This window comes from Marinomonas flavescens (assembly GCF_004352835.1).
GTDB classification, from domain to species: Bacteria; Pseudomonadota; Gammaproteobacteria; order Pseudomonadales; family Marinomonadaceae; genus Marinomonas; species Marinomonas flavescens.
In genome coordinates this window covers 1-461373 of sequence record NZ_SJSB01000001.1, presented here as the reverse complement: position 1 = coordinate 461373, position 461373 = coordinate 1, and the positions used below count along the sequence as shown (strand labels likewise).

At 42.6% G+C, this 461373-nt stretch carries 412 protein-coding genes, 2 tRNA genes, 1 pseudogene and 3 riboswitches (1 of these 418 only partly in view); of the genes and pseudogenes, 162 read left to right on the top strand and 253 right to left on the bottom strand.

The genetic code is table 11. The annotated features are described in order from the left end of the window. From E0D70_RS02070 to E0D70_RS02055, 4 genes are all read right to left on the bottom strand, one after another. Positions 1-621, bottom strand: partial view of a V-type ATP synthase subunit E family protein gene (locus E0D70_RS02070; RefSeq protein ID WP_133010593.1) — the 5' portion only. 24 nt of this gene lie to the left of the window's left edge; only the first 621 of its 645 coding nucleotides appear in the window; the start codon lies at positions 619-621; the stop codon falls past the left edge of the window. Positions 622-1289: 668 nt separating this feature from the next. After that, a complete protein-coding gene (locus tag E0D70_RS17750; RefSeq protein WP_420813320.1) occupies positions 1290-1628 on the bottom strand; it encodes a LysE family translocator in 339 nt (112 codons plus the stop codon). Further along, on the bottom strand, positions 1543-1929 hold the full coding sequence (locus E0D70_RS17610) for a LysE family translocator (RefSeq protein WP_240536929.1): 387 nt from the start codon (positions 1927-1929) through the stop codon (positions 1543-1545). The genes E0D70_RS17750 and E0D70_RS17610 overlap by 86 nt, the downstream gene beginning before the upstream one ends. A 533-nt stretch (positions 1930-2462) precedes the next feature. Further along, a complete protein-coding gene (locus tag E0D70_RS02055; RefSeq protein ID WP_133010592.1) occupies positions 2463-3134 on the bottom strand; it encodes a hypothetical protein in 672 nt (223 codons plus the stop codon). Between the two features lie 804 nt (positions 3135-3938). Between E0D70_RS02055 and ltrA the strand changes: the two genes are divergently transcribed. Next, positions 3939-5288, top strand: a complete 1350-nt coding sequence (ltrA, locus tag E0D70_RS02050; protein WP_133010591.1) for a group II intron reverse transcriptase/maturase — start codon at positions 3939-3941, stop codon at positions 5286-5288. A gap of 68 nt (positions 5289-5356) precedes the next feature. Here the strand turns inward: ltrA and E0D70_RS02045 are convergent, their stop codons facing one another. Both E0D70_RS02045 and E0D70_RS02040 read right to left on the bottom strand, forming a co-directional pair. Further along, positions 5357-6493: a hypothetical protein gene (locus E0D70_RS02045; RefSeq protein WP_133010590.1), complete on the bottom strand. Its 1137-nt coding sequence runs from the start codon at positions 6491-6493 to the stop codon at positions 5357-5359. A gap of 1325 nt (positions 6494-7818) precedes the next feature. Next, a complete protein-coding gene (locus tag E0D70_RS02040; protein ID WP_133010589.1) occupies positions 7819-8727 on the bottom strand; it encodes a LysR family transcriptional regulator in 909 nt (302 codons plus the stop codon). Positions 8728-8869: 142 nt separating this feature from the next. Between E0D70_RS02040 and E0D70_RS02035 the strand changes: the two genes are divergently transcribed. Further along, positions 8870-9295, top strand: a complete 426-nt coding sequence (locus E0D70_RS02035) for a PACE efflux transporter (protein ID WP_133010588.1) — start codon at positions 8870-8872, stop codon at positions 9293-9295. Between the two features lie 363 nt (positions 9296-9658). On the opposite strand, the gene E0D70_RS02030 is transcribed toward E0D70_RS02035, so the two are convergent. After that, a complete protein-coding gene (locus tag E0D70_RS02030; RefSeq protein WP_133010587.1) occupies positions 9659-10252 on the bottom strand; it encodes a hypothetical protein in 594 nt (197 codons plus the stop codon). 282 nt (positions 10253-10534) lie between these two features. Here E0D70_RS02030 and E0D70_RS02025 point away from each other — a divergent pair, with 282 nt between their 5' ends. Further along, positions 10535-11374, top strand: a complete 840-nt coding sequence (locus E0D70_RS02025) for a YcgJ family protein (protein WP_133010586.1) — start codon at positions 10535-10537, stop codon at positions 11372-11374. 75 nt (positions 11375-11449) lie between these two features. Here E0D70_RS02025 and E0D70_RS02020 read toward each other — a convergent pair whose 3' ends face one another. Continuing rightward, positions 11450-11794 carry a carboxymuconolactone decarboxylase family protein gene (locus E0D70_RS02020; RefSeq protein ID WP_133010585.1) on the bottom strand — a complete coding sequence of 115 codons (345 nt, stop codon included), beginning with the start codon at positions 11792-11794 and terminating at the stop codon, positions 11450-11452. Between the two features lie 96 nt (positions 11795-11890). Then, positions 11891-12676, bottom strand: a complete 786-nt coding sequence (locus E0D70_RS02015; RefSeq protein WP_240536928.1) for a YoaK family protein — start codon at positions 12674-12676, stop codon at positions 11891-11893. Positions 12677-12854: 178 nt separating this feature from the next. On the opposite strand from E0D70_RS02015, the gene E0D70_RS02010 reads away from it, so the two are divergent. Together E0D70_RS02010 and E0D70_RS17680 are read left to right on the top strand one after the other, a co-directional pair. Next, positions 12855-13385, top strand: coding sequence for an Mpo1 family 2-hydroxy fatty acid dioxygenase (locus tag E0D70_RS02010; RefSeq protein WP_133010584.1), 531 nt, complete (start codon positions 12855-12857; stop codon positions 13383-13385). A gap of 86 nt (positions 13386-13471) precedes the next feature. Further along, on the top strand, positions 13472-13606 hold the full coding sequence (locus E0D70_RS17680) for a hypothetical protein (protein ID WP_276312837.1): 135 nt from the start codon (positions 13472-13474) through the stop codon (positions 13604-13606). Positions 13607-13686: 80 nt separating this feature from the next. Here E0D70_RS17680 and E0D70_RS02005 read toward each other — a convergent pair whose 3' ends face one another. From E0D70_RS02005 to E0D70_RS01960, 10 genes are all read right to left on the bottom strand, one after another. Beyond that, positions 13687-14118 (bottom strand): group I truncated hemoglobin, encoded by a 432-nt coding sequence (locus tag E0D70_RS02005; RefSeq protein ID WP_133010583.1) that lies wholly within the window; start codon positions 14116-14118, stop codon positions 13687-13689. Next, positions 14112-14978, bottom strand: a complete 867-nt coding sequence (locus E0D70_RS02000) for a DUF3034 family protein (RefSeq protein ID WP_133010582.1) — start codon at positions 14976-14978, stop codon at positions 14112-14114. Before E0D70_RS02000 ends, E0D70_RS02005 begins: the two co-directional genes overlap by 7 nt. A 112-nt stretch (positions 14979-15090) precedes the next feature. Beyond that, positions 15091-15711: a methylamine utilization protein gene (locus E0D70_RS01995; protein ID WP_133010581.1), complete on the bottom strand. Its 621-nt coding sequence runs from the start codon at positions 15709-15711 to the stop codon at positions 15091-15093. Positions 15712-15818: 107 nt separating this feature from the next. Continuing rightward, on the bottom strand, positions 15819-16877 hold the full coding sequence (locus tag E0D70_RS01990) for an ABC transporter substrate-binding protein (RefSeq protein WP_133010580.1): 1059 nt from the start codon (positions 16875-16877) through the stop codon (positions 15819-15821). After that, positions 16874-18343 carry a sensor histidine kinase gene (locus E0D70_RS01985; RefSeq protein WP_133010579.1) on the bottom strand — a complete coding sequence of 490 codons (1470 nt, stop codon included), beginning with the start codon at positions 18341-18343 and terminating at the stop codon, positions 16874-16876. The genes E0D70_RS01990 and E0D70_RS01985 overlap by 4 nt, the downstream gene beginning before the upstream one ends. Further along, entirely contained in the window at positions 18306-18989 is a 684-nt protein-coding gene (locus tag E0D70_RS01980) for a response regulator transcription factor (protein ID WP_133010578.1), read from the bottom strand. The genes E0D70_RS01985 and E0D70_RS01980 overlap by 38 nt, the downstream gene beginning before the upstream one ends. A 121-nt stretch (positions 18990-19110) precedes the next feature. Next, positions 19111-20631 (bottom strand): tripartite tricarboxylate transporter permease, encoded by a 1521-nt coding sequence (locus E0D70_RS01975; protein ID WP_133010577.1) that lies wholly within the window; start codon positions 20629-20631, stop codon positions 19111-19113. 2 nt (positions 20632-20633) lie between these two features. Further along, entirely contained in the window at positions 20634-21074 is a 441-nt protein-coding gene (locus tag E0D70_RS01970; RefSeq protein ID WP_133010576.1) for a tripartite tricarboxylate transporter TctB family protein, read from the bottom strand. Positions 21075-21158: 84 nt separating this feature from the next. Then, the gene (locus tag E0D70_RS01965; RefSeq protein ID WP_133010575.1) at positions 21159-22151 is read right to left on the bottom strand and encodes a Bug family tripartite tricarboxylate transporter substrate binding protein; all 993 of its coding nucleotides are present in this window, start codon (positions 22149-22151) and stop codon (positions 21159-21161) included. 387 nt (positions 22152-22538) lie between these two features. Continuing rightward, positions 22539-23771, bottom strand: a complete 1233-nt coding sequence (locus E0D70_RS01960) for a pyridoxal-phosphate-dependent aminotransferase family protein (protein ID WP_133010574.1) — start codon at positions 23769-23771, stop codon at positions 22539-22541. 322 nt (positions 23772-24093) lie between these two features. Here E0D70_RS01960 and E0D70_RS01955 point away from each other — a divergent pair, with 322 nt between their 5' ends. Beyond that, positions 24094-24522, top strand: coding sequence for a DUF3010 family protein (locus E0D70_RS01955; RefSeq protein WP_133010573.1), 429 nt, complete (start codon positions 24094-24096; stop codon positions 24520-24522). Positions 24523-24736: 214 nt separating this feature from the next. Here the strand turns inward: E0D70_RS01955 and E0D70_RS01950 are convergent, their stop codons facing one another. Further along, positions 24737-25621, bottom strand: coding sequence for a DMT family transporter (locus tag E0D70_RS01950; RefSeq protein ID WP_338068559.1), 885 nt, complete (start codon positions 25619-25621; stop codon positions 24737-24739). A gap of 248 nt (positions 25622-25869) precedes the next feature. On the opposite strand from E0D70_RS01950, the gene E0D70_RS01945 reads away from it, so the two are divergent. The 3 genes from E0D70_RS01945 to E0D70_RS01935 all read left to right on the top strand — a co-directional run bounded on the left by E0D70_RS01945 (position 25870) and on the right by E0D70_RS01935 (position 29907). Next, positions 25870-26691, top strand: coding sequence for an HAD-IIB family hydrolase (locus E0D70_RS01945; RefSeq protein ID WP_133010571.1), 822 nt, complete (start codon positions 25870-25872; stop codon positions 26689-26691). Between the two features lie 124 nt (positions 26692-26815). Beyond that, the gene (locus E0D70_RS01940; protein WP_133010570.1) at positions 26816-28042 is read left to right on the top strand and encodes a glycosyltransferase family protein; all 1227 of its coding nucleotides are present in this window, start codon (positions 26816-26818) and stop codon (positions 28040-28042) included. 83 nt (positions 28043-28125) lie between these two features. Next, entirely contained in the window at positions 28126-29907 is a 1782-nt protein-coding gene (locus E0D70_RS01935) for an alpha-amylase family glycosyl hydrolase (RefSeq protein WP_133010569.1), read from the top strand. A 106-nt stretch (positions 29908-30013) separates the two neighbouring features. Here the strand turns inward: E0D70_RS01935 and E0D70_RS01930 are convergent, their stop codons facing one another. Both E0D70_RS01930 and E0D70_RS01925 read right to left on the bottom strand, forming a co-directional pair. Next, the gene (locus tag E0D70_RS01930; protein WP_133010568.1) at positions 30014-30343 is read right to left on the bottom strand and encodes a DMT family transporter; all 330 of its coding nucleotides are present in this window, start codon (positions 30341-30343) and stop codon (positions 30014-30016) included. A gap of 12 nt (positions 30344-30355) precedes the next feature. Further along, a complete protein-coding gene (locus E0D70_RS01925; RefSeq protein ID WP_133010567.1) occupies positions 30356-32197 on the bottom strand; it encodes an ABC transporter ATP-binding protein in 1842 nt (613 codons plus the stop codon). 298 nt (positions 32198-32495) lie between these two features. Between E0D70_RS01925 and E0D70_RS01920 the strand changes: the two genes are divergently transcribed. The 4 genes from E0D70_RS01920 to E0D70_RS17465 all read left to right on the top strand — a co-directional run bounded on the left by E0D70_RS01920 (position 32496) and on the right by E0D70_RS17465 (position 35308). Continuing rightward, positions 32496-33692 (top strand): Bcr/CflA family multidrug efflux MFS transporter, encoded by a 1197-nt coding sequence (locus E0D70_RS01920; RefSeq protein ID WP_133010566.1) that lies wholly within the window; start codon positions 32496-32498, stop codon positions 33690-33692. 54 nt (positions 33693-33746) lie between these two features. Next, entirely contained in the window at positions 33747-34097 is a 351-nt protein-coding gene (locus tag E0D70_RS01915) for a HopJ type III effector protein (protein WP_133010565.1), read from the top strand. 110 nt (positions 34098-34207) lie between these two features. Then, positions 34208-35029, top strand: a complete 822-nt coding sequence (locus E0D70_RS01910) for an HAD family hydrolase (RefSeq protein WP_133010564.1) — start codon at positions 34208-34210, stop codon at positions 35027-35029. Positions 35030-35149: 120 nt separating this feature from the next. Beyond that, entirely contained in the window at positions 35150-35308 is a 159-nt protein-coding gene (locus E0D70_RS17465) for a hypothetical protein (RefSeq protein WP_165942846.1), read from the top strand. A 64-nt stretch (positions 35309-35372) separates the two neighbouring features. Here the strand turns inward: E0D70_RS17465 and E0D70_RS01905 are convergent, their stop codons facing one another. Together E0D70_RS01905 and E0D70_RS01900 are read right to left on the bottom strand one after the other, a co-directional pair. Further along, entirely contained in the window at positions 35373-36866 is a 1494-nt protein-coding gene (locus E0D70_RS01905; protein WP_133010563.1) for a TyrR/PhhR family helix-turn-helix DNA-binding protein, read from the bottom strand. Between the two features lie 35 nt (positions 36867-36901). Further along, complete coding sequence (locus tag E0D70_RS01900) at positions 36902-38128, bottom strand: ROK family transcriptional regulator (protein WP_133010562.1); 1227 nt, start codon at positions 38126-38128, stop codon at positions 36902-36904. Positions 38129-38300: 172 nt separating this feature from the next. On the opposite strand from E0D70_RS01900, the gene E0D70_RS01895 reads away from it, so the two are divergent. Together E0D70_RS01895 and E0D70_RS01890 are read left to right on the top strand one after the other, a co-directional pair. Then, positions 38301-39497, top strand: a complete 1197-nt coding sequence (locus E0D70_RS01895; RefSeq protein WP_133010561.1) for an AGE family epimerase/isomerase — start codon at positions 38301-38303, stop codon at positions 39495-39497. 81 nt (positions 39498-39578) lie between these two features. Continuing rightward, positions 39579-40532 (top strand): LysR family transcriptional regulator, encoded by a 954-nt coding sequence (locus tag E0D70_RS01890; RefSeq protein ID WP_133010560.1) that lies wholly within the window; start codon positions 39579-39581, stop codon positions 40530-40532. Between the two features lie 158 nt (positions 40533-40690). On the opposite strand, the gene can is transcribed toward E0D70_RS01890, so the two are convergent. The 5 genes from can to E0D70_RS01865 all read right to left on the bottom strand — a co-directional run bounded on the left by can (position 40691) and on the right by E0D70_RS01865 (position 45579). Continuing rightward, on the bottom strand, positions 40691-41323 hold the full coding sequence (gene can / locus E0D70_RS01885) for a carbonate dehydratase (RefSeq protein WP_133010559.1): 633 nt from the start codon (positions 41321-41323) through the stop codon (positions 40691-40693). Further along, positions 41313-42176 (bottom strand): putative RNA methyltransferase, encoded by an 864-nt coding sequence (locus E0D70_RS01880; RefSeq protein ID WP_133010558.1) that lies wholly within the window; start codon positions 42174-42176, stop codon positions 41313-41315. Before E0D70_RS01880 ends, can begins: the two co-directional genes overlap by 11 nt. A 133-nt stretch (positions 42177-42309) precedes the next feature. Continuing rightward, on the bottom strand, positions 42310-44325 hold the full coding sequence (locus tag E0D70_RS01875) for a putative bifunctional diguanylate cyclase/phosphodiesterase (RefSeq protein WP_133010557.1): 2016 nt from the start codon (positions 44323-44325) through the stop codon (positions 42310-42312). Positions 44326-44386: 61 nt separating this feature from the next. Next, on the bottom strand, positions 44387-45226 hold the full coding sequence (locus E0D70_RS01870) for a DUF1853 family protein (protein ID WP_165942845.1): 840 nt from the start codon (positions 45224-45226) through the stop codon (positions 44387-44389). 5 nt (positions 45227-45231) lie between these two features. After that, positions 45232-45579, bottom strand: coding sequence for a YqcC family protein (locus E0D70_RS01865; RefSeq protein WP_133010555.1), 348 nt, complete (start codon positions 45577-45579; stop codon positions 45232-45234). Between the two features lie 100 nt (positions 45580-45679). Here E0D70_RS01865 and E0D70_RS01860 point away from each other — a divergent pair, with 100 nt between their 5' ends. After that, complete coding sequence (locus E0D70_RS01860) at positions 45680-46747, top strand: DUF3549 family protein (protein ID WP_133010554.1); 1068 nt, start codon at positions 45680-45682, stop codon at positions 46745-46747. 71 nt (positions 46748-46818) lie between these two features. Here E0D70_RS01860 and E0D70_RS01855 read toward each other — a convergent pair whose 3' ends face one another. The 5 genes from E0D70_RS01855 to E0D70_RS01835 all read right to left on the bottom strand — a co-directional run bounded on the left by E0D70_RS01855 (position 46819) and on the right by E0D70_RS01835 (position 52143). Next, complete coding sequence (locus E0D70_RS01855; protein WP_133010553.1) at positions 46819-47079, bottom strand: formyltetrahydrofolate deformylase; 261 nt, start codon at positions 47077-47079, stop codon at positions 46819-46821. Between the two features lie 248 nt (positions 47080-47327). After that, positions 47328-48185 (bottom strand): formyltetrahydrofolate deformylase, encoded by an 858-nt coding sequence (gene purU, locus E0D70_RS01850; RefSeq protein ID WP_133010552.1) that lies wholly within the window; start codon positions 48183-48185, stop codon positions 47328-47330. Between the two features lie 90 nt (positions 48186-48275). Continuing rightward, positions 48276-50453 carry a bifunctional 23S rRNA (guanine(2069)-N(7))-methyltransferase RlmK/23S rRNA (guanine(2445)-N(2))-methyltransferase RlmL gene (gene rlmKL, locus E0D70_RS01845; RefSeq protein ID WP_133010551.1) on the bottom strand — a complete coding sequence of 726 codons (2178 nt, stop codon included), beginning with the start codon at positions 50451-50453 and terminating at the stop codon, positions 48276-48278. 386 nt (positions 50454-50839) lie between these two features. Next, complete coding sequence (locus E0D70_RS01840) at positions 50840-51880, bottom strand: quinone-dependent dihydroorotate dehydrogenase (protein ID WP_133010550.1); 1041 nt, start codon at positions 51878-51880, stop codon at positions 50840-50842. A gap of 41 nt (positions 51881-51921) precedes the next feature. Next, positions 51922-52143 (bottom strand): DUF2835 family protein, encoded by a 222-nt coding sequence (locus tag E0D70_RS01835; protein WP_133010549.1) that lies wholly within the window; start codon positions 52141-52143, stop codon positions 51922-51924. Positions 52144-52272: 129 nt separating this feature from the next. On the opposite strand from E0D70_RS01835, the gene E0D70_RS01830 reads away from it, so the two are divergent. The 7 genes from E0D70_RS01830 to E0D70_RS01800 are packed head-to-tail and all read left to right on the top strand — an operon-like array spanning position 52273 to position 60185. Continuing rightward, positions 52273-53241, top strand: coding sequence for an AAA family ATPase (locus E0D70_RS01830; RefSeq protein ID WP_133010548.1), 969 nt, complete (start codon positions 52273-52275; stop codon positions 53239-53241). A gap of 5 nt (positions 53242-53246) precedes the next feature. Continuing rightward, entirely contained in the window at positions 53247-54158 is a 912-nt protein-coding gene (locus tag E0D70_RS01825; protein ID WP_133010547.1) for a DUF58 domain-containing protein, read from the top strand. Continuing rightward, positions 54158-54634, top strand: a complete 477-nt coding sequence (locus E0D70_RS01820) for a DUF4381 domain-containing protein (protein WP_133010546.1) — start codon at positions 54158-54160, stop codon at positions 54632-54634. Before E0D70_RS01825 ends, E0D70_RS01820 begins: the two co-directional genes overlap by 1 nt. After that, a complete protein-coding gene (locus E0D70_RS01815; RefSeq protein ID WP_133010545.1) occupies positions 54627-55625 on the top strand; it encodes a vWA domain-containing protein in 999 nt (332 codons plus the stop codon). Before E0D70_RS01820 ends, E0D70_RS01815 begins: the two co-directional genes overlap by 8 nt. Next, positions 55622-57370 (top strand): VWA domain-containing protein, encoded by a 1749-nt coding sequence (locus E0D70_RS01810; RefSeq protein WP_133010544.1) that lies wholly within the window; start codon positions 55622-55624, stop codon positions 57368-57370. Before E0D70_RS01815 ends, E0D70_RS01810 begins: the two co-directional genes overlap by 4 nt. Further along, entirely contained in the window at positions 57364-59220 is a 1857-nt protein-coding gene (locus tag E0D70_RS01805) for a BatD family protein (RefSeq protein ID WP_133010543.1), read from the top strand. Before E0D70_RS01810 ends, E0D70_RS01805 begins: the two co-directional genes overlap by 7 nt. 41 nt (positions 59221-59261) lie before the next feature. Beyond that, positions 59262-60185 (top strand): Dyp-type peroxidase, encoded by a 924-nt coding sequence (locus E0D70_RS01800; protein ID WP_133010542.1) that lies wholly within the window; start codon positions 59262-59264, stop codon positions 60183-60185. Between the two features lie 212 nt (positions 60186-60397). On the opposite strand, the gene E0D70_RS01795 is transcribed toward E0D70_RS01800, so the two are convergent. The 8 genes from E0D70_RS01795 to E0D70_RS01760 form a co-directional block, all read right to left on the bottom strand. Then, positions 60398-62230, bottom strand: coding sequence for a SurA N-terminal domain-containing protein (locus tag E0D70_RS01795; RefSeq protein WP_133010541.1), 1833 nt, complete (start codon positions 62228-62230; stop codon positions 60398-60400). Between the two features lie 78 nt (positions 62231-62308). After that, a tRNA-Asp gene (locus E0D70_RS01790) sits at positions 62309-62385 on the bottom strand. A gap of 7 nt (positions 62386-62392) precedes the next feature. Continuing rightward, complete coding sequence (locus E0D70_RS01785) at positions 62393-62665, bottom strand: HU family DNA-binding protein (protein WP_133010540.1); 273 nt, start codon at positions 62663-62665, stop codon at positions 62393-62395. 125 nt (positions 62666-62790) lie between these two features. Then, the gene (lon, locus tag E0D70_RS01780) at positions 62791-65178 is read right to left on the bottom strand and encodes an endopeptidase La (RefSeq protein WP_207923179.1); all 2388 of its coding nucleotides are present in this window, start codon (positions 65176-65178) and stop codon (positions 62791-62793) included. A gap of 201 nt (positions 65179-65379) precedes the next feature. Next, the gene (gene clpX / locus E0D70_RS01775) at positions 65380-66660 is read right to left on the bottom strand and encodes an ATP-dependent protease ATP-binding subunit ClpX (protein WP_133010538.1); all 1281 of its coding nucleotides are present in this window, start codon (positions 66658-66660) and stop codon (positions 65380-65382) included. 16 nt (positions 66661-66676) lie between these two features. Then, positions 66677-67309: an ATP-dependent Clp endopeptidase proteolytic subunit ClpP gene (gene clpP, locus E0D70_RS01770; protein ID WP_133010537.1), complete on the bottom strand. Its 633-nt coding sequence runs from the start codon at positions 67307-67309 to the stop codon at positions 66677-66679. A 74-nt stretch (positions 67310-67383) separates the two neighbouring features. Continuing rightward, on the bottom strand, positions 67384-68712 hold the full coding sequence (gene tig, locus E0D70_RS01765; RefSeq protein WP_133010536.1) for a trigger factor: 1329 nt from the start codon (positions 68710-68712) through the stop codon (positions 67384-67386). 108 nt (positions 68713-68820) lie between these two features. Then, positions 68821-68897, bottom strand: a tRNA-Arg gene (locus E0D70_RS01760). A gap of 338 nt (positions 68898-69235) precedes the next feature. On the opposite strand from E0D70_RS01760, the gene E0D70_RS01755 reads away from it, so the two are divergent. After that, positions 69236-70078 (top strand): YihY family inner membrane protein, encoded by an 843-nt coding sequence (locus E0D70_RS01755; protein ID WP_133010535.1) that lies wholly within the window; start codon positions 69236-69238, stop codon positions 70076-70078. 37 nt (positions 70079-70115) lie between these two features. After that, a complete protein-coding gene (locus tag E0D70_RS01750; RefSeq protein WP_133010534.1) occupies positions 70116-70667 on the top strand; it encodes a hypoxanthine-guanine phosphoribosyltransferase in 552 nt (183 codons plus the stop codon). A 94-nt stretch (positions 70668-70761) separates the two neighbouring features. Here the strand turns inward: E0D70_RS01750 and sthA are convergent, their stop codons facing one another. The 8 genes from sthA to E0D70_RS01710 all read right to left on the bottom strand — a co-directional run bounded on the left by sthA (position 70762) and on the right by E0D70_RS01710 (position 78615). Then, complete coding sequence (sthA, locus tag E0D70_RS01745; protein WP_133010533.1) at positions 70762-72156, bottom strand: Si-specific NAD(P)(+) transhydrogenase; 1395 nt, start codon at positions 72154-72156, stop codon at positions 70762-70764. Between the two features lie 22 nt (positions 72157-72178). Further along, positions 72179-72412, bottom strand: a complete 234-nt coding sequence (gene nqrM, locus E0D70_RS01740; RefSeq protein ID WP_133010532.1) for a (Na+)-NQR maturation NqrM — start codon at positions 72410-72412, stop codon at positions 72179-72181. A gap of 334 nt (positions 72413-72746) precedes the next feature. Continuing rightward, complete coding sequence (gene nqrF, locus E0D70_RS01735; RefSeq protein ID WP_133010531.1) at positions 72747-73973, bottom strand: NADH:ubiquinone reductase (Na(+)-transporting) subunit F; 1227 nt, start codon at positions 73971-73973, stop codon at positions 72747-72749. A 40-nt stretch (positions 73974-74013) separates the two neighbouring features. Next, positions 74014-74622 (bottom strand): NADH:ubiquinone reductase (Na(+)-transporting) subunit E, encoded by a 609-nt coding sequence (nqrE, locus tag E0D70_RS01730; protein WP_133010530.1) that lies wholly within the window; start codon positions 74620-74622, stop codon positions 74014-74016. Beyond that, positions 74623-75285 carry an NADH:ubiquinone reductase (Na(+)-transporting) subunit D gene (locus tag E0D70_RS01725; protein ID WP_133010529.1) on the bottom strand — a complete coding sequence of 221 codons (663 nt, stop codon included), beginning with the start codon at positions 75283-75285 and terminating at the stop codon, positions 74623-74625. Further along, positions 75285-76085 carry a Na(+)-translocating NADH-quinone reductase subunit C gene (locus E0D70_RS01720; protein WP_133010528.1) on the bottom strand — a complete coding sequence of 267 codons (801 nt, stop codon included), beginning with the start codon at positions 76083-76085 and terminating at the stop codon, positions 75285-75287. The genes E0D70_RS01725 and E0D70_RS01720 overlap by 1 nt, the downstream gene beginning before the upstream one ends. Beyond that, a complete protein-coding gene (locus tag E0D70_RS01715; RefSeq protein WP_133010527.1) occupies positions 76078-77274 on the bottom strand; it encodes an NADH:ubiquinone reductase (Na(+)-transporting) subunit B in 1197 nt (398 codons plus the stop codon). The genes E0D70_RS01720 and E0D70_RS01715 overlap by 8 nt, the downstream gene beginning before the upstream one ends. 3 nt (positions 77275-77277) lie before the next feature. Next, positions 77278-78615, bottom strand: coding sequence for a Na(+)-translocating NADH-quinone reductase subunit A (locus E0D70_RS01710; protein ID WP_133010526.1), 1338 nt, complete (start codon positions 78613-78615; stop codon positions 77278-77280). Between the two features lie 450 nt (positions 78616-79065). On the opposite strand from E0D70_RS01710, the gene folX reads away from it, so the two are divergent. Genes folX through E0D70_RS01695 form a run of 3 tightly spaced genes read left to right on the top strand, consistent with a single transcriptional unit; the run spans position 79066 to position 83664 of the window. Continuing rightward, complete coding sequence (gene folX, locus E0D70_RS01705; protein WP_133010525.1) at positions 79066-79434, top strand: dihydroneopterin triphosphate 2'-epimerase; 369 nt, start codon at positions 79066-79068, stop codon at positions 79432-79434. A gap of 7 nt (positions 79435-79441) precedes the next feature. Next, positions 79442-82852: a transcription-repair coupling factor gene (gene mfd, locus E0D70_RS01700; RefSeq protein WP_133010524.1), complete on the top strand. Its 3411-nt coding sequence runs from the start codon at positions 79442-79444 to the stop codon at positions 82850-82852. After that, positions 82849-83664 (top strand): CsiV family protein, encoded by an 816-nt coding sequence (locus E0D70_RS01695; RefSeq protein WP_133010523.1) that lies wholly within the window; start codon positions 82849-82851, stop codon positions 83662-83664. Before mfd ends, E0D70_RS01695 begins: the two co-directional genes overlap by 4 nt. Positions 83665-83818: 154 nt before the next feature. On the opposite strand, the gene sohB is transcribed toward E0D70_RS01695, so the two are convergent. Beyond that, positions 83819-84853 (bottom strand): protease SohB, encoded by a 1035-nt coding sequence (gene sohB / locus E0D70_RS01690; protein WP_133010522.1) that lies wholly within the window; start codon positions 84851-84853, stop codon positions 83819-83821. Between the two features lie 175 nt (positions 84854-85028). On the opposite strand from sohB, the gene nhaB reads away from it, so the two are divergent. Beyond that, positions 85029-86528, top strand: a complete 1500-nt coding sequence (gene nhaB, locus E0D70_RS01685; protein ID WP_133010521.1) for a sodium/proton antiporter NhaB — start codon at positions 85029-85031, stop codon at positions 86526-86528. Positions 86529-86635: 107 nt separating this feature from the next. Here the strand turns inward: nhaB and dnaQ are convergent, their stop codons facing one another. From dnaQ to E0D70_RS01670, 3 genes are read right to left on the bottom strand one after another with little or no spacing between them, the layout of a single operon-like run. Continuing rightward, positions 86636-87349, bottom strand: coding sequence for a DNA polymerase III subunit epsilon (gene dnaQ / locus E0D70_RS01680; RefSeq protein ID WP_133010520.1), 714 nt, complete (start codon positions 87347-87349; stop codon positions 86636-86638). Beyond that, positions 87346-87789, bottom strand: coding sequence for a ribonuclease HI (gene rnhA / locus E0D70_RS01675; RefSeq protein WP_207923178.1), 444 nt, complete (start codon positions 87787-87789; stop codon positions 87346-87348). Before rnhA ends, dnaQ begins: the two co-directional genes overlap by 4 nt. Next, on the bottom strand, positions 87789-88526 hold the full coding sequence (locus E0D70_RS01670) for a class I SAM-dependent methyltransferase (protein ID WP_133010519.1): 738 nt from the start codon (positions 88524-88526) through the stop codon (positions 87789-87791). Before E0D70_RS01670 ends, rnhA begins: the two co-directional genes overlap by 1 nt. A 96-nt stretch (positions 88527-88622) precedes the next feature. Between E0D70_RS01670 and gloB the strand changes: the two genes are divergently transcribed. Then, entirely contained in the window at positions 88623-89396 is a 774-nt protein-coding gene (gene gloB, locus E0D70_RS01665) for a hydroxyacylglutathione hydrolase (RefSeq protein WP_133010518.1), read from the top strand. A 55-nt stretch (positions 89397-89451) separates the two neighbouring features. After that, positions 89452-91086, top strand: coding sequence for a LysM peptidoglycan-binding domain-containing protein (locus E0D70_RS01660; RefSeq protein ID WP_133010517.1), 1635 nt, complete (start codon positions 89452-89454; stop codon positions 91084-91086). An 80-nt stretch (positions 91087-91166) separates the two neighbouring features. Here the strand turns inward: E0D70_RS01660 and ppnP are convergent, their stop codons facing one another. The 4 genes from ppnP to E0D70_RS01640 all read right to left on the bottom strand — a co-directional run bounded on the left by ppnP (position 91167) and on the right by E0D70_RS01640 (position 94528). Further along, positions 91167-91457, bottom strand: coding sequence for a pyrimidine/purine nucleoside phosphorylase (gene ppnP, locus E0D70_RS01655; protein WP_133010516.1), 291 nt, complete (start codon positions 91455-91457; stop codon positions 91167-91169). Between the two features lie 82 nt (positions 91458-91539). Further along, positions 91540-92427, bottom strand: coding sequence for a transcriptional regulator GcvA (gcvA, locus tag E0D70_RS01650; RefSeq protein ID WP_133010515.1), 888 nt, complete (start codon positions 92425-92427; stop codon positions 91540-91542). 120 nt (positions 92428-92547) lie between these two features. After that, positions 92548-93891, bottom strand: a complete 1344-nt coding sequence (locus E0D70_RS01645; protein WP_133010514.1) for a DEAD/DEAH box helicase — start codon at positions 93889-93891, stop codon at positions 92548-92550. A 97-nt stretch (positions 93892-93988) separates the two neighbouring features. Then, positions 93989-94528, bottom strand: coding sequence for a DUF1285 domain-containing protein (locus E0D70_RS01640; protein ID WP_133010513.1), 540 nt, complete (start codon positions 94526-94528; stop codon positions 93989-93991). A gap of 179 nt (positions 94529-94707) precedes the next feature. Between E0D70_RS01640 and E0D70_RS01635 the strand changes: the two genes are divergently transcribed. Next, positions 94708-95664 (top strand): methylenetetrahydrofolate reductase, encoded by a 957-nt coding sequence (locus tag E0D70_RS01635; protein ID WP_133010512.1) that lies wholly within the window; start codon positions 94708-94710, stop codon positions 95662-95664. 10 nt (positions 95665-95674) lie between these two features. Here E0D70_RS01635 and E0D70_RS01630 read toward each other — a convergent pair whose 3' ends face one another. Then, complete coding sequence (locus E0D70_RS01630; RefSeq protein ID WP_133010511.1) at positions 95675-96703, bottom strand: glycosyltransferase family 9 protein; 1029 nt, start codon at positions 96701-96703, stop codon at positions 95675-95677. Between the two features lie 107 nt (positions 96704-96810). Here E0D70_RS01630 and E0D70_RS01625 point away from each other — a divergent pair, with 107 nt between their 5' ends. Beyond that, the gene (locus tag E0D70_RS01625) at positions 96811-97521 is read left to right on the top strand and encodes a 3-deoxy-D-manno-octulosonic acid kinase (RefSeq protein ID WP_133010510.1); all 711 of its coding nucleotides are present in this window, start codon (positions 96811-96813) and stop codon (positions 97519-97521) included. Beyond that, complete coding sequence (locus E0D70_RS01620; RefSeq protein WP_133010509.1) at positions 97514-98440, top strand: LpxL/LpxP family acyltransferase; 927 nt, start codon at positions 97514-97516, stop codon at positions 98438-98440. Before E0D70_RS01625 ends, E0D70_RS01620 begins: the two co-directional genes overlap by 8 nt. Before the next feature lie 119 nt (positions 98441-98559). On the opposite strand, the gene E0D70_RS01615 is transcribed toward E0D70_RS01620, so the two are convergent. From E0D70_RS01615 to E0D70_RS01590, 6 genes are all read right to left on the bottom strand, one after another. Continuing rightward, entirely contained in the window at positions 98560-99570 is a 1011-nt protein-coding gene (locus E0D70_RS01615; protein ID WP_240536926.1) for an LLM class flavin-dependent oxidoreductase, read from the bottom strand. 114 nt (positions 99571-99684) lie between these two features. After that, positions 99685-102042, bottom strand: a complete 2358-nt coding sequence (locus E0D70_RS01610) for a fatty acid cis/trans isomerase (RefSeq protein ID WP_133010507.1) — start codon at positions 102040-102042, stop codon at positions 99685-99687. 171 nt (positions 102043-102213) lie between these two features. After that, positions 102214-102816, bottom strand: a complete 603-nt coding sequence (locus E0D70_RS01605) for a hypothetical protein (RefSeq protein WP_133010506.1) — start codon at positions 102814-102816, stop codon at positions 102214-102216. Positions 102817-102884: 68 nt separating this feature from the next. Continuing rightward, positions 102885-103265, bottom strand: a complete 381-nt coding sequence (locus E0D70_RS01600; RefSeq protein ID WP_133010505.1) for a YacL family protein — start codon at positions 103263-103265, stop codon at positions 102885-102887. Between the two features lie 11 nt (positions 103266-103276). Further along, positions 103277-104272 (bottom strand): ribosome biogenesis GTPase YlqF, encoded by a 996-nt coding sequence (gene ylqF / locus E0D70_RS01595; protein ID WP_133010504.1) that lies wholly within the window; start codon positions 104270-104272, stop codon positions 103277-103279. A gap of 280 nt (positions 104273-104552) precedes the next feature. Continuing rightward, on the bottom strand, positions 104553-105131 hold the full coding sequence (locus E0D70_RS01590) for an ACP phosphodiesterase (protein WP_133010503.1): 579 nt from the start codon (positions 105129-105131) through the stop codon (positions 104553-104555). A gap of 369 nt (positions 105132-105500) precedes the next feature. Between E0D70_RS01590 and E0D70_RS01585 the strand changes: the two genes are divergently transcribed. From E0D70_RS01585 to E0D70_RS01560, 6 genes are all read left to right on the top strand, one after another. Beyond that, a complete protein-coding gene (locus tag E0D70_RS01585) occupies positions 105501-106964 on the top strand; it encodes an ABC transporter substrate-binding protein (protein ID WP_338068558.1) in 1464 nt (487 codons plus the stop codon). Positions 106965-107057: 93 nt separating this feature from the next. Then, on the top strand, positions 107058-108038 hold the full coding sequence (locus E0D70_RS01580) for an ABC transporter permease (RefSeq protein WP_133010502.1): 981 nt from the start codon (positions 107058-107060) through the stop codon (positions 108036-108038). After that, positions 108035-108973 carry an ABC transporter permease gene (locus E0D70_RS01575; protein WP_133010501.1) on the top strand — a complete coding sequence of 313 codons (939 nt, stop codon included), beginning with the start codon at positions 108035-108037 and terminating at the stop codon, positions 108971-108973. Before E0D70_RS01580 ends, E0D70_RS01575 begins: the two co-directional genes overlap by 4 nt. A 1-nt stretch (position 108974) precedes the next feature. Next, complete coding sequence (locus tag E0D70_RS01570) at positions 108975-109976, top strand: ABC transporter ATP-binding protein (RefSeq protein WP_133010500.1); 1002 nt, start codon at positions 108975-108977, stop codon at positions 109974-109976. Further along, positions 109977-110987, top strand: a complete 1011-nt coding sequence (locus E0D70_RS01565) for an ABC transporter ATP-binding protein (protein ID WP_133010499.1) — start codon at positions 109977-109979, stop codon at positions 110985-110987. It begins immediately after the preceding gene. A gap of 37 nt (positions 110988-111024) precedes the next feature. Continuing rightward, a complete protein-coding gene (locus E0D70_RS01560; protein WP_133010498.1) occupies positions 111025-111960 on the top strand; it encodes a LysR family transcriptional regulator in 936 nt (311 codons plus the stop codon). Between the two features lie 24 nt (positions 111961-111984). On the opposite strand, the gene E0D70_RS01555 is transcribed toward E0D70_RS01560, so the two are convergent. Next, complete coding sequence (locus E0D70_RS01555; protein ID WP_133010497.1) at positions 111985-114354, bottom strand: bifunctional diguanylate cyclase/phosphodiesterase; 2370 nt, start codon at positions 114352-114354, stop codon at positions 111985-111987. Positions 114355-114545: 191 nt separating this feature from the next. Here E0D70_RS01555 and dbpA point away from each other — a divergent pair, with 191 nt between their 5' ends. The 6 genes from dbpA (at position 114546) to hemG (ending at position 122612) form a co-directional block, all read left to right on the top strand. Then, positions 114546-115928: an ATP-dependent RNA helicase DbpA gene (gene dbpA, locus E0D70_RS01550; protein WP_240536925.1), complete on the top strand. Its 1383-nt coding sequence runs from the start codon at positions 114546-114548 to the stop codon at positions 115926-115928. A gap of 65 nt (positions 115929-115993) precedes the next feature. Then, entirely contained in the window at positions 115994-116362 is a 369-nt protein-coding gene (locus E0D70_RS01545; RefSeq protein WP_133010495.1) for a VanZ family protein, read from the top strand. Between the two features lie 423 nt (positions 116363-116785). Further along, positions 116786-118228: a xanthine dehydrogenase small subunit gene (gene xdhA, locus E0D70_RS01540; protein ID WP_133010494.1), complete on the top strand. Its 1443-nt coding sequence runs from the start codon at positions 116786-116788 to the stop codon at positions 118226-118228. After that, positions 118221-120617: a xanthine dehydrogenase molybdopterin binding subunit gene (gene xdhB, locus E0D70_RS01535; protein WP_133010493.1), complete on the top strand. Its 2397-nt coding sequence runs from the start codon at positions 118221-118223 to the stop codon at positions 120615-120617. The genes xdhA and xdhB overlap by 8 nt, the downstream gene beginning before the upstream one ends. Positions 120618-120627: 10 nt before the next feature. Then, on the top strand, positions 120628-121929 hold the full coding sequence (gene guaD / locus E0D70_RS01530) for a guanine deaminase (RefSeq protein WP_133010492.1): 1302 nt from the start codon (positions 120628-120630) through the stop codon (positions 121927-121929). Between the two features lie 140 nt (positions 121930-122069). Next, positions 122070-122612 carry a menaquinone-dependent protoporphyrinogen IX dehydrogenase gene (gene hemG / locus E0D70_RS01525; protein ID WP_133010491.1) on the top strand — a complete coding sequence of 181 codons (543 nt, stop codon included), beginning with the start codon at positions 122070-122072 and terminating at the stop codon, positions 122610-122612. Positions 122613-122820: 208 nt separating this feature from the next. Here the strand turns inward: hemG and E0D70_RS01520 are convergent, their stop codons facing one another. Beyond that, positions 122821-123324, bottom strand: a complete 504-nt coding sequence (locus E0D70_RS01520) for a hypothetical protein (protein ID WP_133010490.1) — start codon at positions 123322-123324, stop codon at positions 122821-122823. A 197-nt stretch (positions 123325-123521) separates the two neighbouring features. On the opposite strand from E0D70_RS01520, the gene E0D70_RS01515 reads away from it, so the two are divergent. Next, positions 123522-124847: a multidrug effflux MFS transporter gene (locus tag E0D70_RS01515; protein WP_240536923.1), complete on the top strand. Its 1326-nt coding sequence runs from the start codon at positions 123522-123524 to the stop codon at positions 124845-124847. Between the two features lie 132 nt (positions 124848-124979). On the opposite strand, the gene E0D70_RS01510 is transcribed toward E0D70_RS01515, so the two are convergent. The 3 genes from E0D70_RS01510 to E0D70_RS01500 all read right to left on the bottom strand — a co-directional run bounded on the left by E0D70_RS01510 (position 124980) and on the right by E0D70_RS01500 (position 127333). After that, positions 124980-125579 (bottom strand): TetR/AcrR family transcriptional regulator, encoded by a 600-nt coding sequence (locus E0D70_RS01510; RefSeq protein WP_133010489.1) that lies wholly within the window; start codon positions 125577-125579, stop codon positions 124980-124982. Between the two features lie 173 nt (positions 125580-125752). Then, positions 125753-126526: a 2OG-Fe(II) oxygenase family protein gene (locus tag E0D70_RS01505; RefSeq protein ID WP_133010488.1), complete on the bottom strand. Its 774-nt coding sequence runs from the start codon at positions 126524-126526 to the stop codon at positions 125753-125755. A 405-nt stretch (positions 126527-126931) separates the two neighbouring features. After that, the gene (locus E0D70_RS01500) at positions 126932-127333 is read right to left on the bottom strand and encodes a GNAT family N-acetyltransferase (RefSeq protein ID WP_133010487.1); all 402 of its coding nucleotides are present in this window, start codon (positions 127331-127333) and stop codon (positions 126932-126934) included. A gap of 346 nt (positions 127334-127679) precedes the next feature. On the opposite strand from E0D70_RS01500, the gene msrA reads away from it, so the two are divergent. Then, complete coding sequence (gene msrA / locus E0D70_RS01495) at positions 127680-128306, top strand: peptide-methionine (S)-S-oxide reductase MsrA (RefSeq protein ID WP_133010486.1); 627 nt, start codon at positions 127680-127682, stop codon at positions 128304-128306. A gap of 292 nt (positions 128307-128598) precedes the next feature. Here msrA and E0D70_RS01490 read toward each other — a convergent pair whose 3' ends face one another. Next, positions 128599-130014, bottom strand: coding sequence for a hypothetical protein (locus tag E0D70_RS01490; protein WP_133010485.1), 1416 nt, complete (start codon positions 130012-130014; stop codon positions 128599-128601). Between the two features lie 1071 nt (positions 130015-131085). Between E0D70_RS01490 and E0D70_RS01485 the strand changes: the two genes are divergently transcribed. Then, positions 131086-131610 carry a hypothetical protein gene (locus E0D70_RS01485; protein ID WP_133010484.1) on the top strand — a complete coding sequence of 175 codons (525 nt, stop codon included), beginning with the start codon at positions 131086-131088 and terminating at the stop codon, positions 131608-131610. Positions 131611-131730: 120 nt separating this feature from the next. After that, the gene (locus E0D70_RS01480) at positions 131731-132267 is read left to right on the top strand and encodes a HEPN domain-containing protein (protein ID WP_133010483.1); all 537 of its coding nucleotides are present in this window, start codon (positions 131731-131733) and stop codon (positions 132265-132267) included. 68 nt (positions 132268-132335) lie between these two features. Here the strand turns inward: E0D70_RS01480 and E0D70_RS01475 are convergent, their stop codons facing one another. Further along, a complete protein-coding gene (locus tag E0D70_RS01475; protein ID WP_207923177.1) occupies positions 132336-132509 on the bottom strand; it encodes a hypothetical protein in 174 nt (57 codons plus the stop codon). 231 nt (positions 132510-132740) lie between these two features. On the opposite strand from E0D70_RS01475, the gene E0D70_RS01470 reads away from it, so the two are divergent. The 4 genes from E0D70_RS01470 to trpA all read left to right on the top strand — a co-directional run bounded on the left by E0D70_RS01470 (position 132741) and on the right by trpA (position 135868). After that, a complete protein-coding gene (locus tag E0D70_RS01470; protein ID WP_133010482.1) occupies positions 132741-132998 on the top strand; it encodes a type II toxin-antitoxin system Phd/YefM family antitoxin in 258 nt (85 codons plus the stop codon). Then, a complete protein-coding gene (locus tag E0D70_RS01465) occupies positions 132986-133285 on the top strand; it encodes a type II toxin-antitoxin system RelE/ParE family toxin (protein ID WP_133010481.1) in 300 nt (99 codons plus the stop codon). Before E0D70_RS01470 ends, E0D70_RS01465 begins: the two co-directional genes overlap by 13 nt. A gap of 544 nt (positions 133286-133829) precedes the next feature. Beyond that, positions 133830-135080 (top strand): tryptophan synthase subunit beta, encoded by a 1251-nt coding sequence (gene trpB, locus E0D70_RS01460; RefSeq protein ID WP_133010480.1) that lies wholly within the window; start codon positions 133830-133832, stop codon positions 135078-135080. Further along, entirely contained in the window at positions 135077-135868 is a 792-nt protein-coding gene (trpA, locus tag E0D70_RS01455; RefSeq protein WP_133010479.1) for a tryptophan synthase subunit alpha, read from the top strand. The genes trpB and trpA overlap by 4 nt, the downstream gene beginning before the upstream one ends. 104 nt (positions 135869-135972) lie before the next feature. Here trpA and E0D70_RS01450 read toward each other — a convergent pair whose 3' ends face one another. The 3 genes from E0D70_RS01450 to E0D70_RS01440 are packed head-to-tail and all read right to left on the bottom strand — an operon-like array spanning position 135973 to position 139088. Further along, positions 135973-137679, bottom strand: coding sequence for an ArnT family glycosyltransferase (locus tag E0D70_RS01450; protein WP_133010478.1), 1707 nt, complete (start codon positions 137677-137679; stop codon positions 135973-135975). Beyond that, the gene (locus tag E0D70_RS01445) at positions 137676-138347 is read right to left on the bottom strand and encodes a TVP38/TMEM64 family protein (protein WP_133010477.1); all 672 of its coding nucleotides are present in this window, start codon (positions 138345-138347) and stop codon (positions 137676-137678) included. The genes E0D70_RS01450 and E0D70_RS01445 overlap by 4 nt, the downstream gene beginning before the upstream one ends. Next, positions 138348-139088 carry a glycosyltransferase family 2 protein gene (locus E0D70_RS01440; RefSeq protein ID WP_133010476.1) on the bottom strand — a complete coding sequence of 247 codons (741 nt, stop codon included), beginning with the start codon at positions 139086-139088 and terminating at the stop codon, positions 138348-138350. It lies immediately after the preceding gene. A gap of 524 nt (positions 139089-139612) precedes the next feature. Between E0D70_RS01440 and E0D70_RS01435 the strand changes: the two genes are divergently transcribed. After that, positions 139613-140944: a YdgA family protein gene (locus E0D70_RS01435; protein ID WP_133010475.1), complete on the top strand. Its 1332-nt coding sequence runs from the start codon at positions 139613-139615 to the stop codon at positions 140942-140944. A gap of 122 nt (positions 140945-141066) precedes the next feature. Here the strand turns inward: E0D70_RS01435 and E0D70_RS01430 are convergent, their stop codons facing one another. Further along, entirely contained in the window at positions 141067-141426 is a 360-nt protein-coding gene (locus E0D70_RS01430; RefSeq protein WP_133010474.1) for a hypothetical protein, read from the bottom strand. A gap of 73 nt (positions 141427-141499) precedes the next feature. Then, entirely contained in the window at positions 141500-142807 is a 1308-nt protein-coding gene (locus tag E0D70_RS01425) for a DUF3422 family protein (RefSeq protein WP_240536933.1), read from the bottom strand. 270 nt (positions 142808-143077) lie between these two features. Here E0D70_RS01425 and E0D70_RS01420 point away from each other — a divergent pair, with 270 nt between their 5' ends. Together E0D70_RS01420 and E0D70_RS01415 are read left to right on the top strand one after the other, a co-directional pair. Next, positions 143078-143647, top strand: coding sequence for a hypothetical protein (locus tag E0D70_RS01420; protein WP_133010473.1), 570 nt, complete (start codon positions 143078-143080; stop codon positions 143645-143647). 132 nt (positions 143648-143779) lie between these two features. After that, positions 143780-145249: a glycosyl hydrolase family 79 N-terminal domain-containing protein gene (locus E0D70_RS01415; protein WP_207923176.1), complete on the top strand. Its 1470-nt coding sequence runs from the start codon at positions 143780-143782 to the stop codon at positions 145247-145249. Positions 145250-145290: 41 nt separating this feature from the next. On the opposite strand, the gene E0D70_RS01410 is transcribed toward E0D70_RS01415, so the two are convergent. The 16 genes from E0D70_RS01410 to E0D70_RS01335 all read right to left on the bottom strand — a co-directional run bounded on the left by E0D70_RS01410 (position 145291) and on the right by E0D70_RS01335 (position 163923). Further along, positions 145291-145863 (bottom strand): hypothetical protein, encoded by a 573-nt coding sequence (locus tag E0D70_RS01410; protein ID WP_133010472.1) that lies wholly within the window; start codon positions 145861-145863, stop codon positions 145291-145293. Between the two features lie 208 nt (positions 145864-146071). Continuing rightward, a complete protein-coding gene (locus E0D70_RS01405) occupies positions 146072-146338 on the bottom strand; it encodes a DksA/TraR family C4-type zinc finger protein (RefSeq protein WP_133010471.1) in 267 nt (88 codons plus the stop codon). Between the two features lie 196 nt (positions 146339-146534). Next, positions 146535-147689 (bottom strand): FAD-dependent urate hydroxylase HpxO, encoded by a 1155-nt coding sequence (gene hpxO / locus E0D70_RS01400; protein WP_133010470.1) that lies wholly within the window; start codon positions 147687-147689, stop codon positions 146535-146537. Between the two features lie 299 nt (positions 147690-147988). Continuing rightward, positions 147989-148480 (bottom strand): DUF2127 domain-containing protein, encoded by a 492-nt coding sequence (locus E0D70_RS01395; RefSeq protein ID WP_133010469.1) that lies wholly within the window; start codon positions 148478-148480, stop codon positions 147989-147991. Between the two features lie 221 nt (positions 148481-148701). Beyond that, on the bottom strand, positions 148702-150918 hold the full coding sequence (katG, locus tag E0D70_RS01390; protein WP_133010468.1) for a catalase/peroxidase HPI: 2217 nt from the start codon (positions 150916-150918) through the stop codon (positions 148702-148704). Positions 150919-151199: 281 nt separating this feature from the next. Further along, on the bottom strand, positions 151200-152375 hold the full coding sequence (gene fadA / locus E0D70_RS01385) for an acetyl-CoA C-acyltransferase FadA (protein WP_133010467.1): 1176 nt from the start codon (positions 152373-152375) through the stop codon (positions 151200-151202). 36 nt (positions 152376-152411) lie between these two features. After that, complete coding sequence (fadB, locus tag E0D70_RS01380; protein WP_133010466.1) at positions 152412-154562, bottom strand: fatty acid oxidation complex subunit alpha FadB; 2151 nt, start codon at positions 154560-154562, stop codon at positions 152412-152414. A 98-nt stretch (positions 154563-154660) separates the two neighbouring features. Next, complete coding sequence (locus E0D70_RS01375; RefSeq protein WP_133010465.1) at positions 154661-155590, bottom strand: electron transfer flavoprotein subunit alpha/FixB family protein; 930 nt, start codon at positions 155588-155590, stop codon at positions 154661-154663. Then, positions 155587-156339, bottom strand: coding sequence for an electron transfer flavoprotein subunit beta/FixA family protein (locus tag E0D70_RS01370; protein ID WP_133010464.1), 753 nt, complete (start codon positions 156337-156339; stop codon positions 155587-155589). Before E0D70_RS01370 ends, E0D70_RS01375 begins: the two co-directional genes overlap by 4 nt. Positions 156340-156738: 399 nt before the next feature. Then, positions 156739-157494, bottom strand: coding sequence for an enoyl-CoA hydratase-related protein (locus E0D70_RS01365; protein WP_133010463.1), 756 nt, complete (start codon positions 157492-157494; stop codon positions 156739-156741). A gap of 3 nt (positions 157495-157497) precedes the next feature. Beyond that, the gene (locus E0D70_RS01360) at positions 157498-158052 is read right to left on the bottom strand and encodes a DUF2889 domain-containing protein (protein WP_133010462.1); all 555 of its coding nucleotides are present in this window, start codon (positions 158050-158052) and stop codon (positions 157498-157500) included. A gap of 15 nt (positions 158053-158067) precedes the next feature. Beyond that, positions 158068-159780 (bottom strand): AMP-binding protein, encoded by a 1713-nt coding sequence (locus E0D70_RS01355; protein ID WP_133010461.1) that lies wholly within the window; start codon positions 159778-159780, stop codon positions 158068-158070. A 110-nt stretch (positions 159781-159890) separates the two neighbouring features. Then, on the bottom strand, positions 159891-160205 hold the full coding sequence (locus tag E0D70_RS01350) for an SCP2 sterol-binding domain-containing protein (RefSeq protein ID WP_133010460.1): 315 nt from the start codon (positions 160203-160205) through the stop codon (positions 159891-159893). A 97-nt stretch (positions 160206-160302) separates the two neighbouring features. Further along, positions 160303-162108 (bottom strand): acyl-CoA dehydrogenase C-terminal domain-containing protein, encoded by a 1806-nt coding sequence (locus E0D70_RS01345; RefSeq protein ID WP_133010459.1) that lies wholly within the window; start codon positions 162106-162108, stop codon positions 160303-160305. Positions 162109-162318: 210 nt separating this feature from the next. Continuing rightward, a complete protein-coding gene (locus E0D70_RS01340) occupies positions 162319-163362 on the bottom strand; it encodes a CobW family GTP-binding protein (protein ID WP_133010458.1) in 1044 nt (347 codons plus the stop codon). Between the two features lie 27 nt (positions 163363-163389). After that, positions 163390-163923, bottom strand: a complete 534-nt coding sequence (locus E0D70_RS01335) for an RNA methyltransferase (protein WP_133010457.1) — start codon at positions 163921-163923, stop codon at positions 163390-163392. A gap of 190 nt (positions 163924-164113) precedes the next feature. Here E0D70_RS01335 and E0D70_RS01330 point away from each other — a divergent pair, with 190 nt between their 5' ends. Then, complete coding sequence (locus E0D70_RS01330) at positions 164114-164974, top strand: TraB/GumN family protein (RefSeq protein WP_133010456.1); 861 nt, start codon at positions 164114-164116, stop codon at positions 164972-164974. 33 nt (positions 164975-165007) lie between these two features. Here E0D70_RS01330 and E0D70_RS01325 read toward each other — a convergent pair whose 3' ends face one another. Further along, positions 165008-165205 (bottom strand): CPXCG motif-containing cysteine-rich protein, encoded by a 198-nt coding sequence (locus tag E0D70_RS01325; protein WP_133010455.1) that lies wholly within the window; start codon positions 165203-165205, stop codon positions 165008-165010. A gap of 113 nt (positions 165206-165318) precedes the next feature. Here E0D70_RS01325 and E0D70_RS01320 point away from each other — a divergent pair, with 113 nt between their 5' ends. After that, entirely contained in the window at positions 165319-166062 is a 744-nt protein-coding gene (locus tag E0D70_RS01320; protein ID WP_133010628.1) for a class I SAM-dependent DNA methyltransferase, read from the top strand. 37 nt (positions 166063-166099) lie between these two features. Here E0D70_RS01320 and E0D70_RS01315 read toward each other — a convergent pair whose 3' ends face one another. From E0D70_RS01315 to apbC, 7 genes are all read right to left on the bottom strand, one after another. Continuing rightward, on the bottom strand, positions 166100-166378 hold the full coding sequence (locus E0D70_RS01315; protein ID WP_133010454.1) for a hypothetical protein: 279 nt from the start codon (positions 166376-166378) through the stop codon (positions 166100-166102). Positions 166379-166456: 78 nt separating this feature from the next. Then, positions 166457-167104, bottom strand: a complete 648-nt coding sequence (locus E0D70_RS01310; RefSeq protein WP_133010453.1) for an NAD-dependent epimerase/dehydratase family protein — start codon at positions 167102-167104, stop codon at positions 166457-166459. A 108-nt stretch (positions 167105-167212) separates the two neighbouring features. Further along, complete coding sequence (locus tag E0D70_RS01305; protein WP_133010452.1) at positions 167213-168211, bottom strand: branched-chain amino acid aminotransferase; 999 nt, start codon at positions 168209-168211, stop codon at positions 167213-167215. A 272-nt stretch (positions 168212-168483) separates the two neighbouring features. Then, positions 168484-169359 (bottom strand): diguanylate cyclase domain-containing protein, encoded by an 876-nt coding sequence (locus E0D70_RS01300; RefSeq protein ID WP_133010451.1) that lies wholly within the window; start codon positions 169357-169359, stop codon positions 168484-168486. A 137-nt stretch (positions 169360-169496) separates the two neighbouring features. Next, positions 169497-169949, bottom strand: a complete 453-nt coding sequence (locus tag E0D70_RS01295) for a DUF4156 domain-containing protein (RefSeq protein ID WP_133010450.1) — start codon at positions 169947-169949, stop codon at positions 169497-169499. 225 nt (positions 169950-170174) lie between these two features. Continuing rightward, positions 170175-170762: a dCTP deaminase gene (gene dcd / locus E0D70_RS01290; protein ID WP_133010449.1), complete on the bottom strand. Its 588-nt coding sequence runs from the start codon at positions 170760-170762 to the stop codon at positions 170175-170177. Between the two features lie 9 nt (positions 170763-170771). Beyond that, positions 170772-171842, bottom strand: coding sequence for an iron-sulfur cluster carrier protein ApbC (apbC, locus tag E0D70_RS01285; RefSeq protein ID WP_133010448.1), 1071 nt, complete (start codon positions 171840-171842; stop codon positions 170772-170774). Between the two features lie 334 nt (positions 171843-172176). Between apbC and metG the strand changes: the two genes are divergently transcribed. The 10 genes from metG (at position 172177) to E0D70_RS01235 (ending at position 183512) form a co-directional block, all read left to right on the top strand. Next, positions 172177-174228, top strand: coding sequence for a methionine--tRNA ligase (gene metG, locus E0D70_RS01280; RefSeq protein ID WP_133010447.1), 2052 nt, complete (start codon positions 172177-172179; stop codon positions 174226-174228). 239 nt (positions 174229-174467) lie between these two features. Then, positions 174468-175049 carry an electron transport complex subunit RsxA gene (gene rsxA / locus E0D70_RS01275; RefSeq protein ID WP_133010446.1) on the top strand — a complete coding sequence of 194 codons (582 nt, stop codon included), beginning with the start codon at positions 174468-174470 and terminating at the stop codon, positions 175047-175049. A 9-nt stretch (positions 175050-175058) separates the two neighbouring features. Continuing rightward, on the top strand, positions 175059-175655 hold the full coding sequence (gene rsxB / locus E0D70_RS01270; RefSeq protein WP_133010445.1) for an electron transport complex subunit RsxB: 597 nt from the start codon (positions 175059-175061) through the stop codon (positions 175653-175655). Beyond that, entirely contained in the window at positions 175655-178318 is a 2664-nt protein-coding gene (gene rsxC, locus E0D70_RS01265) for an electron transport complex subunit RsxC (protein WP_133010444.1), read from the top strand. The genes rsxB and rsxC overlap by 1 nt, the downstream gene beginning before the upstream one ends. After that, complete coding sequence (gene rsxD, locus E0D70_RS01260) at positions 178319-179377, top strand: electron transport complex subunit RsxD (protein WP_133010443.1); 1059 nt, start codon at positions 178319-178321, stop codon at positions 179375-179377. Next, positions 179377-179994 (top strand): electron transport complex subunit RsxG, encoded by a 618-nt coding sequence (gene rsxG / locus E0D70_RS01255; RefSeq protein ID WP_133010442.1) that lies wholly within the window; start codon positions 179377-179379, stop codon positions 179992-179994. The genes rsxD and rsxG overlap by 1 nt, the downstream gene beginning before the upstream one ends. A 9-nt stretch (positions 179995-180003) precedes the next feature. Beyond that, the gene (locus tag E0D70_RS01250) at positions 180004-180768 is read left to right on the top strand and encodes an electron transport complex subunit E (RefSeq protein WP_133010441.1); all 765 of its coding nucleotides are present in this window, start codon (positions 180004-180006) and stop codon (positions 180766-180768) included. 80 nt (positions 180769-180848) lie between these two features. Then, a complete protein-coding gene (gene nth, locus E0D70_RS01245) occupies positions 180849-181484 on the top strand; it encodes an endonuclease III (protein ID WP_133010440.1) in 636 nt (211 codons plus the stop codon). A gap of 135 nt (positions 181485-181619) precedes the next feature. Further along, positions 181620-182957, top strand: a complete 1338-nt coding sequence (gene aptA, locus E0D70_RS01240) for an omega-aminotransferase AptA (RefSeq protein ID WP_133010439.1) — start codon at positions 181620-181622, stop codon at positions 182955-182957. 234 nt (positions 182958-183191) lie between these two features. Beyond that, on the top strand, positions 183192-183512 hold the full coding sequence (locus tag E0D70_RS01235; protein WP_165942844.1) for a hypothetical protein: 321 nt from the start codon (positions 183192-183194) through the stop codon (positions 183510-183512). Positions 183513-183577: 65 nt separating this feature from the next. On the opposite strand, the gene E0D70_RS01230 is transcribed toward E0D70_RS01235, so the two are convergent. The 5 genes from E0D70_RS01230 to E0D70_RS01210 form a co-directional block, all read right to left on the bottom strand. Beyond that, positions 183578-183841 (bottom strand): RNA recognition motif domain-containing protein, encoded by a 264-nt coding sequence (locus tag E0D70_RS01230; protein WP_133010437.1) that lies wholly within the window; start codon positions 183839-183841, stop codon positions 183578-183580. 127 nt (positions 183842-183968) lie between these two features. Further along, the gene (locus E0D70_RS01225) at positions 183969-184910 is read right to left on the bottom strand and encodes a nucleoside hydrolase (protein WP_133010436.1); all 942 of its coding nucleotides are present in this window, start codon (positions 184908-184910) and stop codon (positions 183969-183971) included. A 21-nt stretch (positions 184911-184931) separates the two neighbouring features. After that, entirely contained in the window at positions 184932-185843 is a 912-nt protein-coding gene (locus tag E0D70_RS01220) for a ribokinase (RefSeq protein ID WP_133010435.1), read from the bottom strand. A gap of 259 nt (positions 185844-186102) precedes the next feature. Then, entirely contained in the window at positions 186103-187332 is a 1230-nt protein-coding gene (locus tag E0D70_RS01215; RefSeq protein WP_133010434.1) for an argininosuccinate synthase, read from the bottom strand. Positions 187333-187525: 193 nt separating this feature from the next. Continuing rightward, the gene (locus tag E0D70_RS01210; protein ID WP_133010433.1) at positions 187526-188413 is read right to left on the bottom strand and encodes an OmpA family protein; all 888 of its coding nucleotides are present in this window, start codon (positions 188411-188413) and stop codon (positions 187526-187528) included. Positions 188414-188507: 94 nt separating this feature from the next. On the opposite strand from E0D70_RS01210, the gene rnt reads away from it, so the two are divergent. The 4 genes from rnt to E0D70_RS01190 all read left to right on the top strand — a co-directional run bounded on the left by rnt (position 188508) and on the right by E0D70_RS01190 (position 193595). Then, the gene (rnt, locus tag E0D70_RS01205; RefSeq protein ID WP_133010432.1) at positions 188508-189176 is read left to right on the top strand and encodes a ribonuclease T; all 669 of its coding nucleotides are present in this window, start codon (positions 188508-188510) and stop codon (positions 189174-189176) included. A gap of 182 nt (positions 189177-189358) precedes the next feature. Beyond that, positions 189359-189763 carry a YbaN family protein gene (locus E0D70_RS01200; RefSeq protein ID WP_133010431.1) on the top strand — a complete coding sequence of 135 codons (405 nt, stop codon included), beginning with the start codon at positions 189359-189361 and terminating at the stop codon, positions 189761-189763. Between the two features lie 19 nt (positions 189764-189782). Then, a complete protein-coding gene (locus tag E0D70_RS01195) occupies positions 189783-193034 on the top strand; it encodes a DUF748 domain-containing protein (protein ID WP_133010430.1) in 3252 nt (1083 codons plus the stop codon). A gap of 297 nt (positions 193035-193331) precedes the next feature. After that, a complete protein-coding gene (locus E0D70_RS01190; protein WP_133010429.1) occupies positions 193332-193595 on the top strand; it encodes an HP1242/YdcH family protein in 264 nt (87 codons plus the stop codon). 113 nt (positions 193596-193708) lie between these two features. Here E0D70_RS01190 and E0D70_RS01185 read toward each other — a convergent pair whose 3' ends face one another. Both E0D70_RS01185 and E0D70_RS01180 read right to left on the bottom strand, forming a co-directional pair. Then, complete coding sequence (locus E0D70_RS01185) at positions 193709-194092, bottom strand: nuclear transport factor 2 family protein (RefSeq protein ID WP_133010428.1); 384 nt, start codon at positions 194090-194092, stop codon at positions 193709-193711. A 60-nt stretch (positions 194093-194152) separates the two neighbouring features. Next, complete coding sequence (locus E0D70_RS01180; protein ID WP_240536922.1) at positions 194153-195868, bottom strand: FAD-dependent oxidoreductase; 1716 nt, start codon at positions 195866-195868, stop codon at positions 194153-194155. A 242-nt stretch (positions 195869-196110) separates the two neighbouring features. On the opposite strand from E0D70_RS01180, the gene E0D70_RS01175 reads away from it, so the two are divergent. After that, positions 196111-196851, top strand: coding sequence for a polyamine aminopropyltransferase (locus tag E0D70_RS01175; RefSeq protein ID WP_133010427.1), 741 nt, complete (start codon positions 196111-196113; stop codon positions 196849-196851). 299 nt (positions 196852-197150) lie between these two features. Here the strand turns inward: E0D70_RS01175 and E0D70_RS01170 are convergent, their stop codons facing one another. The 10 genes from E0D70_RS01170 to E0D70_RS01125 all read right to left on the bottom strand — a co-directional run bounded on the left by E0D70_RS01170 (position 197151) and on the right by E0D70_RS01125 (position 208755). Then, on the bottom strand, positions 197151-198122 hold the full coding sequence (locus tag E0D70_RS01170) for a transposase (protein WP_133010426.1): 972 nt from the start codon (positions 198120-198122) through the stop codon (positions 197151-197153). Positions 198123-198282: 160 nt separating this feature from the next. Next, positions 198283-198729, bottom strand: a complete 447-nt coding sequence (gene trxC / locus E0D70_RS01165) for a thioredoxin TrxC (RefSeq protein WP_207923175.1) — start codon at positions 198727-198729, stop codon at positions 198283-198285. Between the two features lie 121 nt (positions 198730-198850). Continuing rightward, complete coding sequence (locus E0D70_RS01160) at positions 198851-199693, bottom strand: LEA/WHy family protein (protein WP_133010425.1); 843 nt, start codon at positions 199691-199693, stop codon at positions 198851-198853. A gap of 1352 nt (positions 199694-201045) precedes the next feature. After that, the gene (locus tag E0D70_RS01155; protein ID WP_133010424.1) at positions 201046-201342 is read right to left on the bottom strand and encodes a DUF6172 family protein; all 297 of its coding nucleotides are present in this window, start codon (positions 201340-201342) and stop codon (positions 201046-201048) included. A 237-nt stretch (positions 201343-201579) separates the two neighbouring features. After that, the gene (locus E0D70_RS01150; protein ID WP_133010423.1) at positions 201580-203244 is read right to left on the bottom strand and encodes an amino acid ABC transporter ATP-binding/permease protein; all 1665 of its coding nucleotides are present in this window, start codon (positions 203242-203244) and stop codon (positions 201580-201582) included. Further along, complete coding sequence (gene cydD, locus E0D70_RS01145; RefSeq protein WP_133010422.1) at positions 203216-204976, bottom strand: thiol reductant ABC exporter subunit CydD; 1761 nt, start codon at positions 204974-204976, stop codon at positions 203216-203218. Before cydD ends, E0D70_RS01150 begins: the two co-directional genes overlap by 29 nt. Positions 204977-204981: 5 nt before the next feature. After that, entirely contained in the window at positions 204982-205092 is a 111-nt protein-coding gene (gene cydX / locus E0D70_RS01140; RefSeq protein WP_133010421.1) for a cytochrome bd-I oxidase subunit CydX, read from the bottom strand. Positions 205093-205147: 55 nt separating this feature from the next. Beyond that, positions 205148-206284, bottom strand: coding sequence for a cytochrome d ubiquinol oxidase subunit II (gene cydB / locus E0D70_RS01135; RefSeq protein WP_133010420.1), 1137 nt, complete (start codon positions 206282-206284; stop codon positions 205148-205150). 1 nt (position 206285) lies between these two features. Continuing rightward, positions 206286-207863, bottom strand: a complete 1578-nt coding sequence (locus E0D70_RS01130) for a cytochrome ubiquinol oxidase subunit I (protein ID WP_133010625.1) — start codon at positions 207861-207863, stop codon at positions 206286-206288. 307 nt (positions 207864-208170) lie between these two features. Further along, entirely contained in the window at positions 208171-208755 is a 585-nt protein-coding gene (locus tag E0D70_RS01125) for a TetR/AcrR family transcriptional regulator (RefSeq protein WP_133010419.1), read from the bottom strand. Between the two features lie 144 nt (positions 208756-208899). Here E0D70_RS01125 and E0D70_RS01120 point away from each other — a divergent pair, with 144 nt between their 5' ends. Both E0D70_RS01120 and E0D70_RS01115 read left to right on the top strand, forming a co-directional pair. Further along, positions 208900-209454, top strand: a complete 555-nt coding sequence (locus E0D70_RS01120) for a carboxymuconolactone decarboxylase family protein (RefSeq protein ID WP_133010418.1) — start codon at positions 208900-208902, stop codon at positions 209452-209454. Between the two features lie 270 nt (positions 209455-209724). Next, positions 209725-210315 carry a LuxR C-terminal-related transcriptional regulator gene (locus E0D70_RS01115; RefSeq protein ID WP_133010417.1) on the top strand — a complete coding sequence of 197 codons (591 nt, stop codon included), beginning with the start codon at positions 209725-209727 and terminating at the stop codon, positions 210313-210315. Here the strand turns inward: E0D70_RS01115 and E0D70_RS01110 are convergent. From E0D70_RS01110 to E0D70_RS01080, 7 genes are all read right to left on the bottom strand, one after another. After that, a complete protein-coding gene (locus tag E0D70_RS01110) occupies positions 210305-211156 on the bottom strand; it encodes a hypothetical protein (RefSeq protein ID WP_133010416.1) in 852 nt (283 codons plus the stop codon). The two genes, E0D70_RS01115 and E0D70_RS01110, sit on opposite strands and share 11 nt — an antisense overlap. Next, positions 211146-213569 (bottom strand): fimbria/pilus outer membrane usher protein, encoded by a 2424-nt coding sequence (locus E0D70_RS01105; RefSeq protein WP_133010415.1) that lies wholly within the window; start codon positions 213567-213569, stop codon positions 211146-211148. Before E0D70_RS01105 ends, E0D70_RS01110 begins: the two co-directional genes overlap by 11 nt. Before the next feature lie 2 nt (positions 213570-213571). Beyond that, positions 213572-214303 carry a fimbrial biogenesis chaperone gene (locus tag E0D70_RS01100; protein WP_133010414.1) on the bottom strand — a complete coding sequence of 244 codons (732 nt, stop codon included), beginning with the start codon at positions 214301-214303 and terminating at the stop codon, positions 213572-213574. Further along, entirely contained in the window at positions 214303-215001 is a 699-nt protein-coding gene (locus tag E0D70_RS01095; RefSeq protein WP_133010413.1) for a fimbria/pilus periplasmic chaperone, read from the bottom strand. Before E0D70_RS01095 ends, E0D70_RS01100 begins: the two co-directional genes overlap by 1 nt. 55 nt (positions 215002-215056) lie before the next feature. Continuing rightward, entirely contained in the window at positions 215057-215536 is a 480-nt protein-coding gene (locus tag E0D70_RS01090) for a hypothetical protein (RefSeq protein WP_133010412.1), read from the bottom strand. A 45-nt stretch (positions 215537-215581) separates the two neighbouring features. After that, entirely contained in the window at positions 215582-216052 is a 471-nt protein-coding gene (locus E0D70_RS01085) for a hypothetical protein (protein WP_133010411.1), read from the bottom strand. Positions 216053-216806: 754 nt separating this feature from the next. Continuing rightward, positions 216807-218174, bottom strand: a complete 1368-nt coding sequence (locus tag E0D70_RS01080) for an aminotransferase family protein (RefSeq protein ID WP_133010410.1) — start codon at positions 218172-218174, stop codon at positions 216807-216809. 211 nt (positions 218175-218385) lie between these two features. On the opposite strand from E0D70_RS01080, the gene E0D70_RS01075 reads away from it, so the two are divergent. Next, positions 218386-219117, top strand: a complete 732-nt coding sequence (locus E0D70_RS01075; protein ID WP_133010409.1) for a sulfite exporter TauE/SafE family protein — start codon at positions 218386-218388, stop codon at positions 219115-219117. Between the two features lie 146 nt (positions 219118-219263). Here E0D70_RS01075 and tauA read toward each other — a convergent pair whose 3' ends face one another. From tauA to E0D70_RS01060, 3 genes are read right to left on the bottom strand one after another with little or no spacing between them, the layout of a single operon-like run. Then, entirely contained in the window at positions 219264-220262 is a 999-nt protein-coding gene (tauA, locus tag E0D70_RS01070; RefSeq protein WP_133010408.1) for a taurine ABC transporter substrate-binding protein, read from the bottom strand. 45 nt (positions 220263-220307) lie between these two features. After that, complete coding sequence (locus tag E0D70_RS01065) at positions 220308-221255, bottom strand: ABC transporter permease subunit (protein WP_133010407.1); 948 nt, start codon at positions 221253-221255, stop codon at positions 220308-220310. 1 nt (position 221256) lies between these two features. Next, on the bottom strand, positions 221257-222102 hold the full coding sequence (locus E0D70_RS01060) for a taurine ABC transporter ATP-binding protein (RefSeq protein WP_133010406.1): 846 nt from the start codon (positions 222100-222102) through the stop codon (positions 221257-221259). A 213-nt stretch (positions 222103-222315) separates the two neighbouring features. Between E0D70_RS01060 and pdxR the strand changes: the two genes are divergently transcribed. Next, positions 222316-223815, top strand: coding sequence for a MocR-like pyridoxine biosynthesis transcription factor PdxR (pdxR, locus tag E0D70_RS01055; protein WP_133010405.1), 1500 nt, complete (start codon positions 222316-222318; stop codon positions 223813-223815). A 52-nt stretch (positions 223816-223867) separates the two neighbouring features. On the opposite strand, the gene arfB is transcribed toward pdxR, so the two are convergent. Next, positions 223868-224281 carry an alternative ribosome rescue aminoacyl-tRNA hydrolase ArfB gene (gene arfB, locus E0D70_RS01050; protein WP_133010624.1) on the bottom strand — a complete coding sequence of 138 codons (414 nt, stop codon included), beginning with the start codon at positions 224279-224281 and terminating at the stop codon, positions 223868-223870. Between the two features lie 139 nt (positions 224282-224420). Between arfB and hisA the strand changes: the two genes are divergently transcribed. Together hisA and E0D70_RS01040 are read left to right on the top strand one after the other, a co-directional pair. Beyond that, entirely contained in the window at positions 224421-225182 is a 762-nt protein-coding gene (gene hisA, locus E0D70_RS01045; RefSeq protein WP_133010404.1) for a phosphoribosylformimino-5-aminoimidazole carboxamide ribotide isomerase, read from the top strand. A 262-nt stretch (positions 225183-225444) separates the two neighbouring features. Continuing rightward, on the top strand, positions 225445-226173 hold the full coding sequence (locus tag E0D70_RS01040; protein WP_133010403.1) for a hypothetical protein: 729 nt from the start codon (positions 225445-225447) through the stop codon (positions 226171-226173). Between the two features lie 21 nt (positions 226174-226194). Here the strand turns inward: E0D70_RS01040 and E0D70_RS01035 are convergent, their stop codons facing one another. Continuing rightward, positions 226195-226674, bottom strand: coding sequence for a hypothetical protein (locus E0D70_RS01035; RefSeq protein ID WP_133010402.1), 480 nt, complete (start codon positions 226672-226674; stop codon positions 226195-226197). A 229-nt stretch (positions 226675-226903) separates the two neighbouring features. On the opposite strand from E0D70_RS01035, the gene E0D70_RS01030 reads away from it, so the two are divergent. Beyond that, positions 226904-228250, top strand: a complete 1347-nt coding sequence (locus E0D70_RS01030; protein ID WP_133010401.1) for a sigma-54 interaction domain-containing protein — start codon at positions 226904-226906, stop codon at positions 228248-228250. On the opposite strand, the gene E0D70_RS01025 is transcribed toward E0D70_RS01030, so the two are convergent. The 3 genes from E0D70_RS01025 to E0D70_RS01015 form a co-directional block, all read right to left on the bottom strand. Then, positions 228247-229950, bottom strand: a complete 1704-nt coding sequence (locus E0D70_RS01025; protein WP_240536919.1) for a diacylglycerol kinase family protein — start codon at positions 229948-229950, stop codon at positions 228247-228249. The genes E0D70_RS01030 and E0D70_RS01025 overlap by 4 nt on opposite strands. 118 nt (positions 229951-230068) lie before the next feature. Beyond that, positions 230069-230383: a hypothetical protein gene (locus tag E0D70_RS01020; protein WP_133010399.1), complete on the bottom strand. Its 315-nt coding sequence runs from the start codon at positions 230381-230383 to the stop codon at positions 230069-230071. A gap of 25 nt (positions 230384-230408) precedes the next feature. Continuing rightward, on the bottom strand, positions 230409-230585 hold the full coding sequence (locus tag E0D70_RS01015; RefSeq protein ID WP_133010398.1) for a DUF1328 family protein: 177 nt from the start codon (positions 230583-230585) through the stop codon (positions 230409-230411). 293 nt (positions 230586-230878) lie between these two features. Between E0D70_RS01015 and E0D70_RS17460 the strand changes: the two genes are divergently transcribed. Then, complete coding sequence (locus E0D70_RS17460; protein ID WP_165942843.1) at positions 230879-231079, top strand: hypothetical protein; 201 nt, start codon at positions 230879-230881, stop codon at positions 231077-231079. A gap of 12 nt (positions 231080-231091) precedes the next feature. Here E0D70_RS17460 and E0D70_RS01005 read toward each other — a convergent pair whose 3' ends face one another. After that, positions 231092-231682, bottom strand: a complete 591-nt coding sequence (locus tag E0D70_RS01005) for a type 1 glutamine amidotransferase (protein WP_133010623.1) — start codon at positions 231680-231682, stop codon at positions 231092-231094. 356 nt (positions 231683-232038) lie between these two features. Between E0D70_RS01005 and E0D70_RS01000 the strand changes: the two genes are divergently transcribed. Together E0D70_RS01000 and E0D70_RS00995 are read left to right on the top strand one after the other, a co-directional pair. After that, on the top strand, positions 232039-233322 hold the full coding sequence (locus E0D70_RS01000) for an NAD(P)/FAD-dependent oxidoreductase (protein ID WP_133010397.1): 1284 nt from the start codon (positions 232039-232041) through the stop codon (positions 233320-233322). Between the two features lie 205 nt (positions 233323-233527). Then, positions 233528-234232 carry a glutamine amidotransferase-related protein gene (locus tag E0D70_RS00995; protein ID WP_133010396.1) on the top strand — a complete coding sequence of 235 codons (705 nt, stop codon included), beginning with the start codon at positions 233528-233530 and terminating at the stop codon, positions 234230-234232. A 46-nt stretch (positions 234233-234278) separates the two neighbouring features. Here the strand turns inward: E0D70_RS00995 and E0D70_RS00990 are convergent, their stop codons facing one another. Next, positions 234279-234710, bottom strand: a complete 432-nt coding sequence (locus E0D70_RS00990) for a PACE efflux transporter (RefSeq protein ID WP_133010395.1) — start codon at positions 234708-234710, stop codon at positions 234279-234281. A 90-nt stretch (positions 234711-234800) separates the two neighbouring features. Between E0D70_RS00990 and E0D70_RS00985 the strand changes: the two genes are divergently transcribed. Continuing rightward, complete coding sequence (locus E0D70_RS00985) at positions 234801-235676, top strand: LysR family transcriptional regulator (protein WP_133010394.1); 876 nt, start codon at positions 234801-234803, stop codon at positions 235674-235676. Between the two features lie 583 nt (positions 235677-236259). Here E0D70_RS00985 and E0D70_RS00980 read toward each other — a convergent pair. The 5 genes from E0D70_RS00980 to E0D70_RS00960 all read right to left on the bottom strand — a co-directional run bounded on the left by E0D70_RS00980 (position 236260) and on the right by E0D70_RS00960 (position 241893). Continuing rightward, positions 236260-237069 carry an ABC transporter permease subunit gene (locus E0D70_RS00980; RefSeq protein ID WP_133010393.1) on the bottom strand — a complete coding sequence of 270 codons (810 nt, stop codon included), beginning with the start codon at positions 237067-237069 and terminating at the stop codon, positions 236260-236262. Further along, the gene (locus E0D70_RS00975; protein WP_133010392.1) at positions 237069-238031 is read right to left on the bottom strand and encodes an ABC transporter permease subunit; all 963 of its coding nucleotides are present in this window, start codon (positions 238029-238031) and stop codon (positions 237069-237071) included. Before E0D70_RS00975 ends, E0D70_RS00980 begins: the two co-directional genes overlap by 1 nt. Further along, positions 238028-239182, bottom strand: a complete 1155-nt coding sequence (locus E0D70_RS00970; protein ID WP_133010391.1) for an ABC transporter ATP-binding protein — start codon at positions 239180-239182, stop codon at positions 238028-238030. Before E0D70_RS00970 ends, E0D70_RS00975 begins: the two co-directional genes overlap by 4 nt. Before the next feature lie 148 nt (positions 239183-239330). After that, positions 239331-240491, bottom strand: a complete 1161-nt coding sequence (locus tag E0D70_RS00965; RefSeq protein ID WP_276312836.1) for a polyamine ABC transporter substrate-binding protein — start codon at positions 240489-240491, stop codon at positions 239331-239333. Positions 240492-240558: 67 nt separating this feature from the next. Then, positions 240559-241893: a glutamine synthetase family protein gene (locus E0D70_RS00960; RefSeq protein ID WP_133010390.1), complete on the bottom strand. Its 1335-nt coding sequence runs from the start codon at positions 241891-241893 to the stop codon at positions 240559-240561. Between the two features lie 221 nt (positions 241894-242114). Between E0D70_RS00960 and E0D70_RS00955 the strand changes: the two genes are divergently transcribed. Both E0D70_RS00955 and E0D70_RS00950 read left to right on the top strand, forming a co-directional pair. Beyond that, positions 242115-242825 carry a GntR family transcriptional regulator gene (locus E0D70_RS00955; protein ID WP_133010389.1) on the top strand — a complete coding sequence of 237 codons (711 nt, stop codon included), beginning with the start codon at positions 242115-242117 and terminating at the stop codon, positions 242823-242825. Positions 242826-243020: 195 nt separating this feature from the next. After that, entirely contained in the window at positions 243021-243839 is an 819-nt protein-coding gene (locus E0D70_RS00950; RefSeq protein ID WP_133010388.1) for a response regulator transcription factor, read from the top strand. A 57-nt stretch (positions 243840-243896) separates the two neighbouring features. Here E0D70_RS00950 and E0D70_RS00945 read toward each other — a convergent pair whose 3' ends face one another. From E0D70_RS00945 to E0D70_RS00905, 9 genes are all read right to left on the bottom strand, one after another. After that, the gene (locus tag E0D70_RS00945) at positions 243897-245069 is read right to left on the bottom strand and encodes a cytochrome-c peroxidase (RefSeq protein WP_207923174.1); all 1173 of its coding nucleotides are present in this window, start codon (positions 245067-245069) and stop codon (positions 243897-243899) included. Continuing rightward, the gene (locus tag E0D70_RS00940) at positions 245066-245980 is read right to left on the bottom strand and encodes a sterol desaturase family protein (RefSeq protein ID WP_165942842.1); all 915 of its coding nucleotides are present in this window, start codon (positions 245978-245980) and stop codon (positions 245066-245068) included. The genes E0D70_RS00945 and E0D70_RS00940 overlap by 4 nt, the downstream gene beginning before the upstream one ends. Then, on the bottom strand, positions 245970-246956 hold the full coding sequence (locus tag E0D70_RS00935) for an imelysin family protein (protein WP_133010385.1): 987 nt from the start codon (positions 246954-246956) through the stop codon (positions 245970-245972). The genes E0D70_RS00940 and E0D70_RS00935 overlap by 11 nt, the downstream gene beginning before the upstream one ends. After that, the gene (locus E0D70_RS00930; RefSeq protein ID WP_165942841.1) at positions 246953-248314 is read right to left on the bottom strand and encodes a di-heme oxidoredictase family protein; all 1362 of its coding nucleotides are present in this window, start codon (positions 248312-248314) and stop codon (positions 246953-246955) included. Before E0D70_RS00930 ends, E0D70_RS00935 begins: the two co-directional genes overlap by 4 nt. Before the next feature lie 180 nt (positions 248315-248494). Next, entirely contained in the window at positions 248495-249817 is a 1323-nt protein-coding gene (locus E0D70_RS00925; RefSeq protein ID WP_133010621.1) for an imelysin family protein, read from the bottom strand. Between the two features lie 88 nt (positions 249818-249905). Continuing rightward, the gene (locus E0D70_RS00920; RefSeq protein WP_133010383.1) at positions 249906-250781 is read right to left on the bottom strand and encodes an FTR1 family iron permease; all 876 of its coding nucleotides are present in this window, start codon (positions 250779-250781) and stop codon (positions 249906-249908) included. A gap of 6 nt (positions 250782-250787) precedes the next feature. After that, positions 250788-251204, bottom strand: a complete 417-nt coding sequence (locus E0D70_RS00915) for a cupredoxin domain-containing protein (RefSeq protein WP_207923172.1) — start codon at positions 251202-251204, stop codon at positions 250788-250790. Positions 251205-252121: 917 nt separating this feature from the next. Continuing rightward, positions 252122-253609, bottom strand: a complete 1488-nt coding sequence (locus tag E0D70_RS00910) for an aldehyde dehydrogenase (RefSeq protein WP_133010382.1) — start codon at positions 253607-253609, stop codon at positions 252122-252124. A gap of 153 nt (positions 253610-253762) precedes the next feature. After that, positions 253763-254671, bottom strand: a complete 909-nt coding sequence (locus tag E0D70_RS00905; RefSeq protein WP_133010381.1) for a LysR family transcriptional regulator — start codon at positions 254669-254671, stop codon at positions 253763-253765. A 193-nt stretch (positions 254672-254864) separates the two neighbouring features. Here E0D70_RS00905 and aguB point away from each other — a divergent pair, with 193 nt between their 5' ends. The 4 genes from aguB (at position 254865) to E0D70_RS00885 (ending at position 260037) form a co-directional block, all read left to right on the top strand. After that, complete coding sequence (gene aguB / locus E0D70_RS00900; RefSeq protein WP_133010380.1) at positions 254865-255752, top strand: N-carbamoylputrescine amidase; 888 nt, start codon at positions 254865-254867, stop codon at positions 255750-255752. A 9-nt stretch (positions 255753-255761) separates the two neighbouring features. Next, positions 255762-256856 (top strand): agmatine deiminase, encoded by a 1095-nt coding sequence (aguA, locus tag E0D70_RS00895; protein WP_133010379.1) that lies wholly within the window; start codon positions 255762-255764, stop codon positions 256854-256856. A 396-nt stretch (positions 256857-257252) separates the two neighbouring features. Beyond that, positions 257253-258224: a GTPase RsgA gene (gene rsgA / locus E0D70_RS00890; protein WP_133010378.1), complete on the top strand. Its 972-nt coding sequence runs from the start codon at positions 257253-257255 to the stop codon at positions 258222-258224. Positions 258225-258516: 292 nt separating this feature from the next. Further along, positions 258517-260037: an acetyl-CoA hydrolase/transferase family protein gene (locus tag E0D70_RS00885; RefSeq protein ID WP_133010377.1), complete on the top strand. Its 1521-nt coding sequence runs from the start codon at positions 258517-258519 to the stop codon at positions 260035-260037. Between the two features lie 118 nt (positions 260038-260155). On the opposite strand, the gene E0D70_RS00880 is transcribed toward E0D70_RS00885, so the two are convergent. The 5 genes from E0D70_RS00880 to E0D70_RS00860 all read right to left on the bottom strand — a co-directional run bounded on the left by E0D70_RS00880 (position 260156) and on the right by E0D70_RS00860 (position 266224). Continuing rightward, entirely contained in the window at positions 260156-260401 is a 246-nt protein-coding gene (locus E0D70_RS00880; RefSeq protein ID WP_133010376.1) for a type B 50S ribosomal protein L31, read from the bottom strand. Positions 260402-260518: 117 nt separating this feature from the next. Beyond that, the gene (locus E0D70_RS00875; RefSeq protein WP_133010375.1) at positions 260519-261853 is read right to left on the bottom strand and encodes a peptidoglycan DD-metalloendopeptidase family protein; all 1335 of its coding nucleotides are present in this window, start codon (positions 261851-261853) and stop codon (positions 260519-260521) included. A gap of 300 nt (positions 261854-262153) precedes the next feature. Then, the gene (locus E0D70_RS00870; protein WP_133010374.1) at positions 262154-264013 is read right to left on the bottom strand and encodes an Lnb N-terminal periplasmic domain-containing protein; all 1860 of its coding nucleotides are present in this window, start codon (positions 264011-264013) and stop codon (positions 262154-262156) included. 70 nt (positions 264014-264083) lie between these two features. After that, a complete protein-coding gene (locus E0D70_RS00865) occupies positions 264084-264566 on the bottom strand; it encodes a DUF3015 domain-containing protein (RefSeq protein ID WP_133010373.1) in 483 nt (160 codons plus the stop codon). A 548-nt stretch (positions 264567-265114) separates the two neighbouring features. Beyond that, on the bottom strand, positions 265115-266224 hold the full coding sequence (locus E0D70_RS00860) for a Zn-dependent alcohol dehydrogenase (RefSeq protein ID WP_133010372.1): 1110 nt from the start codon (positions 266222-266224) through the stop codon (positions 265115-265117). A gap of 367 nt (positions 266225-266591) precedes the next feature. Here E0D70_RS00860 and E0D70_RS00855 point away from each other — a divergent pair, with 367 nt between their 5' ends. The 5 genes from E0D70_RS00855 to E0D70_RS00835 all read left to right on the top strand — a co-directional run bounded on the left by E0D70_RS00855 (position 266592) and on the right by E0D70_RS00835 (position 274228). Then, positions 266592-267674 (top strand): 2Fe-2S iron-sulfur cluster-binding protein, encoded by a 1083-nt coding sequence (locus E0D70_RS00855; protein ID WP_133010371.1) that lies wholly within the window; start codon positions 266592-266594, stop codon positions 267672-267674. A gap of 24 nt (positions 267675-267698) precedes the next feature. Continuing rightward, entirely contained in the window at positions 267699-269114 is a 1416-nt protein-coding gene (locus tag E0D70_RS00850) for a fatty acid desaturase (protein ID WP_133010370.1), read from the top strand. Positions 269115-269224: 110 nt separating this feature from the next. After that, positions 269225-270814, top strand: a complete 1590-nt coding sequence (locus tag E0D70_RS00845; RefSeq protein WP_133010369.1) for a solute:sodium symporter family transporter — start codon at positions 269225-269227, stop codon at positions 270812-270814. Between the two features lie 260 nt (positions 270815-271074). After that, positions 271075-271911 (top strand): formate dehydrogenase accessory sulfurtransferase FdhD, encoded by an 837-nt coding sequence (fdhD, locus tag E0D70_RS00840; protein WP_133010368.1) that lies wholly within the window; start codon positions 271075-271077, stop codon positions 271909-271911. Next, the gene (locus E0D70_RS00835) at positions 271904-274228 is read left to right on the top strand and encodes an FdhF/YdeP family oxidoreductase (protein ID WP_133010367.1); all 2325 of its coding nucleotides are present in this window, start codon (positions 271904-271906) and stop codon (positions 274226-274228) included. Before fdhD ends, E0D70_RS00835 begins: the two co-directional genes overlap by 8 nt. A gap of 95 nt (positions 274229-274323) precedes the next feature. On the opposite strand, the gene E0D70_RS00830 is transcribed toward E0D70_RS00835, so the two are convergent. The 3 genes from E0D70_RS00830 to E0D70_RS00820 form a co-directional block, all read right to left on the bottom strand. Next, on the bottom strand, positions 274324-275778 hold the full coding sequence (locus tag E0D70_RS00830) for a TrkH family potassium uptake protein (protein WP_133010366.1): 1455 nt from the start codon (positions 275776-275778) through the stop codon (positions 274324-274326). Between the two features lie 366 nt (positions 275779-276144). Further along, entirely contained in the window at positions 276145-277269 is a 1125-nt protein-coding gene (locus E0D70_RS00825) for a polyamine ABC transporter substrate-binding protein (protein WP_133010365.1), read from the bottom strand. A gap of 104 nt (positions 277270-277373) precedes the next feature. Next, on the bottom strand, positions 277374-278714 hold the full coding sequence (locus E0D70_RS00820) for a glutamine synthetase family protein (protein ID WP_133010364.1): 1341 nt from the start codon (positions 278712-278714) through the stop codon (positions 277374-277376). 316 nt (positions 278715-279030) lie between these two features. On the opposite strand from E0D70_RS00820, the gene E0D70_RS00815 reads away from it, so the two are divergent. From E0D70_RS00815 to E0D70_RS00795, 5 genes are all read left to right on the top strand, one after another. Further along, positions 279031-280314, top strand: a complete 1284-nt coding sequence (locus E0D70_RS00815) for an NAD(P)/FAD-dependent oxidoreductase (protein WP_133010363.1) — start codon at positions 279031-279033, stop codon at positions 280312-280314. 56 nt (positions 280315-280370) lie between these two features. Then, on the top strand, positions 280371-281039 hold the full coding sequence (locus E0D70_RS00810; RefSeq protein ID WP_133010362.1) for a TetR/AcrR family transcriptional regulator: 669 nt from the start codon (positions 280371-280373) through the stop codon (positions 281037-281039). 283 nt (positions 281040-281322) lie between these two features. Continuing rightward, the gene (locus E0D70_RS00805; protein WP_133010361.1) at positions 281323-282465 is read left to right on the top strand and encodes an HlyD/EmrA/EmrK family protein; all 1143 of its coding nucleotides are present in this window, start codon (positions 281323-281325) and stop codon (positions 282463-282465) included. Between the two features lie 3 nt (positions 282466-282468). Continuing rightward, complete coding sequence (locus E0D70_RS00800) at positions 282469-284034, top strand: MFS transporter (protein ID WP_133010360.1); 1566 nt, start codon at positions 282469-282471, stop codon at positions 284032-284034. Between the two features lie 36 nt (positions 284035-284070). Beyond that, positions 284071-284991: a LysR substrate-binding domain-containing protein gene (locus E0D70_RS00795; protein WP_133010359.1), complete on the top strand. Its 921-nt coding sequence runs from the start codon at positions 284071-284073 to the stop codon at positions 284989-284991. 364 nt (positions 284992-285355) lie between these two features. On the opposite strand, the gene E0D70_RS00790 is transcribed toward E0D70_RS00795, so the two are convergent. Next, positions 285356-289240: a CHASE domain-containing protein gene (locus E0D70_RS00790; RefSeq protein WP_133010358.1), complete on the bottom strand. Its 3885-nt coding sequence runs from the start codon at positions 289238-289240 to the stop codon at positions 285356-285358. A 218-nt stretch (positions 289241-289458) separates the two neighbouring features. On the opposite strand from E0D70_RS00790, the gene E0D70_RS00785 reads away from it, so the two are divergent. From E0D70_RS00785 to xylA, 3 genes are all read left to right on the top strand, one after another. Next, the gene (locus E0D70_RS00785; protein ID WP_133010357.1) at positions 289459-289788 is read left to right on the top strand and encodes a hypothetical protein; all 330 of its coding nucleotides are present in this window, start codon (positions 289459-289461) and stop codon (positions 289786-289788) included. 121 nt (positions 289789-289909) lie between these two features. After that, positions 289910-291103: a formaldehyde dehydrogenase, glutathione-independent gene (fdhA, locus tag E0D70_RS00780; protein ID WP_133010356.1), complete on the top strand. Its 1194-nt coding sequence runs from the start codon at positions 289910-289912 to the stop codon at positions 291101-291103. 245 nt (positions 291104-291348) lie between these two features. Beyond that, positions 291349-292668 (top strand): xylose isomerase, encoded by a 1320-nt coding sequence (gene xylA / locus E0D70_RS00775; protein WP_133010355.1) that lies wholly within the window; start codon positions 291349-291351, stop codon positions 292666-292668. 239 nt (positions 292669-292907) lie between these two features. On the opposite strand, the gene E0D70_RS00765 is transcribed toward xylA, so the two are convergent. The 6 genes from E0D70_RS00765 to E0D70_RS00740 form a co-directional block, all read right to left on the bottom strand. Next, positions 292908-294110 (bottom strand): XylR family transcriptional regulator, encoded by a 1203-nt coding sequence (locus tag E0D70_RS00765; protein ID WP_133010354.1) that lies wholly within the window; start codon positions 294108-294110, stop codon positions 292908-292910. A 188-nt stretch (positions 294111-294298) separates the two neighbouring features. Further along, positions 294299-295765 (bottom strand): xylulokinase, encoded by a 1467-nt coding sequence (gene xylB / locus E0D70_RS00760; RefSeq protein WP_133010353.1) that lies wholly within the window; start codon positions 295763-295765, stop codon positions 294299-294301. A gap of 71 nt (positions 295766-295836) precedes the next feature. After that, positions 295837-296967 (bottom strand): sugar ABC transporter permease, encoded by a 1131-nt coding sequence (locus tag E0D70_RS00755; protein ID WP_133010352.1) that lies wholly within the window; start codon positions 296965-296967, stop codon positions 295837-295839. A 13-nt stretch (positions 296968-296980) separates the two neighbouring features. Then, entirely contained in the window at positions 296981-298507 is a 1527-nt protein-coding gene (locus tag E0D70_RS00750) for a xylose ABC transporter ATP-binding protein (RefSeq protein WP_133010351.1), read from the bottom strand. A 56-nt stretch (positions 298508-298563) separates the two neighbouring features. Continuing rightward, positions 298564-299559 (bottom strand): D-xylose ABC transporter substrate-binding protein, encoded by a 996-nt coding sequence (gene xylF, locus E0D70_RS00745; protein ID WP_133010350.1) that lies wholly within the window; start codon positions 299557-299559, stop codon positions 298564-298566. A 239-nt stretch (positions 299560-299798) separates the two neighbouring features. Beyond that, on the bottom strand, positions 299799-300425 hold the full coding sequence (locus E0D70_RS00740; protein WP_133010349.1) for a glutathione S-transferase: 627 nt from the start codon (positions 300423-300425) through the stop codon (positions 299799-299801). A 199-nt stretch (positions 300426-300624) separates the two neighbouring features. On the opposite strand from E0D70_RS00740, the gene E0D70_RS00735 reads away from it, so the two are divergent. Further along, on the top strand, positions 300625-301227 hold the full coding sequence (locus E0D70_RS00735; protein ID WP_133010348.1) for a TetR/AcrR family transcriptional regulator: 603 nt from the start codon (positions 300625-300627) through the stop codon (positions 301225-301227). A 175-nt stretch (positions 301228-301402) separates the two neighbouring features. Here E0D70_RS00735 and E0D70_RS00730 read toward each other — a convergent pair whose 3' ends face one another. From E0D70_RS00730 to E0D70_RS00705, 6 genes are all read right to left on the bottom strand, one after another. Beyond that, positions 301403-302437 (bottom strand): NADP-dependent oxidoreductase, encoded by a 1035-nt coding sequence (locus E0D70_RS00730; RefSeq protein ID WP_133010347.1) that lies wholly within the window; start codon positions 302435-302437, stop codon positions 301403-301405. Between the two features lie 12 nt (positions 302438-302449). Further along, entirely contained in the window at positions 302450-303607 is a 1158-nt protein-coding gene (locus E0D70_RS00725) for an iron-containing alcohol dehydrogenase (RefSeq protein WP_133010346.1), read from the bottom strand. A 560-nt stretch (positions 303608-304167) separates the two neighbouring features. Then, complete coding sequence (locus E0D70_RS00720) at positions 304168-305517, bottom strand: NAD(P)/FAD-dependent oxidoreductase (protein WP_133010345.1); 1350 nt, start codon at positions 305515-305517, stop codon at positions 304168-304170. A gap of 119 nt (positions 305518-305636) precedes the next feature. Continuing rightward, positions 305637-307130: an aldehyde dehydrogenase gene (locus tag E0D70_RS00715; RefSeq protein WP_133010344.1), complete on the bottom strand. Its 1494-nt coding sequence runs from the start codon at positions 307128-307130 to the stop codon at positions 305637-305639. 3 nt (positions 307131-307133) lie between these two features. After that, on the bottom strand, positions 307134-308042 hold the full coding sequence (locus E0D70_RS00710) for a dihydrodipicolinate synthase family protein (RefSeq protein WP_133010343.1): 909 nt from the start codon (positions 308040-308042) through the stop codon (positions 307134-307136). 192 nt (positions 308043-308234) lie between these two features. Next, positions 308235-309212, bottom strand: coding sequence for a LysR family transcriptional regulator (locus E0D70_RS00705; protein WP_133010342.1), 978 nt, complete (start codon positions 309210-309212; stop codon positions 308235-308237). A gap of 574 nt (positions 309213-309786) precedes the next feature. On the opposite strand from E0D70_RS00705, the gene E0D70_RS00700 reads away from it, so the two are divergent. From E0D70_RS00700 to E0D70_RS00685, 4 genes are all read left to right on the top strand, one after another. Beyond that, positions 309787-310830 carry a GlxA family transcriptional regulator gene (locus E0D70_RS00700; protein ID WP_133010341.1) on the top strand — a complete coding sequence of 348 codons (1044 nt, stop codon included), beginning with the start codon at positions 309787-309789 and terminating at the stop codon, positions 310828-310830. 90 nt (positions 310831-310920) lie between these two features. Then, complete coding sequence (gene dctP, locus E0D70_RS00695; RefSeq protein ID WP_133010340.1) at positions 310921-311943, top strand: TRAP transporter substrate-binding protein DctP; 1023 nt, start codon at positions 310921-310923, stop codon at positions 311941-311943. 34 nt (positions 311944-311977) lie between these two features. After that, a complete protein-coding gene (locus tag E0D70_RS00690) occupies positions 311978-312523 on the top strand; it encodes a TRAP transporter small permease (RefSeq protein ID WP_133010339.1) in 546 nt (181 codons plus the stop codon). A 78-nt stretch (positions 312524-312601) separates the two neighbouring features. Next, on the top strand, positions 312602-313894 hold the full coding sequence (locus E0D70_RS00685; protein ID WP_133010338.1) for a TRAP transporter large permease: 1293 nt from the start codon (positions 312602-312604) through the stop codon (positions 313892-313894). Between the two features lie 321 nt (positions 313895-314215). Here E0D70_RS00685 and E0D70_RS00680 read toward each other — a convergent pair whose 3' ends face one another. The 4 genes from E0D70_RS00680 to E0D70_RS00665 form a co-directional block, all read right to left on the bottom strand. Further along, the gene (locus E0D70_RS00680; protein ID WP_133010337.1) at positions 314216-315589 is read right to left on the bottom strand and encodes a TIGR00366 family protein; all 1374 of its coding nucleotides are present in this window, start codon (positions 315587-315589) and stop codon (positions 314216-314218) included. A 115-nt stretch (positions 315590-315704) separates the two neighbouring features. Then, a complete protein-coding gene (locus tag E0D70_RS00675; protein WP_133010336.1) occupies positions 315705-316880 on the bottom strand; it encodes an acetyl-CoA C-acetyltransferase in 1176 nt (391 codons plus the stop codon). A 28-nt stretch (positions 316881-316908) separates the two neighbouring features. Further along, positions 316909-317568, bottom strand: coding sequence for a CoA transferase subunit B (locus tag E0D70_RS00670; RefSeq protein ID WP_133010335.1), 660 nt, complete (start codon positions 317566-317568; stop codon positions 316909-316911). Positions 317569-317632: 64 nt separating this feature from the next. Then, positions 317633-318337 carry a CoA transferase subunit A gene (locus E0D70_RS00665; protein WP_133010334.1) on the bottom strand — a complete coding sequence of 235 codons (705 nt, stop codon included), beginning with the start codon at positions 318335-318337 and terminating at the stop codon, positions 317633-317635. A 137-nt stretch (positions 318338-318474) separates the two neighbouring features. Between E0D70_RS00665 and E0D70_RS00660 the strand changes: the two genes are divergently transcribed. The 6 genes from E0D70_RS00660 (at position 318475) to E0D70_RS00635 (ending at position 325194) form a co-directional block, all read left to right on the top strand. Continuing rightward, a complete protein-coding gene (locus E0D70_RS00660; RefSeq protein WP_133010333.1) occupies positions 318475-319407 on the top strand; it encodes a LysR family transcriptional regulator in 933 nt (310 codons plus the stop codon). Between the two features lie 108 nt (positions 319408-319515). Next, positions 319516-320934 carry a sigma-54 interaction domain-containing protein gene (locus tag E0D70_RS00655; RefSeq protein ID WP_133010332.1) on the top strand — a complete coding sequence of 473 codons (1419 nt, stop codon included), beginning with the start codon at positions 319516-319518 and terminating at the stop codon, positions 320932-320934. A gap of 311 nt (positions 320935-321245) precedes the next feature. Then, positions 321246-322304, top strand: a complete 1059-nt coding sequence (locus E0D70_RS00650) for a TRAP transporter substrate-binding protein (protein ID WP_133010331.1) — start codon at positions 321246-321248, stop codon at positions 322302-322304. A gap of 90 nt (positions 322305-322394) precedes the next feature. Beyond that, on the top strand, positions 322395-322997 hold the full coding sequence (locus tag E0D70_RS00645) for a TRAP transporter small permease subunit (protein WP_133010330.1): 603 nt from the start codon (positions 322395-322397) through the stop codon (positions 322995-322997). A 16-nt stretch (positions 322998-323013) separates the two neighbouring features. After that, the gene (locus tag E0D70_RS00640; RefSeq protein WP_133010329.1) at positions 323014-324375 is read left to right on the top strand and encodes a TRAP transporter large permease; all 1362 of its coding nucleotides are present in this window, start codon (positions 323014-323016) and stop codon (positions 324373-324375) included. Positions 324376-324420: 45 nt separating this feature from the next. Further along, complete coding sequence (locus E0D70_RS00635) at positions 324421-325194, top strand: 3-hydroxybutyrate dehydrogenase (protein ID WP_207923171.1); 774 nt, start codon at positions 324421-324423, stop codon at positions 325192-325194. 290 nt (positions 325195-325484) lie between these two features. Here the strand turns inward: E0D70_RS00635 and E0D70_RS00630 are convergent, their stop codons facing one another. The 6 genes from E0D70_RS00630 to E0D70_RS00605 form a co-directional block, all read right to left on the bottom strand. After that, complete coding sequence (locus E0D70_RS00630; protein ID WP_133010327.1) at positions 325485-326111, bottom strand: TetR/AcrR family transcriptional regulator; 627 nt, start codon at positions 326109-326111, stop codon at positions 325485-325487. Positions 326112-326255: 144 nt separating this feature from the next. Further along, the gene (locus E0D70_RS00625; RefSeq protein WP_133010326.1) at positions 326256-327002 is read right to left on the bottom strand and encodes an ATP-binding cassette domain-containing protein; all 747 of its coding nucleotides are present in this window, start codon (positions 327000-327002) and stop codon (positions 326256-326258) included. Next, complete coding sequence (locus tag E0D70_RS00620) at positions 326995-327948, bottom strand: amino acid ABC transporter permease (RefSeq protein ID WP_133010325.1); 954 nt, start codon at positions 327946-327948, stop codon at positions 326995-326997. Before E0D70_RS00620 ends, E0D70_RS00625 begins: the two co-directional genes overlap by 8 nt. Positions 327949-328121: 173 nt before the next feature. Next, positions 328122-328928, bottom strand: coding sequence for a transporter substrate-binding domain-containing protein (locus E0D70_RS00615; protein ID WP_133010324.1), 807 nt, complete (start codon positions 328926-328928; stop codon positions 328122-328124). Positions 328929-329016: 88 nt separating this feature from the next. Next, positions 329017-329892: a dimethylarginine dimethylaminohydrolase family protein gene (locus tag E0D70_RS00610; protein ID WP_133010323.1), complete on the bottom strand. Its 876-nt coding sequence runs from the start codon at positions 329890-329892 to the stop codon at positions 329017-329019. Positions 329893-330099: 207 nt separating this feature from the next. After that, positions 330100-331032: a 2-hydroxyacid dehydrogenase gene (locus E0D70_RS00605; protein ID WP_133010322.1), complete on the bottom strand. Its 933-nt coding sequence runs from the start codon at positions 331030-331032 to the stop codon at positions 330100-330102. 296 nt (positions 331033-331328) lie between these two features. Here E0D70_RS00605 and argC point away from each other — a divergent pair, with 296 nt between their 5' ends. After that, positions 331329-332264 (top strand): N-acetyl-gamma-glutamyl-phosphate reductase, encoded by a 936-nt coding sequence (gene argC / locus E0D70_RS00600; RefSeq protein ID WP_133010321.1) that lies wholly within the window; start codon positions 331329-331331, stop codon positions 332262-332264. Between the two features lie 120 nt (positions 332265-332384). On the opposite strand, the gene E0D70_RS00595 is transcribed toward argC, so the two are convergent. The 3 genes from E0D70_RS00595 to E0D70_RS00585 all read right to left on the bottom strand — a co-directional run bounded on the left by E0D70_RS00595 (position 332385) and on the right by E0D70_RS00585 (position 335058). After that, entirely contained in the window at positions 332385-333179 is a 795-nt protein-coding gene (locus E0D70_RS00595; RefSeq protein WP_133010320.1) for an inositol monophosphatase family protein, read from the bottom strand. Positions 333180-333248: 69 nt separating this feature from the next. Beyond that, a complete protein-coding gene (locus E0D70_RS00590) occupies positions 333249-334286 on the bottom strand; it encodes a LacI family DNA-binding transcriptional regulator (protein ID WP_240536917.1) in 1038 nt (345 codons plus the stop codon). 25 nt (positions 334287-334311) lie between these two features. Next, entirely contained in the window at positions 334312-335058 is a 747-nt protein-coding gene (locus E0D70_RS00585) for an MBL fold metallo-hydrolase (protein ID WP_133010318.1), read from the bottom strand. A gap of 173 nt (positions 335059-335231) precedes the next feature. Between E0D70_RS00585 and E0D70_RS00580 the strand changes: the two genes are divergently transcribed. The 4 genes from E0D70_RS00580 to E0D70_RS00565 all read left to right on the top strand — a co-directional run bounded on the left by E0D70_RS00580 (position 335232) and on the right by E0D70_RS00565 (position 339273). Further along, the gene (locus E0D70_RS00580) at positions 335232-336308 is read left to right on the top strand and encodes an ABC transporter ATP-binding protein (protein WP_133010317.1); all 1077 of its coding nucleotides are present in this window, start codon (positions 335232-335234) and stop codon (positions 336306-336308) included. 9 nt (positions 336309-336317) lie between these two features. Next, positions 336318-337466, top strand: coding sequence for an ABC transporter substrate-binding protein (locus tag E0D70_RS00575; RefSeq protein WP_133010316.1), 1149 nt, complete (start codon positions 336318-336320; stop codon positions 337464-337466). 113 nt (positions 337467-337579) lie between these two features. Then, positions 337580-338416: an ABC transporter permease gene (locus E0D70_RS00570; protein WP_133010315.1), complete on the top strand. Its 837-nt coding sequence runs from the start codon at positions 337580-337582 to the stop codon at positions 338414-338416. Next, a complete protein-coding gene (locus E0D70_RS00565; RefSeq protein WP_240536916.1) occupies positions 338413-339273 on the top strand; it encodes an ABC transporter permease in 861 nt (286 codons plus the stop codon). The genes E0D70_RS00570 and E0D70_RS00565 overlap by 4 nt, the downstream gene beginning before the upstream one ends. Before the next feature lie 83 nt (positions 339274-339356). Here the strand turns inward: E0D70_RS00565 and E0D70_RS00560 are convergent, their stop codons facing one another. After that, positions 339357-339791, bottom strand: coding sequence for an Lrp/AsnC family transcriptional regulator (locus tag E0D70_RS00560; protein WP_207923170.1), 435 nt, complete (start codon positions 339789-339791; stop codon positions 339357-339359). A 167-nt stretch (positions 339792-339958) separates the two neighbouring features. Between E0D70_RS00560 and ctlX the strand changes: the two genes are divergently transcribed. After that, positions 339959-340909, top strand: coding sequence for a citrulline utilization hydrolase CtlX (gene ctlX, locus E0D70_RS00555; RefSeq protein WP_207923169.1), 951 nt, complete (start codon positions 339959-339961; stop codon positions 340907-340909). Here the strand turns inward: ctlX and E0D70_RS00550 are convergent. After that, positions 340893-341825, bottom strand: a complete 933-nt coding sequence (locus tag E0D70_RS00550) for a LysR family transcriptional regulator (RefSeq protein WP_133010314.1) — start codon at positions 341823-341825, stop codon at positions 340893-340895. The genes ctlX and E0D70_RS00550 overlap by 17 nt on opposite strands. 152 nt (positions 341826-341977) lie before the next feature. Between E0D70_RS00550 and E0D70_RS00545 the strand changes: the two genes are divergently transcribed. Further along, positions 341978-342424, top strand: a complete 447-nt coding sequence (locus tag E0D70_RS00545) for a DoxX family protein (protein ID WP_133010313.1) — start codon at positions 341978-341980, stop codon at positions 342422-342424. A 101-nt stretch (positions 342425-342525) separates the two neighbouring features. Here the strand turns inward: E0D70_RS00545 and E0D70_RS00540 are convergent, their stop codons facing one another. Beyond that, entirely contained in the window at positions 342526-343974 is a 1449-nt protein-coding gene (locus E0D70_RS00540) for a sulfatase (RefSeq protein ID WP_133010312.1), read from the bottom strand. Then, positions 343971-345794: a solute:sodium symporter family transporter gene (locus tag E0D70_RS00535; RefSeq protein WP_133010311.1), complete on the bottom strand. Its 1824-nt coding sequence runs from the start codon at positions 345792-345794 to the stop codon at positions 343971-343973. Before E0D70_RS00535 ends, E0D70_RS00540 begins: the two co-directional genes overlap by 4 nt. A gap of 150 nt (positions 345795-345944) precedes the next feature. Here E0D70_RS00535 and E0D70_RS00530 point away from each other — a divergent pair, with 150 nt between their 5' ends. Beyond that, entirely contained in the window at positions 345945-346838 is an 894-nt protein-coding gene (locus E0D70_RS00530; RefSeq protein WP_165942839.1) for a LysR family transcriptional regulator, read from the top strand. 250 nt (positions 346839-347088) lie between these two features. Here E0D70_RS00530 and E0D70_RS00525 read toward each other — a convergent pair whose 3' ends face one another. Then, a complete protein-coding gene (locus E0D70_RS00525; RefSeq protein ID WP_133010309.1) occupies positions 347089-347616 on the bottom strand; it encodes a peroxiredoxin-like family protein in 528 nt (175 codons plus the stop codon). Positions 347617-347853: 237 nt separating this feature from the next. Between E0D70_RS00525 and E0D70_RS00520 the strand changes: the two genes are divergently transcribed. Then, positions 347854-348456 (top strand): TetR/AcrR family transcriptional regulator, encoded by a 603-nt coding sequence (locus tag E0D70_RS00520; protein WP_133010308.1) that lies wholly within the window; start codon positions 347854-347856, stop codon positions 348454-348456. 87 nt (positions 348457-348543) lie between these two features. On the opposite strand, the gene E0D70_RS00515 is transcribed toward E0D70_RS00520, so the two are convergent. After that, the gene (locus tag E0D70_RS00515) at positions 348544-348882 is read right to left on the bottom strand and encodes a TehB family protein (RefSeq protein WP_133010307.1); all 339 of its coding nucleotides are present in this window, start codon (positions 348880-348882) and stop codon (positions 348544-348546) included. 26 nt (positions 348883-348908) lie between these two features. Next, positions 348909-351110 (bottom strand): YccS family putative transporter, encoded by a 2202-nt coding sequence (yccS, locus tag E0D70_RS00510; RefSeq protein WP_165942838.1) that lies wholly within the window; start codon positions 351108-351110, stop codon positions 348909-348911. 360 nt (positions 351111-351470) lie between these two features. Here yccS and gloA point away from each other — a divergent pair, with 360 nt between their 5' ends. Further along, on the top strand, positions 351471-351998 hold the full coding sequence (gloA, locus tag E0D70_RS00505; RefSeq protein WP_133010305.1) for a lactoylglutathione lyase: 528 nt from the start codon (positions 351471-351473) through the stop codon (positions 351996-351998). Between the two features lie 136 nt (positions 351999-352134). Here gloA and E0D70_RS00500 read toward each other — a convergent pair whose 3' ends face one another. From E0D70_RS00500 to E0D70_RS00460, 9 genes are all read right to left on the bottom strand, one after another. Then, positions 352135-353373, bottom strand: a complete 1239-nt coding sequence (locus E0D70_RS00500) for a cystathionine gamma-synthase family protein (protein WP_207923167.1) — start codon at positions 353371-353373, stop codon at positions 352135-352137. A 288-nt stretch (positions 353374-353661) separates the two neighbouring features. Then, positions 353662-354066: a thioredoxin domain-containing protein gene (locus tag E0D70_RS00495; protein ID WP_133010304.1), complete on the bottom strand. Its 405-nt coding sequence runs from the start codon at positions 354064-354066 to the stop codon at positions 353662-353664. A gap of 326 nt (positions 354067-354392) precedes the next feature. After that, positions 354393-355364 carry a transposase gene (locus E0D70_RS00490; RefSeq protein ID WP_133010303.1) on the bottom strand — a complete coding sequence of 324 codons (972 nt, stop codon included), beginning with the start codon at positions 355362-355364 and terminating at the stop codon, positions 354393-354395. Between the two features lie 133 nt (positions 355365-355497). After that, positions 355498-356028: an NUDIX hydrolase gene (locus E0D70_RS00485; RefSeq protein ID WP_133010302.1), complete on the bottom strand. Its 531-nt coding sequence runs from the start codon at positions 356026-356028 to the stop codon at positions 355498-355500. Positions 356029-356266: 238 nt separating this feature from the next. Beyond that, positions 356267-357574, bottom strand: a complete 1308-nt coding sequence (locus E0D70_RS00480; protein WP_133010301.1) for a hypothetical protein — start codon at positions 357572-357574, stop codon at positions 356267-356269. Positions 357575-357713: 139 nt separating this feature from the next. Beyond that, entirely contained in the window at positions 357714-358100 is a 387-nt protein-coding gene (locus E0D70_RS00475) for a hypothetical protein (protein WP_133010300.1), read from the bottom strand. Between the two features lie 209 nt (positions 358101-358309). Beyond that, complete coding sequence (locus E0D70_RS00470) at positions 358310-359173, bottom strand: hypothetical protein (protein WP_133010299.1); 864 nt, start codon at positions 359171-359173, stop codon at positions 358310-358312. A 510-nt stretch (positions 359174-359683) separates the two neighbouring features. After that, positions 359684-359977, bottom strand: coding sequence for a HigA family addiction module antitoxin (locus E0D70_RS00465; RefSeq protein ID WP_133010298.1), 294 nt, complete (start codon positions 359975-359977; stop codon positions 359684-359686). After that, positions 359977-360255, bottom strand: a complete 279-nt coding sequence (locus E0D70_RS00460; protein ID WP_133010297.1) for a type II toxin-antitoxin system RelE/ParE family toxin — start codon at positions 360253-360255, stop codon at positions 359977-359979. Before E0D70_RS00460 ends, E0D70_RS00465 begins: the two co-directional genes overlap by 1 nt. A 289-nt stretch (positions 360256-360544) precedes the next feature. Between E0D70_RS00460 and E0D70_RS00455 the strand changes: the two genes are divergently transcribed. Both E0D70_RS00455 and E0D70_RS00450 read left to right on the top strand, forming a co-directional pair. After that, positions 360545-360829, top strand: a complete 285-nt coding sequence (locus E0D70_RS00455) for a type II toxin-antitoxin system RelB/DinJ family antitoxin (protein ID WP_133010296.1) — start codon at positions 360545-360547, stop codon at positions 360827-360829. Continuing rightward, a pseudogene (locus tag E0D70_RS00450) lies at positions 360816-361085 on the top strand (type II toxin-antitoxin system RelE/ParE family toxin). The gene E0D70_RS00455 and the pseudogene E0D70_RS00450 overlap by 14 nt, the downstream one beginning before the upstream one ends. Before the next feature lie 227 nt (positions 361086-361312). Here the strand turns inward: E0D70_RS00450 and E0D70_RS00445 are convergent. Continuing rightward, positions 361313-361627: a helix-turn-helix domain-containing protein gene (locus E0D70_RS00445; protein WP_133010295.1), complete on the bottom strand. Its 315-nt coding sequence runs from the start codon at positions 361625-361627 to the stop codon at positions 361313-361315. A 497-nt stretch (positions 361628-362124) separates the two neighbouring features. Here E0D70_RS00445 and E0D70_RS00435 point away from each other — a divergent pair, with 497 nt between their 5' ends. Beyond that, positions 362125-362529 (top strand): DUF6088 family protein, encoded by a 405-nt coding sequence (locus tag E0D70_RS00435; protein ID WP_133010294.1) that lies wholly within the window; start codon positions 362125-362127, stop codon positions 362527-362529. Positions 362530-362833: 304 nt separating this feature from the next. On the opposite strand, the gene E0D70_RS00430 is transcribed toward E0D70_RS00435, so the two are convergent. The 4 genes from E0D70_RS00430 to E0D70_RS00415 all read right to left on the bottom strand — a co-directional run bounded on the left by E0D70_RS00430 (position 362834) and on the right by E0D70_RS00415 (position 367473). Beyond that, positions 362834-363355 (bottom strand): transposase, encoded by a 522-nt coding sequence (locus E0D70_RS00430; RefSeq protein ID WP_207923166.1) that lies wholly within the window; start codon positions 363353-363355, stop codon positions 362834-362836. A gap of 261 nt (positions 363356-363616) precedes the next feature. Further along, a complete protein-coding gene (locus E0D70_RS00425; protein ID WP_133010293.1) occupies positions 363617-364600 on the bottom strand; it encodes a hypothetical protein in 984 nt (327 codons plus the stop codon). Between the two features lie 114 nt (positions 364601-364714). Then, positions 364715-366331 (bottom strand): HNH endonuclease, encoded by a 1617-nt coding sequence (locus E0D70_RS00420; protein WP_133010292.1) that lies wholly within the window; start codon positions 366329-366331, stop codon positions 364715-364717. A 128-nt stretch (positions 366332-366459) separates the two neighbouring features. Next, the gene (locus E0D70_RS00415) at positions 366460-367473 is read right to left on the bottom strand and encodes a DUF3800 domain-containing protein (protein WP_133010291.1); all 1014 of its coding nucleotides are present in this window, start codon (positions 367471-367473) and stop codon (positions 366460-366462) included. Positions 367474-367822: 349 nt separating this feature from the next. Here E0D70_RS00415 and E0D70_RS00410 point away from each other — a divergent pair, with 349 nt between their 5' ends. Beyond that, positions 367823-368785 (top strand): integron integrase, encoded by a 963-nt coding sequence (locus E0D70_RS00410; protein ID WP_133010290.1) that lies wholly within the window; start codon positions 367823-367825, stop codon positions 368783-368785. Positions 368786-368853: 68 nt separating this feature from the next. On the opposite strand, the gene E0D70_RS00405 is transcribed toward E0D70_RS00410, so the two are convergent. The 8 genes from E0D70_RS00405 to E0D70_RS00370 all read right to left on the bottom strand — a co-directional run bounded on the left by E0D70_RS00405 (position 368854) and on the right by E0D70_RS00370 (position 381090). Next, positions 368854-369732: a restriction endonuclease gene (locus E0D70_RS00405; protein ID WP_133010289.1), complete on the bottom strand. Its 879-nt coding sequence runs from the start codon at positions 369730-369732 to the stop codon at positions 368854-368856. A gap of 848 nt (positions 369733-370580) precedes the next feature. Beyond that, positions 370581-371315 (bottom strand): SDR family oxidoreductase, encoded by a 735-nt coding sequence (locus E0D70_RS00400; RefSeq protein ID WP_133010288.1) that lies wholly within the window; start codon positions 371313-371315, stop codon positions 370581-370583. Between the two features lie 1339 nt (positions 371316-372654). Beyond that, positions 372655-373890 carry a sirohydrochlorin chelatase gene (locus E0D70_RS00395; protein WP_133010287.1) on the bottom strand — a complete coding sequence of 412 codons (1236 nt, stop codon included), beginning with the start codon at positions 373888-373890 and terminating at the stop codon, positions 372655-372657. 82 nt (positions 373891-373972) lie between these two features. Then, positions 373973-377839, bottom strand: a complete 3867-nt coding sequence (gene cobN, locus E0D70_RS00390; protein WP_133010286.1) for a cobaltochelatase subunit CobN — start codon at positions 377837-377839, stop codon at positions 373973-373975. 71 nt (positions 377840-377910) lie between these two features. After that, on the bottom strand, positions 377911-378999 hold the full coding sequence (cobW, locus tag E0D70_RS00385) for a cobalamin biosynthesis protein CobW (protein WP_133010285.1): 1089 nt from the start codon (positions 378997-378999) through the stop codon (positions 377911-377913). 14 nt (positions 379000-379013) lie between these two features. Then, positions 379014-379793, bottom strand: coding sequence for a precorrin-4 C(11)-methyltransferase (gene cobM, locus E0D70_RS00380; protein ID WP_133010284.1), 780 nt, complete (start codon positions 379791-379793; stop codon positions 379014-379016). A gap of 25 nt (positions 379794-379818) precedes the next feature. Beyond that, positions 379819-380595, bottom strand: coding sequence for a precorrin-3B C(17)-methyltransferase (gene cobJ / locus E0D70_RS00375; RefSeq protein WP_133010283.1), 777 nt, complete (start codon positions 380593-380595; stop codon positions 379819-379821). A 135-nt stretch (positions 380596-380730) separates the two neighbouring features. After that, complete coding sequence (locus E0D70_RS00370; RefSeq protein ID WP_133010282.1) at positions 380731-381090, bottom strand: MliC family protein; 360 nt, start codon at positions 381088-381090, stop codon at positions 380731-380733. A gap of 260 nt (positions 381091-381350) precedes the next feature. Then, positions 381351-381505: riboswitch (FMN riboswitch) on the top strand. A 122-nt stretch (positions 381506-381627) separates the two neighbouring features. On the opposite strand from E0D70_RS00370, the gene E0D70_RS00365 reads away from it, so the two are divergent. Both E0D70_RS00365 and cfa read left to right on the top strand, forming a co-directional pair. Next, on the top strand, positions 381628-382125 hold the full coding sequence (locus E0D70_RS00365) for a 6,7-dimethyl-8-ribityllumazine synthase (protein ID WP_133010281.1): 498 nt from the start codon (positions 381628-381630) through the stop codon (positions 382123-382125). Between the two features lie 427 nt (positions 382126-382552). After that, complete coding sequence (cfa, locus tag E0D70_RS00360; RefSeq protein ID WP_133010280.1) at positions 382553-383770, top strand: cyclopropane fatty acyl phospholipid synthase; 1218 nt, start codon at positions 382553-382555, stop codon at positions 383768-383770. A gap of 96 nt (positions 383771-383866) precedes the next feature. Here cfa and E0D70_RS00355 read toward each other — a convergent pair whose 3' ends face one another. Both E0D70_RS00355 and E0D70_RS00350 read right to left on the bottom strand, forming a co-directional pair. Further along, positions 383867-385111: a leucine-rich repeat-containing protein kinase family protein gene (locus tag E0D70_RS00355; protein ID WP_133010279.1), complete on the bottom strand. Its 1245-nt coding sequence runs from the start codon at positions 385109-385111 to the stop codon at positions 383867-383869. Positions 385112-385201: 90 nt separating this feature from the next. Next, positions 385202-387370: a malate synthase G gene (locus E0D70_RS00350; RefSeq protein WP_133010278.1), complete on the bottom strand. Its 2169-nt coding sequence runs from the start codon at positions 387368-387370 to the stop codon at positions 385202-385204. Positions 387371-387907: 537 nt separating this feature from the next. On the opposite strand from E0D70_RS00350, the gene pstS reads away from it, so the two are divergent. Genes pstS through pstB form a run of 4 tightly spaced genes read left to right on the top strand, consistent with a single transcriptional unit; the run spans position 387908 to position 391648 of the window. Next, positions 387908-388951, top strand: coding sequence for a phosphate ABC transporter substrate-binding protein PstS (gene pstS, locus E0D70_RS00345; RefSeq protein ID WP_133010277.1), 1044 nt, complete (start codon positions 387908-387910; stop codon positions 388949-388951). 4 nt (positions 388952-388955) lie between these two features. Beyond that, the gene (gene pstC, locus E0D70_RS00340) at positions 388956-389960 is read left to right on the top strand and encodes a phosphate ABC transporter permease subunit PstC (RefSeq protein ID WP_240536914.1); all 1005 of its coding nucleotides are present in this window, start codon (positions 388956-388958) and stop codon (positions 389958-389960) included. Between the two features lie 9 nt (positions 389961-389969). Then, on the top strand, positions 389970-390815 hold the full coding sequence (pstA, locus tag E0D70_RS00335; protein WP_207923165.1) for a phosphate ABC transporter permease PstA: 846 nt from the start codon (positions 389970-389972) through the stop codon (positions 390813-390815). Positions 390816-390829: 14 nt separating this feature from the next. Next, on the top strand, positions 390830-391648 hold the full coding sequence (gene pstB, locus E0D70_RS00330; protein WP_207923164.1) for a phosphate ABC transporter ATP-binding protein PstB: 819 nt from the start codon (positions 390830-390832) through the stop codon (positions 391646-391648). 151 nt (positions 391649-391799) lie between these two features. Here pstB and E0D70_RS00325 read toward each other — a convergent pair whose 3' ends face one another. Next, complete coding sequence (locus tag E0D70_RS00325; protein ID WP_133010276.1) at positions 391800-392135, bottom strand: DUF1294 domain-containing protein; 336 nt, start codon at positions 392133-392135, stop codon at positions 391800-391802. 210 nt (positions 392136-392345) lie between these two features. Here E0D70_RS00325 and E0D70_RS00320 point away from each other — a divergent pair, with 210 nt between their 5' ends. Further along, on the top strand, positions 392346-392879 hold the full coding sequence (locus E0D70_RS00320; protein WP_133010275.1) for a glutathione peroxidase: 534 nt from the start codon (positions 392346-392348) through the stop codon (positions 392877-392879). 114 nt (positions 392880-392993) lie between these two features. Here E0D70_RS00320 and E0D70_RS00315 read toward each other — a convergent pair whose 3' ends face one another. The 6 genes from E0D70_RS00315 to E0D70_RS00290 form a co-directional block, all read right to left on the bottom strand. Continuing rightward, the gene (locus tag E0D70_RS00315) at positions 392994-394100 is read right to left on the bottom strand and encodes a FecCD family ABC transporter permease (protein WP_133010274.1); all 1107 of its coding nucleotides are present in this window, start codon (positions 394098-394100) and stop codon (positions 392994-392996) included. Next, entirely contained in the window at positions 394097-395083 is a 987-nt protein-coding gene (locus E0D70_RS00310; protein WP_207923163.1) for an ABC transporter substrate-binding protein, read from the bottom strand. Before E0D70_RS00310 ends, E0D70_RS00315 begins: the two co-directional genes overlap by 4 nt. A 4-nt stretch (positions 395084-395087) precedes the next feature. Then, positions 395088-395909 carry an ABC transporter ATP-binding protein gene (locus E0D70_RS00305; protein ID WP_240536912.1) on the bottom strand — a complete coding sequence of 274 codons (822 nt, stop codon included), beginning with the start codon at positions 395907-395909 and terminating at the stop codon, positions 395088-395090. 174 nt (positions 395910-396083) lie between these two features. Next, positions 396084-396833, bottom strand: a complete 750-nt coding sequence (locus tag E0D70_RS00300; protein ID WP_133010272.1) for an NUDIX hydrolase — start codon at positions 396831-396833, stop codon at positions 396084-396086. A gap of 248 nt (positions 396834-397081) precedes the next feature. After that, the gene (locus tag E0D70_RS00295) at positions 397082-397492 is read right to left on the bottom strand and encodes a GFA family protein (RefSeq protein WP_133010271.1); all 411 of its coding nucleotides are present in this window, start codon (positions 397490-397492) and stop codon (positions 397082-397084) included. Positions 397493-397579: 87 nt separating this feature from the next. Beyond that, a complete protein-coding gene (locus E0D70_RS00290) occupies positions 397580-397969 on the bottom strand; it encodes an MmcQ/YjbR family DNA-binding protein (protein ID WP_133010270.1) in 390 nt (129 codons plus the stop codon). Between the two features lie 203 nt (positions 397970-398172). Between E0D70_RS00290 and purB the strand changes: the two genes are divergently transcribed. From purB to E0D70_RS00275, 3 genes are all read left to right on the top strand, one after another. After that, positions 398173-399543: an adenylosuccinate lyase gene (gene purB, locus E0D70_RS00285; RefSeq protein ID WP_133010269.1), complete on the top strand. Its 1371-nt coding sequence runs from the start codon at positions 398173-398175 to the stop codon at positions 399541-399543. A 114-nt stretch (positions 399544-399657) separates the two neighbouring features. Beyond that, positions 399658-400905, top strand: a complete 1248-nt coding sequence (locus E0D70_RS00280; protein ID WP_133010268.1) for a cupin domain-containing protein — start codon at positions 399658-399660, stop codon at positions 400903-400905. An 11-nt stretch (positions 400906-400916) separates the two neighbouring features. Then, a complete protein-coding gene (locus E0D70_RS00275; protein ID WP_133010267.1) occupies positions 400917-401333 on the top strand; it encodes a GNAT family N-acetyltransferase in 417 nt (138 codons plus the stop codon). A 140-nt stretch (positions 401334-401473) separates the two neighbouring features. On the opposite strand, the gene E0D70_RS00270 is transcribed toward E0D70_RS00275, so the two are convergent. Beyond that, complete coding sequence (locus E0D70_RS00270) at positions 401474-402094, bottom strand: BamJ family beta-barrel-assembly machinery protein (RefSeq protein ID WP_133010266.1); 621 nt, start codon at positions 402092-402094, stop codon at positions 401474-401476. A 435-nt stretch (positions 402095-402529) separates the two neighbouring features. On the opposite strand from E0D70_RS00270, the gene E0D70_RS00265 reads away from it, so the two are divergent. Both E0D70_RS00265 and E0D70_RS00260 read left to right on the top strand, forming a co-directional pair. Then, entirely contained in the window at positions 402530-403012 is a 483-nt protein-coding gene (locus E0D70_RS00265; protein ID WP_133010265.1) for a universal stress protein, read from the top strand. A 68-nt stretch (positions 403013-403080) separates the two neighbouring features. Then, positions 403081-405054, top strand: coding sequence for a DNA topoisomerase III (locus tag E0D70_RS00260; protein ID WP_133010264.1), 1974 nt, complete (start codon positions 403081-403083; stop codon positions 405052-405054). Positions 405055-405076: 22 nt separating this feature from the next. On the opposite strand, the gene E0D70_RS00255 is transcribed toward E0D70_RS00260, so the two are convergent. The 9 genes from E0D70_RS00255 to E0D70_RS00220 form a co-directional block, all read right to left on the bottom strand. After that, the gene (locus E0D70_RS00255) at positions 405077-405697 is read right to left on the bottom strand and encodes a LysE family translocator (RefSeq protein WP_133010263.1); all 621 of its coding nucleotides are present in this window, start codon (positions 405695-405697) and stop codon (positions 405077-405079) included. A gap of 97 nt (positions 405698-405794) precedes the next feature. Beyond that, positions 405795-406586 (bottom strand): hypothetical protein, encoded by a 792-nt coding sequence (locus E0D70_RS00250; RefSeq protein WP_133010262.1) that lies wholly within the window; start codon positions 406584-406586, stop codon positions 405795-405797. Between the two features lie 177 nt (positions 406587-406763). Beyond that, entirely contained in the window at positions 406764-408338 is a 1575-nt protein-coding gene (locus E0D70_RS00245; protein ID WP_133010261.1) for an inorganic phosphate transporter, read from the bottom strand. A 256-nt stretch (positions 408339-408594) separates the two neighbouring features. Continuing rightward, positions 408595-409461: a formyltetrahydrofolate deformylase gene (gene purU / locus E0D70_RS00240; RefSeq protein WP_133010260.1), complete on the bottom strand. Its 867-nt coding sequence runs from the start codon at positions 409459-409461 to the stop codon at positions 408595-408597. Position 409462: 1 nt separating this feature from the next. Next, positions 409463-410095 (bottom strand): sarcosine oxidase subunit gamma, encoded by a 633-nt coding sequence (locus tag E0D70_RS17530; RefSeq protein ID WP_207923162.1) that lies wholly within the window; start codon positions 410093-410095, stop codon positions 409463-409465. Continuing rightward, a complete protein-coding gene (locus tag E0D70_RS00235) occupies positions 410088-413105 on the bottom strand; it encodes a sarcosine oxidase subunit alpha family protein (protein WP_207923161.1) in 3018 nt (1005 codons plus the stop codon). The genes E0D70_RS17530 and E0D70_RS00235 overlap by 8 nt, the downstream gene beginning before the upstream one ends. Then, positions 413102-413398, bottom strand: coding sequence for a sarcosine oxidase subunit delta (locus tag E0D70_RS00230; RefSeq protein ID WP_133010259.1), 297 nt, complete (start codon positions 413396-413398; stop codon positions 413102-413104). Before E0D70_RS00230 ends, E0D70_RS00235 begins: the two co-directional genes overlap by 4 nt. A gap of 12 nt (positions 413399-413410) precedes the next feature. Continuing rightward, positions 413411-414661 carry a sarcosine oxidase subunit beta family protein gene (locus E0D70_RS00225; RefSeq protein ID WP_133010258.1) on the bottom strand — a complete coding sequence of 417 codons (1251 nt, stop codon included), beginning with the start codon at positions 414659-414661 and terminating at the stop codon, positions 413411-413413. A 60-nt stretch (positions 414662-414721) separates the two neighbouring features. Beyond that, on the bottom strand, positions 414722-416104 hold the full coding sequence (locus E0D70_RS00220) for an L-serine ammonia-lyase (protein ID WP_133010257.1): 1383 nt from the start codon (positions 416102-416104) through the stop codon (positions 414722-414724). A gap of 630 nt (positions 416105-416734) precedes the next feature. On the opposite strand from E0D70_RS00220, the gene E0D70_RS00215 reads away from it, so the two are divergent. Together E0D70_RS00215 and E0D70_RS00210 are read left to right on the top strand one after the other, a co-directional pair. Beyond that, entirely contained in the window at positions 416735-417175 is a 441-nt protein-coding gene (locus E0D70_RS00215) for a universal stress protein (RefSeq protein WP_133010256.1), read from the top strand. A 9-nt stretch (positions 417176-417184) separates the two neighbouring features. Continuing rightward, positions 417185-418744 carry an alanine/glycine:cation symporter family protein gene (locus E0D70_RS00210; protein WP_133010255.1) on the top strand — a complete coding sequence of 520 codons (1560 nt, stop codon included), beginning with the start codon at positions 417185-417187 and terminating at the stop codon, positions 418742-418744. 146 nt (positions 418745-418890) lie between these two features. Here E0D70_RS00210 and exaC read toward each other — a convergent pair whose 3' ends face one another. Then, a complete protein-coding gene (gene exaC, locus E0D70_RS00205) occupies positions 418891-420408 on the bottom strand; it encodes an acetaldehyde dehydrogenase ExaC (protein ID WP_133010254.1) in 1518 nt (505 codons plus the stop codon). Between the two features lie 241 nt (positions 420409-420649). Here exaC and E0D70_RS00200 point away from each other — a divergent pair, with 241 nt between their 5' ends. Next, a complete protein-coding gene (locus E0D70_RS00200; RefSeq protein ID WP_133010253.1) occupies positions 420650-421573 on the top strand; it encodes an AraC family transcriptional regulator in 924 nt (307 codons plus the stop codon). A 224-nt stretch (positions 421574-421797) separates the two neighbouring features. Next, positions 421798-423009, top strand: a complete 1212-nt coding sequence (locus E0D70_RS00195) for an MFS transporter (protein ID WP_133010252.1) — start codon at positions 421798-421800, stop codon at positions 423007-423009. A gap of 47 nt (positions 423010-423056) precedes the next feature. Here E0D70_RS00195 and E0D70_RS00190 read toward each other — a convergent pair whose 3' ends face one another. The 3 genes from E0D70_RS00190 to folM all read right to left on the bottom strand — a co-directional run bounded on the left by E0D70_RS00190 (position 423057) and on the right by folM (position 425012). Then, entirely contained in the window at positions 423057-423329 is a 273-nt protein-coding gene (locus E0D70_RS00190; protein WP_133010251.1) for a hypothetical protein, read from the bottom strand. Positions 423330-423482: 153 nt separating this feature from the next. Continuing rightward, entirely contained in the window at positions 423483-424166 is a 684-nt protein-coding gene (gene folE, locus E0D70_RS00185) for a GTP cyclohydrolase I FolE (protein WP_133010250.1), read from the bottom strand. A gap of 87 nt (positions 424167-424253) precedes the next feature. Next, on the bottom strand, positions 424254-425012 hold the full coding sequence (folM, locus tag E0D70_RS00180; protein ID WP_240536911.1) for a dihydromonapterin reductase: 759 nt from the start codon (positions 425010-425012) through the stop codon (positions 424254-424256). 174 nt (positions 425013-425186) lie between these two features. Here folM and E0D70_RS00175 point away from each other — a divergent pair, with 174 nt between their 5' ends. Beyond that, the gene (locus E0D70_RS00175; protein WP_133010249.1) at positions 425187-426104 is read left to right on the top strand and encodes a dienelactone hydrolase family protein; all 918 of its coding nucleotides are present in this window, start codon (positions 425187-425189) and stop codon (positions 426102-426104) included. Between the two features lie 148 nt (positions 426105-426252). Here E0D70_RS00175 and E0D70_RS00170 read toward each other — a convergent pair whose 3' ends face one another. The 9 genes from E0D70_RS00170 to E0D70_RS00130 all read right to left on the bottom strand — a co-directional run bounded on the left by E0D70_RS00170 (position 426253) and on the right by E0D70_RS00130 (position 434371). Then, a complete protein-coding gene (locus E0D70_RS00170; protein WP_133010248.1) occupies positions 426253-427341 on the bottom strand; it encodes an MJ1255/VC2487 family glycosyltransferase in 1089 nt (362 codons plus the stop codon). After that, complete coding sequence (locus E0D70_RS00165) at positions 427338-427853, bottom strand: phosphatase PAP2 family protein (protein WP_133010247.1); 516 nt, start codon at positions 427851-427853, stop codon at positions 427338-427340. Before E0D70_RS00165 ends, E0D70_RS00170 begins: the two co-directional genes overlap by 4 nt. A gap of 166 nt (positions 427854-428019) precedes the next feature. Next, positions 428020-429087: a phospholipase A gene (locus E0D70_RS00160; RefSeq protein ID WP_240536910.1), complete on the bottom strand. Its 1068-nt coding sequence runs from the start codon at positions 429085-429087 to the stop codon at positions 428020-428022. Positions 429088-429137: 50 nt separating this feature from the next. Further along, entirely contained in the window at positions 429138-429485 is a 348-nt protein-coding gene (locus tag E0D70_RS00155; RefSeq protein WP_133010246.1) for a 5-carboxymethyl-2-hydroxymuconate Delta-isomerase, read from the bottom strand. Between the two features lie 86 nt (positions 429486-429571). Continuing rightward, positions 429572-430504: a 2-hydroxyacid dehydrogenase gene (locus E0D70_RS00150; RefSeq protein WP_133010245.1), complete on the bottom strand. Its 933-nt coding sequence runs from the start codon at positions 430502-430504 to the stop codon at positions 429572-429574. Beyond that, positions 430501-430914 (bottom strand): VOC family protein, encoded by a 414-nt coding sequence (locus E0D70_RS00145; protein WP_133010244.1) that lies wholly within the window; start codon positions 430912-430914, stop codon positions 430501-430503. The genes E0D70_RS00150 and E0D70_RS00145 overlap by 4 nt, the downstream gene beginning before the upstream one ends. Positions 430915-431060: 146 nt before the next feature. Beyond that, positions 431061-431420 (bottom strand): VOC family protein, encoded by a 360-nt coding sequence (locus E0D70_RS00140; protein WP_133010243.1) that lies wholly within the window; start codon positions 431418-431420, stop codon positions 431061-431063. Positions 431421-431429: 9 nt separating this feature from the next. Continuing rightward, a complete protein-coding gene (locus E0D70_RS00135) occupies positions 431430-432992 on the bottom strand; it encodes an FMN-binding glutamate synthase family protein (RefSeq protein WP_133010242.1) in 1563 nt (520 codons plus the stop codon). Between the two features lie 191 nt (positions 432993-433183). Then, positions 433184-434371: an MFS transporter gene (locus E0D70_RS00130; protein ID WP_133010241.1), complete on the bottom strand. Its 1188-nt coding sequence runs from the start codon at positions 434369-434371 to the stop codon at positions 433184-433186. A gap of 142 nt (positions 434372-434513) precedes the next feature. Here E0D70_RS00130 and E0D70_RS00125 point away from each other — a divergent pair, with 142 nt between their 5' ends. Further along, positions 434514-435398 carry a LysR family transcriptional regulator gene (locus tag E0D70_RS00125; protein ID WP_133010240.1) on the top strand — a complete coding sequence of 295 codons (885 nt, stop codon included), beginning with the start codon at positions 434514-434516 and terminating at the stop codon, positions 435396-435398. A 144-nt stretch (positions 435399-435542) separates the two neighbouring features. On the opposite strand, the gene E0D70_RS00120 is transcribed toward E0D70_RS00125, so the two are convergent. From E0D70_RS00120 to E0D70_RS00105, 4 genes are all read right to left on the bottom strand, one after another. After that, the gene (locus tag E0D70_RS00120; RefSeq protein ID WP_133010239.1) at positions 435543-436214 is read right to left on the bottom strand and encodes an energy-coupling factor ABC transporter permease; all 672 of its coding nucleotides are present in this window, start codon (positions 436212-436214) and stop codon (positions 435543-435545) included. Positions 436215-436281: 67 nt separating this feature from the next. Further along, a riboswitch (cobalamin riboswitch) is annotated at positions 436282-436474 on the bottom strand. A gap of 136 nt (positions 436475-436610) precedes the next feature. After that, positions 436611-437975 carry a molecular chaperone gene (gene yegD, locus E0D70_RS00115; RefSeq protein WP_133010238.1) on the bottom strand — a complete coding sequence of 455 codons (1365 nt, stop codon included), beginning with the start codon at positions 437973-437975 and terminating at the stop codon, positions 436611-436613. A 252-nt stretch (positions 437976-438227) separates the two neighbouring features. Then, complete coding sequence (locus tag E0D70_RS00110) at positions 438228-438809, bottom strand: NnrU family protein (protein WP_133010237.1); 582 nt, start codon at positions 438807-438809, stop codon at positions 438228-438230. Positions 438810-438954: 145 nt separating this feature from the next. After that, positions 438955-440277: a Na+/H+ antiporter family protein gene (locus E0D70_RS00105; RefSeq protein ID WP_133010236.1), complete on the bottom strand. Its 1323-nt coding sequence runs from the start codon at positions 440275-440277 to the stop codon at positions 438955-438957. Between the two features lie 355 nt (positions 440278-440632). On the opposite strand from E0D70_RS00105, the gene nspC reads away from it, so the two are divergent. From nspC to E0D70_RS00075, 6 genes are all read left to right on the top strand, one after another. Further along, positions 440633-441730, top strand: coding sequence for a carboxynorspermidine decarboxylase (nspC, locus tag E0D70_RS00100; protein WP_133010235.1), 1098 nt, complete (start codon positions 440633-440635; stop codon positions 441728-441730). Positions 441731-441776: 46 nt separating this feature from the next. Then, positions 441777-443015: a saccharopine dehydrogenase family protein gene (locus E0D70_RS00095; RefSeq protein ID WP_133010234.1), complete on the top strand. Its 1239-nt coding sequence runs from the start codon at positions 441777-441779 to the stop codon at positions 443013-443015. A 324-nt stretch (positions 443016-443339) separates the two neighbouring features. Then, positions 443340-444170 carry a phosphatase PAP2 family protein gene (locus tag E0D70_RS00090; protein WP_133010233.1) on the top strand — a complete coding sequence of 277 codons (831 nt, stop codon included), beginning with the start codon at positions 443340-443342 and terminating at the stop codon, positions 444168-444170. Between the two features lie 309 nt (positions 444171-444479). After that, positions 444480-445814, top strand: coding sequence for a hypothetical protein (locus E0D70_RS00085; RefSeq protein ID WP_133010232.1), 1335 nt, complete (start codon positions 444480-444482; stop codon positions 445812-445814). 221 nt (positions 445815-446035) lie between these two features. Next, positions 446036-447004 (top strand): serine/threonine protein kinase, encoded by a 969-nt coding sequence (locus E0D70_RS00080; protein WP_133010231.1) that lies wholly within the window; start codon positions 446036-446038, stop codon positions 447002-447004. Beyond that, complete coding sequence (locus tag E0D70_RS00075) at positions 447001-448956, top strand: RecQ family ATP-dependent DNA helicase (protein ID WP_133010230.1); 1956 nt, start codon at positions 447001-447003, stop codon at positions 448954-448956. The genes E0D70_RS00080 and E0D70_RS00075 overlap by 4 nt, the downstream gene beginning before the upstream one ends. 55 nt (positions 448957-449011) lie before the next feature. Here E0D70_RS00075 and E0D70_RS00070 read toward each other — a convergent pair whose 3' ends face one another. Genes E0D70_RS00070 through E0D70_RS00060 form a run of 3 tightly spaced genes read right to left on the bottom strand, consistent with a single transcriptional unit; the run spans position 449012 to position 450138 of the window. Next, positions 449012-449293: a GIY-YIG nuclease family protein gene (locus E0D70_RS00070; RefSeq protein WP_133010229.1), complete on the bottom strand. Its 282-nt coding sequence runs from the start codon at positions 449291-449293 to the stop codon at positions 449012-449014. Between the two features lie 33 nt (positions 449294-449326). After that, positions 449327-449938 (bottom strand): LysE family translocator, encoded by a 612-nt coding sequence (locus E0D70_RS00065; RefSeq protein ID WP_240536909.1) that lies wholly within the window; start codon positions 449936-449938, stop codon positions 449327-449329. Beyond that, positions 449935-450138 (bottom strand): DUF1127 domain-containing protein, encoded by a 204-nt coding sequence (locus E0D70_RS00060; protein ID WP_133010228.1) that lies wholly within the window; start codon positions 450136-450138, stop codon positions 449935-449937. Before E0D70_RS00060 ends, E0D70_RS00065 begins: the two co-directional genes overlap by 4 nt. Before the next feature lie 291 nt (positions 450139-450429). Here E0D70_RS00060 and E0D70_RS00055 point away from each other — a divergent pair, with 291 nt between their 5' ends. From E0D70_RS00055 to thiE, 8 genes are all read left to right on the top strand, one after another. After that, positions 450430-451848, top strand: coding sequence for an aminotransferase-like domain-containing protein (locus E0D70_RS00055; protein WP_133010227.1), 1419 nt, complete (start codon positions 450430-450432; stop codon positions 451846-451848). A gap of 196 nt (positions 451849-452044) precedes the next feature. Continuing rightward, a riboswitch (TPP riboswitch) is annotated at positions 452045-452146 on the top strand. A 111-nt stretch (positions 452147-452257) separates the two neighbouring features. Continuing rightward, entirely contained in the window at positions 452258-453148 is an 891-nt protein-coding gene (thiD, locus tag E0D70_RS00050; protein WP_133010226.1) for a bifunctional hydroxymethylpyrimidine kinase/phosphomethylpyrimidine kinase, read from the top strand. After that, positions 453145-453900: an ABC transporter ATP-binding protein gene (locus E0D70_RS00045; RefSeq protein ID WP_133010225.1), complete on the top strand. Its 756-nt coding sequence runs from the start codon at positions 453145-453147 to the stop codon at positions 453898-453900. Before thiD ends, E0D70_RS00045 begins: the two co-directional genes overlap by 4 nt. Then, positions 453893-454762, top strand: a complete 870-nt coding sequence (locus E0D70_RS00040; protein WP_240536908.1) for an ABC transporter permease — start codon at positions 453893-453895, stop codon at positions 454760-454762. Before E0D70_RS00045 ends, E0D70_RS00040 begins: the two co-directional genes overlap by 8 nt. 72 nt (positions 454763-454834) lie before the next feature. Then, positions 454835-455782 carry an ABC transporter substrate-binding protein gene (locus tag E0D70_RS00035; protein ID WP_240536907.1) on the top strand — a complete coding sequence of 316 codons (948 nt, stop codon included), beginning with the start codon at positions 454835-454837 and terminating at the stop codon, positions 455780-455782. 11 nt (positions 455783-455793) lie between these two features. Continuing rightward, complete coding sequence (tenA, locus tag E0D70_RS00030) at positions 455794-456459, top strand: thiaminase II (protein WP_133010224.1); 666 nt, start codon at positions 455794-455796, stop codon at positions 456457-456459. Positions 456460-456469: 10 nt separating this feature from the next. Beyond that, positions 456470-457303 (top strand): hydroxyethylthiazole kinase, encoded by an 834-nt coding sequence (gene thiM / locus E0D70_RS00025; protein WP_133010223.1) that lies wholly within the window; start codon positions 456470-456472, stop codon positions 457301-457303. A 6-nt stretch (positions 457304-457309) separates the two neighbouring features. Next, entirely contained in the window at positions 457310-457921 is a 612-nt protein-coding gene (gene thiE / locus E0D70_RS00020) for a thiamine phosphate synthase (RefSeq protein ID WP_133010222.1), read from the top strand. 65 nt (positions 457922-457986) lie between these two features. Here the strand turns inward: thiE and E0D70_RS17675 are convergent, their stop codons facing one another. After that, a complete protein-coding gene (locus E0D70_RS17675; protein WP_133010221.1) occupies positions 457987-459306 on the bottom strand; it encodes a methyl-accepting chemotaxis protein in 1320 nt (439 codons plus the stop codon). Between the two features lie 377 nt (positions 459307-459683). Then, on the bottom strand, positions 459684-460100 hold the full coding sequence (locus E0D70_RS00010) for an acyl-CoA thioesterase (protein ID WP_133010220.1): 417 nt from the start codon (positions 460098-460100) through the stop codon (positions 459684-459686). 135 nt (positions 460101-460235) lie between these two features. Between E0D70_RS00010 and E0D70_RS00005 the strand changes: the two genes are divergently transcribed. Then, complete coding sequence (locus E0D70_RS00005; RefSeq protein WP_133010219.1) at positions 460236-461267, top strand: winged helix-turn-helix domain-containing protein; 1032 nt, start codon at positions 460236-460238, stop codon at positions 461265-461267. Positions 461268-461373: the final 106 nt, after the last annotated feature.

Genomic DNA, 461373 nt, shown 5'->3' with positions numbered 1-461373 from the left:
TTCCTTTGCTGCCTCTTTAATTTGAGCTGATTTTTCTTCTGCTGCTTTCTTAATTTGAGCTGATTTTTCGTCTGCTGCTTTCTTAATTTCAGCCGATTTTGTCGCTACTTTTTCTGTTACTTGAGAAGTATAGTGTTTTAACAGAGTGTCAAGCGCATCAAAACGTGGATGGATAACGTATGACTTAAACATGAAAAGGTTCAGTAATACGAAGCCCGCAAGTAAGACATAGATACCGATGTCAATTATTTGTAGCGCTACTTGGGCTACTTGGGCTAATTCACCAGAGTGACGACCACCAAACATTGAAGCTATATCGTTCATATCACTGATAGCACCGAATAGATGATAGTAAAGGTAAGCGAGAGAGAAACCAGCAATACCTTTAACTATAAGCTTTGGCAAGCCTAGAGCACTACCTGCAGCACCGACAAACATCAGGAATACGACGAAAAAGCCGTAGGCGTCAACACCAGTGGTTGGTATTGCATCCTCCCAACCAGGTATGGTCACAGCGGGTAAGAATGAACCAAGAACGATAAGACCGAATGCGATAGTACCGAGTTTATTTAAAATTTTTGTATTTTTAGCTTCACTTTGATTAGCGTTGTTTGGTTCCATGTGTTCTATTTTCCTTAATTTATAAAATTAACAATGTAAATTAAATACATATCTATTATATTTAATTTACAGTCTTTTTTAAAGTTTTTGTTTCAGATTGTCTAAACTTTTGTGATGTTATAAATTAAAAACTTTAGTCCTCGATAAATTTGAATTCATCTCTCAATTAGCCCCTAGATCTAACTTAGTAAAGTGTCTACGGCTATTAACAGGACAGGCACCGTTAAAACCAAAAAGAAAAAAAGCTTAGCATGCCTACCCTGCTAATTTCTTATCCTTTAAAGGAAAGGGATATGTAGGTGTAGAAGAAATCACAAAGAGAAATCAACTAAGCTACTGTTTATATTGAGTTATATACATGCCTGTCTTGGATACTAGTTCAAGCCCGTAATGATGGCGAAGAGCTAGACGACGATAAGTTGTTGCTAGGAGAATAGAAACTGATTTTGGCTTCTAGTTATCTTTGACTTCTTATTCTCTTTGAAAGAAATAAGTCACACAAGCCCCCACTTAATGATATCGATTCATTAAATGGGGGCTTTTTTTATGCTTTTTTCAAAAACAAACTTGATCGTCTTTTAGAACATTAACAGCCGAGCTATTAACAGGACAGGCACCATTAAAACCAAGAAGAAACAAAAGTTTGGCACACCTACCTATAAGATAAATCAACTGCTTTTCATAAATGCTAATTTGGAACCAAAACAAATAAATACCACTCCCGTAACCGCGTTTAACCACTTTTTGAAACGCACATTATTCGCCATACTTTTCACCCGTGACAACATAAGTACCATTAGAGAAAACCAAATCAAATTCACCATAGAATGAATCGTCACCAAAGCATACGCCGTTAATGGACTGTCGTTTACAGTGAGGAATTGTGGAAAAGCCGCCAAGTAAAACATAGAAGCTTTAGGGTTAAGGACATTGGTGAAAAAGCCTTCTATAAAAGCGCCTCGTATTGATTGGCTTTTTTTTGACCGTCTGAATTGGTTTAACAGCATCAAGACGCTTAGGCTTGAATGCCCCTATCAATGCTTTAATGCCAATCCAGATAAGATACGCCGCGCCACACAGTTTAAAAACGAGAAAGGCCTCAGCAGATTGAACCAATAACAAAGAAATACCAAAAATAGACAGGGTTCCATGCACATAAAAGGCGGCGAAAAATCCCCATACATTCGCAAAACCCGCCTTTTTTCCGGACAACGGCACCGTTTTGGCAATCAGAAAACCATTTGGCCCAGGAGAAATAACCAGTAAAACCACAACGACCATAAAGGTAAATAGACTATGGGCATCCATAATAGAAATCTCCAAAGATTGACTGAAATGGTAAAGGACAGAATATTAACAGGACAGGCATCATTAAAACCAAGAAAAAGGTTTGGTAAACCTACCCTACAGACTTTCTTCTCTTTAAAGAAAAGAGCACATTAATAATAGAAAAGCTCAGAATCTACAAAGAGAGAATATTAGCAGGACAGGCATCGTTAAAACCAAGAAAAAACAAAGGTTTGCTATACCAACCCTACAGATTTTCTTTTCTTTAAAGCAAAGAGCACATTAATAATAGAAAAGCTCAGAAACCACAAAGAGAAAAACTAAGCTACTGTTTTTATTGAGTTATATGCATACCTGTCTTGGTCACTCGTTTGGACTCATTTCTGCCGCATTATTTTCTCTAGTCGATATTCCCTTAATAGTTTTTTCTGAAACGAGCCTTAATTCCATCACAATACTCTTGTAGTTACATAACACCTGCAGCATGCGCGCCCTTGGAATCGAGCCGAAGGCGTAATGGAAAGGGCGTCGCTGTGCCTGCACTGGCTATGTGTTCACTGTTGGTAGAGCTTAAAAATCAAACTAATAATTGCAGCGGCTCCTAGCAGATAAGGAAACATAAGATCTAGATACTCCCGATGCTTGAGAATAGCTTCCACTCTATACTTAATTTCAAACCCGAAAAGTTTTCTGAAATCCTTTCTAGTCCAAGTCTCTGAATACTTGTTGAGCTCAATATTCTCGTTGTAGTTGTACGTTCCGTGCTCAGCATCCTGACCCTCGGACTTGTATACAATATTTCGTTTGAGCATTCCCACTTTTTTGTATCGTGGTTCCTGGATACCGGGTTCATCACCGCCCCATACATTTATTCGCTTGCCCAACAATCCCTGAACCTCATCTTCCCCAGAGTTGTAAAAGAACACCCTATAATCATTAAGTAGTCTTGCCGACCAAAATTCAAAAAGCTGACTGTGGTAGCTTTGAGCATAAGCGTAATACCTCAGAAGCATAAAGATCACTGCGGCACCGAGCAGGTAAGTCAAGCCGATATGGTTTGAAAACTCAATCCGAAAAATGAACGTATTCGCTTCCTTGATTGACGCACCGCTCACGCTCAATACCAAAAGCAGCAGAGAAACGATAACCAATGCACGGCGCTTGGCCGCCAACCCTTCATCGTTATCTATATCATCTCTGTACTTATCTATGTCTGGGCCAAGCACAATACTTCCTTCTATACATTTGATTCGACGAAACGGAATACATAACGAGGCTGTAGAATTCCTCCAACAGCCAAATTCAATTAAAAAACGAGCCTCTGAGCTCAACCCTAAGCGCTTTTAGCGTACTAGGTAATGCATTTTGACCCCATAAAAAAGGCTATTTTTCTAAATAAAGAGTAATTCTACAGCCTCAACGCCGCCATAAGCGGTGAGTAATAGCTTGCTAAAATGTGAAGCGAAGCGGAACCGAGCAAGCTGTTACGAATCCGACTTTATGGCCTTGTGTACGCCCAGCATGGGCATGAACTTATGAGGTGAAAGTCCTCTGTAGGAAGATCACCGTCTCTAATCTATTTCAGATTAGTAAACGATAACTACTAGCGAATGGCAAGGGCATAATCGCGAGATTTTGTCTGAAGGAAGCCGGACGCAAAACTGCGAGCTGATGAACAAGAACATCATATGAGGCGTAGGCTGAAGGCGAGTTGGCACAAGACGACGAAGCCATGTGATCTAACGGCCACCGTAAATGATGCAGCAGTGCAGTGAAAGTACATGCTCTTATCTGGGGAGATCTGCTTAACCTGCGATCAATGAAATGCCAGTGAGGCTCTGGCTAAGAAATGCCTTGGTTCCTGAGAGTTCATCGCCTTAGGAAAGCAAACAGATGAAACATTGATAGCGCTAAGAGGAGTAACCCTCAAGGTGATTAAGCAGAAGTCAGCAGACGGCATAGTAGCCAAATGCCCATCGTAATGGTTGGGACACGGCGAAGGCCTGAACATTTAGAACAAAGGAGGAGCCTTGTCAGACTTGAATACACGAATACCGTCCGGTAGCGACGTGACTCAGCGTACCGATAAGCAGCCAGCCTTTAGCGCAGATCTACTCGAACTCACCCTAAAGCCTTCTAATATATTGGAAGCGTGGAAACGAGTTCGAGCCAATAAAGGGGCTGCTGGCATCGATGGAATGACCATTGATGACTTCCCTGCTTGGGCAAAGGATGGAAACTGGAAACGTATTACGTCTGAGCTTCGCTCAGGTCAATACCAACCTAAACCTGTTCGACGAGTGGAAATTGATAAACCCGATGGCGGTAAACGTCAGCTGGGTATACCAACCATAGTTGATCGTGTGATCCAACAAGCCATTGCTCAAGTCCTTACGCCGATTTTCGACCCAACCTTCTCAGACAATAGTTTTGGGTTTAGGCCACATCGGAATGGGCAACAAGCGGTGAAACAGGTACAAAGCATCATTAAAACGGGTCGCCGTTTTACAGTCGATGTTGATCTGTCTAAGTTCTTTGACCGTGTTAATCATGATTTACTCATGACGCACCTTGGCTATAAAGTGAAGGATAAGCGATTGCTTAAATTGATTAAACGTTACTTGCGAGCTGGAATTCTCTGCAAAACCAAAGGGGATAACCCGATTTACAGTGAGAGTCGAGAAGGTATACCACAAGGTGGGCCATTGTCACCTTTGCTGGCGAACATCATGCTCGACCCTTTGGACAAAGAACTTGAGAAGCGAGGCCATCAGTTTGCTCGCTACGCGGATGACTTCACCATACTGGTGAAGAGTCCTCGTGCGGGTGAACGTGTGCTGAGTAGTATCAGCAAATTCCTGAATAACCGTTTGAAACTGATCGTTAACACGGTCAAAAGCCACGTCGTTAAAACCAGTGAAAGTAAATTCCTTGGATTCACCTTCAAGGCAGGTCGCATTCAATGGCACCCAAAGGCATTACTGAAATTTAAGCAGCAAGTCAGAAGGTTAACGAACCGTAACTGGGGCGTGTCCATGCGTTATCAACTCTTTAAAATCAGCCAATATTTACGTGGCTGGATAAACTACTTTGGTATCGCCAATTGCTATCAGCTTTGTGTCGATCTGGATCATTGGATCAGGCGTAGAGTACGAATGGCCTATTGGCGACAGTGGCGAAAGCCGCGCACTAAAGTAAGAAGTTTAATGAGATTAGGTGTGCATGTTCAGGCCGCAGTTGCGTGTGGTATCACCAGTAAAGGGCCGTGGCGCAGTGCTAAAACTCCGGGGATCAATCAAGCTTTATCACTTGCTTACTTAAAATCCGAAGGGCTTTATTCGCTGCGTGATGGTTGGATCTCGCTTCACTATCCTAAGTGAAACGCCCTGTGCGGAGCCGCATGCAGGGTGTTGTGGGGGCTGGAGGTTAGATACCTCCGGCTACCCGATTAGGCGAATGATGTGAAAGTTTGCCTTGAAACTAACGATCCATCATTATGATTACCAACCATTTCCTGTGTATTTACATCATAGTCATTTTGAGTGACTTCATATGCAGAAAAAATATCTCTATCTAATGGGACTGAAGCATAAGGGTTGTAGTAGATATGCAAACCGTCCTGATGCGACTCTTTATGTTCGCTAGATGGATAGAGATATGTGTCAGAACCACAAACAAAGTTACCGTTTAGAAACCTCATAGAAAATACATCGTGACCTGCCTTTATTGTCTTGTGAGAAGTTCCTAGCATGCCTGGGCCTTCGATTTTCATGAACTCGTCAACTTCCATTTGACGATAGCGAGTTGCACGAACAACGTTATTTAAACCTGCTTGGACGACGGCTTTACCAAACATACCCGTAGTTGAAAAAATTACAGCACTTACTTCTTTGTAGTTAGGATTAGTAAAAATACCAAGCTCAATTTTTTGAGCATTACGATTTAATATATGACTTATTTTTTGTCCATTTCCCATAGGCGGTGGAGGATTAATACCATAAAGCACCCGGTTTATCGCCATGTTGTTCTGAGAAAAAGAAAGATGATTATCAAAAGGAGCAACAGCGATAACAAAAGGGTTACCTTTGACATGATCTAATGAGTGGTATGGATGTTTTTTGTTATTTATACCTATAAATAGATCTCTTTTATCTTTTAATTTACCAGCTAACTTAATCGTCGACTCATCCAAGAAATCATCGTTACTTAGTGCCGAAGCAGAACTTAGGGATTCCTTTAAGTAGTATTCTGGTTTGAGGTTATCTTTATTATTTGAAGTAACGGCTTCGACGTTTACAACACGACCTGAACTGTGATGCAGATTAAAATCTGGGCTTTCCTTTGAATAGTCGATAGTTAAACCAAAATCATTGAATGCTTTGTTCAGGTATAGCTCCCATAAGGACGAGTTAAATGATAGTTGGAAATCTTGAATAAACTTTTTAGACTCTTTCTTTCGCCCCATCAAACCAGTTGACCAATTATTGATAACGTCAATAATTGGTTCATACTCCTTAGATGAAACGATTCTTTTAAATAACGGATGAAGTCGGTCTTCTTTTACTGCAAGTTTAAACAAATCCAAAATTTATCCTCGATATTTGCAACAAGCGCTTATTCGCCTAACAGCTTATTAGTGCGTACGCGCGTTTACACATTTTCAAACTTATTCAAATATCTCTATAAACCACTAAATTATAATCAGTTTATAAGCATATTCACAAAATCAAAAACTGGTTAAACGAGCGTGCGTGTTATCCCTTTTATCCCCAGTCTATTATCTCAGTACTGCGAATACTTAATCATTGATCTTAAGGCGGTTTTTCATTTTATGCCAGCGTAAACGGTCAAAATATAGTCATTTAAAATAACTAAATGAGCAAACAATAGACTCGTTCAAAAATAACCTTTGTGCTTATTGATTTTTTCTATCATGAATTGACTGCGTAAATTTAGGCTATTAGAGTCCGGCTTCTGCGTAGAGATTGTGATAAGAGAAGCAAGGCGAGTGTTTAGATCAAGGTCAAGCGGCTGTCTAAAAAAGCAACATCAAGTGTTGATCTTTGTGTGACTCCAGCGTGTCGAGGTGAAAATCAGGTCAAAGCCCTTTTTGAAGCAGTGTTTCTGGTTACGAGAGGCTCGTAGGACAAAAAGGGGTTCGACCCTTTAGTCAGTAAAACGATTGAAGTAAAGCCCATAAAAACCAAAGAAATGACCCCATCTTCCGTCTTCCCCTTGAAGAAAAAAGGTGAAGAAACTCGTGCTCGTATTCATAGAGTATTTGCGGCAAAAAATCCTTGTGAAAGCGTTGCTTTTATTGCCAAATTCCCGTCGTTCCTCCGTTCATGCAGACCTACGATTGGGTAAGCTCAACCGGTGTTTTCGATGAGGTAGGCGGCAGGTGTGAAGAGGAAGTGCCGAAGAGAAACGCCGGTTGGTCAGGATGATCTGCTGGTGATAGTCCTGCAGTGAGGCCGAGGTCAGGTCAAAGCCCTTTTTGCAGCCGTGTTTCTGGTTACGAGAGGCTCGTAGGACAAAAAGGGGTTCGACCCTGAGCAGTGCATAACATCACCTATCGTTTCGACTTTAACCGATGATTGGCTTTAGATAATCTCCAGTTACCGGCCGCTCTTTTTTTAGGTATTCCAGCCCACAAGTAAATCGTATTCATTAAGTTTGTAGCCATCGCTAACAAGACAGGCACAGTTAAATCTCTTAAATAACAATAATTTGGCGTATAAAGCTAGCTTCGCCTCTTTTTTCTACGCGAGGAAGCAAAGGTTAAGCCTAGCAAACAATGAAAAGGCAGCCGAAAACCTAACCTGCTGTATTTATTAGTTTTTATATATGCCTGTCTTAGTTATTTCTTTATACATGCCTGTCTTAGTTATTTCTTTATACATGCCTGTCTTAATTGTTTCTTAGCACCCAGCGTTTATCAAGCAGGCAGTATTGTTGCAGTCTACTAATAACACTTCTTAATACTGGCCCTGATACGTGGCTTCGAGAAACCAAACAGCCCACCATAGTGAACCAACCATCGTATTCATGCGAAATGGGTAATGAAATAACATCGCCATTTTTAATGTATTGATGAGCCAGTAACTCTGGAACAACAGCCCAGCCTACATTTTTTTTAACCAACTCAACCAAAGCCATGTGGCTATTGGCGTACCAAGCGGTAGAGCTGATTTTATAACTGAACCAAAGCTCCTTTTTTTGAGCACTGCGATGCACGCATTGTCGATGGCTCTTTAAATCGGTTTCAGTGACCAAATCCAAAGCCGCGAGTGGATGTATTGGAGAGGCTATGGTTAAAAATCGAGCATTTCCCAAGGTAAAAAAGTCCATATCAACTTTTAGCTCACCATCAACATAGACAATGCCTACATGTGCTTCACCAGATCGAATTAACTCTTCTACATCAAAAGTAGAGGCGATAACGATCTCAAAATTCGTGGTGGGAAATTGCTCCGCTAAAGGCGAGAGTATCTCAATGAGTTCATCATTAATCACACTGTCGTCTATCGCAACGATCAACTCATGCTCATAATCTTTGTTTAATGATTCGACCTTTTGGTCGAAATATTTTTGCTGGTGTAGAATGGATTTCGCTATTGGTAGGAGTGCACTCCCCTGCGACGTTAAGCTTAGGGTGTTTTTTTCACGACTAAACAAATCTTGGTTAATGGCAATTTCAAGGTTAGAAATGGCCTGGCTTACACCGGACTGAGCACGTTTCAATTGACGTGCCGCCGCCGAAAACGACCCTGCCTCACACACTGCGACAAAAATTTTTAACTGCTCAAGACTATACATATTGCCCACTCATGCTAAATCAGTCACTTAGGCTATCACTATTCGTGATGGACTTTAACTTTATTGTCAAACTAGAAGCTCTATACTCACACCACCTACAGAGTGTAGGCGTAGCCATTTTTGAAAAAGAGAAAGTTTGATTATGAAGCCGATAGAGCGCATTTTCCATGCGATATTATTTGAAGTATTAGCCGTTGCCTTGGCCATTATTGTATTAACCACCTTCACCAACCACCATGTTGGCTCACTATCAGGAACCATGATAGTTGTAGCAACCATCGCCATGATGTGGAATTTTATCTATAACTGGTGTTTCGATCGTATTTACACTGGTGATAAAACACAACGCTCACTCGTATTACGAGTTGTTCACACCATAACATTCCAAGCGGGTTTATTGGTTGTTACCATTCCTGTTATCGCATTCTTACTAGAAATTAGTTTGTGGGAAGCACTGATCATGGATATCGGCGTGACCATCTGTATCACACTTTATGCGTTTCTATATAATCTGATCTATGACCACACCAGAGCATTTATTGTTCAGCAGCGTGTCATCGCCAATTAACCGAAAAAACACAGGGAATTAACCTAAAAAGTTAACTCCCTGTGTTTATTGGCTTTTATACATGCCTGTCTTACTTAGCTCAGTTCTGGTTCCAGTGCGCCCCATCCTAGCCTCCCCTTGGAAGAAAAAAGGGGAAAGGACAAGCCATCGTATCCATTCAGTTTCGCGGTGAGCGCTTGTGAAAGAGCTGTTTTCATTGCCAGATTCCCATCGTGCCTCCGTTCATGCTGGCCTACGATTAGGTAAGCTCAATCGGTGTTTTCGATGAGGTAGGCGGCAGTTTCGAAGAGAAACACCGATTGAGCTGGTGGTGGTCGAGTGGTGAGGTGAAAGACGTGGTTAAATTCCTTTCAAGACCCATTACTATTTCGCTATTCTTACGCCGATGATTACTGAGCATTCTGATGTTGCTGCTGAGTAGAAGCTGGATACTAAATACGCACACGGTGAGATAAGGGCGTCTATTCTTTCGTTCATGCCAGTAAAGGCTTCGAATGTAACACGACCACTTGCTAGGTAGATTCCACCAGAGTGCTGTTCAGCTGGCGTTGTTTCTAGGAATTGAAACAAGCTTGCTTCGTCATCAAAAGCGAGAAGGTAATCCGCCTCATCCGCCAGTAATCTAATGTCTGCAATACCAATGTTATTCGGCATTTCATAGCTGTCTAATTTGCCTTTTACATTTCCTATGACATTCCAAACAACCTCGTCATCGTTTGATGGATTCCCCACAAATAGCACTATGCAGCCTACCGCACCACAAGCCGTAGTTATCATGTCAATCTGTTGAGGAGTGGCGCCACTGACCAGCAATAAATCGAGACGACTGTCTGAAATAATGCCGCAAGATGCACTTGTCGATAGGGATTCAAGAGGGATGAAAAAATCCATTTCTTGTGCTTTATTCGTCGCGGCGGCTATGCCAATTCTTACCACGTCTCGTTCTACTTCAAACATCACCACTCCCTAGTTTTTCCATTAAAGTACAATAAGATAACGAATAAAACCATTACTTTTAGACGACTAACATAGCCAACACCTGCCTTAGGTTTGCCTAAATCATCACGGGCTGGTGTCGTTTAATACAAAAGCTCATCATGCCTACCTAGCGGCCCCTCGTTTCTTTGTTAAGAAAGAAAAGGTAGGTTATTTCTGCTCTGTAGATTCTTATTCTTGTTTTCTATAAGGTATCCCTATGACGTATTATGCGATAAGCCTGTTGGGTATTCGAGTATAGTAATGACAGTAGAATTTAAGGTAATTCAAATGATGCAATGGTTAATAATGGCGCTATTGTTAGGTGCCACGGGCACCGTATTCGCTTCAACAATATTCTCTCCCGCTTCTGGTGTCGTATGCGATAAAAAATCAAATTATTGTGTCGATGAACAAGGAATCTCTATGGGGCTGACCAAACATTATCTTGGTCAGAAAGCCCAAGACGCCTTGATGAATGTCATTGGTGATGGGGTTGGTGTTAGCTTAACTGAGTATACACTGAGCAATGGTGTCTATTGCGACTCGAATAAGAAGCAATGCTATGTGAACCGTTATTATCCTCAAACAAAAGAAAAGTTTGAAAGAAAATTAACAATGGAAATTTTTGTGCCTATGACCACAAAGGAAAATCAAGTTCCCCAGTGTCAGGTGGATCAAATAAAGGCTCGTTTTGACAGTAAGAAAGGCGCCTTTGATGGCATGTCACAGCAAGGTTTCTTACTGATATTACGCAATCCCAGCAAGAAAGCCTGCACGCTTGAAGCCTTACCCACACTAGCGTTTAAAGATGCCAATAACACTCTTCTTAACGTAAAACGGAACACACCTAAAGACCTGCCTTCAGAGCCAGTACTCTTGCCTGTTATCATCCAACCGGATAAAGAAGTGTCTATGCGCTTACACTGGGTATCGAGCAATGTATTTGATGACGCCCATTGCGTAACGCCAAATAAAACTGTCTTAACTCTTCAAGGTGGTAGCGTCAGTTTGCCATTCAATCGTCAGATCTGTTCCCCAAAAGGAAACATCGCTTTCTTTGATCAAACCCAATTAGAACCCATGATCCAAGACAAATATTAAACCGCTTCTATACCACTTTAAGAATTTGGTTACGTTCCAAGTAAAAATAACTAGCGTGGATCGTGTAAGAAGTTATTATTTCTCAGCTAAGAATTCGTCTACGGCGCCTAACGCTTGAGTACCATAAATAATGGAAGGGCCGCCGCCCATCATGATAGCGACGCCTATCGTTTCAATCATTTCCTCTCTTGTTGCGCCGGCACGAAGTGAGGCTTTAGCATGTGCACCAATACAACCATCACAGCGTGCAGAAATAGCAATACTTAATGCCATGAGCTCTTTGACTTTACTGGATAACGCTCCCTCTTTCATGGAGGCTTTGTGTAATTCCATGAAGCCATCTAACACCGCTGGTGCGGATTTACGATATTCAGAAGACAGTGTTTTTTGATCATTATTGATTTCTTTATAGCTTTTCATAGCAAACTCTCCAGAATAAATTAGAAAAAACTAATGTACTCCGAAAAGCTGACCCAATAAAACCTATAACACCCAAATACTGATCTAACGCAATATTTAAATACGCTCTGCCGTTACTAAGTGTTTTCGTTTCGAGTAAGCGGTGTACACAAAAGACAAAATAAGACAAATAAACGCCGGTATGTATAAGGCATTAAACAAATAGACTCTGAACAAATAAGTCCCGAGCGTTCCACCCGTGATAAAGCCTGCAATGATCAGCAAGAAAAGAATCAATTTTCTTTTATCAAGCTCCTCACCTCTAAGTGCTGAGCCAAACATAATACCTAAATCTGTAAAAATACCCGTCATATGAGTAGTTCGTACAATGGCTCCGCTGTACTTAGTGGCCAAAGCGTTTTGAACCCCACAAGCTGCAGAGGCGGCATAACAACCGTAATACGAGCCGTTCGAAAATAGGTAAATAGACCAAAAAATCAATAAAGCTTCGATTATCAAGGCTAAACCATAGTGGTGACCAAGCTTTAAAGTACGACTGTGTAGCAAGACACCTGATAACGAGGCGCCAAGCAAGAAAGACAATAGAACACCGGTGAGGTCTGCGCTGGTTCTTAATGGCGCATCAAGGAAACTTGCACCGAGCAGCGTTACTGTACCGGAAAGATGAGAGATGGCCTGATGATCAAGACTAATCAGCCCTATGGCATTAATAAAACCCGCCACAAAGGCAAGAATAAACGCCCCGTATTCAATCCATTTTGGCAACCGTGAAATCAAGAGTCCTCCGAAATATAAATATTTAAAAGTAGATTGATTGGCCTGTCTAACCGCTGGCCTAGCCGAATAAATGTCCGTTGAGCCCAGCGTCAGATTCGGCGCCACTCAACCCCTCTATCCTATTCCTTTTCGAAGAAAATCGACACGGCAATGGCCAGCTTAGCGAGACCTTAAGCATAAAAGCACCTTATGATCGATATATGATATACCAAAAAATCATTTCTATTTTTATAAGAAATGCATTTAAATGATATCACGACAATAATAAAAACAAGGACACTCAATGAAAACCATGCTCGAACATTTATCGCAATACGCTTTTTACCACCAAGACAAACGCAATGTGGCGACGCATTTTATCGGCATCCCTATGATAGTGGTTGGCATCACCACCCTTTTATCGCGACCACACTTCTCTCTATTCGATCTAATGCTCACACCCGCCATACTCATTGCGATCGCCAGCGGTTTATTTTACATCAAGCTCGATTTCATCATTGGTGCCATTATGTCCTTGTTACTCGCTCTGTCTTTGTGGATCGCAAATACACTGGCAGCACAAAGCGTCCAAATATGGTTAATGAGTGGCATTGCATTATTTGTGATTGGTTGGGTTTTTCAATTTATTGGTCATTTTTTTGAAGGTAAAAAACCGGCATTTATCGACGACATTACCGGGATCATCATTGGCCCTTTGTTTGTCTTTGTCGAATTCCTCTTTGTGCTGGGACTAAAACGAGAATGGGAAGAAAAAATCAATGTGTTTTGCAGCAAGAAAAATAGAGAAACAGCTTTACTGACTACAGTCAATTAGTTGCTCTTGTCATCTATGAATTTGGAGAATAAACTGATGAAACTGACGCTCTAGTCACTTACACTAATTTATTAAAGAGATGAATAATGAGAAAGCTATTAGCTATATTTGTGGTAGCACTGCTAACCACAGCTTCCTTTTCTACCTTAGCTTGTCCTAAAGGCGAACACCCATATGGTGGAACAGGTTCACACCACAAAGGCGGTTATTGCTCTTACTAAATAACCGATTATCACATAAAAAAAGCGACTCTTAAGTCGCTTTTTTTATGTGATAATTTTTATGAGTAACTTTGTCTTATTTATTGGTACAGCATCTCACGACGTGTTTTCGCTAGCACTTCTAATACTCTATTTTGTTGCGGATAGGTAAGCCCTGCGTCTTTCATTGCAGCAACTAATAAATCCACCGTGGTATTAAAATCTGCTTCGGTTATTTTTTGTCCTTGGTGAACTTTTAGCATGGTGTCACCCGTATACTGGCAAGGACCACCCGTACTTACGCAGAGATATTCAATAAACTTTTCACGAAACCTGTCTATATTCGTTTTGGCAAAATACTGATAAATAGTTCTATTAAAGCTAATTTCCTGAATGAAATTATCCGTAATTTTTATCATTACGGGTTGTCCGCCAACGTCATCATAGAGACTTTCAGGTGCTTTATTCTGGTTCGCACAAGCAACTAAAAAAAGACAAAATATGAGCACTGACGCCTTGATAAAACTCACCATAAATACCCCGTCATTGAGAGATAAAGACCTGTTTGATCTTTTTGCGTGGCCACTGTGCCAAGGTCTACATACGCGGCGGTAAGGTTGAAATTTTTGTTCGGATTATAACTAACAAATACATCTTTCCAATCGTCTTCTTCGACTCTAGAAAGGTTATTGGGCTTTTGACGATATTCCATGCCCACTACCCATTTTGGCGAGAGCAATAGGCCGACACTGCCTTCCATCACCATTTGGTAGTGATTGTTGCCGTCTCCACCGAAGCCCAACAAGCCCATCTCATTGGCCTTGGTTGCACATGCGGTGAGGTTCCAAATAAGATCATACCCAGCAACAAGGCCAAGGTGCACTTTTGTCGCCGCTAAGTATAAGTCTGTGCCACTGTCTTTCTTTGCACCTAGGTAAGACGCTACCGTGTTTTGATCCAAGCTTTTATGCTGCAACCCAATGCTTACTTGTGGGTAATCCGAGTAAACAAGGTCACCGAATAGCCGAACCTTTGCACCCAAGATATTTTGCTTAATCTCACCAACACCTAACGCTTTATTTAGAGAAACGGGTAAATGAAATGTTTGCTGAGCATAACTTAGCTCAACACGGTCATAAAAGCTGCTCGCAATACCTATTGAAGAAAGTCGATAGTCGGTTACGTCCACATTAGTCATAAACACAGAGGCCGATGTTTCATCGCGGGTATCGTAACCCGCTAACGTCGCCCATGGGACTAGGCCGCCGCCACCACTGCCTTCTATTTGAGATAATCCTGCGGTTGCTAACAACTTTCCAGCATCTGCCATAACGCTGGTTGCACTTGTCATAACGCATAATAAACTCAGCGTTTTCAGCCCTTTTATTCTCATTCTAATCCTTTTTATTTAGGCAATAATGGCATTCTTGCCATTTGCAGCTAAGCGCCATAACATCTTTGTTATTAGGATTATTATGACTTCCCCTTCCGCTAGATAGTCCCTTTTAAAACTTTTTGCCAAAACTTGTGGCGTGTTTATGCTCTGCTTGTTTCGCGCTAGGTAATAAATCTAGCATAATCGTTTGGCTCGCCTCTTCACCCAAAACCAAGGTTTTTGTTGAATTAATTGTTGAGGATAAATTTTCATCCCAAATATTAATTCGATCTCCTGCATTAGCAGGGAGAGTAGCCTTACCATTTTTATCGGTTTTGATCACAAATTCATGGTTGACCACATAAATATAGCCAATCATATCATCATGAATATTACAGCCTAAAACAACCAAACCCGGCTTATCAAATAAGATAGGAGCGGTCGAGTTGCCTTTATAAAGTTTAATTTGAAACGCTTTTGGCGCCGAAAAACTATAAACATTATGGCGAATATCATCGCTATTTGGAAAACTGACAGACTGACCTTTCTGAATCACTAGTACTCGAGGGCTAAATTGGACATTTACCTGATCCATAACTGCAATGCTATCTGGTGTTTTCTGCTCATGATTTGGCAAGGTAATAACAGCATTAGGCACTGGTTGGTGATTTTCATCGATGACTTGGACACTAATATCTGCCCAGGCATTGTGTATTGTGAAGACGAGCGCCATGACCAAAAAAGGTTTCATGATTTTATCCATTACGTACTTACTCCGCTTGGTCATTTTCAATGATAAGCCAATCACTTAGCTTGCTAAAATAAAGACATCAGGTATTTAAATACGTTCCTTAATCGCTACTTTTCACTTATTTCTAAAGCGACTTCCCAACTTTTAATAAAGCGGCGTTGCTTTGCATAGTCGCGGCCGACTAGCAGCTGCTGATCCATCTCAATGACACGCTTTGGCCCCGGAGCTTCAACTATATAAGGCGTTTTCACTGAGGTCATTTCGGGGAGAATGGGAAACAACAGCGCTTGTTTTTGCATGATTTTTTGCACATCATCAGACAATAAGAAGTCTAAGAAATGCCCCGCATCCTCAAGGTTAGGGGCATTTTTAGGGATTAATGCGACTCGCATTACCATCAAGGTATAATCTTTCGGCAAAATCATTTTAAGACGAGGATCAGTACGCGCTCGCTGTGAAGCGTATGAACCTAATAAGTTGTACCCCAGCACTAATTTACCACTAGCAACGTCGTCTATTATTTCGTGGGTGCAGCAATAAGTTTGTAATTTATGACTGCCGAAAGCTTCAATCAAGCGCCCCCAAGTAGCATCCGCTTGACGCGCATCCTGGCTCGCTAATAAATAGCCAACACCACTATTTCGGATATCATAAGTGCCAATTTTACCGGTCATTTTATCTTCGTATTGGCGAATGGCCTGCAACAAATCCTGCCGATCCTCTGGTAATTTTCCTGGATACTTATCTTTATTTACCAGCATAACGACAGGCTCAAGAGAAAAAGCAAACACTTGATTACGCCATTTTGCATCGCTTGGTAAACGTGCGGTCGCATCGGACGAATAGGTCTGCACATAACCATCATTGGCCAATTTAAACTGTAAATCCATCGCACTGCTAATCACTAAACTGGCACTGGGATTGGCCTTTTCTTGAATCGTTTTTTTGTACAATTCAAGTGTGTTTACATCCAAATACGAAACACGAACATCAGGATGGAGCGTGACGAAACGCTCTAACAAGGGAGAGAAAGACGCTAAATCCAATGAAGAGTTTATACGTAGCACCCGTGTTGCATCGGGTTTCCCAAACCAAACTGGTTCTGCTTTTAGCGCATTTGATAAAAACAAACAGCCAACACAGATAATAACGATTAACCCCTTCATATGGTCACTCCCACTTTGAATTTAGCAATATCAATCTGAAAGGTCGTGCCTTTGGGTTCGGTATTTAAAATACGAATACGTGCAGTATGATGGTCAACGATATCTTTAACCATCGCCAAGCCAACGCCGCTGCCTGCAATGTCATAACGCCCTCGATAAAAGCGCTCGAACACTCGCTCTTTCTCATCGTCAGGGATACCTTCACCATGATCAATAACTTGGATACGATAATAGGAGGCAAATTCAGCCACAGTCACCACTACTTCGGTCGCTTGCTGCTCTCCTTGGTTGCTGTAGCGCACCGCATTTTCAATTAAGTTCTGCATCATTTGCTGCAAAGCAAATCCATCACCTAACACAGTCGCGCTGCTTAACTCAGTGTCTAAAGACAGACTAACGCCTTGATGAAGTGCGGTCACAGCTTGTTCCCGACACGATGCCGCAATAGGCACTAATAGGTCGATAGGCTCTCGATGACGCGTTTGCATACGATGGGAAACCACCGCTTGATTCAATAACAAAGTGACGGTTTGGCTCAATGCATCGCACTGATTAACAATGTCTTCTAATACCTGATGCTGTCGTTCTGGCGACGTTTGGTCACGAGCGTTTTCTGCTAATGCTCGTAGCCCTGCAAGTGGTGTTCGCAATTGATGAGCAGCATCGGCGGTGTAATGCTCTAATTGCTCTAAGTTAACTTGAAGGCGCGACATGAAATGATTAATTGCCACTTTCAAATGGTGGGTTTCTTTGGGTGTTTTGATGTCTAACGGAGTCAGATCACCGGGAGATCGCTCTTCTAATACGTGCCCAATACGGTGTAAAGGACGAAGCACTAAGTGGCTACCGATGACAATGAGCGCAATGGCGGCTAAGGCAATTATCAATACAATATCGACCGCACGCTGTGTCACTGATGAGGCAAGCTCCTCCCGAGATAAACGCGTTTGCCCTAGAATAATACGAACCGTCCCAGTGGCATCAGGCTCAATTAAGTGCCGCTCGAGAAAAGCAAAGCGTACTTTTTCACCGGAGTATTGGCGATTGAAAAACTGAACTTTATCGTAAATCGGCTCTTCTGGCGGGGTAATGTCTAAATCTTTATAACCAGTAATAAAGCCCTGATCTGAGCTTTCTACCTTGTAAAAAACCTTGTCGTCATTGGCTTGGGCAAGTGTGGCAAAAGCGGACCAAGGAATATCAATACTGACTTCATTATTGATCAAGCCAACATTTTCATCCATTTGCAGCAAAGCACTGCGCAGTAAGCGATCGTAAGATAAATCAGCCAAACGATTACTGTAATCAAACACAAAGCTAATCGCCAATGCCGCGATAATACTAATGACTAAGCTACCAACCACTATAAAGCGAAAACGCAATGACGGCGCTCGCTTCAGCGCTTCGCGTTCTTCGCTGAGATTACTTTCAGTGGGGCTTTGGTTTTGTAGTGATTTCTGCCACATAGCCAATTCCTCTTAGGGTACTAATGGCAAGATCACCTTGCGATAACTTTTTACGCAAACGCCCAACATACAACTCAATGGCGTTCGCACTGGGGGCTTCATCGAAATTAAACAGATGATCAGTAATTTCATCCTTGCTTAATACTCTGCCTAGATGACCAAGAAAAATTTCTAACAACCGAAACTCTCGGTTGGTCACTGCCGTCAATTCACCACAGACAAATACCTGACGACTGTCACGATTTACGGTGATGTTTCCATGTTCAGTAACGTTCGTCGCGTACCCTTGCTTACGCCTCAATAACGCACGGCAGCGTGCTTCCAGCTCACCAAAATCGAAAGGCTTAGTGAGGTAATCATCTGCACCTTCGTCTAACAAACGTATTCGATCATCGATTTGGTCGCGAGCTGTTAGAATCAAGATTGGTGTTGAATCGTCTCGTTGACGGAGCTTTTGAAGCAGTTGCAGACCGGATAAGCCGGGTAAATTCAAATCCAGTAAAATAAGATCGAATGTTTGGTATTTAAGTAAATCGTCGGCTCGCTTGCCGTCTCCGATCAAATCGACACCATGGCCTAAGCTTGCTAAGCGCTCGCAAATGGCTTGCCCTAAAACTTGAGTATCTTCCACCACCAAAATTCGCATACTACGTGATTACCAAAGCTGTTTATTTCATCGCAAATTAAAAAAGCTTAACAAACAAAAAGTCCGAGCCGTTGACACGACTCGAACTTTTTTAAACTCACTTTACGTAGTATTGCAGGTGTTAATCGTCTTGAACAGAATCTTTTGATTTACGCATTTTTGAACGCACAATAGGACCCACGATAAGAGGAAGAACCAGCCCTAAGATTGCGACAGTCCATAAACCGATACTCAATCCACTGTTAAAAAGCACACTCCAATCACCATCGGAAAGAACCAAGGCATGACGTAAGCTTTTTTCCATTTCTGGCCCAAGCAACAACCCTAAGATCACAGGTACTAATGGAATGTCCACTTTACGTAAAATGTAGCCCAGCACGCCAAATGCCACCATAAAATACAAATCGGTTGGACTATGACTAACGGAATAAATACCCACAGAAGCGATCAAGGTCACCACTGGCATAAGGTATTTAGGCGGTACGCTCAACAACTTAACGAAGATGCCAACCATCGGAATGTTTAATAGAAGTAGCACAAAGTTACCAACGAACATCGCGGCAATAACACCCCAAACAAGATCAGGGTTTTGTGTAAACAACATAGGACCCGGTGAAATATTTAACGAGATCAACATCGCTAATAACACCGCTGTGGTTCCGCTTCCCGGTACGCCTAATGTCAACATAGGAACTAACGCACCCGATGCCGCACCGTTATTACCAGACTCTGGCGCCGCGACACCACGTGGGTCACCTTTACCAAATTCGCCTTTATCAGAAATTTTCTTCTCTAATGAGTAGCTGATAAAAGACCCTAAAGAAGCACCAGCACCCGGTAAAACACCGGCGATAAAACCTAATATGCCACCACGAATTGAGGTTGGTAACACATTCAAGATATCACGAGCGGTTAGCTTAAGCTTATTAATCGCCACTTGCTTAAGGCCGTCTCCCGCATGACGCTCAAGGAAGAAGAACAACTCACTAATAGCGAACAAACCAACAATCGCAATAATGAAATCCACCCCTTCAAACAACTCAAGCATATTGAAGGTATACCGCTGAACACCGGTTGAAATATCAATACCGACAGTAGAAATCATCAAGCCAATCGCTGCGGCCATGACTGTTTTAACTTGATTCTTACCCGTTACACCACCTAGTGTCGCAAAGGCTAATACAAACAAAGCAAAGTATTCAGAAGGACCAAATTTAAGAGCAAATTTAGACAAGATCGGAGCAAGGATAACCAAGCCAATAGTCGCGATAAAACTACCAATAAAAGACGCAATAGCGGAAATAGCCAGCGCTTCGGCCGCCTTTCCCTTTAGCGCCATCGGATAACCATCCAAACACGTCATCATGGCTGGCTCATCACCAGGAATGTTAAGTAGGATAGAAGAAATACGACCGCCATACATGGCTCCGGCATACACAGACGTCAGCAAAATCAACGAAGACGTAGGCGATAACCCAAGACTAAAGGCAAGCGGTATTAAAATTGCAACGCCATTAGCAGGACCAAGGCCAGGTAAAGCGCCAATTAGGGTACCTAAAATGGCCCCAATAACAGCGAACATGATGCTTTCAGGTGTCAATGCCACCGCAAAGCCATTCATCAGTAAACTCATTGTTTCCATGACTACAGCTCCAACAGACCTAAAGGCAGTGCAAGTTCTAGCACATTGTTAAATAAGAAGAAGATAATTACCGACGATACAACGCCTGTAATCAAACTCTTAACAAAGTTCGCTCCCATTCTCCAACTTAAAAAGCTGACAACAAAAGTCGCCGCTGGGATAAAGCCAATTGGCTCAATCGCCCAAGCGAACAAAAGAATCGACAACGCGACTACGATCAACTCGATTAACATTGGTACCGGTGACCATTTTTCATCTGGATCCGGTTTAACCATCATGTAAATCGCACTAATGGACATAACCACTGACAATATAATAGGAAAAGTTTCTGGGCCGACACTTTCTTGTCCGCCAAATGGAATGGGGAATTGCATCGCTCCCCAGCCGTAAGCAACGGCTAGGATCAGCATCAGCAAGCCAAACACACGGTCATTAATACGCATGTCTTTGCTCCGAATTAGTTAAATCGTTAGGGGGATAATCGTAAAGTAATATAGGGGGATAGAACTCCCCCTAACGGTCGAGGCTTACTTAATAAGACCGATATCTTTAGATAGAATTTTAATATCTAGCGTTTGATTGTTAACAAATTTTGTTAATTCTTCGCCTGATTTGTGGAATGGCATTAAACCATTTTTAGCCATAACACCTTTCCATTCTGGTGTTGCGTATAACTCATTCATAGTATTTACCCACCAATCGTAGGATGCTTTACTTGCATTGCCTGGTACGTAAAAACCACGCCAGTTTGGTGCAACAGAGCTAATACCTTGTTCTAGTGCCGTTGGGATCTTGTCGAATGGAGCTGGTAAACGTTTTTCAGAAAGTACCGCTAACACGCGCAAGTCACCAGACTCCATAAAGCCTTTGACCTCTGAAATATCACCAGTAAATGCATCAATATGACCACCAACCACTTGTACCAAAGCTTCAGATCCACCACTAAATGCTAGGTAACGGATTTTCGGTAGGTTACCAACGTGTGCTTCCTTAGCTGTCATTAGGACTTTTAAATGATCCCAACCACCAGAGGCACTACCACCAGCAAATTTTACCGCTGAAGGGTCTTTTTTAAGCGCATTCATCATCTGTGTAAGTGATGTGTATTTAGAATCTTTGCCTACCGCGATAACACCGTAATCTGCCCCTAATGTAGCAACCCAACGAACTTGGTCAGTGTGCATACCAGGGAATTGGCCTTGTGCTAGGCGCGTTGTTGTAGCCGTACTCGCTGCAACAATAAGATTGTCATCGGTAGCTCGTTTACTCACTGTATGTGCAAAAGCAACACCACCGCCCGCTCCGCCCATATTGATAGTTTGGACGTTTCCTTTAATGTAATCCTGATCAACTAGTACTTTACCGACACTACGACAAGTAAAATCCCAGCCACCACCAGGTGCTGCAGGAGCAATACAATCAACGCTGCGGTTAGGCTCAAATGCTTGGGCTTGGCTTACGGCTGAAAGTGCGACAACACTTGAAAGAAGAACAGTCTTTAAGGACATTTTAGTTAGCATGGTTTTCTCCTGCTTGTTATTTTTTTATTAGCGAGCTTTAGCCTGAGCCTCAAACATCAAGGTTTGCGTACTCCAAACTAGACACCCGACAATACATCCCAAAACTGTCACCATCCTGTCATGTGTGATTTATATCAATAGAATGTGTAAAAAAATCTTACAGACGCACTAATTTCTCCTCACGATATCAATAAAAAGGATAGCAGTGCCGATATCAAGAATTGCAGTTTTAGCCTTTGGATTAGGGTGGAAAAACCTCTACTGCTTGGGAAACCATCTATTTCCTAGTAACCGTCTAATAAAAATGGAGACAAAAAAAGGCGCTTCATAGAAGCACCTTTGATTGAAACAGGCCTATCTGGTTATGTGTGTAACCAGATAGATATTTTATGCTACGTGATACAAGGTGCGTGGCACACTTTGTAGATAGGATTCCATCTCAGCCATACCATTTGGTTGGTCAACTCTCACATTTAAGTCTCGCATGGTGCTGCCAAAAGCGTGCAAGGTACGGAACAAGTTATGTTCACGGCATTGCTCGCCCATTTGACCAATGCGCACAATCGGCTGACCAAATGAGCCGGCAATTTCAACTCGATACACATCGGAAATATGACGGCAAATACCCCCTGCCGTCAGCCCTTCGGGAATATTAATACCAACAACTGAATTTAATCGCGAAGACGATGGTATAAAAAGCTCTAACCCCATCCCTTCAATACCAGCCTGCAAAGCTTTGGAACAACGTAAATGGCGAGCAAACCGTTGCTCTAAAGTTTCATCGCACACCAGTTTAAGCGCTTCATGTAGAGCCATAATCCCCGATACAGGCGCCGTGTAATGATAACCGTCTTTATGCCAAAAGTTTTCTGCTAGCTGAGCATCAAAACACCATTGCACAACCGGTTTAGTTCGAGATTTTACTTTGGTCCATGCGTCATTTGAAAAAGCCAGCAAAGAAACGCCGGGAATAGAAGACAACCCTTTCTGACCACCTGTAATCACAACATCAATTTGCCACTCGTCCATTTTCAACGGCATAGTACTCAATGTACAAACCGCATCTACCATCACTAAACAGCCATAAGATTTGGCAATTTTTGCAATGGTTTCTAGAGTGTGGTTGAACACCGTATTAGAGGTTTCACCTTGGACTAAACTCAACACTTTAGGCCGTACTTTTTCAATCGCCTTTCTCACCAATTCTGGATCAGCGGCTTCTAATACAGGCACATGCAGTTCATGAACATCTGCGCCGATACGTGTCGCCATTTCTGCCATTCGATGGCTAAAAAAGCCGTTGTTAATACACAGAATTTTTTCACCGGGCTCTAATAAATTAGACACGGCCATTTCCATTGCCGCAGAAGCAGGACCCGCCACGCCTAATACCCATTTTGATTCCGTCTGAAAGACATACCTCGCCATTGCTTTTACTTGATGAATTACCTGCGCCATAACACTCCCTAAGTGGTTAATAACCACTGAGTTCGCCTTAGCGACACACTCTGGAATTGGCACTGGCCCAGCGCCCATCATTAATAATGGTTCGCGCGGAAGAATGTCATCTAGTGATTTCACCTGGGGACGAGGAATGCCCATTGGCGATGAAGCAATCATAATTTACAACCTATTGATTAATTATTACGATGAAAGAGACTTTGAAAAGCTAACGCACATTTTTTGCACTTTAGTAGCAGAAAATATCGTTTTTATATTTTTTTCAAAATAATGTTCGGAAATAATACAATATTCTCGTATTAAAAAAGAGATATCAGCAGTAAAACAGTACGATATTTCACACCTTCTCAATTTTGCCCTACATCTGACTTGCATCTTCTTAACCAAGCAGTGTTTTTTACTCTCTTCTCTGCGTAATTTACTCTACGAGTTTCACTAATCTGTGCGATAATTCAATAAATCCCCTATTCAGGAACAGGTTATGAATACTTGTGGTATCGAAATCAAAGGCAGCGAAGTCATCCTTTGTCTTTTGTCGAAACAAGAAGGTCTCTTTCAGATCGCTGATTGTCGCCAGATTCGTCATACGTTGAGCAATCCAAATAGCAGTGAAAGCGTGCGAAAATTTCAGTTTATGCTGAAGAAACTGTTTGAAGATTACAAAGTCTCACGAGCCGTCATTCGTGAACGCCCTACTAAAGGCAAATTTGCTGGTGGCGCAGTCGGTTTCAAAATCGAAGCGTGCATTCAATTAATCGACACCGTCGATGTTGAGTTGCTAACTGGCGCAAAAGTAAAAGACATAGTGAAAGACAACCCTTTCCCTGTGCCATTTAAATCAACAGGACTTAAAGCATTCCAAGAAGGTGCTTTCACTGTTGCATATGCAGCGCTTAGCGAAGTTCAGTAGTAAGTAAGTTCTCTGCTATAGAAATCAAAAAAGGAGAAAAACGATCCCTCGTTTTTCTCCTTTTTTATATTCGCAAAATACCTCAACGCCTACCCAGAAAGCCCTTATCTAGATAGCACTAAAATACCGACCCATCAAACAGACGATTCTGATGCACACAAGATATCCAAATTAGCGCAAAGGCAAAAACACGCACCATTTCTGTGCAAAAATATTATTTTCGCTTACCAACTAAGACAATCAAAACACCACCTAACACCGCCGCTGACGCCAGAATCAAGTGCAAAGTCACGCTTTCATTAGCGAAAATAACACCGCCTAATGTCGCAATAATTGGTACTAATAGTTGCAATACCGCCGCCACAGATGCACTCATGTGTGCCAGCACCGCATACCAAATCGCGTAACCCAATCCAGACATAATCGAACCAGATGCAACCGCCAACCAAAACCCTTTTAGGGTGATGTCGAGCTGAAAACCAACACAAACCAGCACTATTAACAGCAACGGAAGCGTACGCACAAAATTAGACGCCGTGGCAAACAATGGCTTGGTCACTTTTTTACCATGCCAGGTATAAATCCCCCATGCGATACCCGCTAAAGCCATTAGCACAAAGCCGATAGCAGACGGCGTTGAAAGCGTCGGCAATACTAGATAAACAAAGCCGGAAAACGCCACCGCAAGCCCCAACCACTCTAGCCATTTCATCCGATGCCCATTGATAAAAGACAATAAAATCAAGGTAATCTGCACAGCGCCAAATAAAATAAGGGCACCAATACCTGTGGCTAATGAAACGTACGCGTAAGAAAAACCAAGCGCGTAAACGAACAACGCCAGAGCCGAAGGCCAACTGCCAGACAACCACACTTGTTGCAATCGAGTTTTAACCGCTGGCGTGCTGTTCTTATCTCGATAAAAAAGACACAACACACATAACATCAAGGCACCACTGACCAATCTGACTAGGGTAAAAGACGCTGGATCAATTAAGGCACCAGAATCATTTTGCACCAGCGCCAGACGACATAAGACAGAGTTAGCAGCAAAAGCGACCAATGCCAAAAAAGTAGAAAATATTAATTTTAAGTTCATTGTCATATGTTTGTTCAATTAACGCGTTAGTGTCTAAACAGGAACTCAACAGCCCCGCACGAAAGGTTACTTTCACTGACTGGCACCAGATTTGCAAGATCAATGAATCATCTTTCACTGGAATAGTTTGAGTGAAATAGCAACGTTCGATAAATAAAATCCGTTGCCTAGCTAATTAGGAGGTATAAGATCATTTAACGTCGCAGGGCACAGATTTGCCTTTGCTCCTTTAAATAGGTCCTACAACAATGACTCGTCTTTTAGTATTTTCAGATCTCGATGGCACCTTACTTGACCATCATACTTACAGTTTCCAACCTGCTATACAGGCTTTTCAAGCACTTAAAACGCTTAGCATTCCTTGTATTTTAAACACCAGTAAAACCTACGCAGAATTAATCCAACTACGAACCAAGCTCGGCCACCAAGATCCATTTATCGTAGAAAATGGGGCGGCTATCTATCTTCCCAAACACCTAGGGTTGCCCATCGATGATTCCTTAGAAGATCACGGTGACTTTTGGTTAAAATCCTTCGGTCCAAACCGTCAAGCCTTGATCGATATAATCGATGATTGCAAAGCGCGTTACCGCTTCCAAGGTTTTCATGACATGCAATGGCAGGACGTGGTTGATTTAACCGGGCTGTCTGAAGCCAATGCCAAGCTTGCAATGCAACGAGAGTTTACCGAACCCATGGTATGGCAGGATTCGACCATCGCTCTTAGCCAATTAAATCAAGAGCTTGAAATAAAAGGGGTTCAAGTACAAAAAGGCGGACGCTTCACTCATTTGATGGGGAAAAACTGCGATAAAGCACGCGCAATGCTATGGCTAAGCGAACGCTACCAATCACATTATAAAGAAGCGGTCACCACTATGGCGCTTGGGGATGGCGAAAATGATATCGGCATGCTCAGTAAAGCAGACATTGCTGTGGTGATTCGCTCACCTGTTCACGCACCACTAGAAATCCCTAATCGTAATGATGCTTGGCTGACTGATGCCTATGGCCCTGAAGGGTGGGCACAAGCTATTGATAAGGCGCTGAGTAAACAAGGCATTCTTTAAAAAAACAGCCCTGCATAACATTGAAACACAAGCGTAAGGTACACGATTTTAGAAACCACTCACTTAGTACAACAATAACGTTCGTTATGCCGAGTCTTAGCATAACGGCATTAGGAGAAATATTATGGGCGATTTTCATCAAAACGGAATCATCACCACATTACACAATTTAGCGCACCGCCCTCTTGAAGAAATGGAAAGAGAATTGTGCGAGTTTTCTAAAACTCGGCCTATGTCTCTTATTCTTCCTTGCTTATATTCCGAATTAGAAACCGATGCGATGCCGAATATTATTGAGCATCTGAAAAAAGTCACGTATTTAGAAGAAATCATCATTGGCCTAGACCGTGCTACTGAAGAACAATATCGCCACGCTCTGGAGTTTTTCAGCGTACTGCCGCAAAAACACAAAGTATTGTGGAACGACGGCCCTCGATTGCGCGCCATTGATAGCGTATTAAAAGGCGAGCATCTTTCGCCTTCTGCTCCTGGTAAAGGTCGTAATGTCTGGTTTTGTATGGGCTACAACTTAGCCGCGGGGAAAGCCGAATCTATCGCTATGCATGATTGCGATATCGTCACTTATGATAGAGAGCTATTAGCTCGCTTAATTTACCCCGTTGCCAATCCAAGGTTTAACTACGAATTCTGTAAAGGTTTTTATTCTCGTACTGCTAACGGCAAGATGAACGGTCGCGTCAGTCGCTTATTAGTTACTCCTCTGCTCTACTCATTGAAAAAAGTCTTCGGTAACTTGGAGTATTTGGATTATCTAGATAGCTATCGTTATCCATTAGCCGGTGAGTTTTCTTTCCGTCGCGATGTGATGACGGATATTCGTATTCCGAGCGATTGGGGCTTAGAAATTGGCGTACTAAGCGAAATGCAACGTAACTACTCCAATAACCGTTTATGCCAAGTTGATATTGCCGATGTTTACGACCATAAACACCAAGACCTGTCAGCAGAAAATGATGATGGAGGATTGTCTAAAATGTCCATCGACATCACCAAAGCAATTTTCAGAAAGCTGGCAACAAACGGTATTATCTTTAATCAAGAGACCTTCCGTACTATCAAGGCAACTTACTATCGCGTGGCATTAGACTTTATTGAAACTTACCGCAACGACGCAGAAATTAATGGCCTTAAGTTAGATGTACACTTGGAAGAACAAGCAGTTGAGCTGTTCGCCGGTAATATTATGAAAGCCGGTGAGATGTATCTCGCTAACCCAATGGAGGCTCCATTTATTCCAAGCTGGAACCGTGTCGTTAGTGCTTTCCCTGGCGTAATGAACCAACTCGCTCTTGCTGTTGAACAAGATATGAATGAATTCGGAGCAAAATAAACACTCTTTTCACAACGGTACCAAGTTCTGTTAAATAACAGGACTTGGATTTCCTTTTTCAAATTTATTACAGGTAGGTTGTCATGGAAAATGCTGCGCCCTCTCAATTAGAACAACGGCTTATGGCTCATTTGCAAACCTTGTACCCTAATTACGATGCAAGTGAACTTGCCCGCACCTGCCTTGCGAGGTTTAACCTTGACCCAAAAACAGAGTCCCCACGACCCCATCTAAATTTATGGGATCAATCCGACATTATGCTTATCACCTACGCAGATACCTTGCGCACTGAAGGTGAAGCACCATTAGCAACCCTGCAAAAGTTTATCAAAAACAAATTAACCGACTGTATTTCTGCGGTTCATTTATTGCCATTTTTCCCTTACAGCTCTGATGATGGTTTTAGTGTGATGGATTACACCACGGTAAACCCTGCCTCTGGCCGTTGGGGGCATATTTCAGAAATCGCCAAAGATTTTAAAGTAATGGGAGACTTAGTCATCAACCATTGCTCTAGCCGAAGCATGTGGTTTGAAAACTACAAAGCAGGCGTTAATCCAGGCGCAACGTTTTTTTATGAAGCCGACCCTAATGCCGATTTAAGCGCGGTCATTAGACCAAGAACATCCCCTTTATTGCGCGAAGTACAAACCAAAAATGGCGAAAAACATGTTTGGTGTACCTTCAGCCATGACCAAGTTGATCTGAACTTTGAAAACCCAGACGTACTCTTAGAGTTTCTTGGTATTATCCGTTTATATCTAGAAAAAGGCATTCGCTGGTTCCGTCTGGATGCGGTCGCTTTTTTATGGAAAATACCCGGCACGCCGTGCATCAACCTACCACAAACTCATGAAATGATTCGTTTATTGCGCTTAATGATCGAGCATTACGCGCCGGACTCCGTGATCATTACTGAAACCAATATTCCGAACCAAGAAAATCTGACCTACTTTGGTAACGCCAACGAAGCGCATTTAATTTACAACTTTTCTTTACCTCCGTTGCTTATTAACAGCTTAATTACGGGGAATTGCGCGCATCTCAAGCAATGGCTCATGTCTATGCCTCCAGCCCAGCAGGGGACGACTTATCTAAACTTTATCGCCTCTCATGACGGTATCGGTTTACGCCCTACGGAAGGCCTCTTATCTGAATGGGAGCTGGAAACACTGATCAATACCATGAAGCGCTTTGGCGGTCGTTTAAGCTCTAGAACCACACCACAAGGCGAGGCCAAGCCTTACGAAATAAACATTAGCTTATGGAATGCTTTGTCTGGTTCGGTACAACAAGGACCGGATCAATGGCAGTTTGCACGCTTTATGTGTGCTGCTGGGGTAATGATGTCATTAGAAGGTGTTCCGGCCTTTTATATTCACAGCTTCTTTGGCACAGAAAACGATAATGAGCGTGTAGATAATACTGGTCAGTTCCGCTCCATTAATCGTCACATTTGGCAAATGGACGATTTAGAACACGCGCTAAACACGCCAACACATCATCAGAAAGTATTTAATGGGCTATCGCGTTTAACACAAATTCGTCGGGCTCAAACGTCTTTCCATCCTAATGCTACGCAATATGTACTGCACATGGGTGACAATCTATTTGCTTTCTGGCGCCAAAGTTTAGATCGACGCCAAAGCTTATTTGCAGTGTACAACATGACGGATCAGCCGCAGAGTTTTAACTTGTCAGAGCTTAACTTGATTGCTACCGACGATTGGAGAGATTTGATCACCGATCAAATTTATGAAGATCATTTAGCAACAGTCACGCTTATGCCTTATCAATTTGTTTGGCTTGCCAATAAAATAGGTAAGGTCAAACTTACTCAGCCTACCAGCAATACTCAGTCGTAAAGCGCCCCACTCTCGGCATACTTTGCACTGATAACACCCAAATTTAAGTATAAACGCGGCCAAAGCCGCGTTTATACTGTTTTTTTAGGTTCTGCTTACAACAACGCTAATGACTCACTGATTTAGAAAACAAATTAATCACCACGACTCCGGCAACAATAAAACTCATCCCTAACCAAGCGGCTAAATCCAGTTTCTCATTAGCAAATAAATAACCAAACAACGAAATCAGTACAACCCCCAATCCGGACCAAATAGCATAAGCAATCCCTGTGGGCATTGCTCGCATCACAATTGTCAGCAAATACAATGAAACAACATAACCAATCACAGTAATAGAACTGGGCACCAATCGAGTAAAAGAGTCCGATGCTTTCAGTGCCGTGGTGGCAATCACTTCACACAAAATCGCCACACATAAAATCAAATACGTCATATTACTCACTCGCTATAAAATAATGTCTTCCGCTAAGAATCCACCGGTTTGATGGGACCAGAGTTTGGCATAAATACCACCACGCTGGATTAACTCTTCATGAGTACCTTGTTCAGCGATTTCACCGCTATCCAGCACTATTAAACGATCCATAGCCGCAATAGTAGACAGCCGATGGGCGATCGCAATCACAGTTTTACCTTCCATTAATCGGTAAAGACTTTCTTGAATAGCCGCTTCCACTTCAGAGTCGAGCGCCGAGGTGGCTTCATCCAAAACAAGTAAAGGAGCATCTTTTAGCAGCACTCGCGCAATGGCAATACGCTGACGCTGACCACCTGACAATTTAACGCCACGTTCACCGACCATGGCATCGTATCCTGCATTGCCAAAAGAATCTGTTAGCGTTTGAATGAAATCATGCGCTTCGGCTTGTTTTGCCGCCGCGATCATTTCTTCTTCACTGGCATCAGGACGACCATAAAGTAAATTTTCGCGTACCGTACGGTGCAATAAAGACGTGTCTTGCGTCACCATACCAATATTGGCTCGTAAGGTATCTTGTTGCACTTGGGTGATGTCTTGATCGTCAATCAAAATACGACCTGATTCAATATCATGAAACCGCATCAGCAAATTCACAATCGTTGATTTACCTGCCCCAGAGCGGCCCACCACACCGATTTTCTCACCTGATTTTATGGACAAATTCAGGTTTTCGATAACTTTGCTGTCTTGTCGACCGTAATGAAAATGCACCTGCTCGAAGCGAATATCACCTTGCTTAACCAGTAATGGCTTAGCCCCCTCTTTGTCTTGAATTTGCAGTGGTTTGGATAACGTTTTCATGCCATCGGTTACCATACCGATATTCTCAAACAGCGAACTCACTTCCCACATAATCCATTGCGCCATGCCGTTTATTCGCAAAGATAAGCTGACCGCAATAGCAATCGCACCAATACTTATTTGGCCATATGTCCAAAGTAAAATAGCCACCCCAGCCACACTAAATGCCAGCACATAGTTACACACTTGCACGCCCACATTGAGCCCAGTTACCAAACGCATCTGCTGGTGCACCGTCTCTAAAAATCCATCCATTCCCTCTTTTGCATAACTGGCTTCGCGTTGAGTATGAGAAAACAGTTTTACTGTCGATGCATTAGTGTAGCTGTCTACAATACGACCCGTCATAGTAGAGCGCGCATCCGCTTGTTTCGTAGACACTCGTTTTAATCTAGGAACAAAATAGAACTGCAAAGCAATATAAATACCCAGCCAAACCAGCATCGGCAGCATTAGCCGATAATCTGCCTTGGCGATCAACACCAGCATGGAGGTGAAATACACCACGATATAAACTAAAACATCGAGTAATTTCATGACACTCTCGCGAACGGCTAACGAGGTTTGCATGACTTTGGTCGCCACTCGCCCAGCAAAATCATCTTGAAAGAAGGTGACACTTTGCTTAAGCACATAACGGTGTGCCAACCAACGTATGCGCATTGGGTAATTACCCAATAAGGTTTGATGAATAATGGCAGAATGCAAAAATGTCACCACTGGCATGACTAACAACACCATTAAGGCCATGCCCAGTAAATGCGTCCCTTCTTCGGCAAAAAAAGTTTTAGGATTTTTCACCACCAGCCAATCAACCAACTGCCCCATGAAACTGAACAAGGTCACTTCCAGCATCGCAATGACTGCAGTAAGGACTGACATTAAGATTAAAGGAACTTCAACACCTTTTGAATAATATCGACAGAATGCATACAGCGTACTTGGCGCCTGAGAAGGCTCAGTATCAGGATAAGCTTCTATCCATCTTTCAAAAAAACGTAACATAACATTCCTTAGTAATTAGAGAGACGCCTCGAAATACGTGTTTAAAAGACACGCGAATTTCAGACGCTGATACAACAAGCGAATCAATTTATTTTTAATCTAACAGCAATAGAGTGAATAATATCGAAAGACAGCTAACAAAAGACGAAAGTAAGCAAACAATCAGTTTGCTTTCGTACTATTTGCACAATTAACAATCCACAGCCGATCATAAATGATTATAATTATCCCTGCATGCATGGCGGATTTTTAATCAATTCTCCATCTCCAATTAATCTCATATTTTCGTTGAACCTATATGAAGCTAACTCTTCCCGTTATTCTTGTTCTTGGCTTATTATCAGGCTTAACACCTCTGGCAATAGACGCTTATTTACCCAGTATTCCATCCATAGCGAAAGACCTAAACACTGAAATAAGTTTGGTGCAGATGACTCTCAGTATGTATTTGATTGTCTTTGCTGTATTACAGCTTATTTTTGGCCCGCTTTCTGACGCTATTGGCCGCCGTAAAGTGGTGCTTAGTGGCCTTGGCTTCTTTTGTTTGGGCAGTATTATTTGTGCCTGCGCCCTAAATTATGAAATGTTAATTATTGGGCGCGCTATTCAAGCCGTCGGTGGGGCTGCTGTTGCTGTCAGTATTCCTGCGCTCGTCAAAGATAAAATGTCGACAAATCAATTTGCTAAAGCCATGTCTCTAGTCATGTTAACCATGTCTTTGGCTCCCCTTGTCGCGCCTATTTTAGGCGGTGCTATTCTGGTATTTTTAAATTGGCACTTTATCTTTGTCTTTCTCGCGATTATCTCAGCAATTGGCGCCGTCCTGTTTATTCGAACCATTCCTGAAACGCTGCACAAAGACCACCGTAAACCTTTGTCACTGTCTGGTGCATTGCGTAATTATTACACGCTGTTAAAAAATCCAACGGTAATGGGATACATAGCGGCAGGTTCTTTTCATTTTGCGGGCATGATGTGTTTTATCACCGGTTCTTCTTATGTTTATATTGAACTGTACGATGTAAAACCTTCTCATTTTGGTTTTATATTCGCGTTAAACGTTATCGGCATGATGACAGCAACCACAATTAATAGCCGCATAGTGGAAAAAGTAGGCGTTGACAGTCTCATTAAATACGCTATTTCCATTCTCTTATGCGCTTCTATTAGCATGATTGTTATTAGCTTTTTCACTAAGCCACCGCTCGCAGTCATTGTTATCGCTTGCATATTTTTCATGGGCTCTATCGGCATACTTGGTAGTGGGTTTATGGCTGGTGCGATGCGAAATGCAGGTGATCATAATGGCAGTGTTGCGGCACTTGCAGGCTCTTTTCGTTTTTCTTCTGGTGCGTTAAGTGGTGTTGCAGTCAGTGTTTTCCATACCGGCACCTTTGCGCCTATGTTACTAATTATGGCGTTCTGTGGGATTTCTGCTTTTATTACGTATCAGCTTGTAAGTCGTCGATTCGAACCCGCTGTAAACAAACATTAATACTTTAATTTATAAAACCATTGATACTGCCTTGTTACTTAAAATGGAGCTCCTATGTTAAACAGCGAAACACTCTTAGCGAAATTAAAAGACTCACCACAACAGGTTCAATTTAAAGACGTCATTAGTGTCATTGAGACTGAATACGATTTTACTCCTACTGACTTTTCTAATGGCCAACAAGCGAATGCCAAAAATGAAAACAATGGCTCTTGTAAAATTTTTGCCTTTGCGGCACTTAACCAATTAACCCAAGAAGAAACGCTTCAGTTATTTGGTGATTTTTATCGTGTAGATGTACTGCAAAATCCAACAGCAAATGATCACCAAAACATCCGCCAATTTATGATTTCTGGCTGGAAAGGCATTACCTTTCAATCCCCTGCTCTGGTTAAAAAAGCCTAATAAAAAGCAGACTGGTCGATCTTGACGAGTCTGCTTTTCCACCTCTCCTTAGCGCTTCCTTCGTAAGACAAAATACGCTAGTGTTATGTCGTCTTAAAGGTGAGGTAATTATGGATTTATTAGCATTTGATTTAGACGGCACCTTATTGAACCGTCAGCAACGTCTTTCAGAATACACTTGCGATACCCTAAGACGTTTAGACGCGGCCGGTATTGCTTATACCGTGGCGACAGGCAGGACGCACTTTGCAGCCAAACCCTGCATTGCTGATCACGATTTCCCTCATTGGCAGATTTTTAAAAATGGTGTTGAATGGTGGAATCCTCAGGATAACGCCTATCGCCATCAAAACTTTCTCACACCAGATTTAATCACCGAGACACTATTGGCATTTGCCGATCATCAAGTTACTCCGTTTGTTTTTTGTTTAGATCCAGATGGCTCACATAAGGTGTATCACGCACCTCTAAATGGTGATTTAAGTGACCATATCGCCAATGAGTTAGGTGCGCATGATCAGCTCAGCTTGCACCCCATTGAGCAACTTTCTTCTGATGCTATTATTACTAATATTAGCGCCATGGGGCGACCTGACATGGTAGAGAGCCTTGTCTCTGATTGCCAAAAACACAACCATCTTACTGCCTATTCTGGTGGTGGCATTTATACAGCAGACGCCTACTGGCTAGACATTCATCACAGTAATGCTTGTAAAGGCTCTTCTTTGATGGAACTAAAAACGCAAATGGGTGCCCAACGAGTGATCGTGTTTGGTGATGGCGACAATGATTTGTCTATGTTTGAAGCATCTGATGAAGCTTTTGCGACAGAAAACGCACTTGAACATGTAAAAGAAGCCGCTAATAGCGTTATTGGTCATCATGATGAAGATGGCGTGGCGCGTTATTTAAGGAAAAGGTACGACCTTTAAGGCAGAAAGCTTGCTATAAATGAAATCGCCCCCATTTACTTAAATACAACAAAATGGACTTTACCCAGCCAGCATAATGGCCCATGATAGATTTAAGAAGAATAAGTTTGGAGAGACACTATGTTTGAATTTTTACTTTTCATTGCTGCTTGTACTGCGATTGCGGTTCTGGCCGTTAATGTGCAGAAACTTGCCTCTCAACCAAAGGTGAAACTGCAGCCAATCAAAATTGAACGCGAAACACCTCGAAAAAAAGTACCGACTCGTCGTCCATACTAAGACTTGTTCTTAATTATTTTTAAGCCATTTATCGACTGATAAGTGGCTTTTCTATGCTTCCAGCTTAACTAATCCCATATTCTTTGAGTTTATTCGCGATAGCGCTATGACTTATTCCAACAGCTTTTGCTAAACGACGTGTGCTCGGGTTCTCAGGGTACAATGCTTTTAGCAAACTCGCTTCAAACTGCTTAACTGTTTTATCTAGGGATCCATCCACCAACTCTAGAGACATAGTGCCACTATCTCCAGGTAATCTAATGTTTTCTGGTACCCACGTATTTAACTTATTCAGATTTAACGTTTGTAAGCAGATATTTTGTAGCTCTTTTAAATTTCCGGGCCAAGAATAAAGAGACATTTTAAGCAAGGCTCCTTTGGAAATTTTCGGCATAGAAATAACGTAACGCTCAGCATAAAAAAGCACTGTTTGCTGAATTAAACCCGCTAAGTCTTCACGGCGCTCTTTTAATGAAGGAACATATAAAAACAAACTTGATAAAGCGAAATATAGCGCGGGATTCAATCCGTCATGCGCAATAAGCTGCGGCTCTTTTTGGGTCGTTAACGACACGACTCGACACGCACAATCGAAGCTGGTTGAAAATTCTGGATGTCGGTTCAACCAGTTAGCGAGCGATACTTGCACATCCGCTTGTAAATATTCGACGTCTTCAATCACGAGCCAACCATTAAACTGATCTAATTTGGCAATGTCCTCGATGGTGATATCACGAGCATGTCGAATGGTTATTTGACTATCTCGATCAACTTGTTCTTTTTGCCAGTGTTGAAACAAGGCCCGCACTAAATCTCTTTTACCCGTACCTATCTCTCCCTGAATGAGTAAAGGCTCCACCATATTCGTAAATGCCTTAGCGCGATTTAACATACTTCGCATTGCCGCACTTTTTATAACATCTGGTACAAAATATTTTTCTAGATGATTTTCTGCGTCCGGAACTTGTTTAAAATTAGCCGCCTGTCGGTCTAATCGAGCCTGCGACTTTAAATGAATAACACTTCCCGCCGGATTTGCACTCCCATATTCATCCGGTACAAAGATAGGTTTCATCTCAAGTAACAACGCCTTGTTACGAATACGGATACGCTTACTCACTCCATTAACAATGTCATCCCAAGTAACTTTGGCAAAACTCACCCCCTTGATAAACTGCTGCAAAGGTCGGTGTAATAAATCTGCGATATCAACACCCAAATCTTGTGCTGCCAACTCTGTCGCCATCGTAATGGTACCCTTGAGATCAACGGCAATCACACCATCAGGCAAGGCTTCTAGCAGTGTGTATAAGGAATTATGCTCGCGTTCAGAAGGTGTAAACATCACTCTTTTTACATCTTCTACACCTTCTAAACGACGCAACTCACCAAGCAGTTGCTGTAGCGTTGCAAAAGTAATGTCTGGAAAACCACAATAGATACAATGATGTTTTGTGTCGGCTTCGATTAAGCGAATGTCTATGTGATGAGGAACAAAAATATCCAGTACTTCTCGCACCATGCCAATACGATCTTCACACTGTATTTCTAATCTCATGATATTCTCTTAACAGGTTTAAATTTAATCATAACCTAGACACTCATTGACAAGGATCGCTTGAGAGAAGGTGAAGAACTTAACAAAAGTAGCTCTTTTTGTGGGGAAAAGGTCTCATAAAGAGGCAGCACCGCAGCACCAAGGATCACCGCGACTGAATCCGCATGGGCAGAACAAATCTCTGGTACAGGTAAGACACTCTGCTGAACAAGAACCGATTGAATAGCATCAATCAACTTGCTCTGAACAACGTCAGGTAAGCGACCACCGACAACAATGGCTTCTGGATCATATAAGGCGATGACCGCACTTAGCGCTGGTTGTATTTCAAATGCTACTTCTTGAGTCCATTGCATAATAACGCTTTGATTTTCTGTTTTATTCCAATCATCACCTTGCGGCCAGACTATCGACAACGCATTAAAAAAACGTTTTAACGAGGATATTGAGAGTGCTTCTAGTATCCATTTCCCATGTTTGCCCGTCGCTGTCGGAATCAAACCAAAGCTACCGGCTTTTCCATGCGCTCCAGAGTAACACTCTCCATCAGTGACAATACTGCCACCACAGGCAATACTGACGAACAAGTAGAAAAAATGTTTTCTTGGCACTCCAGTTGAAAATAGAAGCTCGCTGGTGGCCGCCGCTACAGCATCATTTTCCTTGTAACAGGGTAAACATGTTTGCTCACTAAGCCAGGTTTCAAAAGCCGGTGACTGCCAGTAAATTAATTCTGCTTGTAAGCCAACAAGATCTTCTCTCTGCTCAGTATTTGTGACTAAAGAGTCTAACCAAGCATCCATATAATCTGGTTTAGCCAAACCAATACCTTGAACTTTAGCCCAATCGTTTTGCAGCCTTGTTTTAACCTCAGAAATAAGTTCTTGAGCAATGTCTTTCGCAATTTTTTCCGTTGGAAAAGAAACCGTCCTTTCAAGAGATAATACACACTGACCGCTAAAATCAAGCAGTGCGGCACTAATATGGTCTCTATCTACGTTGATTCCCACCCCGTATGCACCTTGTTTATTAATGCTTAACTGTACCGATGGTTGACCTCGACGTCCTCTAACCTTGCCGTCAATCTTTAACAGCTCGCGCTCTAATAAAGAAGATGTGATGACAGAAATAGTTTGCGAACTCAATCCGGTTTGTTTGGCAATATGAACGCGAGACAGGCCTGGAGTTTGGCGAATCAATTGAAGAATAATGCGCTCATTATAAATACGACTCTGTTCTGAAGTACTACCGGATGATCTCATACACAACTGCTCTGTTATTAAGGGCGTAAAACTAACGATTTATTATTAATAAATCTAATTGATTTAATAACAAAAGGCGTTAGTATGCCATTGTATTCAATCTTATACATAACGAGATTTTAAAAATAAAAATTCAAATGCATTCCTATAATGCCCTAGCAAGGAAAACGCCATGAGCTACCTTCCAGACTTTCGCTCAACTGCTTTTTTAGATCAGCACATCAAATCGACCATGGATTTTTACCATCCGAATTGCATTGATCAGAACGGTGGTTTTTATCATTTTTTCAAAGATAATGGCGACATTTACGATCATGATACTCGCCATCTCGTCAGCAGTACTCGCTTTGTGTTTAATTACGCAAAGGCCTACCTAAATGAAGGCAAAAGCGAGTATTTAGAAGCCACTCGACATGGTTTGGCTTACTTACGCGAGCGTCATAAGCGTGATAATGGCGGTTACGTTTGGTTGCTCAGCAAAGACGAAAACCTAGATGAAACCAACCACTGCTATGGTTTAGCGTTTGTCTTATTAGCCTATTCCACCGCCTACAAGGCCGGTGTTGAAGAAGCAAAACCTTGGATTGCCGAAACCTTCGCGTTAATGGAAAGTCATTTCTGGGACGCCAAGTTCGAGCTGTATAAAGATGAGATTTCAGCCGATTGGCAAACCGTGTCACCATACCGTGGACAAAACGCCAACATGCACAGCTGTGAAGCACTGATCGCGGCGTTTGATGCCACTCAAGAACAACAATACCTAGATCGTGCATTACGCATTGCAGAAAATATTTGTCAGCGACAAGCCGCTCTGAGTAAGGGACAAATTTGGGAACATTACACCACAGAATGGGAAATTGATTGGGAATACAATAAACAAGACCCTAGAAACCTGTTCCGCCCTTGGGGTTTCCAGCCAGGACATCAAACCGAATGGTCTAAGTTATTGCTGCTAATCCAACAACGCAAACCACAAGATTGGCTAGTGCCAAAGGCCGTATCACTTTTTGAGTTTGCTTGGTCTCAGTCTTGGGATGATAACAACGGCGGGCTTTGCTACGGCTATGATACCGAAGGCAATGTCTGCGATGGTGACAAGTACTTTTGGGTACAAGCGGAATCCTTTGCGGCGGCGGCCATGCTGGCTTTAGAAACAAAAGAAGAACGTTACTGGCAGCGCTATGAGTCACTGTGGCAATACAGCTGGCAACACATGATTGATCATGAGTTTGGCGCTTGGTTCCGAATTTTACATCAAGACAACCGCGCCTACGACGATTGCAAAAGCCCAGCCGGAAAAACGGATTACCACACTATGGGCGCCTGCTATGAAGTAATAGAACAGCTTAATAAAACCAACTCAAACTAACGGCAATATTGAGGCTCATCGTTCTATTCATTGATAAAATGCAGTATGATGCAGCCCAATGCTAATCGACATGAGCCCCTTATGCAGTTAGATAAAATAGATCTTAACTTACTTCGTTATTTAGACTCTCTTTTACGAGAGCAAAATGTCACTCACGCGGCTAATCAGCTTGGTATTACCCAACCAGCTATGAGCAATGGTCTACGACGATTAAGAGATCTGTTTCACGACCCTTTATTGGTTCGTACTAGCGATGGCATGATGCCTACTGCTCTGTCTATACAATTACAGCCTCGCGTACAGCGCATTCTACAATCTGTCGATGAAGTACTTCATCTGGGTCAAAGCTTTGAGGCAGAATCCAGCTCTCGCGTGTTTCGAATCATGGCCAGCGATTACGCTGAAGCAACACTGATTCCGCCTTTAATGAAGAAACTACAAAGCGAAGCACCAAACGTCATTCTTGACGTCATGAACCCAAGCGACGTGAGTTTTCACGATGTAGAAAAAGGCAAAGTCGACTTGGTGATCAACCGCTTTGAAACGCTGCCACAGTCGTTTCATCAGAAATCTGTCTGGGTAGACCGCTTCTCTTGCTTAGTGCCTGCCAATTCAGACATTGCGAAAAACTTCACCTTAGAAACCTATCTTGCGTCTCCCCATGTGTGGGTGAGTAAGACCGGCTTTGGTGTTGGTGTTGGCATTCAACCTGAAGAAGTTCAAAAACTGGGTTGGGTAGACAGTTCACTCGCGGATTTAGGCTATAAACGCAACATCCGATTATTTACTCGAAACTACAATGTCGCAATGAGGGCAACTGAGCAACTCGGCCTTATTGCAACACTACCATCGTTAGCAACCAAACTAATGGAAGGTAATAAAAACGTGATTGTGCTACCACCGCCTTTTGATATTCCACCGGTGGAACTAAAGATGCTTTGGAGCCCTTTATTACAACATGATCCCGGCCATATTTGGATAAGATCCACCATTGCTGGTTGTGCGAGAGCCATTGCAGAAAATCATAGCCTATAGAATACATTGGCTTTCTTCTTTAAAAGAAGAAGTGTTGGCAATTAGTCTGTAGGTACTTAATCTGTAAGTGATTAATCTGTAAGTATTAATATAAAAAAAACGAGCATGATGAATACTCGTTTTTTTATATCTAAATATTATGTATTAGTAAGTACTATCTATAACTCATTAAGCTTATTTTTAGCCGCTTCTACATTTGAAAGCGTTGTTTCAAGGTCCGTCACAAAACCATTTTTAATGCTGTAACACCAACCATGTACATGTAGCTCTTGCCCACTCTTCCAAGCATTTTGAACGATACTACTTTGTGCAACATGAGAGACTTGCTCCATTACATTCAATTCGCACATCCGATCATAACGCTGATGATTATCTTCAATACTGTCTACTTCTTGCTTATGAAGACGATACACATCTTTAATATGGCGCAACCAATTATCAACCAAACCAAGCTCATCGGCGTCCATCGCAGCCTGAATGCCACCACAACCGTAATGACCAACAACCATGATGTGTTTAACTTTCAGTACATCAACGGCGAATTGAATAACAGATAAGCAGTTAAGATCAGTATGAACAACGACATTGGCTATGTTTCGATGTACAAAAACTTCACCCGGAAGTAAATCAACAATTTGGTTGGCGGGCACACGGCTGTCTGCACAGCCAATCCACAAATATTCTGGCTTTTGTTGCTGAGACAACGTCTCAAAAAAAGTAGGGTCATCTTTGTTAACTTTTTCAGCCCATTCTCTATTTTTCTGAAAAAGATGATTCAAACTATTCGGCATTATGATCTCCCACTATCGTTTTTTGATACCAACGAAAATTAATGTTTGCAGTTAAATTTAGTGTGCTTAATTTTTTCACCGCTTCCTTCCCCTCATAAGAGGCTTTGTGTATATGCGGTGTCATACATAAGAGGTGTTGTATTTCATCTTGCGAATTCAAAGTAAACGGATAATGAAGCGAGCTTTCTTTAACCAGTTTAAAACCGTCAACACCGCTACTGTGCGTTTCTTTAAAGGGGTGTATGCTTGGATAAAGGATTTGACGCAACTCGATTAGATGATCTTCACCGGACTCAACCAGCAATAGATAGCCTCGCTCAGAAAGCGTTCGATGAAATTCACTAAACACCGGAAAACCAAACAAGCATAGCACCACATCCAAGCAAGCATCTGGCATGGGCAAGCTTGCGTTACTGCCCACTATCCAAGTGGTCTCTTTGTCTCGCTTACTGGCCGCGGCGACTGCCCATTTTGAAATATCTAAACCTAAACGATGTGTCTTTAACTCCTGCTTTTTAAACTCGTCAGCTAAATGGTGAAGATAATATCCTTCGCCACATCCGGCATCTAAAATACGACAAGCGGCGCTTCCAGTAAAATCATCAGGCCACTGATCAATAATGTTTTTGACTACAGGAAAGTAATGACCAAGGTTTAAAAAGAACTGTCGGTAAGAAACCATGTCCTTACTGTCGCCAGGGTCTTTGGAACGCTTATTTTGGACTGGTAATAGATTGATATAACCCGATTTGGCTATATCAAAGGAGTGTCCGTGAGCACAGACCAAACTTCGCTCTTGAAGGCTCAGCGGTAATCTGTCAATTGGGCAGGAGAGATGTTCAAACGTTGGCAAAATATTTCCGATGAATATAATTTTGCATTATTTTATGGGGATATCGCTTTATTAACAAGTCAACTAACACTTAGAAAAACAAAAGCGTCTATATAGGACGGTATTTTACATATTGCCTACATAATATTAGCGCTTAATGAACAGCCAGCATTGATGCTTGCCCCATAACATTAATATTCATATAAGAGGAAAAGTCGCTATTACTCATCGGCCGGGCAAAAAGATAGCCTTGCACCTCTTCACACTTGTATCCATTAAGCACATCAATTTGCGCTCGATTTTCTACCCCTTCCGCAATAACCTTTAAATTTAAGCTATTTGCCATTGCGATAGTGGCTTTAACAATGGCGTTATCGTCACTGTTTACCCCCAAATCATTGACGAAAGAACGGTCTATTTTTAACGTCTGTATAGGGAATTTTTTCAAGTATGCTAGTGAAGAATAACCTGTTCCAAAATCATCAATTGACAACGTCAGGCCCAGTTTTCGAAAAGCATGAAGTTTCTCAATCGTTTGCTGTGCATCCGCCATCAGCATACTTTCTGTTAATTCTAGTTCTAAATATTTTGGATCTACACCTGTTTCTTCTAGAATTTGGCCTACCATTTCCACAAGATCAGATTGCATAAACTGTCGACCAGATAAGTTAACAGACAAGCTAATAGGAGGAAAACCTTGCTCTCGCCATTCTTTTAACTGAAGACAAGCACGACGAAGAACCCATTCTCCCAATGGAAGAATCAAGCCACTCTCTTCTGCTAAAGGGATAAATTTATCTGGGCTAATCATGCCTAATTCAGGATGCATCCAACGAATCAATGCTTCAGCACCAACCGTTACTTCATCTGACAAACGTATCTTAGGTTGGTAAAAAAGCTCAAATTGCTCTTCTTCTATTGCCTTACGAAGCCCTCCTCCCAAGGTTAAATGCGCTCGAATATTATCGTTCATATCACTCTCATAAATAGAATAAGAGTTATGACCAATGGATTTTGCCCGATACATAGCAGCATCCGCATTTTTTAGTAGATGATCAATATCCTCACCATGTTCTGGATAGCTGGCTATGCCCATACTGGCCGTAATCATCATTTCCATCTGAGAAACTGGATAAGGCTTAATTGAGTTTTTCATTATCATGTCAGCAATCGAAATTAAGTCATCTATTTCAGCATGCTCTTGAACAATAACAAACTCATCTCCTCCTAAACGGTATAAACACGCTCGTTGAGGTATTATGCTTTTAATTCTTTCAGCCACTTGCTGGATCAATTCATCACCAACTCTATGACTAAATGTATCATTCACCACTTTAAAACAGTCTAAATCGAAATATAAAACACCGAATTTTAAATTTCTTTTACGAGCATTCACTAAAGCGCCTTCTAACTGACTATAGAGCAAATTTCGATTAGGCAAATTCGTTAGAGAATCATAATTATTTAGTCGATAGAGCGCGACATCATGGTCTCTTTTCTCTTGAACATCATGAGTCAAAAGAAAAACCCTATCGCTCGATATTTGATAACACAGTTCTATTTGGTACCAGCGTATTCCACTTAACGTAGATAAGCGTATTTCTTGGGTTAATAATTCCTGCTCGGATAAAGACGCCATAATGCTATGCACGGCACTAGAGACAACAAAAAGGTCTTCTATTTTTTCCACTTCACCAAATATTTTCTTAAAACTTTCATTTACTTCAACGCGACAACCCTGACCATCAAAAATAGCCATTGGTAATGTTTTAAAGCGCTTAATTGTTTCAAAAGAAGACCAAGCTAGATCCAAAGATTTATTAACAGTCACTTGGCTCGGCTCTCGTATTTTCGCCTTGACTGAAACACCTTTGCGATCACCGCCTAGAGAAATCAATGTACCAATACATTCACAGTAATCTTTCGCTGTGGTTGAATGAGACCAACTAAAATTGAGTGTTGCGCCAATAGATTGATGTTGTGAAAACTGCTGAAGACGAAGTAAAAGTTTTTCATCCACTTTAAGCAATGAAAGGTCATCGATGCCAAAAAATCGGCTGAATAGCCACTTCGCATCTTGGTTACACCAAGAAATATTTGCGTGCTTAATATCAATAACCCAAGAAGGATTACTAACTTTACGGCTTAACAAGTTAGGACATATTGTCATTCGATTTTCATTCTACTTCATACAGTGGAAGGCGTATTTTAAATCCGGTACAAACTGCTCATCACCAAGCATCAGGCACAACAAAGATACTATATGCAGGTTTCGATGGGGCACCTTTAGATTTTTGCCACAAACATAAATATTTTGGCCGAGAGTCAATTTTTAAGTTTTCAATCCATTCTGTCGTAGATAGCGAGCAAGAACGAGTAAAGTTTTGTAATGACAACCAATGTGGCTTTTCTGCTAGCATAACACAAGGAAAATCAGAAAATAATTTCTCCGCTTTGGAGGCATAAACCCATCCTCCAAACTGTGTATTTTCAATCCGCTCAGCTACATTGCTACTATTATTTAAAGACAAGTACAATCGCCCATAAATTAACAAGCAGGTTTTTATCGGACGGTCTTTTATAACATTTTGACACTGCGTTTTGGCACAATCAGTATCAAAAATTGTTAATTGATGACTCCTAGCGCGAGATACTTTTTGCCTCAAACTGTCGTTTTTATTAGGCCCAATCCAATGATCAGGGTAAAGGTCTGGCCGCTCCAAATAAAATTTAATGGCTATTTCAAATTGCAGCAGCTCCCCTTCTGGGGTTTCCACCAGCATATCAACTTCACCTAGCGTTTTTCCTTGCTCTGAAATTTGTACATGTTCAAGAAGTACGGTTAAGGTAGAAAAATGCCGAATCGCAAACGAAAATAACACTTCAAAATAGCACCCTAGAAAATGTGACTTACAGGAGCGAACAACCTGCTCTAGAGACTCTGGAGCAGTCGAAAGAATCTGAAAATCTTCTTCCCATCCCTCTTTCCAGTATAAGGAAAGGTCAATATCACTCTCAATAAAGTGACCTTCCATAAGCCATAAAAGATCATTTATATAAGGAGAGTTCATACTCATTAGTCCTGATTTTGTCGATTCAAATGATCGTCAATATTATCAATCACCTTTACTATTTTGGATACATGGCCGTGGGAATAAAGCTTAAAGGCTTCAGTCGCCATCGGGGAAATTTGACAACGCGTTGGTAGAGTGGCGCCCGCCTCTAAAATACTTTTAAAGCGCTCAATCATGACAAACCTTAACCATTGTGAAAAATCCATGGTATCAATACAAAATGGCTCAACACTTGCCAATGCCTCTAAACTGGGTTGATCGCATTCCCAAACACCACATTCTCTTAAAGCAATTTCCAACTCTAACAACATGTCCGCTAAAACATAATGATTTTCGAACTCATTATTCAACCTGATTTCTCCAATAAAAAACGGTAATATGATGTAATATTTCTTTCATTATCACCACCTTAACTATGATGCTATTAATCAAATGAGTCTGTAATTTACCATGAAAAACATTGAATCGCTTTGTGATCTTTTTGAGTTAGTTGGCTGTGATGCCACCTTTTATGATCTTGGCCGGCATATTAGAAAAATCACTCCACAGCAAGTCATTCAGTTTGATAAAAAACAACAAGCTTACCCTTTCCCTTTTCGTCAATGCGCATGGCTGGCCTGTTTTTTAAAAAACAAAAATACCGACAAGAAAGAAGCCAGTGATACCGGTGTTATTTGGTTTATTAAACTGCCTCTCGATGAGACCGGCTGTTTAAATTTAGGAACACGGGATCATTTTATAAAGTCTATTGTCGATAAGATTATGAATAAAGGAGAAGCCACTGGCTTATCTGAAGCCCTCGAAGATAACCCATATGTCTACAAGCCAGATCAAGAGCGTATGGCAAGCTTCCATGCAATATTAGCGACCAATCTGAACGGGGCTCAATCTCAATATTTCCAGGATGTTGTGCAGTACTTATCAAATGAGATAATCGATGGCGAAGAATGGCAAAAACTTGGTCTACAAGGCATTGCGGAATTAGCAGTTAAAATTCACGACACACGCTACTTAGCATTGGCTTCTCGCGCAATTAAGCAAGCACCAACGCCCTTTGTTAGCGCTCTTTGTCACGCCTTAGAACATGAAATATTACCCGCTGATTTGTCTTTAACCATTATAGATAAGCTACTTCAAGAACAAGATAGCTTAATGCAAGCCAGCTATATTAGAGCCTTATCCCGTACTGAATTGGATGACAATCTGTTACTGCCATTATTTGGAATACTAGGCAATCTAAACGAATGCTCAGACGAGCAGACTCACCCTATTGTCGCTCTTGCTGCAAAATGCCCTCATTGGCTAGCTAAGAGCCCTCAACTGCTAAGAATCATCATGGAAAAGCTGGCACATAGAGACGACGCATACGTGGCATTTAAGCATGTTTCCATTGAACTTAGCCACCAGCCAGAGACAAGACAACCATTATGGGATTTATTCAAAAGTGATCGCATAAGCCCACGTTTAGCACAGGCTGTAAGCCATTTATTTACGCAAACACCTACCTCGGTCCAATAAACGAACTTAGCCCGCAGCAAGTGTTTGCTGCGGGCCATTAACCTTAACGATGTACTTTATAATAATGTACTTTAGTGATGAGTGACGCGGTGCTTAACAAGCGATCGCATTTCTTTACGATGGTTCATAAACTCTTCACTAAGAAGGTAGTCACCCTGCTCTGTGTACTTTAAAGCACCACGACTCACCAAGGCATCTAATGTTTTAGGCAATACTTTTTGACGCTTATCACCTTTTACAAAATAAAATTGTTCATCTAACCGAACAACCTCAAAGCCTGATTCTAAAAAACCGACACATAAGTTTTGAGTTGGTGTTAATTTTAGTTTCATAATGTTCCTCTCAGAGCCGTCTCTATTTAAGATGATTCTGTTTAACTATAGCCAATAATCAATAGAACAAGAAGTGAGCATACTAAAATCTACCGTTTGACTACTTTTCTTTTCAAGAAACAATTATTTATCGCTTTTCTTTTCAATAAATAGACTCAACTGCACTTAGAAAAATGCGCTTAGAAACAAAAAAGAAGGCCCTATCGCCTTCTTTTTATAAAACGCCTGTCGCTCCGTCACAAAGTAAGCTAATCAGCGAATACTATGGTTTTGTTTCCATGAACCAAGACTCGATCTTCTAAGTGATAACGCAAGCCTTTGGATAAAACAAGCTTCTCAATATCTTTGCCTAGACGAACCATATCTGCCGCCGTGTGACTATGACGAACACGAATTACATCCTGCTCAATAATAGGACCTGCATCCAAATCTGCTGTCACATAGTGACACGTCGCCCCGATCAACTTAACACCGCGTACCGCTGCTTGATGATAAGGCTTAGCACCAATGAAAGAAGGCAAAAAACTATGATGTATATTAATCACTTGATGACGATACTTTTCACACAAATATTCAGGGAAAATTTGCATATAGCGCGCCAAAACAATCGTATCAGCCTGAGCGTTATCAATGCAGGCTTCAATTTCTTGAAAGGCCGGCATTTTATTCTCTTTCGGTACCGTAATGCAGTGATACGGAATATTGTACCATTCCACCATAGAACGAAGTGCTTCATGATTCGCTATGACACCGACAATATCGCAGTTCAACTCCCCCGTATGCCAACGATGCATAATATCGTTTAGACAATGTGATTCCTTAGTCGCCAACAACATAATCTTTGGCTTAACCTCACTGTCTTTCACATACCAGCGCATATCAAATTCTTCTGCGACAGACGCAAACTCTTGGCGAAAAGTATCGACATCCATGGATAAAGAGTCAGCGTCAATGTCATGACGCATAAAGAACCACTTAGATTCCAAATCAGTATAATGGCTGGCCTCAGCAATAGACCCTTTACGATCATTAATAAATTGAGCCACCGCGGCAACTATACCGGTACGGTCTGGGCAACTAATAACAAGGCGAAATGTTTTTCTCATTTTAAAAACTTATAAACCTATACAATTTAATACGTAGCACACATATTAGTTAACGTGATTCAAGCAAAATAAAACAGCCTAATTCTGTTTCTACTCAGCTACTTTCTTATGTCGAATAATCCAGCACTGATGGATTTTGGTATTACGTTCGAAATCAGGATCCATCGTTTGCTTAGTCACATTATCCACATCGAACTCAGCAACTAACGAATCATCAAGAACAAAGCGACGGTAATTATTAGAAAAAATCAACTCGCCCTTTTTCGATAATCTTGCCATAGCCAAACGCACTAGTTCACCATGATCTCTCTGAATATCCAATACTTCAGACATTTTCTTTGAATTAGAGAACGTTGGTGGGTCCATAAAAATAAAGTCAAACTTATCTTTATTAGTCCGTAACCATTCAAAACAATCAGCACGCTCTACTTTATGGTCACGAGGCGAGAACTCATTCAGCTCAATGTTACGACGCGCCCATTCAGTATACGTGTTTGACATATCAACACTGTAAGTACTTCTTGCTCCGCCTTGGCCCGCATGGACTGAAGCCGTTGCCGTGTAACAAAATAGATTTAGAAAACGTTTTCCGTTAGCTCGATCCTGAATCAATTTACGAACTGGACGGTGATCTAAGAACAAGCCTGTGTCTAAGTAATCTTTAAGATTAACAATAAAATCACACCCGTACTCTCCCACAACCATTTCGTGCTGCGACTGATCAAGTTTTTCATATTGTGTTTTGCCGACTTGCTTCTGACGACGTTTCACTACCACTTTAGATTCAGCAATATTAAGGGCACTTGGAATAGCAGATACAGCATCAAATAAACGTTGTTTAGCTTTTTCAGGATCAATACTTTTTGGGGCCTGATACTCTTGCACATGCGCCCAGTCTTGGTAGATATCAATAGCTACTGCGTACTCAGGCATATCAGCATCGTAAACTCGATAACATTCAATGCCTTTTTTATCAGCCCACTTTTTGAATTTCTTCATGTTCTTGTGAAGACGGTTTGCAAACATCTTCGCGCCTGGCGACATAACCGATTGCGCCACGACATCTTCTTTTACACTGCCTGTTAATATTGGAAAGCGATAAGCACGACACTCTAATCCACCATTAATGACTCGTGTACTTTTCTCTGGACGAACTGGAATCTGTCTTGCTAACTGCTCATTACTCGTCAACATCATAAACTGCCAACCACGAACGTGATTAACAACCCACTCTCCTAGCTCACGATAAAGCGCAATCAAGGTCATTTCATCACCCAGACGCTCACCATAAGGTGGGTTACAAATTACAAGACCCGGCTTTTCACTATCAATTTCAAACTCATGATCTTGAAATGGTGTCATGGTGACATCAATCAAATTCGTTAAGCCTGCACGCTTAATACACTCTCGTGATGCTGCTATGGCTTTTTGTTCTATATCAGTACCCTGAAAACGAATACCTAACGTAGCGGGATCTTTTTTGCGGTTTTTCGCAAAATCCATCAACTGTTGCCACAAACGGTGATCATGTTGTTTCCAGCCTTTAAAGCCCCAATATTGGCGCCCCAAACCTGGCGCCATATCTAATGACATCATCGCCGCTTCAACAAGAAAAGTACCTGAACCACACATTGGATCAATTAATTGTGTTAAACCGCAATCTCTTCCCCAACCGGCTCGCATTAGCAAACCAGCGGCTAGATTTTCTTTCAAGGGCGCCATACCACCATGTTGACGGTAACCGCGTCGATGCATACTTTCACCGGCTAGATCTATACTAACCGTCACGGCTTCACGCTTGATACGTACTGCAATACGAACATCCGGCTGCTCTTTCTCAACACTTGGACGCTCACCAGAAAGTGCGACAAAATAGTCGGCTATCGCATCTTTCGTACGTACTGCGCCAAACTGAGTATTTCGGATATGATCGTTAGTACCATGACAGTCAATAGCAATCGTGTTTGTGGCCGTCAGATGTTTAGACCAATCAATTGATTTAACAGCATCATAAAGATCGTCTGCAGATTCAATATTAAAGTTTGCCACAGGGTACATAACACGCGTCGCAACACGAGACCAAAGGCATGCTTTGTATATGCCTTCTAAATTTGTTGAGAGCTTCACTTGGCCTTCGCCTAAACGAGTCTTCAGCAACCCTTCAGCATGCAACTCTTGCTCTAAAACATTCTCCAATCCGAGTGGACAGGTAATCTCTAAAGCATAAACCTGTTCTACTGAATCTGTTGTCTGTATATCTGTCGTCATTTTTAATTACTTTTTTTAAATTTCTGTGAATGTATTAGAGCAACGTGTTTTGGACAATTTCTCGTATCTAAACTCGTTTTAACGCTCGACATAAAACAAGATGTTCACCACCACGCCTATCGTTGTGATTACTATGCTGGAATGATTGCCTGATAAAAAGGCCATTCTATTCAACATCACGTACATCAATATAGGCTAGCTGGTTGGCGAAAAAATATGTGGCATGGACTATCTTCTATTGAAGGAACCCATAAAACATTTAGCCTGACACATTAGGTTTTTGTTTCTTTTAATTTCGGTCTTTATCGCGTCTCGCGACTATTACAAATAAGTGAAGCAGGATTAACTCCTGCCTCACTATTTTAAAAAATAATTGACTGTTTTTGTTAACGGTCCAAATCTAACTCACGGTAAAAACTATCGGTACACGCTATCGCGTCTTTTATCAGTTCAGGCCCTTTATAAATAAAGCCTGTATACAATTGTACCAATTGCGCGCCAGCTTGGAGTTTTTCAATCGCATCCTCGCCACTTGATATGCCGCCAACACCAATAATAGGTAATTCGCCTTTAAGGTGTTCCGCCAATACCCGTACCACATGAGTAGCCGCATCGCGAACGGGAGCACCGCTCAAACCACCTGCTTCATTGGCATATTGATGGCCAGCAACCGCATCACGAGCCAATGTGGTATTCGTCGCAATAATACCATCCACCCCTTGAGCTAGCAGGGTATCAGACACTAATTTAATTTCATCATCAGTCATATCTGGAGCAATTTTCACCGCCAGTGGTACACGTTTACCATGCTCTGATTCGTAACGATTACGCGCTTCACACAATGGTGCTATTAATTGTGCCAGACTTTCACCGAATTGCAGACTGCGCAAGCCCGGTGTATTAGGTGAGCTAATGTTGGCTGTAATGTAATCCGCATAAGGGATCACTTCTTGTAAACAAGTAAGGTAATCGGCCGCCGCATCTTCAACCGACGTAGTCAGATTCTTACCAATGTTAACACCCAAAATACCCGGATAACGATGTGATTTTATACGAGAAACCACATGCGCTACACCTTTATTATTAAAGCCCATACGGTTAATAATGGCATTGTCTTCAGGCAAGCGAAAAAGACGAGGCTTAGGGTTACCATCTTGTCCTTTTGGCGTCACGGTTCCCACTTCAACAAAGCCAAAACCTAACGCCCCTAGCGCTTCAAAAGCATCAGCATTCTTATCCAAGCCGGCCGCTAGGCCTACTGCATTGGGAAAACGTAACCCCATCACATCAATCGGTTTTGTAGAAGGCAAACCATCAAAGAACTTCGTTATTCCTAATCGACTACTTGCCGCTAAAAGGTCTAATGATAGCTCATGAGAAACTTCAGGATCTAATTTAAAGAGTAATGAGCGAGCAAGATTATACATAGACAGGGCTCCTAACCGTGTTGAGTATGAGGCGAAGTGGATTAACGTATTTTTGTCACACCAACCAATTTATGTCTGTCATCGAATTCTACTTCAAAAATACCATTCACGCCGTGATAAGTCACAAAGCGCTGAAAAGCCGATAAAGGCAGTTGTACCTTTCGCCCATCAAGGCTACTTGCTACTACATTTTTCGCCATACCAGAGTACGTCGCTTCGTATTGAGAAGCGCTCAATATCACTTCCACTACGATTTTTGCCACTTTCCTTTCCTATGCTTACGCATCTATTACAACTAACGACTTGTATGTAAAGTTTTGAATCCGATAAGATGGTGCCTATTATATTGTGTTGACACCTTTTTTGACAGAAGTATAAGGAACTTAGGTTCGATGGAATCAGTAATTGAGAAGTTAAAAGACCATCTAAATCATGCCGTTATCGGCCAGCCCGATCTAACAAATGAATTACTGGTAGCGCTTATTGCCAACGGCCATGTTTTACTTGAAGGCCCCCCAGGCATAGCGAAAACGACAGCGGCAAAAGCGCTTGCAAGTGCGATAGACAGCCGCTTTCAACGAATTCAGTTCACTCCAGATTTATTGCCGGGGGACGTCACTGGTTCGGATATTTATCAGCAAGAAACAGGACAGTTTACTTTTGTTCCTGGCCCTATCATGAACGATATAGTGCTTGCCGATGAAATCAACCGTGCACCTGCTAAGGTTCAATCTGCGCTTTTAGAAGCCATGGGAGAAAGGCAAGTGACTGTTGGTAACCACAGTTATACGCTACCTGCTTTATTTTTTGTCATCGCAACACAAAACCCTATTGAACAAGAAGGCACCTACCCACTTCCTGAAGCGCAACTTGATCGCTTCATGATGAAAATAAATCTTGGCTACCCAAGTGCAGAAAGCGAACTGGAAGTATTGCGACTGGTCAGACAACAAGATCTTCACAAAACATTTGCGAGTAAGACTCAAACTGTGTGTAGTCCAGCGGACATTCTGGCTTTGCAACAAAAAGCATTATCGCTTTATATGTCTGAATCTGTTGAGCACTATATAGTCCAATTGGTCATGGCGACACGTCACCCTGAACATTACCTTGGCGAAACAGCTAACGGCTCTAGCCTAATTGATTTTGGTGCTAGCCCACGCGGCACACTGGCACTGGATCGTTGCGCTAGAGCAAACGCACTTATTCAAGGTCGAGATTTTGTGACACCAGATGATGTTCGACAAATAGCACTTCCCGTCTTGCGTCATCGCATTATTACGTCTTTTGAAGCTCAAGCCGCTGGCCTATCAGAAGATGAATTATTAAATAGGCTCATCAGTCACGTACCAGCATTATAGATATTATGATTTCATTACTCTCCCCAGCATCACCCGAGCTTGATGATCCTGACTTTGCTTTGCTCGCACATTTTGCAAAGCATCTCGGTCGGGCATCTAAAGCTGCCCGTTTTACCGTAAAATCGGGAGAAAAACGCTCTAAAAAGAAAGGCCACGGCATGGAAATGCTCGAGTTACGCCCTTATCAAATGAGTGATGATTTAAGACACATAGACTGGCGAGTAACCGCTCGCACAGGCCATACTCACACTCGCCTTTATGCTCAAGAAAACGACCATCAACGATTGCTCTTTTTAGATCTGTCTCCCGCCGCCTATTTCAGCACCCGCTTTGCCTTTATATCGACCCGTTTCATTCAACTTGCTGGCTTGATTGCATGGCGTTCAGAACAACAAGGTGACAAGCTACTCTATAATTTACGCTTTGGTAATCAAACCGTAGAGCACCTTAATAAAAGCTCTGTTTGGAACATGTTAAATCAATTAAAAAATGCGTCAAAAGTCCAAAACAGAGAATATTTAGCGCCAAAAAACCTTGGCTGGCACGGTTCAAAAATCGCCACTAAAGCACGCAATAAAGACATTATTATTTTAACAGACAAACAACAGTGGAGCGCTGAAGAACAAATATCGCTACAACAGCTGGCTAAACACAACCAAATCCACTGGATACAAATATTTGACCACCATACCTTTGAGCTGCCTCCTGGCCAATACCAATTTGCCGATGCTGACGGAATGAAATCCGTCAAAATAACAAAGAAAAGCTCTGAGCAGGCCAAAAAGGATTTCTTCGAACAGAACAACGCCATGCGTCAGCGCTTAGCTCGTATTGGGATTCGCCACCAGCTATTTGATATCAGTGAGCCCCCAGAAGGAATTGCTCGACGCTTATTAGACCAGGGAGCATTGCGCTAATGATTCCTCAAACACCACCACTAGAGCTGCCACACAAGGCCTATATGCTTCCACAAGCGGTTCCAATGTGGCCACCAGCATGGTGGACTTGGCTCGCTCTGGCTATCGTCATCCTGATAGTTATAGGGATTGTGTTACTGCTTATTAAAAGACGTCATAAACGTACCTATCGTAGAGAAGCCCTTGCATCGCTCAAACACGCAGATGACAATTTATTAGATAAAGAGCTTATTACGCTATGTCATGAGCTAATTCGGCGCTGTCTGGTCAGTGAAAACAGAATGTCACTCGCGGCTCTGCCAGTAGAGTCTTTGATCGAAAAGCTTGATGAGAAACTTCCCGCGAAACAACAGTTTCATCTTCTTAGTGATGACTTTATAAATGGCCCTTATCGTGGAAACGTTGAACTGACAGCAAAACAGAGAGAAAACATTCTCAGCATCACTCGATATTGGATAAGGAAACACCATGTTTGAATTCACTTGGCCTTGGTTTCTTTGCCTATTACCGCTTCCAATACTGATTCATTTTTTACCTAAAGTTGCGCCTAAAGGCAGTGCCTTATGGTTTCCAAATGCTGGCTACTTAGAAAAACGGCAAGAAAATCTGCCTTCTAAAAAGTCGATTAGCCTACCACTTATTTTTCTATCACTCGCTTGGGTTTTCTTGGTTTGTGCAATCGCTCGCCCTACATGGCTTGGTGAACCTACACAGGTCACGCCTTCAGGTCGAGATCTTCTGATCGCCTTGGATTTATCTGGCAGCATGCAAATCAAAGACATGACACTTGATGGGCATCCTGTTGATCGCCTAGATGCCGAAAAAGCGGTTTTATCCGATTTTATCAAAAAACGACGCGGCGATAGAATTGGATTGATTGTATTTGGCTCAAAAGCGTATTTACAAGCTCCGCTGAGCTTCGATACAAAAACCATAAATCAACTCGTACAAGAAGAACAAATAGGTTTTGCAGGTGAGCAAACCGCGATTGGCGATGCCATCGGACTGGGGATCAAGCGCCTCGAAAATAAACCTTCAGACAAAAAAGTACTCATCCTAATGACAGATGGCGCCAACACAGCAGGCAGAGTGAATCCTGATCAAGCCGCTAGCTTTGCAGCCACCCAGCACTTACGCATTCATACGATTGGCATTGGTGCGGACAGCATGCAAGTCCAAGGATTCTTTGGCCCACAAACGATCAACCCTTCTAGCGACCTTGATGAGAAAATGCTAAAAAGCATCGCCCATAAAACCGGTGGCGAATATTTCAGGGCGAAAAGCACGGCTGATTTACGTCGTATTTATGCAACATTAGATAAATTAGAACCAACGCCAGCCCAAAATATTTGGCAACGTCCCATCACTAGCTACTTTCACTGGCTAGGCCTTGTCTCGATGATATTTTTAGGACTCGCTTTATTATCCAGTGGAAAATTAACTCTTAGAATGAGGAAAAAAGCATGACCTTCCTCGATATGATCCATTTTGATCGTCCCTATTGGCTACTATTCATTCCTGCGACCTGGTTAGTATTTGCTTTCATCCGCTATCAACACGCTTCGTCAACGACACTAAATAGAGCCATTGATAAAAACCTATTAGTATTTCTAGAGCATAAAGGAACACAACGAACTGCCAACAAATGGATTGGCTTACTTTGCTTTAGCCTTTGCTGGTTTGGGCTTGCTGGCATCAGTTGGACTAAAGCCGCCTCTACGATGTTTGAGTCGACCAGTAAAACCGTATTAGTCGTCGATCAGTCTATGTCAATGTACGCAACAGACATTAAGCCTGACCGAGAAACTCGACTACAGCAGACAATCAGAGATATCCTGTCACAAAGTAAAGACGGCGATATCGCTCTTGTTGCCTTCGCTGGCGATGCTTATACCATCAGCCCTTTTAGCCAAGATAAAAAAACAATCACGCACTTTTTACTCGCGCTAAACCCTCTCATCATGCCCGTTTATGGTAGCAACTTAACCAGCGGAATTCAGAAGGCACTGTCTCTACTTCCGAGTAAAAAAACACCAGTACATCTGATTGTTTTAACCGATGACCTAGACGCAAAGGACCAAAGCAAAATCCCAGATTTACTAAAAGACCATAACGTGCGCTTAGACCTCATCGCCGTTGGCACTAAAAAAGGGGGAGAAATACAACTCCCTGATGGCAGACCTCTAAAATCTAACGGTAAGGCCGTTATTCCATCCACCCCAATTGACGATTTAAAAGCACTCACCGAAAAACTAGGTGGCAACTTCTATCACGGTAGATTAGATCAAACGGATTTGAATAAAATAACAGGCCAAGCAGTCCTTCAGAACAAATCTGAGCAAGCAGACAACAAAAGCATCCACTGGATAGATCAAGGTCAATGGCTAGCACTTCCTTTTTTACTATGGCTAGCATTCCAGTTTCGTCGAGGCATGTTATTTATATTACTTATTGGCTTTTTCTCTCTACCATCTAATAAAGCCTCGGCTTCACCGCTTGACTGGTTTATGACTGCGGATCAACAGGGCCAACAAGCCGTTGATAAAGGCGATTGGAAAACAGCAGAAAAACACTTTAAACGTCCAGACTGGAAGGCAGCATCAGATTACGCTTTAGGCCATTACGACCAAGCGGCTAAAACCCTATCAACACTCAAAAGTAGTGTGGCGGATAATTACAACCTAGGTAACGCATTAGCTTTATCTGGTAAAACAGAAGACGCTATCAACGCCTATAAAAAAGCCTTAGAACTAGATCCTACATTCAAACAAGCCAAAGAAAATCTAGCCTATTTGGAAAAACAGCAACAGAAAAAAAACAAACAGCAGAAAAACCAAAAAGATCAGAATAAGAAACAACAGAACAAAGATTCATCTGATTCTAAAAACCAACAGTCTAACAAAGACTCATCTGATTCAAAAAACCAACAGTCTTCCCATAACAACCCTAAAAAAGACAATAAAACACCTGAAAAACAAGACAAAAAGCCGTCGCCCGAGGATAATAAAGAAAAAAGTAATAGCAACAAAGAAGAGCAGCAAAAAGAAGCCAAAGAAAAGCTTAATAACGAACAGAAACAAGCACTTAATCAATGGTTAAGGCAAATACAAGATAACCCTGGCACCTTATTACAACGTAAGCTCTGGTACCTTCATCAAGAAAAGCGCCACGAAAATCAATTCAGTCAAGAGGATGAACAAAACCCATGGTAACCAAGCGTCTGTTCCATTCATTATTCACCTTAGCTAAGACGCTACGTAATGCCGTCACCTTACTGATTGCCTTACTTTTAATATCGTCCTCCTTCTCTGTTTATGCCGATAGCGTTGTCGCCTCTTTAGATAAAAGTACAGTTGCTGAAAATGACGTGGTACAACTCACCCTAAGAGCAGACTTTACCAAAACAGGTAAAGGCCCAGACTTGAGCGCCCTAAAGAAAAACTTTGATATTTTAGGACAGAGCCAAAACAGTCAATTTAGCTTCAACCTAGGCTCTAATACCGCATTAAGTTATTGGGTCATCTCATTAATGCCAAAATCGGTAGGAACAATCGAAATTCCATCCATCACTATTGGCGGCCATGAGTCTCAACCTCTAACACTAACCGTCAAAAATGCCCCACAAATTCTTGACGGTAATGGTAACCCACCAGTAATAGTGAAAACGCAAGTCACAGAAAATGCACCTTACCTGCAGCAACAAGTCATTCTTACCGAGCAACTGCTTACCTCTGTATCCTTACAAAATGCCAACCTTTCGACTCCCTCTAACCCAGATTTAGTCATCGAGCGACTCAGTGACGATCAAATGGGCTATCAAACGATTAAGGGCACTCAATACCAGGTATTAACTCGAAAGTACCTTGTTTTCCCACAGAAAAGCGGGCTGATTAATATCGCCCCACAAACGGTTCGTGCCATGGTTAACACCGCCTCTGGTAAACGAATCATTAAGATTCAAAGCGAGCCAATCAATCTGCAAGTGCAACCTATCCCTGCGAGCTACACCAGTGACAATTGGCTTCCTAGCAAAGCGGTTAGCGTTTCAACCGACCTAACAAAAACCAGCAACACAGCAAAAGTCGGTGACACACTAATTTGGACCATCAATATCAGCGCCAAAGATTCCTTACCAGAACAAATTCCACAAATAACATTTGAAAGCACACCAGATTACAAACTGTACCCAGAGCCCATTAAATTTAGCAGTGGAAAAACAGACGCAGGCATCACTGGACATCAGTTACTAAAAATTGAAGTCGTCCCCACTAAACCGGGCCCACTAACGCTGCCTGATGTGAATGTAATCTATTGGAATACCACATCAGAAAGTACAGAAATTGCCAATGCGAAGACGAAGACAATCAATATCGCCGCCCTACCAACTCCCGCTCAGGCTAAACAAAATGATGAAAAGCAAACATCCAATCATGATTCTGGTAAACCAATCAGTCATTCAGCAACATCGAAGATAGACACGGCTACGCCAAAAAATGATACGGGCGCTCCTATTTCATTAGCAAAAAAAGAAAAGAAGACAGCAACAACGCTAGCTACACCAGACAAAAAACAGAAAACTAATACTAGCTCTTCTTGGCGCCTCTACCTCATTATTGCGTTAATTGTCTTATTAGCCGCCCTACTGACAGCATGGCTAATCATTTTCTTTAAGAGAAAAAGAACCCCTATAAACGAAGAGAATATTGTACCTACGCTACAAGAATTCGCCCCATTGAGCTCAAATGATGAAACAAGCGCTTTCAAGAGTCTGGTGCAATGCTGTAAACAGGACAACCTTCCAGAACTAAGATCTCACTTACTAGAATGGTCAAGACACCGCTGGGGAGATGAGCAAATTAAAAGCGTTGATGACATTAAACGCTTAGCCTCTTCTGTTAAGCTGACTCAATTATTAATGGAAGCGGAGCTTATGCTGTATTCCAATCAATCAAGTAACCAATGGCAAGGCACTCCGCTGGCGGAAGCACTTGAGGAATACCAAAGCGGGCAGCCAAAAAAATCACAAGCTAGTCAGTTAAAAACACTGTATCCGAATTTTTAAACTGGCCTGAACAGACCCATTTTATGGAGAAAACGGCAACAATGACACACGCATATCAAACTGGTATCACCCCAGAAGCATCCAGTGATGCGCTTTTTATCACATTTAATCTAGTGCGCGACCGTGTGACGCAAGCGAAACAAGCTCTCGCGGCCTCGACCGATATTATTGATGCCATAGCAAAGCAGTTTCCTGAGGCCGAGCTGTATGCCTCAATTGGGTTAAACCATACGGTCTGGCCTCTTTTTGATGACGCCAAAAAACCCCATGACCTAGCTCCTTTCCCACATTTTAAAAACCAAGATGTTGAGGTAAAAGAAACCTCAGGCGAACTGATTTTTCACATCCGCTCAATGCGTCGAGACGCAACTTATCAATTGGCTAATGCTTTGTTCCAAGCTTTTGATCATAGCCTTGAGATAGTAGAAGAAGTGAGCTGCTTTAAATACTTGGATAATCGCGATCTCACTGGCTTTGTCGATGGTACAGAGAACCCGACAGGCAAAGACCGCCAGCAGGTCGCTTTGGTAGGCAAAGAAGACCCTGACTTTGAATATGGCTCTTACCTAAACCTAATGCGTTTTGTCCACGATTTAGAAAAATGGGAACACCAAGACCTAAAGAGCCAAGAAAATGTTTATGGACGTACTAAATACTCCAATGAAGAATATGATTCTGCTCAAAAGTCACCCCATGCCCACACTAAACGAACCTCTTTAAAAGATAGCAACGGACAATCGCTGGAGATATTACGTCACAGCATGCCTTTTGCCTCACTCACAGAAAAAGGTCTGATGTTTGCCAGCTACAGCAAAACGGCCAATACCTTTAATCGAATGCTAGAAAGTATGGTGAAAGGTGATGAGGATGGCCACACCGACCATTTGATGAAGTTCACTACCGCACACACTGGTAACGCTTTTTTCATTCCCCCTGTGACTTGGTTAGCCGCCCTTAAAAACTAACCCATAGCCTTCAGACTCTCACCATTATCACATTAAGCCGCCCCCTTTTTCCTTTAAATCGGGTGGCTTAATTGTTTTAAATCTAACTGAACGCGATCAAACAAACGTTAACAGAGATCTAACGCCTTCACCTTCACCTCTGATAGTAAGACAAAACAAAAAAAGGCCGCTTCACAAATGAGCGGCCTTTTTAGATTTAAAAAACGGAGAGATTAAAGCGCTGTACGCTCAATATCTGCATTGTCTTCTAACAACTTCTCTTGAGCTTGAGTACTCATGTTAGCTTGCGTTTGATTCAGATAGCTTTCGTACGCTTTTTTCTGATCATCGGTCGCTTTATCAGAACCCGCTTCTACCTTATTCAAACGAATCAAAACTGAATCGCCGTTAGTAAGCGATTTAACTTCCATCACTGGTTTGTCTTTCGGATGTGGCATAGTAAAAGCTAAAGAGGTAATTTCATCTTGACCTCGTTTTGCCAGTGTCACTTTCTGCCATTTTGTATCCGTTGCTGTCTTAGCCGCATCTGCTTTTGCTTTAACCGCATCTGCCGCTTTTTCTTGGACAACATCAGACGCTACTTCTGCTTTCGCATCGGCAAAAGGCTTAACAGCTTCATTTTTATGATCAACAAGATGCAACACAACGACTTCGCCATCATTAATGTCTATCAGATCACTATTTTGATCATCTTTAAGAACGGTATCACTAAAAGCCGCCGCAATAACAGAAGCATTACTCGTTATAGCGCTGGAACCACCTTGACGACTAAAATAAGCACTTTGCTGAACCTTAAGGCCATATTCTTTAGCAAGCGGATCTAATTTATCACTCGCATACGCTAAATCAGTAATGTTTTCATGCGCCGTTAGCAACGCGTCTTGCGCTTTGCCAGCAAGTAGTGTTTTCTTCAACTCTGCTTTTTTATCCGCAAAACTAGGCACTTTAGCTTCAGATATGGCGTCAAGTTTAATTAGGTGCAAACCAAATTTTGTTTGAACCGATTCAACCTGACCTTTCTTCATACTAAATAAAGTATCCTCAAAAGGTTTCACCATGGATCCTTTAGCAATATAGCCTAGATCACCACCTTTGTTTTTAGAACCAATGTCATCAGAATATTCTTTAGCAAGGTCAGCAAACTTAGCACCTGCCGCTAACTTAGCTTTTATTTCAGCCAAACGAGCTTCAGCTTGTTTTTCTGTGCGATTTGAAGTGTCTATAAGTATATGAGACGCTTCACGCTCTTCTTTAGCAGATCCAGCTACAAATGCTTTATAAGCATCTTGAAGTTCAGCGTCAGTCACTTTCACTTTGCTATCAAAATCAGATGACTTAATAACAACGTAGTTAACCTTCACTTCCTCTGGCGTTTTAAAGTCACTTTGATGAGCGTCATAGTAAGCTTTTAGTTCTTTATCAGAAATACTGGTTTTCTCAGTTTCATCTGCTAACGAAAATTTTACGTAGTCATAAGAACGCTCTTGCGATTGCAATTGAGCAATACTATCCACTTGATATGGCAAAATAATTTCTGATCCAGCAATCGCATTTCTGGTTTGCTGAATAAGGATATCTTCTTTGATTCGATTTTTAAAAGCGAGCGGCGTATAGCCCAAAGAATTAATGAAGCTTAAATACTTTGTTTGATCAAATTTACCATCTGTTTTGAACTGCTCTGCTTGTAACAAGTATGAATTCACTTGCTCATCAGAAACACCCAAACCGATCGATTTAGCTTGATTACTTAACAATGCACGTTGAATTAATTCATTAATAGCACGACTTTGCAGCACATTTTCTTGCAACAATGCAGGATCAATTTTGCCGCCCATCATAGAAATGAGCTGGCGACGCTGAGTCTCAGCTCCCTGAAGCATTTGCGCACGAGTAATATCAGTACCATCAACTTCCGCTACTTTATCGGTCGTATGAAAGCTTTTAACTAATGCATCAACGCCAAATAGAGCAAAAGTCACGACAATAAAGCCTACGATGATCTTTACTACAATGCCTTGTGACTTATCTCTTATATCTTGGAGCATTATGCCTCCCAATGAATTTATGATAATTCGTATATAAAAAAGGTGCATTCCGCTGGGAATACACCTTTTTGTATTTAATGGCGGAACAGACGGGACTCGAACCCGCGACCCCCTGCGTGACAGGCAGGTATTCTAACCAACTGAACTACTGCTCCTAATTCATTAGTTTACAGCGTCTTTAAGACCTTTACCGGCTTTAAAACCAGGAACTTTCGCTGCTTTGATTTGAATTTCCGCACCTGTTTGAGGATTACGACCAGTACGGGCCGCACGCTCTTTAACTGCAAAAGTACCAAAACCTACCAATGTTACTTGGTCACCTTTTGACAAAGCTCCTTCAATTGCTTTAAGAGTCGCATCAAGTGCATTACCAGCAGAAGCTTTAGATAGGTCAGCAGATGCCGCAATAGCATCAATCAGTTCAGATTTATTCACATTTTACCCCTTCAGTATTGTCGTTGTTCCTTAGAATTATTTTCGGTGCTGTATAAAAGCCTACCGACAAGGTCGAGCCAAAGTTATACAAGCCCTCCCTACCCCTTGTCAACACGGGGTTTGAACTAATGATGACTCACAGTTTCTTGTTCATCAACAGTTTTTTCCTTTGAAGCTAAGGTTTCTTCCTTTTTTGGTGAAGGAATGTACTCTAAAGCTATATCTAGCACTTCATCAATCCATTTTACTGGAATAATTTTCAGATCTGCTTTGATATTATCAGGAATTTCTTTTAAGTCACGCGCATTTTCTTGAGGAATAATAACGGTTTTAATCCCGCCCCTATGAGCAGCCAAGAGCTTCTCTTTAAGCCCACCTATAGGTAACACCTCCCCACGCAACGTAATCTCACCTGTCATCGCCACAGAGGCTTTAACAGGAATCTTTGTTAGCACTGACACAATGGCGGTACACATAGCCACACCAGCACTTGGACCATCTTTCGGCGTAGCCCCTTCAGGAACATGCAAATGCAAGTCGGTTTTCTCATGAAAATCTTCATCAATACCTAGACCGACAGCTCTACTCCTAACAACCGTTAAGGCCGCTTGAATAGATTCTTGCATCACATCCCCTAAGGAACCAGTCTTAACATTACGACCCTTACCACGCATTCCTGCGGCTTCAATCGTTAACAACTCGCCACCGACGGATGTCCACGCTAGACCAGTAACCTGTCCAATCTGATTTTTTTCTTCCGCTTTACCATAGCTGCATTTACGCACACCAGAGAATTCCTCTAGATTTTCAGAGGACACACTGACGGTTTTTGCCTCTTTACTTAAGGTTTGTTGCTTAATAACTCGGCGGCAAATCTTACTTAACTCTCTTTCAAGTCCACGCACACCCGCTTCACGAGTGTAATAACGAATAACATCCATCAACGCTTCATCTGAAATTTGAATTTCTTTCTCTTTCAAACCCGCTAACTTAATCTGTTTAGGCAATAAATAACGCTTAGCAATATTAAGCTTTTCGTCTTCTGTGTAGCCAGGGATACGAATAACTTCCATTCGATCTAACAGCGGGCCAGGAATATTCATCGTATTTGAAGTACAAATAAACATGACATCCGACAAATCATAATCTACTTCTAAATAATGATCACTGAACGTATGGTTTTGCTCTGGATCCAACACTTCCAACAAAGCAGACGCCGGGTCTCCGCGTTGATCCATGCCCATTTTGTCTATTTCATCAAGTAAAAACAGTGGGTTTTTAACTTTGATTTTTGCCAATTTTTGCAATAACTTACCTGGCATAGAGCCGATATAAGTACGTCGATGACCACGAATTTCCGCTTCATCACGCACCCCACCTAACGCCATACGCACGTATTTACGATTTACCGCTTTGGCAATAGACTGGCCCAATGATGTTTTACCTACACCCGGAGGTCCAACAAGACATAATACTGGGCCTTTTACTTTTTTCACACGCTGCTGAACGGCCAAGAACTCAAGAATTCGTTCTTTTACATCTTGTAAACCATAATGATCTTGATCCAAGATTTTTTCTGCATAGGCCAAATCATTTCGAACCTTACTGCGTTTTTTCCAAGGGAGGCAAACCAACCAGTCAATATAACCACGCACTACTGTCGCTTCCGCTGACATCGGAGACATCATGCGCAATTTCTTCAATTCTGCTTCTGCTTTTTCTGTTGCTTCTGGAGACATACCTGCTTCAGCAATTTTCTCTTGAAGAATGTCTAGTTCACTAGCGCCATCCTCCATATCACCAAGCTCTTTCTGAATGGCTTTCATTTGCTCATTCAAATAGTATTCACGCTGGCTTTTTTCCATCTGTTTTTTGACGCGACTGCGAATGTTTTTCTCAAGATGGGCGATGTCTAATTCACCATCCATTAACGCCATCAAATATTCGCCACGCTCTGTTAACGAATCAATTTCGAGAACTTGCTGTTTATCTTCAAGTTTTAGACTCATGTGGCCAGTAATACTATCGATCAGCTTTGAAAGGTCATCGATCGACTTAACTGAGGTTACCACTTCTGCAGGAATACGCTTACTGCCGGCAACGTACTCATCAAGCTGCTTTAGTAACGCACCGCGAATCACATTGTGCTCAGACTCATTCTCTGCTTCTGGCTCAAGCTCCGTAATTCGACCAGAGGCGTAATCATCACCTTCTTCAATCGCATCAAGACGAGCACGACTACCACCTTCCACAAGAACCTTAACGGTGCCATCGGGAAGACGTAACAACTGCATAACTTTGGCAGTAGTACCGATCGAATAAAGATCTTCAAGCTGAGGATCATCCTTAGAAGCATCTTGTTGAGCTACTAAAAACACATATTTATCACTCTCCATTGCCGCCTCTAGCGCTGCAATAGACTTTGCACGACCAACAAATAGCGGCAACACCATGTGAGGGTAAATAACCACATCACGTAACGGCAGCATGGGCATCATTGAGAATTTTGACATATTTATTTCCAATCTGGGCGCAAGATACCGCGCACTTTCAGTTTATTCTTTGATTAGGAAAGAGATAAGGACAATAATAAAAAAAACAACCGTATCAGCGTGTTGAATTCAGTGTACATGCTGTTTTCAAATCTCACACTAAAAAAAAACCGAGCATGAATGCGAACATTCATACTCGGTTTTAGTAGAAAGATGGAAAAATTAAGCGTTTTTCGTTAATTCTTCTTTCTCAAGCACCATTAGTGGAGCCGTATCACCTTTCATAGAAGAAGCATCCATCACGACCTTAGTCACATCACTGCGAGTAGGCAATTCATACATGCAATCTAATAATGCAGACTCCAAAATACTACGTAAGCCACGAGCACCTGTTTTTCTATCAAGAGCAAGAGCCGCCGCTTCTTTTAAAGATTCTGGCGTAAATTCAAGCTCAACACCTTCTAACTCAAAAAGATGCTGATATTGTTTTGTCAGTGCATTTTTAGGCTGACTTAATATTGTCACTAATGCTTCTTCATCAAGTTCTGACAAAGTCGCAACAACCGGCAAACGACCAACAAACTCAGGAATCAAGCCAAATTTAACAAGATCTTCTGTCTCAACCTTATGAACGGCTTCAGAGAAGGATTTACCCTCTTCTTTACTTTTCACTTTCGCCGAGAAACCAATACTACTTTTTTCAGTACGGTCACTAATAACACGCTCAAGTCCGGCAAATGCACCACCACAAATGAACAAGATATTAGACGTATCAACTTGCAAAAACTCTTGCTGAGGATGCTTACGACCACCCTGAGGCGGAACGGACGCAACCGTACCTTCGATCAACTTCAGCAAGGCTTGCTGTACGCCTTCGCCAGACACGTCACGTGTAATAGAAGGGTTATCAGATTTACGAGAAATCTTATCGATTTCATCAATATAAACGATACCACGCTGAGCTTTTTCAACATCGTAATCGCAATTTTGAAGTAGCTTCTGAATAATGTTTTCTACATCTTCACCAACGTAACCCGCTTCTGTTAGCGTGGTTGCATCCGCAATAGTAAAAGGTACATCAAGCACACGCGCTAATGTTTGAGCCAACAAAGTTTTACCGCTACCAGTAGGACCAATCAGGAGAATGTTGCTTTTTCCTAATTCAATATTATTGTCTGTCTTACCTTGGTGGCGTAAACGCTTGTAATGGTTATACACAGCAACCGCCAAAACACGCTTCGCTCGGTCTTGACCAATAACGTATTCATCTAATGCAGCACTTAGTTTCGCTGGCGTAGGAAGCTCATCGCTAGACTCACCAACCGCATCACCCTGCAATAATTCTTGAGTGATGATGTTATTACACAAATCAACACACTCATTACAGATATAGACAGAAGGCCCTGCGATCAGCTTTTTAACTTCATCTTGGCTCTTTCCACAGAAAGAACAATATAGCAGCCGATCAGAGTGGTCTTCGTGGCTAAACTTATCATCCGACATTCATTCCACCCTTTTTTTAAACTAAACGTTTTTGTAAAATTTCATCGATCAGACCGTACTCTTTCGCCGTTTCAGGGTTCATAAAGTTATCTCGATCTGTATCAATAGCAACTTGCTCGATAGGCTTACCAGTATGGAATGAAATTATTTCATTCAATTTTTGCTTAATACTTAAAATTTCACGCGTGTGAATTTCAATATCAGAAGCTTGCCCTTGATAACCACCTAATGGCTGGTGAATCATCACTCGAGAATTCGGCAAACAATAACGCTTGCCTTCTGCACCAGCGGTTAGTAGAAGCGCACCCATACTGGCCGCTTGACCAATACACATGGTACTTACATCTGGTTTGATAAATTGCATCGTATCATAAATAGACATACCCGCCGTCACCGAACCGCCTGGCGAGTTAATGTAAAGATGTATATCTTTGTCTGGATTTTCAGATTCAAGAAACAACAACTGAGCCACAACCAAGTTAGCCATGTGATCTTCTACCTGGCCGACCAAAAAGATAACACGCTCTTTTAATAGTCGTGAGTAGATGTCAAAAGATCGTTCTCCACGAGCTGTTTGTTCAATTACCATTGGGACAAGACCGTTACTTGTAATGGCAACTGGGCCTGTCGTTGGGTTAGTCAAATTCATATCACATTCCTTAAAACAAAAAAGCCGACATAGCTAATGCTATGTCGGCCTTACTTAAAAAGATAAGAAGAATCTTATGCTTCTTGCCCTTCTTTTTCAGCTTGGGCTTCTGGCTTGATAGCGTCTTCATAACCCAAAGTTACATCTGTAATTTGAGCTGTTTCTAACAGTTTATCAACAACTTGCTCTTCAAGTACAGCAGATTGCACTTGTGATAACTGCTCTTTGTTCTTCAAGTAGTAATCAATAACCTGTTGTGGCTCTTGGTAAGATTGAGCCATGTCTTCTAGGAAGGCACGAACTCGATCATCATCCAATTTAAGATCATTTTGTTTGATTACTTCAGAAATCAATAAACCAAGTTTAGCGCGTTTTGTCGCTTCTTCTTGGAACAATTCTGCAGGCAATTGGGAAACATCAAAATCTTGACCGCCAAATTGCTGACCTGCTTGTTTACGCAGCGCATCAACTTCTTGATCAACCAAACCAGAAGGCACTTGAACTTCATTATTAATAGATAATAAACCATCAAACAATGAGTTTTTCAATTTTGCTTTAACCGCTTGATTTAGCTCACGATCCATATTCTTACGAACTTCAGCACGAAGTGCTTCAACAGTCGCTTCTTCTAGACCGAATTTTTCAACAAAAGCATCGTTTAATTCAGGAACAATCTGCTCAGCTACTTCTGCAACAGTGATTTTGAAAGTCGCTTCTTTGCCTTTCAAATTTTCTGCTTGGTAATCGTCTGGGAAAGTAACAGAGATAGTACGTTCTTCAGCAACTTTAGCGCCTAAGATACCAGTTTCAAAACCAGGAATCATAGTGTTAGAGCCCAACACTAGTTTGTGACCTTCTGCTGCGCCACCTTCAAATGCTTCATCACCAAGGTAACCAACAAAATCGATAGTCACTTGATCGCCATCAGCTGCTTCACGCTCAACAGGCGCCCAATCCGCGTTTTGCTTGCGAAGTGTTTCAAGCATAGTGTCAACATCAGCATCGGTTACATCTGAAGTAACACGACTTACTGTGATAGCAGACGGATCAGCTAAAGTAATTTCAGGATAAACTTCTACTTTAGCTGTAAATTCTAGATCTTCGCCTTCAGCGAAGTTTTTAGGTTCTATAGAAGGCATGCCCGCTGGCTGCAAAGACTCTTGCTGAAGCGCTTCCATATAAGTATCACGCATGATTTGCTCAACAGCTTCCATACGAATACCTTGGCCGTAACGTTTTTTAATAACGCTAACAGGTACTTTTCCTTTACGAAAGCCATCAATTTGAGCTTTCTTAGCAGTAGATGCTACTTCAGAATTTACTTTTTCTTCAATACGAGCAGCTGGAACAGTGATAGTAAGAACGCGCTCGATTGGAGACGTTGTCTCTACAGAAACTTGCATAAAACTTCCTCTCGGGAACTTGCTTTATTTGTTGACCCTGCTGCGTATAACGCAACTCAATAGCTGCCAACAAAACCTAATTTAAACGTGCAAAGTAATGGATTGAAATGGTGCGCCTGAAGGGATTCGAACCCATGACCGTCCGCTTAGAAGGCGGGTGCTCTATCCAACTGAGCTACAGGCACATTACTCATTACAATTCGTGTGGTGGGCTATTATAGGGATGGATTATCAATCGTCAACTAATAGACATAAAAAAGCCCAGTAAACTGGGCTAAAAATGACTTTTCGTCACCAAAGAACCGAGAATAGACAAAACATTTGCTTTGAATATTCGTCAGAACAAATATCACAAAAGGAACGAGAGAGATATTAACACAAAAAGCACAAAAAACAACGCCAAGACACCATAATAGGGCGCATTGCACCGTTATTGTGCAATGTGCAAAAACTACTACTGACCTCAATTTAATTTAATCCAATTATGCTATTATTGACCTTTGTAAATTAACAGAGCGAACCAATGCAAGACCGCTTCAATTTATCACTTCAAAACGCAAAACTTTACTGGCTCGAAACGCTAGAACACTTCAAACGAAGCCATTTACCACAAAAAGCTGCACAACTAACGTTGTCCAGCCTGCTTGCTGCAGTCCCGATTATTACCATTATTATCGGAATATTAGGCTTTACTCCAGCACTGCAACACATGCAAACACAGTTTTTTGACTTCATCGAAGCACATTTAACGTCCGGAACGAGTGACGCTATTTTTCCTTATCTATTACAATTCTCAAAACAGGCAAAAAACCTTCCCGCTGCAGGCCTTGTCGCCTTGGTGATTACGGCTTTATTACTACTAAACTCCTTTGAAAACAGCGTTCAATCTATTTGGAAGATAAAAAATAAGAGAAGATTACGTGAGCGACTACTTACCTATTGGGCGATTCTTACTTTAGGCCCCATTTTACTAGCTGCATCATTAAGCCTCTCAGGTACCATGTTATCGTTTCAAATTAGAGACGTTGAACCTAACACCTGGATTAGTTATTTACTGAGCTTGGGGCGTATTTTTATGTATTTTCTAATACTACTGACGCTTAACTTTCTCACCCCCAATACCGAAGTATCTCTTAAGCTGGCCTCCATTGCCTCGTTTTTAGGAGCATTAGCCTTGCTGATTCTAAATACTATATTTAGTCGCTTCGCTCACTTTTTCAGCTCATATCAGGTGGTCTACGGTGCCTTTGCCGCTCTACCTATTTTTTTAATCTGGCTTCAGTCATTATGGGTAATCATTCTTGCAACGACTTGTTTATGCGCAAGCATCCATAAAATTAAAAACTTAGCATCTGGTCAAGATTAGGTTAAAATTACGCGAATATTTTCAAGCAGAGCCAGTTATGATCAACAAAGTTAACGATCTAAATACAATATTAGAAGAGTCCGACTGCCTTATTGACGCCAATCAGATAGATGCGGCGTTAGATAAAATGGCAAAACAAATAACCACGGACCTGAAAGATAAACTACCACTCGTGATTTGCGTTATGAACGGTGGACTTATCCCAACTGCCGCATTAATAGAACGACTCCCCTTCCCACTCGAACTGGATTACGTCCACGCATCAAGATATGGAATGGAAACGGAAGGCACTAACCTTAAATGGATGAGCTACCCACAAACAGACATCACCAATAGAGATATTTTGATTGTTGATGACATATTTGATCAAGGGCACACATTACAAGCGATTATTGAGTGGTTCGAAACTCAAGGTGCTAAAAATGTATTTACTGCTACCGTGGTTAACAAGCTTCACGATCGAAAAGTAAACATAACACCAGATTACATTGGGCTAGATGTTGAAGATCGCTTCTTATTTGGTTTCGGCATGGATTACAAAGGGGCTTTCAGAAACTTAAAAGCCATTCACGCTATAAAAGGCAGCTAGTCTCAAATCTAGAAACACTTTGAAAGCACTTCACGCCAATAAAAAAGGCATTCGCTAGTTAAAACGAATGCCTTTTTTTAGCTCTGAACAAACACTAGAACACGCGGTTAAAGCCGTTTAGAGCCGCAACACGATACGCTTCTGCCATCGTTGGATAGTTAAACGTTGTGTTCAAGAAGTACTTCAATGAGTTCTGCTCACCTGGCTGCTTCATAATCGCCTGCCCAATGTGAACAATCTCGGACGCTTGGTCACCAAAACAGTGAATCCCTAAAATTTCCAAACTTTCACGATGGAAGAGTATTTTCAACATACCCACCGCCTCACCGGTAATCTGTGCTCGTGCGGTGTTTTTAAAGAAAGCACGACCCACTTCATAAGGAACTTTTTCCGCTGTCAATTCCGCTTCCGTTTTACCGATAGAACTGATTTCTGGAATGGTATAAATACCTGTTGGCACTTCACTGATAAAGTGACCGCCTTGAATACCAAACATATTAGCGGCTACCGCACGACCTTGATCGTAGGCTGCACTCGCCAAACTTGGCCAACCAATAACATCACCCGCTGCATAGACATTCTCTACTTGCGTTTGGTAAGTATCATTAACCGCCAATTGACCACGGCCGTTTGCTGCTAAGCCAATACTGTCCAGCCCCAACGAATCCGTATTACCGGAGCGTCCATTACAGAACAATAACGCATCGGCACGTAATTTTTTACCAGAAGCCAAGTTCATCACTACACCACGATCTGTCGTCTCTACCGACTCAAACGTTTCATTGTGACGAATTAGCACGCCATTATCTCTTAGGTGATAACTGAGCGCGTCAGTAATCTCATCATCTAGGAAACTTAATAGCTTCTTACCAGGGTTAATTAGCTCAACACGGACACCAAGGCCACAGAAGATAGATGCATACTCACACCCAATGACACCCGCGCCATAAATAATCAATGAGCGAGGCGTATGACTTAAGCTTAAAATAGTATCTGAGCAATAAATACGTGGATGGGTAAAATCAATATTTGCAGGACGATAAGGACGCGAACCTGTCGCAATCACAACCTTATCTGCAGTTAATAACTCAGGACCATTCTCGTAAGTATTCACTTCAATCGTGTTTGCGTCTTTGAATTTGCCACGCCCGAAGTAAATATCCACCCGGTTACGCACATAATATTCAGTTCGACCCATCACTTGCTGGTCAATGACTTTATTCGCCCTATCAAGCACCTTTGGAAAAGAAAACCAGCGAGGCTCTCCAATGTCACGAAACATTGGGTTTGTATTAAAAGCGATGATTTCTTTTACAGCATGACGCAAGGCCTTTGATGGGATTGTCCCTAGGTGCGTACAACTCCCTCCGACTTGCGGACTAGCCTCAACAACGGCTACTCTTTTTCCTGCTTTAGCCGCATTCATAGCAGCACCTTCACCAGCAGGGCCGGTACCTAGCACCACCACATCATAATGTCTTGCCGTCATAGTATCCCCTTTAAAAATTCATTTACTTAGACGCGTCGTAAAACGTTTCGCTTGATACGCTTTTGGAAGCGGCTTGCTCTGTTTCTTTCTCACACTTGCCTTTATCGCCACCGCAGATATCACAAGCAACTTCCATACCTAGGGCACTCATACCACCACAAGAACCAGCAATCGGTTTTCTTCCCATAATGACACCAATCGCCATCGCAGCGACCAGCAAAAGCATAAGCGCAAATGCCAAAACAATAGTCAACATAATCTTACCTCCAAACACGAGAGCAGCTTAGCCACTATCGTAAACTTAAAATCGTTTTAAAATGCACTAAAAAGCATTTCTAGAATATCTTTCAATCTTAGCAAGTAATCATGCAGGGAGTGAGTCAGCAAAACATCAATTCAGAAGCAAAAAAGAAAAAATGAATGAGACTAGCTAAAACAGAGACATTATCTTTATTTTGTTTATGCACTGGTAAAAAATCACGAAGATAACAAAGGCAAATACGTTTTTTTGACCTGCTTCAATGCGTCAATTAAGCAATACACAAACAAAATAAGACCCACCTAAGTAGGTGGGTCCTAAATATCAAACGCTAACCACCAAAGTCATCAAGCAAGATATTATCTTTCTCAACACCTAAGTCTTCTAGCATTTTAATAACAGACGCGTTCATCATTGGAGGCCCACACATGTAGAACTCACAATCTTCTGGCGCCGGGTGATCTTTAAGATAGCTTTCATAAAGAACATTATGAATGAAACCAGTCTTACCATCCCAGTTATCTTCTGGTTGCGGATCAGACAAAGCTAAGTGCCATTCAAAGTTTTCATTCTCTTCTTGAAGCTTATCGTACTCTTCAACATAGAATGCTTCACGCACACTACGAGCACCGTACCAGAAAGTAATCTTACGAGTAGAATGCAGACGTTTAAGCTGATCAAAGATATGTGATCGCATCGGTGCCATACCAGCACCACCACCAACAAATACCATTTCAGCGTCTGTGTCTTTCGCAAAGAATTCACCAAATGGTCCATATACTTTGATTTTATCGCCTGGTTTCAGACTAAAAACGTAAGAGGACATTTGGCCTGGTGGTAAATCATCTTTACCAGGAGGCGGCGAAGCAATACGAATATTAAACTTAACCACACCTCTTTCTTCTGGGTAGTTCGCCATAGAATAAGCACGGATAACCGTCTCATCTACTTTAGAAACAAACTTCCAAAGATTGAATTTATCCCAATCGCCACGATATTCTTCATCGATGTCGAAATCTTTGTAATTCACCGTGTGAGCTGGCGCTTCAAGCTGAACATAACCGCCAGCACGAAAATCAACGTTTTCGCCTTCTGGCAATTTTAACGTTAACTCTTTAATGAAGGTCGCAACATTTGGGTTTGACTCAACAGTACAATCCCACGCTTTAACGCCGAAGACTTCTTCGGGCACTTCAACATCCATATCCTGCTTAACAGCAACCTGACAAGAAAGACGAAAACCCTCTTTCTCTTCACGGCGTGTAAAGTGAGCTTGTTCAGTAGATAGCATAGAACCACCACCACTTGTCACCTTACATTTACACTGCGCACAAGTACCACCGCCGCCACAAGCGGACGATAGAAATATACCATTGCCAGCCAAAGTCTGAAGCAACTTACCGCCAGCAGCCGTTGTTACTTCCCTTTCACCATTGATGCGGATTGTTACGTCACCAGAGCTTACCAATTGAGCACGAGCAGCAAGAATAATTGCCACAAGACCCAATACGATAGCTGTGAACATCACCACACCTAGAATAATTTCTAAGTTGACCATGTTAATTAAACCTTATTCTTGGTTGTCTATATTATGCAAATTAAAGCTGCACACCCGAAAATGACATAAAGCCTAAGCTCATCAAGCCAACAGTAATGAAGGTAATACCTAAACCACGAAGACCCGCAGGGACATCCGAGTATTTAAGTTTCTCACGGATACCAGCAAGAGCAGCAATAGCCAACGCCCAACCAATACCAGCACCAACGCCATAGACAACACTTTCACTAAAGTTGTAATCACGCTCAACCATGAACAAAGAAGCACCCATGATGGCACAATTTACTGTAATCAACGGCAAGAACACCCCTAACGCGTTGTATAACGCAGGAACATACTTATCCAATGCCATTTCCAAAATTTGAACCACAGCGGCAATAACACCGATATAGCTCAACAGACCTAAGAAACTTAAGTCAACATTTGGCAGACCGGCCCATTGTAGAGCGCCATCTTTTAATAAATTTTGGTACAACAAGTTGTTAAGTGGAACCGTAATAGCAAGAACCACGATAACCGCCACACCCAAACCAATAGCTGTTTCTACTTTTTTGGACAAAGCCAACAAAGTACACATACCCAAGAAGAAGGCTAACGCCATGTTTTCAACGAAAACAGCCTTAACAAACAGACTAATTAAATGTTCCATTTATAGCGCCTCCTGTACACGTGAATTGGCAGCAATTTTGAAATCAGGCTCTTCCACTTGCTCTTTTTTATAAGAGCGTAGCGCCCAAATAATAAGACCAATAACAAAAAAGGCACTTGGTGGAAGCAACATCAAACCATTAGGTTGATACCAGCCACCATTTTGTACTGTTTGGAAAATTACATGTCCAAAAAGCTTACCAGCACCCAATAGTTCACGGAAGAAAGCAACAACCATCAACATTGCGCTGTAACCAAGGCCGTTACCAATACCATCCAAGAAGCTCATTACAGGGCCATTTTTCATGGCATAAGCTTCGGCACGGCCCATTACGATACAGTTTGTAATAATCAAACCAACGAAAACGGAAAGCTGTTTGCTGATTTCAAAAGCAAACGCTCTTAGCACTTGATCTACAACAATAACCAAAGAAGCAATAATGATCATCTGTACAATGATACGAATACTGTTTGGAATGTAGTTACGAATAATCGCAATAAAGAAGTTAGAAAATGCAGTAACTAACGTCAGTGCGATGGCCATAACCAAACTAACACTCATGCTACTAGTAACCGCTAGTGCAGAACAAATACCAAGGATTTGTAATGCAATCGGGTTATTAGCGAGAATTGGCCCAAATAAGACCTTTTTCACTTCAGACATTATTTATCTCCCTCACTACGAAGTTTCGCTAAGAAAGGTCCAAAACCATCATCGCCCAACCAGTATTGAACAAGATGAGTTACGCCTCGGCTTGTTAGCGTCGCTCCTGATAAACCATCAACTTTATGATCAGCATCAGGATCAGATTTGCTCACACCGCCTTTTACCAAATGGATAACCGCTTGGCCTTTGTCGTTGTAAACTTTTTTACCCTTCCATAGCGCTTTCCAGTTTGGATTATCTACTTCGCCACCAAGTCCAGGTGTTTCACCTTGGTCATAGAAACCAAAACCAACAACCGTCGTGAAGTCATTTTTAAGCGCAATAAAACCATACATAGTTGACCATAGGCCGTAACCATGAACAGGTAGTACGATACGATCAATGTTATCACCAGACTTAACAATATAAACCGCGGCGTATTTAGCACGACGCTTAATACTCGCTGGGTCTTTGTCTGCTGGTAACGCAATAGACAGCTCAGGATTTTTTGACGCTGCTTTTTGATCATAAGTGGCTGGATTAATTCCTGCCGCTTTGATTTCTGCTGGCGTCGCAAAACTACCTGTTTTCAAATCAACAATACGTGTTTCCACGTTTTTGAAAATTTCGTTAACAGATTTTCCTGGCTCTAACATTCCAGCCGCGGCCAGAATATTTTGCTTACGGTCTAAGTCTTTATTGGCTTTTTGAATCGGCTTAAGGCCCACCGCCGCTGCCGCGACAAAGATAGAACAAACCAAACATAGAGCCAACGCAACTAATACAGTTTTTTTGATACTTTCGTTACCGCTAGCCATTGCGTGCAATCCTCCGCTTGATGTTTGCTTGAACAATAAAGTGATCAATAAATGGTGCAAACAAATTCGCAAACAAGATCGCCAACATCATACCTTCTGGATACGCTGGGTTAGCAACACGAACAAGCACAACCATGACCCCAATTAGTGCACCATAGAACCATTTGCCGCGCTCTGTCATAGAAGCAGATACCGGATCTGTCGCCATGAACAGCATACCAAAGGCAAAGCCACCTAGTACCATATGCCAGTACCACGGTGTTGCAAACATTGGATTAGTATCAGATCCGATATAGTTAAACAATAAAGCGGTTCCGATCATGCCAATCATCACACCAGCAACAATTCGCCATGCAGCAATTCTCATCACCATCAATACCGCACCACCTATAAAGATGGCTAGCGTTGACGTTTCACCCATCGAACCTTGCATAAAGCCGAAGAAGGCATCAGACCAAGTCGTCGTTAAGCTAGAAAAACCATCCGCTGCAATTTGACTTAGCGCTGTTGCACCAGAAAATCCATCAACTGCAGTCCAAACAGAATCACCAGACATAGACGCTGGGTAAGCAAAGAACAAGAAGGCACGACCTGCCAAAGCAGGGTTTAGGAAGTTTTTACCAGTACCACCAAACACTTCTTTACCAAGTACAACACCGAAGCTAATACCAAGAGCAACCTGCCACAAAGGAACGGTAGGCGGTAACGTTAAGGCAAAAAGGATGGAAGTAACAAAGAAGCCTTCGTTTATTTCATGCTTACGCACGGAAGCAAACAACACCTCCCAAAAACCACCAACCACAAAGGTAACAAGATAAACAGGCAGGAAGTACATCGCGCCATAAATCATGTTGTCCCAGATACTTGCTGGATTGTGGCCTGCTAACATGCCGACAATTGCTTGTCGCCAAGTGTCTCCAGCATCTACATTCATTACTTGCAATGCAGTGTTAGCTTGCAAGCCAATGTTGTACATACCAAAAAACATTGCAGGGAAGGTGCATAACCAAACCAATATCATGATGCGTTTCATATCAACAGCATCACGAACATGCGAACCATTTTTTGTTACAGAACTTGGACGGTAAAAAATCGTATCAACCGCTTCGTAAAGCGCATACCATTTTTCATATTTTCCGCCGGTATGGAACGATGGTTCCATTTTGTCGAGTACTTTTCTAAGCCCCATGAATTAACCCTCTTTCTCTATTAGAGTTAGGCAATCCCGAAGGATCGGGCCATATTCGAATTTACCAGAACAACTATAAGTACAAAGAGATAAATCCTCTTCATCCAACTCTAGCACGCCTAATTTCTGTGCTTGCTCAGTATCATTCACAACCAATGCACGTAGTAATTGCGTTGGCAAAATATCCATTGGCATTAATCGCTCGAAATTACCTAGCGGCAGCATAGTACGATCACTACCATTAGTAGTAGACGTCATAGCAAAGGATGTCTTACCTGTTAGTTTAGATAGGAAAACATTCAATACAGAATGCTTCTCTGAACCAGCACGCAGATAATGCATCATTTCGCGTTCACGACCTTCAAGAATAACCGTTACTTGATTATGGTAACGACCAAGGAAGGCAAAAGGCCCAAACGCATTGCGTCCAGATAATACAGAACCTGAAATAACTCGATTATCGCCATCTGCCAATTCATTAGCCAACAAACTAGTGAGACTAGCGCCAACTTGAGTGCGAACTAGACGAGGCTTTTTAACCTGTGGTCCAGCAATAGACACAACACGCTCAACACTTAATTTACCAGTAACAAAAAGTTTGCCTACGGCAACAACGTCTTGGTAATTAATAGACCAAACTGTTTTTTTGTCACTTACTGAATCTAGAAAGTGGATATGCGTGCCCGCTAAACCAGCAGGATGTACACCGCCAAACTCTTCAACAACAACATCAGAAGTCGTTGGGATCTTCGCGCCTGGAGCCTTACATAAGAACACTTTGCCATCTGTTAAACGACTAAGAACGGTAAGACCATCAGCAAACGCTTCCGCTTGATCCGCTAAAACAACTTCTGCAGAGGCAGCAAGAGGATTCGTATCCATTGCTGTCACAAAAATCGAATGAGGCGCTGATGCAACGTCAGGAACCTTTGAATATGGTCGAGTACGTAGTGATGTCCACAACCCTGACTCGACTAGATTTTCAACGACCTTATTACGATCAAGATCTTTTAGCTCTGACCCAGAGTAAGACGCAAAAACTTCTTCGTCATCACCCTGAAGATCAATAACAACAGACTGTAGTACTCGTCGCTCACCGCGATTGATCGCAGAAACGACGCCTGCAGCTGGTGCTGTGTATTTCACACCTTCGGTCTTCTTATCTGTAAAGATGACCTGCCCTTTTTTGACCTTATCCCCTTCCGCAACCAGCATGGTAGGTTTCATACCATGGTAATCCGGACCGATTACCGCAACAGATTTAACTGCTACAGCATCTTCAATCACTTGATTGGGAGCTCCACTGATCGGGAGATCAAGGCCTTTTGTAATTTTATACATATGTTCTGCCCAACAATTAATTGAACACAAAAGCGTTGTACGTTTGCTCATAACCCCCTCCGGGAAAACATTTATGAGCCAATAACGACTAATTAAGACATTATTGAACGTAAATCTACTTCACCAAAAAACCGATGTATTATAGTGGTCATTAGCTGGCTTGACTACTATTCAACTGTGCCTTTAGCCTATAACCTTTGCTCATTTGAGTGGTTTTTTACACATTCAGCCTATCTTCTGAACAAAAAACAGGCATTAGATGTGGTTTTTTTCTTACAATATCCTTTTTTTATACGGGTGGATTGCTTTAATTCAAAGCAAACTTACCCATTTGGTTGCTTAATTACTTAACCAGCAAACAGATATGCCACCTCTTAGTTGCCATCCTTTCTTTAAAGCGACACAATATTCTTCATTTATTAAAAGCAGCTCTTCTTAGGAAACGTAACAATGCAGCAGCTAAATGCGCAGATACACATAGAAAATCTTCGTTTAAGAACCTACATCGGCTTTAATGACTCAGAGAAAGAAAATAAACAAGATGTCGTGATTAACGTCTGGATTGACTATCCTTCCACTGAAGCAAGCCAAAGTGATGACATAGGCAAAGCCGTTAATTACCGTACTATTTGCAAAGAAATAATAGCGCACGTTGAGAATAATCGTTTTTTGCTGCTAGAAAAACTCACTTCAGATGTGCTCTCATTATGCCTCAAGCCTAACAATGTAAAAGGCGCCAAGGTGACCATCTGTAAACCTCACGCTTTACGCTTTGCCGACTCCGTTTCCCTTACACTATCTACCCAACGAGATTTTTAAAAACATCATGCTAGATGCCCTATCCCTTACCCTTAAACCTGGATATAAAAACCTCATAGAAGGATTAGACGGTAGTAGAAAAGCACTGCAACTACTGTCGATCGCCAATCAATTTAAACGACCTATCGTTTGTATCACCAATACTATTTCTGAGCTAAACGAACTAGAAGACGAATTGTCTTTTCTCAGCGATAACAAACAAACGGTTTTACGCTTTAGTGATTGGGAAACATTGCCATACGATGCCTTCTCACCACATCAAGATATTATTTCCCAGCGCTTAGAGACATTGGCGCAACTGTCCGAATGCAGCACGCCTATTGTATTAACCACAGTCGCCTCATGCTTAATTCGTTTGTGCCCAAAACAGCACCTTATTGCACAACGATTTCATGTCAAAGAAGGGCAAAATCTTCCCTTAGAAAAGCTCAGCAAAAAACTGACAGAAGCGGGTTACTTAAATGTAGACAATGTCCATGAGCATGGTGAATATTCAATACGCGGCGCACTAATGGATGTTTTCCCAATGGGCGCTAGCAACCCTATTCGCATCGATTGGTTTGACAACGAAATCGAGACGATTCGTTTTTTTGACACCGAAACACAACGCAGCACTGACAAAGTCAAAGAAATTAACATGCTGCCTGCCAAGGAATTTCCAACCAGCGCACAAGGCATCCAAAAATTCCGTCAAGCTTTTCGAGAACGATTCGATACCGACCCACTATCAAGTCCAATCTACCAAGATATTTCCAGTGGCATTATTCCTTCCGGTATTGAATACTACTTACCCCTCTTCTTTGATCAGACCAGCACCTTTTTTGATTACTTAGATTCTCAAACCTTGATCATTAGAATGGACTCTCTGAACGAGCAAGTGGCAAGCATTCAACTCGACTATAAAAGCAGACACGAATCACTTAATTACGACATTGAGCGCCCAATACTCAAGCCTGAGGAAATTTGCCTAAGAGAAGAAGAACTATTTAGCCACTTTAACAATTATCCAAACGTTATCTTTTCCAATCAGGGCGACAACCCAAATTATCAACCTCTTAATGACGTTAAAATAGAGTCTAAATCTCCAACCCCCTTAGGAAAACTAGACCATTTTATTAACAACACATCCGCACGCGTACTCATTGTTGCCGAGACTGCCGGACGAAGAGAAGCACTACTAGAATTACTCAAAAAATATAAAATCGCGCCAGGATACAGCGAAGACTGGCATCACTTCCTAGCGTCTAAAAGTCAGCTCTGTATCACTGAAGGGAATATCAGCCGCGGTTTTCAAATCAAAAATGATATTGCGCTTATTGCAGAGAGTGAAATTCTTGGTGAACGAGTATCACAAAAACGCCGTAGGAAAAATGGCGATGTCAATGAAGACGCCATTATTCGCAACCTAACAGAACTGAGACTTAACGCCCCCGTGGTACACATAGATCACGGCGTAGGACGTTATTTAGGACTCACCAACTTACAAATAGACGGACAAGAAACGGAACTACTCACATTAGGCTATGCCAACGAAGCAAAATTATATGTACCAGTTTCGTCACTACAATTAATCTCACGCTACACAGGTGCAGATGAAGACAGTGCACCACTACACAAATTGGGCACAGACAAATGGAGTGTTGCAAAGCAAAAAGCCGCGGAAAAAGCCCGTGACACCGCTGCCGAGCTATTAGAAATTTACGCAAAGCGAGAAGCCCGAGTTGGCCATGCTTTTAACAAGCCAGATGACCAATATGAACTGTTCTCAGCAGGCTTTCCTTTTGAAGAAACACCAGATCAGCAGCTCGCCATTGATGCTGTTATTCAAGACATGTCGAATAAGAAACCCATGGATCGCCTAGTCTGCGGTGATGTTGGGTTCGGCAAAACAGAAGTTGCTATGCGCGCTGCATTTTTAGCGGTCGAAGGCGGCAAACAGGTCGCGGTGTTAGTACCAACTACCTTGCTAGCTCAACAACACTATGAAAACTTCTGTGATAGATTCGCTGATTGGCCGGTAGAAATCGAATTACTGTCTCGTTTCCGCTCAGGGAAGCAGTCCAACGAAGCCATTTCCCGCTTAGAGAATGGTACTGCAGATATTGTCATTGGCACTCACAAACTGATTCAAGGCGACATCAAATTCGCTGATTTAGGCTTGGTAATTATTGATGAAGAACACCGCTTTGGTGTTAAACAAAAAGATCAATTTAAATCCCTGCGTGCAGAAGTTGATATTCTCACTCTCACAGCCACTCCTATTCCTCGCACGCTCAATATGTCCCTGTCTGGCATCCGCGATTTATCCATCATTGCGACGCCACCAGCAAAACGCCTTTCTGTTAAAACCTTCATTAAACAGAAAGATGATTACCAAATAAAAGAAGCGATTTTACGTGAACTGCATCGTGGAGGGCAGATTTACTACCTTCATAATGAAGTGCAAACCATCGAAAAAACCGCTGAAGAACTAGCAGAGCTTATTCCAGAAGCACGAGTTATTGTCGGTCATGGGCAGATGCGCGAGCGCGAACTCGAACAAGTGATGTCAGATTTCTATCATAAGCGCGCTAATGTTCTTGTTTGTTCAACGATTATAGAAACAGGTATTGATATACCAAACGCCAATACCATCATTATCGAAAGAGCAGATAAGTTTGGCTTAGCTCAACTACACCAGCTTCGTGGTCGTGTTGGTCGCTCTCATCATCAAGCCTACGCCTACCTATTAACACCACAAGACAGAAAACTCACCAAAGATGCCGAAAAACGATTAGAAGCCATCACGCTAGCAGATAAATTAGGGGCCGGATTTACACTTGCCACCCACGATTTAGAAATTCGCGGCACCGGGGAATTATTAGGTGATGGGCAAAGTGGCCATATTGAACACATCGGCTTCTCTTTATTTATGGAAATGCTGGATCGCGCGGTTCAATCGCTAAAAAATGGTGAATCACCGGATGTCGATATAACCTCACCCGCCCTAACCGATATCAACCTACGCATCCCCGCCCTTATCCCTGAAAGTTACTTAGGTGATGTTCACTCTAGACTTATTCTGTACAAACGCATTGCCAGCGCAACCACAGAGGAAGACCTTAAAGATCTACAAGTTGAGATGATTGACCGCTTTGGACTATTGCCAGAGCCAACAAAAAATCTATTCAGACAAACAGATATTAAGCTGAAAGCTGAAAAACTTGGCATTACAAAAATTGAAGCAAACCAAAAAGAAGGTAAAATATTCTTTAGCAGCAAAACGCCCGTTGACCCTATGAAATTGATTCGTTTAATACAAACCAAACCAGATCAATATAAACTAGTAGGATCGGACACACTAAAATACATTGCCAATATGAGCAGCGCAGAAGAGCGTTTTCAACAAACTTACAAAACATTGGAACAACTACATTGAAAACTCATCACTTACTATTATTAACGGTCATGGCTTTTAGCTCACAGCTATTTGCAGCAGACAATCAAAACTATGACCCAAGTACTGCACGCGCCTATGAAGCGTACCTACTCACTTTTGTTTGGCCAGATAAAGACACTAGCGAACAGGTAGATTACCAGCAAATACTGTCCAGCACCTCCTTACCAAGGTACGCAGAACCCGCCGTGGGCGACAGCACTTCATCCGCCGCAAACATCGCCCAACTATCTGTTCCATTTGATAGTTTCAAAGCGAAAATTGCCCCTCACGCCCAAGTCTTAGTAAATAAAAAATGGACGCTGATTTTCAAAAATCGAGGCGACTCCGTGAATGAGACATTTCACAGCCCTAAGCTAATCAACGGTTATCCTGAACTCACAGGTCAAATTGCCATCAAATATGGTCGTTATCTGGAGTCTAATATTCAATACAAACATTATTTGTTTAAAGCGCTTCCTTCCTTACAGAACGACACTAGTACAGCGAACTCATTAGAAAGCCAGCAACAGAACGAGCAAGTTCAAGATGAGCAAACTGCTATTAAGCCAACGTTTGTCCTGAACATAGAGCAAAAAAACAAAACAGCCAGCAAAAAACTTAACTACATTGATCACCCTATCATAGGTACATTGATATACTTTGAGCCCATCGACCTAGAAGACGCCATCCAACAAGTAGCGCTTGAAAAACTCACACCTACCTATGGCGATGCTCAAATTATCCCTGACCAAGCAGGCGAACTCACACCAAACAATAATATAGAGCCGCAAGCTACTAGCTCTCAGCAATAAAACCAGTAAACCTAATAATTAATCAGCGCTAAATAACTAAAAAAGCCGAGTAAAAGATCACTTCACTTTTACTCGGCTTTTTTCATGTCTAAACTAACAACTCTTTTACTGACAATTTTTCACCAGCAACTTTTCACCAACAACTAAGTTGACATTAGTAACCGCGAGATTGAATCGCCTTGCTTACCCAAGCAACGGCTTTTTGTTCAAAGGCAGAAAACAAAGACAAACCAAAACGCTCAGCCATCCCTTTAGGCTGCTTGAAAGTCACCTGGATCACTTCGGATGACGCATAATGCGAAACAAGATACGAATCACTGGTCATTACAACATCAATCAATTTATTCTCAACCGCTTCTGACCCGTACCAAGTATCGCCAGTCGCAATGGCATCAATATCTAAGCTAGGTCGCTGACCAGAAACAAAATCTTTGAACAGCACATGCGTGTCTTCTAGATCTTGCTTGAACTTTTCTCGGCCTTCATCTGTATTTTCACCGAGCATAGTTAACGTACGTTTGTACCGACCAGCAGTGTGAAGCTCAACATCAATTAAGCTTTTATCTAATAAGCGGTGTAAATTCGGAATTTGTGCCACAACACCAATAGAACCAAGGATAGCAAACGGAGCCGCTATGATTTTATCTGCTACACACGCCATCATATAACCACCACTGGCGGCAACTTTATCAACACAGACGGTAAGAGGAATATTGGCCTCTTTTACTCGTTGAAGTTGAGAGGCTGCCAACCCGTAACCATGAACAACGCCGCCACCACTTTCTAAACGAACAACCACCTCATCTTCAGGTCGTGCCACGCTTAATACCGCCGTAATTTCTTCTCGTATAGTAGAGACAGCAGAAGCTTTCATGTCGCCATCAAAATCCAACACAAAAAGACGCTTTTTACCCACGTCTTGTTGATCTCCATGTTTCTGGGCTTTTTTCTCTAACTTAAGTTGTTTCTTTTTCGCTTTGGCTTTTTCTTTCAGCGCTTTTTTATCCAACAGCTGATGGTCAAGTTGCGCTTTCATTTCGTCGTAACCTTCGTTCAGCTTAATCACTGAGAGGTTTCCGGTACGAGATTTATTTTTCCCGCTCGCAATCATGGCCAAAAGCACGCCAATCACAATGGCAACACTGACAAGCTTTAGTACAAAGCCTGCATAATCTGTCAAAAATTCCAAGATTCTCTTCCTCTATAGTGATAAGTTATTGATGATATTGGGGCAAATAAAATAAATAGCAATGTCCGCTAGACGATTAAGAGTATGGATACCCAAGAGCTTATCCCTTATTATCTTTACCATTAGTCCGTATTGTGTACGAAATGAGCAAATACCTTACTTAAAGGAGTCATAAATGAAAACCTCCCTTTCACAAGCGCTTAGCAGTAATTTCCTCGGAGGTTCACCTCTTTGGTACAAGCAAGCGGTGATTGCATTTTTAATTATCAACCCTATTCTACTTTTAACGGCCGGTCCATTTATTACCGGCTGGATTCTGATCGTCGAGTTCATCTTCACCCTAGCAATGGCCTTAAAATGCTACCCACTCCAACCAGGCGGACTGATCGCCATTGAAGCGGTATTACTTGGGCTCACGGGTTCAGAAGGTGTTTACAAAGAAGTGGTTCATAATATCGATGTTATTTTATTGCTGATGTTTATGGTCGCCGGCATCTACTTTATGAAAGATATGCTGCTTTTCATCTTCAATAAACTCTTGATAAAGATACGTTCAAAAGTCGCAATTTCTCTTGTTTTCAGTTTAGCCGCTGCCATCCTTTCGGCCTTTCTGGATGCCCTTACCGTTACCGCCGTTTTGATTAGTGTCAGCGTTGGTTTTTATTCGGTTTATCACAAAGTGGCTTCTGATCAGGCCAGCGGAAAATACGACAGCAGCAGCGATGATCATATTTTACCGGTCAATCAAAAAGATCTTGCCCAATTTCGAGCTTTTCTACGCAGCTTATTAATGCATGGCGCGGTTGGTACCGCTCTGGGCGGGGTGGCGACGCTAGTCGGCGAACCACAAAACCTACTGATTGCCAAAGTCGCTGGCTGGGATTTCATTGAGTTCTTTGTTCGAGTCGCGCCTATTTCCATTCCCGTTCTTATCTGTGGCTTATTAACCGTCATCGTTCTAGAAAAAATGTCTTGGTTTGGCTATGGCGCTACATTGCCTGAAAACGTTCGTAACATCTTAAAAAACTTCGAAGAAGAAGATTCCAAGAAAAGCACCTCTAAGCACAAGGCTCAGCTCATCATCCAAGGTGTTGTTGCCATAATACTAGTGCTTTCACTGGCCTTTCACATTGCTGAAGTAGGCTTAGTTGGCTTAATGGTGATTGTTCTTCTAACCGCATTCAACGGCATAACGGAAGAACACAGAATAGGCCACGCCTTTGAAGAAGCCTTGCCTTTTACCGCTTTGCTTGTTGTCTTCTTTACCGTTGTTTCAGTGATTCATACACAGCATTTATTTCAACCTTTTATCGACTTAGTCTTGCACATGCCTAAGCATTCGCAGCCCATTATGTTCTTTATTGCTAATGGCATTCTATCGGCGATAAGCGATAACGTATTTGTAGCAACCGTCTATATTAGCGAAGTAAAAGCCGCTCTTGATGCTGGAAGCATTTCACGTGAGCATTTCAACGCCCTAGCCGTTGCCATTAATACCGGCACTAACTTACCTAGCGTTGCGACACCGAACGGCCAAGCCGCCTTTTTGTTCTTGCTGACCTCTGCTATTGCCCCACTATTACGCCTGTCTTATGGGAAAATGGTATGGATGGCGCTTCCTTACACTATCGTATTAAGCCTCGTTGGCGGTATTTGCGTACTTAACTTTTTATAACAAAAGTATATTTAGTGCATAAAAAATGCCCTCATTTTCATGAGGGCATTTTTGTTTCTAATGACACACGGATAGTAAGCTTCTTTTAGTAAGCAACAATCAAATAACTAGTGCTTAATCCGCCACAGTGATTGCCCTGATTTTTTATCAATTAAATCCAAACGCTCTTCATGCATTTTTAATTCGTCATCACTGGCTCTAAGTATCTTTAATCGTGGACGATCTGCGCTTAAACGATTGATTTCACCGCTGAACTCATCGTTGCCTGATGACTGATCAGAGCCGCTATTCAACCCCAAGCTTGTTTGCCCACCTGTCATCAGCAGATATACATCGCCAAGAATCTCAGAGTCTAAAAGAGCCCCATGCAACTCACGATGTGATGTATCTATCCCGTAGCGTTTAGACAGCGCATTTAGGTTATTCTTCTGACCCGGATGCTTTTTACGAGCATAAACCAAGCTATCAAAAACCTTGCAAACTTCGGCCACTTTAGGATAGCCACCGATACGCCCAAACTCATGATCAATGAACCCAATATCAAATGGTGCATTGTGGATAATCAGTTCAGAACCTTTGATAAAATCGAAAAATTCCTGTGCAACATCATTAAATCTAGGCTTATCTGCTAGGTATTCGTTACTAATACCGTGAACACGAAACGCCTCTTCTTCAACTTCTCGATCTGGATTGATATAAACATGAAAATGGCGCTTGGTGAACTTACGCCCAACCATTTCAATACAACCAATTTCGATGATGCGGTGACCTTGTTTCGGGTCAATCCCTGTTGTTTCGGTATCCAGAATAACTTGTCTCACTGCGCCGCCCTCAACTCGTCAATACCTTGATTGGCCAACTGATCTGCAATCTCATTCCCTTCGATCCCCGCATGACCTTTCACCCATTTCCAAGTCACATCATGGAATTGACATTGCTCATCTAGAGCTTGCCATAAATCTTTATTTTTGACCGGCTGTCGTGATGCCGTCATCCAGCCTTTACGCTTCCAACCTGCCAACCACTCAGTGATGCCTTTTTGGACATATGAGGAATCGGTGTACAAGGTTACTGTGCATTTTTCTTTTAATGCTTTAAGACCTTCGATAGCGCCCATCAACTCCATGCGATTATTAGTTGTATCATGCTCGCCACCACATAAATGCTTTTCATGCTGCCCGAAGGTCAACCAAGCCCCCCAACCACCAATTCCTGGATTGCCCTTACAAGCACCGTCTGTATACATAATTACATCTTTCACTACTTTATCTCTTTAGCTGCTGGCTTAGTAAAAGGAGGCACTCGTACTCGAGCGCTTTTCCAACTGGGTTTTATCGGTATATAGCGACGTGTTTGTTTTGTGGCTGTCATGATGTAAATACCACCAAATGGCATCTTACCTGAATTTAATAAGCGACCAATCCAACCACATCGTTGACGCCATTTCGCACAATGTATTGGTGGCTCATATTGCACAAAACGTTTCTTTTCTAGCGTTAAGCCTGCGACTTTCAGCCAATCTTCTAAGCGCTTATGACCAATAAAACGGCCACACCAAGGCGCCTTAATTCGCTTAGAAAACAACCGACGAATTCCCCATAAGCTTAACGGGTTAAAACCAATGACGATCAATTTACCACTGGGCAATAGGGTTCGTGCCGCTTCTCTAATCACATCGTGAGGCATAGAAGAAAGGTCTAAGGTGTGATGCAACACATGAACATCCACCCCATCCGACTCAAGCGGCAACTCGTTCGCCTTAGCGACCACTATATTTTTAGGTGCTCCCAATTCAAGCTCGGGCACAATAAGAATACTCTCTCGCAAACGATGCTGATCTAACTGAATGTCTTTAAGCGGTGATTGGATTACTAGGTAATAACCTACAGCATTGTCTATCTCAAGTGCAATTTCGGAACACTCTAACTCACTCAGACTCTTACCAAGTTCAGTTTGAAACCACGCTTGGAACAATTGTCTTGATTGATCATCCAACATACAATAACTCTCTACTTAAACGGCGTGAGCGCGTCGCGCTTAACATTGATACATCACAGAAAGACACTCGCTAATAACGCAAAATATAGGTGCACTATGACATTTATTCCACTTCACGCTTTCAGCGACAATTATATCTGGATAATCAAAGAGAAAGATAGTTCACGCTTTTGGGCGGTAGATCCAGGTGATGCAAAGGTAGTAATAGAATACGGCAATCAACAGAGTGCTAACTTAGAAGGCATTATAATCACTCATCATCATAGTGATCATACTGGCGGAGTACAGGAGCTTAAAGACCAATACCACTGCCCGGTTTATGGCCCACAACACCTTGTCCCACTTGTTACACACCCATTAAAAGAAGGCGACTCTGTACGTGTTTTTTCAACGGAATTTTCAGTATTAGAAACACCCGGCCATACATTAGACCATCTTTGCTATGTGAGCGATCAAGCGGCACCAGCCCTATTATGTGGTGATACTTTATTTAGAGGCGGCTGCGGACGAATCATGGAAGGCACTCCTGAACAAATGCTAAATGCCATGAATAAGCTTGCAAAATTACCGGACAACACGCTTGTTTACTGCACGCACGAATACACACTAGCCAATTATCGTTTTGCCCTACACCTCGATAGCAACAACAAAGAGCTGATCAAAGCGCAACAAGAATGCAGTCAGATGAGAAAAAATAATGAGGTTACACTACCCAGCTTACTAGCACTGGAGAAAGCAACGAATCCCTTCCTAAGAACCCATATACCAAGGGTTGTAGCACAAGCAGCGACTCAACTAGGTGAAAATATTGCCAATGATTCTGTCTCAGCTTTTAGCCAAGTAAGAAGAGCAAAGGATTCTTTTAGTTGACCTATACGGCCACACCTTTAGAATATCCCCACTTAAAATTATTTTTGTGAGTTCCATGATCAAGCATTTTCTTTGGGTTTTGTTGATAAGCCTAGTTCTAAGCGGCTGTCAAACAGCATCCAATGTCGAAAACGATAACAGTAAAACAGGACTAGAAACTGATTCTGATACCGTTGAAGCGGATACTCAACAGACGGGCTTCATTGATACAGTCTCTCCTGTTTTGCCTGATGAAGATACCTCTTCAGACAACAGTACTTCTCCTGTCGCCTCAAAAAGCCCACAGCCGCCAAAGGACTTATGGGTTAGAATGCGCCATGGATTCAAACTCAATTTAAATATAGAAAAGCCTCGCCTTTCTTCTCAAGTGCGCTGGTACAGCTCACATCTAGATTACCTTAACCGGGTATCAATACGTGGCGAACGTTACTTGTACTACATTGTTTCTCAGCTAGAAAAAGCAGGAATTCCGACAGAAATTGCATTACTGCCTATTGTTGAAAGCGGTTTTGATCCTTTTGGTTACAGTCATGGACGAGCTTCTGGACCTTGGCAATTTATTCCATCTACAGGTCAAATGTACGGACTAGACCAAAACTGGTGGTACGATGGGCGTCGAGATATCGTTAGCTCTACACAAGCCGCCATTGCTTACTTAACTCGCTTAAATAAATTATTTGATGGCAACTGGTTGCAAGCACTCGCTGCCTATAACTCTGGTGAAGGTACGGTATTAAGAGCCATTCGAAAAAATAAACGCGCAGGTAAGCCTACTGACTTTTGGTCTCTCGACCTACCTAATGAAACACGCGCTTACGTCCCTAAATTACTTGCACTAGCCAAAATCATCAAAGACCCAGCTAAATACCACTACAAAACACATTTTATTGCCAATAAGCCGTATTTTGAAAGTGTAAACATCGGCGGTCAACTGGATCTTGCTCAAGCGGCTGACATGGCAGACATTAGCATCGATGAAGTGTACCTTCTAAACCCAGGATTCAATCAATGGGCTACCGCACCAGATGGGCCACACCGATTGCTTATTCCTGTTAAAAAAGCCGCTTTGTTCCGCAAAAAACTGGCCGAAATTCCAAGTAATGAACGCGTCACTTGGGTTCGATACTCGGTTAAACCAGGTGATAATTTATTGCTCGTTGCCAAACATCACAACACCACCGCCTCCGTTCTAGAAGAAGTCAATAAAATGTCTTCTACCATGATTCGAGTAGGTCAAGAGCTGATGATTCCGGTGGCTGGAAACAAGATAGAAAGCTACACCCTAAGCTCCCATCAACGCTTACTTGCAAAGCAGTCTCGCGCTCCGGGTCGTAATCGAATTAAGATTAACTACACCGTAAGCGCTGGCGATAGCTTATGGTTGATCGCAAAAAAATACGACACGGATTCAAAAACGCTGGCCCGCTGGAATAATATGGGATTAGCTGATCCTCTACACGCAGGGAAAAAGCTGGTTGTATGGTTAGAGCCTAAAGAAAATAGTAGTAACAGAAGCGTAATGAAAAAAGTGGTTTATACCATTCGACCTGGAGATTCATTAGCGATGGTCGCCAATAAATTTAGAGTTGCATTAAATGACATTCGCAAATGGAACCCTATTGTTGGCGGTAAAAAATACGTACAACCCGGAGACAAGGTAACATTACTGGTTAACGTGGTTGGCGGCTAAACAGCCGAACTAGACATAAACCCAATAAAAAAGGCTGATAATTAATCAGCCTTTTTTAAAGAAAAGTCTAAACGCTAAGATTATTCATAACGACATAAATAAGCGGTAATTTCTTCTACTTTCACAGAAAAAGACAAATTAGCTTCAACAATGAAGGACTCACCTTTTTCATATGTTTTCCAAGACTCTTCATTAGGTAACTTAACCGTTAACCGACCAGAAACCACACTCATATATTCTCTTTGACTCGTACCAAACTCATATTCACCGACTGACATAACACCAACAGTAGAAACACCTTCTTGATTTTCTAACGCGATGGATTTAACACTATCATTAAAATAACTATTAACTTTTAGTTCGGTACTCATAAATAAACATAAGCCTTTAATTTAAAAAATCATTTCACCCAAGCATTCTTTGCTTGCGCTTGATACTCACAAAGAGACTATACTAATCTCCAACCATTTCTTCAATAATCCACTCTTTAAATGCCGACATAGCAGGGGTCACTGTACTGCGTTTTTCGTATACTAAATAGAAAGAGCGAGTACTAACCAAGTGCTGATCAAATATAACTTTCAGTGTGCCCGCTTCAATTTCAGGCATCACTAAGTCCACATTAGCCAACGCAATACCCAAACCTTGAGCCGCCGCACCCGCTGTTAAAGAGCCACTAGAAAACATCAAACCACGGCGAAACACTTTAGGGTCTAAACTGTTTTGTAATAGCCAATCATGCCATTCATCCTTACGCTTGGTAACATGCAATAACGGATAAAAGCGCATATCTTCAGGTTCATTAATAGGCTGATCAGGCCGAATTAATTTAGGATTACAAACAGGGAAAAGTTTCGCTGGCGATAAATAATAAGCTTCAACATCACTCCAATCACCGTTACCAAAATATACGGCCATATCAATGTCACCAGCCGAAAAATCAATTAACCCCGTAGATGCACTTATTTCTATTTGAATATCTGGGTAACGAGCTTGGAAACGCTCCATTCTTGGCATCAACCAACGCGTTAAGAAAGCTGGGGCCACCGCTAATTTAAGAGAGCCTATTTTTTGCTTACTCTTCAGATCCACCGTCGCACTCTCAAGCTGCTCAAAAATACGCTTAATGGGTTTTAAATAAGATTCACCGGCTTCCGTTAAAATAACCTTCCGCTTAGTCCTTCGAAATAACTCTATCCCTAGAAACCCTTCCAAGCCTTTAATTTGATGGCTAATCGCAGAAGGCGTAACAGATAGCTCTTGAGCGGCTTTGTTAAAACTGCCATGACGTGCAGCTGACTCAAAACACTTCAATGAGTTTAATGGCGGTAAACGATTAATAGGCTTATCTCCAACCGACAGAAAAGACTAATCAATAACGCGCTTTAGGCTAATCTGTCAAATAATAAAATCCAAAAAACACTCTCAATACAGTCCTAGCATTAAACAAAAATACTCTGTCTATTCTTCATCACCATGATCAACAGGGGTTATAAAGCGCTTAGCAGGCAATTTAAAGGCATCAAAGCCGTCTTGTTTATTATCATGAAAGCGATCTTTACTGGCACCCTTTCTAGACGTCTTTTTAACTGTTTTACGTGATTTATCGGCCGCTGGTGCTTTCTTAAGTTTATGGGCTTCTTTCGCAGGCGCTAAGCCTTTGAATTTTGGCTCCATTCCTTCAATAACATCACTTTCAAATTTGCGCTGAAGAAAAACTTCAATGGCTTTAAAGTTAAGCCAATCTTTAGGACCCACCAACGAATAAGCATCCCCTTTAAACCCTGCTCGACCAGTACGCCCTGTACGGTGAACAAATTCTTCCGCTTGTTTCGGTAAATCAAAATTAAAGACATGACTGACGCTCGCGATATCCAAGCCTCTAGAGGCAATATCAGTACTCACGAGCACGTCAAATTGTCCTTTTGCAAAGCTATCCATCACTTTATTGCGCGCCGCTTGAGAGAGGTTGCCATTTAATGCTTGGGTTGATAATCCCCACTCTTCAATCATTTCTGCTAAGCGGGCAGTATCATTTTTTGTCGCTGTAAAAACAATCGCTTGCTTAATCGTTTGCCCTAATAACAAATGCTTTAAGATGTCTTGTTTATGGTCTAAGTGATCACACAAATACACATGCTGATCGATATCTTTATGCTCATCGTATCCCTGACCAATTGCCACGCGAGAAGGATCTTTCAGTAACTCATTGGCAATCTCACTAACATCGGTATTGTCCAATGTAGCAGAGAAAAACAAGGTCTGTCTTAATCGATGACTGGCAGCAGTATTAATAGCACGCACCGCTTCAGCAAAACCCAAATCTAGCATGCGATCGGCTTCGTCTAAAATCAACAATTCCAACCCATCTAAGAATACATTGCGCTGTTTTAAATGATCGACAAGACGACCTGGTGTAGCAACAATAAAGTGTGGGTTTTTCTGTAACTGCTTATGCTGGTCGTTGAAGTTTTCTCCGCCCTGAATCAAGGTAGAAGTGTAATGGCTAGTCGCCAGCAACAAACGCAACTGACTATAAACTTGTTTAGCCAATTCTCGAGTGGGTACTAATACTAAGACACGTGTATCTCTCTTAGACAAAGCACGTGTTTTATAAACACGATGTAAAGCAGGTAAAAGATACGCTAATGTTTTCCCTGAACCTGTTTTAGACGACGCCAATAAGTCACGTCCAGCCATAGCTTCAGGAATAGCACGCGACTGAATTTCCGTCGCCTCCTCAAACCCCATATGACCGATGGACGCTAAAATACGATTATCAAAACCAAATTCTGTGAATAACAAGTAACCTACCCCTTTCTAAAAACAAGTACACAGCCAATAAGCCATGATGAATAGCCTCATTATACCTCAGCCTAGTGAGTGCACACACGAGGATTCTCTACTCATCTGCGATTAATAAGTACGCTTTTGAAGCACTTATCAGCCCCATGCCTTTTCCTTCAGGTGTCGACACTGGAACTAAGTCTTCGACAAGTTGATAAAATACATTTCGATGGATCATCGCCTTCATTCCATAACGCATCGAGATATAAGGTCGCTCTGAGTGAGATTTACCAGCCATCCATAAGTCACAATCCACGCCAAGAATTTTCACATCCTCTGTTAACGTCGTAAATTCAATCGCCGGACCGCTTTCCGTCTCAATTTTGCGCCATTTAGTTACCAGAAATGGCGCATCTTCCACTTGTATACGAACCTTTTCTACCGGCGTTACTAAAAAGTATTCAGCGTTCTCAAACCATAGAATGTGCGAAAACATCGTCACCATGTTGGCTCGTTTTATCTTATCGCCATCGTGTATCCAATCCCCATTCGCCTTCACTACCATATCCATATCACCACAAAAATCGGGGGACCATTTATGAACAGGCGGCAAACCAGACTTTTTGCCACTTTCTAGCGCTTTTAAATCAAGCATATGAAATCCTCATTTCTCCTGAACAACGAGTGGATCAAACTAGCTCACTTCATCTTCAGTTTTATTCATGACCAAACAGATGATCTTGAAACCTATTCACTGTTAGGATACGTATAACATAAAGAATAACGAAACGCCTCGTCAAAGACGACCGTCTCATCAACTATTAGAGTGGCATCATGAAATCGGAATTAGCAACTAAGTTTACCGACCCTAGTCGCGGCGTATACTTCATCGGTACGACACCACCACGCGCATCCATTGAGGGTGAACAACTTGATCAAATTAGCCAAAAGCTGTTACAACGCTTAGATAACATAGAAGTTGACGGTTTAATTGTGTACGACATCCAAGATGAAAGCAGTCGTATAGACAAGCCTCGCCCTTTTCCTTTTATGGAGACTCACGACCCTCGCGCTTGGTCGAAACGCTTAAAAGACGCGTCCAACAAGCCGGTTATTACTTACAAATCAGTGTCATCACGCACTACTGAAGAGTTTACTCAATGGCTGCAAGAAGCATGGAACGATTTTGACATCAAAGACATTGTGCTAGTCGGCTCACCTTCTTCTGAGGGCAATATTAAATTACCCTTAGCACAAGCCTATAAAACATTAGAAGAGACGCCTCTCGACTTTAATCTGGGTGGCGTTACGATTGCCGAGCGCCACGCCAAGAAAAAAGACGAACACCTTCGCCTAATCAATAAATCCGAAGCAGGTTGTGAGTTTTTCATATCTCAAGCCGTTTACAACCCACAAGCGACCGCTGACCTAATTAGTCAATATGCGCAAACATGCAAGCTTCAAGGTATTGCCCCAAAACGAGTCATTCTTACGTTCACACCTTGTGGCAGCGCAAAAACGCTTGAGTTTATGGAGTGGCTAGGAATTTCAGTTCCGATTGCCACAAAAAACCGGATTCTTGGATCAGCCACACCACTGGATGAGTCTATTAAAATTTGCCGTAGCGCATTGGAATTAATCATCGAAACAGCGCTACCTGCTGGTGTTCCGTTGGGCTTAAACATTGAAAGCCTGACTAACCGAAAAGAAGAGATCGATGCTTCTATTCACCTTTATAGATTACTAAAAGCGACGCTTGATTTAAGCTTGGCCGAACAAGCTCTTTTATAAAAAAGAGCGCTTAATCAACAATCAAATCAAGTTGGCGGATAACCTTATTTACTTTCGCCATCACCTCTTCTTGTGGTAACTGCGCCATCGCATCCTTACGGTGTACCGTTGTTGCCCAAGCTAGTGCTTCTAAGGGTTTCCCCGCTTCTTCTTCCACCAACTTCTGATATACACTGACAATATTTTCTTGGTCATTGTAGGGGCCAGTTCGCTTTGGATTAGACAAAGCAAACAAGGCAATAACAGGCGTTTTGACGATTGTCGCCATATGGGCAGGTCCAGTATCAGGACTAATAATTAACGCTGCTTTTTGGATAACATCCAGCAATGACGCAATACTGGTCTTACCAACCAAATTGAGGACATCAAAGCCATCACTAACCGCATTACAAACCGCAATTTCACGCTCACTCGGCCCACCGGTCACCACCACTGAAAGCCCTTGAGAGATTAAGGATTGAATCAATGTACGATAACCTTCTAACGTCCAATCTTTAGTCACTTTTGAACCACAAGGATTAACAACGACAAAACGATCTGGAAGTACTATGTCACTGTTTGGAATAGACAAATTCCACGAAGGTGGCTGATTCGGTACATCAATGGCGATGGCCAGTGACATTAACGCATCTAGCACATGTTTTCCGGTTGGTTCTGGTGCCAATTGATTCACAAACCAATGCTGCTTTTCCCGAGAATGGGATTTCGCAAAGCCTATGCGTTTTTTAGCATTAAGAACTCGAGTTAACATACTCGCCCTTAACGACCATTGCATATGCAATAGCACATCAAATTGAGTGTGCTTCAGCGACTTACCAAGCGCAAACATACCTTTGAACCCAGAGCTCTTATGGTAAACACGTACATCAACATTCGGCATTAAACGAACCAGTTGTGCTTCGGCTGGACCGGTAATCCATGTGATTTTTGCATTGGGATAGCGTGTTTGTATTGCGGTCACCACAGACATCGCATGACAAACGTCGCCCAACGCTGATAATCGCACTATGGCAATCTGCTGAATGCTTTCTTGTATCATCTTACCCTCAAGTGCTGTTTAAAATTGGCGATTATTATAGAATAGCCTGCTTTGAATGTGTCTAAATTTATCTGACGCAATAAACACACAATGATTAAGCGAGCAACATGCCGGACACACATCGTATTGATGTCAACACAACGCTATTTTCTAGCAAAGCATCACTCCCCATCGAACCTAACTGGTTCTCGGCAGACTATTGGCAAAAAAAGAAGGCTTTAGTTGGAACTGGCCAAGGTCGCGGTGCGGTTTGGTTTATTAAAAGCGAGTTTGGCAACTTCGTCATGCGTCGTTATCGCCGCGGCGGATTAGTTTCAAAATTCAATAAAGAGTCGTTTTTATTTACTAACCAAGAAAGCACTCGTCCATGGAAAGAACTAAGCCTACTTGAAACAATGACAGAGCTCGGCTTACCTGTGCCGCAGCCTATTGCCGGCATCTACAAAAAAGAGCTGGGCTTCTATAGCGCTTATTTACTCACTCAAACTATCGAACACGCCACCGACTTATTCGATATATTACAAGCGGGTAACAGCGATTCTGTAGATTGGAGAAGCATTGGCACGACGATTCGTGCATTTCATAAGCACGGCATTAATCATACTGACCTTAACTGCCATAACATCATGATCGACAGAAGCAGAAAAGTCTGGATTATCGATTTTGACAAATGCGACCAACGAAGTGTCGACAAAAAATGGACACAAGGCAATATTGACCGTTTAAAGCGTTCACTTACTAAAGAAGCCAAAAAACACACTAACTTTACAGTCTCTGATGCTCAGTGGCGTGACTTACTGGAGGGATATCGTGGCTAAGAAGAGCACGAAGGATTTCACACTAAAACAACTACTTGCCCCAAAATACTGGCTCACTTGGCTGGCGATGGGCATTATTTATTTACTCAGCTTTTTGCCTTGGAATACCCAACAGTTTCTAGGCAAATACCTTGGCTTACTACTGTATAAAGCCACACCAAGACGACGCCATATCTGCGATGTAAACTTTGAAATTTGTTATCCAGAAATGAGCAAAGAAGAACGAGTAGAATTAACAAAGCAACACTTCATCAGTACGGGAAAAGGCTTATTTGAAACATTCACCTCATGGTTTCAATCTCCCAAGAAACTGGCTTCTAGGGTCGAATTCAATACAAAAGAAGTCATCGATCGCACGCTTGAGAAAGGTCGCGGTTGCATCCTAATTAGCGGACATTTTTCACCGCTAGACCTTTGCGGCAGCTTGGTAACGCTCGATTTGGACGTTCATCCTATTTATAAACGCCAAAACAATGCCGTGTTTAATTGGGTCATGGAAAAACAACGGAAAAAAGTTTATAGCAAAATGATAGAACGCTCCGACATGAGAGAAGTTCTAAAGTCGCTGAAAAATAATAAAGCGGTCTGGTATGCTGTTGATCAGGATTATGGACGTAAAAACTCTGTATTTGCCCCATTTTTTGGCCGACAATGCGCCACCATTTCTCACATCGGTCGGATCGCTAAAATGACCAACGCACCGGTATTACTATTTGATTATGGTCGCACTGAAAACGGCTATAACTACCGATTTGTCGAAGTTGAAAACTACCCTACCGATAATGATGTGACCAATGCGACGATTATCAACCAACTAATGGAAGAGGCTATTTCGACCAAAAAAGAACAGTACCTTTGGTCTCATCGTCGCTTCAAAACGCAACCAGTAAAAGGAGACCCTTCTCCTTATGAACGATAAATAACGCGTTCAACAAGATAGATTGGCGCCTTAATTACTGCATCAACTAATACGGCGTTAATTAACACAAGAAGAAACCACCTTGCTAACTCATTAATACAAGGCGGTTTCTTCTTTGTTTAAGCAGCACCAAGCTCATCTCTGACTTCAGCCATCAGCGCTAACGATTTTAAGCGTTTTTCTGCATCATAAATTGGAAAAGAGACAATCAACTCATCGATTCCTGTTTTTTCAACAAAGCTTTTCATCTTAAATTTAACGGACTCTTTCGAACCAACAAACGCATATTGCAAAGTATGATTGATCATATGCTTCTCACTCACAGACCAGAGCGCATCCATCGACTCGACAGGCTTAGCAAAGGGAACATTATTGCCACGACGCAGATTAATAAACTGCTGTTGAACAGAGGTAAACAAGTACGCCGCCTCTTCATCGGTATCAGCCACCACCGCCATCACACCTGCCATAGTATGCGCAACAGGATTAGTATCGCTTGGACGGTAATTTCTGCGATATACGGTCAATGCTTGAATTAACTGATCGGGTGCAAAATGAGAAGCGAAAGAATAAGGCAAACCAAACTCTGCTGCGACTTGCGCACTATAAAGACTGGATCCAAGCATCCAAATTGGTACATGGGTATTTCGACCCGGCACAGCAATTACCTTTTGATTCTCTTCAGGTTTACCTAAGAAGTGCTGCAACTCTCTCACATCATCAGGATATTGATCTACCGCCGCATTCATATTACGACGCAAGGCTCTCGCGGTTTGCATATCCGTACCAGGTGCTCGCCCTAATCCTAAATCAATGCGGTTTGGGTACAACTCAGCCAAAGTACCAAACTGCTCAGCGATAATCAGTGGCGAGTGATTTGGCAGCATCACACCGCCAGAACCCAAACGAATCGACGTAGTTGCCGCTCCAATATGAGACAACAATACAGCAGGCGACGAGCTCGCCACATTAGACATACCATGATGTTCAGCAAGCCAGAAACGCTTATACGCTCTGGCCTCAGCTTGTTGAGCCATCAATGTACTTTGAGCAAAAGAATCAGAAACAGTTTTGCCTTGCACGATAGGCGAAAGGTCAAGAATAGAAAGTGGGATCATAAAATCGTCCATTCAATAGAATATACCTCGTTATTTGGGGCAATCTATTGAATAGACAAGGTTTAGAGTTTGCAGTAAATGCACAAATTCGAAATATCTCGATATAACTATACGCTAGCCTATGTTTTAGCGATTTTCCAGACGATTATAATCCAATATCCCGCTCGCTCTTGGTCGTGCCTCTTTATTTAATCTAGCAATACCGTCACTGACCGTCCAAAAACGTGGATTGGTCCGGCGAACACCAAAACGCCCCATTAAATCCGAATAATCTTCCTCTGTTGCCATATTTGCCACATCGTCAGAAAATGCTTTCAACTGGTTTTCATCCACTTCTATCAAGGCATTTGGATAGTCCCCCAATACACCCTTAACTAGCGTCACGCTGTCTTCGTTTGGTAAACGAGCCGCCGCCTCATCAAACAAACTGGATATATTCGAATGCGCCTTATTATGGATAATACTTATAACTTCTTTTGGCTCGCCACCTTGGGTCACCAACACAATAGCCGTATCAGGCAAATAGCGAAGACCACCGCCTTTCAATGTTTCTAAATGCTTTAATGTCGAAATTTCCTTATGCGTCAAACGACTTTGATCTAAATCTCTACTATGATCTAACACTTTAGCCAAATGCTTATACAGCAGATCATAGAGCTCAGATTGATAATTTTTTGTTTTATAGTGAACCTGAGTCTGTACATCCACTTTAATAAAGTCGCTAAAGATATAATCTTTAATACTTTGATTAGCATCGCGATACCAATACTGGCGTACTTTCTCTCTGTCTGCTTTTGGCAACAACAAAAGGAAGTTTAATTCGCCTTCCATGCGCAAAAAGTCCATATAAAGACGGGTATCTAACTGATGCCCTACATTGCCATAAACATCAAAACCCGCCACTAATAAATAGTGAATACGCTCAAGCAATGGATAGTCAATTACCCATGATGTTTTAGGTTTTTGTCCTACTAACCCCTTTACTACAGACGCATTATCAAAGTGTCTGAAAATCGTTAACGCGGCATTTTCATTGTGCCCATCACCATCCCAAATTAGGCTTACATCAAGAGGATGTTTCTTATCCACTTCCTTTTTAATTAAGCTGGCTTTAGCAGAAAGATACGCTTTTTGCTGCTCCGAAAAACGCACCCATGAACTCAGTGGTAACGCATTACTTGAGCTACTAGCAGGTAAGTCTAAATGCTGAACTTGAGTCTCAAGAAAGCGAGCCGTTTTTTCGTTGTATTCAACCGAAGGGTTAACAAAATAAACCCAAAAATCCTCATTGATCACGTTGACGGCAACTTGCCCTCGGCACACAGGCCCTTTAATAAAAGACATAATGGTATTTTGGGCATGATCTAGCAAAAAGCGATAGCGTGCATTTGTTGGAATTTGCTGAAAAGTTCGAAAAGGATTACTTGCCACTTCAGGGTCGTAACCTGGGTCTTTTGTTACCTTATAGTCCGCAGCATAAAAATACGAATACCAACGTTTGTAGACAGATTCATCCAACTGGAAAGGTATGTGATTTTTTTGAACAACCACTTCAGGGTCTTGCCACAACCGATAATACACACGCTTAACGCCCGGTGAATCATAAGGTCGACGTGTTGCAATACGATCAATAGGTTGACCTGGTGGTGTTTTAGAACGAACCAACCTAAAGCGCTGATCATTGCCTTCACCAAGATACAAGCTGTACAGAAACAAATGCTCATAAATATAGCGAGACACCAAACGCCCCTTTAGATCGTTAGGATTTTTTTCGTTTAAACGAACTTCCCACAAAGCCACAAGTTTTTGCATGTTAGCTGACAAAGGTTTTTCTTTCGGCATTTTACCCCCCTTCGCCAACCATTGAGTCAACACATTAAATTCGGCTGAACTTAACGCTGGCAATCCATAGGGCATTCCCCATTTCGGGTATTTTTGCTCAAATGAAGCGTACTCTTCAATGCTTGGGCACTGTTGATTCCTAGACAAAGAAAAATCATAATCTTCCGACAATACCGGTTTATTAAAACTCCCTTGTTTTTCCCGCAGAGCAATAGCTCGATATAGTAAACTACCATCTAGATTAGCGACTGGGCTTTGACCTCGCTCATTAAGCGCTGGGTAGAATCCCTTCTTGCGCCATTCTTCTGGAGTATGCGCATCAATATATAGACGTGTCGGCTCTGCGGCCAACAAGCGCGTTCCATCATAAACAAGCGCTTTAGAGCCTCCTCGATTAATGCCTTCAGAGCCAGTCAGCTTAAGCTGACAAGGCGCATCGTAACAGGCATGACAAGAAACGCATCGATTGTCTAAAATCGGTCGAACTTTATCATTATAAAATTCAGCGTCTTCCTTTGAGGTGTCAGCTTCACGATTAACTGTTTTTTCAACACCATACTTCTGGTTCAAACTATTAGAAGCAAAGACAGCACAACCAGTAATAAACAGTATTGAAAGAATAACAATCAACGCTCTTCGCATAACAATTTCCTAGATGGGATTTTATAGGCTAATAAGATAACGCAATAGAGGGAGTATTTACTATTTCTTTACGTCTAAAATGTGAACATATTTTGTGAATCAAATAACTCAAGACATAAAAAAGCGCCCACTAAGAGGGCGCTTTAAATACTAGTTTGAAAAATGAGGAGATTATTCCTCTTCGACGAGCAAGCCGTCTTCTTCGTATTCATCATCCAATTCATAAGCATCATCGCCCATATCATCATTAGCTAATAATAATGATTCTTCATAGGCGCCACCAAACTCAATGCGTGTGATGTCATATAAATCGTATTCATAAGTGCCATCAAACCAGCGAGCATCTGATCCAATTTCTTCAAGCTCATACGTCACCGCATCAGCACGAACGATTCGACCAATCTCACAACTGTCTTCTTCTATCTCTTCTCGATGTAATGTCACTAAGCCATATTCTTCACTGATATCCGTCAGTAATACAGCAAGATCTTCAAGGTCAACTTCTGGGTCAACCACTTTTTCTTCTCGAAGTTCAAGAACGCGCTTTTGAAAATCATTAAAAGGAGCCGGATGAACAAAGTCACTAATGTCTTCCAAAAATAAAACTTGGTAGCCATTTAGTCGCACACTGTCATCAACTAACTGGAGTAAAACCATTTCTTCATTGGCATCTACAACAAAGCCATCAGTCCAACTATCTGGGCCGTCCAATTCTTCACGAAAAATGCGAACTACATTGTTTCGATTACGGGCTTTTTCCAATTCGATGAGCATATCGGCTCCCTAAAAATGTAAAAAAATAAATCTGATGCTAGTGTAAACCCAGCCAGCATAAGGAACAACTACTGAAGCACATCGTGCCAGTTTTCAACCATATCCACCAAATCTTCCAAACCACACTCAGCTTGAACACCATCAGTAGATGGTCGATAGAAACTATCTTGCGAATCAAACATCGCTTTTATTTCGTCTTCAGCAGAACTCATATCAACTTGACGAGAGACCATTACGCCTTCTTCACTGATAACAACGTCAAATGGGCCATGCTGAAACTTAGTCGTTTCTTTTTCATACTCAGCCAAGCGTGCGGCTAATAATACTCGCTGAATGTTTTCTTTATCGACAACAAACTGCGTTACCCAATCAGCAATAGCGGCAAATTCATAATCGGCATTAATACGGTATTGGCCTTCTTCCTGATCAAAGGCAATTTCATAATCCATGACTTTGAACCTCAATTATTCTCATTATTAGACTTAGCATGTGCTTGTTTTGCCTGCTCGTCACGGTACTTTCTATTTTTCTCTTGTTGGCGCTGCGGAATGGCCGCGGTCAACCTTGCTTGTCTATCCGCTTCTTTTTTCGCTTTAGCCTCTTCCACCAACAGCTCTTCATGAGCAATCATAGCTGGCGTTTCCATGACATAAGGGCCAATTGCACCAGTACGAACATCATGTAAAAAAACCTCAGCGGCTTTGTGCATATCGATTTTTCCACCAGCACGCAATGCGCCACGCTTCGAACCAATCACTTTTAGCACCTCAACAGGATCTACAGACAATTCTTTTAGTTTATAGCGTGTTTTTAATGAATCCGCATAATCTGAAATAAAGAACTTCAAACCCACTACCGCAACATCTTCGTAATTAATCGCCGTGGCTCTCACCGCCCCCGTCACCGCTAAACGATAACTGGCATCAGGATTTTCAATTTTAGGCCATAAAATTCCAGGGGTATCTAACAATTGAAAGCCATTGGTTACTTTAAGTTTTTGCTGAGATTTGGTAACTGCAGGCTCATCGCCCACTTTCGCCACTCGTCGACCTAACAAGGCGTTCATTAAACTGGATTTCCCGACATTCGGAATACCCGCAATCATCGCACGAATCGGTTTTTCTGCTGTACCTCTATGAGGCACCATCTGACTAACCCATTGGCTGATTTTAGCTACATCGGCTTTGTCTTGTGTCGAGAAAGGATGCGCCATCACCGTTTCATTACCACGCCAATGATCTAGCCACAGCGATACTCGCTCGGAGTCAGCTAAGTCTTTCTTATTCAACAAGCGCAAGACCGGTACATCACCACGCAATGTATTCAACATTGGGTTTTGACTAGAGTCTGGAATGCGCGCATCCAACACTTCGATAACAATATCGACTTGCGTCATGACTTCTTCGATTTCTCGACGCGCCTTGTTCATGTGTCCTGGATACCACTGAACGCTCACCCCTAATTACCTCTCTAATCGCCATGTATTTTTCGGTTGCGAATTCTACCACAACTTACCTACAAACATTCATAAAATACCACTAAGTGACAAAGCAAATATATTCGTAAAAAACATCGTTGTTGATCATTTTCGTGATGTGAGTCAAAACGCTAATTTATCCTCACGATACAATTATCTCATCCTCAATATTTAGCCATACCACCCTGGGTACGGTTAAATGTCTTAAGGATGATCTCTCGATTGGGCTTCGGCCCATTGGCTGGGACTTTAACGAGTCTCAGCTTTTTTTTGTTTCCTCTCCAACATATTCTAAAAGCTCAGGATATAAAGCCAAAAACACCGCCTCACCCTGCTGTATCACTTCCGGCAGTTCATCTAAAAAAGGCTGTAAATAGGCGCCATGACGCCAGCGGCGCATAATAGAGTGAATCGCGTTACTTACCCCTTGCTCAGTCCCTAGCTCCGACAACCAATTATCTTGTTGCAAAGAATGAATCATTTCACGCAACCGATTAGGGCATCGATTTGCGTCTTTAGCCAATCCAGCTACTGCTGCTTGGCAAAAATCATCCAAGCTCATTAAAGAAAAGCATGACCAGTACTGAATCAACCAATAATCCATGACAATGTCCTGCACAATCCCAGCAAAGCGTCGCCGACCACGACGCTCAACCGAACGATAAGCAACGCTTGCCTCATGCTCATCAACCATTACGTCTACTTTTTGGTGCAGTTGCCAACCTCGATGTAAATCGGGAGGGAGTTCACTCACAGTTACGGGAAAATCTCCCAATAAATTACCAGCCCAAGAGGTCTTGGTCTCATAAGCGATATGAAGATGTGCAAAATAATTCATTCACTGCCTTAAAATTATATAAAGAAGATTACTTCTTACTTAAAATCGCCCTATCAAGATGCCTACTATATTTTTACTCGATATTTTGTAATTATAGTCATTGATTAAATCCCCTAGTGTTAACAACGGGACCTATGTAGACAGTCTAATCTAATGCAATTTCAGGGTTTGACCCAGGTACAGGCTTTAATGTTGAAATAGAGCCCTATGATTTTCTTCATTCGTATTCTTGTTTGTAGTAACCGAGACAAAAGCATGTTCACCAACGCGCAGACCTTCATAAAAACCTATAACAGGACCAAAAACATAAGAGCCTTTCTGCTTTTAATAATAACCCTGTTTACCTGCCAAACAGCCTCAGCCATTACCATGAGAATGGCGCTTGATGCAGACCCTGTTTCTCTTGACCCTCATGAACAACTTTCTGTGGGCACCTTGCAGTTTTCCCATATGGTATTTGATCCATTGGTACGCTGGAAACAGGATGGTCAAATAGAGCCTCGTTTAGCCACTCATTGGAAAAGCATCAACCCTACAACAACCCGCTTTTATTTACGAAAAAACGTTCGTTTCCACACCGGCAACCCGTTTACGGCCAAAGACGTTGTCTACACAATTCAAAGATTAAAACGATCTACAGATTTTCGCGCTATGTTCGATACGATTGCTTCTGTGGATATCATCGACAAATACACGATAGATGTTCATTCAAGCAGCACCAATCCGTTACTGCTAAATATAATGACCTATGTCTTTCCAATGGATAAAGTCTTTTACCAAGGTAGAGATGACATCATTAAATTTGGCAAAACATTCGCGTCTCAACATGCGTCTGGCACAGGCCCTTTCATCGTAAAAGAACGCGAACTCGGCGTACGCGTGGTTTTTGTTCGTAATAAAGATTATTGGGACACAAAATCAAAAGGCAATGTCGATAAAATAATCCTAACGCCGATAAAAGCAGACTCCACACGTTTAGCCGCACTGCTTTCCGGTGATGTGGATTTTATCTCGCCCGTCTCCCCTATTGACATTGCGCGAACTGAAAATGTTAAAGGCATACAAGTTATTGCATTACCAACGGCAAGTATTCTCTTATTACATATGAATGAAAAGCGACGCAAAGAGTTCCGCGACGTTAGAGTCCGTAAAGCCATTAATTTAGCAATAAACCAATCTCTGATCGTCAAAAAAATCCTCAAAGGCTATGCGGTTCCAGCAGGACAACTCAGCGCCGCCAAGTTCCTTGGCCATGTAGATAGCATAAAACCTGAATATAATTTACCTGAAGCTCTCAGATTAATGAAAGAGGCAGGATATGAAAAAGGCTTTCGTGTCAGTATGATGGCGCCCAATAACCGCTACATGCAAGATGGTAAAGTCGCCCAAGCCATTGCCGCTATGCTTAATCGAATTCACATCACGGTTGATCTAAAAACATTGCCAAAAGCGCAATACTTCCAACAATTCGATGAGAGGTCTGCCGATATAATGATGCTGGGGTGGCAGTCTGATACTGAAGACTCTAATAATTTATTTGAGTTTATTATTGCTTGCCCCGATGCGAAATCAGGCTTAGGTGCTTATAATGCCAGCGAATACTGCGCACCCAGTATTAACAAAGACATTGCATTAGCCAATCAAGAAATGAACCCGGAAAAGCGTGCGAAAATAATGCAAAAAGTGGAAATGAAAATTTATAAGGACTCTGCTGTCGTCCCTCTATATTGGCAAGACGATATATGGGCAGCCAAAGACAATGTTCACATTAAAAGCATTGTTAATGACCAAAACTACCCCTATTTTGGAGATCTTGTCGTAGATGAAAAATAGCCTAGTTAAAGCAAACGGCCAGCAATCAACCATGGTGCATTATTACCTAACACGTCATTGTGACGCCACCCTTCACAGGACTGAAAAAAGCTAATGTTTGTTTTTCTTCTTCGTCGTCTTGCTCAAGCTTTTTTTGTAATGATTGTCATCAGTATCATTAGTTTTGCGATTCAAAATAAATTAGGTGATCCAGTTCAACAGCGAGTTAGTATGACTGTGTCACCAATCGAGCGTGCGCAATTAAGGCAACAACTGGGTCTAAACGACAGCTTCCTTGTCCAATATTGGCGCTTTGCTAAAAAGGCGGTACACGGTGATTTAGGCACATCTTATTACTACAAGGCACCGGTACTGGATGTTATCTTTAAAAAGCTTCCAGCAACGATGGAACTGGCTTTTTGCGCCATTATTATTGTTATATTCATCGCAACACCCTGTGGTATCCTCGCCGCCATCAAACCCAGAAATATTGTGTCTAAAATCGTAGTCGCTTTTAGCACCATGGGACTTTCTATCCCTATTTTTATCATTGCCATATTTTTAGTTTATATATTCTCGGTAAAGCTGCATATTGCCCCAAGCTTTGGCCGGGGTGAAACCACCAACGTCCTGGGTATATGGGACAGCGGATTATTTACAAAAGATGGATTACGACACTTAATGCTGCCCAGTATCACCCTAGCTTTTGCACTCATGCCAATTTTCGTGCGTTTGATCCGTGCCGAAATGATCGAAGTATTGCAATCCGATTACATTCGTTTCGCTTGGTCTAAAGGCTTATCTTCGCGTCGTATTTATTTTATCCATGCTTTGAAAAACACCATGCTCCCTGTCATCACAGTGGGAGGAATTCAAGCAGGGACCTTAATTGCTTATACCATTTTGACAGAGACTATCTTTCAATGGCCTGGCATGGGATTTCTGTTTATGGATGCTGTCAGCCGGGTTGATACACCATTGATATCAGCATACTTGATCGTGGTTGGTGGCATATTTGTTACCACCAACACCGTTGTTGATCTGATATATGGGCTCGTCAATCCTACTGTAAAACTAGCGAATCACGGCTTATGAGGCATTTAAAGAAAGACATCATCCCACCATTACAAGAAAGCCGTTGGAGCCATATATGGGCAGGGTTTCTGGGCGACAAACTCGCCACCTTGTCATTGGCTATTTTAGTTTTTTATTGTTTGGTTGCCATTTTTGCACCGTTACTTGCGCCTTATAATATTAACAGCCCTAATTTCATGGATTTAACAAACGCTGAGATAGCGCCCAGCTGGATCAGTGGAGATGAACGGTTTTTACTCGGGACAGACGACCAAGGCAGAGATATGTTATCTGTGGTGCTATATGGCACGAGATTATCTCTTACCATTGGCATTTGTGCTGTTTTGATTCAAATAACCCTAGGTATCTGTATTGGCTTAATATCCGGTTATCTTGGCGGTCGCATTGATAACTTCCTCATGCGTTGTGCAGATATCCAGCTGTCATTTTCCACCATGATGGTCGCCATTGTTTTCTTAGCGGTATTTCAGGCGCTTTTTGGCATGGATATGTACCAACAACTCGCCATGATCATGCTTATTTTAGTCATTGGTCTGGCTGAGTGGCCATTATTTGCGCGCACCATTCGAGCCTCTGTTTTAGCGGAAAAACAAAAAGAATATGTGGATGCCGCGCGTATCATGGGCATTAGTCCAAAACGAATTATGTTTAAACACATTTTGCCCAACACCCTCACTCCCGTTTTAGTTATTTTCACCGTTCAAATTTCTAACGCTATCGTTGCCGAAGCCGCTTTATCCTTTTTAGGCCTTGGTATGCCAGCCAGTGATCCATCATTAGGTGCTCTGATCTCTGTGGGGTTTAACTACATGTTCTCTGGGTCATGGTGGATTTGCATTATCCCAAGTTTGACGCTCATCATTTTAATTTTAGTGATGAACATGCTCGGTGATTGGCTGCGCGACCACCTTAATCCAAAAACGTACAGAGACTGATATGAATTTGCTAAGCGTCAACAATTTGCACGTGAACTTTCATATCAAAGGCCAAGATTTGGCTGCACTGATTGATGTAAGCTTTACCCTTAATCGTGGCGAACGTATTGCTATCGTTGGTGAATCTGGGGCAGGAAAATCCATATTAGGCTTCTCCATTGTTAATTTAATCGACAAACCCGGCTATATAAAATCAGGCTCGATTAAATTACAAAACAAAGAAATTACCACCATGACCCCGCGCCTACTTCAAGAAGTTCGGGGCAAGCGTATCGCGATGATTTTTCAAGACCCGATGATGACTCTTAACCCAGTGCTAACCATCGGAGCGCAACTCGTTGAGGCCATTCGAAGCCATACCCGAATCTCTTTTAAAGACGCTCGGAACATTGCTATCGAAAAGCTCCACAGCGTACAAATCGCCTCTCCCGAAAAACGCTTTAATCAGTATCCTCATGAATTGTCCGGTGGTATGCGACAACGCGTCATTATCGCTATCGTTTTACTATTAAACCCAGACATTATCATTGCGGATGAACCAACCACCGCCTTAGATGTGACGATTCAAGCTGAAATCATTCAGTTGTTATTGGATATCTGCCGTGATAACAGCATGGCATTGCTATTAATTAGCCATGACCTTGGCGTTGTTTCTCGAGTCGCAGAACGCACTATTGTTATGTACGCAGGCCGCGTAGTGGAAGAAGGCCCCACTCTTGAGGTTATCAATGATCCACAACACCCTTACACTCAAGGCTTGTTGAATGCCTTACCTCAAATGGCGCTACCGGGCCAACGCCTTAATCAAATCCAAGGTAATATGCCGTCATTAAATGAGCGCCCTACTGGTTGCGCATTCCACTCTCGCTGTCCATACGCAACCGATAAATGCCGTCAACAGCAACCCGACTTTATCCAAAGCGGAGTCTCCAGCGTGGCTTGTTTCATGGTAGAAAATATGATTACCGAATTTGAACAAAATACGGACGAGGAGTCGCTGTAAATGTCCACGCCTTTAATTCAAATAAGTCAGCTTGAAAAATTTTTTTCCACCAACGAAAGCTGGCTTAGTCAATGGCGAATAGACAGTGGCAAGCTAAAGCGCAAAAAAGACAGCGTGCATGCACTTAACGGCATAAACCTAACCATAAATAAGGGTGAAACCTTGTGTGTTGTGGGAGAAACCGGTTGTGGAAAATCGACACTCGCTCGTGTCATCATGGGACTGACTCCCGCCACATCTGGCGAAGTTCATTATCAGGACCAACGCATTGATCATCTCAATGATCGTCAACGCATGCTGTTCCGCCGTCGCATGCAAATGATTTTTCAAAACCCTTATGCATCACTTAATCCACGCATGACGGTTTACCAAACATTATATGAGCCAATTTCATTCCATAACCCCCAACTCTCTACCGCACAGGTCGATGAGCAAATACAAACACTATTAGAATCTGTTGGTATTTCAGCTTCGAGCATTGATGACTATCCCCATGAATTTTCCGGTGGCCAGCGTCAGCGCATCAGCATCGCACGAGCGTTATCCGTTGAACCTGATTTCATCATTGCCGATGAACCTCTCTCTGCACTGGATGTCTCCGTTCAAGCACAAGTACTCAACTTGATGATGGACAAACAAGAAGAGCGAAATCTAACGTATTTATTCATTACACATGATCTGGCCGTCGTGGAGCACTTTGCCACTCGCGTCGCCGTCATGTATTTAGGAAGAATCTGCGAACTCGCCAGTACTCGAGTTTTATTTAGCGCCCCTAAACACCCCTACACTAAAGCGTTGTTGTCGGCCATTCCTCGTCTAGATAACAATACAACACAACCTATTCGTCTAATTGGAGAAGTGCCAACACAAATGGACAATCCTATTGGTTGTGTGTTTCAAGCCCGTTGCCCTTATGCAAATCAACGCTGCTACACAGAGTCTCCTAACATGATCCGCCAGACAGATAACAGTTCGGTGGCGTGCCACGCTGTGGATGAGGGCCGCTTATGATCCATCTATCGATAGGCATTCACTGTTCGGAGGTCACATGGAAGTAAGATGGCTTGATGACTTTATTGCGCTCGCAAAAACGCGACACTTTTCACGTGCAGCGGATGAACAAAATGTCACCCAACCAACCTTCAGCCGTCGTATCAAACTGCTTGAAGAAGAAATGCGTGTTACCTTAATTGACCGAAATACCCTGCCACTGTCTCTTACGCCAGCAGGCGAAGTATTTTTACAAAGCGCAGAGCTAATTACACGCCAACTTAGAGACACCAAAGAGCGTTGCCAAGAGATACGCAAACAAGAAGAATCTCAAATTCGCTTTATTGCGACACAAACCCTGTTCCTAAGCTTTTATAAAGATGCCATTGCGCCCTTCTGCGAAAGCATCGGCATGGAAATGGACGTCAATATGAAATCGAGCTCTTGGCTAGGTATCGATTTTGTTAATGCTTTAGTCAATCAACAATGTGACTTAATGCTTTGCTATTGGCACCCTGCTATTAACTTTATTCGGGCTTTAGATGAAGAGCAGTATGATTATCTGGTCATCGGCGAAGAAACACTAATTCCTTGCAGTGTTACCGATGAAAATGGTGAGCCGAAATACAGTTTACCTGGCATGAAACGCAAGCCGTTGCCGTATATTGGCTATTATGAGAATTCTTTTTTACAACCAATCATCAGTCACCACCTGCAACGCCAACGTGAAGTTCCACAATTACAAACACTGAACGAGAATTACCATTCGATCAGTGTTAAAGCGATGGTTAAAGAAGGTTATGGTATAGGTTGGGTACCAAAGAGGTTGATGAAAGATACATTAAGCTATGGAAAAATCGCATTAGCAGGAGAAGAGAATTGGCATATTCCGCTGGAAATACGCCTTTATCGTTCACGCTTAAACCTCAACCCAAACCTTAATCAGCTTTGGGAAAGTTTAAAAGAAAGAATGGCGCGCAATAATACTCTTTAACCCTAAAAATTCACGGTTTTTAGCCTAGCCATCAAAGCTATCGCCCTGTTTCTCGTTGAGCGCGACTATCATAGGGTCACTGGCCATAGAATTGGCACCTAGTGCTTTACTAAATAAATACCCTTGACCTATATCGCACCCGTATTCTCTTAGGCGCTCCATTTGATCCACTCGAGTAATCCCTTCTGCAATTACTTTAAGATTAAGGTCGTGACTTAAATTGATGATCGCTCTAGTGAGGGCATCGTGATCACTATCTTCCATAAAATCACGAATAAATACCTGATCAATTTTAACATAATGAAAGGGTAAATCTTTTAAATAACTCAAACTCGAATAGCCAGTACCAAAATCATCAATCGCAAGTTTAATGCCCAATTTACTGACTTGTCGTAGCAACTCAGCGCAGCCTTTGGCATCCTCAATTAGAATAGATTCAGTAACCTCAATTTCTAATAAACTAGGATCAATCTGATACTTATCCAACAATGAAAGCAGATGAGATAAGAAATTAGGACGTTTTAGCTGTGCAGCAGAACAATTGATCGCAATAGGAGGAACTTGAACGCCTTGTTCCTTCCAAATCACTAAATGCTTAAACGTCTGCTCAAACACCCATTCACCCAACATCAGAATAATGCCAGACTGCTCTGCGATGGGAATAAATTCCATCGGCGAGACAGTACCTAACTCGCTATCTTCCCAGCGCAATAAAGCTTCCATGCCAACACATTCTTTTGTGTTTAAATCCACTTTAGGTTGGAAATGCAATTCAAGTAAACTATTTTGAAGCGCATAACGAAGTCGCGTTTCAATGCGCATATTTCGGGAAATTCGCGCCCCCATAGCACCATCATAAAAATAGTAAGTTGCCCGTCCAGCGGATTTTGCTTCATACATCGCCATATCGGCGTTTTTAATCAGTGTTTCAGCATCCTGCCCATAATCTGGATAAAGTGCAGCACCAATTGAACAACCTATGTTCAAGGTTCCACCTTCGACAAAATAACTTTGGCTAATTTGTAGGATGACTTCCCTACATAGACGCTCTAGAAATACGCATGCTTTTTTATCGTCTAGTACCATTAATACTAAAAACTCATCCCCCCCTAATCGACCAATAATAGCCTTGTCGGGTAAAACAGATTTTAAACGTTGCGCTACTTTTACTAAAAGCTTATCCCCAGTCTCATGACCGAAAGCGTCATTGATTGTTTTAAAGTGATCAAGGTCTAAGAAAAAAACCACTAACTTGTTCGCGTTCAACTCACAGGTTTTAATCAGCTCATCGAGCTCTTTCTGAATTTTATAGCGACTGTACAAGCCCGTTAATCCATCGATTTCAATTTTCTCATTGGCTAAAAGCAATGTCTGATTATAAGCATTCGATAGCAAGCGCACATACCAACTTAATAACAGAGCCAGTAAAGTGAAAAGAATAAGCGCCCCTAATATTAGCGTCCAATCAATCAACCCTAAAAGGTCTGAGCTATTGCGAGTATCTACTCGCCAATTTCGGCCACCATAATAGATATTAGTTGTATTAAAATGTCCTTTTTCCCAATGACTTATATGCTCTGCATTGATATTGATATCAGTTCTTGAGTCTGCAAACCATACTGGGGTCTGACTACCCTCCGTAATATCCGCTATCCGATAAGCGACGCCTCTTATACCTGGCACATTAAGCTGTCTCACCAAACCATTTACTTCAAAGATAATGCCTACAATGCCATAAAAACCAAACTCATCCGTCACTCGATTTTTTATGTTATCCAGTGGTATATAAATAGAACGCCTTAATGCAAATGACCTCGTTTTTTGTTTAACACCCTCAGATGAAAATGTGGGCAATTCAGACATTTCAAAGCCTTGGTAGCTTCTAATTTGTTGAATGACATCGCGATTGGAGTAAGTGTCTGACAGTAGATCAAAACCAGGATTAGTAAAAAATGGATAGCCGTAAGTTAACGGTAGATATTCTTTTCTTATTTCAGATGGCGTAATCTGGAACGCTGACAATCCCGCTAAACCTTGTTGCTGGGTAACATAAGTATCACGCTGAGAATGTGGCACATATTTCGCGAAATAGACTCGTAGGGTATTATTTTTTTCTGTTGATTCAAGCTGTCGACTAGCTCGTTGAAAAATAGGATTGGTAAGCGGCTCATCCATAGACTGGACCATAATCGCAACGCCCGCTACTTCACGTCCGTATTGCGCTAACGCATCTTTTAAACGTGTAATAAATTGCTCAGTCGCAATATTTTCATCCAGCATAAGATGCTGCTTTTCTTCGTGATAAAGAGCAAGACTCGTCACCACACCACAGAAGAAAACGATACTAAATACGATAAGATACGCGTTTTTTACATAACGTTTTTTTTGAGTCATTAGCCACCCAGCTCGGTAATTTCCACGTTCATTCAAAAAGCTCGTTCCCTGTAAAGCAGCGTCTTTTTATATTACTTATAACTTTACTCAAAATGACGCATCGACACACCTTATTATTTGTAAAAACCAACAACAAAAGTCCTTTTCTGTTATCCTTACCCCCTATTTATTCTACTATAGACAGGCCTTTTGTGACCCAGTTTTCTCTCTCTTCAGACATTGTTCTGCCGCCTAAATTAATCGCTCTCCTTACGGACATGGGATTTACGGCTTTTACACCTATACAGGAGCAAAGTCTCCCTACCATTATTAATGGTAAAGACATTCTAGCTCAAGCTCAGACAGGGAGCGGAAAAACATTAGCGTTTGCCATCGGTCTTTTGCTTAAAATTAATCCACGCTACTTTGGTGTACAAGCTCTAGTCATGTGCCCAACACGTGAATTAGCAGACCAAGTATCCAAAGAAATTCGTAAAGTTGCGCGCTACTTAGAAAACATTAAAGTACTTAGTCTATGTGGTGGTATGCCATTTGGCCCACAAATAGGTTCCTTAGAACACGGGGCTCACATCGTTGTGGGTACACCGGGGCGTTTAATGGAACATTTGCGCAAAGGCACACTAAAATTAAACGCACTTAGCACGCTAGTTTTAGATGAAGCCGACCGTATGTTAGACATGGGCTTTGTTGATAGCATTCGCGAAGTGGTTGAACTCACACCAAATGATCGTCAAACATTATTGTTCTCTGCCACTTACGGTGACACGATTGAAGCCATCAGTGCGGAATTTCAAAATAACCCGATTGCCGTTAAAGTCGAAGAACAAGAAGATTTAAAACCTAATATTGAGCAATTCTTCATTCGTAGTGAAAACGCAGTAAAATGTGAGACGTTATTAGCTGCTTTACAACACTTTGATCCACGCCAAGTCATTGTTTTCTGTAACACTAAAATTGAATGTCAAAAAGTGGCAGATTGGCTAGGCGAACATAAAGTGGCCGCTCAAGCAATTCATGGTGATTTAGAACAGAAACAACGTGATCAAGTATTAGTCCGTTTTAGTAATCAAAGTAGTTGTGTTTTGGTTGCTACTGACGTCGCCGCTCGCGGTATCGATGTAAAAGAAGTGGATCTCGTTGTCAACTACGACACGACCCGCGACACAGACGTTCATACTCACCGAATTGGCCGTACCGGTCGAGCTGGCGCCTCTGGTATTGCGGTTAACCTTGTGACCTCTAAAGACGACTACAAGATCCGCGACATCGAAACTCGCTTTGGTATTCAAGCTAACTATGTGGAATTAGAGCCTCTTGATCCTACCTATCGCTTAGTCCCTAATAAAGCCACCATCGCGTTTGATGCTGGCCGTAAAAGCAAACTGCGCCCTGGTGATATTTTAGGGGCACTAACCGCTGGTATTGGTCTGGATAAATCTCAAGTGGGTAAAATTGATATCTTTGATTTTCAAGCTTACGTCTCCGTGGAAGGCAAAGAAGCCAAACGCGTTGTAAAAGAGCTAGAAAACAAAAAAATCAAAGGTCGCAACATTCGTGTTCGCATCTTGAACTAAGCACCACACTCAGTTTCTAAACTGAGTAAATAGACGCTATAAAATAGAAGTGATAAATAACAACAATGCTCGTTAATAACCAGCCATTCTGGCAATCGCCAACAACACAACTTATTGGTTTTGTTGCTGGCTGGTTGTTAATCAGCATAGTGACCTTAACACCAATGGAGCAGCTTCCAGCGGTAGCAGGATCGGACAAACTTCATCATGTACTGGGGTTTTCTGGATGGTCATTGTTATGCGTTTTCGGCCCTCGAAAACGCTTCTTCATCATCGCACTGTTTATTTTTCTATGGGGTGGCGCTATTGAACTTATTCAACCCAGCGTAAATCGACATGGGGAATGGGCAGATTTCATTGCAGACGGAATCGGTGTATTACTAGTGACTCTTGCTGCTCTTATTTACTCTCGCTTCTCCCAAAAGACGCCATAGGTTCTCCGTTACAGAAACAATGACAACGGACACTTCATCACCTTATTTCCCTCAAAACACAGAAACAAAGACACCACAATTAGTTAACGATCTAACCCGTACCAGTCAGGCTACCTAAAGCACTCTTATCGTCAAATGGACGCTAGTGTTAGGCCGCACCAAAATAGACATAAACCTCTCTGTTTTAGTGCATAAAATAAAAAATCGTCAAAGGTTTGACAAAACATAACCGATCGGTCAATGTTTTAAATTCGCTGTGTTAATTTGTTTATTTATCACATTAAAAATACAGCTAACTAAACCCGCTTTACACCGTTATCGCAGAAAAAAAGAACTTAAAAAAACACGTAAATACGCGTTTAATGAGCAAATCAAACCAGTCATCAGCATGACAAAGAGCAGACCGCTTTCGGGAGAGACAGAGTGATTCAATTTTTACTGAATCAAGAGCTTCGCCAAGAAGACAACCTAGATCCAAATTTGACAGTATTAAATTACTTGCGCAATGAGCGAAACAAGACAGGCACCAAAGAAGGCTGTGCCTCTGGTGACTGTGGCGCCTGCAGCGTGGTGTTGGCAGAAGACATCAACGGCGACTTACGCTACCGCAGTGTGAACGCCTGCCTGACATTTGTGTCTGCTTTGCATGGCAAACAATTAATTACCGTTGAAGACCTAAAGCACCAACAAAACCTACACAGCACCCAACAAGCGATGGCCGATTGCCATGGCTCTCAATGTGGTTTTTGTACCCCTGGTTTTGTGATGTCTCTGTTTGCGTTGCAAAAAAACACCGAGCAATACGACCAAGCTCAAACCAGCGAAGCCTTGGCCGGAAATTTATGCCGTTGCACTGGCTATCGCCCTATTTATGAAGCAGCCAAACAAAGCTGTGAAAACCAACAAAGCGACCATTTCGATGCTCAAGCCGCGCAAACCATTGCTCGTTTAAAAGCCATCAAACCGCTTAGCAACACACAACTGACTGGCAAAAACCGTCATGTCTATTTGCCGACCTCCACTCAAGAGTTGGCAGAACGTTACCTGCAACACCCAGATGCCCATTTGTTAGCCGGCGGCACCGATCTCGCCTTAGAAGTGACACAATTTCATCGCACTCTCGATAAGCTGATTTATCTTGGCAATGTCAGCGAGATGAAACAAATCACAGAAACAGACGGCATGATTGAGATTGGCGCGGCGGCCCCACTAACAGATTGTTATTCTATATTATCCAAACACTACCCAGACTTTGGCGACCTATTACATCGCTTTGCCTCACTGCAAATTCGCAACCAAGGCACCCTTGGAGGCAACATTGCCAATGCCTCTCCGATTGGTGATTCGCCGCCATTATTGATTGCACTGGACGCTAAAGTACAACTAAGACAAGGTGACAAGACGCGCCTAATTCCTCTGGAAGATTACTTTTTGGATTACAAAAAAACCGTTCGTCAGTCGAGCGAGTTTATCGAAAAAATCCTCGTACCAACGCCGAACCTTGCTACTTTCAAAGCTTATAAGGTTTCGAAGCGCCTCGATGACGATATTTCTGCCGTCTGCGCCGCAATGAATATTGAGATTCAAGCAGGTCAGGTTGTCAGTGCGCGCCTTGCGTTTGGCGGTATGGCGGCGATACCAAAACGCGCCAGCCATTGTGAGCAAGCTCTAGTCGGTCAAGCATGGACTCAAGCCACGATAGAAGCCGCTTGTGGCGCTCTTGCCCTTGATTTCACCCCACTAAGCGACTTTCGAGCCTCGAAGGAATACCGCCAACTAGTGGCGCAAAATTTATTGCGCAAATACTTCATCGAAACCACCTCGAATCCCGATTATCTGATCACGCGAGTAACGGCCCATGTCTAATCATTCCGCCCCAGAACTCAGCCAAACAGAGCTAGAAAGCGCCTTCAAAGCCAACCTTAAAACGGGCGTTGGACGAGGCATCAAACACGAAAGCGGTGACAAGCACGTCAGCGGTGAAGCGCTCTATATAGATGACAAACTTGAGTTCCCGAACCAACTCCATGTCTATGTGCACACCAGCACCTACGCCCATGCCAAAATTCTTAACATAGACACCAGCGCTAGCCTGACTATGCCTGGTGTCGTGTCTATCATCACCGCGCAAGATGTGCCCGGTGAATTGGACGTTGGTCCGGTATTAAAAGGCGACCCATTGCTTGCCGATGGCATCGTCGAGTATTACGGCCAACCCATTGTCGCAGTGGCCGCCACCAGCCATGAAGCCGCCCTGCAAGCCGCTAAAGCGATTAAGGTCGAATACCAACCGCTGACGCCGATCCTGGACGTCAAAGAAGCGCTTGAGAAACAACACTTTGTGCAAGACAGCCACCAACTTGTCATCGGTGATAGCGCCAGCGCACTGGAAAAAGCGTCTCACCGCTTGCAAAACGAACTCTATATTGGCGGCCAAGAACACTTTTACCTTGAAACCCAAGTCGCCTCAGTAATGCCCACCGAAGACGGTGGCATGATTGTCTATTCGAGCACACAAAACCCCACCGAAGTGCAAAAGCTGGTCGCCAGCGTACTGGGTATTAGCATGAATAAAGTCCTGGTCGACATGCGCCGTATGGGCGGTGGCTTTGGTGGCAAAGAAACCCAAGCGGCACCAATCGCCTGCTTGTGTGCGGTGTTTGCTCACCTCACCGGACGCCCCACCAAGATGCGCCTACCGCGCGCAGAAGACATGTCGATTACCGGTAAACGCCATCCATTTTACGTGCGCTATGATGTCGGTTACGACGACGACGGCCGTGTGTCGGCACTCAATATGGAACTCGCTGGAAACTGCGGTTACTCACCTGATTTATCAGGCTCTATTGTGGATCGCGCCATGTTCCACGCGGATAACGCCTATTTCTTCGAACATGCCACCATCACAGGCTATCGCTGCAAAACCAACACAGCGTCAAACACCGCTTACCGAGGCTTTGGCGGTCCACAAGGCATGGTGCCAACCGAAGACATGTTCGACGCCATTGCGCGCAAACTCGGCAAGGACCCATTAGACATTCGCCGCGTAAACTATTACGGCATCGACGAGCGCAATATCACCCCTTACCATCAAACGGTAGAGCACAATATTCTGCCAGAGATCACCGAAGAGCTGCTCGCTACCAGCGACTATTATGCTCGCCGCGAAGCGATTAAAACCTTTAACGCCACCAGCCCGATTCTGAAAAAAGGCTTGGCCTTTACTCCCGTGAAATTTGGCATCTCGTTTACCAACTCGTTTCTGAATCAAGCCGGCGCTTTGATCCACATTTATACCGACGGCACGATTCACTTGAACCATGGTGGCACCGAAATGGGGCAAGGCTTAAACACCAAGGTTCAACAAATCGTTGCCCAAGTGTTCCAAGTGGAAACGGACAAAATCCAAGTCTCTGCAACCAACACAGAAAAAGTGCCTAATACCTCGCCGACTGCGGCGTCTTCCGGCACTGACCTAAACGGCAAAGCGGCGCAAAATGCGGCCTTGATAATCAAGCAACGTTTAATCGATTTTCTGATCAGTCATTATCATGTCTCGTCAGAAGACATTGAATTCAACAATGGTCAAATCAAAGTGCGAGACACTTATCTCTCCTTTGAATCTTTGATTAATTTGGCGTATTTGAACCAAGTTTCCCTGTCGAGCACCGGCTTTTATAAAACCCCAAAAATCCATTATGACCGCACTACAGCCAGTGGCCGACCGTTTTATTACTTCGCCTATGGGCTAGCTTGCTGCGAAGTCATCGTCGATAGTTTAACCGGCGAATATCACTTCACTCGTACCGACATTCTTCACGATGTGGGGGCGACACTGAACCCAGCCATCGACATTGGTCAAATCGAAGGCGGCTTTGTACAAGGCATGGGCTGGTTAACCAGTGAGGAACTCGTGTGGAATGAACAGGGTCGCCTCATGACAAACGGCCCGGCGAGCTATAAAATCCCCGCTATCACGGACATGCCGAATGATTTACGCGTCACATTAGTAGAAAGCCGTAAAAACCCAGAAGACACGGTTTATCATTCAAAAGCCGTTGGTGAGCCGCCATTTATGCTCGGCATTGCCGCTTGGTGTGCGATCAAAGACGCTGTCGCGTCGGTGGGCGAATATCGCTTCCACCCAGACATTGACGCGCCAGCCACACCAGAACGTGTGCTGATGGGCATTGAATCCATTCGAAAGCAATCCGTTCAAAAACAATCGAACCGAAAACAAACGAACAACCCGTAAGAGAGATCTAATGAGTCAACGAAAAGCGTGGCGCGCCGCCATCGTACATTGTATTGCCGACCCTAAAGACGTTGGTGTAGAAAACGCCTATGAGTATTTTGAAGATGGCTTACTGATTGTCGATGGCGACAAGATCAGCGCCATTGGTCACGCCAAAGATCTATTGCCTAGCCTATCAGCGGACACCCTTGTGGAGCACCACCCTGATGGCGTGATCACCCCTGGTTTTATCGATACGCACATTCATTATCCGCAAACCGACATGATCGGCTCTTACGGGGAACAATTGCTGACTTGGTTAAACACTTATACGTTTCCAGAAGAAGGCAAGTTTCACGATAAAAGTCACGCTCGTGACGTTGCCGATCGTTTCTTACAAGAATTATTGCGTAACGGCACCACCACCGCCTTGGTGTTTGGCACGGTTCATAAAGTCTCTGTGGAGGCATTTTTTGAAGCCAGCGAAGTCCATAACCTACGCATGATTTGCGGCAAAGTCATGATGGATCGCAATGCGCCCGACTTTTTAACCGACACACCAGAAACCAGCTACCAAGAAAGCAAAGAACTGATCGATACTTGGCACAATAAAGGTCGTTTGCATTATGCCATCACCCCTCGTTTCGCGCCGACCAGTTCAGACGAACAACTTAAACTGGCTGGTAAGCTGCTCAACGAATACGACGATGTCTACATGCACACGCATTTGTCCGAAAACAAAGACGAATGCGCTTGGGTACAAGACTTGTTCCCCGCCAGCAAAAACTATCTCGATGTGTATGACCAACACAAACTATTGAGCGAACGCTCAGTGTTTGCCCATGGCATTCACCTGTGCGACAGCGAATACCATCGTCTGCATGAAACCGGCTCAGCGATTGCGTTTTGCCCAACGTCTAACCTCTTTATCGGCAGCGGTTTATTCAAATTAAGCAAAGCCGAAGAACACAAAATTAACGTGGGTATGGGTACCGATGTTGGCGGCGGCACTAGCTTTTCTATGCTGCAAACGCTAAACGAAGCCTACAAGGTCATTCAGTTACAAAACGAAAACCTTAGCCCGATAAAATCCCTGTATCTGGCGACGTTAGGTGGCGCAAAAGCCTTGCGTTTAGAAGATAAAATTGGCAACTTAGCCGTCGGCACCGAAGCGGACTTTGTTATCCTAGATAAAAAAGCCACGCCTCTTCTCACCTCTCGTCTTGCCCTTTCAAAAGGCATTGAAGAAAGTTTATTTGTCTTTATGACCTTAGGGGATGACCGAGCGATTAAAGCAACGTATTCAGCGGGACAATGCGTCCACCAGCGCTAATCTACCACTGCTGACCTGATGTTTATAAAGAGCCAAGCGCACTCTTGATGAGTGCGCTTTTTGATAAAATACCGCTTAGCTGAAGTCGCTTTTTCTGACATACTGACTCTCACCAACTTTGCATTATTAATGAGTGCTTTATGACCAATACGCTTATTTTGTATTCCAGCGTCGATGGACATACCCAAGAAATTTGTCAGCGCATCGCCCATCAAATCGAGACTCAGCAACACAGTGTCACCCTCCTTTCTATTGACGCAATGGCAGCCAATAACACCGGCACTATCTCGCTGGCTGAGTTCGACAAAATAGTCATCGGTGCCAGTATTCGTTATGGCAAACACAGAAAAAATGTCGGCCAGTTTATTCACCAGTATAAAACCCTGCTAAACAGTAAGCCTTGCGCTTTTTTTAGCGTCAACTTAGTGGCTCGAAAAGCCGAAAAGAATACCCCAGACAGCAATCCTTACCTGAAAAAACTACTGACAGAGTCCGACTGGCAGCCTCAACTAAAAGGCGTTTTTGCTGGAAAAGTAGATTATCAACAATACCGTTTTTTTGATCGCCAGATGATCCGCATGATTATGTGGATGACGAAAGGCCCGACCGCCCTAGACAGCGTTATTGATTATACGGATTGGGCAAAGGTAGACGATTTCGCGCAGGAAATTCATAAACTCTAACACTCTAGTGCTATTTCAATGAGCTCTCATTCACCCAAGCAAAGCTCTCTGCTACAATGACGAAAAATTGAAATGGAAAACCTTACATTATGAATTTTGCTATTATGGCGCTTGGCGCATTTGCTATTCTGTTCGTTTTTTTCGCATTAACCATTGCCTTAATGCTGCTAAAAAAACACAAAGAAAAGAAGTAATTGTTCCGCTACCACTAGGGATACAAGCGGACGATACCTGTTTCTCCTGCCATATCACCGACAATCCAGACTTTTTCAAACGCATGAGGGATGGGGATGTGAATCAGATATTCAAGAGATTTAATATCCTCTTTGCTCCACGCTGGGTGTGCGTTGCGGATGACCAACCAAACACGCTTCGATTTGTACTTTTTGCCTGACTTGTTTTCTAAAATTCGATTTAGCGATTGTAACAACCGAGTATCCGCTGGCTCACTTTCAAGTTTATGCAATACTTCGCGAGTTTTACTGGTTAAATCACGCCCTAAAATCGCCATGGCTTCTTCCTCATCCCCGTAAAGGTGAGCGATTTCTAAATCTAAAGGTTCGCCTTCTAAGAGACAAGAAACATCTGGGCGAATCGGATCATTATGCCAAATATGGCGAATTTTCTTGCCTGTATTACGCTCATACCAACGCATAAATAACTTGGCAGCTTGATGCTCTAAAGCAATTTTTTCTTCTTCGCTGTGAGACATAAATCCTCCCTTTACTACGGCATGGAGACTTTTCTCTTGGTGCTTTTCATCAATAAAGCATAGAAGAAAATACTCAATCAAGTATCACCTGACTTTATTAAACCCTCAAATGCGTCATAAGAACAGCTCTCACTCAAACGCATATTAGCGCTCATCCGCCTCAACTAAGTATCAATTTCCTTATAACGCTCTCCTGCTTGAGAACAATATTAGGTTATAATGCCGGGCCCGTTTTTTCGACGGACCCTATTTATTGCCATCTACTTGGATACGTTATGGAAAATCATCAAAACAGTACGACGTCAGGCATGTCATCGAAAGAATTTACTATTCTGGTTGCGCTGCTCATGTCGATTGTTGCCATCTCAATTGATGCCCTACTACCGGCCCTTGGCATTATCGGCAAAGACCTTAACGCCGTGTCAGCCAACCAACCTCAACTGCTGATTAGTATGCTGTTTTTAGGCATGGCGATTGGCCAGCTTATCTGTGGTCCACTGTCGGATTCACTAGGACGTCGTCCGGTGCTCTTTGGTGGCTTTGCCATCTATTTGATTGGCACGGTTATTTGTTATCAAGCAACCAGCTTGGAAACGCTCATGGTTGGTCGTTTTATTCAAGGGCTCGGCGTTGCAGGACCTTATATTTCCGCCATTTCTCTCGTACGAGATTTGTACCACGGCTCGCAAATGGCACGCATTATGTCATTGGTGATGATGATTTTTATGTTGGTTCCCGCCATTGCACCAACACTAGGCCAAGCCATTTTATTGCTCGATGATTGGCGTGGTATTTTTGAAATGTACTTGGTGTATGCCGTCATTTTAATCGTTTGGATTCTGTTCCGATTAAAAGAAACCTTACCCAAAGAAAACCGTATTCCTTTCACTCAAAAAGGCTTTTACGAAGGTTTCAAAGAAGTACTGACCAACCGCATTACCGCAAGCTACACAATCTGTATGGGACTATTTTTTGGTAGCTTCATCGGCTATTTAAACTCCGCTCAGCAGATCTTCCAAGTACAGTTTAAAACCGGCACCCTGTTTTCTCTCTACTTTGGCTTACTGGCCGTGGTACTGGGAATTTCATCCTTGATCAACTCTCGTATCGTCGAAAAACATGGCGCAAAACACATTGCTTTTCGGGGCATCTACAGCGTGGTCATCGCATCCGCCCTGTTTCTCCTCTTGCACGCCTTTGTCACTATTACCCTGTGGATGTTCTTAATCTATGCGGCGGTATTTTTCTTCTGCTTTGGTTTATTGTTTGGCAACATCAATGCCTTGGCCATGGAACCCATGGGGCACGTAGCAGGTATCGCCTCTGCCGTGATCGGCTCAGTGTCTTCAATCATGTCGATGATCATAGGCACTATTATTGGCCAGATGTACGACAACAGCCTTATTCCCATCGCCAGTGGTTTTACCCTATTTGGAGCCATCGCCTTGGGGATCATGTATTGGGCTGAGAAAGGCAGAATAGAAGAAACGGAAGAAGAGCTTAGTGAGGCTGAGTCTGTTTAAACTCACTAATAGGCTTCTATCTATTAGTGAGCCTATTAGCCGTTGTTTATAAATGGCTATTTATACATAGCTATTTATAAATGGAATGTGATCTATAGACAGCCACCATAAAAAGCAAAAAGCCGAGTCGTGTTACTCGGCTTTTTTATCAATAATCACCGCTAACTGGCGCTCTAATGCTTCGACAGGCAAGCTTGTTTGATTCAGCAAACTGGGCATTAACACCGCTTCTTTACTGATTGCTTTCAGCGCGAAAAAGTACTCAGAAGACACCTGATGTATTTCTAACCAAGCGAGTAATACTCGCTCTAAAACCGCTTCAAACTGAGCAAACAACGCCACGGTAGACGCGGCCATTTTATGCTGCTCACCCAGTAAAATACGATACACAGCCAAACGTTCAGAACGACTCGACCACGCTTTCCACAAGGCAATCCAACCGACTAAAAAAGCCTGATGATTCACTATAGCCTTATGGTTCACTGCTGACCGAGCTTGCTGTTGATCCGCTAGAACTTGCGTCATCTCAGTGTCTGCTTGCTCAATAAAGTACTCAAGCACAGACTCCCACAACACCAACTTCGTGGGAAAATTACTGTAGACCGTGGGCTTAGACACCGCCGCCGTGATCACCACTTGATCGATACTCGTGCCTTGATAGCCTTTTTTGGTAAACAGCCCCGCCGCCGCACTGACAATCTCGCCCTTTTTACTGGGTCTTCCTCGGGCCACGCCCTTCTCCTCATCACTCTTGATCTTGTGAAACATTCTAACCCATTGATTCAGAAATGTTTCACTTTCGTTTTCACTTTCGTTTTCACTTTCGTTTTCACTTTGTCTTAAGCGATCGGAGTAAGGCTCCAGAAAATAGCCATTAACTGGCCCTAACGGTGATTTTCTCTGGATTACAGAGCAAACAGCACATCACTGCGAATAATGTATTTTACCCCTTCCGTAATGACAGTAGAGCCATGCAAACAATGCAATGGATGACTACCATGGGGGAAGAAAAGCAAGCCACCAACAGGGGTACGAACATTGACTTCTTGAGCGTTTTTCAACTTTCTCGCGGGCAAATCAGGGTTGCTTTTATCCACCAAAAACTGTGTTTCTCCGCCCTCGAAATTCTCACTCAAGAAAATCAAACAGGTATATAAGCTATAACGATCGCCAAAGGAATCTACCACTGGCTTACCATTAATAATCCGACTACCAGGCCAAGCGCCATCTGTATGAGTACTAAAAAAATCACCAGATTGGTAACGATAAAAACGGCAGCGCTGATTCAGCCCCAAGACTTCTCTTTGCAACTGGGTAGTTTCTTTCGCGAAAAAAGAAGAGATACGCTGCCAGACAGCACGCTCTGTTGCATCATCTATGATCCAATTCAGGTTCATATTATGACGAACATTACGACCAAGAGACACAGCAGCATCTTCTGTGTAGCCCATGGTTTCTGCCGCCTGAATAAAAGAATCACACTCTTCTTGGGAAAACACATTTAATAATTGAAAAGCCCCTGGAACGCCTGCAATCTCTTTCCGTTCAATGCTTTTTGGGGATGAATTCGACAATGACAAAGGGTTGTCGTTTACACTTCCCCAAAGTGGCAAGCGATTTGAAATACTGCCTGATTCATAGGCGGCAACGAAGAAGTGTTCTGAATTAATTTGGTTCATTATTTAGGGATTCCTTGTATTTCAAGAATGAGATTTTCAGGAGCGCGAACAAAGATCTGCTTAACCGGCGAATCTGGCACAGCACCGTTGGCATACTCATGAGCAATGTCTAACGTCTAGCGCAATGGCGTTAAAAAAACGGACGCGACAATAAAGAAAAAGGGGAAGCGGCATTGTACAGACTATAAAATAGCGAGAGGGACATCGACAAACCCATAACGACCGTGAAATAGCCACTGCTTCAGTGACTTGACCATTATGATATCGGCTCGGCGAAAGACTTAACACAAGCTCACGTTTGAATCATTTACTAATTAAATTAGAGAATCCTACAAACTAGGACTGGCGGGAGCTTCAGCGGGAGTGAGAACACTCGAAGCGGCATAAATAATTGTCGCGGTAGGCTCAAGCTAGCTTTTTGTACATGCCATAACCAGCAGGCGCGGTGTGCTGATATCCCAGCTTTTCATAAAAGCCCGGCTTGTCGCCGATCAAGGAAACATAGGAGCCTTTTTGCGCAACAGACTGCAAATAGCCGTCAATACGCTCCATAATCAACTTACCCAAACCACACCCTTGATAACCAGGGTCCACAGCGATATCCACCACTTGAAAGAAACAGGCGCCATCACCAATCACTCGCCCCATACCTATCAGCATGCCTTGATCACGAATACAAAGAGAATACAGCCCATTTTCTAAGCCTATCTCAGCCGCAGCCAACGACTTTTCTGATAGCCCAGCTGCAACGCGCAACTGACAATACTCTTCAGGGAGAGGAGCTTGCTCTAGCACATCAACATCCATTTCATTCGACCCTTATTAATAAACTTTTCCAAGTATAGCAATAGAGAAGCTATCGCAGAACAGGCATTTCATACTCGGCCGGTGTAGCAGATTTAGGGGACTAGGCTGTGCGCCACGCCAGCTATAAACTCTCACGATAACGCCAAAGCGATTCTTCTCGATTCCACGGGAGCGGAAGTGCTGTTCATGAGAACGGTCGCAATCAACGAACCTTCGAAAACAATGAACCTTCGAAAACAATAAGCGAATAAAATCAACTTGCGGAAATTTTTATCTGACCTTAACTGTAATAAACACGCCCTCACCTACGTCAGAGTATTAACTTAAGACAAACAAGGCCTTCATTATGCCAATAACAAAACGACTAAAAACAACGATCGGGCTCGGCGTACTCGCCGGCATCACTTTTTATATGAGCGCCGCGAAAGCAGAAACACAAAGCATGATAGTTGCCGGTGGCTGTTTTTGGTGTGTCGAATCTGACTTTGAAAAAGTACCAGGCGTCTTAGACGTAGAGTCCGGCTATATTGGCGGCCACACCAAAAACCCAACTTACGGTCAAGTATCAGGCAAACACACAGGTCACTTTGAAGCCGTTATAATCAAATACGACGACACAAAAACCTCCCTAGCGGCCTTATCAGACTACTATTGGAAAACCATCGACCCAACCGACCCAAACGGCCAATTTTGTGACAAAGGTGCTCCATACAAAACCGCCATGTTTTATCAAAACGAAAAACAAAAAGCCGTCTTCGATGCTTCATTAGCAAAAGTAGAAGAAAACAAACCCTTTAGCGCCAAAATAGTCACCGAAATCCTACCTGCCAAAACCTTCTACTTAGCGGAAGATTACCATCAGGATTACTACAAAAAGAACTCATACCGCTACCGCTTCTACCGCAGCAGCTGTGGCCGCGACAACAAGATCGAAAGCCTCTGGGGAGAAGTCGCCAGCGAAGATTACCATTGAGTCGGCTAATAAAATTTAACGACCATAAGCTCTCATGAATAACGCCAAAGTAATTATTCGGTGAGTGTTACCGTCTGGCGCTAGTTTCTAGAAAAAGGGTTAACGTGTATTCATCCATTCAGCAGCATATTCTGGGTGAAAGCCGAGTGGCTTGAGAACAAATGAAGCTCATTAATTCTGAGAATTAACGGTTGATAGATACAAAAAATCCGATTAAGAAAGCTTAATCGGATTTCTGTGGCGACTTAATTAAATTCGGCCCTTAAGCGAACAGAATTTTAAGCTATGCCGTTTAGCGCTGGACTATCTCTGCATTTTTCGCTTTGAAGCCGTCTTTGATTTCAGAGCCTTTCAACGTGATGACACCTTGACCTTTGACCTTAAGCCCAGATTTTTTACCAGTGTCGTTTCCTTCCGTTTCACTATTTTCAATTAATGCGGTGACCATACCGTCATCTTTTGATTCCAAAGTAATACCTTTACCGTGGTTCTTTTTAGAGTTAACAGAAGAAATCAGAGCGTTTAGATTGCCGTTGTTTTCTTCCGTTACTTTAAAGCCATCATCGGTATTGCCGCTTGCGTCAGTTCCTACAATAGTGATATCGATGCTGCCGTCACCTTCTTCATCAAAATCCAGACCTTCATCCAAATTGTTGCGAATAGTGGAAGCGTAGATCACCGCTTGAATACCACCATTTCCAGCTTCATCAATATCAAAGCCATCATCGAAGTCGATACCGAACTCATAGGCTTCTACAGAACCGTCTTTGTATAGCTCTACTTCACGCTCAAAACATTTGTCATCAGGAGAACCCGTAATGGCTACAGGCACATTGCTGGCCATCATTACACCTTGCTTAAATTCAGCTTCGGTCGGTGATGGTAGTAAGTTTTCTAATAGGTCTTTCTGGCAGTATCCGCCATTATTAGAAAAGTCGACGTTGCTGACGTTAACAATGACACTACCGTCTTGCCCTTCATCAAGCTCAACACCATCCGCACCTACTTTAACGAACCTAGATTGATGTGCAGTGAAGTGGATATCGCCTGCATTACGCTCGTCTACACGTAGACCATCGCCATCGACTCGGCCATAACCAATGTCGTGAACATGAACATTGTATGCATTCACCGCGATCGAAGCTGGTGAACCACCGCCTTCGCCGCCAGCGCCAGCACCACAGTTCTCGGCGATATCACAATCAGACACGTGGATACCGTGACCCGCAACACCGCTTACCTCAACATCATTTAGCGTTACTGTCAGAGTGCCAGTTTGATCGTTTCGAACGTTTACGAAGATACCTTTACCAGCTTCACCATCAAGGTCGCCACGGTTTTCAATGCTAAAACCACCTGGGCCTTCGAATTTCAATCCACTGATATTGACATCAGCACCTTCCGTGATAGACAGCAGGTTAATATTTTTGTCAGTTTCAATCGTCTGTCCGCTACCGTAAATAGAGATTGGGGCTTGACCGTTATAGACAAGAGTTGAATTAATCTCGATCTCTTCCTTAGTCATCACGATGATATTATTTGCTTTACCTGAGGCGACGGCCTCCAGTGCCGCACGCATTGACCCTTCGCCACTGTCTTTACCGTTAATCACCTGAATCGGTGCAGCGTAAGCCGTAGTTGTCAGCAAAGCAGCACCGATAGACAGAGTAAGCGCTTTCAACATGTGAGTACTTTGTAGCATGAACATTGGAGATACCTTTGAATTATCGTAGACATAAAGAATCATCACAATAAACTTACGAAGTGACATTTAAATGACAGTTTGTCAGTATTTTGTCATTTTTATTTTTAAGGAATGTATTTAAAGGGTGTTGAGAAGGCATTGAGGTTAATCAAAAGTAAAAAAAACTAATCAAACTTAAACGCATGAAGACAGTTATAACCCACAACGTTATAAACTAATCTCCAAGATAGAAATTGCGATGATGGATTTACAAAGCAAAATCAGTGAAAACCTTTCGCAAAGCCTTTGGAGTCATCAACGGTTTAGGTTTGCCACAGATTGGAATGGACACGATGACTTGTCCCTTCCCCTTTTTTCTTCCAAGAAGGCTAGGATGGGGTGCACTGGCACTAGAACTTGTGGGTTGGAATACCTAAAAAAGAGCAGCCAATCACTAGAGATTATCTAAAGCCAATCATCGGTTAAAGTCGAAATAATCGGTGATGTTATGTACTGCCAAGGGTCGAACCCCTTTTTGCCCTACAAACCTTATTCTAACCAGAAACACAGCTTCAAAAAGGGCTTTGACCTGACTTTCATCTCACCACTCGACCATCACCAGCTCAATCGGTGTTTCTCTTCGAAACTGCCGCCTACCTCATCGAAAACGCCGCTTGACCTTGTTCTAGGCACTCGCCTTGCCTCCCTGATCGCTATCTCAATGCAAAAACCGGACTCTAATAGCCTAAATTTAATCAGTCAATTCATGATAGAAAAAATTAATAAGTAGAAAGGTTATTTTTAAACCAGCCTATTACTTGCTCATTTAGCCATTTTAAATGACTATATTTTGACCGTTTACACTGGCATAAAATAAAAAATCGCCTTAAGATCAATGATTAAGTATTCACAGTGCTGAGATAAGAGGCTGGGGATAAAAGGGATAACACGCACGCTCGTTTAGCCAGTTTTTGGTTTTGTGAATATGTTTATAAACTGATTATAATTCAGTGAGTTATAGGGATATTTGAATAAGTTTGAAAATGTGTAAACGCGCATGCGCACTATTAAGCTGTTATGTGCTTAAGGAGTTTGATGAATATCTACTGCCATGAACTTGCATCATATAGAAGAGAGATTGATGCGCTATCAACTGATTATGAGAACGGCTGTAAAGAAGGTAACCTCACACATTTCTCATTAGCACTAAGTAACAGAACTAATTTATTGGTAATTGGTTTATGTTCCCTAGTAGAAGCGCATTTATACGAAATAGCGCAAAAAGCAGAAGCTGATGTTTCTTTTAAAATAGATGACTTAAAAGGCAATGGATTATCTCGGTTAAAAACTTTTATTACCCGCTCAAAAGGAGTTGATTTTGGTAAAATTAATACCTGGGGTGAGTTCCATCAAATCTATCAATTAAGAAATGCATTAGTTCATGGGTATGGTGGCTTAGTAGATTCCGTTGATATTGCTAAGGTTGAGAAAGCGTTAGAAACCTTAAAGTGCAGCGATGCTTTGGTTGGCGGTAGAAGAATAAGGCTTACGCCAAATTCTTTATCTAAATTTTGTAGCATCGTCGAAAACACTATTGAACAGGTTGAAATTCGCACATAACAAGCTGTTAAACAAGGACAAAAAACAGTTGGCTTTTGCTCCTTCGTCGCTAATTTTAGCCAACAATTTTTTGCCTGTTAACAGGGCGTTAGAATTTCAATCAACTATGGATATCAATTAATGAGTGAAGCAGGGAAATATTTTGAATGCTCTATAAAAGATGCTGAAGAATTACTTATCAGATTTGATAAGGAAAATAACACTACATCAAAACCAAATTCTGAGACATTAAAGAGAGCTGGTATGGTAATCGCTATGGCTGCTTGGGAAACTTATGTAAAAGATCGCTTCAGAGAAGAAATCGACTTTTGGTTAGCTTCCGTCAATGGAAGTCTTCTTGGTAATTTTGTCCAGAGAAAAGCAAATGAAGATTTAAAACGCTTTTTCAATCCAAACACTGACCGTATTAAACAATTATTTAAGAGTTACTTTGAAATAGATATTACATCAGGTTGGGTTTGGGATAACTATCAAGCACCGCAGGCTAGAAAAATGTTAAATGAACTAATAGCCAAACGCGGTGAAGCCGCGCATATTGCGAATACAGATCCATGTGGCGCTCATATTGTAAAGCGAGATGATCTTGATAAAGCTATTAGGTTTTTAAAAGGCTTAGTTAAAGCAACTGAAAAAGTTGTAGTGGTAAAAAAATTCTAATCGGGTAGCCGGAGGTATCTAACCTCCAGCCCCCACAACACGCTGCATGCGGCTCCGCACAGGGCGTTTCACTTAGGATGGTGAAGCGCGATCCAACCATCACGCAACGAATAAAGTCCTCCGAATTTTAAGTAAGCAAGTGATAAAGCTTGATTGATCCCCGGAGTTTTAGCACTGCGCCACGGCCCTTTACAGGTGATACCACACGCAACTGCGGCCTGAACATGCACACCTAATCTCATTAAACTTCTTACTTTAGTGCGCGGCTTTCGCCACTGCCGCCAATAGGCCATTCGTACTCTACGCCTGATCCAATGATCCAGATCGACACTAAGCCGGAAGTTTTGCAACAGCACCACTGCGTTCTGTGGCTGCAAAATCCCGCTTATGCGCGACGTTATCTGTATATTTGTAACCTCGATTTTATGTGATACTATTGTGATACATTCTTCAATTTTTAAATAGGATTCCTCATGAAAGTTGAACTTGTTACGACGCTTAAGCGTCAAGCCACTAAAATTTTAGCGGATCTTCATATATCAAAAGAACCAGTGTTGATAACTGAACATGGACAACCATCTGCGTATTTAGTCGATGTTGAAGATTATGAATTCATGCAGCAACGAATGGCAATTCTTGAAGGCGTTGCACGTGGTGAACAAGCAATTAAAAATGGTCACACATTTTCTAATCAAGAAGCAAAAGAGAAAATGAGCAAATGGCTGAAATAGTATGGACATCACCCGCTCTCGATGACCTAAACGAGATAGCGGAATATATTGCTGTAAGTAACCTTTCTGCGGCTAAAAAATTGACTCAAAAAGTATTTGATAAAATATCTAGGTTAGAAAACCATCCTGAATCAGGTGAAAGACCGCAGGAGTTAATTAACTTAAATTATCGTGAAGTTGTTGTTAATCCTTGTCGTATTTTCTATAAAGTAGATAACGACAAGGTTTATATTTTGCATGTGATGCGACAAGAACGAGATCTTCGTAGGTTTCTTCTACAGGGTTAAATACGGCCATACAAGTAATCCAAGTGCGGCTTTAAACATGCCTGTCCTGATAAATCCCCATAAATGATCTTGATAAAATATCATCAGCTCTCACGAATAACACCAGAGCGATTCTTCGCGCCTGCGCGGGGAGCGGAGGTGTTGTTCATGAGAGCGACAGTAACCAACAAATCACCCTCTTCTGTTGATTCACAAATGACCTATCAAAAGCTCTCTCATAGATAAGGATTTAAACGTGCCTGTCCTGATAAGAAATCAGTAAACTGCTCAGCTAAACGCAGAAGCTCTCACGAATAACACCAGAGCGATTCTTCGCGCTTGCGCGGGGAGCGGAGGTGTTATTCATGAGAGCGACAGCTAAACATGCCCGTCCTGATAAATAACGCCTGAGCACGTCTACCCTGAAAGCGGAGGTGTTATTCATGAGAGCGACCGTAGCCAGCGAAACACTCTCACTAAATGTAACGAAACACCCTTGACGTGAACCATTAACCTCCATTATATTAACTAAACGGTATAGTTAAATAATTAAATGGAGAACACCATGCAAAGTGAGAACGGTTTCTACGGGGAATACGGTGGTAGCTACATCCCAGAGATACTTTATGCCAGCCAACAGCAAATACTGACGGCTTATGAAGACGCCAAAAAAGACCCTGAGTTTCTCGCTGAGCTGCACAAACAATGGCAACAATACTCTGGCCGACCAACGCCACTGACCTACTGCGCCAACCTCACCGAACACTTTGGTGGTGCGCAAATTTACCTAAAACGCGAAGACCTTAACCACAGTGGCGCGCACAAAATGAACAACGTCATTGGCCAAGGTTTATTGGTCAAACGTATGGGAAAAAAACGCGTTATTGCCGAAACTGGCGCGGGTCAACATGGTATCGCCACAGCACTTGTGGCGGCGCGCTTAGGCCTTGAATGCACCATCTATATGGGCGCTAAAGACGTAGAACGCCAATACCCGAATGTGTTCTGGATGCGTCAACTTGGCGCCACCGTTGTGCCCGTTACCACAGGTTCACAAACCCTAAAAGACGCCCTAGACGAAGCCCTACGTGACTGGTCATCGAGCCATGAAGAAAGCCATTACTTAATCGGTACAGCTTGTGGTTGTGCGCCCTTCCCTGAAATGGTCGCCTTCTTTCAATCTGTGATTGGCGACGAAGTTCGCGAACAAAGTGTTAAACAGTTTGGTCAATTTCCAGATCGCTTGTATGCCTGTGTTGGCGGTGGCTCTAACGCTTGTGGTTTGTTCTTGCCCTTCCTTAATGAAGAAAATGTCGCCATGGTTGGCGTAGAAGCTGGCGGTCGTGGCATCAAGCTAGGTGATCACTCAGTGAGATTGTCTCATGACCTTGGTTCCAAAGGCATTGCACAAGGTTTCGCGACCAAATTCATCCAAGACAGTAATGGCCAATTGCAAGATACTCACTCGATTGCCGCAGGGCTAGATTACGTGGGTGTGTCACCTATTATCGCCCATCTTGCGGACACTGGTCGAATCGAAATGACCTACGCAATGGACGATGAAGTGATTGAAGCTTGTACCTTATTGCTGAAAAAAGAAGGCATTATTCCCGCATTGGAATCGTCTCATGCCTTAGCAGGCGCCTTTAAAGATGCGCCAAATTTGCCGAAAGACAGCCATATTGTAATCAACCTATCAGGGCGTGGTGACAAGGACATATTCAACGTGGCAAAAGCCGTTGAAGACGAGACCTTCCCACAATTCTTAAGCAGCTACCTTGCCACTTACCACGCTGATATGGAGAAAAAAGCATGAGCCAACTTGCCGACTTTATCCAACAAAAACGCCAAGTAAAACCCATTTTATCGATGACTCACGTCGTCTATGGCTATCCGACACGCCAACAAAGCTTGGCTTGGATGACGCGCTTATTAACTGAGGGCGTGGACTTTATTGAGGTCCAGTTTCCGTTTTCTGACCCAGTAGCCGATGGCCCAAGTATCGTCGCGGCTTGTCATAAAGCGCTAGAGCAAACGCTTACGGTAGAAGACTTTTTAACCGACATGGGCGTGCTCGCTCGTGATTTCCCAGACAGCCGCATCGTCTTAATGAGCTACTTAAATCCTATGTATCGCTACGGTTTGGACAAGCTTGCAAAACGCGCCGCTGAGATCAATATGCCAGGGTTAATCATTCCAGATTTACCGATTGAACTGTCTGCGGATTACATTGCCGCTTGTGAAGCCAACCAGATTGATCCCATTTGGCTCGTTACGCCTGTGACACCCAAAGAGCGTCTAGAAATGCTGGCAAGCAAAGCGTCGGGGTTCTTGTACTGTGTGGCACGTTCTGGCGTAACTGGACACTCAAACCACGAAGGCAAGGGGTCAACAACCTCAGTAGACGACTACCTAGCGCACATTAAAGCCCATGCAAAGGCACCAATGGGCGTGGGTTTTGGGCTTCGTGAACGTCATCAGATTGAAGCCTTAATCGGCAAAGCAGACATCGCTATTTTAGGTTCAGCTTTATTGGATGCCTATAACCAAGGTGGTGAAGACGCTGGCATCGCCCTGCTGAACACTTTATTTCCCAAAAAGTAAGTACTTTTAAACAAACTAAAACGCCCTTAAACCCAATAAAAAAGCCGCTGTACCAAAAGTACAACGGCTTTTTTAGCCATGTATATTAACGCTTTTAGACGCCGTTACTGGTACGTCGTTTTCATTGGCAAATGATAGCGTTTAATCGTTTTTGGCGCAGCGCACGTTGGCGACATATCGCTTTCGCTTAATAGTATCCAATCGCGACCATGAGCCTCACCCAGTTGAATCGCTTTACTGGTATCAAAACACTGAATAGACGAATCATCTTCTGTCATCACAAAACGATTTGCTTTTTCACTCATCCACAACCAAGCATTTCTATCTTGTTCTTGCGTCGAACTTAAGTAACTAAAATGCGTTAATGGAATATGACTGAATAATAAAAACTGCTCTTTAAAGCGCGTTAAGCCAAGCTCCCCTGTTGGCCCTATGTCTTTTTGAACTGTACTCATGATTTCTTTAGCAGGGGTTCTAATTGGGTTTAATAGAATATAACCCGCTGTACTGTAGATTACCCATGTAATGGCAAAAGATGCTCCAAAAGCGAACAAGTCCATAGACTTCCACTTCCAAATTAAAATCCCTAACCAAGAAGCTCCAGTCACTAAAAACAGCCAAGCAAACTTAATAGTATCGTTGCCAAGCTCCTTCGCAACCACATGAGCATGTGCAAAACACAACCCTGCCGCCACTAAAAACAACAAACCAAAAGCGATGCTTCCAGCAATGAGTACACGCCTAAACCAAGGTCGAATACCTACATTGGTTATATGAGCTCCCATCAACAATGCCATCATAGGTAACGCTGGCAAAACATAAAGACCACGCTTACCGGGGCTGATGCTAAAGAACAAAACCACCAGCACAATCCACGTCAGCAGGCTAATCATTACTGGAGAGGCTTTAAGGTCTCGCCAAAAGGGCTTGCTGAACAAGAAAGCATATAAAGGGAACCAAAAAATAGGAATAACATTAACAACAAAGTAGTACCAAGGATGTATATGCCCCCAAGAATGCGCATATCGCTGCCCTGTTTGTTTAAATAAAATGTTATCTCGGTAAGCAATAAAATCAGGATTATTACTGCTATCAGCGATATAAAGCATTGGTAACAACCAAGCAGCCAATACCAATAACATGGCAATAGGGCCGAGTAATAAGCGCCAATTGACTTGCTCTTTTGTAAAACGGTGCTTACCCGTAAAATGCATAATAAGCACAGGGAAAAGAAAAAATAACGGCAGAAAACCTACGCCTTTGGTAATAATCCCTAAGCCCATAAAGGCCCAACTGACTAAATACCAGCCTAAGCTCGCTCTATAAAAAAAATGCCGCAATAAACCGTACATGGCCACCGTAATCCAACAGGCTACCATGGCATCTATCTGAGCGGTTTTCGCCTGTACAATGAACTGCGGTGCAATTAGTAATAACAAAGTCGCATTTCGAGCTGTTTTCACATTCCACAGCTTAGTCGCGATATCAAATACACAAAAGACAGAGAGCAAACTTGCTAGCGCGCTAGGAATCAAAAAGGTAGCGGATAAATTTCCAGTCAGCCAATAAAGTACAGCGATACCCCACATAAACACAGGGGGTTTATCAGGGTATAACTCTCCACCACGCATCGGGAAAAACCAGTTTCCTGAATTTACCATTTCCTTTGCGACTTCTACGAAGCGAGGTTCATCCGCAGGCCAAGGGTCACGTAAACCGGTACCCGCTAAAATAACCACGGCCGCAATGAGCAACAGAAGCCAAAGTGTTTTTATATAGTCGTCATTGTCGAACATTTTCGGGGTCGTCATGATGCCTTGCCTTCAACATGTAGGGTAGAGAGTTTATGTTTGAGATGATCTCGGTAGATCAACGCCGTCAAAATAAAGCTTAATACCGCCAAACCAACACTGAGATAAATCATCGCGTGATTTGCGCCGTTTATACCGTGTCCAACGAGAGTGAAAATCAACGTTTGCGGAAAATAACCAATCAAGCTGGCCGAGATAAACGCCAATAACGGCACTCCAACACTGCCAGATAACAAATTCGTCACTAAGTTACTACCAACGGGTAATAAGCGAAGCATGAGTATTTTCATGAAAGGCGCTCTGCTCGCAAACTGGTTAAACTTATTCATTCTAATGGGGAAATATCGAGCTAAGGTATGAGCCAATAGCATTCTCGCGGCCATATAATTCACTAAAGCAGCCAGCAAACAAATCAGCAAGGTAACAAATGTCCCTAATATGTAACCGTATAAGTAACCAAAAAGGAACGCAACAACTTGCTTAGGACCACCGATTGCAATCAGAAAAAACGCTGAGAGAACAATAAGTAATTGCCCTAAATAGCCATTTTTTGCCAGATACATAGACAACCAATTTTCATCTGAAAGGTTACCAAGAATAGGATTAAGAACGCCTGAAAATAACAGACCAGCGAATGCACACAACAACGCCAATTTGACCCACTTCATTTACTTGTCCTGATTAGAATAGACATTCGCAATCGTTGGGTGTTTCGCGCGTTTTTTCAGCCAGATAACCCCTACGATGTCGATAATCCCTACCCAAGCACGGTTCCACGCATTGTAATTAGACACGCCCGCATTACGATCACGATGGTTTACTTGGCAAACTACAATATCGCCATCAATACGTTTGATTAGTGCAGGTAAAAATCGATGCATGTGGTCAAAGTAAGGCAACCTTAGAAAGGTTTCTTTGGGGAACAATTTTAGGCCACAACCAGAGTCTGGCACGCCATCATCTAATAAGCTTTGACGAATTTTATTCGCGACACGGGACTGAAAACGCACCCATGCGGTATCAAGACGTTTTTTACGATAGCCTGCCACACAAAAATGTTGACTAGTAAGCCTCTGAGCTTCGTTAATCAGTTTCGGATAGTCTATTGGATCATTCTGACCATCTGCGTCAGAGGTGATGATCCACTCTCCTTTTGCATGACGAACTCCTGAAGACAATGCCGTACTTTGACCACAACTCTTGGCGTGATAGACCACTTGTAACTGACACCCTATTTCTTTCGCCGTGTCGATAGCCACCTGCGCGGTATTATCGTCGCTGCCGTCATCCGTCAACACTACTTCAAATTCATATTCAGACGATAAACTCGCATGAATTTCTTTAATCAATACCCCAATGTTACCCTGCTCGTTTTTGGCGGGCAGAACAACCGATAAAAAAGGTACCATAGATACTCCGTTACAATAATTGATTGACGATTAGGCCTAAAGATCTTCCTTTTTATCATCCCATGTTTTCCGCGAAAAAAATGTCGAATAAAAAAGAACAATTGCACGGCAATTGGATGATAGCTGCGATAGAGACTACATCAGTATATTGACAATATGATGTCAAAAAAGTAGGCAGTGATTTGTTTATGCGCATTAATTGTCTTTATACGCACGAACCATAGAGAATATTTTCCCGATAAGACAGATAGTTGGTACAGCCATCCATGCTGTCTTAAATTCGAAAGAGAATATGGAGTACGTTAGCTAGAGGAAATGACTCAAAAGCCTTCTCAAAATAGGATCAGAGCCTGCCATGACTCGATCTGGCAACAGGGTGTATTTAGACTGGATAGACACCTTAGTTGATCAAATATCTTGTTTTAGAATTTTTTATTTCCATGAGAGCTGATCTTTACACTATTTATACGTACTTCCTTGTATGATGCACGCAATTTAATTAATCAAATGAAAAGGAAGTTCCTGTGAAAAAAGTACTGATCGCGCTCGTTTTTGCGCTAGTCGCTGCTTGCTTAGTTGCCCCTAAGTTTATTGCCAGTAAATACCAAGAAAAAGTCACTGATATTGTTAAGAACATAGACAATGAAACCGGATACAGTGCGACGATCGAATCTACCGAATCAAGCTGGTTCGGCTCCAAAACGAAAGTACTTCTTAGTTTCGACATGACGAATTTTGATCCGTCTTTTCAAGGTAAAAACATTGAAACGGAACTGGTTTTAAACACCCATTACGGCCCTCTTTTATTCTCTAGCCAAGGTATCATTGGTTTATTCGCGACGGATATCCAACTTCAAGGAGAAAAGCAACGCCAGTACTTAGACTGGGATGCAAAATCACCACTGTATAACGCATCTATCGTGAGTGGCTTATTCGGCGACCTAAAATTTGCTGATAACGTGCCTGCTTTCAGTAATAAAATGAAAACACTGATGGTGAGTCAATATTCTGGTCACGGTAAATTAACGGCTAAAAAACTTACTTATGATGGCGGCTTTAAAGAAGCAACATCAAATGATCAAATCCCTACGACTATTAAAGATGTTAAATTAGCGTTAAACCTTGACGCTAATTGGGCGACTATTCGTAGTGAAGGTTTTTACAATGGCGACATGAGTCTTAAAGTAGGCAAGGTTTCTACTGAGCCTAAGGGCGAATTAGATGGCTTGACGGTCACTTTAAAAACCAAACTTGATGATAAAACTCAACTTGGCAGCATGCAGATTGGCTACGCCATCAAAAAACTCACCATGGCAGGATTCCAAGCGAACGATCTCAATCTCGTAACAGAATTGGACAATCTAAATAACCAAGTTTTTCTTGATTATGGACAGCTAGTAAAAAGCACGACTAATTTGACACCAAGACAACAATTTGGCTTCTTGCAGGATAATATTGAACCTATTCTTTCTAGCAAACCTGAATTTAATATCGTGGAATTTAGTGGTTCAACAAAAGATGGTCACTTTACCTCTAGCCTAAACAGCAAATTGGCGGACGTAGAAGCACCAACATTCGCGGAATTAAATGACCCTAGATTTTGGCTTTATAACGCTATTATCAACGCAAATATTGAAGCAGATAAACCCTTGCTTGATACGCTTATGAAGCAATACGTCGCGAAAAAAATGTTTGCTCCCGTTGAGTCTCCAGAAGTTCAGCAACAATCAACAAGGCTCATCGACACCCTTCTTCAACAAGGCATTATCAAACTTAAGGACGATAAATACTTAAGTGAGTTTCATGCTGAAAAAGGTCAGGGTAAAATTTATGATCAGACTTTCCCTATTATGTAGGTGAAAATCATTTCATAGGAAACAAAGCGTTTTTGTCATTAATAGCGCGACTAAAAATGCCGTTCACTGTGAACGGCATTTTTTTGCAATCGACATAGAAGAAATAATCTTGATACAGCACGTCATCGCTTGAAAACCATCAACTCTATAGCAACCAATATCAACACATAAAACAGCTCTAACACGCCCCACACGAAGTTAGGATATTCAAGTGCTATGGTCATAGAGCCCAGTGGGCTTAAAATATTAAACAACCACAACACTAGTGATACAGCGACAACTATCATCCCACCGATTCTTGTTTTTAAACGAATCATGGCACCCACTCCAACGATGGTTAGCACCCACCAAATGCCCGCACTAAAAACAATCATCCCCGTAGAACCAAATAAAAATCTAATGATCGAGGTGACTAATAATGGAGGATGGCTAAACGCATAAATCCCGATATCAATGATCAAACAAAATAAGAATATGTACATAAGAAGCCTGCATGCGATTCGTTGATCTTCTAGAGTAAAGTAACTGGCCTCTAGAAGTCATTTTCGAGCCGAGTTACTCTTCTTTATTGCGCTTTTCTTGTTCTTCTTTTGCTTTGGCAAGCAACAAAAAGCGCTGGTGTATTTTCCGTGTGGTAAACCAAACACCACCAACGACCAGTGGTACAGAAATACCTATGGCGAGGCTTTTATCAAACTGTACTCCTTTGTCATAAACCGCTTCAATCATAAATTTGAGCAGGCCAACTGAGTAATAACTGATCGCAGCAACAGAGAGCCCTTCTACAGTATGTTGCATGGCTAATTGTATTTTTGAACGCCGGTCCATAGAGGCTAATAGATGTTGGTTTTGAGACTGAATCGTCATTTCAACACGGGTTCGCATCATATCAGAGACGCGATCAATGCGTCGTGACAAGTTTTCTAAGTGCTCCCCTGTTGCTTTACAGGTTCTCACTGCGGGGGTAAGACGACGCGTCATAAATTCGGTGATGGTTAAATGACCAGACACTTCGTCTTCTTTGAGCTCTGTTAGGCGCTTTAGTACCAAATCATGATACGCATTCGTTGCACTGAATCGAAAGGTTGTTTGCGCTCTTGCCGCTTCTACCCAAGCGGCCATGTCAATCAGCTCGGCTAATAATACTTGCTCATCGAGCTTCTCATTTGCATCCGCTAAACGCGCAGTCGTCGTGGCAAGCTGTTCATCCATCTTAGCCAGTTGTGAGTTGTATTTACGGGCTATGGGCAGACCTAATAAGGCCATTAGACGGTAGGTTTCAATCTCCACCACACGCTGCACCATACGACCCAGCTGGCTGTCACTCATGTTCTTGTTGTATATCAAAAAACGACCACAGCCATCGCTGTGCAGTTGGAATGTAGTCCACACCTGAGCATCACCATTTTGTGGCCGACTACCAACTAAACGCATGCTTTCAAAACCACTTTTTACGGATAATAAATCAGGCTCTGGTTGTGTTCGGGCATCCTCAACCGCTACATGAAAGGCGGCGATAACGGTACCCGGCAACGTCGCTAACCAATCTTGTGGTAGAGATGACAACGCATTGTCATCAAAAGGGCTAATAAGTGCATTTGTCTCAACGTTAATGAACATATAGGAAGTGAATTCTAAATGCTTTTCTCTACGCACCCGTAATGTCCCAAAGTCTACTTCATAGCAAACACCGTCTTCACTAGGAGGTAGCTGCTGAAACTGTTCATATAAATCACAAAAATGATCAAACTCTTTTTGTTTATGATCAGGGCCAACCATGACGGCTAAATAACTAATTCTCGCAGGACTAGGAAGCACCTGAAATGGTCGCGAATGCAATTCTGCATAAAGCACCTCACGCATAGGGTGTATTGACAGTCCATAAGCATTTGATTCTGTGTTCACATTATTATCCAGACAGTATTTTTCAAGAGGGCTGTGAATCATTCGATGAAAAGCAATAAATTGCAACACCATAAAGGTAGGTAACTTCATGTTATTAAACACAGCTGTCTCTAAAACAGAGTAACTTAGGCAGATTTATCGCTTTTTTTATAAAATAAAATGGCAGTATTAAATGGACACCATATTGAGATAAACTTAAAGGAACTTCAGTCGGATGCAGAATAAGTTATGAATCGTTATTTTCCTTGTCAGACAGAAACATTGTTTACCGTTATTTTTATCGGTGCGTTAATTGGTGCGGCCAGCCAAGCACATGCCATGGACTTAGTCGCCTTCGGTCAAAACTGCCTGAAACAAGAACGCTATTTGGGGACATTAAAACAACAAATAGATGAAGCAGAATTCACCGAAAATGGCTCTAAATACTTTTACAATGGCGCACGCAAAAACCTAGAATCCTATAACAGACAGATCAATGAACTTGCATCAGATTTAAAAGATTGCCAAGAAGTTGCGCCTAATAGTGCCTACTGTCATGAGATTCGGATTCGCTATAATAGACTCATTGCATTAACCGACCGTGCAGAAGAAAAAATAGACCGAAGAGAGAGAAAAGATAATGGTATAAAACCCCATAAACTTTTTTTCAAGAAACAGCATTATGATGAAGTCTATGCTCAATTCATTGCAATATGCCGAGATTCGAACACTCACTACCAGCTGCTCGAAGACTCAAATGCTTATAGCCGAGTTTGCTCCTCTTCTAGTCTAAAAAAGACAACAACCTGCTCCTTTTAGGCTATTTATCCTAGCGTCATCAAAACCTTCTAACCAAAATACACATCCTATTTTCGCTGACTGACAGCCCAATAATATAAGTGTCATCATTCTCTAGCATGCTTACGGTCATCACTGTGGGAGAATGTTGCCTTGCTTACACCAAACTCAGATAAATTTCGCTTCTACAAACGTGGCGTGATCAGAAACCAAAGGCATGTATCTATCTGCCTAAAAAAAACAAAATACACGCATAAAGTGGATGAAAAATATCTTTCATTTTCAATCGACATTTCCGTTTTAGCCGGTGGTTATTGGTGGGAAGGCAGCCAAGGTACTCAAAGAGGGCTTGGAACCGAAAAAACCACCCCATTGGATTTACAACAACGAAAATTAAACAAATTAGTGAATGCCCTTGGCCCTGCATACCTGCGTGTTGGTGGCTCTGAAGCGGATAACCTTCACTATTTTACGCCCCCTCCTGAGCAACCTAACGCTCTCGTTTTAACTCATGAAATTTGGAATAATCTTCATCATTTTTGTCAAAAAAACCAGTTAGACTTAATGTTTACCTTTAAATATGGGCTATTTCGTAAGTCTCTACACGGTAGTTGGCAAACGGACCAAGTACAAAAATTGCTGAAGTACAGCAATGCCAATCAACAAAAAATTGCTATCTGTGAGTTAGGCAACGAACTAAACGCATACTGGGCGTTTCATGGTCTAAATTCACAACCCGTTGCGAGTAAGCTCGCCAAAGACTATGACACCTTTATTCGAGTCGTTAGAGATCTCAGCCCTGAAAGTAAAGTCGCCGGCCCTGGAAGTGCATTTTGGCCAAGATTGGGAGAAACAATCAAACCTATTAGTAATATCACACCAAAATTTTTAGCGGCGATTGAAGAGAAATTAGACATTGTTGATTGGCATTATTACCCTTTTCAGAGTCGTCGCTCTCCGCTAAAAACGCGCTCTGCGACATTAAAAAACTTATTGTCGGTGCGATCATTTTTAGATTATGAAAAATACCTATCTCAGCTGATTCGGTATCGCGACCGCTTTCAACCAGATGCCGAAATATGGACAGGTGAAACAGGCTCCGCTCAATGTGGCGGAGAAGCTAATCTCTCTGATCGTTTTGTCTCATCATTTTGGTGGGCTGATCAATTAGGTAGAGGGGCGCGTCTGGGACAAAAAGTGATGATTCGACAAAGTCTCATTGGTGGCGACTATGCCTTAATCAATAAAAACACCTTGAAGCCAAATCCTGATTACTGGGTAAGTTGGTTATGGAATAAATTAATGGGAGATAGCGTTTTTCAGGTGACAAGTAATGACAACCAGGTATTAACCTACTGTCACAGTGCTAAAAAAATGGGGAAATGCACCCTGCTAATTATTAATATGACCCCATTTCCTAAGCGTATTCACAACCAAGGTTTTGGCATCAAAAAGAAACGATTTGAAATAACTGCTAATAATTTGCTCGATGCAGAAGTGCGTATTAACGGTGTTAAACCTAAATTCAACGGCGGGAAAATTAAGCTAAAGGATTTTCCAACATTATCGAAACTGGATCTAGTCAGTCCTTACAGTATTAATTTTTGGTGCTTTAGCCTGTAAATAAGCCCGTTCCGATTCTAGTGTCACGAATCAAAAATGCGTTAAAAACAAATACCTTTCATATCGGGTAATAAATTTGCCAAGCCTTTTAAATAAAAGGTTGCACTTATCGTCGGCGCACTAAGAGAAGATACCTGAACACGAAAAGCACTTTTCGTCGCTAATTGTTGAATGAAGGGTCCTGGATTCGTTACAAATACAGACTGCTGAGCAACGGATAATGGCCAGCTAGCGGGCAACACTGCGCCGTTATCAAGATGATAGGTAATTTCAGCGCTACCTTCTTTTATTTTAACGCCGTCCCAATGAATGGCTAATTCCGTCTTTTTCTCATTACAGCGAATGGTCATTGCGACAGGTTTATCGAGGTAATGAATTTTAGAAGAAGAAAGTAACGTCGCAACAAACGTAGAGCGTTTTTGATTTTTTGAATTTGGGTGCAAACTGTAAACCCATTGGCCATTATCCACTTTTGGAGAGAAGAAATCAGATGACAACGATTTGATCAAACAAGCGTTAAATGCTTGATTACTTTTTTGCGATTCGCAATCAGGTGCCCCCCAAGCAACGCTTGCCATAAAAAATAGTGCGATAATGAAATAACGAAAATTCATACTTACCCTACAGCTCAAACTTTGCGCATAGCATACAAAAAATAGAGAGAAATTAAACGTAGTAAATGAGAACTAAAAACATCTTTACGCTAAAGAACAACCCTCTTTGATCTCGCTGGATAAAATGTAGAGCCATTTCAGCGTAAACCAGTACCAATAGATTAAATAATACACCTTTTTCTATTCGAAACAGATGGTTAGAAATACTTTACCTTAGTTGGCTATCTTTACTACCACTGCGATTATACAAAGCGGTTCCTTGGTCTTCTTTTTCTAATTGGGTTTGACATTGAATACATAAATGTACACCGGGAATGGCCTGTCGTCGACGCTTCGGAATAGGGTTATCGCATTCACTACAATGCGTTAGGCTCTCACCTTTCGGCATGCGTTGTTTGGCTTGCTCTACAGCTGAATCTACTGTTGCATCAATTTGCTCTTGCACTGCGCCATCATGTGCCCAACCGCTCGCCATATCAGTCTACCCCTCGATGAAATAATGAATAGTGTGACACTGAAGATATCAAAATTTTATTCAAATCACCTACCAACACAAAGCATCTATTTAGCGCAAAGCACCTATTCAACACAAAGCCAAATAGGTGCTCATTGTATTAGCTCTCGTTAAGGTATCGCCTTAAACGCTTTGAATTAAATAACGTATTATGACGTTAGCCTAACGGCCCTCCTATAATAGTGTCTTTTAGACCAGCCATAATGTTATCGCCTTGTTCTTGTTTTAGCTCGTCGTACCACGCTTGCGTCACCTTCATATCTTTCCCATGGGTCACATCACAACGCTTACGGGCTTTGAGCACCAAATCTTTGGCGCGCTCATGACGCCTAGATTGATAGGCTAATAACGCAGTATCAATATCTTGGTTGTCCGCAAAAGACATGCCCAGTACAACGGCATCTTCCATCGCAGAACAGCCACCTTGTCCAATATCTGGGGTGGTGGAATGAGCCGAATCTCCCAGCAGCGCAATACGCCCTTTTACAAAAGTATCAAAGGGTTCCACGTCATGAATTTCAATACGATTGGTGGTCTCAGGGTCCAACGCGTCAATGAGCGTTTGAACAGGCTCAGCCCAACCACTGAAATAACCTTTCAGATCGTCTTTTAAGGTCGCCCGATTTTCTTCTAAGCCTACAGGTAGCGGCACATCAAAAAAGAAATAAAAGCGGTTGTCTGAAATCGGCATCACAGACACACGTTTCCCATCGCCTACAAATGTCGTCCATTGGTCAAGCGGTGCAATGGTCGCATCTGCGGCCACCAAACCATTCCAATTTACATAGCCTGCATAACGGCGCTCAAGCTCGATACCAAGCACATAACCACGTACCACGGAACGCGCTCCGTCAGCGGCAATCATGAAATCTCCATGAACCACGCTGCCATCAGTAAAATACGCACTGACGCCTTGATCTGTCTCTTCTACTCGCTCGACTCGCTTACCAAACTGAACCTTTTCTCGGCCCCAGCTATCGACCATCATTGATTGCAAACCAGCACGAGACACAGGGCAAGGTCGCTCGCCCACCGCATCAATTAACGGCTTAAGACTGAACTGCGTCATGATGTCACCGCTCTTACCGTCTTGATATGCCATGTTAAGCATAGGACCACCAAGCTCATCCATGATGTGTCCCATACCAAGGTGATTCATGCACTTAACGCCATTCGACCAAACAGAAATCGCCGCGCCAACGGGTTTAATCTCTTTCACCGCTTCAAAAATTTCACACTCAATGCCTTGCTGCTTTAATGCCGCGGCGGCGGCCATGCCACCAATACCTGCGCCTATGATCAATGCTTTCATAGCTAGTTATCCTCTATCACAATATAAATCGATGTTGCGCAATTTGCTTCATAGGCTACCTGAACCAAAAGACACAATAATTTCATTAATATAAATATGAAACGTATGTTTCTAATGTTATTCAAGATACCCTAAAACACCTACGAATATAAGGGTTAAATAACCATCTTTTATTCTTCGTATTGGCACTCAAGTCATGGATTAGGGTAAGTTTTCGATAAGAAGTTAAGGCTAATTTTCGATAGGACTATTTAGCAGAAAAACAATAAAGCAGTAAAGCCAATGACGAGACCCCAGCATTACACTGAGGCAGATACGCCTGACTCGTCTTCTTTTGGCTTATGCTTACGTGAGCCTGTCTTCAAGACAAAATACATATAGCCCACAACGACTAGGTTGATAGCCAATACACCAATCGTGATCGCATTTTGATCTTTAATCACCTCATAAATCTCAAACGGCAAATACACAGCGCCACTCAAAAAAGCAAACCATTCAGTCCAACGCATGCGATGCCACAATCCATAGGATTCAATAAACCGAATCAAGGCATACCCTATAGCAATGGCTGTCACTACGGTTAATCCAGAGTGGGTAATCTTATCTATGCCTCGTAATGACATTTCAACATAATGATTGTTCGACGCGAGATGAAAATAGGCAAATAGATTCAAAGCCTCTTGATGAAGATTGGTTCCCGCCAATACATGCACGGCGACCGCAACCAATAAAGCCAGTACCCCTTTACAGGCTTCTAATACGGCAATAGCACCCAAACCAGACATATTCATAAAAGGCTCTTTTTTAGACAGGATCAATGAACGAAGCAGGCCATTGTTATGTATGCCAACATCAACACACTCGCTAGCAAAACATTTTGTTCTACAAGTCAGTGGTATTATTGGTATAAAGAATAACAGCGGAAGAGACTATAGGGTCAATAAAGTGGAATTAAAAAGAAAACCCCACTTTCAGACCTGAAAGTGGGGTTTTGAGGAGTTACGTAGGTTGGTTACGCTAGATCGAAACGATCCAACTCCATCACTTTCGTCCAAGCTGCAATGAACTCATTGACGAAACGATCTTGTGCATCCGCGCTTGCGTAGACTTCTGCCAAGGCACGAAGCTGTGAATTTGATCCAAAAATTAAGTCCACTCGAGTCGCTGTAGCTTTAATTTTCCCAGTCTTGCGATCACGTCCATCGAACAAATCTTGGTCATCGGATTGAGCAAACCATTTGGTGTCTATATCCAGTATATTGACAAAGAAATCATTGCTTAATACTCCTGGACGATCGGTTAACACACCGTGTTTTGTTTGTTCAAAGTTGGCATTTAATGCTCGCATACCACCGACAAGAACCGTCATTTCTGGTGCAGAAAGCGTTAGTAATTGCGCTCTATCCACCAACATCTCTTCAGCCGTTACGGTGTAATTTCCACGTTTGTAGTTACGGAAACCATCTGCTTCTGGCTCCATGACATCAAATGATTCAACATCCGTTTGCTCTTGTGTCGCATCAGTACGACCTGGAGTAAATGGCACGGTCACGTCTTTGCCAGCGTCTTTTGCTGCTTGTTCAACCGCTGCGCTACCTGCCAATACAATCAAATCAGCCAACGAAATTTGCTTACCATTGCCTTGTTCCGCATTGAATTCACTACGGATGGTTTCCAATACGCTTAATACACTTGCAAGTTGCTTAGGCTCATTCGCGGCCCAATCTTTTTGTGGTGCTAGACGAATACGAGCGCCATTTGCTCCGCCTCGCATGTCTGAGCCACGGAAGGTAGCCGCCGATGTCCAAGCCGTTGCCACTAACTGAGCAACCGTTAGATCAGACGCCAATACCGTCGCTTTCAAATCCGCTACATCTTGCTCATTGACAAGCTCATGCGTCACCGCTGGAATCGGGTCTTGCCAAATCATTTCTTTAGCAGGAACTTCGTCACCTAAGTAACGTGCTACAGGCCCCATATCACGGTGTGTCAGTTTAAACCAAGCTTTGGCAAACGCCTCAGCTAATTGATCTGGGTTCTCATGAAAACGTTTTGAGATAGGCCCGTAGATCGGATCTAAGCGCAACGCCATATCAGACGTAAACATCATAGGTGCGTGGCGTTTTGTCGCATCATGAGCGTCTGGCACGCTGTTAGAACCTGCGGTGCCTTTTGGCGACCATTGCCAAGCGCCTGCAGGGCTCTTAGTCAATTCCCATTCGTAGTCGAACAAGTTTTCAAAGAAGCCGTTATCCCATTTAATCGGATTTTTCGTCCAAGCGCCTTCAAGGCCACTACTAATGGTATCCACACCGTTGCCTGTGCCTTGGCTGTTTGCCCAGCCTAAACCTTGCTGAGTAATGTCTGACGCTTCAGGATCTGGACCCACTTGAGCGGCATCGCCAGCGCCGTGAGCTTTACCAAAGGTGTGACCACCAGCAATCAAAGCCACTGTCTCTTCGTCATTCATCGCCATACGACCAAAAGTGTCGCGAATATCCAACGCCGACGCTAATGGATCAGGCTTACCATCTGGGCCTTCAGGGTTAACGTAGATCAAGCCCATTTGCACGGCGGCAAGAGGGTTTTCCAAATCACGCTCGCCAGAATAACGGCTTTCTTTACCGCCACTTTCTTCTAGCCACTCTTTCTCTGCGCCCCAGTAAATGTCTTCTTCTGGCTGCCATACATCGACACGACCACCAGCAAAACCAAGAGTTTTGAAGCCCATAGATTCAAGTGCAACGTTACCGGTCAAGATGAGTAAATCGGCCCACGAAATTTTGCTGCCGTATTTTTGTTTGATTGGCCAAAGTAAACGACGTGATTTATCGATGTTCACGTTATCTGGCCAGCTGTTTAACGGAGCAAAACGCTGCGAACCACTACCTGCACCACCACGACCATCAGATGTTCTATAAGTACCAGAACTGTGCCATGCCATGCGAATAAATTGCGGACCGTAATGACCGTAATCGGCTGGCCACCAATCTTGTGAATCTGTCATTAGATCTGTTAGATCTTTTTTAAGAGCGGCTAAATCAAGACTATTGAATGCTTTAGGGTAATCAAAATCGTCACCCATTGGGTTCGATTTTGCTGAATGCTGGTGAAGAATGTTGATGTTTAATTGGTTTGGCCACCATTCTTTGTTGGTGGTACCACGGCTCGCTGCTTGGTTAGACCCTGACGCTGTGTGACCAAATGGACATTTACCTTCGTTAGACATAACGCTCTCCTACTTGTGTATTTTATTTCTTCTATTTTGTTTGTTGAAACAACGCGTTCACCCTGCCCTGAATCTCTTGTCTATAGTTATATTATTAAACTCATATAACATCCAATAAATAAAAACTAACAAACCAATAGCCAGGCTATCAGCCTTCACCTAAGCATAGTGGATGAGGCAGCGGCTGACTGTCAAAAGAAAGAAAAAACACATAAAAAAGCCCCACAAAAGTGAGGCTAAAAAAAAGAGAATTCTAGAGCGCGGGGGCACTCTATAACACATTAGATACGTTCAAACACCGTGGCGATACCCTGCCCCATGCCGATACACATAGTCGCTAGACCCATGGTGGCATCTTTGTCACGCATGACGTTAAGCAAGGTGGTAGAAATACGTGTGCCTGAGCAGCCAAGAGGGTGACCAAGAGCAATCGCACCACCGTTCAAATTCACTTTTTGATCAACCAGATCAATCAGTTTCAGATCATTCAGCACTGGAATAGATTGCGCGGCAAAAGCTTCGTTTAATTCCACAATATCAATATCGTCAATGGTTAAACCGGCACGTTTAAGCGCTTTCTTCGTTGCTGGTACAGGTCCGTAACCCATAATCGCTGGATCACAACCCGCAACCGCCATGCTACGTACACGCGCAATCGGCGTCAGGCCAAGTTCTTCGGCTTTTTTCGCAGACATCATCAACATCGCAGACGCACCATCGGATAGCGCAGAAGACGTACCTGCTGTTACCGTACCGACTTTTGGCATGAACACAGGTTTCAAAGCAGCAAGCGATTCCATCGAGGTTTCTGGACGAATCACTTCATCCACTTCTACCAAGATTTTATTGCCCACGGCATCGTGCCCTTCGATGGACACCAACTCATTATCAAAACGACCTTGTAAAGTCGCTTCGTGTGCCAAGCGATGAGAACGTACCGCAAAGGCGTCTTGTGCTTCACGACTCACGCCGTGCATTTTGCCCAGCATCTCAGCGGTTACACCCATCATCATGGACGCTTTCGCCATGTGCTTTGACAGTGCAGGGTTCACGTCGACACCATGCATCATGCCAACATGACCCATGTGTTCAACGCCGCCAACAACAAAGACATCACCTTGACCCGTCATAATCGCTTGTGCCGCTGTATGAATCGCTGACATGGACGAGCCACACAGACGGTTCACGGTTTGCGCCGCTGTGGTGATTGGTAAACCTGCCAATAAAGACACCGCACGCGCCATGTTAAAACCTTGCTCTAGGGTTTGGTTTACACAACCCCAAATTAGATCTTCTACGTCTTTAGGGTCAACATCTGGGTTACGCTTAAATAACGCTTTCACTAGTTCGGCAGACAAATTTTCGGCTCGAACATTACGAAACACACCATTTTTTGTTTTACCCATTGGTGAGCGAACTGCGTCGATAATCACGACATCATTTGGATTCAATTTCATCGATTTTCTCCTCTATCCTATTCTGACCTAGGGTAATTAATTGCCGTAGTAAGTTTCGTTGTTGGTCGCCATTTCACGCATTCTCGCGGTTGGCTCGTACAACTTACCTAACTGGCTGTATTTATCTGCAAGCTCACAAAATGCCTGCAGTCCCATTTGGTCTAGGTAGTGCAATGCACCGCCAAGGTATGGAGGGAAACCAATACCGTAGATCAATCCCATGTCGGCTTCTGCCGCAGACGCGACTATGTTTTCTTCCAAGCAACGCGCTGTTTCGATGCACAACGGAATCATCATACGAGCAATAATATCTTCTTCTGATAACTCAGAATGAGACTCTACTGTTGGTGCTAAGATATCCACTATGTCGGCATCAAAAACTTTTTTCGGTTTGCCTCTGCGATCTGGCTCGTAAGCATAGAAGCCTTTGCCATTTTTCTGACCAAAACGCTCTAACTTAAACAAGCAATCTACCGCATTCACGCCGTCATGCTTCATACGATCTGGGAAGCCTTCTGCCATCACTTGATCCGCATGAAAGGCCGTATCAACACCCACAACATCCAACAAGTAAGCCGGACCCATTGGCCAACCAAAACGCTCCATGGTTTTATCCACAAGTTGGAAATCTGCGCCTTCTTTCATCATCAAAGAGAAGCCAGCAAAATAAGGGAATAATACACGGTTGACCAAGAAACCAGGGCAATCATTGACCACGATTGGCGTTTTACCCATTGCTTGTGCGTACGCAACGGTTTTGGCAATTGCTGCATCGCTGGATTTCTCACCACGAATAACTTCAACCAAAGGCATACGATGCACAGGGTTAAAGAAGTGCATACCACAGAAGTTTTCTGGGCGTTTTAGATCTTTTGCCAATTCAGTAATCGAAATAGTCGAGGTGTTAGATGCTAAAATAGCGTCTTCTGAAATGTGTTTTTCCGTTTCTGCTAACACGGCTTTTTTGACATTGACGTTCTCTACGACCGCTTCAACAATAAGGTCTACATGACCGAATTCACCGTAACTCAAGGCAGGCGTAATGCCATTCATGGCTTTCAATGCTTTCGCCGGCGTCAAACGACCACGTTCGATTTGTCCGTTCAGCAGTTTATTCGCTTCGCTCAAGCCAAGCTCTAAGGCTTCTTGGCGAATATCTTTCATAATAATAGGCGTGCCTTTCGACGCTGATTGATACGCCACACCGCCGCCCATAATACCCGCACCTAATACCGCCGCTTGTTTCACTGGCGTCGCGTTTTTAGCGTATTTACTGGCACTTTTCTTAATGGCTTGATCGCTCAAGAATAAGTTAACCAAGGATTCTGCCACTGGACCTTTTGCCAGCTTAACAAAACCTTTAATCTCTGTTTCGATTGCCTTGTCTATCTCTTGGCTAATGCCTTTTTCGATAGTTTTAATGGCCGCCATTGGCGCAGGATAATGTTTGCCTGCTTTCGCACCCACCACACCACGAACGGATTCAAACACCATCATTTTTTCGATTGGTGAAAATTGCATTGGCGCGCGTAATTCTTGTCGACGCTGGCGATAATTCAGTTTTCCATCTAATACTTGCTGCATTAAATGACGAGCTGATTCTTGCACTTTATCCGCTGGAACGACGGCATCAACTGCACCGTCTTTTAACGCATCGGCACTGCGTTTTTGCGCACCACTACAGATCCATTCACAAGCATTATCAGGACCAATTAATCGAGGAAGGCGTACCGTACCGCCCCAACCTGGATAAATACCAAGCTGAGTTTCAGGAAGACCTATTTTAGCGGTCTCCGCCATAACACGGTAATCACATGCCAAACAAAGCTCCATTCCACCACCAAGAGCGATACCATTAATGGCCGCTACCGTTGGGCAACATAAGTTTGATATGTCATTAAAAATACTATGCGCATGGCGTAGCTTGTCGGTTAGTTCTTCATTCTCCAGTTTAAACCAAGATGTAAACTCAGTAATATCTGCCCCCACCACAAAAACATTTTTTGCGCTGGCAAAGATAACCCCTTGTAAATCATCAGTATGTTTAAGAATAGAAATGGCTTCAGCCAATTCATTCAACGTCAAACTGTTAAACTTATTGACCGATTCGCCCACCAAATCCAGTGTAACTGTTGCTACACCGGTGTCGTCCATTGCGACTTTTACGGCTTGCCCTTCGAATATCATGCTGGTCTCCATTTGTTTTTATTGTGATTGCAGTGGCATTTAAAAAGCCACTGCAAACCAGTACTAAGAATCATGCTCTTCACAGTTGAGCTGACAGTTTAAAGACTACTTTCTAACTCTGGGATAGCATCGAATAAATCTGCAACCAACCCATAGTCGGCAACTTGAAAAATAGGGGCGTCTTCGTCTTTATTAATTGCGACAATGACTTTTGATCCCTTCATTCCTGCCAAATGCTGGATAGCCCCAGAAATGCCTACGGCAATATATAAATCCGGTGCTACGGTTTTACCGGTTTGACCGACTTGCAAATCATTTGGTACAAAACCTGCGTCAACCGCCGCTCGAGAAGCACCAATTGCCGCCCCTAGCTTATCCGCTACACCTTCAAGTAATTTGAAATTGTCGCCACTTCCCATACCACGGCCGCCAGAAATAATCACACTGGCTGACGTCAATTCTGGTCGATCTGATTCAGCTAATTGCTCACTCACAAAACGACTTTTATCTGCTGAAATAACCTGTGAAAGCACTTGGCGTTCTGCGCTGCCACCTTCTGCTGCTACTGCATCGAAACCAGTAATACGGACCGTTAATACTTTCACTGCATCCGTGGTTTTGACGGTAGCAATGGCATTACCTGCGTAAATAGGGCGAACGAACGTATCAGGTGACTCAACTTTAATCACATCGGATAGCTGAGAAACATTCAACAAGGCAGCAACGCGAGGCATGGTGTTTTTGCCTGTAGTGGTTGCTGGCGCCGCAATATGGCTATACTCAGCGGCCACATCAACGATCAGCTTAGAAATATTCTCAGCAAGCTGGTGCTCATACACTTCATTATCTGCAATCAATACCTTAGTCACACCCGCTACTTTTGCAGCTTGTTCAACCACGGTCTGACATTCAAAGCCTGCTATTAATACATGTACATCAGCATCAATTTGTGTGGCTGCCATCACTGTATTTAACGTCGCTGGCTTTAATGACTTATTATCATGTTCCGCTATAACTAAAACGCTCATGAGATCACCTTCGCTTCGTTTTTAAGTTTTTCAACCAGTTCCGCAACTGAACCAACTTTAATACCACCTGCTCGCTCTGGCGGTGGTGTCACAGAAACAACACTCACGTTACAACCCACTTCTACACCAAGATCACTCAGTGTTTTCACATCTAATGGTTTTCTTTTTGCTTTCATGATGTTTGGTAAAGAGGCAAAGCGTGGTTCATTCAAACGTAGATCCGTAGTCACAACCGCTGGTAATGTCACGCACAAGGTTTGTAAGCCACCATCTGTTTCACGAGTCACTTTCGCTTCGCCATTTTCAATAATCACTTCAGAGGCAAACGTTGCTTGTGGATAATCTAGTAAAGCCGCTACCATTTGACCCGTTTGATTATTATCTGAATCAATAGATTGCTTACCAAGAATGATAAGATCTGCAGCTTCTTCTTTTGCTACTGCCGCTAATAACTTAGCCACGGATAGAGAATCAAGACCGTCTTCTGCTTCTACTTGAATCGCTCGATCTGCACCTAACGCTAATGCGGTACGCAAAGTTTCTTGGCAAGATTTAGAGCCAACAGAAACCACCACGACTTCATCAGCAACACCTTTCTCTTTTAGACGAATCGCTTCTTCTACTGCGATTTCACAGAAAGGGTTCATAGACATTTTTACATTGGTAAGATCAACGGCTGAATGATCAGCTTTGACACGGACTTTAACGTTGTAGTCAATAACCCGTTTTACGGATACTAATATTTTCATAAGCTCCTCATGTTTCTCATTAAGCTCTGTCATTTAAGTTCAACTGATTCCAATCATCAGTTTAATTCTGTTTACGTACCTTTCTGAACAAACGCGGTACGTCACTTGTTTACCAATACCCTAATACTAGTTTGCAGGCGATTTTCATCAATAACAAAAAAGCCTCAGTTAACTAACAAAAAAAATCACAAAAAAGAAAAATGGTTAATTCTTCGACATAACTGACACAATCTTTAAGCTAAACAGACTTAACGTCTTGTTAGGAATAAGGCATTCATTTAAAGACAATATTGCAATTTCAACACAGAGCTTTAAGGACGGGACAAACCAAACAAAAAAGCCCTATCAAAATAGATAAGGCTTTTAAAAAAAAATTCCAGTGAGGACATCAATTAAATGCTAACTTTTACCTCGTGATAAGAAAGCCATAAAAGCATCTCGAGCCTCTTGAGATCGCAATCTATCTTTAAAAATTCGGCCTTCACGCATCAGTGCCATTTGTACATCATCTTGGGCCCGATACTTCAATAAGTCTTTGCTTAAAGTTACCGCCTCTACAGGTAATGCCGCAATTTTGTTGGCATAAAGCAAAGCCAAATCAAATGCTTCACCAGGCTCACAAAGATGATTAACCATGCCTATATCTAGCGCTTCTTGCCCATAAAAACCTTCTCCTAAAATGAGTTTTTCAAAAGCTTTTTGGTGCCCTACGAGAAGAGGTAATAAGTGACTTGAGGCCGCTTCTGGTACTAAGCCTAATTGCACAAAAGGGAATTGGAAGCGACTATTACGAGCAGCCAACACCATATCGCAATGCAGTAATAAAGTAGCGCCAATGCCGATCGCTTGCCCTTCAACACCAGCAACTAAAGGTTTTTTATAGCTACTGAGTATTTGTAAAAAAGCCATAACGGATGACATTTTCTCTGGATTCTGAGCTATTTGCACAAATTCGTTAATATCATTACCAGACGAAAAATTTAAACCTTCCCCATGAATCAAAGTCACCTTAATCGAATCATCCAACTCAGCTTTATGCAATGCATCACATAAAGTTTGATACATATCGATGGTGACTGCATTCTTCTTATTCGATCGGTTTAGACATAATACCTGTATACCAGACTCAATATGTTCTCTAACAAATTCGCTCACAACTTACTCCTTATCAGGCAGTTGAATAATTTGCTCTTTAACTAATTTTTGTACCATAGGGCCATCTTCTGACCAACCATGACAAGTATTCACTAAGGTTAGTAGTGTTGCAGGCACCTGCTCTGGATACTTTTTCCCAAGTGGCTGCCACATGGCTTGGAAGGCGGTTGTCGCGGCAACAGGAAGCAACTCTAAGACATGAGTACAACCAACATTACCTTCAAATGTTTTCTTTAGCCAACGGCTCCAGCCTGGTCCAATACGCGTCCCCTTTATTTTTTCGAAACTCGGAACTGCCCCACTACAAGATGGAAATGGAAAAGCGGCCATCTCCACCTCAATGGCGTGAATTAAAAAACGATCATCTACTGTGAGCTTAACGCTGATATCATGAAATGAAGTACCTTCTGGCACTAGGCTCCCATCATATTCGCGATAAACATCATAAGGTTTCAAATCTTTCATGTGAGCTTCGATATCCCAAAGCCCATCATCACGCAAATAGGCATCTGACTCTATTCGACGCCGGTGCATTAGCTTTCGATTTGACTGCGACATAATCTGCCCCTTTGATTAAGCTCGCTCATCTCGTAAAGCTCGACGCAACACTTTACCCACATTGGTTTTCGGCAATTCTTGACGAATTTCAACGTATTTTGGCACTTTATAAGCGGCTAAATTTTCTTTGCAGTAGAGTCGAAGCTCTTTTATGTCTAAAGTATTTAGTGTTCCTTTCAATACAATAAAGGCTTTTACAGCCTCTCCGGTTTTATCGTCAGGTACGCCAATCGCAGCCGACTCTAAAATATCTAGATGACCAGATAAACACTCTTCCACTTCCGTTGGGTAAACATTAAAACCAGACACAATAATCATATCTTTAGCACGATCTACAATCTGCAAATAGCCATCAGGATGCTGCATCGCAATATCACCCGTCATCAAAAACCCGTCCGGTGTCATGACTTCTGCAGTGGCTTCTGGTCGCTGCCAATAGCCTTTCATGACTTGTGGGCCTCGAACACACAACATGCCAGACTCTCCTTGTGGCAATTCATTACCTGCTTCGTCTTGGATTTTGATATCTGTTTCGGCTACAGGCAAACCAATCGTTCCAATACGCTCTTTTCCATATGGATTAAACGACACAACAGGAGATGTCTCGGTTAAACCATAACCCTCTACAACTGTACAGCCGGTAACGTCTTTCCAACGATTGGCTGCGGCGTGTGTCAATGGCATACCACCGGAACACGTTATTTTAAGAGCAGAAAAGTCCAATTTGGAAAATTCAGGGTTGTTACATAAACCAACAAAAAGCGTATTCAAACCAACAAAACCAGTGAACTTCCACTTTTTCAATTCTTTAATAAACCCTGGAATATCCCGTGGATTTGGGATCAAAACAGAATGTCCTCCCGCCTCGATCATGGTTAATCCATGAATTAAAAAACCGTAAATATGATAGAGAGGTAAAGGGGCAACAAAAACCTCGGAGCCCTTTTCCAAAACATCGCTCAATCTGAAACTAAGTTGATGCATATTTGACAACAAATTCGCATGCGTCAACATAGCCCCTTTCGCCACTCCGGTGGTGCCACCGGTGTATTGTAAAACAGCAATATCTACAGGGGTCGACTTAAAAGGGATCGCCGCTTTACTCGCCCCTTTTGCTAAGGCTTGATTCAAAGAAATAGCTTGTGGCAAATGATAGGCTGGGACTAATTTTTTTACATACTTAACAATACCATTAATCAACAAACGCTTTGGCGCGCTGTGAAAATCTGCAATTTCCGTAATGATAAGATGCTTGATAGACGTTTTATGAATGATTTTTTCGACTTCGCTCGCCATATTGGCAAACACGACAAGCGCTTTCGCACCCGCATCGTTAAACTGATGTTCAAGTTCATGAGAGGTGTAAAGTGGATTGGTATTAACCACTATCATACCGGCTTTTATTGCACCAAAAACCACCACGGGATACTGAACCACGTTGGGTAATTGCACAGCAATACGATCACCTGGCTTTAAGTCTGTATGATTTTGCAAATATGAAGCGAACTGATCAGATTTGCTCGCCAAATCACGGTAAGAAATAGTACAACCCACACTAGTGAAAGCAGGCTTATCCGTGTATTTTTTACATGAAGCATCTAACACATTCATTACAGATGTGTAGTGATTAGGATTAAGAGACTCTGGAATGTAGGTTCCAGGTTGCTTGGACTCTAGAGACTCTGCTCCAGACTCATTAGACGTAGTTGATACATTGTCCGTCAGCATTGATTACTCCAGTTATTTTTTTTGTTAGGAGAATTAAGCATCATCTAAAACACCCGAGCGCAAAAACGACACTCGGGCTATGACTATTTTGAAGTGCTCATTTTATATTGTTATTGAGGGAATATTTCCGTCAATTTAGTGGCCAACATAATATCTCCTTCAGCACGAATTTTACCCTGCATAAAAGCAGCCATGCCATCTAATTCCCCAGACATTACACTTTTTAACGTATCTAAATCCATATTCAGTGTAACGGTTGGATCGTCATGATCACCTTCGCCTAACGTGCACGTACCATCATCAATGGTCAGATGATAGCCAGCCCCTTCTTCCATATCAAATTGAAAAACGGCGTCCAGACCATCTGCCTGATCTGCATCAAAACGCGCTACCATATCATCAAAAACAGCTTTAGCTTCGCTCATAAATCCATCCTTTCATTCTAATCTTGTCTATTTCAAGATGCCCACCCAAAAGACGGTGAGCACCTTTCTTATTTATTCGTTACTTATCATCAGTAATTTAAGCATTCAGAAAAAGAAAATCATCTTCATCCATTGCTAGTAAATTACCTGCACCTGACAGCATCGCTTCTGCATGAGCTCGGGTACGTGGCAACAAACGCTCATAATAGAAAGTCGCTGTTTGCAGTTTCGCCGTATAAAAACCTTTCTCGTCAGAACCTTCATCCAGTTTTGTTTGTGCGGTAACCGCCATGCGTGCCCAGAAATAAGCCAACACAACATAACCTGAAAACATCAGATAATCGACAGATGCAGCACCAACTTCATCTTTATTACGCATCGCCTTCATACCAATTTTCATGGTGAGGTCACCCCATTCGCCATTTACTTTATCTAAAGCAGAAATGTACGATTTAAAGCGTTTATCCCCTTTATTCTCTTTACAGAATTTATGAATAATTTTAGTAAAGCGTCGTAGTGTCGCTCCTTGTGTCATTAGTACTTTTCGGCCTAATAAGTCCAAAGCTTGAATACCAGTCGTACCTTCATACAACATAGCAATACGACAATCTCGAACGTTTTGTTCCATTCCCCATTCTGCAATATAACCATGACCACCAAACACTTGAAGACCTTGGTTGGCTGCTTCAAAACCTGTTTCGGTTAAGAAAGCTTTGGCGATTGGCGTAAGGAGAGACATTAATTCATCGGCTTCTGCTTTTTCATCATCATTACCGTGCTTGGTTTTATCCACCAATAACGAACAATAATGGATCATGGCACGACCGCCTTCAGCAAAGGCTTTTTGTGTCAGTAGCATACGACGTACATCAGGATGAACGATAATCGCATCGGCGGCTTTATCAGGCGTTTTTGCACCAGATAAAGAACGCATTTGTAAACGATCTTTCGCGTAAGCGACTGAGTTTTGCAATGCCCATTCAGAATGAGCAAGACCTTGCAGTGCTGTACCAAGACGCGCCGTATTCATAAAAGTAAACATACAGTTCAGGCCGCGGTTTGGCTGTCCGATTAGGAAACCCTTAGCACCGTCGAAGTTCATCACACAGGTAGCATTACCATGAATACCCATTTTATGTTCAATGGAACCACAAGCTACTTGGTTACGATCACCCATGTCTCCGGCTTCTGTTACATTGAATTTTGGAACGATGAAAAGAGAAATACCTTTAGTGCCTGCTGGCGCATCAGGAAGTCGAGCCAATACGATATGGACGATATTTTCCGCCATATCATGTTCACCCGCAGAAATAAAAATCTTCGTACCAGTTAATGAATAACTGCCATCCGCTTGTGGCTCGGCTTTGGTTTTCAGCATACCCAAATCCGTACCGCAATGAGATTCTGTAAGGCACATGGTGCCAGTCCACTCACCAGAGACAAGCTTGGTTAGATACGTTTGCTTTTGTTCATCAGTCCCATGTTGCTCGATGGTATTCATCGCACCATGGCTCAAACCTGGGTACATACCCCAAGACCAATTTGCTGTCGCAACCATTTCAGTAACCATCATACCCAGAGAGTCAGGAAGACCTTGGCCACCTACCGCTTCAGGATGAGACAAAGAAGGCCAGCCGCCTTCAACATACTGTTTGTAAGCTTCTTTAAAGCCATCAGGTGTCGTAACAACACCATCGTTAAACTGACAACCTTGTTGATCTCCAACTCTATTAAGAGGAGACAGCACTCGCTCTGAAAATTTGGCGCCTTCTTCTAGAATGGCAGACACCATATCTGGCGTCGCTTCTTCTCCACCAGGCAATGTCGAATAATGACTATGGATATCCAACAGCTCTTCGGTGACAAATTTAATATCGCGTAAGGGTGCTTTATACTCAGGCATAACCTATTGACCTCTTCTTGTTTTTATCTTGCCTCGGTTTATGAAACAAACCCAGTTCTATGGTTGAAAGAGTCGTCCATAAGCGAGTTTCTCTCAATAACAAAAGACACCAAGATTAATGACAAAATTAATCACTAGCATTTTCCGCTTAATATTAAGCATAAAAAACCAAAGACATTAAAAGAAGATTTACCGGCATATTAGAAGGAATTAATCGATTTTAGAAACAAAATCTAACACATTCCGCACCCAAAGCTCATCATCAAGACCGATCACCTCAAAGCGACTATCTTGCTGCCAAACTGACACTTTCACAGACAATTCACCACGAGATCCATTTATAAAAAGCGCTTGCCCAGAATCTAAGACAAAAACCCCCTTCATTCGATAAATATCACACAGAGAAATCAGAGCATTTAAACCGACACGCAATAAGGACTCATCAAATACACATTCCCGTTGCCACTGCCATCCGATGACTTTCATACCATCTTGCTGTTTTAAATAATGTGCAGTGAGAATATCTGCTTGTTCGTGGTGTTCGTGGTGTTCGTGGTGTTCGTGGTGTTCGTGGTGTTCGTGGTGTTCGTGGTGTTCATGAGTATGAGACTTCGTCTCGACATTATTTACTTCTGAAGACGAGACATTTCGATGGAGATGAGGGTCTAAATTCACACCTAATAACGACATAGGGTCTGTGATTAGAACTCGTTCAGAATCAATCAAACGTAACTGACAATAGTCTTTTAAATTATCAATATCAGCCCGTTGATATGACGATACATGGCTGGCAACAATGGTGTCAGCGCAATCAATTTGATCGTTAAAAGTGACATGCTGTGTATAACGATTATCCGACAAATTACGCGCATCAAGCACACAAAACACACCAGTAACCAAAAGTACATCTTGGTACTGTCGCGCTTTTAAAGAGTCAATAATTTGCTTAGGATGACCCAACCCAGAGGGCTCAATAATAATTCGATCTGGGTTTTGTTGCCGTATCAATTGGTTTAATCCCTGCGCAAACGCCGCTGACGTCGTACAGCAAACGCAACCGCCTGGAACTTCTTTGATGGCAACACCCGTATCAGAAAGTAAAGCCCCATCTAGACCAATATCACCAAACTCATTAACCAGCACCGCCCACCGTTCATAAGGGGGCGCCTGAGCCAATAAATCACGAATCAAGGTGGTTTTACCCGCGCCTAAAAAACCAGTAATCAGGGTGACTTTAATACCTTGATATCGCATTTTTACTCCTACAAAAACAACAAAGCACTACGCTCGTGTTGTGCGCACTTTGACATTATTATTCACATCTTTACTGCGTTTGATCAGTTCATCATCGGCGACTGCTCGAGCGGATTTCGCCAAGCGATCATACAATAAAACATTCACCGAGGCCGCTAAGTTCATGCACCCTATCGTTGGCACAAACACCACATAATCAGCACGATCAACGACTTTTTGGCTGATAGTGCCATCTTCAGGTCCAAACACATACAAGGCTTTTTCTGGGTGCTCGAAGGCAGGCAGTGGTGTTGCACCTTGAATCAAATCCACACAGACAATTTTTGTCTCAGCATCCACAGCATCAATCAATTCATTCGCACCCAACGACTCAATATTAATTAAAGGGATCGAGGCATGGGCTTTTTTAGTATCCGTCGATAATTTAGCCGCACGATCATAGCGTTGCCCTGAATACAAGACTTGATCCACCTGATAACAGCCAGCCGCACGCATCACCGAACCGACATTAGACGTACTTTTCGGGTTTGTTAATCCAATCGCAACAAAATCAGTATTCATGTGGGGTAAATAGACCTTAATATAACGAAGCACCACAAAAAAGGCGCTATGAAAAAGGACAAATCATATCATTCTTTTGATCAATTCCTATCAATAAGGCAACACCTCGCAAGCACTAGATGAAAATTGCTCCGGCCATTCAATTCACGCTATGCTGCTTATCTTTATGCCACTATTACGAGTACACAACATGTCATTTATTAAAAAATGTGGTTTAACATTGTTTGCAGCCGCGGCGTTTCAAACTCAAGCAGCGTCGGTTTGGAAAGTCATGTCTGGCACTCACATCTTGTATCTTGGTGGTACCATTCACATTTTAGCGCCAGAAGACTACCCTCTTCCACAAGCGTACGATGAGGCCTATCGCGCCTCAGATAAAGTGGTATTCGAAACGGACATTCAAGCACTTAACTCCCGTGAATTTCAGCAAAAACTGGTCAATCAGCTGTCCTACTCCGACGGCACCACTATTGATCAAGTACTAAAGCCAGACACTTATCAGGCACTGGCTCGGTTTCTGGAAGAGCGCCATATCCCCATGGATAAAATGGAGGCATTGAAGCCCAGCCTTATCGCCATGACACTCAGCATGATAGAACTACAATCTCTAGGCTTTACCAGTGAAGGCGTAGATCAATTTTATTCAGCCAAAGCCGTTATGGACGATAAAAACCAAGCTTGGTTAGAAGCCCCGCAAGATCAAATCAATGCATTAGAAAGCTTAGGCGCTGGTGATGAAAGTGAGATGATCGACTATTCTCTGCAAGACATAAAAGACATGCCTAGTACGGTTAATGAGCTACGAAAGATTTGGCGCGATGGCAATATGGACGCCATGGCAGAAGCCACCATTACCGACTTCAAAGAAGACTATCCAGAGATTTACCAAACGCTTTTGGTAGAACGAAATAATCATTGGTTGCCGCAAATTAAAACCATGCTCAACGACAACGGTACTGAATTTATTATGGTGGGTACCATGCACCTTGCCGGTCCAGATGGACTCTTGGCCAAATTAGCCGCCAGCGGTTATCAAATCGAAAAACTTTAATCCGCGACGCTTTTTTACATTTAATCAACGAGACTAAAAAGTCTCGTTTTCTGTATGCACAGACACAATCGGCAAACCATCAAACCCGATACCCACATGAAAAACTATTGGGCGACAACAAACCTGACAGTCTTCTATATATTCCTGCTCTTCCTCTAGCACTTCTACCATCACGCTAATAACCTCACCACAGTAAGGACAAGAAATGTCCCTTTCCAGCAACTCGTCCATTCATTCACTCCTCGTATTTTGACTTCGCAAAGGGCGGCGCTTGATATATTATGCGCCACTGTTTTTTCATCGCCGTTGTCACTATAGGTTACATGGCACCTAGCAAGGTAATTATGTCTTATAACGCGTTATACACTGACTTGTCTGGTTATTACGACCTCATGTGTGCCGACATTGACTATCAAGGTCAAAGTAGCAGCGCTCAGCGCCTTCATCAGATTTTTGGCAATGGTGGAAAACAGCATTTAGATTTAGCTTGCGGCACTGGCCCTCACATCGCTCACCTAGCGCAAAACGGCTTCACTTGTCGTGGTTTAGACATTAATCAGCCCATGTTAGACATCGCCAAACAACGTTGTCCTGATGCTAATTTTGCGCAAGGCAATATGTGTGATTTTTATACGGAAGAAACGTTTGATTTAATCACCTGCTTCTTGTATTCGATTCATTACAGCGGGGATTTAAATAACTTAAAAGGCTGCATAACCAGCGCATATCAAGCGCTCGCCAGCGGCGGAGTATTTTATTTTAACGTAGTGGACAAACGTCAGATTGATAATACCCTGTTTGCCAAACACAGCGTGCAACAAGATCAAGATCTGTTTCATTTTAGCTCCGCTTGGCACTATGTCGGTGATAGCGAAAAACAAACACTCAATGTGCGGATCGACAAAACCACTGACCAACAAACACTCACCTGGCAAGACGAACACCCCATGGTGGCGCTCAATTTTGATGAATTAGAAGCATTACTAACACCGTATTTCGACATCCATGTTTTCGAGCATAATTACGAGAGCATAACACCATGGAACAAGGTTTCAGGTAATGCCATTTTTGTTTGTGTTAAGCGTTAATCCCAACGAGTTTTTGCTTTTAATAGATTCGAGTCTGCTACTTATTTTTCCAAATTTTAGAAACAGCGCGATCACTGCCTAGAAAGCCCACTATTTCACAAACTAAACCAACACCTAAAAAAACAACGATTGGAATAATCCCACCTGCTTCCGTAAATTTAATCGCTAAAAACAAAGAGGCGAGCGAGATAGCAAGAAACAACAGTCCCATTATGATTAATATTTTTCTATGCGAGTCCTTATAAACATACTCGCCTTCACCTTTCTCAAAAGACACCAATAGCGGTGAACATAATTTTTTTAATAACGCTTTCATAATGACCTTAGAATAGTTAATACAGTAAGTAACCATAATACCAAGCAAGAAAAATGCCGATACTCAAAAACAAATACTCTAATCGACAAAAACGTCGCTCAACGTGAACAATTCGAACTTACTCCCTGCGGATTGACTCACTTGAACCATTTTCATCGCCACCTCCGAACCTAGTATTGGTCGATAACGGCGCAACCAAGGCAACCCCGCAATCACCGGAGTCAACCAACTTGCCAGTGTCTCAGCCAAACGAAAATCCGCACGTTCCCCCAACAACAAAGATGGTTGAAAGACACTGACACGAGGAAAAGGCAACGCTTTAATTTGATCTTCAAGCTCACCTTTCATACATAAATAAGCACTTCTGCTGCTGGCATTTGCACCACTTGAAGACACCAAAAGATAATGTGATACGCCTTGTTTAAGGGCGAGCTTCGCGGCATTCAGCTGATAATCAAGGTCGACTTTTCTCTGCGCCTGAAGCGATCCCGCTTGTTTCAATGTGGTACCCAAACAAGAGAACAAGATATCCGCTTTAAAATACGCTTCATACTCTTCCAGCCGATCAAAATCCACCAGTAGATTATCCACCTTAGCCGCTGGATGAGACACAGCTCGGCGCGTTAAGGTTACGATTCTATCAATCGATTCAATGCTCGCGAGCTGATCCACCAGCGCACGCCCAACTAAACCAGTCGCGCCAATTACCACGGCGGTTTTACCCATATATCACACCTTTTTTCTGATGTTGATTACGACGGTTAAAAAAACATAAAAAAAGGCCAGAGAACACGACCTCTAGCCTTTTTTATAACACGATTTTATGCACGCAAGTTAAGCGATTTTTGTTAACCAGTTATGCGTATCTGGCGCATTGCCCCATTGAATGTCATTCAATGCTTTACGCAATTTTTCAACAACCGGCCCAGGTTCACCAGAACCCACCTTGATGTCTTCGCCATTATGTATAAAAGTACCTACAGACGTTAGTACGGCCGCCGTACCAGACAACGCCGCTTCAACACCCGGTTTTGCCGCACGCTCAAGCAATTCAGTAACCGTAATATCACGCTCAGTAACCGTCATCCCTAGATCAGCTGCCAAGGTCAATACAGAAGAACGTGTTACTCCATGAAGGAAGCTAGAATCCAGCGCTTTGGTGATGATTTCATTGCCATCGATTAGCAAGAAATTCGCCGCGCCTGTTTCTTGTACATCACCATTTGGACAGAACAAGATTTGGTCCGCTTGCACTTCTGCTTTGGCTTTCATTGTTGGGCCAAGTGCACTGGCATAGTTACCACCACTTTTAATCATGCCCATATGTGGTGCACAACGCATACCATTTTCTTCCAAAAGCAAACGCAATGCTTTCACGCCACCCGTAAAGTAATCTCCAACAGGAGACAATAAAATGTACAGCATTGAAGCAATACTAGGCGCAGCAGCCTTACCAATCGCTGCTTCAGTACCAATATGAGTAGGACGAATGTACAAAGATCCTGGTGGCTCTGGCACATCACTCGCAAAGGCAGCGACTGAATCTAAAATCATTTGAGAGACTTGTTCTTTATCAATAGCTGGTAGAGCCAGCAATTCACTACTTTGAGCAAAACGATTGATGTTTTGATCCATACGGAAAACATGAATACTTCCATCTGCATGACGAAATGCTTTTAAGCCTTCAAAACAAGTACTTGAGTAATGTAGAACATGAGCACCTGGGTGTAACTGAATACTCTCTGCAGAAACAAGCTCAGCTTTACTCCACTGATTATTTTCAAATGTTGTCATTGCCATCTTAGGCAAAAACACGCTACCAAAAGCCGCCATTATTGTGTCCTATTAAGTAAGATGAATACGATCTAATATCGCCTTGATAAACGGGTAAAAAGCTCTCCTAGTATAAAAAGCCCACCCGATGATGAACGATAGTAAATCAGATTAGTGCCGCAAGAAAGCGAATCAGAAAGAGCATTGCCCGTAAATGAATTATTTTCAGTATTTTTGCGTATTTGAACGATTTAAGAGAGCTCAAAAGGCGAGATATAAAAAGAATGAAGCACGAGTGACAAACAACATGGGAACTAACAACCCAACGAGCGCTACAAGGTAAACACAGAAATTTGATTACCTCCGGCATGCTTGGATTGATACATAGCATGATCCGCATGTTGAATCAAAGCCAACACATCATTGGAATGCTCAGGATAATGAGCAATACCAATACTCGCCGTTACATTGAATTCAAAACCCTCTAAGAAATACGGAGCGGCAATTTCCTTACGAATTTTCTCTGCTACCTTATCGCTGTCGTTCGTTACGCTAATACCATTTAGCAATACCAGAAACTCATCCCCGCCTTGCCTAGCAACACTGTCCGATTCGCGCACACTCAAAACCAAGCGACCGGCAATCGCTTGCAAGAGTTTGTCACCCATTGCATGGCTATAATCATCATTAATTTCTTTAAAACCATCTATGTCGATAAACAGTAAAGACAGCAGGGTCTTTTCGCGACGGGCTCGATTTAATCCATTTTGTAAACGATCTAAAAACAACGAACGATTAGGCAAATCGGTTAAAGGATCATGACGCGCCATACGCTCTAAGCGCGCCTCCATTTGCTTACGCTCAGTAATATCATGGGCAACTGCAATGCGGTACTGGTGTTTTTCCGACCATCGAGCAGACCATAAAACATGAACAACACGACCACTTTTATGCACCCAACGATTCTCAAAGCGAGGCTTTAATTCTCCCTTTAAAAGATGCTCAACCACCTCATGAGTTTTTTCTACATCTTCTGAAAACAGCATGATATCCATCGGTTTACCAATTACTTCATCCGGCGTATAGCCAAACATGTCTTCAAACGCGGCGCTGACAAAAACAAAATTGCCCGCACGATCAACCACGCAGACAGCATCGAGCATCAACTCTAAAATATCAGGAAGGTGAATGCATTCACTGACTCTCATATAAGACTCCGCCTCTCACGCACCTATCAAAACAAAATACACTGAACATCAACCACTTTGAGCGGGTGATGTTCCAGCCGTTCAACTAATAACCCATATCATTAGAAAACCCATGTGTAAAAGAAGTAAGCACCTATTTATTGAACAAGCTCTTGGCTTTTCTCGACTGGCTCGCTATAAAAAATGGCTTCGCCTGATACTTTCGCTTTTGGCAAAGAAAAACCAGAACCAATTGAGGCTCCTAGCCCACCCGTCCCAAGTGAAAGTCCCAAGCCAGTCCCTAAGCTTTGAAAAGAACCTTCTGAAATACTGTCTAAAATAATGCCATTAGCACCAATTTTGGCGGCTTGATCTTTTAACTCTTCTTTAGCCTTTTCCAGCCGTCCGGCATCAGAAAAGCCCTTTTCACTCGACGCCTTCACTTTACCCAATCTTTCGTAAGTAAAATCAGGTTTATGAGAAAAAATAGTGACCTGCTCAGGTTTAATAGCGGGACGCTTGTTTCCCGTTAATTCATAGGAGCCAGACGCGCAACCTAGTAAATAAAAAGGGACGATTAGTATGGATAGAAGCTGGATGACTTTTAGCATAAAAACTCACACTCACTATTCAAAAGAAAACATAAAACCTTGCACACCCAAGGCGAAGACCAGTGCAGCCTTACACTATCAAGATATACCAGTTTTTAGCCGCACACCAAAAAATCATTAAAAAATGCGCCGCAACCTTATGCTTACTTAGTATTTTTATTAATAAAGTAAACATGAAATACAAAAAAAGAGGCCGGAGCCTCTTTCAATGAAAAACGAGTAACATCAGTTTTGATCACCAGAAATTCGGCTGCCAACGGCTGACGTCTGATTCTTATATTTAGCATTGTCGCGCTTGTTATAAGGACGCTCTGCAGAACCAGACATGGTTTCGAAATTAATCGCACCAATGGTCATACCAGGACTCAGTGCAATGGGTAATTTGCCACCGTTTAAGAACTCTAAAACGATGCCGCCGCTCCAACCTGGATCAATCCGATGGGCGGTTACATGTACCATCAGACCTAAACGAGCCAAAGAAGAACGCCCGTCTAACCAACCAACCAAATTATCTGGCAAGGTCACAGACTCCTTGGTAACGCCCAACACTAACTCACCCGGGTGAATAAAGAATGGCTGGCCGTCATCGACCAAAATCTCATCACTCATCACAGACTCGATGACTTTATTCAGATCTGCTTTCGAACTACTAAGATCCAAATACGGCGCCGGATGCCCCTGAAACACACGAAAGGAATTCCCTAATCGAAGGTCCACGGAGACGCCGCTAATCACGCTATTATCGGGGCGAGGTTCTATGGTGATGCTACCTTCGTCTAAGGCTTTAATGATATCTCGGTCACACAAACGCATTGCTATTCCTTAATCGTCACTCATGCCAATGGTAGGCATTGTAAACTGGTTATCTTGTTGGGACGCAAGAGTAGCACCAAGCTTACGCGCAATCGACTGATAAATGCCGGCGGCTTCGCTTTCAGGCTCACTCACTACCACAGGATTGCCCGCATCACTCTGCTTACGAATGGCCAAACTTAATGGCAATTTACCCAATACATCGACATTATATTCTTTCGCCAAACTCGCACCGCCTTCGTCACCAAAGATGGCTTCATGATGTCCACAGTTCGAACAAATGTGTGTCGACATGTTCTCCACCACACCCAATACAGGAATATTTACCTTATTGAACATTTCAATGCCGCGACGCGCATCTAATAACGCAATATCTTGTGGAGTGGTAACAATTACTGAGCCTGCAACCGGCACTTTTTGCGCCAAAGTTAACTGAATATCCCCCGTACCCGGCGGCATATCGATGAACAAATAATCTAAGTCACTCCAATCAGTTTGCGTCAAAATCTGCATTAACGCGCCCGTCACCATAGGCCCACGCCACGCTACTGGCGTATCTTTAGTGGTTAAAAATGCCATCGACATCACTTGAACATCATGCGCTACCGGAGGGATGAAATATTTTTCATCGCGTATTTTCGGACGAGTACCGTCCGCAAAACCCATCATCATACCTTGGCTCGGCCCGTAAATATCGGCATCCAGAATACCCACGCGCGCGCCTTCTTTCGCCATCGCCAGCGCAAGATTGACCGTGGTAGTCGATTTACCCACTCCGCCTTTACCAGAAGCAACGGCAATAATATTTTTTACCCCTGTGAGGCCTGGGATATTCCCTTGTGTTGCCTGACTTTCTACGCGGTGTTCAATCTCCAAAATCAATTCACGAGAGTCTGCCAATAACGTTTGAATGCGTGCACTTAATTGCGCCTGTTCAGTTTGCGCAGGGTAACCCAAACTCAAAGTAAGATGTAAACGACTTGAATCCCCTGTAACTTGCCATACAGCGCCATACGCTTGACCGCTATTTTGATCGATTAGTGTTTCTAATTGAGCCTGTATTTGGGCATCGGTTTGCATTTTTCTCTCCAACAAAGCAGCTGCACTGTTTATAGGCTGTTCAATAACCGCTCATAAACAAGCACAACCGACTTTTTAATAAGTCGTTCTCATAAAATTTTCTAGAATATGTGCCAAGTGTGGGGGCAAAATGCAGAAAAGCAAGTCAAGCTATTGCACACCACAGAGGGGCTCTTATAATTACGGGATCTATTTCGTTATCAATGGTTAGGCTCTTTTAGTGCGCTTCGACTTGTTTAGCACGCGTCGACTTGGCCCTTACATCGCGATATATCCAGCGATGCCTTCCTATTGATAGAATACTCGACCTTTTACTCCAGCAGGCTTATCACTAATGGCACAAACGCAACGCAAAATTTTAGTTACCAGCGCCCTTCCATATGCAAATGGTCCCATCCATTTAGGGCATATGCTGGAACACATCCAAACGGATATCTGGGTGCGTTTTCAGAAACTTCGCGGCCACCTTTGTACCGCCGTTTGTGCCGATGATGCACACGGCACCGCCATTATGATAAAAGCGGACCAACAAGGCATCACATCAGAAGAATTGATCGACGGCGTACGCAAAGCCCACACGGCCGACTTTAACGATTTCTTGATTGGCTATGATAACTACTACTCGACTCACTCAGAAGAAAATCGTGAAATTTCTAATCACATTTATAAGCTTCTGCGTGACAACGGCAAGATTTCCGTCCGCTCTATCGTGCAAGCGTACGATCCTGAAAAAGAAATGTTCCTTGCGGATCGCTTTATCAAAGGCACCTGCCCAAAATGTAAAGCAGAAGACCAGTACGGCGACAACTGTGAAGTCTGCTCCGCAACTTACACACCGATGGAAATGATCGACCCACGCTCGGTTTATTCCGGTGCAACGCCGATTGAAAAAGAATCTGAGCATTACTTCTTTAAATTGCCAGATTTCCAAGACTTCCTAGCAAAATGGACTCGCAGTGGCACACTGCAAGATCAAGTTGCTAACAAATTGGCAGAATGGTTAGAGTCTGGCCTAAAAGAATGGGACATCAGCCGTGATGCGCCGTATTTTGGTTTTGAAATCCCAGATGCGCCGGGTAAATACTTCTATGTTTGGCTTGATGCCCCAATCGGCTACATGGCGAGCTTCAAAAACCTATGTGATCGCACCGAAGGTTTAAACTTCGATGACTACTGGGCAAAGAACTCCGACGCTGAGCTGTACCATTTTATCGGTAAAGACATCATCAACTTCCATGCCCTATTCTGGCCTGCAATGTTGGAATGCGCGGGCTACCGTACACCAACAGGCGTCAATGCCCATGGCTATGTGACCGTTGATGGTACTAAGATGTCTAAATCGCGCGGCACCTTTATTATGGCGCGTACTTATTTGAATCACTTAGACCCTCAGTATTTGCGTTACTACTTCGCCGCTAAATTGAATTCAAGCGTCGATGACATCGATCTAAACCTGCAAGACTTCGTACAACGCGTAAACTCAGACGTCGTTGGCAAAGTGGTTAACATTGCTAGCCGTACAGCTAGCTTCATCAATAAGAAATTTGACGGACAACTGGCCACAGAAGTGAGCGAAGGTGAAATGATTCAATCTTTCATTGACGCAGGCGATGTGATTGCCGAACACTTTGAAACGCGCGAATTCGGCAAAGCGGTACGCGAAATCATGCGCCTTGCGGATGTCGCAAACACCTATATTGCTGACCAAGCACCTTGGGTATTGGCGAAAGACGAAGCCACTCTGCCACAAGTACAAGCAGTATGTACTGTTGCGCTCAACTTGTTCAGCATCCTAGCGACTTACCTGAAACCAGTTATGCCAAACATGGTCGCGGACGCCGAAACCTTCCTTGGCAAAACGCTGACGTGGGATAACCGCAGCGAGCTCTTGTTTGGCACTAAGGTAAACACCTTTAAAGCCTTGATGGGTCGCATTGAGCAAAAACAAATCGACGCCATGATCGAAGAAGGCAAAGAAGCGGCCACCGAAGCTGCTAAAGCCAATGAGCCCGAAGCCGTGGTTGCTGAAGAAACGGAACTTACTAAAGAGCCAATTGAAGCGGAAATCAATTTTGATGACTTTGCAAAAGTGGATTTGCGCATCGCGCTGATTGCCAAAGCAGAGCACGTTGAAAAAGCCAATAAGTTGCTTAAACTAACGTTAGACCTTGGTGGTGAAACCCGAACCGTATTCTCTGGCATTAAGTCTGCTTACAAACCAGAAGATTTGGAAGGCAAGTTGACTGTGATGGTCGCAAACCTAGCGCCGCGTAAAATGAAATTTGGCTTATCAGAAGGCATGGTACTCGCCGCAGGACCAGGCAAAGATGAGATCTACTTGCTTGAGCCACACGCTGGCGCAAAACCTGGCCAACGCGTGATGTAAAGGCACTCTATTAAAAGTTCGACAACTGGCTCTAAATAAGTAAAGCCAGTTGTCTCTTTTAGTCTCATAAAGTGAGCTTATATAATCATAGCTTATTATCTATATTCTAAATTACACTAACCGAAGTGACTATTTAGTCTTGTTAGTTATAAGCAGCTTGGTATAGTTACCGTCGCGCATGACACTCGCTTTATGCGTGTCTACTTCTGTGAATTCATCGATTATATTTTGGACGTGAGATGACTGATTATCTCTTGATACTGGTCAGCACCATACTGGTTAATAACTTCGTATTGGTACAATTTTTAGGCCTCTGCCCCTTTATGGGCGTCTCTAGCAAGCTAGAAACATCAATCGGTATGGCCTTAGCCACCACGTTTGTGTTAACGCTTTCTAGTCTTTGTAGCTATCTCACTTATACCTATATTCTGCAGCCATTTGGCTTAGAGTATTTGAAAACCATTTCTTTCATTCTAGTGATTGCTGTGGTGGTTCAATTTACCGAAATGGTGGTCCATAAAACCAGCCCGATCTTGTACCGTGTATTGGGGATTTTCTTACCTCTGATCACCACGAACTGTGCGGTGCTTGGTGTTGCGCTGCAAAACACCAGCAAGCAAAACGGTTTTGTTGAATCCATCCTTTATGGTTTTGGTGCAGCGGTTGGCTTCTCTTTTGTGCTGATCCTTTTCTCTGCCATGCGCGAACGCATAAATGTCGCCGATGTGCCGGGCGTTTTCAAAGGTTCAGCCATTGGTATGATCACCGCAGGCCTGATGGCATTAGCCTTCATGGGCTTTACTGGCCTAGTGCAAATTTAGGAGCCATTTATGCTGACCGTGTTAATTGCTGTCGGGATCTTATTGGTCCTATCGTTAATTTTTGGCGCCATCCTAGGTTACGCCAATGTGCGTTTCCATGTGGAAGGTGACCCTATCGTTGATCAGATCGATGCCATTTTGCCGCAAACGCAATGTGGTCAGTGTGGCCATCCTGGATGCCGCCCTTACGCTGAAGCGATTTCTAATGGCGAAGCGATCAACCATTGCCCGCCTGGTGGCCAAGCCACCATTCAAGCATTGGCAGATTTACTCGATGTAGAAGCCATTCCACTGGATGGCGACCACGGCACAGAAACCGCCAAACGCGTTGCTGTGATCCGCGAAGACGAATGCATTGGCTGTACAAAATGCATTCAAGCCTGTCCTGTAGACGCCATCTTAGGCGCCGCGAAACAGATGCACACCGTGATTGCTGACGAATGCACCGGCTGTGATTTATGTGTAGAACCTTGCCCTGTAGATTGTATTGATATGGTAGAAGTAGGCGTTACCTCACGAACTTGGTCTTGGGACAAACCCCAAGGCATTGCCGCGCAACCTGGTAGCATCATTGCGACTGACCGCCAAGCGGAGGTAGTGCACTAATGCAAACTGCGACAGTATTTTCCTTTCACGGCGGCATTCACCCGCCGGAAAACAAAGCACAATCCTTGCGTCTACCGCTGGGTCGACCTAGTTTACCAAACGAGTTGATATTGCCACTTGGTCAGCACATCGGCCAAAGCTCGCGCCCTCTTATCAATGTGGGTGACAAGGTACTAAAAGGCCAAACGATCGCCATTAACAATGGTTTTTTAAGCAGCTTTTTGCACGCACCGACCTCTGGCACCATCAAGGCCATCGAAGAGCGCCCTATCGCGCACCCTTCGGGCTTGAGCGACGTTTGTATTGTCATCACCCCAGATGGTGAAGAACAGTGGGACACGCTAACGCCATTGCAACACTGGAATACCCTAAGCAAAACCGATGTTTTAGCCTATTTGGCTGAAATGGGCATTGTCGGCATGGGCGGCGCAGGCTTTCCGACTCAAGTAAAATTACAAGGCGCTCACAAACACCCGCTGACCCACTTTATTATCAATGCAGCAGAGTGCGAACCTTACATTACCGCGGATGACATGCTCATTCGCGAAAAAACCATTGAGTTGGTGCTCGGCATCGAAGCCCTGCAACACCTAGTGGAAGCAGAACAAGTCATCATTGGTATTGAAGACAACAAGCCCACAGCCATCGCGGAATTAAATAAAGTATTAAGCGATCGACTTAGCACGATTCAAGTGGCTGTCGTACCAACCAAATACCCTTCTGGTGGCGAAAAACAACTGATCCAACTGATCACGGGTAAAGAAGTGCCAAGTGGCCAATACCCTGCTGACATTGGTATCTTGTGCCAAAACGTGGGGACTTGTGTTGCCGTACACGACGCCATCTTCCTAGGCAAACCCCTTATTTCACGCTTTACCACGCTCACCGGTGATGTGCTAAAAGCACCACAGAATGTGGAGGTGCTGCTCGGTACGCCGATTAGTCACTTGCTGGATTACGCCGAAAACGACAGTAAAAAGCTTAAGCGCCTTGTGATGGGTGGCCCTATGATGGGCTTCACTCTAGATTCCGCCAATGTGCCTATCGTTAAAACCAGCAACTGTGTGTTGGCCGCCAGCAAAAAAGAATTACCACAGCCTGCACCAGAACAAGCCTGCATCCGCTGCGGCATGTGCGAACAAGCCTGTCCGGCCAGTTTATTGCCACAGCAATTGCTTTGGTTTAGTAAAAGCCAAGAGTTGGAAAAAGCAGAGCACTATAATCTGTTTGACTGCATTGAATGCGGCGCTTGCTCTTATGTTTGCCCAAGCAGCATTCCTTTGGTTCAGTACTACCGCCACACTAAGAGCAGCATTCGTGAAGCGCGCGAAGCCGCCGTAAAATCCGATTTAGCGAAACAACGCTTTGAAGCTCGTAAAGCGCGCCAAGATGCCGAAGCCGCTGAAAAAGAAGCAAAACGCGTCGCACGCCAAAAAGCCTCGGCCAACAAAACGACTGACGGCAAAAAAGTCGCGCCTAAAGTAACACCTGCTACTGCGGCCGCAGCAACGGCAACGCCGGCTGGTGACGACAGTAAAAAACTAAAAATTGATCTAGCAATCGCTAAGACCAAACTGAAAAAACTGCAAAAACAGCTCCTTGCCGCACAAGAAAGTGAGCACACAGAAGAGATAGGCACACTGCAACTGCAAGCTAACGAGCAAGAGAAAGCCGTTGCTCTATTAGAAGAACAATTGGCAAAAGTAGAAGAACAGCTTACAAAAGCCGTCGCATCCGCTCCAGCTGCGTCTCCGAAAGCCCCAGCCAGTGACGAACTTAAAAAAGCCAAAGTCGATGTGGCTCTGAGCGGAACAAAACTGAAAAAGACACAAAAGCAATTGGCTGAATCTCCTGATGACGCTGAGTTACAAGCGAAAGTAGCAGGCTTTGAGAAAGAGCTCGCCGATGCTCAAGCTCGACTCAGCAAACTTGCGGCAGACGCACCAGCCAGCAGCACAGCACCAAAAGCCGCTGCACCCAAGGCTGCCGTCAGTGATGAGCTGAAAAAAGCCAAAGTAGACGTTGCTCTACTGGGTGTGAAACTGAAAAAAACACAAAAACAACTGGCTGACGCGCCAGATGACAGTGAACTTCAAGCAAAAGTTGCAGGCTTTGAAAAGGAACTTGGCGAGGCGCAAGCGCGTTTAGCCACGCTTACCAGTCAGGCTCCAGTGGCCCAACCTGCTGCTACCGCCAGCGCGGGTGATGAACTGAAAAAACTCAAAATCGACACAGCCATTGCCAAAGCGGCGGTGAAGAAAGTAGAAAAAGCACTGAAAAAAGCAGAAGACTTAAACTCACCTGAGTTAGACACCATTCGCCAGCAACTTCAAGACGCGCAAAAACGCGCAGACGACCTTGAAAAAGCCTTGGCCAATCCAACCACGGTAGCCTCTTCTGCCGCGCCAGCCGCCAGTGCGCCTGCCTCGGATGAGACAGCACGCAACGCGGAACACATTAAAAAGCAAAAAATTGCGGCGGCATTGGCAAAGGCGCAGATCAATAAATTGAACAAGCGTTTAGCCGACTCACCACAAGACGCTGACAGCATTCAACTTGAAATCACCGCTGCCAAGCAAAAGCAACAAGACGCTGAAGCCCAATTGACTCAATTACAGGCTCAGCTCACTCCTTCGCAAGATAACACGCAAGAGAATCGTTAGATGGCATTATTGAGGGTTACATCCCCACACACACAACGCGCAGGGCGACGCACTTCTTGGGTCATGCTCATGGTGATTCTCGCTACTGTTCCTGGCATCGCTATGCAGACCTGGTTGTTCGGCTGGGGCACCATTATCAATATCGTGATTGCTGCTATTGCTGCATTGGCATCCGAAGCTTTAATTTTATCCATACGCCGTCGCGCCGTGGCGTTTTTCTTAAAGGATTACAGCGCGCTCTTGACCGCCGTGTTACTGGGCATTGCGCTACCACCGACAGTCGCATGGTGGGTCACGGTTACCGCCGTCGCCTTTGCGATTATTTTTGCTAAACAATTGTATGGCGGTTTGGGCAACAACCCATTCAATCCCGCCATGGTCGGTTACGCCATTGTGTTGGTGTCGTTCCCAGTTCCCATGACCCAATGGGTAGGCGCTCATGAGCTACTTTCTTCTGGGGCGATTCCAACCTTTAGCCAAAGCCTACAAGCCATTTTCCAACATCTGCCAAACATCGACAGCTACACCATGGCGACGCCTTTAGATGCCTTCAAGCACAAGAATGAGTTGCCAAGTGCTGAGGCTTTTAACACCATAGATGCGTTACAAACAGCAAGCTTAAACAGCTGGTTATGGATCAACGGCGCTTACCTATTGGGCGGCGTTATGCTGTTGTGGTTGCGCGTCATTACCTGGCACACACCGGCCGCATTGCTAGCCGCATTGGCGGCGATTGCGGGCGCTTTTTATCTTATTGACCCAAGCCATGCCGCGACACCTCTGTTTCACTTAACCACAGGGGCCGCCATGTTTGGCGCCTTCTTTATTGCCACAGATCCTGTGTCTTCTTGTACCAGTAACCGCGGAAAACTAGTCTACGGCGCCGGCATTGGCATTCTTATTTATATTATTCGTACATGGGGCGGTTACCCTGACGGCGTTGCGTTTGGCGTTTTGTTAATGAACTTTGCCGCTCCACTGATCGACTATTACACTCAACCGCGTACTTATGGCCACCAAAAAGCCAAAAAAGGCCTAAAAATCGGGGAAGATAACTAATGGATTTATTCGCTTCTATCCGTCGTAATAGTCTTGGCTTGGGGATCTTTGCGGTGCTCACAGCAGGTCTTATTGCCACTATTCATTTGGTCACTGAACAAACTATTAAAGACAATGTGATTGCCGCACAAGTCGCGGCGTTTAATGAAATTTTGCCTCCTGATTTGTACGACAACGACCTGACTAAATCAACAGCAATGATCCCTGCTGATCCTCTGCTGGGCAGTGTTAAAGCATCAAAAATCTACATCGCTCGTAAAGACGGTGACGTTAGCGCCATCATCTTCGATACCATCGCACCCGGCGGCTATAATGGCAGCTTAGGCTTATTGGTCGCAATTGATAAAAACGGCGTGGTCACCGGCACTCGCGTGATCAGCCAACAAGAAACCCCTGGCCTTGGCGATAAAGTCGATCTGAAAAAATCCAAATGGATTTTAGAATTTAATAATCGCTCCATTGGAAACCCGGATTTAGCTGGCTGGAATGTCAAAAAAGACGGCGGTGTGTTTGATCAATTCACCGGGGCAACTATTACCCCTCGTGCCGTGGTTAAAGGCGTACGACACACGCTTATTTACTTCAACAAACACAAAGACTCGCTGTTAGCGCGCTAGGATATTGTCATGAGTGCAGAAGATACCTTAACGAGTGAAACCACGCAGGACACCCCTCCTAGCGCCAATTATTCCGAGATCATTTATAACGGTCTCTGGAAAAACAACCCCGCTTTAGTACAGCTACTTGGCCTTTGTCCTATGCTGGCAGTGACCAGTACCGTGGTCAACGCGTTAGGGCTTGGCTTAGCGACTATGGTGGTCTTGATCGGTTCTAATGTGGCGGTCTCACTGATTCGTAACTATGTCGCTGATGCCGTACGTCTGCCAGCTTTTGTGATGATCATAGCGTCATTTACCACCTGCATTGAGTTAATTATGCAGGCTTACACTTATGAGCTGTATCAAATATTAGGGATTTTCATTCCCTTGATCGTGACCAACTGTGCGATTCTTGGTCGCGCCGACGCCTTTGCCAGCCGCAACCCAGTGTTGCCTTCGGCATTAGACGGTATGATGATGGGCCTTGGTTTTACCTTTATTCTTGTAGTGCTTGGTAGCATGCGTGAATTGATTGGACAAGGTACGCTCTTTTCTGACATGCAACTGCTATTTGGCCCTATTGCATTGAACTGGAAAATCGTTGTTTTTAGCGACTATCCAAACGTTTTGTTCGCTATGCTCCCACCGGGTGCGTTTATTGGCCTTGGTATTCTTATCGCCTTTAAAAACTACATGGATGAGCGCGAGAAAAAACGATTAGCCACACAAAAAGCTCAGCAAGGACCAGTAGAATCTAAACGCGTTCGAGTTACTGGCCAAGCCGCATCTTGATCATGCTTGTACACTTGATACGACTTTGTACACTTGATATACGCTTGCATAAATGCAATTGATAAGCACAGAGGCGAACCGTGAATAAAGAGAAACGCTATGAAATTTTTGCTCGACTACGAGCCGAAAATCCAAACCCTGTGACAGAGCTGGAATACAGTTCGCCTTTTGAATTGTTGATCGCGGTATTATTTTCGGCACAAGCCACCGACGTGAGTGTCAACAAAGCCACGCGCAAGTTATTTCCTGTCGCCAACACCCCAGAAACCATGCTGGCGCTTGGGGTGGATGGTTTAAAAAGCTACATCAAAACCATTGGCCTGTTTAATGCTAAGGCTGAAAATGCGATTAAAACCTGTCGCATTCTCGTGGAGCAACACAACAGCGTCGTACCAGACACACGAGAAGCCCTAGAAGCTCTGCCCGGCGTCGGCCGTAAAACCGCTAACGTAGTGCTCAATACCGCCTTTCGGCAAGTAGCGATGGCGGTAGACACCCACATTTTTCGTTTTGGTAATCGCACCAAGGTCGCGCCCGGAAAAAATGTGTTAGAAGTCGAACAAAAACTCCTGAAATTCGTACCCAAAGAATTCCTGCTTGATGCACACCATTGGATGATTCTTCACGGCCGCTATATTTGTGTCGCCCGAAAACCCAAATGCAACGCCTGCATAATCGAAGATTTGTGCGAGTTTAAAGAAAAAACCTCGGACTGATTAGCTCTTCGCCCTCATCGCTTTAGTTAACCAAATGCTAAAGTATGATTAATGAACATCGCATTTATTAAAACTTTCCTTAGCGGCATTCTCTCCTTATCGATTTATTATTTATCTAGTTAAGAGAGGATTGCCATGAGCCATATTGCGAAAACCCGACTCACTCAAGCTCAGCTTGATGCCCACTGGATGGCCTACTCAGGCAATCGTCAGTTTAAAGCAGATCCACGTCTTATCGTATCCGCCGAAGGCAAGTACTATACCGACCTCGACGGACGTAAAATTTTTGATGGCTTATCAGGCTTGTGGACCTGTGGCTTAGGTCACAGTGTTCCAGCGATCAATGAAGCGGTTGCCAACCAAGTTAAGACCCTCGATTACTCACCGGCGTTTCAATATGGCCATGAAAAATCGTTTGAACTTGCTGAAAAAATCACCCAATTCATGCCAAAAGAACTTAACCGTGTTTTCTTTACCGGTTCGGGTTCTGAATCGGTCGATACAGCGCTGAAAATTGCCCGCGCTTATTGGCGTAAAAAAGGCAAAGGTACCAAGGTGAAATTCATTGGTCGCGCCAAAGGCTATCATGGCGCCAGCGTCTCGGGTTTTAGTGTCGGTGGTATTCCAGCAAATAGATTGCTCTATGGCCAAGGTTTAGAATCTTACCACTTACCTCACACTCAAGTGCCAGGAACAGAGTTCACCAAAGGCATGGCGGAACAAGGCAAAGAACGCGCTGAAGACCTGCTCAACCTCATTGCTATGCACGATGCTTCTAACATTGCAGCGGTAATTGTTGAACCTATGTCAGGCTCTGCGGGCGTTATTGTGCCACCACAAGGTTACTTGCAACGCCTTCGTGAAATTTGCGATCAACACGACATACTACTGATCTTTGATGAAGTCATCACGGGTTTTGGTCGCATGGGCGCGAAAACAGGCGCTGAAGCGTTTGGCGTTACACCCGATGTGATTACGCTTGCTAAACAGGTGACCAATGGTGTGATTCCAATGGGCGCGGCGGTCTTTAAGCAAGAAATCTACGACACCTTCATGGACAATGGCGGCGCCGATTACATGCTCGAAGTGCCTCATGGCTACACCTATTCTGCCCACCCTATTGCGTGTGCGGCAGGCTTGGCATCCCTCGAAGAAATCAAACAACAAAACCTCATCGAACGGGTAAAAGAAATGAGCCCGACGTGGGAAAATTGCGTGCATCAGCTAAAAGATGTCAGTCCGATTATTACCGACATTCGTAACTATGGCTTCGCCGCTGGCATCACCATTGCCCCCGTTGATAACGAGCCTTCTAAACGCCCATTCCAAATTGCGATGTCCATGTGGGACAAAGGCTATTATGTTCGTTATGGTGCCGACACGATTCAACTTGCTCCACCGTTCACCACAGAGAAGTCTGAAATGGACAGCATGATCAATGCCTTGGGTGACAGTATTAAAGAACTGACCTAAACCAATAAGTGTTCAGCGCTATTATGCTGAGCACTTATTGCTGAAATCCAAAAATTTATCTCTTTAATGTAAATGCATCAATAGACCCTCGTGGTGTTACCCTAATATTCTTATAAGGTAACATCACGATTTTTATCAATTTATCTAAAACCCCTCTGTTTGTCGCTCTTCTTTTCTTTATAATGGTGCCCACTGAATAATTCATTTAGCTATCTGAAATGCAGAGAGATAACAATGAAAACACCACCTTACGTACGTTGTTTTTGGACTGGCACCCTTTATTTAACGAATGGTAAAACAATGCCAATTCATTGCACGCACATTTCAGTAACGCATATTGAAGTTGAAGCACCATCAGGGCTAGAAGGGTCTAAAATGGTGAAGCTAGAATTGAATGCGACTCATGAAGGGAAAAGCGCGCTAATTAAAGCGTTAGGCGACCCGACCTTAGATGTATTTAATGAACACAATAAGCATTACATCAAACTGGATTTTCATACGATTTCAGATAAGGATATAGACTTTATTAAAGACTTTGTGAAAGCCCATTACTAATTAACACAGAATGTGATCAGCTACGTCCATGTAGATGATCACATTAAATCAATGACCGATAACGCTTAGTCTTCTGATTTATCTTCAGCTTTGTCTTCCGCTTTTTTAACACGAATTTTACTGCCGTCAAGATCCATACCATTCAATGCTTTAATAGCAATTTTTACTTCACCAACTTTTGGCATTTCAATAAACGCAAAACCTTTTGACTCACCGGTTTCTTTGTCCATTACCAAGGTGCAAGATTGCAGCGTGCCATGGGCAGAAAACAATTTATACAGTTCTTCTTCAGTGGTGTTACGCGCTAAGTTTCGTACTAAAATTTTCATATCATTCTCATCTTTATGTAATCAGTCTTCCAATGACGCAAGGTTAACACGCCAGAGAGAAGAGCGAGCTATAAAAAAGGCACGAGAAGGACTTCCCATGCCTTTTTCTTATTCTTCCCACCCTTTATTAAGAAAGTGTGGTTTCAAATAGCTTAAGCAGACGCTCGCTGTCTACTTCCATACAAACTTGCGTCATAGGAACATCGTTCCAATGCGGTTCTGGAAACTCCATTCCTTGTGGCGCAAAGATTGTTTGACCAATGCCAATACCTTCGCACGCGACGCGCACGGCACCTAGCTCAACCCCAAATATACTTGGGTCCATCGCATAGGCAATAGTAGAAGCATCATGGAAATAACAACCATTCATATCAAAACGGCTGCTGTAGAAGTTGATGTAATGCTGGGCGCAATCGTAAAGGAAACCGCCTTCCTCTGGATTAGCTTGCCTAATGCGCTCTAATACTGTGTTATCAAGCAACACTTGATGGGTCACATCAAGACCGATCATGGTTACCTGCCAAGGGGCGGTAAACACAGCATCTGCGGCGTGTGGATCGTTCATGATATTGGCTTCTGCAACAGGAGATACGTTTCCGTATTCAATTGCCGTACCGCCCATCAGAATCACTTCGTCGACAAGATTTGCCACTTCTGGATCAAGCTCTAACGCTTTAGCAAGATTACCTAATGGCCCCAATGCAATGATGGTCACTTCACCTGGAAACTCACGCACCGTATCGACGATAAACTGAGCCGCGTTTTTCTCAACCGCTTTGCCTTTTGGTGCCGGCCAATCAATGTTACCAAAACCATCTGCTCCATGAACAAAATCAGGATGCGGACGCGGTGCAATCACTAACGGCACGGCAACGCCTTGTGCTACGGGCACATCCACTTTGGCAATTTCAGTCAATGTGATGGCATTTTTTGTTGCCAGTTCAACCGGCACATTACCAAAGGTTGTGGTTAATCCAAGCACATCCAGTTGTGGCGCTTGAAAGGCAAAAAAGATCGCCATAGCATCATCAATGCCGGGATCTGTATCAATAATAATTTTACGAGCCATATTCGACTTCCTCTTTATAAACTAAGCCTGTTTGGCTAAAAATTCGGTAACGTCAGCACTGCTTGGTATTGCGGAGGCTGCACCCATTTTGGTCACACAAAGCGCAGATGCCGCACAGGCACGCTTCAGTGCGACTGTCATGTCTTCGTTATTCATTAATGAAGACAGACAATAACCAATAAAGGTATCCCCTGCTGCCGTGGTATCTACCGCCTCAACAGAGAAGGCTTCAACAAAAAGACTCTCCATTCGCTGACTCGCTTCTTGCTTTGGAAAATAACGAACGCCCGCTTTACCCAAGGTCATCAATACGGACAAAACTGGGTACGCCGTAGGCAATGTTTGACTGGCGGTGTCAATATCTGCGACGCCAAGCAAATCCATGGCCTCTACTTCATTGACGATCAGCAAATCCACCGACGGTAATACTTTTTTTGTTAGATCTGCGTCCATCGGTGCGGGATTAAATGCCACTTTCAAACCGTGCGCTTGCGCCTGTTTCATAGTGTATTCAATTTGATTGGTTTCGTTTTGCAACAACACCCAATCTCCTGCAGTGGCTTGAGCTAATACCGCATCCACTTGCGCTTGTGTGAGCGCATGGTTGGCCCCTTGAAACAAGATAATTGCGTTTTCTGCTTCTGTATTGAGCTGGATAATGGCATGACCCGTTGGTACATCAAGCTTGGCAATTAAATCCGTATTCACCCCAAGAGATGCCAGTTGATCCAACACCGCCTGATCGCTGCGATGTATCGCGCCAACGTGCTTAACATCGGCACCCGCTTTGGCCAAAGCAACCGATTGGTTAGCGCCCTTGCCACCCAGCAAACACTGATAGTTTTGCGACGCCATGGTTTCACCCGGACGGACAAAATGATCCACTTGATAAAGGTGATCTAAATTAATCGAACCAACATTATAAATTGTCATAATTACTCTTCTTTTAAGCTAACGCTCACACGACTCATACCAGGCCGCTTCTGCGCTCTCAAAAATACACTAATGATCTGAATTTAGGGTGAAGAAAAATAGAAACGACAGCATGAAAACCCAAGCTTCAATCAAAACATTTTTTTCAGTCTTTTCAAATAGAAAAATACCTGACCGATCGTAAAAACTTCTTTGAAAAGATAAAAAAAACGCCTCATCTGATTAAAAATGAGGCGTTTTTTAGAATACTAAGACGCGATTACTTTTTGTCTAAAAAGCTACGGCCTTTTTGAGCAGCAATACGCATACGCAATGCATTCAACTTAATGAAACCCGCTGCGTCTTTTTGATCGTAAGCACCGGCATCGTCTTCAAAAGTCGCAATCGAGCTATCGAACAAGCTGTTTGGAGACTGACGGCCAACAACGGTAATGTTGCCTTTGTACAATTTAAGGCGAACCGTACCGCTTACGTAAGTTTGAGACGCATCGATCATAGCTTGCATCATACGACGCTCTTCAGACCACCAAAAACCGTTGTAGATGATTTTAGCGTAACGCGGCATCATCTCATCTTTCAAATGCATCGCTTCACGATCCAAAGTGATAGATTCAATCGCGCGATGCGCTTTCATCATGATAGAACCACCCGGTGTTTCGTAACAGCCACGAGCTTTCATACCAACAAAACGGTTTTCTACGATGTCTACACGGCCAATGCCGTTTGCGCCGCCTATCTTGTTCAATGTTTCCAAGATAGTTGCTGGTGACATGGCTTCGCCATTAATAGAGATTGGGTCGCCTTTTTCGTAGCCGATTTCGATGTAAGTTGCTTCGTTTGGCGCATCTTCTGGAGATACAGACCAACGCCACATGTCGTCTTCTGGCTCTGTCCACGGATCTTCTAACTGATCACCTTCAAAAGAGATGTGCAGTAAGTTTGCATCCATAGAATAAGGAGATTTTTTCTTCTTCGTTGAGAAATCAACAGGAATATTGTGTTCTGCACAGTACGCCATTAAGGTTTCACGGGACGTTAAATCCCATTCACGCCAAGGAGCGATCACTTTCACGCCAGGTTTAAGCGCGTAAGCACCCAACTCAAAACGTACTTGGTCGTTACCTTTACCGGTTGCCCCATGCGAAATAGCATCTGCACCGGTTTCGTTTGCGATTTCGATCAAGCGTTTCGCAATCAAAGGACGAGCAATAGACGTACCTAAAAGGTATTCGCCTTCATAAATAGTGTTAGCGCGGAACATTGGGAATACGAAGTCACGAACAAACTCTTCGCGTAAATCTTCGATGTAGATTTCCTTAATACCCAACGCTTGAGCTTTCGCGCGAGCTGGTTCAACCTCTTCACCCTGACCCAAATCAGCGGTAAAGGTAACCACTTCACAATTATACTCTTCTTGAAGCCACTTCACGATTACGGAAGTATCCAGGCCGCCAGAATAGGCAAGCACTACCTTCTTCACGTCAGACATTATCTCTATTCTCCTCAACGAGATCGCGCTCCCACACCAATGCTTTGAAACCATTACATGGCGGCGCAAATAAATTAAAAAAAGGGGCGCTTAGTTTAAGATTTCGACTCTTTCATAGCAAGCAAAAAGCCCCTGACCATGTGGATAATTACATGATTACAGGGGCTCTGGATGATTTTTTAAAAACTTATCGTTAATTATCTTTTAATTTCTCTAGGCGAATCGTTACTCGCCGATTTCGATTTCGACCTTGCTTTGAATTATTGCTCACCGCTGGGTAGCGATCCCCATGATATCGGGAAATGATTTTATTAACCGGTACGCCTTTCTGTAGAAGATAAGCGGTTACCTTTTCTGCGCGTTCTTTAGACAACTCTCGGTTATCTCGACGTGAACCAATATTATCTGAGTGACCATCAATATAAATGTACTGAACCGTCGGATCATTAGAAACATACAAAGCCACTAAATCTAAACGATGCTTGATACCTTCTGTTAAATCCGTGTGACCAGACTGAAATAAAGCCGCTGTACGCGCAATCTGATCGTAATTAACAGGCAATAAAGAAGCTAAGCAACGACGAAATTCATTGTAAGCAGGTGCAAAATTAATGTTCGATAAGCTTACCTCAACGGTTTCTCGACGATTTTCCCATGCCGTTCCAGCAACCGCTGGTTGACGACCACTGTCTAAACTAGACAGCATTCGCTCTGCAACACTACCGCCGACTTCTACCGTTAAGCCATATCCCGGATACGGAAGAATATCGAGCGTTTCCGGCTTCACACCAGGAGACCAGCTTGCCGCTTGAGAAATGATATAAACCTGACCGGGACCTAACTTTTCATTTTCTGGTTTCAAAACAAATTTCATCGGTTCGCCCGCTTCTTTAATGAAGTGGCCTTCCCCATAATTGGGCACTGGGTGCGTCAAACTACAGGAAAATATATTTCCTGATAAAAGCCATTTTGAATCCGTTATATCCGATTGATAATGGATCAACGCGCTCGCCTGACTCGCAGGCAATAAAATCCCTAAGGCAAAAAAAGTATGAATTAGCAGTTGTCGGGTAATTCCCATTTAGAGATCTCGTTCAAGCATTATCAAGTGTGTTATCATCCGATTCTATCTACCCCGTCATTCTTGAGTAAATGGCAGAATTAAGGACCTTCTTTTGTCAAACCATGAAATCAAAGATCGATTCCGAGGCTTCCTACCGATTGTTATCGACGTAGAAACCGCAGGCTTTAATCAAAAAACCGATGCATTGTTAGAAATCGCAGCAAGTATTCTAAGAATGGATGAAAATGGCGAGCTTTTCATCCATGAAACTCTCGAATTTTTAGTTAAACCTTTCGAGGGAGCGAATCTTGAAAAAGCCGCCTTAGATTTTACCGGCATAGACCCTTTTGATCCAGAGAGAGCACATATTGATGAAGGTGAAGTACTCACCCAAATTTTCACTAAAGTACGTAAAGAACTTAAGTCTGTAGGCTGTAAACGTGCCATTTTAGTGGGACACAACGCCGCATTCGACCATGGCTTTTTAAATGCGGCTATCGAACGTGCCGATATAAAACGCAATCCCTTTCATCCTTTTTCAAGCTTTGATACTGCAAGCTTAGCAGGGTTGATTTTTGGTCAAACGGTTCTCGCTAAAGCCTGTGAAGCGGCCGCTATACCATTTAATAACGCTGAAGCGCATTCTGCAAAATATGACACGGAAAAAACCGCCGAATTATTTTGTGAAATGGTCAATCGCTTGAAACGTCTTGGTGGATGGCCGCTTGTCGAACCAGAAATGGAAGACTCAATGGAGGCCATTTTTAATGCTGGAAAATAACTCCGCCATTAAATGCCAATAAAATCTGAGCAGGAGCTTTTATGGACAAAAGCCCCTGCTTGATAACCTTTAAAATTCAGCTATTTGTAACGTCTAGTAAGCAAAATGCAAAGCGTCTAGCAATAGCAACCAAAGCAACGTTAGAATAATTTTTAACGTGACGTAAAATCATGGGCGATTATATGCAATGGAAACGAGTTTCTTTCATCATTTTAGGATGGCTCTCGCTCATTACCGGTATTATTGGCATTTTTCTTCCTTTACTACCGACTACACCACTCGTATTACTCGCTGCTTGGTGTTTCTCTAAGTCTTCTGTTCGTTTTCACCAATGGCTCATTGGTCACAAATATTTTGGCCCCATCATAAGTGATTGGCAGTCTTCTGATGGGATTCCTAAACGCACTAGAAACCGCGCGATAATCTTTATGTGGCTAGGGATGGGCATCTCTATGATTATCGTTGGACGATTCTGGGCTACTATTAGCTTAATAACGATAGGGGCCGCCGTAAGTACTTATTTATTACGTATGCCTACACGATCAGAACCTGAGAAAGTCCCTACAAAACACAAAGAAAATAGCTAATACATAGGCAACTAATAACATGAAAAAACCTTGGCGCAACTACCTTATTATCCCAAGTATGACCTTGTTTGTTGTTATTGCGGGCTCTTGGTTACTCACTCCCTTCGTGGCCAAACATTACTTAGTCAAGTACTTTGCTTCACAAGGTGAAGAAGCCAGTATATCCAGCCTGTCTGTTGATTTTTTCCCACCAAAAGTCACGCTAAAAAAACTGAATGTACTCTCTAATAAACACAAAACACTGGCTCTCAATACACTATCTATTGGCATAGAAGCCTTTCCTTTGTTTACCAAAACCATTCATTTCACCAACGCAGAAATTGATGGCCTAACTCTGGATGTGAAACAGAAAGAGAATTCATGGATTATTGCAGGCATTGACTTATCTCAGTACCAAGCAACAGACAATAGCAGCGCTAAAAAAGAAAGTAGCCAAGAAAAGGTCGTCGATACTTCCACTCCTTGGTCAGTAAAACTTCCAACATTTCGCTTTACGAACAGTACAGTTGAGCTATCACGACAACTAAAAGAACAAGCCAACCCTCAGCAAGATACATTAACGCTTAACACTCTCGCCATTGATGACCTCTATGGTAAAGGGCTTAATTGGAACGGCACCGTATCCATTAATGTACTCGTCAATGCGGCACAACTTGATATTGCCAGTAAGTTTGACTATTCCCCTAATGCTTCTACCGTAAGCCTCACCTTGAACAAAAATAGAATACCCATCGAAGATCTTTCTCATTTTCTGCCGGCGCCTTATAACCAAGGTACTGGGGTGTTGTCTGTTGATGGCAAACTAGCCCTATCAATGAAGGTGAACGATAAGGTTTCCTACTTTGCTCTAAATAATTCGACGCTTAATATAGGCGCTGAGAATCTAGACCTGCCCCTACAAAAGACAATGTCTGCAGGCACAAAAAATACCACTCTGAAGCTTTCCGATGTAACGGCCACTTACAACACAAACCAAGTACTGGATGCGACTGGAACACTGCAAGCATCCAGCCAAGACAGTACTTTTAGTCAAGGCCAAAATAAAACAACTTACCAAGCATTAGACATCTATTCGGCCATCGATATTAAACATCAAAACAATACAAACGACCTTAAAAGTAATAAAACAGACATCACGCTAAAAGGCGCTAATGTACTGCAAGATGGCAATACGGCAAGCCTTGGTAACTTTCAGCTAACACTGAATGATTTACTCGCAACACTCAGTAACGACAATCAAAGTATTGCGCTTAAAAGCGGCATTCAAATCAAGATAAACGAGTTAGCAGCACAATTGCCTGAAGACCAAAAAGCGGCGCTAAAAAGTGCGTCTCTTTCATTACCATTAACGTTTAGCAAAGATCAATCTGGGCTATCTGCAACACTGCCTAAAACCGATTTTTCAGTAAATGGTTTATCATTAGCGCTAACTTCCTTAATACTAGAAAATGACAGCACATCCGTTCAGCTAAACAATTTAACGGCCAAGCAAGCACCCGATAAGCAAGTATCACTATCGGCCGATAGCACGATAACCAGTACTAACTTGTCAGCCCAACAAGCTGACAACAAAGTGAATTACCAATCTCTCATCTGGTCAAATTCACTTTCAGCCACCCAAAATAATGACACTATATCGCTCAAGAACGCACTATTTGACTTAGCGATAAAAAAACTGGATGTTGATAAAAAAGGGACCATACATTCGTCTTTAGCAGACGCCCACATTACAGCAAAAAATATCAATGTTGATTTAGATGGCGACAAAGCCCCTAAAGTGGCAGGGACTGACATTAATATTTTAACCCAAGGAATGGACAGTAAATTAACGCCAAATAAGCGCGCGGCTTCTTGGGAAAGTGCAAACATCCATGATTTATCAATGACTCAACAAGGGGACCTCTTTGCGACGGAGCTAAGCAAATTATCGATCAAAAACCTTGTTCTTTCTGCTCCTATTAACGATAAGAAAAGCCTACCACCGCTAACAACGGTTGGTGAAATAGACGTTAATACTGTAAAAGCAAACCAAGATGGTGCCAATATAAAAAGCATCATGACCAAAGATGTAAAAGGAAATGTATTCTTAGGCAAAGATAGACAAATTGAGAACCTTGTATTCATCGATGCCAACAAACAAACATCACCCACAGCGCCTTCAGCTCAAACCTCTATACCAAAGGCAAAAGATGCTGATAATGCTATTGCCAACACGCCGAATGCCGCAAAAGCCCCGGCATTCAAAGCACCTTATTATATTATTCTTAACGCCTATGATTTAACGGGAAAATCCAGCGTATACATTGAAGACAACGGCGTGAAACCGGCATTAAAACGCACGCTAGACATTACAAAACTATCGCTCAGAAACCTTAATACAAAAGACGCTAAGCAAGCCACCACCCTTAGCATTGGCGTAAAAAATGGCAAATACACCACACTTAATGGTGATGTAGAAATCTGGCCAATGGCTGATGAACTCACTATGAAAAGTGAGTTGAAAGTGTCCCAAGCAGACCTCCCACCTTACTCACCTTATGTCGCCAGTGCGTTAGGTTACCAAATTGACTCAGGACAATTAAATCTAGACCTAAAACTTCATGCTAACAAAGGAGATATAAACGGCAATGCTCACTTAGTATTGAAACAGTTTGACCTAGGCGGCTCCTACGAAAGTAGCAGCGCCATCAAATCCGGCATCATTCCACTCAATCTTGCAGTCAGTGCTTTAAAAGACAGCGACAATAATATTGATTTGGATATTCCTCTGTCAGGAAACATAGATAGCCCTTCGTTTGGTTGGGGAGACTTCCTTTTCATTCCGGTTAAAAAAGCCCTGTTTAGTGCGTCGAGCACCTACTTGCTGCAGACCTTTATACCTTATGCCAACGTCATTACCATTGCCCGGTATGCAGGCGACCAACTGTTGAAAGTACGTGTTGAACCACTGATTTATCCACCAAAAGAGACCAAAATTGACGACAAACAAAGTACTTTCTTAAAACAACTTGTCGCTCTCATGAAAGATAAGAAACAAAGTGAATTGAAAATATGTGGTGTGGCAAGCTACCTTGATCTTGGCTTAGAAAAACCACCCGCTACTATCAATGATAAAACCAGAGAAGCAGCGAACGCTTTAGCGGACAAAAGAGCACAAAATTTAAAAGACTACCTAGTGTCTCAAAATATAAACTCATCACGTCTTTTTGTTTGTTCACCTGAGCTTGATTTCTCAACAAAAAGTCAGCCTCGTGTTGATCTTAATTTCTAACAGTAGAGAAAATAAGAGTAAGCCTGCTCATTCATTCGAGTAGGTTTACTCATCCCCAAGCCCTGATAGGCCGTCAACATTCAGTAAAACCTGCCATCAAATAACTAAATCCCCTGCATCTAATCATTAGTTGATTGCTTTTCATCCCTATGACGCCATAACTTAATTGAGCACATAAATTTAGTTTTGAAAAATTCGACGGCACTCGTCAATAGACAAGCAAAGCTTGATACACATCAAGCAAACATTTGACCGAGTAAAGTACTCTAGTAATAGAATATAAATAAGGAGAAAAGCATGCCTATCGAGAACCATACCTTAGTAAATGAGCTTCCAGAATTAAAAGATGAAATTCATCAGCTTAGAATGTCAGACGCACACTTCAAAAAGCTTTCTGATGAGTACAACTTCCTAACCAGTGAAGTTGAAAAGATGGAAAAAGAAATTATTCTTACCAGCACACCTGAAGAAGAAGAGTTTAAAAAGCGTCGTCTACTACTTAAAGACACACTAGTGGAATATATTAAAGCCAATACTGAACAGAAAACTGAATCCGTATAAACAATACGATCGCTGTTTTCATTCAAATAAAAAGCAATGCTTAAACCGCATTGCTTTTTATTTACCGAACAGACCCATTTATCTATTAAACGCTCACAGTATTGATAGACAATTTAATACATAGTGTTGTCGTTTTTACTTTCAGTAGGCACTAACTGAATAGAATCCCAGTGCTCTACGATCTTTCCATTTCCGTCAAACCGAAAGAAATCCATAGTGACGTATTCTTCATTACCGGGCCACGTTTGACGAGTATGCAATGACACTAGATCGTCTTCTGCTATGGTCCGTAAAAACACAATACTTTTCTCTGGGTAATCCCGTGCCATTTCAGAGAAGTAATCAATAAAGGCTTGTTTACCGTCTCCCACTACAGGATTGTGTTGAATGTACTCATTCCCAACATAGGCGGCTACGGCTTTCTCAGGCTCGCCTAAATAAGCGGTTTTATAAAATGCAATTGCGTTTGCTTTGTTCGCTTCTAGATCTTGACTCATACATATTCACCTATTCATTGCTTTGTCTTTATTTTCTACTTAAGCGATTTTCTACTTAAGTTATTTTCTACTGAGGCAACGACCTCTCGGCTCATTGCCCTCATGAAGTACCGTCTCTGAATGCAGGAACTCAGCGGCTTCAGCGGAGCCTTTTACCTTCACCGCACTCCGCGCCAGCATTTCAGCTTCAAACTCAGTTAGAACGCTTTTTCTGACGCCTGACTCTTTCCAATCAGTATAAGGTCCGCACCCTTTTGTTATTGCGCGAGCCAAAGCCAAAGCATCTAACAATGCCTGATTTGCCCCTTGCCCTTTAAAAGGACTCATCGGATGCGCGGCATCGCCGATCAAGGTAACCTTGTCTGCGTTCGCTAGCCATTCAGGCGTTAACAAAGCACGATCGTACACCGGATAACCCGACACTAACGCCGCTTTTGTCGCGGACACAATTTGTGGAATCGGGGCGTGCCACTGAACTCTACGCAACGCCTCTTCTTTCAACGCTTGCACGCCTTGAGCACTCAAGGTTTTCGCCGCCTCTTCCGTCATTGGAAAACTAAGCTGCCACATCACAGAGTCCGATGAATAAGGCATAATATAAATACGCTCATTGCCATTGGCTGTTTGAAATACGGTAGCAGAATCCAACAACTCGCTCTCAATACCGCCTAAATCACGCAGCGGACAAATGCCTAAAATTACAATACAACCCAAATAACGCAACGGTGCAGCGTCTTCAGGAATCAACAACTTACGCACCGAACTGCGAATGCCATCCGCACCGACCACAAGATCCGCCTGCGTATGCTTAACGCCACCAGCCACTTGAAAAGTCAGCGCCACACCAGAGTCACCCTCTTGCAAATCAACCAACTGATGCCCCCAATGAACCCTCTCATCGCCGCCCAACTGATTCAGCAAAGCCAAACGCAGCGCCTGTCGCGCGATGTGGACATTCGTCCGTTTTGGCGAGTCATCTTTAACAGCAAGCTCAGCGGACGCTAACCACTTTCGCATCCCCCACTCTGCAACGACCTTACCTTCTGGGGTATGCACCAAATGCCGAGTCGACACCACCCCTTCCTGCAAAGAAAACAACCCAAAACCTTCCATCGCTTTGCTCGCTTGCTGCAGGGTCAAACCATACCCTTGAGAGCGCGCATCAAAACCATCATCACGCTCATAAAGCGTAAAAGGAATACCACGATGCAAACAAGCCACCGCCAACGCCACACCACCGATGCCACCACCGACAATCGCCACATGAGGGTAGCTTTCTGGCGCTTCAACAGGGGGATCCATTGCGCGGATCAAACCTGACCCAGCACAATCTACGCAGTCATCCAAATGCCCCTTAGGACGCTCAGGCGCCACCCCTTCACCACCATTACGCTCAAATTCCACCAAGGCACTTTGATACTGTAACCGCACCTTTTTACGCAATCGACGGCTCTTCTTACCCCGCCCCTGACAATGCGGACACACCACCCAATAAACTTCTTCTGCTTGCAAATTATTCACTACTTTCTTCAACCATCCAACAATCAACACATCGTAGGCCAGCATGAACAGAGGCACAACCAGAAACTGACAACAACCTTGACCTTGCCCTGGCACTTGGCTCTGGTTCTGACCTTGCTCTCCCCCTGCCAAGGGGGAGCTGGAGGGGGTGTTTTTTGGGTCTTTTCGCTCTGAAAGCGGTGCTTGTGTAGAGTATCGGACGTTTCTTGTTCTTCCATTTGCTTGCGCCTGTCTCGTACCTCGACGCGTCAACACAAATGCAAAACAAGAACCTCTCACACTAATTGTGCAGGAGGGGGGTTTTGCACTAGCACTAGCAATTTAACTAGGACAGGCACCAATTTAACTAGGACAGGCACTGTTAGAATTTAATCAGGACAGGCACCGTTAGAACCTAGTTAAATACGGTAAAGCACTCAGTCCGTATCAATGAATTACTTTTCCTTCTACGTAATCAGTATAATGCCAGTCAAATCATCATTTTAGGACCCTATGCCATGCCTCCATTGTTCGAAGAACTTGATAGCCAAGATTCACCTTTAGGTGAGATTTCTCTGCGCAGACGACAAATTCCTGCCTTTGGCGACCGCGACATCTATGAAGTAAAACTGGGCGAAGAGTTTCTTATGTCGAGCATGTTCGTCGAGGCAGAAGAAGCTTTATCGACACTGGGACTAGAGCAAGTCAAAGGCGATAACTTAAGCGTCGTCGTAGGTGGCTTAGGTTTAGGCTACACCGCGGTTGCAGCGTTAAAGGACGAACGAATCTCAGAATTATTGGTTGTCGACGCGCTTAATACTGTCATCAGTTGGCACCAAAAAGAATTGGTTCCACTCGGTAAAATCCTTAATGCAGACAAACGTAACCGCTACATCTTAGGTAGCTTCTTTGACTTAGCAACTGATCCAAGCAACGGATTTGATCCTAACTGTGCGGGTAAAAAATTCGACGCTATTTTATTAGACATCGACCACTCTCCAACTGAATACCTGAACCCAGCTAATGCTGGCTTTTATACTACTGAAAATCTAACGCGCATGGCTGCACAACTAAAACCCAATGGCGTCTTCGCTATGTGGTCACAAAACCCACCAGAAGCGAACTTCGAAGCTTTGCTAAGCACCGTATTTGAAAGCGTCAACTCTCACCTAGTTTCTTTCTACAACCCATTTCAAGGCAAAGACTCAACCAATTCAGTCTATGTTTGTGTAAAGGCTAACGCCCAAACTGACATCTAAAATACACACAATCAAAAGATAAAAAACACGACCCTATGTCGTGTTTTTTAAGAAAACAGCGAACAAAAATAACTAGGACAGACACTCTTAAAAACAATCAGGACAGGCATGATTAAAAATCGCGAAACAACAGATATCGTGCTTCTTCAAAGGTGTAAAATCCAGGTTAACGATGACCTATCAGATTTAAACAAGAAAAAACGAGCTTATTAAGAAATTTGAGGAAGAAGAAGTAAATCTAAGGCGAATGAAATCAACAACTTAAAATTAGCTGCATGATTTTCTTGTGATCCGCTCTATTATGCAAAAAGCAGAGTACTTTGTCGTTTGAACTGTCTTTTTCTATTTTTTGATTTGCAGTAATGAGCGACAGAATGGGCGCGACCCACAATATTTTCTGTCTTTTTACCGAATTGCGTCGCAATGCAAAACCAATTATCTGCTGAAATACTCAACCGTTGTAAAATGGGTAAAAGCGAAATATCTATCGCCCCTCTTTTCTTACTGCTTATCACTCTACCCGTCATATCAACTAATTCTAAATAGTCTTTTAGTTGAAAAGGAAGTCCATTCGGCATGTTTTTTCTAGGGTTACCGACAAAGGGAGATAGAAATTTTGGCTGGCTATTTTTATTAAGAAAAGCGATACGCTGTTTGATACTCGTAAAATCTGACGATTCCGGTGTATCACTCACTTTGGCACGGATTGGATTTAAATCCACATACGTCATACAAGCAATTAAAGCCGCTTCATCCAACAATGCTTGAGACTTAAAACGCCCTTCCCAAAAATGCCCAGTACATTTGTCTTCAGCATTCGCATGTCGAGCAATCGGCTCATTTAACTCTTTCATAAACCAACTAATGTCCATCAGCCTATGTCTATACGACTCAACAGACGCCTCCACCAGTTTCAATGCAAAAGGCGACAGGGCTTCTCCTTTAACATATTGTTGCGTATACAATGTTCCTTTATGCAACCTATGCCATTTATCTAGAACATCTCGCGTTGACCACTGCTGCGCACTCTCTAAATTAACATGCAACACAACATGAAGATGATTACTCATAATCGCATAGGCACAAATATCAATACTAAACACACTGGCTAAGAACAACAAACGCTTCTCGATCCAGCCACGTCGATGCTCATAACTGCTCCCGGTGATAGGATCTTCACCACACAGAAAAGCACGACGTACGCAGCGGGAAACACAGTGATAATAAGGTGTGCTTTCTAAGCTCACTTGCTGACTTCTTGGTATAGGCATAAATCACGCTCTTGACTAAGAATTATACTGTAATTATATACAGTATAATTCATTTTCGCCAATAACACGCCAAAGCCCCAATATGACTGCCTCTTAGAGGTGCCTGTCCTGCTAATTCCTTAAAGGTGCGTGTCCTGCTAATTCGCCCCCTAATCCAGCTTTAAACAGAAGGTAAGTTTTGCATTATCCATTGCTTGCATTGTGCTTTAGGCAAAGCCCCTGACATGCGCGCAATTTCTTTGCCATGATGAAATATCATTAGCGTAGGAATCGAACGAATATTGTAGCCACCAGCGATACTTTGATTATTTTCAGTATCCAATTTAACAAAGCACGCCTGAGTAGACATCTCTTCTGCCAGCGATTCAAAGATAGGAGCAAATTGCTTACACGGCCCACACCAGGACGCCCAAAAATCTACAATCACGGGCAAGTCATTGTAGGTAACAAAACGGCTGAAATTATGACCGTTCCCCTCAATAGGGCTTGTGGAAAGAACAGGTTGTCCGCACTTCCCACAAATAGGCTTATCTTTAAGCTTCGATTGTGGAACGCGGTTTTTTGTATTGCAGCTTGGGCAAATTATTTGAATAGGTGATTCAGTCATCTTACATCTCACAAAAAAGTGTTTTGAAGTTCATCATGCACTAAAATAATACCAAACGTCTAATCTGGAACAAAGGCGTTCAGTATCATGTTTTACAACGAATTGTGATTAAAAAGGATCATTAGCGCTTTAACATTTGCTGAGTTTCAAACTTAAGCGGACTAGGCTTCCAGCCTGCAATATCCGTATCAACATTTGCCGCCACACTAATGTCGACACTAACAGGATCAGAGCCGGTCAACAGACGATAAGAGCTCATACCCAGATCACTAAAACCAACGGTCAGTGGGATAGATAACGACTGTGTCTTTCCTTTACCTAAGTCAAGTTTGCCAATTTCTCCACCACCAAGAGAGGTGCCTTTTGATGCTAATTGGTAGCTAATGTCGCTTAAGTTCACATCAAAATCATTCGGATTGGTTACCTCTAAATCAACACTGAATTTAGCGCCACTCAATCCAATAGAATCCATATTAACCCCTTTAAAGGCTACTTCTGGCTTTTGAGGTATCGGTAATTGCCCAGCAAATTCAACCGGCATTTTTAAGTCGCCCAATACAGGTAAATTAATAGCAACATCACCTTCAACCGCATAATCTAGCTGTTTCTGACCTTTCAACCCACTGACACTTTTTAGCAATTGATCAAATGTTAAGGTCACAGGCAAGCGCACACTGTTGCTGCCTTTTGCAGGCAGAGACAAACTCGAGTCTGGTTGATTTACTTTTGCAATATTATTGCCATTCACCAACAACCCAAGATCAAAGCCCGCCGTTTTTAATGGAAATACATTAGGATTTTTTACATCAACATCCAACAACAAGGTCACTGAATCTGTCGATAAACTACCAATCGACACTCCCGTCACTGAGGCGGTAGGCTTATGAACATCAAGCGTTTTCTGCAAAGATGAACAGCCCGATAAAAACAACACAGTAATCACACAAACCAATCGAAAAAACATAAACTACCTCTCATTGAATAGCCGACTATGGCGCAAGTATTTTTCAAGCTTCAGGGACACACCCTTTGATATAACAAACGTTTTAGCACGCCTGTCCTGTTAATACTTAACAATAATAGTGCGTCTGAAAAGTTTTCGCGCCTTAAATAGCAAAACGAAACAAACGAACAACATTGGAAATTGGCTACTTGATAACGTGCCTGTCCTGCTTAATGTTTGGCTTAATGCTAAACATGCCTTTCCTAGTAAAGCCTGTGATAAAAATATAATAAACATATTGTTACACTTTGAAATTTGCGTAACCGAGAAAGCGAGTCTAGAGTTAAATCTAGACAGAGAGCAAAGGATTTGCTTAAGCCTCCAGGACGGAGGCTCTGTCTATCTTTCATGAAGAACCTAGCGCTGCAAGGATGCAGTAAGAATAATCTTAACTCATCCTATTCAAGATACTTCATCTTTCCCTATTCATATCGGTCATATTTTCGTTTTTATTGATAAAAAACAGATAGTCACATAATGATTATCGGCTCTTCTGTATAGGTATTCGCTCACCTATTAGAACAAACTTATTTAATTACCTAGAACGCCTTAACGTGCCTGTCCTGCTTAATGCTAAACATGCCTGCCCTAGTAAAGCCTGCGCTGAAAATATAATAAACATATTGTTACACTTTGAAATTTGCGTAACCGAGAAAGCGAGTCTAGAGTTAAATCTAGACAGAGAGCAAAGGATTTGCTTAAGCCTCCAGGACGGAGGCTCTGTCTATCTTTCATAAAGAACCCAGCACGGCAAGGATGCTGGTATGAAGAATCTTAACTCATCCTTCGCTCATTCCAGATACTTCATATTTTCTATTAAAAACGACCATTTTTTTATCTATATTGGCCCAAAAAAGCCGATAATCACATCATGATTATCGGCTCTTCTGTATAAATATTCGTTCATCCATTAGAACAAACTCACTTAATTACCCAGAACGTTTTAGCATGCCTGCCCTAGTAAAGCCTGCGCTGAAAATATAATAAACATATTGTTACACTTTGAAATTTGCGTGAATGAAAAAGCGGGTCTAGAGTTAAATCTAGACAGAGAGCAAAGGATTTGCTTAAGCCTCCAGGACGGAGGCTCTGTCTATCTTTCATGAAGAACCTATCGCTGCAAGGATGCAGTAAGAAGAATCTTAACTCATCCTACGCCCATTCCAGATACTTCATATTTTCTATTAAAAACGACCATCTTTTCATCTATATTGGCCCAAAAAAGCCGATAATCACATAATGATTATCGGCTCTTCTGTATAAATATTCATTCATCCATTAGAACAAACTCAATTTATTTATCTGAAATAGAATTATTCTTCGTCTGGACGTTTCGTACGAGTCTTTGGCACTGCAACAATTTCAAGGTAAAAAGATTTCCAATGCTGGCTCTGTGCAGAGCTAATATTCGCATTAATATCACCTTCGTGAATCGCTCTTGCTTTGTCTTCGGTTTGGCCAAACTTGCAACTAAATCCCCAAAAATCAACACCTTCTGGTAAGGCTTTAGCGCGCTCTTGCTTGATGTATTTTTTTACATCGTGCTTAGCCGTCTCAATTAAACGCTGGTAAGAGATCTTCGGGTGGGATAAAGCAAACGTCTTTTTCATTAGAATCCTAAAAATGTTAACTAAGGCAGCATAACAACCGCCCTTATAGTCACACATAATAACGGGTTAACCAGTCACCAGCAATCTCCAGCCCTCTATGAAAACTCTTTTTGACCATACTAACGAAATAACTACCAGTAAATGCAAGGTTTTAAACATGCCTGTCCTAGTTAAATACAAGCTGACAGTAAGTGCGTATGTTTAAACATGCCTGTCCTAATAAAAAGAACAGGATGGTTACAGTTGGATGACTCTGGCGTTGTCACTGAGGGGGCTGGAGATATGACTCACGAGTACGAGTATGTCTGGTTTGTATTCATGTTGAAGCGAGTGGCAAATTTGTTTAATGCTGTCGCTGTCTAGTCCATCGAAGGGTTCGTCTAGCAATAGTACTTCGGTGTTTCTTAGCAATAATCTCGCGAGCACTAAACGTTTTCGTTGTCCTCCGGATAAATCACGACCTTGAGCGCCAAGTAAGGTGTTTAACCCGTTAGGTAAAGTTCGGGCCCAGTCACCTAGCGCGACGGCATCCAGCACTTTCCACAAGACGTCATCCTTTGACTCTTCCGCGCCGAGGCGTAAATTAGCCGCTAATGTTTGCTGAAAAACATAAGACGCTTGTGGTAAATAGCTGATTTTTTCCTGAAAGGCACTGTTATCGTACAGATCAATTAATTGTCCATTAATAAGCGCTTGCCCTTCATTTAGACAGTCTCCAGCAAGTGATGCCAATAAGGTCGATTTACCACAACCGCTATTGCCCCGTAGCCAAACGCACTCGTTTGATGTCAGCGTCATAGAGATAGGCTTATTGCCTAACCCTGAAGAAGCGTGATACCCACGAAACTGTTTCAATTCTATACTTTCGATTGCCGCTAAAGCGTGTTGTTCAGTGGCGGATACAGACTTCTCGGTAGACCGTAATTGATTTAAGCGGCGTATGCCTACTTGTGATTGCCCTTGTGCGACAAAGGATTGGGCCAAAGGTAAAACCAGCTCATTAACCGCCAGAACACAAAGAATCAAGGCAACAAACCAAGTTCCGTGAACACCTGTTTTTAAGGCTAATGTTCCCGTGTTGCTTTGATAGTCTGTGAGAAAATAAAAGTAGCTTAGGAGTAATCCTACGGTAATCGTATACGATGCCAAACGACCAAAGCTGATCGATTGCTGCATTTTAACTTCGGCTTTTTTCTGACGTTTGTCTAATTGGCCCAAACGCTCTGAATACGCTTGCCAATGGCCACGAATGGTTAAGGTTATTAGTGCTGAAAATAGGCTAACGAAACGACCTCGACGGTGGGTTCCTAAAATTTGTCCAATATGGACGCTATGACTCGCGTAACGACCACATATAAATGGCACAACGATCAAATGCAATGTCGCAGCAATTGCCATCGGCCAAAGCAGTTGTGGAGAAACAAGGTAGGCAACAATAAACACACTCGCGTACGCCAATAATGCATAGATCCACGGCAGCATAACCACCAAAGGCCAACGAATAATTTGATCTAAATCGCTGACTAAACGTTGTAATAAATCACCACGGCTTTGTTGATGTAGGTTAGCCGCATCTTTCGCGACGCGTTGATCCCATACCCACAATCGCAATGTTCTTAATAAGCCCAAAAGATGTTCATGGGCCATAACCTGTTCGCCGTACCGCCCTGCTGTACGTAGAATTGCCATCAAACGAACTAAGGCACCCGGTGTAAAATAGTTAAAGGCTTGAACAGTGCCGAGCACCCCAGCAAGACCCGCAGCAGATAAAAACCAACCTGAAATACCCAATAAGGCAACACCTGCAATACTCGCCATCACCCCTAAAAACAAAGGTACGGCAAAGCCCCACGGATTCGCTAATAAAAGACGTCTAAGCGATAGCTTCGATACTTTGCTCATGTAAACCTCCGTGAGTTAAATTCCAATGTCTGTCCGCCCATTTAATAGGGTGTGTGTCGTGACTAACAACTAATAGTGTTTTGCCTTTTGATGCTCTATCTAATGTGTTTAGCACCGCGCTGGCAGTGTCTTCATCAAGCCCAGAACAAGGCTCATCCAAGAGCCATACATCGGCCTTTGATAGTAAGGCGCGAGCAATCGACAAACGTTGCATTTGCCCACCAGAAAGCCCAGTACCTAACTCTGTTAATTTGGTTTCAATGCCCTCAGGCAAGGCATTCACAAAGTCATCACACTGACTTTTCACTAACGCTTCTTGTAATGCTTGTTCGGTTGGCGTTTCGATACCCAATAGTAAGTTTTGGCGGATACTGCCATTTATCCATTCTGGCGTTTGTGGCAACCAAGCTAATCGGGCACGCCATGCAGCTAAATCAAGCTCTGAAAATGCGTCATCGTAAACAAAACATTCCCCTTGGTAGCCTTCTTCGAAACCCAATAGCAAGTGTAATAAACTCGACTTCCCCACGCCCGATTCACCACTCAGCCAAATACGTTCACCTTCACTAATATGGTTGGTGATCGGCGCTAACCGAGAACGGCCGTCTTCTTGCCAACTTAATTTGAGAAAAGTAAGTAACGATGTGGAGTGCGTTTTGACAACAGACAAATGAGAAGTCTCTGTGTTTGATTTTGCTTGCGCTGTTGTATGCAAAGGCGTATCGAAAATTTCGATTAAATCCGTCGCGGCCGCTTCCGCTTTTTGTTTTGCATGATAATCATTGCCTAACTGACGAAGCGGTAAATAAAACTCTGGCGCCAATAATAAAAGGAAGAAAGCTTGCGTTAAAGTAACAGGAGAAAGCCCTTTATCCCAAGGCAACTGTTCTAATAACCCCAGCCCTAGATATAAAGCGATCATGGCGATAGAAAGTGACGCAAACAATTCCAATGTCGCAGTTGATAAAAAGGCTAAGCGCAACACACCCATGGTGGTTCTTTGGTAAGCACTGGCACTGTCCGACAAGCGTTGTTTGGCTTGTCCGGTACGACCAAGGCGCTTTAATTCAGCAAGGCCTTGGTTTAAATCCATAAACTGGTTCGATAACATCGCCAACACACGAAACTGGCGACGGTTAGCTTGGGCGGCTTTATGACCAACAAAGATCATAAATACAATCACCAAGGGTGCCGTAATCATGAATACGCCAAAAGCAATAAAAGATACAGGCAACACGGCTAACAAGATAACGCAGGGAATAAGCGACACCATAAACAGCTGTGGTTTATAGCGGCTAAAATAATCGTCTAGCGCGTCCACTTGCTCGTAAACACGCGTAGACAAAGCGGCATCTTCATCAATTCTTAAGCGCGAAGGCCCAAGGTGAGTCAAATGCGAGAGTATTTTTTTGCGTAATGAATAACGAATACTACGACTGGCACTGGCGCTTAATCGCTCGCGGCCAAAACTGGCCAGCGCGCGAATAAGCAGTGCGGATAGAGCAATAAGCAAAAGCGAAACAGAGAAAGCCCCTTCAATTACCATGTCTGAAAAAACATTAGCAAGAGACCAAGCCTGAACAACCAAAGACACTGTAAAAACAATACCGAGTAATTGAACAAGACGATAACGTTTAGATTGTCGACTTGCCCATTCATTAAGAAAAAGTAACTCGGGGGATTTTACTCGACCCTGACGAGGCTGTTTTGGCGCTTTCTCTTGTTTAGGCATAACGCTTACTTTTGCTCCTCTTCGCCTTCGTAACCGCTAAACTCTAACCATATTGCATTCACAATACCGAATGAGCAGGCCAGTAAAACACCCAAACTCCAAGCAAAATACCACATAGAAATATCTCCTTCGTGAGGCGCTAATAAAGCGCCTCATCCTTAATAAATTAGCTTAATAAAGAGAATGTGCGTTGTTCTCGATATGTTCTTTGCTGATACGGCCAAACATTACGTAGTAACACCACGCTGTGTAGCACAAGATAATCGGTACGAAGATACACGCTGCAATAAACATGATCTGCAATGTATGCTGGCTAGAAGTCGCATCCCACATAGTCAAACTCATGCTTGGAAAAGTAGACGATGGCATTAGGAATGGGAACATAGACCCACCGGCTGTCACAATAATACCTGCAATCGCTAATGAGGAACCTAGGAACGCTAAGCCACCTTTATTGATACGACTAGCAAAAGCCGCCACCAACAAGCCCAGTACACCAATGACAGGAGCAAGCATTAATAACGGCACCTTACTGTAATTAGCTAACCAAGCACCCGGCTGCATAACGACGGTTTTCATTAGCGGCGTCAACACTTGATTGCCATCAATGGCGCTGGTAATAACATACCCTTGAATGCCATAAGCCAACCAAACACCGGCAAGAACAAATAACACCGCACCTAGAATCGCACTGATGGTCGTCGCTTTACGAACACGAAGTAGCAAATCGCCTTCTGTCTTCATCTGCAACCAAGAACCACCTTGAGTAACAATCATCATCAAGCTAACTAACCCACAAAGAATGGCGTATGGGTTTAGCAAAGCAAAGAAAGACCCAGTGTAATCTACACGTAAATACTCATCGAACTGAAACGGAACACCTTGGAGTATGTTGCCAAATGCCACACCAAAAATAATAGGTGGAACAATAGAACCAAAACCAATGCATAAATCCCAGTTTCTTTTCCAGCGAGGTGAATCTATTTTAGAACGATAATCGAAACCAATTGGACGAAACCACATGGCTGCTAATGTCAGAATCATGGCTAAATAAAAGCCAGAAAAAGACGTCGCATAGACGATAGGCCAAGCCGCGAATAAAGCACCGCCTGCGGTGATAAACCATACTTGGTTACCATCCCAATGAGGCGCCATGGAGTTGATCATGACACGGCGTTCACTATCATCACGAGTGATAATATTGACCAAACTACCGACACCCATATCAAAACCATCAGTGATAGCAAAGCCTATCAGTAGAACACCGATTAAAGCCCACCAAACTAATTTTAATACATCATAATCCATTTTAAATCTCCTGAGATTTTATCTGATCCGTTTCGTTTTCAAGCGCATAACGACCGGTGTGCAAACTAGAAGGACCTTGTTTGGAGAAGCGAATCATCAGGTACATTTCTGCGATTAAGAAAGCGGTATACAGAAGTATAATACCAATAATAGTGATCCAAAGATCTGTTGCGGTTAGCCCAGATACAGCCAAGTTAACAGGCAATATTTCACCAATCGCCCAGGGTTGACGACCGTATTCAGCCACAATCCAACCTGCTTCACAGGCAATCCAAGGTACTGGCAAACTAAACAGGATAACCTTTAGGAACCAGCGATTTTGACCAATGCGACGGCGCGCGTTTTGGTAAAAAGCAACGGCAAAGATAAGTAACATTAAGCAGCCCATACCGACCATTACACGGAATGACCAAAAGATCGGAGCCACATTAGGAATACTGTAATTCACCGCTTGATCAAGTTGTTTCGCCGTAACGTGGTCCATGTCATTAGTGAAGGCTTTAACTAATAAGCCGTAGCCCAAATCACCCTTCACTTTTTCAAAGTTGGCTTTCACTTGAGGATCAGTTGAACCATCACGTAATTTTTTGAGTAGCTGGTTTGCGTAGATACCGTTAATAATACGTTGACGATTTTGCGCTTTAAGATCCTTGATGCCTTCTACTTTTTCATCTAAGGAGCGGGTTGCAATCAAGCCAAGAGCACCTGGGATTTTAATCGCGTATTCCGTTTTTTCTATTTTCTGATTCGGGAAACCGATCAAAGTAAAATCAGCGGGCGCTTTTTGTGTGTCCCATTCTGCCTCGATGGCAGCCAATTTAACTTTTTGAACATCCCCTATTTCATAACCAGAAGCGTCACCTAGCACAATAACACTCATTGTCGCGGCTAATCCGAAAGCAGAAGCAATCGCAAAAGAACGACGAGCAAATGGCAAATCACGACCTTTAAGTAGGTAGTAACTTGAGATAGCCAATACGAACATAGCGCCAGTACAGTAACCCGCTGACACAGTATGAACGAATTTCACCTGAGCCACTGGGTTAAATAACAAAGCACTAAAGTCCACCAACTCCATACGCATGGTTTCGTAGTTGAACTGAGAACCTACTGGGTTTTGCATCCATCCGTTGGCAATCAAAATCCATAACGCCGACATGTTAGACGCGAAAGCTACCAACCAAGTAACCGCCAAATGCTTGACTTTACTCAGACGCTCCCAACCGAAGAAGAACAAACCTACTAAGGTAGATTCTAAGAAGAAGGCCATTAAACCTTCGATCGCCAATGGCGCACCAAAGATATCGCCCACATAATGCGAGAAATACGCCCAGTTCGTACCAAACTGGAATTCCATGGTAAGACCTGTCGATACACCCAAGGCAAAGTTAATACCAAACAACTTACCCCAAAATTTCACCATGTCTTTATAAACTTGCTTGCCGGTAATAACGTAAACCGACTCCATAATTGCAAGTATAAAAGACAACCCGAGTGTTAAAGGAATAAACAAAAAGTGGTACAGAGCAGTTAGAGCAAACTGGAACCTCGATAAGTCCACTACCGTTTCATTGATCATAATGACTTCAACCCATTCACTTGATTCAGAAAAGACGTTCACAGGCACTTAAATGCTCTTGTTGTTTTACGTCCGCCGCCGCTCCAGCCCCTGGAGCTAACTATAAGCATGAATTATGAGTGAGGTTGCAGACTGAAACATTGCGTTAGATCAAGATAAAGAGAGAGAAAGCGACAGAGTTGCTCTGGTAACGATTTTATAGATTTAGATCAAACCACTAGGGTAAATTGTTAAATAGTTGTTTCATAAGTTCTAAAAAATCTGCTCACGTTGATATACGGTTGATATTCGAAGCAAAAACACATCGCTAGAATGGATAATGGGTAAAAATATCTTCAACCAACTGATCGAGTGGCGCCTCATCTCCATAGGTTTTTGCATAAATCCGTAAGCCCGAGATTTGTATTTGAAGATGACGAGCGAGCTGCCCTGCGACTTTATCTTTCGCCACTTCACCGTGCTCTTGAGCCTCTATAATCAGTTTTTCAAATTCTGTTTCTAATATTTTGAGCGAACGCTTTGCTTCTTCTAATAAGTCTCTATTGCTATCCGTTAATTCCGCCACCGTTTTTGCCAACATACACATGCCATTAGGGGCAGCCGTTTGCGTATCAATAACAATTTCTTTCACAAACCGTTTAAGCGCTTCAAGCGGCGATTGAGTTTCATTACGACATAAGTGCAAAGCTGTCACGCCCTGTTGTGTATATCGCATTAAAGCTTCTTTGAATAAACCTTCTTTACTGCCAAATGTTGCGTAAATACTACCCGGTCGCATATCAATCACATCTTGTAAGTTACGCATTGATGTCGCATGAAAGCCTTTTTCCCAATACAAATTCGTGGCTTTATCAACAACCTGATCACGGTCAAACTTGGCATTTTTTCTCATTTTTTGACTTCCAACATTAAGATATTTGAACGATTGTTCAATTTTAACTTGAACGAACGTTCAAAACCACTTATTATTCGTTTTATAGAAAAACGACACGACAAAGCAAGTTACTAATTCATACAACATTAAATAGGATACAAAATGAGCGAATTTACTATTCACACTCTAGACACTGCCCCTGAAGCCAGCAAATCCCTAGTTGAAGGCTCTATAAAAGCAAATGGATTCCTACCCAATTTACATGCGGTTATGGCAGAAGCACCTGGCCTGCTTGAAGGCTATCAAGTCCTTCATAAACTTTTTTCTGAATCATCGTTTAATGCAGAAGAACTGACTGTTGTTTGGCAAACAATTAATGTAGAACACGAATGTCATTATTGTGTTCCTGCACACACAGCCATTGCGAATATGATGAAAGTTGACCCTGCAATAACAGAAGCGCTGCGCAATCAAGAAGCAATGCCAACGGAAAAATTACAGGTATTGCATGAAACAACACTTTCTATGACCCGTGGTCGTGGAGTGTTAACTCAAGAAGAAATGACACGATTCTTTGACGCTGGCTACACTCACCGTCAAATGCTCGACATTGTGCTTGGATTAGCACAAAAAGTAATGAGCAACTATACAAACCACCTAGCAGAAACCCCCGTTGATAGTGCTTTTGAAAAATTTGACTGGAAAGCAAAGAAGTAAAAAGCTTTCAATAGACTAAAAAAGAATAAAAAAGACGCTCTCTATGCAAATAGGGAGCGTTTTTTTTATAAGTCACTATTAACATTGAAAATTTTATAGAAATAAACCGATTATTATTTTTTATTAACTCTTTAGTTATTTACAGAAAAATTAATCAATAAGATTAGATATTGAAAACTCGGTCATAAATTAGTAAATAGATGTATTGTAATGTATATAAAATGTACAATTGTGTCATAATAAAAATGATAATTATCAAGGTAGATATATATGACTGTTGTAGACTCAACCATCAAAGACTTCGATTTTTTAAGCCCTAAAAATTGTAGCCCACTTCTCTATGTCGTTACTCATTATAATTTATTAGTGGTTAATTATAAGACATTGAATGGCATAACAAATTATGAATTTATTAACCAATTCATGCAAGAACATCAACATCAAGGTTTAGTCATTTTTGACGTTCCAAAAGACAGCGATACATTAGAATTAAAGGGCTGGCCTAATTTGAAAGGCGTATTTTATGAAGGCGCAGATCAAGCACTTTTCCAAAAAGGCTTTGAAGCAATCGATAGAGGAGAACTATGGTTTCCTAGAGCAGTAACGGATTGTTGGATGCGTAAGATGCTCGAAAATGAACAGCAAACCATATTGAAGTCTAATAATTTAACGCATAAAGAACTTAAAGTATTAAACTTGCTCTTTTCTGGGCTTGAGTGCAGCGCAATGGCAGACAGCTTATTTATTAGCGAGGCAACGGTTCGCGTACATTTGCATAAAATATATCAAAAAATCGAAGTTAAAAATAAACAACAAGCAAGAATCTGGTGCAAAAATAACTTAAAAAATATCAATAGTTAAGAGGACTAACATGAAACCTTATCGTATCTGAATATTCTCCAGCAGCTTGTCTATTAAACTGCTCTAGTCGTAATTTTAGTTTTAATAAAAAAACGGTTCTTCCTGAATAAGAAAATTTCCTTTGGTATCCATTAGCCAAATCAACATTTTTCCCATCTATATTTAAAAGATAATCAATAAAGTATTGTTTCTTATAAATCTCATGTAATAACTTACCTTTATTTTCTGAACTGACGCTCAATTTAACATCAGAGTTCGTAACCACCTTCAAAGTAGGTAACATGTTGTATTCCTTACCTGAGACTAACACACCTAAATTCACACTATTAGAATCGGCATTATATCCAAGTATTGAAAGACTAGTACTAGGTTGAATGTTCTCTTGAATATCAAATTGTCTTTCATCTAATAGTTTATTACTCTCATCATATAGCTTAATTTTAAGTGTATCACTGTATTCACCCGCTTTAACGGGAGTGCCTGATGGTATTAATAAATCAACATTAGCAGACGATCCGACCAAATTTATACGTGTCATCGATGAGCTGATTTTTTGCTGAGTATCACTTTTAATATAATAAGGTACTGCCTGAAACTGCCCCTTCAATTGATTCAGATTTGTTGTAGAGATAAGAAGATGCAATTGACAGTTCTTAATATCTGACACAGAAATATTAAGACGTTTTTTGGCATCACTCTGCTGCTCTGCTTGATAACTTCCGAAATCATCATAAATATTTTTAATATTATTTATCTTCGCATTGCATCCTGCCTGAGCAGCTTGCGATAAAAAAACAAACACCAAGCTACTTAAAAGAATACCTATGTTTTTAGTGTACATAAATTTTTCCTTTTCTTTGTAATTGCTGGCCCTTTTCAACATCAATTTGGAATTTTGATTTTTCAGGGTTTTTCAATGTGAAATCATATAAACAGGGTTTCAGTCCTGTAAGAGCAAACCGACCTGATTTATTAGTAAAGAATACATTTTCTTTTTTGACACTGTCTGTAGAGCACACAGCAGTCCCAACTTGCATGGATATAGGTTTATTTTTCTTATCCAATAAGGTTGCAAGAATAGAAGTATTCGCATCTGATCCTACCGTAATGGCATAGCCACTATGGTAAGAAGGATAAAAAGAAAGAAGGCCTGAACCAATATCGTACCCTGGAGCTAAGTCAGCCACATCGACTGCGACATTTGACTTGTTATACGAAGGAATATCGCTTAACACAATCGTATCTAAAGCATCGTTACTTGCTCTATATTGGTCATTAAATTGACCTAGTGTAATTTTTTTACCTTCCAAACTTGGGTGACCTTTTACCAAAGCAAAACTATCATAAATTGGTTTACCTATTCCCCAATCCCCTCCTGCAAAAGCTAAGCTAGTTGAAAGACTTACTCGTGTTGCATGAGTTGCAGATTGAGAATTAAGTTGTTCATAGTAGCTTTCCTGATCGACGCTCGCTAAGAATCGATTGGCATTGTATTGGGCATTCAAATTAAGCTGAGCTTTATCTTGATCATTTTGCTCAACTCCCGCTCTTACACTATATGCCCCAACATAACGCAAATCTCCATTGTCCGTATATTCTAATCGAGTTCTGTCATGTTCAGTTTGATGTGATAATTTTAGTCGTTCTGTATCATTAAATTTGTATGTCACGGCTAAATTAACACTCCAATCAGGATTACCATCGTCTTGATTTACTTGTCCACCAAAATTATAAAGAACTTGCCCATTGTCCGTATCATGCGAAAAATTCACACCAATAGAGTTATTAAATCCATTTTGATCGTATATTTTAGATGCACTTGCAGACAACGTTGTTTGAAAATTAGGTGTACTTGAGAAAGAATAATTGGCTTGTAGCATATGTTCAGTTCGCTGAAAACTATCATCTGACCCTGGACGATACCCGAGCGATCTGAAAAATTGGGTTGAATATTCGTAACCAAGACTAAATGATTTATGCTTAGGACTGTTATCCGTGAAACTACTGTATACCACTCGATAAGCCTGCCCTGTTTTATCACTAAAACTAATAGCATTTTCGAAAGAAAGTTGGCCAATACTAGAGGCATAAATATTTTTAAAACCAAATTGTTGTAAATATTGATCTGCTTGTGAATTTACTCCAATAGTCCAGTCTGGTGCTAAACCATAATTAAGGTAACCGCTTATTAAAGGGTCATTATAATCGTATACTAATTTAGTGTTTAATTCGGCCGGAACACCAACATGAAGTTCATATTTCAACTCCCCTTTTGAGAATAAATCTAACCCTGTTGTGACTCCAAACTTAACATATTTGACGACACCTACATTATCAGTGATTCGTAATGTTATATTATTAGTACCTTCGTTCAATGGAATATCATTTAATGAATACACCCCTGAAGATAAGTTGAGTCTTTTGACAACTTGATTATCGACCATAACCTCAACCGTCGATGGTGTGCTCAATGTAAAACTTCTGGAAGCACTTGGACGAATAGTCCTATCTGATACTAATGAGAAGTCATGAGCAATTGAAACACCTAGTATCCTATTGCTTGATTGAAAATAACTACCATATGCATAATTATCGCCAATAGAAATTCGAGCACCTTTTAAAGGCAGATCATGAATCAACCTTGTTCCTAAACGTTTAACACTAGACCCATCATCTGTCGTATTTGACGAATATTCATTCTCATTTTCTAGCACCCACCCATTCATATTCATAACCATTTCTGAACGAAGCGCCAGATCTTTATCATCTGTGTCATCAAGGTTATCTTTTTGGTAAAAGTAACTAGAATAGAGATTTAAAAAACCACTAAATTCAGTTGGGTTTAAAGCTTTCAGGCCATCTTGGCTATCTTTTAAACTTAAGACTTGAGGGCGCATTAGGCTTATTGGTGCGGATATTTTTAAATTGAAATTACTCAAATCAAAATCGACGGCAAAACCTGAATTCTTTAGATCCTTTTCTGAAATCAGATCATTTTTAACTTTTTTCTCTAGCAAATCCAATGTCTTAGGGTAAAGAAGCTTTTCAAGCTTAGGTTCAATTTCACTCCACTTAAGCAATAAACTATCATCAGGCTTAACCACTAATGACATCTGCCCTATAGCCGCTTTATTTAATTCAGTATCAACACTCAACTCGATATTATGATTAGATGGATTTATTTTTGCAAAAACAAAACTTGGAAAAAAAATGATGGAAAAAAAAATGATGGCAGGAAATATAATATTTTTCATCTTCATTCCATCAATTTTAACGTCAACTCATTATTTTTGTTTTTCTTTAATGATTTTGAAAATGGAATTTTCACATCCATAGCACTGTATGGTGGAAAGAAAACATCATAGCCTTGAGATTTTAGTTCTTGCTTTTTAAAGTTTTTTAAAGTTTTACCATTTTCAAAAATGGTACTGTCATAATCACTTAATCTACTAGATCCAGGGCCGCTATTAAGAATAGTGGCATAAAGATCACCGTTTTTTGAATACGTTTTTTCTACCTTTACATCAGGCTTGAATTTATTTTGGTTAAGATGAACAATCAAATTAACATCAAGTAAAATCGTTAATTTAGATGTTTTATTTGTAGATGTATTTTCAATAGGCTGTTCAATTAAACTAACCTGGTAGGTCTTGTCTTCTGTTGGCATCGTTTTACCAATCCATCGAAACTGTATTCTCTGACTTGTTCCCGCTTTCAAATACAATGAAGGAGGAAACACCCATAGAGGAGAGTTGTCTAGAGGAACCAAGGTAGGTTTAGATTTACCAGTTTTATCAAATTTAACATCATAGACTTGAATATTAAAAGCAACATCACGAGGTAGTTGATTATAAATCACACTAAAAGGCGTTCTTGTCGTATCCTGAGGTGAAAATGTAACCACCATTGGGGTGACTTCTATAGCGTACGCAGATGGTGCCACAGAAATAATAAAAGCAAATAAAATCACCCCAATTAACTTAAACATTATATAGCCACTGCTAACTTGCTATCACTAGCATTAAATTCTGAAGGTATTTTTATATAAACCGTACGTGTTGAATTTGGAAGAAGAAGTTTTCCTGTCAATGCACGACTTAAGTTATTTCCTTCTAGTGAAAGTGTTTTGCCTTTACTCTTTATTGTCCATTTCGCTTTTGATAAGCGAATGTATTTATTACCTTTATTTTCTAGAGAAACACTCCAAATTCCTTTTTTAAATTGCTCTTTGTTTTTTATAATCAATTTTGCTTCTGCCTTATCTGGAACAACATTCAGCAAGGTTCTAAAGCTCATAGCCAAACCAATACCTGACCCTTGTGCTTTTCCTAAATCAACATGAACTTGATTGATTGCAATACGGTATGCTTTAGAAGATGACAATAGAGGATCTCCTATATAACGCACGATTATTGATTGACTCTTACCTGGAGCAATCACACTGGTTAAAGGGATGATTAAAAAATCATTGTCATTTTCTTTTAATTTTTCCTGCCCACTTTTATCTATCAATAAATCATATGCAGCAACATCTATGGTTAAAGGATTTTTTGAGGTATTTGATACTTGTATAGTTTCTTGTGATTTACTGCCCATTGGCTGTATATCAGATACCATAGGACGTACTTGAAATGCAAATACTGAATAAGAGCTAAAAACAAAAAGAAATAGAATAATTAATCGCATATAAATCCTTACTAATAAAAAAGGCAGTATGATACTGCCTTTTTTCGTTTAGATATTAGTTTGCTTCAACAGTCAACATTAAGTCATCGTTATAACTACCAGCATATATTGGATTTGTTAGAACAGTTAGAAGAATGTTTCCAGCAACGCCGCCGGCTGCCAATGCAGGTGAACCTGAATGGGTTTCTTTTGCTACTTGATTATTAACACCGCTTAGAGCTGTCAAGGTAAAGTTATATGGAGCTGCTGAAAGTTTAGCAGAATAACCAACACCTGTTGCATCTTGACCGTCTGTAGTTTCTAATTGACCTTCTGAAGAAGTAAGTGAAACAGTCGCGCCATCTGCATCATTACAACGCAAAGTGAAAGGAATGTTACTAGTTTTACCTTGTTGCAATACTGGAAAACTTACTGCATTTAGAGACGTGGTTGCTTCACAAACAGAAGGGTTACTACCAGAAACTTGAAAGGTTCCTGCAAGTGCTGCGCCTGAAGTCAATGCTGCGATTGCTGATAACATGATTAACTTTTTCATCTTAATATTCCTTGTTTAATATGTATGTATATAAAAATTAACGATCTACCACACTCCACCCGAAACGGCTGACGGTGTCATTTCTATACGTAAAATATCCTGATAATTTCCCGCATAGATTAAAGGCTTAACCAGTTTAAGTTGTAATTTTGCTACGCTTTTAAATAAAATGTCATTAACGTTAAATGCCTGTGTTCTTTTAAGATTTTGTGAAGATACAGTTTTACTGTAATTTTCATCTAAGATAGACAGTTTTACATTATAGTCATTTACTTTTGTACTATGCTGGCGGCGTAAACCACCGTTTATAGATTGCATAGATACTCGCATAGGAGAATTACAATCAATCACTAGCTCAGTGTTAGCGAAACCATCAGATGAAAGAATTAAGTTATTATTAACAGCTGTAAACCCGCACTTCTCAGGAATATACCCAGATAAAGTTAAATTAACATTATCACTGCAATATGCATTAAAAGCACAGAAAAACAATAAATAACCAATTCGTTTTTTCATTACTGTTAATTCCTTTTAGCCATCTCGCTAACACGTGATGAATCCTAGATAATAAAAATCTGTTTAGTACGTTTCTATTTGTTTAGAACATTCAGAAATAGGTATTTGTAATTTATAAAAAAACAATAAAAAAAAATTAATCACATAAATAAAACCAATAAAAACTAAACAAACGTACAGAATTCAAGAAAAAAACATATGAAAACAAATGGTTACAAAATCTATTTTAAGTTTACACAAATAAACAACAAGTAAACAATTTCACAAAAAATCAACAAAATGACGCTAAATAAAATTAAACAAAATTTCATAATTAAACTTAACTTATAACTTCTATACACTTGATTACACTAAGTTGACCGAACTACATAAAATCTTACTGTCTCTTTCATTCTCTTTATTTCACAAAAATTCAAGACCAATATCGTTTATGGACTCTTTGCAACAGTGCTAAAGCGACAAGTAATATGCTGCTTAGCACGCTTAAAAAATACCTTAGAGCACTTGAGCGATACCTTTGGGCGATAACAAAAACCGATCGCGGCTCACTTAGATAATTCTGAATAACTTATGGTGAAACGATGAAGGTTATGGTGAAACGATGAAGAAAACTGTAAATACTGAGCAAGCGAATTGCACCGGCTAAAGGCTATGGGTAAAGAAGGAAAAGTAAGGTGGAAAAGGTAAGAGACATTTTAAGCATAAAAAAAGGCACGATGTGGGGGGAACATCGCACCTCGTTTAACTGTGGTTCTTAAGCAGGTAGTTCAGTAAAAACAGCGTCTAATGTAGACAAAATAAAATCAGCTTCCGTTTGGTTTAGAGTCAGTACTGGGCACAAACAAAGCGTGTTGTTAAACTTTTCAAAAGAACGATTTGTTCTTCCGATGATAAGACCTTTTTGCATACACATACCGGCAACCTTCGCGGCCACTTGCTCAGGTACTGGTGTTTTTGCTTGTCGATCACTGACTAATTCAATCCCTAACAACAAGCCTTTACCGCGTACATCACCAATGATGTCAAACTTCTCTTTTAGACGATCTAAACCCTCAAGAAGGTATTTTCCCATTACAGCACTGTTCGTTACCAAATCTTCGTCTTCAATAATGCGCATATTTTCAATCGCGGCAGCAGGACCACCAGTACAACCGGCGTAGGTACTAATATCCCTAAAATAGACATCTTTATCGCTGCTTTCACCAAGAAATTCATTAAACACAGCTTCTGTGGTAACCGTACACGATATGGCTGCATAGCTTGAGGCGACGCCTTTCGCCAAGGTCACTATGTCAGGCTTTATGCCGTAATGCTGATAACCAAACCACTCACCTGTTCGACCCAGACCACAAACAACTTCATCAATATGCAAAAGTACATTGTATTTTTTACAGATTTCCATGATTTTTGGCCAATAACCTTCTGGTGGTGTAATCACGCCACCACCCGCAGTAATAGGCTCTAAAATCACAGCACCAACGGTATCAGCCCCTTCACGCAGAATCGCTTTTTCTAATTCAAGTGCAGCAAGTTCACCATAGTTATCTACGTCACCAAATTGGCTCCGATACTCACAGCAATGAGGAAACTCAACAAACCCAGGCACAAAAGGTCCATATTGATCACGTCGTTCTTCTTGGCCTGTTGCGCTTAACGTTGCAATGGTTGAACCATGATAATCACGCTCGCGATATAGAATTTTGTATTTTTTACCGCCATATTTTTTGTGAGATATTTGACGCACAATTTTAAACGCTTTTTCATTCGCTTCAGAACCTGAGCTAGCATAATAAACACGGCTCATACCGGGCATTTTACTGATCAATTTTTCAGCAAATATAGCCCCAGGAATGGTTCCTGCGGTACTGGCAAAGAAATTTATTTTACAGACCTGATCACGAATCGCATCCCCAATAGAGGTTCGTCCATAGCCTACATTCACACACCACACGCCACCAGCAGAAGCATCTAGATAAGAATTGCCTTTAATATCCCATACACGAGAGCCTTCACCTTTGACCATTATCATAGGGTCTTGTGATGTCAGTACACTATGTTGACTAAGGTGGTGCCACACATGCTTGCGATCTCGTTCTATGGTTTCATTATCAACGACAGACATAGGCTTCTCCGTAAATTTGGTTTATCAAAAAAATCAATAAATCCAGCTTAGACCATGCTTGACGTAGGCTTTAGAACCAACAAAGGTAATCAATAGTGCCAGTTTATATAAACTAGAGCCTGGCGCTATGTAGAGTGCTAACTGGCTCTAGTGAGAAAGCAGAAAGAGCTGCGATACTCTCTCACTATTTGATTTTTGAGAGCCTATTAATATGGAAAATTTAGCCTATTTGATTCCTATCGTGTTTTTCGCTGGCATTATCAGAGGTTATTCAGGCTTTGGTTTTGCAGTGATCGCTGTGGTTGGCTTGAATCTATTTTTAGACCCCGTCAAAAGCGTTCCTATCGTTTTAGCTTTGGATTTCATTTGTAGCATCACCCTAATAAGGGAGGCGGTAAAACACGCTCATTTTAGTACCTTCAAGGCCCTCGTCACAGGCTCTATAGTAGGTATTCCTATTGGATTACTATTACTCTATTTCCTTCCTGCTACTTGGCTAAAGCTTTTCATTTGCTCCTTTGTTTTAGTCTTGGTTCTATTATTAATAAAAAAAGCGAAAGCTTCACAAAATGATTCTTTCGCGAAAAAATTTATTACCGGTGTCGCATCCGGAGTCGGTACGTCAAGCGCTTCTATCGGTGGCCCTATGGTTCTGTACTACATTCTTTCTAGTCCATTAGATGTACGCAGCCAACGCGCGACTATGATCCTCTTCTTTATCGCAAGTGAATTCGCCGCATTGATTGGTTTAGCACTAAGCCAGCCTTCAAATGATGACATTTATCTTTATTTGGCTTCTCTGCTTATTCCAACGCTTATTGGCGTCAAAATTGGTCAGTTCTTTTTTAATAAAAAACCACCCGCTTCTTTCAAAGCTATTTCACTGCCACTGATGGTTATTGTTGCTGTCGTTGGGTTTGTTAAAACGCTCAGCGCTATGTGACGTTCAAATACTCGGCTATTTAGTGTCTTACCTAAATTTGAAATAATCACTTACAAGAAGGTTATAGGTATAGACGCAGACACAGAAAAGCCAATGCTATATTGTCTATAGCATTGGCTTTTTAGAAAACACTGGGTCACATGCGTTTATTTCAATGCAGCTTCCACGTATTCAGAATTAACAAATTCTGCATAGTTGTCTTTTAAACCACTGATTTTTTTCTGATCAAGCAGAAATTTTGATGTGGCTTTAAGTGAAGCAACAGCGCCACTTTTATCACCACAACCTAACCACGTACAAGAGGCTTGCTCTTTCAGTGTTGGGTATTCATACAACGCCATAACACCAGGCACTGTACTCAAATCGCCACCAGTTACTTTACTGATAGATTTAGCCATTGGGCTATTAACAGTAAAGCTGTCTTTGTTGTCATTATATTCTTTATCAACGGACGCTAGAATTTTAACAAAATCCACTAAGAATTTTTTATGTGTTCCTGCAAATTTCTTGTTCGCAACAAGCCCATCAAATGTTGGCTTGCCCCAAGAGCTCAAAGTCTTAGAGGTAATCAGCACATGGCCGCTTTTTTTGATTTGTCCAAGAACTGGATCCCAAATGAAGGCTGCATCAATGTCACCTCGACGCCAAGCAGCGGCAATCGCACTGGGTTGCATATTCAGTAATTTTACTTCGCTTGGCTTAATTCCAAACTGCTCTAAAGCAAACATTGTATGAAAGTGTGTGGTTGAAACAAAAGGCACTGCAATGGTTTTACCTTTTAGATCTGAAGGTTTTACGATGTTTGAACCATCGCGAACCACCATAGCTTCAGCATCACCAATATTCTCTAGTATCCAAAAAAGCTCAGCATGCACACCATTACTAACCGCGGCTGCAATAGGACTAGAACCCGCTGTAGTGATGTCCAAACTACCAGACGCTAGTGCTGTCATGGCTTTTGCACCCGAATCAAAGCGGCGCCATTTGATGGTTACACCAAGTTGTTTCTCAAGCATTTTTTGATCAATAACCTGCTTATAAGGATTAAAGATACCTTGATAACCAATGCTAATTTCTTCTGACATCGCGCTGAACGAAATCGCCATCGCGCCAACCAGTAACCCTATTTTTTTAATAAATTTCATAGTTATTCCTTAAGTGATATTTAAGTATTTTAATGAGTTCCAGTTTTAATTTTGTCCTTTCCATGGCACGAGTTTTTTCTCTAGATAACGCATAAGCAAATCAAAACAGTAAGCAATCACACCGATAACAATAATCCCTGCTATGACGACATCCGTCCGTAAGAATTCAGACGCGTTGAGCACCATAAAACCTATGCCTCGCTGAGCGGCGACCATTTCCGCGGCGACCAAAGTGGTCCAACCAAAGCCAATGGCAATACGCATACCGGTTAAAATGTCTGGTAAAGCACCTTTTGCAATAACTTGAGTAATCACCTGCCAGCGACTAGCCCCCATCGAATAAGCGACTTGTATTTGCTCGATGCGCACCGATGTCACGCCAGCACGCGCACTTAAAATAATAGGTGCTAACATGGCTAAGAAAATAAGAGTTACCTTACTACCCTCATCAATGCCTAACCAAATGATGATCAAAGGCAAATACGCCAACGGTGGTAATGGGCGATAGAACTCAATGAGAGGATCGAAAATACCGCGTAAAATATAGCTACAGCCAATCAAGATCCCTAATGGGATACCAATTAAACAAGCAAAGAAAAATGCACCAAAAATACGTGTCAAACTGGCAGACAAATGCTGAACCAAGGTTGCGCCAGCAAAGCCATTGTTAGCAATGTCTAAAAACTTCTCAAACACATCCACCGGTGATGGCAAAAACAAAGGGTCGATGAACCCCATTTCAGTCACAAACGCCCAAATAGAGATAAATAATATGGTTGAAAACACTGAGATAAGTCGGCTATCACCCGCTCCTGGTGCACCGTAAAATTCACCGCTCTTTATTGATGGTTTGCTAATTTTTAGTTTTACATAAGCAATCAGCTTTTGAACCAAAGGGGTGAATTCTTTGACGGCTAAATGCTCTGTTCTACTATTACTTTGTGTGGGTTTTAATGTCGACTTAGCAACGACTTTGGTAGATTCAGTATTCATATTAAGCCCCTTTTCCATCCGTTTCATCGCCGTGAATAATTGACAAAATTTGCTCTCTTGTTTTGATAAATGCCTCACTAGATTTCACTTTTCGGGCATCACGACATTCCAGAAATTCTCTATTAAAAGTCAGATCAAATTGATGAGTAATACGTCCAGGTCGTGGAGACATAACGATAAGACGAGTAGCCAGTAACAGTGCTTCATCCACACTGTGTGTGATAAAAAACATCATCTTGTTTGTTTCTTGCCACACATCTAATAAAAGTTCTTGAAGGGACTCTCGCGTTAGGGCATCCAAAGCACCTAATGGCTCATCAAGCAGTAACATTTCAGGGTTATTCGCCAATGCTCTGGCAATACCTACACGCTGCTGCATACCACCAGAAAGCTGATACACACGATGATGATGAAAATCTTCTAAGCCGACTAATTTAAGATATTCTGCGGCTTTTTTACGACGCTCTTCTTTTCCTACTCCTTGTAACTTAAGGCCAAATTCCGTGTTACCCATGACATCTAGCCATGGCAGTAAGGCATGCTTTTGAAACACGACACCACGATCTGCACCAGGCCCCATAACCTCATCCCCAAGGTCCAAACCACAAGCCACCCTCGGATATCCTTTGATTGAACTATCACCCAGTGTTAAATAGCCTTTACTTGGAGCAATAAAGCCCGCAATCAAACTCAGCAAGGTAGTCTTACCGCACCCTGAAGCACCCAGCGCAACAACCAAATCACCTTGCTCAATTGTCAAATTAATATCGGACAATGCTGTCACTGCTTCCCCACCTTGAGAGGCGGGGTAAACAACCGATACATCTCGAATGTCTAGTGTATTCATTTTCTATTCCTTACATTCGCTCCAGATCTAGAGATCTGAGACCAGCCTGATTAAACCCTTTGCAAACACGTTACTTGGCTGTTCAACAAAGCCATAGGGCCAATTTCTAAAATAGATGGTCCAGTAGGAAAAACTAGATTTTCAGGCTCGATTTTTGCATGGAACATTAAATAGCATTAACAAACAAAGTCGTAACTAGAAAAGGTAAACACAATGACTGACTGCTTAATTAATGTGGAATTTCAATCAGGAAGAAGCTTCCAGCAGCAGATCAGGGAAAAGCTCGTTGATTTAATTAAAAAAGATTACTTTGGCGAGTCTCATCTACCCTCTAGCCGCAAGATGGCTCAGCTTTTAGGCGTATCGCGAAATACCGTTATGCTGGTGTATGAAGGCTTAGTTGATGAACGATTTTTGATATCAAAAGAACGCAGTGGCTACTTTGTAAACCCAGAACTGTCTGAGAATACACTCCCCGAAACAGTGCAAGCGCCACAAAAAACACAGAATAGCGATCTAAATTGGAGCGAGAGGGTTAAGAAAATCCCTTCTTCTTTTAACACTTTACATAAAGATAAAAACTGGATTACGTATTCTTATCCTTTCATTTATGGCCAAATTGAGCCAACACACTTCCCTCTTTATCAGTGGCGAGAATGTACTCGCATTGCTCAAAGCAGAGGCAATGTACATGAATGGATAGAAGACTATGTCGATGTGGACTCAAAAGAGCTAATCAGTCAAATTCGTCAAAACATTTTGCCCAAGCGCGGCATTACCGCTAATGCGGATCAAATACTTCTCACCATGGGAACTCAAAACTCCTTCTCTTTATTAGCTGGATTATTAACCAATGAAGACACCCTAGTTGGTTTAGAAGACCCAGGTTATCCAGATCAAAGGCATATTTTTAATGCTGCACGCTCCAAACTCACTTTTCTAGAGCTGGATGATAAAGGTGTCGTCACTGGCCCTCAGTTAAGTGACTGTCATTATGTATGCGTCACACCTAGTCATCAGTATCCAACCACGGTAACCATGCCACTAGAAAGACGCATCGAACTATTAGCACAAGCGTCCAAAGACGATTTCATTATTGTGGAAGATGATTACGAAAGTGAAGTGAACTTCCATGAGCGACCACTTCCTTCTCTAAAAAGTATGGACACAGAAGGTCGTGTGATTTATGCCGGCAGTTTGTCTAAGTCCCTATCTCCAGGACTAAGATTAGGGTATCTCGTTGCCGATGCAGGATTAATCAAAGAACTAAGAGAGTTACGTCGTTTGCAATATCGCCATCCGCCCGCCAATAACCAGACGGTTGCCGCTCTCTTTATCAGCCAAGGGTATTATGATAGTCATTTGCGACGCATGAAAATCCTTTATGAGACAAAATGGAATTTAATGTCAGAAGGGCTCAAAAAACATCTAAAACAATGTCAGGTTACAGAAACTCAAGGCAGTTTTTGCTTTTGGATTAAATTACCAAAACCGCTAAAAAGTGCTGACCTAGTTCGCTTCGCATCTAACTACAGCATCTTAGTAGAATCTGGAGACAGTCTCTTTGCTCAGCCGTCTTCGCCACAAAATTACATTCGCTTAGGGTTTGCGGCAATCCCTGAAGATAAAATTGAAAAGGGCCTTGAGGTATTAGGCGGACTAATTAGCCAATTATTAAAAGAATACCCGCAAAAAGTGTATGCCACGAATTAGTTATTTTGCATTGAAGTAACGCGCTATTCACAACGCTAAGCGCCTTGCTTCTTCAATCCCAATTACTCTTGCGTAGGCTTTTAATTTTACCCTTTTGCTTTTTCTTGTCGACTCGCTTCTTTTGTGAAGAACGCGAAGGCTGCGTTGCTCGACGTGCTTTTTGAACTTTAATCGCATCTAAAATCAACTCTTTCAAACGCGCTAAAGCATCTTCTCGATTTAGTTCTTGGGTTCTATGCTGTTGAGCCTTGATAACAATGTCACCCTCTTTTGTTAAACGACTATCGCTCAGAGCAAGAAGACGCTCCTTATGAAAAGCAGGTAATGAGGAATTAGCCACATTGAATCGAAGGTGTATCGCAGACGACACTTTATTAACATTTTGTCCTCCTGCACCTTGGGCGCGGATCGCGGTCAATTCCATCTCATTATCAGGTATGGAAACAGCAATAGAAATTTTTAACATTGGGGTAATTTGAATACTCATCAGCCTAATCTAGCCCAGATTATAACAGTCTTGAGAGCCCTTTGCTTTGATCCATCGTTTCAAGATAAATTATCAGTTACAATCCGTCTCTTGTCTCAGATTAATTAGGGAGTTTTTTGTGACTCAGTTCCGTCCTTGTATCGATTTACACCAAGGCAAAGTAAAGCAAATCGTCGGTGGCAGCTTAAATGACAAAGGCGCCAAAGAGAACTTTATCAGTGATTATGATGCTGCTCATTATGCAGCACTATACCGTGAACATAACCTAACTGGCGGCCATGTTATTGCGTTAGGAAAAGGCAATCACGATGAAGTAATGAGCGCACTAAGAACTTATCCTAATGGCTTACAGTTTGGGGGCGGTGTAAATACTCATAACGCAGAAAGCTACCTTAAAGCAGGCGCATCTCATGTTATTGTCACTTCCTATTTGTTTGAGAATGGCGAGTTCTCTTGGGATAGACTGGATAAAATCAAACGCGAAACTGGTACTGATCGCTTAGTTCTCGACCTTAGCTGCCGTCGCACCAAAGATGGTTGGTATATAGCAACAGATCGCTGGCAAACAGTGACATCCACACAGATCAATATGGATAACCTTATTGAACTTGCTGACCACTGCGATGAATTTTTGATTCATGCCGCCGACGTAGAAGGCCTACAAGGCGGGATTGATGAAGATCTTGTCAGTTTACTCGCTCAAGGTTGCCCTGTGGCAGTAACCTACGCCGGTGGAGCCCGTTCGCTGAATGACTTAAAGCGCGTTAATGAGTTATCTAATGGCAATGTGGATTTAACCATTGGCAGCGCACTAGATATCTTTGGTGGCAAGGGCGTAACACTCGATGAGTGCATTCACTGGAACCAAGCTGAGAAATAAGAGATCACTCACAAAAAACCACGCTTAAAACCACAAAAAGATGCTTTCTAAACATGGCACTAAGAAAGCATCTTTCGCCCAAATTCAACCTTCTAAAACACGCCTGCTCTTTAATAGGTAAAACTTAGTCTCTTAACCCATCGTTTTACATTCATTTTAATAGAATTGGACTTGCTCATGTTGAGCTCAAGATCTCGACATCATAGGATCCATGCCGCATACTAGTGACTATTATGTCCAACTCTAATCTTAGGATTATTCAATGTTGTTATTTCGTGTAGGCGTTTATCTTTTGCCGCTTTTCATCAGTGCCTGTTCTTTACCTATTTTACATAAACCAACACAACCAGAAACCGAACAAACACAACAAAAATCACCAAAAACTCAGCAAGAAACAACATCTTCTTCTGTTAAAACCAGTATTTCTAATGTGTTAGTAAGCAAGCTAGACAAGCAGATCACATTAGCAAAGTCACAATACTCAGAATTAAATGCGCGCTCTGGTTCTGCACCAAGCATGCCGTCGATTAACAAAAACGACCTGACTACACAACTCGCTGTCACGGACGCTATTAACAACCTACAATCTTACAATAGTAAAGTGGATACTTTGCTTAATGCCGTTGATACGCGCCTAGATCGTCGTAAAAAATCAGGACTACCAGGCGATGTTATTCAAATTTTCGTTTCTAAAGCAAATGTAACACTGCCTAATTCAAGTTTTAAAACACAGCCAGTAATTGGGCAATGGGTACGAGGCGAAAGCCGTACTATTCGCCTAAAAGACAGCTTGTTGTTTGACGCTCTACACTCTGAAGATCTTCGCATTACTTATTCAGAAAACTATCAATTATTAGTGAATCATAAAGTCGTTAGTGTCATTGACCCGAGTATAAATAAGAGCCAAGCCTCCTTTAAAGTAGACACACCAGAAAACGGTGGATCCATTGCGGGCTCATTGGATTATCGTATGGTGGAAGGCAATCGTTAATTAAGCGGTAAGAACGCAACGCTAAGCACAAGCCGAACGACTAACGGCTTGCGCTCGTCGGTGTTGAACATAGTCTAATGTGATTTGGATCCAAGCAAGATGTTTACTAATCCAATTAGCAAACAGACGATTTTTCATGCTATTTACCATTTTTTTGATTCGCTTTAATGCTTGTCGATTCACGCTCATAACTCTATTAGGGGCATTTTTGTCAGATGATTTAAGCGCGGTCAAATAGGCTTTTGCAATATACCCCGCTTCTAAATTCATCGTCCCACTGTCTTTAAGTAGTGGTGCCATTCCTTGTAACAAACTATCGGAAAGGCTCTTATATTGTGCAGAAATTTGCAGAAAGACATGCTTCTCTGTCGTATTCATCGCCCGCTGATAGAGGTGGGTATTTGCGACACTGCCATCGAAACTAATTGAGAGGATGTCACAAATGAGCAGTGTGTCTGAATCACAATAAGTCTGAGCATTAGCCTTCTTATTACTTTTCATGATTTATCTCCTCGTAAAAAAGCATGTATTGTGTAAAAAACCTATAAAACGAATCTGTTTACTGAAAAGTCTCTTACAAAGACTATGCCAACTCAGCAAACCTATGATTTTATAGTGCCACCGCAGCGATCTAACGTTTCTATCCGTCTATCATCGGAAGAATTTACAAGCCCTCTTGTCACCTTTACAGGATAACTCATGACAAGACGCGATTATTAAGGAGAGGAATATGTCATCACCAAAGCTGTTTATGCACACTCGTGATCCATCATTGGCCTCTACCCTATTGTCTCTACCAAGCGTTCGACAATTTGAGCTAACGATAAGCAATCAAAATGAGTGCTGGCTGGAACAATTAACAAATTCTCACTGCCAAATCGCCCTAATCGAAGTTGATAATTCAGAGAAGAGCTCATTCCTTGCTTTGCAAGAGAGCGATCTTTTATCAAGCATTGAATTTCTCTTCTTCAGCCAAGGAGAACCAGATTCGTTATTAGACGATTTAATGCATAAAGGAGCGGGGTTTCATTATCGTGCGCCCTTTAATAATGCATTAATCGAATCCTCTTTAGAGGAGGCTTTTTTAGAGCTCAGCGACATAAAGTCATTATCATCAAACAATACTAGCCATCTGGATCAATTTGGCCATTTAGTCGGCTCATCGGTGGCGATGCACTCTCTCTATCGAACTATCCGTAAAGTTGCCGCGACCAACACCAACGCCTTTATTATTGGCGAAAGTGGTTCAGGCAAAGAGCTGGTTGCCAATACACTGCATATTTTTAGTGATCGCTCCGAAGCCCCTTTCATTGCGATAAACTGTGGAGCATTAAGCCCTGAGCTTATCGACAGTGAGCTGTTCGGACATGTAAAAGGCTCCTTCACCGGTGCTTACAAAGACCATGACGGTGTTTTTGAACAAGCCAAAGGAGGCACCTTGTTTCTTGATGAAATCACCGAAATGCCTTATGAACATCAAGTAAAACTCCTCCGTGTGCTAGAAAGTGGTGAGTACAAACCTGTCGGCGGACAAACGGTTAAAATAGCTGACGCGCGTATTATTGCTGCCACTAACCGTTCTCTAGGTGACGCAATTAAAGAGGAAACTTTTCGAGAAGATTTATATTTTCGCCTCGCTCAATTTCCAATTACGGTACCACCATTGCGAGATAGAGATGGCGATGCTTACGGCTTAGCGCAGCATTTCTTGGCCTACCGAAATGCAGAAGATAAAACCCAGAAAAGTCTATCGAAAAGCAGCCTAGAAAAAATCCAAACCTATTCTTGGCCCGGCAATGTTCGTGAACTAAAACACACAATTGAGCGCGCCTACATACTTGCCAATGAAGTCATAGAGCCCGAACACTTGATCATCAATAGTCTCGGCGATGAGTTACAAGGCAATGATCAGAACAAAGTACCTGTTGGTATGCGCCTTGATGACATCGAAAAAATAGCGATCACAGAAACCCTAAAAGAAAACGCTGGCAATAAAACAGACACAGCACAACAATTGGGTATTAGTGTTAAAACGCTCTACAACAAACTGGACAAATACGACAATACCACTGATTAATCATCAAGCCTTTCTGCCTCCATTGTGCCAGCGTCTTCTTCTAAAGCATTATTTAGAGCGGATTCTGGCACAATGACATTAAGCGATTTAGGCTTAAGCATAATATCAAGGGTATCGGCCTCTCTTACTTCACCATCAATCACGTATCTACCCACACTACTAATATCTACCCTTACTTTGCGCGCCGATCGGTGAAAAATACCTGAAGTAGTATTGTTAGTCGTACCGTCAGACATATTCTCACGATGGTCACTCCCTAACCCCAGTAAAGCCAACTCAGCTAGATTCAAAACTTGAATACGGTCAGGGTCCAGCCAAGTCAGATCTAGCTCTCCATCAGTAATATTTGGTATTCCACTGCCTTGTGCTAGCAAGGTCGTTATAGGCGCGGCATTCGCGACCGTTAAGCTCGGCGTTTTAACAACAAAAGCGACGTCATCATCTAGCGTTACGCTAAATTCATATACTTCATTTTGACTGATCGCATCTCGCAACCCTTGTAAATAGGCTATTTGTCCACTGGAGTTTTTCTTTTCACGATCAGCCTTTTCAATCATCTGTTGTTCAAAGCCAACTCCTATCATTAACAACATCGTTTCATCATTGCATTGTGCTGTGTCGATTTTTTGTTCGCAGCCTTCAATCAAGTTGATACAGGCCGTTTCAATTGGAGCGATTTTAGATGAGGAACCAAATAACACATGACTTAAAGAGTTGGCCGTCCCAAATGGAATAATACCTAGCTTAATATCAGTTCCTATTAAGGCCGTTGCTACCTCAGTAACCGTGCCATCACCACCGCACGCAATGACTAGATCTGGAGAGGCCTTAAGCGCCTTTTTTGCGCAGGCTGTGCCATTTTCATCAGGTGACGTCATTGTTACCGTCACATCATAATAAGGAGCAAGATAGCGGAGAATATAGGCCTTTTCATCGTCCCACTTGCGTTTCCCCGCAACCGGATTAGCAATTAGCCAAGCCGTGTTTCGTACGGTTAATAACGCATTTTCATACACTCGCTTTAAGGCTTTAAATTGGCGTTTATTTAGACGGGCGGTTTGACGGATGGCATGTATCTTTTGCATCACTTCATCAGGTGTTGCTTTCGCATTTTGACTTAACATATACGCGGCCATCATGAACACCGATCGCCCTCGACCTAGCGCACAATGAATCACCACAGAGCGACCTGTTTTGCGGTGCGTATGAATCCAATTTAATGCTTTATAAATTTGTATATTAGAAGGGAATGAATGATCAAGAATAGGGACATTCAAATAGTCGACATTTTGTTGAGTCGAGGTCCAATTCAGTGAAGTGAATTCAGCCGTAACATCAAGAATAGCGCCAATGTTTTCGCTTTTTAGATCGTGTATATCAGAAGGAAATAAACGACGGGCAAGGTAAAGACCTTCGTCTATTTTTTGCAATGCTGGCACAGAATCATGACGTCGTTGCCATGTGTTATACAGCTGCGTGACCCAAAGAAAGGGCAGAAAAATCCAGCGTATATAAAAAGGCACAGTACCATCTGATCGCTTTCGAAAAATCGTCGGGTTATTAAGTAAATAGGCCAAACTAACAGCAAAATAGGACAGCGCAAACCACCCCAACGCCAGCTTGAAATAGACATTAGAAGTGAATGTCGCCATTAATGCGAGTACCACTGTTAGATAGAAATAATACCGCGGCTGAAACACAGTCATGTCTCCTAATCATCCTACTAAAACATCACTCAAATTTTAAAACCATTATTGCCTAACCAAAACATCATCCATCCTGCTCAATCTTTCTGAGCAGGATGGATCTATCAAACGACTAGCAATCAGTGTCGTCTGCGTTAACACCTTCTTTTGCTTTCTCACATGCATCTTCAATGGCATTTCCAGCATCAGTTGCCGTGTCTGACATTGCATCACTGGCATCGGATGCTTTATTGGAAATCTTATCGCCGGCATCATCCATTGCATCGCCCGCTTTATCCATTGTTTGCTCAACTTTCGTACCAGTTTTAGACATAGCATCATCTACTTTCTTACCAGTACTGTCCGTCGAATCATCGCTACATGCTGCTAAAGAACCCGCAACAACCATGACTAAAGCACTTTGTAGTAGTACACGTTTAATATTCATTAAAATAACCTCCGTTTAGTTTAGATTACTTTCTCGGTGATTTGCCACGAATGGCATTTGAGACCAAAGAAATAAGCAGTAAAACAATGAAAATGAAAAAAATAATTTTAGCGATCCCTGCCGCTGCGCCTGCAACACCAGTAAAACCCAGTACACCCGCTATTAATGCGATGATTAAAAACATGACTGTCCAGAACAGCATAATATTCTCCCTACGTTATTTTTCTCGTTTACATTGTGTTCCCTATCTCTATTGCGAAGGCTGTGCCAACTCTAAAATAAAAACTTAAGAAATTGATTAATATAGACTTTTTATAATTTATAGTATTTTTTATAACTTTTTTTCAAAGCCAAATAAGAAAAACTTACAATCCAATCAAGTAATCATTTCCGTCTGGGATATGTAAAGACGCAAATAATGTGATCGTTTCCTTGTAAACCATCTAACCAAGCAATCAAAACACCAAACAGAAGGGAAATAACAGCGGTGACAACTTGAAGGTACTAAAAGACAAGGTACTAAAAGACAAGGTACTAAAAGACAAGGTGCTAAAAGACAAGGTGCTAAAAGACAAGGTGCTAAAAGACAAGGTGCTAAAAGACAAGGTGCTAAAAGACAAGGTGCTAAAAGTACAAGGTGATAAATACAAGACAATAAAAAGCCCTTCATATAAAAGGGCTTTAATGACAAAATGATTTACCCGCAGATTAAGCGGTTCGTACTTGGTGCGCGGCCGTGATGAAATCAGTAATCCATTTCATAACATCGGACGAATCCAGAGTCTCTTTGTCTACACTTACTAAACCTTGCTCCGAAATATCGGCTGGAACCGGATTGGATTTATGAGATTCAATTAGAGCCACTTCATAAGCTTTACTAAACTCTGGGTGACCCTGCAGGGTTAAAATATGGTTATCATAAAGAAGCCCAGCATTTTCACAAAAATCAGATTGGGCGAACACCCGAGCTCTCTCTGGCTTTACCGTCACTTGATATTGATGCATAGCACAAATCGCAAAAGAGGCTACATTAGCAGGTACAGCACTGTCCTCCCCAATGTGTTGATAACGATGAATGCCAACACCCCACCCCCCATCAAAACGAGCCACTTCACCACCCAATGCATCCGCAATGATTTGGTGCCCAAAACAAATGCCAATCAGGGGCTGCTTCTTCGCATCAGCGTCACGAATAAAATCATTCAGCTTTAGCATCCAAGATAAACACAATAAAAATGCGCGATGCTTTAATATAATATATCGATAATAGGTCATTTCAGGAGGGGCTTTGATCGTCATAGACAAAATGAAATCGCGTATCCATATCCTTCATGGTTAAATTCAAACCAATATCTGCTGATAAAACCACTAATTCTGCTTCAATTAAGGCTATTGAGAACGCCATTTTCTGAAGCGCGTTTAAAACAAAACCCACTGTCTCTTTCTTGTATTACGTATATTTATGAACCCAAACAAGCCATATACCACCTCGGGGATATAGTGTTTACACCACGCTCTCAGTTAATTTACCGTCATGATAATTAACACCCAGTAAAGCTGGTGAATAAAATGAAAAAAGCAGGAAGCTGCTTTTATGTATGTCACATTATTAGCGTATCGACACCACTGTCTACGCGAATTAGGAGAGGTTATTTATGTCACCCCCTACTCATGCAAATTCGTACTATGCTGCGTCTGCCAATGATAAGGTCATTCGTCCGCAACTCAATGGCGAACGTCGTTGCGATGTCTGTGTTGTCGGTGCGGGTTTTACTGGTATTTCAACGGCATTGAGCCTTGCTGAAAAAGGCAAAAAAGTCATTGTGCTAGAAGGATCGCGTATCGGCTTTGGCGCATCTGGCCGTAACGGCGGTCAAATCGTTAACAGCTTTAACCGCGACATTGATTACATTACCAGCAATTATGGTGACGTGATCGGCAAGAAAATGGCCAAAATGGCGTTTGCAGGTTCTGAATTGATTCGCCATCGCATCGAAAAATACGCTATCGATTGCGACCTTAAGCATGGCAATGTATTTGCTGCTTGTAACAACAAACAATTTGAAGAATTAAAAGCGAAAAAAGCCCTATGGGAAGCCCATGGACACAACGAACTTGAGCTACTAACCGCTTCTTCTATCCAAGATCACATTGGTAGTGAGCGCTATGTGGGCGGCCTACTGGACCGTAAAGGCGGTCATATCCAACCATTGAACTTAGTCCTCGGACAAGCACAGGCCTTTGAAGCCTTAGGCGGAGAAATATTCGAAGACTCTGAAGTGGTTCGTCTTGAACACGGCAAACCGGGCAAAGTTGTCACTAAACAAGGCACTGTGATTGCCGACACCATAGTCGTGGCCGGTAACGCTTACCTCTTTGGGCTTTTGCCTGATATTGAGAAAAAAGCCATGCCCTGTGGCACGCAAGTGATTACCACTGAGCCGCTGTCAGCAGAAGTTCAAAAACAGCTACTGCCTACGGATCGATGCGTAGAAGACTGCAACTATTTACTTGATTACTACCGTTTATCCGGCGATGGCCGCTTAATTTACGGCGGCGGCACCACATACGGCGCTCGTGAACCTGGTAAAATTGAATCCATCATTACACCCAAAATGCTGAAAACATTTCCTTCTTTAAAAGGCGTTAAAGTGGATTATGCTTGGACAGGAAACTTCTTGCTAACCATGATGCGCATGCCGCAAGTCGGTAAGATTGGTGACAACCTTTACTATGCTCAAGGCTATTCTGGTCATGGGGTGACAAACTCACACCTTATGGGTGAAATCCTCTCGGATGCAATTGATGGCGAAACAGAGCGCTTTGATGTCTTCGCAAGCATGCCTCAGTACCAATTTCCGGGTGGACGCATGTTACGTATTCCTTACACTGCGGTTGGAGCCGTCTACTACAATATGCGCGATAAATTAGGCATTTAACGATTCTTAATCAATCAGAAAAGAAAAGACCCATGGTCGTATTTCCAATGTAGAATACGAAGTCTATATATAATAAATTAGAAAGCGCCTCATTTGGTTTCTACACCTGACCGAATGGGGAAAACCAAAATGCACCCAGTTAGAATCCATACTTAGCTAACGTCAATAGACTATTGTCTTATCCCTTTTTTTAGGACTTAATCATATGAAAATTGGTATTCTTGCAGCGGGTATAACACCCGATGTGCTTCAAGCAAATTATCCATCCTATGCTGACATGTTCGCTCGACAGCTGACGAGCATCGAACCGGCATTAGAGTTTGAAATATATGATGTACGTTTAAATGAATTTCCACAAAACAGCGCGTCTTGCGATGGCTGGTTAATAACAGGTTCTAAGTTCAATTCTTACGATGACGAACCTTGGATCTTGCGCTTATGTGACTTTATTCGAGAAATAGACAGCACGCAACAAACATTAGTTGGCATTTGTTTTGGTCACCAAATCATTGCTCGCGCACTCGGTGGCACAGTCACAAAGTCGCCTGCAGGTTGGGGTGTTGGCGTTCATCATTACCAAAACCTAGGCAAGATTCCCACCCTTCCAGATGCAACAGACATTGCCTTCTGCGCTTTTCATCAAGACCAAGTGATAGAAAAGCCTGAAAAATTGGACGTCTTTCTGACATCGGATTTCTGTGAATTTGCTGGGTTTATCTATCAAGATCGCATTCTGACTTTTCAGGGACACCCAGAGTTCTCAAAAGACTATGAAAGTGAATTGGTTGAACTGTATGCAGATGTAACACTATCAACAGAAGTGGCAAATAAAGCGCGCCACACGATAAAAGAAGAAAGCATCCAGAACACTCAACTCATGACTTGGATTGCTCAATTTCTTAAGGCCTAAGAATCATTTGACTCTATCTCGCCTCTGATCCGAGGCGTTTGTCGCTTTACGCTTCATTAAGCCGCTTGCCGCACAACTTCTGATAAGGCTGGTAGCGGTCGTATAACCAATTAAATACGATGGTATATACAAATATAAATATTAAAAATCCCGCCTCTAACATTGCAGCTGCTAACCAAGTAATACCCAAATACCACGCCATTAATGGCAGAGTCACTAGTAGCATCCCTAGCTCAAACCCAGCGGTATGAATGACACGAACCTCTAATCTTCTTTCTAATCGATCAAAGCCCATCAACTTATCGAAGATTACGTTATAAATATAATTCCAAAGCATCGCAAATAACGATAGACCAATATCTAGCACTGTCATTTTCGCCGCGTCGACTCCACCCATGATCACCATTAATGGGATGGCAATAGCGAGTGCTAAGGCCTCAAAAAGAATGGCTTGAACAATCCGCTCTATTGTTTTCATGAAAAGTTGGTACCTGTATTTAGTGACTAAGCCCACATTTTCATCCATTATTAAGTTATTAAACAATTATATAGTATCCGGAAAAACGATATGTTTAGTGTCGAACAACTTCAAGCATTTGTCACCACGGCCGAAAATGGCTCCTTCTCTGCCGCGGCTAGGCATCTAGGTAGAGCGCAATCCGTTGTCAGTCAGCACGTCATTAATTTAGAAATAGACTGTAACGCCACCTTATTTGAACGTTCTGGGCGTTATCCGCAGCTAACCGACGCCGGCAAAAAATTACTGCCGCAAGCCATAGCACTACTTAACCAACATCAGCGTTTGAGCAATTCAGCACTGGCATTAAATGACCACACGCCAAGCGAAATCACCATTGCCCTTGACGAAGGAATTCCACTTAAAATAATCACCAATGCTGCAGCCGAACTACAAAAAACGTATCCGCATGTATCTCTGGAATTTTTAAGCGCATCAAGTCTGGACATAATTGACATGCTAAGACATGAGAAAGTGATAACAGGTATTATTTTTAGTGAACTCAAGATCCCTAGCGATTTAGATTATGAATACCTTGGCTCCGTAAAATTCGATTTATACGTAGGTAAATCCAACCCTTTAGCAGAGCAAATTTGTAAAAGCATTGATGCTTTACGCTTGCACAGACAGCTACTACTTCGCTCTCGCACCACGCAAACCAGCAGCTTTCAATTAAAAATAAGCCCTGATATTTGGTATGCAGATAACTATTATGTGTTGCTTGAACTTGCGGTGCAGGGACATGGTTGGTGCTTATTACCAAACCATGTTGCTATCGAGGAGGTACAAAAAGGCACTTTAGTCAAACTTGCCATTGAGTTTGAAGACATGGGGTGGTTGGCTAATGTGGATATACTTCAGCATCAGAAACACAGCCAACTTGAGATTTTTAGAGAACTACGAAAACTATTACGCCATCGACTATGACTGTCCGATGGACAGTTTAAAGCTTTTTCAAACGCCACTGCACTCTAAAAAATCAGATAACCGATAACGAAGGCAGTTGGGAGGCATATCCGCAGCACGCGAATAGCCCATTAAGGTCAGACATAATGATGTCATATAAAGATCGAATATACGTAGGCAGTTGCACCTTCATGTAATCAAATAAATTACTTGCAAACGAGGATGAGTCCATACACGTCGGCTAAAACCCACACTGTAATATCTTCCAAAACCATTAGACCATTACACCAATAACAAATTGAAAAAAGGGATATATAGTCATTTAAGCCTATCTAGGTGGTGATGGTCTGACGCTTACCTTTACGGCATCCTTGCCGCGCGGAGATCATCCTGAAGGCTTGAACAATCCCTTGCTCTCTGTCTACACATAACCCTAGATCAGCTTCTCGTTTTACGCCAATAACGAATTGAAAAAAGTGATAGATAGTCATTTAAGCCTGTCTAGGTGGTGATAGCCTGACGTAGCAGGAATACCTATTTTCATAAAACTTCCCTTAAAAATACCAGCTATCTTTAGAGACAGCTTATTTTTACACACTATTCGTTATGGAGATTGAAATTTTGTTTGCCTACGCATAATCACAATAGCAGCAATAACAGCAACAGATACTGCCAGAATCATTAACGTCGCAAGTGCATTAACCTCTGGTGTTACCCCTAAGCGTACTTTAGAGAATATTACCATCGGTAACGTGCTATTACCTGGCCCTGATACGAAACTAGCAATAACCAAATCGTCTAACGATAAGGTAAAAGACAGTAGCCAACCAGAGATAATTGCCGGTGCAATTAGCGGCAGGGTAATCAAAAAGAACAGAACTCCTGGTTTAGCACCTAAATCCATCGCAGCCTCTTCAAGAGTTTCATCCATAGACGATAGCCTTGATTGTACAACGACAGCCACATACGCGAGACAAAATGTCGTGTGTGCAATAATAATGGTGACTTCACCACGACCTGCTGGCCAACCAAATATACTTTCCATTGCTACAAATAATAAAAGCAAAGATAAGCCAGTAATCACATCAGGCATCACTAAGGGTGCAGTTACCCAACCACCCAACATAGTTTTACCGCGAAACGACCCCATACGGCTTAATACAAAACCCGCCATCGTTCCAAGAATAGCGGCTAATGTAGCACTGATAGTAGCAATTTTAAAACTTAACACTGCCGCAGTCATAATTTCATCGTTTTGAAACAATGAGCTATACCACTTTAATGACCAACCACCCCATACCGTCACCAGCTTAGAAGCATTAAAACTGTATATTATTAAAGAAATAATTGGCGCATATAAAAAGATAAAACCAAATAGAGCAGAGCTCTTTAAAAACCAAGAACGTCGTTCCATTACACTTCCTCCCGCTTACTTCGACTGCGCATGAACATAATTGGACCAACCAAGAGAACTAACATAACAATCGCCACCGCAGAGGCCATAGGCCAATCACGATTTAGGAAAAATTCATCCCAAAGAACTCGACCTATCATAAGAGTATTAGATCCACCTAATAAAGAAGGGATAACAAACTCCCCTACTGCTGGAATAAAAACAAGTAAACAGCCCGCCACAATGCCTGGTACTGCCAAAGGCAAAGTCACGAGAAAGAAAGTTTGATACGGCTTCGCGCCTAAATCTTCTGACGCTTCTAACAAGGTTATATCCATTTTCTCGAGAGTTGTGTAAAGCGGAAGAATCATAAAAGGGAGATAAGTATATACAATCCCTAAGTAGACTGAAAAATTCGTTTGGAGCATGATCAATGGATGATCGATCAAACCTGAGCTCATCAGAAATTCGTTAATTACACCATTTTTCTTAAGTAAAGCAATCCAAGCGTAAACACGTAATAGAAATGATGTCCAAAATGGTAAAATCACCAAAGAAAGAAGTAACGTTCTCATCGTCGGTTTACTACGAGCAATCATATAGGCTATTGGAAAGCCTATGATTAAAGTAAAGAAAGTAGACACAGCTGCAATACGAATAGAGCTTAAATAGGCATCTAGATAAAAATCATTTTGGAACAAAAATAAATAATTACTGAAAGAGGCTTTGATCGTTAAATACGCGTCTTCAGGGTTCCAAGCAAACATAGCCGTATAAGGCGGAATTGCAATCGCCGATTCAGACAATGAAATCTTAAACACCACCAAAAATGGTATAAAGAAAAAAATACCCAACCACAAGGAAGGAATCGTAATCACCGCACTGCGGCCCATATTTATGGTTCTCAAACGAGTCCATAAACGTACTAATCGAGAGGGTTTTCCTTTACTAGGGAGCCCTTGAGGAGGAGTAAAATCACTCATGATATTAATACCACGCTGCTATCTGCATCCCATGAAAGATAGACGGCTTCTTCCCACGTTAAGCGATCTCCCATATCCCGCGCAAAATTGGGTTGTGTTACTCGAATTTCTTTCCCACTCGTTAAGCGCACTTTAAAAATAGACTGACTACCCATATAAGCGACTTCAGAAATAACACCATAAGAAGTATTTATATCAGTGCCTGGCTTTTCACGGGAAATACGTATCTTTTCCGGTCGTATAGCCACATAAACTGTTTGATTGGGCGCACAACTGATACCGTGATTCGCTTGAATCATACTATTTGAATCTGGACAATGAATCGTCACACTATCTCTTTCATCCCCCATAACAGTGCCTTCAAACAAATTTACGTTACCAATAAACTCAGCAACAAAACGACTATTGGGGTATTCATACATCTGATGTGGTTCAGCTATTTGCGCAATAATTCCCTGATCCATAACCCCTATTCGTGTCGCTAGCGTCATTGCCTCTTCTTGGTCATGGGTCACCACGACAAAGGTAACACCAAGTTCATCTTGGATATTAATCAACTCAAATTGAGTTTCTTCACGAAGCTTCTTATCCAATGCTCCAAGTGGCTCATCTAATAACAATAACTTGGGACGCTTCACCAAGGATCGAGCTAGTGCAACACGTTGCCGCTGACCACCGGAAAGCATATGCGGCTTACGTTTTGCTAAATGCCCCATCTGAACCATGTCTAGCATATCAACAACGCGTTTTTTCACGTCACTGGACTTAAGCCCTTCCCTGCGCAAACCAAAAGCTACATTAGCCTCTACTGTTAAATGCGGGAATAAGGCATAAGATTGAAACATCATATTAACAGGACGTTCCCATGGTTGAATATTCGCCATGTCTACACCATCTATCAGAATTTGGCCACTTGTAGGTTTCTCAAATCCAGCCAACATGCGTAGCAATGTACTTTTCCCTGAGCCTGACCCACCCAGCAAGCAAAATAATTCATTTTTATAGATATCTAATGACACCGAATTAACAGCTGAAAATTCACCGAAATTTTTAGTCAATTGGTTGATCTGAACAAAAGGTTTCGCACCTTCTTCACGCCAAGAAGAAACAGCAATCGTTTTTGGCTGAGCCAATATTGAAGACGTAGACATACACTAACCTACCCTTTTATAAATACATCACAGTGATAACAACCCTGTTTATATAAAATTACGGTTCTAAAATAATTCACCGAAACAAAACAGGGCTATTACCTAAATTAAAGAAATAGACTCACTAGAATATTAGTGAAATTAATACCTAGCGGCCAGTTTTAATATTTGACCAAGTTCTTGTCAAAGAACGGTCAAATTTAGACGTATGTGCCACTTGAATAAAAAGTTTATCTTTAACTGCCTGTGTTGGATAAATTCCTTTATTTTCAGATACATCAGCATCTAACATCGGCATTGCTGCTGTATTTGGAACTGCATAGAAAATATAGTTAGATAACGATGCGGCCACATCACCACGTAAAATATAGTTGATGTATTTCATTGCTGCTTTAGGGTGAGGAGCATCTTTAGGAATGGCCATTAAGTCAAACCACATAACAGTTCCCTCTTTGGGAATAGAATAAGCAATGTTAACACCTTGGCCCGCTTCTTTGGCTCGAGCTTTTGCTTGCAATATATCTCCGTTGTATCCTAACGCGACACAAATATCACCATTGGCTAAATCAGAAATATATTTACTAGAGTGAAAATATTTGTAATAAGGACGAGCTGAAGCAAGCACTTTGGCGCTGGCTTTTAGGTCACTCAGACTTTCAGAATTAGGATCTTCACCAATATAGTTGTTCACAATCGACATTACTTCTGAAGGTGAATCCAGAACAGCAATACCGCAATCTTGTAGTTTTGCAGCCACCTCCGGCTTAAACAGCACATCTAAAGAGTCTAATTTAAAATTTGGCCCTAATCGTTTTTTAACCATGTCAACGTTATAGCCGATACCCACCGTTCCCCAAGTGTAAGGTACATTGTGCTTATTACCTATATCTTGGTTTTTTATTTTATCAGTAAGCGACTGATCAATGTTGTGATAATTAGATAATTTACTTTTATCAATTTCTTGATAAACCCCTACCTTAACTTGTCGCTCAAAAAAAGAGTTAGATGGAAAAACTAAATCATAGCCAGATGAACCAGCCATCAGTTTTGCCTCTAATGCTTCGTTGCTATCATACACATCATAATTCACTTTGATGCCAGTTTCTTTTTCAAATTTTTTAACAGCACCCGGACTAATGTAATCAGACCAGTTATAAATATTTAGCACTTTATCTTCCGCAGACACACTACCAGAAATGGCTGCGGCGCAGATGACAGATACACAAGCATGACTTAATTTCATTATATGTTCCTCTTGGATATAGAGTTCATGTTTCTTTTTACTTTCTTTTGTGGTTACTTTATTCATACCCTCATAGGGGCACTTTTATTGTTTCAATTTAGTTCTGATTAAAAGACTAACTATTTTTTAGTACTTATAAATACGCTTCATATTCGACATCAGAGATTCTTCCATAAATTCTGTCTTGCTCTTGCAACTTCACTGCACTAAATACTTTAACGAAAGGCTCACCTAAATAGTCACGCATAAAGCGGCTTTCTTTAAATACTTCCGTTGCTGCCTCCCAACGATTAGGCAGTACTGGAAAATCATCACTGACTGAGTAAGCATCTCCTTGAATAGCTTTTGGAGGTTCAATCTTACGTTCAATACCCTCCAATGCAGCCCCCAGAACCACCGCTAACACTAAATAAGGGTTCGCATCAGCCCCCGCTACACGATGTTCAATACGACGCGCTTCATTAGGGCTTTCAGGAATACGTACAGCTACTGTACGATTCTCATAACCCCAGCTTGCAAATGTTGGTGCAAAAGCTCCATTCTGAAAGCGGCGGTAAGAGTTAAGGTGTGGCGCCAAGACCAACATACTGTCTGCCATGTTTGCCAACAAACCACCAACAGCATGCTTCAATAAAGGCGTACCCTCTTCACCACCATTATCAAAGACATTTACGCCGTCTTTATCGAGCAAGCTAAAGTGCACATGGAAACCATTACCACTTTTTTGTTCGTATGGCTTTGCCATAAAAGTCGCACCATATTCATACTTCCTCGCTACACCTTTAACCAATCGTTTAAACATATTGGCATGATCTGCTGCCAGCAAGGCATCATCTACATGTTTCATGTTAATTTCAAACTGGCCAGGACCTAATTCAGAAATAATAGTATCTGCTGGAATTCCTTGTACTTCACAAGCCTGACGAACATCAGCAAAAAAATTAGATAACCCATCCATTTCTTCGATAGAGTAACAATCGGTATCAGTTAAACGACGACCATTACCCTCAGTCATTAAAGGTTCTTCTGGACGTTGTTTCGCCTCGGACTCCCCATCTAACAAATAAAATTCGAGTTCAGTAGCAACGACAGGCTTATAGCCAAGCGCATTAAAACGATCTAGAATTCTAGCCAAAATTTGTCGTGGATCAGGAAAGAAAGGCGTTCCATCTGGGTTATACATCATTGCGAGAATTTGGTCTCGCGGCGATTCAGACCACGGAACAGGAATAGGCTTAGTGTTAACTGGTAAGCAAATACCATCACTGTCACCTGTTTCAAACACTAAACCATTCTCTAAAACATCATCGCCCCAGTTATCAAATCCAATAACTGACTGAGGAAGTTTCACACCATTCTTTAAGGCACCTTTTAAGCCCGAAGCTGGGATGCGTTTACCTCGTAAATTGCCATTCAAATCTGTGATAAAAAGATCGAATTCTTTATTACTTTTTCCGTGATCCGCCATAACCAGTACTCTCGTGATAATTTGTGTTGCTAAAGATAGTCTTTGGTTCAAACCTTTTGTGATCACAAAAGGTTTGAACTTTATTTTCGATAGTCTTTGATTTTTCTTTTATGTCGTATTATCAATACAACCTAGTCCATGTTGTGATCAAACAATGACAGAGTTTTTTTTGCAAGAGAAAGACGTTTCAACTCTATATTTTTTTATAAAAGGACATTTAATTGAACAATCATTCACCTTTAGATATTACTTTAACTGACAGAAAAGACTGTGTAACTATCACCGAGTGGGTATATGAGGTATTACGTAATGCAGTGATGTGTGGCCAAATTCTTCCTGGTAGAAGCTTGACGATTCGAGAGTTAGCCGGTGCTTTGAATGTAAGTCCTATGCCTATTCGAGAAGCGTTAAAAAAACTCAGCACAGAACGTGCGTTAGAAGTCAGGGAAAATCGACGCATTTTAGTGCCAAAAATGACCGCAATGAAATTCAACGAACTCTGTGACGCACGGATCGTACTGGAGTCACATGCGGCAGCACGTGCACTGCCTTATATTAATGACGATATATTAGAAGAACTGAAAACACTGGACTCAGAGATTGATAATGCGCGAAACATGAAGAATGTCGAAGCCACGATTCAGAATAACCAAGCCTTTCATAGGCAACTCTACTCTGCCAATCCTCACCAAGTGAGCCTGCCATTGATCGAAAGTTTATGGCTACAGCTCGGGCCTTTCTTGCGTCTTGCCAATAGCCAACTAAAAGAGCATTACATCATTGATCGACACCAAGAAGCACTTCAAGCGATAAAAAACAAAGACGCATTATCACTGCAATTAGCCATAGCTGCAGACATCCGCGAAGGCGTTGCATTTGCTGGAACACTCGAATTACTGCACCAATTTATTGCAGAGCCGTATATTTATTAAAAACAAAAAATAACCGAATAAAAACTCAACTTGCCTTTTATTTTTGAGGAAAAAACAAAACAACCACCATCATATAACTCACTTGTTTCTAAGATCAGATAATAAGTGTGGTCTTTTAGAGAAGATGATAAATTGTATTTTTGTGATCACAAAAATACTTTAATTAACGCTGACAACTCAGATGGAGAACATGTCATGATGGCAAACAAAGCAAAGACCGAATTAATCTCTCCAGAAACCTTTAAAAAACTAGCTATTTTAGTTAATCATTTACGCGTCCCTAGCTTTCCAAGCGTTGTCGAAAATTTTCTAAGTGGACTTTGCTATTTCGACACTATTATTATGGTGACTTACAAAAAATCTTTTAAGCCTATTATTATCCATCCTAAAAGCCGCTCAGAACATAGCGCCACCCTTAATATGTACATCAATCAGGCATACATACTCGACCCTTTGTTTAACAGTATTCAGCAAGGCACAACACCAAACATCAGCCGCTTAGCCGATCTGGCTCCGGATTCTTTTGAAGACACCGAGTATTACCAAACCTGTTATAAAAAATTTGATCTGATCGATGAAATAAACCTCACGATCTCGCTGGATGACAATACAACCTGTGCTATTTCTTTAGGCCGGAAGCGACACATGGGACCGATAAAACGTGGGGAGATGCTCAAACTAAAAGCCGTTTTCCCACTACTCGAAGCCTTGATCAAACAGTTTTGGTTAGCGCAATCTCGTGACTATTTAGACTATGTGCCTTCCCATGGACCCATTAAATATGCGCTAAAAACGTTTGCTTGTGGGGTGTTAACGCAGCGCGAACAGGAAGTGCTTGGCTTGATTCTTCGCGGTCACTCTTCCAAAGCCATTGCAGAAGCCCTTGGTATTAGTGCAGGCACCGTAAAGGTGCATAGAAAAAACATTCATGCCCGTCTTGATACCTCGACACAATCTGAGATTTTTACGCTGTTTTTAAATCATTTAGATGAAATGGACAGAGACAGAAATTAACAAACACAACGCTGGCCGCATAAATTGCGCAGCCAGCGCGGTTAGACAGAAAAGTCTTTATTTCTTTGCGGCTTGCTCTTGAGCCTTAAGCAGGGGTTCATAACTCTTATCCGTTAGCGTTTTCATAAAGGCAACCAAGGCATCAATTTTACGCTCAGTTAACGCATGCGCTTTTAGATCTTCTTTATCGACCGTAGCGGGCACTTCTGGGGCGCGCCATGGCTTACCGGTTTCCGGATTAATCGAACGCTTTGGATTATTATAATGATCGTAGAATTCCACCACGGTGCGTAAATTTTTGAATACGCCGTTGTGCATATAAGGGGCGGTTACGGCCACATTCCGCAACGATGGATTCTTAAATTTTCCGTCGTATTTTGGATCAGTAACAGCCGGATTTTCCAATAAACCGTGATCAATGAAATCCGCTTTCAAATGCCCTAACGCCAACAAATTCGTGTTAGCAGGCACGCCAATATTGCGATATTGATGATTGGTAAAAGGCTCTTTCTCGCTGTCTTCTGCTTTTAAGCGATGGCAGCTGTTGCAATTGACGTTATTGTTAGAGAAAAAGAGCGTTCGCCCTAAGTCTTCCAATACCGTTAACTGATACTCCCCTTTCAAGAAACGGTCGTATTTGCTGTCGTAACTGCTAAACGCAGCCGTGCTTTCAAAGGCTTGAAGCGCCTTACCAAAAGCCGCATACGCTGGCGCTACAGCGCCCTCTTTTAACGGTTTATTGGCAAACACATCCGCCCCATAAAGACGCGTAAAGGTAGCTTGATAAAGTGGGTTTTTTTGAAGTTTTTCAACAATCTGTTGCTCATTAGACAAACCCATCTCGACAGGATTCAATGGTGGCCCAAGCGCCTGATCAGCCAAGGTAGTGGCACGGCCATCCCAAAACTGTCCTCCAACGAACTCTTTTAGTGCTTCATCAAAATGAAAGTCGGGTGAGGTGCTCGCGTAAGCCGCCATCGGCGTATTGCGGGATCCCAGAGCATGCCCATCATCCCCCAACGAGACAAAACCCGAGCCACGATTAAGACGATAATCCATAAAACCTTGCTCAGGTACATGACAGGTCGCACATGACATGGTGCCGTTCACAGAGAAGACAGGATCAAAAAACAGCACCTGCCCTAATTGTGCTTCAGAGAGGCCTTCTGCTGCCTCGACCTGGCTACTAATCAGTGATACGGAAAAAAGAAAAGCAAAAATCTTGATCATTTTAATGTCCGTCGAATACGTGAATAAATTCTAAAAAATGGCTGCACCAAGAGTTTTCCAACACTGTCAAAGTACTGCCTCTCACCGTAACCTAAACCAAAGCTGCCATCATCGGGGATGCCTTTAGACACTTTAAGCGTGCCAAACAAACCATCCCAGATAGCCAAGGCACTGCCAAAGTTGTGGCGCATATGGCGCCTTTGATGGTGGACCTGATGCTGCGCTGGCGAAATTAGTACGCGCTCTAACCAACGTCCATAGCTTAAACGAATATGGCTATGCCGCAGGTTTCCTGTGAAGGCAAACAAACTCACAATAAACAAGTTGCCGCCCAGTACGGTATACAGGTTTACCCGCGCACCGAAGCAAAAAATAAACACCCCTGTCACCGCTCCAGCGACCACCGCATGGCGCAATGCAAAGAGGATATTTTCCAGCGGATGCAAGCGATAAAAGGTCAGCGGATTAAGCGCTTCAGCGCTATGATGAACCTGATGAATCTTCCATAACCAAGGGTTGCTGTGCATCCAGCGATGCAAGGCGTAGCGGCTAAAATCTTCGAGAACAAACAGACTCAGCGTATAAAGCAGCACAATATCGCGATAGTACCAAGGCAAAAACAATGGCTCAGCCACCGCATTAAAGGCGCTTATCGTCCATAACGCGACTGTCTGCCCCGACAACAAAACCGGTAAAATAAGCAGTGTCTTGATCAACCAGTTAATCAAGAAATAGCGATAATCCAGTGTCGCATCGGCACTCCACCAATAGCGCTTCAGGTGTACCAAAGACAAGGACTTGCCCTGTCTCAGGTACCACACCAAGGCAATGACGGCGCTGACTAATAAATAGCCCCAAAATACCCGTTCACTGCCGTGTAAAAAAGCGTCTAACGGTGAACTAATCGCCATCTGCATCGATCAGTGTGGCCGTCACACCAATACTGCCAACCAATTGGCGGTAAAAGGCTTTTTGCAAATCCAACAAACCTTGGAACAAAGGGATCATGTCGCCGGTGTTGTAGTTGTGTTCCGCTGGTGCTCCTTGATACGCCAACAAAGAAGCATTCAGCGCTTCTTGCACCGCTGCCAAGCCTTCTTCACCGTGTTTCGCATAGACTATGGTCGCCACATTGGGTTGCTGGTCGTCCGCGAGAAGCTGTTTATTGGTCTCTAAAATCGCCCCAATAAAGGCCCAAGACGCTTTACTATAAGGGTACTGCTGATGCTCTGGTTTTGGTTTACCCAGCGTATCCTTAGTCAAACCACTGATTTGCGCAATACGCCAATCGCGGGTTTTATAAATATTCTCGATTTCTGCGTTCACCAATAAAGACAAGGCTTTATCATGGTCCGCAAGAAAGTCGGCACGATGCGTTTGGTAGCCATCACGTACTTGAGTCAATCGTTTGCATACGTTCGAGCTAATGACCTCCGCCATTGCTTTACGACGCTCTGTCCAAGGTCCACTGAACATCACATCGTCCAATGCACCCAAGGTTTTATAAGAGTTTTTATACAGGGCTTTAGGCGGCGCCAGATCACTCTTCATGATACGCCCAAGGCTTTCATGAATGTCTTCTTTGCCCATATGGAAATAATCGACCATCAAGGGGTAATCCATCGCAGCCATGTCGTAAGCGCCCAGAATATAGCTCGCCTGTACACGCCCCCACCCTTCTGCCAGTTGCGTAAAAGCCTGATGACGCTGGTCAAGCGACGGGGTGTCTAAGGTTTGTTTTAGCTCCCCGCAATAGGTCACTGCATGGTTAGCGTTTGCCTGAATAACCGTGTCATAAATAACCGCATAAGGGTCTTGTTCAGCCGCCTGACTTAACGCAGGCGCACTCAGCACTAGCATGAGTGACAGACCAGTAAAAGCTTTCATAGTTGCTCCAGAAAATGTAGCAAGGCCGCACGTTGAGCGCGAGCCAGTTCAATAAATGTCGATTTGGCGGTTTGTGCTTCCCCACCATGCCAGAGAATGGCCTCTTCCGGTGTGGCCGCCCGTGCATCATGCAAAAAACGCTCGCCAGCGCGAACGCGCCCTCCTATTCCCCACAACGGTGCCGTACGATACTCCCGTTCGCTGGCCAAAAACTCTGGCCGCCCATCTTTTAGCGCAGCGCCCATATCATGCAGCAGCAGATCACTATAAGGGTGGAACATCTGCCCTTTTGCCGTGGTTAACGTTGACCGGTGACAGCCACCGCAACCAGCCTCATGAAACACCTTTTGTCCTTCCAGCGCTTGCGCATCCAAAGCGACCGGCTGCGGTACTTTATGGCCACGAATGTACGATGCAATGGCTTGCAAACGAAACTCAGGAAGATCCAAAAGACCATGGGGTGATTGCCGCCCACGAGGCGCCGCGAGACAATCTAACTGCGCGGGCTGACACAACTCTTGAGGGTACGCAGGGTTCGTCAAACCAAGGTCATGGGCCGCCGCATTGGCAGATTGGTTGACAATACTAGCTTCCGACGCCTTCCAATTAAAGCGTCCTAGCACTTTTTGTGTTTGTTTTGGTGGATTTAGCCAATTTGGCCGTCCACTGATGCCATCACCATTGTGGTCATCTGGGTCCGCCCAAGCCAAAATCTCACTCTCAGGCACCGCTTCAAGTAATCCTAAACCAACTAAGGCAGGTGGCTGACGCAGAGAAATCACCGTTTCATCGGCTAACGGACCATAGGCCAGTTGATCCAAGTAAGGGTCAAATCTAGATAACGTGAGCGTTTGTCCATCTGGATAGGTAAAAGGCACCGACTCGATGTGCAGTCTAGTGCGCGCTTCTGGCATTACCTTACCATTGCCATTAATGGCAACTTGCACCCCGTAGACAGGATCTGGAACACTGTCATGGGCAGGGGCATCTATATTATTTAATTGCCAACGTAACTCGTGTTTACTCGGTTGAGTCAGCTTAAAGACCAGAGAACGCAACGGCTGACCGTCTTTGCTGAGGGTCGGTGCGCCCCCGCTGTCCACATGGCAACTGGTACAAGTATTAGCATTGAAATGAGGACCCAAGCCATCACGTGCTGTCGTCGCACTGGGAGCTTCGACCCAAGGAATAGAGAAAAAAGAGCGACCAAGAATAAACTGATCGTATTCAGCGTCCGTCATTTTACGCGGCTGCGAAAAAGGCTTATTGCCTTTTGAGTTAGTAAACAACTCACTATGAGCCGTACTAGACATTTCAATCGCAGCGCTGTGAACCAAACTAGGCCATATCAGAAACACAAAAGCGCCTCGAAAAATTCTTTTCGCGACGCAACGACCGTTACTTTTCATAGATCACTATTTACTTCACTTGCACAGATTAAACAATGAGACACGCCGCCCTAACGAATTTTATTAAGGCAACGCGCTCCTGTTAGTTCATTACTTATTTAGCGCTTAAAATACGATATTAATGGCGACTTAGATCTGAGTTTCTTCAGCGTCTGTTACATCGTTCGTCGTCAAAGAAATGCCATAAGTTTTAGCAACATTTACCATTTGATCACCTAAGCGACGAAGTTCGTTTTTCAAGGTAACAATGTTTTGTACGCTGGCTTCGTTTTCTGGGTGAATCTGGTAATCAAAATGCATGGTCGTCGTTGCCAATGTATTGATTTTAGCAATGCGCATTTCGATGTCTGTCATCAATGCCTTGATCTTAGCTTGCTCTTCGCTTGGTAGGTTATCAAAGAAAGCAGGACCTACTTTTTTGCCTTTGTACTCGCCTAGCAAGACGTTTTTAATGCCTTGGTAGTTCAAAGCAATATCACGGTGAGTGTTATCAGAGAAACAAGAATGCTCGTCTTCTTCACTTGGCGTTAATACCGCAACAGCGATACGTTCGTTCGCCAATTCGGATTTTGAGAACACGCCCATTGCTGAGAAAATTTGTTTTAGTGATGTCGCTGTTGAAAGGTTTTTGTCTTGATTAGCGCCAGACAATTGATCCAGTAAAGCGGCACGGTAAAGGCCGCTATTACCAATCACTTTGGTATTCCACGCACTAGACACTTTCGCTAGGTCGTAAACCAACTTGTCTGTTGCTGCTCTTAGGTAGTCTAGACGACGCTGCTTCAATTTATCTGTGGTGAAATCAGACAATGGACGCTGACCGGCTGTCATGGCACCGTGAGTAATCTTATCTTCGATCATATTGTTGTAATCTTGGTCTTGTCCCCACAACAAAAATTCAATCGCGTGGTAACCACTCGCAACGTTGGCATCGCCACCATTTTCGTTTAATTCAGTGAGCACTTCAGGGGTGATTTTGGCCACATTAACCGACTCTGCGTCTTCGCCGCCTGGAGTAAAGACACCTTTTGTATCAATGATATTGCCACTGGTGCGTTTGTAGTTGGCATCTTCCGTGTAATCGATTAGGTTTTCATCCAACGGCCACGCGTTGATTTGTCCTTCCAAACCGCCGTAAGCTTCAGCTACCCAGCCATCTTCAGCATCGATAGGACCATTAGACAGACGGAAAATTTCAGTCGTGCCGTAGCTCTCGCGAGAAGCCAACCAAGCGTCTTTTGCCGCTTGAAGCGTAACCGATGTTGGATTTTTCGCGAAGGCATCAATGGCTACTTTAAGCGCTTTTGCACCCTCAACGGTATCTTGGTAATTCGCCGTCGCAATAGTCGCGTAGGTATTCAAGGTGGCGCGCTGTGCGCTCTGAGAAACAGTCGCCATACTTGGTAAAGAAAAACTAAGCGTAGCACCTACGATAAGGGTATTTAGAATCATTCTCACTTTTATTTACTCCTAATGTGTTTTTTTTTAATCTCTCATGGGATTACCCTAACGAATTAAGGCAATCCCGATCATTCATTGCTTAGTGCGCTTCTACTGCAGCATTCAATCTTTGTGCGTGTTGAATTCGTCCATTCAGTTGCCATTTAAGCATCAATAACACCAACACCCAGTAAGTACCCAGCATGACCAGATCCCAACCAATGGGCTGTGATCGATAACCAAAAAGAGAAGCCAGTAAACCGCCAAAAACAGAGCTGTCACTCAATACACCGGACATATCCCACACTGTGCTGTACATCCAAGCAGGCAAGTCTGTCGCGGCCAATGGACCGCCGAGCAATTTTCCTGCCGCGGTTAAAAACAATGCCGAACCCAAAAACAACAGCATGGTTTCTGTAACTCGAAAGAACCATTTCCAAGAAATGTATTTGCCGCCAATTTGCAGCAAGAAGAACAGCACCATCGCCAGCGCCAAACCAATGGCCGCGGCGACAAAGAAGTCCACGTAAGAGCCGAATGAATCAAGCTGTAACAATGATCCATAAAGGAACATTACGGTTTCAGAGCCTTCTCGACCCACAGCGATCATCGCTAGGAAAAACACGCCCCACCAATTGGAGGATTGAGTGCTGTCTTCTAAGCCTTCTTCTAGGTCTTTTTTCATCGTGCGCCCGTGGGCTCGCATCCACATGACCATCTGTACAATCAATGCACTGGCAAATGTTAGCATCCCGATTTCGAACCAATCGCGACCGGCACCGCCTAAAATATCGGTCACACCAATCAAGGTCAGTGTTAGCAATCCAGCAAGAGCAAAACCGCCCAATATGCCAGCTAACAACCAAAGTTTCCCTTGTTTAGAGTTAGGTCGACCATTCATCCAGGCGTAAAGAATACCAATGACCAAAAGTGCTTCGACACTTTCGCGACAAACAACAAAAATAATTTGTCCCATGGTGGATTACTCCTGCGCCTTAACGGTGATTTTACCGCGCGCCGCTGGAGCAAAGTCATCGTAGTAATCGTAAGTGCCTACGTCTAATGGCGTAATGACCAGACTGGTATTTGCCCCCATAAACAACACTTTCTCTTGGCGCAATTGATTGCTTTCAAATTCCGCAGGCTTACTGCCTTCATTTTTTACCACGAGACGAAATTTTGTTTTAGCAGGAACAACAAGTTCTGAAGGGATTAACACACCATCTTTCATTTCAATCAGGTAAGTCGGTAGTTTGGTATAACGAGGATCCTGTATCTGTTGGCTGAAGCCATGCTCGTCTTTTTGCGCACTATTTTGAGAGCCACTTTCTGCCGCCCAGACTTTCATTGTTGTCAGGACACAAAACAGAGAAAGAAAAAAAACACCGATCAACTTCATTAATATCATCCAGCCATAGTAGGTTAAGTAAGGGGGAGTAGAGAAAAAACCCGCCTCATCATTAAATATAAGAACTGCAAATCCCTAATTAAACCAAGTGCGATTTGACGCAACAATAGAATTGCGATTTCGATCTTCACATATGATAACAAGAACGCTTCTCATAATCATTGTTTTTGTCAGCATTGCGTTAGAAAAATTTATAAAGGAAGAAAGCACTTTTTTAACGAGTTCATATGTCGATTTCAAGAACCACATTGAATGAGAAACAAAATGAAAGGTGTCTTATGAAGTTTAATAGCAGAATAGAACAAGTTATATAGATAGCTTACACAAGGAGAGTAATAATATAATTGGGAGATTTAGCGGATAATTTCTGACCTATTAACCTTATAAAGTAGAATCCAAATTTGCTAAGTGATTTGAACGGCAAAAGGCTCACACTAAATCCCCATAAAACAAAGGAAAATCATCTTGCTTAGGGATAATGCGAACAAGTCATCTCAATAAGAGATCACTTGATTTATCTAATTGGAAATAAAAGGAATTTTATATCCACAACTGTTGAATAGCTGACTTATTCGCACCTTCCTTAGTGAACTAAAATGACTCAGTGGCAATAGCTTATGTACCACAAAGCTTGGTTTCTTTTCAACTTCAGGAATAATACTAACAATAATAAGCACTAACAACTACGACCTGTTATCGTGTTAACTATGCGTACATAATATAATTTCAATTAGACCTAATAAGTGCATTTTAGAATAAGTCAAACAGCTCGGTAAAGCTGTTTGACTTAACCGAGCAATTCCTATTCTCATAGCACTAGAGCAAAGATCTACAAGTCCTTAATATACGTTTTTAAAGGAGTCGTCAACATCATACAATACATCCAAGTGCTCTGTTATTTCACAGTTTCATAGCCTAATCCAAACGTTTTTGATTTCGGTGTATTTTTCCATCGCATGAAGCGACTTATCACGACCATTACCAGACGCCTTAACACCACCAAATGGCACAGTGGTGTCACCATCACCCCAGGTATTCACCCACACCATGCCGCTTTCTAACTGGCGACTAACTCGATGAGCACGAGATAAATTGCTCGTCCAAATGGCCGCCCCCAAACCGTATTTAGAATCGTTCGCCAAGGCAATGCCTTCTTCCTCTGTATCAAAAGTAGCGACCGCAAGCACAGGTCCAAAAATCTCTTCTCGAACGAACTCCATGCTGTTTTTCGCATCGGTAAAGATCGTTGGTTTCGCATAAAAGCCTTGGCCTTCTTGATATTCAGGCACACCACCATGAACCAGAGTGGCGCCATCGGCTTGCGCACTGTTGATAAAACGCGTGACCGTTTCCAGCTGCGTCTTGTCTACCATCGGCCCCATATTGGTTGCAGGATTCAATGGATCACCCGCCACATAGCCTTTCGCCGCCTCAATCAGCGCCGTCATAAATTCGTCTTTAATGCCGCTTTGTACATACAAGCGAGAGCACGCGATACAGACTTCACCTTGGTTGGTAAAAATTGACGATGCGGCACCTTTTGCGGCGGTCGTGATGTCTTCACAATCATCAAATACCAAACACGGAGATTTGCCGCCGGCTTCAATCCATACACGCTTCAAATTCGACTGTCCGGAATATTCCATCAACATGCCTGCCACGCGGCTTGAGCCAGTAAAAGCAATAACCTGCACATCATTATGCAACGCAAGCGCTTTACCAGCGGTATGACCAAAGCCTGGTAAGACGTTAAAGACACCATCCGGCACACCGGCTTGGGTTGCCAATTCGGCCAAACGTAACACACTTAATGGGGATTTCTCAGACGGTTTCAAAATCACACTGTTGCCCGCGGCAAGCGCTGGTGCCACTTTCCAAGACGCCATCATCAGTGGGTAGTTCCACGGGGTAATTGCAGCGATAACACCTATCGGCTCGTGGCTAATTAAGGCAAGATTAGGACCACCAGTTGGGGCGATTTCGCCGTACAATTTGTCTATGCCTTCGGCCGTCCAGCGGAAACAATCAATGGAATCTGGAATATCAATGCCGACCATTTCAGAAATGGATTTGCCCATGTCTAAGGTGTCCAGCAGTGCAAATTCGTCTTTGTGCTCTTCAATCAATTGCGCCCATTTGAGCATGATATTTTTGCGATTACGCGGCGCCATGGTTGACCACACGCCGCTCTTAAAGGCTTTTTTAGCGGCCGCAACGGCCACATCTACATCGGCAGAATCACAACTAGCGACCTTGGCTAATAACGTTTCCGTAGTTGGATTGATGCAGTCAAAGGTAGCGCCACTCACCGCTGGAACAAATTCACCATTAATGTACGCCTGATGTGGAAAAGAAAGAGAGGCGGCCTGCGCTTTCCATTGTTCATAAGTCTTCATGATAATTTTCCTTAAGTGAGTCGCGGTGCATTAGGAGGCTATACCCGTCTGCAAAACAACGTATAAACGACATAGTAAAGATAATGACAAACTACAAAATTCAGGTGGAAAAAACCATATCCCCAAGGTGGTACAAGGCGCGATCTAGCTCTTCTATGCTACTTGGTACTGTGGCGCGCATTGTTGGATCTTCTTGATCAACCACTGGATGCTTTCTTGGCTATCGTAAAGTTGATGGGAAAAAATACTCAAAGACAATTCCGGCACGCCTTCTGGCAGTTGCACTGTTTTCACTGGCAACATAGTCGTCAATTCTTTGGCAATGTTCGCTGGTACACACATGATATTGTCTGATTTTGCGGTGACCATGCCACCAATGGCATAACTCTGCACTATCATCGAAATCTGTCTTGATTGATGCTGATCCAACAACCATTGATCAATTGGGTCTGCCCCCGAATTCACCAACGGCAAATGAATGTGTGGCGTGGCCAAAAAAGCGTGCAAGCTAAGCTGGTCAGATAAGCGGTGCCCTTCACGCACAATGCCCACGTATTGATCTGTCAACCAATGCTGGCGATGGTAATAACGTGGCACAGACTGCAAGTCGTCTACCCCTAAAAACAGATCTAAGCGCCCTTCTTCTACTCGATCCATGCGCAGATTTTCCGGCAATATATCAATGGCGATTCGAATATTAGGCGCTTCGTCTTGTAAACGACTGGCTAATTGCGGCAAAGCATAAAACTCAAAATAATCGACCGCGCCAATGTAGAAGGTTTTGGCTTCCGTGCGCGGGTTAAAAGGCTTCACTTTATTAAACGCCAAATCCAGTGCGCTCAGCCCTTTGCGCACATCTGGGATCAGCGCCAACGCCGTCGGAGTGGGTTCCATGCCAATTTTGGTCTTAATAAACAGTGGGTCATCAAAACGCGTACGCAACTTTGCCAACACATGACTCGCTGCAGACTGACTCAAATGCAAGGCTTTGGCTGCTCGCGATAAGCTACGCTCACGCTCTAATACCACGAGTAAACGCAGCTGACTAATGTCTATATCCATAGGTTATCGAAATCTCTCATATAGAAAACAAAATATCACATTTCCATCATAACCCAATTCAGCGTACAACTAGCGTATTGTTATACTATCATCACAAAAGCATGCCCTACTGGCGTATCGACTATAGATAATTAACCACACATCATCGACTAGATGTCAGCCACTAACATCATCGACTAAAGAGACAGATGCTATGAGAAAAGTAACGGTTGCCGCCACCCAAATGGCGTGTTCTTGGAACATTGAAGAGAACCTAGACACGGCAGAACGCTTAGTAAGACAAGCCGCAGAACAAGGCGCGCAAATTATTTTGCTGCAAGAATTGTTCGAAACCCCTTACTTCTGCATCGAGATCAGCGAGTCTTTTCACGCCTTAGCCACCACCTTGGAAAACAACAGCACCTTCAAACGTTTTTCGGCGCTGGCTAAAGAACTTGAAGTAGTTTTACCGTTTAGCTGGTTCGAAAAAGCCGGCAACGTACGTTACAACACAGTGGCCATGATCGATGCCGACGGTAGCCTAATGGGCACCTACCGCAAAACGCACATTCCAGACAGCGATGGCTACCTAGAAAAGTACTACTTTAGCCCTGGCGATACTGGCTTTAAAGTGTGGGAAACACGTTATGCCAAAATCGGCGTGGGCATTTGTTGGGACCAATGGTTTCCAGAAACCGCTCGCAGCATGGCACTCAAAGGCGCTGAGATTCTCTTCTTCCCTACCGCCATTGGCAGCGAACCAAGCCAACCACACTTAGACAGCCAGCCTCACTGGCAGCGTGTAATGCAAGGCCATGCGGCCGCCAACCAAACGCCTGTGATTGCTTCTAATCGCATTGGTACTGAGACGGCGCAACATCGTGATTTATCTCTGACCTTCTACGGCTCGTCGTTTATTACCGACGATACCGGTGCCAAAGTCGCTGAAGCGGATCGCACCACCGAAGGCGTGCTGGTACATGAATTCGACTTAGACCATTTGGAATTCCAACGTCAAGCATGGGGCTTGTATCGTGATCGTCGACCGACTCATTACGAGACAATCCAAACGTTAGATGGCACAACACCGGCCAAATCATAAGGACTGACTATGAGCACTAAGCTGGACACCACACCAAAACACGATGGCTTTCGTATGCCGGGCGAGCACGAGCCACAAGAGCAAGTATGGCTTGCTTGGCCAATACGAGGGGACAATTGGCGTGAATCCGGCAAACCTGCTCAACAAGCCTTTGTGGCGGTCGCCACCGCTATCGCGCAATCTACTGCCGTCACTGTGGTGGTATTAGCCAGCCATTATGACATCGCTCGCCAATCTCTTAATGAAGACATTCGCGTACTTGAGCGGCCTTATAACGATTGCTGGATGCGTGATATTGGTGCCACATACGTGGTCAATAATAAGGGCGAGCGCCGCGCAGTAAGCTGGCAGTTCAATGCGTGGGGGGGTGACGTCGATGGTTTGTATTCCCCTTGGGACCTAGACGACGCCATGGCTATCAACATGGCCACCATTACGGGTGACGACTATTACCAAGCGCCGCTGTTTCTAGAAGGTGGCTCCATCCATTGTGATGGCGAAGGCACCTTATACACCACAGAAGAGTGCTTGTTACACCCAAGTCGTAATCCAGATTTGAGCAAACAAGACATCGAAGCCTTATTGGCCGATTACGTCAATATTGAAAAAGTCATTTGGTTAAAAGACGGCTTATTTAACGACGAAACCAACGGCCACATTGACAATATTTTGCACGTAATCCGCCCTGGGGTTGTCGCGCTCACTTGGTGTGACGACAAAAACGACCCGCAATACGCCATTAGCCGTGCCGCTTATAAGGTATTAAGCGAAACAACCGATGCTAAAGGCCGGACGATTGAGATCATTAAGCTGCCGTTACCTGGTCCGCTGTATATGAGTGCGACAGAAAGCCAAGGCATACAGCAAACCGACACCATGGAGCGTCAAGCAGGTGATCGTTTGGCGGCGTCTTACGCCAATTTCTTGATCAGTAATCAATGTGTGATTTTCCCATTGCTGGACACCAAAACAGACCCTCAAGCACAGCAGATTCTTGCCGCTGCTTTTCCGCAGCACCGATTAATTGGTGTGCCGGCCAGAGAGATTTTGTTAGGTGGCGGCAATATCCATTGCATCACCCAACAAGTACCTAAACAGGGTTAACTCTCTCTCCATTATAAAGTCAGACATCAATCCTGACAGGCGCCCTTCAACCAAAGCCGTGACCATGCTTTGAAGGCATTTTATTAAAACCATTTTTCACCTCTATTTTGGGCGCTGAACAGTGGTTTTTTTTCGTTTATTTCCTGACCTTTTTTCGGCTTGGAATGATTCTCGAAGAAAAGCGTTTTACGAAGCAATATAATGATTTGTCCCTCCTCTTCTCTGTGCTAATCTCGCAAAAGTCGTTATGTCATCGTTCGGACATTACGCGTGTTTTGTTAGGCCCTTTTTAGACCAGAGCGACCAAAAGAAGGTCTTTAACATCGCTCGATTAAACTGACTAGGGTGTTTTGCTCCTTATTTAAATAATAGCGTTTTACGCATAGGGTAATATCAATGGACTCCACGTTCACTTTATTGGATTTAGGCTGGCAGCCTTATTTTCAACAACAGTTGTCATTGGATGACTTAGAATCTAACCGCATTGCACGTATTTGCTCCCATCAAGACAACACCTACGAACTCATTGATGAGTCAGGTCTATTTAGCTTATCAGAGCACTCTGAAATGCCTGATATGACAGTGGGCGATTGGGTTATTACCGATGCAGATCATCTATTTATACGTCGTTTAGATCGCGCGTCTGTGTTCGATAATATCGCGGCAAACATCGATACGGTGTTTATCGTTTGCGCTCTGGATGAAAACTTTAATCTGCCACTTATCAAGCGTTACCTTGGCCTAGTCCATGAAGCACAAGCCGACGCCGTGGTGATACTCACTAAAGCGGATACCTGTGAAGACACACAGGAAAAACGCGCTCAAGTAGAACGCCTAGATCCTATTTTGATCGTCGAAACCGTTAACACCCTAGACCCAGACAGCATGGACTGTTTATCTCCTTGGCTTAAACAAGGCAAGACGATTGCTTTGTTAGGTGCCCAAGGTGCGGGGAAATCCTCGCTGATCAATACACTAATGCAACATGATGGCACTTCACTGCCTAAAATCGGCACCTCTAATACATTACAGCCCATTCCAAAAGGCGCCATTTTACTGGATTCCAACGGCTTAAGAGAATTACAGGTTGCTCAATACAAGGGAGGTAAAATCGAAAGTTTTGCCGACATTTTGTCACTGGCCGAAGACTGTCGTTTTAGTGATTGCCAACACCAAGGTGAACCCGGCTGCGCAATCGCCAAAGCAGTCAAGCAAGACCGCCTAGACGAGCAGCGCGTGGCTAACTTTCTATTACTGCGCTTCGAAGAAACAGATGATGGCATCAAAGCCAAATCCAAACCTCAAGGGAAATTTTACCGCAGCGCCCAGTCGGATGTTCGCGCTCGTAAACACAGCGCCGCCGAATAACCTTTGAATTAAAAATGGCCTGCCAAATAGGTAGGCCATTACCCCTCTTTTTTGTCACATTTCTTTGCCTCAATGGGTGTTAAATTACTCCACCCTTTATCCGTGGCACATTTTACTCGATTTATAAAATGAGACTTAGGTCTAAATTACGATGCACGAATAAAAGCTTAGAATAAGCAAATCGTAAAATTCTTCATAAAAAAACACAGCCTGATCCTGTTTTAACCTCGTCGCTTTCATTGCTCGTAGGTGAGTTTTACAACCTAATAACAAAACTAAAAAAGAGTTAACCATGCAGTTAGATCGAATTCGACACACCGGACTCCACCAAAAAATAATGTCAGCAGAGCAAGCCAGTGAATTCATTAAAGATGGCATGACCGTCGGTATGAGTGGCTTCACCCGCGCCGGAGAGGCAAAAGCGGTGCCCAGAGCCTTGGCAGAAAGAGTCAAAAATAATCCTATGAAAATCAACCTAATGACTGGTGCATCATTAGGTAACGACTTAGATAAACTGCTTACTGAGTCTGGCGCTTTAGCTCGCCGCATGCCTTTTCAGGTAGATAGCACACTACGAAAAGCCATTAACAATGGCGAAGTCATGTTTATTGATCAGCATTTATCAGAAACGGTTGAGCTACTGCGCAATCACCAATTGACCATGCCAGACATCGCCGTCATTGAAGCTGTTGCCATTACTGAAGAAGGCCACATAGTGCCTACAACGTCAGTAGGTAACTCAGCAAGTTTTTCTATTTTTGCTAAACAAGTCATTGTTGAAATCAATATGCTGCACAGCCCTAAACTTGAAGGCTTGCATGACATTTATATTCCATCGTACCGACCCGTTAGACAACCAATTCCATTAACCAAAGTAGATGATCGTATCGGCAGCACAGCAATACCCATCGATCCGGCGAAAATTGTGGGCATTGTTTTTACCAATCAAAGCGACTCATTTTCCACCGTCACCGATCCTGATGAGGAAACCGCTGCCATTGCACATCACTTGGTAAACTTTTTTGAGCAAGAAGTAGAGCAAGAACGCTTACCTTCTAATTTAGGCCCACTTCAAGCCGGCATAGGCAATATTGCAAATGCGGTAATGATGGGGCTTTTAGAGTCTGATTTTAAAGACCTCACCATGTACTCTGAGGTATTGCAGGACTCAACCTTTGATCTGATTGATGCGGGAAAACTTAATTTTGCATCAGGCTGTTCAATCATTCTTTCTGAGCGTTGTAACGCCCAAGTGTTCAATAACTTGGATAAATACAGAGACAAACTGATTTTACGCCCCCAAGAAATCTCAAATCACCCAGAGATAGTGCGTCGCTTAGGCATCATTTCAATAAACACAGCACTGGAATTTGATATTTACGGAAACGTAAATTCAACACATGTATGTGGTACTAAAATGATGAACGGTATTGGAGGGTCGGGGGATTTTGCTCGCAATGCGAATATTTCTGTATTCGTCACCAAATCCATTGCCAAAAATGGCGCGATATCCAGTGTTGTTCCTATGGTAAGCCATGTTGATCACACTGAGCACGATGTGGATATTTTAGTGACTGAACAAGGCTATGCAGATTTACGCGGTTTAGCACCACGGGAACGAGCCGTACAAATCATCAAATACTGTGTACACCCTGATTATCGTGCCGCCATGCTAGATTACTTTGAACGGGCTTGTCAGCGAGGTGGACACACGCCTCATTTACTAGAAGAAGCGTTTAGCTGGCATATTCGTCTTGAAACACAAGGCAGCATGCAAAAAGACCAATCTGTCATCCGCTCTCTTTCAGCATAACGCTGAGTAACTTATGATTCGCTTATCCGTCGCTAAAAGCGATGGTAACAAGCCCTAAGAGACAAAAATGGCCCGCATCTCACAATGCGGGCCATTTTTTATTACTGAGCTAAGTTGCTTATTTATTGCTGCGATAGCGACGTCTAAATTGAGCAATACGCCCTTCACCATCATGCGTTCTTTGCTCACCCGTATAGAAAGGGTGCGATGCACTAGATACGTCAATGGCCATATAAGGGTACTCTTTGCCATCACGCTCGATGGTTTGCTCTGTTTTTACCGTTGAACCTATTAAAAAATATTGGTCAATTCGCGTGTCATGAAAAGCAACAGTACGATAGTTAGGATGAATGTTATTGCGCATAGATATCTCCTCAATACGTTATGTTATAACATTTTATAATCCTTTTTTACCAACAATGCAAACAAAAAAAAGCGGCCCTTCAAAAGGGCCGCTTTATTTCACCAAGATGATCAAAGGTTAATAAGGCGTATTATTCATCATCGCTCTCCATTGCTCTACATGCTCTTTAAACGCATGCATCTTAGAGTTTGGAATTTCCTGCAAGGTTGGAATATCCGTCGTCATTGGATTAACCGGCTTACCATTAATATGCAGTTCATAATGCAAATGAGCGCCAGTCGTTCGTCCAGTATTGCCAGATAAAGCAATAACTTGTCCGCGCTTCACATGCTGACCCTTCTTAACTAGCGATTTGCTCAAGTGCAAAAAGCGTGTGCTATAAGGACCCAAATTATCAATATCAAGGTAATTACCTGCGTATTTTTGATAAGCGACACGAGTTACCACACCGTCACCGGTCGCTAACACCTTGGTGCCACTAGGCGCTGCCATATCAGTACCATTATGTGGGGACAAACGTCCTGTTATAGGATGACGACGATGAGGATTAAATGGCGAACTAATACGATAATGAATTTTAGTCGGCCAACGCATTAATGCTGGCGTGAGACCATTACCCTTTTGATCATAAAAGCGCCCATCCGTGTGTAAAAAGGCGCTGTATGTTTCCCCTTTTACTACCAGCTGTATCGCCTCTAGCTCTGATCTGCCCACGGACTCACCATTAACATCACCATTCTTTACAACAACATCAAAATCATCACCAGCCCGAAGGTCCTTTCTAAAATTGATACGTGTTTTAAACAAATCGTTGATAATAACAATATTCGCATCTGACAAGCCTAGCTTTTTGGCGGACTGGTAAAAACTGCCAGCAATGACACCATGCAATGCTTCTTGTGTGTAATTGATTGGTAAGGTATTTTCTTGGTAACTAAAGCCACCACCATCATGACGAACAAAAGAAATACTTTTGCTGGGGTTAATACGTCGCGAAAGACTTTTTAACTTCCCTTCTTTATCAAGCTCAAAGATCAGAGTATCACCAGGTAAAATAGGATCTAACACTAAATATTCTTCATCGGCTTCTAAGATCGAATACATATCACGACGAGATAGCCCAAGGCGATTAAATATCCCTTCAAGGGTTTCACCTGGCTTAATAATATGATCGATCGTTTGCGGTGCAGGAGCGGCGGTGCCAACATTTTGCAGAGGATCAGTAGAAAGTAGAAGGCTATCTGCATCGGCTTTTGCAGGAGCAGGTTGTTGCACACTAATCCCTGCTTTATCTAATTTATCGTTGGGCAACACATAGGTCTCTGGGTCCGGGCTCGGAGCCACTAATCCTCGATAAACCAACATAAAAATAACAAACACACTCAATATAAGAACTAACCAAGCTTTTGGTCCAGATGGAGTCAAACGCGAAAGGCGATTTTGAAAAGACATATGAAAAACTCATTAAAACAGAATAATGTGGTTCTGACGGAACCCTTTAAACGCCTAAAGCGCCATGAAAACTTAGTGAATCGGTTAACAAACACTTAACCCTTTTTGAAGGGAAAACAGTTAGTACCATTAGTTACGCTTGATGTACTACTAAATCAAACCGATTTAATCGCAATTTGCACTTTCTATACCGAAACAGCTCAAGATACTAAAATAACTGGCGAGAATACGTCATTCTCGCCGTTAAATAAATCTCTCTGATCAATAAAAGACCAAAAGCTATTTTAAACAACTCAAGGTTTAAAAATAGTGCAGTAACTGAACGGACGTATCATTCCAACTTTTTGCTTCGTACCACGAATGAGAAGTACTTAAGCGAACCTGCCAATCTGGTGCTAATTGATGCGCCCAAACAGCATTAACGGTCCGACGTTCAGCGTTATGAAGATTAATATCGGCAAGGTATTCAAAATCTAATTGGAAATTATTTCTCTCACCATACCAAAGCCATCTTAATTCAGGCCCTACTTCTAGCCGATAGCCATCTTGATAGTTTTCTTCCGCTGATGCGCTGCCGTTAAGCAATACAGCAAACATACTTTGACCAAATTGCTGCGTGACACCAGCCCCACCTTTTAAGCGAAACACCAACTCATCATCAATAGTGTAGTCACGTAACAGTGACGCGTTTATTTGCCAAGATTTTGGCGTCACAAGCGCATTTTTAGGAGATAAAGAACGTATATTAATAAATGAGAAATTATCGACTTCAACAGATTTAGCTTCGTCCCAACGCAAACTACCACTGAACATGGATAATTCAGCACCTTTTAAATAGCCGCCTTGAGGGTCTAATAAACCGTGATAGGAAGGTCGATACTCTAAGGTTGAATACGCTGAACTTTCTCTAGAACCTACAGATAACGCTAAACGCTGAGTTTTATGACCTTGATCATCACGTAACTCTGGTGGCTTAACGGGCGTAAATACTTCACCACTTTGACGCTTACTGCGTAATGAAAGCAGCTTAATAGAGCGTCCATTTAAATAACTTGAAGTCACTTTTTTACGAGCAACCAAATAACGACTGTATTCATAGGCCACTTCTAGAATCTGCGCTTGATCCTGCGGACTGTAAGTTTCTAATTTAGTAAGATTTAATGTCTCGTTATCCACTAAATCTTTAGCAACGTTAACTTGTTCATCGCCTATTTGATTCAGCATATTTGACATTCTATTTAATAAAGAAGGTCGATAGCTGGCGTCATCTATCATTTTTGCTTTTTTAAGGACTCGAATCGTATCGGCAGGAATCGCCCAAACCGTAAAATCATCCGCAAGGTCTAAACGCGGACTACTGGCATCCAGCAAGGTTAATAACTGATATGAGCAGTTCTCAGAAAAGAAATAATAAGACATGTAGGTATTTTGCATTTCCCATACATGACGAATAAATTGATTCACCTCGAAGGGGGTTAAATCCAGTTTATATTCCCAAATATCACGGCTTTCTAAAAAATTATATTCTTTTACTTTTTGATAGTAAGGCATCACTGAAACAACGCCTGGATAACCGCCGGTCAGCCCTTTATAGCTGAATACTAGTTGATTATCATCTGGATCAGCGTTCGCTGCGTAGTTAACGGCATAGTCCAATAATGGCGCATTGTTGCCTTTTTTCTTCACCCGAAACAAGGTATGTCCGTACATTGATGATGGACTGTTTAAATACGCTGCGGGGAAAATTAAATAAACACTTTCACCATCGATTTGAGCAAACCATGGATCAAAATCTGGGCACTTAATTTCTTGTAATGGCAAATCGGGGCGTTGTTTTTTAAGCCAAAAGAAACGCGCAGGAAAACGACATTGTGCTGCTTGATTGGCGTCAGTAAGTGAAGGACCCTGTAAAAAACCAACCAGCGTTGCTTTAAGCTCTGCGCTAGGATCTTTATTTCCGTTTGTTGCTAAAAAAAACTTAGGGTCATCTATCTGGCTGCCAGTACCTTTAATGGCACCAACGCGATGATAATGAAGTAAATCGCGCCATTCTTTTTGTGCCGCAAGCGAGGTAATTTCAGCATCAGACAAAGGTAAAGCAGTGGCTGCAAATAAAGAAGACGATAACGTGGAAAACAGTAGAAAGATAAAAAAGCGCATAAAAATAAAAGCTACCTACAGAAAATGAGGGCATACATTATGCCCTCATTTGGTAAAGATTAAGTAGGTATTAACCTAAGTATTTAGATAACTGCTTAGAACCAGCCATAACAGACATGATGCCGTTATAAGCTGTTGTTGGATTTGCTTGTGCATCTGCAAAAACAGTGTCGAAATGCGCTTGCATTTGTTCATTAAAGACAGCTTTATCAGCACCTTTAACGCCCATAAGGTCAGCCAAAGCACCTAGAGTTTCGCCGTTACCTTTAGCCATGTCGATAGCCAATGGTTCTAGGTTATCGTTTAGGAACATTGCTACGCCGCCAGCCAATGGGCCATTAGCATCTTCACAGCCTAAAGTGCCTGATGTCATACCAAATGTTTGGTTACCAGACGTGCCGTTAGTTGTTGCAGCCATAACGTGTTCGTACCACTCGTTTGCGTCTTTAAAGACAACAGCAGTACCCAAACCACAACCAGCAGGTCCGTAAGACGCTGCAAAAGAAGAAACAGAAACGCTAGCAAGTAACGCAGTCAATAGAAGCTTTTTCATAATAATTCCCTTAATAAAAATCTAGCCAGTACTCAAGATAAAACTGCCCACAATACCCCTTCCAAGTGGCATTAAGTTAACACTCACTAAAAAAAGACCATTTAATGAAGCAGTTATTCGTAAGATTATAGGAAGGCCTATAACGATGTAAAGAAAAGGTCATAAATAAGCATTAAATTTTCGACTATTTAAAATAGCTGCTTTTTTTGTGAACAATTACTGATCAACCTGAACAAGATCATCAATAAAGGACAAAATTCTAATAGAATATAACTACTAACTTTTCACTTTATGAATTTTATTACAATAGATAAAAACCTATAAAACACTTTTTTTGACCACGCTATGACCGCAAAAAATTGTGTGTGTGTTTCAAAAAAATAGTTATCTACATGGGTGACAAAAAACGTACACAGCTATAAGCAGACTCAATAAAACAATCCGTTTCACAGACAGAGTACGCTATCCCTAAACTTCCCTCATAACACAGCCTCCTTCTAGCTGAAACTAAATAGGCTTGAGCTCTGCTCGAGGGAAAAGAACGAACTTTAGTCACCAATAAGAATGACGCCTTTGGCGATACGGCCATTAAGCATGTCGTCAAATCCCTGTGAAAGGGTTTCTAATGTATACGTTTTGGTGACAAGCTCAGCCAGTTTCATCTTTCCTGACTGATATAAAGATATGATCCTAGGAAAGTCTCGATCAGGGTTGCATTGGCCATATAGTGGATTAATGTAAATCTTATCCCATTCAAAGAGCTCACAATCAAAATCAATTCGTTGTTCAATACCACTCACTTGAACCGCTGTTCCAGCGCTTCGTATGAGTTTTAATGGCGCGGATCCTAAAGCAGGAATAGCGGTGCATTCAAAAGCGTAATCAGCAGCACGCCCTTGATTTAAGGCGAGAACATCTAGTAGAACTTGATTAAAATCTTTATCGTCTCGGTCAACTATAATGCCAGCTGTTGCACCAAAGAATTTCGCTTGATCCAAACGCTCTTGATTAATATCGATAGCAATAATAGTAGCAGCACCAGATTGTGCAGCGCCTTGAATGGTATTTAAGCCAACACCACCGCACCCAATAACACATACCGTGGAGCCTGCTCTAACATTGGCAGCGTTAACCGCAGATCCCCATCCAGTCATCACGCCACAACCAATAATAGAGGCGACGTCAAATGGAATTGTTTTGTCCATTTTTACGACAGCCGCTTCTTTTACTACTGTGTATTCACTCATTGTGCCCAAGTGAAATGAGCGCTCTAACGGAAGATTATCATGCAAACAGGCTTGTGAATGCGCATGTCCCTTTAAGCCACAGCCACAAACTGGGGAGTTGTTTTCACATATATGAACATTGCCTTCTAGGCATTGAAAACAACGTCCACATGGAATAGCCCAATTTAAAATGACGTGGTCACCCGGCTGCACTTTAGTAACATTCACTCCAACTTGAGTAACGACTCCTGCGCCCTCGTGCCCAACGATAAACTCTTTATTCCAATTTTGGATTGAATCCCAATCGGTATGGCAAATCCCCGAGGCTTTTATTTGTATTTGCACTTCATCATCCAAAGGATCACCCACTTGGATCTGAGTTAACCTCATCTTGCCTTTGCCATCGGATATAATCGCTTTTGCAGTGAGCATTTTATTTTTCCTTGAAAATTAATTTCAAACATTTAATCATAAAACCCATATTCGACATGTCACCTTCCGGATATGAAATATCATATTTTTGCCATTTTATGTTTTGATATTAAAATTTATACAGTGTCAGAAATCCCATAGACGTATTCTATTTTATTATTAACACAGGGGAGCAGCCCCCATTCACAGGCAAAAAACACGGTATAGCAATTATAAATTGCTGTGAAAACTGCCTCCCTCGTCATTAAATCCGCTTAAAAATGACATAAATATGATACTTTTTCCCTTTATCTTTGTATTTCGTTATCGGCTCATCTGTTTAAATCACTCTCCTGAAAATCAATAGAATGTTACATCTGGGGAAAGTATGAATCGGTACGAATTAACCATAACTAAGGTGGAAGCATTAACTCATGATAGTAAAGCTCTCTATTTTGACTTTAATGACAATATTCCTTCCGTCTTACCAGGACAATTTCTTACCTTTTTATTAGATATTAATGATAAAGAAGTTCGTCGATCCTATTCACTTTGTACTTTTGGTGACGAACAATTGGGGGTTGGCGTTAAAAAGGTACCGGGTGGGATCGCTTCTACCTATCTCAACACGCGCGTTCGTAAAGGGATGAAAGTCTCAGTTCTTGCTCCATCAGGTAATTTTACTTTTAACGCAAAGACGGATGAAGCTCAATCTCTATTATTGGTGGCTGGAGGCAGTGGTATTACACCAATGCTAGCCATTATGAAATCTGCTTTATTACAAACAGAAAAGTCCGTGACTTTGATTTACATTAATAAGTCCCAACAAGATGTTATGTTTTTACAGGAGCTTGAAGAATGGACGTTAAACTATTCTGAACGTCTCAACATAGAATATTATTTTGATGATTTACATACAAAAACGATAGAAGTAAAAAAACCAGGTATTCTAGGGTGGTTACGACCAAAAGAACAAAAAACCTCACCTGGTTTTATAAATCCCGATCGTTTTTCTGCACTATTAAACAAAAACAACTTAGATCTACCTCACTCGAAGGCATACTTGTGTGGCCCAACAGGCCTAATGGATATGGTTTTTGACCATTTAATGGTTAAAGGCATGCCTAAAAACCATATTCTGCGTGAACAATTTGTTTCACAGCTTCCTATTAACCCTAAGCCAAATTTTAAGCCTCCTGAATGCGATGCAAACATAGAGCTTTATGGTGAAAAACATCTTGTAAAAATTCCCTCTGGCGTAAACGTACTTCAAGCTGCGATTGAAGCAGGAATAGATATGCCATTTTCCTGTCGGGAAGGGACCTGCACTGCATGCTATAGCACTTGTAAATCTGGAGAAGTCAGTATGCTAACGGATAAAAGTTTGACTGATGAAGAACTAAAATCCGGTGGCTTCTTACCCTGCGTTTCTTTTCCAAAATCAAAAGTTTTAAACATAGTCATAGAATAACAAAAATATTCTCAAGGAAATAACATGATAAACCCACAAGATTACATTGTTGAAGAGCAATGGTTTCAAGTTGACATTCCGCGTCAAGAATTTCGCGCGTTTATGGCAAAAAATAACTATCGAGGAATCATCGATACTATAATTTGGTTTTCAGCATTAGCCGCAACTGGTTTTGTGGCTTACAGCTTATATGGTTCTTATTGGGCTATCCCAGTATTCTTTCTATATGGTGTAATTTATTGCGCTTGTGATGCTCGCTGGCATGAAAGCTCCCACGGCACTGTTTTTAAAATATCATGGCTAAATACAGCCTTATGCTTTATCTCAACAGCAATGCAACAACGAGATATTATTTTTACGCACTGGTCCCATGTTAGACATCACTCTTATACTGTTATTAATGACATTGATCCTGAAATTACGGTCACTCGTCCACCAACATTTTGGGAACATTTCTTAAACTTCTGGAGTTTAGGTGAGACTCGTTATTACGTTCCAATATTGTTACAGCATGCTCTGGGTATTGTTTCTAAAGATGCGAAAAAATTTGTACCTGAATCTGAGTATATAAAAATGTTCTGGTGGGCAAGAGCCAGTTTACTCGTCAATATAATTCCTATTGTTTTAGCCTTTTTCTTTCACTCTTGGTTACCTGTATTGTTTTTTGGATTACCTAAACTGTACGGAAACGTAATTCAACGTGCCTTTGTTCTTGCTCAACACGCAGGTTTAGACGATGACAATTGGGATCATCGAAAAAATTCAAGGACAATTAAGGTAAATCCTTTTTTGGGTTTTCTGTACATGAACATGCAATATCATATTGAACATCACATGAACCCTTTAATGCCTTTTCACCAATTACCAAATTTTCACAAACGAGTAAAAGATCAAATGCCAAAACCATATAATGGTTTATGGGATGTTTATAAAGAAATGATTCCTGCTCTAATAAAGCAAGTGGATGATCCTAGCTATTTTATTAATCGTGATATACCTACCTCAACAAAAACCAGAAAAGTCAAACGTGTTAAAGACATTCCACATAATAAAGCCAAAAATCCACCTAAAGAAAATACTGGAAATGAAACAATAAGTGAAAACATTCCAGTCCAAAATATAGAAAAAACAAACTGGATAAAAGCAGTTGATGCTGCTGAATTAGGTGAAAATGATGCTGTTAAAGTATGTATCAATGGTCATCATTACGCCATTTACCAGACTAACCCCGGAGAGTTTTACGCTACCGATGGTATTTGCAGCCACGAGCACGCTTATCTAGCTGATGGTTTTATCGAAAATGGTCAAGTTCTGTGCCCAAAGCATAACTCTAAGTTTTGCCTAAAATCTGGCAACGCTATTAATCGTCCAGCCAAAGAGCCTATTAAAGTGTACCCCATTAAAAACATTGATGGTGTTCTAAACATTTCTATAAGTTAAAAATATATAAAAAATCAAGGAGGCTATTTAATAAAATATATAAACTTTTTAATAAAAAACAAAAAAATCTTGAGATCAATAAATCATATTAAAATAAGGTAATAATAATTATGATAATTCCTATTTCATTTATTGCCGTGACCGTCTTGGTAGCTTTCTTATCTTGGATAAAAGTAAGAAGTGACAAAAAGGAAACGGCAGAGGATTACTTTTTAGCAGGTCGAGGGCTGACAGGTATCCTTATAGCATCTTCTTTAATGCTGACAAATTTATCAACAGAGCAATTGGTTGGACTGAATGCTCAAGCTTATATGTCTAATATGTCCGCGATGGCATGGGAGATCTGTGCTGCATTAACATTAGTTGTCGTCGCATTATTCTTATTACCTCGATATTTACGACAAGGGATAACGACGATACCTGAGTTTATAGAAGCAAGATTTGGTAAAAGCACTATGTACGCTTTTACTATATTATTTCTTTTTGGCTATATGTTTAACTTATTACCCCCTATTTTATATACAGGTTCTGTTGCCCTATCTGGTATTTTTGATATTCAAAATACCTTTGGCGTTAGTTACTGGCAAGGAATTTGGATCACTGTATTCGGCATTGGTCTAGTTGGCGCTGGTTATGCCGTATTTGGTGGATTAAAAGCAATCGCGTACTCTGATACTTTCAACGGTGTTGGTTTGTTAATAGGCGGCGTCATTTTGATTCCGCTTTTCGCCTTAAGCGCACTGGGTCATGGCAATCCTATTAGTGGTTTTCAATATTTAATGGTTCATTTTCCCGAAAAGCTCAATGCTATTGGTGGAAATGATGATCCTGTTCCTATCTCTACTTTTTTTACCGGCGTACTGATTTTAAATTTATTCTATTGGGGAACAAACCAGTCGATTATTCAGCGGACATTAGGAGCAAAAAGCTTAGAAGAAGGGCAAAAGGGAGTGTTATGGGCTGCGGCATTAAAACTTTTAGGCCCTTTCTTCCTGTTGCTTCCAGGTATCATTGCATACGCTATGTTTGGTCCAGGGCTTCATAATGGAGATCAGGCTTACCCAAAATTAGTTAATGCCGTTTTGCCATCGCCTTTAGTCGGCTTTTTCGCTGCTGTCTTATTTGGAGCGGTATTAAGTTCTTTTAATAGTGTATTACACAGCACAGCGACACTTTTCACTTTAAATGTTTATAAACCTCTTATTAACAAGGACGCGACAGACACTCAGCTGGTATCCGTTGGTAAAAAATTCGCGGCGATTGTAGGTTTATTATCTATGTTCGTTGCGCCATTCATTTACTATGCGCCTGATGGTTTTTTCCAATACTTTCAGACTGTAAATAGCTTTTATATGGCGCCGATGTTCACCGTTGTTGTTGCGGGATTGTTCACTAAGAAAGTATCATCTAAAGCAGCAAACATTGGTATTGTTACCTTTATGGTGATATATGCTTTGGCTTTATTTGTTTTCCATTGGGATATTAATTTCTTACATTTAACTGGATTACTATTCGTACTTGTTAGTGTTTTAATATACCTACTAAGTTTTATTTATCCAAACACACATGTCGTTGTTAAATTGAAAGCTCCTACCATTCAGCTTGATTCATGGAAGCATGCTAAATCTATGTCAATTTTCATTTGTATCGGCGTTATTCTTTTATATATTTTCTTTTCACCTCTAGGTGTTGCCAAATAACACTAAAAACACCCTAAAGCTTTATCTTTAGGGTGTTTTACCTTTTAAGCTATAAAAAACTCAACACTGATACATATAAGTCGATATCTATCAACGCTTCTATAACGACTCAAACCTCCCCTGCGACTGTATTTAGCGACGTACTGGCACCAGTAAAACGACAGATATCGTGCAAACGCATAAACTAGATAGACGCCATCTTCTGGGCTACGTATTATTTAAAGTAGTCAACATCATCCGTAATTAAAAAAGCGAGTCCCATGACCAGTTTTTCAAACACCAGCATTCAAACCTGCTATTTTTCACGCAGTAATGAAGCGTCTCATGAGGCTGTGATGCTGGTTGAGGAAGTCCCTCTCGCGATCAGCATTAACGACATCACGCACGCGGTAATGATGGTAACGCCAACGTCTCTTGATGCCTTTGCTTTTGGCTTTGCCCTCAGTGAAGGGGTCATTGAGGGGGCGAATGATGTTCGTGATATTACGATTGAAGAAACAAACACAAACCATGCTGATATTAGCGGTTTCAATATCAACATGGTCATTAGTCAACGACGTTTTACTAACTTTAAAAAGAGTCGATTGGCTAGACTCGGTGCAAGCGGATGTGGACTATGCGGTGTCGAATCCTTAGAGCTGGCACTGCCTTCTCTGAAGCCATTATCACCAAGTCAAATTTTGCCAGAATCCATATTACGAACACTAAAAGACACCTTTTTTGATTACCAAACAATTGGTAAAGTCAGTGGCGCTATTCATGCCGCTTTATTGATATCGCCACAAGGTGAGGCCATTATTGCGATGGAAGACATTGGACGGCATAACGCACTGGATAAAGTGCTAGGCTATGCCTTACAACACAATATTGACCTGCATAACCACAGCGTGGTTATGTCCAGTCGGTGCAGTACAGAGTTAATACAAAAAGCCGTTCGTTCGGGTTTATCTTGCTTGATTCACCTAGCGTCTCCAAGCACTTTAGCGGTCAAGCTAGCACGTCAATATGGCTTGATATTAATCCATTTGCCAAAGAAAGACGCCCCCAGAGTTTTTGCGCCTTCCTTCAATAACTCAAAGGTAGCTAATCATGTCTAAAAATGATTTTTACACCCCCTATAAAGGACCAGCCGGCGGTTGGGGTGCACTGAAAAGCACGACTAAATCTTGGCTTCAAAGTGACAACGCCGTACGCAATGTATTCACAATGCTCAAGACCAATCAGCCTAATGGCTTTGATTGCCCAGGTTGTGCTTGGGGCGATAAACACGACTCTGCCAAAATTCGCTTTTGTGAAAACGGCGCTAAAGCCGTCAACTGGGAAGCAACGTCGCGTCGTGTCGATGCCAACTTTTTTAAAGACCACAGCGTCAGCTGGCTTAACACACAAAGTAACTACTTCTTGGAATACCAAGGTCGTCTGACAGAACCAATGCGCTATAACGCGCAAACAGACCACTACGAAGCGATTTCATGGGACCAAGCCTTCACTCAAATAGCGCAGACATTAAAAGCGCAAGACGATCCGAATCAAGTCGCTTTTTATACATCAGGACGAGCGAGCAATGAAGCCGCCTTTATCTATCAGCTATTTGCGCGTGCCTATGGTACTAACAACTTCCCTGATTGCTCAAACATGTGCCACGAAGCCAGTGGCTACGCTTTAACCAGCAGTATTGGTACCGGCAAAGGAACGGTTGAAATGGATGATTTTGAACACGCTGACGCCGTGTTCGTGTTTGGGCAAAACCCCGGCACAAATCACCCTAGAATGCTCGAAACATTACGTGAAGTAGTAGAACGTGGCGCACAACTATTAAGTTTTAATACGCTTCGTGAAAGAGGGCTAGAACGTTTTCAGCACCCACAGCATCCTATCGAGATGCTGACGAATGGCTCAAAACCACTCAATACGGGCTATTATTGCCCTAAAATTGGTGGTGATATGGCCGTTGTTCGAGGCATGGTCAAGGTCTTGATTGAAATGGAAAAGGCCGCACAAAAAGAAGGCAAAGCAGTCTTTGATCATGCGTTTATTGAGCAACACACTCAAGGTATGGATGAGTATCTTGCTGAAGTGGAAAAAACACCATGGGACGCGATTATTGCGCAATCAGGACTAACCAAAGAAGAGATTTACCATAGCGCCAAGGTTTATGCCGAGGCCAATAGCGTCATCTGCACTTGGGCCATGGGAATCACTCAACACCATCATTCTGTCGCCATTATTCATGAAATTGTTAATTTACTCGCCCTTCGTGGCAATATCGGCAAACTTGGTGCTGGCGCTTGCCCTGTTCGTGGCCACAGTAATGTTCAAGGTGACCGCACCATGGGCATTAACGAAGCCCCTTCTAAAGCTTTTTTAGAGGCAATGGAAGCGCACTTTGGCTTCCAGCCGCCACAAGAACATGGCCTGAATGTAGTACAAACAATTCAAGCAATTCAAGAAAACAAAGTTCGCGTTTTTATCGCCTTAGGAGGCAATTTCGCGGCAGCAACACCTGATACCAATGCAACAAAAGACGCACTGAAAGGTTGTGAACTGATTGTACAAATCAGTACAAAGCTAAATCGCTCTCATCTAACCATTGGTAAAAATGCTTTAATCTTGCCTTGTCTTGGCCGTACAGACATCGATAAACAAGCCAAGGGGATTCAACGAGTTACCGTAGAAGATTCGTTTAGCATGGTGCATGCATCTGGTGGCGTACTTGAACCATTAAGCTCTGAACAACGCTCAGAACCAGCAATTATTGCAGGTATGGCCCAAGCTGTACTGGGTAATTTCCCTTTGAACTGGCAAGAATTGGCTGATGACTACGGCCTGATTCGAAAACATATTGAAGCCGTGATTCCAGGTTTTAAAGACTTTAATCAGCGCATTGAACAGGATGGTGGATTCTATTTAGGCAACAGTGCAAGAGAGCTCAACTGGAAGACCCCTTCCGGTAAAGCGATTATTCATGCTCATGCGTTGCCAGACTCTGTATTACCGAAAAAAGCTCAGGACTTAGCAAGCGATACGACATTGATCTTGCAGACTCTGCGCTCGCACGACCAATACAACACAACCATCTATGGGATGAATGACCGTTACAGAGGCATCAAAGGTGAACGGGATGTGTTGTTTATCAACCCAGCAGACATCGAGCGCCTTGGCTATCAAGAAGGCGACAGTGTTACATTAAGGTCTCTTTGGGATGATGGTATAGAGCGCAAAGTAAGTGGATTTAAACTCGTCCCTTATAGTATCCCAGCCGGTAATATTGCTGCGTACTATCCTGAAACGAACCCTCTGGTTCCACTAAACAGTCATGGTGAATTTAGCTACACACCAACTTCGAAAAGCATCGCGATTGAGCTTGAACCGTACCAAGAACCAGCAAATACCATAGCGGCTGTCTCAAATTAACCAGTAGCATTTCAACATAAAAGGGGAAGTCGACATGATCGCTTCCCCTTTTTTTATGATTGCCCATCGGTCTTTACATAATCAGCCAGTACGGTTTAATGACGCCACAGTATTGGAAAAAATAGCACTAATACGGTGAAATACTCTAAACGCCCTAAAATCATCGCGAAACTCATTAACCAAGTACCAGTATCACTAAGTGGCGCAAAGCTACTGCCTAATTCTGCAAAACCTGGCCCCAATACATTCAAACAAGCCGCTGTCGCACTCAGTGCTGCTGTGAAACTCAGACCCGTTGCCATCAATAATATCGTAAAAACAATCGTCGTCAGGGCGGCAAGACACATAAACCCCATAACAGACTGACGTACGTCGGCATTGATAGTGCGACCTTGAAATTTCATCGCGAACACGCCGCTTGGGTGAACAAGACGCTTTATTTCTAAGCTAACAGACTTCAGTGAAATAATGTTACGTATCACTTTATTACCACCTGCCGTCGAACCTGCACAGCCGCCAATATAACCAACAAAGATTAATATAATAGTTGTTACCGCTGGCCAAGTACTTAAGTCTGTTGCCGCAAATCCAGTGCTGGTAATGAACGAGATAATATGGAAAAAGGATTCAGTAAAAGCGCCACCGATCGTTTTTACTGAGCCTTGTTGATAAAGGTAAAAAGCCAGTAGAGACGCAATAACAAAAACGATTAACAAAAAGCCTCGCATCTCTTCGTCACACCAATACAACTTTATATTTTTTGCTAAATAGACACGGTAATGCAGCGCGAAGTTGGTCGCTCCCAGCAACATAAAAACATTACAAATCCAAAGTAATAAGGTGCTGTGAAAATAGCCCATGCTGGCATCATGGGTCGAGAAACCTCCCGTAGATACCGTCGAAAAACTGTGACCAATGGCATCAAAAACCGACATTCCTGCGAGGTAATAACACACGGCACAAAGCGCAGTAATGGTGAGATATACTAACCATAAGTAATGCGTTGTGCTTGCTACTCGGGGGGACAGCTTTTCATCTTTAATAGGCCCTGGGGTTTCGGCTTTTAGAAGCCGCATTCCTCCAATGTTTAACATGGGTAAAATAGCAACAACGAAAATCACCACACCCAAGCCACCCATCCACTGTAAAAACTGACGATACATTAGAAAAGTGTGCGGCATTGCATCAAGACCGGATAATACCGTGGCTCCCGTCGTCGTTAAGGCACTGATGGACTCAAAAACACCATCCGTAAAAGAGATATGTGTAATCGTAATGATTGGAATCGCACCGAGCACACCCACCGCCAGCCACGTTAAGCTGGCAAACAGCATGGCTTCACGAGAGGAAACGGAAGGCAAAGGGTATTTTTTAAAACCAATAAGAATAACAAGAGAAACGCCCAATGTGATCGAGGCTGGGGTTGCGAAGTTGCTCGCGACATTGTCTTTAAATAACATAAAAGACAATTCACCAAACACCAACTGCACCAATCCCATCCATAAACAAGGCATTGTCAGTAATCTAAGGACTAATAGAGGCCGAATCATGTGCGGCAAATACTCCGATTAAAACGCAGGCACATTCAATAGAAACGTACTTTAAATAAAAATATCGCCGTTATAACAATGAGGGGGTAGTGATGCTAGCTTTCGATTACAACGGTCTGATTTATACCAAGCTGCTTGGCAGTATGTCGCCCACTATTCGCTTGTTTAATAGAAGGCTCATAGCGTAGGCCGCTATTCTGCCATATTGATAAGGTAACCCCTAATAAAATAGTCATTATCCATAGTAAAGCATCATAATTCTGTTTCTTTGCTCTATCTAGTATGTGTTATATCGCCTACTTTGTACTGTAAATACAAAAAAGCCCAACAATATTGCTGAGCTTTCGCATATCTCTAAATTGACTATTAATTGCCTGTTTTTACGTTCATCCACAGACGCGTCATTAAGCGATCAATTTTAGGCCCTCGTAATTCTTGAGTAAAAAGACGCTTCTTAACTTCGGCAGAAGGATAAATACTTGGATTGTTTGAGATGTCTTGATTCTGTAGTGCCGTTGCTTTTAGATTTGGGTTCGCATACGCAACATAATTCGTTACGTCAGCAATAACTTTAGGGTCCATTAGGTAATTGATAAATTTTAATGCGTTACCAACATTCTTAGCATCTTTTGGAATACCCAGCATATCAAACCAGATTTGTGTGCCTTCTTTTGGAATACTGTAACCAATATCTACTCCATTACCCGCTTCTTCTGCACGATCCTGTGCTTGGATAACATCACCAGACCAACCAATCGCGACACAAATATCACCATTTGCTAACGCGCTGATATAAGCAGAGGAATTAAATTGACTTACATAGGGACGAACAGAATCTAGTAATTTCACGCCTGCACTATCCAATGCGTAATCCTTAGGATTCCGACTGTTTGGATTTTTTCCAAGATAGTTCAAAGCAAGGGGGTAAAGCTCATCCGGAGAATCTAAGAACATCACACCACATTTTTGCAGCTTCTTCATATTCTCAGGTTTAAAGACTAAATCCCAGCTGTTTACAGGCGCGTCTTTTCCGAGAACTTCTTCTACTTTTTTCTTGTTGTAACCAATACCGGTCGTGCCCCATAGATAAGGCACACCATATTGATTCCCCGGATCGGCATTTTGTAAGTAAGCAAGTAATTCAGGATCTATGTTTTTCAAATTAGGTAGTTTTGATTTATCTAACTTCTGAAATACGCCCGCTTGTATTTGGCGCCCCATAAAGGTCGCTGTTGGAACAACTACATCATAGCCTGAGCTACCTGCTAACAATTTGGCCTCAAGCATTTCGTTGCTATCAAACACATCCGCCACCACATTGATACCAGTTTGCTTCTCGAAATTCTCAATCGTATGCTCGCCTATATAATCAGACCAATTATAAAACCTAAGCTCTTCCTGTGCAAAAGCCGACACTGGGGTTGCAACGGCGACCATCAATGCAATTGGGGGTATCATACGTTTAAACGACTGGGATAAAGTGTTTTTCATACCTGTGTACCTCACGTAGTGGTGATTGATTTATTCGTATTTTATCTCTCGGTTTTTCTGTAACTTCTTTTAATACCTAAAATGGTACATCGTTAGTACAGCCATTATACATTTAATAGCAAATGCTCACGCTCCCAAGAACTGATGACTTTATTGAAGGTTTCAAACTCAGTACGTTTCACACCGATGTAAGCGTCAACAAATTTTTGCCCCATAATTTCACAAATTTCTGGGCAACCTTCTAATAAACGTAGAGCTTCCTCCAAAGTTCGTGCCAACTCAATCTCCTCTATCTCAATTGCCGCCTCCTCACCTGAAGGTTCAGTAGGACGCAGCTTCTCTTTGATGCCCAAGTAACCACACGCTAAACTGGTTGCAATGGCAAGGTAAGGGTTACAATCAGAGCCTGGAAAACGGTTTTCAATACGAAAAGCTTCCGGTGCTGAAATTGGTATACGAAGACCCGCAGTACGATCATCTACGCCCCATTTCATATTAACCGGAGCTGCCATTTCCGGAGCAAAGCGACGATAAGAATTAACATTTGGTGCAAAAAAACTAATCGCGCTTGGCGTATATTTTTGTAGTCCACCTAAATAGTGATAGAAGGCTTCACTATATTTGCCATTATCATCAAAAATATTTTTACCCGTTTTAACGTCGATAATACTTTGGTGAATATGCATGGCACTGCCAGGCTCGTTCTGCATCGGCTTTGCCATAAAGGTAGCGTGAATATCATGCTTAATAGCAGTTTCACGTAGAGTTCGTTTAAAAATAAATACCTGATCGGCCAAATTCAGTGGATCGCCATGTAGAAAGTTTATTTCCATTTGTGCCGCACCAGATTCGTGGATCAAAGTATCCACATCTAAATTTTGCGCTTCACAATAGGCATATAAGGTATCAATCACTGGATTAAATTCGTTCGCGGCATCAATACTATATGAACGACGCGCTGTTTCACGTCGACCAGAACGACCCGCTGCAGGCTTCAATTCGTAATCTGGATCATTATTCTTTTGGATTAAATAAAATTCCATTTCTGGCGCAACAACAGGTCGTAATCCTTCCTTCTCAAATAATGACAATACATGACGTAAAATTGTACGACTTGCCAAAGGATGTGGATTACCATCTGTATCGTAGCAGTCATTAATTACTTGAGCGGTAGGCTCATCAGTCCATGGAACAATACGTAAGGTGTTGGTATCAGGAATAAGAATCATATCTCGGTCGCGGGCATCAACAATATCATAATGATTATGAGCCCAATCCCCTGTGACACTTTGCACAAGAACTGTTTCAGGTAAACGCCCTTCTTGTTCAGACAAAAACTTACGTTTAGGGTAAAACTTACCACGCGCATTACCTGTCATATCCGGTAGTATAGATTCAATTTCTATAATCGAATTCGCTTTCAAAAAATCTTCTAGGACACCCATACATCACCTTTTATAAAATTAAATCGTAAAATTACTTATAAAAAATTCCTACTCAACCCTCTCATTCTAGTATTAGAGATATCTGAAAGATCGCCGGAGCCCCCCCTTCATTGATCTGTTTGATAAATACACAAAAAACCGAATCATCACTCGGTTTAAACCCTATTAAATGATCACATAAAAATCAACATATAATTAATAAAAAGTTTAAATAGTTATAATTATGGCAATTTAAATTGAATTATTATTCGGTTTTTATTAGATTTACAGAAAATATTTTGTTTAGAGAATATTTTACAACCATCAAGGACATGCTATGAAAAATCACGGCTTTGAAGCGTCATATTACACAAGCAGTGTAAACCAAACTCTTACTTTTCCATCATTAGGAGGTGATAAAGAAACAGATGTCTGCATCATTGGAGGAGGCTATACAGGCTTATCCGCTGCTCTTCATCTGTCTGAAAAAGGCTTTAGCGTTACCCTTCTAGAAGCCCATATCATTGGATCTGGCGCTTCAGGTCGAAATGGCGGACAAATTTGCCAAGGTCTTAACATGGATCATTCCGAGCTGAAAAATAAAGTCGGCAAAGAGGCTGCCGATATGCTTTGGAATCTATCGATTGAATCAGTCGACTTAGTCAAGTCTTTGATTAAAGAACATAATATAGAATGTGATTTGAAACCTGGTGTTCTTCATGTTGCCTCAAAACCCTCTCATGTCAATAGTATTAAAGAGACGGTTGAATATAAAAACAACGTACTTGGCTATGATCACGTGAGTTTTTATGACGCTCAAACAGTAGCCGAAAAACTTGGAACAACACATTTTCATGGTGGTGAATTTTATCAAGATGGCGGGCACCTCCACCCACTTAATTATGCATTAGGCTTAGCAAAAGCAGCTAAAAACAAAGGCGCTAATATTTATGAACGAACCAATGTTCTAAGCTATAAAACAGGTGAAAATCCCAGCGTACGAACAGCTAAAGGAATAGTAAAAGCCAAATACTTACTATTTGCGTGTAACGGTTATCTAGGTAACCTAAATTCTGATGCCGCTAAGAAAATAATGCCAATAAACAATTTCATTATTGCGACAGAACCCTTACCAGAAGAAGTGTATAGCCGAATCAATCCGCACGATGTAGCCGTTGCTGACTCTAAATTTGTGATTAATTATTTTCGCTTATCTGCTGATAAACGAATGTTATGGGGCGGAGGTGAGAATTACAGTTCACGCTTTCCAAAAGATATTGGCGCATTTGTACAAAAACACATGGTTGGCATATACCCTGAACTTAAAAAAACCCAGATAGACTTTAGCTGGGGGGGGACACTTGCGATTACCCTAAACCGTATGCCTTACCTCGCTCATCAGGAAAAAAATGTCTTCGTGGCGCAAGGATATTCAGGTCATGGTGTTGCCCTTGCTACTATCGCTGGAAAATTAATGGCCGAAGCCGTAGGTGGAACGGCCGAGCGCTTTGATATATTTTCTAAAGTTCCTACCGCAAACTTCCCTGGTGGAACACTATTACGCTGGCCAGGGCTCGTGGCTGGCATGTTGTACTACTCGCTACGGGATCGTTTATCCTAACAACCTACGTTACAATCCACCAATAATAAATACCCCGCCTAAATAAGGGTTTAAGAATGTCAAAAATAAATAAAATTAAACAAGAAGATGCACCAAAACAAAATCTTGCACCTCGCAGTGAACTGGTACAAAGCCGCTCTATTCGTCGCTCAAAACAGATCATTGATGTTACTGGTGAGTTGCTTGAAAGAGTTGGTCTAGACGATCTCAACACTACTATTATTGCAAAAGAAGTGGGTATTTCTATTGGTTCTCTTTATCATTATTTTCCAAATAAATATGCAATTTTATATGCAATGGGTACACGTTGGCTAGAAAGCATTGATGTAGTTTTCACCGAAGTACTAAGCTGGCCATTAGAAGAATTCGAGTTTGAAGACTTAATTGACAACATCCTAGCTATTCACCTTAAAACCTACAAAAAACAAAAAGCGATCCTAACGCTTGTACAGGCAATGTTTTCGGTTAAAGAACTTCGAGAGCTTGATAAAAAACACGATGATTTGGTCATTCGCCAAATGGCTGAGGTTTTTAAACGTATTGGTATTCGGCGTCATATTCGTGAAAGAGAACGAATTGCTCGTCTTTATCTAGAAATAACACACAGTACTTTCTTAGTGGTCGTTAATCAAAATGAGACTAGAGCCAAACGAACCCTTAGCGACTTGAAAAGAATGATTGAAAACTTACTAAGCTACCATCTCAGTCATGATGTAGATGACTAAAACCCCAGTACTCCATTGCAAATGGAACACTACATCGTTTCATAAACAACACATTCTCTATTTATTCTTATTCTTAATTTTTGTCATTTATGACCATTTATCATTGAAAATGATTGTTTTAACGGTATTTTTTTGTAAGAAATAAGGAATAAACAGAAATAAAAATCATCCTAAAAATGAGACTCTACATCTCATTTTTTAAGATTGCCCTTCCCTGATAATCCTTTTACTCTTGCCGCGTTAATGCCTCCCTAAGATTGATATTCGCGAGCAAAAAGAACACATGACTGACACTGAAAAACACAGTATTAAAAAGAAATACACCCTGATAGCCATCGTATTTGTCGCCATTATTGCTTGTGCAAGCTTTTATATTTGGTGGTCTAAAGTCGGACAATTTCATGAAACCACTGAAGATGCCTATGTTGCAGGTAACATTGTTAGCGTTATGTCTCAGGTCTCGGGTACCGTCACCGACATTATGGCAGACAATACCCACTTGGTTCATCAATCAGATGTTTTAGTCAAAATCAATCCGCTAGACGCTCAATTAGCGCTGCAAGAATCCCAAGCCAATTTAGCTAGTACTATCCGTGCTGTTCGTAATGAATTTGCGACACTAGATGAAGAAAAAGCCAATACCGATGTGGCTAAAATTGCGTTAGACAAAGCACAAAGAGATTACAATCGACGCATTCAATTACGCAAAGATAACCTTATTTCTACTGAGGACCTTAGCCACTATAAAAGTACCCTCATCAGTGCTGAGGCATCTTACCAAGTTGCATTAAAGGCATATGAAGCAGGTAAAACTCAAGTCGATAATACCACTGTGCTAACCCATCCTAATGTTTTGAAAGCGGAATCTGCTCTGAGAACCGCTTGGTTAACACTGCACAGAACCGAAATCCTATCACCCGTTGATGGTTATATTGCTCAACGTAGCATTCAAGTTGGTCAACATGTTAGCGCTGGCAGTACATTAATGTCCGTTGTTCCATTAAAAGGGGTTTGGGTAACGGCCAACTTTAAAGAAACCCAAATTGGCGATATCCGAGCAGGACAAGACGTTACACTCAAATCTGATGTATATGGCTCAAGTGTTGTCTATCACGGTAAAGTGAAAGGCATCGAAGCTGGAACCGGCAGTGCGTTTTCACTACTTCCTGCGTCTAATGCGACGGGGAACTGGATCAAGGTAGTACAACGTGTTCCTGTCAGGATAGTGCTTAATGAGAAAGAACTGGCACAACATCCATTGCGTCCTGGCCTTTCCATGACGGTAAACGTTAATACCCATAATGCTGGTGAGCCTACTCTGAGCGCACTTTCTGGCGATGCTCAACCATGGCGTACTGATGTTTTTGACCATAACGATACCGAAGTAAATACCATCATTCAGAAGATCATCAAAGACAACAACTAAGCTATGATAAAACGTCTCGCTCAACACAAGTACGTGCCTGCGCCGTCTCATGAATGGTTAATGCTGGCGACGATTTTCCTATTGATGTTGGTTAATTTCTTAAACGTTGGAATGATCGCTTTTGCTGCCTCTCCGTTAATGGGAGAGCTTGGCGTTTCACCACAAGAATACAGCTTGTCTACTGCCGCTTATGCGGCGGTAGCGGTAGTAACCATCTCGAAACAACGCTGGCTAGTTGAACGTATGGGGTGGCGAAATTACATACATTCCTCTCTGCTCATATTTTTTATTGGCTGCTTCATTTGCTATCTAAGCCGTAATTTTAGTCAATTTTTAATTGGTCACGTGGTAATGGGGTTTGGTGGTGCTGCGTTTATGGCCGGCGCTCGAATTCTTATTACGCTATTACCAGTAGGTCCTATACGCTTTAAGGGCATAAAAACCTATGCGTATGGCTTAACCATCAGCATCTCATTAGCGCCCTTTTTAGCCGCTCAACTCTTCATCAATGCGTCGTGGAATGACATCTTTATTATTCTAATGATTTTCTGTGTTTTAGTGGCTATCACGGCGGCATTTTGCTTGCCGGGCATTCCATCAAAAGATGAAATACGCTCTCAATCACATCCCTACGTTCTAATGGCATTAGCAACAGGGTCTTTTTTAACCCTCTATGCTCTACGTTCTGGAACTTATGATTTTTATAGTAATTCCATTTTAATTAGCGTGATATTGCTATTGGGACTAACTAGTTTTTATTACTTTCTTCGTAGCATGGTCAAAAATCACCATAAAACACCTCTGCTTTCAATCAAGCAGATTTTTGGCAGCAAACGATATCGTACCGGTATATTAGTATTTTTTACCTGTTATTTAATAATGGGATCCAACAGCTATTTTTTGCCACAAATATTACAAAAAGGTCTTGGCTTTGGCTGGGGGACAATCGGCAATTGGTACGCTTTAGGGCTTACTTCTATGATCCTTGGCTTATGGATTCATATGAAAATATTTCCTAAGCGGCCAGATGGTAAGAAATTTTTCATGCTGGGCTTTTTTTGTATTGGTCTGTATGGTTTCTTAATGTCTCGCTTAAGCCCTAGCACCGATATGCAAACCTATATCCTTCCTGCCATCATAGTGTATGGCTTTTTTAGTGTATTTCTCCAAGGTACCGCCGCCGCTAAATCCTTTAGCGAACTGGAACATGACGATACTGCGTTTTCGCATGCTCAACAATTTAAAAACATGGTCTCTCAAATAGCCCAATCCATGGGGATAGCCCTCTCTAGTATTGCCTTACAATGGCGTACTACGGTGCACTATAATGAGCTCAATACTCATATCACAAACAGTAATCCGATTTATCAAAAAGCATTAGCTCAAGTCGCTACTCAGTATGCGCAACATGTGAGTAGTGTTTCAGCAAATAAGATGGCTCTTGGTTGGATTCAAGGATTAGTCAAACAGCAATCTATCTTATTGGCTGGCATTGATTATTTCACTTTGCTCTTCTTTGTTGGCATTATTGGTTTTGTTGTTATGTTTATTCAAAAGCGACTCAATTAATTCCCCTCATCACTCATAACGTACATCGGTAAGAACATGGATTTTAATGACATCTACTATTTTTACCTAACCGCAGAAAACGGCGGTTTTACAGCGGCCGAGCGAACTTCTGGAATCACTAAATCACTGTTAAGTCGGCGTGTGGCTCAGCTCGAAGAAAAAGTGGGGGTGCAATTAATTCAGCGCAACAGTCGCCAATTCTCTCTTACCGAAGCTGGGCGCCAACTCTATGAAGGCGCGATCAATATGGTCGCAGAAGGTCAGTCTGCTTACGATTCGGTTGCCCTCCTAAGGTCCGTGCCGTCAGGCATAGTACGCGTGAGTTGTCCTACGGTATTAGCTCAACACCACTTGTCATTACTGCTGCCTGATTTCATGAGGCAATACCCAAAAATCTCCGTGTCTTTAGATGCGACAGATCGGAATGTTCAAGTCATCGAAGAGCGCATTGACATTGCCCTTCGTTCTAAGAAATCCCTTGATAGCGAACCGGGCCTTGTTGCAAGACCGCTGGCCGCGAGCAAAATGATTCTAGTGGCTAGCCCGAGCTTTATTGAGCAGTACGGTATGCCGACCCACCCAAGCCAATTATCACGGTTACCGACACTCAGTGACGAGTTAGAACGTATAGATGGTGAGCATAAGTGGGAATTATTTAGTCCAGAAGGCAGTAGCTGTATTGTAAAACATCACCCAAGGTTATTCTGCCTTAACCGTTGGATTCAATTAGAGTCTGCTTTACAAGGAATTGGCTTAGGTTTGGTCCCTAGCCCACTGGCAACAATCAGCATAGAAAAAGGGGATTTAATACAAGTTCTACCAGAATGGACCACCAAGGCTCAAATTATTCATGCTGTCTTTTCTAAAAGAAAAGGTATGAACCCTGCTACACGAGTTTTTTTAGATTATCTCATTCTGCACTTACCCGAAATACTTAAAGCCCCGCCATTTCGCTAATAATTTTTTCACATATATCAAAGTAAACTAATCCTTATTGATGCAAATAGTGTAAGCAATGTGTATTAAAATCCATTCACATGGTTTAGTGTACGACACTTGCACTACAACACCTTTAGGAGAAAAATATGGAAAATCTTATTTTAGATGAGGCACTACATCTAGGCGCCTTGGCCATCATGCTTGGAAGTTTCAGCGTATTAGCCTTAAAAAATGTTGTTCAGATTGTCAAAAAAAATCTAGCGTAAACCGATACTAAGCACTTTCATCGACATTAAAGGTGCTTTTAACACTATTTTAAAATATCAAATACCAGTTCGCTTGGTACGTCGCTTAGCTTTAGTACGCTGTTTAAAAAAACAGTTTAAGCATGGTTATCCAAATCTCGCAAAATATACTCAAAGTCCATTTTGAGCTGCTCACGATAAAAGCGAACGTCGATATTTACCAACACGCCTCTCACCTCTTCTGTTTGCTTCAATTGCGTTTCAACACCAGAAATTTGCTCCGATAATGCACTCAACCCCATGGTGCCAGTCGAACCTTTTAAGGTGTGTAAGCTTTCTTGCACTGACTTTTTATCGTTATTATTAATGCCTTGTTCAAGGGCGCTTATTAGCCCTTCAGATTCTTGCAGAAAACTGTTCGTTAGACTTTTATAAAGGTCTAGATTATCAGCAAAACGAGCCATTATAGACGCATATCCCTCCACCCGCTCAGCTTGATTCATGTTCGGCATTGTCTCTTCATCTTGAGCGCTAAGTTCTAAAAAGTCTGTCTGCGAGCGCCCTACATGCCGACAAATCGTACTAACCATCACATCGATATCCAGTGGCTTACTAATGTGATCGTTCATTCCAGCTTGCAAACAAGCTTGTTGGTCTGCTTTGGAAACGTTTGCCGTCATCGCAATAATCGGCAAGCGAGAAAAACGATGATCTTGTCGTATCCGTCGCGTGGCTTCTAAACCATCTACATTGGGCATTTGCATGTCCATTAACACCAAATCAAAGGCAGAAGGTTCTGCTTCTAATACGGCGACAACACCCTCTTGACCACCTTCTGCCAAGGTGACTGTAGCGCCTTCAGCCTGCAACAGTTCTTCTGCAACTTGTCGATTAAAGGCATTATCTTCAACCACCAGCAGATTTAAGTTTTGTAATTTTCTCAAAGCAACCTGTGAGGCTTTTTCAGCAAGATGCTCTGCGTTAATACGTATTTCATTTTGATCTGCTATAGACAGCTCTAATGCAAAATAGAAACGGCTACCTTCTCCCAATTCACTGTCTACTATTAGGTCGCCTCCCATCAATCGAACCAAACGACGAGAAATAACAAGCCCTAAACCAGAGCCACCAAAACGACGAGCAGTCGATGACTCGGCCTGAGAAAACACCTCAAAAATATGCTCTCTTTGGCTTATATCTATGCCAATTCCAGTATCTTTCACACTAAACTGCAAATAGACAGCGTGGGCACTGCGTGATATTTGCGTAATCGCGATGTCTACTTGCCCTTCCATCGTGAACTTCAACGCATTACTCGACAAATTAGTCAGCACTTGTAACAGACGTAAATGATCACCGATCAACAAAGCGGGAATATCAGGATCAACGTCATAATGCAGCGTTACTTTATCCCCTTTTACAAGACCTGATAACAATACGTCTAGCTCAGAAATTACTTGTGCTATTTCAAAAGGGGCATGCTCGATTTCAAGCTTGCCAACGTCTACTTTTGAATAATCCAAAATATCATTTATCAAACCCAGCAAGGATGTTGCGGCGGTATGAGCTTTGACGATGTAATCTTCTTGTTTAATATTCAGAGAAGTACGCTGCACTAACGCTAACATCCCCAACACCGCATTCATTGGCGTACGAATCTCATGGCTCATATTCGCCAAAAATTCTGATTTTGCTACGCTGGCAGCTTCAGCGTGTTCTTTTGCTCGTCTTAACCAGGTTTCTAGTTCATGTTCTTGAGTGATGTCTCGATTAATACCAGTTAGGCTTACAGCACGACCTTGTCTGTCTTGCTCGACATAAGCTCTAGCTTGAATATAGCGAACATTATTATTAGGCAACACAATACGGAACATTTGATCAAATTCTCCGCCATTGTTAAGCGCCTCTTGCAGTGCAACGTCAAAAGCGACTTTATCGTCAGGGTGAAGGCACTCCACCCAATGTTGGTACATTAAGCCCTTTTCTCTCAAGGTAATGGGCTTCTGATATATTTGAAACATCATGTCATTCCAGTCCAGCTCATCTGTCTGAACATGCCATATCCAAATACCCAGTTGAGCCACATTGGCCGCCATCAATAATTGATCTCGCACCGAAATAATTTCAGCATTGGATTTCTTTTGCTCTGTGATATCAATGGCCATATTTAAAAAGCCAATAATCTCCCCGCTGTTATCATGCATGGGGGTCATCACGACAGACACATCGAGATAATGACCTTGCTTATCGATATACGTCCACTCTCGGCTATCTGACTCATTATGCAATGCAGGATAGAACAGTGTGGATAAGCCTGGTTTTATAGCGATGCCAGATTGAGCAGACAGCACTTTTCTAACCTCATCAACTTCCTCCGGTAAATGAAAGGCTAATTGCGTCAATAGGCCAATCACCTCTTTATCAGAATACTTCAGCATTCGCTGAGCACCAGAGTTAAACAAAGTTATCGTGCCATGAATATCGGTGGCGATAATGGCAATTTCAGAAGAAGCATTAAGTACGTCGTTTAACACAAGGTTTAATGTTTGAAGCGCTTCAGTTCGCTCTTTCACTTGGTTTTCAAGTGTCGAATTAAGTTCGTGGATTTTGGCTTCAGCCGCTTTTTGCAATGAGATATCGCGTACCGATTTAGACGTGCCTATGACAGAGCCATTAGCCGAATAAATAGGAGAAATAGACACAGAAACAGGAATCTCTTCACCCGCTTTATTTTTCCTAATCGTGTCAAAATGCCCTAACTCTTCACCGCGTTTAATCCGCTCAAAAAGTTGTTTTTCATGATCGTAAAGCTCATCCGGCACTAATAAACGATAAAAAGAATCACCAAGAACATCTCTTCTTCTATAACCAAATATTTTCTCTGCCCCCTTGTTCCAGCTCGTGATGATGCCGTCTAAGGTTGTTCCTATAATGCCGTCAGATGAACCTTCTACAATCGCCGCCATTTTTGCTTGTTGAGCAATAACTTCTTGGTGATGTCGTCTGCTAACACGAATAACCCCCAATAAAGTGGCACTAAGAAAACTAATAAGCACCCCAATAATAAAGACATTTCGAGACGATGGTAGGCCAAGATCTTGAATAAAAGCGGGGTAAATGGAGAAATGACTTTCCCAAATACGGCCGTAAATAGCGAAGCTTTTTGTGTGTACATATAGCCCATGAGTGTGCCCATGAGTGTGACTAGAGAAGTTGGCATGGCTATCAAAGAATCGCTCACGATCACTCGGGTCAGTCACATCATACAAATCAACATGAACACGAGTATTGTCTAGCCCTAAATTCACCATTACATCTTGCATTAATAATGGAGCATAACTCCAGCCATAGGCTCTTGCTTTACGTTTTTCCAATGTATCTGGCACAGCACCACTGTCATAGATAGGCATTAAAATTAAAAAGGATTGAAGCGGACTACCCGATGCCTGAACCAAGGTAATGGGGCCAGTTAACTGAACCTTACCTGTTTCCAGTGCATTTTTAGCGGCTATTCTACGATTTTTTTCTGACGCAATATCCAAACCAATAGCCTGTAAGTTTCGAGCCAGTGGTTCAATATATTGAATAACGTAACGATCTCCAGAATGGGGCGCCAACTCTTTTATGGAAAAATGTAACCAACCGTCTTGTCGTGCGTCATTCACGAATTTTTTAATATCAGTTTGTTTAACAAGACGAATAAAACCAAAGCCTCGTGCTCCAGGAAATTCATCATCGATATTACGGCTCAAGCTATAGCGCATAAAAATACGCCGTGAAAGGTTATCTTCTCCTGCCGTTAAAATCGCGCCACGAGCGCCACGAAGACCATATTGATAGAGTGAGATGCGCTCTTTAACCGTTTTAATTGTCTGATCAGAGGCTAATTGGACCGCTTTATTAATGCGTAACTGATTGTTTGTATTTACCTGAATCGTGACAAAAATAGTAATGCATAATCCACACAACAAAGTTACAAGTGCCCAGCGGTTATGAATCGAACCTGAGAACTTCCACGTCATCCTGCACCCTCTTCATTGTCACCAGATAGAAATTTTGTAAATCATTTTCAGTTTTCTAACTATAGCCGAGTTATTATGCGTAAAACACAGGTAAACCATCTGGTTACAATTATCAACATTCTCTATGATGTATCATTGTCTGGGAAGCCCAGCCAAGCGCGATAACACTACAATGTTATGGCATGATTTCTTACTTCCCCTCTCACTCTGGAGACCACATGCGATTGATCCTTACCTTTATACTAGCCACGCTAATAACAAGCTGTAGCTTAATCAATCAAAAAGCACTCACACTGCACGTCGGCATGGGCAAAGCTGAAGTCTCTAAAATCATGGGACCACCTAATAGACGCTCTTTTAATGGCACAACAGAAGCATGGCAATACGCGGACTTCACCAGTAAGGATCAATGCAGCTACATAACGGCTTGGTTTAAAGAGGAAAATTTAGCGGCCTTAACCTCACGACAAGAAACAAGACTAAAAGACTGCAGCAAAGGCATTCAGGACATTGATTGGACACAAATCCCTATGGGAATCGACAAGTAAAATCGGTTAAATTAGTACCGCCAATGTCGCTTTTGGTCAATGTCAATCCGCTTGAGAAGCCTATTCTGTCGATGATGCATACGCATACAATCCTTAATAAAAACAAGCACAGGATGTCGATATGAATAACCATGCAAACCGTGGTGTTGTCTATCAAGGCAACGGTACCGTCAAAGTAGAAGCCATCCCCTTTCCAGAACTCTCTATCGGTAAACGCCGCTGTGATCACGGCGTTATTCTTAAAGTGGTTACGACCAACATTTGTGGTAGTGACCAACATATGGTTCGTGGCCGAACAACCGCGCCCAATGGCTTAGTGCTAGGTCATGAAATCACCGGCGAAGTCATTGAGTGTGGCCGAGATGTTGAGTTTATCCATGTTGGAGATCTTGTCTCTGTACCTTTTAATATTGCCTGTGGTCGCTGTCGACAATGCAAGGAAGGCAATACTGGTATTTGCTTAAATGTTAACCCTGCCCGCCCCGGCGCTGCTTACGGCTATGTGGACATGGGTGGCTGGGTCGGTGGACAAGCCGATTACGTCATGGTGCCCTACGCAGATTTCAACTTATTAAAATTCCCTGATGCGGATCAAGCCCGCGAGAAAATCCAAGATCTGACGCTGCTATCCGATATTCTTCCGACCGGTTTCCATGGCTGCATTACCGCCGGCGTTGGACCAGGATCAACTGTGTATATTGCGGGGGCAGGTCCGGTTGGTTTAGCCGCCGCCGCTTCTGCAAAATTACTGGGTGCCGCCTGTATTATCGTCGGCGATATGGTAGAAGACAGGCTAAATCAAGCTCGCTCTTTCGGCTGTGAAACCATCGACTTGAAAGAAGAAGGCGACATGCAAGACAAAATTGAAGCCATTATAGGTGATCGCGAAGTCGATTCATTTGTTGATTGTGTCGGTTTTGAAGCCCATGCTTGCGGCTGTAATCACCACCAAGAATCTCCTGCTGTGGTACTCAACTCTGCAATGCAAATCACACGTGCAGGCGGGCAAATTGGTATTCCTGGTCTCTACGTCACCGAAGATCCTGGCGCCAGTGACCTCGCCGCACAGCAAGGTAGCCTCAGCATGCGCTTTGGTCTTGGTTGGGCAAAATCTCACTCCCTTCATACAGGCCAATGCCCTGTGATGAAATACCATCGCCAATTAATGCAAGCGATCTTGTTCGATAAAATTGAGATAGCCAAAGCGGTTAACGTGCAAATGATCTCATTAGATCAAGCACCCCAAGGCTATGCCGATTTCGATGGTGGTGCCGCGAAGAAATTTGTCATCGACCCTCATAAAATGGTGAGCTAATCGTCTCCCCACTATTAAGAAAACGCTAAAAATCAGTCTCATTGACTTTATCAACAGCGCTATCCATCAGGACCGCGCTGTTTTTTTTCATAAGTACCGCTTTCAGAATCCACCTAAAAATACTCTTCACTTTATCTCTATATGGAAAATCAATAACTGAACGAAGAAATTTCGTAATTGCTGGTGTAACTAAAAACATCAAAGATAAGGACATCATTAAAACAATAAGATGTTAGGAGTTAACTATGAACCAGTTTTTTAAAAATGTTCCATTCGTAAAGTATGAAGGCAGTCACTCTACTAATCCTTTTGCTTTTAAACATTACGATGCCAATAAAGTGCTCATGGGTAAAACCATGGCCGAACATCTACGTATGGCTGCCTGCTACTGGCACAACTTCTGCTGGCAGGGTAGTGACGTTTTTGGTGGTAATACCTTTGACCGAGTATGGCACCGACCTATGGATGAAATGGCAGCTGCAAAAATGAAAACGGACGCTGCTTTTGAGTTCTTCACTAAGCTTGGCATCTCTTATTATAGTTTTCATGACGTTGACGTTAGCCCCGAAGGCAACACCATAAAAGAGTACATCCGTAACTTCTCTGAAATGGTCGATGTATTAGAAGCAAAGCAAGAAGAGACAGGGATGAAACTACTGTGGGGCACTGCAAACGCTTTTTCCAATGCTCGTTATATGTCTGGCGCAGCATCAAACCCTAACCCAGAAGTCTTCGCTTACGCTGCAACACAAGTATTTCACGCAATGAATGCAACCAAGAGACTAAAAGGTGAAAACTATGTGCTCTGGGGCGGTCGTGAAGGTTATGAAACTCTGCTTAATACGGACCTAAAACGTGAACGTGCACAACTTGGTCGTTTCATGCAAATGGTAGTCGAACATAAATACAAAATAGGTTTCGAAGGCACTCTCTTAATTGAACCTAAACCAGCCGAACCTACTAAACACCAATACGACTATGACACCGCTACGGTCTATGGTTTCTTAAAAGAGTTTGGCTTAGAGAATGAAATCAAAGTCAATATCGAGGCTAATCACGCGACCTTAGCAGGTCATAGCTTTCATCATGAAATCGCCACAGCTTGTTCATTAGGTATTTTAGGCTCTGTTGACGCCAACCAAGGCGATGCCCAATTAGGCTGGGATACGGACCAGTTCCCAAGCAGCGTCGAAGAATACACGTTAGTCACTTACGAGATTCTAAAATCAGGTGGTTTTAAAACAGGTGGCTATATGTTTGACACCAAACTTCGTCGTCAATCTACCGATCTTGAAGACATGTTCCATGCCCACATCGGTGCCATGGACACACTTGCATTATCATTAGAACGTGCGGTAAAAATGATTGAAGACGACCAACTAGCTATGCTGATTGAGCAACGTTATGCTCAATGGAATCAACCTCTTGGACAAGATATCTTAACTGGAAAACACTCATTACAAGACTTGGCACAATATGCCGCCAACAACGACATCAACCCACAACCCGTCTCTGGACGACAAGAGCTATTAGAAAACATGGTTAATGGGTATATTTATCGTTAATTAAAACAACGAAATACTTTCTAAATAAGTAACCATCATTCTGTCTTTAAACTTAAAGAAGTCACTATGATTTATATATTGAAAATCATAGTGACTCTATTTTCCAGTAAAAAACTATAACGGCCTTTTCCAAATTGGTGTAGCAGTCAGTGACTCTCCAGTAGGTCCATTTAAAACCGAACCAGAAGCAATCCAAGGAGGCTAACAAAATTATAAAGTATTCACTCTTAAAAAAATTCTTATGACTGACTAATGCCGTCTATACTAGATTTGCCTAAACGAGACGATATACGATATTCCCTAGGAGTCATACCAAGATTCTTACGCATAACGGTATACATATACTGGACTGATGGGTAGCCGCAGGTTCTTGATATTTCATCAAATGGTAAATCGGTTGAGGTGACTAATTCACAAGCCCGATAAAATTTTGTCATATGAAGTTGTTCGTGCATAGAGCAGCCAATCTCTTCCACAAATCGTGTTTCTAAGTTAGTGCGTGACAAGCCCACATAATCCACCACTTGAGCAACCTTCACTCCACGGCATGCGTTATGGCGAATAAAATGCATGGCTTGAATCACGTACGGATCATTCAACGCCCGATAATCAGAAGATTGTCTAGCCGTCACACCAACGGGATCCACCACCACTAGTGATTCATCCACCGCATACCCAAGCAACATACGATGCAGCATTTTAGCCGCTGCATAGCCCATCGCTTTACTACCCTGCTCTACTGATGAAAGTGCTGTTCGATTGAGATAACGCGCCATACTTTCATTATCAATTCCAATAATCGCAACCTCTTCAGGCACCATGATATTGAGGTGATCGCACGCTTGTAATAAGTGCCTTGCTCGCGAATCGGTTACTGCCACAATCCCAATCGGTTTGGGTAGGTTATCTAACCAATTTTCTAAATTGTTCTGAGCCGTTTCCCATAATTCAGCGCTGGTACATAAACCAAGGTTTACATTGGGGTAATATCCATCTGAGCTAACTTGCTCAATAAAAGCGCGCTCTCTTTCAATCGCCCAACGACTGTAACGTGTACTTGGAACACCGTAGAAAGCAAATTCAGTGAAGCCTTTTTGTTTGAGATGATCATAGGCAAGCTTAACTAATGCCGCATTATCGGTCGCGACATACGGTAAACGGGGATAGTCTTTTTTTTGTTGGTATGAACCACCAACTGCTACGGTAGGAATGGTGGAATCCTTGAGTAAAGCTTCCACATCTGGGTTATCAAAGTCAGCAATGATACCGTCGCCTTTCCAGTGTGTTAAACCGTCAACTCGAGAGCGGAAATCATCTTCAAAATATACATCCCAATCACATTGAGCGGCTTGTAAATACTCACCAATTCCTTCTACTACCTGACGGTCGTAAATTTTATTAGCATTAAAGACGAGATTAAGCCGATAGCGTTTTTCAAACATACACATTCATCTCTTATTATTATTGATAGCCGTGATAGATATTTATCATACACTTGTATTTTATTGAGATTATGCGAGATCGAAAAAAAAGAAAGATATCTGTGAAAATTCGTAAAATAGAAATGATCATTAACTAATGATTGGGCGTTTAGGCAATGACCTAATACCATCACGCCCCATGGACATAATTACAAACCTTGTACGCGTTCATACAAGGACTGAAATTGCTGACGCTTCTCTTGATAATAATCAGCGTCATTGAAATTTGGTTCAAATCGAGTGATTATCTTGGGTTTAAAACAGATTTCTTCTAACCGAGTTTGAGAGTTCACTGCGATAGCAGCAAGACGTGCGGCACCCAATGAGGGACCCACTTCACCACCCTCTCGATAATCCATCGTCACCCCAAATATATTGGCTAACAATTGCAACCAGTATTCACTGCGAGCACCGCCGCCGATTACATCAATACTGCTGCTAATCTGTTGCACCGATTTTACCGCATCAAGTCCATCCAACAAGGCAAATGAAACACCCTCTAATACCGCTGAAACTAAATCGACTGATTGAGTATCGTGAGACAAACCATAAAAGACACCTTTTGCATTAGGATCATTATGGGGCGTTCTTTCACCACTCAGATAAGGTAAGAATTGCACGCTACTATAATGACTAATCCGCTTGCCTTTTTGATATTGATTTTCCACTGCCTGAAAAGCGGCTGCTACACTACTAAATCCGGTCAGTCGCACCACCCAATCCACACAACTAGCGGCACTTAAAATCACCGACATAGTATGCCAAGTATTGGGCAGCGCATGCCCAAAACTGTGTAACGCAACTTCTGGGTTTGCGGTAAAACCATCGCTGACAGAAAAAATCACCCCAGAGGTACCCAGTGACAACATAGTTTGTTCTTTATGAATCACCCCCATGCCAACCGCACCTGCCGCGTTGTCACCGCCGCCTGCGGCCACGGGAACACAAGGCATAGACCAACGCTGTGCTACCTCGGCACTTAAAACACCGCTAACTTCACAGCCTTCGTAGACCTTCGGCATCTGCTCTGTGGTCAACCCCGTCGCCTGTAACATGCGCTCACTCCAAGCCCGCTCCTCCATATCAAGCCATAGGGTGCCTGACGCATCCGAAACATCGGTTGCAAATTCATTTGTCATACGCAACCTGAGAAAATCTTTAGGTAATAAAACCTTCGCAATTTGGTTGTATATCTCAGGTTCGTACTCTTTTATCCACAATAGTTTCGGTGCCGTAAAACCAGGCATCACCAAATTTCCAGTTATTGCCTGTACTTCAGGACACTGTCTTTGTAATTGCTGGCAAGCCTCAAATGAACGTCCATCATTCCACAATATAGCAGGCCTTAAGACGCGGTTTTTAGCATCTAATAAGGTCGCTCCATGCATTTGTCCAGATAAACCAATCGACTTAACGTCGCGCAAATCGTGTTCGGCGCCAAGCGCAAGCATGGCTTTATCTGTAGCTTGCCACCAGTTCTCAGGATCTTGTTCAGACCAAAGTGGATACGGCCTAGATACAGACAAAGGGGATGTTTGGCTAGCCATCACTTTTCCGTCTTCGGTCATTAGAATAACTTTTACACCTGATGTGCCGAGATCAATACCTAAATACATACGACTTCCTTTTTATTAAGCCTAGACTGTCCGCGCTGAATGCAACGCTCCCCGTGAGATGAATACTCGTATTACTGGGATTTTTTTGTTTTTACATCCAGCCAGACTGCCAATAGCAAAATGGCTCCTTTTACAATCAGCTGCCAAAACGTCGGCACATCTAACATACTCATACCGTTATCTAGACTCGACATGATCAAGGCCCCCATAATGGCACCAAACACAGTTCCTACGCCCCCAGCCAAACTGGTACCACCAATAACACAAGCAGCAATGGCATCCAGTTCTGCCATATTACCGGCGGCTGGCGATCCAGCACCCAAGCGTGATGTTAAAATCAACGCGGCCACCGCCACCATCATGCCGTTAAAACCAAACACAAACATTTTGTTCAGCTCTACGTTGACACCTGACATTCTTGTGGCTTCAATATTTCCGCCAATGGCGTACACCCGACGCCCAAAAGCCGTTCGCTTAGCTACGTAAGTCGCGATCAGAATCAACACACCCATGATTAAGATAGGAGTAGGAATACCTCGATATCCTTCCAATAACGCTAATAAAACCAATAAAACGACCACGGATATAAAGGCTTTCAGATATTCAAACTTAGGAGATTGATTGACCACTTCGTGCTTTTTTTGAGCTTGGTGACGACGAAAGACCTTGGCTATCAAGCCGAGGCATAACAACAAAACAATGCTAATGCCCCATCCAGAAGGTACGTAACTTTGACCAATAACCCCCATTGAACTGGACGTTGGTGCGACCGTAACACCATCCGTTAGTCCAACTAAAATGCCACGAAAAGCCAACATCCCGGCTAAGGTGACTATAAACGAAGGGACTTTTTGATAAGCCACCCACCAGCCGTTAAACAAACCAAGGACCAAACCAGCTCCTATGGTAATCAAGATCGTTAACATAATAGGAAAGTGAAACCAAACATCTAAAATAGCGGCAATACCACCTAATAGCCCCATCATAGAACCAACAGATAAATCAATTTCAGCGCTAATAATGACAAACACCATACCAATGGCTAATACGCCAACGATGGCCGTTTGGCGAAATAAATTAGAGACATTACGTGGTGAAATAAACGCGCCATCTGTCGCAAAAGAAAAGAACACAACGATAAGAAACATCGCCGTTAACATCGCCAAAAGTTGGAGTTGACTGGTTTTTATTATTTTAAACATGTTGAATATTCCTCTAAGCAAGTACGGCTTCTTTAATGGCACAATTCATAATTTTTTCCTGAGTCAGCCCTTCATAGCCAAACTCCCCTTTAAGCCGACCTTCGTGCATAACTAACACTCGATCACTAATACCGATTACTTCAGGAAGCTCTGATGACACCATAATGATAGAGACACCTTCCTTAACAAGCGCAAACATCAGTTTGTAGATTTCATACTTAGCCCCCACATCGATACCTCGAGTCGGTTCATCTAAGATAAGTATTTTTGGTTTAGTTAACAGGCATCGCGCAATAATGGCTTTTTGTTGATTCCCTCCACTGAGGTTCTTTATCGCTAAATCAGAGGTTGCTGTTTTGACTTTTAGCCGAGCTATCGAATCATTGATGTCATGAGATTCTTTGGCTTCATCAATCGCACCCAACCCCGTACTGTAATTATCAAGAATAGATAAAGTGATGTTTCGCCCTACTCCCATGATAGGGACAATGCCATGACGCTTACGGTCTTCTGGCACCATGGCGATACCTGCTTTTAATGCTGCGCGCTGCGAACGAATCGAATGACTGCGCCCTTCCAGCTCAATGCTGACTTGATATTGACCGTCGTAGCATCCAAACAGGCACTGCATTAATTCAGTTCTACCTGAGCCAATTAAACCAGCAATACCAAGAATTTCGCCTTTATGTAGAGAAAAACTCACGTCATCAACTTGAGGGCGAGAAGCACCAGCTTGAATCGCACTGGCATGATTCACTTGCAAAATCACATCACCAATATCGTGCGGCTCTCTAGGAAAGAGTTCATCTAATTGGCGACCAACCATCATGCTAATAATGTCATTTTGAGTCAGATCAACAGCGGCTTTGGTCGCTATGTGGTCTCCATCACGAATCACTGCTACCCAATCAGATAAGGCAAGTACCTCGTCTAACTTATGAGAAATATAGACACAAGCAATACCTTGTTGCTTCAACCCCTCTACAATACGAAGTAAAATTTCAATCTCGTTATTGGTCAAAGACGATGTAGGCTCATCCAGTATCAGCAGCTTAACGTCTTTATTTAGTGCCTTCGCTATCTCTACCAATTGCTGCTGCCCAACACCCAGTTCTCGAATCAAGGTATCTGGGGATATATTGAGCTTTACTTGTGCCAATAGCTCCTGTGTTCGACGATGCATTCGTTCATCATCAAGACTGGCAAAAGAGCCTAATTCATTACCCAAAAAAATATTCTCCATCACAGAAAGCTCTTTAACGAGCGCCAATTCCTGATGAATAATCACAATACCTAATGCTTCCGTATCTCGAATACCATTAGCCTTAACTTGCTTTCCTTGGAAGTAAATTTCTCCCTCATAAGTGCCGTATGGCCAAACCCCACTTAGCACCTTCATCAAGGTTGATTTGCCCGAACCATTCTCACCACAAAGCGACAACACCTCCCCATCACGGAGCGTTATGCTGACGCCATTTAACGCACGCACACCGGAAAAACTTTTCACGATATCACGCATATCTAATAGGGGTTGCTTCATATATACACCTCTATGAAAAGCAAAAGCGCCCATACGAGCGCTATATCATGAATAATTTAAGGGTTATAAACGTCTTTATGAGAATGGAAGCCATCAGCGATAACCGTGCTGTCTATATTGTTTTTAGAAACGGCAATGGGTGTTAGTAATACTGCTGGTACGTCTTTTTTGCCGTTATTGACTGAGCCATTTGTCGTGATTTTTTCGCCACGAGCTAACTTCACAGCAAGCTCAGCACTGGTTGTTGCCAGCTTAGAGATAGGTTTATAAACCGTCATGGTTTGAGTCCCTGCAACAATACGACGTATCGCAGCAAGATCGGCATCTTGGCCAGAAATAACCACTTTACCGGCCAATCCTTGGGCATTAAGCGCCTGAATGGCCCCGCCGGCAGTAGAGTCATTAGACGCTACGACAGCATCAATTTTATTATTATTAGCAGTTAAGGCATTTTCCATCATATTGAGAGCGGCTTCGGCAGACCACCCCGTTGCCCACTGGTCACCAACCACCTTAATATCACCACGATCGATTGCTGGTTTCAGAACTTTCATTTGTCCTTCTCGAAACATCTTTGCATTGTTGTCTGTTGGTGCACCGCCCAATAAAAAGTAGTTACCTTTAGGGACTCGTTTTAATAAGGCTTCCGCTTGCATTTCACCTACACGGACATTATCGAACGACACATAAAGATCAATGTCTGCAAACTTAATCAAGCGGTCATACGCTAATACCTTGATGCCTGCGTCTTTAGCTTCGGTTAGCACATTACCTAATACTTCACCATTTTCCGGAACGATAACCAAGACATCCACTCCACGAGAAATCATGTTCTCAATTTGAGAAATCTGAGTAGTGGCATCTCCATTCGCAGATTGGGTATAGACTTTTGCCCCTAATGCTTCTGCGGCGTGAGTAAATAGGTCGCGGTCTTTTTGCCAACGTTCAAGGCGTAAATCAGACATCAATAAGCCAATTTTTTCACCAGACGCCATAACAGGACCAGCTGAAAAAATAGCCGCAAGCAATCCAATCGATATAAGTTTTTTCATTTTTCATTCCTTTTATTTTTATTAAATGAATAGCCTCCAAAAGGAGTCTACTGAATGTAAATAAATGAGAGAGACAGTGACATTATCTTTTTTTGTTTACCTTTAGCGTTTTTTATAAAAACAAAAAAGGCCGTTTCTCAATCTGGAGAAACGGCCTAGCATTTATTATTTCAAAGATAGCCATAAGGCCAATTTAATCTATACCTGCCTCAGCATACTTAAAACTAGTCAGTCTAGAACTAGTCAGCCAAGCGATAGGGGCCACCTTTTTTAAGGGCTGCTTGATAAGCTGGACGAGCCTGAAGGCGTTTTACCCAAGCAACTATGTGTGGGCGTTGTTCGCACAAACCAAAAGAGACGGCAAGCTCTCCAACGAAGCTCATTTGAACATCTGCTGCACTGAATTGATCATCTACCAAGTAGCTTTTCCCTTGTAACGACGCTTCAATAAAATCTAAATGATTATTCAGTTCACTATTAATTCGCGGCTCTAACGGTAAGCCACCATCGCCAAGTGGACCAACGTAGATTTTCAATAGAAGTGGAAGCATTGCCGAGCCTTCAGCATAGTGAAGCCACTGCACATATTCCTCATACTCTTGGCTTTCTAAAATAGGATTCAGTTGGTTGGTTGAATATTTTCGGACAAGATAATCAATAATCGCACCAGATTCATGAATGATCATTCCCTTGTCTTCAATCACTGGCGATTTGCCTAATGGATGAACATGAAAAAGTTCTGGCGGCGCTAGGTTAGTAACAGAATCACGCTCATAATGTTTGATACTGTATTCAAGACCTAACTCTTCCAGTAGCCAGAGGATACGTTGTGAGCGCGAGTTGTTTAAATGGTGAACGATGATCATACGTTTAACTCCGATGTTTTAACAAGGTGAGAAGAAGCAAAAATAGTTAGACTAATGGCCTGTTAAAGTAGGCTAATCGCGCGATGAAATCAATCATATACGACTGGTCTAATTATTCATTTCATTAACGTGACTTACGCTTTCAATCAAATTAAATAGGTTTATAGACAACTGGTCTATTCCGGCATAAAATTTACAGATGAAACCAAAAGTAAAAACGAACGACATGCGTAACCACATCCTCGAAACCGCACAAGAAATCATCAGCGGCAAAGGTTTTAGTGCCGTCGGATTAAATGAAATTCTAAAGGCATCCGGTGTTCCTAAAGGGTCTTTTTATCATTATTTCGGCTCCAAAGAGATCTTTGGCGAAGAGCTGCTCAAGAATTACTTCTCGATTTATTACCTTTCTCTAGAGGAGCAATTATCTCAGCCAAATCTGTCTGGTGCTGAGCGCTTAATGGGTTACTGGGAAGCCTGGCTAGAAACACAATCGTCCTGTGACCCGAAAGGAAAATGCTTAGCCGTCAAACTGGCTGCCGAGGTTAGTGATTTATCTGAACCTATGCGTACCGTTTTACAACAATCAACTAATCAAGTCATTGAACGGCTTGCTCAAGCTATTGAAGATGGCATTGCTGACGGATCGCTAGCGGCTCATTTGAAGGCTAAAACACTGGCTATGACGCTCTATCAACTGTGGTTGGGAGCCAGTTTACTCGCAAAAATCACACGAGACCGTAATCCGCTAGAATCTGCGCTAGACGCAACACGGGGATTACTGGGGCTGCCGCCAAGTTAACAGACATTGTTTTATTAAAATTGTTTTATTGAAAAAGCCAATTTGATTCGTCATCAAATTGGCTTTTTTATGTTTCACCCTTTGCTCTATCTATTTTAAGAGCGGGCTATAAACGTCATCAAAATGCTCACACCGCTAGAGGCTAGAACTATCTGAATTCGTCTATTGTTTTATATCAATGATGGCCGACGCGAATCACTCGTTTACCGAAGTTTTCACCTTTAAGAAGGCCAACAAAGGCTTCTGGCGCATTCTCTAAACCATCAATCATTTCTTCTTTGTAGCTAATTTTATTACCTTCAACCCAAACACTCATCTCTTTAGCAAAATCAGGATAAAGGTGTCCAAAATCATCAAAGATAATAAAACCTTGCACCTTGATTTTCTTACGCAAGATTTGCCCCATCAACCAGTTCATGCGATCTGGCCCTTCTGGCAATTCTGTTGCATTGTATTGCGACACTAACCCACAAACAGGCACGCGGGCATTCGAGTTCAATAGAGGCATTACCGCATCAAGAACCTTGCCACCAACGCTTTCGAAGTACACATCGATTCCTTCTGGACACGCGTTAGCAAGCTGCTCCTGAAAGTTATCCGCCTTATGGTTAAGGCAGGCATCAAAGCCTAGCTCTTCAACGGCATACGTGCATTTTTCATCCCCACCAGCGATACCAACAACGCGACAGCCTAATAGTTTACCAATTTGGCCAACCGTAGCGCCGACTGGTCCCGTCGCAGCAGCAACAGCAATTGTCTCACCTGGTTTTGGGGCACCAATCTGTATTAGACCAGCCCAAGCAGTAAAGCCTGGCATACCTAAAATACCGAGTGCCCAAGATGGATGTTCAGGTGATTCGCCAAGATTTGTTACGCCAGTACCATCTGACAAAGCGTAGTCCTGCCAGCCATTGTAGCTAAGCACCCAGTCTCCTGGTGCAAAACCTTCAACATTAGAAGTAACCACCTGAGCGACCGTACCACCGACCATTGCATCACCAATTTCTACTGGTGCGGCATAGGATGGAGCATCGCTCATACGGCCTCGCATATAAGGATCAAGCGATAGATACTCAGTGCGTAACAGCATCTGATTATCAGCGGCGGTAGGAATCGCTTCTTCAACAAGCTTCAACGTATCTTTAGTTGGCTCACCTTTAGGGCGTTGTGCCAATACCAATTTACGATTTACTGTATCAGTTTGTTTCATATTAACTTTCTCCTATAACGCAGCGTTTAGTATGCGACGAGCATCTTCTGGGGTAATCGCATCGTGCTCACCCAGTGTTGTCATGCCATGCTCTTTTAAAGCGTTAACAATATGATCAATTTCAGATGCTCCAATGGCGTAATCACTCAAATGCGTTTTAATGCCCATTTGCTCAAAGAAACGACGAGTTGAATCAATCACCGCATCAATTCGAGCATCCTCAGAGCCATCACGAATGTTCCAAACATTGGCCGCATATTGCAGTAATTTTTCACGTTTTCTATCACGCTGGTCATTCATCAACGATGGCAATACAATCGCTAACGTACGAGCATGGTCGGTATCATTAAGCGCTGTAATTTCATGCCCAATCATGTGACTTGCCCAATCTTGAGGAACACCTGCACCAATTAAACCATTAAGAGCCAGCGTAGCCGTCCACATTAGGTTCGAGCGGATATCGTAATCTTTAGGAGTTTCAAGCGCCTTAGGTCCAAGCTCTATTAACGTGCGCAATAAAGTCTCGGCAAAACCATCTTGAACATACGCAGCAGATGGATAAGTCAAATACTGCTCCATAGTATGAACAAAAGCATCTACGACACCATTAGCGACTTGGCGAGGCGGTAAAGTATAAGTAATCTCTGGATCTAATACTGAGAAAACAGGGAAACAATGCGAGCTATTAAACGGTAGCTTTGCTTCTTTCTCAGGGTTAGTAATGACACCACCAGAATTCATTTCAGAACCCGTAGCAGGTAGCGTAAGCACTGAACCAAATGGCATAGCTTCCTTAATGACCGAGCCGTATGATGTCAGGATTTCCCAAGCATCACCTTCGTATTTTGTTGCTGCCGCGATAAATTTAGTCGCGTCGATTACTGACCCACCACCAACAGCAAGCAAAAAGTCCACGTTGTTTTCATTGATCATATCAACGGCTTTCAATGCAGTGGCATAACGTGGGTTTGGTTCAATTCCGCCAAACTCAACCAATGTACGTCCAGCAAGTGCTTCACGAATTTGTCCTAAAACACCACTACGTTCAGCGCTGCCTCCGCCAAATAGGATCATTACTTTAGCATCACTAGGTATCTGATCATTCAGGTCAGCAATGCGACCTTTACCAAATAGAATTCGTGTTGGATTTTGAAAATTGAAATTTTTCATGTATCAGTATCCTTTGGTTTCAATATGAAAGCGGATCGTTATATTTCCGCCTACGGCACTAGAATAGAGGAGTGTAATAAAAACAGATTAACGCACTGCATCACCTTGGACTATATCTCGCTGAATAAGCAAAACGTAACCGTCGATTATATGGCTAAAGTAACGTCAAAAAATGACGCCTGCCTCCCCTCTTCTGTCTCATTGGTTATAATAGTAAAGCAACAATAGACCGGTCGTCTATAGTTGAAGGGCGCTTATTTAACGGTACTTTTCGGACAGTAAATACTTCGTCATTTTGAATCCTTTTTACGACTAATAAGAGCTAAAAATGATGAATATTAATGATTTTATAAACAGAAAATCGACATTGATCCACACAAAGCAGTACGTCACAAAAACAAAAAGGCTTAATCACTCAATCGTAGTTCACCGATTAAGCAATTAAGCCTTTATAAAAACGTACTGTTAACATTAACCTGTTTCAAGATCACATTAAATAAGCGAGTAACATCACAATCGCTAAATTCATTAAGGAGAGCAATACTCTAATAATTTCTGTCTTAAAGCTCTTTACCTGCCATCCATTCTTTCCAACGCATTGTCGCATTAGCACCAATTGTCAAAAATGGTTCTGGCGGTAATTTCTTTGGCTCTTCATGTATTAAATATTGTTCTAACATAGGAGAGGTACCTAAAACAGCTAACTCTGCTGCCATCATGCCAGATAAGGTGCCTTTCACTGTACCTAAACCGTTTTGACAACAAGCAGACCATACTCTCTTATCAACTTCTCCAAATGCGGGTGCAGAGTTCCAGCTTAAACAGAGACGTCCTCCCCACCGATGCTCCATTTGAACCTCTTTTAAAAACGGAAACCGTCTTAAGAAAGATTTATCTTGAAGCTTTGCGGCATGGTACATGTTGTAAGAATTCGCTTCTCTAGACTGATTTAACGTCGCATGATTACGAATAATTAAACGGTGCCCACATCCATTTACATCTGATATTTTTCGTATCGTTGTTCCCATCGGGTCTGCTGGAAGAAGCCCCCAATCATTCATCCCCTTCAAGGATTTAAGCTCTTTACTGTTAAGTGCTCTCGTCATAGAGGCATAAGTAAAAACTTGTAACAATTGGCCTGGGAAATACCCAAAAGAACTAACGTGTCCATTGACCGCTAAAATAATACGCTTTGTACGCACGTTACCTTTGGGTGTTTTAACAAGATGTACATCACCCAGACTAAGCTCTGTTACTGGTGAATTTTCATAAATAGACACTTTATTTCTTAGACCATCAGCCACAGACCTAAGAAAAGCAGCTGGCTGTATCATGACCGTACCTGGGGTATATATTCCGCCGGTATAAAACTGACTACCTGTAATTTCTTCTAAGTCGTAAGCGTTTTCTATCTGATAACTTTCGTTAATTGCATCTAGATGTTTTGCATATTTATTTATATGGCTCATACCTTTCTCTGTACAAGCTGCGGTCCATTTTCCACAAGGATCAAACGTGCTTTTAGGCATGCCAAATTCATTTGCCATCTCGCCCGCAAACTCAATTGCCCTACGATTAAGACGGATTTGTCGCAAGTCATTATCTAAAGAGCCAGCATAAGTTTCAGAAGTTAATTCATGTGGTAGATCAATCATAAAGCCACTATTTCTCCCCCCTGGACCACTCGCTACTTGTTTGGCTTCTAAAACAACAATTCGCTCATTGTTCGTTAACTGTAGCAACCTTCTCGCTGCCGCCATACCTGCAAAACCACCTCCGATAATCACCCAATCGGCATCGATGTTCTGCTCTAATGTTGGATGCCCGTTGGCTGGCTGTAATAGCATATTCCACCCCGCAGGACCTGGGTCCTTAGGGAGACTTCTTACCTTTATGGTTTTATCGCGCATACGTTACCTCTACGACTATATTTAGATAATCGAAAAGGAGCCCTTAATGAAAGGGCTCTTAATTTACAAAGGATGACTACAGAAAAATGATTAAATCCGTTATCTACTAAAGCACTGTGTTATTCGCTTAAATCTACCCAAATAGTTTTTAACTGAGTAAATTGATCATGTGCATGAATAGAATTATCACGCCCACCAAAGCCAGATTGCTTGTAACCACCAAATGGCGTAGAAATATCGCCTTCACCAAAACAATTCACCGTGACTGTGCCTGCTTTCAATTCACGAGCAGCACGTAATGATTTTTTTGAGTTCGCGGAGAATATAGAAGCAGCCAGCCCATATTCCGTATCATTTGCTACGGCGATGGCCTCTTCATAACTATCCACCGTTATCACGGACAGCACTGGGCCAAAGATTTCTTCTACAGCCAAACGATCTGTATTTTTAACACCGTCATAAATGGTTGGCATTACGTAGCGACCATCGACGGTTTCCCCGCCGAGAATCAACTTATGTTTGTCTTCTTTGGCTATGTCTAAATATTCTGCCACTTTTGAAAAGTGGTTCGTATCAACCAAGCACCCCAGCTGATTGGAAGGGTCTAAAGGGTTTCCTGTTTTCCATTCTTTCGAATGCTTTACGATGTGAGAAAGTAACTCGTCCTTAATACCACTTTGCACAATAAGCCTAGAACCTGCTGAACAGTTCTCCCCCATATTCCAAAAAGCCGCAGCAACAACTTGCTCTGCAACAGTATCAATATCTTCCGCATCATCCAGAACAATACAGGGATTTTTGCCGCCAAGTTCTAGGACAACTTCTTTAATATTTGACTCAGCCGAGTAACCCAAGAAACGACGACCTGTTGCCGTTGAGCCTGTAAATGTCACCATATCAACATCCATGTGACGACCAATGGCTTCACCCACCTCTTTACCAGAACCTGTTATTACATTAAATACGCCAGCCGGCACACCCGCTTGATAGGCTAATTCAGCGACACGCAAGGCGGTTAAAGAGGTCTGTGCTGCAGGCTTTAATACAACAGAACAACCTGCCGCCAGTGAAGGCGCCATTTTCCAAGCCAGCATTAGAATAGGGAAATTCCATGGTAAAACGGCACCAACCACACCAACCGGTTCACGCACAATCATTGCCATTGCGTCATTACCTACTGGTGCGGTTTGATCGTAAATTTTATCCATCAGCTCAGCATGCCAACTCAACGTATGAATCACTTCTGAAATATCAATGTTCACACAGTCTGCGATCGGCTTACCGGAATCTATACTTTCCATTACGGCTAATTCTGTAGCATTTTCTTCAATAAGATCACAAAGCTTAAGAAGAATACGCTTACGTTCAGATGGGTGTTTCTTACTCCATACACCACTTTCAAACGCATCACGCGCCTTACTTACAGCAAAATCCACATCTTCGGCAGTACACGCTGCGATGTCTGTAATATGCGCACCTGTCGCGGGATTCGTTACAACGATTTTCGCGCCATTGCTAGAAGGACGAAAGCCACCGTTTATAAAACTGTCTGAGGGAGGCGTTAGTTTTTCTGCGATACTGGTATATTCCGCTAACGTTAAAAGGTCAGTCATAGATTATGCCTCCGCTATAATGGCAGCTACATTCACTTTAAGCTCAGCGACAACATCTTCCATAACACGCTTCTCATCGTCACTAAGCGCAAGCATAGGTTTGCGCATTTCGCCGGCAAAGCGACCATCAATAGTCACACCGTGCTTAACGCTTTGAATGAACTTGCCGCCTTGCTCAAGAACAGACATTAAAGGCATCATCGCTTTCATGATGCGACGACCTTTTTCGAAATTATTTTCAATAACACAAGCTTGATAAAGTGCTTGATGTTCTTTAGGAAGGAAATTTGAGCCAGCACACACCCAGCTTTTAGCACCCCATGCAAAAAACTCTAGGGCTTGATCGTCCATACCACAAGCAACCTGGATATTAGGATAATCATTCATCAGCATATGCATTCTGTTTATGTCACCAGAGCTTTCTTTAATGCTACAAATGTTAGTATTTTGAGCCACCAAGTCGAAAAACTCTGCTTCCATATTTACCCCCATACGGTCTGGGTAGTTATAAAGCATAACAGGGGTACCAGCAGCGGCCTCAGAAATCGAAAGTGCATGTTGGGCTAATTCATACTGGGTAGGAAGAGAATAAGGTGGCGTTGCTACTAACAATACATCTGCACCACACTCAACACCACGTTTGGCTAACTCAATAGAATCAACGGGGTTAATAGAGCCTGTGCCAAAAATAATTTGTAAATTATCGCCGCAAACTTGGCGTGCTATTTTTAATAACTCCACACGTTCTTCAAGGCTCTCAACATAGTATTCACCCGTTGTGCCTCCTATCATTAATCCGTTAACACCAGAATCTAACAGGTATTTAATATGGATTTCAAATGCATCAAAATCAATTAATAGGTCTGTTGAAAATGGCGTAATAACCGGTGTATAGATACCTTCGAAAATCATTGATTTCACCTTAACTATGAGAGTTTATATATAAAAACAGTATTACTGCTTCAATTATTTCGCTCTCATAGTAACGATGCGACAACAACAAACACAAACAACCTTTTTTATAGGTTAATCATAACTTAAAATTATGATTTATAAATCATAATGGATTTTAAGACTTGTAAAGGTTTATCAATAATAATTTAATTAATATACAGCAAGAATATTTGTCGGCTCTTTTTCTACCATCTTCAAAATCCAATGTTTAAACAGCTCTAATAATTCATCATTTTTATGATTTTCTAAATAGGTAAAATAATGCACTTTCTCACGATATCGTACTTCTGAATTCCCGACCTTCACTAATAAACCTTGCTCTATCATCGGAGCCACAAGGTGATTCCATCCTAAAAAAATACCTTTATGACTAAGTGCCATTTGAACAATCATATTATAATCATTCGCACTAAACTGCTGGTGGTTCTCACCGAAAGAAAAATTTGAATCGATACGATTAAACCATACTCCCCAATCGACATGCTCAGCAACCTGAGATCGGCCATAAGGACTAAGATTTAGAAGAGTAGAATTTTTGAAATCTTCTAAACTATCAAAGTTTGAGTTTTCTTCTAAAAATAACGGAGAACATACTGGATAGATAAGATCATAAAATAATGGGATCGAATGAAACCCTTCACGAGGATCTAATACTTTATTAATGAAAACATCTGGGTGAACGCCAGGTTCCATATGAAGAAAATCACTTGTCGTGACTATATTAATATCGACTTCAGGGTTCGATGAAATAAAATCAGGCAATCTTGAAGACAGCCATAATGCTGAGAAAGCAGGCGAACAACAAATGGTTAGCTCTCTATTTTTCTTTTCAGAAGACTTAATTCTCTGGGCAGCTTGAGCAATATTCACAAAGGATAAGTAAGCCGCATCATAGAAAATCGTTCCCGCTTCCGTTAACTCCACTGTGCGGCCTGCACGCTTAAAAAGATCCACGCCCAGAAATGTCTCAAGCTCTTTAATCTGCCGGCTAATAGCGGCTTGTGTAACGCATAAAGATTCCGACGCACGGGTAAAATTTTGATATTTAGCCGCCGCAACAAACGACTTAACGGCCGTCAAAGAAGGCATCTTTACTAAAATCTGATCAGGTTCTACATATTTAGCCATGAGGCGCACCTTATTTATGCCAATACCACTGTACATTTACCCAGAGATAAAACGACTTATCAGCGATAATGAAAGAGAGAGGGTATAGATATTAATCATCGCATTTTTATAATACTTTCAATAAGAATCGACTCGGACAAACTGTCGTCAGCTTTTACCTAATACACCAAGCTCCAAAAATCAGCCAGCCAACGCCACTACTACCCAAGAACCATACCAGATTCAAGCATTAAAGGAATCAGGATTCCTCCATTGGAGAGCTTCAGACGGCTTTAGATAAGAAAAACATTACGAGGCAATCTCACATCAAACTTATACAGGCCTTATTTTTTAATAGATAAACGATGCTGAGCACCTATCGAAATTATTTTCCACTTTACTATCAGATAAAAAAGACTAATTTTTACATAAAAATAAGCCGGTTACCCCCCTCAAATCACCGCCACATAGCACTAATAACAAAATGTAATCGTTTTGAATAACTATATATCGTTGGACTGAATGCTATTAAAAAGTAATGTTCTAATATAAGAAAACGCAGCTTGTCATATAACAACGATAAAAAGTAAATACTATGAGAACACACAATTTTGAACAACTAGTCAGTGAGCCCATAAAAAACTCACCATTTATGATCAAAGATGATCTAAATGTAGAAATCACGAAGATTGGTTTTCTTTTATTGGATAATTTTTCAATCGCTTCGTTTACCTCTTCTGTGGATACCTTGATCACTGCTAATTTGTTTTCAGAAAACCTTATTTTCGAAACAAAAACAATGGGGATAAATTCGATTTCAGTTGAAAGTGATTTAAATATCAACATATCAACAGATTTGGTTATTTCAAAAATATTAAAAAAAGAATTATTTAGCTTCGATATTATTATCGTTTGTGGCGGCTATCGTTGTGATCTTGGTAAAAATGAAATAATAAATTCATTTTTAATGACCGCCTATAAAAAGGGCATTCATCTTGCTTCACTTTGGAATGGTGTGATTCATTTAGCCAATGCAGGACTGATGAATGGCATTGAGTTCTCAGCACACCCAAATAGCCACTCGTATATAAAAGAACACTTCTCCGATGCCATTCTCTCTCATCATGCTTTTACTGTTCATGATCACTTCTCTAGCAGCGCGGGTATCAACAGTAGTCAAGAAATGGTTTTGAACCTAATAGAAAAACTAAAAGGTGAAAAAATAGTAAGAACCATTCGCGACATTCTCAGTTGTGATAAAGGGCCACAAACAGGTGAGTCAATTAAATTAGATATATATAACAGCCATCGCCTACCAGAAAAATTGAATTCGACTTTAAATCTAATGAATAACAACATAGAAGAGCCTCTTAAAATTAATGAATTAGTACAATTTAGCTCTTTATCTAGACGACAAATAGAACGTCTTTTTCAGAAGTACCTTAATAGTACTCCTTCTAAGTTTTACCTCGAAATTCGATTAAATCATGCACATCGATTGTTAACACAATCAAATACAAGCATTACAAATATTGCCATTGCTAGTGGCTTTTGCACTAGCAGTCATTTCAGCAATAGTTTTAAGGACTTTTTTGGGTTAAGCCCAACATTGGCTAGACTGAAATTTTATAAAAAGTAAGACCATGAGGGGGTCTTATAAGAACAAACGTTAATTCTTTTAATAACAATAAAATCTAGTTTTCTAGATAAAACAAATCAAGGAATCATAATGACATTACTCAATAAAAAACTGGTTCAAGTGCTGGCTGTATCGGCTGCCCTTAGTATCGCCTCTATAGGAAAAGCGCTTGCCAGTACAGAAAGTTATAAGCTGACACTCGCAACTGAAGCTGGGGATAGCAAGTCACCTCAGGGACAATCTATGCAACTTTGGTCCAAATTAGTTAAAGAGAAGTCCCACGGACGAATCAAAATAAATGTCTTCTATCAGGGTGAACTTGGTGGTCAACAAGAACTTTTCGATCAACTCGTCAAAGACAATATAGATATGATGCTAACCTGGCCTCAAACCTCTTATGACGACCGTATTGGGATAATTTATCTGCCTTACCTTGTCTTAAACTGGGATGATGCAATTAAAGCGTACGGACACAATGGTTGGCTTAAAAAGATCGTATCGCCTGTTTTCAGTGATTTAGGGTTAAAATATTTTGGCCCCTATCCAGAAGGGTTTGGTGGTATTGCCACCAAAGGTCGCTATGCTACCAACTTTAAACAAGCACAAGGTCTGAAAGTCCGTTCTCAACCTATCTTCCCTCTTCCACAAACAATGAAAGCAATGGGGTTCCAAGCTGTTCCTATTGATTGGTCTGAAGTATATACCTCCATCCAAACGGGTGTTGTCGATGGCGATTCATCAAATGTTATCTACTGGGATTATCAGTATTTTCGCGATCAGCTAGATTACTACGTGCAATCGAATCAAAATTTCTCATCTTTCGCACTCTTAATGAATCAGGAAAAATGGAAGTCTCTGGATAAAGAAGACCAAGATATTATTTCTTCTGCGGCCGATGAAGTTATTAATCTTCAGTTCAAAAATGCGAAGAAAGAAGATGCAAAATGGATCAAAGCAGCCCAAGAAGGTGGTATGCAATATATTAAACCAACTCCTGAAGAGTTAACTGCTTGGGTAAAACGTGTTCGTGCCGATGTGTGGCCACAAGCTGAAGCCAAATTAGGTTCTAAAATTATGGATGAAGTTAGAGCAAACGTATCGACCCCTAATTAATTTTTCCTTTTCCACTTTTGTGAGGTGATCCATTTTGAATCACCTCACTTTTAATAATTTATCAGAGGCTATGATGAATTTTCTTCTTTCTATAATCGCCATTCTAGACACGATAATTGGGATTGCCCTTAAGCCAGTAATTGTGATTGCTAGCTTATTTATTGCGTTCACTCTCACCATAGGAATCGTATGCCGCTCTATCCTTCATGTCCCTGTCTTTGGCCTAGAAGAGCTTATCCTTCTAAGTGTAATGTGGCTTTACATGTTGGGTGCAGTACTGGCATCTCGTGAACGTACTCACCTTAGTGCAGACTTCTTCCAAACGTTTTGCAAGAACCAAACGATTGTTAAATGGGTGCACTTACTTGCCAATTTAATTTCCCTTGCGATGGCTATTCTATTTATTACATGGGCTTACGCACTGGCTTCTTGGGGGTTCGAAAAAGGACAAGTCACACCCGTATTTGGAATTCCAATGTATTTCTCTCAAGGAGCTCTATTCGTCGCAAGTATTCTTCTTTCTTTTTATCTAGTTCGTGACCTATTAAACGACATAAAAGAAATAAGAGAATTAAATTGATCGCTAACGCCTTAATTCCAGCTGCATTTTCATGTAGCTATAACTATTACGTTATTAAATAACCTCAGGATTTTTTGTATGGGTGCTCTTCTCGCTATCGCAGCCGTTATTGTTTTAATGATAATTGGTGTTCCCGTTGTTTATTCGTTTGCTGCTATGACTTTCATTTTGTCAATAGTATACAGTGTCGATGTTTCATCATTGATGACCACAGGCTTTTGGTCTGTAAACTCAATTATTCTATTAGCGTTGCCACTTTTCGTCATGACTGGGTATCTGATGCAAGCTGGTGGGCTGGCGTCAAGATTAGTCAGCTTCGTTGAAGCATTAGTTGGCCGTTCAAAATCAGGAATGGGATCCACAATGATCCTTGCCTGCGGAGTATTTGGTGCCATATCCGGTACAGCATCCGCTGCGGTTGCTTCTATTGGTACAATCATGATCGATCCTATGGAAAAGCATGGGTACACTCGTCATTATACGAGCGCTCTATTAGGTATTTCTTCATTGCTAGGTATCTTGATTCCACCGAGCATTACCATGATTCTTTATGCGGTTGTTACAAGACAATCTGTAGCAGCCTGCTTCTTGGCAACGATTGGTCCAGGAATTCTGCTTATTATTGTCCTTTGTCTGCTTAACATGTACAAAATGCGTAATAACCCTATTCAGGCAGAAAAGCTTGAATTCAACGAACGCATGAGAAACATTGGCTCTTCAGGCTGGAAAGCTATCCCTGCACTGATGTTACCAGTCATCATCTTAGGTGGTATTTATGGTGGTGTTTTCACACCAACAGAAGCCGCTGCTGTTGCTGTTGTTTATTCGATCCCTGTTGGGTTGTTTATTTACAAAGAGCTTGATTATAAAAAACTCTTCAAATGCTTAATTGCAGCCGCGACCACCACTGGCGTTATCATGGTGATTTTAGTTTTTTCTTTTGTATCTAGTCGTATTTTAACCCTTGAGCGCGTTCCCCAAGAATTAACTGATATTTTGACAGACACCTTCCAAAGCAAAATTTTAATTTTACTTTTAGTAAACATATTCTTAATTTTACTTGGAATGATCATGGATGATGTAAGTGTTGTTGCTATTGTTAGTCCACTACTCGTCCCTGTTATGGAGCATATCGGTGTAAGTCCAGTACAATTCGCAGCTATTGTGGGAACAAGTGTGGTAATTGGCTGTAATAGTCCACCGATGGCTCCAATCCTATTCATGACCTGTCGAGTTGGTAAAGTAGGCATGTCTAAAGTAATGAAGCCTGCCATGTTCTTCATGTTTTTTGGGGCATTACCTGTGATGCTAGTAACAACTTACTGGTCGCCTCTTGCTATGTTCTTGCCTGAAGCTTTTGGCTTCGCTTAATCACTAAATAAGAAAGGCCATCATACTTAAATAACAAAGTATGGTGGCCTTTCTCTGTCTTGAGTGCCTAACGTACCCATTTTCAATCTATTAGATTTGCCGAACTACCGAATTCATTCCCCTCAGAAAGCCACCTATTACCACCCGCTCTACTGATTAGGTAACAATACTTTTCTTAAAAATAAAAAGGCCACGTCCCAATAGTAATATCGAAACGTGACCTAATAGTAAACAAGCCATAAATGGCTATTAAGCCTGCTAAAACAAAGGTAAAAAACCTCTATTCAACGCGCTTAAAACTAGCAAATTAAAACCAGCACCTTAAAAGATCAAGAAGCCTAGTGAGATAATCACACCAGAGCCAATCAAAGCCATGATGCAGTAACCCATTACATCTTTTGCACCCAGACCTGCAATCGCCAACGCCGGTAATGCCCAGAAAGGTTGGATCATGTTGGTCCAAGCATCCCCCCAAGCAATTGCCATGGCAGTTTTCGCAGCATCAACACCCAGCGCCGCGCCTGCTGGCATCATGACAGGGGCTTGAACCGCCCACTGACCACCACCAGAAGGAACGAAAAAGTTAACAATACCGGCACTTAGGAAAGTAAATAATGGGAATGTCGTTTCATTGGAAATCGACACAAACCATTGCGAGATCACGCCAGCCAATGACGCACCACCGTCACCAGTTGCTGTCATCATGCCCATGATACCTGCGTAAAATGGGAATTGAAGAAGAATACCAGAACAGTTACGCGCACCTTGTGAGACAGAACTCAACAAACTTTTTGGTGTGCCATGAAGCAAAATCGCCGTGAACAAAAAGGTAAAGTTCACGATGTTTAAGTTCAATGCAAAACCATTAGTAATGAAATAATAAATGATATACGCAAAGCCCATTGCCCCTAACAAAAGAGACAATATACGGCTATTTTCCAATCGCTCTGCTGGTGTCATATCACCTGTTTTAGGCGCTTCCACTTTTTCTTCTTCAAGCAAGGATGCATCAATCGTGATGGTATCTTGAGGAGATGGGTGCATGAGTCGGTTTAACAAAGGAATCGCGACCAGCATGACAGCAAGAATCGTGAGATTCATCGGCGAGAAGATAGTTTCAGAGGTTGGGATTGGCGACGTTACCGCACCATTTGTCACTGTGCTGATATTCGCACCACCCGCAATCGCCAATGGAATCGAGCCAGACAAACCAGCATGCCAAAACAAAAAGCCACTGTATGCGGAGGCGATCAACAAACGGTAATCAACACCTTTTACTCTTGACGCCAATTCGCGCGCAAAAATAGCACCGACAACCAAGCCAAAGCCCCAGTTGATCCAACATGCAATCGCACTGATCACTGTCACCAAGATGATGGCTTGACCCGGTGTTTTCGCCACACCTGCCAACATGGCTAATTTACGTTTAAAAGCAGGCGCACTGGCCATCGCGTGACCGGTTACCACCACCATCGCCATCTGCATAGAGAAACTAAGCAGTTTCCAAAACCCACCAGCCCAAGCATTTACCACTTGCATTGGCCCTTGGTCAGTACTTGGCATCACCAGCACAAACACGACCAGAGTTAGCACAATGGCAAAGATAAAAGGATCAGGAAGGTATCGCTGAAGAAGCGTAACGAAAAATTTACTTAAGCGCTGCAAAGCAGTCTGTTTTACTGCGTTATTAGTCATTGAGTGTCCTAATATTATAATTATTCTAGGTTAAAGCCAGACAACTGGATGAGTTGTCTGGCTTATGTTTTTTCAAGCTTATATTGCTCTTTATTGTCTTGTCTTCCTGACCGTTCTAACGTGACACTAACATGGCGATTCCCATGCCACCGCCAATACAGAGCGTTGCCAATCCTTTATGACGCTCCTGACGTTTCATTTCATGTAACAAGGTAACAAGAATCCGACAACCTGATGCCCCAATAGGATGACCCAAGGCAACAGCGCCACCGTTTACATTTACTTTATTAACGTCTAAACCAAGTTCCTGATTAACGCACAAAGCCTGTACAGCAAAGGCTTCATTCGCCTCAATAAGGTCCAGATCAGCCAGTGTCCAATCTGTTTTAGCCAATACTTTTCTTGTTGCTGCAATCGGGCCTGTGCCCATAATCTCAGGATCAACACCCGCACTGCTCGCCGCTTCAATCACACCAAGCACGGTTAATCCTAACCGTTTCGCCTCTTCATCCGACGTCACCACCACCATAGCAGCACCATCGTTAAGGCTAGATGAGTTACCCGCGGTTACCGAGCCCCCCTTGCTAAACGCTGGACGTAACCTAGCAAGTACTTCTTCAGTCGCATTTGGCCTAATCTGCTCATCTTCTGAAACAATGATGGGATCGCCTTTACGCTGAGGAATAACAACAGGAATAATTTCTTCAACAAAGCGGCCCTTTGCTTGCGCTTGCCCCGCCTTTTTCTGTGACTGTACGGCAAATGCATCTTGGTCTTCACGACTAATGTTCCAGCGTGACGCGATATTTTCAGCCGTTTGTCCCATGTGATAATCGTTAAACGCATCCCATAGGCCATCTGTGACCATGGTATCTACCATTTCCCAGTTGCCCATTTTTTTACCAGAACGACTCTCTGGTAAAACATGAGCAGCCTGACTCATACTTTCTTGGCCACCCGCAACAACCATTTTGGCATCGCCATTTAAGATAGCTTGAGCCGCCAGTTGAACGGCTTTTAAACCAGACCCACACACTTTATTAATCGTCATTGCCGAGACGCTATTCGCCAATCCTGAATGAATCGCGGTTTGACGCGCTGGATTTTGCCCACAGCCTGCGGCCAGTACCTGCCCTAGAATAACTTCATCAATGTTGTCTTTCAGAGCTGGCTGTTTAGCCAATAAACCCGTTAATAACTGCGTACCTATCTCTACCGCACTCAACGAGGACAAGCCGCCATGAAATGAGCCTATAGGGGTTCTTCCTGCTGCAACAATTACTGCTTTCATTGTCTTTACTCCGCTAACTCAGATTATATTAAGCAAACACCATTTCAGGTACATGATCAGGAACGATCAATTTACCCTGTGTTTTCTCTTGGATTTCCTCGATAGAAACACCCGGTGCGCGTTCTTTCAAAATAAAAGCACCGTCTGCGATTTCTAACCAAGCTAAATCCGTTAAGACCTTCTTAATACACCCTTTTCCCGTTAAAGGTAAGGAACAATCCGTTAACAGTTTTGATTCACCTGATTTAGACGCATGGGTCATAGTGACAATAATGTTGTCTGCACCAGCAACAAGATCCATTGCGCCGCCCATACCTTTGATGAGCTTATTAGGAATCATCCAAGAGGCAATATTGCCATTAACATCTACTTCGAAAGCACCCAATACCGTTAGATCTACATGACCGCCACGAATCATCGCGAAAGATTCTGCCGAAGAAAAAATAGAAGCACCTTTAACCGCGGTAACGGTTTGCTTACCCGCATTAATCATGTCTGCATCGATGGTTTCCTCCGTTGGAAACTCCCCCATGCCCAACAAGCCATTTTCTGATTGCAACATCACTTCCATACCCTCTGGAATGAAGTTGGCAACCAAAGTCGGAATACCAATGCCTAAGTTTACGTAAAATCCATCTTGTAACTCTTGGGCGACACGCTGTGCCATTTGTTCTCTTGTAAGTGCCATCTTTGAGCCTCTTATTATTTGTCTATTTTTTTGTCAGTGTTAATCATCAATATGACAGGGCAAATTAGTCTGCAGATCGTACCGTACGTTTTTCGATACGTTTTTCAAACGTGCCTTGAATAACACGATCAACATAGATACCAGGAGTGTGGATTTGAGCAGGATCGAGTTCGCCAACTTCGACGATTTCTTCCACTTCAACAACGGTGATTTTTCCGGCTGTTGCCGCGAGAGGATTAAAATTTTGTGCCGTATGGCGATAGATAACATTGCCGTAACGGTCCGCTTTCCAGCCTTTGACAATAGCAAAGTCGCCAGTAATCGCTTCTTCCATTAGATATTCTCGGCCATTAAAGACACGAACTTCTTTGCCTTCGCCGATTGGCGTACCCACACCGGTCGCGGTAAAAAAGGCAGGAATACCCGCACCACCTGCACGCATTTTTTCGGCTAGCGTGCCTTGGGGAGTAAGTTCAACTTCCAACTCGCCGTCTAAAAGCTGTTTCTCGAAAAGCGCATTTTCGCCAACGTAGGAAGAAACCATCTTGCGCACTTGCTTATCTTCAAGCAAAACGCCCAAGCCAAAACCATCGACACCACAGTTATTAGAGACAATGGTTAGATCACGAGTTTGTCGTCGTTTGATTTCTTGAATAAGATTTTCAGGGATACCGCATAAGCCAAAACCGCCAGCTAAGACGGTCATACCATCTTCTAGCCCAGCCATGGCGTCTTCATAAGACGTAACTACTTTGTCAAAACCCGCCATTACTTTTCTCCTAATTATTATTGTTTAAAAGTGCTTTTTAAAAGTATTGCGTAAAAGTTTAAGTCACTGCAGTTTGACTCAGGACGATAAATAAATTAATTTTAATTTTTATATTTATTAATAAGAATTTTAAATAAATGAATTTAAAGCAAGTACGCGCCTTTCTCGCCGTTGCAGATGCTATGAGCTTTGCCAGCGCCGCCAACCAACTGCATTTATCGCAGCCAGCTCTAAGCTTGTCGGTAAAAAGCTTAGAAGAGAATCTAGGTGGTAAACTGCTAACCCGAACAACACGTACTCTGTCACTCACGCCAGAAGGTGAAGCCTTAGTACCTCTTGCTAGGCGTATATTGGCCCAATGGGAAAACGCGGAAGATGAAATGAAGCAACGCTTTGCGCTTCAACTAGGGAAAATATCCATCGCCTCCATGCCTTCTTTCGCCGCGTCCTTATTGCCCAAAGCCATTCATAACTACCACAAATGCTACCCGCATATTCAAGTCGCCATAGACGATGTACTGTCTGACATTGTCGTCGATATGGTGGGCAATAATCAGGTCGAGCTCGGCATTTGTTTTGAGCCAAGCAACTTACTAGATTTGGCATTTTATCCGCTCTATGAAGATAACTTTATCGCTATTTTCCCTGAGCATCATCCGCTCAATAGCGCAACCAAGATAACCTGGCAAGCCCTGCTAGAATACGACTTCATCACTTTACAGCGCCCTTCTAGCGTACGCGCCATGATAGAAACTTCATTGCAAGAAATGGGCATGGAACTCAAGGTCGCCTTCGATGCTCATCAGCTCACCACCGTCGTCAGAATGGTCAGTGAAGGCATGGGCGTGGCCGTTGTGCCAGTCATCTGCCGCCAACAAGCTTATGAACAACACCTACTTTGTCGCCCTATTGTTGAACCCGAAATTGGCCGCCGAGTGGGGGTTCTATGTAAACCAAGATCCAGTCTTTCTATTGTCGCTGCGGCGATGCTAGACGTTCTCATAGATACTTATTCGTCAATTGAAAACGTGATACCAGCACAAGGCTCAATGGATTCTCAGTCAACGTAAACAGGCCACTCGCTCTTTTTTTATCGGCATGACTCGCGTTATCCTATATACATACAATAGATAAGTGCTGAGTCTTGCCGTCTACAACCGCCATTGCACGGAGTCGATATGCCGTTTAAAAAAACAGAAAAGCTCACTCAGGCAGCCAATACCTATAAATCGATTTTGAATGCGATGGAAGAATGGGTTGTCATCGTCGATCATCAATCAAAAATCTTCTTTATTAATCGCCCCTACGCACGTTTCCTAGGGGTTAAAGCCGAAGACGTTAAAGGCAAAAAAGTCACAGAAGTGATTGAAAATACGCGTATGCATATCACGGTTCAGACCGGGAAAGCAGAGCGCCTGTCACTACAAAAAATACTTGGCAGTACTATGATTGCCAATCGCTTTCCTATTATCGAACAAGGAGAGGTCATCGGCGCCGTTGGCACAGTGATTTTTCACGACACCCACGAATGGAAGCAAATCAACACGCACATCAAAGCCTTACTTGCAGAACAAGACTTTAGCAGCCAAAAGCAGCTTACATCGAATAAAACAGTGACTGGAGCCAGCTTTCAGCTCAACGATGTTATTGGCGATAGCCAAGTGATGAAATCTCTTAGCGCGAAAGTAAAGCAAGTCGCTTCAGGCGATGTGACCGTGTTAATTCGAGGAGAATCAGGCACTGGCAAAGAACTTTACGCCCACGCAATACACCAGCTTTCTGACCGTGCTGAATTTCCTTTTATTAAAGTAAATTGCGCCGCTATTCCAGAGAACCTATTAGAAAGCGAATTATTCGGTTATGAAGAAGGGGCTTTTACTGGCGCTAAACGAGGCGGCAAAGCGGGTAAGTTTCAACTCGCCAATGGCGGCACCTTGTTTCTTGATGAAATCGGCGACTTACCCTTACCCATGCAGGCGAAATTACTGCGAGTACTACAAGACAGAGAAGTGGAATCAGTCGGCGGCACTCACGCCACACCGCTCAATATTCGTCTTATCACCGCAACACATCGCCCTTTAGAAAGCCTGATCGCCTCCGGTGATTTTCGTGAAGATCTGTACTATCGGATCAACGTCGTATCGATTAACCTCCCAGCACTCAGAGAGCGGCGCGACGATATCGCCAAACTGGCGGATTTCTTTCTACAAAAGCTGTCACGTCGTACTGGAAGACGCGCGCCTAAACTCACCGTTCAAGCCCTCACTGCCATGCTTGCTTATGATTGGCCGGGAAATATTCGTGAGCTAGAAAATGTTATGGAAGCGGCGTTTTACACCAGCCATGATAGGAAAATTCCCTTATCCTTATTGCCAGTGCAATTATCTCAGATCATACCAAGGCCCCAAGAACACCAACCTCACTTTACGATCAAACAGGCCGAGGGCAGTCTAAAGGAACAGCTCAATGCAGCAGAAAGAGAGATCATCAAAGCAGCGTTAATAGAATGTGGGGACAACCGTACTAAAGCGGCTAAAAAACTGGGCATTAGTAAATCCACTTTTTATGAAAAAATAGACAAATATGGGATAAGCTAGCCACCTTCTTTACGAAAACTCAACAAAAAAGCCGAATAATCGTCCGAGTATTCGGTCAATTTCCGATATACCGGACTATATTTGATAAATACCTAGCCTTATTCTTAATAACCGTCCGAGTTTTCGGAAGTTTATTCTGTTTTATTTTACAAAAATCTCAAATGAAACATAACCACATGATAAATAAGGATTTTATTTTTATGGCATTGTTTTTGATAGTAATCCTATTAGCTCCGAAGACGCCTTAACCTATATGGAAGATTCTTTGGCTTGCACGATATAAAAACTATAAAAATAATAGGATGAACACCATGAAAAAAGCTCTCGTAACAGCAATGTGCCTAACTGGTTTAACCTTCACAGCCTCTTCCTACGCTGACTTCAATAAAATACGCTGGCAAGTCCCTATGGCTTTCTCCTCTTCTTTAGTTGCGCTTGGCGATACCATGCCTGAAGTGTCTAAAATGCTAAAAGAAAGCAGCGGCGGTAAAGTAAACCTTAAGGTTTTTGAACCTGGTTCTCTTGTTCCTGCATTAAGTATTTTTGATAATGTCAGCTCTGGCAATATTTCTGCTGGGTATTCATGGATGGGGTATGAGTGGGGACAAGTTCCTGCTGCCGCGTTATTTGGCGCGACACCTTTTGGCCTTGAATCAAATGAGTTTACCGCATGGATGTATTTCCATGGTGGCGACAAGATGCTTAAAAAGCTGTTTAAACCCTATGATGTCTACCCTATTCTTTGTGGCACAATCAGCCCAGAAGCCGCAGGTTGGTTCCGAAAAGAAATCAACACGGTTGATGACCTAAACGGACTTAAATTTCGTGCCGCAGGACTGGGTGGCGAAATCATGTCTGAATTTGGCATGTCGATTAACGTCTTCCCAGGCGGCGAACTCTATCAAGCGCTAGAAACTGGCGTACTAGATGGCACCGAATTCTCTATCCCTACGGTGGATGAGCAACTTGGCTTCTATCAAGTCGCAAAACATTACTACCTTCCAGGTTGGCACCAGCCTTCAACCAACCAATTCCTCTACATCAACACCAACGACTGGCAAAAACTTAACAAGCAAACCCAATCGTTAATCGAAACAACCTGTATGGCAGCCAACACACTCGCGATTTCAAAATCCGAAGCCTTACAAGGCGGTGTATTAGCGAAGTTCGAAGAAAAAGGCGTGCAATTACACCAATATTCTCCTGAAATCTTAAAAGCTTTCGAAAAAGCCACCGACAAAGTCATGGCTCGTCACTCTAAAGACAACGCTCAATTTGCAGAAATCTATGCCTCTATGAAAGCGTTCCAAAAAGAACACAGCTCATGGAAAAAGCTAGGTTACTTACCGCGTGATTGGGATACGAAATAACTCTATTTGACACTCTGTTTAGTGAGTCGGCATCGAATGATGCCGACGTTTTTCACTGGATGCTAGCATCCGGAATCAAAGGAGAATGGTATGTCTGATCATACTACTGAGTTGGATTTGGCAGAAATTGAGGCAAAGCTATCGCACTCAAGCCTAAACCAGTTACCTCATACTAAAATTTCGAAAATCATCGAATCTAGCATTGAAAAAATCGGCCAATATTCCTCTTGGCTATGGCTTATTTTAATGCTGCTAATTGTTGGTAACGCGCTCATGCGTTATTTATTCAACACCACTTTTGTCGCACTAGAAGAGCTGCAATGGCACCTATACGCCGTTGGTTTTATGCTAGGCCTTTCTTATTGTTATATTCATGATGGTCATGTTCGTGTCGATGCATTGGCAGAACACTGGCCACTTCGCACCAGAGCATGGGTTGAAGTGTGTGGCATCACCTTATTACTGCTCCCCTTTTGTATTGTGATGTTTAGCTATGCGCTGCCCTTTGTTGAAAGATCTTATCGCTTGCATGAAGTGTCCCAATCTTTTGACGGACTGCCTATGCGCTGGATTATTAAATCATTCATTCCAATCGCTTTAGGATTATTAATGATAGCCGCCACTTCTCGCTGGCTGAGATGCGTCGCTTTTTTAACTAAGACGCCCACCTCCAATAACCACACACCACGCTAATCATTAGGGGAAGAATGTGTTCGAAACATACGAATTTTTAGTCATAGCCATGCTTGGCTGCTTTATCTTACTTATTTTTTCTGGCTTCCCTGTTGCTTGGGTTTTAGCTGGACTCGCCATCATTTTCAGTGTTGTCGGCGTTGTCACGTCTCAGTATCTAGACTGGGACACCTACTACATGACCGATTGGCGGATTTACGGCACCATAGTGCAACGGATTTACGCTCAAATGAGCAACTGGGTATTAGTCGCCCTGCCCATGTTTATTTTTATGGGACTGATGCTAGAACGCTCCGGTGTCGCTGAACGCCTGATGGTCAATTTTGTAAACCTATTTGGACGCTTCCGCGGCGGGCTCGGCGTAGCGGTTATTCTAATCGGTATCTTATTCGCCGCGTCTACCGGCATTGTCGGCGCCTCTGTGGTATTGCTCGCTATGTTGTCCATGCCGATCATGCTTGAGCAAAAATATTCGCCATCCTTTGCCAGTGGTATTGTTGCATCGTCAGGCACATTGGGGATTTTAATTCCGCCTAGTATCATGCTGATCATCATGGCTGACCAATTATCACTGTCTGTTGGTAACTTGTTCATGGGGGCGCTTGTTCCAGGGTTATTATTAGGCACCTTGTATATTGCTTACGTCATCCTAACGGCGATTTTTAACCCAAAAGTTTGTCATCCACCAATAGACTTACCCCCTATTAGCAAAGCATTAATCTGGTCTACGATGAAAGCGGTTTTTCCACCGTTAGCGCTCATCCTCTCTGTTCTAGGCTCTATTTTTATGGGCATTGTTTCACCAACCGAAGCCGCTGGTGTGGGCGCCTTAGGAGCGACGTTATTAGCCATTCTAAATAAACGTTTTAACCTCGCCATGCTCGCAGAAGTGTGCCGAAAAACCACCATCACTACTTCATTCGTATTTGGTATTTTTCTCGGTGCCACCGCTTTTGCTGTTGTCTTAAGAACCCTTGGGGGAGATGAGTTTATTAGCAGCCTGCTGCAAGGTATTCCATTGTCTCCAACCGGAATTATCATTGTTATTCTGCTCATCGCATTTGTGGCTGGTTTCTTCCTAGATTGGCTTGAAATAAGCTTGATACTGCTGCCTTTGGTTGGCCCTGTTGTTGTCGCTCTAGGCTTTAATTTAGTGTGGTTTGTAGTATTGTTTGCTTTGGCATTGCAAACATCTTTCTTAACACCGCCCGTCGGTTTCTCTCTGTTTTACTTAAAAGGTGTTGCACCTCCTAGTGTCACAACATTGCATATCTACAAAGGGGTTATTCCGTTTATTTTATTGCAACTATTGGCTGTACTTCTGGTTTTTATTTTCCCAGACCTCGTTCTTTGGTTGCCTAAAGTCATCTACGGCTAACCTTAATTGCTTTCTTGTTTTGAGAATAAAAGTTTGGAGAATAAAATGAATAAAAAAACCGTTTTAATCACAGGCGCAGCCAGCGGCATTGGGCTAGAAATAGCCCACGCTTATCTAGAAGCCGGCATGCAGGTCGCTATTTTAGACTTTAGCCAACACGCCATTGAAGACGCCAAAATACGCTTTTCAGCATTCCAAGAGCAATGCGACTTCTTCATTTGTGATGTCACCCACGAAGCCCAGTTTATATCCGCCATTGATGACGCTATAAAAAGATTTGGCCACATCGATATCTTAATAAACAACGCCGGCATCCAATACATAGCACCGATTGAAGAGTTTCCGTCCGACATGTACCGTAAGCTAATTGATATTATGTTGATCGCCCCATTTGTTGCCATTAAAAAGCTCTTGCCACTAATGAAAGAAAAAGGCGATGGGCGAATTATCAACATGGCATCAATCAACGGTTTAATCGGCTTTGCTGGCAAAGCAGGATACAACTCAGCGAAACATGGCGTTATCGGCCTAACCAAAGTAACCGCATTAGAAGCCGCCCCATTCGGCGTCACCGTGAATGCACTTTGCCCAGGTTATGTGGACACCCCACTGGTTAGAAACCAACTGGAAGAATTGTCTAAAAGCAGAAATGTTCCACTCGACAACGTACTTGAAGAAGTTATATGGCCACTGGTGCCACAAAAACGCCTACTCAGCGTCAAGGAAATTTCAGACTACTGCTTATTTCTCACCAGCCCATCCGCAAAAGGCGTCACAGGGCAAGCCATCGTTATTGATGGGGGTTATACCGCCCAATAAGTAAAACCATCAAACAAAAAAAGGCATCGTGGAAAAATCAACACGATGCCTTTTTATTTTACAATTTAACCTAGTCGCCTACTTGCTGTGGCTGCCATCTAATACTGTCTACTTTCGCCTATTACTTAAAGCGCTTATCATAAATCGAGTGATTCATGCACTCATAAGGCCCCATTGTAATATTCGAGATTCTCACCACTAAACGGTAAGATGAGCAGAGGATAAATCGGCATTGCATTGAACAAAGCAATGAGTAATATCTATAAACTCATCCCATTCTTTTCTTACCCTTACTTTTGAATGTCTATTAACTCTAAACGCAGTACAGATGATACGGCTTCTAAACCAATTTTTACTAAGGCGCCGTCTTGAAACTTCTCACTATACATGCTTCCGTCAAGCCATAATCCATCGATCAAGGCATTGGCTTTTATTGAGAAGTTTTCAATATCGGTGGCGCTGAATTCGCGATTGTCTTCTTTGAAAGATTGCTCAATGAGTGTGGCTAACACATCGGTTGTGTCAACATAAGCTTTACGACGAATAATCGCCATTTCAGGGTCGCTGTAGGTTAAAGGTAGAAAATTCGCCCACAGTAATACCGTACGAGGTGCGACAATAGGAGGGCTTAATGTCGCTTCAATAAAGTTACGTAAACGACGTTTTGCTGATAATAGTTCATTATCAATCCCTATTCGTGCCGTCGTATAAATATGATTCAACAAAGCACTATAGGCCGCTCTGATTAGCTCATTTTTTCCCGAAAAATAGAAACGAATCAGCCCATTGGTTACACCTGCACACTCAGAAACCCGACGAACTGTTGCGCCCTGTAAGCCTTCATTGGCAATGCATTCTAATGTTGCATTTACTAGCTCTTGCCGACGATTATTGCCTTCTCTTCGTTTACTTGTCATTCAAACTTAACACTCTCTAAAATAATATAGATCAAATACATAAGTCCATTTTTAGTCATCTGCAAAGTGGTAAAGACCCATTTTACAGAGGGATACATTCTACTGCATAAAATCATGACTTAATCGACAATATATCACTAATCACTACAAAACTTGACCTAGAAAGCGCTGTAACCTTGGATTGGAAGAATCAAAAAAACGGTCTGGCTGCTCTTCAAAGACTAACTCACCATCTTCCATAAACACGACTCGATCGGCTACTTCACGGGCAAATCCCATCTCGTGAGTTACCACAACCATAGTCATGCCATCACTAGCGAGGCTTTTCATCACATCTAATACTTCACCGACCATTTCAGGATCAAGGGCGCTTGTTGGCTCATCAAATAACATGATTTTAGGCTTCATTGCCAATGCTCTAGCAATCGCGACACGCTGCTGTTGCCCACCTGATAAGTGCGAAGGATAACTGTTCATACGATTGGCTAATCCCACTTTGGTTAGCAGTTCGTGCGCTTCTGTTTCCGCTTCAAATTTGGTTTTTTTCAGCACCTTTAATGGCGATAGCATGACGTTACCCAGTGCAGTTTTGTGGGGGAATAAGTTAAAAGACTGAAATACCATTCCCACCTCTTCCCGTACTTTATTGATATTGGTACTTTTGGCTGTTACATCAACACCATTAATATAGATAGTTCCATCTGAAATGGTCTCAAGTTGATTAAGTGTCCGCAGAAAAGTTGATTTTCCGGAACCACTAGGCCCAATAATAACTACCACTTCACCTCGCTTAATCTCAAGTGATACATTTTTTAGTGCATGGCAATGATTGGGATATATTTTTTCCACATTATCAGCAACGATGATGCTTTCACTCAATACTTTAGTCACTGGCAGATAACCTCTTCTCTAACTTTTGAATAACCCAAGACAAGCCCCCGGTAAGCACTAAATACATGATCGCAACGGTGAACCACACTTCAAATGGTGCAAAGGTCGAGCTGACCACTTCTCGTCCTGCTTTCGTCAAATCGGTAATTGATATGACAGATACTAATGAAGAATCTTTGATTAAATTAATTAGCTGGCCAGCTAATGGAGGCAGGGTTCTTTTAAAAGCTTGTGGCAAAATAACATGAATCATTGCCTGAAAATAATTCATTCCCACACTTCGTGCAGCTTCCATCTGACCGGGGTGAATAGATTGAATTCCAGATCGTATGATTTCAGCAACATAAGCGCCGGTAAAGACAGACAACGCAGCAACACCCGCAGTAAATCGATCAAGATCTAAAACGGTACCAATAAAGAAGTAGAAAATGAATATTTGTACTAATAAGGGTGTACCACGAATTATTTCCACATAGGTAATAGCAAAATATCGTAAGGCAGGATTATCAGATATCCGAGCAAGTCCTGTACACAGACCTATAATCATTGCAAAAATAAGCGCTACAAAGGATAGTTTTAGTGTAACAATTAATCCCCATAGAATAGGACCAATCCGCCAACCATTAACCTCAGCCAATGGATCTCCTTCAAAAACAATATCGCCAGACATTACATTAACTTTATCGAATTCTTTAATAATAAAAGGGTCACCACCTTGATCTGGTTGAACAACCATTTTGTGATGTTTAATATCAACGCTTTGTACAGTGCCATCAAATGGAGATCGAATATCCTTAGGTTCTACGCTAATAATATACTGTGGAATTCTTTCCCAGCGCCATGTATAGTCGATACTTTTACTAGAAGCGTAAATACCAAATCCCAGACCTATCATGACTAGGATAAAGACAGCTTTCCATAAAAGCAGATTATTTTGCTCTTTCATTGGTAAGAGGTTCTCCGTATTTAAACCTTTGTTAGGATGAGATTTTCAAATCTCTTAACTTTTAGATAAGAAAATAAGACTCAATTTTAACTTAGGGTAAGCACTGAAATGACAATCGAAATTTAAGCTACATCCTACTTCATCATATAGGATATAGCTTAAATAAGATGGCTCTATTGAATTGTGCTCATCCAGTTATCTGTTTCAAACCACTTATGATAGATTTTGTTGTAAGTACCATCACCTTTAACTTGAGCAAGGTAATTATTCAAAAAATTCATAAAGTCTGGATCGCCTTTACGAATTGCCCAAGCAAGAGGCTCATAAGTAAAAACGTGATCAAGATGAACTATCTTGCCTTTATTTTGAGACGCATAAATAGCGTTAAATGGCATATCGTAAACAAATGCATCAGCTTTACCATTAATAACTTCAAGCACGGCTGCTGACTCTGTTTCAAGTAAATTCAACTTCGCTTTACTCATATATTTTTTGGTTACAAACTCACCCGTCACACCCAATCTAGTGGCTATGGTGTATTTAGGATCATTTAAATCTTTATAAGATTTAACAATCCCTTTCAATTTAGGACTAATAAGAACCGTTTGGCCAATAACAATATAAGGGTCAACGAAATTAACTTTTAAATTACGCTGAGCAGTAATCGTCATACCCGACATAATAATGTCACACTTAGACGTCAATAAAGCTGGGATAATACCGTCCCACGCGGTATTACGAATATCTAATTTAACATTCATTGCATTGGCCATCGATTTTGCAATATCAACGTCAAAACCAACAATACGACCTTTTTTATCACGCATTTCAAAAGGTAAATAGCCGGTATCTAGACAAACCTGTAACGAACCACGGGTAACTATTTCATTCAATGTTGATTTCTTCCATAAGTCACCATCTGACGCTGAGGCGATACTTACATAAAACGACATGAGCAGTATTAAAAATATGTTCTTCATGATGTCTCTCTTACAATATTTGATTGTTAATAGAATCTACTTAAAATAATAAACGAATATTCTATTTTCGTTTATTAGTTTTGTTGGCTTAGTTTTCTCTAAAAATTGTATTCGTCAAACAGGTTGGCCCACCTTCACAAGCAATACATAACGCATCACCTTCAAAAGTATGTACAGTACAACCTGCGTCTTCCATCATTCGTTTGGTCTCAGGAAATCCTGAAATCATAATGCATTCGCGAGGGTTGATGGGTAAGACGTTTAAATTCAAACCGCCGCTGCCTAAAAACTCTTCCGCGGGAGCATCTAGCAAAGTAAAACCTTCTTTTAATAACAAAGTATAAAATGCAGTTGGCATTAACGGAGAATAAATAAGTACCAGCTTCTCATCCAAAGGTGAAATCATGGACATCAAATGCAAACAAGCTTCAGCACCTTGCCAAACAGGTAAATCAAAGCCAATCACATTAATATCGTATGGATTTAAAATACTATTAAGTTGGTCAATCCCTTCACGGTTAGAACGAAAACCACATCCTACAATAATGGTTTTGTCATTTAGCCAAATAAAATCACCACCTTCTATTCGAGCTTCGCCAGTTAATGCACCAAGAATAGGAACACCTGCTTTTTTATAAGCTACACCATGTAAGTCAGGCTCAGGCATACGTAGAGGCTTGCCCATATTTAATAGCACTGCACCATGATCCGTCACTAATGAGGCATCTTGGGTAAACATGGCATCACATAGACCATCACCATTGTCTTCCAACCAAGTAATTTCAGCACCTGAAGAGGCGACTAACTTAGCAAACTCATCATACTGAGCAATCGCCTTTTCTCCATTGAACTGATGACCGTAATGCCATTCAGAAGGATCTGCGTTGCGAAGACTCTCACCAGGACGACGCATCAAGACACGCTTAATCGGTGCGACCATAGATTGACTACCAAATGATTTCATAGATTGCCCTTTCGTTGAATTTACTAGAATTAAAATATCAAAAATGAATTAGCCTTCATTATTATGCAATTGCATAATTTTATGCAAGCGCATAATTAAAAAATAAGCAAAAAAAACGAACGCAAGGTTCGGTAATTTAGTTTGGCAGCCTCCGCTGAGGCGGAGGCTGGGAGAAAATTGATTGTAGTTCTGGATCTGCTCGGTTTATCAGTAGCCTTTTGTTAAGTCTATTTGATTATTCAATTCACCCTTGCTGACAAAGCTTAGTACGTTGTCTGCGACTTGTTCGATGATGGTGGGTAGTGAAGCATCAGAGGCTAAATGCGGGGTGATTGTGATGCCTTTGGTGGTCCATAATGGGTCTGTGGCGGGTAAGGGTTCTTGGTTGAATACGTCTAATAAGGCGCCTCGTAGATGGCCCGCATCGATCCGCTCGATTAAGTCTTCTTGGATCAAATGACCACCACGCCCTACGTTGATGAGGTAACCGCCCTCTGGCATTTTATTAAACAAGTCTTTGTTTAATATGCCTTTTGTCGCTGGGCTTAATGGCAATAAGTTTACCAGTAGTTCGGTTTCTTTTAGCATTTCACCTAGCCCTTCTTGACCGTGGTAACAGTGGATGCCGTTCAGAGTTTTAGGGCTACGTGACCAACCAGAAACACGATAGCCAAATTGCGCTAATCCACGCGCGACAAACTGTCCTAGCTCTCCTAACCCTAAGACACTGACGCGAATGTCGGACGCGGGTCGCTGACGAAAGCCCTGCCATTTTGACTCGCTTTGGTTCGCGCTTATCTTGTCAAAATTACGCTGTACAGTGAGTGCGCCCCACAATACGTATTCCAGCATGCCTTGCTTTTGATGGTCATCCACCACTCGACAAACAGGCAAGCCTGAGGTTAATAACTCCGTTCCCAAATGGTCGACACCTGCCGCGACAGAATGCAGGCATTTTAAATTTGGGTAGCGCGTTAATAAGTCTGCTTCTGGGTGCCAGCAAAGGGCCATTTGCGCCTGCTCTGCACCGGCATCGCCAGCTACTAACACATTGATTTCTGGACGACGCGCTAAAAAGGCCGCTTTCAATTTGGCGGTGTATTTCTCATTATTCGTGACAAGTAAAAGGTCATTGTTCATTGCGAATCTCGGTACGATGAATGGGCTCATGTGAATGTTCGTGATCAAGCCTGCCACAACAAGGAATACTTTTACAAATGCTCTTCTATATAAAGTTGCAAAGACGTTATTGCATGGCATTTTTTAGCCATTTAGCAGGGCTACCAACTATTCACCCGAAGCGGGATGCATTACACTCTTCGTTAAATATTAATAACGCCTTAAACGCAGTATAAACTGCCAAAAACCTCAGCAAAGGCTCAACAAAGCCCCTGACGTTGCAACAATTTAAGACAGACCACAAAGGACCCCACGCTGTGAAAAAAGTATTTATTGATGGTGAAACTGGTACCACCGGCTTGCAAGTAAGAGACCGTTTGGTCAACCATCCGAACATTAGCATCATCAGTATTGATCCCGCTAAGAAACGCGATGTAGAAGAGAAGCGCCGTCTGATGAAAGAAGCTGACGTCACCGTACTTTGCTTGCCTGATGACGCGGCCAAAGACAGTGTTGTGCTGGCTAAAGAAGAAGGCTGCCGTATTCTTGATGCCAGTTCCGTTCACCGCGTGGCGGATGGCTGGGTGTACGGACTTCCTGAATTGGATGTGACTCAGCGCGCTAAAATCAAAGACGCGCAGTTTGTTTCCAACCCTGGCTGTTACCCTACCGGTGCGATTCTGTTCCTAAAACCTTTAATAGAAGCAGGGTTATTACCCGCGTCTGGCGATTACTCTATCAACGCCGTTTCTGGTTACAGCGGCGGTGGTAATGCGTTAATCGATCGTTATGAAAGCACGCATAATGCACCAACATTCGGCGCTTACGGTCTGACATTTAATCATAAGCATTTGCCTGAGATTAAAACCTGGTCTGGATTAGATAAGTCCCCTATTTTTGTGCCAAGCGTAGGCAGTTTTCGTCAAGGTATGCTGACATTTTTACCGATTCAGCTAAAAGGCAATGTCACCATGGAGCAGCTACACGCTGAGTTGCTAAAAACCTATGCGACGGATGCCTTTGTAACCGTCAATGATTTTAATGCCGTGGTGGATAATTCGGCGCCGTTCTTAACTCCTCACGGTCTTGAGAACACGAATCAAGTTGAATTATCTGTGTTGAGTGGCCCTGATAATCAATCCGGTGTATTAGTGGCTAAGTTAGACAACCTTGGCAAAGGTGCTTCGGGTGCTGCCGTGCAAAACCTAAACATCATGCTAGGTTTTGCTGAAGACATTGCCGTTACCCTGTAAATTTCGAATTTAGCGAGAAAAAGTCGAGCACTTGTGTTCGACTTTTTAATTTCCTGCCTTTCATTTTTCTGCTTTTTGATTCTCTCTTCTTATCAGCAACCTTGGCTTATTGCGCTCTTATTACGAGTAATGAGAAAGCTCTGCTAGCGGAGTATTCAACTCTTCCCACAAGGTTTTACTGGCCGTCCATACTGAATTCCCTTCAAGCAAACCATTATTAGCAAGAAAATTAGGCACACGACCACCCGCCTCTTCGATTAATAGCAGGCCCGCAAGAGCGTCCCAGCTGTTTAAGTGCGCTTCAAAATACCCATTTACCTGACCGGAAGCCACATGGGCTAACATCAACGCGCCCGAACCAAAACGACGATATTCAACATTGTGCTGGTCCAATAGATGCAGTACATCCAAATAATTTTTCAAAGGACGACGATTTGAACGGCCTAGGCCTATAATGGCTTTCCCACTTTCTGGCTCTTGTATTGTTAAACGTTGGTTATTTAAAAATGCTCCCTTACCTCTTTTAGCAACGAAAAACTCATCCCGATCTGGCGCATAAATAAAGCCAAGTTGGATTTCACCAGCGATCACGTAAGCAATAGATAAACACCAATAGTCCATTTTTTGCAGATAATTAGTAGTCCCATCAATGGGGTCGATCACCCAAACACCGTTCCCATCAAGCGTATTATTGGCTTTAGTCAGGCCACTTTCTTCACCCAAAAAATCATCGTCTGGGTAAAGAGAAAGTATCGTTTTTCTAAGTTCACTTTCAACAAAGAGGTCTGCTTGAGAAACAAAATCCTGACGCCCTTTTTGCGTCACAGACAATCCAGTTTTGCGAATTTCTTGCGCTCGAATTCCGGCTTCTCTAATCGCGTTTTCTAATAATGTGTAGTCTTGAATCGGTTCCATTAACAATGCCTTTTTAAGTTGTAGGTTCTTTTAAATGCTCTTGGTGCTTCGCAATAAAACACTTGCACGCTATCGCGGTTCTCTTATTTGGGGAGAGGTATGCCGCAGCACCAGCTTGACGGGAACCACTTCAAAACGTTGGGTGATATTTGCATCACGCCCTCTTGATTCTAAGCAGGACACGGCGCGAACCGCGGTTTCTTCAATATCTTGGCTAACCGTTGTTAGGCGATAACTGTATTGAGCGGTTAATGGTGTGTCATCGAATCCGATCAAATGAAAGTCATTTGGTGCGTGAAATCCATGTTCTCTCATGCCATCTAAAAACCCACACGCGAGCTGAGCGTTTGCGCAAAACACGCCATCGGCAGACGCCCCTGATCGACAAAACTCATGCGCGGCGCTTCGGCCACCTTGATAACCGTCTTGTGTGGCTTCAATTTGAAGCAACGCAAACCGATCCTCTGCATATTTCTCCATGATAATGCGATGAAAGGAATCTCCTCGCTTTACGCCCGCCCAGGTAGAGCCTGCATAATTTAGCCATGCAAACTTTTTACAGCCAGATGCAATCAATTGCTCAGCCGCTAATGTTGCGCCTGTTTCGTTGTCTGAACAGACAAAGTCAACGTCAGGTAGATCCATATGACGATTGATGCCAACCACCGGAATATTATGCTGAACACAATCTTTCACCAGTTGCGTTGGCGGCTGACCAGAAGTAACAATAACGCCCGATACCTGAAACTGAGTAAATCGACGAATGGTTTCTTCAAGCTCATCAGGGTTTCTTACTTCTGTGACCAACGCTTGATAACCTTTTCGCTGGATTTCCGCCAATAAACCTTCCAGTAAACTACTGCGGAACGGGTCACTCAAGCGCGCTACAACAACACCGATCAATTGGCTACGCTTGCGGTTCAACCCTTGCGCTAAAAAATTAACTTGGTAGCCCAAGGCGTCAGCGGCGCTAATTACCTTCTCCCGAGTGGCTTTGGAGACGCTACCATTGTTGGTAAAAGTACGAGATACCGCGGCTCTTGATACGCCCGCTTTGGTGGCGACATCCTGTGCGGTTACCGTGAATTTCTTTGAGATTTTTGCCAAGAGCATCGCTCCTCTTTCAATCAATTTATAGTGCGTCAGCGGTATTCAGCATTAAACCGTCATAACTGATAAATAGGTTTGGGATAGTGCCAGCAGCGTCACGGAGGTTTGGCAAAGCCGCATCAAAACAATGGTAAAGACCCAACTTTTTAACATTCGTATCTTTCAATAAACGAATACAGTCTGGTAAATCCCCATGAGAGGCATCGTCGTCCAGCGCATTAAAAGAAGCACACTCTTGGAAAGCCAGATCCGCATCTTGCATCAAGACTTTACTTGCCGCCGTAGGTCGACCATCGCCACTGTAAAATAGCGTTTGGCCGTCAACCGTAAGGCGAATCGCTCGATTGCTTATTTCATGCTGCGTGTTAGCCGTTTCAATCTCCCAGTGCTGCCATGTAAATGCATCTGCAATGTCGTGCCAACGAATATCAAAGCAAATATCGGTCTCTGGCCAGATTGCCAAATCCACTAAAGACGTTAGTAAGGGCTGCTGTTCAAGTTGGCTAAAAATATCCAAAGGTTCAGCGCGTTGGAAACTTTTCCACTGGTTCACTAATGCCGCTAAGCCTGAACAGTGATCAGGGTGGCAATGTGTAAAGTAAATAGCTTGTATTGCATTCACCTCAATGCCACGTTGCCACAGCGCCCTAGGAATAGTGGGGCCACAGTCAATCAACCACTGATTATGGCTATTATCTTCAATGTGAATTGAAGATGTATTGTTAATTTCAGAGAACGCACTTCCACTACCAATCACATCAATTTTCATCTCGCCGCACCAAAATGTCTTTTTAGTTTAATTAAAATGTCATAAAGATCAGACAAAGTAGGCAACCATAATGTCTTCAATTGATTACATTTTTTTTACAAACAAGTGAACACGTGTTCATTTTTTAAAAATAAATTGAATAAAGAAAAAATAGGCCAGATTCGGAGCCCTATATGACGCAATTGAAAATTGAGAATCTACACGCTGGTTATGGCAGCAAGATGATCTTAAACGATTTTAATTTAGAGATTAATCAAGGTGAAATGATCGCCCTATTGGGCCCTTCTGGTTGCGGTAAAACCACATTACTGAATGCTCTATGTGGCTTCGTTCCTGCTTCTCATGGTGAAATTTATGTAGGCGATCGCGTCATTACTAAGCTTCCTGCAGAAAAACGAAATATCACTATGGTGTTTCAAAGCTACGCCCTTTGGCCTCACTTAACCGTGGCGCAAAACATCGGTTATGGGTTGAAAGTACGCAAAGTAAAAACCGCTGAAATTCAAGATCGCGTTAACGAATTGCTCGTCATCGTTAAGCTAGAAGGCCTGCAAAACGAAAAAGTCACCTCATTGTCTGGCGGACAGCGACAACGCGTGGCTCTCGCCCGAGCTCTAGCCATCAGGCCAGATGTGTTGGTTCTTGATGAGCCACTTTCTAACCTTGATGCCAAGGTCAGACTCAATGTGCGTCACGAAATAAAGTCCCTTCAAAAGCAATTAGGCTTCACCTCTTTAATTGTGACTCATGATCAAGAAGAAGCGCTTGTAATGGCTGATCGAATCGCCGTGTTAAACCAAGGGAAAATTGAACAACTGGGTACGCCTGAAGAAATATATCGCACACCAAGCAGTGCTTTTGTCGCTAATTTTATGGGGGCAGAAAATCACATTGAGTGGCAAAACGACGACAACACGCTGCCCGCTAAATCCGCTCAACAAATTTATTTTAGAAGCGAAAGCGTGCAGGTCACAGTGCCATCAGAAAAAGCCTCTTCATTGAGCAACGATGTTCACTTTGATTCCGATCTAACCTGCCAAGGTCATGTTTTACAGAGCGCCTTCTTTGGACACCATTACCGAATTAGTGTGCGCTGCGGGGCGCACACCATACAGGCTGATCACCATAGTGATTTGCCTGAGAATACCCCCGTTACGTTACGAGTTACTGCCGACGCACTGCATATCTACAACAACCAAGTAGAGACTGCAGCGCATCATGTTCCAACATCATTTCAGTCAAATAAATAAGGGATCATCATGTTTACTAAAACTAAAATTGCTGTACTCGCTGCTGTAGGCATCGCTCAATTCACGAGCTTTGCTCAAGCTGAAACGGTGTTAAACGTTGCTTCTGCTGGTGGCCAAAATATGGTGGATTACGTAAAAACTTACCTAGCCCCTAAGTTTGAAGCCATGCACCCAGGCGTTAAAGTGAACATCATCGGCACTGGGCCTGGTGATGCAGGTTCGCACAAAATCCTCGAAAAACTGTCAGCACAACAAAGCAGTAATCTGGCTAAATGGGATATTGATGTTGCCGTTGTTCATCAAAAAATTGGCGGCCAAATGGTAAGCGAAGGCCTATTAGCTAAATATCGTTCAGAGATAGACACGGGCAAACTTGTTTCTCGCGACAGTGCTAAAAACGCGCTAGGAACAAATGTAGAAGGCTATGTTATGCCTATGTTTCACAGCCAAACAGCCATCGCGTACAACAGTGACTTTGTTACAACACCGCCAAAGTCTTACGATGAATTAGTCACTTGGACTAAAAAACACCCTAAAGCCTTTGGTTACAACGGCATTAAAAATGGCATGTCTGGCGTCAGCTTTGTTACCGGTTGGATTTACGCTTACGGCACCGACGCTAAAACACTTTCAAGCAAACCTTATAACAAAGACGTTGAGTCAAATTGGGGGGAAGCGTTCGCTAAGTTAAAAGCATTCAATAAAAACATCACCTTTACACCAGGCAATGCTGGCACTTTAGACATGCTAAACCGTGGTGAAATTTTCATGGGACCAGTCTGGGTCGACATGTTCTACAGCTGGAAAGAGCAAGGCAAAATTCCGCCGTCTATGAAGCTTGCTCTGATTGCGCCGGGAATGCCGGGGCAACCAATGTATTATGTCACGCCAACCAAAGCGGCTCATCCAGAACTCGCACGTCAATTTATTGAGCTAGCCACCAGCCCTAAAGTACAAGCAGAAGGCATTGTAAAACGCTTTAACTGGTATCCAGGCATTGATGCGAAATACGTTAAAAGCGAATTGGACAGCGCCACTTGGAATAAATTATTTGCAGAAATAACCCCAGAAGATTTGTCTCAATACGGAAAAAGCTTCCCGATTGCATCCTATTTTGACGATATTAAAGAAGGTTACGAGCGCCAAGTTTCTAACTAATCGCTCCTGACTTAATAGCAATATTTGGAAAATCGAGCTAAGCAAGAAGTAAGGTTTTTATTGCGGTTTAGTTCGATTTTTTCCAATTTAAGATTTATTCAAAGGTCTGCTCTATGCACTTCAAAATATCAAAAAATCTTTGGCTGGTTGCTCCTGCGGCTATTATGGTGGCGATATTATTTTTATATCCTCTGTGTTTTTCACTTTATTCTGCCATCACTTTAGACAACGGCAGTTTCACACTAGAGCACTTACATACTTCCTTTGAGCTCTACTCGAACGACATACTGTTTACGATTTTGATCGTACTCATTTCAGTGATTTTGTTAGCACTGCTTTCTACCATTATTGCAGCGCTCATTGTGCTATCACCTTTCCGCTCAGTGGTATTAATACTGGGGGTTTTATATCGATTGCCGCTATTTATTCCATTTATCGTGACTGCTCAGATGATGCGTACCTTTCTCGCAAAAAATGGGCTGATGAATAATGCCTTTATAGCATCAGGCTTAATGACACCAATGGACACGGTTTCATTCCTTGGCTGGAGCGGCATTATTATCACTTTTGTCTGGAAGCAACTCGCCTTCTCAACACTACTGATTACCGGTGCCATGTCCGCGTTAGACGAATCTCAAATTCGCGCCGCTCGTAATCTAGGCGCCTCTCGGTTCAAAATATTAACGCAGATAATACTGCCACAAATTTTCCCTACGCTTGGCGTTGCCATGGTGCTATCAACCGTCACCATGATGTCCGTATTATCGGTTCCGCTGATGATAGGCACAGGAACACCCACAATGATAAGTGCAGATATGGCGTTTCGCGTGAATTCCTATGGCGATTACCACGTCGCGAATGCATTAGGCTTGGTGTCGTATGCCATCTGTGCTGGATTGGCTTGGTTCTATCTTCGCCATAGTTTAAAAGATAAAGGGGCAACAGCATGATAAATACACACGTTACAATTCAAAGCATGGTGTTAGAAAAACTAAAAAACATGCCATTAAAATTCAACTTCTGGCTACAGATTTTATTTATCTTGGTCTTTGCTCTTGTGCTGTTTGGCCCAATCGTCAATCTATTGATTTGGACCGTTACTGAGGTGTGGTACTTCCCTCATGCCTTGCCGTCGCAGTGGGGATTCAAATATTGGCATCAGGTATTTAACCCATATAGCAATGTTTCTAGTTCATTATTTACCAGCATTATTATTGCCATATTAACGGTCTGTGTTTGTCTGCTGGTTTCTGTTCCGGCGGGGTACGCCTTATCCAAACGAAGCATGCCATTTAGGGTATTTTGGATGCTGCTATTTTTAATTCCTCAGGCGTTTCCAAATTTAACCGTGTACATGAACATTGCACGACTGTTTTATGAGTTTGGCTTAAATGGCACGTTATTGGGCGTCGTCTTAGTCCACAGTATTCATGGCCTCATGTTTTCTGTTTGGATTAGTGTCGCTGCATTTTCAACAACGGACCCTATGCTGGAACGCGCTTCGCGTAATCTAGGCGCTGGGCCAATTTATACTTTTTTCCATATTATTTTGCCGCAAGCTGCCCCAGGTATTATTGCTAGCTGTATTTTCGTTTTCTTGGAGTCATTGGATGAATTTACGGGGACTTTCTTCGTCGGCGCACCGGACATAAGTACGCTACCTCTGTTGCTTTATAGCGCTAGTATGGAAGGAAACTATCAAATAGCGTCTATTACTGCGCTCATTCTCCTAGTGCCGTCGATCTTGTTTATGTTGATCATCAATAAATTTATGAGCCCTGAAATGCTCTCTAAACTTGGCAAGTAAAGCGCTGACTTTGCTCAATATTCCGTTGGTCGAAAATCATCAAGATCGACTCGATCAATGGAATAAATCAGCAAATGGCAAGATTACATCGTGGATAGCAACAAACTGGTTTCGCTGTTTAATATGCCATCCACTTCGCGCACACGGCGCAGCACGCGATCGAATTCGCCTAAGCTGGTGGTTTGCAATTCGGCGACCAAATCCCACGCACCATTGGTCGTATGTAGCTTGACCAATTCTGGAATACCGCGCAGCTTTTTAATCACTTGTGACGTTGACTGCCCCGCCACTTCGATCATCATCATGGCACGCACGGTTTCTTTCTCAACTTCTTGGTGAACTCGCACCGTAAAACCCAGAATGACACCGCTGGAGAGCAATCGATCCAGTCGATTTTGCACTGTTGCGCGTGAGACGTTAAGCGTCTCGGCTAAGTAAGAAATAGACGCTCGCCCGTCTTTGCGCAATTCAGAAATTAGGTCTGAATCTAAAGAGTCATAAATATACGGTTTCATCATCGCGCTCTTAAAAAATCTGAGGATAAAAACAAAACTGACATTTTGTCAGATCTATCTAGCTATTTGCTAAAAAACTCATCAAATAGTATTAATTTCTGACATATTAAACAACAGCAAGTCTCTTTATTATGGCCTCTCTTCTTTTCTCTGTGCCAGAGGGCCTGTACATGGCTAATACAATGATCAACACAATCACCAACACAATCACCAACACACAATCTCCAGAAGCCATTGTCATGGTGCGCCCTCATTGCTTTATTTCGAACCCAGAGACCATGGCGGACAATGCTTTTCAGTACGCCTGCACATCAGAAGACGCTGCGTTGAGTGCTTACAATGAAGTCTCCGCTGCGGTTGCCAGCTTGCAAGAAAAAGGCGTGATCGTGCATGTTTTCGAAGATCAATCCACCCATACTCCCGACTCAGTTTTCCCTAACAACTGGTTCAGTACTCATCACAATGGCACCCTAGTTCAATACCCTATGTACGCCCCCAATCGTCGTAACGAATATCGCCAAGACATCATGGATTTTCTGACGACACACTATGGCTATCACAGCACGGTCAATTTGCGAGGGCATGCTGACCAACAAGAATTTTTAGAAGGGACAGGGTCCATCGTCTTCGACCATCAGAACAATATCGCCTATGCGGCGCGATCCAATCGAACCAGTGAAGGGCTATTTCGACACATTTGTCGAGACATGGGCTATCAGGCGGTATTATTCGATGCTTGCGACGAGCATGGCGTGCCGATTTACCACACCAATGTGATGATGTGCATCAGTGCGCAATTCGTCATGATCGGCATGGATATGGTGGCGGAACAAGATCGACCCGCGCTGTTTAGTCTCTTTCAGCAAAGTGGTTTAACAGTAATTTCGTTGAGCAACCAGCAAGTGCGTCATTTCTGCGGCAATGCCATTGAGCTGCGCGGTTTAAATGAAAACCTACTCGCGCTTTCTCACACCGCTTTTGAAGCGCTGACTAGGTCACAAAAAGCCATTATCGAAGAATCTGTCACCTTGCTGCCACTCGCGATCCCTACTATAGAAAGCGCGGGCGGCTCGGTGCGCTGCATGATCGCTGGCATACATCGTTCTAATTTGGCTGGGTAGAACCAACGCCAACAAATTCATCCCAATAAGGCGACGCCCCGAAGTAGCCGTCTAAAAAATCCACAAAGCATCGTACCTTGCTGGCCAACAATTTACGGTGAGCATAAAGCGCGTACAAGCCCATCACCTTAGGCTCGAAGTCTAATAAGATGGGCACCAACTGACCTTTTCGAATCGCCTCTCCGGCAATAAAGGTCGGCTGTAACGCTATACCAGCTCCCGCGATAGCGGCTTCAACAAGTACATCGCCATTGTTACTCTGGAACAAGCCGCTTTTTTCAACATTTTTACTACGTAACCAGGGAAAAATAACCTCTCTGTCATCCATCTCCATGTAGCTGTAATGCAAATAACGATGGTGCTTAAGGTCTTCTGGACACATCGGAATGCCGTGCTGCTTAAGGTAATCTGGCGACGCACAAAGAATCACTCGCACCGGAGCGACATATTTAGCCACTAAGGACGAGCTTTTAAGTTCACCGATTCTGAGTACCACATCAAAACCCTCATCGACCACATCGACCTTACGATCATTAAGCTGTAAATCCAGATCAATGAGCGGGTACTCTTGTTGAAATTTAGCCAATAAAGGCGCTAAGTGCTTAATCGAAAACGACACTGGTGCGCTAATTCGTAAGGTACCTTTGGGGTTCTGATGCAGGCCGCCGAGTTGCTGATCCATCTCATCGACACTGGCTAAAATCTGCTGAGCATGTTGAAAATACTGCATGCCCGCTTCTGTTAAATTGACCCGACGCGTTGTTCGATTAAGCAAACGCACGTTTAACTTGTCTTCTAATTGTGAGACATATTTGCTTACCAACTGTGGCGATAGTTGCAACAACTCCGCCGCGCGACTAAAACTGCCTTCTGCCACCACAGACACAAAAGCACGCATTGCATCAATCCGATCCATATCAACACCCCACCGACAATGAAATCTATTATCGCCATTTTGTTGTTAATAATTCAACATCATCCCTATTAATAATAAAAAATATTGATAGTAAGATAGCGACATCTTCTAGCAATAGACACTTATTAGACCTTTTAAAAACGGAATCCAACATGAGCTTACAACTTTTAAAAAAACTGGTTAGTACCAACAACAGCCTAGCGGCTTTCATTTTACGCGCACCTATCGGCATCATCTTGATGGCACACGGCTCGCAGAAACTGTTCGGCTGGTTTGGTGGCTACGGACTAGAAGGAACAGGTCAATGGATGGCGAGCATTGGTATTGAACCTGGTTATTTGATGGCGTTACTGGCCGGTAGTGCAGAATTTTTTGGTGGTTTGGCGTTACTGATTGGCTTACTCACTCGCCCTGCCGCTGTTGTTGTCGCATTTACTATGTTGATCGCTATTTTCAGCGTGCACATCAGCCACGGACTATTCCTTTCGAATGGCGGTTATGAATACGCATTAAGTCTCTTTGTTGTCACCTTTGCAATCGCGATTCAAGGCGCGGGCAGATTATCCATTGATAAAGCGATTCAAGAGAAACTGTCTTAATTATAGTTGATACTCCACAAGATACACCGCTCTTTGAGCCTAACATCTCAAAAAGCGGTGACTACTTACTTCTTAATAAAAGTACAAACTACTCATAAGTATCATTTGATATCAAGTAATCCAAATTCTTTCTCATAACCTGGATTTGCTCTTGGAATACTGGCTTCTACTTCATATTGCCAGTCACACAGCTTCTTATGTAACTCATCACAAATGGCTGAGTGGACTAAAGATAGATCCTTGCTTTCCGAAATATCTTCTTCCAAGTCATAGAGTTCAACATGATTATCCTCAAAGAACTTAATTAACTTCCATTTACCATCCCGTATAGAAGCCCCAGGTGAACCTCCTTGGTTACTATAATGTGGATAATGCCAAAATATAGGCCCCCTACTAAAGCTCGTATTTCCTTCTAACAACGGTAAGATGCTAACACCATCCAGATGGTGTTCTGGTAATAAAGGCAGTTTAGCGGCATCCAAGAAAAGTGGAAAAAAATCAGTGCTAGTAACTGGCTCTGAACAACGCTGATTTGGCTTAATCACTTTAGGCCACTTAACAAGAAGTGGCTCTCTGGTTCCACCTTCATACATCCAACCTTTCCCTTCGGATAAAGGAGCATTACAAGTAGGAGATCCCTCTGCAGTGGCTAGACCGCCATTATCACTATAAAAAATCACAATAGTATTTTCGCTCTGTCCTGATTCTTCAAGTGCATCAAGTGTTCGCCCTATATTCCAATCTAAATTTTCAATCATTGCCGCATAGACAGGGTCACTCTGGATAACTCTTCTTAATACATGTTTATCTTTCAAATGAAAGCATGGGAAGCTCTCCCCTTGTACAAAGGGATATATTTTATCCAGACCTAGCCTTTTCGATTTTTGCTGATATTTTTTTATGAGCTCTTCATGACATTCTATCGGTGTATGCACTGCGTAATGAGATAGATGCATAAACCACGGAGCATCTTTTCCTTTCTTTATCAAATTTATAGCTTCATCAGTGATGCGGTCTGTTAAATATTCACCTTCTGGCCCATTTTCTAATGTTTCAATATTATAAGGTGAAAAATAACCATTCAATGGATGACCCCAATCACAACCACCAATATTGAGATCAAAACCATGTTTCTCTGGATAAAAATCTCTTTTATTTTCACCATGCGTACTCAAGTGCCACTTGCCAACATGCCAGGTTTTATATCCTCCTTGCTTAAGGGCTGCTGCTACTGAAAGGTGATCGGTAGACAAATGATCAATATATGGCACATGAGCAAGCTTTCCTTCAGAAAAACCTCCTAGCCATTGAGTCACACCCAAACGAGCTGGATATTGCCCCGTCATAACACTGGCCCTAGTAGGTGAGCATACAGGACAAGAAGCATAGGCATTTGTAAATTGCATCCCTTCCTGAGCAAGCTGATCAAGTCTTGGCGTTTCATAGAAATCGCTGCCATAACAAGCTAAATCTTTCCAACCAAGATCGTCAATGAGTATAAATAATATATTAGGTTTTGAATCTGACACTTGACTAGATAATAAACTCATTGGGCACCTTCCTTTTTACTATCTAAATACCTATTTCTTTCTTCAAAATCACGTTTATCTTCTTCTCGGCCATAGCGACTAATAACAAAACGCTCATAGATAGGTTGTAATTTGACATGAGCCCAAACGCAAAACATAGAACAAACAACAAAAACAGACAGAAATACTATTCCAAATGATGGAGATACCACTCCATCAGCATATGCAAGACCAATAACAGAAAAAACAACATATATTAGGATAGCAATAGAAATTAGTAAAAAACTAATTAACATCGCAAACCTCCAAGGTATCATTTCCACTATAGGTTTATGAGTATTTTTAATTTCTTTTGTAGCTGGGAAAAATAATGCCCAAAAAATCAAAATACCTACTTCTATTACAAACAATAAACCAAACACATGCATCCAATGTATTGGAACTTTAATCCCTAAAGCACCTTCCAATCCCCAAACTAATAGATAATATGTAATTATATGAAAAATTATAATAAAATTTGCAGCTGATTGAGGAATTCGAAGCCTACCTGTAAACAACCCCATAAGTACTAGAGTTACAACTGGAACAGCAACAAACCCTGTAAATTTTTGCAAAAACACAAACAATCCGTCTGGAGCATTTAATAATAAAGGAGCTGCCATCATTGTAAAAACAGCACATATTATTGAAAAAACCTTTGATACGTATATCAATTTTTCGTCACTTACAACCCTTTTAATAAAAGGTTTATAAACATCAAGTGCAAATATAGTTGCCGCTGAATTTAAAAGTGAATTATAGGTAGAAAAAACAGCACCTAAAAGAACGGCTATAAATAAACCAAGAAGAGGAGCAGGTAATGTCTCACGTACTAGCGTTGGGTAGGCAACATCTCTAGGAGAAAGGCCACCTCCAAATAGATGATAAGCGATTATTCCAGGAAACATAGCTATAAAAGGTACCAACATCTTAAAGAAGCCAGAAAGAAGTAAACCTTTTTGCCCAGATTTTAAGCTTGAAGCCCCTAGCGCTCTTTGAATAACAAACTGATTTGTTGCCCAATAGAAAGTGGCCATAACCATTAAACCTGTAAAAACAGCCGAAATAGGGATGGCATCTCCAGGATTCCCTGTTCCGATCGCATTTAATTTTTCAGGATTGGTTGTTGCAATATAATGCAAAGCATCTAAAACACTCCCTCCAATTTTATCACTTAGCGACATCAAACCAAAAATAGGGACCAAACTCCCAATTATTAACAAACCTATACCGTTCAACGTATCTGAAATAGCAACGGCTCTAAGACCACCAGCGATAGCGTATGCTGCGCCAATAGAACCAATTATCGAAGTAACAATCCAAAGCGCTTGCACTTGACTCAGACCGAAGGTTTGTTCGATGTTTAATATTTTCATTAGAGCAAGTGACCCGCCATAAAGAACAGAAGGCGCCCAAACAAAAACGTAGCCAAACATAAAGAGACCACTCACCAATCGTCTTGTACCTTCACCATATCTAGATTTAAGAAAGTCTGGGATAGTTGCAAAAGCGCCACCAAGGTACATAGGTAAAAATAAACACGCCAGTAAGATAATTCCTCGCACTGCCCAAACTTCCCATGCAAGCGATGTTAAATTACCAAAATAAGTTAAACCACTTTCACCTACAAGCTGTTCAGTGGAGATATTGGTCAACAAAAGCGAACCCGCTATGAAAGTACTTGTTAGACCGTTTCCTGCTAAAAAATAGCCGCTGGCGGTAGACACTTTACCTTTGGTTTTACGCCAAGAATACCAAGCGACAAATGCCATAAACATGACACATGTGAGTAATGTAAACATATAGAATCCTTTTGATTATAATTTTTTATATGGATAAAATAATTGTATGTGGTGAAACATACAGTCTCATCATGATTTTGCTCGATTTTTTCTCAACTTTAAAATGCATTTTCGGCCAAACACCATAAAAAAATGTTATGGATAATAAAAATGAATAAAACATTTCAACATTTTATAGCGGTTTCTGAACACAAAAATTTATCAGCAGCAAGCGAAGCTCTTCATATCACTCAACCTGCATTAAGCAGAAGTATTAAAAACTTAGAGAAAGAATTTGGTGTTCCTCTCTTTGAAAGGCTTCCCAGAGGTGTGATACTAACTCATTACGGAGAAATATTACTTGAGCGAGTACTTCGCATGGAAACAGAATATCTCTTTGCTATGAAAGAAATCAAAGCTGTCAAAAAAGGATCTGAAGTAAAAATAAGAATAGGTGCAGATAACTTATGGGCTGAGCATTATTTGAAAAACATTCTTGATGATTTTTATGATCTATTCCCTACTGCTGAAGTAACAGTAAAAGCAGGGCCTGTTGATACATTAATCCCCAATCTTTTAGAAGGGAAATTAGATATTATATTCGGAAACGTAGACTATCCATTGAAGTCAAAAGATTTTCGTTTAATAAGAGAAAAACTAATTGATGTCAATTTTCGAGTTATAGCTAGAGATCAGCACCCTCTTCATAAAATAGAAAAGATATCTACTAATAATTTATCAGAATATAAATGGGTTATTTATCAACAATCTGATAGCTATGTTTGGCATATTAATGAGTTATTTTATAATAAAAAAATAAATCCTGCTAAAGTCAGCTTACATACAGCTTTTTTAGCTCAGGCTGTCGATCACATGAAAAAATATGACGCATTAATGTATATGCCTGAAAAATTATTAGGATCAATGGCGTTAAATAACATTTCAGTATTGGAAAATATTTCTTCTATTTATAGTTTTAATAGCGGTGTTTGGTATCTGGATAGAATGATGCAGCTGCACGGACCAAGAACATTATTAGCTTTGACGAAGAAATATTTCAATTGAGATTAACTAAAAACATCTTCATTCTGAATAATTTTTTACAACTCCATCTAATCAAGCGCAACACAGCATCATTCTAAACTGGCCCTACGTTCATTATCCGATGTATCAACCATAACCACGGATAAGCAGCCATGGTTGATACGATCAAGTGAAGCAAAATTTTAGCTTGTTGTTGTTTAGCTCAAAGTTAATTAACTCAAAGCGACTGCAACGTTAAGAACCACTGTTTCTATATCGCTAGATGTGATTATTAATACGTACCTCTGATTGGATAATTGTTCTCAGGATTACGAATAAATTTTAAGCCCATGATTAGCGAATTAAGATCAGGACGAACAAAGGGAGCGTTCGAAGTATCTATAATTTGTAGTTGTTTCTTTTCATTGATAACAAACAAACCGGGTTCCGCAAAAGGGCTGTCTGTCTCAGCCGCTGATCTTGGGTTGGAGATATACAAACCTAATGCCTGCATCTGCTCTATTGTTAAGCCATAACCAACCGTAAAATCAGGCGTCACGTCTTTCATCTGGCTCTGTGCTTTTTCCAAAGTATCTGACGACACGGCGACAACCCCTACCCCAAGCGCTTCGAATTCAGGCAAAAGACTATTCAATGTATTCAAGTATTGAGTACATAACGGGCAATGTTTGCCACGATAAACAACAACCAACTTCCAATCGAAACCAGACATATCTGCAAGGTCAAGATTTCCGCCGTTCAAATTTGTTACCGTAATATCTGGAAAAACCTGTCCTGCTAGTAATTTTGTATTGCTCATAATGTTTCTCTTTAATTTTGTAATGATCATTATTAAAGTAGATAAAAATCATATCGTCAATAATTTCTTATCAATCACTACAAAACTATAACATTCGCGGTTTAATAAGGAAGAAAGCTCCTCTTTATATCCAATAAATGAAAAAACATACCCCTCCATGCTATGCTTTAGTTCTGTGACAAATGATAATAAATCAAAGTACAAATAGACGACCCCGTTTTCAAGAGCCCATAAAGAATGAACAAGAAAAAGACCGGTAGACCTCTTTCATTTGATCGCAATACCGCGCTGCTCGCGGCGATGAATGTTTTTTGGCTGAAAGGTTATGAAGGTGCTTCGATGAAGGATCTAACAAGCGCAATGCAAATTAATAGCCCAAGTCTATACGCCACTTTTGGCGATAAGCATGCATTGTATTTAGCCACCATTGATTACTATGCATCAAGCGATGCTTGTAGCCCACTGGTTGCGTTTGAAACACAGCCTGACATTGAATTGGCCGTACAATCTTTCATGGAAGCGGTAATTGATTACAGTACAGACAATAATAGCGGCGCTCGTGGCTGCTTTTTAAGCTCTAGTGTGTCGACAAGTTCAGGGGAAGTAGAAGGCGTTGAGGCATTATTGCAACGCGCTATTAACGATACAGATGCTCGGCTTGCAAGGCGCTTTGAGCTCGAAAAAGCCAGAGGCGTCCTACCGGAAAACTTTCCTTCTACTGAACGGGCAAAGCTCATGTTTGACCTTCGCCAAGGCTATGTCTTTCGAGCACGAGCGGGAATGACGCCAGAAAGCATGAAAACAGACATCGCGTTTAGAGTGAAAATGATACTTTCTTAATAAAATGCCGATGCACCAACTGCTATTAACGGGCGTTAGCTAAGCTAAGTTAATTCAACACAGTTAAACACAGTTAAACTTATGGATTTAAGGTTTTTCGTTAATCATGGGCTTATCTGTTCGGTCTTTATCTGACCAGAAATTAATATTGAATTGCGCATCATCACTCAACTCAACACGATGCCAATATTGTGGTGGCGTCGTAGCAAACTGCCCTGCTGGGATCACTACTTTTACATTTGGTTCGGTTGCTTCGCTATCAGCAAAGCCATAATACGTAACAACTCCCTCCATGACACATATCTGCCCAAACACACCTTCTGCAGTATTATGGTGCGTTAGTAGCGCTGCAGGCACATTTTCTTTCGTGAAAAATGGTGTAGACCGCTGGATTTTCCAATTAGCTGGGATACGTGGATGACTCATAACATTCCTCAAATTAATAATGGTGCTTATTTCACATCTTTAATATGCTCACCATGAACCTGAACTTGCAGCTCAAGTGTCAAACGTCGAATCTCTTCAAGCTGCCCTAACAAGGATTGCAGTTGAGACTGTACAAAATAATGTCGCTCATCGTCGTCGGATGGGCAATCTTCAAGGGTGTTTCTCAGTCGCTCAAATTCTGCCGAACTATCCGTTACTAGCTGTTTTTGCTCAAGACATTGCGCGACTTCTTGCAGGCTTTCTACTATATAGTTACCCGCATCGGCCAATAACTGATTACTCGGTTGTTCGATCAAGGTGCCACGGTGGGCACTAAATGCCGCGATGTAATTAAATAAGGTATGACTACGAATAACCAAGCGCTGCCATAGCTCGGTATCACGACGGAAGTGACCCGGCTCTTGCTGCATGCTCACCAAGGTAGAGGTTAACAATGCATCGGCGTTATACGCCCGACGACGACTATGACGATACACCTGCTCGCTGACGTTGTCTTCTTGATAGAAGCGCATCAATTCACGCAAATAATCGGCACTGCGACGTAAGCCTTCTGCAAAGGTCATGGGTAATTGACGATGAGACCAATCCGGTAAGATGAAAAATACCGCTAACCAAGAAATAATACTGCCAATCAAGGTGTCTATTAATCGCGGCCAGATCACATCATAACCATCTGATACTTGATTAAAGCAGCACACCACCATCAAAGTAATAGCCGCTGTTGCCAAGACATAACGATTGTTACGAGATAGGAAGAACACCACACCAGCCGTAACCGCAATCACTAATTGAATAACTTCTACTGGGAATAAAGTGATCAAGGCCCAAGCAGCGACCAACCCTATTACCGTACCGGCAATACGCTCATACAGGCGTTTTCGAGTAGAACCAAACGTGGGTAGACAAACAAACAAAGTGGTTAGCATTACCCAATAACCAACCGATAAGTTCATATTTTGAATGATGGCATAACCACAACTAAGCGCTAGCGACATACGCACAGCGTGCCGAAACACCTGTGACTTTGGTGTTAATTGATCTGCAATTTGGCTTAAAATTGAGCGAAAAGTCACCCTAGGCTGAGGGATTTGTTGCGATGCATCCGATAACGAGATGTCTTCTAATTGACGTGCTTTATCAAGCTCCTGCTGCAACGCAATAACGTTATCGGTAAGCTGGCGCAACGAACGAAACAGGCGCCATTGTGTAGGCTCAGCTTCACGCTCTAAATAGTCTATCGACCTCAAAACACCGGCTACCGTTTCTTCACTATCACGCAAATCAATCGCATGCCCTCCGTGAATAGCCTCTCCTATTTTACGACAGCTGGTCCCTGCTTCAGATAACTGACGCTGCAAGCGAAACAATATATCGCTGTGAAAAAAGGTTTCCGCCAGATCGCTATAATTGTAATGAGAAGAACTGGCGCGCTCGTGGATTCCTTGAGCAATAAAATAAAATCGTATATAGCGCCCTAACCTAGGATTCGTAGGGTTGCTGTCTATTCGACTCACCAAAATCTCGCGGACTCGATTTAACGCAACGACCACTTGCCCATGCTGTTGAGCTAGGTCTAAACGCAACGAATCAACCGCTCCGCGTGTCGGCAATGGGAAAAACTTAGACTTCAGCTTTAGATACAAACCGATTTCAATATAAAGGGACGTTAACGCTTGGCGCAACGTAACATGAGCAAACAACGCCGCCCAGATAACGGAAAGTATGCCGTACCATAAAGCACCAAAGCTTAGTAAAACCGGCTCATACCATATGGGCATTTCATGCGTGGCCTGATTTAGACCTATCATGGTGTACACAGCCAAAATCAACGTCGCTTGAGCCATCACCCCATAACGCCGACCCAGAGCGCCACACATCGACAGACAAAATGCCACCAAAGCAATCGAGATACCAAATACCCATGGGTAAGGCATCAGTAAGCGCACTCCAAATGCCGTGATGATAAACAGCACTAAGGTAATCAATAACGCTCGAACACGCCCTTGCCAACCATCTTCCGTTTCCGCCAATGCACTGGCAATAATGCCCAAAAAGAGCGGTATCACCATATCTATTTGGTTGATCCCCCAGCTCAGTGCCATGGCACCACACAGCGCAATAAACACACGTATTCCATAAGAAAGTTGGCTAATCCCCCCTTCCTTTCGTAGTGTTTGCAAGGAAAACTTAAAAGACTGTATAGACAAATTGCGTCTCCTCATCGACGACAGCAACACATAAAATATGACTTAAAAATCAAGTCTAAACGGGGCTACGCCCAACTACAAGATAACAAACATTATCTGCAAAATAGTTACTAATAGTTTGATTAAAGGCGTTTTCTTAATGGTTTCTGCACTTCTTTAAGGCACAGAACAACAATCATAATAAAACTTGAAAAGATCAACTTCTTAAAGAAATGACAGCATGGGCGTTTCTTTTCATTCGCTTTCAAGTCAGCCTTGAATCATGGAGAATAGTAAGCAGATATCAGACAACCGCCACATTGAGCGGAATTTACAATACATACATCAATAAATTTTTATTATTTTATCAAGGATTACCCGATGTCTCGCTATAACGAAACGCCAGAGAAAATTGCTCAAGCCACCGAAGGCTATGTGATGCAACAAACCATGTTACGTATTAAAGACCCTCAAGTGTCTGTAGATTTTTATCAAAACGTATTAGGCATGAAACTCCTTGGAAAATACGACTTTCCTGCCATGCAATTCACCCTTTATTTTCTAGGCTACGAACAGGAAATCCCAGAAGGCGATGATAAAACAAAGGCTGAATGGGTATTTCGCCGCCCAGCACTCATCGAACTCACTCATAATTGGGGCAGTGAAAAAGACGAAAACTTCCCGGGTTACCACAGCGGCAATGAAGACCCTCGTGGCTTTGGTCATATTGGTATTAGCGTGCCCGACGTTTATGCAGCCTGTGAGCGATTTGAAAAATACGATGTGGAATTTGTTAAAAAGCCAGACGATGGCTCAATGAAAGGCCTCGCTTTCATCAAAGACCCAGACGGTTATTGGATTGAAGTGTTATCGGCTGAAGGTATTACTGAGATCATTCTTTCCCAGTAATCTTTAAATTGTTTAAGGTAAATTGTAGGCGAGTAAAGACGACTTGAGCAGTAGTGTGAGCGAGCGAAATTAGCATCAAAAAAAGTAGGATCGGCGTTACTCTGATCCTACCTTTTAGCCACTTACCTTCAGCTACTTATAATGTCTCTAGACCTACTTTAAAGCTGGCTAGCAAATCATCCGTGTCTTCAATACCAATAGAGCAGCGGATCATTTGTTCACTGATACCAGATTTTGCTCTATTTTCTGCTCCCATCTCATAAAAGATAGTACTTGCCATAGGCAGCGCTAAGGTACGGTTATCACCTAGGTGTGTCGCATTAACTACGATCTCAATAGCGTCTAATAATTCTGCGCAATCATAGCCTTCTTTTAGATCAAAGCTAAGAATAGAGCCATAGTGTTTAAATAATTTTGAGGCTTTATCGTGCTGTGGATGAGACGCTAACCCGGGGTAATACACCGCCTCCACTTTGTCATGAGCATCCAGCATTTGAGCAAGAGCAAATGCATTAGCACAAGAACGATCCATACGTAATGCCATGGTTTCGGCGCCAACTGCAATTTGATAAGCCGCATCAGAACTAAGCGAACCACCCATATCACGTAACGACTTTTTCTTAATCTGCTTCATTGACCATTTGCTAGGGTCACCTTTTCGATAAGCTTCGAAAATATTCGGATAATCTGTCCAATCGTACTGTCCCGTCTCAGTTACCGCACCACCTAATACCGTGCCATGGCCACAGAAATATTTAGACAAACTGTTAACAACTAAACTCGCTTTGACTTTAACCGGTTGAAATAAATATGGCGAGGTCATTGTATTATCAACAAAATAAACCAGTTTTTGCTGCTCACACCAATCGCCAATCGCTTCTAAATCAACAATTTGTGTACCAGGATTGGCAATAGTTTCAACAAACACCATGAGTGTATTATCTTGTTTAGCAGCCATCACTTCGTTAACATCTGTGGCATCAACCAACGTAATCTCAACACCAAAATTCTGTAACGTATTAATAAAACTATAAGAATTACCGAACAAATAGCGACTCGCGATTAAATGATCACCTTGCTTCAACAAACTTAAAAAAGTAGCACTAATCGCGCCCATGCCAGTCGCAAAAACCAAACTATCGAGACCTGATTCCGCTTGAGTAACCATAGACTGCAAGCTTTCAGTCGTTGGCGTGGATTGTCTCGCGTAGCTTTGGCCCGATGCTTTGCCTTGAAACACATCCATCAAATCTTGTGTTTTTTTATAACCGTAAGGAACGGAATTGTAGATGGGAGTATGAATAGGGTTGTCGTTATAATCTAATTGACGGTCATGATGGACAATATTACTGGTAAAACCCTTTAACTTTATCATTGATGTATCCACATTAAATCTTTGAAGAGCGGTGAGTGTTTCTTGAATAATGACAATCATAATACGCTTCTAAACGCTATGCTAGGCCAGACCCGCAGTATCCATGCTAGGACACGCACCTTAAAGTATCCATGCTAGGACACACACCTTAAAAGCAGCATTCGAGTATCCATGTTAGGACACGCACCTTAAAGTATCTATGCTAGGACACGCACCTTAAAGTATCCATGCTAGGACACGCACCTTAAAAGCAGCATTCGTGATCAAATATATTGAAAGAAGATCTGTTTATATCTTTTGAATAAATTTTGTTGCCAACACTGACAATCCAGCTTCCGTAATAATCTCAATATTATCCTGATCAACCACATCCCCGTGTTTAATCAATACGGTTCTGGGATAACCCGGACCACCAAACTGAGTGGTCAATTTTTCATGCTCCCCGCTAATAAAACAGCCCTTGTCCAACTGAACAGTCACTTGCAGGACATCCACACCATGAGACTGCATATTCTGCCCAAAGCCATCGATATACTGCTTTTGCCTTTCTGTGCAATCTGGACACCACGCTGTGACGACGTTAACAACAAAAGTCTCACCTGCCGCCATACGACGATAAACCTCCGTAGGCTCTACTATTTTCAAACTGCTAACTGACTGAATTGTATCGCTTAAATCAAGCTCTACTTCCATATCTATTCCACCCTTTCTAATTACTAGTAATTACTAGGACACGCACTTTATCTTATTAATTACTAGGACACGCACTTTATCTTATAAGAGGCATCTTACTAGGACACGCACTTTATCTTATAAGAGGCATCTTATTAGGACACGCACTTTAAAACATGACGATGATAACAAGAAAATAAGAAGCACACCCTTTTCAGAACGTCTTCATTGGATTTTTCAATTTATTTATAACGTAGAAAGCCAGATTTTTAGCTGAAGCTCGTATTCAAGACAAAGCAAAGCCTTAAAGCCTGTTCAGTGAAGTAACACATTGATTGGAAGGCAATTTAGCCAAGAAGCTGACGGCTTTGTCGACACGGCTTTCGCAGTCGTTGATGGGACTCACAATAATGTGCGACAGCGTACTCTTTACCAACCACACAGCCTGTTGTTTTACCAAACTGTGTGGCGATACAAAGCCAGTTTTCAGAAGAAATATTAAGCCTTTGCAGTATCGGTAAAAGCGATGCGTCAATCACCCCTTTTTTGTTTTTTCGAATAATTCGTCCGGTCATATCGACCAATGCTAAATAGTCTTGCAGCAAGAAAGGCAAACCGTCTGGCATATCTTTTCTTGGGTTGCCGACAAAAGGAAATAATACTTTGGGTTGATGGTTTTCTTTGGCAGAATTTATACGCCTTTTAACGCTCGTAAAAGCTGAATCCTCAGGCGTATTACTCATGTTAGATCGCACTGGATTCAAATCGACATACGCCATGCAAGCAATAAGTGCCGCTTCGTCCAACAGTGCTTGAGATTTAAAACGCCCTTCCCAAAACCTGCCAGTGCAGTTGTCTTCAGTATTCGCTTGTCGCGCAATCGGCTCGTTTAACTCTTTCATAAACCAACTGATGTCCATCAATCGATTTCTAAATGTCTCAGCAGATGCCTCAACCAAGCTCAAAGCAAAAGCGGCTTGAGGCTCACCTCTGATATATTGCTGAGTAAAAAGAGTGCCTTGATGAAGTTTATGCCAACGCTGCAAAACCTCTAACGTTGACCAAGAATTCGCTTTTTCTTGATTGATATGCAACACCACATGAAGATGATTACTCATTACAGCATATGAACAAATATCAATGGAAAACACACTAGCCAGAAACAGCAAACGTCTTTCGACCCACCCTCTCCGATGCTCGTAACTGTTCCCTGTTAGCTCATCTTCGCCACATAAAAATGCCCTGCGTACACATCTTGAAATGCAATGATAATAAGGAGTGTCAGCAACACTGATTTGTTGGCTTCTTGATCTAGGCATAACTTGACCTTTTTTAAGATTTTATACTGTAATTATATACAGTATAGTTCGATTCCTAAAAAACGCTCGATTTTACCTAAACATCGGGTATCACTGGGGTATAAGGGTGGATGGCACCTTAAGAGATTGGTGCTTAGCAGGTTGACTTGACCAACAGTTCATCTCGAATCAATGACAATAAAAAAGTTTCTCGTTCAATCGACATGCCTTTTTTATCACTGTTTTTGATGGTCTCTAGATTATGTTGAATCGCATCGTGAACATTGATCCATACGGCCTTCATTCCGTTTTTAACTTCGTAATCTTCAAGGCTCGTCTCGCCCAATGTTTCATCAATATCACAGGTGTAACAATAAGATTTCATCCGCATAATATTAAAATCATCTTTGTACCAAGGGCGATACTCTTCGTATAAGCCAAACGCCTCTACATTGCGAATATTTTGCGCGCCCGTTTCTTCTGCTAACTCGCGGATTAATCCTTGAATTTGGTTTTCGCCTGAATCGATGCCACCACCCGGCAAGGTGAAATCGTCGTAACGCTGTGTATACAGCATTAAAACGCTCTCACCTTTTAGGATAATGCCACGCGCTGCAAAACGTAAAAAAGAAGGCTGATCGAGAGACTTAATATCGGGGTGTACGGTCGACTTTAACAAACGCATAAATAGAAGCACTGTGGTTATTTAAATAAAGGCTGGATGATAGCGCTTCAGTCATAACCAATCAAAGATTCTAAGAATTGGTGACACACCGCCCCTAGTTTTGATTTCATTTTGAGCAAGGTATTCAGAAAAATGCTCGTTATGACTAAGTTTTAAGGGTGGGTGGCACTTTAATCTCAAGGGTGGGTGGCACTTTAATCTTCGATAGCTTAATGACAACTTAATGGTGAGTCGCGCGTTAACTTCTTTCTACAAGAACATCGATGATTTTTTCTTGGTAACGTTTAATTATAGGGAAATTTTCAATCTCCATGAACAAGCTCTCAACGCCTTCTTTCCCTGTGCTTTCTAAATCTGTTCCCTTATAGAGAATGCTACTTGTATTGTTTTTCCCATTTTTTTCAGCAAACAGTAAATTTAATTTCACTAACCGCGCCAGCTCTTCTTGATATAGAAAAAACTTCCTCAAATGGGTATCAACGACTTGAGCATCACCCTCTCTGTCTATGGTTAATATTTCATCAATCAAGCGATTTAACCTAGAGCGAGATGCTATGGCATCATCCATAACATCCTCCCAGCTTTCTTTTGAATCTGATAATAAACCTAAGAAGTACAAGGTTCTTGCTTTGTTATAATTTATAAAACCAGGCCACATGACATCTTCACTGGATATTTTAAGTGCTCTATCGAATTGCTCGCAAGCTGACGTCAAATACATATTAATTTCTTCAATCACTGATGGCTCAATCGAATTCAGATTAGACTTAACCCAAGCAAGACCATCAATAGAAAGAATGTCCATCGATTTCATATTTAAAGCATCACGAAGTAAATGCATTCCCTTTTTGTTGTAATACAAGCCAAGATAATTATGATAAATCGTTTTCGTGACAGGGTTTCGCAGTATCGGGCCTCGAACATGAAGAAGGTCCGAATGAATATTAAAATTGCCAGCTGCAACAAAGCTTTGATACGCGACAACGGCTTTTAGCAACTTTATTGATTCTGTTATCTGTATTGAATTACCTTTGCTGATCGACTGTAAAACATCACGCTGCTTATCCACATTTTTTAAAATGTTATCCATACGTTTTCTATATGATTCTTTATCCGTCTCAGATGCATTAAAAACAGCAGGAAACAACACGATAAGATCAATCATATATTGCAGCGTATCGGCAAACAGAACGGCGGTAAAAGACTCTTTTTTTAACTTATGCTCTATGGATGTGAAAATCTCTTTATCCAACGAATTTTCGTCTTTAGATTTATAATGATTAATCAACTCAGGCAAAGAGGTTACATAGTTCTCATTATCAAGGATATTGCCTTCCATCTTGCTGATATTACTCACGCTATCAATGGATGCATAAGTACGAACCGCGATAAAAAGCGCCAACAGAGCAATACAGAAACTCACCGTAGATATCGTAAAATTAAGTAGATCTTTTCCTTCTTCTAGGTAGTACACCCAAACGGCAACCAAAGCAGAAAATAAAACCAGTATAAAGATGGTTATGTAGAGTATTTTTGACGTGCGCATCTAAGCCCTTAGCAGTTAATCAAAGATAACTCAGTAGACACCAGATCAAGCTATCAGTAAACCCTAGATAAAAAGCGAAAGCCTTGGTATTACTGAGTTTAAAAGGTGGGTGGCACAGCAAGGCGGCTGAAAACTCTTGTTATGGGCGAGCTTTAACTAGGGAAAGATACTTACTTTCGCACTCAGATAAAAGCGTGAATGAATTCATGCTATTACCGTAATTTTGAATGGTTAACGTATCACCTTGCTGTAACGCACTGACTTCAATTTTTGAATCACCAGGCGACTCTGAGGCATACAACCCAGAGAATACAATTTGTTGGCCTTTTTGTATAAAAGTGCCTTCAGCAGAGCGAGCATTTGTTGTCACTTTGTATATCTGCTGATTACCTTCTTGTGATAATCCAACGACCAAGTTACACGATGCTGGCTCCAAACTTTTATAGTAAACAAAACTTGATTTCGGCAGCACAGAACACCCTGAAATAACGGTGAAACTAAAGAGTAAATAAAACAACTTTTTCAAATGACCTCCTAGCACATAACGAACCTGTAGAATTTCTATTTTAGAAAAAACAGTCTGATAATTGATTGAAAATTAATCCTCAAATTGCGTTGCTACGTGAAATCTGAGGGAGTGCTCCACTAGAAAGTGAATTTTATGGGCTGTATAAACACAAAAATTCTCCGCCATTTTCCACTTTGCAGAAACGCTATAGCCTCAACGCCGACGGCTCATACACTCTCCATCGCCATACTCAATGGTGACTGATCAACTGCGTGTCGATACCACTGGTACTGCGGCTTATCTCCAGCATTGTCGACATTTGGTGCGCCACGACCAACGTCCAAATCGTTTAGATTAAGGGTGCGCATTTCAACGCTAAAACGAGCCAACCTTGTCGTGTTCGGCACACTAGCATGTAAATGCGCACTGGAAAAACACAGAATATCACCTAGCTCTATCACTATTTTTACCGCCTTGCTTTCATCTACTGGCCGCAATAACTGAGGTGCAGGAGAGTAGCTTAACTCAGCACCTTCGGGCGTTTCGCGGCGCGCAGCAAGGTATTCTTTAAAGCTCCACTCCGAGGTATCGTTAATGGTTGGATGCTCCCAATGGTAAGGATAAAAGGCAATACTCCGTTCTTCTTCTATCTTATAAATAGGCGCCCACCAATTGGTCTGCGCTTGTATATTGCCTCCCCATGTATCGCGATGATGCCCAACGACGGAACGCAACCCCGTCGCAAAAGCCTTTTCGGCCGATACTACTCGCATCGCAAAGTAATCATAATAGGTCGAATCTAGCGCTAAACCTGCTTCCTGCAACGCATGAAAAAATATCGCCTTAGCTTTATCGTCAGCTTGAATTTTTTTCTGTGTATCGGCAACAAATCTTCGATAATCCGGCTCACTTAAATGGTACTGAGCTTGCTCTGGATACAGGCCATTCAAGGATTCTGATAATAGCTGATCGATGTATTGGCATAATTCCAACATTGCTGGCCGTTGTTGAAAAACAATCAAGTCACCTGCAAAGATGATCTTTGATCTTTGTTCATCTGTCATTCCACTATTGGTTTGAATAATGTTCATAACTTCGCCTATAAATATATATTTTCATCACTCACTTCTTTTGCATCGCAGACACATAACGAGGCTGTAGAATTTCTCATTCTCAGCCTACCTAATTAATATAAATCCACAATATTTCACATACTTCTAAGATTCAATTGACCATTCTTTTTTCCATCATAAATCACAGATATCAAGCTACAGATAAAATGAGGACGTCAAGATCGTACCACCGCTGCTCATCTCAGATGTTCAAATACAGTTGATTCGACAAAAGCGCCGAGCAACTCGCTAGGGTAGGCTCACATAGCAATTTTTTTGAGTTGTTCTTTAAGAGGAACCAAGACGGAGTTGCTTGAGAGATTTAACGCCTCAATTTTTAAAGGGATATGGACTCTTCGGACGGGAAGGCCTGCTATGACTGGGTTTTAACGGTGGGTGGCACTTTAATCCCTTTTAACGTTTTCTTTAATGCCCTAAGAGGAAAAGCATGGCTATCTACAATTGTGAGAGATAGCCAAGTGTTATTTTTTATGCCACAGCAAAGTTAACTGCGTGGACATTTGTTAAGTTAACTTGTTGTTTAGCATGCCAAAGATCATAGTTATCTTGCATTGCTAACCAACTCTCCGGCGTTCTGCCAATTGCTTTAGATAAGCGCAGTGCCATTTCTGGAGAGACAGCACTTTGCCCCTTTAAAACCCTATTTAAAGTAGACGATGCGACATCCAGTTGTTTTGCTAGATAACGACAGCTAAGACCTGCTGGTTCTAGATATACGTTGTAAATAAACTCTCCAGGATGTGGCGGATTATGCATAGTCATTAGTGATAGTCCTCATAGTTGAGAATGTATGCATTACCGTCAATGAATTCAAAAGTAATGCGCCAGTTACCATTTACGGTAATAGACCAAATCTCGTTACGATCCCCCTTTAGTGGATGCAATTTAAAACCGGGTAGATTGATATCATCAATAACTTGTGCGGTATCTATTGCTGTCAGTTGCATCCGTAATTTGCTTTGATGCTTAGCCTGAATTCCAGCAACACTTCCAGTTTGGAAGTATTTCTTAAGGCCTTTGTGTTTAAAAGATTTAATCATAACGCTAGTGTAGCGTGATGCGCATCAGTCGTCGATAAAAATTAACGCCTTACTAAGTTGTGAAACGAAGCAGAACCATAGCAACTGTTATGAATCCTGCTTCGAGGGAATCCCCCCCTAGTCAGAAAGGCCCGCTATGACTGGGTTTTAACGGTGGGTGGCACTTTAATTTCTGCTTTAATTTCTGATTTATTCAAACTAATCCTAATTTGATAAGTTGTAATCTATATTTCCAGACACCATCATTTGTACTACAATGTAGAACAAACAACATACATTGAGGTGTATTATGAAAACCGAAATGCTCACAACTCGTATTGATCAAGACACTAAAATTGCCTTCACCCATGTTTGTGAAGAAATTGGTTTGAGCCCATCACAAGCAATCAAACTCTTTGCCCGTGCGGTCATTAATTACGGTGGAATTCCTTTCGAACTAAGAGCCAAACAGCCTAACGACGTAACAGCAAACGCAATCCAAGAACTATCGCAAGGTAACGGACACCAAGCGGAAAACATGGCGCATTTGATGTCAGAGTTAACAGAAGGAAAAGTTAGCGATGTACACTCTTGAATACTCAAACCAGTTTAAGAAAGACTTCAAGAAAATAACCAAAATGCCTATTCCAGATATCATAGAAATAGGCAACGTCATCTCGACACTTCAAAAAGGCTTAACACTCGATGCAAAATACGTAGACCATTCTCTCATAGGGAACTGAAACGAATTTCGAGATTGCCACGTAAAACCGGACCTCGTTTTAATCTATCGTATCCATAAGAATGCGTTGCAACTCGCTAGAATTGGATCACATAGTGATTTATTTTAGACGTTCTTTTAGAGGGATCCGGCTTGAGTTGGTTTGATTTAACCCTGACCCGATTTATTACAGAAACATATCGGGTGAAAGTTGAAACCCTTTGTATTACTGGGTTTTAAAGGTGGGTGGCACATTAATGTTTCGGACGGGAAGGCCTGCTATGACTGGGTTTTAACGGTGGGTGGCACTTTAACCCTAGGATGTGGCGGATTATGCACAGTCATTAGTGATAGTCCTCATAGTTGAGCGATATGTGTCAGCGTCTCAGGGTGATTTTTAACTAGCTTCAACAGTGTTACCGCTTGGCCATTTGGCGTGCTGCGACCTTGCTCCCAGTTTTCTAATGTGCGAGATGAAGTATGTAACAGACGAGCAAACACACCACGCGACATATTAAACTGCTCACGGATATTCACAATTTCATCAGGCGATATTTCAAGCTCACCAACATCGCCGACTTTATGTGTTTTTAGCGTTAGCTTACCTTCTGAATGTGCTTTTGCTTCAACAAGAGAAGCACTTAACTCTGCAAATAAATCACGACTGCTCATTACGCCATGCCTCCATAAAAATTTTCGATTACTCTATTTTAGGTTAATCATTAACTCGGCTTGAAAAAGCCTGAACTCCTCATCACTGAGGTGCTCATCTCGGAATTTTTCAAATATGGCTGACTCAATAAATATACTTTCCATGCATACAAGTATACGCAATAGACGTATAGCTGGTAAAGTCGCAATAACAAAAAAGGATGCCAACTCGCTAGAGCAAGCTCGCATAGCGATTATTTAAGATGTTATTAAGAAGGAATCAGGACCGGGCTGCTTGATAGATGTAACGCAGAAATTTTAAAGGGAAATGGACTCTTCAGACGGAAAGACCCGCTATGACTGGGCTTTAAAGATGGGTGGCACGTTAATCGCTCGGGGTTTTAAAGGTGGGTGGCACTTTAATTCTCTTAAATATTAGCCCTAAAATTGTCGTATTTTTGCATTTATAAATTGTCGTATTTTTGCATACTATATAACCAATAAATACGGGGGCTAAGATGACAATTCAAGACAGGATAAAAATAAGAGTAAAACGCTCTAAGCGTTCTGTTTTCCTGCGCTCTGATTTTAAAGACATTGCCGAATACGACCAAGTCGGACGTGGCCTTAGAAACCTTGTTAAAGACGGCTTATTAATGAAAATTGGTTATGGCCTTTACACCCGAATCAGAAAAAATAGAATCACAGGGAAACCTATGCCTGACAATGCTTCTGGCGCAGATGGTGTATTAATTGAAGCAATGGAAAGGCTTGGTGTCGATTACAAGCTAGATAACCTATCCAGTTTGAATATCTCTGGGGAAAGTACTCAAATTCCAGCCAACATCAAAATAATTCTCAACAACCCGCGCTTTACCCGTAAAATTTCAATAGGAAAACAGGGCATCAATGACGATCGATAGTTCACTCTTTGTTGATGTCGCCGACGCCATTGGTCTTGGCAATCCCGCTCATGGGAAGACGCACTCACCGTGTTTTCAACGCTAGCAAACCAAGTGTTAGATCATATTGAAGCGAACTTTTTGATGACTGCATAATGACCGGGATGGTTAGCCTGCTGAGTATCAGACGGGGAGTCATCAACCATAGTCAAACCCTTTTAATCGCAGAACATTTAGACGTCAATAGCTCTGTAGAAATTTAAAGAAAAATGTCCCCTTAGTCCAAAAATCCCGACATGACTGGGTTTTAAGGGTGGGTGGCACGCTAATCCCTTCGGCGTAACTTGGCTTGCTTTCGCTCAAGCTCTTCAAACGTACCACTCCATTCTTTACTCGCGTTTGAACGTATTTTACAACCGTCGATAGCAAACATGTTTCGCCCAATCAGACCTTCACGATCACATATCATCAACACTTGGGTAAACAGAGGTTCAATCTGGTTTTTCATGTTTGCAACAAAATGCGCAATAGATGTGTAATGAGGCTGCGCATCACCAGACAAACTCATAAAGGTAATGTTGGTTTCACATGCTCTTGCAATACGGCGGCTACTGACTAACCCGCGTGAATAACCAAACAAGACAATTTTCAACATCACAGACGGAGAGTAAGCCGCAGCGCCACCATTATCGTTGTTGTACCATTCATCAAAAGACGTTAAATCAAGATGTTTATCGACAATATGGAAAAGCGCGTATTCAAATGTACCGGGGATAATTTGTTGTGCAAAATCAACGGGAATGAATTTACTTTGGCAGGATAAGTCAGGTTTATAATTCGCCATCATGTTCAACTGTAGAGAATAATAGTGATTAGATAATAGACTATTGAAAAGAACATAAAAATGTTCTTTTTGGAGAAATTCTACAGCCTCAACGCCTTACTAAGCGGCGCGAAATTGTTGGCTAAAATTGCGAGGAACGAAGCTAGTCAACTGTTTAGCGTCCGTTTAAGTAACTTGTTATACGGCGGTTATTCCATTACACCTTTTGCCTGCACAAAAAATAACTATGTTAACTCAAAAATGAATATATATGAGTGATAAGGTTTACCTAACCTCGTATTTCAGTAAAACTTCATTATCAAGAACGACATTTGTAGACCAAATAAATTTTGCACCAGCTCCACTAAATTTTTCAATAAAATTCATATATGCCTTTTTATTATTTACTCCAATATCATCTTCCGAGTATAACGTTGCTTGAGGCCAATGTGTTGAATCAAAACCTTGTTCCATCCAGTTATTTGGGACTTCCCAATGAGCGGCATAAGCATTTTGACCGTGGTCAGTTCCTTCAGTCGTACAAGCCTCAGATAAACGATTCCCTTCAATCTCATTTAGACAAGTAAGATCATAAATTGGGGCAGTATAGAATGTTTGAGCTTGCCATTCTGAACTAGTGACTGTTCCATCACTAAAACTAGCAATAAAGCCTCCATCACCAGGATGATAAACTTTTCCACGGTTGTCTTCTGTACCCAAGCCTAAATTTTCTTCCCAATCAATAACCTTTACCGCAATCGTGTAAGGTTTCTTAACCTTAAATTTCACGATATTAGAATTAAATGGTGTAAATGGCACAGCGTCTACAGCAATGAGATTGCCATTGATATAAAGCTCAAAATAATTATCGGCAAAAATATAACCTGTAATTTCTTCGCCGTCTGGATCGACAACGACGACAGGTACTGAGGTTTCATCAACATCAGCAATATTTTTTGGGGTGATGTTTGAACACTCTTCGTATAGGTCGACAGCCTTTGGTCCAATAGCAAAGTTATTTTCGGCTGGAACAATCCAAACCTTTCCTTCTGAGTCTGCTATTTCTCCTATACTAGCAACCCGGCTGCGCCCGTTTTCACACTTAAAAATATTCGACTCTACTGTTTTTGCAATGCCTTGAGTAATACTTGCAGAGCCATTGTAATCATTGATTTTACTACTAGAGGGTACCTCAGATGATGGTGAGCATCCTGTAGTCAGTAAGATGACCGCTGAAAGGGTTAAAGCTTGATTTTTTAAGATGCACATTAAGTAGTTCTCCTTTATTGGACGAGCTGTATAACGCCTTGCTAAGCGGAAAATAATGGTTGGCTAAAATCGCGAAGCGATGGCCAACTGTTATTTTTCCGTTTAAGCAACTTGTTATACATTTTTTTCTGTGCTGATAATCATTTCTATGAAATTTAAAGGCTTAGCCAATACCACAGCCCCATCAATACTTTTCCCTGTTGCAAAAATCTCTTTCCAGTAGTCGTAATTTTTCTTACCAGAAAATACAGTACTTGCCATGGAACGATCTTTCCACAATGGGAGATGACTTAAATTTACAACAAAATTTTCAATGTTTATCCAGAGTTGTTCATCAAAAGGCGTTTGAAATATTGTTTCCTCTGCAAATATTTTTCCAGTATTTGAAAAATAAGTAGTAATCACCTTTTTAAGGTATTGAAGCCAGTTAAATAAAATTTCTTCTTTACTAACTCGGTATGCAATTAAATGAACATCGGTTATCTCAGTGTCTTTTTTATCTATAATTTTCTTTTCAATTCTCGAAGTCCCTACTTCGGGTGAGAATTTATTAATATAAATATTTTCCGCTAATATGCTCAAAATTTTGACAATTTGGCTTATTTCTAACTCTCTTGGATTTAAACCCTCGTCTGATTTTGAGTCTATAGGCGAGTTTAATACAAGTTTAGAGCTTACAAATGAGGAAAGTATTGTTTTATCAAATGCACTATAGGATATAGGTAACTCTTTAGCCTTACCCTCAAAATCAATATAATCTTTTAGTTTATTTTCTTTTGCATTAGTAATTGAGTGCTTTATAGAATCGATAATGTATTTTTTAACATTAGCGCCATCCCCTTTAAAAAAATTAATTAGCTGCTGCTCAGAAAAGGAAAAATCATCCTCTTTAAAGTTATGAGCTATCTGATATTTTTTTACTCGTTCAGAATAAAGGGTGTTGTTTAATTGTCTCATGATAGATTTATCAAAGGCTATTTGTCTAAGAGTGCTACCCGCATTTGTATTTGTCTCTGTTAGCCTGTCAATATTTGGGTTTAAAAATATTCGAACAACAAACTTCCTAGTGCCAAGTAATATTTGAGCCACAGCCTTATGCTGCCCATCAAATATTTTAAGCTTTCCATCATCTATCCTAGCCAAACTTAAATGCAATTGAGGATTTTTTTTATCAAATTCTTTTATTAGTTTCCCAATACTATTGTTGATCCCACGAGGGTTGATAATTTCATCATGGAACAAATACTCTATTGGCACCTCTATAAAACAGGATTGCTCACCCGACAAATTATCGGTAAAAATAGCGACCGAATAAACATTATTATCAGAATTATTCGAGAAAGAATAACTTAATACCTCACCTTCTATTTTATAAATAAACTCAAATTTTGAACCATTATATAGATTCAAAACATCTTTTAATGAAGCGGCTTTGCTAGTTTCCGCTAGAGAAACTTTTTGAATCTTATTTAACTTTTGTAAAACTTTAGCTATTTTTAAATTTGCATCTTGTTTTGATTTGTTACAACTTTCATGAGTTAGGGCAAAATTCTCTTCTGCATCCTTACCTTTGTTAGCTAGCGGAATAATATGATCGATATTAGTTGTGTTTAGATCAAGATCGATTTCTTCTTCACAGATAAAGCATTGCTTATTTTGAATATTCCATAGTTTATCGCTAAGGCTAGAATATTCATTTTTTGATAGTGCGGATAAATACTTAGATGCCATTATTGCTTCCTAGAGTTGTGATGATACCAAAATGTATAACGCCCTGTTAACAGGCAATAAAATAGTTGGCTAAAATAAGCGACGAAGGAGCAAAAGCCAACTGTTTTTTGTCCTTGTTTAACAGCTTGTTAGGCATTTGTTAGTATACCTCTAGAAAAGTGATCCATTGTATGCACAATTTCTGCTACTGTTTCATCTACGCTAGATTCTTGAGTGCCAAACCCTAAAAACTTAATGGGAAACTTATTTTTTTCGTTACTCAGCATAAGGCGCCCGAGTAGTTGTGATGCAGTTTTATTATCTGAAAATCCATTTCTAAGACATCTACGGACACCGGAGGCAAGTAAGTCTGATATCTGAACAGCCATATTTCCTTTAGAATCAGAAAATTCCAAATCATTTCTTATAATATCGCCAATATTAACGCCACTTTCTAGCTTTTTTCCATATGCTTCTTCAATGTACTTTGGAATTGTTTTTTGAGAATAAAAAAATGGCTCCATATAGTCATAATTAGCTTCTTTTAAAAACATCATTGGTTCACGAAAGGATTTCGTTTGAAGTAATGGGCACAACACTTTTTCGAAAGCTTGCTCATATCTCGTTTTATTGCGGTGTTTTTGGTCTATACGCCACTTAAATTTTCTAAGTGTTTTAGGGTCACGTTGAGCATAATATAATATTCCACGATTTAGCAAATCACTTATTAATTCTACTTGGCATTGAAGTTGAATATAAAGTTGAGGTGCTAAAGATTGAATTTCGTCAGCTAAATCGTTTACCGCTTTTTTACCTCCATCATGGATCATGGAGGGAGCATTTTTTCTTATTTTATCAGCTTGCACATCTCTATGACGTTTGACCACTAGATCACTGTTTAAGCTTGAATCAGTTGCTACAGAGAATAAAACTCCACCAAGCTTACTTAAACCATTTAGAAAGGAGAAATAACTCTTTTCCGTTATATTTTTAAGTTTGATTTCTTCGTTAATTGAAGCTCCGCTATCTGCCTTTAATTCCTTTAGCAACTTATACGACTTAGATTGTATTCTTTCAGAAAACACATAAGCGCTGACTACACACCATGAGTTGTCTGATTCAGACTCTACAAATGAACCTGACTCATCCATTGAAATTATCATGCTTAATCCTGAAATGCCTAACATTTTAATAGTGCGCACGCGCGTTTACACATTTCAAAAACTGTCTAAATATCTCTATAACCAACTGAATTTAAAGTGTTTTATAAAGTTATTCATAATATCCAAAATTGGCTAAACGAGCGTGCGCGTTATCACGTTTATCCCCAGCACGTTATCTCTGCACTGGAAATTATTATTCATTGATACTAAAAGACTTTTTATTTGTCTGCTAGTAAAAACGCGCAAAATAATGATTATTTTTTAGACAAAACGAGCAAAGAATTGGCAATTAAAAAAATAAACTGTATATTTATACAGTTTTATGAATTTTATCCACAAGGAGTGTGCGGTGTCATCAAGCCCTTTTCTCAACTTTATTCGAAGTGAACTTCGCTTACGCGGTTATAGCTTAAAAACTGAAAAATCTTATCTGTATTGGATTAAATACTTCATTCGTTACCACCAACTCAAACACCCAACCAATATGGGTTCGGAAGAAGTACGTGATTTTTTATCATTTCTTGCAGTAGAAAGGAATGTGGCGATTAATACTCAAAAAGTAGCATTAAATGCTCTCGCTTTTTTGTATAACAAACTGCTTGATCAACCATTAGGGGATTTAGGCTTCCAGCATGCTAAGCAAGGTAGACGGCTACCTATTGTTTTGTCTCCTTCTGAAATACAGAAAATCCTGACTAACCTAAATGAACGAGACCACTTAATTTTTTCTTTATTGTATGGGTCAGGGCTAAGAATTAGTGAGTGTTTACGAATTCGTATTCAAGATATTAATTTAGAGCAAGGCAGTCTAATTGTACGTTGTAGTAAGGGAAACAAAGACAGAACGACTATTTTAAGTCGTAAATTAACGGAATCGATTAATAAGCAAAAAATCAATGCTCAGAAAATCCAGCAAGAAGATAATTCCAAAGGTTATGGCCCTTCTTTACCTGCTGCTTTAGGTAGAAAATACCCTAATGCTTTTCGACAATTTAGCTGGATGTTTTTATTTCCTTCAGTATCCATTTGCTCTCATCCCATGACAGGCGAATTATGTCGTCATCACTTACATGATTCCGTTCCTAGGAAAGCACTAAAAAAAGCCGTGTATGCCTCAAATATTTTAGAGAAAAGAGTAAGCTGCCATACATTCCGTCATTCCTTTGCCACCCACTTATTAATCGCAGGACGAGACATAAGAACAGTTCAAGAACTTCTAGGCCATAACGACGTATCAACTACACAAATCTATACCCATGTGATTGGGGAGCATTTTGCAGGAACCAGTAGTCCAATTGATCAGCTGTTGTAATATTGCAATTAATTAAGAGCCAATAGCCATCTAATTCCTTAACAAAGATAGCGCGGAGCCGGGCTTTACTAAATAAGATCGCGTAACCGTACAAATGGTTTACCTGTTTCCGCTGCACGACGGACTTTCTTAGATAGAACACTCTTAAATCCGATCTTTCTCATTAACATTTCACTCAAATCTAGACCATCCATGCAAACAAGACTGTTACCCCGACCAAATGCATGTAACCCTTCCTCAGTAAAGCCACTATTACTAACGAATAGGCCTCTTGACCAAGCAGCCTTATCTTGAACTTTAGCGTTAAATGATCGTAAATCAGCCGCGTTTACTGGTAAATTTGTCCATTTTGCTTCAAGGAGATATGTATCTCCATCAAACTCAAAGCTCCCGTCAATTTGCTCACCAAGTAAACGAAAAGATGTTCTACCAGACATATCACTGACATCAAATAGTTTTTTGAGGAAAGATTCAAACGCGAATCCTCTAGGATGAGGATCCTTTGCTGCCAATTCCATCAAAGAATCAAGTAACTCTTTGGCCGTACTTTCATTCATTTTTTCATCATGTGGAACAAACGACGACTTACTATTATTCGCCGGTACTTTCCCGCCAAGGCGAACCAAGAGATCACTAAACTCTGATACTAGCTCTGGTTTGCCTTCGTCTATGCTCGCTCGTTTTCGCTTGGTCTCACGATACTCCCACAGCGAAGTTAACACTCTCAAAACATCTTCTGCTTTAGATTTCTTTAAATAACTGCGTAACCTTTTCCCTTTACTTGTACCTATATCGCAGAACCTATCATCATCGATGTTTATTCCTAGTTCATCATTAAAAAACTCGGAGTAAGTTTGATTAGAGAAATCTAAAACATAACCACCTCGCATTTCGAAGATGTAATCTAGTAAATCGAAATCTAGTCTTTTAAGCGCATATATACTCATAAATATTCTTTGCTCTTCTTGGTAAAACTCTTTAAATATCCCTATAACTGACTGAATTTCAATATTTTATAAAGCTATTCACAAGATTCAAAAATTGATAAACGCACATATGTTGTCTCATCTATTTATTAGGGAAGTACAGTGCGTCATCTCTGCGCTGAAAGCCCTTAATCATTGATATTAATACTGCTTTTAGCAACCTACCAGTACAAACGCACAAAATAGGTGATTATTTTTTAGACAGCCTACATAAGTTTTTGATAACTATAGAAATAATATGCCGCCTTATATTATGAACGATAGCGGCTGTATATTGGTTTTTTGGGCAAGGACTACGGAATGCATTAAATACGTGAAGTGTAATAACGTCACCGATCGTTTCGACTTTAACCAATTTTAGTATTCATCTAGGCATGCGTTACCGGCCGCTCTTTTTTAGGTATTCCAGCCCACAAGTAAATCGTATTCATTAAGTTCTGTAGCTACTGGTTGAGCCCGTCGTTCCTCCGTTCATGCTGGCCTACGATTAGGTAAGCTCAATCGGTGTTTTCGATGAGGTAGGCGGCAGGGGTGAAGAAGAAGTGCCGAAGAGAAACGCCGGTTGGGCTGGTTGAGCTGTGAAGTCGAGGTCAGGTCAAAGCCCTTTTTGAAGCTGTGTTTCTAGCTAAAATAAGGTCTGTAGGGCAAAAAGGGGTTCGACCCTGAGCAGTGCATAACGTCACCGATCGTTTCAACTTTAACCGATTTTAGTATTCATATAAGCATGAGTTCTTGGCTACTCTTTTTTTAGGTATTCCAGCTCACAAGTTCTGGCACTTTAATTCTTTCATCCGCTCATCGAATATAAGCTACAGCGTCATACCGCCATCTATGATCATTGTTTGTCCGCTCATGAATGCGCTGTTGTCTCCAGCAAGGTAGAGTGCGGCCTCAACCACTTCGGAAACTGTCCCAAGCCTGCCCATTTTGTGCCTCCCAGCTAACTCGCTGAATGCTGCATCTGGATCAGCACTTGCTTTTACACGAGCCTCCATGCCTGGCGTTAAAATAGTTCCCGGGCATATCGCATTACAGCGGATACCTTGGGTTATGTAGTCTAACGCGACCGACTTTGTGAAGCCTATCAGCGCTCCTTTTGTGGTTCCGTAGGCAAACCGTTCTGAAGCGGCAGCGATACTGGATATGACAGACGCAATGTTGATAATTGAGCCATGCTGATTTTGTATCATTGCAGGTAAGCAGGCTCGGGTGACATTAAAAGCGCCCCAAAGATTGATATCGAGAGAGCGCTCTAATTCACTTTGGCTACAATCGAGAATAGATCCGTTTGACACGTATCCAGCACAGTTCACCAAGATATCGACTGGGCCAATAGTTTGGATGGCTTGCGCCACACTATTGATATCAGTTACATCAAGTTGAAGAGTCTGAATTCGCTCATTTACATCCATGTTTTCCAGAGAGCCTAGGCTTCGATTTGTTGCCCAAACTGAACACCCTTCATGTGCGAAAGACTCCGCTATAGCGCGGCCAATACCCTGACCAGCGCCAGTTACTAGCGCTGTTTTATTTTTTAATCGCATACTCACGTTATTCCTCGTATTGACAGTGTGGCCTCTGGATTATTGCCGGTTGAGCAAGCATAACAACTTACATAGTGCGCATGCGCTATCACATCTATTTATTAGGGAAGCACAGCGCACCATCTCTGCGCTGAAAGCCCTTAATCATTGATATTAATACTGCTTTTAGCAACCTACCAGTACAAACGCACAAAATAGGTGATTATTTTTTAGACAGCCTACATAAGTTTTTGATAACTATAGAAATAATATGCCGCCTTATATTATGAACGATAGCGGCTGTATATTGGTTTTTTGGGCAAGGACTACGGAATGCATTAAATACGTGAAGTGTAATAACGTCACCGATCGTTTCGACTTTAACCAATTTTAGTATTCATCTAGGCATGCGTTACCGGCCGCTCTTTTTAGGTATTCCAACCCACAAGACAATCGTATTCATTAAGTTCTGTAGCTACTGGTTGAGCCCGTCGTTCCTCCGTTCATGCTGGCCTACGATTAGGTAAGCTCAATCGGTGTTTTCGATGAGGTAGGCGCTTTTTTTGAAAAGGAAGTATCGAAGAGAAACGCCGGTGATCTGGTTGGGCTGCTGATGATGGTCCAGCTGTGAGGTCGAGGTCAGGTCAAAGCCCTTTTTGAAGCTGTGTTTCTGGCTGAAATAAGGTCTGTAGAGCAAAAAGGGGTTCGACCCTGAGCTGTGATGCTGGCCGATTTGGTAAACTCAACCGGTGTTTTCGATGAGGTAGGCGGCAGGGGTGAAGAAGAAGTGCCGAAGAGAAACGCCGGTTAAGCTGTGAGGTCGAGGTCAGGTCAAAGCCCTTTTTGAAGCTGTGTTTCTGACTACAATAAGGTCTGTAGGGCAAAAAGGAGTTCGACCCTGAGCAGTGATACTGGCCGATTAGTTAAGTTCAACCGGTGTTTTCGATGAGGTAGGCGGCAGTTTCGAAGAGAAACGCCGGTTGAGCTGGTTGAGCTGGTTGAGCTGGTTGAGCTGGTTGAGCTGGTTGATATGCTGATGATAGTCCAGCTGTGAGGTCGAGGTCAGGTCAAAGCCCTTTTTGAAGCTGTGCTTCTAGCTAAAATAAGGTCTGTAGGGCAAAAAGGGGTTCGACCCTGAGCAGTGATACTGGCCGATTAGGTAAGCTCAACCGGTGTTTTCGATGAGGTAGGCGGCAGTTTCGAAGAGAAACGCCGGTTGAGCTAGTTGATAGTTCAGCAGAGCGGAATAAAGGTCAGGTATGCAAAGCGTTTGAATGGAAAGGACAAAACCAATAACCCCACCCTAACCCTCCCCTTGAAGAAAAGGGAGGGAACTAGCCCAGTGACCTGGGCTTAGGGGTTATTTGTGGGCAAACGCGGTTTTCGTGCAGTCGCCGTCGATTTTGTCTTTTTCTTCTTCGAGGATTTCATCGGTAAATTGCCCCATGAAGCAGCAGCAGATGCCTTCGCCTATCATGGTTCTTGGTCCCATTGGGTGGCCGATGTGTTTGTAGACGCCGTGGGAATGCCCGTGGCTATGGTCATGTGAATGACTATGGCTGTGCCCATGCGAATGATCATGGCTATGACTATGGTCATGATCATGAGAGTGTGAATGCGCTTGTGGTGTGAGTACGGACGATGGTTTTTCGTCGGTGACGGCAAAAGTCGCGTGTTTCACGTCGAAGTCGGATAAGCCTTGTGTGTCGTCTTGTGGGTCGACGAATTCGGCATGGTGGTGATGAACGTCTACTTCGCCGGCGGCTAGGCGGCGTTTGAAGGAGTTCATTAGGGTTTCTTCACCGGTTGGCAGTTCACCCTGCATGATTTCTTCCACGCGGTTTTGGAAGGCGTCGATGACTCTTGGGTGGTCGCTTAGGTAAGGCGTTTGGATGAATTCGATCGCTGGGTTGGCTTTAGCGACTTTCTCAACATAGCCTTGAATACGTTTGATCAAGCGGCCAGTAAATAAGAAGTAAGGCGCAACGACGATGCGTTTGTAGCCCAGTTTCATGAGGTTTTCTAAACCAACGCCCACAGATGGGTAAGTGACGCCGGAGTAAACGGTGTCTGCCCAGCCAAAGCCCATGTTTTCATTGACGATGCGGGTGAGTTTTGCGGCTTCTGCGTTGGCGCCTGTGTCAGATGTACCACGACCCACGACGACTAATAAGGTGTCGTATAGGTTCTCTGGTGGATTTTCAGGATCAAGCCCAAGGGATTCATAAATGCGCGCTTGGAAGGCTTCGATCATGTCGTCTTGTAAGCCAAGTTCACGGCCGTAGGTGATGTGGAGGCCTTCGTTTTTCTCTTCGTATGTCGTCAATACAGACGGTATGTCGTTTTTCGCGTGAGTCGCCGCAAACAACATGCCCGGTACGGCGTAAATTTCTTCTACGCCTTGGCTCAATAGGCTGTTTAGACCCATATGAATGTTCGGCGCGGAGAACTCTAAGAAGCCGTATTCCACTGGCAATTCAGGGAAGCGTTCTTTTAAGCCTTTTGCTACTAGGCCAAACTCGCGCTCTGCGTCTTTATCACGACTGCCGTGACCACAAATCATAATGCCCTTTTTGGCCTGTTCTGTATTACTCATTGTTTCTCTCTACTTGGTTCGACTCAGCTGGCACCTAGTTTAGTGACTACCAGCAAGGTTACCAGTGACCTTCTGCTCAAGGTTACTGGCTTTGCTCCTGCTGCTGATCTAGGTCAAGCAACAAGGATTGAATTTTTTCTCTGTGGCCTTCTGCGTTTTGCCACATGCCGCGCTGAATGGCTTCTAATAAGCGCTCACCCATTTCTTCTAAGGCGTGGGGGTTATTATCGCGCATAAACGCCTGATTGTCTGGATCGAGAAGCAATCTATCGGTGACTTGCTCGTATTGATAATCCGCCACCAGATCGGTAGTCGCGTCGTAGGCAAACAAGTAGTCTACCGTGGCAGTCATTTCAAACGCGCCTTTATAGCCGTGGCTCTGCATGGCGTCGATCCATTTGGGGTTTAGTACCCGCGAACGTACCACGCGATTCAGTTCTTCTTTTAAGGTGCGGATCTTCGGTGATGTAGGGTTCGAATGATCGCTGTGATACACGCTTGGCGCTTGCCCGCTAAACTCTGTTACCGCGTTGGTCATGCCGCCTTGGAACTGGTAATAATCGTCCGAGTCGAGAATGTCGTGTTCTCGGTTGTCTTGGTTCTGCACCACGGCATCAAGCTGTGACAAGCGTTCGACAAAGGCGGATTTTGCCTCAACGCCCTCCCCTTGGCTGCCGTCGTTATTGGAACCATAAGCATAACCGCCCCAGTTTACATAGGCTTCGGCTAAGTCGGCTTTGGTGTCCCAGCAGCGCTCGTCGATCAAGCCTTGTAAACCTGCGCCATAGGCACCCGGCTTACTGCCAAAAACACGATAAGAAGCCTGACGATTGGCTTGTTCTGGGCTCATTCCTTGGGCTAATAAGGTGTTTTTTCTGGCTTCGACATTGGCTCGAATAGTATTGCCATTGCCCGGTTCTTGATACGCGGCAATGGCTTGCACGGCGGCATCATAAAGGCGCATAACATTGGCAAAAGCATCGCGAAAGAAGCCAGACACACGCAAGGTCACGTCGACTCTAGGTCGACCGAGTTGCATGCAGGAGAGTATTTCAAAGTCGGTGACACGGTTAGAACCCGGCGCCCAAATCGGACGAACGCCCATTAGGGCAAAGGCTTGGGCTATGTCGTCTCCGCCGGTACGCATGGTCGCCGTGCCCCACACAGATAGACCCAAATCTTTCGGATAATCCCCTTCTTCTTGAAGGTGTCGTTGGATCAAGGCTTCCGCCGATTGCTGACCAATCGCCCAGGCCGCTGGCGAAGGAATCGCGCGATTATCCACAGAGAAGAAGTTGCGCCCTGTTGGCAAGGTATCTAAACGGCCACGAGTTGGCGCACCACTTGGCCCCGGTGCAATAAAGCCACCCGCTAGGCCTGTTAGTAACGCCTGAATCTCATTGGTGGCGCTTTGTGCTAATGCCACCATCAAGCTGCGTTTACTGTGCGCCAGTAATTGCGCTGTTTGTGGCAAGCGTTGCGCTAATGCAACGACCGACTCATCACCAATTAAATGCTGCAACGCCAGCTTTTTGGCAAATAACTCCAAGCGCTCTTTGGTGTCCGCATGGGTTCGCCAATCTGCCGTGCTCACGTCCATAAGTTCGCTTGGCTGATTCCCCAACCAAGGCATACGCGTGCTTTGCATTGGGTCAAAATCATCTTGTTCTAATTCTAAATCTGCCATTAAGGCATGCAAAATGCCCTTGCTGGTAATGTCACTGCCACGGGGCAAACGCAATAAGGCGACCAAGGTATCGGCCAGTTTATCGTCTTCTGGCAATTCCCCAAGACGATGCAAACCGTGACGAATCTGCGCTTCTTTGATCTCACACAAATAAGTGTCTAGGCCTTCTAGTACGCTTTCTTCCACCACAGCGCCATCTTCACCTGACTCTATGCCAGCAAGCTCTTCTAACAAGTGAGTTTCTTGGACTTTCTTGAGGATCTGTTCGCGCAGCCAGGTTTCACGGCGCACATCCATGCCCATGGCTTGGTAATATTCGTCGACTAGATTTTCTAGTTCGGCCATCTCACCGTAGGTTTCTGAGCGCGTCATCGGCGGCATCAGATGGTCAATGATCACCGCTTGGGTGCGGCGTTTCGCTTGTGCGCCTTCACCCGGATCATTAACGATAAAAGGATAAAAATGCGGCATAGGACCAAGGGCAATGTCCGGCCAGCATTGATTAGATAAGGCAGTGCCTTTACCCGGCAGCCATTCTAGATTGCCATGCTTGCCCACATGCACAAAAGCGTCCACTTTATAGACGTGTCGTAGCCAGAAATAAAACGCCAAGTAACTGTGCGGCGGAATCAAATCTGGGTCATGGTAATTGGCCGCGAGGTCCAAATTAAAACCGCGCGCAGGTTGAATCCCAATAAAGGTTTCCCCTAAGCGAATGCCTGCCAACATGATGCGGCGCTGGCCGTTTTGTTCACGGCATTTATGGTCGTCTTCAGGTGGTCCCCAACGATCCCAAACGGCATTTTGGCTTTCTAAAGGAAGCTGATAAAAATAATGCAGGTACTCTTCTAGCGCCAAGCTTTGCCAACAGCTGCGCTCGTGCAAGGTGGTTGGGTTATTAGTTACCGCTCCCAATAGCGCTTCGATTAAAGCATTGCCGTGTTCGGGAATATCTTGGATCGGATAGCCAGCCGCTTCGAGCGCGTTTAACAGATTCACCGTCGAGGCTGGCGTGTCTAAGCCAACGCCATTACCGATGCGACCGTCTTTGGTGGGGTAATTGGCCAATACAAGAGCGATGCGTTTTTCATTATTCGGTTTACTGGATAAGTCTGCATAGCGCTTCGCCAGCTCGGCGACAAATTGCGCACGCTCGGCATGCAACTCATATCGAACCAAGTCAACTTGGGCGAGTTCGTTGTAATGGCTTAAGGCTTTAAAGCTCACTGCGCGGGTGACTATGCGCCCATCCATTTCTGGCAAAACGATTTGCATGGCCACATCGCGACTGCGCAGGCCTTGCGTTTGTTGCTGCCAATCTTCTTGAGTACTACCTGAAAGGATCAACTGCAACACAGGAATCGGTGACGAAAACGCCGACTGAAAATCCGTAGGCTCTGAAGCAAGATCAGGGCTACCGACTCGGTTCGCCGCAAAGCCCGTGGTGTTTAAAATCACCTTAGCTTGAGTTCGCTCAACGAGGGATTCAATCAGGCCAACCGATAAATCGTCTTTTAATGAACTCACGGCAACCGCCAACGGCACCAAACCTTGTTGCTCTAAAATGTCGATTAAGCCATCGAACATGGCGGTATTGCCGCTTTGTAAATGAGAGCGATAAAACGCCAAGATCACCACCGTACGGCCATCCGCTAGAGAGGCTTGATAAGTACGCTGCCACGCGGAGAAACTAGACGACTGACCGTTATGGTAAATCAAAGCATTGGGCAACGGCGCGGGCTCTTGCCATGGATGCGCCGCAGCAAAATAACGCTCACTCAGAAAGTAAAATAATTGTTGGCTGTTGGCTTGCCCGCTGTCACGCAGATAGCGCCATATACGATGGCTGTCTTCTGGCTCTGCGGTTGAGACCTTAAATAAGGTGGGATCTGGTGTGTCGTCGCCAGGGACTATGATCAGCGTGCGGCCTTTCTTTGCTTTCGACCACACTTGAAGCTGCTGATAGCCATAGGACCAATAGTGCTCACCACCCAGCAAGGAGACGACAACCACGCTCGCGTGATCCAATACTTTGTGTTCATACAAATCGTAAGCGGCAGGTTTGACCAGCTGCATCCAGTTCGCTAGGCGAATACTGGGAAGCGAGATATTCTTTGCAGACAACTCATCGAGTGCACTTCCCAGTGCTCCGAGTACGCTGTCTGCAGCGGCAAGTATGACCAGCTGCGCCGGTGTTTGACCTAGGTCGACAATGCCTTCATCGTCGACGAATCCGCCCGGTTTGGCTGCTAATAAATGCACGTCTTCTCCGCTTTTCGCTTACGTTTTTTCCGTTCTATTTTGTACGATTCTGACTTATCTAGGTAACTCTATTAAGCGCTTAAAGCATCGTGCAAAATATTTTCGATTTGCTCTTTAGAGATGCCTTTACCAATAAAGACGAGCTGCGTTTGGCGCACTTCTTCTGGCTGCCATAGGCGGTCAAAGTAACGATCTAAACGCGTTCCCACTGCTTGGAAAACTTGACGCATTGGTTTGCCATGCACGGCCGCAAAGCCTTTCACACGGAAAATATTATGCTCTTCGATCAACTGACTCAGCGTTTCTTGAAGCAAATCGGATGGCACTTCACCCAAGGTAATGACAAAAGAATCAAAGTGGTCATGGGCGTGATCATGATGGCCGCCATGAGCATGGTGATGATCGTGGTGGTTATGCACCGCATCAATTCGGCTTTCGGTAGCCGCATCGATGCCTAACAACATATCCAGCGCCGCTTCACCGTTTTCGATGTAAACCGTTTTAACAGTATTTGGCACCGCATGGGTAATGATAGATTGCACGCGAGCACGTTCGTCTTCGTCCAATAAGTCGTTTTTACTCACGACAACAAGATCGGCAGCACTCAATTGATCATCCAGCAATTCTTGTAGGCTTGGATCATGATCCAGACTTTCGTCCGCTTGGCGTTGAGCTTGTACCTGATTTTCATCATGGGCAAAGCGACCTGCCGCTACCGCGGGTCCATCGACCACGGTAATCACAGCGTCTACCGTGCAGTATTCTTTAATGCCCGGCCAGTTAAACGCTTGTACTAAGGGCTTCGGCAACGCCAAACCACTGGTTTCAATCAAGATATGGTCAATGTCGCCACGACGAGCAACCAATTGCTCCATCACCGGCAAAAATTCTTCTTCTACGGTGCAGCAGATACAACCATTGGCCAATTCATAAAAGCCATCCGAGCTGCGCTTACCGTTTTCTTGCTCTTCTTCGCCTTCTGGGCAGTCAAGCGGGCAAGAACGTAGGATCTCAGAATCGATGTCTAATTCACCAAATTCATTCACAATCACAGCAATGCGTTTGCCTGCTGCTTGTTTTAATACGTTCGATAGTAACGTTGTTTTACCACTGCCTAAAAAACCAGTGACAATCGTAGTGGGGATTTTATTAAGCTGCATAATGAATCCTGCTTTTATTTTTTGTCGTCTTTTTGACGATGGATTTTTCGGAATATGTGGGCCTGACTTTTATCGTAAAGATAAGAATCAGCAAAGTCGTCAGTGTCTAACACTCGACCCACTAAAATAAGGCTGGTTCGAGTAAACTTTTTTTCTCGCACTTTAGCAACAATATCCGCTAGCGTACCAACCACATAATCTTGGTCAGGCCAGCTGGTTCGATAGCACACCGCCACTGGGCAATCGGCGCCATAATGCGGAATTAACTCATCAACGATTTTGTGAATGCGTGTCACCCCAAGGTGAATCGCAAGCGTCGCACCACTTTGCGCCAAGGCAGGCAAACGCTCTCTTTCAGGGAAAGGGGTTTTACCTTCGTAACGCGTCATGATGACAGTTTGTGATACGCCAGACAGAGTTAACTCTTTTTTCAGCATGGCCGCCGATGCCGCCACCGCACTCACGCCCGGAATCACTTCATAATCAATCTCTAAGACTTCAAGACGACGAATTTGTTCACCAATGGCACCGTATAAAGCGGGATCACCACACTGTAAACGCGCTACGTCTTTGCCTTCTTTTGCGGCTTTTTCAATGACGGCAGTGGTTTCATCTAAATTCATTTCGGCGGTGTCGTAAATCGCTTCGGCGCTGTCACGCACACTGTCGATAACTTGCGTAGGAATCAAAGAGCCCGCATACAAAACGACAGGACAGCGCTCCATGGTTTTGACGGCCTTGATCGTCATCAAATCTGGATCGCCCGGGCCTGCGCCAATAAAGTAAACCGTCATCTCACTTCCTTAAATATAATCAACATTACAGCTTTTTAGAATAGCCGCGCGGGGTGTAAATCCACTGTTTTTCGCCATTCACTATGTGTTTAGTGTCTGAGTTACCCACGCTCACCATAGTAAACATGTCTACGTCTTTGGCGTCTAATTCACCGAGCGTAGTAAAGGTAATCTCTTCTTCTGGGCGAGTTAGCTGACGACCAATCATCACTGGCGTGCTGGCAGGGCGATATTGAAGCAACACATCACGGGCGTGATTCAATTGCCAATCGCGTTTCTTCGACACAGGATTATAAAAGGAGACGACAAAGTCCCCTGCGCCACAAGCATGTAGACGCTTGTCGATGGTTTCCCACGGGGTTAATAAATCAGAAAGAGAAATAGTACAGAAATCATGACCCAGCATGGCGCCCACTCGGCTCGCCCCCGCTTGCATCGCAGAGATGCCCGGAATCACTTCAATTTCAACATCCAACCACTCTGGGTGGTTTTCTTTGCCTTGCAGCTGCAAGTCCAGCAGCTCAAACACCAAGGTCGCCATGGCATAAATACCAATGTCGCCACTGGAGATCAAGGCGGTACTCTTACCTTGGGCTGCTAAGGTTAGCGCCAAACGCGCACGGCCAATTTCTTCACCTAGCGGCAAGTTGTGAAAAGTTTTGCCTTCACTTAGCTCACCTAAAAGGTCTAAATAATAGCCGTAGGCAACCCAATCGCTGCAAGTTGCCAATGCTTTGGTCGCGTTCGGTGCAACCAATCCTAAATCACCTGGGCCCATGCCCATTACAAATAGCTTGCTCATTACATCTCTTAAAATAGTCGTGCGTTATCAATACGCGAATCGACCCATTGTACACGTGAAATCGACAAGACGAGATGAAAACAGGCAAGGTTAACGTGAGAGTTCTTCAGGTAAATAAGAGAAGTCAGCGTCGAATTAAGACTCGACGCGAATAAGCTGGCATTTGATCTGAGAAAGGTCATCAATTTCAAGACCCGCTTGTTTTCCTTTGATCCAAAAAGAAATGTCTTCGCCAAGATAATGCGACCCAGAGGCGCTAATAGCTTGAGTTAAGTTATACGTTTTTTGTTTCCAGATGATTTGTGCTTCTTCCCCATGAAACATGACTTTTAAAGGCATGCCAGTACACAAGTAATCAGCCACATCGGTTTGACTGTCTTCCTGACTAAAGGTTTGATCCGTCGATTGGCTTGTATCAATGCTACTACATGCCGTTAGTCCCAACAGCGCTAACCCGGTAAAAAAACAATACATCGACTTTTTATTTATAATCATATTAGAGACTCCTTTCACAAACACTCCTCTCACAAACTGCAATAAAGCTGATCAAAAAAGTGGATGACTCGCATTCGGTAAACACGATGTCATAAGGTAAAAATGTTGGTCCGGCTATTCTCGCTCTTTAAAAGAAGAAAAAAAAGCGCTTTTACGCTCACCAAGATGACAATAAAAGTGGATCTCTTTACAAAACGTACCTGCATCCTTTGACAGAACTCGTTAAAAAAAAGTATATTGCACCCATCGAAACTATTCGATTTCGTTCTCGGGGCGGGGTGAAACTCCCCACCGGCGGTAAGGAATTTTATTCTAAGCCCGCGAGCGCTCATTCTTCTATCAAAGAAGCATGAGGTCAGCAGATCTGGTGTGACTCCAGAGCCGACGGTTACAGTCCGGATGATAGAGAGCGCGTCAGACAATACCTCAAGCGAGATACCATTTGTGTATGTTCGCCTTTTGTAAAATATTTCATCCTAGATGAAGTATTCGCCTGTCCGTTCGCCCTGATTCACATTTTTTTTAGGATTTTTAAAAATGAATCAGAGCTCAACAACGAATGTTACTGACTTTAACCCAGCAGACCAACGCATTGCATTTATCCATGCTTCTTGGCACACCAATATTGTTTTGAATTGTTTAGAAGGCTTCAAAACCGAATTGGCTACTCGCGGTTATGACCTGAACAAAATAGATATTTTTCCTGTTCCAGGGGCTTACGAAATACCACTACAAGCCAAGTTACTGGCTAAAAGCGGTCAATACGCTGCGATTGCGGGTAGCGCATTAGTCGTTGATGGCGGTATTTATCGTCACGACTTCGTTGCTCAAACAGTCTGTAATGCCTTGATGCAAGTTCAATTGGAAACGGAAGTACCTGTTTTAACAGCGGTATTAACACCACACAATTTCCACGAACACGATGAGCATTCTAACTACTATAGCCGCCACTTTGTTAAGAAAGGCGTCGAGTTAGCAATTGCTTGTGATATGACGGTTCAGCTAACAACAAAAACTAAGCGTCACCTTTATTAGGGGTCGTTTTTACGACGCTTACTAAACTTTGCAGCAGCTCAATATCACTGTTGTCAGGTGTAAAGTAAAAAAGAAATACATCAAAAACGGTTCGTTTATATTCATAAGCGAACCGTTTTTTTGTGTTAAAACCTTCGGATACGACCATAAAACGCCAAAAACTGTTCATATTTCATACGATTTATGCAATTAAAAAGGATTCACATTCCTTTGAAACTCTTCTTTTTTATTAAACTTAGGGCCAATTTCACTAATTTTAATAACATTTCTATGATTTTTCTTGCAAAACAAACCATTAGATAAAATCACTTAAAAGTCTTGCTGATCTTCCTGCTCTGGGCTTTGCTTTTCAAAAGAGTAATATTTGAAAAGATTATTTCTACTCTATTCAAAAAGACAGATGCTCAACATGATAAGGAGATAATAGATGGGCGTAACAACAAAACAACTCAACGACCACAATACAACCTCATCTCAAAATGACAGCACTTTGCAAGATATAAACTATTCAGATCAACAAAACGCGACCTCTGCGGTTGAGCGCTGGATAGGGACACAACTTGCTAACGCAGGCATCACTATTAATGGCTCCAATCCATGGGATCCTCAGGTGCATAATCCTGCCCTATGGGACAGAATTCTTAGTAAAGGTTCTCTAGGTTTAGGGGAAGCTTATGTCGATGGCTGGTGGGACTGTGAGCAAGTTGATGAATTCATTTCTCGTATTATTAGCGCTCGTTTAGATGAAAAAATGACCGGGCGATGGGTCATATTTAGACATTGGATTTTAGCTAAATTTATTAATCGCCAGTCAGAAAAACGAGCTTACCAAGTGGGTGAGCAACATTACGATGCTGGCAACGATCTCTATCAAGCGATGCTTGACCCTACCATGGCTTACTCTTGTGGTTACTGGCATAAAGCCAAAAACTTACACGAAGCTCAACTGAATAAATTGCGGTTAATCTGTGAAAAGGCCGACCTCAAAAAAGGGGAATCCGTATTAGAAATAGGCTGTGGCTGGGGAAGTTTTGCAGAACTTGCCGCCAAAGAATACGGTGTGAGTGTCACTGGTATTACTATTTCCAAAGAACAAAAGATACTCGCAGACGAACGTTGCAAAGGCTTACCTGTCGATATAGCACTACAAGACTATCGAAGTTTAGAAGGCCAATACGACAAACTGGTTTCGATTGGTATGTTTGAACATGTCGGCCCTAAGAACTACGACACTTATATGAAAACAGCTCATCGTTTAATGAAAGATGACGGCACTTTTGTGCTTCACACCATAGGTAATGATCAAACCACGACAGGAACCGACCCTTGGATCGATAAATACATCTTCCGCAACGGCGTTATTCCTTCGCTTACTCAAATAAGTAAGGCGGTAGAACCTTATTTTGTGATCGAAGATGTTCATAACTTTGGGCCTGATTACGCGACCACATTAATGGCGTGGTGTGAAAACTTTGAAGCGGCATGGCCTGAATTAAAAGACCAGTATAATGAGCGCTTTTATCGAATGTGGGTTTATTACCTGAAAACCTGTGCTGGCGCTTTTCGAAGCCGCTCATTACAACTTTACCAAGTGGTCTTAAGAAAACGTCTCGATAGACTGCCACGCTATCAAAGCATTCGTTAATCGTCTTTTTAAAACAATGATCTAATAAGTAGAAGCAGAAAAGCCGTGACCCTTTATGACTCACGGCTTTCTTATCTTTAGCTGATAAAAACGCTGCTATGTAAGCGCTACCTTGCTCTGCAATGCTTTATATAAGTCACTGTCTTTATCCTCTTCAATACACAAACTAAGCATATCGTCGATGAAAAAACGCATGGCGCGATCTTCTATCATTTGAATACCGTGTTTTTGCTCAGCGGATAAATTATGGTATTTCGATGCTGCGCCAAAATCACCAAATAAAATATGCCCCTCAGGATTAATCAATATATTGTGGGCGTATAAGTCTCCATGACAAATATCTTTGTCGATGAAGTGCTGTAGCACGGCGTCCATTTGCGCCACGATAAAGCCAATCTGCTGAATGGAAAAAGCCTGACCTTGGGTAAAAGTATCTCGTGTGCAACTCACTAAGCTTGGCGGTTGACCAAGGTTATAATAATGCTCAGGAATCAGTGCCATCAACAATGCCGAGCACTCTGGCTCTGAAATTTTAGCCAACGGCTTAACAATATTGTCATGCACACCAATCGATAAACAGGCATCCAACTCATCCTCTGGGTAACCGTCACTGGTGACCTCACCTTTAAATACTTTTACCGCGATAGTGTCAGGGAACGAAAAACGATTATCTTGCCATGTGGCTTTTGAAATGACGCCAGACGCCCCCTGCCCTAGTACTTGATGCAGTATTACGTCATTCGCGGACACCGTTTTAAACTCGCTATGAAGATCACGACTTGCACAAAAAGGGTTACCTGAAAACGCTAACCACGCCAATTTAGGCAAAGCGAACAAGACATCTGGAAACGTCGTTAGCATATTGGCTGACAAGCGAATCAACTCTAGATTCTGACAATGCTTAATGGATTGAGGAATCTCCCGTAATTGGTTCCCTGCCAAAGCAAGCTTTTGCAAACGCGGTAACTCACCTATTTCATCCGGCAAGGTGTCAATTTGGTTATCCGTTAAGATCAACCAGCGGGTAATTCGAGGTAAGGATGCGCCTGACACCGTGCGAATCTGATTGCTTTTAAAGCCTATCATTTCGAGCTTAGAGCAAGTTCCAAGCACTTCAGGCAGCTCAGTAAACTGGTTATTAGAACAAAATAGAATTTTAAGGTTGCTCAACCTTGCCAGATCATCAGGCAAGCTGGTGAGCGCATTATTCGACAAGTCGAGAATTTCTAAGCTGTCCGCCAAGGAATAAATAGCCTCAGGAAATTCACTGAGATTTTCTGCCAATTGAAGGCGCTTTACGCCACTTAATTCACCGTTATTCAGTTGTTGTAGAGTCTGCAAAACCATCAATCCAAAATAAAATTGACCTTATTATAACGACAAAAAAGCCGAGCGACAGGCCCGGCTTTAATAACACAGAAGACGCCTTGGTTATTCGGCTTTTTTCGCAATGCGATAGGCGTGCAACAACGGCTCGGTATAGCCTGATGGCTGTTCCTTGCCTTTAAAAACAAGATCGCATGCGGCACTAAACGCAATACCATCGTAACTTGGCGCCATGGATTGATACGCAGGGTCATCGGCATTTTGCTTATCCACAATCGCCGCCATACGTTTTAGCGCTTCCATCACCTGCGCTTCGTTGCACACGCCGTGCTCTAGCCAGTTTGCAAGATGCTGAGACGAAATACGTAATGTCGCTCTGTCTTCCATTAAGCCTACATTATTAATGTCTGGCACTTTAGAACAACCTACCCCTTGATCAATCCAGCGCACAACATAGCCTAAGATACCTTGGGCGTTGTTATCCAGCTCAAATTTGATTTGCTCCGCCGTCAGTGCGCTAGGATCATCCATTAAAGGAATATGCAAAATATCATCTAAGCTGGCTCGTTGACGTGTGGCCAAGATTTGTTGGCGAGCGCGTACATTCACCGTGTGATAATGGGTGCTGTGCAGTGTGGCCCCATTGGGCGATGGTACCCAAGCGGTGTTCGCCCCTGACATGGGATGCGCTATTTTTTGCTCTAGCATCGCCGCCATTTCATCTGGCATGGCCCACATGCCTTTACCAATTTGCGCTTTACCGGGCAATCCGCATTCGATGCCAATATCGACGTTCCAATCTTCGTAGGCTTGAATCCAAGGCTGTTGCTTCATGATGGATTTTGGCACAAACGCCCCAGCCATCATGGAGGTGTGAATTTCATCACCGGTGCGATCAAGGAAACCGGTATTAATAAACACCACTCGCTCACTGGCAGCACGAATGCATTCTTTTAAATTCACTGTGGTACGGCGCTCTTCGTCCATGATGCCAATTTTTAAGGTATTGCGTTTGAGTTGTAGGACTTCTTCAATACGAGCAAATAATTCAACCGCAAAAGCCACTTCTTCAGGACCATGCATTTTAGGTTTGACGATATTAACGCTGCCCGCACGGCTATTTTTGCGTGTTGTGGTGCTGTTCAAGTCATGCATTGCGGCATAAGCACAGATAAATCCGTCCATAATGCCTTCAGGCACTTGATTGCCTTCTCGATCAATAATCGCCGAGTTCGTCATTAAATGACCAACGTTGCGAATAAATAACAAACTGCGACCCGGCAAGGTCAATGACCCGCCAGAGGGCGTGAGATAGGTGCGATCTGGGTTCATAACCCGGGTCACCGTATGACCACCTTTTTCAAACTGATCCTGCAAAGAGCCGTTCATCAGGCCAAGCCAATTTCGGTACACTTCAATTTTGTCTTCTGCGTCCACCGCCGCGATGGAGTCTTCACAATCCATGATGGTGGTAATCGCCGCTTCAACCAGTAAATCCTTCACACCGGCTTTATCGGTTTTGCCGACAAGCGACGCTGGGGCGATCTGAATCTCAATGTGCAGGCCGTTGTTTTTTAATAGAATGGCTGTTGGCGTTAACGCGGCGCCATTAAAGCCCACGCATTTTTCCGCTTCTGCTAAGCCCACTTGTTCGCCAGATACCAGAGTCACCAGCAGTTCAGCATTGTCTATTTGATACGCCGTTGCATCACGATGAGAGCCATGAGCCAAGGGTGCCGCTTGGTCTAATAACTGACGACCGAAAGCGATGACCTTGTCGCCACGAATGGGATTATAACTACTGGTTTTTTCCGCACCGTCGACTTCTGGAATCGCATCCGTGCCGTACAAGGCATCATAAAGACTTCCCCAACGAGCGTTAGCGGCATTTAAGGCAAAGCGCGCATTTTTCAGCGGCACCACCAGCTGTGGCCCCGCTTGCTCAGCGATTTCTTCGTCTACATTCTGGGTGGTGATTTTAAAAGCAGGCCCTTCTGGCAACAGATAGCCGATTTCTTTTAAAAAGGCTTTATAGTCATTGGCGTCGTGAGGTTGCGCCTTGTGCGCTAGATGCCATTCGTCGATCTGAGTTTGTAAGACATCTCGTTTTGCCAGCAACGCTTTGTTTTTCGGAGCAAGGTCCTGCAAGGTTGCTTCGAAACCATTCCAAAAGACCGTCGGGTCAATACCGGTACCCGGTGCTATTTCTTCATTCACCAAACGCCATAGCCCTTCCGCTATCGACAAACCGCCTTGCTGGATTCGTGTTGTCATGACCCTTTCCTTATTCTTTCGGCACAAAAATGAATTATTTTTATCAGTTTATATCATTTTGAAACACTTGTAACGGCAAGAGAAAATTACTCTTTATATTGCCGCTCTCTCATCATTGAAAATCAAATTAGTGACTTAATATACGACAAAAAACTCAGCCTAGCTTAGCGTCTAGCTGATTAAGCCATTACGAATATGACATTTTTTACGCAATTCAGTAATAAAAATAATTCATAAAGAACACAAAGATAAAATGAAAATTATATAGCAATATCAACAGGTTAAATTAAACTCTCTTTATAAGAACGAATAAATAGCATGGCAGAGAGGCATAAAAATACTAAAAAAATACGGCTATTTAAGCTTTAGTAACGAAACTGTCACAAAGTTTGTTCAATATGTCTCCCCAGACAACGGTGATCAGAAACCATTTATTGTCTAGCACATAAAAATGAGAAGAGATGAACGGCAAAGATTGTCCGTAATCTCAGTTTAAAGAATGATAATTCACACTGAACATTAAAAGGATACACTCTCATGAAACGCATTTTTGCAAGCTTGGCAGTTTGCGCTGCAATCACAGCAACATCAGCTTTCGCTGCCGATCACATCACTGGTGCTGGTGCAACATTCCCATACCCTGTTTATTCTAAGTGGGCACAATCTTACAACAAAGAAACTGGCGCTCAGCTTAACTACCAAGCAATTGGTTCTGGCGGCGGTATCAAGCAAATCACAGCAAAAACCGTTGACTTCGGTGCTTCTGATAAGCCGTTAAAGGCAAGCGTTCTTGAAGAAAAAGGCATGATGCAGTTCCCTACAGTAATGGGCGGCATCGTTCCAATCATTAACGTGAAAGGAATCAAACCTGGCGAATTGGTACTTGATGGCAAGACAATCGCTAATATCTTCCTAGGTAAAATCACTAAGTGGAATGATGCAGAAATCAAAGCATTGAACCCAAGCGTTAACTTACCTGATAACAAAATTTCGGTTGTTCACCGTGCAGACGGTTCTGGTACTACCTTCAACTTCACTTACTATTTAGCAGATATTTCTCCTGAATGGAAAAAAGATGTAGGTGTTGATGCTTCCGTTCAGTGGCCAGTTGGTACAGGCGGTAAAGGTAACCAAGGTGTTGCTAACTACGTATCTCAATTGAAAAACTCAATTGGTTATGTTGAATATGCATACGCTTTGCAAAACAACCTAACTTACTCAAAAATGAAAAACAAAGAAGGCAATACTGTATCGCCTACGATGGAAACTTTCCAAGCCGCCGCTGCTGGTGCTGACTGGAAACACGCTAAAGGCTTTTACCTAATCTTGGCTAACCAGCCTGGTGCGAAAAGTTGGCCGATGACTGCTGCGACCTTCATTCTTCTTCATAAGAAAGTGGAAGATCCAAAAGCAACCAAAGCCGTACTTAAGTTCTTTGATTGGGCATACACAAATGGCGACAAAGCCGCTGAAGATCTTCACTATGTTCCATTCCCAGCGAATGTAAAAGCGCTTATCCATGACGCTTGGGCAAAAGATCTGAAAACGACTGACGGCAAATCCGTATACATGGGCTCTTAAGCTAATGACTAAACCCAACATGACTCTCGTCGACAATACTAAAACGAAAGCTCATGAAGAGGCCGCTGGATCATTCCAGCGGTCTCCTCGCTTCATGAATGGCGAAGGCTTCAACAGCACATTCAAATGGCTTTCAATTTGTTCTGCTATGTTTATCCTTGTTATCTTAGGCGGCTTCTTTGTCTCTTTAACAATGGGTGCATGGCCTGCTATCAGCAAGTTTGGTCTTTCCTTTATTTGGACATCAACTTGGAACCCAGTTACTGAGCAGTTCGGCGCACTACCAGCCATTGCGGGCACACTGATTACCTCTGGTATTGCGATTGTTTTAGCGGTTCCTTTAGCATTTGCCATTGCCATTTACATTACTCAATTAGCACCTAGATGGTTACGTCACCCTTTAGGCATTGCGATTGAATTACTGGCTGCTATTCCGAGTATTATTTATGGCATGTGGGGGCTTTTCTTCTTCGCTCCAGTATTTGCAGAGTATGTGCAAGAACCAGTGATTAATGCCTTTGAAAACGTACCTTTTCTTTCTTCTATCTTTGCAGGTCCTGCGATCGGCATTGGTATGGCAACAGCGGGCATTGTATTGGCTATTATGATCTTGCCTTTCATCGCTGCGGTTATGCGAGATGTGATTGATACGGTTCCTAAACGCTTAAAAGAAAGTGGTTATGCCGTTGGGGCAACCGACTGGGAAGTGACTCGCGCCATTATCATTCCCCATTGTAAAACAGCGATGACAGGTGCCATATTTTTAGGCCTAGGTCGCGCTCTTGGTGAAACCATGGCCGTTACCTTTATTGTTGGTAACGCAAACCGTATTACCGGTGCCATTTTTGCTCCAGGTAACACCATTGCATCTACCATTGCGAATGAGTTTCAAGAGGCTTATACAGAAATACATTCATCCTCTCTTATTGCGCTTGGCTTATTGTTATTCATTATTACCTTCATCGTACTCGCCATTGCGCGGTTGATGCTTAACCGAATTTCATCATAGGAGTTGTCTGTGAACGCTGTCGTTAAACGTCGCCAATTTGCCAACATTATTGCTCGAATGCTGATCGTTGCGGCAACGCTACTGGTACTCGCTTTTCTGGTATGGATTTGTTCGGTGCTACTTTATCAAGGTTTTTCCGCATTCAAACCAAGCTTATTCACCGAAATGACGCCACCGCCTGGTGAGTCTGGTGGTTTGGCGAATGCCATTATGGGTAGTTTTTTATTGGTGGCTGCCGCTATGCTGGTAGCGACACCGGTCGGATTACTCGCGGGAACTTACCTAAACGAATACGGAAAAGGAACATTACTGGCAACCATCGTTCGCTTTGTAAATGATGTTTTGTTAGCTAAACCTTCTATTCTTGCGGGCCTTTTTATCTATGAGATTTTGGTCGCTCCAATGGGTGGTTTTTCTGGTTGGGCCGGCTCTGCCGCATTGGCCATTATTGCCATTCCGGTTGTTGTTCGTACCACCGAAGATATGTTGAATCTGGTACCAAACAGTATGCGTGAAGCGGCTTATGCACTGGGTGCAAGCCGTTCAAAAGTTATTCTTAGCGTTAGCTATCGAGCCGCTCGTGTCGGTATGACAACGGGGATTTTATTGTCTGTTGCTCGTATCGCTGGTGAAACAGCACCGCTATTGTTTACCGCGTTGAACAACCAATTCTGGTCAACTGATATGTCTTCGTCGATGGCCAACTTGCCAGTGATGATATTCCAGTTTGCGATGAATCCTTATCCGGATTGGCAAGCCCTTGCTTGGGCAGGTGCACTATTAATCACCTTGACTATCCTTGTTCTCTCTATTATTTCGCGAGTAGTGTTACGCTCTGCGACTGCACAACACTAATTTTGGAAAAGCCAATGGAAATCGCCATGACGCCTTCAGAACTTTTAAATATTGAACCTAGCAAACCTGCGCTAGCTACTGAGATTGATATTTCGATCCGTGATTTGAACTTTTACTACGGTAATAATCACTCTCTAAAAAATATCAATCTTGAGATTGGCCGCAATGAGACAACCGCGATCATTGGACCATCTGGTTGTGGTAAATCAACATTGTTACGTGTTTTGAACCGTATCTATACTCTGTACCCAGGCCAAGAAGCAAAAGGTCAGGTCATCATTGATAATCAAAACATATTAGATCCGAAAATGAATGTCTCTGCATTGCGTGCTCGCGTTGGCATGGTATTTCAGTCACCGACACCATTTCCTATGTCCATCTATGACAATATCGCGTACGGCATTCGTCTTTATGAAAAACCGTCACGTCGTGAAATGGATGCTCGCGTTGAAAAGGCCTTGCGCAGCGCAGCCTTGTGGGACGAAGTAAAAGACAAGCTACATCAAAGTGGACAAAGTCTTTCTGGTGGTCAACAGCAACGTTTGTGTATCGCTCGAACCATAGCACTGGAACCACAAGTGTTATTGCTTGACGAACCTACCTCTGCACTTGACCCTGTATCCACCTCTAAAATAGAGGATTTATTGGATACTTTGCGCGACGAATACACCATTGTTATTGTCACGCACAATATGCAACAAGCCGCGCGGGTCTCCCAAAAAACCGTCTTTATGTATTTAGGCGAGATAGTGGAAGTGGCGGAAACAGACGAAATGTTTTTACGTCCGAAAAAAGAGCGCACTAAGAACTACATTACGGGTCGTTTCGGCTAGTAATCTGAGGATTAGAAATCCGCTAATGAAACAGTAGTGTAGAAACCGGCCTGATATTTTTCAGGCCGTTGTATTTTTACAATTATTTATCAGACGAGAACGTCATTGTTCATCAGACGAGAACGTCATTGTTCATCAGATATGAACGCCTCTACTTATATAGGCTGTTGAGCAACGCCTGAATATTGCTTATTCCTTGAACAAAACCTACCTGAACAAAGAAACACGCCAACATCAGCAATAAAATATTCGCCACACACGTCAGCCAAAATGCAATACGGAACGATTTTTTTATCGTTTTATGACGGAAATATTTTTGTGCCAATATCGCACCCGGCCAACCGCCTAATAATGCTAACCAATGAAGCGTTACTTCAGGCACCCGACGTCGACTCTTTTTAGCTGCGCGCTTGTCCCAACCATAAAACCCAAACGCCACAATGCTGAAAACAACATACAAACTCACTAGAAAAACAGGGTAAGACAAACAATCTCTCCTTAAGTTACAAGCTATTCATCCTGACAGCCCCCTAAATAACACTCTAAGCAGGACAAGCGAACTTATGCAATTGTTGCGCATTTATTTAATGTCTGAAGAGATATGCTAAAGCGAGAAGCAACAAAAAGATCCACTCATAATCTGTAGTGAGTGCATCTGCGTAGAACGAATCCATTTACATCAATATAAGAGGCTACCATGAGTAATCTATTAGATTTAACCGTTACCAACATCAAAGGCGAAGACGTATCTTTAACGGCTTATCAAGGGCAAACGGTGCTAATCGTTAATGTCGCATCCAAATGTGGATTAACGCCTCAATACGAAGGATTAGAAGCATTATACAAAAAATATCATTCTCAAGGCTTAGAGATTTTGGGCTTTCCTGCGAACGATTTTGCTGGACAAGAGCCTGGCAGTGATGAAGAAATCCAAGCGTTCTGCAGCCTTACTTACGACGTGACATTTCCAATGTTTAGTAAAATCGCAGTAACAGGCAAGGACAAGCATCCACTTTATAAAAGTTTAATTGAAGCGGCTCCTGTGACGCCAAATCGTGAAGCGATGGAAAAAATGTTGTCTGGGCACAATATTGAATCAACATTGGCGCCAGAAGTTGTATGGAATTTTGAGAAATTCCTAGTGACTAAAGAAGGCAATGTCGTGCGTTTTTCACCTGATGTAACACCTGAAAGCGATGATTTAGTCAGCGCTATTGAAGCAGATCTGTAAGCGCCCAAAGTATTTGAAAACGGGCCTTCTCGCTCGTTTTCATCCCCTTAATTTGTGTTTTTTCATTCCAATATTTCGGCTTAGTAAACTTAGCTTTTTCACTTCAGATTACAGTCACAGAGCAACACTTCGTCGCTTTCGCATTAAAAAAACAAATCCGATGCCCCCTACTAGCCCTGTCAAAATACCAATAGGCATATCTTGAGGCGGCATAATAATACGCGCCACTATATCTGCAACAACTAAGAAAATGGCACCAAGCAATGCCGACAATGGTAAAACCTTTCGATAATCTCCTCCCACCAGCAAACGCACAATATGAGGCACCATAAGACCAACAAAACCAATCACACCCGAAAATGCGACAGCGGCACCAGTCAATAAAGCACACACAATAATCACCACAATACGAAAACGCTCAACAGGAATACCCAAGGTACTCGCAGTTTCATCACCCAAGATCATTGCATTCAAATAGCGTGCTTTGTAAATAAGATACGCACTACCCAATAGTAAAGTGCCAATGGGAAACCATAATTGCCCCCATTGGGCCAAGCCTAGTCCGCCCAACATCCAAAAAATCACCGTATGGGAGGCACGATGGTCTCCCATAAAAATAAACAAGTTTCCTACGGATGTTAAAACAAAAGCGACCGCGACTCCGGCTAGAATCAATCGTCCCGCACTGTGTGCCGCTGCAAAATTTGCCACCGCCAGTACCAGAAACATCGCAAGCAATGCACCAAGAAAGGCAAACACAGGCACAGTAACAACACCTAACACCATACCAGTGTGCAATAACGCAATGATTGCACCTAACGCGGCGCCCGATGAGATACCCAGCAGATGTGGGTCTGCAAGCGGGTTACGTGTCACCGATTGTAATGACGCGCCAACCAACGCTAACGATGCACCTACGGTGGCCGCCAAAATAGTTCGCGGCAGTCGCACTTCCCATACAATATTTTCCCGCCCCATTGACCAATCGGGAATAAACCAAGTGGGGTGCAACCATACGAGTGAAAGCTTATGCGCGATAACACCCCATACCGTTGATTGCTGAATCGCAACAGAGCCCACTCCAATTGCCAACCCCATAAGACCGAGCAGAAGAAAAGCCAGCAAGAGAATCAAAAAAGGCAAAGGCACATAGGTGGCCAATAAAGTGGCACTTTTTGATGATTGATTTTCACTCAGTTCAGACGATGAATCTTTACTCATGAAGCGTCACGTCTAAAAGCGGTAGCAAGTCGTTTAATCGCCTCTATATTACGCGGCCCAGGAGTGGCTTCTACATATTGAAGCACCACAAAATGTTTGTTTTTTATCGCTGGTATCGATTTTAATGCCGGGTTATGTGTTAAAAATTCGATTTTCTGTTGTGCGGTTACGTCGCCATAATTCACAATAACAATAATATCGGGAGCTCGATCAATAACAGACTCCCAACCTATCTGGGTCCAACTTTTATTCACATCATCGGCCACATTGATACCACCCGCGGCTTCAATCAGTGCTGTTGGCATACCATAACGCCCCGCCGTGAAAGGTTCAGCTTCGCCTGAGTCATAGACAAATACTTTGGGAGGCTTTTTGAGTGGTGTCAGTTTTTCTTGAAAACTCACTAATTCTTTTTTATACCCTGCAACGAGCTTTGTCGCACGCGCTTCAACATTAAAAATGTTCCCTAAATTCAGCAAATCCTTGTATAGATCATTCATTGACACCTTAGGTTTATTCATAATATGAATACAACTTTCGGTTAATTCATACACCTTAATGCCCAATGGCGCCAACGTGGAAGGCGTTACCCCACCACCAACGCGCATGCCGTAATTCCAACCAGCAAAGTAAAAGTCTGCATTGGCACCCAACAACACTTCTTTGGTTGGGTATTTCGGGGATAACTCTGGCAATTGACCGATGCCTTTTCGCAATGTCGGATCCAGTGTTTTCCAACCCGAGACACCGGTATAACCGACCATATGATCTTGTAAATGAAGCGCCAACATCATTTCGGTCAAATTAACGTCATTAGATACAGCCGCTTGTGGCGCTTTATCAAACGTCACGGTTCTATTACAACTCTGTACTTGCACCGGATAGTGCGCAGCACTGGCGAAATCTGCTTGGGTAACACTGACAAACAAGCCCGCTGCTAATATCAAAGGTCGGCTTTTAAAGTGAGATATGTACGTCATCATATGGTTAATCATTAAGGTAAAAAGAAAATCGTGGGCGCTGTGTAATAGGATGTTCATCTATCACGGTCTCAACATCAAAAACGTGTTTAATTCGGCTAGAAGAAAAGACGTTCTCAGGCGTATCAAAGGCGTCTAATCGCCCTTCTTTAAGCACCATAACGCGATCGGCATAGGCTGAAGCCAACGCTAAATCATGAAGCGATACAATTACAGTACAAGGTAGTTTGGCAATAAGTGCAAGGACATCAAGCTGGTGGCGAATATCCAAATGATTCGTTGGTTCATCTAGGATCAAGACGTCGGGTTGTTGCACTAACGCCCGTGCAATTCTTACTCTCTGACGCTCACCGCCGGATAGTGAACTGAAATCGCGGTTCGCTAATGGCAATACATCTAACCAGTCTAATGCGCGTTCTACGGTTTGAATATCCTTATCTGAGCGCCCCCAAGACGATGTATTCGGTGTTAATCCGACTTCCACCATCTCAAACACGCTGAGCCCAAAATCTGCACCAGAATCCTGCAACACAGTGGCAATACGTTGAGCGCATTGTTTGGCTGACAGGCGCCAAACATCCTTACCGTCTAGTCGCACATAACCAGATGTGGGTTTATTTACCCGATATAAACAACGTAATAAGCTGGTTTTTCCTGACCCATTTGGGCCTACAATCGCAACAAACTCACCCGCTTTAATACTTATTTGAATAGGCTGAAGCACTACTCGTCCAGCCGTTGGAGACCAAGATACATTATCTAGCTCAATAGCGGCTGGGCGGCTTTTTAAAAAGTACGACACTGCTGCCGATTTATTTATATCAGACACTAAACAATCCAATTCGATGAGGGCCATGGCCTTCAGGCCATTCTACAATGGCAGAGACTATACGGGGCGTAGGAAGGAGGGACAAGTCATTCTGATTGTGATCTTTTCATTTTAACATGCAGCGTTTAGTACAATAGCCCAAAAGTAAGAATGCTCACTTTTTGTTGCTTAACATTAGGTCGCAAAAAAGACTTCATTCTGAGCATTGGACGCTAATGATGTATCTACTTGAATGCGCTGTAAGCCGGTACAATGTCTCAACTCTGCCACCATTTTTCGATTGAACGCATGAATATTCACATCTGCCAAATAGTCACTCACTGGCATCCATCTGGCTTCCGCCACTTCAGCGGTATCAGTAATCTCAATGGTTTCGTCAATCGGTACTAAACGGCAAACAATATAAAGATTGGATTTGTCAAATTGCACAGGGTGGCGTGCTCTGAGCCCTAATACAGCATCAAATCGAGTGGTTACACCAGTTTCTTCTAGCACTTCTCGAACAACGGCTTCTTCAATGCTTTCACCCTGTTCAAGATATCCACCCGGTAATTTATAACCGCGATAAGATGACCAATTATCGCGCATCACCAACAGCTCATCTTTATCATTGATAACGATCGCCCCAGTACCCAAAGTGTGAGTAGGCGAAAAAGGCGCATAACTGGTTTCTTCCATACGGCAAATCATTGTCAGCGTGTCTTCGCTGCAAGTATGAAATACAAAATTATGTGTTGCTAAAATAGGAATAATGTCTGTTTTGGTGCGTTCAACGGTAAGCCAAATAAGTTTGAAATCGCCTTTCTTGGCTTTTTCTAATAATGAAATCAATCCCTGCTCAAACTGAATTAAGGTATCAGGTAATTGATCAGGATCGATGATAATGCCACCAAAAATATCAGTTTGATGAGGCAGAATAGACAATAGAGTCACCCTTATTTAGCGAAATAAAAGATCATAACGCAACACGCTATGTGGATAAGTGGGAAAAATAAGGAATTGGCAGAGTGCATCTATTAAAAAAAGAGGCAAGCATGGTAAACATCACGCCTACTACAGCCTCAAAGGTCTCTTCATTACATCTATGGAGGGAACTTTAAGCATAGACGACCAAATCATTTTTGCCAGTTTTTTAAAGTAATCATCGAACTGACGCTATCACTTAGCGAGAATTAAGAGAGTGGCCGTTCATCATATTGAGGAATATCATCTGTGATACGATCCCATTCTGCTTTAGACGCGGCATAAATATGAAGCGCTGGGCGACCTTCAATTGGCGTATCAAGGGTACCAATACGTAATCGAAGCAATTCTGGCTGGCTAGGGCGACGGCTGTAAAGCGGGGATGCGCATCGAGTACAAAAAGTACGAAACACGCCAGGTGTCGATTCATATTCCCCTACTAATGACTCTCCTTCTAAAAAGACAAAGGCATCAGTTGGGATAGCGGCATTAGTCGCAAACGCGGTACCGTTTGCTTTACGACACTTTTGGCAATGGCACTGCATAATATCGCCTAGCTCACTGCGTACTTCATACTGGATGCCATGACACAAACAACTTCCTTTCAACACTGTACTCATAAAACCTCCAAGCGGGCCTAAGTCACTCAACTTTTTATCAGTATAAAAAGAGCAACAATACTAAAAAAACAACCTGATTTGAATAATCTACTTATTCAACGCATAAACAATCTGACTACCGTGACGAACTTCCAAACCTTCTCGATCTGATTTTTTGAGGCCTTTGACAACCAAACTATAAGAATTATCAATCATACGTTCAATTTCACCCATTGGTAGAGAGCCATCAAGAATGACAGTATTCCAATGTCGTTTATTCATATGATATCCCGCCGTGACGGCGCTAAAAATATCCCTTAACTGAACCGCTTCTTCAGGATCGCATTTTAAATTAAGCGCACTCTGCCCTTGCCTCACCATAAATAAAGCAAACATTTTCTTTTGCACTTTAAACACAATAGCGTCTGGTCCAAATGGATAATCTTCCAACGCTTCTGGTTTTTCTAATAAATATTGCTTTATTGCAGACTCAAGCATAGAACTTCTTAGTAAAAGCGGAGAATAGACAGTGTCTCCCATCCAATTAAAAGCATCAAGTCACTCATTTTACTTGGTGCTTGTTTCGTTCTACCAAGTTAATCATGACAAAACACCTTGAATCACCTTAGCGCAATGGCAGTACGTCCCACTTTTCCCTATAATAGCGGCTCCCTGAAAACCATGGTCGAGGCGTTATCTCAATGGAATTAACTAGCTTAAACGCAATTTCCCCAATAGACGGTCGTTACGGATCAAAAACCAATGTATTACGTCGCTCAGTAAGCGAGTATGGCTTGCTTCGTATGCGCGTCATTGTGGAAGTACGCTGGCTACAGGCTCTTGCCAAACACCCGCAAATTATTGAAGTACCCGCACTGAGTGATGAAGCAAGCGCGTTATTAGACCAATTGGCTGACAACTTCAGCGAAGCAGACGCTCAAGCGATCAAAGACATTGAGAAAACCACGAACCACGATGTCAAAGCGGTTGAATACTTCATCAAAAATCAAATGGCCAACAATGCTGAACTAGCGGCTATTTCTGAATTTGTTCATTTTGCTTGTACTTCTGAAGACATCAATAACTTGTCACACGCTTTGATGTTACGTGAAGCTCTGGAAGTAGGCATTACTCCAGAACTTAAAAACATAATCACAGCGATCCAAGATCTTGCCATTGAGCACGCTGAACAACCTATGTTGTCTCGTACTCATGGTCAAACCGCGTCTCCGTCTACTGTTGGTAAAGAAATGGCCAACGTAGCAGCACGCCTTAGTCGCCAGCTTAAGCAAATTGAAAACGTTGAATTTTTAGGCAAAATCAACGGCGCTGTAGGTAACTACAACGCTCACTTTTCTGCTTACCCAGATGTCGATTGGCAAGCTCACGCAGAAGCTTTTGTGACTTCTTTAGGCTTATCTTGGAACCCTTATACAACACAAATTGAACCGCATGATTACATCGCTGAATTGTTCGATGCTATTTGCCGTTTCAACACCATCTTGCTCGACTTTGATCGTGATGTGTGGGGCTACATCTCAATGGGCTTCTTCAAGCAAAAAACCATTGCTGGCGAAATCGGCTCATCAACTATGCCGCATAAAGTTAACCCAATTGACTTCGAAAACTCCGAAGGTAACTTGGGCATTGCGAATGCCATCATGGGACATCTAAGCGCTAAATTGCCGATCTCTCGCTGGCAGCGTGATCTAACAGACTCTACTGTGTTGCGTAACCTAGGTGTTGGTCTAGCGCATAGCTTGATCGCTTACCAATCAACGCTTAAAGGCATCAGTAAATTGGAAATCAATGCACCGCGCCTTGACGCGGATCTAAACAATGCATGGGAAGTATTGGCTGAGCCAATTCAAACTGTTATGCGTCGTTACGGCATCGAATCTCCTTACGAGAAACTAAAAGAACTAACGCGCGGCCGTACTATTGATCAAGCAACGATCGAAGCCTTTGTAGACACGCTGGAAATGCCAGAAGACGCTAAAGTGGAGCTTAAAAAGCTAACACCTGCGACTTACATCGGTAATGCGGTTGCACAAGCAAAAGCCATTCGTTAATCACTAACTTTCCAAAAGCATCGTTAGTGCATTAATAACGTAAAAAGAGCCGATTTATCGGCTCTTTTTTGTCTCCCCCTTTTCGATTATCTCTTTTATTAGAGTGAGTAATTTATGATAGATTTAGACGCACCACTAACCATTTTAGGCGGCATGACGGCACGCACATTCTTGTCAGAATATTGGCAGAAAAAGCCTCTTTTGATTCGCTCTGGCTTAGTGGCTTTCGATGTTCCTTTGGATGCAGATGAATTAGCTGGCATGGCAATGGAAGATGGTGTCGAATCACGTATCGTAATAGAAAATGGACAATCTCCATGGGAGTTACGCCAAGGTCCATTTGACGAAGACGCTTTTGCGACACTACCAGAAAAAGAATGGACGTTATTAGTTCAAGCAGTTGACCACTGGGTACCTGAAGTCCAAGAACTAAAAGAGCGCTTTCAGTTTTTACCAAGCTGGCGCCTTGACGACGTTATGGTCAGTTACGCCACAGAAGGTGGTAGCGTTGGCCCACACTATGACCAGTACGATGTGTTTTTGGTACAGGTTGCTGGTAAACGACGCTGGCAAGTACTCGCACCAGATCAATATCAAGACACGTCTATACCAGATATCCCATTGCATATATTGGATAACTTCGACGTAGACAGCACAATGGATTGGGAGCTAGACGCAGGGGACATTCTCTACTTACCACCTAATTTTGCTCATAATGGGCGCTCACTGGACGACGATTGCATGACCTACTCAATCGGTTTTCGTGCACCAAGCATGCAAGACGCTTTAACCGGTATCCGAGACAAACTGTGTGACACCATCAATGAGAAAGATCGTTTTTCCGCACCTGAATCAGGCACTCGAGCCCATAGCGCCCAGATCAATCAAGAAGACATTACGTATTTACAAGCAGAACTTATACGCTTAATAAACCAGCCAGAGGTTCTTGCTCAATGGTTGGGAGAAACCATGAGCGACAGTAAATACCCTGAATTTTTAACGCCTCTGAATCAGCAAGAGCTTGAACAAGCTTATTCAAATGCTTTAGCTGGGCATACGTTTATCCGACCTGGCGATGCACGTATCAGTTATTACGACCCAGAGACATCAGAGTCAGAGAACCAACAAACACTTGAAGGGCTTGATGATCAGCCTGACAACACATCAAACATGACTGTATTTTGCAATGGCGATAGCTTAGTAATGAGCAGAGAGCTCGCTATTTTTGTACAAGCGGTTTGTAACGAAACGGAATTTGACTTTTCAGGACTAGATCTAGAGCAAGACAGCGACCTAATTCCTTTATTACGTTTCTTGATTCGCCAGCAAGGCCTTATTGAACTCACGGCTTCTGAAGAATAAAGGATAAGATTGTGAACGTATTAACCTCCGACTGGAACAGCAGTAAAGACCAACTTACCTTTGTTAGGAAGCAGGTTTTTATTATTGAACAAGGCATTCCGCCCGAAGCCGAATGGGACGAGCATGACAAAAACGCAGTGCATTTTGTCTCTTTCGGAACGACGGCAGTACCAACAGGGACCTGTCGGCTACTTCAAGATGGTCATATTGGGCGCTTAGCGGTTCTTCCTGCCTATCGCCTCCGAGGCTATGGCGACATGCTTTTACAAAAAGCCGTTCAAGTTGCACGAGAAATGGGGATCAAAAAGGTTTTTTTAGATGCTCAAGTGGAAGCCCAAGCCTTTTATGAAAAACACAATTTCACAACGGATGGTAAGGTGTTTTTAGAGGCGACTAAACTGCACATACGCATGGAAAGAGAGATCTAGGTTCCTACCCTGACTGTAAAAATAACCTTGTTAGCAGTCAGATAAACAAAAAAGCGAGCTGTCCTCTTCAGGTCAACTCGCTTTTTGGTATTCTTGATGAATTAAGCGACAGCGCTAATTAATCAATCATTAGGCCATTATTAAACTACAGCAATCAATTCAACATCAAACTGAAGAACAGAATGAGGTTGGATCATAGCGCCAGCGCCTTGTGCGCCGTAAGCCAATTCAGCAGGAATAGTAAGACGGTATTTTGCACCTTCTTTCATCAACTGAAGACCTTCAGTCCAACCAGCAATAACGCCAGTTAGAGGAAATTCAATTGGCTCGCCACGAGCAATTGAACTATCAAATACTTGACCGTCAAGCAGACGACCTTCGTAATGTACACGAACAGTAGACTCTAGAGCTGGTGTCGCGCCTGTACCTTCTTCAAGAACTTCAAACTGAAGACCACTTTCTGTTACTTGAATGCCGTCTTTAGCTTTGTTCTCTTCTAGGAAAGCCGCACCCGCTTGGATGTTTCCTTCAGAAGCTGTTCGAGTTTTTTCTTCCATTTTTGCTTGAAGTTCAGCAAAAGCGGCTTCAAGTTCAGCACCCGGAACGCGCATTTCTGCACCGTTCAATGAATCTTCGATCGCAGCAAAAAGATGCGTTAGAGACAATTCACCAAGATCGCTACCACGTAGTTGATCACCAATTTGACGACCAATGCCGTATGCGATTTTAGATTCGTTTGAGTCGAACGACAGTTCAGACATAGTTAACTCTCTTATCGGTTAAAAAATTGAGGCGGTATCATAACATAGGCCTCGCAGCAGAACATTAATGTCAAAGAGGCTGTAGAGAAGAAGTGCAAAATAGAGTCTATTAATGATATTGATTATCATTTACTATCGATGCAACAATATTGAACTAATAGTAGATAACGTATGAAAGCCAAGACCTTTATCCCGCACGTCATTAAAGATAACAGCTCAGAGAAATCTCGAGATTATTGGGGGCTTTTATTCGTAGGTATGATTTTTGTAATATCAATAGGCAGTTTCTTAATAGACAGCCATAGAGAAAATCAAAAAAAATACGACTCTGAACGTCCTATATACAAGAATATTACTATCAATTATTGATCTAGGTCAGCATAACAAAAAAAAATAGTTTTATACTTTGACCATAAACTAAAAAAGGAAATTAGCATGCTACCTCCAATTAAAAAAATTCTTTATGCGTCTGACTTAGAAAGTAAAACTCAGCCTGCATTAGGACTTGCTTTAAATATTGCTTTGGCTCATCAAGCAGAACTTATCATCATGCATTCAATGGAACCACTCAGCCCTCAAGCTGTTAACATGATTTACTACTACGTTCCTAAAGAAGCGTCAGAAAAAATGCATGAAGAAGCGGTTAAAAATGTAGAAGAACGCATGCAAGAAGAACTAACAAACTTTATGGATGCTAATAAAGAAGAATTAGCGACCCTAAGCACACCGCCAAAAACTATTGTCGTGCATGGCGTACCATCAGAAATCATTCAAGAGACTGCTGAGAAAAAAGGTGTCGACCTTATTATTATGAACAGCCGAACTCATAGTCGAATCGGTCAAATGGTCATCGGCTCTACCGCGAATAAAGTGATTCATAATAGTAAAATCCCTGTACTAGTAGTGCCAATTAAATAAATTCAGCCCTAGTAAGCTCACTACATCTTGGATACACTTAACTGTATATATAAACAGTAAGTGTATCTATGATTCTCTATATTGCCGAAAAACCCAGTCTTGCACGCGCTATCGCGGCCGCCCTTCCTACTCCTCAAAAAAAAGAGGATGGTTGCATATGGCTGCCCAATGGAGACTGTGTTAGTTGGTGCATCGGCCACTTACTCGAACAAGCTGAGCCTCACCACTATAATCCAGCTTTTAAATCATGGAGCTTGGATCACTTACCGATTATTCCTAGCGAATGGCAATGGCAAGAAAAAGCAGCAACCAAAAAGCAGCTATCTGTTCTTAAAAAACTGATAAAAAAAGCAACCACACTTGTTAATGCTGGAGACCCTGATCGTGAAGGTCAGTTGCTTGTTGATGAGGTTTTGCACTACAGCAAAGCATCAGCACAAAAGCTAAAATCGACCCAGCGCTTGCTGATAAATGACTTAACACCGTCAGCCGTAAAAAAAGCCCTCAACAATTTACGCCCTAACGCTGAATTCGCCGCATTATCACGATCTGCTCTTGGTAGAGCGCGAGCTGATTGGCTGTTTGGTCTCAACTTAACTCGCGCCTACACAATAAGAGGTCGTCAGGCTGGCTATCAAGGAGTTTTATCCATTGGACGAGTGCAAACCCCTGTCTTGGGACTTGTCGCAGCGAGAGATAAGGAAAGAGAAGACTTCGTAGCCAAAGATTTCTACCAAGTTTGGGCAAATATTGAAGATAAGAAAAGTAATAGATTTCGCGCAAAATGGCTACCTAGCGAGTCTTGCCAATCCTACATGGACGATGAAAATCGAGTTCTAAGCCTGCCTCTAGCAAAAAACGTAGCTTCTCGAATCACCAATAAACCGGCGATAGTGACGCAAGCAAATTACAAAAAAAAGAACCAACCCCCTCCTCTGCCTTACAGCTTATCTGCTTTACAGATTGACGCGGCAAAAGCATTTTCTCTCTCCGCTCAGCAAGTACTTGATATCTGCCAGACGCTCTATGAACGCCATCAGATGATTACTTATCCTAGGTCGGATTGTCGTTATTTGCCTAGCCAACAGCATAGAGATGCACCCAGCGTCATTAAAGCGCTCACTAACACTGAAGGCGAGATTGCTAAGGGCGCTGCATCCGCAGACGCAAGCAAAAAAAGCAAAGCTTGGAATGACAAGCAAGTGACTGCCCACCATGCCATTATCCCTACGACGCAATCTTACAAAATGGCGTCTTTGTCCAAAACAGAAAACTTAGTATTTAGCTTAATCGCACGTCAATATTTAATGCAGTTTTACCCCGATTACGATTACTTGGCATCACAGATAAAGCTGGAAATAGAAGGGGGCCAATTTGAAGCAAAAGGCAACACGCCAATATCACTTGGCTGGAAGACCTTGCTACCAAGAAAAAATAAAACGAATAACGATGAAGAACAAAGTGAACTACCGAAGCTCACTAAAGGGGAAGAAACCTGGTGCCATGAAGGTATTATTGATGAAAAGGTCACCACACCACCTGCGGCTTTTACTGATGCAACCTTGCTTGCTGCTATGACAGGAATCAGTCGTTTTGTCACGGATAAAGCGATACGTGCAATTTTGAAAGAAACCGATGGATTAGGTACTGAAGCAACCCGAGCCAGCATTATAGAACTGCTGTTTAAACGCGACTTTTTAATGCGCCAAGGAAAGCAAATACACGCTAGCAAAACAGGCCGTGCTTTTATTGATTGTTTACCACAGCAATTGGTTACTCCAGATATGACGGCAAAATGGGAATCCTCTCTTAATGCCATCAGTTTAGGGGAAGCTAGTTACCAAACTTTTATGCAAAATCTTGAGAAAAATTTAACAGAGCTTCTCGACAAATCCCGAGAAATGCCAACAGCGGCATTACAAAATCTGCCAGCGCCAGCAAAAAAAGCATTTACTAAGCGAAAGGCCTCAACCGGTAGGAAAACGACAAGCAAGAAAACAACAACTTCAAACGCAAGAAGACGCCCTAAAGCGTCTTCTTAACATACTATTTATTGGGTGCTCACTAGCCCATGGCCAGCCAACCACCTACGCAAATCATTAACGTGCCGGCTACACGGTTCATAATGCGTACATTGCCACTCTTCATCAATACCGACCTCAATGTTCGCCCACCTGTTGCATAAATAATCAAACAACTAAATTCAAGGCAGAGAATAATCGCCACTAGCACAGCCAGCTGACTTGCTAACGGTTTTGAAGAATCAAGAAAAGGCGGTAACAATGCAACAAAGAACGCCCATCCTTTTGGGTTGGCAATGGCCGTAATAAAACCTTGAGAAATCAACTCAAATGATGTGGCTGGAGCCCCTTTATGTTCTTCTGTTTTTATCGCCATTTTTCCTTTAGATAGCCACATCTGAATGCCGATATACGCTAAATAAAGCCCACCAATCGCTTTAAGAATAACAAAGGCCGTCGGATAATTAAGTAATAAAGCCGCGACACCAATGGCTGACAAGGTAGCAACGGTTGCAACACCTGTTAACTCTCCCAGCATCATCCATAACGCACGTTTCACACCTATGGTCATACCGAGTGTCATGGCTAACGTCATACACATTCCAGGCGTGATAGAGACAAAGAAGAAAGTTGGAATAAAAGCAGATAAAAGAGCTAGGTTCACACAGTATCCTTACTAACTTATAAATAAAATATCGTCGATTTACTGAGGACTTTACAGTAAGACGCCAAGAGTATAAAAATAACAGGAATGATTCAGTCTAGAAATGTTTCTTTTTCTTAAAACCCGTGTCATCGATGAAGTTATCCCATTCACGATTTAATCCATCTTCTGTAGGTTTTGTTTTCTTATCTTCTGTCGAGCCATCTGCACCATCTGTTTGCTTCATTGATAGTGTATCTTTAATTTCAGCAATGAGGCTATTGTATTGTTTTATCGTCGTTTTTGCTTCTGCTGTCTCTCTAATTGGAGAAAGCTGAGATATGGCTGCTTTATAGTTTTCTATCGCTTTATCATAGTTTCCTGATAGGAAAGACTGACGACCAACATAAGCATGAAAATCTGCATTTACCTTGTATTTATAAAACTGGATTAAACCTAAATAACGAGCAGACACGTCATGATTTAATGTTTTATCTTTCTCTGATTGTTTAAGAAAAAGATGAAAAGACTCAAATAAACGCTTTAGGCCTAAAATCAGTAACTCGTCATTAATGGGTTTGGCTCGTCTTTTTAGCTTACTCGTTTGAAATTCAGACATTTCTTCTACAAGGAACTTACGACGTCGAGTAATCGTTGCATCAGGCTGTACTGCGAGCAAATCATCGTAATAGGACACTAAACGAGAAAAAAGCCAAAGCCTCATATCTTTAGGTTGATATTGAGGAGGTATGTCATCTAAGTAACGGCGTACTTGACGAACATGATTATTCAAAGCCGCTATTTTTCTGACTTTTTCTAAACGTGCCTGCTCTTTAAGCTGGATAACAATAGCAAATACTATGAACCCGCCAATGGACAGCAAAAGAACAGAAATGATTACAACGGTCATACTCTAAGGTTTACTCTTTCAATGAAAAATAGCGTTAATATTTTGAGTTAAAGTCAGGATTACAAATACCTTCAAATGAATTGTTTATAAGCCGTACTTTTTTATAGCATAGAGCGGAGATTAGAGACACAAAAAAGGCCAGTTAAACTGGCCTTTTAGTAGATATGAATCAAAATTTTAACGAGAAACAGAGAAGCCTAAAAGCATATAGAACAACATAGCGGCTAATATACCCGAAGCAGGTACCGTAATAACCCAAGCCGCCGCAATTCGAATTAATGCAGAACGCTTTACTAACTCTTTCTTGGTTGCTTTTTTAAGCCCTTTTCGCTCTTCTTTAGAAATTGGAGAAGCATCACTTGCTGCTTTCAACTCTTTAAGAATAAGACGTTTTTTCTCGACGTCGGCCTCAGTAAAGCGTTTCACAAATAATTGCGTTTCTTCAATACCAAGACCTGCTTTTTGAGAATGCTTAATAATCGCTGCAATTTTCTTTTCATAAGACTCTTTCAAGTACTCACGTAGGAAACCTACACCAAAAATACCACCAACTGCGATATGCGTTGAACTGACTGGAAGACCCAGTTGCGACGCAATGATAACCGTAATAGATGCCGCCATCGCAACACAAAAAGCGCGAGTTTTATCAAGCTCGGTAATTTCAGAACCCACTGTTTTAATGAGTTTAGGGCCAAACAGAGCCAAGCCAATTGCAATACCAATACCACCAACGGCCATGATCCAAAGAGGAATCGGTGCGGTGCTCGAAACAGCCCCAGTCATTAATGCGTCATTAATGGCAGCCAAAGGCCCAATCGAGTTAGCTACGTCATTTGCACCGTGTGCAAAACTTAGTAGCGCGGCAGAAACAATCAATGGAATAGTAAATAAACTATTCACCGCATCTTTATTATTTTTCAAAGAGGCTGCTGTTTTATTAACCATAGGACGGACTAGGAAATAAGCCGTCAATGCAATTGCAAAACCAATTAATCCCGCTGTCATGATATCCAGCTTCCAAAGGTGCTTAAGACCTTTAAGAATTAGATACGTAGAAAAAGCCCAAACCATAAGAGCGACCAATAAAGGCACCGTCTTTTGGGCCGCAGCAATCATGTCATTTTTGTAAGTAATGGAGCGCTTAATATAGATGAGGAACAGCGCCGCAATCACCCCCCCTAAAACAGGGGAAATAACCCAACTTGCGACAATAGCAAGAAGCTGACTCCAGTTCGCTATATCCCAGCCACCAGCCGCAATACCAGCCCCTAACACACCACCAACGATAGAGTGTGTTGTTGACACTGGAGCGCCTAAATATGTTGCTAGGTTAAGCCAAATTGCGCCAGCAAGAAGAGCGGCCATCATGATCCAAATAAATGTCTCTGCGTTGGCGATCGCATCTGGATTAATAATGCCTTTTTTTATGGTGCCAACAACACTACCACCAGCAATCAGTGCACCTGCCGCTTCAAATAATGCGGCAATTAAAATGGCCCCAGTCATTGATAGAGCTTTAGAACCAACCGCTGGACCAACGTTATTAGCAACGTCATTGGCGCCGATATTGAGTGCCATATAAGCACCAATCGCAGCAGCAATCGCTAGAATTGAAAGATTAGAAACGCCAATGCCTTGCCATGATGCATAAAAGCCAGCGACGAAAATGAAAGCCAAGGCTATCAAGACACGAATTAGTTCGTTTCCACCCCACAGGGTAGTTTCTTCTTTCGGGTTATTTGTAAGATCCATAGAGGCTCATCTTTACTGATTAATCTATACCAAACCGCTTTTCACTGAACCCAATATAGCAAAAAGAGAAATGCCTACCTTAGCAATATTAGAATTTGGCTCTTAGTTCATCCTGTCACATTTCTTTCATGAAATGCTTTCCGGCGCCATTCTACACTGAGGTACATAATATAAAAACCCTAGAAATATTACATTTTCATGTCAGCCATTATCCATTTAAAAAGTGCCCTCTCAGGCACTTATTTAAAAGGATAATCTAGCGAAAAACGACCGTTCGATTACCATTGGGGAAAACTCTTCGCTCACAGTGCAGCTGAACGGCTCGCGCCAAGGCAATACACTCTGCATCCTGCCCTCTTTCCACCATATCCTCAGGGTAATAAGTATGATCCACGGGTTCAACAACTTGTTCGATAATAGGGCCTTCATCCAAATCATTGTTAACATAGTGTGCTGTTGCGCCCACTAATTTAACACCACGATTATGTGCCTGATGATAGGGTTTGGCCCCTTTGAAACCTGGCAACAAAGAGTGGTGTATATTAATTGCTTTATGCTCTAAAAAATCACACATATCCGGTGATAAAACCTGCATATATCGCGCTAACACCACCAATTCTGAATCGGTCTCTTTCATCACCTGGCGCACTTTCTTTTCTTGGTCCACCTTAGTTTCTGCCGTAATGGGGAAATGGTAGTAAGGAATACCGTGCCATTTCGCCAATTCTTCCAAATCAGGGTGGTTCGAGATAATCGCAGGGATATCAATTTTCAATTGATTCGTGCGATAGCGATAAAGTAAATCATTCAAGCAGTGTGCGTATTTCGACACCATGATCAATACTTTAGGGCGTGTTGCCGCATCGAACATGTCCCATTTCATATCAAAGGACTTAGCTCGATCATCAAATTCCTGACGAAAAGCAACCAAGGCTTCTTCGTTTTCAGGCTGGAATTTAAATTCCGCTCGAATAAAGAAACGACGATTAAATTGATCATCAAAAGATTGAACATCGACCACGTAGCAACATTTATCGAACAGAAAACGAGTCAGTACATCTACAGTACCGATTTCACTTCCACAGCTGGCAGTAATAATAAAATTCCCAGATAATCGAGGCATACTAAGCTCCTTTTACCATAAGACCGAATTCTGCTGATGCATCCTCTAGCCAACGCCAGACATAGTCTGCGAAGCTGCGGCGTACCACCATCAAATATGTCCCTTCTATTTGATGATGAAGTACAACGGTGGCCTTGCCGAAATGCGTGGTCACCACCTTACCAACAGGAAAACACGCTTCCACATCATAACCACAACTTTTTTGCAGCACTTCGCGAACCGCCTCACCTGAAAGCGTCATCAAGGTTTGACCACCTGACACATCAACCACCGCAAAATGACCGGTCAACTCAGCACGCAGCGAAGCTTCTACCGCCGCTGGTGCTAAATTTGGCGCCAAAATAAGCCATTCATTTGGGCCTATCCAAAAGACATAATAACTGTCCGATGCATGACTGGTTAATGGCGTTAACGGTAGAGCAACCCCTAAGGCTTTTTCCACACCCGCTAAGAAATCAGCGTTGTCTGGATTGCCTCTTAACGTCAGTTGTGCGCAAAACGCCACTTCGTTGAAAGCCACTTTCGCCATCTCTGCGTTAGGGTGGATAATATGATGCAAGGGGGTTTCACGTCGTGTCGCTCCTTGCGTATTTTCAGCGCGCGCTGAGAAGTCAAAGGTCGTTAAATTAGACATTTTGGCGCTCTCCTTTTGGGTCGTAAAACACATAATCACAAATTTCTGCTTCGATAACACGGCCATCGGCTAGAGGAAAATACAAGGTTTCCCCTTTATGACTGTGACCTTCTTTGATCACCGCCAGTGCGATCGAACGTCCCACTACTGCACTGTAATAACTCGAGGTCACATGACCCACCATAGTCATCGGAATCGCTTGTTTTGGATCCCAAACGGCTTGCGCGCCTTCTGGTAACACCTCATCACTGTTCTTCGTTTTTAATCCGACATATTGCTTGCGGTCTGTTTTCTGCGTATCCGAACGATCAAAAGAACGCTTACCAATAAAACTAAATTCTTTGTTTTTACCTACGCACCATCCCATGTCCATATCGTAAGGCGTCACTGATCCATCCGTGTCTTGACCAACGATAATAAAGCCTTTTTCTGCACGCAGTACATGCATCGTCTCGGTACCGTAAGGCGTGATACCAAACTCTTCTCCGGCCGCTATTACGGCTTCCCAGACGAACATTCCATCGTTTGCTGGCACGTTAATCTCATAAGACAATTCGCCCGTGAAACTGATACGGAACACTCTCGCGGTAACGCCTGCTACTGTGCCATCGCGCCAATCCATAAACTTAAAGGCGTCTTTATCTAGCTCAATATCATTACAGACCTTGGCTAAAACTTTGCGCGCATTTGGCCCTGAAATGGTCATGGTTGACCAATGGTCCGTTACTGATGTCATAAAGACATCTAACTCAGGCCATTCCGTTTGGTGCCATAACTCCAACCATTCCAATACGTTGGCAGCGCCGCCTGTTGTCGTTGTCAAAATAAAGTGATCATCCGCTAAACAAGAGGTGACCCCATCGTCCATGATCATGCCGTCTTCTTTTAACATCAGACCATAGCGACATTTGCCTACAGCCAATTTAGACCAAGCATTGGTGTAAACTCGGTTCAAAAATTCGCGCGCATCTTTGCCTTGAATATCAATTTTACCCAAGGTAGAAGCGTCTAAAATCCCCACGCTGCTTCGTGTCGCTAAACACTCACGGTTTAATGATTGCTGCATGGTTTCACCCGGTTTCGGGTAATACCAAGGGCGTTTCCATTGACCAACATCTTCAAACAAAGCGCCATTATCCACATGCCATTGATGCATCGCTGTGTAGCGTTCAGGATCAAACAATGAACCTGCATCACGACCCGCTAAGGCACCAAACGTAGAAGGGGTATAAGACGGTCTAAAAATCGTCGTGCCGGTTTCTTCGATACTCTTACCCAGTGAGCGAGCGGCAATCGCCATCCCGTTCACATTGCCAAGCTTACCTTGATCAGTACCAAAGCCCATGGCGGTATAACGTTTAACGTGTTCAATCGACTCGAAACCTTCACGAGTTGCCAGCTCAATACCAGCCGCCGTTACATCATTTTGCAAATCAACAAACTGCTTAGGTGCACGGCTAATATTTTTCTTATGTGGTACTAAAAACAAAGCCTGCGCCTTGCCTTCTGCCAACCACTCAACTGACGGTTTAGCCACCAGCAATTCACCTTCGCCAAAACCTGCTTGCGCCGCCGCTTTACTGCCGGTTTCCAGTCCATTATTAATACAATCAGCTAATTGATGATCGCCGACAATCGAGCCCACACAGTGTTGCGCCTGTAAGGCTTTACCCGGCACAAAACCAATAATGTCATCAGACCAAACCGGGCGAGATCCTGTATGACAACTTAAATGTACGACTGGACTCCAACCACCTGAGGTAGCGACCGTATCGCAATCGTAATTTTGAATATCTCCTGTCACCCGATCGCCTTGAACACTGATCGGTGCTACAGAGGCGGTATAGACGCGACGGCCACCCTTCACTTCTGTCACCCCATGACCAAACCACACGTTAATCCCTAACGCCTTGGCTTCCGCCACTAGTGCGCCATCAGAATCGGTACGCGAGTCCGCAATACCCACCACATGGCGACCTGCTTTTGACCACTCTATTGCCGCTAAATAGCCACTGTCATTGGCAGTAGAAACAATCAATTTATGACCTGGAACCACCGCGTAGCGCTTAATATAAGTTGTCACTGAAGACGCTAACATCACTCCAGGTACATCGTTGTTGGCAAATACCAATGGTCGCTCTTGGGCGCCTGCCGCTAAAATTACCTGTTTAGCTCGAATCCGATGAGAACGTTGACGCGTTCCTGAGACGGCACGCTCACCAAGATGATCAGTACGACGCTCGATAGCCACTAGGAAATTATGATCGAAGTAGCCCATTACCGTCGTTTTACACAAGACCTTCACATTGCTCATAGCGCTCAGTTCGGCGACGATTTCTGCCAACCATAAGCTGCCAGACGAGCCATTGATCGTTTGATCAAACGTTAATAAATGACCGCCCATTTCATTCTGTTCATCGGCAATAATGACCCTAGCACCGGTTTTTGCGGCAGCGTAAGCCGCACTCAAGCCCGCTGGTCCACCCCCCACCACCATCACATCGCAATGCTGATTTAGCTTATCGTAGGTGTCTGGATCCGGCGCGGTTGGCGCCTTACCAAGCCCCGCGGCTTTACGAATGAAATGCTCATAAGTCATCCACAATTTTTGTGGGTACATAAAAGTCTTGTAGTAAAACCCCGGCGGCATCATGGCGCCGGCTTTTCCTAAATAAGACATCAGGTCGAAATTTACGTTTGGCCAACCCGACACCGGATTTGAGACCAAACCCGCATACAACTCCTGCTGTGTCGCCCGCACATTGGGTACAGTAGAATCACCACTGCCCAATTGAATTACGCCATTTGGCTCTTCGCTACCATGGCCTGTAATACCGCGCGCACGAGAGTATTTGAAACTACGACCTACTACGTCTACCCCATTGGCTAATAGCGCCGAGGCTAACGTATCCCCTTCATAACCTGTATAAGTCTGACCAGCAAAGCTAAAGTTTAATACTTTATTACGGTCAATACGGCCCCCTTGGGCTAAGCGATTTTTCTGGCTCATTCCGTCTCTTCCTTAGCGGTTACTGCTGGTGTTTCACCTATTTTATAGGTTTCGTAAATATCATAAGTAACGGTGTTACGAGTGACGTTAAAAAAACGTCGGCAACCACTGACGTGGTACCACATTTCATGATGAATGCCTTTGGGGTTATGACGGAAAAACAAGTAATCCCCCCACTCTTTATCCGATAATGACTCAGGGTCTTTAGGGCGAACAATGTGCGCTTGACCACGATAATGAAACTCGTCTTCTTCACGGAGTTCCTGACAATAAGGACAAAATAAATGCAACATAAAACAGATCTCCTAGTGAGCCACACCAGCGGCGCCATGTTCGTCAATAAGGTGCCCCGAATGGAAGCGATCAATGCTAAAAGGTTTAGCCAGCGGATGCGGCTCATCCTTGGCGATGGTATGAGCAAAGACATTGCCAGACCCAGGCGTGGCTTTAAAACCACCGGTGCCCCAGCCACAGTTAAAATACAAACCTGGAATGTGTGTTTTGGAGATGATCGGGCTAGCATCCGGTGTCGTATCGACAATCCCACCCCAAGCGCGGTTCATTCGCACTCGCCTAACGTCGGGGAACATTTCACAAATGGCCGCTAAAGTATGCTCAATCACTGGAAAAGACCCTCGTTGACCATATCCGGTATAACTGTCAATGCCGGCACCGATGACCAAATCGCCTTTATCCGACTGACTCATATAGCCGTGTACGGCATTGGACATTACAACGGTATCTAAAATCGGTTTGATCGGCTCAGACACACATGCCTGCAATGGATGACTTTCAATAGGCAGCTCCATACCCACCATCTTCGCCAATAACGACGAGCTACCCGCGGTGACACAGGCCACTTTCTTCGCCGCAATAAAGCCTCGATTGGTTTCTACGCCACATACAGCGCCTTCATGACGACGAATGCCGATGACTTCCGTTTGCTGCAACAAATCAACACCCAGTGAATCTGCCGCGCGAGCAAATCCCCATGCGACAGCATCATGGCGTGCCACACCGCCACGAGCTTGCCAAGAAGCACCCAAAACAGGGTAACGAGCGCGATCTGAACAATCCAATAGTGGGCAAATATCTTTCACCTGTTTGGCGTTTAATACCTCGCCATCAATACCATTGAGTCGGTTAGCATTAACGCGACGTTCAATGTCTCTCATATCCTGTAAGTTGTGACCAAGATTCAACACACCCCGTGGTGAATACATCACGTTATAGTTTAAATCTTGGCTCAAGCCTTCCCACAATTTCATCGAGTGTTCGAATAAATGAGCCGCTTCATCCCAAAGGTAATTAGAACGAAGAATCGTTGTATTACGGGCGGTATTCCCTCCGCCTAAATAGCCTTTTTCAACCACGGCAACATTGGTAATACCATGCTCTTTAGCAAGATAATAAGCCGTTGCTAAACCGTGCCCTCCACCACCAATGATCACCACATCATAGACATCCTTCGGAGTCGGATTGCGCCATACTTTCTGCCAATTCTCATGATGACTTAACGCATGTTTAAACAGACTAAACACTGAATAACGACTCATAACACCATCCTATAATCTCGATGACACAGTTCTAAAATTGATTGTTACTGACCTATAAGATCAGCACTCAATGACATTAACAGCGAGCCCTCCTCGGGAGGTTTCTTTGTACTTATCGTTCATATCGCGGCCCGTATCCCGCATCGTTCGGATCACCTTATCTAAAGAAACGTAATGAGTACCGTCACCTCGGATCGCCATGGAAGCGGAGTTAATTGCCTTCATCGCTCCCATCGCATTACGTTCGATACACGGCACTTGCACAAGACCACCTATCGGATCACAGGTCAGCCCTAAGTTATGCTCCATGCCAATTTCTGCTGCATTTTCAATTTGTTCTGGAGAGCCACCTGTCGCAGCGGCCAATCCCGCCGCGGCCATCGCACACGCAGAGCCCACCTCACCCTGACAGCCCACTTCGGCACCAGAAATAGACGCATTTTCTTTGAACAACATGCCTATCGCCGCCGCCGTCAAGAAAAACTCTATGATGCCGTCTTCACTAGAACGCGGACAAAACTCCCAGTAATAGTGCAAGACGGCCGGAATAATGCCCGCTGCGCCATTGGTTGGTGCTGTCACAACGCGCCCACCGGCGGCATTTTCTTCATTCACCGCCAAGGCATACAAGTTCACCCAATCCAGCGCGCCCAGAGAAGGCGTAATCATGTCCATGCGTGTTTTACTGGATAAATCCCGATACAAGCTGGCCGCGCGACGCTTTACCTTCAATCCGCCAGGTAAAATGCCTTCATTTCGCATGCCATTTTTGACACACTCTTCCATAATTTTCCAGATGCCTAGAATACCTTCTCGTATCGCGGCTTCATTGCGCCAGACTTTTTCATTTTCCAGCATGATCTGAGCGATGCTCATGTCATGGGTTTTGCACAGACCAATTAAGGTTTCTGCACTGTGAAACTCAAAAGGCAAGACGGTACTGTCTTCCACTAGCTCGACATCACCCTGTTCATTTTCCTGAACGATAAAACCACCGCCAACCGAATAAAAAGTCGACCGGTGTAAAGAGTGCCCATCTGCATCAAAGGCCTCTAACACCATGCCATTAGCATGAAAATCAAGACGGTCGATGCGGTGATAAATCAAATCGGCTTGTACGTCGATCGCGACCACGTGTTTGGCCAGCAGTTTGATCAATGAGCTGGACTCTATGTCGGCCACACGTCCATCAATAATACTTGGGTCAACCACATCCGGGAGCGCCCCTTCTAAACCCATCAATACCGCTTTACCGGTACCATGCCCTTTACCCGTTGCACCCAAAGAACCATACAAATCGATCTTTAGGCGCGCGACTTGAGACATTACATGCAATGTCTCAAGTTGGTGAGCAAACTGATTCGCTGCCACCATTGGACCCACGGTATGTGAACTGGATGGGCCAATACCTACTTTAAAAAGATCAAACATACTGATTGCCATGAACTTGCCTTCTACTTTTATCTAAAATGCAAAATTAGCGATAAGCTAATATTGATGAGTTGTTATTTTTGTATCAGTACAAGAACAAAGACTCATCTAGAGAGCAACCAAATTTTTCTGATATCACGTATTTCGTAGCAAACTAAAAACAAGGATTAATGCGAAATACACGATCATTTGATTGTTCCAAAAAGGTACTTTATTTAAGTCGATATTGTGTGTTGCCCCCCGATAACTCGTTTACCTGAAAACGACACTTTTATGTCTCCATACTCCCAAATCAATAAACAAGTCTTACTAGGGCTCTCTTTTGTCCTCAAATTTCTGTTTTTTACACTTAGAAATCCGAGAGAAGGCTGCTAAATCATTTTCTAAGACTAATATTCAAGGTCTCGTATTTAGGAAAAACACGTTTTTCGCAGCGATAATGGCAGTCATTTTTGGTTTAAAAAACTCACTATTTGATCAATAAAAACTCAATATTTTATGAAATAACAAAAAATGACCTTTTTTTGTGCACAATAAGCATAAAATATGAACTTTATCGCTATATGTTTGTATAGTAGATACAAGCGTTATGAAGGTCTTATGATTTTTTTTACCCTTCACACCAAAGGAAGAGGATTTATTATGTCAGCAACTATTATTGTCGGAGTAGATGGAAGTGAGGCAGGCAATCGCGCGCTTTCTTATGCTAAGCGACTAGCCACCTTAATCGGAGACGAATGCACACTAGAGTTAATATGTGTCGTTGAGTGGTCTCCTTATACTTTCCAAACAACGGAAGAAAACGCTCTTCGTAAGAAAAACCGCCAAGAAGAGCTAAATAACGCGAATTCTCGCGTCATCGAACCAGCACTCAAATCTCTAGAAGAGTCAGGTATTAAAGGACATGGCCGTGTGATGCACGGCAAGGTCGCACAACTACTAAACAGCGTTGCCCTAGAAACAAACGCAGAACAAATTGTCGTGGCTCGTTCCACTGAACACGGCTTGAGCTCACGCGTATTTGGTAGTGTGACTGCACATCTTGTTATGAGTGCGAACGTACCCGTGACCGTTGTAAGCTGAGGAGCTGCTATGAAAAAATTTACGATATTAATAACTGCCTTGGCCTCTTTGCTATTAATGAGTCTAAGCTCCACGGTACAAGCATCAGAAAGTATTGATGCTGTGGTAAACGAAGTCTTTGGTGCCGCTACAGGTTGGTTCGTTGCACTGATCTTTGCACCGATTCCAGGAACCAGCTTTCCTTGGATTGTGCTTTGGTTGGTAACAGGCGCCAGTGTGTTCACGCTGTATTTTGGTTTTGTTCAGTTTCGCAGCATCGGGCACTCTATTGCTTTGGTCAAAGGCGATTACTCAAACCCCAATGACGCCGGTGAAGTCAGTCACTTCCAAGCACTCGCTACGGCACTTTCAGGTACGGTAGGGTTGGGTAACATTGCTGGTGTGGCCGTTGCGGTTTCTATTGGTGGTCCTGGCGCTACTTTTTGGATGATCCTTGCCGGCTTGCTCGGTATGGCATCGAAATTCACCGAGTGTACCTTAGGTGTGAAATACCGAAATGAATACAAAGACGGCAGCGTGTCTGGTGGCCCTATGTATTACATCTCAAAAGGGTTTGCTGAAAGGGGCATCCCTGGCGGTAAATTGCTTGCTGGTATCTTTGCAGTGTTCTGTATTTTGGGCTCTCTTGGTGGCGGTAACATGTTCCAAGCCAACCAAGCACACGCACAGTTGACACAAGTTATCGGTAATTACCCAGGCTGGATCACTGGGGTTATCTTTGCCTCTCTTGTATTCATCGTTATTGTTGGCGGAATCAAATCGATTGCTCGCGTTACAGATAAAGTCGTGCCGTTCATGGGTATCCTTTATGTAGGCGCAGCCTTGGTTATCTTGATCTTCAACGCTGATAAAATTGGCTGGGCATTTGGCCAAATCTTTACCGGCGCCTTCACTGGTCTTGGTGTAGCAGGTGGTTTAGTGGGTGCCTTGATTCAAGGTTTCAAACGCGCGGCTTTCTCAAACGAAGCTGGTGTTGGTTCTGCTGCGATCGCTCACTCAGCGGTACAAACAAACGAACCTATTACCGAAGGATTTGTGTCTCTGCTTGAACCATTCATCGATACGGTTGTGATCTGTACTATGACCGCCCTTGTGATCATCATCACTGGCCAATTGGTATCTGATCCACAAACAGGGCTTTATATCCTAAACGAAAGTGGCACTATCCTGACTGCCGATGGCTCATCAGGCGTAGCATTAACGTCTGCCGCATTTGGTTCAACCATCAGTTGGTTCCCCTTCATCCTTGCTATTGCTGTTATCTTGTTCGCTTTCTCAACCATGTTGAGCTGGTCTTACTACGGTTTAAAAGCATGGACTTACTTGTTTGGTGAAAGCAAAAAAATGGAGCTGACCTTTAAGATCATCTTCTGTTTGTTTGTTGTTATCGGTGCAGCATCTAGCTTAGGTCCTGTCATTGATTTCTCTGACGCGGCGATCTTTGCCATGGCGGTTGCCAACATCATCGGTTTGTACTGCTTAATGCCTATCGTAAGAAAAGAATTAACCTCTTACCTAGCGCGTCTAAAAAGCGGTGAGATTAAGAAATACAAAGATATTAAGAAGTAACAGGTTTCGATAAAACACTATTTTATTGAATCCATTAAAACCCAAAAGAGTCGCCTCTTTTGGGTTTTTTTCGTTAACGCTATGCAAAAAAAAGAGCCCCGAAGGGCCCTAAAGTTGTCTAAAGGGGGTTAATAGACAAGAGAATGTTAGAAAAATCCTAGCGGGTTAATATCGTAACTGACTAGCAAGTTTTTCGTTTGTTGATAATGTTCGAGCGCAACTTTATGAGTTTCACGACCCACACCTGATTTTTTATAACCACCAAATGCTGAATGCGCTGGATACTGGTGATAACAGTTCATCCAGACTCGTCCTGCTTGAATATTACGCCCCATGCGATACGCTAGATTCGTATCACGAGTCCAAACGCCAGCACCTAAACCAAACTCACTGTCATTGGCAATCGCCAAGGCTTCTGCTTCGTCTTTAAAGGTAACGATGCTGACTACTGGGCCAAAAATTTCTTCTTGGAATACCCGCATGTCATTCGTGCCTTTGAATAAGGTCGGTTCCATGTAGAAGCCGTTTTCAAAGCCCGGTACTGTCGCCACACCGCCACCAATCAATAGCTCAGCACCTTCTTCTTTGCCAATATCCATATAGCTCAGGATTTTATCAAACTGCTGTTTCGATGCTTGAGCGCCTACTTGAGTGTCTGTATCTAATGGGTCGCCACGTTGAATGGTTTTGGTACGCTCAATAACGAGTTTGATAAATTCGTCATAAATAGACTCATGAACCAGGGCGCGAGATGGGCAAGTACACACTTCTCCTTGGTTAAAGAAAGCCAATACCAAACCTTCGACACATTTACTGATGTAGGACTCTTCTTGCTGCATGATGTCAGCAAAATAAATATTAGGAGACTTACCACCTAGCTCAACGGTAGATGGAATGATGTTTTCGGCGGCACAATGCAAAATCTGAGCACCCACTGGGGTCGAACCAGTGAACGCGATTTTCGCAATACGTTTGCTGGACGCCAGTGCTTGACCCGCCTCTTTACCGAAACCATTGACGATATTTAACACCCCAGCAGGCAATAAATCACCGATCAGTTTCGCTAATTCAAGGATAGACGCAGGGGTTTGTTCTGCGGGTTTCAGCACCACACAATTGCCTGCGGCCAATGCAGGAGCCAACTTCCAAGCGGCCATTAAGATCGGAAAGTTCCAAGGAATAATCTGACCAACTACCCCTAAAGGTTCATGAAAATGATATGCCACTGTGTGTTCATCTAGCTCAGCGGCGGTGCCTTCTTGTGCTCGTAAACAACCAGCAAAGTAACGAAAATGATCGACGGCCAAAGGAATGTCCGCATTCAAAGTTTCACGTACTGCTTTACCGTTATCCCAAGTCTCTGCTACGGCTAATAGCTCTAGGTTTTGTTCGATTCGATCCGCTATTTTAAGCAAAATATTAGAGCGCGCCGCAACCGATGTTTTACCCCACGCTTCGCGAGCTCCATGGGCGGCATCCAAGGCAAGGTTGATATCTTCTTCTGAGGATCGTGGAATTTGGCAAAAAACTTCACCAGTAACAGGGCTAACATTATCAAAATACTGGCCCTTTACTGGCGCAACCCAATCTCCGCCAATGTAGTTTCCATATTGCTGTTGAAATGTAACAACGCTACCCGTACTGCCTGGTTTTGCATAAATCATAATCTATCTCCACTCTTGTTGTTTTTGTAATGAGTTTTGCAGTGCTTTTTAATACGGCTTAGAAATAATTAATTTCTCTCACCTCCACTGTAGAAACAACTCAAGATAAAAACTTGTCTGCCAGTCCACGATATTTGTCTGTGTATCCATTTATATTGACCCAGAGCAAATCAAGGTAGATGATTAATACTGCAAATAAAGACACCGCGCCAAAACACAAAAATAATTCAGAGGTGTGTTAATGAATAAATCTTTCACGGGTGGGAATCCACTTGTTTGGCAAAAGCGTACTCCAACCAAGCTGATAGAGAATCGTGTTTGTTTCGCCGGCCCTCACGCCGAATTAAGCATTTACGATACCTATGAACAAGCACAGAAAGTCAGCCTAAAAGCCAGTTCCTTGCTGTATTGTGGAATGGTAAAGGGCGCAAAAGTCATGCATACGAAAACCCGTGAAAACATCTCTTTTCTGCCTCATGAGTCTTTTATTTTATCCCCTGATGAAGAAGTCTTTATCGACTTTCCTGAAGCACAGTTAGACTTACCTACCACCTGCCTGACCATTGAGATTTCAAAAGAACGCGTCGCTCAAATTTGCGATCGGATGAACGACATTATGTCGTCATCTCCCATTCCTACAAAGATTCCGCTGGATCCAAACCAACCTCTGCATACTCTACATACCCAAGCGACGCAGCAGCTATTGGATAGGCTGACCAGTGATTTTGTACAAAATGACCCAGATCGTGACTTGCTGGTGGATTTTGGTGTCAGTGAATTAGTCACGCGCATTTTGCGCCACCATGGCCGCGATGCCTTACTGCACTTTACCCAACACAATCCTGACGCCAACGGCCTCACCTGTGTTTTACATTGGATCGAGCAAAACTTAGCACTTCCTTTGGATATAACAGAGTTAAGCAAAAAAGCCTGTATGAGTCGTAGCCGTTTCTATGATGCCTTTAAGCGCCAGTTAAACTGCACTCCTGCTGAATACCAGCATCAACGAAGAATGAGTCGAGCGTATCAACGCTTACAAGAACACGTTTCTGTGACCGAAGTGAGTTATGAGCTGGGCTATCAAAGCCTAAGCCATTTTAGCCGCCGCTTTCATCAACATTTTGGGGTAACGCCCAGAGCAATAGCACAGACAAAATTGAATTAGGTCCTGTGTTCTGCCCATTAGGATTGGCACTAAAAATGAAATCGGCAATTCACGGATAGGTTCCTCTAATATTCTAACATTTAGACCTGTAGATCTAGTCAACCAAAGTACACCTCTAGTATAGTGACGCCCTATGCTTACATCTCTCCCCTGAGTCGTTAGGTTCCCTTTTAATGCAGTCCTTCATGTGTTGCTTTTCGAGCAATTAAGATATTAAGGCGATTATGTCATCACTTTTTAAGCACCCTAATTTTGTCCATTATTGGATTGGACAAATAGCGTCCTCTTTTGCTTTTCAAATGCTCAGTGTCGGCATAGGTTGGCAAATGTATAACCTAACGAATAGCCCACTTGCTCTGGGCTTAGTAGGTCTTTGTCAGTTTCTTCCTCAGCTAGCGTTAACCTTGGTCGTTGGTCATGTGGCCGATCGTTATAATCGTCGCATCATATGCGTCTGTACTCGTTTTTGCATGGCATTCACTGTAGGGATTTTAGCATTCGGAAATATAACCGACTCTATCTCAGCTCAAATGATCTATCTTTGTGCAGCTATGCTGGGCACCGCTAGAGCGTTTGAAATGCCAGCGAATCAAGCCATTTTGCCCAATTTAATTCCTAACGAAATGCTGTCTCGCGCCATGAGTGCTATCGCCTCAGCTCGTGAAATTAGTGTGATTGCAGGCCCTGCACTTGGTGGGATCATCTATTTATTAGGGCCAACAACACTCTACTTAACCAGTATGAGCTGCTTCCTTGTTGCCTGTGGAATCATGTTTTTCTTGCAATATAACTTCTCAATCAAAACCAAAACACCCATTAGCCTTGGCCATCTGCTTGGGGGCTTTTCATTTATACGCGGCAACAAAGTGATTTTGGGATCAGTGTCATTGGATATGTTTGCCGTCTTACTAGGTGGGGCGACAGCATTGTTACCGATTGTCGCGAAAGACATTCTTCATACTGGCCCTTGGGGATTAGGACTCTTACGCTGTGCGCCAGCCCTTGGAGCGTTGTTGATGTCGATCTACCTAGCGCGTCGGCCATTGCAACACAGTGTAGGCAAGATCATGTTTGCTGCCGTGGCCGTTTTTGGCGTCGCTACGATTTTATTTGGGTTGTCTGAGAATCTAATCTTATCTATGGTTGCTCTAGTACTACTCGGCTCATCAGACATGATCAGCGTAGTGATCCGGTCTACGCTAGTACAACTTGAAACACCTGATGAAATGCGCGGTCGAGTCAGTGCGGCAAATTCGGTTTTTATTGGCAGTTCTAATCAATTAGGAGAATTCGAATCTGGCGTAACCGCCGCATGGTTTGGTGTTGTTCCTGCCATTATTATTGGTGGTGTCGGTACGATTGCTATCGTGGGGATTTGGATGTATTTATTTCCGCATCTAGTGCAACGAAATAAGCTCGAAAAAGCCAATGACTAATCATTCATAGTAAATACGTTATCAAAGAGAAGAAACGCTGCTTATCATTACTTAAAGCGTCGTTTCTTCTTGATCGCTTTCCATTTCCAACTTGGCGAATCGCCTTTCACTACATAAACAACGAGTAATACTAGGGTCATAGAGCCAACCCATATTGCCCATGACATTAGTTCGATTTTGGGGTCATAAATAAAACAAATCATAACAACGGCTAAAAAATACACGGCGAGAACAGCCCACCCTTGCCAAGTATGAGGTTTTCCCCAACCCCAACCATTCTTTTTCGGTGGAAACCAAGTGTTTTTTTTCGGTGTTGTCATGGTATTTTTCTCATCTGTAAACGCCTCTTAATTAGGCTACCTATTGTGACCTAATATAAAAAAAGAGCCTACAAAAATGCAGACTCTTTTTTAGAATACGGTTAGCAAGTATCACTTATATTTAATGTTCTAAATACGTAATTATCTCAGCTCTCAATTTGTTAGGAACTCGCCACGCGTTTTATCACTGCGCTTAAATAGCCCACCTAATGCTGTTGTTTGCGTAGAGGAACTGGCGTCCATAACACCTCGCGCCTTCACACAATAATGTGTTGCATTGATGCTCACCGCGACATTGTCCGTTTCTAATAAAATTTGTAAAGTAACAAGAATCTGCTGAGTTAGGCGCTCCTGTACTTGTGGGCGCTGTGCAAAAAAGCGAACAATACGGTTTATTTTTGATAAGCCAATTATTTTGTTTTTAGGCAAATAAGCGACCTTAGCAAAGCCATCTATTGTGACAAAATGATGCTCGCAGGTACTGGTAAAACTAATGTTACTTACTTTTACCATTTCATCGACTTTCATCTTGTTGTCGATGACCGTAATTTTAGGAAATTGAGCGTAATCTAGACCCGAGAAAATCTCTCTCACATACATTTTTGCAATGCGATGTGGGGTTTCCGCTAAACTATCATCGGTTAAATCTAAGCCTAACGTGCTAACAACATCTTCAAATGCATTTTTAATACGCTGATACTTTTCTTCTGTTGTTAAGCCATTATTAATCATGGGGGTTTCAAGACCATGATTTACCAAAGCGTCACGTACTTTTATTGCTTCTTCAGACAGTACTAAATTACTTACATTTGTTGGTTCTGCTACAGCAGTGTTCATATCGATACCCCAAGTTGCTATACCCTGTCCGATGACATGGAGGCTTTTATAAAAAATAAGAGGCCTTCAGTTGACCTTTACGTCTGGCTAAACTAAATGCCTACCTCCATCTAGAGACAGGGTCCGACCCGTCATATAGCGGTTAGTTAATATATATTGTACCGCTAGTACCCCCTCTTTTTCACCTGGCTCTTGGTGTAAAAGGGATTTATTCAATGCTTTTTGACGATATTCAGCATTATCTTCAGGATTAAACATCAATAAAGAAGGTGCGATGGAATTTACATTTACTTTTGGCGCAAATCGTTTTGCAAAGGAACACGTTAAGTTTGCCAAGCCAGCCTTACTAGAAGCGTAGGCAATATGCTTATCACTGCCTTTTTCAGCCACATAATCCGTCATATGAATAATGTCTGCTTTGCCTTGATGTTCAAACCCGTTACATAGTAAAGCTTCAAAAGCGAGATTTATACGATAAGGCGCAAATACGTGGATTTGCCACATTCTTTCCATCAATTGAGCTAAGTCTGCGCTCTCAGCTTCCGCGCCCCACTCAGATGCGTTGTGAATAAGAGCCCGCACGCCTGAATAATCTTGATGTATTTGCTTAATAAATTCATCAATACCCAGTTGTGAGGAAAAATCAGCACGCAGGCAACGTACACCCAATTTTTCTAATTCGACAATGCTTGTTTTTGTATGGCGATACGTCACAACGACATCATAGCCATCTGCCGTCAATGCTTTAGCACAGGCCAAGCCAATTCGTTGCGCTCCGCCTGTAATGATAATTGGCATTTTGCGTGTCATTTCGTTTGATTCCCAATCAGTTATCTTAATAAACATGATGAAAAAACCATCTCTCATTTATCTTACGTGATCAGGGAAAAAAAAGATCAACGCCTATTTCAATATTGAACTACCTTAAGAAAATAGCCTCTAAACCAATGCCAAATCATGATCTTTTCGTTGTATCACTTATTGATGAAACCTAGGAACCATAAAAAAGGATTAGCAATAATGGAAATAATTAAACATTCAGACCGAAAAATATCAGCAACAGATATCCCACAAGAAGCTTTTGACTGGTACGACGAATACGCCCATGGCGATATTGACCGACGCACCTTCTTATCTCGCTTGAGCACACTTAGCATGGCAGGATTAACCTTACCCTTGGTGGCTGGTGCATTAATACCAAATTACGCCCTCGCCGAACAAGTGTCATTTAATGATTCGGATATCACCGCCAGTTACTTAGTCTTTGATACCCCTAATGGTCATGGCAAAGGCCGTGGCTACCTAGTGGTTCCAAAAGGTGTCAATGCTACAAACAAAGCACCTACGGTACTGGTGGCGCATGAAAACCGTGGACTTAACCCTTACATCGAAGATGTCGCTCGCCGACTTGCTAAGGCTGGGTTTATTGCTTTCGCGCCTGATGCACTTTTTCCGCTTGGGGGGTATCCAGGTAACGATGATGAAGGGCGTGCTATGCAGAAAACATTAGATGGTACAAAAATAGAAGGCGACTTTATGGATGCCGCCACTCTGCTAAAAAATCATGATTTTAGTACTGGAAAAGTAGGAATGGTTGGCTTTTGTTATGGTGGTTATTTAACCAATGCATTGGCTGCAAGCATGCCTGATACTATTGCTGCTGGAGCGCCTTTTTACGGAACGCCCGCCAAATCAAACCTAGATAAAATTCGCGGTCCATTGCAATTGCACTTTGCTGAGCTTGATAAACGCGTCAATGCCACTTGGCCAGATTATGAGAACACGTTAAAAGCCCACGATATAGAGTACAGCGCGTATATTTATCCTAAGGCAAACCATGGTTTTCATAACGACTCAACGGCACGCTATCAAGAAAAAAATGCCGAACTTGCTTGGTCTAGAACACTCGAATTTTTTAATCGTAATTTGAACGTTTAGTGGTTTCATTATTTACTAAATAGGCATTAGTAAAAAAGCCCCTTTGTGATTTTTCAGCTCAATGAACGTCAAAGGGACTTCTTACTATGTTATGTCGTCTTTTGTTCGAACTAAGCAGGTTCAAATACACCTGAAATAATCAGATTGGCTATACGGCGAAGTGACCTGTTGTTATTTGAGTATCAGATGGAAAGGTAAAATCAATTCCTGCACTGTTTGGCGTTTGAGCCCATAAATCAGCACATAGGTCCTCTATCGTGATGTTATTATCCGCTTGCAGCCAAGCCACTACAGCACGAGCAACATTAGGATAAGAGACTTGTACCACTCGACTGCTATCCAACCAGTACTGAATAACCTGTGAATTAAGATGTTCACTGGTATGGGCCAGCCCTAACGTATCCAATGCAATCATATTAGAGAGTTGCTCAATTTGTCCCTGCATGGGTTTCGCTAGAATTCGGCGACCTAATTGCAACGCCTCTGAATTCAATTCAAACCCAGCGTTACACAACACAGATTCACACTCACTAAGATTTTTTTGAAATTCATTCAGGCTAAAAGGAAACACTTCTACATTTCCGTAAACCCCAGGATCAATGTCTTTGCAATGCAAACGAAAATCATAATTTGGCACCTCTTCTAGCCATTCCATCACCTCTTCACTGTTTTCAAAAGGCAAATAGACCAACACAGACTTATCATCTGGATTCGTTTTTTTCTCATGGGAATCGATGATCGGCGGTAAAATAGGATAACCAAAGTGATGCCAATGGGCTCCTAATCGAGTTGTTGCTGGAGCAAAGTTAGACAAAATCCATTGCGATAAACGCTTCCCAGTATAACGAGGAATATTATGACTAAAAGCATACTGATGCCCAAAGCCAAGACAAGGTGTTCCCTGTCGTTTAGCAGCCCACGCTACTACAGGCTCAAAGTCGGTAATCACCAAATCATAACCGCGCGTATTTAGCTCACGAACATCCTTAAACAAGGTGAAGAGATTCGCTTTTCTGCAAGTGGATATAAAATCCAATTGTCCATTTTTAGAGACAAAACTCAGCCCTTTAAAAAAACGGTAATTCCCAAAGATTTCCATATCAAAATAGTCAGATTTTGAACGACCTGAAAAAATAAAATCAACCTCAATGCCAGCTAACTTAAATTCTGCCGCCATCGAACGTGCACGTGAAATATGACCATTTCCCGTCCCTTGAACACCGTAAAGTATTTTCATACTAAAACCCCAATCATTAATGCCGCACAACCAGAGCCAAGCAAGGCGCCCATCACGGTATCCGTAGGAAAATGAACGCCGAGAAAAATACGCGACAAGCCAACTTGTGCAGCCCAAATATAAAGATAAAGCCCAAAATCAGGAAACGCTTCATTCAAACAATAAGCGATAAAAAAAGCCCCTGAAGTGTGCCCAGAAGGAAATGAAAACTGGTCAGATGGCACAATAAAGCTTTTAAAGTTATCCAGAGCCTCTTCTGGGCGATTACGCTTAAAACCTCGCTTTAAAATAAGATATGCACAACGCTCAAGAATAAAACCCAGCACGATGGCGTAAGCCAAGGTCTCGAACCCAAAGACCCATAATGAAAACGCGATCAGAACATAAAGCGGCCCATCGGCACTAAAAGAAATCGCTCGACTTACTCTTGCCATGGCAATGCGATGTTTACGTGCCATACACCAATAAAAAGCATGTACATCGACAGCGTGTATATTTTGAAGAATATTCATTTCACCACCTTTCTGGTTGAACATGCTTTCAACATAAGATAGTCAAATGTCATTTAGACTGCAGTTACATGACAACTTTATGACGATGAAAAAACGCCCTGCTGATCAGCAAGGCGTTAAAGTTGTTTTGTAGAAACTCATTTACCAATAGATTGGTGGTGAGAAGTTAAAACCAGTTAGTAAGCATAATGCCGACACCCAGTGTTTGAGACGACTGATCGTAGCCAAGAAGGGACTGACCATAGCCATTAAAGTACTGAACATAACCTCTCGATTTTCCCCACAGAGGAAAAGTAAAGCCAACCTCTACCGCCCCTTTATTCTCAGAAGAGCGAAGGTTATTACGCAGCATTACATCAATACTGTAATCATCAATGGCATGAAATACTCTAAATTCGCCATAACCAAAATATTTTTCTATATTCGGATTATCGTCTTCGTCCTTACTTTCAGGAATACGGTACCAAGGCTTTATCGAATAAGCCGTATTCCCATCTTCAAACGTAAAATCAACATAGAGACGATTCCAAGAGCGCGATAAGGGATCAGACTGACCATTAGATTGATGGTCAAAACCATAACTGATATTGCTAGGCTTTATATTCAAAAAACCACTTTTTGGCTGAGTAACAATGAAAACTTCAGGCTCATAGTTAGTATCGCGAAAAGGAGCCGAGATCGCGCCATTATAGGCCTGCCAATAGGATTGCTGTGTATAGGCAAACCACAAGCTCGTATTCCTACCAACAATGTTATACGCGACAGGAAATTTAAAGCTAAGTTGAAACTTAAATTCCACTTTATCTAGGTCTTCATTGTTCGCTTTATCACCTAAAAAAGCGCTTTCATTCGGATGAGGATTAAATGTTATCGGTAAAAAATAATTAGGTCGATGTGGTGTCAAAACAAAAGGGTTGTTGGACGTGGAGACTTCTCGTGACGCGCGTTGCTGTAAAAGTCCATCCGCTTCTTGCGCCCGTTTGGAAGTCGGTTCAGGCACTTTAGGCTCTTCAGGCGTATAGCTCTCAGTATTATTAACATTCTCGGTATTATTAACATCCTGAGAACCACCCTGATCGTCTGTCGTCATACTTGAAGACATCTTGGTGCCATCATTGTTTAACATAGTACGATCATCTACTGATGCGGTACTGTCGTTAGATGGCACACTTGTATCAACTTGAGCGTAAAGTATCGCTGGAAAAAATAGCGCCCATAACAACATAACTTTCATGATATATTTCCTTACCCTATAGCAACAGCCATTAAGCTAGTGCATCTTGATTAAGATAGAATGACTTTGCGGGCGTAAGTATCGCGTTCCATTTCACAGACTTCAACCGTAAAGCTAACGTCCACTAAAGAAAACTGCGTTAGTGCTTCCAATACGAGATGAGAGAGTGCTCTTTTCTGCTCAACTGTCCTACCAGACAACATACGAATAGTGACATGAACAAACGCATCTTCCTTTCCTGCCGTCATAAAATTCTTATAGGGAAAGCCGCGCAATTTAATGTCTGATTCATCAAAAAGCCCAGACGCTAGACACGCAACCTTAACCGTTTCCAACCAATCCGCAGGGGGCACTTCTTGGTCTAGGTTTTGGCTATATTCAATAATACAATGCGGCATTTCACTTCTCTTTTATTTACATTTTTTGTGTTAATTTTTTTAATAAAGCGCTTCTAGAAAGACACCCAAAACAAGCTCATATCAGCCTAATAGCCTCGGGGAAGGACAACAGCTTGTGGCACTGTGCCAAACTCTCGATAAGTTCGAATATGGTTTGCGACAATCTGACTGGCGCTATCTGGGTGAGTCGGTGCCGAAATATGAGGCAATACACTTACTTGAGGATGCTCCCAATATCCGTTTTTTGATGACAAAGGTTCTTGAGAAAACACATCTAAAACAGCATGGTTAATGTTTTGATTCAACGCTGCCAATAAGGCCGCATCATCAATAATAGCACCACGGGCGAAGTTAATAATACTCGCATTTTTGGGTAAACAAGCAAGCGTTGTTTTATTCAAAAGTCCTCTAGTTTGATCCGTCAACGGTAGTAAACAAACAAGAATATCACTCTGCTGTAACAGCTTATAAAGCCCTTGCTCACCATCAAAACACTGAATACTTGTAATATTTTTTGCACTCCGACTCCAACCTGCGACAGTAAAGCCATTCTCTTTGAGGCGTAGCGCACTGGTTTTCCCTAGCTCCCCTAACCCCAATACACCAATGCGGCGATCCTGAGCGCGAACCATAGCTCGTTGATGCCATTCCTTACGGCTTTGCTGTGCTTGGTACGTAGGCATGTCACGATGCAGAAACAAACTCCACGCTAAGACCGCTTCAGACATTGTTTTGGCTAACTGCGGATCCACCAAACGGACAATTGAAAAATTTGGAGAATCAAGTTCTGCAATCATACCCTCAACCCCAGCCCAAACACTGTGAACCCATTTCAAATTAGGAAGTTCGAGCAATGACGCTGGATTAGGATTCGCCACTATAGCAACATCACAAGCTTGCTTTTGCTCACAACTAAGCGTCTCAAAAGCGACGATCACTTCTTCTGGCAAGGCCTTAGAAAGCGTGGCTATCCACGCATCTTGCTCGGTTTGTGAAGCACGACTGACAAATGGAATCATTTCGCGTATACCTGAGCTAGATCTTTAAAGCCTTTTAATTCAATGGCATTGCCACTCGGATCTTTAAAAAACATCGTCCATTGTTCGCCTGGCAAACCGGCAAATCGAACGCTAGGCGCAAGGTCAAAAGGCACATTAGCTTCGGTTAGTCGTTTAGCCACTTTTTGCCATTCATCGAGCGCTAGTATCAAACCAAAATGAGGCATGGGAACAAGATGATCACCCACTTTTCCGGTATTTGAGATAGGGCTGGGCGTGCCTAAATGAAGTGATAATTGATGACCATAAAAGTCGAAATCTACCCAAGTATCTGTACTACGCCCTTCGGTGCATCCCAATACCTGTGTATAAAAATCCCGAGTCGCGTCCAGTGATGTCACATGATACGCATAATGAAATAAAGCAGTCATAGCGGCTCCTAGCAAAAGAAATGGCTACGTCAAAAACGCAGCCATTAATAAAATAGACTCTGCTAGAAAATACAGTACTGACCTAAAAAGTAAACACCGACTTCTTTATCTTGCTAATGGCGCCAGTCAAAAATAGACTCAACCGTTTACTTCAAAGCCCATTGCACACCATAAGCATCAAAGAAGATGACATGGTTCTGATTATTCTGATCTTTAGGCAATGTTTCAAACACGACTCCGAATGCCGGAAAATTATGGTAATCCTCCCAAAATTGAGAGCTATACCATTCGATCGTCTGCGCCGATTTATTGGATAAAGAGGCTTCCGGGGCTTTCTCATGTTCAACAAGCACAAGCTGAGCGTTTAGGTTTTCAGAGCGTTTAGAGGACAATCGAACTTGCCCATCTAGGTGACCCTCTTCACTTTCAACAACAAGCCCAAAGACAGCCCCATAATAAGCGGCTGCATCACTTACATTAGCAACAAAAATAGTGTGCTGTTTCATTCTGTCCCTCTACTGTAATCGCTCTTCAGCTGACACGGATTCATCTTGAAAGCCAACCATGTTAATGAACTCAGGCCTAACGTGTGGCATAGGATTCACTTCAGAGAAAAGATGTGAACGGCTCTGATTTTCAATAATACGTACATGGGAGCGGTTTAGTTCTCTTGGCTCTTTCACACCACAAGAATGGGCGATTAAACCAATACCGTGGAGTAAACCATCGGCGTAATTAGCAACTCGCTCAGACTTTTCTTGAGGCATTAAGCCTTTTTGTAAATCTGGGTTATGCGTTGTAATGCCCGTAGGACAAGTGTTCTTATTGCACTGTAGCGCTTGAATACACCCTAGTGAAAACAAGAAGCCACGCGCCGTTACAATAAAGTCAGCACCGGCACTAAGTGCCCAAGCCGCTTTACCTGGCACCACAAGCTTGCCTGACGAGATGATTTTAATGTATCGACGCAGCCCATATGAGGTGATGATATTTACCACTAAAGGTAAACTTTCTCGTAGCTGCATGCCGACATAATCCATTAAAGGTTGAGGTGCCGCGCCAGTGCCGCCATCTGCGCTATCAATGGTAATAAAATCTGGGCAATAATCGATGCCTTTTTTATGGATCAATTCACACATTTTTTCAAAAAAGCCTAAATCCCCTACCACCATTTTAAAGCCAACGGGTTTCGAGGTAACGGTACGAACATGATGAATCATGTTTAATAAATCGTCGATTGACTTAATGTCCGTATGACCATTAGGGCTAATTGAATCCCGACCTACTGGAATACCCCTAGTATGTGCAATTTCTTCAGTCACTTTAGCACCAGGTAGCATTCCCCCTTTACCCGGTTTAGCACCTTGACTCATTTTAATTTCAATCATGCGAACCGTTGGGTGTTCCGCAATTTTGGCCAATTTACTGTCGTCTAAATGCCCCTCATCATTACGAACACCATATTTTGCAGTGCCTATTTGGAAGACCAAATCACAACCACCTTCTAAATGATAAGGCGACAAACCACCCTCGCCAGTATTCATCCAAATACCCGCTTTTCGAGCGCCTCGAGATAAAGCTTGTACCGCTGGTTTGGATAAGGCGCCGAAGCTCATACCAGAAATATTAACCACAGAATTAGTGCGATAAGGTTTCTTAGCGGTAAATTCTCCGATGCAAATCTCTTTCGCTTGAACCGCATCTTCGTCTAATGTTGGGAATGCACAGTGGAGGAAAAAAATATCCCCCGGTGTGTCTAACGATCGTGTCGAGCCAAAAGCAATCGTCGTATCGACTTTCTTGGCCGCTCGATAAGCCCATGAACGCTCCGCTCGGTCAAACGGTCTCTCCTCACGATCTAAGGCAAAAAAGTACTGGCGAAAAAACTCTCCTAAATGCTCAAAAGCGTAGCGAAAACGACCAACCACAGGATAATTTCGACGAATCGTATGCGCGGTTTGATGTACATCGACCCAATACATAACACCAATAGAAACAACGGCTGCTAATAATAAAAAGAGAAAAAGAATAGCCCCCCAATGAATGGTGAACGTAGCTAATGAGGACAAAACATCCATTACTGAGCTCCTAAAATTAAGGAATAAGACAAGAGAAATAATAAAGTAGAAATTACTTTAAAATAATTTTTATTAATAAGTCCATTAGAGTACGTCATATACAAGGCGATATCACGATATAACAAAGAAGACTTTCCGCAAATAACAGGGAAAGATAACGCTGAAGAAGCACATTAAAGTAATCGAATACATTAATTGCTCTGTGATTTATTAAGCCTAATTAGGCTGACTCCAGCACAGGCAACTAACACCAATACAATCCATGACCCTATTACCACACCTAACCAACCATCCGCTCGCCAAAAGGGGTCTAGGTAATAACCGCCGATACTCGCCCCTAAATAATAAAAAACGAGATACAACGACGATGCACTGGCCTTCGCAAATTTCGCATTACGACTGACAAAACTACTGGCTGTCGAATGGCACAAGAAAAAACCAAAGCTGTTAATTAATAACCCTAAAATAATCGCCCAAAGCGACCCCCCTAAGGTCACTAAAGAACCTAACATTAAAATACAGGTTCCTAACACCATAATATTTGGCTGCGGCCAACGTTTTGCTAAACGCCCCGAAATAGCAGACCCTAGTGTGCCTGATAAATAGGTAAGAAATAACATGCCAATGTATTTGGATGATAAATGGTAAGGCGCTTCTTCAAGCACAAAAGTGATATAGCTGTACTGATTAATAAAAATAAAAAAGCTAAAGCCGCCGATGAAATAACACGTAATTAAGCGACGATTTTTTAAATGTCCCAACATATTAGAAACAATATGTGACACCCGCAAAGGCTTAGGTTCAAAACCTTGAGACTTAGGCAACAGTATAATAAACGCGGTCATACAGATAAGACTAATAACACTCATCACACCAAAGGTAGAAGCTCTCCCTAACCACTCGCCAACAAAACCACCAATCAAGCGTCCACCGATGCCACCGAGCGTGTTTCCGCTTATATAAAGACCTACGGCAACCATCAATGCCTCAGGAGTGTATTCATCGCCTAAATACGCCACCGCCATAGCGGGTAGTCCAGCTAAGAAAAATCCTTGAAGCCCGCGCAGTAATAAAAGCGACTCATAACTTTGGACAAAAGAAAGGCATAAGGTGGTTAGCGTGATGCCAACCATGGTCATTACCATAATACCCTTTCGACCAAAGGCATCCGAGATTGGTCCATAGAACAACAACGAAATCCCTAGGGTTAAGGTGGTAATAGTAAAACTGGCCGTCGCTTGCAAAGGACTAATGTTAAATTCCTTGGCAATCATTGGCAAAAGTGGCTGAGTAACATACACATTGGCAAATACCATAAAGGAGCCAATCACCAATGCGAGCGTGCCACGCCAAAAAACATTACTGCCAACTTCGATCACGTTCTACCCCAAGATATTAGTGTGCTGAAGGGAAAGTGCACAGAAGAAAAACACACTGAATGCCTGATAATGCTGGCCACTATACTCTGAGTCTAATTATCAATAAAATATATCTTATTTATTAATTGGATCAAATATATTGATGGACATAAAACCATTAAGGTACCTTCTCGCGATTGCGAAAACCGCCAGTTTCACACGAGCTGCCGAACAATTAAATGTTGCTCAACCTGCGGTCAGTATGGCGATCAAAAAACTAGAAACAGAATTGGGTTTGACCTTAATCCATCGTGCTGATCGTAAAATAAGTCTAACGGATGAAGGCAAACGCCTCCTGCTGCATGCTGAAAAAATTGTCCAAGCCACCGATGATGCCTTATTAGAAATGAATGAGCTTAAAGGCTTGAGCCAAGGAGAAGTTCGTGTGGGCATTCCAGGTATGCTGGGATCTTACTATTTCCCTCCGATCCTAATGGCCTTTCGTCACCGTCATCCAACCATTAACCTAAAAGTCGTTGAAGGTGGTACTTGGCAGCTGCAAAGGATGTTAGAACAAGGCGAGCTGGATTTAAGTGTTATCGTTGCTGAAACCTTACCTAATGGTTTAGAAACACACCGCCTACTGAAAGAAGAAATGCGCGTCACCATTGCTAAAGATCATCATTTCAGTCAACTAGATAGCATTACACCAGACGCTTTTTTTGACGAAGAATTAGTCATGTTTAAAGAAGGCTATTTTCATCGTCGCGTGGTAGATAGACTCGCCAAGGAAACGGGTAAAATCCCCAAGATAGGCTTCGAAACAAACTTAATTCCACTGATTAAATCCATCACTCAACAAGGTTTTGGTGTGTCGACTCTTCTCAGTATGGTGGTCGAAAGTGATGACGACTTAATCACTCGACCTTTTGATCCGCCTATCTGGCTCGACTTAGCCATCGCTTGGCGACAAGGCGCTTATCTCTCTCAAGCGAACCAAGCCTTTTTAGATTTCGTGTGCGAGCAAGGTCGCGAGCCAAGCACTTAACTCTCGAGCGGTAAGTTTATTTTTTAGCGATAGTGATTTAACTCAAAAAAAAACGCCCAATGTTAAAATCAACATTAGGCGCTTTATCTTCATTTTATGATGGGCGCGTAATAAGAACGCCTATATAAGAGTCAAATACTTATCTTAATTGAAGAGACGACGTTCAACCAAACGTGAATACTTAAGGCGTTTTAGTCCTTTTGCACCCGCCAATATAATAAGATCAAGAATCGGCTCAACCAATACGATGCTCAAATAAGCGATACCAAAACTGGCCACAGAAGAAACATTAGACGCAGAAAAACCTTGTCCGTAGAAGGCCCAGAACGCGACCCACAAAACAATACCACCTTGATAAGTCAAAGACAGTTTCAGCGCTTGTGTATAACGAATGTCTACATAAGCAGTACGTTCAGAGATAATACGACGTGACACAGCGGCCATCGCAAAGAGCGGCACAAGCAAGGTTGTCACATTCATGCCATATTGGGGCAGATCAAACGGTGCGAAAAATACACCTTGAATTAGTAGCCCCATAAATAGACCAATGGATGCCGCAGCGGGTCCAAAAATCAAAAATAAAGTCGATCCAAGAATAAGATGCACTTCTGATACACCGACTGCTTGATGAGGTAACACCTGAAAAAAGAAGAGTACTAAAGCGCTTGTTATTACACTTCTTCCTAACAAGTTAATGAGGCCATTTTCACGAATCGCTTCAATCGAAGATTTAGCGGAAAGTCCTAATGCTGCAAATGCTGTTGCGTAACTCAAAACAATTTTTACGCCGGTAACGACGCCTGGTTCAATATGCACGATGTGCCTCCAATAAATGTTTCATACTCACCCGTATGATTTCAATTAATCGTTTTTTGCTTGGCAAAAAACATAAAAAATAAAGGCCGGTCTCCGGACTCATAAGCAGTAACTTGTCCCTTCCCATTTTCACAGTGAGAGCAAGCGTGATGTCCTAACTTATTTACCGTTGCGGGGGCAGTACCAGATTAGCTTCGTCCTGAAGCGCACTCGTTTCCCGTTTAATCAGTCAAACTGACACCTTTATTCGTACTGCTCATAATATGAGCAGATTCGCAAAGCCTACGAATTTAGTCATGAGTATACAATGTAAAAAATTCATCGTAAGGCTATAAATGAAAGCACGACACCTTGCTCGTGATTCCATTCAATTTTATTTATCTACTACAATGCGTATTAGCGAAAAAGACGCTGCGCCCAAACGGTTAATCCCGCCGCGACACTACCAAAGTGGTCTCCATCTAAAACAGGAACATCCCCTATTCTTTTTTGGATTGCCTCTCTGATAATAGGTGATTTTGCCGAACCACCGGTCATATAAATCACATCAGGTTGCACGCCCGCTTGCTTAATTGATTCGCTCATTAAAGAAAGCATTTTTTCTAACGGTGGCTGTATTGAATGAGAAAATTGCTCACGAGAAATACGACGATTTAGGCCCTTTTCAATATAATCCAGCAACACATCATGCTCTTGCTGATCAGACAGTGCAATCTTCGCTTCTTCAGCGTTGCGAACCAAATGATAGTTATGTTTTTCCTCACGAAGATGCAAAAAACGTTCTAAAAGTTTTGGTTCAACAGCGTCTAAACGTAATTGTTCAATCTGCAGCTTGGTTTCTAAACTGTTAAACGTCGCGAGTGCGGTTACATCATTGGTGGTAACCGCATTCCAATAAATTTGTGTCGGCATGGGTAAGCTGGTTTTTAAATTAGACTCCATGCCAAACAAAGGCATAAGATGCTTGCCCGCAACACGAATATCTAGGTCATTACCGCCAATTCGCTCTCCAGTATGACCTAGAAAGTCAGCCGTTCTATCTTCTTTAGAAGAAAAATCTGGGCCCATTTTCACCATGGCACAATCGGTTGTACCACCACCAATATCGACGATCAACACAGTTTGGTTTTGCGTCATTTTCGCTTCAAAATCCAACCCTGCTGCAATCGGCTCATAAAGAAATTCGATTTCTTTAAAACCGGCTCGCTTGCCTGCCATCGTTAGGATATCAAGCGCTTGCCGATTACTCGCTTCGGAATCGATGCCTTGAAAGTTAACAGGCCGACCGATAACTGTATGCGTAATTTCTTCACCTAGGTTTTTCTCAGCTTGTTGCTTGATGTTTTGCATCATCGCAGTGACGACATCCTCAAAAAAGTGGATGTGTTGCTCACGAAGCCCACTGCCGCCTAAAAAAGACTTTGGTGATTTTACGAAATAGCCGTCTTCCGGCCACTGATAGTATTCAGCAAAGGCGGCGCGCCCAAAGAATAACGTTTGCTCATCGTTCGCAATGTCTTCTTCTCGGCGCACACGCTGTGCTCGGGATAGAATCAATCGACGCTGCTCAACGAATAATTCTCTCGCCTGAGGATCGGTAAGATTGCGAGCGACTGATTCAGAAATTAAATCTCTATCAAGCGCATAAAGAGTAGAAGGTAAAAAAGTATTTGTGCCTTCAAGAGGCACCAGTCGAACCGCGTCATCTTGTTCAATACCGATTGCACAGTTCGATGTACCGTAATCAAATCCACAAATCATGTTAAGCCACTGCCTATCTTTACAACCAAAAAGGGCGCGGAAGATAACACATTCAAGTAAAAGCTGTCAGCAATCTATTGCGTTGAAAAACGCCAAAAATGTAAGCCTATAATAAGCGTGTTAATACGAGCATGACAGTTAACAACAATTTCAACACGTTTACGCTCTAGTATTGTTCATTTTCTATACACATAAAAAAACCTCCCATTAGGCAAACTAATGGAAGGTTTATAGACAAAATTTCGCAATAGATTAAACCAGTGGAGAAACACCGATTAATAATTTATGTAAGAAAAATACCATAGCGAACCAACAAACCATAGTCAGTACAAAAGCAGCCAAATCCATATGAACGCCAATATAGATTGGCTTTTCTACACCCGCAGCTCGATCACGACGACGTGCAACGGCAAAACTAACGATAGCCCAAATCAAAAAACTACCAAACAGAATCACATCAGCTAATGTGCCATTACTTATTAAATGCGCCAGTGCCCACACTTTAATAGCAATTAACAAAGGATGCCCGATCATTGATTTCACTTTAGTGCCAGGAATAATCGCGGCCGCAGCAAAGTAGAAAGAGATCAACATTAGTACCGCTGATATTTGATGAGTCCAAGCCGGTGGATACCAAAGCCAAATTGGAGACGGTCGCAGTTGCATATAACCAATAATAATTGAGGCAATGGCCAACAGTGATATTAACCCAAAACGAATACGCCAGCGCATTGCACCACTTTTCGCCATGTTGCGGTCACGCCATTCTGGGGCAAAAATATGAATAGAATGCAACCCAAAGAAAATAACCAAACCAATAACTAAATTCAACATAGAGCAGATTTCCTTAACCATTGAGAGACATCAAGGCTGCATTCTATCATTATGAGAAGCAGCCACGTTAAAAAATGAAAACCTAAATACCTTAGCTACATGCACTCAAAGCATCGCCCTATGCTCTGTTTGCATTAATAGCACGTTAAAGCACTAAGGAAGCCACCCAACCCATAACTAAAAGTGGCAAGTTATAATGCAAGAAAGTTGGTATAACACTGTCGCGAATATGGTCATGCTGACCATCGGCATTTAAGCCAGAAGTTGGTCCTAACGTGGAATCCGAAGCGGGCGAGCCTGCATCACCTAATGCGGCGGCGGTGCCAACCAAAGCAACAATTGCGATCGGACTAAACCCTAACTGCATGGCCAATGGCGTATAAATCGTCGCGATAATAGGAATCGTACTGAATGATGACCCAATGCCCATGGTTACAATCAAACCCACCAGCAACATACTTGCAGAAGCTACCGCTTGGTTTGAGCCCATCCAGCCACCTAGAACATTCACAAGCGAATTCACTTCACCTGTTGCACGAATAACAGCGGCAAAACCAGCAGCACTGATCATAATAAAGCCAATCATGGCCATCAACTCAACACCACCCGTAAAGACCGTTTGTGATTGCTTCCAACTAATCTGTCCAGTGATGAAATACATCGCCAAACCACTTAGTGCCCCGAAGATCATCGAACCAGTATACAGCTGTGTTACCAATGCCACGACAATAGCAATAAAAGACACAATAATAGCGCTGCGACTAGGTAAAACCAGAGATTGAATATCAAATTCATCTTCCGACTCTTCATATTCTCTAGGCTTACGATAACTAATAAAAACAGCTATTAATAAGCCAATAACCATCCCAGTTGCCGGTAGCCACATAGCTGGTGCAATCTTACTTGGGTCTATCTTCAGGCCATTAGCTGCTAGATTACTAGCAAGCAGCTGATGAAGGAATACACCACCAAAACCGACTGGCAAGACCATATAGGGAGTGACTAAGCCAAACGTTAAAACACAGGCTACTAAGCGACGATCCAACTTTAAATAGGTCATTACGTGCAGCAGAGGCGGTACTAAAATGGGAATAAAGGCGATGTGCACAGGAATCAAATTTTGACTCATTATTGCCATCAGTAAAAGGACGGTACAAACTAAAGTTCGCATCAAAGCAACGTGCCTCGGTGTTGGAGAACGATTGATCATGGCAATAATTTTATGCGCTAGCCAATCTGTTAACCCTGAACGAGAAATCGCAACAGCAAAGGCTCCCAACATCACATAACTTAATGCAATTACCGCCCCTTCTCCTAGCCCTTGTTCAAATACTTGGGTAATTTTAAGTAAGCTCATTCCGCCGACTAAACCTGCCGTGATAGCACTCACACACAACGAAATCACTACGTTTAAACGTGCCACACTTAAGATCAGCATTAAGGCAACACCTACAACAACCGCATTCATGTCAATATATTCCTAAAAAGGTAATGCACTTACCGACAAATAAGTGCAAGGAAATGCGCTAAATGGCAACAAAACCCATGAATTAAACCACGTTAAATGGCAAGAGAAGGCGGCATTGTAGGGGAGCAAGATGATTTCTCAAGAGGAAATTGGAAGATGATGATATTTTGTCTTATTTGCTTAGTTTAATCACAACTTGACCTAACGCTTAAAAACACCAAAACCGAATTTTAGCTCACATTCGGTTTCATAAATAATTTTTGCGCAAAGATGAAGTAGTAAAATAGCAAAATCTTGCTAGAAAACGCCCCCATTTTTGCTCTAGAATACGCCTTTTCAAAAATGGGCCCTTGCCATGATCAAGACACCATATTATCTCATTGATAAAGCCAGTCTTCTGAAGAATTTAGAGAAGATTGCTTACGTGCGCCAACAGTCTGGCGCCAAATCTCTTTTGGCGCTTAAATGTTTCGCGACTTGGTCTGTATTTGATCTAATGCAAGAGTACATGGACGGCACCACGTCTTCTTCTTTGTATGAAGTGAAATTAGGCAAAGAGAAATTCCGAGGTGAGACTCACGCTTACAGCGTGGCTTACACTGACGATGAAATCGAAGACGTTCTCGCCAACAGCGATAAGATTTTGTTCAACTCAATCGGCCAATTAACACGTTTTAAAGACGTCAGCGAAAACCACATTCGCGGTCTACGAGTGAACCCTCAAGTCAGTACCTCTGACTTTATTATTGCCGACCCAGCGCGTCCATTTAGTCGTTTAGGCGAATGGGATCCAGAAAAAATCGCCACTGTTATCGAACAAATATCCGGTTTCATGTTCCATAACAACTGTGAAAACAACAGTTTTGAGCGCTTTGATGAGATGTTGACTCACATTGAAACTCGCTTTGGCCATTTGATTAAACAAATGAAATGGGTCAGCCTAGGCGGCGGTATTCACTTTACTGGTGAGAATTATCCACTGGATCAATTCTGCCAACGCCTTAAAGCCTTCGCAGATACCTACCAAGTACAGGTTTACCTTGAGCCTGGTGAAGCGGCGATTACTAACAGCACAACCCTAGAAGTATCTGTATTGGATACCTTATTTAACGGTAAAAACTTGGCCGTGGTAGACAGCTCAATTGAAGCACACATGCTGGACTTATTAATCTATCGCGAAAACGCTAAAATGGCACCATGCGACGGCGATCATGAATACATGGTTTGCGGCAAGTCTTGCTTAGCCGGCGATATTTTTGGCGAATTCAAGTTCGATAAAGCATTGCAAGTGGGTGACCGTTTGTCTTTTCAAGACGCGGCCGGTTACACCATGGTGAAAAAGAACTGGTTTAACGGTGTTAAGATGCCGTCTATTGCCATACGCCAATTGGATGGCAGCATCGAGGTCGTGAGGGAATTCGACTATAACGACTTTGTGCAGAACCTTTCTTGATCACAAGTTAAGACGGTTCACACTTTTTATTTTGGAGAGAGTTACTATGAAAAAAAATGTTCTAATTATCGGTGGCGGAGGCGTGGCTCGTGTTGTAGCCCACAAATGCGCCCAACACAATGACACACTGGGCAATATCGCAATTGCTTCCCGTAGCGTTGCGAAATGCGACGATATTGTAGCCAGTGTCTTAGAAAAAGGCAGCATGAAAGTCGAGGGCCGCATTCAAGCATTTGCTCTTGATGCTCTTGATGTACCAGCCACTGTCAAACTGATCAACGACACAGAGTCTGAAATCGTTATTAATGTTGGTTCTGCTTTCATTAATATGTCGGTTCTTGAAGCTTGCATCGAAACCGGTGTGGCTTACTTAGACACCGCGATCCATGAAGATCCAGCGAAAATCTGTGAAACACCACCATGGTATGCAAACTACGAATGGAAACGCCGCGAGTTATGTAAAGACAAAGGCGTGACCGCAATTCTTGGCGTAGGTTTTGATCCAGGTGTAGTAAATGCTTATGCAGCATTAGCTTACAACCACTATTTCGACAGCGTTAGCGACATCGATATCATTGATATTAATGCCGGTAGCCACGGTAAATACTTCGCGACTAACTTCGACCCAGAGATCAACTTCCGTGAATTCACCGGTCGTGTTTACTCTTGGCAAAAAAGTGCGTGGCAAGAAAATAAAATGTTCGAGATCAGTCGAACAGACGACCTTCCTGTCGTTGGTAAGCAAACCGCTTACATGACAGGCCATGACGAAGTACACTCGATTTCACAAAATCTAGACGTGCCAAACGTACGTTTCTGGATGGGCTTTGGTGAGCATTACATCAATGTCTTCACGGTTCTTAAAAGCTTAGGTCTACTCTCTGAGCAACCAGTGAAAACCGCAGAAGGCCTAGAGGTTATTCCTCTTAAAGTGGTTAAAGCAGTACTTCCTGATCCTTCTTCTTTGGCGCCAGATTACACAGGTAAAACTTGCATCGGCGATGTAGTGAAAGGCATCAAAGACGGTAAAGAAAAAGAAGTCTTTATCTACAACGTAGCGGATCACAAAGACGCTTACAATGAAGTTGGCAGCCAAGGTATTTCTTATACCGCGGGTGTTCCGCCTGTTGCCGCTGCTATCCTCGTTGCCAACGGCACTTGGGACGCAAAAGAAATGCGCAACGTCGAGCAACTTGACCCAAGACCTTTCTTAGGTTTGTTGAACGAGATGGGCTTACCGACTCGTATAAAAGATGAAGATGGCGATCGCCCTTTCACGCAGTAGTAACGCAACACAGCCACTCTAAGCTTACATAATAAAGCGGCTTTTGTTTATGTACCTAAAAACCATCACTTTGGCGTAACATGAAGTGATGGTTTTTTTATCTACCGCTTTAACCTCAAAAAAATTCTACTATTTACAACACACTCACCAAGCGATGCCCTTTCAGTTGATGTTATTTTAAATAAAAAATATTTATAAACACCCACCTTCAAAATAAGCATTAAAAACGCAAAAAATGTTTATTAAAATTTCACATTGGTGAGATTACTCTCTATTTTTCAAAAGCATTAAACATTTGCTTATATATTATGGAGACACTCAATCATGAAGGTATCTCAGCTATTTCGTTATCATTTACTATCGAATAAGGAAACAAGTCAGCACCATTACATTCCTTTTCGTTTCATTATTGGTACCAGTATCACATTTTTAATTTTCGCTATACTGCTTTGGATTACTAATGGATATCATGCAGGTTTTTACACACTAAACACACTTGGCAGTAAGCTACCGAATGTGGTTTGCTCCTTCATCACTTTATTGGGAGATACTCAAGTCGCTATCGCGTTGCTTTTGTTTATTGTTTACGTCCACCCAAAACTATTGTCAGCAACCATAATAGCCATTATTCCAACAACATTTATCACCCACGGAATGAAATCTTTTTTCGCAATGGCTCGGCCAGGCGGGGTATTACCCGAAAATAGCTTTCACCTCGTCGGAAATTTATTGCGAACACATAGCTTTCCATCTGGCCACTCCGCCACCGCAGGTGTGATTGCCTCGTTTTTCTTAGTTGTTGCAAAAAATAAACAGCAGAGAATCGGAGTTATTTTCGTTCTTATGATGGTCATGCTGAGCCGAGTAATGGTAGGGGCTCATTGGCCTATAGATGTCTTTGTTGGTGGGGCTATCGGCTTACTTTGTGGACTTATCTGTTACATGCTAGCTAAGCGTTATCACTTTTGCCAATCAGCGCTCAGCCAATGGGTAGCGATGACGGTACCTCTTTATTGTGCGCTGACCTTACCGTTTCATAATGGCGGCTATCCTGAAGGGCATTACGAGATTATTTTGGTCGCTATTGTTGCGCTACTTTACTACTTAAGCCAACTGCAAAAACACTGGTTTATCAATAAAAAATTGGCGAGTTAGGAGAAGATATCACAGCAAAAGCAAGTAAGAATGAGCCCAAGAAGGGCTCAATTATTTTGCTAAAAAATGTATTATCAGTAGCCTACTAAAATGAGGATCTTTTTTCCTTTTCCATGCACAACTCCCCTTCTCATATACCTTTTTCGCTAGAATTATCAGTACCTCCTATACTTGCCCGCTGCAGGTAGCTACTATTACGCCCTTCAGTAAAGTGTCATTGTTTTGTTTAGAAACTGACAACAAAACCATTTTATTGATCGATACGACTCGTGATATCGCTTTATACTATTCTGCAATAAGGACAATGTAATGAAATACAACGTTAAAATGGTAGCCATGATGGCCACAATCACCCTAACGTTAGCTGGCTGTGCCTCTTCTCCAAGCAGCTCATCTGCACCGAGTAAAGTCGATAGTGCGGCTCAATCACAATTATCCGCAGAAATAAATGCCGTTAAGATATCGATCGACAACGCCTCTGCTACATTGACCTCAGCCAGTGACAGTCAACTTGATTGGTTTGCAACAGATCATGTTAACAAGGCACGACAAGCACTCGATAAAGCCAAAGGCTACTATGCTGAATTTTCTTCAGATCCAAGCGAAGCCAATGACAACATTGGCTTCTTCAATTCTCAAACTAATATGGAAGCCGCACTCGAAAACTTAAGCACCTTTTCTGCCGAAATAAGCCAAGCTCAAGCCATTCGAGAGCAAGCACTCAATACCCTTGAAGATGCGTTTGCCAACCGCAAGCAGCTAAAGGAAATTGGAGCCGACACACTTTACCCTACTACTTACAAGCAGCTGGATAGTGATCTGAAGCATTTAGTAGACCAAGTTGCAGGAGGCAAAGCCGATGCTGCCATCAAAGCACAGCCTACTTTATTAGGTAAACAGCGTGGTTTAGAGATAAAAACCGCCATCAAAGTGTACCTTTCAGACGCTAAAGAAAAATTAACCAGACTTGAACTTGCGCTGGTAAAAAACTCTGCGCCACAAACATTAGCGCAAGCTTCCGCAGCCTTAATGGACGCTCAAGCCTTTATCGCCGTAGAGCCAAGAGCCACCGCTAAAATCAAAGAAAAAGCTGACTCTGTAATGTTTGCCATTAATCATGCAGAACAAGTGTCTATTGCGGTGAAAAAACTACGCGCTATGCCGCCGAGCGCCGATGAAGGTTATATTTTGAGTTTTGAGAAACTCTTATTGGCTATTTCTAACGAATTGGGCGCAGTCGATTCCCGCGACCACAGACTCAGTAAACAGAGTGAACTTATTGTTCAATTCATCAGAGACAGCATGAAAAATGAGCAGGCTGTTCAATCCGCTCAACAATCATTAAAAGCCACCATTGTTAAGCAAAACAACAACCTGGACATACTGAATAAGCAGATTGACACTCTTAACACCAAGCTTGCCGATAAAAGCGCATACGCTACCTCGCTGCAAAACCAAGTCGCTAATTTAATCACACAACTTGAAATAGCGAAAAAATCAGCTCAAGCAAAAGCCACGACCATCACAACGCCTACTAACGCTGAGACGGAAGTAACAGAAAAACAAGCAGTGAATACTCTAGATAAAGACAGTACGCCAGTGCCTTCTAGCGACACTAGCTCATCGACAGGTGAGACTAAGTAAACCTCAATACAGCGAAAGTAATTGAGCCATGATCCGAAAAACAGTCAGGCGCTAAACGTCTGACTGTGTTTTCAAAACTTCCAGTAAACGCCCCACGCGCTATAAACATCTTGCTATAATGACACTGCTCGGCTGTCAGCATTTTTTGTTTTGCTATAACGAATTATTCTTACTCTCAGCCATATTTATTATTGCCCTTTGATTTTTTTAGAGCCAACACTATGTCCGCGACACACACATTTTCAGGTCTTATTCCTGACGTTATTTTAGACGCCGTAGAATCCACAGGATTATGGTGTGATTCGCGTATTTATCCGCTCAACAGCTATGAGAATCGTGTTTATCAAGTCGGTATTGAAGACAGCTCACCGGTGATCGCCAAATTTTACCGGCCCGGGCGCTGGAACGATGCGCAAATTGGTGAGGAGCATGAGACCTTGCTGGCTCTGCAAGCACAAGGCATTCCAGTGGTCGCACCATTGACGTTTGAAGGGAAAACCCTATTCCATCACAACGACATACACTTTACTCTTTCGCCCAAATTAACAGGACAACACCCTGAAGCCGACAACCTTGATCAGCTGTATCAACTTGGCGAACTGATTGGACAAGTTCATCAAGCCATGTCGACACCTTTTAAGCATCGCATCAGTGTCTCGCCGTTAGATCAAATCGAACAAGCCGCCGCGTGTATTCTAACGGGCGATCATTTACCTCAGAAACTCAAAGCAGAATATCAAAAGCAAATTAGTCGCCTTCATGAGATGAGCGCAGCGCAACTCAATATCTACTGGCCAACACAGTTACGCCCAGTTCATGGTGATAGCCATCGCAGCAACTTAATGCTTCACAATGATCAATTCCACCTTCTCGACTTTGATGACTGCCAAAATGGTGTGGCGGTTCAAGACCTGTGGCTACACCTAACTCAAACGGAAAACCCAAGGCAACAACTCAGCGAAATAATCGAAGGGTATGAAACTTACTTGCCTTTTGACACGCGTGAACTAGGTTTAATTGATGTGTTTAAAAGCGCTCGAATAATCCACTACGCCGCTTGGTTGCAAGAGCGCTGGCATGACCCTGCTTTTGTCAAAGCCTTCCCTTGGTTTGCCAGTGATGAATACTGGATCAATCATTTGAATGAACTTAAAAGCTGCGAACTAGAATGGGGAAACATGTCTCTATGAATGCATTAGAATCCAAATTAGAAGCGCTCTTTGGCTTTAACCAATTCCGCCAAGGTCAAGAGCAAACGATTCAACAGTTACTCGCTGGGCACTCTTCATTAGCAGTATTCCCTACTGGCTCTGGCAAATCATTATGTTATCAATTTACAGCGACACAACTGCCTAATCTGACCTTAGTTATCTCGCCATTAATTGCATTGATGCACGATCAATTAGACTTCTTGCGAAGCAAAGGCATCGCCGCCGCCAGTTTGGATTCCAGCCAAACCAAAGAAGACAGCCAAGCGGTCATGGAAGGCGTGCAAAACGGTCACATTAAAATACTGATGATTTCAGTGGAACGTTTTAAAAATGAGCGTTTTCGTCGTTTTATCAAACAAGTGCCTATCTCAATGTTAGTCGTTGATGAAGCTCACTGTATTTCTGAATGGGGCCATAATTTTCGACCAGATTATTTAAAACTCCCACATTATCAGCAAGAGCTTCAAATTCCTTTGGTCCTGCTTCTCACGGCAACGGCAACACGCCGAGTACAAAGGGACATGGCGCAGAAATTCAATATTTTTCCTGAACACATCACTCAAACCGGTTTTTACCGCGCCAATTTAGACATCGAACTGATTCCAGTACAAAGCGACGGCAAGATGTCTGAGCTTAAAAAAGTACTTATCGAGGTATCGGGCCCTAGCATTGTCTACGTTACCCAACAAAAAACAGCGGAAGACATTGCCAATACCCTGATGACAAATAGCTTTCCTGCGAAGGCCTATCATGCGGGATTAAAAGACGATGTGCGCCGTCAAATTCAAGCTGACTTTATGACCGGCCAGACGCCGATTATTGTCGCCACCATTGCCTTCGGCATGGGCATCGATAAAGCGGATATCCGCCTCGTGGTCCATTATGATTTGCCCAAATCGATCGAAAACTACAGTCAAGAAATTGGTCGCGCTGGACGTGACAATTTACCAAGCCGATGTGTCATGTTGGCGAGCTTAGATGGTTTGCACACCTTAGAAAACTTTGTCTATGGCGATACCCCACAACGCCATGAAATAGAGGCGCTGTTAAGCCAAATCAAAGAACAAACAGTTCATGATGAGCAGTGGCATACGGATCAGTGGGAAACGCAACTGTACGGCCTTTCCAACCAAACTAATATTCGCTCTTTACCGTTAAAAACCCTATTAGTACAACTTGAAATGTTTGCTGCCATAGAACCAAAATACAGCTATTACGCCGACGTTCGACTCAAATGGGAAACCGATCGCTTTGCCTTTAAAGCACGCATTCCCGCTGAGATGCAAAACACTTATGATGCGATATTAAACGGGATTCAGTATAAGAAAATTTGGGGAAGTCCAAATTTTGATGCCATCTATCAGCAAGCAGGTCTGTCACGAGGGGAGGTATTGCAAACACTAGACTATCTTGCTGACCAACATGCCATCACACTAGAAAGCAAAGGACTGACTGAAGTCTATCAAGTGAATACTCGAGCCTTTCATCAGGAAACACTGCTCAACCAGCTTAGTCAGTACGTCGAAGAAAAAGAGGTGTCAGAGATAGAACGCATCGCGACCATGATTCGTTTTTTCCAACTGGATCGCTGCCTAAACCACAACTTAGCAAAATACTTTGGTGATCAAAACGCCCCCGAACATTGCGGTCATTGCTCGGTCTGTAAAGGTAAGGTACTAGCGTTTACTTCGCTCACCTCACAGCAGGATAATTGGCAACAAGATCTGGCTTTTTACGTCCGTGAATTTGTCTCTCATCTGCAAAGCAAAAGCCCTAACACTGTCGTTACTGATGTGTTAATAACACGCTTTTTAACCGGCCTGACTCAGCCTATTTTTACCAAAGTAAAAGCGCGTACCCTGTCTGGCTTTGCAAAATACGAACAACAGGCTTATCGAGACGTACTTGATGCTGTAAAGAGTTTTTCTTAAGTTAAGAGACGCCTACGTCAAAAATAGCCACATAGATAAGCAAATATCGATGTGGCTAGTTATTGGTTAACGTTTCTAAACACATATTCCCATCAATCAGCTGTAACTTCTGACATTTATCGAGTTGCTTGACGCGATACTCTAATACTGAGGCATCACTTCTGCTACCAACAGTTTGATGCCACATTAACTCTAAAGGGCCTTTTCCTTTTAGGTATCGAGCACCTCGTTTATTCGCGCTAGAATGCTCTTTAAAGCGGCGCTCTACGTCGGTTGTAATACCAGTATAAAGTGTATCTAGCCGAGTTTTGATGATGTATATACTCCACTCACTCATTGTCGAATCCATTAACACCCAAAATAGTATTATCTAATTACCTATCATCAACAGCAAGGTCGATGCCGTAGCGAATCCCATTCCATAGTTGAATATTCGTTGGCGCTTGTCATCAGTTAACCAACGACGAATAGTCACGCCCGCCCACGCCCAGAGCGTTATGGCAAGAAATCCCATACAAGCAAAAAATACGATAATCCAAAAACCAGATTGAACATACAAATCGCCAGTCAAAGAAAATGAGCTGACACAGCCAATCGACATCATCCACGCTTTCGGATTCACATATTGAAAGAGAGACGCTTGCCACCAGCGCATAGGAGCCGCCCGTTCTTTTGTATTCGATAATTGCCCTACGGGAGCACTTGCCACTTTCCAAGCTAGCCAAAGTAAATAAGCACCACCAATCCATTTCAATACCAAATAAATCGGTGGATACAGTACAAATAAAGTCCCTAAGCCAAGCAATACTGAAAACAATAAAGAAGCCATACCCAATACAATGCCCACCATATGAGGCAAGGTGCGGCGGAAACCAAATTGCGCACCAGAGGCCAGCAACATCATATTATTCGGGCCGGGTGTCACCGACATAATAAAAGCAAACAATGCCAAGGTGACAAAGAAAGAGGCATCGGTAATCACGACAAGTCTCCTTTTGAGTTCGTTCGAAGCAAATCGCTAACAACCCCAATAAAACTGGCTTGAGATAATTCCGCTTGGCGCTTTTCATGACTCAACCCAATATCTTGCATTTGTTGCTCACTCAGTTTGTCCAGCGCTTTGCGTGTTTGATAGCGCTCTATACAGTGTTGTATGTGAGTCAATAACGAAATAATCAACATAATCTGCTCTCCCTTTTAAGCGTCTATTTCTAATATCTTTAGACGTTCGTTCTAAGCTTTGTCCCTATATCCATTAGGATAATAAAAGGCACTGCGTGTATGGGTAGCTAGTATAGAGAGTGACTTTAAATCAATACAGACTCAAAAAATCACTTTATTAACCATACAGAAAAAGCTTTATTTGACTGTATGGTGGCAATCTCTAATATCTGTATGGTAATTTGATGGCGCAGGCTCAGCTACAATATCGCGACGAATCAATACAGCTATACGTGCAAAGGAGAACACACCATGAGCCTATATCAAGATCTATCAAAACGACTAAGAGAACACATCGAATTAGGCTTTTATAAACCGGGTGATAAGTTACCTTCTGTGCGTCAATTATCCCAAGAACATGGCGTCAGTATTTCGACGGTTCAAGAAGCGTATCGTCAACTAGAACAAGATATATTAGTAGAAGCTCGTCCAAAATCAGGCTATTTTGTCGTCCAAAAACCCCGTGTTGATAATCTCCCTCGCGTATCGCGCCCACCTCAACGGCCGCTTGATGTATCCCAATGGGAAGAAGTCTTTAATATGCTAATGATTCGCGGCGACGAAAAAGGCGCTCAATTACAACATGCAATGCCAGATATGACGGTATCAACATTAAAACCGCTGTTAAAAACACTGGCAGACCTTTCTAAGAAAAGCCCAGAATTAGGCCTCGGCTATGGCGACATCAGGGGTTCTCAAGAGTTACGAACTCAGCTATGTCGCTTAGCTGGCGCTTCTGGCTGCCAACTTCACCCTGACGATATCGTGGTCACATCAGGTTGCCAAGAAGCACTTTCTGTTTGCCTGCGTGCCGTGACTGAGCCTGGGGATATTATTGCGATTGAATCACCTAGTTTTTATGGTTCTATGCAGGCCATTAAAGCCGCTAACCTTAAGGCAATGGAAATACCCACTCACCCAGAAACAGGAATCAGTCTAGAAGCCTTAGAGCTCGCGCTAGATCAATGGCCAATTAAAGCTATTTTAGTCACACCGACCTGTAATAACCCTCTTGGCTACACCATGCCAGACGACAAAAAAGAGCGTCTTTATCGACTCGCTCAAAGCTATGACATTGCCATTATCGAAGATGATATTTATGGTGATATCGCCTACCATTTCCCTCGCCCAAGGACCATTAAGTCCTTCGACGAAGACGGTCGAGTACTACTTTGCTCATCGTTTTCTAAAACTATCGCACCTGGCATGCGAGTTGGCTGGATTGCACCAGGACGTTATCGAGACAAGGTAACTCACATAAAATACGTCAGTAGCTCCATGTGCCCAACACTTCCACAACTCGCTATTGCGCAATTCATTCGCCTCGGTGAATACGATAAACATATTCGAACCATGCGCCAACGCTATGAAAAACAAAGAGATCATATGCTCACCGTGATCAAACGTTATTTCCCTAACGATACTCGAGTAAGTTTTCCTAATGGCGGCTTTATATTATGGGTTGAGCTTAATAAAAGTGTCGACAGTATAAAGCTAGTAGAGCAGTGTCGATTAGAAGGGGTGGGATTCGCTCCAGGACCATTATTTTCTGCGACAGGGAAATACCGTCACTGTTTTAGAGTGAACTTTAGTGGGCAAAATATGGAACAAAGAGAATGGGGAATAAAAACCTTAGCCCACATTTTGCTTAGGTTTAGCAAAACACTTTAGGCTATGTGAATATAAAACAGAGCGCCAAGCAAATAATTCATAAAAACAATCCATAATAAATACCTAAGAACAAATACCTAAGAACAAATACCTAAGAACAAATACCTAAGAACAAAATAAGACTCTAATTATTATTGACGATGTTTACATTATTAATAAATGATGAGTCTTTGACCAAATCTTGTTACCATCGTTGCCATCATAGTCGGGGGGCATTTTTTTGCTGAGATCGTATAACACGAGACCCGTTGAACCTGATTCAGTTAACACTGGCGTAGGGAACTATTGTGATAACAGTGCTTGCCACTGTGTCCCATATACCAATTTGGGCTTCTCGATAAAGCGTTCAGATAACACCTTCTGATCAAATTGGCTTATGCAGTTCCTTGCGTCACCGTTAGGAGCTCATATGTCTAGTCACTCTGTTACACACAGCAATCCTGTTAAATACAATCACCCAACGTCTCAGCCAAACGGCCTTGGCACACCTATTGTGTTGACCATCGCTGGGTCAGACAGCGGCGGTGGTGCCGGCATTCAAGCAGACATCAAAGCCATTTCTGCCACTGGCGGCTTCGCCTGCTCAGCCATTACCGCGATTACGTCGCAAAATACCCTCGGCGTAGCGGCTATTTTTCCGATTCCACTAGACCACGTTAAGAGCCAATTAGACGCGGTCTTTAGCGACATCAAGATCACCGCCGTTAAAATAGGCATGCTAGCGGACAGCAGCATCATCAACACAGTGGCCGATACACTGCGCCAATATCGACCCAAGTTCATTGTGTTAGATCCCGTAATGATTGCCACCAGTGGCGACTTATTACTGCAAGAAAGCGCCATTAACACACTCAAACAGACGCTCTTTCCTCTGGTAGACATCATCACGCCCAACCTTCCTGAAGCCGCTGCGCTCACCGGGTTACCAAGACCAACCAACGAAGATGAGATGCTCGCCATGGTGCCCGCGCTCAGAGCGTTGGGGGCAAGCTGCATACTGCTAAAAGGCGGTCACTTAGACGACCAAGAAGAAAGCCTTGATCTACTCATCACGGCCACCACAGTCGAAAGGCTCTCTGCACCACGGATTCACACGAAAAACACGCACGGCACCGGCTGTACTCTCTCCTCTGCGATGGCATCTTATCTGGCCCAAGGGTACTCTTTGCTCGACGCCGTTCACCTCGCTAAATCCTACATTAGCCAAGCAATCAAGCACGCCGACCAGCTCCATATTGGTCAAGGCCATGGCCCAGTGAATCACTTTTTTGCCCTGCATCAAGATGGCTCAACACAATGAGCCAGACACCACTTGGACTCTCTATTCAGCATGCTTGCTTGCATTACCATGGAGCAGAAAAAGCCACCTTACAAGACATCTCGATGGACATTCCCGCGGGAGAATGGACCTGTTTACTCGGGCGCAGCGGCAGCGGAAAAACCTCGCTACTGCGTTATTTGGCAGGTTTACTAGACGATAAAATAGACTGGCGCGGTAACGTAACCTGCAGTGATGGCCTGCCTTTTCAGCACCGCATTGCTTATATGGCGCAACAGGATTTGCTGCTGCCGTGGTTATCGGTCGAAGACAATGTCTGCTTAAGTTACCGTTTTAACCAACAAAAAATCACCCGTGAAGTGCGTGAAAAAGCGCGTTTCCTATTGGATCAAGTTGGTTTGCTAGCAGCACAAAATGCACTTCCTCAAACCCTGTCTGGAGGCATGCGCCAGCGTGTTGCTCTGGCTCGAACACTGATGCAAGACAAGCCTTTTGTGTTAATGGATGAGCCCTTTTCAGCGTTGGATGCGGTGACCCGCCATAAACTACAGAAGCTGTCTTATACCCTGTTAAAAGGCAAAACTGTCATGTTAATCACCCACGATCCACAAGAAGCAGTTCGCCTAGCAGGAAGCTTATACATTTTAACCGGTTCACCTGCGCAAGCCGAATCATTGCCCTTGCCCAATCTGCCGCCACTACGAGAATTAGACCCAGAGTCTGCGCTTGTTCAGCAACAGATATTCCAGACATTGGAGCAAGATAATGACTGATTTAACGCCTCTGGCCAGCCGGACAACAAAACGTCATTGCAGCAATAGTTCTAACAACAATAGTTCTAACAACAATAGTTCTAACAACCATAGTTCCGGAGACAATCGTTCTGGCAGCAAGGCACTTTACGCACTAATGCGTGGCATTATTATCGTCTTCGCCATTCTGATAACTTGGCAGGGATTGATTGTCGCTTTTGATCTTCCCTCGTTTATCTTGCCGACACCACTGTCGGTGTTAGATCGCTTATTACTACGCCACGACGTATTGATGCGCCACTCATGGGTCACCGCTCAAGAAATTATATTCGGTTTATTGCTCGGCCTCAGTATGGGGTTGTTTTTTGCCTTGCAAATGCTGCTATTTAAACCAATCAAGCGCTGGTTGCTGCCAATATTGATTGCCAGCCAAGCAATCCCCGTGTTTGCCATTGCGCCGGTGTTAATGCTTTGGCTGGATTACGGCATAGCTTCAAAAGTCGTGATGGCCGCCATCATCATCTTTTTCCCTGTCACGACTTGTTGCTACGACGGGCTGAATAACACGCCGAAAGGCTTTCTTGATCTCGCTCACACACTGCAAGCCAGTCGCTGGCAACAACTCATCCATATTCAATTGCCGGCGGCATTACCGGCCTTGGCTTCCGGCATTCGTGTCGCCGTGGTGATCGCTCCCATCGGTGCGGTCGCAGGTGAATGGGTCGGATCCAGTGCTGGTTTAGGCTATCTCATGTTGCAAGCCAATGCCCGAATGATGATAGACGATATGTTTGCCGCCTTATTTATTTTGTCTCTACTCTCGGTGGTTTTGTATTTCATCACCGACTTTGCCCTCAAGAAGCTCATCCCTTGGGAGCATTAATGTTATCCCTAAAGCCAATTCCCGATAGAAATAAAGCACTCTAATCTCTCACTAATAACAAAAGGAAAGCACGTGAAAAAAATCATCGCAAGCACTCTACTGACCTTGGCGTCTGCGCTCTTGGCAACACACGCCCTCGCCGAGACGCAGAAAATCACCCTAATGTTGGACTGGTTTGTTAATCCAAACCATGGCCCCATCGTGATCGCAAAACAGCATGGCTACTTTAAAGAACAAGGGCTGGAGGTAACGATTCAAGAACCTGCCGACCCAAGCACACCTTCTAAACTGGTCGCGGCCGGAAAAGTCGATATGGCCGTTTCCTACCAGCCAAGCTTGATTATGGACATTGCTCAAGGCTTGCCCTTGGTGCGCTCTGGCACCTTGGTCGCGACACCGCTTAATTCAATGATCACCCTAAAAAAGAGCGGCATCAGCACTCTTGCTCAGTTAAAAGGTAAAACCATTGGTATTTCGATCGCCGGCAACGAAGAAGCTACCGTGGGCACCATGCTCAACAGCGTAGGTTTGAGCATGAATGATGTGAAAATCGTCAATGTCGGTTGGGCGCTGTCTTCATCACTGGCCTCTGGAAAAGTCGATGCCATTTGGGGTGGGCTGCGCAATTTTGAAAAGAACCAACTGATCACCGAAGGCTATCATCCTGTTATGTTTTACCCAGAAGAAAACGGTGTGCCAAATTACGATGAACTCATCTTTGTCGTAAATGCAAAAAAAAACAATACTAAGGCGATTCACGCGTTTAATACCGCCATTGAAGAAGCCACCACTTACATAGTCAACCACCCTAATAAAGCGTGGCAAGAATTTGTCACTTATGCGCCAGATACGCTAGATAACACGCTCAATAAAATGGCTTGGCAAGATACGCTATCTCGCTTTGCACTTCGCCCTGCCGCGATCGATTTAGCGCGTTACGATGATTACGCCCGCTTCTTATTTGACCATAAAATCATTACCACTTTGCCAGCAGCCAAAGACTACCTTCCTACTTTTTAATCAGGTGATTTATGCAGTATCAAGATTTAATCGACGCTTGCCAAACCGAGTGGCAAGCTTACACACAACATGATTTTGTCACTCAATTAGCAGCAGGAACCTTACCTGAAGACCGCTTTTTACATTATTTAAAACAGGATTTTTTGTTTTTAAAACAATACGCCAGAGCCTATGCTTTGGCGGTGTACAAAGCCAATTCTCTAGCGGACATGCGCCAAGCGTTACCGACATTGAATGCCCTGCTGAGCAGTGAAATTAGTCACCATGTTAGCTTTTGCCAAGACTGGGGCTTAAGCGAAACGCAAATGGAACAAGAGAGAGAAGACTTTGGCACACTCGCCTATACTCGATATGTGCTTGATGCGGGCATGAGTGGCAACCTAGTAGACCTGTATGCCGCCCTAGCGCCATGTGCCATAGGATACGCGGTGATCGGCCAACAAATCAGTCTCGATAGCAAGACTCTATGGGAAAACAACCCATACAGAAGCTGGATCGAATTGTATGCGGGGGACGATTACCAAGACCACGCCAAGCAAGGCGCTCAGTACTTCAATACATTGCTGGCCAACATTGACATCGACAGTGAACGAGGCCAACAACTTGTCGAGGTGTTTTCTACCGCCACGAGAATGGAAGTGGCTTTTTGGCAGCAAGGCTTAAACGCAACCAATTAGGAGAATGGCAATGCATACTCACATAATTCTCAATGCGCTGCGCACCTTGAGAGAACAAAAACCGCTCGTGGTTAATATCACCAATTACGTGGTGATGAACAATACCGCCAATGCGCTACTGGCTGTTGGGGCGTCACCGATTATGGCGCATTCTCGTCAAGAAATGGCAGAGATGATGAGTTTTGCTGGTGCTCTAGTCATCAACATTGGCACCTTAGACAGCGAATGGATCGAGCGTATGACGTTTGCTATCGAGCAAGCTAACCTGCATCAAAAAATCATTGTGCTTGATCCTGTTGGCTGTGGCGCAAGTCTGCTTCGCACCGCGACCTCTCGCCGCTTTGCAGAACTGGCCGAGCGTTTGATTATCCGCGGCAATGCCTCGGAAATCATTGCGCTCGCGGGCGAATCCTCACAAGGTAAAGGCGTCGATGCAATGGACAGTAGCAGCGCGGCAATAAAAGCGGCCATGACCTTGATGAAAGCCTATGATGCAAGCGTCGTGGTCTCTGGAAAAACCGACTACATCATCAATAAAACGTTTATTCAGCAAGAAAAAAACATCCTCGCGTTAGACAACGGTCATGCCATGATGCCATTGGTAACTGGGATGGGCTGCTCTCTCTCTGCGCTAACAGGGGCATTTGCCGCCATTGGCGAAACCAGTGGTTTGGCGGCTGCCGCAGTGTTTGGGGTCGCAGGTGAAATCGCAGCCGAACACGCAAACGGCCCAGGCAGTTTACAATTGGCGATTTTAGACGCGCTCTACAATCTCGATGAAGCAACACTGGCAGAACGCTTAACGCTCACAGCGATAGACACCTCCGATAGAATCATAGGTTAGTATCAGATGAACCCATATCAGCTTTATTTGGTCACGGATGAAAACCTAACCCTAGAACGGCTCAAATACGTTGTCGCTGAGGCGGTTAAAGGCGGTGTAACCATGGTACAGATTCGCGAAAAGCACCATGATGTGCGCGCTTTTATCGAACGAGCAAACGCCATCAAAACCGTCCTCCAAGGCTCTGGTGTGCCCTTGATCATTAACGACAGAGTAGATGTGGCTTTAGCGGTCGACGCCGATGGCGTTCATTTAGGACAATCTGATATGCCGGCAAGCTTAGCGCGGCGGCTGATCGGTCCAAACAAGCTCTTGGGCTTGTCCATTGAAAGCCACCAGCAACTAGCAGACGTTGTTGACTTGCCGATAGATTACATTGGACTCAGCGCCATTTTTGCCACACCGACAAAAACCGACACGCTCAATCATTGGGGGATTAGTGGCTTAAGGGACGCATTGCAAACCACCTCATTGCCGATTGTTGCTATCGGTGGAATTAATCCCACTAATATCGAAGACGTCGCAGCAACAGGTGTTCATGGTATTGCGCTGGTATCGGCCATTTGTCAGGCCGAAGACCCAAGATTGGCTAGCGAAGAGATAAAAGCGTTACTATAAAAAATGCCTCTCGTTTAATCAGGTTAAGCGAGAGGCATTTTCAATTAACTCGGAATATTTTCACACTATGGTTTCAACTGGCTAGCAAATTCGCCAACGGCATCTACGATTTCTTTAACGCCATTTTGAATTTCAATAATCACATCACCAACTTCACCAGTTAACTCTAACCCTTGCTCTGCTTGTTTTCGGCTACCTTCTACCATGCTTACTGCATTTTTTGCTAATTCTTGATTTCGTAGAACAACACCAACAATCTCTTCTGTGGCTTTTGTCGTTCTAGAGGCTAGGAGCCTTACTTCATCAGCAACTACTGCAAACCCTCGACCTTGTTCACCAGCTCTGGCTGCTTCAATGGCGGCATTTAAGGCCAATAAATTCGTTTGATCTGCGATATCTCCGATACTTTTTATGATGCTACCTACTTTTTCAGATTGCTCATCTAAGTCAGAAATACCTTGTGACACTAACGTCATCTGCTCCGCCAGTTCATGCATGACAGAAACGGTATCTTTTATAATACGACGTCCTTTAATAGCCGTTTCATCTGTGACCCTTGATGTTTCATAAGCAATCCCTGCGGTACGACTAATGGCTAACTCTTGATTAACCTGATCTGTGACTACCGTAGCGAATTTCACCACTTTGTAGAAGTGACCATGAGCATCGGATATTGGGTTATAAGATACCTCTAACCAAACGGCGTCTCCTCGACTATCAAGACGTTTGAAGCGACCGGTAATAAACTCACCACGCTTCAGCCTTTCCCAAAAAACACTATATTCTTTAGACTCTGCCTCTTCTTGTGTACAAAAAACACGATGATGCTTCCCTTTCAGCTGCTCTTTGGTATAACCCATTGACTTAAGAAAACGATCATTTGCAGTAAGAAAAAGGCCATCTAAATCAAACTCAATCACAGCAGTAGAACGCTGGAGTGCCTTTATTAAATTTTCATGCTGAATGGATGTTTCAATGGTACGAGTAAGATTGTTGGCGTGAACGGAAATATACTCAATAGCACCATCAACCGTTTTTACCGGCTGTAAGATCACTCTAAGCCAAGCATTACTATGGCTGTTCATTGCTACTTGATAGGCACCTGACCAGTGTTTCCCTGATGCGATAGCGTCTTTCAATAGCTTAAAATGGACGGTATCCCTTAACTCGTTAGGAACAAGGTCGATCATTCTTTTGCCTAAGACATCGTCTTTATCAAGTGTTAACTCTTCCAGAAATAAAGCATTAACCTTGACGATTTCACCCGTAGAGGACAGCGTCAGACTTAACATTTCTCGGTCTAAGCTATCTCGAACCTGACGCATAGATAAGATCTCTTGCTTTAAAAGATCATAATCCTGTTTGTTTTTCTTCCATCCAAACATATTTCCTTGTCCTTTTACCTTCTATGCACCAAAACGGTTAATGTAAATTGATCATTCGAAAATTTCACAGTTGATCTATTCTCTGTGTAAACGATAACACTGTATCACTCTCTAGTATTAATAATCTTTTAAACACTCTCTAGTAGAAGCCACTGGTGTTATAAATATGTTACAAGATGTGAATGCTGTCAACGTTGATACTCGCGTTCATTCATAGCAAAAAACGGATTCCATGATCTACATAAAACCCTATGTCACGATATTTTGGTAATTTATGGCCATAGTTATCAATTAACTTATGGAACAGGTACTTATGGGAAGGCAAAAAACTTAAGAAATTCGCCTTTTTATGAAAAAAGGCGTTTTTGAATGCGTACTTATTGACTTGATAACGCTATCGCTTGCTCTACCTTAATACGGTATTCCTCTGGCAAGGGTATTGCAGCTTTCAGCTTTTGAGAAAAGCATACGTAGGTGACCTGAGCCTCTGCGACAAGCTCCTGCGTTTTATCATTAATAATATTTTGTTGCATGCTAATACTACGATTACCTAGCGCCGAGAAGGCTGTCTGCACTTCTAGCACATCCCCAAAACTCGCTTCTTTCTTAAAATTAATATTGATATTTACCACAACCCAAGCAATACCTTGCTCCATCATGTCGGAGCCAACACCAAAATCGTCAAAGAACGCCCAACGTCCTTCTTCAAGAAACTCAAGATAGCGTGCGTTATTCACATGCTGAAAAATATCTAGATGGTATCCTCGAACTTTTATTTGGACCTTATTTATCATTATTTTCTCCCAGTTAAACAATCAATTAGAAAATCCTACTTAGACAATGAGTAGAAAAAAATAACAAAATCGCTCGACTTTACTAGCATTGCCTTCTAAGGCACACTCGCTCACTTCCTCAACGGTAGTGGAACTATGGCAAACACCCTTTCAATACAACAAGCTCGTAAACTCGCCTTACTTTCACAGAGATTACCGAGGTCTGATTATTCAGGGATATCCGGCACCCAGTCCGCGATTCAACAGCTCGGTTACATTCAAATAGACAGTATCTCTGTCGTCACTAGAGCGCATCATCATACGCTTTGGAGTCGAGTGAAAAATTATCAGCCAGAGTTCATTGATACGCTATTAAAAGAGAAGAAAATATTTGAATATTGGTCCCATGCAGCAGCGTATTTACCTTTAGAAGATTTTCGTTATTCGTTACCTAAAAAAGCGAAAGTAGCCGAACAACAACATTGGTTCGAACGCGACCTAAAGGTAGAAAAAGAAGTCTTATCTAGAATTCGTATAGAAGGCCCATTACAAGCGAAAGACTTTCAAAGACCTAAAGAGCATGTGGGAGGATGGTGGCAATGGAAACCAGCAAAAAAAGCCTTAGAACAATTATTTATGGCAGGGGAATTAATGTGCCCTTATCGTGTTGGTTTTCAAAAAGTCTATGACCTAACAGAGCGCGTACTTCCTTCGAGTATAGATCATACAATGCCTAGTGATGCAGAAGTGGCCCGTCATCTCATACTCCAAGGTCTGCGCAGTCATGGCCTCGTCCAACTTCAGGAATTAACCTACCTTCGTAACGAACTTAAGGATCATATTAAAGAACAAATACAAGCCATGCAGGATGAAAATACGCTTCAAACCATCTCAGTTAACAAGCAATTATACTTCACTACAAATGCATTATTGGCACAGCTCAATCAACCGCTTTCTAGGCAGCAAGTTAAATTACTTTCTCCCTTCGACAATTTAGTCATTCAACGCAAACGTATCAAACAATTATTCGACTTTGACTATCGTATTGAATGCTACCTTCCCGCTATCAAAAGGCAATATGGTTACTATGCTCTTCCTATCATTTGGCAAGGTCAGCTTGTTGCACGAATGGACGCTAAAGCGGATAGAAAACTAGGTGTGTTCATTATTAATCCTAAATTCAGATAATAAGTGCGACACTGCTAATCAGGTGTAGAAGAAGCCAACTGCTGAAGTTGGTATGATTCTTCTTACCACAGAACAAAGCAGTACCAACATGAATTATCAGCAGTTG

Bases quoted from the DNA above. Each gene is read 5' to 3' on its own strand.
- E0D70_RS01815 (WP_133010545.1), top strand. From the start codon at position 54,627: ATGTTTGAATTCACTTGGCCTTGGTTTCTTTGCCTATTACCGCTTCCA.
- E0D70_RS02000 (WP_133010582.1), bottom strand. From the start codon at position 14,978: ATGAGAATAAAAGGGCTGAAAACGCTGAGTTTATTATGCGTTATGACA.
- E0D70_RS01820 (WP_133010546.1), top strand. From the start codon at position 54,158: ATGATTCCTCAAACACCACCACTAGAGCTGCCACACAAGGCCTATATG.
- trxC (WP_207923175.1), bottom strand. From the start codon at position 198,729: ATGACTGAATCACCTATTCAAATAATTTGCCCAAGCTGCAATACAAAA.
- E0D70_RS00620 (WP_133010325.1), bottom strand. From the start codon at position 327,948: ATGAAAGAGCAAAATAATCTGCTTTTATGGAAAGCTGTCTTTATCCTA.
- E0D70_RS01585 (WP_338068558.1), top strand. From the start codon at position 105,501: ATGAGAATGGCGCTTGATGCAGACCCTGTTTCTCTTGACCCTCATGAA.
- E0D70_RS00320 (WP_133010275.1), top strand. From the start codon at position 392,346: ATGAGTAATCTATTAGATTTAACCGTTACCAACATCAAAGGCGAAGAC.
- E0D70_RS00960 (WP_133010390.1), bottom strand. From the start codon at position 241,893: ATGGCGGATCACGGAAAAAGTAATAAAGAATTCGATCTTTTTATCACA.
- E0D70_RS00980 (WP_133010393.1), bottom strand. From the start codon at position 237,069: ATGGAACGACGTTCTTGGTTTTTAAAGAGCTCTGCTCTATTTGGTTTT.
- yegD (WP_133010238.1), bottom strand. From the start codon at position 437,975: ATGATTTGTGGATTTGATTACGGTACATCGAACTGTGCAATCGGTATT.
- E0D70_RS00480 (WP_133010301.1), bottom strand. From the start codon at position 357,574: ATGCGCACGTCAAAAATACTCTACATAACCATCTTTATACTGGTTTTA.
- E0D70_RS01930 (WP_133010568.1), bottom strand. From the start codon at position 30,343: ATGACGTATTTGATTTTATGTGTGGCGATTTTGTGTGAAGTGATTGCC.
- E0D70_RS01965 (WP_133010575.1), bottom strand. From the start codon at position 22,151: ATGCTAACTAAAATGTCCTTAAAGACTGTTCTTCTTTCAAGTGTTGTC.
- E0D70_RS01610 (WP_133010507.1), bottom strand. From the start codon at position 102,042: ATGCGAAGAGCGTTGATTGTTATTCTTTCAATACTGTTTATTACTGGT.
- E0D70_RS00010 (WP_133010220.1), bottom strand. From the start codon at position 460,100: ATGATAAATAAGGTCCAAATAAAAGTTCGAGGATACCATCTAGATATT.
- E0D70_RS00570 (WP_133010315.1), top strand. From the start codon at position 337,580: ATGCACTTCAAAATATCAAAAAATCTTTGGCTGGTTGCTCCTGCGGCT.
- E0D70_RS00465 (WP_133010298.1), bottom strand. From the start codon at position 359,977: ATGACTATGCATAATCCGCCACATCCTGGAGAGTTTATTTACAACGTA.
- rsxC (WP_133010444.1), top strand. From the start codon at position 175,655: ATGCAAACTGCGACAGTATTTTCCTTTCACGGCGGCATTCACCCGCCG.
- E0D70_RS00705 (WP_133010342.1), bottom strand. From the start codon at position 309,212: ATGGCTAAATATGTAGAACCTGATCAGATTTTAGTAAAGATGCCTTCT.
- E0D70_RS01370 (WP_133010464.1), bottom strand. From the start codon at position 156,339: ATGAAAATATTAGTATCCGTAAAACGGGTTATTGACTACAACGTTAAA.
- E0D70_RS00870 (WP_133010374.1), bottom strand. From the start codon at position 264,013: ATGCGCTTTTTTATCTTTCTACTGTTTTCCACGTTATCGTCTTCTTTA.
- E0D70_RS01200 (WP_133010431.1), top strand. From the start codon at position 189,359: ATGCAATGGAAACGAGTTTCTTTCATCATTTTAGGATGGCTCTCGCTC.
- E0D70_RS00645 (WP_133010330.1), top strand. From the start codon at position 322,395: ATGTCTGATCATACTACTGAGTTGGATTTGGCAGAAATTGAGGCAAAG.
- E0D70_RS00990 (WP_133010395.1), bottom strand. From the start codon at position 234,710: ATGAAAACAATAGAGCGGATTGTTCAAGCCATTCTTTTTGAGGCCTTA.
- E0D70_RS00225 (WP_133010258.1), bottom strand. From the start codon at position 414,661: ATGAGTCGTTATTCAGTGTTTAGTCTGTTTAAACATGCGTTAAGTCAT.
- E0D70_RS00920 (WP_133010383.1), bottom strand. From the start codon at position 250,781: ATGGGACAAATTATTTTTGTTGTTTGTCGCGAAAGTGTCGAAGCACTT.
- E0D70_RS00860 (WP_133010372.1), bottom strand. From the start codon at position 266,224: ATGCTCACTGCAAAAGCGATTATATCCGATGGCAAAGGCAAGATGAGG.
- E0D70_RS01125 (WP_133010419.1), bottom strand. From the start codon at position 208,755: ATGAGAAAAAATGCCAAGTTTGACCGTGATCAGGTTGTTGATAAAGCC.
- E0D70_RS00415 (WP_133010291.1), bottom strand. From the start codon at position 367,473: ATGATAATTTCAATGGATGAGTCAGGTTCATTTGTAGAGTCTGAATCA.
- E0D70_RS00660 (WP_133010333.1), top strand. From the start codon at position 318,475: ATGAATTTAAAGCAAGTACGCGCCTTTCTCGCCGTTGCAGATGCTATG.
- E0D70_RS01395 (WP_133010469.1), bottom strand. From the start codon at position 148,480: ATGAATATGTCTGGTTTGGGTGCTATTGCCGTATTAGAAGCCTGTAAA.
- E0D70_RS01900 (WP_133010562.1), bottom strand. From the start codon at position 38,128: ATGAGATCATCCGGTAGTACTTCAGAACAGAGTCGTATTTATAATGAG.
- E0D70_RS00650 (WP_133010331.1), top strand. From the start codon at position 321,246: ATGAAAAAAGCTCTCGTAACAGCAATGTGCCTAACTGGTTTAACCTTC.
- E0D70_RS00720 (WP_133010345.1), bottom strand. From the start codon at position 305,517: ATGCGCGATAAAACCATAAAGGTAAGAAGTCTCCCTAAGGACCCAGGT.
- E0D70_RS01120 (WP_133010418.1), top strand. From the start codon at position 208,900: ATGAGCGAATTTACTATTCACACTCTAGACACTGCCCCTGAAGCCAGC.
- E0D70_RS01925 (WP_133010567.1), bottom strand. From the start codon at position 32,197: ATGTTACGTTTTTTTGAAAGATGGATAGAAGCTTATCCTGATACTGAG.
- E0D70_RS00805 (WP_133010361.1), top strand. From the start codon at position 281,323: ATGACTGACACTGAAAAACACAGTATTAAAAAGAAATACACCCTGATA.
- rsxA (WP_133010446.1), top strand. From the start codon at position 174,468: ATGACTGATTATCTCTTGATACTGGTCAGCACCATACTGGTTAATAAC.
- E0D70_RS01905 (WP_133010563.1), bottom strand. From the start codon at position 36,866: ATGAGATTAGAAATACAGTGTGAAGATCGTATTGGCATGGTGCGAGAA.
- E0D70_RS01625 (WP_133010510.1), top strand. From the start codon at position 96,811: ATGCCGGACACACATCGTATTGATGTCAACACAACGCTATTTTCTAGC.
- E0D70_RS01485 (WP_133010484.1), top strand. From the start codon at position 131,086: ATGAATATCTACTGCCATGAACTTGCATCATATAGAAGAGAGATTGAT.
- fadB (WP_133010466.1), bottom strand. From the start codon at position 154,562: ATGATATTCGAAGGGCAAGCCGTAAAAGTCGCAATGGACGACACCGGT.
- E0D70_RS01445 (WP_133010477.1), bottom strand. From the start codon at position 138,347: ATGAAGTGGGTCAAATTGGCGTTGTTGTGTGCATTCGCTGGTCTGTTA.
- E0D70_RS02035 (WP_133010588.1), top strand. From the start codon at position 8,870: ATGAAGCCGATAGAGCGCATTTTCCATGCGATATTATTTGAAGTATTA.
- E0D70_RS01580 (WP_133010502.1), top strand. From the start codon at position 107,058: ATGTTTGTTTTTCTTCTTCGTCGTCTTGCTCAAGCTTTTTTTGTAATG.
- katG (WP_133010468.1), bottom strand. From the start codon at position 150,918: ATGTCTAACGAAGGTAAATGTCCATTTGGTCACACAGCGTCAGGGTCT.
- E0D70_RS01960 (WP_133010574.1), bottom strand. From the start codon at position 23,771: ATGATTGCTTCATCGCCAATGGGCATTCCTCGTCCCCAGGTGAAATCA.
- E0D70_RS01090 (WP_133010412.1), bottom strand. From the start codon at position 215,536: ATGAAAAAGTTAATCATGTTATCAGCAATCGCAGCATTGACTTCAGGC.
- E0D70_RS00565 (WP_240536916.1), top strand. From the start codon at position 338,413: ATGATAAATACACACGTTACAATTCAAAGCATGGTGTTAGAAAAACTA.
- E0D70_RS00160 (WP_240536910.1), bottom strand. From the start codon at position 429,087: ATGAAAGTTATGTTGTTATGGGCGCTATTTTTTCCAGCGATACTTTAC.
- E0D70_RS01935 (WP_133010569.1), top strand. From the start codon at position 28,126: ATGGAAAATGCTGCGCCCTCTCAATTAGAACAACGGCTTATGGCTCAT.
- E0D70_RS00430 (WP_207923166.1), bottom strand. From the start codon at position 363,355: ATGATGGCGAATTATAAACCTGACTTATCCTGCCAAAGTAAATTCATT.
- rsxD (WP_133010443.1), top strand. From the start codon at position 178,319: ATGGCATTATTGAGGGTTACATCCCCACACACACAACGCGCAGGGCGA.
- E0D70_RS01715 (WP_133010527.1), bottom strand. From the start codon at position 77,274: ATGGGGCTTAGAAAAGTACTCGACAAAATGGAACCATCGTTCCATACC.
- fdhD (WP_133010368.1), top strand. From the start codon at position 271,075: ATGACCAGTTTTTCAAACACCAGCATTCAAACCTGCTATTTTTCACGC.
- E0D70_RS00455 (WP_133010296.1), top strand. From the start codon at position 360,545: ATGAAAACCGAAATGCTCACAACTCGTATTGATCAAGACACTAAAATT.
- E0D70_RS01115 (WP_133010417.1), top strand. From the start codon at position 209,725: ATGACTGTTGTAGACTCAACCATCAAAGACTTCGATTTTTTAAGCCCT.
- E0D70_RS00045 (WP_133010225.1), top strand. From the start codon at position 453,145: ATGAGCCAGACACCACTTGGACTCTCTATTCAGCATGCTTGCTTGCAT.
- E0D70_RS01440 (WP_133010476.1), bottom strand. From the start codon at position 139,088: ATGGTACCTTTTTTATCGGTTGTTCTGCCCGCCAAAAACGAGCAGGGT.
- E0D70_RS01030 (WP_133010401.1), top strand. From the start codon at position 226,904: ATGTCATCACCAAAGCTGTTTATGCACACTCGTGATCCATCATTGGCC.
- E0D70_RS00190 (WP_133010251.1), bottom strand. From the start codon at position 423,329: ATGACAACACCGAAAAAAAACACTTGGTTTCCACCGAAAAAGAATGGT.
- msrA (WP_133010486.1), top strand. From the start codon at position 127,680: ATGCCAATAACAAAACGACTAAAAACAACGATCGGGCTCGGCGTACTC.
- E0D70_RS00125 (WP_133010240.1), top strand. From the start codon at position 434,514: ATGGACATAAAACCATTAAGGTACCTTCTCGCGATTGCGAAAACCGCC.
- E0D70_RS01410 (WP_133010472.1), bottom strand. From the start codon at position 145,863: ATGAATTTTCGTTATTTCATTATCGCACTATTTTTTATGGCAAGCGTT.
- E0D70_RS01335 (WP_133010457.1), bottom strand. From the start codon at position 163,923: ATGAATACTGATTTTGTTGCGATTGGATTAACAAACCCGAAAAGTACG.
- E0D70_RS17610 (WP_240536929.1), bottom strand. From the start codon at position 1,929: ATGGATGCCCATAGTCTATTTACCTTTATGGTCGTTGTGGTTTTACTG.
- E0D70_RS00925 (WP_133010621.1), bottom strand. From the start codon at position 249,817: ATGATTCTAAATACCCTTATCGTAGGTGCTACGCTTAGTTTTTCTTTA.
- E0D70_RS00540 (WP_133010312.1), bottom strand. From the start codon at position 343,974: ATGAGTTTATTATCTAGTCAAGTGTCAGATTCAAAACCTAATATATTA.
- E0D70_RS01545 (WP_133010495.1), top strand. From the start codon at position 115,994: ATGCTCGTTAATAACCAGCCATTCTGGCAATCGCCAACAACACAACTT.
- E0D70_RS01220 (WP_133010435.1), bottom strand. From the start codon at position 185,843: ATGACAATTTATAATGTTGGTTCGATTAATTTAGATCACCTTTATCAA.
- E0D70_RS01320 (WP_133010628.1), top strand. From the start codon at position 165,319: ATGTCTTATAACGCGTTATACACTGACTTGTCTGGTTATTACGACCTC.
- E0D70_RS00075 (WP_133010230.1), top strand. From the start codon at position 447,001: ATGAATGCATTAGAATCCAAATTAGAAGCGCTCTTTGGCTTTAACCAA.
- E0D70_RS01355 (WP_133010461.1), bottom strand. From the start codon at position 159,780: ATGCTGACGGACAATGTATCAACTACGTCTAATGAGTCTGGAGCAGAG.
- E0D70_RS00825 (WP_133010365.1), bottom strand. From the start codon at position 277,269: ATGAAAAACACTTTATCCCAGTCGTTTAAACGTATGATACCCCCAATT.
- E0D70_RS01870 (WP_165942845.1), bottom strand. From the start codon at position 45,226: ATGAACTCTCCTTATATAAATGATCTTTTATGGCTTATGGAAGGTCAC.
- E0D70_RS00940 (WP_165942842.1), bottom strand. From the start codon at position 245,980: ATGGCGATTAGTTCACCGTTAGACGCTTTTTTACACGGCAGTGAACGG.
- E0D70_RS01660 (WP_133010517.1), top strand. From the start codon at position 89,452: ATGATCAAGCATTTTCTTTGGGTTTTGTTGATAAGCCTAGTTCTAAGC.
- ppnP (WP_133010516.1), bottom strand. From the start codon at position 91,457: ATGAGTACCGAACTAAAAGTTAATAGTTATTTTAATGATAGTGTTAAA.
- E0D70_RS00460 (WP_133010297.1), bottom strand. From the start codon at position 360,255: ATGATTAAATCTTTTAAACACAAAGGCCTTAAGAAATACTTCCAAACT.
- E0D70_RS01105 (WP_133010415.1), bottom strand. From the start codon at position 213,569: ATGAAAAATATTATATTTCCTGCCATCATTTTTTTTTCCATCATTTTT.
- E0D70_RS00975 (WP_133010392.1), bottom strand. From the start codon at position 238,031: ATGAGTGATTTTACTCCTCCTCAAGGGCTCCCTAGTAAAGGAAAACCC.
- dcd (WP_133010449.1), bottom strand. From the start codon at position 170,762: ATGCGTTTGTGTGACCGAGATATCATTAAAGCCTTAGACGAAGGTAGC.
- pdxR (WP_133010405.1), top strand. From the start codon at position 222,316: ATGACTGACTGCTTAATTAATGTGGAATTTCAATCAGGAAGAAGCTTC.
- tenA (WP_133010224.1), top strand. From the start codon at position 455,794: ATGCAGTATCAAGATTTAATCGACGCTTGCCAAACCGAGTGGCAAGCT.
- E0D70_RS01075 (WP_133010409.1), top strand. From the start codon at position 218,386: ATGGAAAATTTAGCCTATTTGATTCCTATCGTGTTTTTCGCTGGCATT.
- E0D70_RS01230 (WP_133010437.1), bottom strand. From the start codon at position 183,841: ATGAAAATTTTAGTACGAAACTTAGCGCGTAACACCACTGAAGAAGAA.
- E0D70_RS00245 (WP_133010261.1), bottom strand. From the start codon at position 408,338: ATGGATCTTACAAATAACCCGAAAGAAGAAACTACCCTGTGGGGTGGA.
- thiM (WP_133010223.1), top strand. From the start codon at position 456,470: ATGCATACTCACATAATTCTCAATGCGCTGCGCACCTTGAGAGAACAA.
- E0D70_RS00800 (WP_133010360.1), top strand. From the start codon at position 282,469: ATGATAAAACGTCTCGCTCAACACAAGTACGTGCCTGCGCCGTCTCAT.
- E0D70_RS00040 (WP_240536908.1), top strand. From the start codon at position 453,893: ATGACTGATTTAACGCCTCTGGCCAGCCGGACAACAAAACGTCATTGC.
- E0D70_RS00835 (WP_133010367.1), top strand. From the start codon at position 271,904: ATGTCTAAAAATGATTTTTACACCCCCTATAAAGGACCAGCCGGCGGT.
- E0D70_RS02010 (WP_133010584.1), top strand. From the start codon at position 12,855: ATGAAAACCATGCTCGAACATTTATCGCAATACGCTTTTTACCACCAA.
- E0D70_RS00885 (WP_133010377.1), top strand. From the start codon at position 258,517: ATGCAGTTAGATCGAATTCGACACACCGGACTCCACCAAAAAATAATG.
- aptA (WP_133010439.1), top strand. From the start codon at position 181,620: ATGAGCCATATTGCGAAAACCCGACTCACTCAAGCTCAGCTTGATGCC.
- E0D70_RS00785 (WP_133010357.1), top strand. From the start codon at position 289,459: ATGCGATTGATCCTTACCTTTATACTAGCCACGCTAATAACAAGCTGT.
- E0D70_RS01325 (WP_133010455.1), bottom strand. From the start codon at position 165,205: ATGGACGAGTTGCTGGAAAGGGACATTTCTTGTCCTTACTGTGGTGAG.
- E0D70_RS01295 (WP_133010450.1), bottom strand. From the start codon at position 169,949: ATGCTAAAAGTCATCCAGCTTCTATCCATACTAATCGTCCCTTTTTAT.
- E0D70_RS00070 (WP_133010229.1), bottom strand. From the start codon at position 449,293: ATGAGTGAGTGGAGTATATACATCATCAAAACTCGGCTAGATACACTT.
- E0D70_RS01060 (WP_133010406.1), bottom strand. From the start codon at position 222,102: ATGAATACACTAGACATTCGAGATGTATCGGTTGTTTACCCCGCCTCT.
- E0D70_RS00950 (WP_133010388.1), top strand. From the start codon at position 243,021: ATGATGGCAAACAAAGCAAAGACCGAATTAATCTCTCCAGAAACCTTT.
- aguB (WP_133010380.1), top strand. From the start codon at position 254,865: ATGAGAAAAGTAACGGTTGCCGCCACCCAAATGGCGTGTTCTTGGAAC.
- E0D70_RS01465 (WP_133010481.1), top strand. From the start codon at position 132,986: ATGGCTGAAATAGTATGGACATCACCCGCTCTCGATGACCTAAACGAG.
- E0D70_RS00655 (WP_133010332.1), top strand. From the start codon at position 319,516: ATGCCGTTTAAAAAAACAGAAAAGCTCACTCAGGCAGCCAATACCTAT.
- E0D70_RS00795 (WP_133010359.1), top strand. From the start codon at position 284,071: ATGGATTTTAATGACATCTACTATTTTTACCTAACCGCAGAAAACGGC.
- E0D70_RS00150 (WP_133010245.1), bottom strand. From the start codon at position 430,504: ATGATTCCATTTGTCAGTCGTGCTTCACAAACCGAGCAAGATGCGTGG.
- E0D70_RS00170 (WP_133010248.1), bottom strand. From the start codon at position 427,341: ATGAAAATACTTTACGGTGTTCAAGGGACGGGAAATGGTCATATTTCA.
- E0D70_RS00235 (WP_207923161.1), bottom strand. From the start codon at position 413,105: ATGAGCCAGAAAAATCGCTTAGCCCAAGGGGGCCGTATTGACCGTAAT.
- fdhA (WP_133010356.1), top strand. From the start codon at position 289,910: ATGAATAACCATGCAAACCGTGGTGTTGTCTATCAAGGCAACGGTACC.
- E0D70_RS00520 (WP_133010308.1), top strand. From the start codon at position 347,854: ATGAACAAGAAAAAGACCGGTAGACCTCTTTCATTTGATCGCAATACC.
- E0D70_RS01570 (WP_133010500.1), top strand. From the start codon at position 108,975: ATGAATTTGCTAAGCGTCAACAATTTGCACGTGAACTTTCATATCAAA.
- E0D70_RS01630 (WP_133010511.1), bottom strand. From the start codon at position 96,703: ATGATACAAGAAAGCATTCAGCAGATTGCCATAGTGCGATTATCAGCG.
- E0D70_RS00250 (WP_133010262.1), bottom strand. From the start codon at position 406,586: ATGACCGTTGTAATCATTTCTGTTCTTTTGCTGTCCATTGGCGGGTTC.
- E0D70_RS00500 (WP_207923167.1), bottom strand. From the start codon at position 353,373: ATGATAAAGTTAAAGGGTTTTACCAGTAATATTGTCCATCATGACCGT.
- purU (WP_133010260.1), bottom strand. From the start codon at position 409,461: ATGCCTCGATTATCTGGGAATTTTATTATTACTGCCAGCTGTGGAAGT.
- xylA (WP_133010355.1), top strand. From the start codon at position 291,349: ATGAACCAGTTTTTTAAAAATGTTCCATTCGTAAAGTATGAAGGCAGT.
- E0D70_RS00085 (WP_133010232.1), top strand. From the start codon at position 444,480: ATGAAATACAACGTTAAAATGGTAGCCATGATGGCCACAATCACCCTA.
- E0D70_RS01080 (WP_133010410.1), bottom strand. From the start codon at position 218,174: ATGTCTGTCGTTGATAATGAAACCATAGAACGAGATCGCAAGCATGTG.
- rsxG (WP_133010442.1), top strand. From the start codon at position 179,377: ATGGATTTATTCGCTTCTATCCGTCGTAATAGTCTTGGCTTGGGGATC.
- E0D70_RS00875 (WP_133010375.1), bottom strand. From the start codon at position 261,853: ATGTCTTTTCAAAATCGCCTTTCGCGTTTGACTCCATCTGGACCAAAA.
- E0D70_RS00580 (WP_133010317.1), top strand. From the start codon at position 335,232: ATGACGCAATTGAAAATTGAGAATCTACACGCTGGTTATGGCAGCAAG.
- E0D70_RS00095 (WP_133010234.1), top strand. From the start codon at position 441,777: ATGAAAAAAAATGTTCTAATTATCGGTGGCGGAGGCGTGGCTCGTGTT.
- metG (WP_133010447.1), top strand. From the start codon at position 172,177: ATGGCACAAACGCAACGCAAAATTTTAGTTACCAGCGCCCTTCCATAT.
- E0D70_RS00750 (WP_133010351.1), bottom strand. From the start codon at position 298,507: ATGAAGCAACCCCTATTAGATATGCGTGATATCGTGAAAAGTTTTTCC.
- folX (WP_133010525.1), top strand. From the start codon at position 79,066: ATGCAGCAGCTAAATGCGCAGATACACATAGAAAATCTTCGTTTAAGA.
- E0D70_RS01085 (WP_133010411.1), bottom strand. From the start codon at position 216,052: ATGAAAAAACGAATTGGTTATTTATTGTTTTTCTGTGCTTTTAATGCA.
- E0D70_RS00215 (WP_133010256.1), top strand. From the start codon at position 416,735: ATGTCAGCAACTATTATTGTCGGAGTAGATGGAAGTGAGGCAGGCAAT.
- E0D70_RS01375 (WP_133010465.1), bottom strand. From the start codon at position 155,590: ATGAGCGTTTTAGTTATAGCGGAACATGATAATAAGTCATTAAAGCCA.
- cydX (WP_133010421.1), bottom strand. From the start codon at position 205,092: ATGTGGTATTTTGCTTGGAGTTTGGGTGTTTTACTGGCCTGCTCATTC.
- E0D70_RS00400 (WP_133010288.1), bottom strand. From the start codon at position 371,315: ATGCGATTAAAAAATAAAACAGCGCTAGTAACTGGCGCTGGTCAGGGT.
- E0D70_RS00220 (WP_133010257.1), bottom strand. From the start codon at position 416,104: ATGGCAATCAGTATGTTTGATCTTTTTAAAGTAGGTATTGGCCCATCC.
- E0D70_RS01800 (WP_133010542.1), top strand. From the start codon at position 59,262: ATGACACACGCATATCAAACTGGTATCACCCCAGAAGCATCCAGTGAT.
- trpB (WP_133010480.1), top strand. From the start codon at position 133,830: ATGCAAAGTGAGAACGGTTTCTACGGGGAATACGGTGGTAGCTACATC.
- E0D70_RS01350 (WP_133010460.1), bottom strand. From the start codon at position 160,205: ATGAGCGAAGCTAAAGCTGTTTTTGATGATATGGTAGCGCGTTTTGAT.
- E0D70_RS00110 (WP_133010237.1), bottom strand. From the start codon at position 438,809: ATGTTGAATTTAGTTATTGGTTTGGTTATTTTCTTTGGGTTGCATTCT.
- apbC (WP_133010448.1), bottom strand. From the start codon at position 171,842: ATGCAAACCGATGCCCAAATACAGGCTCAATTAGAAACACTAATCGAT.
- E0D70_RS01710 (WP_133010526.1), bottom strand. From the start codon at position 78,615: ATGTATAAAATTACAAAAGGCCTTGATCTCCCGATCAGTGGAGCTCCC.
- E0D70_RS01490 (WP_133010485.1), bottom strand. From the start codon at position 130,014: ATGTTCATGCTACAAAGTACTCACATGTTGAAAGCGCTTACTCTGTCT.
- E0D70_RS01360 (WP_133010462.1), bottom strand. From the start codon at position 158,052: ATGTCGCAGTCAAATCGAAAGCTAATGCACCGGCGTCGAATAGAGTCA.
- E0D70_RS01040 (WP_133010403.1), top strand. From the start codon at position 225,445: ATGTTGTTATTTCGTGTAGGCGTTTATCTTTTGCCGCTTTTCATCAGT.
- E0D70_RS00055 (WP_133010227.1), top strand. From the start codon at position 450,430: ATGAGCCTATATCAAGATCTATCAAAACGACTAAGAGAACACATCGAA.
- E0D70_RS01330 (WP_133010456.1), top strand. From the start codon at position 164,114: ATGTCATTTATTAAAAAATGTGGTTTAACATTGTTTGCAGCCGCGGCG.
- E0D70_RS01670 (WP_133010519.1), bottom strand. From the start codon at position 88,526: ATGTTGGATGATCAATCAAGACAATTGTTCCAAGCGTGGTTTCAAACT.
- E0D70_RS01175 (WP_133010427.1), top strand. From the start codon at position 196,111: ATGCCTCCATTGTTCGAAGAACTTGATAGCCAAGATTCACCTTTAGGT.
- E0D70_RS00755 (WP_133010352.1), bottom strand. From the start codon at position 296,967: ATGTTTAAAATAATAAAAACCAGTCAACTCCAACTTTTGGCGATGTTA.
- E0D70_RS01855 (WP_133010553.1), bottom strand. From the start codon at position 47,079: ATGAAACTAAAATTAACACCAACTCAAAACTTATGTGTCGGTTTTTTA.
- rsxB (WP_133010445.1), top strand. From the start codon at position 175,059: ATGCTGACCGTGTTAATTGCTGTCGGGATCTTATTGGTCCTATCGTTA.
- E0D70_RS00730 (WP_133010347.1), bottom strand. From the start codon at position 302,437: ATGAAACAAACTGATACAGTAAATCGTAAATTGGTATTGGCACAACGC.
- E0D70_RS00595 (WP_133010320.1), bottom strand. From the start codon at position 333,179: ATGGAACCGATTCAAGACTACACATTATTAGAAAACGCGATTAGAGAA.
- cydD (WP_133010422.1), bottom strand. From the start codon at position 204,976: ATGCCTAAACAAGAGAAAGCGCCAAAACAGCCTCGTCAGGGTCGAGTA.
- E0D70_RS01225 (WP_133010436.1), bottom strand. From the start codon at position 184,910: ATGGCTCGTAAAATTATTATTGATACAGATCCCGGCATTGATGATGCT.
- E0D70_RS01065 (WP_133010407.1), bottom strand. From the start codon at position 221,255: ATGAATACTGAATCTACCAAAGTCGTTGCTAAGTCGACATTAAAACCC.
- cobW (WP_133010285.1), bottom strand. From the start codon at position 378,999: ATGCAGCTTAATAAAATCCCCACTACGATTGTCACTGGTTTTTTAGGC.
- E0D70_RS01615 (WP_240536926.1), bottom strand. From the start codon at position 99,570: ATGGACGATTTTATGATCCCACTTTCTATTCTTGACCTTTCGCCTATC.
- E0D70_RS01895 (WP_133010561.1), top strand. From the start codon at position 38,301: ATGAGCTACCTTCCAGACTTTCGCTCAACTGCTTTTTTAGATCAGCAC.
- E0D70_RS00685 (WP_133010338.1), top strand. From the start codon at position 312,602: ATGGGTGCTCTTCTCGCTATCGCAGCCGTTATTGTTTTAATGATAATT.
- nqrF (WP_133010531.1), bottom strand. From the start codon at position 73,973: ATGGTCAACTTAGAAATTATTCTAGGTGTGGTGATGTTCACAGCTATC.
- E0D70_RS00965 (WP_276312836.1), bottom strand. From the start codon at position 240,491: ATGAATAAAGTAACCACAAAAGAAAGTAAAAAGAAACATGAACTCTAT.
- E0D70_RS17680 (WP_276312837.1), top strand. From the start codon at position 13,472: ATGAGAAAGCTATTAGCTATATTTGTGGTAGCACTGCTAACCACAGCT.
- E0D70_RS00550 (WP_133010314.1), bottom strand. From the start codon at position 341,825: ATGGATCGGATTGATGCAATGCGTGCTTTTGTGTCTGTGGTGGCAGAA.
- E0D70_RS00530 (WP_165942839.1), top strand. From the start codon at position 345,945: ATGAATAAAACATTTCAACATTTTATAGCGGTTTCTGAACACAAAAAT.
- rsgA (WP_133010378.1), top strand. From the start codon at position 257,253: ATGGACTCCACGTTCACTTTATTGGATTTAGGCTGGCAGCCTTATTTT.
- pstS (WP_133010277.1), top strand. From the start codon at position 387,908: ATGAAACGCATTTTTGCAAGCTTGGCAGTTTGCGCTGCAATCACAGCA.
- E0D70_RS00165 (WP_133010247.1), bottom strand. From the start codon at position 427,853: ATGAATATTCTTCAAAATATACACGCTGTCGATGTACATGCTTTTTAT.
- E0D70_RS00665 (WP_133010334.1), bottom strand. From the start codon at position 318,337: ATGGCGGGTTTTGACAAAGTAGTTACGTCTTATGAAGACGCCATGGCT.
- E0D70_RS01890 (WP_133010560.1), top strand. From the start codon at position 39,579: ATGCAGTTAGATAAAATAGATCTTAACTTACTTCGTTATTTAGACTCT.
- E0D70_RS00635 (WP_207923171.1), top strand. From the start codon at position 324,421: ATGAATAAAAAAACCGTTTTAATCACAGGCGCAGCCAGCGGCATTGGG.
- E0D70_RS00200 (WP_133010253.1), top strand. From the start codon at position 420,650: ATGAATAAATCTTTCACGGGTGGGAATCCACTTGTTTGGCAAAAGCGT.
- E0D70_RS00105 (WP_133010236.1), bottom strand. From the start codon at position 440,277: ATGAATGCGGTTGTTGTAGGTGTTGCCTTAATGCTGATCTTAAGTGTG.
- E0D70_RS01555 (WP_133010497.1), bottom strand. From the start codon at position 114,354: ATGACTCAAAAAAAACGTTATGTAAAAAACGCGTATCTTATCGTATTT.
- E0D70_RS01600 (WP_133010505.1), bottom strand. From the start codon at position 103,265: ATGGATTATGAAATTGCCTTTGATCAGGAAGAAGGCCAATACCGTATT.
- E0D70_RS00420 (WP_133010292.1), bottom strand. From the start codon at position 366,331: ATGGCATCTAAGTATTTATCCGCACTATCAAAAAATGAATATTCTAGC.
- E0D70_RS01795 (WP_133010541.1), bottom strand. From the start codon at position 62,230: ATGCTCCAAGATATAAGAGATAAGTCACAAGGCATTGTAGTAAAGATC.
- cydB (WP_133010420.1), bottom strand. From the start codon at position 206,284: ATGGATTATGATGTATTAAAATTAGTTTGGTGGGCTTTAATCGGTGTT.
- E0D70_RS02040 (WP_133010589.1), bottom strand. From the start codon at position 8,727: ATGTATAGTCTTGAGCAGTTAAAAATTTTTGTCGCAGTGTGTGAGGCA.
- E0D70_RS01520 (WP_133010490.1), bottom strand. From the start codon at position 123,324: ATGTCTCACAGCGAAGAAGAAAAAATTGCTTTAGAGCATCAAGCTGCC.
- E0D70_RS00700 (WP_133010341.1), top strand. From the start codon at position 309,787: ATGAGAACACACAATTTTGAACAACTAGTCAGTGAGCCCATAAAAAAC.
- E0D70_RS01720 (WP_133010528.1), bottom strand. From the start codon at position 76,085: ATGGCTAGCGGTAACGAAAGTATCAAAAAAACTGTATTAGTTGCGTTG.
- E0D70_RS17530 (WP_207923162.1), bottom strand. From the start codon at position 410,095: ATGTCTAATTTAACGACCTTTGACTTCTCAGCGCGCGCTGAAAATACG.
- E0D70_RS01405 (WP_133010471.1), bottom strand. From the start codon at position 146,338: ATGGCGAGCGGTTGGGCACATGATGGCGCAGTGCAAGAGCAAATTGAT.
- E0D70_RS01190 (WP_133010429.1), top strand. From the start codon at position 193,332: ATGCCTATCGAGAACCATACCTTAGTAAATGAGCTTCCAGAATTAAAA.
- E0D70_RS01915 (WP_133010565.1), top strand. From the start codon at position 33,747: ATGTTAAACAGCGAAACACTCTTAGCGAAATTAAAAGACTCACCACAA.
- folM (WP_240536911.1), bottom strand. From the start codon at position 425,012: ATGTTTATTAAGATAACTGATTGGGAATCAAACGAAATGACACGCAAA.
- E0D70_RS02005 (WP_133010583.1), bottom strand. From the start codon at position 14,118: ATGGTGAGTTTTATCAAGGCGTCAGTGCTCATATTTTGTCTTTTTTTA.
- nqrE (WP_133010530.1), bottom strand. From the start codon at position 74,622: ATGGAACATTTAATTAGTCTGTTTGTTAAGGCTGTTTTCGTTGAAAAC.
- E0D70_RS00365 (WP_133010281.1), top strand. From the start codon at position 381,628: ATGAATCAGAGCTCAACAACGAATGTTACTGACTTTAACCCAGCAGAC.
- E0D70_RS01430 (WP_133010474.1), bottom strand. From the start codon at position 141,426: ATGTACATATTCTTATTTTGTTTGATCATTGATATCGGGATTTATGCG.
- E0D70_RS00210 (WP_133010255.1), top strand. From the start codon at position 417,185: ATGAAAAAATTTACGATATTAATAACTGCCTTGGCCTCTTTGCTATTA.
- E0D70_RS01470 (WP_133010482.1), top strand. From the start codon at position 132,741: ATGAAAGTTGAACTTGTTACGACGCTTAAGCGTCAAGCCACTAAAATT.
- E0D70_RS01215 (WP_133010434.1), bottom strand. From the start codon at position 187,332: ATGTCTGACGTGAAGAAGGTAGTGCTTGCCTATTCTGGCGGCCTGGAT.
- cobJ (WP_133010283.1), bottom strand. From the start codon at position 380,595: ATGAGCAAGCTATTTGTAATGGGCATGGGCCCAGGTGATTTAGGATTG.
- E0D70_RS01805 (WP_133010543.1), top strand. From the start codon at position 57,364: ATGGTAACCAAGCGTCTGTTCCATTCATTATTCACCTTAGCTAAGACG.
- purU (WP_133010552.1), bottom strand. From the start codon at position 48,185: ATGAGAAAAACATTTCGCCTTGTTATTAGTTGCCCAGACCGTACCGGT.
- rlmKL (WP_133010551.1), bottom strand. From the start codon at position 50,453: ATGACGACAGATATACAGACAACAGATTCAGTAGAACAGGTTTATGCT.
- clpP (WP_133010537.1), bottom strand. From the start codon at position 67,309: ATGAATTTGACTAACCCAACGACAGGCCCAGTTGCCATTACAAGTAAC.
- E0D70_RS00905 (WP_133010381.1), bottom strand. From the start codon at position 254,671: ATGGATATAGACATTAGTCAGCTGCGTTTACTCGTGGTATTAGAGCGT.
- E0D70_RS00260 (WP_133010264.1), top strand. From the start codon at position 403,081: ATGATTCTCTATATTGCCGAAAAACCCAGTCTTGCACGCGCTATCGCG.
- E0D70_RS01100 (WP_133010414.1), bottom strand. From the start codon at position 214,303: ATGTTTAAGTTAATTGGGGTGATTTTATTTGCTTTTATTATTTCTGTG.
- E0D70_RS01500 (WP_133010487.1), bottom strand. From the start codon at position 127,333: ATGGATGTTGATGTGCTAGAGCAAGCTCCTCTCCCTGAAGAGTATTGT.
- E0D70_RS00850 (WP_133010370.1), top strand. From the start codon at position 267,699: ATGATAAACCCACAAGATTACATTGTTGAAGAGCAATGGTTTCAAGTT.
- folE (WP_133010250.1), bottom strand. From the start codon at position 424,166: ATGAACACTGCTGTAGCAGAACCAACAAATGTAAGTAATTTAGTACTG.
- E0D70_RS00710 (WP_133010343.1), bottom strand. From the start codon at position 308,042: ATGATTTTCGAAGGTATCTATACACCGGTTATTACGCCATTTTCAACA.
- can (WP_133010559.1), bottom strand. From the start codon at position 41,323: ATGCCGAATAGTTTGAATCATCTTTTTCAGAAAAATAGAGAATGGGCT.
- E0D70_RS01830 (WP_133010548.1), top strand. From the start codon at position 52,273: ATGGAATCAGTAATTGAGAAGTTAAAAGACCATCTAAATCATGCCGTT.
- E0D70_RS00445 (WP_133010295.1), bottom strand. From the start codon at position 361,627: ATGAGCAGTCGTGATTTATTTGCAGAGTTAAGTGCTTCTCTTGTTGAA.
- nhaB (WP_133010521.1), top strand. From the start codon at position 85,029: ATGAAAACCTCCCTTTCACAAGCGCTTAGCAGTAATTTCCTCGGAGGT.
- E0D70_RS00740 (WP_133010349.1), bottom strand. From the start codon at position 300,425: ATGATCATCGTTCACCATTTAAACAACTCGCGCTCACAACGTATCCTC.
- E0D70_RS01980 (WP_133010578.1), bottom strand. From the start codon at position 18,989: ATGCGAATTTTGGTGGTGGAAGATACTCAAGTTTTAGGGCAAGCCATT.
- ctlX (WP_207923169.1), top strand. From the start codon at position 339,959: ATGGCTAATACAATGATCAACACAATCACCAACACAATCACCAACACA.
- arfB (WP_133010624.1), bottom strand. From the start codon at position 224,281: ATGTTAAAAATTTCTATTGCTGTTTCCATACCTGATAATGAGATGGAA.
- E0D70_RS00615 (WP_133010324.1), bottom strand. From the start codon at position 328,928: ATGAAGAACATATTTTTAATACTGCTCATGTCGTTTTATGTAAGTATC.
- E0D70_RS01990 (WP_133010580.1), bottom strand. From the start codon at position 16,877: ATGAAGGGGTTAATCGTTATTATCTGTGTTGGCTGTTTGTTTTTATCA.
- E0D70_RS01755 (WP_133010535.1), top strand. From the start codon at position 69,236: ATGCAAGACCGCTTCAATTTATCACTTCAAAACGCAAAACTTTACTGG.
- E0D70_RS01860 (WP_133010554.1), top strand. From the start codon at position 45,680: ATGAAAAACATTGAATCGCTTTGTGATCTTTTTGAGTTAGTTGGCTGT.
- E0D70_RS00790 (WP_133010358.1), bottom strand. From the start codon at position 289,240: ATGACGTGGAAGTTCTCAGGTTCGATTCATAACCGCTGGGCACTTGTA.
- E0D70_RS01995 (WP_133010581.1), bottom strand. From the start codon at position 15,711: ATGAAACCTTTTTTGGTCATGGCGCTCGTCTTCACAATACACAATGCC.
- E0D70_RS01575 (WP_133010501.1), top strand. From the start codon at position 108,035: ATGAGGCATTTAAAGAAAGACATCATCCCACCATTACAAGAAAGCCGT.
- E0D70_RS01160 (WP_133010425.1), bottom strand. From the start codon at position 199,693: ATGTTTTTTCGATTGGTTTGTGTGATTACTGTGTTGTTTTTATCGGGC.
- E0D70_RS17750 (WP_420813320.1), bottom strand. From the start codon at position 1,628: ATGCTGTTAAACCAATTCAGACGGTCAAAAAAAAGCCAATCAATACGA.
- E0D70_RS00735 (WP_133010348.1), top strand. From the start codon at position 300,625: ATGAAACCAAAAGTAAAAACGAACGACATGCGTAACCACATCCTCGAA.
- dctP (WP_133010340.1), top strand. From the start codon at position 310,921: ATGACATTACTCAATAAAAAACTGGTTCAAGTGCTGGCTGTATCGGCT.
- E0D70_RS01605 (WP_133010506.1), bottom strand. From the start codon at position 102,816: ATGCTCATCGAATTGGAAAAAGCCCGTAATCGAAACAATGTAGTTCGC.
- E0D70_RS00080 (WP_133010231.1), top strand. From the start codon at position 446,036: ATGTCCGCGACACACACATTTTCAGGTCTTATTCCTGACGTTATTTTA.
- E0D70_RS01920 (WP_133010566.1), top strand. From the start codon at position 32,496: ATGAAGCTAACTCTTCCCGTTATTCTTGTTCTTGGCTTATTATCAGGC.
- guaD (WP_133010492.1), top strand. From the start codon at position 120,628: ATGAGTCAACGAAAAGCGTGGCGCGCCGCCATCGTACATTGTATTGCC.
- E0D70_RS00830 (WP_133010366.1), bottom strand. From the start codon at position 275,778: ATGATTCGGCCTCTATTAGTCCTTAGATTACTGACAATGCCTTGTTTA.
- E0D70_RS01035 (WP_133010402.1), bottom strand. From the start codon at position 226,674: ATGAAAAGTAATAAGAAGGCTAATGCTCAGACTTATTGTGATTCAGAC.
- cobM (WP_133010284.1), bottom strand. From the start codon at position 379,793: ATGACGGTTTACTTTATTGGCGCAGGCCCGGGCGATCCAGATTTGATG.
- xylB (WP_133010353.1), bottom strand. From the start codon at position 295,765: ATGTATTTAGGTATTGATCTCGGCACATCAGGTGTAAAAGTTATTCTA.
- E0D70_RS00155 (WP_133010246.1), bottom strand. From the start codon at position 429,485: ATGCCGCATTGTATTATTGAATATAGCCAAAACCTAGACCAAGAAGTG.
- E0D70_RS01750 (WP_133010534.1), top strand. From the start codon at position 70,116: ATGATCAACAAAGTTAACGATCTAAATACAATATTAGAAGAGTCCGAC.
- E0D70_RS00230 (WP_133010259.1), bottom strand. From the start codon at position 413,398: ATGTTGCATTTATTTTGTCCTTATTGTCAGGAACTCCGTGAAGAAGAC.
- E0D70_RS00525 (WP_133010309.1), bottom strand. From the start codon at position 347,616: ATGAGCAATACAAAATTACTAGCAGGACAGGTTTTTCCAGATATTACG.
- E0D70_RS00060 (WP_133010228.1), bottom strand. From the start codon at position 450,138: ATGTTGATTATTTCGTTATTGACTCACATACAACACTGTATAGAGCGC.
- E0D70_RS01810 (WP_133010544.1), top strand. From the start codon at position 55,622: ATGACCTTCCTCGATATGATCCATTTTGATCGTCCCTATTGGCTACTA.
- E0D70_RS01560 (WP_133010498.1), top strand. From the start codon at position 111,025: ATGGAAGTAAGATGGCTTGATGACTTTATTGCGCTCGCAAAAACGCGA.
- E0D70_RS01235 (WP_165942844.1), top strand. From the start codon at position 183,192: ATGAAAACACCACCTTACGTACGTTGTTTTTGGACTGGCACCCTTTAT.
- E0D70_RS00435 (WP_133010294.1), top strand. From the start codon at position 362,125: ATGACAATTCAAGACAGGATAAAAATAAGAGTAAAACGCTCTAAGCGT.
- E0D70_RS00935 (WP_133010385.1), bottom strand. From the start codon at position 246,956: ATGAAAGCTTTTACTGGTCTGTCACTCATGCTAGTGCTGAGTGCGCCT.
- E0D70_RS01840 (WP_133010550.1), bottom strand. From the start codon at position 51,880: ATGTATAATCTTGCTCGCTCATTACTCTTTAAATTAGATCCTGAAGTT.
- thiE (WP_133010222.1), top strand. From the start codon at position 457,310: ATGAACCCATATCAGCTTTATTTGGTCACGGATGAAAACCTAACCCTA.
- E0D70_RS01310 (WP_133010453.1), bottom strand. From the start codon at position 167,104: ATGGGTAAAACCGCCGTGGTAATTGGCGCGACTGGTTTAGTTGGGCGT.
- E0D70_RS00405 (WP_133010289.1), bottom strand. From the start codon at position 369,732: ATGAGTATATATGCGCTTAAAAGACTAGATTTCGATTTACTAGATTAC.
- E0D70_RS01945 (WP_133010571.1), top strand. From the start codon at position 25,870: ATGACTCGTCTTTTAGTATTTTCAGATCTCGATGGCACCTTACTTGAC.
- E0D70_RS01480 (WP_133010483.1), top strand. From the start codon at position 131,731: ATGAGTGAAGCAGGGAAATATTTTGAATGCTCTATAAAAGATGCTGAA.
- E0D70_RS01185 (WP_133010428.1), bottom strand. From the start codon at position 194,092: ATGAGTCAAGATCTAGAAGCGAACAAAGCAAACGCAATTGCATTTTAT.
- E0D70_RS01210 (WP_133010433.1), bottom strand. From the start codon at position 188,413: ATGGGAATTACCCGACAACTGCTAATTCATACTTTTTTTGCCTTAGGG.
- E0D70_RS00310 (WP_207923163.1), bottom strand. From the start codon at position 395,083: ATGATGACGTACATATCTCACTTTAAAAGCCGACCTTTGATATTAGCA.
- thiD (WP_133010226.1), top strand. From the start codon at position 452,258: ATGTCTAGTCACTCTGTTACACACAGCAATCCTGTTAAATACAATCAC.
- gloB (WP_133010518.1), top strand. From the start codon at position 88,623: ATGACATTTATTCCACTTCACGCTTTCAGCGACAATTATATCTGGATA.
- E0D70_RS01950 (WP_338068559.1), bottom strand. From the start codon at position 25,621: ATGAACTTAAAATTAATATTTTCTACTTTTTTGGCATTGGTCGCTTTT.
- E0D70_RS01155 (WP_133010424.1), bottom strand. From the start codon at position 201,342: ATGAAAAAGACGTTTGCTTTATCCCACCCGAAGATCTCTTACCAGCGT.
- nspC (WP_133010235.1), top strand. From the start codon at position 440,633: ATGATCAAGACACCATATTATCTCATTGATAAAGCCAGTCTTCTGAAG.
- E0D70_RS01590 (WP_133010503.1), bottom strand. From the start codon at position 105,131: ATGAATTATTTTGCACATCTTCATATCGCTTATGAGACCAAGACCTCT.
- E0D70_RS00630 (WP_133010327.1), bottom strand. From the start codon at position 326,111: ATGACAAGTAAACGAAGAGAAGGCAATAATCGTCGGCAAGAGCTAGTA.
- aguA (WP_133010379.1), top strand. From the start codon at position 255,762: ATGAGCACTAAGCTGGACACCACACCAAAACACGATGGCTTTCGTATG.
- E0D70_RS00290 (WP_133010270.1), bottom strand. From the start codon at position 397,969: ATGCTTGAGTCTGCAATAAAGCAATATTTATTAGAAAAACCAGAAGCG.
- E0D70_RS00715 (WP_133010344.1), bottom strand. From the start codon at position 307,130: ATGACTGACCTTTTAACGTTAGCGGAATATACCAGTATCGCAGAAAAA.
- sthA (WP_133010533.1), bottom strand. From the start codon at position 72,156: ATGACGGCAAGACATTATGATGTGGTGGTGCTAGGTACCGGCCCTGCT.
- E0D70_RS00575 (WP_133010316.1), top strand. From the start codon at position 336,318: ATGTTTACTAAAACTAAAATTGCTGTACTCGCTGCTGTAGGCATCGCT.
- E0D70_RS02025 (WP_133010586.1), top strand. From the start codon at position 10,535: ATGACAGTAGAATTTAAGGTAATTCAAATGATGCAATGGTTAATAATG.
- E0D70_RS01420 (WP_133010473.1), top strand. From the start codon at position 143,078: ATGAATCGTTATTTTCCTTGTCAGACAGAAACATTGTTTACCGTTATT.
- E0D70_RS00295 (WP_133010271.1), bottom strand. From the start codon at position 397,492: ATGAGTACAGTGTTGAAAGGAAGTTGTTTGTGTCATGGCATCCAGTAT.
- E0D70_RS00670 (WP_133010335.1), bottom strand. From the start codon at position 317,568: ATGGCACTTACAAGAGAACAAATGGCACAGCGTGTCGCCCAAGAGTTA.
- tig (WP_133010536.1), bottom strand. From the start codon at position 68,712: ATGCAAGTTTCTGTAGAGACAACGTCTCCAATCGAGCGCGTTCTTACT.
- E0D70_RS00815 (WP_133010363.1), top strand. From the start codon at position 279,031: ATGAAAAATCACGGCTTTGAAGCGTCATATTACACAAGCAGTGTAAAC.
- E0D70_RS01640 (WP_133010513.1), bottom strand. From the start codon at position 94,528: ATGCTTGATTTAAAAGCGCTAGAAAGTGGCAAAAAGTCTGGTTTGCCG.
- E0D70_RS01875 (WP_133010557.1), bottom strand. From the start codon at position 44,325: ATGACAATATGTCCTAACTTGTTAAGCCGTAAAGTTAGTAATCCTTCT.
- mfd (WP_133010524.1), top strand. From the start codon at position 79,442: ATGCTAGATGCCCTATCCCTTACCCTTAAACCTGGATATAAAAACCTC.
- E0D70_RS02030 (WP_133010587.1), bottom strand. From the start codon at position 10,252: ATGTTTGAAGTAGAACGAGACGTGGTAAGAATTGGCATAGCCGCCGCG.
- E0D70_RS00915 (WP_207923172.1), bottom strand. From the start codon at position 251,204: ATGAAGTTGATCGGTGTTTTTTTTCTTTCTCTGTTTTGTGTCCTGACA.
- E0D70_RS00820 (WP_133010364.1), bottom strand. From the start codon at position 278,714: ATGGGTGTCCTAGAAGATTTTTTGAAAGCGAATTCGATTATAGAAATT.
- E0D70_RS00680 (WP_133010337.1), bottom strand. From the start codon at position 315,589: ATGACTAATAACGCAGTAAAACAGACTGCTTTGCAGCGCTTAAGTAAA.
- E0D70_RS01340 (WP_133010458.1), bottom strand. From the start codon at position 163,362: ATGCGATATCAAGGTATTAAAGTCACCCTGATTACTGGTTTTTTAGGC.
- E0D70_RS00605 (WP_133010322.1), bottom strand. From the start codon at position 331,032: ATGAACAATGACCTTTTACTTGTCACGAATAATGAGAAATACACCGCC.
- E0D70_RS00610 (WP_133010323.1), bottom strand. From the start codon at position 329,892: ATGAAATCATTTGGTAGTCAATCTATGGTCGCACCGATTAAGCGTGTC.
- E0D70_RS01020 (WP_133010399.1), bottom strand. From the start codon at position 230,383: ATGAATATTAAACGTGTACTACTACAAAGTGCTTTAGTCATGGTTGTT.
- E0D70_RS01450 (WP_133010478.1), bottom strand. From the start codon at position 137,679: ATGACGACCCCGAAAATGTTCGACAATGACGACTATATAAAAACACTT.
- exaC (WP_133010254.1), bottom strand. From the start codon at position 420,408: ATGATTTATGCAAAACCAGGCAGTACGGGTAGCGTTGTTACATTTCAA.
- E0D70_RS01005 (WP_133010623.1), bottom strand. From the start codon at position 231,682: ATGACGATCAAAGCCCCTCCTGAAATGACCTATTATCGATATATTATA.
- E0D70_RS00675 (WP_133010336.1), bottom strand. From the start codon at position 316,880: ATGAAAGCAGTAATTGTTGCAGCAGGAAGAACCCCTATAGGCTCATTT.
- E0D70_RS00765 (WP_133010354.1), bottom strand. From the start codon at position 294,110: ATGTTTGAAAAACGCTATCGGCTTAATCTCGTCTTTAATGCTAATAAA.
- E0D70_RS00145 (WP_133010244.1), bottom strand. From the start codon at position 430,914: ATGACTGCTTTATTTCATTATGCGTATCATGTGACATCACTGGACGCG.
- E0D70_RS00135 (WP_133010242.1), bottom strand. From the start codon at position 432,992: ATGGATGTTTTGTCCTCATTAGCTACGTTCACCATTCATTGGGGGGCT.
- E0D70_RS00810 (WP_133010362.1), top strand. From the start codon at position 280,371: ATGTCAAAAATAAATAAAATTAAACAAGAAGATGCACCAAAACAAAAT.
- E0D70_RS01150 (WP_133010423.1), bottom strand. From the start codon at position 203,244: ATGAGCAAAGTATCGAAGCTATCGCTTAGACGTCTTTTATTAGCGAAT.
- E0D70_RS00195 (WP_133010252.1), top strand. From the start codon at position 421,798: ATGTCATCACTTTTTAAGCACCCTAATTTTGTCCATTATTGGATTGGA.
- E0D70_RS00945 (WP_207923174.1), bottom strand. From the start codon at position 245,069: ATGATCAAGATTTTTGCTTTTCTTTTTTCCGTATCACTGATTAGTAGC.
- E0D70_RS00865 (WP_133010373.1), bottom strand. From the start codon at position 264,566: ATGAAAAAGCTTCTATTGACTGCGTTACTTGCTAGCGTTTCTGTTTCT.
- E0D70_RS01300 (WP_133010451.1), bottom strand. From the start codon at position 169,359: ATGAGAGTCAGTGAATGCATTCACCTTCCTGATATTTTAGAGTTGATG.
- trpA (WP_133010479.1), top strand. From the start codon at position 135,077: ATGAGCCAACTTGCCGACTTTATCCAACAAAAACGCCAAGTAAAACCC.
- clpX (WP_133010538.1), bottom strand. From the start codon at position 66,660: ATGTCGGATGATAAGTTTAGCCACGAAGACCACTCTGATCGGCTGCTA.
- E0D70_RS00515 (WP_133010307.1), bottom strand. From the start codon at position 348,882: ATGAGTCATCCACGTATCCCAGCTAATTGGAAAATCCAGCGGTCTACA.
- E0D70_RS00005 (WP_133010219.1), top strand. From the start codon at position 460,236: ATGGCAAACACCCTTTCAATACAACAAGCTCGTAAACTCGCCTTACTT.
- pstB (WP_207923164.1), top strand. From the start codon at position 390,830: ATGGAAATCGCCATGACGCCTTCAGAACTTTTAAATATTGAACCTAGC.
- E0D70_RS01000 (WP_133010397.1), top strand. From the start codon at position 232,039: ATGTCACCCCCTACTCATGCAAATTCGTACTATGCTGCGTCTGCCAAT.
- purB (WP_133010269.1), top strand. From the start codon at position 398,173: ATGGAATTAACTAGCTTAAACGCAATTTCCCCAATAGACGGTCGTTAC.
- gloA (WP_133010305.1), top strand. From the start codon at position 351,471: ATGTCTCGCTATAACGAAACGCCAGAGAAAATTGCTCAAGCCACCGAA.
- hpxO (WP_133010470.1), bottom strand. From the start codon at position 147,689: ATGAAAGCATTGATCATAGGCGCAGGTATTGGTGGCATGGCCGCCGCC.
- E0D70_RS00880 (WP_133010376.1), bottom strand. From the start codon at position 260,401: ATGCGCAATAACATTCATCCTAACTATCGTACTGTTGCTTTTCATGAC.
- E0D70_RS00270 (WP_133010266.1), bottom strand. From the start codon at position 402,094: ATGTCTGAACTGTCGTTCGACTCAAACGAATCTAAAATCGCATACGGC.
- fadA (WP_133010467.1), bottom strand. From the start codon at position 152,375: ATGAAATTGAATCCAAATGATGTCGTGATTATCGACGCAGTTCGCTCA.
- tauA (WP_133010408.1), bottom strand. From the start codon at position 220,262: ATGAAATTTATTAAAAAAATAGGGTTACTGGTTGGCGCGATGGCGATT.
- E0D70_RS00140 (WP_133010243.1), bottom strand. From the start codon at position 431,420: ATGAAACAGCACACTATTTTTGTTGCTAATGTAAGTGATGCAGCCGCT.
- E0D70_RS00995 (WP_133010396.1), top strand. From the start codon at position 233,528: ATGAAAATTGGTATTCTTGCAGCGGGTATAACACCCGATGTGCTTCAA.
- cfa (WP_133010280.1), top strand. From the start codon at position 382,553: ATGGGCGTAACAACAAAACAACTCAACGACCACAATACAACCTCATCT.
- E0D70_RS01910 (WP_133010564.1), top strand. From the start codon at position 34,208: ATGGATTTATTAGCATTTGATTTAGACGGCACCTTATTGAACCGTCAG.
- E0D70_RS01305 (WP_133010452.1), bottom strand. From the start codon at position 168,211: ATGGCGGCTTTTGGTAGCGTGTTTTTGCCTAAGATGGCAATGACAACA.
- E0D70_RS01565 (WP_133010499.1), top strand. From the start codon at position 109,977: ATGTCCACGCCTTTAATTCAAATAAGTCAGCTTGAAAAATTTTTTTCC.
- E0D70_RS00280 (WP_133010268.1), top strand. From the start codon at position 399,658: ATGATAGATTTAGACGCACCACTAACCATTTTAGGCGGCATGACGGCA.
- E0D70_RS01635 (WP_133010512.1), top strand. From the start codon at position 94,708: ATGAAATCGGAATTAGCAACTAAGTTTACCGACCCTAGTCGCGGCGTA.
- E0D70_RS01975 (WP_133010577.1), bottom strand. From the start codon at position 20,631: ATGGAAACAATGAGTTTACTGATGAATGGCTTTGCGGTGGCATTGACA.
- E0D70_RS01985 (WP_133010579.1), bottom strand. From the start codon at position 18,343: ATGTGGCAGAAATCACTACAAAACCAAAGCCCCACTGAAAGTAATCTC.
- E0D70_RS01475 (WP_207923177.1), bottom strand. From the start codon at position 132,509: ATGAGATTAGGTGTGCATGTTCAGGCCGCAGTTGCGTGTGGTATCACC.
- E0D70_RS02020 (WP_133010585.1), bottom strand. From the start codon at position 11,794: ATGAAAAGCTATAAAGAAATCAATAATGATCAAAAAACACTGTCTTCT.
- E0D70_RS17465 (WP_165942846.1), top strand. From the start codon at position 35,150: ATGTTTGAATTTTTACTTTTCATTGCTGCTTGTACTGCGATTGCGGTT.
- pstC (WP_240536914.1), top strand. From the start codon at position 388,956: ATGACTAAACCCAACATGACTCTCGTCGACAATACTAAAACGAAAGCT.
- E0D70_RS00370 (WP_133010282.1), bottom strand. From the start codon at position 381,090: ATGATTATAAATAAAAAGTCGATGTATTGTTTTTTTACCGGGTTAGCG.
- E0D70_RS01505 (WP_133010488.1), bottom strand. From the start codon at position 126,526: ATGAACCAAATTAATTCAGAACACTTCTTCGTTGCCGCCTATGAATCA.
- E0D70_RS01970 (WP_133010576.1), bottom strand. From the start codon at position 21,074: ATGCGTATTAATGACCGTGTGTTTGGCTTGCTGATGCTGATCCTAGCC.
- E0D70_RS00970 (WP_133010391.1), bottom strand. From the start codon at position 239,182: ATGTCTACGTCTTCAATATTGGCTCAGCCAAAAACGATTGCTGTTTCT.
- E0D70_RS00350 (WP_133010278.1), bottom strand. From the start codon at position 387,370: ATGACAACACGAATCCAGCAAGGCGGTTTGTCGATAGCGGAAGGGCTA.
- hemG (WP_133010491.1), top strand. From the start codon at position 122,070: ATGACCAATACGCTTATTTTGTATTCCAGCGTCGATGGACATACCCAA.
- E0D70_RS00470 (WP_133010299.1), bottom strand. From the start codon at position 359,173: ATGAACATTATTCAAACCAATAGTGGAATGACAGATGAACAAAGATCA.
- E0D70_RS00090 (WP_133010233.1), top strand. From the start codon at position 443,340: ATGAAGGTATCTCAGCTATTTCGTTATCATTTACTATCGAATAAGGAA.
- xdhB (WP_133010493.1), top strand. From the start codon at position 118,221: ATGTCTAATCATTCCGCCCCAGAACTCAGCCAAACAGAGCTAGAAAGC.
- E0D70_RS01940 (WP_133010570.1), top strand. From the start codon at position 26,816: ATGGGCGATTTTCATCAAAACGGAATCATCACCACATTACACAATTTA.
- E0D70_RS01315 (WP_133010454.1), bottom strand. From the start codon at position 166,378: ATGAAAGCGTTATTAAAAAAATTATGTTCACCGCTATTGGTGTCTTTT.
- E0D70_RS17675 (WP_133010221.1), bottom strand. From the start codon at position 459,306: ATGTTTGGATGGAAGAAAAACAAACAGGATTATGATCTTTTAAAGCAA.
- E0D70_RS00560 (WP_207923170.1), bottom strand. From the start codon at position 339,791: ATGATGAAACCGTATATTTATGACTCTTTAGATTCAGACCTAATTTCT.
- lon (WP_207923179.1), bottom strand. From the start codon at position 65,178: ATGTCAAAATTCTCAATGATGCCCATGCTGCCGTTACGTGATGTGGTT.
- E0D70_RS01095 (WP_133010413.1), bottom strand. From the start codon at position 215,001: ATGCGATTAATTATTCTATTTCTTTTTGTTTTTAGCTCTTATTCAGTA.
- E0D70_RS00910 (WP_133010382.1), bottom strand. From the start codon at position 253,609: ATGAAGACTTATGAACAATGGAAAGCGCAGGCCGCCTCTCTTTCTTTT.
- E0D70_RS00585 (WP_133010318.1), bottom strand. From the start codon at position 335,058: ATGAAAATTGATGTGATTGGTAGTGGAAGTGCGTTCTCTGAAATTAAC.
- E0D70_RS01195 (WP_133010430.1), top strand. From the start codon at position 189,783: ATGAAAAAACCTTGGCGCAACTACCTTATTATCCCAAGTATGACCTTG.
- E0D70_RS01110 (WP_133010416.1), bottom strand. From the start codon at position 211,156: ATGTACACTAAAAACATAGGTATTCTTTTAAGTAGCTTGGTGTTTGTT.
- E0D70_RS01015 (WP_133010398.1), bottom strand. From the start codon at position 230,585: ATGCTGTTCTGGACAGTCATGTTTTTAATCATCGCATTAATAGCGGGT.
- E0D70_RS00535 (WP_133010311.1), bottom strand. From the start codon at position 345,794: ATGTTTACATTACTCACATGTGTCATGTTTATGGCATTTGTCGCTTGG.
- E0D70_RS01425 (WP_240536933.1), bottom strand. From the start codon at position 142,807: ATGCGTGAGGTGCTTTATGCAGAATTGCATTCGCGACCATTTCAGGTG.
- E0D70_RS01955 (WP_133010573.1), top strand. From the start codon at position 24,094: ATGAATACTTGTGGTATCGAAATCAAAGGCAGCGAAGTCATCCTTTGT.
- E0D70_RS01825 (WP_133010547.1), top strand. From the start codon at position 53,247: ATGATTTCATTACTCTCCCCAGCATCACCCGAGCTTGATGATCCTGAC.
- E0D70_RS01170 (WP_133010426.1), bottom strand. From the start codon at position 198,122: ATGCCTATACCAAGAAGTCAGCAAGTGAGCTTAGAAAGCACACCTTAT.
- E0D70_RS00545 (WP_133010313.1), top strand. From the start codon at position 341,978: ATGAGCTTACAACTTTTAAAAAAACTGGTTAGTACCAACAACAGCCTA.
- E0D70_RS00495 (WP_133010304.1), bottom strand. From the start codon at position 354,066: ATGGAAGTAGAGCTTGATTTAAGCGATACAATTCAGTCAGTTAGCAGT.
- E0D70_RS00485 (WP_133010302.1), bottom strand. From the start codon at position 356,028: ATGCGTTTGTTAAAGTCGACCGTACACCCCGATATTAAGTCTCTCGAT.
- E0D70_RS00175 (WP_133010249.1), top strand. From the start codon at position 425,187: ATGGAAATAATTAAACATTCAGACCGAAAAATATCAGCAACAGATATC.
- nqrM (WP_133010532.1), bottom strand. From the start codon at position 72,412: ATGTTGACTATTGTTTTGGCATTTGCGCTTATGCTTTTGCTGGTCGCT.
- E0D70_RS01250 (WP_133010441.1), top strand. From the start codon at position 180,004: ATGAGTGCAGAAGATACCTTAACGAGTGAAACCACGCAGGACACCCCT.
- E0D70_RS00490 (WP_133010303.1), bottom strand. From the start codon at position 355,364: ATGCCTAGATCAAGAAGCCAACAAATCAGTGTTGCTGACACTCCTTAT.
- E0D70_RS00845 (WP_133010369.1), top strand. From the start codon at position 269,225: ATGATAATTCCTATTTCATTTATTGCCGTGACCGTCTTGGTAGCTTTC.
- E0D70_RS00855 (WP_133010371.1), top strand. From the start codon at position 266,592: ATGAATCGGTACGAATTAACCATAACTAAGGTGGAAGCATTAACTCAT.
- E0D70_RS00725 (WP_133010346.1), bottom strand. From the start codon at position 303,607: ATGAAAAATTTCAATTTTCAAAATCCAACACGAATTCTATTTGGTAAA.
- E0D70_RS00425 (WP_133010293.1), bottom strand. From the start codon at position 364,600: ATGTGCATCTTAAAAAATCAAGCTTTAACCCTTTCAGCGGTCATCTTA.
- E0D70_RS00265 (WP_133010265.1), top strand. From the start codon at position 402,530: ATGCTACCTCCAATTAAAAAAATTCTTTATGCGTCTGACTTAGAAAGT.
- E0D70_RS00985 (WP_133010394.1), top strand. From the start codon at position 234,801: ATGTTTAGTGTCGAACAACTTCAAGCATTTGTCACCACGGCCGAAAAT.
- E0D70_RS01725 (WP_133010529.1), bottom strand. From the start codon at position 75,285: ATGTCTGAAGTGAAAAAGGTCTTATTTGGGCCAATTCTCGCTAATAAC.
- E0D70_RS01345 (WP_133010459.1), bottom strand. From the start codon at position 162,108: ATGCCTGAGTATAAAGCACCCTTACGCGATATTAAATTTGTCACCGAA.
- E0D70_RS00395 (WP_133010287.1), bottom strand. From the start codon at position 373,890: ATGAGTAATACAGAACAGGCCAAAAAGGGCATTATGATTTGTGGTCAC.
- xylF (WP_133010350.1), bottom strand. From the start codon at position 299,559: ATGAAAAAACTTATATCGATTGGATTGCTTGCGGCTATTTTTTCAGCT.
- E0D70_RS01130 (WP_133010625.1), bottom strand. From the start codon at position 207,863: ATGATCAATGAAACGGTAGTGGACTTATCGAGGTTCCAGTTTGCTCTA.
- E0D70_RS00315 (WP_133010274.1), bottom strand. From the start codon at position 394,100: ATGAGTAAAGATTCATCGTCTGAACTGAGTGAAAATCAATCATCAAAA.